Below are 461,373 nucleotides of genomic sequence, written 5' to 3' on the forward strand. Positions count from 1 at the left end.
TTGATAGGCATACGAGGGAGCTTGCGCAGCGATGCCAGGGCCTTGAATCGAAGTACGGACCGCTGCGCACCAGGATTTATGAGACTCAAGCCCTTCCCCACCTTCCTTTATCTTCTTTGCCTGCCCGGTTTCGCCGCGGCGGGGGAAAAGACTGTTTACGGCCTCAACGAGTACGCCTCCCTGGACGGCATCGACCTGGAAGTCGCCGCCAAACTCGACACCGGAGCGAAAACCGCGTCCCTGAGTGCCCGTGACATCAAACGTTTCAAACGCAATGGCGAATCCTGGGTGCGCTTCTATCTAGCGATCGACGCTGCGCACTCGCACCCGATCGAACGGCCACTGGCCCGCGTCAGCAAGATCAAGCGCAGGGCCGGCGACTACGACCCGGAAGAAGGTAAGAAGTACACCGCCCGTCCGGTGATCGAGCTGAATATCTGCATGGGTTCGGCTTTACGCAGTATCGAAGTGAACTTGACCGACCGCAGCGCCTTCCAATATCCGCTCCTGATCGGCTCCGAAGCGTTGAAACGCTTCGATGCGCTGGTCGACCCCAGTCTTAAATACGCTGCTGGCAAACCCGCCTGCGCCACCGACGCTCATACCGCAGAGTAATTCCAATGCGCTCTCTTACCCTTCACCTGAAATTCCTGATCGCCATCCTGGTGGTGCTGGGTATTTCAGTCACGGCCTATCAGATCTTCGTGCTCGGCATCCCCGTGACCGAAGACGCCACCGACGACTTGTGGAACATCGACGCCAAAGTCGAGTTCGTCGCCAGTACCAAGGACCCGGTCAAGATCCAGATGTTCGTACCGCCGCTGAGCCGCGATTACGTCAGCCTCAACGAGAGTTTCATTTCCAATAACTACGGCGTGGCCGTGAACCGTGCCGACGGCAACCGCAAAGTCACCTGGTCGGCACGTCGGGCCAAAGGCAATCAAACGCTTTATTACCGCCTGGTGCTGACCAAGCGCTACACCGGTGAAAAATCCAAGGTCAAAGGGCCAACCTTCCGCGACAGCATCGCCGTCGAAGGCGCGGAAAAAATCGCCGCCGAAGCCCTGCTCGCACCGATCCGCCAACACTCGGCCGACGTTGAAACCTTCATCGGCGAAGCCATCAAGCGTGTCAACAATCTCAACGACGACAATGTGAAGCTGTTGCTGGGCGGCGATCCGTCCCCCGGGCACAAGGCGAAAATCGTCGAATTGGTGCTGTCCATCGCGCACGTGCCTGTGGAAAAGGTCCACACCATTCGTCTGGTGGCCGACCAGCCGCAAACACCGGAACTGTGGCTGCGCAGTTTCAACGGCACCGACTGGCTGTACTTCAACCCGGAAACCGGTGAACAGGGTCTGCCGACCGACCGCCTGCTGTGGTGGACCGGCGACGAAAACCTGATCACCGTCGATGGCGGCAAGAAAGCCAACGTGACTTTCAGCCTGAACAACAGCGAAATGAACGCGATTCGCCTGGCCAAGCTGACCGACGAAAACACCGACGCCAACTTCCTCGAATACTCGCTGTACGGCCTGCCGCTGCAAACCCAGCAGACCTTCATGATCATGGTGATGATCCCGATCGGCGTGCTGGTGATCCTGATCCTGCGCAACCTGATCGGCATTCAGACCCTCGGCACCTTTACTCCGGTGCTGATCGCCCTGGCGTTCCGGGAAACCCAGCTCGGCTTCGGTATTGTGCTGTTTACCATCATCACGGCGTTGGGGCTGTCGCTGCGTTCCTACCTTGAACACTTGAAGCTGCAAATGCTGCCGAGGCTGTCGGTGGTGCTGACTTTCGTGGTGGTGCTGATCGCGGCGATCAGCCTGCTCAGCCATAAACTTGGCCTGGAACGCGGGCTGTCGGTGGCGCTGTTCCCCATGGTGATTCTGACCATGACCATCGAACGCCTGTCGATTACCTGGGAAGAACGCGGTTCCGGCCATGCCATGAAAGTGGCGATCGGTACGCTGTTCGCCGCGTCGCTGGCGCACCTGATCATGAGCGTTCCGGAGCTGGTTTACTTCGTGTTCACCTTCCCGGCGATCCTGTTGATCCTGGTGGGCTTCATGCTGGCGATGGGTCGTTATCGCGGCTACCGCCTGACCGAACTGGTGCGCTTCAAGGCCTTCCTGAAGAAGGCTGACGCCTGATGTTCGGCTTCTGGAAGACCTGGAAGGCCCTGGAAGCCCGGGGCATCATGGGGATCAATCGGCGTAACGCAGACTACGTGCTCAAGTACAACAAGCGCAGTCTGTACCCGATTGTCGATGACAAGATCATCACCAAGGAACGCGCCATCGCCGCCGGCATTCATGTGCCGGAACTGTATGGCGTGATTTCCACCGAGAAAGAAATCGACAACCTCGACGACATCATCGGCGGGCGCAACGACTTCGTGATCAAACCGGCCCAGGGCGCGGGCGGTGACGGCATCATTGTGGTTGCCGACCGGTTCGAGGGGCGCTATCGCACAGTGTCCGGCAAGATCGTCGACCATGAGGAACTCGAGCACCATATCTCCAGCATCCTCACCGGCCTTTATTCCCTGGGCGGTCACCGGGATCGGGCGCTGATCGAGTACCGCGTGACCCCGGACCAGATCTTCAAGAGCATCAGCTATGAAGGCGTGCCGGACATTCGGATCATCGTGCTGATGGGCTATCCGGTGATGGCCATGCTGCGGCTGCCAACCCGCCAGTCCGGCGGCAAAGCCAACCTGCACCAGGGCGCCATCGGTGTCGGTGTCGACCTCGCTACCGGCCTGACCCTGCGCGGCACCTGGCTGAACAACATCATCACCAAACACCCGGACACCACCAACGCAGTGGATGGCGTGCAACTGCCCTACTGGGACGGTTTCATGAAACTTGCCGCGGGCTGCTATGAGCTGTGCGGGCTGGGTTACATCGGTGTCGACATGGTGCTGGACCAGGAGAAAGGGCCGCTGATTCTTGAGCTCAATGCCCGGCCTGGGTTGAACATTCAGATTGCCAATGATTGCGGGCTGACGTTGCGCACGCATGCGGTTGAAGCACGGCTGGAAGAGTTGAAGGCTCGTGGGGTTGTTGAGACGGTTCAAGAGCGGGTTGAGTTTGTTCAGGAAATGTTTGGGCATATTCCAGCCGTCGAAGGTTGATCCGAGACCGAGTCGCGGCCATCGCGAGCAAGCTCGCTCCCACAAGGATTGCGCTAAACCCTGTGGGAGCGAGCTTGCTCGCGATGGCGGCCTGACAGTCAGCAACACCTTCAACCCTGCCCCCAATCTGCCCAACACCGACATCCCCTCTAGGAGCAATTCCCCGAGGAGACTACAATCGCCACCCCCGCCTCGATGGCTGATCTGCCCCGCCCATGTTGACCTGTTCCGTACACCCGCTCCCCTATCGCGCCAACCCCGCCGAGTACTTCGCGGCGATTCGTCATGCCCCCGGTGCCGTCCTGCTCGACAGTGGCCGGCCGAGTGCCGAGCGTGGACGTTATGACCTGCTCAGTGCCTGGCCACTGGAGCAAATAGCGGTACTCCCTGACGAAAGTGGCAGCGATTTCCTGCAACGCCTTCGCGACAATCTGACACGACTCGGTGAAGCGGCTGTTCCTTGCGACTTGCCCTTCGCTGGCGGCCTCATCGGTTACCTGAGCTACGACTTCGGTCGGCATCTGGAAAACCTGCCGAGTCAGGCGCAGGACGATCTGCAATTGCCCGACGCACGTTTCGGTCTGTATGACTGGGCGCTGATCAGCGATCACCAACTGAGTACAAGTCAGTTGGTCTTCCACCCGTCGCTGATCGACAGCGAACGTCAGCGTCTGATCACGCTATTCAGTGAACCGACGGCTGAAGCAGTCGAGTCTTTCAAGTTGAAAGCCCCGATGAAAGCCGACCTGAGCGCTGACGAATATCGCCATGCGCTAGAACGCATTCAGCAGTACATCCAGGCCGGCGACTGTTACCAGGTCAACTTCGCCCAGCGTTTCCGCGCTCAGTGCCAGGGCGATCCATGGGCCGCGTATTGCGCGTTACGGGCGGCGTGCCCGACGCCGTTTTCCGGTTTCCAGAGCCTGCCCGACGGCGGCGCGGTGTTGAGCCTGTCGCCAGAACGTTTCGTCAAAGTCAGCGAACGCCATGTAGAAACCCGTCCGATCAAAGGCACCCGCCCTCGCGGACTGACCGCTGCCGAAGATGCGACAAACGCCGCCGAACTGCTGGACAGCCCCAAGGACCGCGCGGAAAACCTGATGATCGTCGACTTGCTGCGCAACGATCTCGGCCGGACTTGCCGTATCGGTTCGGTGCGGGTGCCGGAGTTGTTCAGCCTGGAAAGCTACCCGAACGTGCATCACTTGGTGAGCAGCGTCACCGGAGAACTGGCGGATGACCGGGACGCGCTGGACCTGATCGCCGGCAGCTTCCCTGGCGGCTCGATTACCGGCGCACCGAAAATTCGCGCGATGCAGATCATCGACGAGCTGGAGCCGACGCGTCGAGGGTTGTACTGCGGGTCTTTGCTGTATCTGGACGTGCGCGGCGAGATGGACAGCTCGATCGCGATTCGCAGTTTGTTGGTGAAAGATGGACAGGTGTGTTGCTGGGGCGGTGGCGGGATCGTCGCGGATTCCGAGTGGCAGGCCGAGTATCAGGAATCGATTACCAAGGTAAAAGTACTGCTCGATACCCTGCAAAACCTGTAGGAGCTGCCGCAGGCTGCGATCTTTTGATCTTGCCTTTAAAGCAAAGTCAAAAGATCGCAGCCTGCGGCAGCTCCTACATGAATGTGTTTACAGACTCAACGCCCGATTCGAAGCCTTGATAAATTCCTGCTTCAGCTCTTCAAAGCTGTGCACCGCCGGGAACTGCGGAAACTCGCGAATCACATTGTCCGGCGCATGGAACAGAATCCCCGCATCCGCCTCGCCCAGCATCGTGGTGTCGTTGTAGGAATCCCCCGCCGCGATCACCCGGTAGTAAAGGCTCTTGAAGGCCAAAACCGACTGGCGCTTGGGATCTTTCTGACGTAATTGATAGCTCGTCACCCGACCGGAATCGTCAGTAATCAGTCGATGGCAGAGCAATGTCGGGAAGCCCAGTTGACGCATCAGCGGCTGGGAGAACTCGTAGAACGTGTCCGACAGAATCACCACCTGAAAGCGTTCACGCAGCCAGTTGACGAACTCGATGGCGCCGTCCAGCGGCTTGAGCGTGGCGATCACTTCCTGGATGTCAGTGAGTTTCAAACCGTGCTCGTCGAGGATCCGCAGGCGCTGCTTCATCAGCACGTCGTAGTCGGGGATGTCCCGGGTGGTAGCCCTCAGGGATTCGATCCCGGTTTTTTCGGCGAAGGCGATCCAGATTTCCGGGACCAGTACACCTTCAAGATCCAGACAGGCAATTTCCACAAGACACTCCCATTTGTATTGATTATTGAGTCGAGCGAGCAAAAGGACTGCCGAACTCTAGCGACTCAGGCTGGTCGGCGCAACGCAGAGGGCGCGCCAGCGGCTGCAGGATTTTGTTACCATCAGACCCATATAGAGCGCCCAGCGCCACCGACCTGTAGGAAGCCGCCCTGATGAGCCCATCGTTCGACGTCGTGGAACTCGCCACGACCTATGCCAACAAATCCGCCCAGGACATCCTGAAACTCGCGTTCGCCGAGTTTGGCGATGACCTGTGGATATCTTTCAGCGGCGCCGAAGACGTGGTGCTGGTGGACATGGCCTGGAAGCTGAACAAGAACGTCAAAGTGTTCAGCCTCGACACCGGCCGCTTGCACCCCGAGACCTACCGCTTCATCGATCAGGTGCGCGAGCACTACAAGATCGACATCGAACTGGTGTCGCCGGACTACACCAAGCTCGAACCTTTCGTGAAGGAAAAGGGCCTGTTCAGCTTCTACAAGGACGGCCATGGCGAATGCTGCGGCATCCGCAAAATCGAGCCGCTTCGTCGCAAGCTCTCGGGTGTGACGGCCTGGGCCACCGGTCAGCGTCGGGATCAGAGTCCTGGGACTCGCAGCGCCGTCGCTGTGCTGGAAATCGACACCGCGTTCTCCACCCCGGAACGCACCCTGTACAAATTCAACCCGCTGGCGCAAATGACCAGTGAAGAGATCTGGGGTTACATCCGCATGCTGGAGCTGCCGTACAACAGCCTGCACGAACGCGGGTTCATCAGCATCGGCTGCGAACCCTGCACCCGCCCGGTGTTGCCGAACCAGCACGAGCGCGAAGGTCGTTGGTGGTGGGAAGAAGCGACGCAGAAAGAATGCGGGCTGCATGCGGGCAACATCATCAGCAAATCCAAGACCTGACCTCCAGCCTTGTAGAGATCCCCTGTGGGAGCGAGCTTGCTCGCGATATCGGACTGACATTCAACATTCATGTCGACTGATACACCGCTATCGCGAGCAAGCTCGCTCCCACAGGGTCACATCTCCAGCTTCGAAAATGTGTACACACGAATGTCACCATAGGTGCCATTTGTGTGTGCACTTTTCATTTATGCGCCCCAAAAAGTTACACGCTCCTCTCCAGACTTCCTCAGTCGACCTTTCGTACCAATTCCGCTGAAAAATAAATACCTGTTCACTCGGTCAATTTATATCGCCTTTATTTCAGTCACTTACCGCGAGCGGATAACAAAACGAAATTAGAGGAAGAATTCATAGATCGCTGACTGGCATGGATCTGGCTTAAGTGCATACATGTTTTGTATACAATCATATCAAAACATACACACACTTTAGATCCGCAAGCCTGAAGCGCCCTATCCCGTACAGGCTGCAGATGCCCCGTAACCAATGATGCTGACTGCCCGCGACGAAGATTTGTCGAGCCAACGCTCATGCACAGTCATCGCGACGCCAAGCTCGGAGCCTGCCGGAATGCGTACTAGCCTCTCCAATAACAACATCGCGCTGGATCTGCCCTCCTTCCCACCCACTTCAACCCCTCACGACCAAACGTTTCAAGAACCCGTCGTACTCAGCCCTCGCCTGCACAACAAGGACCTGGCGCCGACCAAGGCCGAAGGTCGACGCTGGGGCCGCTACAGCATCTTCGCCCTGTGGACCAACGACGTTCACAACATCGCCAATTACTCATTCGCCATCGGGCTGTATGCGCTCGGACTGGGCGGCTGGCAAATCCTGCTGTCCCTGGGGATCGGTGCGGCGTTGGTGTACAGCTTCATGAACCTCTCCGGTTACATGGGGCAAAAGACCGGCGTGCCGTTTCCTGTCATCAGCCGGATCAGTTTCGGCATTCACGGGGCGCAGATTCCTGCATTGATCCGTGCTGTTATCGCCATCGCCTGGTTCGGAATTCAGACCTACCTGGCCTCGGTGGTCTTTCGCGTACTGCTGACAGCGGTTCATCCCGGCTTCGCTGACTACGACCACAACTCGATCCTCGGTCTATCGAGCCTGGGCTGGGTGTGCTTTGTGGCGATCTGGTTCGTGCAACTGGCGATCCTCGCCTATGGCATGGAGATGGTGCGGCGCTACGAAGCGTTCGCCGGGCCAGTGATTCTGCTGACCGTCGCCGCCCTCGCCGCGTGGATGTACTTTCAGGCCAACGCGACCATCGCCTGGTCGATCCGCGAGCCGCTGACCGGCGGTGAGATGTGGCGCAACATCTTTGCCGGCGGTGCGTTGTGGCTGTCGATCTACGGCACGCTGATCCTCAACTTCTGCGACTTCGCCCGTTCTTCACCGTGCCGCAAGACCATCAAGGTCGGCAATTTCTGGGGCCTGCCGGTAAATATTCTGGTGTTCGCCAGCATCACCGTCCTGCTCTGCGGCGCGCAATTTCAGATCAATGGACGGATCATCGAAAGCCCGACCGAGATCATTGCCTCGATCCCCAACACCTTCTTTCTGGTGCTCGGCTGCCTGGCGTTCCTGATCGTCACCGTGGCAGTGAACATCATGGCCAACTTCGTCGCCCCGGCCTTCGTGCTGAGCAACCTGGCGCCCAAATACCTGACATTCCGCCGCGCCGGGCTGATCAGCGCAACTATCGCGGTGCTGATCCTGCCGTGGAACCTCTACAACAGCCCGCTGGTGATCGTGTATTTCCTGTCCGGCCTCGGCGCCCTGCTCGGCCCGTTGTACGGCGTGATCATGGTCGACTACTGGCTCGTACGAAAAGGTCAGGTCAACGTGCCGCAGTTGTACAGCGAAGACCCCAACGGCGCTTATTACTACAGCCGCGGAGTCAATTTACGCGCCGTCGCGGCCTTCATTCCTGCCGCGCTGATCGCCATCGTCCTGGCGCTGGTACCGGGCTTCGACAGCGTATCGCCCTTCTCCTGGCTGATTGGGGCCGGGATTGCCGGGATGATCTACCTGATCATCGCCAAACGGCAGCCTCATTACGCAGACGTCAGCGGTGAAGCCATCGCCGTCGATAACGTCAGCCATTAATCCCTAGGCGGTCCGGCACCGTCGGGCCGCAGAACCACCCGTTATAAGGACTTCCCATGCGAATTCTCGTGGTCAACGTCAACACCACCGAGTCCATCACCCAGGCCATCGCCCGTTCGGCTCAGTCCGTGGCCGCGCCGGGCACGGAAATCATCGGCCTGACGCCCTACTTCGGTGCTGACTCCATCGAAGGCAATTTCGAAAGTTATCTGGCCGCTATCGCGGTGATGGACCGGGTGATGGCTTACGACCAACCCTTCGACGCCGTGATTCAGGCCGGTTACGGCGAACACGGCCGCGAAGGTTTGCAGGAGTTGCTCAACGTGCCGGTGGTGGACATCACCGATGCGGCGGCCAGCACCGCCATGTTCCTCGGCCATGCCTACTCGGTGGTCACCACGCTGGACCGCACCGTGCCGCTGATCGAGGATCGCCTCAAACTGTCCGGACTCTGGGACCGTTGCGCGTCCGTCCGGGCCAGTGGTTTGGCGGTGCTGGAACTGGAATCCGATCCCGAGCGTGCGCTGGAGGCAATTATTCGTCAGGCGGAATTGGCCGTGCTTGAAGACAAGGCCGAGGTGATTTGCCTGGGCTGCGGCGGCATGGCCGGGCTGGATGAACAGATTCGTCAGCGCACCGGTGTGCCAGTGGTGGATGGTGTGACGGCGGCGGTGACGATTGCCGAGTCGTTGGTGAGGTTGGGATTGTCGACTTCCAAGGTGCGGACGTATGCGACGCCGCGGCCGAAGAAAATTATTGGCTGGCCGGGGGGGTTTGGCAGGTAGACCGCGTTATCGTTCATCGCGAGCAAGCTCGGCTCCCACAGGTTTTGCGTCGTTTACATCATTGTGGCACGACGCATAACCTGTGGGAGCCGAGCTTGCTCGCGATGGCAACACCTCGGTCTCAAGCCTGGCTCAAAGAGCACTAAACCGCTGCCCCAACCCCTGCTCCGCAAACTGCTCAATGATGAAATCCACAAACGCCCGGGTCTTGCCGGGCAGCAGTTTGTGTTCCGCGTAATAGATAGAAATGTTGCCATCGTCGACAAACCAGTCCGGCAGCACCCGCTGCAAGGTCCCGGCCTCCAGATAGCCCACGGCAAACGGCATGCTCACCAGCGCAATGCCCAACCCTTGGGCGGCCGTGGCACAGGCCGCCTCCGAATCGCTCATGGTCATCCGCGCCTTGAGCGTTAGCGGGCTGTGTTGCTGGGTGTGACTGGTCAATTGCCAGGAACGCACACGACCTGTCTGTGGCGATCGAATCAGGATGCCATCGTGATGCTTCAGATCGTCGGGCTCGGCAATCACCTCACGCCCCGCAAGATAGTCAGTTGACGCCACCAACACCCGATGGGCCGGCGTCAGCTTGCGCGCCACCACCCCCTGCGGCAGCTCGAATCCCCCACCAATCGCCGCATCGAACCCCTGAGCAATCAGATCGACCTGACGATTATCGAAATGCCAGTCCGGGTTGATCGCCGGAAAGCGCCGCAGAAACTCCCCGAGCAACGGCACGACATACAACCGCCCGAACACCGTGCCCATGCTGACCTTTAACGTCCCCGCTGGTAGCCCCTCGGCGCTGGCCAGATTGGCCACGGCATTCTGGATCGTGTGAAGACTGGAGCTCACTTCACCGAGAAACCGATGACCCGCTTCCGTGAGCGTCAGGCTGCGAGTGCTGCGCTGAAACAGCCGCACACCCAGTCGCGCCTCAAGTTTGGCAACACTCTTGCCCACCGCCGCTGGGGTCAGACTCAGACGGCGCGCGGCTTCGGCGAAGCTGCCGACCTCGGCACTGCGCACAAAGCATTCGATACTGCTGAAGGTTTCCATAAGCGCCACTATAAACTTCTGGTTTACACAGACTATCGCAATTACCGTCTACACAGCCGGTAATCCTGAATCGATACTAGGCTCCATCAACCGAGACATCTCGCCTCGGGACTTTGGAGATCGATATGACTACTCAGAACCTCAGCGGCAAAGTGGCTTTGATTCAAGGCGGATCCCGCGGTATCGGCGCCGCTATTGTCAAACGCCTGGCCGCTGAAGGCGCGACAGTCGCCTTCACCTACGTCAGCTCCACGGCCAAAGCCGAAGAATTGCAAAACAGCATCACCGGTAACGGCGGCAAAGCCCTCGCCATCAAGGCTGACAGCGCCGACGCCGAGGCCATTCGCAACGCCGTGACCGCCACCGTAAAAGCCTTCGGTCGTTTGGACATTCTGGTCAACAACGCTGGCGTGCTGGCCGTTGCACCGCTGGAAGATTTCAAACTCGAAGACTTCGACCAAACCCTCGCGATCAACGTGCGCAGCGTATTCATCGCCACCCAGGCCGCAGCCAAACACATGACCGAAGGTGGTCGCATCATCAACATCGGCAGCACCAACGCCGACCGCATGCCCTTCGCCGGTGGTGGCCCGTACGCCATGAGCAAGTCGGCGCTGGTCGGCCTGACCAAAGGCCTGGCTCGTGACCTCGGCCCGCGCGGCATCACCATCAACAATGTGCAACCGGGCCCGGTCGACACTGACATGAACCCGGCCGATGGTGACTTCGCCGAAAGCCTGATCCCGTTGATGGCAGTGGGCCGTTACGGCAAAGCGGAAGAAATCGCCAGTTTCGTCGCCTACCTCGTCGGTCCCGAAGCCGGCTACATCACCGGTGCCAGCCTGACCATCGACGGTGGTTTCGGCGCCTGATGTTCTGACTCACGCATAAAAAAACGCCGGCAACCCTGATCAGGTTGCCGGCGTTTTCATGTACGCAGCTTTAAGCCCATTCGAGGGCTGGCAAACCGCAAGCGCTCGGTTTGAACGCTTTCAGCGTACGAAGAATGCCATCGGCGTGTGCGTATTTTTCATCAGCCATCGCCGCATCCGGGATCGCAATCGCGGTCATCCCCGCCGCTTTCGCCGCCGTGACACCGAACGGTGAATCCTCGAACACCAGGCAATCCTCAGGCGCGACACCCAGGCGCCGCGCAGCCGTGAGGAAGATGTCCGGCGCCGGTTTGGCTGCGCCGACTTCCGGATCATCAGCTGTCACGATGAAATCAAACAGCGCGAACCAGTCGCGGTGCAAGGTAGTTTTCTGACCGAACGATTGACGCGAAGAGCTGGTGCCCACCGCAATCGGAATGTTATTGGCCTTCAGATGCCGAACCAGTTCCTGTGCGCCAGGCATCGCCAGCGCTGTAGGAAAACGCTCGCGCATCAGTGGTTCGCGGATCACCAGGAACTCTTCGGCGGTGATCGGCAGGTCCAGCGCCTTGACCACATAACGCGCCAGATCACCCGCGCCACGGCCGATGATGTTCTGTTTGACGCTCCAGTCGAAGACCCGACCGTAACGCGCGGCAATCATGGACGTGACCTCGGTGTAAATGCCCTCGGTGTCCAGCAACAAGCCATCCATATCGAAAATCACGGCCTTGATCGGGCCGAATTCATTCAGCGGTGCATTCATCGCATCTGATCCGTTTTCTAATGACATCCCAGAGGCGGCTCAGGTACGGCCGGGTCCGCGATCGATTAAAGGATTCAGCAGCATAACGAGCGCGGCGGGCAAAGGGCAACGGGCAATGCCTGAGCGGTACTAAAACCTGCGCCGAAGTGCTCTTCGTCATTTAGCGATTTCCCCTACACCAAACACTTACTTTCCCGACTTCTTTCCCCGCCGATCCCCCGCAAAGTCTCGCGCTCTGAATTGATCCGCGCGAGAGACTGTGAATGTTCGTACCTGACAACCTCCTGGCCTTGAACAACACCATCGGGCTGCTGGTGGTCGCCGCCATGGACCCTGACCAGCCGAATGTCGAAGCGCTGCTCGATGACTTTCGGCTCTGCCTGAATGACTACGACGCCTGGGCTGAAAGTTTCTGGACCAGCAAGGCCCTGGATGTCGAACAAGTATTCAAGGTCGGCAACGAAGTCCGTCTAAGCGCGCCGAAGCATTCGACCACGCCTGTCAGTGCGACAGTCGCCGTGTGCCAGGCCAGCGGTCCGTTGACCCTGGTGCATATGTTTGAGGCAGCGCGTTTCGTGCCGATCGGTAATACGCCGGTGATGCTTGAACCTTTGCTTTCCGAGGTGGCGGGCGAGCAGACGTTTGGCGAGCCGATCTACGACGAGATCGGCCCCAGCGGCATCCTGGTAATCCCCGATTGCCAGCGCGGCCAGCGTTATCGCATCACGTTCTTTCCCGATGTATCCGCTGATCACGTCAAAGCACTTTACGCCTCCTATCAGGGCGTCATCGGCGAGCTGGAAGGCTGGTTGCGCAATGAATGGACGACCGAATTCGAATCTGCGTGGGCCGGGTTCTCCCAGGCCGGTTTCATCAAGCGCTACGGCATGCTGCAACAGGCCGACTGGCGCGGCTTCGAGAACTCGCTGAACGGTTTGTGGGATGACGTAAAACAGATTTACGCCCTGATCGCGGACCTGCAGGCCAACAGCGAAAAACTCCTTGAATACCTGACCCAATCCGAGCTCGAAACGCTGCTGAACGCCTCGGCGGAGTCCATCGCCAAAGTGTTGCTGATGCTGAGCGACGAGCCGTTGATGTTCATTCATCTCGCGGCGCTCACCAGTTGGCTGAGGATGCTGCCGCCGCAGTACATCGCCGAGGTCGTGGCGGAAATTCGTACGGAGATATTGATCAGTTTCCTGCTCATGTGCCTTACCGGTCCTGCGGGACTGGAATTGCGTCTGAGTCAGAAGTTGCTGTCCAAGATCAAGTCCCCGCAGACCCGGCAATGGCTGGCGGCCGCCAGTTTGCGATTGGCTGAGCTCACCGCCAGGTCCGACCTGACAGCCCACGCTGGCGCGCTCAAACCGCTGATGGTCAATGCCCGGAATGCACCGATCAAACCGGCGCCCGCCGTGTCGTTGCAAATCACCGCGGGTGTTGCGCCGGTTTTGTTGGTGAAGAATCCGGTGGTCATTGCTCGCGACAAATCCGAAGCCATGACCAGGATTGGCAGGCAGGAACATCGCGACGATGCCCCGGATCAAGCGAAAAACCCCAACGGTGACAGCGTCGATTGCGGACCGTTGACCTGTACCAATGGCTGTCCGGTATCGATGGTCACGGGCGAGGAACTGCTCACGCTGACCGACGGTGCGCTGGACGGGATTTTGCCGTTCGACTTCACCCGGCTCTATCGCACCAGTGCGGTGGAGATCGATTGCGGGCTCGGATTCGGCTGGAGTCACAGCCTCGCGCATCACCTGGAAATCGACGGCGAGACCGTCATCTGGATCGACCACGAAAACCGCCGGACCACGTTCCCGCTGCCAAACAGTGAACGCCCGGCGATCCACAACAGCCTGTCGCGGGCGGCGATTTATCTCGGTGACGAGCCGGAAGAACTGATCCTCGCGCTGGCTGGCGAAAAAGCGCGGTTTTTCCACTTTCGTGCAGGACGTCTGACGGCCATCAGCGATGCCTATGGCAATCGGCTGACAGTGCAGCGGGACTCTTCTGACAGGATTAAGCGCCTCGAAAACGGCGCAGGGCGTTCTCTTCTGTTGCGCTATGAGCGCCGGCACATCGTCGCCATCGAGTATCAGCGTTTTCAGCCGGCCGACACCCTGGAAGATTCTTGGTGTACCGAGCAAACCCTGGTTGCCTACCGCTACGACGCTCGTCATCGCTTGATCGAAGCAACCAATGCCGCCGGCGAAAGCGAACGCTACGACTACGACGATCAGCACGTCATCCTGCAGCGGCAGTTGGCCGGCGGAGCAAGTTTCTACTGGGAGTGGGAGCGTGCCGGCAAAGCGGCCCGGTGCGTGCGGCATTGGGCGTCGTTTTCGCAGATGGACACGCGTTATGTCTGGGACGACAACGGCAGTGTGCTGGTTAAAAACGCCGACGGTAGCGAAGAGATTTACGAGCACGACGACCGGGCGCGGCTGGTGCGCAAGGTCGAGCTGGATGGAGGCGAACACCTCAAGGCCTACGACGACAACGGTCGGTTGCTTGCCGAGCAGGATCCGCTCGGCGCCGTCACCGAATACCGTTATGACGAGGTCGGACGCCTTATCGCGCTGATTCCGCCGGAAGACGAACCAACGGCCTACGAGTATCGCCACGGTTTCCTGCACACGCGGTTTCGCGGCAAAGCGGTGTGGAAATATCAGCGCAACGCCCAGGGTGACATCACGGAGGCGACCGACCCCGACGGCCATGTCAGCCACTATCACTACGACGAAAAAGGGCAATTGCTGTCGATCCGTTACCCGGACACCAGCCGGCATGTGTTCGTCTGGAACGCCCTGGGGCAATTGCTCGAAGAGACCTTGCCGGACGGTGGCCAGCGGCGGTTTTCCTACGACGCGCTGGGGCGGCAGATTACCCGGCAAGACGAACACGGTGCCGTCACGAAGTACCAATGGGATGCCGTTGGCCGACTGATCCAGACGACTTTGCCTACCGGCGCCAGCCGCGCGTTCAGCTACAACGCCTACGGCAAGATCACCGCCGAGCGCGATGAACTGGGTCGTATCACCCGCTACGAATACGTCGACGATCTGCACCTGGTCAGCCGCCGGATCAATCCCGACGGCACCCAGCTGAACTACCGCTACGACAACGCCCAGCTGTTGCTCACGAAAATCGAAAACGAATCCGGCGAAACATATCTCCTGGACTACACGCCCAATGGCTTGATCCGACAGGAAACCGGATTCGACGGCCAACGCACGGCGTACGCCTACGACCTCAATGGCCAGCTGCTGGAGAAAACCGAGTTCGGTGAGGACGGTTCGCAACTGGTGACGGCGTATGAGCGGGATTCGGCCGGGCGCCTGCTGGTCAAAACCCTGCCCGACGGCATCAAGGTTCAATACCGCTACGACAGCCTCGGTCGGTTGGTCAGCGTCGACGATGGCCACGACCATCCGCTGGAATTCGAGTACGACCAGCAGGATCGTCTGATCACCGAACATCAGGGCTGGGGCACGCTGCGTTATGGCTACGACGCCTGCGGCCAACTCAATCGCCTGCGCCTGCCGGACAACAGCAAACTCGACTACCACCACGCCAAGGGCGGTGCGCTGAAGGCCATCGACCTCAACGGCACCCGACTGACGTCGCATACCTTCTTCGCCGGTCGCGAACTAAACCGCCAACAAGGCCTGTTGCTCAGCGATTATCAGTATGACGATCAGGGCCGTCTGAAAGCCCACTCTGTCAGCCAACACCTCCAACCGCTGTATCGCCGCGACTATGCCTACAGCACCAACGGCAACCTCGACTACATTGCCGACACGCGACACGGCCAACGCAGCTACCAATACGATCCACTCGACCGCCTGATCCGAGTCCGCCACTCCCGCGATCAACAACCGGAAAGCTTCGCCCACGACCCGGCGGGCAACCTGCTGATGCAGGATCGTCCTGGCCCGACCACCGTCAAAGGCAATCGCCTGCTCATGCAGGGCGACCGCCATTACGACTACGACGCCTTTGGCAACCTGATCCGCGAGCGCCGCGGCACCGGGCAAAAACTCGTCACCGAGTACCGCTACGACTGCCAACATCGGCTGATCGGCGCCACCCTGCCCAACGGCAGCCAGGCGACCTACCGCTACGACGCCTTCGGCCGCCGCATCAGCAAAACCGTCGACAGTAACACCACCGAGTTCTTCTGGCAGGGCGACCACCTCGTCGCCGAACACAGCCAGGATCACCACCGCAGCTACGTCTACGAACCCGGCACTTTCCGACCGCTCGCCATGCTCGACGGCAAAGGCCCACACCAGGCCTGCCCGTTCTACTACCAACTCGATCACCTCGGCACACCGCAAGAACTCACCGACTACAGCGGCGAGATCATCTGGGCCGCCCGATACACAGCCTATGGCCGCCTGACTCGCCTCAACCGCGACACCCATCAGGTGCTTGATCAGCCATTGAGGTTTCAGGGGCAGTATTTCGATGCGGAGACCGGCCTGCATTACAACCGGCATCGCTACTACAATCCGGATGTTGGACGGTATTTGACGCCGGACCCGAGCAAGTTGGCGGGTGGGTCAAACGGGTATCAGTACACGCGGAACCCGACGGGGTGGGCTGATCCGCTGGGGTTGAGTGAGTGTCCGGGTGGGGATGGGTGTAAGAAGCCGGCGTTTGGGGATGAGGATCCGACTGAGAAGATTAAGGTTGATGAGGGGGAAGCTCAACTCCCATCATATCCAGAGGAATTGTATTTATATCGTGGAGACGGTCGTCACCCAGATGAGATATTTGAACAAGGATTTAAAACCAAGGGCGACAGCAATGACTTGCTGCTCCATTCCCTAGATAGCAACAAGCCTCCGAGCAATTTTGTAAGCACCACCCCAGTTCGAGAGGTTGGAATCGATTTCGCGACAAAATTCAACATGAGAAGCGGTTTTTTGTACACCATACGGATGATCCCTGGACGAGATCTGACTTCGGAACTTGGGAAAAAATATAAGTTTGGTAGCGAGCGAGAGTTAGCAATTCCAGGCGGAGTCAAAAGAGAAGATATTTTAGGCGTAACCCCTATTGGTGCTAATGGTCGCCCATCTGGTCACACCACCTTAAATCCGAACAGGAAATAGAACGTGGACAGCGTAAAGATTTTAATAATCAAAAATGGCAAGCGTCAATCCGCTGAGCTTCTCTGTGACTCCGAAAATCTAAGCATTACTTTTGTTATGGAAGATGGTTATCGAAATTCATACTCTGGCGACGACTTTTATAAATGCCTGGGTCATGTCAGGGAAAACCATCGTGACGTAACTTTTTTGTGTAAAGGAGCAAAAATAAACGTACACCCCTCTAGTATGTCCTCACAGATGTCGTTAGGCGTAAAAGCATATGAACTAACACTGGGAAAACAAGCATTAAGAAGTGATTTAGTGAGTATCTTTGATTACGAGGAAAACAATCTGACAAACGATCCTGAGGTTCAGGAAGAGTTTTTCATGCGATGGGTTGAGTCTGACATCTCCGACGAGTAGCTAGCTCAAAGATACCGTATCCGGAAAAAGCCCAGTTAAAACTGGGCTCATCTTCCGGTAAGAACTCGGACTTAACCACCCGAACCACTCGTACCACCACCAGCACCGCCCGTTCCTCCTCCTGCACGCCCCGAACTACCGGATCCTCCAGACCCACTCCCAGAACCACTCCCCATCGAACCTCCACCACTCATCGCCTCGCTTCCCGCCTTCGGGCTGGTGCTACTTCCGTTTGCATCACCACCATTCCCACCCTTAATAGTGCCAGGCGGCAGCGCCTTCTCGTCCGCGGAGCCCGCATTCATTTCGGAGTACGGCGGCATCCCGCCCTTATCCACAGGTGCATCGTTGCCGGAGGACTGAGCAAACGCCGACATTGAGCCGGCCAACATCACGCCGATCACCGTCAGGGTCGTCAATTTTGACCTGATCATGGTGTATCTCCTTTAACAAGGTGCGTACCTGAATTCTGGCAGCCATCGCTTTTCAAAGGTGCCGCACAATCGACGAGCGGCGCTGCGCCACAGCGCATGTTCAGCTCGGTTCGTTTGAGCCGTCGTCACCGGCAATGTCCGGATCGTCAGGGTGACCTTCCACATCCCCACGCTTCACTTCATCGGACGGCACTTGCTCTACACCAGCGTCATCATCAGGCGGACGTTGATCACGACTCAGGGGATCGGTCGGTGAAGGCAGCGGATATTCGGGGGTATCGTCGATGTCGGAGTCTTTCGGATCAGCGTTCATAAAGCACCTCTCAAGGGGCCTGAGAAGCAGGCCCTGAAGTTTCGAGGATTGGGCCCTGCGTTGCGTTCGATCAGAGAGACGATCGGTCGAGCCCGTCGCACAGCAGCGTCAATCTTCGTCCTCTTCCTCGTCTTCGAACTCGATATTTCCGACATCACCTGCATCATCGGAATCATTGAGCGGCACCGTTGCGTCATCCATCAACGAGCCTGGGTCTTCGTTTCCTGGATCGTTAATGAACGGAAGCCCGCTCGGGCCTTTTTCTTCCTTGCCTTCGGTTTCAGGGGTCATGGCATGCCTCACAGCATTCTGGGGTGTATGAAGTTCGAGGCGGCCTACGACCAAACGTTCCTGAGTCCTACGATCAGAAACGAAAAACCCGGCGCTAGGCCGGGTTTCTGGTGTAGCTCGATGTCGAATCAGTGATGTTTGTTTCTGTGCTTATTTTTATGCTTATGTTTGTGGCCGTTACCGGAGTGCGAACTGCCGCTGTCGCTACCCAGGTTGTTGCCGACTGCCCCCCCCGCCGCGCCGCCCAGGCCTGCGCCAATGGTCGAACCGGTAGAACCGCCGAGGCTATTACCAATCACCGAGCCACCAGCCGACCCCAAACCACCACCAATCGCCGCTTCTGTGCGACTGCCTTTGTTCGCGCCGACCGCGCTACCTGCCGCGCCACCTACACCGGCGCCAATCGCGGCACCCGTGCTGCCGCCCATTTGCTGGCCGACCACGTTACCTAGCGCACCGCCAATACCACCGCCAACTGCAGCGGTGCCGTCACCGGCGGCCATTGCACCTTGAGCGACCAAAAGTCCCAGAACCAACGTGGACAATGTCAAACGCATGATATGAACCTCTAAATTCCGTATCGGGGGTAAGAGAACGCGTTACGGATGGCGGGATTCTAGCTTTTTCTCCACGCCAGCGTTGATTGTTGGACAGCTGTAGTTCCGAAGAGCGCGAAGAAGAAACATCCAGATACGAAAAGCCCGGCATCAAGCCGGGCTTTTTGAGCTGATCGATCAGGATCAGTGACGCTTGTGACCTTTGGCCAGATTGCTGCCCACGCCGCCGCCCAATGCGCCGCCCAAGCCTGCGCCAATGGTGGAACCGGTCTTGCCGCCCAGGCTGTTGCCGATCACCGAACCGCCGGCCGCGCCGACACCACCACCAATGGCGGCTTTAGTGCGGCTGCCTTTGCGTGCAGCAACAGCACTGCCAGCCGCGCCCGCAACACCAGCACCAATCGCTGCACCGGTGCTGCCGCCCATGCTCTGGCCGACCACATTACCCAGCGCGCCACCCAAACCACCACCGATGGCGGCAGTGCCATCACCCGCAGCCATCGCACCTTGAGCAACCAAAAGCCCCAGAACCAAAGCAGGCAGTGTTAAACGCATGACAAGAACCTCAAAAAAGGGGGTAACCGAAAGGGGCGAGATTGAATGCTTTAAAGGAGACAAAGTCCAGACACGCACGGGCACAACCTCGCAATAGGCGACGGTTGGACAGCGTTTTTAGAAAAGGTTTTATGACAGGCAAAAAAAAGCCCGCTGGGGAACGGGCCAGGTACTGCTTTCTAACGGATGAGTTGAGCCTACGTAGGCAGGTGTGAAAAGTTTGTGAAAAAAAACACCAACAGCGTGTTGTGTATCTGTAGTCCAAATCCCAACAGCCGACCTTGTGAAAATAAAAACCCCGCTCAATGGCGGGGGCTGTCCGGTTGACGGTTACATCCTGGAAGACGGCATCCTCTTGGGCAAGAATTTCGACTTTACAGTTCGGGGCGCCTTGGATTTCAATTTGGCGACCTGGACCCGGTTTTCACCAAAGCCCGCCATATACTCCGCTTGACCACACTGCACGCAATTGTTGATCGGAAACTCAGACCCGTCGTCTTCGATATACGAATCAGCCATACCTTTCCCCTCTCAAAAAAGGGTCGACACCGGCAAGCCCTATTTGCCCGAAAAATATCGACCTTCAACGCGTTTGAGACTAGTCAGTCATTACCGGACTTGTAGTTCAGATTATTGCGTCCCCGACGAACGGCCTCGTGACCACATTCACCTCAACTTGACCGCCGTCCCGGTCACAAACACCACCACCATCCCGCCCTTCCCGGCCGGCATGCTGATCTCATAATCAAGCCCCACCACCGCATCAGCCTGAAGTGCCCGCGCCCGTTCCTTCAACTCGTCGGTTGCCTGAATCCGTGCTTCCTTCAACGCCCGCTCCAATGTCTGAGAGCGCCCACCGAAAAAATCCCGCATCCCGGCGAACATATCGCGGATCACGTTGACCCCCTGCACCGACTCGGCACTGACGATGTCCAGATAGGCGGTGATTTGTCGGCCTTCGATGGTGTGGGTTGTGGTGGTGATCATTAAATTTCCTTCTTCATGGCCGGGGATAATTACTCAAGGCAACCTGGACAGATGTTGAGCTAGCGCATCAAACGCCGGCAAGGTAACCGGATCATTAGCCGAGTTACTGGCGACCGGATGGGAGGCGTAGCGAACAATCACCATCTCGGCTTTCGGGTCGACATAAATGCGTTGCCCATGGACCCCACGCGCCATGAAGGCTCCACCCTCTTTGTTGGTCACCCACCACATTGAACGGTAGCTCCAATCCTTCAACAAATCGTAACCCGCCTGGGCGAATGCCTGCTTGTCGCCGCCGCGACGGAGGTCGTCAACCACCGCTTGGGGCACGATTTGCTGACCGTTGAACTGGCCGTCATTACGCAACATCTCGCCAAATCGCGCCAGGTCACGCAAGCCCGTGTTCAAGCCGCCCCCAGCAAACGGAGTGCCGATGGAGTCCACCGTGAAATAAGCGTCCTGCTCAGCCCCCAAACGGCTCCAGATCCGCTCCGATAACAACTGTGCGACGTTGCGACCCGTCGCTCGAGCGATGATCCAGCCCAGTACATCGGTATTGACGGTCTTGTAGCCGAACGCGCTGCCGTGTTCGCCTTGCGGTTGAACCGTCTGCAAAAACTCGTAGTAACTTCGCGGACCGCTGTAGTCCTTTGGCTTGGGCAGAGGGCTGCCAGCTTTTGCATGGGCCCAGACCTCGGCGTTCGGGTCGGCGTAGTCTTCGCTGTATTTGAGGCCGGTCGTCATATCGAGGACCTGGCGCACCGTGGCGCTGCCAAACGCGGAAGCCGTCAGTTCGGGGACGTATTCGGCGACGTGCTTGTTCGCATCGATTCGCCCTTCAGCCACCAACATCGCCCCTAATGTGCCGACCACGGACTTGGTCACCGACATTGCCGCGTGCTGGCCTTCAGGCTTCAGCACGCCAAAGTAACGCTCGTAGACAACTTTCCCGCGATGCATCACCACAATCCCGTCGGTGTAGGTCGCCGCGAGGGATTGCTCCCAGGTCATCGGAGCCTTCGCGCCAAGCGGGACGAAGCTGATCGCATCGATGTCATTGCGCAGCGCAGATACCAATGGAACCGGCGCACCGAGCCCCCTTGAAACGTTGATCGTAGGCATCAGTTGACGGAAGTTCGAGACACTCCAGCGCATCGCCGGGAACTGGAAATAGCTGCCATCTTCGAAACGCACGGTGCGATCTGCAGGTGGTGGCGAGCCGACCATCCAGCCTAGTTTTGCGGGGTCGCTGGCTTCGGCGTCGGGGAAAGTATTGGTTGTGGATGCGATGGCTAATAAGGAGACGGTACTCATCAACATGGCTGTGAGGGAAATAGCCATGCGGCGGGAAGCGGCGCGAGGGCGAGACATAGTGTCGATTCCATTCGAGGGGGTTTGGGCAGTCCAACAGGTTAGAGCAGCTTGACCAACACAGTTGTGACAGTAGCCACCGTGCCAATCAACCCAGTCGCTACAGCCACCGGATACCAAAAAGTTTCACGGGTCATCTTCCCGGCCTCGGCGTTCAGCTTGCGCTGCTCAGCCATCAGCTTGACGATCTCCACGTGAACCTTTTCCAGTTCGGCCTGTTCCATGGTGAATTCCTGCATAACGTGCGTTCGTCCTTCCAGATAATAGGCCGCGTCATGTGCCTTGCCGTTGATTCATTTTGTACCCTAAAGGCGCAAAGCGAATACCCCTCACGAAACGGCTCGTGTCAGGTGCCGAAACCTATGAAAGCACCCAACTACCTGGCTTTCCAGCATTACTTCCCACATGCCTATCACCCGTCCTACATGAATTTCGGAAGCGCCTTCGCCGATGGGCTTGGGTCAATAACATTGGCATCCACGAAATCCAGACGCCAGAAACCACAAAACCCCTGACTTCTCTCGAAATCAGGGGTTTTGGTTACATCGAATTTGGCGGTGAAGGAGAGATTCGAACTCTCGATACAATTTCTTGTATACACACTTTCCAGGCGTGCTCCTTAAGCCACTCGGACACTTCACCGTATCTCGTCAAACATGTTCTGTCTGTCGAGGCGCGCTAATGTAGTCGAAAGCTTTTCCGATGGCAAACTTTTTTTGCAGAATTTTCATGCGCTTAGCGTTTCAGTCGTTCGCGCGGGTTCCAGTCCATGGCAAACCCGCCAATCTCCGGCTTCGCGCCCTCCTCTATATAGAGGGGAATGTGCGGCTGGGGTGGCGGGCGACGCTTGCCGGGCGGGGAAAGGGTGACTGGGCGGTCAGTCACGGCGCTTTACCTGGCCTGCGGCGGTGGGTAACGTCTGCCCTACTTTATTGAAAGGAATAGCGTCATGAGTGAGTTGATTTCCTACCATCTCGAAGACGGTATCGCGACCCTGACCTTGAGCAATGGCAAGGTCAATGCCATCTCTCCGGACGTGATTGCTGCGTTTAACGCCGCGCTGGATCAGGCGGTAACTGATCGTGCGGTGGTGATCATTACCGGTACGCCCGGGATGCTGTCGGGTGGTTATGACTTGAAGGTGATGACCTCCGGTCCTAAAGAAGCCGTGGCGCTGGTGACTGCCGGTTCGACCCTGGCCCGTCGCCTGTTGGCGCACCCGTTCCCGGTGATCGTGGCGTGCCCTGGGCATGCGGTGGCCAAGGGCGCGTTCCTGCTGTTGTCTGTGGATTACCGCATTGGTGTCGACGGCCCGTTCACCATTGGCCTGAACGAAGTGCAGATCGGCATGACCATGCACCACGCCGGTATCGAACTGGCCCGTGATCGTCTGCGCAAGTCGGCGTTCCACCGTTCGGTGATCAATGCCGAGATGTTTAATCCGCAGAGTGCCGTGGATGCCGGTTTCTTCGACCTGGTGGTGTCGGCCGAAGAGCTGCAAGGCGCGGCGCTGGCGGCGGCTCGTCAGTTGAAGAAGATCAACATGACCGCTCACAAGAACACCAAGCTCAAAGTGCGCAAAGCGCTGCTGGAGAGGCTGGACAACGCGATCATCCAGGATCAGGATTTTTTGGTTTAAACCCAAACGTGCCGCACCGAAAAGCCCGACCGTCGTGTCGGGCTTTTTCTTACGCGCTCCGTTGAAAAGCCGACAACCGCTCTAGAGCGCGTCTGACCCATAAGTCGGAAACATGCGCTCAAACATCGCCTATCTCCCACCTCTATAGCGGCAATTGCCGAAAACAGTGCACATCCGTACACTGCGCCACCTTTTGTCCCGGTGGGGCCTGTAAATGCTGTTTGTGTTTCGTATGTTATTGATGGGCCTGCACTTTATTCTGGCCGGTGTGCTTGGGGTGATGCTCGGCCTGTGCCGACCGTTCAATCCGGACAACAGCCGTTTGTGTGCGCGTCTTTATGCATGGCCGGCGATGTGCATTTTGCGTCTGCGGGTGAAGGCCGACGTCGGACCGCTGATGGATAAACCCGACAGCTGCGTGATCATCGCCAACCACCAGTCCAACTACGATCTGTTTGTGTTCGGCAACGTGGTGCCCCGCCGCACCGTGTGTATCGGCAAGAAGAGTCTGAAGTGGGTGCCGCTGTTTGGTCAGTTGTTCTGGCTGGCCGGCAATGTGCTGATCGATCGCGGCAATGCGCAGAAAGCGCGCCAGTCGATGCTGACCACTACCCACACGCTGCAGAATGAAGACACTTCGATCTGGGTCTTCCCGGAAGGCACGCGCAACCTGGGTGAAGAGTTGCTCCCGTTCAAGAAAGGCGCCTTTCAAATGGCCATTGCCGCCGGCGTGCCGATTGTTCCGGTGTGTGTCAGCAGTTACGTTAAACACATGCGATTGAACCGTTGGCGCAGTGGGAAGATTCTGATCCGCTCGTTACCGGCGATTCCTACGGCTGGATTGAGCCTGGATGACATGCCGCTGCTGATTGCCCAGTGTCGCGAGCAGATGCGCGAGTGCATCGCTTCGATGGATCGGCAACTGCAAGCCGCGTAAAAGAAACCCGCCTTGTGCGGGTTTTCTTTTGCCTGCGAGCTTTTGCCTACGAACTCAACAGATTTCACTGACTCTCAAGCAGTAGACACGGCTAAGCTGGACACTGCCTGCCACTGCCATCTTTGCTAATAGAAAGCTGCCAATAAGAAGTGAATCACTATCATGGGTAGAGTTGTTGCTGCTGCGGTTTATAGCGCCGGTAAGAAAGTCACCAATATCACCCTCGACGAAGGCGCTGCCTGGGCTGCAAAGCCTGGCCACTTTGTCTGGATCGGCCTGGAAGAGCCGAACGCCCAGGAGCTGTTCAATCTGCAACGCCAGTTCAACCTGCACGAACTGGCCATCGAAGACGCCCTGGAAAAACACAGTCGGCCGAAACTGGAAACCTTCGGCGACGCACTGTTCATCGTCACGTATTCGCCGATCCGGCATGAAGGCAAACTGGAGTTCATCGAGACTCACATCTTTGCCGGCAACGGTTACATCATTACCGCACGCAACGGTCACTCGGCGTCCTACGCCCATGTCCGACAGCGCTGTGAGGCGCGTCCGCTATTGCTGGAGCACGGGGAAGATTTCGTACTCTATGCCATCCTCGACTTCGTCATCGAAAACTACCAGCCCATGGGCGAAGCGATCCATGCCGAGATCGATGAGCTGGAACGCAACGTCATGTGTAGTTCCCTGAACGAGCGTGACATTCAAAAACTCCATAGTCTGCGCCGAGATGTATTGCGTTTGCGTCGTTATGCGGCGCCGATGGTGGAGATTGGCGAGGAACTGCAAAAGCTCAATTTTCCGTTCATCGACAAGAACATGCGCCCGTACTTTCGCGATGTGCAGATCCACGTCACGCGGCAGATGGAAGACTTGACGACCCTGGCGGACATTGCCAGCCAGACCATTGAGGTTGGGGTATTGCTGGAGGCGTCACGCCAAAGCGTGGTGCAGCGCAAGTTTGCGGCGTGGGCGGCGATTCTGGCGTTCCCGACGGCGGTGGCAGGGATTTACGGGATGAACTTTCAGGACATGCCGGAGTTGAGTTGGCATTACGGATATTTCGGGGTGTTGGGGGTTATTGCGGTGGGGTGCGTAAGTTTGTGGGCGAGTTTCAAGAAGTCCGGGTGGTTGTGACAGGCATTGTGGCGAGGGAGCTTGCTCCCGCTGGGTCGCGAAGCAGCCCCAAAAAGGGACTGCTACGCAGTCCGGCGGGAGCAAGCTCCCTCGCCACAGGTTATGTGTCGGCTCGTTAAACCGTTTTAGCCGCTGGCTTGTGCGCCACAAATCGCATCATCCACTCCGCAACGGTAGTGCCGTGATGGTCGTGCTCAAGGCTCGCCATACCTTTCGAATAGATCTGCTCACCCAGCGCTTCCTGACGAATATCCAACAGCGCGCGCGAGTAATCGTGAATGAATTCCGGATGCCCCTGGAAGCACAGCACCTGATCGTTGATGTGGTACGCGGCGAACGGGCAGAATTCGCTGGAAGCAATAACCGTGGCGTTTTCCGGGAGCGCGGTGACCTGGTCCTGATGGCTGATCAACAAGGTCAGTTCTTCCCTCACCGGGCTCATCCACGGCGCCTTGGCGGCGAGTTTGTACTTGTGGGTGCCGACGCCCCAGCCTTGGGTCGCACGTTCGCTCTTGCCGCCCAGCAGCAGCGCCAACAGTTGATGCCCGAAGCACACGCCCAGCAGTTTGTCGCCGCGCTCATAGCGGGTCAGCAGGTAAGCCCTGAGGGTTTCAATCCACGGGTCGGTGCCGAAGGAATCGGCCTTGCTGCCAGTGACCAGATAGGCGTCGAAGGTCAGCTCATCGCCGGGATATTCGCCCTGCATCACGTTGTACACGGTGAACTCGGCAGCGATGGGTTGCTGCGAAAACAGACGCTGGAACATCTGCCCGTAACCCTGATATTGATCGACCAGTTCCGGACGCAGGATGTCGGTTTCCAGAATGCAGATGCGTAAAGACATAAAAAATACCTGACACTTGATGGGAATAATGCACACCCCTGAGCCTGCCTTGAAACACAGTGGCAAGGCAAGCCCCGGAATGCATCATCCGTCCCCTAGAACGCCTCCCCTTTAGCCGCTTTCTCCAGCAATAGCGCAGGCGGTGCGAATCGCTCGCCATACTGCTCCGCCAGGTACTGGGCGCGGGCGACGAAATCTTTCACGCCGTACTGATTGATGAATTGCAGCGCGCCGCCGGTCCAGGCGGCGAAGCCGATGCCGAAGATCGAGCCGACGTTGGCATCCGCCGTCGAGGTCAACACACCCTCCTCCACACAGCGCACTGTTTCGATGGCTTGCACGAACAGCAGCCGATCACGCACGTCCTTCGGCGAAATCTGCCCGTCAGCCTTCTCGAAACGGCTTTTCAGCTCTGGCCACAGATGCTTCTGCCCACGGGCCGGATAATCGTAGAAACCACCACCAGCAGCCTTGCCCGGACGCTTGTATTCGTTGAGCAGCAAGTCAATCACGGCGAACGCCGGGTGCTCAATCAGCGGTTTCCCTTCTGCTTGCAGGTCTTTGGCGGTTTGCTGGCGGATATGGCTCATCAGGCTGAGGGAAACTTCGTCGGAGATCGCCAGAGGTCCGATCGGCATGCCGGCCTTGCGCGCTTCCGTCTCGATCATCGGCGCGCTCACGCCTTCGCCCAGCATGGCGATGCCTTCGTTGGTGAATGTGCCGAACACCCGCGAGGTGAAGAAACCGCGACTGTCGTTGACCACAATCGGGGTTTTCTTGATTTGCAGGACGAAATCGAACCCGCGAGCCAGGGTTTCGTCGCTGGTGTGGGCGCCCTTGATGATTTCCACCAGGGGCATTTTCTCCACCGGGCTGAAGAAATGCAGGCCGATGAACTTGCTCTGATCCGGCACGGCGGTCGCGAGGCCGCTGATTGGCAAGGTCGACGTGTTGGAAGCAATCACCGCATCCGGGCCAACGACTTTTTGCGCCGCCGAAGAGACCTTGGCTTTCAGATCGCGATCTTCAAACACCGCTTCAATGATCAGATCACAACCGGCCAGATCGGCATCGCTTTCAGTGGGGTGAATTCGCGCCAGCGTTGCATCGCGCTGATCGGCACTCAATTGGCCACGCGCAACCTTCTTGTCCAGCAGCGCCGCCGAATGAGCCTTGCCCTTCTGCGCGGCCGCAAGATTGATGTCCTTGAGCACCACATCGATGCCGGCCGACGCGCTGGCAAAGGCGATTCCGGCGCCCATCATGCCTGCGCCCAGCACACCCACGCGACGCGTCACGTAGGGTGCAAAGTCCTGGGGCCGCGAGCTGCCGGCATTGATTTCGTTGAGCTGGAACCAGAACGTACCAATCAGGTTTTTCGACACCTGGCCGGTGGTCAATTCGGTGAAGTAGCGGGTTTCGATCAAGTGCGCGGTGTCGAAATCCACCTGAGCACCTTCCACCACGGCGCAGAGGATTTTCTCTGGCGCGGGCAGGCAGCCCTGGGTTTTGCTGCGCAGGATCGACGGCGCGATGGCCAGCATTTGCGCGACTTTCGGGTTCGACGGCGTGCCCCCCGGAATCTGGTAACCCTTCACGTCCCAGCGCTGCACAGCTGAAGGATGGGCGATAATCCAGGCGCGAGCCTTGGCCAGCAGTTCATCACGATCCGCCGCCAACTCATCAATCAAACCTGCCCGCAACGCCTGCTGCGGCCGGACTTTTTTGCCTTCGAGCAGATAGGGCAAGGCTTTTTCAATACCAAGCATCCGCACCATGCGCACCACCCCGCCGCCGCCCGGCAACAGGCCGAGGGTCACTTCCGGCAAGCCGAGTTGCACCGAAGAATCGTCCAGCGCAACCCGGTGATGGCACGCCAGGCAAATTTCCCAACCGCCGCCCAACGCGGCGCCGTTGATCGCGGCGACCACCGGTTTGCCGAGGGTTTCCAGGGTGCGCAGCTGCCCTTTGAGTGTCAGCACCATGTCGTAAAAGGCTTTGGCTTCAGGCTTGCCGACCTTGATCAGTTCATTGAGGTCGCCGCCGGCGAAAAAGGTTTTCTTGGCCGAGGTGATGATCACGCCGGCGATGGTGTCTTTGTCGGCAACCAGTCTGGCAACACACGCGGCCATGGCTTCGCGGTAGACCGCGTTCATGGTGTTGGCGCTCTGGCCCGGCATGTCGATGGTCAGGACGACGATCTGGTCCTGACCTTTTTCGTAACGAATGGCTTCAGTCATGATGAAAGTGCTTCCTTGAAGTCGGTCGGAGCTCAGAGGCGTTCGATGATGGTGGCGATGCCCATGCCGCCGCCGACACACAGCGTCGCGAGGCCATAGCGCAGGCGCCGGGTTTCCAGTTCGTCGAGCAGCGTGCCGAGGATCGCGCAGCCAGTGGCACCCAGCGGGTGGCCCATGGCGATGGAGCCGCCGTTGACATTGACCTTGTCCGGGTCGATCGCCATGTCCTTGATGAATTTCAGCACCACCGAGGCGAAAGCTTCGTTGACCTCGAACAGATCAATGTCTTCAACCCGCAGCCCGGCCTTGGCCAGTGCCTTGCGGGTGGCCGGCGCGGGGCCGGTGAGCATGATGGTCGGGTCGGTGCTGGTGACCGCCGTGGCGACGATTCGCGCCCGCGGTTGCAAGCCCAGCGCCCGGCCCTTGGCTTCGGAGCCGATCAGCATCAGCGCCGCGCCATCGACGATCCCGGAACTGTTACCCGCCGTGTGCACGTGGTTGATCCGCTCGACATGGCTGAAGACCCGAAGCGCGGTGGCATCAAAGCCCATTTGCCCGATCATCTCGAAGCTCGGCTTGAGCTGGCCCAAGCCTTCCATGGTCGATCCGGCGCGGATGAATTCATCGTGATCTAGCAAGATGATGCCGTTCTGGTCATGCACCGGCACCAGCGATTTGTTGAACGAACCGTCGGCCCTTGCCCGCGCAGCCTTTTGCTGAGAGTGCAGCGCATAGGCATCGACGTCTTGACGGCTGAAGCCTTCGATCGTGGCGATCAGGTCAGCGCCCACGCCTTGAGGGGCGAAATGGCTGTGAAAACTGGTTTCCGGGTCCTGTGCCCAGGCGCCGCCATCGCTGCCCATCGGCACGCGGGACATGGACTCGACACCACCGACCACCACCAGGTCTTCAAAGCCGGAACGCACTTTCATCGCCCCAAGGTTCACCGCCTCCAACCCCGAGGCGCAGAAGCGGTTGATCTGCAAACCCGCCACGCTGACGTCCCAATCCGCCACCTGGGTCGCGGTTTTGGCGATGTCGGAACCCTGGTCGCCGATGGGCGTCACGCAGCCAAGTACCACATCGTCGACCTGACTGGTATCGAGAGACGTGCGTTGTTGCAGCGCCGTGAGCAGCCCGGCTACCAGGTTCACCGGTTTGACGCTATGCAAGGCGCCATTGGCCTTGCCTTTGCCGCGGGGCGTGCGTAACGCGTCGAAAATCAAAGCTTGGGTCATGACGTCCTCGAACCGACGGTGGGTAGGTATAAAAATCAAAAGATCGCAGCCTTCGGCAGCTCCTACACGGCCGCATCCTCGGTAGGAGCTGCCGAAGGCTGCGATCTTTTGAACTGCACGCTTACCTTAGGCCGAGCGCCCATGGATTCAATGACCGCAGTGCTCACAGACGTTGACGGTCACGCTCAGACGGACGGTAGGCAACCACCGGATTAACCGATTGAGGACACCAAGCTGTCTAGCAAACGGGCGCCCAAGAAGCTGGCAATAGGCCTCATGTCTTTTTAAGAGCAATTCATGTGAAGTCCATACGAAATGGATCTAAACCAAGCGTGACGCGGGCTCTAAGGTGAACTTGTACGAAGTTGTCGTCGGGTTTTGCCGAGGCGCTCGTCAAACAGGAAGTGCAACGCGCTGCCGTCATGGAGAAATGCAGGCAGGCATCAGGAAATAACAATAAAGGCGGTCAAGCCATGTTCAAACAATCGAAAGTACGTCAAGCCGGGCTCATTCTTTTCGCCACTACGCTGTTGTTGATTTTGCCGAACCTGACCAAGGTGATCGGCTAGTCGGTCAATAAAAAATACGGCGCCGGGTTTTACATCGCCCTCTAAAAATGTGACTGGTTCGCTACCCGGGCCAGCGTGGGTGTGCCAACCTTTGCGGCACTTCCACGACATGGACGGCGATCACTTGAAAACGCTCATTCTGTTCGGGGCCTTGCTGCTCAGCACGCCTCTGTCTGCCGCACAGCTGAACCTTGAGCTCGGCGCGAGCAGTCGCACCTGGCAAACCGAGGAATTGCTCAAGCATCCTCAGGCTCAGACCATCACCATCAGTAACGACGTTTCCTACAAACGGGACATGAGCTATCGCGCTGTTCCGGTCGCTGCGTTGTTGACGGGCATCAAGCCTGAAGACCATTTACAGGCAGTAGCCCTGGATGGTTTTGCGGCAGAACTGTCAGCCGCACCGTTACTCAATTCCCAGGGTGCGCGCGCATGGTTGGCGATTGAAGAACCTGCCAAGCCGTGGCCACCGCTGTCGGAAGGCAAACCCGGCGCAGGGCCGTTCTATCTGGTCTGGACCGATCCTCAGACGGGCGATATCAGTCCCGAGCAATGGCCCTTTCAAGTGGCGAGCATCAAGCGCTTGGCACCGGTGGCCGAGCGCTTCCCTGCCCTGCTGCCCGATCCGGCGTTGAAGGCTGATGATCCGGTGAATAAGGGTTTTGCGCTGTTTCAGAAGAATTGCCTGGCGTGCCATCGATTGAACGGCGCCGGGGATGCGCAGTTTGGACCGGACCTGAATATTCCGTTTAACCCGACCGAGTACTTCGGCGCGGATTTCCTCAAGCGCTACATTCGTGATCCGCAGAGCTTGCGCCAGTGGCCTCAGGCGAAGATGCCCGGGTTTTCGGCGACGGTGTTGCCGGACGGGGATCTGGAGAGGTTGGTGGGGTATTTGAAGCACATGGCTGGGCGCAAGGTTAAACCCTGACACCATTCCCCTGTGGGAGTGAGCTTGCTCGCGATAGCGTCGTATCAGTCACAGAAGTGCTGGCTGATACGACGCTATCGCGAGCAAGCTCGCTCCCACAGGGGTTTTGTGGTGATCCGGATTATTGCTGTTGGACTGAGATAATCGGCATGGGTGTCGGTGACACAAACACCTTCGCATGCATCTGCTCGCAACCACCGCCACGCCGCATGCCACGCACCGGGCAGGCATCCAGGTAATCCAGACCCACCGCCAGTTTCAGATGACGCTCAGGCCGCGCCAATTCATTGGTCACGTCAAAGCTGTACCAGGCGTCATCGAGCCAGGCTTCCGCCCAGGCGTGACTGGCCAGGTGTTCGCTGTTCTCGCTGTACAAATAGCCCGACACATAACGCGACGGAATGCCCAGGCTGCGAGCGCAGGCGAGAAACGCGTGGGTGTGGTCCTGGCAAACGCCCGAACGCCCAGCGAAGGCCTGCGCGGCGCTGGTGTCCACTTCGGTGGAGCCCGGCGTGTAGGTCATGTGCTGGTTCAGGCCATGCATCAAGTCGATCAACGCCGTGCGATCCCGGCGTTGCTTGCACTCCTTCTCGGCGAACGCACGCAGGGCTTCGTCGGCTTCGGTCAGGCGCGTGAAACGCAGGAACGGCAGCGCCGACTGGCTTTCATGTTCCGCCTCACGCAATTCGTCGATGTCCACCTGGCCCCGGGCGCCGATGATGATCGCCTCGTGAGGCTCGTCCATGGTCAGCACGTGCAGGATGTTGCCGAACGGATCGAGTTGCGCGCGCACCGGGCGCGGCAAGTCGAGCTGCCAGCTGAGCACGTGCTGGCGCTCGCTGTCGTGGGGTGTCAGTCGCAGGTACTGGATGCTCGCCCGCACCTGATCTTCGTAGTGATAGGTGGTCTCGTGGCTAATGGAAAGTCTCATGCAGCCTCCAGGTAGGAACTGTGTATGGCGTTACCCAACTGGCGCACCAGCGGGATGAACTCGGTCAGCCAGGCATGCAGGCCTTCGTCGAGAATTTCGGAGATGCCGGTGTAGCGCAGGCGTGCGTCCATTTCCGCTGCCAGGCGTTGCGCGGGACGGCCGTTGGCCCCCGGCAACTGGGCAAGGATCTGGTCGATTTCTTCGGTGCAGGCGCGCAATGACCGCGGCACATCAGCACGCAGCAACAGCAACTCGGCCACATGCCGGGCGCCGGGCGCATCGCGGTATATCTCGGTGTAGGCCTCGAACGAGGACAACGCCCGCAGCAATGCACTCCACTGGTAATACGCGTGAGCGGTACCATCGCTGACCGCCTCTGCCTGATCGCCAGCCATTTCGTAGCGGGCATCGAGCAGGCGCAACGTGTTGTCGGCCCTTTCGATAAACGTCCCCAGACGAATAAAGCGGAACGCGTCGTTACGCATGATCGTGCCGTAGGACGCGCCCCGGAACAGGTGGGAACGTTCCTTGATCCACTCGCAGAAACGGCTCATGCCGTAGCGACTCAAGCCCTGATCGGCAATTCCGCGAATTTCCAGCCAGGTGGCATTGATGTTTTCCCACATGTCGGCGGTGATTCGCCCACGCACCGCATGGGCACTGGCCCGCGCGGCGCCGAGGCAGCTGTAGATGCTCGCCGGGTTGGCCGCGTCCAGAGCGAAGAAATGCAGCAGCCGTTCAGCGTGCAATTCGCCGTGGCGTTCCAGGTAATCGTCCAGGGTGCCAGTGATCAACAACGGCATGGCGAGTTCATGCAGGCCATCACCACGACCATCCTGTGGCATCAGCGACAGCGAATAACTGATGTCGAGCATCCGTGCGAGGTTTTCCGCCCGCTCCAGGTAACGCGACATCCAATACAAATCCGAGGCAGTTCTACTTAACATGGCAGGCTTCCTTCAATCCTCGACCACCCAGGTGTCCTTGGTTCCACCGCCCTGGGATGAATTCACCACCAGGGAGCCTTCGCGCAGGGCAACACGGGTCAAACCACCGGGCACAACCCGGGTTTCGCGGCCAGACAATACAAACGGACGCAGGTCGATGTGGCGTGGAGCAATGCCGTTTTCGACAAAGGTCGGACAGGTCGACAGGGACAACGTCGGTTGCGCGATGTACGCATGGGGCTTGGCTTTGATCCGCGCGCGGAAAGACTCGATTTCCGCCGCCGTCGCCGCCGGCCCGACCAGCATTCCGTAACCGCCGGAGCCCTGGGTTTCCTTGACCACCAGTTCCGGAAGATTGGCCAGTACGTGGGACAGTTCGGAGGGATTACGACACTGCCACGTCGGCACATTCTTCAGAATCGGCTCTTCATCCAGGTAGAAACGGATCATGTCCGTGACGAATGGATACACCGACTTGTCGTCCGCGACCCCGGTGCCGATGGCATTCGCCAGCACGACGTTGCCGGAGCGATACGACGACAGCAGTCCTGGAACGCCAAGCATCGAGTCCGGGTTGAACGCCAGCGGATCAAGGAACGCATCGTCGAGGCGACGGTAGATCACGTCGACGGCTTTCGGCCCGTCCGTGGTGCGCATGAACACCTTGTCATCACGCACGAACAGGTCCGCGCCTTCCACCAGCTCAACGCCCATTTCCCGCGCCAGAAACGCATGTTCAAAGAACGCGCTGTTGAAACGACCCGGCGTCAGTACCACCACGCTCGGGTTATCAATCGGGCTGGAGCTTTTCAGGGTGTCGAGCAACAGGTTCGGATAGTGGTCGATAGGGGCAATGCGCTGGGCCGCGAACAGCTCGGGGAACAACCGCATCATCATCTTGCGGTCTTCAAGCATGTAGCTGACGCCGCTCGGTGTACGAAGATTGTCTTCAAGCACGTAGTACGTGCCGTCGCCATCGCGCACCAGATCGACACCGGAGATGTGGGAATAGATATCGCGGTGCAGATTCAGCCCTTGCATCGCCAACTGATACTGCTCGTTGGCCAGCACCTGCTCGGCCGGAATGATGCCGGCCTTGATAATGCGCTGCTCGTGATAGAGGTCGGCGAGGAACATGTTCAACGCCTTGACCCGCTGAATGCAGCCGCGCTCGACAACTCGCCACTCACTGGCGGGGATGCTGCGGGGGATGGTGTCGAAGGGAATCAGGCGCTCTGTCCCTTGCTCATCACCATAGAGCGTGAAGGTAATCCCGGCGCGATGAAATAACAGATCGGCCTCGCGTCGCCGTTGTGCCAAAAGCTCGTCAGGCGTTTCGGCCAGCCAACGGGCAAACTCCCGATAATGCGGGCGGACCTGGCCGCCGGCATCGTACATCTCATCAAAATAGGTGCGGATCATGCCGTACTCCTTGTCACCCGGACATCTGGGCTTCGCAAAGCCCGTGCCATCGGCATAAACGCTTTGATATCAATCAGTTGGATAATCGCACTGCACGCACCGCACCAATCCTGTGCGGTAAATGCCCCCACCTGATCGCCCCCGCTTCATTGCGAAGCAATGTTGTCGCCTATCACCAGCATAGCCAGAGTTGATTTCACTGCCCGGGAGTCGATGCGGATAATCCGCGCATTCGCTGAAAATCTTGATGAACTTCCCTTTAGCCGCCTGTTTATGCGGCTTTTTTTTGCGTTTTTGAAACGTTATGAATCAAAAACACGATCAAGAGATCGCAGCCTCGTTTCACTCGACAGCTCCTACAGGAGAAAACGAGGCTGCGATCTTTGGCCTTCTCAAACCGCGAAAACGAAAACGGCCAACCCTGAGGTCAGCCGTTGCTGAGTGTTGTCACTGTTCATATGTTATGCGAGTCGCCCTCGTACCTCCTGCTTGACGCCCCATCCTTCGATGATGCCGCCCAAAGGCTCAACCACCGCCTCGAAATCCTGCTCAAAATCGCCGATGCCGTCATAGGTGGCGTACATCACTTTGCTCAGTTCCAGGTACCACGCGCCGTCGTCGCGCACGCTGATTTGTGCATTCAAGGATTCACCGCAGTAATGCCCTGCCGCCCTGCGTGCCCGCTCCTCGTCCGGGAAAATGGCGTAGAACTCGATGGGATGGAATCGTGAAAAGTCGAAACCGCCTTCTTTCATGCGGCGCAAGACGCTGGTGCTGATGTCTTCTTGATAGGCTGTGCTCATGAAACGTCCCCCTCAGACTGATGGATAGACTTTCCGTATTCCCGGCGCTCGCAACCGAATGGGGCGAGCGATGCGGCAACAACGTTGCCGGTGGGAAGCAAGCATGTAGCTGACAAGACCAGACCTTAGCGATCCGTTCGCTGATCTCGATTGCAGAGTAGCCTCAAGATAGAGGCGCTGCCAAGGCCTGGTTAGGAATGTGACAGGAGATGTTCAGATTGGCGTGATGCTGAGGATTTCAATGCTGTACTGGGTCTTCAGACTTTTGACAGTCGGATCATCGGTGCGCCCTTCCAGATCGTTGAGGTCCAGTTCGGCAGCCACAGGCAGACACCGGGCGCGAATGAGCTTCGCGGCCTCTTCGTTGTTCGGGCATTCATCGCTCTCGAACACTTCGTCAACTTTTTCACCGTGATCATCAACGAAAGTGACTTTCCACTTTTGCATCAGGTGCCTCCTCGATAAAACCCATGGATGGGTTTACATGTATCTCGACATTCTTCCCCGGCCAATCGTTCAACCGGACCTTCTATAAGTGAAGCATGAAAAAAGGGCCGTCTCCGGTGTGTTTTCACACAACCTGAGAGGGCCCTTTCTGGCTTGCTCGATATCAGTCGTTGCTAGGCTTGTTCACAGCCTGCAGAACGTATTGCGGCAAGGCGAACGCGCCGATGTGGATTTCCGGGTTGTAGTAGCGGGTGATGATGCCGCTGCCGGCGAAACGCTGCTGCAGGGTTTCGCGGGACAATTTGCGATAGGCGGTATTGGTCGCGCCCCAAGCGAAGGTCATGGCGCCGCCGATGTAGGTCGGCACGGCCGCCTGATAGAAGTGCCAGTCCGGGAACAGGCTGCGCAGACGCCCGGCGGTGGTTTTGACTTCTTCGATTTGCATGAACGGCGTGCCGTTCTGGGTCACCAGGATGCCGCCTTCGTTCAGGCAGCGACGGCAGGCCTGGTAGAAGTTTTCCGAGAACAGCACTTCGCCCGGGCCGATCGGATCGGTGGAGTCGGAAATGATCACGTCGAATTTTTCGGTGGTGGAGGCGACGAAACGCATACCGTCGTCGATCACCAGGTTCAGGCGTGGATCGTCGAACGCACCCTTGGAGTGGTTCGGCAGGAACTCCTTGCACATGTCGACTACGGTGCCGTCGATCTCGACCATGGTGATGTGCTCGATGCTGCGGTGCTTGGCCACTTCACGCAGCATGCCGCCGTCGCCGCCACCGATGATCAGCACGCGCCTGGCGCTGCCATGCGCCAGGATCGGGACGTGGGTCAACATCTCGTGGTAGATGAATTCGTCGGCTTCGGTGGTCTGGATCACGCCGTCCAGCGCCATGACGCGGCCCATGCGCGGGTTTTCGAAAATCACCAGGTGTTGGTGTTCGGTGCGCACTTCGTGCAACAGTTTTTCCATGCGAAAACGCTGGCCGTAGCCTTCGTAGAGGGTTTCCAGGTACTCGCTGGTCGGGGTGTTGCTCATGGGAAGTGCTCCGATGAATGCGGATGGCAAGGCGCGAATTCTACGTCGCGGGATATGACAGGTCGAACCTCGCTTGACGCCTCGACACAATCCCTGTGGGAGCTGGCTTGCCTGCGATGGGATCGCCTCGGTATGCCTGACAGACCTTGCCGCCTGAATCGCAGGCAAGCCAGCTCCCACAGGTTCGGTGTCGTTTTCGGGGATGCAGTCAGATTCGGACGTTGCCCCGTGGCCCGGCAATCGCCCAGATGATCAGGCCCAGCACCGGCAGCAGCAGGATCAGCAGCACCCAGATGATTTTCATCCCTGTGTCGGCACCACTTTTGAGCACGTTGATGATTGCCCAGATGTCCAGGGCAAGAATAATCAGGCCAATCAGACCGTTGAACGTGGAACCCATGGTGTCGCTCCCTAAGAGTGGTTTGCACTCTTAGGATAGCCGGGCCTTGCGAGGGTTCCGTTTTTTAAACGTGAACGGCGATTTTGAGGGCTTCCAGCGAGGGCGCGGCAGCGATGCCAACCTTGGCGCACAACTCGAGCACGCGCGGCACGTCGTTGCCGTAGACCAGCACCACTTGCAGTTCGTCGTCGAGCAACTGACTGAAGTTCATCAGCGTGTAACCGCCATTTTCCTTGTTCATGCTGCCCATCTGAACCTGAATGCGATTGAGCGCGGTCAGGGCTTCAGTCTTGGCCAGTTGCTTGGGCTTGATATTGAAATCAACGCCGGGCCCGAACGAGGAAACGATCTGGGCGAACAGGTCCACATAGGTGTCGGCCTGGAACAGCACGGTCTCCGGCAAACTGCCGACGACGACCCACTCGCCCAGCGGAATCGGGAACGTTTCGTCGTAGTTGATATCCGGATTGGCCGTCAGAAAAGCCTCTGGATCGGCGTAGGCCTGGGCCGCTTCGTCAGCGACTTTCAGGATTTCGTCATCGCTCATGCACCCGGAGCTGATTTTGCTGATGAGTTCGACGAGTGCGGCTTTCATGGTGCGGAATCCTGTAGCGAGGGAATTTTGAAGGCGCGAAGAATAGCGCATTACGCCCCGCAATTCCTGTGCGCGAGCATGGCCGGGAACGTTGACCCACATCAAGATCCGGCGCCCTGAGTAGCGGCACAATACTGGCACCTTGCCGAAACTGTTTCCGCTATCAGAGAAGACCTCCATGGGTGCCTGGCTTAGCAATATCTCGCTGAAATACAAATTCTGGGCGGTCAACGCCGTCGCCTTCGTCACGACCTTGCTGCTGGTGTTGTACGCCGTACAGCTCGAACAACAGGCCCGCAGCCATGCTTATCAGGCATCGGCACAAGCCCAGGCGCGACTGCTCAACGCCTGGCCCGCCGGGCAGCCTCTCCCCAAAGCCGATAATGTGCTGACGTTCAGTCGCGGGCAGGCACCGTTGCTGAACGGGCAGCCGGTACTGGAACTGGCCGATACCAATGGCTGGGTCGAAATCAATGCCATGCCGCTGTTCGGCAACAACCCGTTGATGGGCGCTGAAGTGTTTACGCGCATGGATGGCAACCAGGTCGCGGTAATTGCTCATGGCCCGAGCCTGACCCAGGTATTTGGCGAGCGTTTTCCCAACTATGCGGTGGCGGTGGCGATCCTGATGCTGGCGATGCTCGGCGCTTCGCAATTGCTGATTCGCTTCTTGCTCAGCCAGCTCAATACGCTGAAGGACGTGATGCTTCACGTTGAGAAAACCGGTGACCTGTCGGCCCGTGTGCCGCTGGCCTGCACTGACGAAGTCGGGCAGATGGCCAATGCCTTCAACGCCATGCAGGCCGGTTACCAGCGAGTGGTCAACACCGTCGCCAGCACCGCCCGGCAACTGGATGTCGGCGCAGCGCGGCTGGCGTCGAGCATGAACGAGGTGCGTCACGGCATGCTCGGCCAGCAAAGCGAAACCGATCAGGCCGCCACGGCAATCAACGAAATGACTGCCACGGTCTATCACATTGCCCAGCACGCCGGCGCCACCCGCGACCTCTCGCAAACCGCCGACACTCTGGCCGGCAGCGGGCAGGAAGTGGTCAGTCGGGTGCAGAAGTCGATTGCCGGTTTGTCCAGCGGGGTGCAACAGACTGCCGAGATGATTCAGCGTCTGGCTGAGGACAGTCAGAAGATCAATGGCGTGGTCGGTGTGATTCACAGCATCGCCGAGCAGACCAATCTGCTGGCGCTGAACGCAGCGATTGAAGCGGCCCGTGCCGGTGAAATGGGTCGCGGTTTTGCGGTGGTCGCCGATGAAGTGCGTAACCTGGCCAAACGTGTCCAGACCTCCACTGACGAGATCACCATCATGGTTTCCGCGTTGCAGGCCGGGACTCGGGACGCGGTAGATTTCATGCAGGAGAGCTCGTTCAAGGCCGACGATTGCGTGCAGCAGGCTCAGGAAGCCGGCGCAGCCTTGGCGGAAATTACCAGCGCCGTGGCACAGATGCGTGAAAGTAACACGCAGATCGCCGTGGCGGCCGAGCAGCAGAGCCATGTGGCGGAGGAGATGAATCGGTCGATCGTGAGCATTCGCGACGTCACCGAGACCACCGTGCAGCAGACGGTGGATTCGGCGACCACCAGCCATGAACTGGCAGCGTTGGCCGGGGAATTGAGCAAGGCCATAGGGCAGCTCAAACTGTAAGGCCCTCATCGCGGGCAAGCCTTGCTCCTACGGATGGATGTCGTTCACAGAGTTTGCGAACACCTCCCCCTGTAGGAGCAAGGCTTGCCCGCGATAGCGTCAGCCTGTTCGACATCAATATTGAACATGACACCTATCACTCCGATAGCCAGCCTTGATTCGCCGACTGGTTTGCTCCGGCCTATTCTTTGTTCAAGAGCCTCAACGAACCAAGGATTACCATCATGGGCAAACGTCACCCCAACCTCCCCGCCTGGCAATGGCGAGCGTACCCCAACAATCACCAGCACCCGACCAATCTGGTGCTGCACCTGATTGCCGTGCCGCTGTTCATCGTGGCGTTTCTGCTGATTGTCTCGGGTGTGTTCAGTCTGAGCTTCGCCAATGTCGCGATTGGCGTCATCGGCCTGCTCGCCGCCCTCGGCTTGCAACGCCACGGTCACAGCCTGGAGGTGCAAGCCTCCGAGCCATTCAGTGATCGCAAAGATGCCGTGTCGCGCTTGCTGGTCGAGCAGTTTCTGACCTTCCCACGGTTCTTCCTGAGCGGCGGCTGGTGGCGCGCCTGGCGTGAGCGCCACCGTCGACACTGATCAGGCGAAAATCGTCACCGTCTGCCGGCTCATGGCAATCAACTGACCGTGCGCGTTCCACAGCTTCGCGGCCGCATGGCCGTAGCCGTCATCGGCATGTTCGGTTTCAACCAGGTATTTGCACCAGTCCAGCGTGCTCAGTTCCAGCAATGGCTGGACGAATTCGATGGTCCAGGTCAGCGTGCTGCCCATCGCCGGTTTACTCAGGTGCGGCATCAGGGCCGGTGGCCAGGCGTCGACCAGCGCCAAAATATGCGCTTCGCTGACCGCTTCTTCCTTCACGTCCCCACGCAAGCGCACCCAGCCGCCCATCTCGCGGGATTTGTTGCCCGTGAACGGCAGACCGCCAACGCTCCAGCGCATCGCCAGATGCTGCATGAACTCCGGGAGTACGCCTTTGATGAACGGCAGTTCCTGACAATCGTCCCAGTGCTTCATCTCGGGTGCCGGTTCGGCGATCACCGCCACTTCCGACGCTCGCGAGGCGCCGAAGCTGCCCTGGACCAACGTCACCACTTGGCCGTTTTGCATTGCCCGACCCAGCACCTGGCTGACAGCCTTCCCTTCGCGCAACACATCGACTTCAAAGCTGACCGGCACTTCAGGCTCGACCGGGCCGACAAAGGTGATCGCCAACGAGCGCACCGGACGATCCGCCGGGACTTTCGCGCGCATGGCTTCGTACTGCAAGGCGGCCACCAGGCCACCGAAACTGGCACGCCCCTGAGCCCATTTGGCCGGGATAGACAGCTCCAGCGGCTGGCTGCGGACAGCGTCGAGCAGATCGGAAAAACGCATGGAAACCTCGGTGCGGGAAAAGGATGAAGGGATCTTAACCAGCCTGTGGGGATGGCACAGCGCTTATTCCGGCCAAAAGAACTGACAGATGAGCCGGATAGAGCCGCCGCCCTTTGTAGCAGCTGCCGAAGGCTGCGTTCGGCTGCGTAGCAGTCGCTAATCCGGTTATCTCGGTATACCTGTAAACCGCATTGGCAGGCTTTACGACTGCTGCGCAGCCGAACGCAGCCTTCGGCAGCTGCTACATAGATCGGTCTTATGGTGGTTTCAGGATTTGAAGCAAGCGGCGCTGAGTTTGTCGAGGACGCGGTCGGCGCGGCCTTCGGCTTTGGCCATGGCGGTTTTCCAGGCCACGACGCAGGGCTGCAAATCGGCTTCCTGTTCGGCCCTGACCAGCCATTGCCAGCAGTCGTGCCAATCGCCCAAGGCACCTTGCGCGGACTTCAAGCGCGGCATTGCCGCTTTCGGCAGTCGATCCAGTTCGGGATAGGCTTCGATGCCGTAACGCACACGCTTGATCAGCAGGCGCAAACGGTGGCGATCATGCGCCGGATCGTGCAGGGCTTTGTCGAGTTTTTTCCACTGCTTGGCCAAACGTTTTTCGATGCGCTGGCGCAAGCCCTTGAGCAAGCCCTGACGCTGGGAGGCCCGCAGAAAACGCGGAAAGGCGTCGAGGATCATCAGCAACTGCGCCACTTCAGGACTCGTCGCGACCGCTGGGTAAGCTTCGGCCATCTGCGCCATACGCCGATGGGCAGCCTCGGGTTGATCATGCTCGAGCAGGTACGCCGCCAGCACTTCGCGATCGCGCAACGGCGTGGTCAGGTCGCCGACCCGGGACGCCGCTGCTTCCAGCTGTTCGACCCCGGGCAAGCCGCGCAATGGCCGCAGCAAACTGCGCAAACGGCGAACCGTGGTACGCAGATCGTGCAGCGCTTCAGGGTCGGTGCGGGCACTCAAGCGTGCCTGACAGGCCAGCAAACGGACTTCCAGGCCCAGGACATGAGCCACCAACCGGTTAATCATGGGGGTTTACTCCGTAAACAGCTGCAAGCCGCCAGCCGAAATCCGGGGCGACCGACTTATTGCTTGCAGCTTAGAGCTTAGAGCTGCTTTCAGCGCCCCGCGCGCGATTCACGAATATAAAAACGCGCCTTCTCGGCCTTCTTGGCGCAGCCTTCGAACCCTTCAAATTGCTGCTGAGTCTTGGCCGCCGTCAACAGCGACAGGGCCTTGGAGTAGCTGACGGTCCCGGCGAAACCTTCGGCCTTGGCCAGATCCAGTTCATGCCACGCCGCATCAAGCCCGCTACCGCAGCTGTCACGGTAGGCGGTTTTTCCGGCACATCCGGCGAGTGCCAGGGCAATCAAAGGCACACAGATCCAGGCTTTCATTAATCACACCTCAAAAATAGGTAAACAGTCGTGCAGGTAAGACGGTCTGGCGCGTGAAAAGTGCCTTGGCCCCGCCTCGGAAACTCTAGCGCTCGCGAGAATACCCATCTGCCGCCAAAGAGTGTCGAAAAAACGACGCCCTCGCCTCGCGGAACGACCTTAGCGATTGAAGCGCGCCCCTCGATAGGTGCATTGTTAAACCTTGTCAGACGAGGGCGATTCATGAAAAAGCGTGTCGCGCTGGTGCTGGGCTCAGGTGGGGCCCGGGGCTACGCCCATATCGGGGTCATTGAAGAGATCGAACGGCGTGGCTACGACATCGCCTGCATTGCCGGTTGTTCCATGGGCGCGGTGGTTGGCGGGATCTATGCAGCCGGTAAACTAGATGAATATCGCAACTGGATCGAAAGCCTCGATTACCTCGATGTTTTGCGCCTGGTGGACGTCAGTTTTCGTCTGGGTGCGATTCGCGGGGAGAAGGTTTTCGGGCAGATCCGCAAGATCGTCGGCGAGATCAATATTGAAGACTTGCGCATCCCTTACACGGCGGTCGCCACCGACCTGACCAACCAACAGGAAATCTGGTTTCAGGAAGGCTGCCTGCACCAGGCCATGCGCGCCTCGGCGGCGATTCCCAGCCTGTTCACCCCGGTGATGCAGGGCAACCGCATGCTGGTCGACGGCGGCATCCTCAACCCTTTGCCGATCGTACCGGTGGTGTCGAGTCATTGCGACCTGATCATCGCGGTCAACCTCAACTCCACCAACCAGCGCCACTATCAACTGCCGGTGATCCAGCGCCCGGCGGCGTTCAAGACCCGCTTCGACAGCCTGATCAGCTCGCTCGGTTCAAAATTGCCCTTCCGCCGCAAACAGGCGGAACAATTGCTGCTGCTGGAAAAGGAAGCGTTGATGGCAGAAGCGGCCGAGATCAACCCGTGGATCGAATCCGCCGAACCCGAAGCCCAGCAACCGGCAGCCGCCCCTGAACGCGACGGCGCGCCGAAGTCCGCCACCGGCTCGTTCATCATCGACAACGTCGGCCCGGCGTCTTTGCTGGACCTGATCAACCAGAGTTTCGAGGTGATGCAAACCTCATTGGCGCAGTACAAGATCGCCGGTTATCCGCCGGATATTTTGATCAACGTGCCGAAACGAGTGTGCCGGTTTTTCGAGTTTTACAAGGCGCCGGAATTGATCGCGCTGGGGCGGGAGATTGCCCGGGATACGCTGGATCGGTATGAGAATGAACGGGATTCCTGAGATTCTCGAGTGAATGAAAAGGCCTCATCGCGAGCAAGCTCGCTCCCACATTGAAATGCGATCAAATGTGGGAGCGAGCTTGCTCGCGATGGGGCCGGATCATTCAACACAAAACTAAAGGCTGCCCTCACTCAACAACCGATACCCGACCCCCGCCTCAGTCACGATAAACCGCGGCTGAGTCGGATCATCCGCCAGTTTCTGCCGCAAGTGCCCGACCACAATCCGCAAATAGTGAGTGTCCTCGGTATGGGTCGGCCCCCAAATATCCTTGAGCAATTGCTGCTGGGTGATGACCCGCCCCGGATGCCGCGCCAGTTGCGCCAGTACCGCGTATTCCTTGCGGGTCAGCGCGACTTCGGTGCCGTCGAGCAACACCCGGCGATAAGCCAGATCGACAGTCAACGGGCCGAACGTCAGCGCCGCTTGCTGAGCTTCTCCCGCCGGAGCCTGACGCAACAAGGCACGCACCCGCGCAAGAAACTCCTGAATGCCAAACGGCTTGGTTACATAGTCGTTGGCGCCGTTGTCGAGCGCTTCGACTTTCTGCCCCTCACTGGCGCGCACCGAGAGCACCAGCACCGGCACCGTCGACCACTCGCGAAACTCGCGCAGCACTTGCTGGCCGTCCATGTCCGGCAGGCCGAGGTCGAGTACCAGCAGGTCCGGTTTATTCAGGGCGGCCTGGGCCAGGCCCTCGGTGCCGGTGCCGGCCTCCAGCACTTTGTAGCCCTGGGAAACAAGGCTGATGCGCAGGAATTTGCGGATCTGCGGTTCGTCGTCGATGACCAAAATGGTCGCGGTCTGGCTCATGAATTCACATCAACACAATGAAGTGGCAAGAGAGTAGCGCAAGCGCGATCAGGCTTCACTTTCGGCTCTTAATTTTCAAAGGCCGGCTGAGCCTGCAACGGCAGGTGCAAGGTGATGCAGGTGCCGCGCCCTTCGATGCCATCGGCGACACTGATCCGCCCGCCGTGAGCACCGACCATGCCCTGACAGATCGCCAGCCCCAGACCGGTCCCCTGGCCGCCACGATCACCGCGCGCGGCGGTGTAGAACATGTCGAAAATCTTCGCACGCTCTTCCTGCGGAATCCCCGGCCCTTCATCGCTCACAGAAAAAAACAGCTCGCTGTCGTCGGCTCCGGCGCGCAATTGCAAGCGACCGTGAGACGGTGAAAACCGCGCGGCGTTTTCCAGCACGTTGACCAGCGCCTGTTCGATCAGCGCGGCGTGGACGTACAGCAGCGGCAATTCCGGCGGCACTTCGGTGGTCACCTGCAACGGCGCCAGCACGGCGCGCAGACGATTGAGCGAACTGCCGACGATGTCGGCCGGCGACACCCAGTCCCGCGCCAGCTTCAGGGCGCCGTGCCCGAGGCGGGTCATGTCCAGCAGGTTTTGAATGTAGCGATCGAGGCGCTCGGCTTCATCGCGAGTGCCTTCGAGCAGTTCGCGGCGATCCTCCAGCGGGATCGCTTCACCGAGGGCCAACAGGCTGTCGATGCTGCCGCGCATGGAGGTCAGCGGCGTGCGCAAATCATGGGACACCGAGGCCAGCAAGGCACTGCGCAGTTGCTCGGTTTCGCCATGCAACCGGGCGGCTTCGAGGTCTTCGGCCAATTGCGCCCGGGCCAACGCCTGGGCCAGCGGCTGGCTCAACGCGGTCAATAAACGCCGACGCTGACCGCTCAAGGTCTGGCCCTCTTTGGCACACACACCGAGCAATGCCAGCGGCCCTTCTTCCACCGACAACGGCCACCACCACCAACGCCCGAACGGCAGCGTGCCGGTGCCCGCGCCTGCCGGTTGATCGTGTTGCCAGGCCCAATCGGCGGCAGCGCGCTCGGCTTCGGAAAACTCCTGCGGGCCACCGGTTTCGACTTTCCAGCCGCCCTGCCCGTCTTGATTGAGCAGGCACAGTTGCAGATCATTCCAGCCGTTGAGGTGCTGGGCTGCTGCGCTGACCACCGCTTGGCGGTCGGTGGCGGCAGTGAGTTTTCGCGACAGGTCGAGCAGTTCGGTGGTCTCTTCCTGAGTGTCGCGCAGCGCCTGCAATTGCCGCCGTTGCCGGGCCGCGAGGTTACCAGTGAGCGCTGCCATCAGCAGGAAGAACAGCAAGGTCAGCACGTCTTCTTCGCGCTGGATGCTGAAGGAGAAATTCGGCGGGATGAACAGAAAGTCGTAGGTCAGAAACGACAACGCCGCACAGGCCAGCGCCGGGCCGAGGCTGCTGCGCACCGCCACCAGCAACACGGCGGCGAGGAACACCAGCGAGATATTGGGCAGCGGCAAGACACTTGCCACCGCCCAGGCCAACGCACTGGCGAGCACCGTCGCCACCAGCGCCAGCGCGTAGTCGAACCACACCAGTGCCTGCGCCGAACGCTGACGCGGCTGATGCTGTTCGTGATCGCTGTCGAGGACGTTGATTTCCAGCCCGCGCGCATCGCGCAGCAAACGCGACGCCAGTCCGCCGCCGAACAACCGTCGACGCAAACGCTGCCGGGACTGACCGACCAACACCAGACTCGCGCGGCGTTCGGCGGCGTGCTGGATCAAGGTTTTTGCCACTTCGCCGGCGCGCAACAGCACCACTTCACCACCGAGGCGTTCGGCCAATTGCTGGGCACTTTGCAGACGCAGGCGCGACTGCTCGTCACGCACACTGCCGTTGTCCACATGAACCAGGCTCCACGGCAAATGCCGACGCTGAGCGACGCGACTGGCGTGACGCACCAGACGCTCGGCCTGTGCATCGCCATCGACGCCGACCAACAGGCGACCGCGTATCGCCGGCGCCGCTTGGCCGAGCTGGCGATAGCCCTGGGCCAAATCATCATCGACCTGAGCGGCGGCGGTTTGCATCGCCAGTTCCCGCAGGGCCGTGAGGTTGGTCTGGGTGAAGAAAGCGTCGATGGCCGCCCTCGCCTGCTCCGGCACGTAGACCTTGCCATCGCGTAGACGCTCAAGCAGCTCGCGCGGCGGCAGGTCGATCAGCAGCAGTTCATAGGCTTCTTGCAGCACCCAGTCCGGCAGGGTTTCGCGGACCTGCACACCGGTGATGCCGCGCACTTTGTCGTTAAGACTTTCCAGGTGCTGGACGTTGACCGTGGTGAACACGTCGATGCCTGCTGCGAGCAGTTCCCGAATGTCTTGCCAGCGTTTGGTGTGGCGACTACCGGGCGCGTTGCTGTGGGCCAGTTCGTCCACCAGCACCAGTTTCGGTTTGGCTGCGAGCAGGCCATCGAGGTCCATTTCTTCGAGCATCACGCCACGGTATTCCGAGCGCACCAACGGCTGCTGCGGCAAGCCGCCGAGCAGCGCTTCGGTCTCGGCGCGACCGTGGGTTTCGACCACGCCGGCAATGACTTTTACGCCCTGGCGCAATTGAGTGTGGGCCGCTTGCAGCATGGCGTAGGTCTTGCCGACACCGGGTGCGGCGCCGAGAAAAACCTTGAGCCGGCCACGGCCATCGCGGGGCAGGTCTGCTAACAGCGCGTCGGCGCGGCCGGAGTCACTCATGGTTGAAGCTCACTTTATTCAGATGTTGATGTGGTGATTTTTCTGCCGCCATCGTCGGATCGCCGCCCGGAGCAAGCTCGCTCCCACATGGGATTTGTGGGCGCTGAAGATCCCCTGTGGGAGCGAGCTTGCTCGCGATTAGCGGCGCCACCGATTTACAGGTTTTCCAGCGCCATATTCAGCGCCAACACGTTCACCACCGGCGGCCCCACCAATGGCTGCTCGATGTGCGCATCCATCAATTGTTGAAGGGTCGCCACCGGCAGATTGCGCGCCGCTGCAACACGCGCCAGTTGATAGGCAATCGCGGCCGGTGGCAAGTGTGGATCGAGGCCGCTGCCGGAGGTGGTAACCATCGCCAATGGCACCGGACCCTGGCCCGGCACCAGCAGCTTGTTGGCATCGTCGATCACCCGAGTGGCCAGGGCCGGGTTGCTCGGCGAAAGGTTGCTGGCACTGCTCGACACGGTGGCAAATGCACCGGCCGATGGCCGTGGATGGAACCAGGCGTCGCCGACGAAATCCTGGGCGATCAGCGAGGAACCGCGGACCTTGCCATCGGCATCGTGGACCAGACTGCCATTGGCTTGATCGGGGAATGCGACCTGGGCGACGCCGGTGACGACCAGTGGATAGGCGACGCCGGTGATCAGGGTCATCAGGACCAGTAGGCTTAGGGCCGGGCGTATCATTGTGGACATTTCAGAATCCTCGAAATTGGGGAGTTTAAAACTGTGGTGTGTCATGGAGATCCACCCCTCACCCCAGCCCTCTCCCCAAGGGGCGAGGGGGAAAGGGGGCCGATCTTTGTGCTGTTCAAAACCTGAGTTCGACTCGGTTTTTCAGGTCGATGTAGCTCCAAGAACACCTCGATCAGTCCCCTCTACCCCTTGGGGAGAGGGTTAGGGTGAGGGGGCGATCTCAAGGTCAAACCAAATGCAGCGCAGTGAGCAGCATGTCGATCGCCTTAATCCCCACAAACGGCACCAATATCCCGCCCAATCCATAGATCAACAGATTGCGTCGCAACAACGCCGCCGCACTCGCCGCCTGCACGCGCACGCCGCGCAATGCCAGCGGAATCAGCACCACGATGATCAAGGCGTTGAACACAATCGCCGAGAGAATCGCGCTCTGCGGACTGCTCAGGTGCATGACGTTCAGCACGCCCAGTTGCGGATAAATTGAGGCGAACAGCGCCGGCAGGATCGCGAAGTATTTGGCCACGTCGTTGGCGATGGAAAAGGTCGTCAGCGCACCGCGGGTCACCAGCAATTCCTTGCCGATCTGCACCACGTCCAGCAGTTTGGTCGGATCGCTGTCGAGGTCGACCATGTTCGCCGCCTCGCGCGCCGCTTGCGTCCCGTCGTTCATCGCCATACCCACGTCCGCCTGAGCCAGGGCCGGGGCGTCGTTGGCGCCGTCACCGCACATGGCGACCAGACGACCGTCGTTCTGCTCGTGACGAATGCGCGCCAGTTTTTTCTCTGGAGTGGCTTCAGCCAGCACGTCATCGACGCCCGCTTCGGCCGCAATCGCTGCAGCGGTCAGCGGGTTGTCGCCGGTCACCATGACCGTGCGAATCCCCAGTTTGCGCAGCTCGGCGAATCGCTCGCGGATGCCGGGTTTGACCACGTCCTTGAGGTGGATCGCGCCGAGCAATTTACCGTCGGCACAGACCAGCAACGGGGTGCCGCCGCTCTGGGCGATCTTGTCGATTTCCCGGGACAGCGGCGCGGCCAGATCGGCACGTTTCAGGCCAACGAAGGCCAGCAACGAATCCACCGCGCCTTTGCGATACACACGGCCCTGATAGTCGACACCGGACAGCCGTGTTTCGGCGCTGAACGGAACAGCGGTCAACACGTCAGCGGAAGGCTCGGGTTGCGGCTGAGTACCGCGCAGGTACTCAACGATGGATTTACCTTCAGCCGTGTCATCGGCCAACGAGGCGAACAATGCGCCCTCGGCGAGCTCCCTGGCAGTGACGCCAGGCGCCGCGTAAACCGCGGTGCAACGACGGTTACCGAAGGTGATGGTGCCGGTCTTGTCCAGCAGCAGGACGTGTACGTCCCCCGCCGCTTCCACGGCGCGACCGGATTTGGCGATCACATTCAGGCGCACCAGACGGTCCATCCCGGCGATACCGATGGCCGACAACAGACCGCCAATGGTGGTCGGAATCAGCGTGACCAATAACGCCACCAGGAACACCAGCGGCAGACTGCCGTTGGCGAAGTGGGCGAACGGCTGCAGGGTAACGACCACCAGCAGGAAGATCAGGGTCAGGCCGATCAGCAGGATGTCGAGCGCCACTTCGTTCGGGGTTTTCTGGCGTTTGGCGCCTTCGACCAGGGCGATCATGCGATCGAGTGTCGACTCACCCGGGTTGGCGGTGATCCGCACCAGCAGCCAGTCGGAGACCAGCCGGGTGTTGCCGGTAACGGCCGAACGGTCGCCGCCGGATTCGCGAATCACCGGCGCGGATTCACCGGTAATCGCCGCTTCGTTGACCGCTGCGATACCTTCGATCACCTCGCCGTCACCGGGGATCATTTCCCCCGCTTCAACGCGGACCACATCACCCTTGCGCAGGCTGGTGGCCGGCACCACTTGAAAGGCGCCGTTGCTGGTTTTGCGCCGGGCACTCAAACCTTCGCTACCGGCCTTGAGGCTGTCGGCGCGGGCCTTGCCGCGACCTTCGGCCAGGGCTTCGGCGAAGTTGGCGAACAGCACGGTGAACCACAACCACAAGGCGATTTGCGCGGCGACAAAGGTCGGCACGCTGCTGTCGGGAATGAAGCACAGCACGGTGGTCAGGATCGCGGTCAGTTCGACCACCAGCATCACCGGCGCGCGTTGCAATTGCCGAGGGTCGAGCTTGACGAAGGCTTGCACCAGCGCCGGACGCCAGAGGGCCGAGATCGCGGTTTTCGGTTGCTCCGGCGCCTTGACGGTGGCGGCTTTAGTTACGGGCATATTCATCATTCAATCCTCAGAAGCCCATGCTCAAATGTTCAGCAATAGGACCCAGCGCCAATGTCGGCAGGAAGGTCAAACCACCCACCAGCAAAATGGTCACGGTCAGCAAGGTCACGAACAGCGGGCCATGGGTCGGGAAGCTGTTCTGACCGATCGGTGCGGTTTTCTTCATCGCCAGGCTGCCGGCCAAAGCCAGTACCGGAAGGATGTAACCGAAGCGACCGATCAACATGCCAAGGCCCAGCATCAGGTTGTGGAACGCGGTGTTGGCACCGAAGCCACCGAACGCCGAGCCGTTGTTGGCGCTGGCCGAGGTGTAGGCGTACAGCAACTGGCTGAAACCGTGGGCACCGGGGTTACTCACCGCCGCGACCGGGCCGGGCAGACTCGCGGCAATCGCACCGAGTACCAGCACACCGACCGGCATGACCAGCAAGGTCACGACCAGCAACTGGACTTCCTTCGCCTGCAGTTTCTTGCCGAGGTATTCCGGGGTGCGGCCGATCATCAGGCCGGCGAGGAACACCGCGATCAACACGTTCAGCAACATGCCGTAAAGCCCGGCACCGACGCCGCCGAAGATCACTTCGCCGACCATCATGTTGACCAGCGCGACCATGCCGCTCAGCGGGTTGAGGCTGTCGTGCATGCCGTTGACCGAACCGTTGGACGCCGCGGTGGTGGTCACCGACCAAAGCACCGTGGCGGTCGTGCCGAAGCGAGCTTCCTTGCCTTCCAGCGGTGCGGTCTGTTCGACGGCGACATTGTTCAGGGTCGGGTTCGGCTGGTATTCAGCCCACAGCGACGTCGCGCCGCCGATGAGGAACAGCGCCAGCATGCAGGCGATGATCGCGCGGCTCTGACGCAGGTCTTTCACGTAATGGCCGAAGGTGAACACCAGCGCCACCGGGATCAGAATGATCGAGCCGACTTCGAACAGGTTGCTCCACGCCGTCGGGTTCTCGAACGGGTGCGCCGAGTTGACACCGAAGAAGCCACCGCCGTTGGTGCCCAGTTGCTTGATCGCAATCTGGCTAGCGGCCGGGCCGAGCGGAATCACCTGATCGACGCCTTGCATGGTCACGGCATTCACGTACTGCGCGAAGGTTTGCGGCACGCCCTGCCAGACCAGATACAGCGCCAGCAGCAGGCACAGCGGCAGCAAGCCGTAGAGGGTGGCGCGAGTCATGTCCACCCAGAAGTTGCCGAGGGTCTTGGTCGACTTGCGACCAATACCGCGACACAAGGCAACCAGGACGGCGAGGCCGGTGGCGGCGCTGACGAAGTTCTGCACGGTGAGGCCGACCATCTGACTCAGGTAGCTGAGCGACGCTTCACCGCTGTAGGCCTGCCAGTTGGTGTTGGTCATGAAGCTGATGGCGGTGTTGAACGCCAGCGTCCACTCCTGACCCGGCAGGTTTTGCGGGTTCAGCGGCAAGTGGTCCTGAAACAACAGAATCGCGAACAACAGCAAAAAACCCGCGAGATTGAAGGCGAGCAATGCCAGGGTGTATTTCTGCCAGCTCTGCTCGGCCTGCGGATCGACGCCGGCCACCCGATAACACCCGCGTTCAACCGGTCCGAGAATCGGCGAAAGCCAGGTGCGCTGACCTTCCATCACCTTGTAGTAGAAACGCCCCAGAAACGGTGCCGGAATCAGCACCAGGGCGAAGAAGGCGAGGATCAGCCAATAGTCATAACTGTGCATAGCCGCTCCTAGTTCCGGTCCGCGCGCAACAGCGCAACCAACAGATAAATGAACAGCCCCACTGCCAGTAGCAGTGACACCCCGTCCAGAACGCTCATGGAAGTTCTCCGTGTTACGGCGTATTGCCGCGTGTGGAGTCATTGTCGTAAGGAAGGCTGTAAAGGAACGAGATCGAGGGGTATGGCGGGGCATAAAGAAAGCGTAAAGAGTGGGTTTATGCCGGCGTTACAGCGGTGTCTGGGCGGGCGCCATCGCGAGCAAGCTCGCTCCCACAGGGGATCAGTGTTGTTTGGGCGAACGCATTCCAAATGTGGGAGCGAGCTTGCTCGCGATGGCGGCATAACAGACACCACTGCCCCCAACTGGCGCACAAAAAATGGTCATTCGGCGGCAAACATCCCCGATACGACGTCTTTCTGCACTTTACGACCGCCTTCGCAACACTGGCACGCCCACTGCAAACGCCCTCCCCCGAGCTTTCCAAACCGTTCAGGGAGCAACGCATGAACACACAACTCAAACCCACGCTGGGCACGCTGCACCTGTGGGGCATTGCGGTCGGGCTGGTGATTTCCGGTGAATACTTCGGCTGGAGTTACGGCTGGGGTGTGGCAGGCACACTCGGTTTTCTGGTGACGTCCTTCATGGTCGCCACCATGTACACCTGCTTCATCTTCAGTTTCACCGAGCTGACCACGGCGATTCCCCATGCCGGCGGTCCCTTTGCCTACAGCCGCCGCGCCTTTGGCGAGAAAGGCGGACTGATCGCGGGGCTGGCGACACTGATTGAATTTGTCTTCGCCCCGCCGGCTATTGCCTTGGCAATCGGTGCCTACCTCAACGTGCAGTTTCCTGCCCTCGACCCGAAACACGCCGCGGTTGGTGCCTACATCGTGTTCATGGGCCTGAACATCCTCGGGGTGAAACTGGCGGCGACCTTCGAACTGGTGGTCTGCGTTCTCGCAGTGGCCGAACTGTTGGTGTTCATGGGCGTGGTCGCCCCGGCGTTCAGCTTCAGTAACTTCGCGCTGAACGGCTGGGCCGGTTCCGATGTGTTTGGCGCGCCGGCGATTGCCGGGATGTTCGCGGCGATTCCCTTCGCGATCTGGTTTTTCCTGGCCATCGAAGGCGCCGCCATGGCCGCCGAAGAAGCCAAGGATCCGAAACGCACCATTCCGAAGGCCTACATCAGCGGCATTCTGACGTTGGTTTTGCTGGCGATGGGCGTGATGTTCTTTGCCGGCGGCGTCGGTGACTGGCGCACCCTGTCGAACATCAACGACCCGCTGCCGCAAGCGATGAAAACCGTGGTTGGAGAAAGTTCGGGCTGGCTGCACATGCTGGTGTGGATCGGCCTGTTCGGCCTGGTGGCGAGTTTCCACGGAATCATCCTCGGCTACTCGCGGCAGTTCTTCGCCCTCGCCCGGGCCGGTTATCTGCCGGCGTCCCTGGCCAAGTTGTCACGTTTTCAGACTCCGCACCGGGCAATCATCGCCGGTGGCGTGATCGGCATTGCCGCGATTTATAGCGATGGTTTGATCAACCTGGGCGGCATGACGCTGACGGCGGCGATGATCACGATGGCGGTATTCGGGGCGATCGTGATGTACATCATGAGCATGCTCAGCCTGTTCAAACTGCGCAAAACCGAACCGAATCTGGAACGCACCTTTCGCGCGCCGTGCTATCCGCTGGTGCCGTTCATTGCACTGGTGCTGGCGGTGGTCTGCCTGGTGGCGATGGCCTGGTTCAACACATTGATCGGGTTGATCTTCCTGGGCTTCATGGCGGTGGGGTTCGTGTACTTCATGCTCACGGCGCAACTGCGTGCCGATGCGCCGGCGGACGCGATGCTGACCGGGCTCTAAACAGGCGAAGTGCGGCTGTCAGAACAGGCATAGAATGGAACCACTGCGAAAATTAATCGCTCAAAGTGGTATGCACGATCGATTGGCAAAACCCGCCAATCGGCCTGCCCTCAAGGAGAGCCCTATGCCCTGGTATGCCTGGTTGATTCTGATCGTTGCAATTGGCTCGATCGTTGGTGGTTTGATGATGTTGCGTGACACCGCCAACAAGGTCGATCTGACCGAAGAGCAACGCAAACGCGTCGCTGAACGCAACGCGGAAGCGGACGCCAAGGATGCGCAGGACCGCTAGATCAAAAGATCGCAGCCTTCGGCAGCTCCTACAGGGTTTCGCGCCAAGCACGACCAATGTAGGAGCTGCCGAAGGCTGCGATCTTTTCGCTTTATTTCTCCCAATCTGCCTTGGCGATGTGCAAGCCATGCAGACCTTTGTATGCCGCGCGTTCCGGCTGGCTCCAGCCCTCAAGCAACGACTCCTCCAACCGATAAATCTCTACCCCGAGCGGACGACACACGCTTAGCGGGTCCTGCGCATCCGGTCCCCACATGGCCAGCGACAGATCGCCGCCCGGGCAGGTCGAGAGTGCGCAGAGCAGATCGATTTCGGCAAAAAACTCCAGGTAATCGCCCTTCTGCGCCGGACAGGCTTTCATGAAGTACATGTCGTCGTGGTTCAGGCCCGTGCACTGGAAAATGTTCAGCACATCATGCACGTCAAATTCGGTCAGCCCATGAGGCAGCACCGCGCGGGTCAGGTTCGAGTGGCAGTGATGATGGAAATCTTCGCCGGTGAGCATTTTGTTCACATAAGGGTCGCAGCGGGTGCCGAGCAAATCGTGCAAGCGACCACCATGTTCGTCGATGCCGTAACCGGCCAGGCTGTCATCGGTGATGGTCACCAGCGGCCGCAAAAAAGGCAGGTTCGACCAGAGCCGATCATGGGTGCTGACGTGAGCGCCCTGTAATTGCCGGGTCCGTGCCGCCCACAAACGCTCCCGTGGATCGTTGGCATTCCAGACGTTGAAATCCCCGACTTGCGGGCCGACGGGCGTGGTCACGCGAAACACATGCCCGGCAGGCACTTTCCAGGCGCGACCGGTGCGGATCGGCACCTCGAACTCCTCGATCAGCGTACGCCCCTCCTTCGCATCGCGAATCCGCTCGTAAAAGGCTTTATCCACCTGCAAGGCGGAGCCTTTGCTGACTTGATAGGCTGCCGGATAGTCTTTGTACATGGCACGAATCCTCGATCAGTGATGGGAAACTGGGGCAAGCATTTGCAACAAGAGGTTTTCGGAATCGTCGAGATACAGGCTCATGGCGTCCTCGGCCGCGCGTTTGTCGCCCTCGGCCAACAACTCGTGGATCTGCCGGTCGCGCGCCAGCCAGGGCGCCTGAAAACTTGATTCGTCGGGGGCGGTGCAGAACACCAGGCGCAATTGCGCGACGACGTTGGTGAAGAACTCGTCGAACAACGGACTGCGCAGCAATCCGACGATGTGTTGATGAAAGGCCAGGCTGTGGGTGCCGACGGCGCGCCAGTCTTCGCGCTCCCGGGCAAGCTCGGTGGCTTCCAGGGCTTCGAGCATCCGGTCGGATTGATAGTCGCGCAGCGGCTGACTCGCGCTGATGGCCTGCAGCTCCAGGGTGCGCCTGACCTTGAACAGATCCCGCACGTCCTCGACGCCTAGCCTGCGCACCATCACACCCTTATTGCGCACATAACGGGTCAGACCTTCCTGCCCCAGACGATGCAGCGCTTCGCGAATGGTATTGCGGGATGCGTTGTAGGCAGACACCAGATCGTTTTCCACCAACGCCATGCCGGGCAGTAAACGGCCGCCAATGATGTCGGCGCGCAACTCAAGTGTGATGTGGTCGGCCAGGGACAATCCGCTGTTCATACTCATTGCCTCATGATTGTTCAACAATCGTCAGCTAATGAGTAATCACTATTCGTGCCACCTGTTGATACAACGTTCTACCAAGATCGACGCATCTGCATGCTTTTTAGAAGTAGAAGTACAATCACCATCCCATTTTCATTGGTTAATATGGCGCATTGTTGCGGAGATCCCCGATGCGTTACTCGCAGGACCATAAAGCCCAGACCCACCAACGCATCATCAAGGAAGCGTCAGCACGCTTTCGCCGCGATGGCATTGGCGCGACAGGTCTGCAACCGCTGATGAAAGCACTGGGCCTGACTCACGGTGGCTTCTACTCGCATTTCAAGTCCAAAGACGAACTGGTGGAAAAGGCTTTGCAAGCCGCGGGCGAGCAGGTCGATGTGATTTGCGCCGAGCTCTTCGCTCAGGATCGTCCGCTGGAAGCGTTCATCGACACCTATTTGTCCGAATGGCACCAGACTTCACCCGATGAGGGTTGCCCGTTGCCGACCATGTCATCGGAACTCGGCCTGCGCGGGCAGCAAAGCCCGACCACTGACGTGGTGCTCAACGCTCGGCTCGCACAAGTGCGAGGCACCCTTGAAGGCGACAACGCCGCCGACGACAGCGTCGTCATCATGTCGACGCTGGTCGGAGCTTTACTGCTGTCACGCAGTGTCGAGAATCCCGAGCTGGCTCAGCGGATTCTCGACGTGACTCGCGCCTATCTCAAACAGACCCGGGACTAACCCTCCCAACGCTTGAACAGCACGCTGGCATTCACCCCACCAAACCCGAAGCCGTTGGACAGCGCATATTCGATAGCCATCGGCCGCGCCTGGCCGTGGACGATGTCCACGCCTTGGGCGGCGGGATCCGGGTTATCAAAGTTGAGGGTGGCTGGCACGACCTGATCGCGAATTGCCAACAGCGTGAAGATCGCCTCGATACCGCCCGCTGCGCCGAGCAAATGCCCGGTGGCAGACTTGGTCGACGTCACCGCAATTTTGTTTTCAGTGCCAAACAACGCCTTGATGGCGGCCAACTCTCCCAGGTCCCCGACCGGTGTCGAGGTTGCATGAGCATTGAGATGCTGCACCTGCGCGGGCGAAATGCCTGCCTGGGCCAATGCCAGCGACATCGCCCGTTGCGCACCGCTGCCATCCTCGGGACCCGCCGTCAGGTGATAGGCGTCGGCGCTGGTGCCGTAACCGACCAGTTCCGCCAGCGGTTGAGCGCCACGGGCCAAGGCATGTTCCAGGGATTCAATCACCAGAAGGCCAGCGCCCTCCCCCATGACGAAGCCATCGCGGTCACTGTCGAACGGCCGCGAGGCACGCTCCGGGGTGTCGTTGTAACCACTGGACAAGGCGCGAGCAGCGGCAAACCCGGCGAGACTGACGCGATCGATCGCCGCTTCAGCGCCGCCACATACCGCGATGTCTGCCTCGCCACAACGAATCAGCCGCGCCGCATCACCAATCGCTTGCACCCCGGCGGCGCAAGCTGTCACCGGCGCACCCAATGGACCCTTGAAACCGTGCTGGATCGACACATGACCCGCGGCGAGGTTGACCAGGAATGAAGGAATGGTGAACGGCGACAGACGTCGCGGCCCACGGCTGTCCGTGGTGCGCACCGCATCGGCTATCGCACCGAAACCACCCACGCCGGAACCGATAATGGTTGCCGTACGCTCCTGGGCATTGGCGTCCGCCGCTTGCCATCCGGCCTGCTCCAGCGCCTGACGCGCCGCTTCCATGGCGAACATAATGAAGCGGTCCATCTTCTTCTGCTCTTTGGGCGCCGTCGCCCGGTCCGGGTCAAACCCCGCCTCGGGATCGTCCTCTAGCGTCGGCACTGCACCACCGACCTTGGCCGGCAAATCGGCAACCACCTCGTCCGGCAAATTGCGTAACCCGGAACGCCCGGCCAACAGACGCGACCAAACGGCTTCGACGCCAGAACCCAATGGAGACACCAGGCCCATGCCCGTTACAACTACTCGACGATCACTCATACCGCAAATACCTCAAGCCGATTCATGACGCCTCACGTGTAACGCGCGGCGGCCTTACTTTTGGAAAGATTCGGCGCCAATACATGACGCGCCGCAATGAAGGCATCCCAGTCGGCCGCATCCGGCAACGAAGGAATGGTGATCAACTCACCCTGGTCCAGACCCGACAACGCTGCATCGACCATATCATCGGCTTCCATGACCATATCCGCCGGAATCTGGGTAGCGTCGATACCGGAGCGCTCCCAGATTTCGGTACGTGTTACGCCTGGCAACACGGCCTGCACCTTGACTCCGGTGCCATCCAATTCGGCGTTCAACGACTGAGTCAGACTTAACACATATGCCTTGCTGGCGGTGTAAGTTGCGTTGAAGCGCTCGGGAAACAACGCCACCACTGACCCAATATTGATGATCGTCCCCCGGCCCGCCTTGGCAAAACTGGCGGCGGCTGCCGACGCTAGCCGCGTGACCGTCGTAACGTTCAATTGAATCAAACGTTCCAGCTGATCCATGTCTGAGTTAGCCAACAACCCCTCGGACGCGACACCGGCATTATTCAGCAACAGGCTGATACTCGAATCGCTGCGAAGACGCTGTTCAAGCTTCAGCACATCATCCTTTTGCGTCAGATCCGCCTTCAGCACCTCGACCTGAACGCCATGTTCGGCGCGCAACTTGCTCGCCGCTGCTTCCAGTCGCTCTTGATCACGGGCGACCAACAACAAATCAAAACCACGCGCCGCCAACCGCTCGGCGTAAATCGCACCGATACCGGAAGAAGCACCGGTGACGAGGGCCGTACCTTGGGACTGGACAGAGTTCATGACTGTGCTCCTGGGAGATGCCTAAGGGAAAGACAAGCGCCTGAGACTCAGAACGCTTGGCGGAAACCAATTTATTATAGGCATAATCTTAGCTGTATATGATAGCCGTAATTTTTCCCATATCGACGAAAGGCGCACCATCTCAGCGTTCGCCAGAAAGCAAAAAGGCCGATCAATGACCGGCCCCTGGCGCTGACGTATAAGTTTAGTTCACCTCAAGCTTCTCGCGATTCTTATCCAGAATGGCTTTACCGATTCCCTTCACTTCGAGCAACTCGTCCACGGACGCAAACGGCCCATTACTCTCACGATAGGTAACAATCGCCTTGGCCTTGGCCTCGCCCACACCGGACAACTCGCGCTGAAGGGTTGGTGCATCGGCCTGATTCAGATCGACCTTGCCGGACTGTGCCTTGGGAGAAACCTCCAGCACCAAGGGTGCGTTGCCAGCCTCGGGCTTGGCCGTCGGCGCAGCAATGGCAGCAATAGAGGCGCTGGTGAGCAGGGCAAAAACCAGAGAGTAGAAATAGCCAGTACGCATAAATGAAGCTCCATGACATCGATTGAGAAAGCAGCTTTTCCGAAGCTGCCTTCTAAACTTAGGCGATGTCTGGAGTCTGTCAAAAATGTGTCCGTTACAGGATGTGAAACACTCGCACTGTGCCCAAGTGCGTCAGTTTTGAATCGGAGAGTGGAGTCAGTTTTGAATCAGTACTGACAGCTCCCCCTCATCCGAGCGCTTATCAGCGCTGCAAAGGTAGCCAGTCGACAGCGATTATTGTTGCGGACAGCCTAACGTTGGGATTGTCCTTCCATCTACGTACTCGTAAATTATGCAAGTATTAGCATCCGCAGATTGCGCTCGACCCTCCCAAACACTGACACCGCTGCCTGCTACCGAGATAATCTCACCTGTGGTGTAGCGCTTCCGGTCGAGGTCGAAGTAACGATACTGATTGTCAGCGAGATCAGACAAAACAAAGCGTTGTGAAAGTACTGCACCATCAACTGCTGATAAACGTAGCTCTGCTTCTCCCGGGTTTTGTCTGACGTATGTGGCGAACATCACACCAATACGCTTCAAAGCCAAGGGGTCGCCCAGGTGCTTTTGGGAGAATCTGAGCTTGATTGATTTATCTATCGTCAACGATGGGCTTACTTGTATTTGCGTTTGAGTAGCGACTGGCTGCCTACTTACAACGTAATACCTGTCCAGCAGTGCGAAGGCAGTGCTGTACGTAGAAACCAAAAATATTAAAACTACACCCGTAACCCCAGCAACCGAGAACAACGAACGATTTAAATTTTCACCGCCCCCCAAAGCATATGCAAATAAAAGAGCCGAAATCAAAAAATAGCGCCCCTGAATACCTTGGATAATCGTCGCTGGATGTGCATTCCAAGTCACCAGTAGCGCAAAAAAAACAAACAAAGCCGAAATCAGCGCACAAGCCGCCAATAACGCCCGTGCAGTCCATTCTATACTAAGACGTTTAAATGATATCGAGCATATCAAAACACAAAAAAGTAGAACATACAGCCGAGAATATACCTCTGTCGAAAGCGGCGTATCGAGCCAACCCAGCACACCCAAGAAAGAGTTTACATAAGACATACCGAATGCAGAAATCGTTGCACTTAAAACCTCAAAAAAAGACAAGGGATGCAACAAATAAAATTTAACTATACCTGAGGTTGAAAACCCGGTAACAACCCTCATATCAACGGTCGTTTTAACTGCCAAGACTAACCAAGCGAGTACACAAAATAATACGACCGCACCTGCAATCAGCCCTTTCTTATTTTTTGCGTACAAACCAGTTGCAAACAGCAATCCTATCAATGGCAATAAATGGACTCTGCTGGATGCCAATAAAAAAACACAAAGGGCCAACCCATACAGAAGTCTAGCGCTGGACTTTTCCCCTTCTCTGGCGAGCCGCATAAACATTGATATAGCCAGGACTGCAAGTGCAGTCGATATCACATCAAGACTGGCCGACGCCATCTGAAACAGACTCATCGGAATCAATAAGAATGCCAAGACCAACGGTGAAGGCGAATACAAACGAAAGGCTATAAATATAAGAATCGACGCCATTAGCAACGCACTGAATCGCGCCAGTCTATAGGATGCGTGAACCGACGCACCCAAAACTTCACCGACCTTCAACCCAATTGCTTGAGGTAGATAAACAATTGGCAGGTAATATCCCGTGCCAGGTGCCGAGCTAAATTCCCTCTGTCCTGTCCATAGAATAGAATTTGCTTCCGCCATCTCGTCAGCGGACAACTTTCTGTCCGGTTTACCAATTAATCCGTTGTAATAATTTATATAAGAGATCAGCCCTATATCAATCATCCCGCCGGACGATTGCCTCTCGGGAGAGTCTAAAATAATCTGCCCCTCTGCCAACAGATAAGCACGCTTAATATGGTCATACTCATCAGGAGATTGAAAAGGGGGAATAAGCGTAGAAAAAATCAAATAGATAGCAAACAGAATAAAAGCAAACAACGGCCAATTTTTATTTGAAGCCATTTCTATATCCAAACCCATATCCTCCTTCAATTACTATGCCCTCACTGCGACAAAAATCCCGAACACTATAAATATAACCCCGACAAAATACTGAAGTTGAAAGCGCTCACCAAAAACAAAATGACTACCTATTGGCACCAAGACAAAAGCTAATGCCATTAACGGGTAAACCCTACCCAAGTCAATTCTTTGCAATACCCAAACCCATGCTATCGACGTTATACCGTAGAGACACATTGCCGCAAATAATGCGACCATAACCTTTAGATTAAAAAAAGTCCCCGCCTGAGCAAGTGCGAGCGAGCTTGTCTTGAAAAGAATCTGTCCGATCGCCAATCCCAGCACACACAAAATGGCGACGACATAGATAATCACTGACCATCTTCCTGTTTATTTACAACAGCGTGAAAGGCAAAGAACAAATTCAAATCAATTGAGGCTACGGGGAACGGCCACCAACTCTCAGTAGAACCGGGGAAATAGTGCCTAAGAAGAGCAATAAGGTTATTGCATGAATTGACATGCTCCCTTGCCATTACATAATCATATGCAATCCCTTGGGCAATTGCGTTTTTTCTTGGCCCCAAGTGCCGCCCCAAACGCCATGCCATTCCTGGATCAGTCGGTATGAGTATGGATAAAACCCCACCCTGCTTAAGCACTCGACGCCATTCTTTTAACACTAAATGTGGTTGATAAATGTGCTCCAAAACATGAACAGCCACAATCCGATCAAAGGTATTGTTCGGATAGTTCAGTTCACTTCCGGCCTGAGTTTCAAACGATACTTTTTCGTCATACTTCCCTGCCAATTTTTCCTTGGCTCGCTCTAGCGTCGTAGCGTCTAGATCGGAGAGTATGTATTGATCAAACGTATGCCGAACGAATGGAAAATGTTCGCCTGTACCGGCCCCAATTTCCAGCACTCGACAAAAATGCCTTGTCCCGCCGAATTTTTTCTCTGTCAGCTTATGGCTGGCGCGCATGACGATTGACTGTAACGGACTGGCATAATTCGAGTCATCATACACATCGGCAAACTTTTCCCGATATTCTGTCCACGCTTTGTCTTCTTCTTGCATTTTAAGCTCTCTTCTTGCCTGACTTGACAAATCGTTTGAGACGGTGAAAAGGCCTATGAGGAACGGAATTTATATCGTGCCCCAAAAAAGCCAGTACAAGTTGCAGCCCAACAATGACAGGAAGCGCGGAAAGCATTACCGTGCCAGATGACGTTTGCAACCCCATACTTACAGACCACATCCACTGATAAAACCCAAACAAAATACCAAACGACAACAAAACCACACCAACAGGAAGCTCGATCGAAGCCAGCGACATGTCTCTTAAGTAATAACTGTAAAAAATCCTCTTGAAGAAATTTCTTACGTGCTTTACAAAAAACTCCCCCATTATTCTTGATATTTTTAGACCGCTCACCTCTTCACCATACTTTGCATCCATCGGAACATCGATGACAACTGCACGTAGAATATTGAGACGAAACAAGATATCCGTTTCAAAAAAATAACGACGACTGATTTTTGAGAATGGCAAGTGCCGAGCCGCATCGCTGTGTATTGCCGTATACCCATTGGTTGGATCGAATAAATTCCAGTAGCCAGAGGAGAACTTGGTCATAAATGACAACACCGCGTTGCCAAACAATCTCGGCTTGGGCATTGCACGTAGCTCCTCCAGATCGAAGAAACGATTACCCTTTGTATAATCTGCCTCACCAATGACGATCGGCGTGATGAAGTCCAGGATCAGCCCCGGATCCATCTGGCCATCACCATCAATTTTAACAATGATATCCATACCTTCTTCAATGGCAGCTTTGTAGCCACTCATTACTGCGCCACCAACGCCTTGATTTTCCGTATGCCGGATCACACTAACACGTGAGTCGTGACAAGACGCGTCAACAAAATCGCCTGAACCATCGGGACAACAATCATCCACCACATAGATCCGATCGACCTCCGGACCGATCTTTTCAATGACCGACAGTATATGCTTGCACACCTTATAACTAGGTATAACTACTGCAACGGTTAAATTCAAATTCATTGTGCATCCATTCTTCAAAAATTCGAAGCAGATATGTTTTTAATTACACAGCCTCCGCACCTCTAAAAAACAACGAACTTGAAGGGCGCAGTCTTTTATTCCACGACATGAGAAGGGATTCAAGAGAGTGTCGTGATTAATGCCATAAACTGAAGCCAGCATAGTGAATGACCCGATTATTTTATCGGCGAAAATACCACAAATAGTTTGTCCTTTGGCTACTGAAGCAAAAAAATCCCAAAAGCCATCTTTTCAGCGTTCTTGCAATCTCTTTACAGGCCGCATGCGGAGTCGGTGGCCGATTACGAAGCGCTACTGCCATGGAACTGCTCGCCAGAGATGCCACGGTAAACGAGGCGGTTGTCTTACGGTAGGTGTGGTTCATGGATCGGATACGTTCTTTTCGTCTTCTTCAATAAGCAATGCAAGCGCGTGAAGATTTTTAGTGGGGGCGAAGTGGCGTCTGCCTATTGCTCTAGCATCTCGAGTCAGAGCAATTCAAAACATCGCCCAACGCCGCGACGAGGTTGCGCACCCGCGCCACGCCGCGGAGAAGCCGACGCAAGCGGCTTGAGATGGAGCCTGCGACGGGACCGTTCGCCGGAATATCCTTAGCCCGGCAAACGACGCGTCTTGGATTGCTTGAGACTTCAGAACCCCGTTCAGACAATCAGGGTTCAAGACGGCGCGCCTGGTAAATCCAATCGACGATTTCTCCGTCGGGGGTGTAGCCGCTCACGGTTTCACGCAGAAGCTGGCGGACTCGGGTGTAGTCGTCCTGTTCAACAGCGCCCAAGAGATCGCTCAGCTTTGTCTTGAGTACATCCCAAGACAGATGATCTTCATTCGCGCTCATGATCATCGGGTGCTCGGTGGCGGAAACGTTATCGCCAATCAACAGCTCTTCGTAGAGCTTTTCTCCAGGACGCAGGCCAGTGAATTCAATGGAGATGTCACCGTGAGGGTTTTTCTCCGAACGAACACTTAAACCAGACAAATGAATCATCTTTTCAGCCAACTCAACGATCTTGACTGGTTCGCCCATGTCCAGAACAAAGACATCACCACCCTGCCCCATAGAACCCGCCTGGATAACCAATTGGGCGGCTTCTGGAATCGTCATGAAATAGCGAGTGATTTTGGGATGCGTAACAGTCAATGGTCCACCAGATTTGATCTGCTTGTAAAAAAGCGGAATTACCGAACCTGAGGATCCAAGAACATTGCCAAAACGAACCATAGTGAAGCGAGTCTTGTTCACACGTGAAACGTTCGAGCTATCGCCAAACAGCACTGGTGCAAGCTCACGGCTGAGTGCCTGCAGCGTCAATTCCGAAAGTCGTTTGGTACTTCCCATGACGTTAGTGGGCCGCACGGCTTTGTCGGTGGAAATCAGCACAAAATTAGCCACGCCTGCAGTCAATGCTGCTTGTGCAGTGTTGAGCGTACCAATGACATTGTTCAGTACGCCTTCGGCGATATTGTGCTCAACCATAGGGACATGTTTGTACGCAGCTGCGTGATAAACAGTGTCCACCCGCCATGCTTTCAGGACATCCAGCAATTTGTCCTGATTACGTACCGACCCGAGGATAGGTAACAAACGAACCGACAACGACTCACGTGCGATGCGCTGCTCAAGCTCCGACAGAATCGAATACAGATTGAATTCGCTGTGTTCGAATAACAAAAGTGTGGTCGGATGCAACGAAAGGATCTGACGGCAGAGTTCCGAACCGATTGATCCGCCAGCCCCTGTCACAAGGACGGATTGACCTTTAATGCAGTGTTCAAGCAAGTCTCCCTGCGCAGGTACCGCATCACGACCGAGTAAGTCGGCAATGTCCACTTCCTGAATATCGTCAACCTTCACACGACCACTGGCAAGATCCATGAAACCCGGCACACTGCGAACGTGTAGAGGAAATCCCTCAAGATACCCGAGTATTTCGCGGCGGCGACCACGATTGGAGGAAGGAATCGCGAGAAGGATTTCCTGAGCGCCCGTCGAGTCGATCATTTGCTGAATATGCTTGGGTTTGAAGACCGGCAGTCCGGAAATGATTCGGTCGGCAATGCCACTGTCATCGTCTATGAACGCCACTGGCCGCATCACGCGCCCCATGCGCAATGCTGCGACCAGCTGATTGCCGGCCGCCCCAGCACCGTAAATTGCGACTTTGGTAAGGCCATTGTGCCGACTTGTAAAAGGCACATGCTGCGCCGCAGTAAACCAGTCTCCAAGAAAATACTGGCGCATGGCGAGACGCAACCCGCCTATCATGACAAGGCTCAGCCACCAATAATTGAACACGATCGAGCGTGGAATGACCGTTTCGTGGTTACTGTACCAATAGACCACGACGCCAAGAATAAGCGCAGATAAACTCACCGCTTTAATAATGGCAATGAGCGCGTCATTGCCAAAATAGCGCATCACCGCCCGGTACAGACCGAAACGAATGAACAGTGGGATAGCAACGACTGGAGCAGTCAGGAAAAGCCAGAAATGTCGGTCAATTGGATTGATCATTTCGTCTATGCCCAAGCGGACGACGAAGGACATCCAAAGCGCAGCCCACACCAAAACTACGTCGGTACCGACCTGTATCAGACGCTTTTGTCTGCGTGGCAATCCTAAAAGAAAAATCCTAATGCTATCCATCTACTGCCCACCATTTTCTTGTGCCCGCGCTGATGGCTCTGGGCAAATAACAAACAATCGCGTCAGCCTCCGATTCGCGGCCCAACACATTCAGCCCAGTTTAATCCGAATGCTCAACCGCACCAGACTTAAATTTCACCGCAAGAAGCAGCAACGGAACGTACGCAATAACCAATCCGATTAATCCGTCCATGCCTAGCTTGGCAACACAAAACGCGATGGGAAGCAACCAAAACACATTGATAATGGCAACGGCGATTGTTACCGGAAAATGTTTACCGTAGTGACGAGACGCATATTGATAGCCGTGACTTCGATGTGCCTCATAAATTTTATCTCTGCGCAGCAAACGACGAGCTAGAGTAAAAGTAGCATCACACACAAAAACGCCCAACAGGATCAGCCATGCCCAGAATAGTTGAGAGCTAATCCAAGCGGTTTGTAATGACAAGATACCCAGGGAAACGCCTAGGAAACCACTACCAGCATCACCCATGAATATTTTTGCGGGAGGAAAATTCCAGCAAAGGAATCCAAGCACCGCTGCTGCAAGTATAATTGAAACCCAAATCAATTGAGGAATGCCACATAACCAGAAGAGAATGCACATACCAAGACAGGTCGTGACGGCTTCAGTGCTGGCAATACCGTCAATGCCGTCCATGAAATTATAAAGGTTGAGCATCCATACCAGATACAGAGCCGCCAGAACATCACCCACAATACCCAAATTCACCAAATTACCAAAAACAGTAACTGGCGCTAATCCTTTCAAAAAAAACAGCGCAATGAACGCAGCCGTAAAATGACCTAGCAACCTCCACCTGGCAGCGATATGACCATGATCATCTAGGAACCCTAGTATTGCTATAATTGCTCCCGGCAAAATCAAAGACCACGCCGAACTCCATTGCAAATAACCGAAAGCAGCCAAGCAAGGTACAGCCAACAAAAACGCAACGACTATAGCTGCACCGCCTCCCCTGGGTGTAGGGACCGTGTGGGAGCTTCTCGCATTCGGTGTATCCAGCAAATTCGTAGATAAAGCATATTTTCGCAACAGCCAAGTAGCGCAAAATGCTGATATAAACACCACCAATAACATCCAAAGCATTACCTCAGCTCCTTTTTCACTACATGCCACTACGTTTATTTTTTAATGTCTCCTGCTGACGCAGGACTGCAAATTCTTTTGCCGCTAATGATAGTTCATTCCGTACATTACCGGGCGGCGTCCAGCCTAGTAGCGACCGAGCTTTTGAGGAGTCGATAAGATAATTGCCGCATAACTGAGTGAAAAGATTTTCTTTACGCAGAACAACCGCACCATAATGAAGCAGGGAAACAGGTACTGGAAATATAATAAGACGTTGCGCCATACCTTCTGCCAGCGAGTGTAGAATCTCAGGTAACGAAACATCAACTCCATCAGACACCAAAAAAAGCTCATTAGCGGCCTTCGGATGTGTAATTGCCAACTTTAGAAAATCTAACAGATTGGACAAAGCGATAATACTTCTCTTGTTGTTAACGCTAGCGAACGGCATTGGAAGACCTAAACGTACTATTTTTAATAGTCGCTGAAAGTTCCCTAAGGCACGACCGGAATATACTAATGGTGGACGAACAATAACGAGCTCCATTTTACCAAGAAGCGTCCGAGACAGTTCATTTTCCGCTTCCAACTTCGATTGTGCATATGCCTTGACTGGGCTCGGCTCTGACAACTCGTTAATTGGGTCTAATCCAGTTTCCACACCATTAACTGCAATGGAGCTCACGAATACGAAACGTTTGACCCGAGCGCTACTTGCCAACTCGGCAACCAACACTGCCAAATCACGGTTAATCTCGCGATACACTGCCAACGGGTCTGCCAGTTTCTCTTTCATGCGATGTGCTCGACCAGCTAAATGAACGACTACTTCAACGCCCACCAGCGCTTCGCTGAGTCTTTTGCTGTCATCAAGCTCGCAGACTACCTGTTTTACGTTAGCAACTTCAGGCATGCTTCGTCGGAGAACGGCAGTCACATTCATCCCGCTCTCTGCCAATTCTTTGCAGAGGGCTGCCCCGATAAATCCACCCGCCCCAGTCACCAGTACGTTCATTCTTTCCGCCGCCGTTGTTCTTCGTGTTCTTGTTAGCGAGTAAGTGGTATTGATGACAACACTAACAAAAGGAAAAATCTATGGTTGAGCATTCAACCCACCACCCTTCGTATAAATGACTCATTTTTTTCGATGCAGAACGACGAGCATGAGACACAGAAGGCTGAACAATAACTTATCTCTCGGCCTTCTACGACATTTGTACCCATTGAGTGCTAAAAACAACAATCCTCCCCGTGTTAGCTTGACCCAACGGTGGACAAAACGGTGGCTCTGCAGTCCGACCAGGTTGGCTATCAATACGGACTGGCTCAACCACCAGCCGTTACTTACTTTATCCAATCTAGATTTGAATGCACCCAAACCTTCATTTGCGCCAAACTGATTGTTTTCATGCTGTCGGTAGCGCATAAATGAGCGGGAATCAATAACCCATTTATAACCATGCGCGCGACTGAATGCGTAGGCGTACCAATCATGCAGACTAACGTCTCGGACTTGCGTGAGATTTTGCGATACATGTGATTGAAATTCGATAAACAGTTTACGAGTAAAAACAAAAGTACATCCAGGTCCTGCCGACTCAAACAGGTAATCAAACGCTACTTGCGGTTGGGATTTTATGATGGTTGTCTCTCTGCCATCCGGCCAAAATGCAGTAACATTGCTTGAATAACCATCGGCACTTTCCTCCTCCATTGACTGCACAGCCTGAGACAATTTTTCGGGAAACCAAATGTCATCCTGATCGGCAAAAGCAACATAGTCAAATGACTCTAGCGGCGCCTCGCTAACTAATCGAAAAAAATTCCGTGCCGCGCCGCCAAAACGCTCCCCATGTGGCAAATGATGCACGTTGTCATTACAGGCTGCCAATTCATTTACCCACTCTTCAGACCCATCGTTGGAACGATCCACACTGACCAGAAGAGAGACCGAAATGTCCTTTTGGTTAAGGATTGAGTTTACTTGTTCGGGAAGCCATTGCATGCCATTGTAGGCTGCAAGAAGTACAATGCATCTAGTATTCATCAATGTGCTCGCGGCCAAAATAACTCATGTTAAGACAACACAGAAGCGTAATCGTCAATAATCCTTAAAGATGCAATATAAAAAACTGCTGCAATTCCGAATAGCAGAACCCCATACAAAACTTTGCTAGGGTAATTCAATAAACGCATCAGCATGACAAAGCACGCCATATCAAACATTCCAAAAAGTTCTGCCGTTCTCAGTGAAAATGAATCGTTCCACGAGAGCAACAATTGCAATGCCAGGCCAATAGTCGACATAAAAAGTACAAAATGCTCTATGTCGGAAAGACTCTCGTAAAAAAATAAAATTATAGATAGTACCAACAAAATTCTGATTATCACATAAAATGAGAATAGTGAAAGAGAAGCTGTCTTATACTCACCATTAAGGTACGGCGCCAACCTACCAATCTCACTTAACTGAGAGGAAAAACCTGAAATGATGCTACTCAATGCCAATGATGAAACAAGCAAAATACAAATATTCAATCGACTGATCTTTCTAAAGTTTAAAAAAATAAGAAAGAAAAATGGTAAAAATATGATAACTGACAAATGAAAACTCAAGCCGAAAGCATACAAAACGACGGCTTTAGCCGACTCACCTCTAAAAAACAATATTATTGCACAAGATGCTAGCGCTATGGCAGAGCCTACTCTGACTTGGACCATATCGTGGACAATAAAAAACCTTGAAAAAATAAGAAAAAATAGCAAATAAGTAAAACAACCGAGAAACACAGTCTTTGAAAAGTAAAACTTTGCCTGAAGTGAGATATAAGCGACAAGGCAAAAAAACACGAAATCGGGAAATCCAAGCCAGTGTACTAAACTGAAAGTTAGTAGAAAACCTGGATCTTTAAACTCAGCCACAATAGTGTTCAGAGACAGGCCAACACGGTAAAGCCAGTTTATGTAATTTACATAATCTGGAGCAATATCGGGTGCACGAAGCCCAGCAAAACATACAAGGTACACAAACAAGAAAGAGAAAAGGACGCCACCGATAATTTTCGCTTTTCCGTCTTCACGTACGAACGAAAATATCGATAAAAAAGCCGTCGACAGAAATAAAGAAAGGTACAACATCAGAACCTACCTTTAAACATTTTCTTAATAACCCCATCCCAAACAGCAAGACACAACATCTTTATTGAATAAAACTTTCGCTTTGAACACAAAGAGTAGCATACGACATAATATGGTATTTTTTTTGCGAGCTGTATTCTGCGGGGAATGCTGACCTCCCCCCATACAGCAAGATAAGCCGCGTTTCTGACAATAAAATAATTTCGAAAATCACTATGCAGGTTTATCTTCCGCCCAAACAAATTCACAAACTCGTCACCAATACTATGACGCATTGTTACTAAAGGCGTTAAATAGGATACATAACCAAAAGAAGCTGCTCTTCCGCCCCACTCAATATCCACCCAATCGATAAACAACTCATCCCTCATACAACCTACAATGTCTAGCACAGCTATACTTATAAGAGAGCCCGAGGCGATGATGTAATTAGTAGCGACAGGCAGTTCTGAATTCAGATCGATAGCAATTTTTTTCTCACCAAACCCTGCTGAGCTGATTGCCGGAGCCGCTTCACCAGTTTTTTCGTCTACAAAAACCGGGCCGATAGCACCAACCTTCACTCCCGTGGCAATGAGTTTATGCTCTTCGGACAGCAGCGTACTTACAGTATTTGGCGCTAGCTCACTGTCTTGGTCCATGAGTAGAACATGAGAACTCCCGGCATCCCGCGCCAAGTTGATACCTACGTTGTGAGCTCGCGCAATTCCGTAGTTATCATTCAGAGGATGATAAACGCATAGCTCGCAAAAAAAACCGTGAGGATAACTTTTAAGGGACGCACCGGGTGTGTTGTCAATTATATAAAAACAATCAACTTGACCTTTAAGACTTTTAAGTAGTCGATCGAGGATAACTAAATCTGGATTAAAAAGAATTACGACTGCAGCAACCGAAACTTTCATCTGAGGACTCGCACAGTAAGAATGAGTCATTTATTCAATAGCTTAAATGACTTGAGCATTTTCTTTGCAATTTCCGGCCACCCATAAGCTTGCACATCTTTTTTTGCTTGGATTCGCATTTGAGTCAATACATCCTCACCAAGCGAAAGATACCGAATTATTTCCTGTGCAATTTTCTCTTTCGTTACCGAGGAAATATATAAAGAATTTTTATCAGTTGCTGGACCATAGTTCGAAATTACAATACATCCCGAAGCCAACGACTCCAGACAAGGGTAGTGAAATGCACCATCTTGAATCAAGCCTGTGGCAATAAATAAGTCAACTCCGCGATAGAACTCCGCCAGTTTGTAGTCGCCGTGAGGGGAGAGCAATCTAACAAAATGATAATTTTCGAGTTTGACAGTTTCCGGCAATTCAAAAGCAATACTAAGGATCAAGTTCCTACCTGATGTCTCTCTCACCATCTTTACAGCTTCGATGATCTCGAACGTCCCCTTCCACGCGAGCTTTCGACCTATACAACCAATCACAATTTCAGACGCGTCAATCCCTTTTGGACAAAAATTGAATGTTTCCAAGTCAACACCTGGTTCAACCACGTGACGAGACTTGATCAGTTTGTAGCCTTTATAGATATCTCCATTCACGATGCGTTTGAGGGGTAGCAAATAGGATACTGACGCCATTAAATAACTGAGGAAGCCGACCACTGTTTTTTTATTGTAAAACTCTGGCTCATAAGCTTGAATATAATAAAAACCTTTTCCGCTCCCCAATGCACCTAAGGCAACAGGAAACGCGGTCAAATTATAACTTGCCAAAAAAATATCGTAGCTGCCACGATTTCGCACAATATATAAGAACATACCAACAAGATTAAAAATCCCTCGTATCACAGGAAAATGGTGAAAGGGATTTCTAAAGATCTTCACACTTGCGAGGGTAGGATAGTAGGGCTCATTAATTAAATGAGGAGCCAAGAACTCGACATCGTGACCTTCCTCAATCAGCTTACTTGAGAGCTTTGACAATACACGCATCCCTCCGGCTGACGAGAAAGCAAATATTGGAATTAAAATCTTCATCAGTCACTCTTTTTTGTTGTCGCGAGAGCGGGACTCGAGTCATTTTTCAATGCAAAAGAAACGCAAAAAAACATAACCAACCAATATAAAAAGTAGTTGAACGCGTAACCTTCGACTACTCCCTCAAACCCATGCCAACGCGTAAAAAGCAATACAAAGCCGTACAGTGAAACTGCAAACAATATCTCAGTCACTATATACAACTTATACATCGCCTTGCCTAACATCACATAGGCCAATATCCAACTACCTATTTTCATTACATCACCCAGAAGCTGAAAGACAAATAAATCTCTCATAGGCAAAAACTGAGAACTAAACAATATATGAATTATAAAATCTCTAAGAAAATACACAACCAAACAACAAGCGATCGCGACCGGAAGTATGTATTTATAACCTTCAACCACTTCCTTAATCACAGCATCAAAACCCACCAACTCAGAAAGCCGCGGAAGGTAATAAACTCCGAGAGTCGTAGTTACCAAGAGCAAATAGGCATTACTTAACCGCCACATAGCCTCCCAATAACCCGCATAATCAAGACCAAATTCTTGTATGAGGTGATTTCGTATAAATATTTGCGCGACGGGGATACACGCAGCGGTAGTCAGCGCCATAGCCGCGAATTTACTTAGGTCGACAGCAACTTTTTTATCTATAGGACCAAAAAGATTCTTGAAACGAAACCACTCTAGGTTACGACATAAAAATACAGTAGTAGCAAATGCAAACGCTTGGAATACACCAAGTGATACCAGCGCACCATACAGCCCGAGAAACCAGGTTAAAAACCCAGTAACTATCAATGATAGGAAGCTGCCCGCAATATTGGCGACCACTAATGTTTTGACATCTTTCTTACCGTTTATTACTGCCAATAATAGCGAATTGAATGTAAAAAAGAACAACGACAACGCAACCCATATGAATACACTGGCATAGACATCGGTTTTAAAAAAATAAGATGATAATTCGCCGCTAAAAATAGCCACCAACAGACCAACTATCAATGAGCCCACCACGGCCAAAGCCGTGGAAGTTTTCCACACGGCATGCTGTTTCGTGGGGTCTCGATCATATTCAGCAGTGTATTTTGTGACGCCCGTATTAACTGCACCGCTCGACAGCGTGGTGATCATAGTCAACGCATTTTGCAACTGACCCAATGCAGCGTACCCAGAAGGGCCTACATACAATGCCAAAATCTTGTTAATACCTAACAATGTGAGCATTTTGACAAAAACAGCCACCCCGTTTAAGAGGCTTGTTTTAATGAGACTCATCGGATTTTTTTAGCTTTAAAACTATTGCACGTCTGGGCAACAGTCTCGGCCTCTTCCAAGGATAAAGTAGGGCCCATAGGCAGGCTCAGGATCCGCCGGTGTATGCTCTCAGATACAGGTAAGAGGCTCTCCGACAACTCCGAATAAGCTTGCTGGTGATGCGGTGGGATCGGATAGTGAATCAATGTTTGCACCCCTTGATCCAGCAGGTGCTTTTGAAGAGCATCACGATGCTCACTCAGAATGGTGTAGACATGCCAAACATGGCTCTCGTTATGGGACGCGTTAAAGTCGTAGCATACCGGTAATACGATATCTGGGTTGGTTATGGTACGAGTATAGATATCTGCTACCTGACGACGGTGAACTGTCTGCTCATCCAAATACTTAAGTTTGACTGTTAAGCAAGCGGCTTGGATCTCATCCAAACGGCTGTTAACCCCACGATAAATATTCTTATATTTTTCATGAGAACCATAGTTTCTGAGTGCTCTGAGAGTACTGGCTAGCAGGTCATCATTGGTAGTGATCGCGCCAGCATCGCCTAAGGCCCCGAGATTCTTACCTGGGTAAAAGCTGAAGCCAGAAGCGTGTCCCCAGTTCCCCGCTTTTTTTCCCTCAAAGCTGGCACCGTGGGATTGAGCGGAATCCTCGAGTACGAGCAGGTTCGCCCGTTCCGCAAGCTCCATGATTGCCCGCATGTTGGCAAGGCGACCATACAGGTGGACCGGAAGTATGGCCTTGGTTCTTTCAGTAATGGCTGCTTCGGCATTGACAGGGCAGATATTGAAAGTAGCAGGGTCAGGCTCAACGAGCACGGGTACCAGACCATTTTCCGATATCGCGAGAATGCTCGCGATATAGGTATTGGAAGGTACGAGTATCTCGTCCCCCTCGTTCAGGTAGCCCAGTTCCTTCCATGCTCGAATCACTAGCACCAATGCATCCAAGCCATTGGCAACACCGATGCAATGTTTGGTTCCGCAGTACTCAGCGTAACTGCTCTCGAACTGCTGAAGCTCGCTCCCTCCGATATACCATCCAGAATCGATCACGCGCGTGCAGGCCTCGATCAGCTCGTCGCGGCAAGCCTGGTTAATGGATTTCAGATCAAGGAAACTTATCATTTGGTCAAATACCTAATAACTTTAGCTGGGTTACCTACAACGACGGCACGATCAGGAACATCTGTAACGACCACCGCTCCCGCACCTACCATTGCCTCTTCGCCAATGGTTACTCCTGGCAAAATCGTGGCGTTGGCACCAATGCTGGCACCTTGTTTGATGGTAATCCCTGAAAATGCCTCCGGATAAACCTTGGAGCGCGGCATGGCATCATTAGTGAAAGTGGCGTTCGGGCCGATGAATACGTTATCAGCAACCACTGTGCCTTCCCAAAGAAAGACACCGGACTTGACAGTAACGTTGTTACCTACTGTCACGCCATTTTCTACAAGCGTGTGCGCGCATATATTGCAGTTTTCACCAATAACGGCACCGTCAAAAATCACAGCAAATTGCCAGACTCGGGTGTCTTTACCGATACTGATACTTTTGACATCGGCGAGCGGATGGATTTTAGGCATTCTTTACCTGCTCCAAGAAAGCTTCATAGTCCCTGATGTAATCCTGCTCATCGTAGAATTCACTGGCAAGAACCAGAAGGACGCAATCTGAACTGAAGTCATGCATTTCATGCCAAATCATTTTGTCGATGACGATCGCCCTATCAGGAGCGTCCAGCAAGACTTCTTCTTGAGTATGACCATCGTCCATTTTCATGAGGCAATGCCCAGAAACACAGACCGCAACTTGCGTCAACTCCTTGTGAGCATGAAAGCCTCGCGGCACGCCAGGCTGGGTATCGGTCAGGTAATAAACGCGCTTGATGGCAAACGGGACGCTTTTGTCGTTCTCAAGCGCTATAAGATGACCTCGTTCATCACCCAGCGTCTTGATGTCCAGAAACTTTATCAAGCTCATTACTTCGTCACCGAAAAACTATCGACATTGGGTGCTTCGTCGTCTTTTTTACTGATAATGTAGTTATCAGATCCCGGCCAATCGATGCCGAGCTGCGGGTCGCGCCAATGAAGCGCACCTTCAGATGCTTTGTCGTAGTAATCGGTAGTTTTGTAGAGAAAATGGGTATCATCTTCCAGCGCAACGAATCCATGCGCGAAGCCTTTCGGAATCCAGAGCATTTTATGGTTGCTGCTGGAGAGCTCAACGCCAGCCCATTGCAGGTAAGTTGCGGAGTCCGGCCGTATATCCACGGCGACATCGTACGCGGAGCCTTGGACGACACGGACCAGTTTTCCCTGCGCATGTGGCGACCGCTGGAAATGCAGACCCCGTAATACGCCCTTTGCTGAACAGGAGTGATTATCCTGAACAAACGCACGCGGAACTGGTAAGCCAAGATCTTTCAAAGCAGCATGAAATTTTTCTTGATTAAAGCTTTCCATGAACCAACCGCGCTCATCGCCATAAACCGCAGGCTCGATGATCACAACATCGGGAATCGAGGTCTGGATCAATTTCATTTGCCAGTAGCCTCTACAAGAAGCTTCTGCAGGTACTGGCCATAGCCAGTCTTCTTGAGTTTTTCAGCTTGGGTGCTGAGCTGCTCTGGAGTGATCCAACCGCTGTTGAAAGCGATTTCTTCCAGACACGCCACTTTGAGCCCCTGGCGATGTTCGATGGTATGTACGAAGTGACTCGCTTCCAGCAGCGATTCGTGAGTGCCGGTGTCCAGCCAGGCAAAACCACGACCGAGCATCTCCACGGTCAATGATTTATCGTCCAGATACGCTTTGTTGACATCAGTGATTTCCAGCTCGCCACGAGGCGACGGCTTGATATTCTTGGCGATTTCCACGACACGATTGTCATAAAAATACAGGCCGGTGACTGCATAGTTGGACTTCGGACGGCTCGGTTTTTCCTCAATGCTGAGGGCGCGGCCGGTACTGTCGAATTCCACCACTCCGAAACGCTCAGGATCAGACACGTGATAACCGAACACGGTAGCACCGGTAGTCTGGGACATGGCCGAGCGCAGATTATCGGAGAAGTGCTGACCGTAGAAAATATTGTCGCCAAGAATCAGGCAGCAAGGATCCTTGCCTATGAACTCTTCGCCAATGATGAAGGCCTGAGCCAGGCCATCAGGGCTTGGTTGCTCAGCGTAGGTCAACTCGATACCGTATTGACTGCCATCCCCCAGCAGCTTTTTGAAGCAGGGCAAATCTTCTGGAGTGGAGATAATCAGAATTTCGCGCATACCGGCGAGCATCAGCACGGAGAGCGGATAGAAGATCATTGGCTTGTCGAAGATAGGAAGCATCTGTTTCGACACGCCCAACGTCAATGGGTGCAGGCGCGTACCAGAGCCGCCTGCCAGAATGATACCTTTGCGTTTGATGACCGTCATTTTTCTAGCACTTCCTTTAACATCCGGGTCACACCACTACGCCAATCGGGCAAGTGGATGGAAAAAGTCTCGCGCAGTTTCTCGGTATTAAGCCGGGAATTCAATGGCCGACGTGCAGGCGTCGGGAACTGCGTAGTTGAAATCGGATTGACCGCTTGTACCTGCATGGGAACACCGCTCGCCTTGCCTTGCTCGATGACCAGGCATGCGTACTCATACCACGAAGTGAAACCACCTGCTGCCAGGTGATAAATACCCGCGACCTGGGGGTCTACCAGCGCTTGGCGGATCGTTAGCGCGGTGACATCCGCGATCAAGTCAGCACCTGTGGGAGCTCCAACCTGGTCTGCGATTACGTTGAGCTCATTGCGATCCGCAGCGAGGCGCAACATCGTTTTAGCGAAATTGTTACCCCGTGCACCGTATACCCAAGAGACACGCATGATCAGGTATTTGCAGCCTGACCCAGCTATCGCCTGCTCCCCCATCAACTTGGTCATGCCGTAGTAATTGACTGGAGAAACAACATCGCCTTCATGCCAGGCTACCGAGCCAGATCCATCGAACACGTAATCCGTGGAATAGTGCACAAACCAGCTACCCAGCTTCGAGGCTTCTTCAGCGATAGCTTGCACAGCCGTGGCATTGATCTGCAGGGCCAGGTCCTTATTGGATTCGGCCTTGTCCACTGCAGTATAGGCGGCAGCATTGACGATGATGTCTGGCGCCACTTGCTGGATGGTTGCCCGTAAGCCGGACACATCGGCAAGATCACCGCATAAACCACCATCGACATTGCGATCCAGTGCGACCACTTCTCCCAGGGTTGCTAGTGAGCGCTGAAGCTCCCAGCCAACCTGTCCATTTTTACCCAGCAACAAAACCTTCATGTCAGGCTTGCCGCTCAGAGTAGTTCTGGTCGATCCATTGCTGATAGCTACCGCTCTTGACGTGCTCTACCCAAGGCTGATTGTTCAGGTACCACTCCACCGTCTTACGGATACCAGAATCGAATGTCTCTTCCGGCACCCAACCCAACTCGCCTTGGATTTTGCTGGCATCGATTGCGTAACGCTGGTCGTGTCCTGGACGATCCTGGACATAGGTAATCAGTTGAGCGTGTGGGCGATGCGGGGATTCTGGGCACAGCTCATCCAGCAGCGCACAAACAGTATGGACGACTTCGAGGTTCTTCTTCTCGTTGTGACCACCGATGTTGTAGGTTTCGCCAATCTCGCCTTCGGTTACCACTTTGTAAAGTGCGCGGGCATGATCTTCTACATACAACCAGTCACGTACTTGATCACCCTTGCCGTAGATAGGCAAAGCCTTGCCTTCCAGCGCGTTCAGGATAACCAGCGGAATGAGTTTTTCCGGGAAGTGGCATGGGCCGTAGTTGTTCGAGCAGTTGGTTACGATGGCAGGCAGGCCATAAGTTCTGCTCCAGGCTCTGACCAGATGGTCCGAGCTTGCCTTGCTCGCGGAGTAAGGAGAGCTTGGCTGGTAAGGAGTCTGCTCGGTGAAAAGATCTTCAGGGCCTTCAAGATCGCCATACACTTCGTCGGTGGAAATGTGATGGAACCGGAAATTCTCTTGAGCGGTCGCGTCCAGACCTTTCCAGTATTTTCGGACCGCTTCCAGCAAAGTATAGGTACCGACGATATTAGTCTGAATGAAATCCGATGGACCGCTGATCGAGCGATCAACATGGGACTCTGCAGCCAGGTGCATGACCGCATCAGGCCGATGCTCATCGAACACGCGCTGCAACTGGGTGGCGTCGCAAATATCGACACGCTCGAAGGCATATCGGTCACTTTTGGCACTTTCACCCAGCGACTCGAGGTTACCGGCGTAGGTCAATTTATCCAGATTGACCACCGAGTCCTTGGTGTTGGCGATGATATGTCGGACTACTGCCGACCCAATGAATCCAGCGCCACCGGTTACTAATATTTTCAACATCATCTCCTCAGACTCGAGTAGCGCTCTATGTACGCTAATCGTCATTAATGCTTACTTATTGATCATCCGCGAACGCTTCAGGGTCACGGGTGCCAAGTCATGCCCTCGGATATCCCTGTACCGCACTACAACTGGCTGATATCAGGGGTAGCGAGCAGCTAAATTTTTACTGGGATACAGTTTACACTCGTTGCGAAGGCACAACGGCCATGCGCTGTCGCCTAGGTACCTTTCCGACCAGCAACCAAATCAGAAAAAACCGCACCTTTCTCAACAAAAAATGCGATCAGATAGCCCTAGGATCGGGCATTGACTCGGAATTTTTGTCTCTGCGCTTAAAGACGAAATGTTGCAACAATGCAATGGCGGAACCCAGCAGACCACCAATAACCAGCCCTAGAAACACAATCAAAATCTTCTTCGGCTTGATTGGGGAGAGGGGAAGGTCCAAGACACCATCATGCCGGTACACTGCGATATCGAATTTTTCTGCTACCAGTTGCTTGTAGAAGTCAGCGTCCTTTTGCAATTTGCGTAAACCCGGAGTGAAGGGGTCATCAGACTCGCGAGCTTCAAGATTCTTAAGCTCCGCCTCAAGAGCCTTGCTGCCTCGCATGTATGTATTTTCTTCGAACATGCCTCCTGCCAATTTATCCGAGCCGCTACCGGAAAACACAACTGTATCCTTTAGTCCGCTGGACTTGGCGATAGCCAACGCTTCACGGATTTTGCTGATATTGTCTTGCCGTACTCGACGACTGGACTCACGCAGCGTATCGATTTCCAATTGGATGTTGCGACAAAGAACCGTAGCCTCTTTTTTGGCATTCTGTGCCAATTCGCGCGAAGTGCTATCGCCTACCTGGCGGACATAAAGATCCACCCACTCTATGGCACGCTCTGGACTGATGCTTTTCAGAGAGACAGACCAGCGCCCATCCCCTCCGGTCTCAGCCGGAGCTATCGTCAAGTCGTTGGAAAAGGAATCATACAAAGCGCCATGGGGAGTTTTCACGGAACTCGGCGCGAGGGCTGGCAAATAGGTTGATTCGAAAAATGCCCGCCGCTGTGAGTCCGATTGAAGGTTGTTCAAAAATGCTTTGTACACCTGATCAACCGAAAAAGGCTTAAGGTCAGATCTATCTGAGCGACCAAAGTTAAGATTGGCAATATCATTAACAGTCGGTGGCAAAATGTAATATTTCGACTCGTATACTGGAGCAGTTAAAAAAGCGTAGGCAGCCGCTACCAAACCGACGGCCAGCGTCATACTGACAACGAGCCACTTTCGTTTCCAGACAGTACCAAACACTTCGAAAAGATCTATTTCAACTGAAGAGCCAACTGTGTTATTACTATTTTGCATAGGATATTTTTGACCTTCATTTTAATTCTGATTCAACAGCGTGACGTAGACTTTTCAAACCATCGAAACTTTTTGGATACGTTAGCGCCGCCCATATGTGCCACCCTATGAAAGGCGGGGTGCAAAAAGACGGGACAGGCTATCAGAAACCCTAGGCAGGGCAAAACAATAACACGGACACCGCCTGGTTTCCCGACAAGAAAAGACCTGCTCAGCTTGTCGCCAGCCTACAAACGCCGCCCTGTTCTTCTACCGAAAAGCCACGCCAACAGCGGCCCCACCACCATCCCGATGAGAAGAGCCAAAAGGACATAAGCGGCGATCGGCATCTGCGCGGATGACCAACCCAGAAAAACCAGTGAAGCTGGCTCACGATTTTCCAGGGTAAAAGCAACTACCAACAAAATCAGAAGCAGCAGGAACGCTGCCAGCGCAACACGCTTGAACCTGTGCACATTACACCTCGCTCTCAAACTTAAAGATGAACGCCCTCATCCTCCTCATCCTCATTCACCCGATCCCGAAGCTCCTTCCCCGGCTTGAAATGCGGAACAAACTTGCCATCCAGACTAACCGACTGACCCGTTTTAGGATTGCGCCCTACGCGCGGTGCGCGGTAGTGCAAGGAGAAGCTGCCAAACCCACGGATCTCGATGCGATCACCGGTGGCCAGGCATTGGGACATTTGTTCGAGCATGGTCTTGATGGCCAGCTCCACATCCTTGGATGAGAGCAGCCCTTGATGGGTGACAATTCGTTCGATCAACTCCGACTTCGTCATATTTTTCCCTTCTTTTTCAAGCAGCTAGATCAGCGCTTCAAAGGTTTTAGCACGCCCGGATGAATTTGAACAGCCCGAGTTTTGACATATCCTTCCCACAAAGAGATGCACAATTTCAGATCACTGGAACGCTGATCATGCCCTTCCGGACTCACCTGCAGACAACCAGCATGGTGCGCGTCAGATAGCCCGCGGGATTAAAGCCAAAGGGGTACTCATCCTCATCTTTGGCATCATCGGACCTGGCTACAACTTTGTAGCCCGACGCCCTGCACTCCTTGTTCGCTCGCTTGCGGCACTTCTCCCATCCCGACCCCAGTCCTGAACAATCAATCTCGATACCACTGACCCCACGCACCGCGTGAGTCTTGGCATTAGTGCCACAGCCTGCCAGTGTCAGTACCGCTATGACGACAATGAGCTTGTTCATTCGCTTCCTTAGGCCGAGCACGGAGCCCGACGGTCATTCGCTTCAAGCTAAAGGCTAGCTGTAAATAAACGATTGATCCTATTAAAGAAAGAGACAACTTGTCGGGAGCAATGGTTTCACTGCAAACAATCGCGGCACTGCAGGACCATCAGAATCACCAAATCACAGGCACAAAAAAGGGCGACCGAAGTCGCCCTTTTTCTATGGCCTGACAGAACTTAGTTCTGTTTTTCCATTTGTGCACGCAACAGGTCGCCCAGAGTGGTAGGACCAGGAGCAGCGGTATCCGAAGCTGGCTTGTCGCGCAGGCTTTGGATTGCTTCTTTCTCTTCTTCAACGTCTTTCGACTTGATGGAGAGCTGGATTACACGGCTCTTGCGGTCAACGCTGATGATCTTGGCTTCTACTTCTTCGCCTTCTTTCAGAACGTTACGCGCGTCTTCAACGCGGTCACGGCTGATTTCGGAGGCTTTCAGAGTCGCTTCGATATCGTCGGCCAGAGTGATGATGGCGCCTTTAGCGTCAACTTCTTTCACGATGCCTTTAACGATTGCGCCTTTATCGTTCTCTTGAACGTACTCGGAGAACGGATCGCTTTCCAGTTGCTTGATACCCAGGGAGATGCGCTCGCGCTCTGGGTCAACCGACAGGATAACGGTGTCCAGCTCGTCGCCCTTCTTGAAGCGGCGAACGGCTTCTTCGCCCACTTCGTTCCAGGAGATGTCGGACAGGTGAACCAGACCGTCGATGCCGCCGTCCAGACCAATGAAGATACCGAAATCGGTGATCGACTTGATGGTGCCGGAGATTTTATCGCCCTTGTTGAACTGGCCAGAGAAATCTTCCCATGGGTTAGATTTGCACTGCTTGATGCCGAGGGAGATACGACGACGCTCTTCGTCGATGTCCAGAACCATAACTTCCACTTCGTCGCCGACTTGTACGACTTTCGAAGGGTGGATGTTCTTGTTGGTCCAGTCCATTTCGGAAACGTGTACCAGGCCTTCAACGCCTTCTTCCAGCTCAGCGAAGCAGCCGTAGTCGGTCAGGTTGGTTACACGAGCGGTAACGCGAGTGCTTTCTGGGTAACGGGCTTTGATAGCAACCCATGGATCTTCGCCCAGTTGCTTGAGGCCCAGGGAAACACGATTGCGTTCGCGATCGTACTTCAGAACCTTGACATCGATCTCGTCGCCAACGTTGACGATTTCGGAAGGATGCTTGATACGCTTCCAAGCCATGTCGGTAATGTGCAGCAGGCCATCGACGCCACCCAGATCGACGAATGCGCCGTAATCGGTGAGGTTTTTGACGATACCTTTGACTTGTTGGCCTTCCTGCAGGGATTCCAGCAGAGCTTCACGCTCAGCGGAGTTCTCGGCTTCGAGGACGCTACGACGGGAAACGACAACGTTGTTGCGTTTCTGGTCAAGCTTGATGACCTTGAATTCCAGCTCTTTGCCTTCCAGGTGCGTGGTGTCGCGCACAGGACGGACGTCAACCAGAGAACCTGGCAGGAACGCACGGATGCCGTTAACGTCGACAGTGAAGCCGCCTTTAACCTTACCGTTGATAACGCCCTTGACCACTTCTTCGGCTGCGAAGGCTGCTTCCAGAACAATCCAGCATTCAGCGCGCTTGGCTTTTTCACGGGACAGCTTGGTTTCACCAAAGCCGTCTTCAACCGAGTCCAGAGCAACGTGAACTTCGTCACCGACGTTGATAGTCAGTTCGCCAGCATCGTTGTAGAACTGCTCAAGCGGGATGAGTGCTTCAGACTTCAGGCCAGCGTGAACGGTTACCCAGCGAGCTTGGTAATCGATATCAACGATAACACCGGTGATGATGGAGCCTGCCTGAAGGTTCAGGGTTTTTAGGCTTTCTTCAAAGAGTTCCGCAAAGCTTTCGCTCATTTTAATTCCTGTTGAATAAGGGCGAAGGATACGCCCATCTCCACGTCCCAGACGACGTGGGTTATGTTCATTAGAAGAAACACCGCAAGACTATGACTGGTCCCCTACGGAGTTTCTTGGTCACCCGGCGATATCGCGAATGGCGATCTCGCTCATGATGCGTTCCAGCACCTGATCGATGGATAATTCCGTGGAATCCAGCTCTATGGCGTCAGCCGCCGGCTTGAGCGGGGCTACCGCTCGCTGGGTGTCACGCTCATCGCGGACACGTATCTCATCTAGCAGACTCGACAGACTAACACCATCGACTTTGCCCTTCAACTGCAAGTATCGACGGCGCGCACGCTCCTCGGCACTGGCAGTGAGGAATATCTTCAGCGGCGCATCCGGGAAAACCACCGTGCCCATGTCGCGACCATCGGCCACCAGACCCGGAGCCTCCTGAAACGCCCGCTGGCGCTGGAGCAGCGCATCACGCACGGCCGGCAGTGCAGCCACCTGGGAAGCCCAGGCGCCAACTTGTTCGTTGCGCAAATCATCAGTGACATCGTCACCTTCGAGAATGATCCGCTGCGGATGACCTTCGGTCGCACCGACGAACTGCACGTCCAGATGAGCGGCCAACAGCTTCAGCGACTCTTCATTGGTCAGATCGACGCCATGGTTACGCGCGGCGAATGCCAGCAGACGGTACAGCGCACCGGAATCCAGCAGGCACCAACCCAGGCGCTTGGCCAGAATCCCGGCAATAGTGCCTTTGCCCGAACCGCTAGGCCCGTCGATGGTGATGACCGGTGGCTTGATAATCACGACTGAGCCTCTTGTGCAACACGGATACCGACCTGCGCACACAGCGCGAGGAAGTTCGGGAACGACGTCGCTACGTTGGCGCAATCATGGATACGGATCGGTGCAGTGGCGCGCAGCGATGCCACGCTGAAGGCCATGGCAATCCGGTGATCGCCGTGTCCGTGCACTTCGCCGCCGCCGATCTGGCCGCCGTCGATGATGATGCCGTCCGGGGTCGGCTCGCATTTGACGCCAAGCGCCAGCAAGCCGTCCGCCATGACCTGAATCCGGTCCGACTCTTTAACCCGCAGCTCTTCGGCGCCACGCAGGATGGTGCGCCCTTCGGCACAGGCGGCGGCCACGAACAGCACCGGGAATTCGTCGATGGCCAGCGGAACCAGCGCTTCGGGAATCTCGATACCTTTGAGTTTAGCTGCACGTACGCGCAGATCAGCTACTGGTTCGCCGCCGACTTCACGCTGGTTTTCCAGAGTGATATCAGCGCCCATCAGACGCAGAATATCGATCACACCGGTACGGGTCGGGTTGATGCCGACGTGCTCAAGCACCAGCTCCGAACCTTCGGCGATCGACGCGGCCACCAGGAAGAACGCGGAAGACGAGATGTCGCCCGGCACTTCAATGTGGGTCGCGGTCAGCTTGTGGCCGGACTCGACCGAAGCGGTCGCACCGTTGACGCTGACCGGGTAGCCGAAGCCACGCAGCATGCGCTCGGTGTGGTCGCGGGTTGGAGCCGGCTCGGTGACGGTGGTCTTGCCTTCAGCGTACAAACCCGCCAGCAGCAGGCAGGACTTAACCTGAGCACTGGCCATCGGCATGGTGTAGGTCAGGCCTTTGAGCTTATTGCCGCCACGAATAGTCATCGGTGGACGACCTTCAGCAGCGGTCTCGATCACAGCGCCCATTTCACGCAGCGGATTGGCCACGCGATTCATCGGACGCTTGGACAGCGAAGCATCGCCCGTCAGCGTGCTGTCGAAGTTCTGCGCAGCCAACAGGCCAGACAGCAGACGCATCGAAGTGCCGGAGTTGCCCAGATAGATCGGGCCCGGCGCAGGCTTCAAGCCATGCAGGCCGACGCCGTGAATGGTCACGCGACCGTGGTGCGGACCTTCGATCACGACGCCCATGTCGCGGAAGGCCTGCAAGGTTGCCAGGGCGTCTTCGCCCTCGAGGAAACCTTCCACTTCGGTGACGCCTTCAGCCAGGGAGCCGAGCATGATCGAACGGTGGGAAATCGATTTGTCGCCCGGTACTCGAATCCGCCCAGTCAGGCGGCCACCAGGTTGTGCCAGGAAAATCAGGTCGTTGGAATTCATAGCGTCCACATAAGCCCGGCGGGCCAGGATTTTACTGAAATGTTCGCGGGCAACCCGGGCGCGTGTGAAAACGCCCAACAATTGGTGCCCATCCCCTGCATCGACCGCGTCGCGCAAGGCGTCGAGGTCGCTGCGAAATGTATCGAGTGTGCGCAGGACAGCTTCGCGGTTGGCGAGGAAGATGTCGTGCCACATGACCGGGTCGCTACCCGCGATTCTTGTGAAATCGCGGAAACCGCCGGCAGCGTAACGGAAGATCTCAAGGTTTTCATTGCGCTTGGCCAACGAATCGACCAAACCGAACGCCAACAAGTGCGGCAAATGGCTGGTCGCCGCCAACACCTCGTCATGACGCTCGACCTGCATGTGCTCGACATCGGCGCCCAATTCGCGCCACAAACGATCGACCACTGCCAGCGCTGCCGGATCAGTCTGATCCAGCGGTGTCAGAATCACTTTATGGCGACGGAACAGCTCTGAGTTAGAGGCTTCCACCCCGCTCTGCTCGGAACCAGCGATCGGGTGACCCGGCACGAAACGCGCCGGCATGCCGCCAAACGCCTCGGTTGCCGCCCGCACCACATTGCCTTTGGCGCTACCGACGTCGGTCAGAATCGCTTGCCCCAGGTCCATGCTGGCCAATTGGCCGAGCATTTTTTCCATGGCAAGGATCGGCACGGCCAGCTGAATCACGTCGGCGCCCTGGCAAGCAGCCACCAGGTCTTCTTCGCAGCGATCCACCACACCCAATTCAACCGCCAGTTTGCGCGACTGCGGGTCGAGATCGACCCCAACCACTTCGCGGCACAGACCGCTTTCACGCAAACCCTTGGCAAACGAACCGCCGATCAGCCCCAGACCGACCACCACCAGGCGACCGATCATAGGTTCAGCAGATTGCAGTGCAGTGACATCAACCACGAGCCAGAACCTTGGTCAGCGCTTCGAGGAAGCGGCTGTTTTCCGCCGGCAGACCGATGGTGATGCGCAAGTGGTTCGGCATGCCGTAATTGGCCACCGGACGCACGATCACGCCTTCGCGCAGCAAACCCTGGAAGACCGGAGCCGCAACACGACCCAGATCGACGCAGATGAAGTTGCCCTTGGACGGAATCCAGCTCAGCCCCAGCTCACGGAAACCCGCTTCCAGTTGCTGCATGCCGGATTCGTTCAGGCGACGGCTTTCAGCCAGGTACTCGGCGTCTTGCAGTGCAGCGCATGCAGCGGCCAAAGCCAGGCTGTTAACGTTGAACGGTTGACGCACGCGGTTCAGCACATCCGCGACCACCGCAGTGGACAAGCCATAGCCGACCCGCAATGCCGCCAGGCCGTAGGCCTTGGAGAATGTGCGCGAAACCAGCAGGTTCGGGTAAGCCGCCAGGAAGTCCAGACCATCCGGCAAGTCGCTGCCTTCGGCGTATTCGATGTAGGCCTCGTCCAGCACGACCAGCACGTGTTCTGGTACGTCCTGCAGGAATTCATCCAGCGCTTCAGCGCCGAACCAGGTCCCGGTCGGGTTGTTCGGGTTGGCGATAAAGACAACACGGGTATCGGCATCGATCGCGGCCAGCATGGCCGACAGATCATGGCCCCAGTCTTTGGCCGGGATCACTTTGGCCGTAGCGCCGACGGCTTGCGTGACGATCGGATAGACCGCAAACGCGTGCTCGCTGAACACGGCGTTCAGACCCGGCGCCAGGTAGGCACGGGCGACCAGTTCCAGGATGTCATTGGAACCGTTGCCCAGCGTCACCTGATTGAGCTCGACGCGGCACTGATCGGCCAGCAGGGTTTTGAGTGCAAAACCGTTGCCATCCGGATAACGGGTCAGCTCGGCCAGCGCTTCGTGAATGGCTGCCAGAGCCTTGGGACTGGCACCCAACGGGTTTTCATTACTGGCCAGTTTGACGATGCTCGCCGGATCAAGGTCCAGCTCACGCGCCAGTTCGTCCACAGGCTTGCCCGGAACGTAAGGCGAAAGTTGTTGCACGCCCGGCTGTGCCAGAGCGAGGAAGTCACCACTCATTTGCTACCGCCCTTAGAGAACTGCTTTCGGGTAGGAACCCAGCACTTTGAGTGCCACTGCTTCCTGACTGATCTTTTCCAGCACACCCTTGATCAACGGATCACGGTGGTGGCCGACGAAGTCGATGAAGAACACGTAGGTCCATTTACCGCTGCGCGAAGGACGCGTCTCGATTCGCGTCAGGTCGATGCCGTTGTCATGGAACGGCACCAGCAACTCGTGAAGTGCGCCAGGCTTGTTGCTCATGGAGACGATGATCGAAGTCTTGTCGTCGCCGGTCGGCGGCACTTCCTGGCTGCCGATCATCAGGAATCGCGTGGAGTTGTCCGGGCGATCCTCGATTTTCTCGGCCAGACGGGTCAGCCCGTACAAACCTGCCGCCATGTCGCCGGCAATCGCCGCCGAGTTCCACTCACCTTTGACCCGCTTGGCCGCTTCGGCGTTGCTGGACACCGCCACGCGCTCGACATTCGGGTAATGCGCGTCCAGCCACTTGCGGCACTGGGCCAGGGACTGGGCGTGGGAATAGATGCGGCTGATGCTGTCGGTCTTGGTGTTTTCACCGACCAACAAGTGGTGGTGAATCCGCAGCTCGACTTCGCCACAGATCACCATGTCGTGTTCGAGGAAGCTATCGAGGGTGTGGTTGACCGCGCCCTCGGTGGAGTTTTCCACCGGGACCACGCCAAAGTTCACCGCACCGGCTGCCACTTCACGGAACACTTCGTCAATCGCCGCCATCGGCTTGCTGATCACGGCGTGACCGAAGTGCTTCATGGCTGCGGCTTGGGTGAAGGTGCCTTCAGGGCCGAGGTAAGCCACTTTCAGTGGCTGCTCGAGGGCCAGGCACGAAGACATGATTTCGCGGAACAGCCGCGCCATCTCTTCGTTGCCCAGCGGCCCCTTGTTGCGCTCCATGACACGCTTGAGCACCTGAGCTTCACGCTCAGGACGATAGAACACCGGCACTTCGCCTTCGGCCAGCGAGGCCATCTTTACTCGCGCAACTTCCTGGGCGCAGCGTGCGCGCTCACTGATCAGCTCCAGGACTTTCTCGTCCAGGGCATCAATGCGCAGGCGCAGTGCCTTGAGTTCTTGCTCAGACATTAGCCGTGTTCCTTCTCGAACTCTGCCATGTACGAAATCAGTGCGTTGACCGCAACGATGTCGACGGCGTTATAGATGGAGGCACGCATGCCACCCACGGAACGGTGACCCTTGAGGTTCAACAGGCCACGCTCTTCGGCACCGGCCAGGAATGGCTTGTCGAGACGGTCGTCAGCCAAACGGAACGGCACGTTCATCCACGAGCGATCCGATTTATTGATCGGGTTGCTGTACAAGCCGCTGGCGTCGATGAAGTCGTACAGCGTGCGCTGTTTCACTTCGTTGAGCTTGCCGATGGCTTCAACACCACCCTGCTCTTTCAGCCACTCGAATACCAGACCCGAGAGGTACCAGGCCAGGGTTGGCGGAGTGTTGTACATCGAGCCGTTGTCAGCCGCGACCTTGTAGTTGAGCATGGTCGGGCACAGGGAACGGGCGTGACCCAGCAGGTCTTCGCGAACGATGTTGACGACGACGCCACTCGGGCCGATGTTTTTCTGTGCACCGGCGTAGATCATGCCAAAGCGCGAAACATCGATCGGACGCGAGAGAATGTCGGAAGACATGTCGGCCACCAGCGGGACATCACCGGTTTCCGGAACCCAGTTGAATTCCAGGCCGCCGATGGTTTCGTTCGGTGCGTAGTGAACGTAGGCCGCGTCTTTCGACAGGTTCCATTCGTTCTGACCGGGAATAGCGAAATAGTCGTAAGGCTTGGCGGTAGCGGCAACGTTGACGTTTCCGTAGCGCGAAGCTTCTTCGATGGCTTTCTGCGACCAGATACCGGTGTCGATATAGTCGGCGGTGCCGCTTTCCGGCAACAGGTTCAGAGGAATCTGAGCAAATTGCTGGCTGGCGCCACCTTGCAGAAACAGCACTTTATAGTTCGAGGGGATATTCAGCAGATCACGCAGATCCTGCTCGGCCTTGGTGGCGATGGACACGAACTCATCGCTGCGATGGCTCATTTCCATGACCGACAGGCCCTTGCCGTGCCAATCAAGGAGTTCACCCTGGGCGCGCTGCAGGACAGCTTCGGGAAGTGCCGCAGGACCGGCACAGAAGTTATAGGCTCTCTTGCTCACATCCAATCTCGCTCTGATTTGGTGGTAATCACGCAATAAATCTGTACGTCTGTAGGAGCTGTCAAGCGGAGCGAGGCTGCGATCTTTTAGGGCTAAGCGAAAGCAAGAGCCAGATCAAGAGATCGCAGCCTCGCTTCGCTCGACAGCTCCTACATTAAAAACATTTCCACAGGACAAACAACAAGGGGGCGAATTCTCATCCGCCCCCTGTCTGTCCGCTTATTCCTGCGGTTCTTCATCGGCTGCGGCGTCAAGTTGCTGATCTTCAACAACGTCGTCGATTACGACTTCGCCGTCGAACACCGCACCCTCTTCACCTTCTTCCAGCTCTTCCCCTTCGACTTCCGACGGTTCCTGAACCCGTTCCAGACCTACCAGCTTTTCATCGCTGGCCAGTTTGATCAAGGTCACGCCCTGGGTGTTACGACCCAGGCTGGAGACTTCGTCGACACGCGTACGCACCAGGGTGCCCTGGTCGGAAATCAGCATGATTTCCTCACCGTCGAGCACCTGGACTGCACCGACCAGACGGCCGTTACGGTCGTTGCTGACCATGGCGATAACGCCCTGACCGCCACGTTTGTACTCAGGGAACTCGGTGATCGCCGTACGCTTGCCGTAACCACGCGCCGAAGCGGTGAGGATCTGGCTGCCTTCTTCCGGGATCAGCATCGAAATCAGCTTCTGGCCTTCCGGCAGACGCATGCCGCGGACACCGCGAGCGGTACGGCCCATGGCGCGAACGTCGGTTTCCTTGAAGCGAGTGACCTTGCCGCCGTCGGAGAACAGCATGACCTCGCGATCACCATCGGTAATGGCGGCGGAAATCAGTACGTCACCTTCGTCCAGCTCCAGCGCGATCAGGCCGACGCTGCGTTGACGGCTGAAGGATTCCAGCGGGGTCTTCTTCACGGTGCCTTTGGCAGTGGCCATGAAGATGAAGTGACCTTCGGTGTATTCGTCGACCGGCAGCATGGTGGTGATGTATTCATCACTGTCCAGCGGCAGCAGGTTGACCAGCGGACGACCACGGGCAGCGCGGGACGCTTCCGGGATTTCGTAGGTTTTCAGCCAGTACACTTTGCCTTTGCTGGAGAACAGCAGCAGCGTGGTGTGGCTGTTGGCGACCAACAGGTGAGCGATGTAGTCCTCATCCTTCACGCCGGTAGCCGATTTGCCTTTACCGCCACGACGCTGAGCCTGGTACGCAGCCAATGGCTGGGTCTTGGCGTAGCCACCGTGGGAAATGGTCACGACGCGCTCTTCTTCCGGGATCATGTCACCCAGGGTCAGGTCGAGACGGGCATCGAGAATCTCGGTGCGACGCACGTCGCCGTATTCGGCGCGGATCACTTCCAGTTCTTCGCGGATCACTTCCATCAGGCGCGTGGCGCTGCTGAGGATGCGGATCAGTTCGCCGATCTGGTTGAGGATCTCTTGATACTCGGCCAGCAGCTTTTCGTGTTCCAGACCGGTCAGACGGTGCAGACGCAGTTCCAGAATCGCTTGCGCCTGTTCTGGCGACAGGAAGTACTTGCCTTCGCGCAGACCGTATTGTGGGTCCAGGGTCTCTGGACGGCACGAATCGGCACCGGCACGCTCAACCATCGCAACCACGGCGGAAGATTCCCACGCAGTCTTGATCAGCGCTTCCTTGGCTTCCGACGGCGTTGGCGAGGCTTTGATCAGGGCGATGACCGGGTCGATGTTCGACAGGGCAACCGCTTGACCTTCCAGGATGTGGCCACGTTCGCGGGCTTTACGCAGTTCGAACACGGTACGGCGGGTAACGACTTCGCGACGGTGACGAACGAAGGCTTCCAGCAGGTCCTTGAGGTTCAGGATCCGCGGACGGCCGTCGATCAGCGCGACGATGTTGATACCGAACACCGCTTGCAGCTGGGTCTGGGCGTAGAGGTTGTTGAGGATCACCTCAGGCACTTCGCCGCGACGCAGCTCGATCACGACGCGCATACCATCTTTGTCGGACTCGTCGCGCAGTTCGGTGATGCCTTCGAGCTTCTTCTCTTTTACCAGCTCGGCGATCTTCTCGATCAGACGGGCCTTGTTCAGCTGGTAAGGGAGTTCGGTGATGACGATCTGCTGACGGCCACCGACCTTGTCGATGTCTTCGATCATCGAGCGGGCGCGCATGTAAATGCGGCCGCGACCGGTGCGGTAGGCTTCGATGATGCCGGCGCGACCGTTGATGATCGCGGCGGTCGGGAAGTCCGGACCGGGGATGTATTGCATCAGCTCATCGATGGTCAACTCAGGGTTGTCGATGAGTGCCAGGCAACCGTCGATGACTTCACCGAGGTTATGCGGCGGGATGTTGGTCGCCATGCCCACGGCGATACCGCTGGAGCCGTTGACCAACAGGTTGGGAATACGGGTCGGCATGACCGCCGGGATCATTTCGGTGCCGTCGTAGTTCGGCACCCAGTCCACGGTTTCTTTGTGCAGGTCAGCCAGCAGCTCGTGCGCCAGCTTGGTCATGCGCACTTCGGTGTATCGCATGGCGGCGGCGTTGTCGCCGTCCACGGAACCGAAGTTGCCCTGACCGTCTACCAGCAGGTAGCGCAGCGAGAATGGCTGCGCCATCCGAACGATGGTGTCGTACACCGCGGTATCACCGTGAGGGTGATACTTACCGATCACGTCACCGACAACACGGGCAGATTTCTTGTACGGCTTGTTGAAGTCGTTGCCCAGCTCGCTCATCGCGAACAGCACACGCCGGTGCACGGGCTTCAAGCCATCGCGCGCATCCGGCAGTGCCCGCCCGACAATTACGCTCATCGCGTAGTCGAGGTAGGACTGCTTCAGCTCGTCTTCGATATTGACCGGGAGGATTTCTTTGGCCAGTTCGCCCATGAGAAGCCTGATTCCTTTTTCTGGTGAAACTTCGTCACATCCATATGGGACGAACGAAGCTCGCCGCTGCAGGCTGAGTGCCATGCACCGACTTACGACAAATCAACGAGTTATGCCATGGATCTGCGCAGTAAAGGCAGCCACATCGGGCTACCTTGGAAACCGCCGGATGTTATCACAAGAGCCGCCACGCACCTATCCCCCTAATGCGCATGGAGCATAGTAAGTTGACCGGTGACAGGCTTGAAGGGGACGAGAGAGGCTTAGAGAGTTGCCGAATACAGAATTCAGGCTGATTTGTTGACTTTGCGGGCCCTATCGCGAGCAAGCTCGCTCCCACATTTGACCGTGCCTGACTGAAGATCTCGGTCAAATGTGGGAGCGAGCTTGCGCCAGATACCTTTAATGCAGACGCTTGCGGCACATCAACTGCGCCATTTTCGCGGTGTCCGGGCGCTCGACGATGCCTTTTTCGGTAACGATCGCATCGATCAAGTCAGCCGGGGTCACGTCGAATACCGGGTTGAACGCATCGACATCCGCCCCGACCCGCTTGCCGCCGACTTCCAGCAACTCGCGACCATCGCGCTCTTCAATCGGAATGTCATCACCACTGGCCAGGTTCATGTCGATGGTCGAACTCGGCGCCACCACCATGAAACGCACCCCGTGGTGCATGGCGTTCACCGCCAGTTGATAAGTGCCGATCTTGTTGGCCACGTCGCCATTGGCGGTGATCCGGTCAGCGCCGACGATCACCCAGGTAATGCCCTTGGTCTTCATGATGTGCGCAGCGGCGGAGTCCGCGTTGAGGGTCACGGGAATGCCTTCGTTGGCCAGTTCCCATGCGGTCAACCGCGAACCTTGCAGCCATGGACGGGTTTCGTCGGCGTAGACGCGCTCGACCATGCCTTCAATGAACGCACCTCGAATCACGCCAAGTGCCGTGCCAAAGCCGCCGGTGGCCAGCGCGCCGGTGTTGCAGTGGGTCAGAATCGCCTGGGCGTTGCCCTGGTGTTTGCGGATCAGGTCCACACCCAGTTGCGCCATGGTCAGATTGGCTTCGCGATCACTCTCGTGAATGGCGATAGCCTCCGCCTCCAGCACCGCCAGCGGATCGGCGTGATGTTTCAGACGCTCAAGCCGGTCGCGCATGCGGCCCAGGGCCCAGAACAGGTTGACCGCGGTCGGACGGGAATCGGCCAGCAGCGCGAAATCCTCTTCCAGCGCCGCCTGCCAGTCACCGCCTTCGGCAAACCGCGCGCGGGCCGCCAGCACAACACCATAGGCAGCACTGATGCCAATCGCCGGTGCGCCGCGCACCACCATCGAACGAATGGCCTCGGCCACGCCAGCAGCGCTGGTGTAGGCGATCCAGGTTTCCTCGAACGGCAAAATACGCTGATCCAGCAGGTACAGGGCATCATCGCGCCAATCGATGGCCTTCACCTTCTCCGCAGCCAACAGTCGATCGCGCATCCGTCACCCCGTACTCATGAACAAAAGCCGTCGATTATAGCGATCCCCCTGCGAAGACGCTCGGGTATACTTCGCCATCCTTTACAAAAGCTCTGGAACCGATTCTCGATGCCGAACACTGCCGCTGCGCTCGACTTGCTATTGCTGCCGACCTGGCTGGTACCCGTCGAACCCGCTGGCGTTGTCCTCAAAGAGCATGCCCTGGGCATCCGCGACGGACGCATCGTATTCATCGGCCCACGCTCGGCTGCGCTGAAGCTTAACGCAACCGAAGTCCGCGAACTGCCAGACATGTTGCTCTGCCCCGGTTTGATCAATGCCCACGGGCATGCGGCGATGACGCTGTTCCGTGGCCTGGCCGATGATCTGCCCCTGATGACCTGGCTGGAAAACCACATTTGGCCGGCCGAAGCCAAGTGGGTCGATGAAGCTTTCGTACGTGACGGCACTGACCTGGCGATCGCCGAGCAGATCAAAGGTGGCATCACCTGTTTCTCTGACATGTATTTCTTCCCGAAGGTTGCCAGCGAGCGCGTCCATAACAGCGGCATTCGCGCACAAATCGCAATTCCGATCCTCGACTTCCCGATTCCAGGCGCCAGCACGGCGGATGAAGCCATTCGTCAGGGCGTTGAATTGTTTGGCGATCTCAAGCACCACGAGCGTATCAAAGTCACCTTCGGCCCCCATGCACCCTACACGGTGGGCGACGAGAACCTGGAGAAAATCCGGGTGATCGCCGAAGAGCTGGACGCCTCGATCCATATGCATGTGCATGAAACTGCTTTTGAAGTGCAGCAATCCGTCGAGCAACGCGGCGAACGCCCGTTGGCCCGCCTCGGGCGCCTGGGCTTGCTGGGGCCGCGCTTCCAGGCCGTCCACATGACTCAGATCAGCGACGAAGACCTGGTGCTGCTGGTAGAAAGTAACACCAACGTGATTCATTGCCCGGAGTCGAACCTGAAGCTGGCCAGCGGGTTCTGCCCGGTGGAGCGCTTGTGGCAGGCTGGCGTCAATGTGGCGGTTGGCACCGATGGCGCTGCCAGCAACAATGACCTGGACCTGCTCAGTGAAACCCGCACCGCCGCCTTACTGGCCAAAGCCGTCGCCGGCTCGGCCACCGCGCTGGACGCCCATCGCGCACTGCGCATGGCCACGCTTAATGGCGCCCGCGCACTGGGCATTGAATCCGAAGTGGGATCGCTGGAAGTCGGCAAAGCCGCGGACATCGTCGCATTCGACCTCTCCGGCCTGGCGCAGCAACCGGTCTACGACCCGGTTTCGCAGCTTATATATGCCACCGGCCGTGATTGCGTGAAACACCTTTGGGTCGCCGGCAAGCAACTGCTCGACGACCGTCGCCTGACTCGCCTGGATGAACAACAGCTCTGCGCCACCGCCAAGGCCTGGGGCCAGCGCATCAGCGGCCATACCGAATTGTAAGCACCCCGGACTCACCACCGGGGCAACAGGATTTTTCAAGTTTTAGAGGACTTAACCATGAGCAACGTCGACTACGCCGAAATCGCCAAATTCGAAGCCCTGGCCCATCGCTGGTGGGACCGCGAAAGCGAGTTCAAACCGCTGCACGACATCAACCCGCTGCGGGTCAACTGGATTGACGAGCGGGTCAACCTGGCCGGCAAGAAAGTCCTCGACGTCGGTTGCGGCGGCGGCATCCTCAGCGAAGCCATGGCCCAGCGCGGCGCTACTGTCATGGGCATCGACATGGGCGAAGCGCCGCTGGCGGTCGCGCAACTGCATCAGCTGGAATCGGGTGTGAGCGTCGAATACCGGCAGATCACCGCCGAAGGCCTGGCTGAAGAAATGCCCGAGCAGTTCGACGTGGTCACTTGCCTGGAAATGCTCGAGCACGTACCGGATCCGTCTTCGGTGATCCGTGCTTGCTTCCGTATGGTCAAGCCCGGCGGCCAGGTGTTCTTCTCCACCATCAACCGCAACCCAAAGGCGTACCTGTTCGCCATCGTCGGCGCGGAATACATCATGAAACTGCTGCCGCGCGGCACCCACGATTTCAAGAAATTCATCCGCCCTTCGGAGCTGGGTGCCTGGAGCCGCATGGCCGGCCTGACCGTCAAGGACATCATCGGCCTGACCTACAACCCGCTGACCAAGCACTACAAACTGGCCTCCGACGTGGACGTCAACTACATGATCCAGACCCTGCGCGAGGAGTAAGCCGATGCGTATCAGAGCAGTTCTTTTCGACATGGACGGCACCCTGCTCGACACCGCGCCGGACTTCATTGCGATCTGTCAGGCGATGCGTGCCGACCGCGGCCTGCCGCCGATGAACGACCAGCACATTCGCGACGAGATCTCCGGTGGCGCCAAGGCGATGGTCGCCGTGACCTTCTCCATGGACCCGGAATCACCGGGTTTCGAGGAATTGCGCCTGGAGTTCCTGGAGCGCTACCTCGCCGGTTGCGCGGTTCACAGCAAACTTTTCGACGGCATGGGCGAACTGCTGGCCGACATCGAGAAGGCCAACCTGATCTGGGGCGTGGTCACCAACAAGCCGCTGCGGTTTGCCGAGCCGATCATGCAGCAACTTGGCCTGGCCGAGCGCTCGGCGCTGTTGATCTGCCCGGACCACGTGAAGAACAGCAAACCGGACCCCGAGCCGTTGATCCTGGCGTGCAAGATGCTCGACCTGGACCCGGCCAGCGTGTTGTTCGTGGGTGATGACTTGCGCGATATCGAGTCCGGTCGCGATGCCGGCACCAAGACCGCCGCCGTGACCTATGGCTACATTCATCCGGACGATAACCCGCGGCATTGGGGCGCGGATGTGGTGGTCGATCATCCGCTGGAGTTGCGCAAGGTGCTCGATAGCGCTCTGTGTGGTTGCTGATCCGCACAGCCTTTTGTGGCGAGGGAGCTTGCTCCCGCTGGGGCGCGAAGCGTCCCCTATATCTATAACCGCATTCTGATCAGGCAGACCGCACTTGCTGGATTTACGGCTGCTTCGCAGCCGAGCGGGAGCAAGCTCCCTCGCCACAGGTCCGGTGTCCGTCTTAATAGTGTTGAGGGTTTCTTATGTTTGATTATTCCGCCCGCCCAGAATTGCTCAAGGACCGGGTCATCCTGGTCACCGGCGCTGGCCGTGGCATCGGCGCTGCCGCCGCGAAAACCTTTGCCGCGCACGGCGCCACTGTGCTGTTGCTGGGCAAGACCGAAGCCAACCTGACTCAGGTCTACGACGAAATCGAAGCCGCCGGCCATCCACAACCGGCCGTGATCCCGTTCAACCTGGAAACCGCCCTGCCCCATCAATACGATGAGCTGGCAGCGATGATCGAAACCGAATTCGGCCATCTCGACGGTTTGCTGCACAACGCGTCGATCATTGGCCCGCGTACGCCGATCGAGCAGCTGTCCGGCGAAAACTTCATGCGCGTCATGCACGTCAACGTCAACGCCATGTTCATGCTCACTAGCACCCTGCTACCGCTGCTCAAGCTGTCCCAGGACGCATCAGTGGTGTTCACCTCCAGCAGCGTTGGCCGCAAGGGGCGTGCGTATTGGGGCGCTTATGGCGTGTCCAAGTTCGCCACCGAAGGCTTGATGCAAACCCTGGCCGACGAAGTCGACACCATGGCACCGGTGCGCTCCAACAGCATTAACCCGGGCGCCACCCGCACCAGCATGCGTGCCCAGGCTTACCCGGGCGAAAACCCGCTGAACAACCCGACACCCGAGGAGATCATGCCGGTCTACCTCTACCTGATGGGTCCGGACAGCACCGGAATCAACGGCCAGGCGTTCAACGCTCAGTAACGCCCGCGCGTCGCTTTTGTGCCGCGACGGCTTCCCGTCGCGGCACTCAAAGTGCGTCGTAACTACCCCCATCACAAGTCAAACAACTGTCACCGAATGCCGTAACACTCTTCTTCAACAGCTTCAACACTTTGATTTAGAACGTTTTTTATCCGACTGAACTGAATGGCACGACTTTCGCTCTAAATTTGCTCAGACACGCAGTGTGAAAGCAAACGGGCGGACGCGTGAGCCGACAGGTTACTTAACGTCGGCAAAGCGGACTAAACTTGGGCCAAATGTCCTACGGGACTGATGGACCAGTATGACGCGCAGCCCAAAGCCGCTCTCACCCAGCCTGTAAGACAGCCTTACTGCTTAGGGGCGCATGCCATATGAAATCACCTTCCCAGACCAACGCAATTGACTTCGATGTTGCCAAATTGCAACGCCTGGGCTTTGGTCAGCAGCCTACCCTCATCGAGAGACCCGTCAGCCTTGCGCAACTGCGCCAGCAACTGAGCCTGCAGCTGCAAACCAGTCTTGAGCCACAACGCATTCTCGGGCTCTTCTTCCGCGAGATTCAGCGACTTGTACCGCTTGACGCCTTGACGTACGAGCACAAGTCCAGCGACTTGCGCCTGGAATTCGGCCTGCGCGGCCATCATTCGATCAGCTACAGCCTCAGCCATGAAGGCGAGCATCTGGGTGACCTGGTATTCCGCCGCAATCAGCGCTTCAGCGAGCAGGAACAGGGCAACCTCGAGTCGCTGCTGTCCGCATTGATGTATCCGATGCGCAATGCCCTGCTCTACCGCGCCGCGACCCAAAGTGCCTTGCGCGATCCGCTCACGGACACCGGCAACCGCATTGCCATGGATCAGACCCTGCAACGGGAAATCGAGATGTCGCGTCGGCATCTGCAACCCTTGTCGCTGCTGATGCTGGACATTGATCACTTCAAACGCATCAACGACAACCACGGACACAGCGCCGGCGATGACGTGCTCAAGGCCGTTGCAGCCTCGATCAAAAACCAGTTGCGTAACGTGGACATGGTCTTCCGCTTTGGTGGCGAAGAGTTCCTGATCCTGCTTTCCAACACGAGTCGTGAGGCGGCAGCCATGGTTGGCGAACGGCTACGATTTGCAGTGCAGGCAGATGATTATTCGGCCGACGGCCATGCGATTGAGCTGACGGTCAGCCTTGGCTGCTCGACGCTATTGCCCGGCGAGTCTGCCGACAGCCTGTTGCGACGGGCCGACAGTGCGTTGTATGTGGCCAAGCGCGAGGGGCGTAACCGGTTGGCGATGGCGGGCTGAATACCCAGAGCGGGCACGCTTGGTTAGCGGCCCGCAACGACAGGGAATTAGCGCACAGTGCCGCGCAACTCCCCCACCAACCCTTGCAACCGGGCTGGCTCTGCCACTTCAACCGACACCGCTGGCCCGGCCACCAGCGTCACCCGCGACCACAACCGGCGAAACACGCCCTTCTGTGGATCGCGACTGAAGAAACTCCCCCACAACCCCTGCAATGCCAACGGAATCACCGGCACCGGCGTCTCTTCGAGAATCCGCGTCAGCCCGCCCTTGAACTCGTTGATCTCGCCATCGGCAGTCAATTTGCCCTCAGGGAAGATGCACACCAACTCGCCGTCCTTCAGATATTGAGCAATGCGCGTGAAGGCTTTTTCGTAGATCTGAATGTCTTCCTGCCGCCCCGCGATCGGAATGGTCCCGGCCGTGCGGAAGATGAAGTTCAGCACTGGCAAGTTGTAGATCTTGTAATACATCACAAAGCGAATCGGCCGACGCACCGCGCCGCCAATCAGCAAGGCATCGACGAAGGACACGTGATTGCACACCAGCAACGCTGCACCTTCATCGGGAATCAGCTGTAGATTGCGATGCTCCACGCGGTACATGGAATGGCTGAGCAGCCAGATCATGAAACGCATGCTGAACTCGGGGACGATGCTGAAGATGTAGGCGTTGACGCCGATGTTCAGCAGCGACACCACCAGGAACAGCTGCGGGATCGACAGTTTGACCATGCTCAGCAAGACGATCGAGACAATCGCCGAGACCACCATAAACAGCGCGTTGAGAATATTGTTGGCGGCAATCACCCGCGCCCGTTCGTTCTCGGGGGTACGAGACTGAATCAGCGCATACAGCGGCACGATGTAGAAACCACCGAACACCCCAAGCCCCAGAATGTCGATCAACACCAGCCAGGCGTGGCCAAAACCCAGGACTTCGATCCAGCCATGGCCTGTAACGCTGTCCGGAATTCCACCGGAATGCCACCACAGCAGCAAACCAAATACGGTCAGACCGAAAGAGCCGAACGGCACCAGACCGATCTCGACTTTGCGGCCGGACAGTTTCTCGCAAAGCATCGAACCCAGCGCGATACCGACCGAGAACACCGTAAGAATCAGCGTCACCACGGTTTCGTCGCCGTGCATCCACTCCTTGGCATAAGCCGGGATCTGCGTCAGATAAATCGCCCCGACAAACCAGAACCACGAGTTGCCGACAATCGAGCGTGACACCGCTGGCGTCTGCCCCAAGCCCAGCTTCAACGTGGCCCAGGACTGGCTGAAAATGTTCCAGTTCAGACGCATTTCCGGGGAGGCGGCTGCGGCCCGTGGAATGCTGCGACTGGCCAGATAGCCGAGCACCGCAACACCGATGATCGCCGTGGAGACCATCGGCGCGTAATGACTGGACGACATCATGATCCCGGCGCCAATGGTCCCGGCGAGGATTGCCAGGAAGGTGCCCATTTCCACCAGGCCGTTGCCCCCCACCAGTTCTTCGTCACGCAAGGCCTGCGGCAGGATCGAATATTTCACCGGCCCGAACAGCGCGGAGTGAGTGCCCATGGCAAACAGCGCCACCAGCATCAGCGACAGGTGATCGAACATGAATCCGACCGCGCCTACCGCCATGATGGCGATTTCCCCAAGCTTGATCAGACGAATCAACGCGTCCTTGGCGAACTTCTCCCCGAACTGCCCGGCCAGTGCCGAGAACAGGAAGAACGGCAGGATGAACAGCAGTGCACACAGGTTGACCCAGATCGAGCGGTCACCGTCGATAGTCAACTTGTAGAGAATGGCGAGAATCAGCGACTGCTTGAAGATGTTGTCGTTGAACGCCCCGAGCGACTGCGTGACGAAGAACGGCAGGAAGCGCCGGGTGCGAAGCAAGGTGAACTGTGAGGGGTGACTCATCTTCCATGTGTCCCTGATGTTGGGTAGAGAGTGGCGTGGATGCAGTTATTTGAATATCCAACGACGATCCAGGCCACACATTACCTAAAACTTGCAGGTTATTTCTTTAATCCTGCAATGCACGGCGAGACAAATAACTCGCCCCGCCAGGCGCCCTGCACTGTCCGTTTGGCGACGATCAGCCACATCACCGCCAGCAACACCACCAGCACACAACCGAAGGCACTGAAAAATGTCAGGTTCAAGGTACTGGCCAGTTTCAAAGTCGCCAGGGAATAGACGCCCAACGGGAAAGTGAAACCCCACCAGCCGAGGTTGAAAGGAATACCGACGCGCAGGTAACGCAGGGTGATAAGCACCGCGATCAGCATCCACCACAGACCAAAGCCCCACAGTGTGATCCCGGCCACCAACCCCAGCCCTGCGGCGATTTCACCAATGCCCGGCAGATCGTTGGCAGCGAAGATCGTCGGCGCGTCTGCACCCAGCAGCAACATGCCCAGCGCCCCGGTGCCGATCGGGCCGAGCGCCAGCCAGCTCGAAGCGGCCATGTTTTCGTGAGGCAGTTTATGCAGCGCCATGCGCAGCAACAGAATGGTCAGAATGCTGAACGCCACCGGTAGGGAAAATGCCCAAAGCACGTAGCTCGTCACCAGCACCACCAGTTGCGAATGGGCATCTGCCAAATGCGGCGCCAGCAGACCACCGCTGGCGGCAGCCACTTCTGCTGCCACCACCGGCAACAGCCAGACGGCGGTCATCTGGTCGATACTGTGCTCCTGACGGGTGAACATCAGGTAGGGAATCAGCACGCCGCACGCCACAGACATCGCCACATCCAGCCACCACAGCACCTCGGCGACATGAATCACACCCTCGCCCCACCGCGGCAGACCGAACACCAGAAAACCATTGATGATGGTCGCCAGGCCCATGGGGATGGTGCCAAAAAACATCGAGACCGTGGAGTGACCGAAAATCCGCCGCGCCTCATCGAAAAACAGCGCCCAACGCGCCGCATACATAACCGTGAATAAAACGAACAGCACGATATTGAACAGCCAAAGGGCTTCGGCAATCGCGTGCAAACCGGCATTTGCGCCAGGCAGCTGCGCCAGCGCCAACGCCAGCACACCGGTGCCCATGGTGGCGGCGAACCAGTTCGGCGTGAACTGGCGGATGACTTCACGCGGATGCTGCAAATGACTGAAGGGTTTGAAACTGACTGGGGTGGTGTTGGGGCATGTCATGGTGAACTCCTGTCCTCTGTTGAGGTGGAGCTCATGGTAGATCCGAATCGAATATCGATATAACGGGTAATATCTCTAACTGTTATCTGTTTTACAGATATGTTATCAAGCGCAGACTTTCACGGTCCGCTGACGCATCAATGCAAGCAGAGCGCCGACCGAGAGAGTAATCAGCACCGCGCCGTAACCATCGGTGGTGGCCACCAGCCCGAAGGTCCGGGTCAAGTTCCCGGCCAGCAACGACGGCAAGCAGAAAGCCAGATAACTGAGCACGTAGTAAGCCGACATCAACCCGGCCCGTTCATGGGGCAAGGCCAGCGGCACGACGCTGCGCAATGCACCGAGGAAACCGGCACCGAAACCGCCACCGGCCAACAGCGTGCCGACGAAAAACAGTGGCAGGCTGGCGCTGTGCACCGCCATCAGAATCAGCGCGACGCCGGCGGGCAGTAGACTGCCGCCTAATCGCAAAACCTTGTCGGCCGGCCGATCGCGCAGGGTGTAGATCATCAACGCGCCGGTCACCGTCAACACAGCCACCGTCGCACCGCCAATCAGATTTGAGGTCGATCCCGTGGCCGTGCGCACCAGAGACGGTGCCAACGAGGCGTAAAAACCACCGAGCGCCCACACCGCGATGTTGATCGGCAGCACCAGCCACAACGCACGCCGCGCCTGGATCGGCACATGCAGTGTCGGGCGCAGCGAGGCCCAGGCTCCCGGTTGGGGGCTGACGCTTTCCGGCAAGCGCCAGACGTACAGCGCCTGCATCACAAACAGCGCGAACAGCACCCAATAGGTCAACTGCAACGGCAACGGCGCAAACTCGGCCAACAAGCCGCAGCCCATGGCGCCCGACGCCATGCCCAGCAATGGCGCCACACTGTTGACCAGCGACCCTTGCTGGCGATCGGTGTCCAGCAGCGCCGCACTCAGTACGGCAGTGGCCATCCCTGTAGCAAAACCCTGAAGCACTCGTGCACTGATCAACCAGGTGACACTGTCTGCATTGATAAACAGCAGCATCGCCAGCATGTTCAACATCACAGCGGTGAAGATCACCGGTTTGCGCCCCAGGTAATCCGAGAGCGAACCGACCGTGAGCAATGCCGCCAGCAAGCTGATGGCGTACACGCCGAAAATCAGGGTCAGGGTCGCTGCCGAGAATTGCAGTTGCTCCTGGTACAAGTGATACAACGGCGTCGGCGCCGTGGACGCCGCAAGAAAACTGAGTAAGGTGATCGCCAGGAACCACAGGCTTGAACGATTAGACGTTGAACTGGACATGAATACACTCCGCAAAAGCTAACTTTTTGCTTTTGCGGAGTGTGCGACTGGCTGACGCTTAAAGCAAATTCTTTGTGTTAAGGTCCGATGCATGGCTATTAAAGAAGGTTTACGCCCCGGCGGACGCAGTGCCCGGGTGCAAGAGTCGGTTCATTCGGCAGTGCGCGATCTCCTCGAAGAGCAGGACCGCGCCACCGTGACCGTCCCGCAAATCGCCGCGCGCGCCGGCGTCACGCCGTCGACCATCTACCGGCGCTGGGGCGATCTTTCGGTGTTGTTGGCGGACGTCGCCCTCGCCCGCATGCGCCCCGAAAGTGAGCCGGCCAATACCGGCAGCCTGCGCGGTGACGTGCGCGCCTGGGCCGAGCAATATCTGGACGAGATGAGCTCCGAGCCCGGCCGCAACATCTTGCGCGACGTGCAATGCAGCACCACACCGGCCCTTTGCGCGACGATCATTGGCGGGCAGTTGCAGACGATTCTGGATCGTTACCCCGATCAGCCGAAGCCGAACGTTGATCGGCTGATCAACATGGTGGCGGCGCCGACGGTGTTTCGGATCCTGTTTTCAGCGACGCCGCTGGAGGTTGAGGAATTGCATCGGTTGATCGAGATTGCGTTGAGTCAGTGATACCGCCATCGCGAGCAAGCTCGCTCCCACAGGGGATTTGTGAACGACACAGATCCAATGTGGGAGCGAGCTTGCTCGCGATGAGGCCAGCACAAACACCAAAGATCCAACTGGCACGCACCCTGCGACACCCCGCCACGCCGCGACCTTGGTCGACACTGACTAACCCCTGCCATCGTGCGAGACTGTCTGTCCGGGCGGGAGTCCCGGGTGTCTTTTGTCTGGAGTTCCCATGTCGCTGTCCAGCGGGCTGATCGCCGCCGTCGCCCTGGCCTATATGGCCATCATGTTCGCCATCGCCTTCTACGGCGACCGACGCAGCACGCCGTTGCCGCCGCGAGTGCGCGCCTGGGTGTACAGCCTGTCGCTGGCCGTCTATTGCACCAGCTGGACCTTCTTTGGCGCCGTGGGCCAGGCCGCCGAACAGCTCTGGTCTTTCCTGCCGATCTACCTCGGGCCGATCCTGCTGCTGGTGTGTGCACCGTGGGTCCTGCAAAAAATGGTGATGATCAGCAAGCAGGAGAACATCACCTCCATTGCCGACTTCATCGCCGCGCGTTATGGCAAATCCCAGTCGCTGGCCGTGGTAGTGGCGCTGATCTGCCTGGTCGGCGTGTTGCCCTACATTGCGTTGCAACTCAAGGGCATCGTGCTCGGGGTGAACTTGCTGATCGGCGCCGGTGCCGACGCCATGGGCACTCGCGCCCAGGACACGGCGCTGATCGTGTCGCTGGTGCTGGCGCTGTTCACCATCGTCTTCGGTACCCGCAACCTCGACGCCACGGAACACCACCGCGGCATGGTGCTGGCGATTGCGTTCGAATCACTGGTCAAGCTGTTCGCTTTTCTCGCGGTCGGCGCGTTCGTGACCTACGGCCTGTACGACGGTTTCGACGATCTGTTCGACCAGGCCATGCTCGCCCCGCGCCTGGAAGAATACTGGAAGGAAACCATCAACTGGCCGTCGATGGTGGTGCAGACCGGCGTGGCAATGATGGCCATCATCTGCCTGCCCCGGCAGTTCCACGTGACCGTGGTGGAGAACATCGACCCTCAGGATCTACGCCTGGCCAAATGGGTATTTCCAGCCTATCTGGCGCTGGCGGCGTTGTTCGTCGTTCCCATCGCCCTCGCCGGCCAGATGATGCTGCCGAGTTCGGTGCTGCCGGACTCGTTTGTCATCAGCCTGCCGCTGGCCCAATCCCATCCTGCCCTGGCGATGCTGGCGTTTATCGGTGGCGCCTCGGCGGCGACCGGCATGGTGATTGTCGCCAGCGTGGCGTTGTCGACCATGGTCTCCAACGACATGCTGTTGCCATGGTTGCTGCGGCGTAACAACGCCGAGCGGCCGTTCGAAGTGTTCCGCCAGTGGATGCTCTCGGTGCGCCGAGTGAGCATTGTGGTGATTCTGCTGCTGGCCTACGTCAGTTATCGCCTGCTCGGCTCAACGGCCAGCCTGGCGACCATTGGCCAGATCGCCTTCGCCGCCGTGACCCAACTGGCCCCGGCCATGCTCGGCGCGCTGTATTGGAAACAGGCCAATCGCCGCGGTGTGTTCGCCGGTCTCGCCGCCGGGACATTCCTCTGGTTCTACACCCTGATTCTGCCGATCGCGGCCCACAGCCTCGGTTTGTCCTTGAGCAGCTTCCCGGGACTGGCCTGGTTGCACAGCAACCCGCTGAACCTGCCGCTCACCCCGCTGACCCAAGGCGTGGTGTTGTCGCTGGCGGCCAACTTCACGCTGTTCGCCTGGGTGTCGGTGCTGTCGCGTACGAGGGTTTCGGAACATTGGCAGGCGGGTCGCTTCATCGGTCAGGAAATCAGCGCCCGCCCCAGTGCCCGTTCGATGCTCTCGGTGCAGATCGACGATTTGTTGCAGTTGGCCGCACGCTTCGTCGGCGAAGAACGCGCCCGTCAGAGCTTTATCCGATTCGCCTACCGTCAGGGCAAAGGCTTCAACCCGAACCAGACCGCCGACGGTGAATGGATCGCCCATACCGAACGCTTGCTGGCCGGTGTGCTCGGTGCTTCTTCGACCCGGGCGGTGGTAAAAGCCGCCATCGAAGGTAGAGAAATGCAACTCGAGGACGTAGTCCGAATCGCCGACGAAGCCTCGGAAGTGTTGCAGTTCAACCGCGCGCTGCTGCAAGGCGCGATCGAGAACATCACCCAAGGCATCAGTGTGGTCGACCAGTCGCTGAAACTGGTGGCCTGGAACCGGCGCTATCTGGAGTTGTTCAACTACCCGGATGGACTGATCAGGCTTGGCCGCCCGATTGCCGACATCATTCGCTACAACGCCGAACGCGGCTTGTGCGGTCCCGGTGAAGCCGAAGTGCACGTCGCCCGCCGCTTGCACTGGATGCGTCAGGGCCGCGCCCATACTTCTGAAAGACTTTTCCCCAATGGCCGTGTGATCGAGCTGATCGGTAACCCGATGCCGGGCGGCGGTTTCGTCATGAGTTTCACCGACATCACCGCGTTCCGCGAGGCTGAGCAGGCGCTGACCGAAGCCAACGAGGGCCTGGAGCGTCGGGTCACCGAACGAACCCACGAACTGTCGCAACTCAACGTCGCCCTGACCGAAGCCAAGGGCACCGCGGAGTCGGCCAACCAGTCGAAAACCCGTTTCCTGGCGGCGGTCAGCCACGACTTGATGCAACCGTTGAACGCGGCGCGACTGTTCTCGGCCGCCCTTTCCCACCAAGACGACGGCCTCTCCGGTGAGGCGCAGAAACTGGTCCATCATCTGGACACGTCACTGCGCTCGGCCGAGGACTTGATCAGCGACCTGCTGGACATTTCCCGCCTGGAAAACGGCAAGATCAACCCTGATCCAAAACCGTTCGTGCTCAATGAGATGTTCGATGTCCTCGGTGCCGAGTTCAAGGCGTTGGCCCACGACCAGGGGCTGAAATTCCGCGTCAGGGGCAGTACGTTGCGCGTCGACAGCGACGTCAAACTGTTGCGACGAATCCTGCAGAACTTCCTGACCAATGCCTTCCGCTACGCCAAAGGGCCGGTACTGCTAGGGGTTCGCCGACGCAAGGGCGAGTTGTGCCTGGAAGTCTGGGACCGTGGCCCAGGCATTCCGCTGGATAAACAGCAGGTCATTTTCGAAGAATTCAAACGCCTCGACAGCCACCAGACGCGCGCTGAAAAAGGCCTGGGGCTGGGCCTGGCGATCGCCGACGGGTTGTGTCGCGTGTTGGGTCATACCTTGCGCGTACGCTCCTGGCCGGGGCGCGGCAGCGTGTTCAGCGTCAGTGTGCCGTTGGCTCGTGCTCAAGCCACCCTGCCACCCAAGACCGCCGAACTGAATGGCAAATTGCTGAGCGGCACGCAGGTGCTGTGCATCGACAACGAAGACAGCATCCTGATCGGCATGAACAGCTTGCTCACGCGTTGGGGTTGTCAGGTCTGGACCGCGCGCAACCGCGATGAATGCGCGGCGCTGCTCAGCGACGGAATGCGACCGCAATTGGCGCTGGTGGATTACCACTTGGACCATGGCGAGACCGGGACCGAACTGATGGCATGGCTGCGAACCCGATTGGGTGAGCCAGTGCCAGGGGTTGTGATCAGCGCCGATGGTCGACCGGAGACGGTGGCCCAAGTGCATGCGGCGGGGCTGGATTACCTGGCAAAACCGGTGAAACCGGCGGCATTGCGGGCGTTGCTGAGTCGGCATTTGCCGTTGTAACGTCAAAGTCAAAAGATCGCAGCCTTCGGCAGCTCCTACACGGTTTGGGTATCCCCGTAGGAGCTGCCGAAGGCTGCGATCTTTTGATCTTTGTAACTGTTATTCAGGCAACTCAACCAAGCCATCCACATCGGTCATCGCCCGCTCCAGCAAGTCTGCCGGCAGGCTCTTGCTCGCCCGCGCGCCAAGCAATTTGAGCTGCTCACTGCGGCTGACGAGATTGCCACGGCCTTCCGTCAGCTTATTGCGCGCAGAGCTGTAGGCTTTATCCAGTTGCTGTAATCGATTGCCGACCTCATCCAGATCCTGGATGAACAACACGAACTTGTCGTACAGCCACCCGGCCCGTTCGGCGATTTCCCGGGCGTTCTGGCTCTGGCGCTCCTGCTTCCACAGGCTGTCGATGACACGCAGGGTCGCCAGCAACGTGGTAGGGCTGACGATCACGATGTTGCGGTCGAAGGCCTCTTGGAACAGCGTCGGCTCAGCCTGCAATGCGGCGGAAAACGCCGCTTCGATCGGCACGAAGAGCAGGACGAAATCCAGGCTGTGCAAACCGTCGAGACGCTTGTAATCCTTGCCGGACAACCCTTTGACGTGATTGCGCAGGGACAGCACGTGCTGCTTGATGGCGATCTGGCCGATGGCATCGTCTTCGGCCGCGACGTATTGCTGATAGGCCGTGAGGCTGACCTTGGAGTCGACCACCACCTGTTTGTCGCCCGGGAGATAAATGATCACGTCCGGCTGGAAACGCTCACCGTCCGGGCCCTTGAGGTTGACCTGGGTCTGGTACTCGCGCCCCTTCTCCAGGCCCGCGTGTTCAAGCACCCGCTCAAGAATCAGCTCGCCCCAGTTGCCTTGGGTTTTCTGGCCTTTCAAGGCACGGGTCAGGTTGGTGGCTTCGTCGCTCAGGCGCAGGTTCAGCTGTTGCAGCCGCTCAAGTTCCTTGGCCAGGGAAAAACGTTCGCGGGCTTCAGCCTGATAACTTTCCTCGACGCGTTTTTCGAAGGACTGGATGCGTTCTTTCAACGGATCGAGCAACTGACCGAGGCGTTGTTGACTGGTTTCGGCAAAGCGCTGCTCGCGCTCGTCGAAAATCTTGCCGGCCAGCTCGGCGAACTGGGCGCGTAACTCATCTCGCGAGCCTTGAAGGTCGTTGAGGCGCTGCTGATGGCTTTCCTGCTGCTCACGCAGCTCGGCGTTGAGCGAAGCGGCCTGCGCGTCCAGACGACGCAACTCAGCCTCTTTGCCGGCGCGTTCCAGATTCCAGGCGTGGGCGGCATCGCGTGCATCGTCGCGTTCGATCTGCAGCAGTTCGACTTCACGGCGCACGGCGGCCAGGTCTGCTTGTTTGGCGGCGTTGGCCTGGCCCAGATCACCAATTTCATCGCGACAGGCTTCGAGTTGCGCGTTCAATCCATCCTGAGCCAGATGGGCCGTGGCCAGACGCTCTTCCAGCAGTGCAACCTCTGACTGCTTGGCGCTCGCTCGGCGCTGAAGTTGCCAGGCCAGTACCAGTAACGGCAACGCAGCGCCCGCCAGACCAAGCAATGCGCTGGTCAAGTCCATAGCCATAGCCACTCCTGCCAATGAAATAAAGCTTGAAGGTTAACCAAGGCGTCAGGTCTTGGACAGCTCAGTCTTCGATCAGACCAAGTTCCTGCTGGGCGCGTCGATCCCCTGCCCGCGCGGCCGAACGCAAAAGGTCCTGGCCGATACGGCGATCCCGGGCATTCCCGCATTCACGGCACATCAGCTGACCGAGACGGCTTTGCGCGGCCACGACCCCTTCACGGGCCGGCTGCTTGAGCAAACGTCCGGCGAAGTGTTTGACGTTGTGGTTTTCGCCCAGACGCGGGCTGTCCAGCAGCCACTCGGCCACACGCATCGAAAAGCGCTTGGGCGGGGTAATGCTGGGAGGTGTGGAGGTTGCAGAGACTGATACTGAGCGAAACTTCATAAAGCACTGTGGGGCAGATCGGAAGGCGCGCCACTCTACTCTTTTTTTCTTACAGGTAAAGCCTAAAAAAACCCGGCACGCCCGTCCTAGAGCAAGCGCTCGGGACAATCCACAGAAGCTGTGGATAACTCAGTGGACAACCGCCCTTGAACTCTCGCAAAGCCGTATGGAATGGGGCTCGCAGTCAAACTGACGATTTTTTCACCAGTAAAAAAAAGCGATGTTTTTCATTGACTTAAATTTTGGTTACAGGCACCCACTGCGTTTGAAGGGAAGATGACAGCGGCGTGACACCCTCCGTGACTTATGTGCACAAGTACCTTCGAGGCAGTTATATCGATGCGCTTTTTCGACGCATTTTTCGCCTGCACCTGGGGATAAACCTTGGCAAACCCGTGATCCAGGCTGGTCCTGGCCCGATGAGCCGTGACTACCAATGGTCGGAATTTGTGCTATTACAGGGCAAGTCTGCGGGTCTGGCTTTTTCCGAGCGCCAATCCGGACGTTGAATGAGGGCGTTCAGAGAACTTTTTTGCTAACACACTTCCCTTCAGCAATTCAATCCGTTAGTATCCGCGGCGTTAGTACCAAGCTGAAAGTCAATTCTGGTCGAACAAATCCTCCCGGTCAGCCTTCCCAAAGGAAGCCTCCACCGACAAAGCGGGATCGACCACCTCGATGGTTTCCAGGTAAACCTTGCGTCAACACAGCCTTTGAATCGAAAGCAAAGGGTGTTGCGAAGCTCACTTACTCTGACCGAACCAACCTGCAAATTGATCAGGATCTTCACCCCGGGCCCAGAACCTTTGCCCTTGATGTGTTGCCTGCCCTCCTAAGTACCTACCTGCCAGCCCAAGCGCGCCAATTTATAGCGCTTCAAACTGGCTGCTTTGTTCCAGTCGGGTTCTTCGCTCGACCAATGGTGGTCGTCGTCACTGGAACGTTTTAATTTTGCACGGTTCTTATCCGTGTCGCTTGTAGGAACACCCAATGACTATGTCTACTCAAATCCACACCCAGGATGCAATTCGCACCCTAACCAATGCTTTTGCACCAATGAACTGCCTGATCATGGCTGCTCGCAAAGGCTGCTTCAGCTTCACTCTGGTCAACGAACACGGCATCGCTCGTCACAGCGAACGCCTGTACCCCGATCAATACTCCAGCGCCGAGCCGCTGCAGGCCGTGATCGAGCGTACCCGTCAGGCACTGGTTGCCTGATACGCCAGAAAGACTGAAAACCTCAAAAGCCTCGCTCAAAAAGCGGGGCTTTTTATTGCCCGATATTTCTCTTTTCGCTGAAGCCGCCTAAGCACTAACCGATATAACGGTTATAACTCGCAGCCGGAAATATTTTAAAAACAGGCCTTTACGGCGCGAATATGACACTACACTTCAACTCAAGCGGCTTGTTCCGCTTCCGGCGAGCCTGATTCGATTCACTGCTGCCAATGCCCCTTCAGGTATCGCCGACCATTTCACGTTTCGAGGGCTTTATGGGTATCGCTGCCAGCGAACTGTGCCGTTATGTGATCCGCCCGACATTGATTTACCTCGGGTGCCATAGCGCAACTGCCGAATCCCTGCTGCTGGGCATTGCCGCCAGCCAGTCGGCCCTTGGTACTGCCCTGCATGACCGCCGTGGACACGGCCTGTACCGAATCGCCGAACCCCGCCATCAAGCACTTTGGGACCACTACCTGGCACTTGACCCGGAACGCGCAAGCCTGGTTCGCGGCCTGGCCAGCCAACATGCTTTCCTGAGTGGTCCGCACCTCGAATTGACCGTCAACCTGCGTTACGCCACAGCCATCGCCTGGCTGCTGGTAGAAGAACAGAACACCCCCCTCCCCGAAGCAGACGACCTACTGGGAATGGCCCGAATCTGGCGCCAGACCTTCCAGCCTCAAGGACGCCTGAGAGACTTCACCTGCGCCTGGCAAACCTGTGTTTCATCGCTGAATCAGGTCGCCTGCTGATCTGCTGTTTCCACAAGATCGCACAACCGCTGCGATTTTGGTCGGATTGTCCTACAAAACCGCTCTAAATCAAGCATTACAGCCTATAGCGCTGGGACGAAAATGTTGGTAATTTTCGCCCCGGTGATCACCAGGAGTTCTAATAATGAAAAAAGTAATGCTCAAAACCACCCTTAGCCTCGCCGTTACCTTGGCATCCACCCAGATCTTCGCAAGTGGCTTTGCCCTTAACGAACAAAGCATCAGCGGGATGGGGACAGGTTTTGCCGGGCGATCTTCTTCTGCCGACGACGCATCCACAGTTTTTGGCAACCCTGCCGGCATGTCTCGCCTCAAGCGCGAACAAGTGACCGGTGGTGTTGCATTTATCGACGCGCACGCTGATATCAGTGATGCCAGCTCCAGTCCGAATAGTGGTACCAACAAAGGTGACATGGTCCCTTTCATGGGCGTGCCCATGGGCTACTACGTAAAGCCAATCGATGACCATTGGGCAGTCGGTTTCGGCGTCTACGCTCCATTCGGCCTGGTGACCGACTACGAGAACGGCTTCGCCGGCAAATACTTCGGCAGCAAGAGCGAAGTCAAAATCGTGACTCTCCAGCCAACCGTCAGCTACGCCTTCAACGACAAGGTGTCGATCGGTTTCGGTCCGACCATCAACCGCATCGACGGTACCCTGGAATCGAACCTGTCGCTGAACCCTCGCGCAGCGGACGGCACCGTCAAGATCAAGGGTGACGACACCGCGCTGGGCTACAACATCGGCATCATGGTTCAAGCCCTCGAAAGCACTCGCCTCGGCCTGACCTATCACTCGAAAGTGAAGTACAAGCTCGAAGGTGACACCAAGGTCAACTACGGCGTGCTCGCGGCGCTGGGCCAGAACCCGAACCAGAAGTTCGACGCTTCGCTGGACATCACCACGCCTGAGTCGGTGGACTTTTCGGTCACTCACCAACTGAACGACCAGTGGACCCTCTACGCAGGCAGCACCTGGAGTCGTTGGAGCCGCCTGAAAGAGATCTCCGTCGAGAACGAAGGCGTTCCTGCAGCCCTGGCCGCACGCGGCTTTGGCACCATCACTGAAGAGCAGAACTGGCACGACACCTGGGCTCACGCCATCGGTGCTTCGTACCAGTTGAACAAGCAGTGGGTGCTGCGTACCGGCCTGTCGGTTGACCAGTCGCCGACCAACAACGTAAACCGCTCCCCACGTATCCCGACTGGCGATCGCAAGATTTTCAGCCTGGGCGCTGGCTGGAGCCCGACCGAGGACCTGACCATCGACGTAGCGTATTCGTACCTGCGCGAAGAGTCGGTCAAGGTCAACAACAGCAACGGCCGCCAGAACTACAGCGCAGAGTATGAAAACTATGCGAACGGTTTCGGTGTTGGCGCAACCTACCGCTTCTGATAATTCACGGCGAGCTTGAACCACTCGCCGCCTGAATCAAAAAAGCCCCACTCTCTTGTACAGAGGCGGGGCTTTTTAGTGGGTGTCGATCAGGGTTGCGAGGCCAGTGCCTTCTCCACCGCCTCGATGAACTCAGGATCGTCAGGCTTGGTCAGGCTGGAGAAATTGGCGATCACTTTGCCCTTGCGATCAACCACGTATTTGTAGAAGTTCCACTTCGGCGCGGTGCTTTGCTTGGCGATGATCTTGAACAAGTGCGTCGCGTCATTACCGCGGACTTTCTGCGGTTCAGTCATGGTGAACGTCACGCCGTAGTTCACGTAGCAGACCTTGGCAGTCTCTTCGCCATCCTTGGACTCTTGCTTGAAGTCGTTGGACGGAACGCCGATCACCTCCAGCCCCTGATCCTTGTAACGCTGATTCAGCGCCTCAAGGCTTTTGAACTGCGGGGCGAAACCACAGAAGCTCGCGGTATTGACCACCACCAGCGGTTTGCCGGCGAAGCGCTGGCACAGGTCGATGGATTCCTTGGCGCGCAGCTTCGGCAACGAACCTTGCAAAAGTTCCGGGCATTCGGCCGCTTGAGCCAATCCACTAAACGCTACCAGTAACGCGGGAACTGCGAGCCAGCGCATCAGCATGTCGGTGCATCCTTGAGAAATCGTCAGAACCGAAGTTACTCGCCCTCACATCCTGCTAGCAAGCACCCATGCCCAGTTGCATCAACGCCAGCCCGCCCTGATGCCAGCCCCACCACGACAAGGCGAGCAGCAAGGCGCAGACAGCGACGACAGCGATCCGCGGCCAGAGACTGTTCATATCGCACTCATCTGTGTTTGCAGGCGCGCCACCGGCTGCTCACGCACCGGCCAGTTCAGGGCGGCGGCCAACAGGCTTAAGAGAATCGCCACTTGCCAGATCAAGTCATAGCTCCCGGTTCGGTCGTACACCACCCCGCCCAACCAGCCGCCGAGGAACGATCCGAGCTGGTGAAACAGGAAAACAATCCCACCGAGCATGGACAGATTTCGCACGCCGAACAAGGTTGCGACGGTGCCGTTGGTCAAGGGCACCGTCGACAGCCACAGGAAGCCCATCGCCATGCCAAACAAGTACGCGGTGGTTGTCGTGACGGGCGCCCACAGGAACAACCCGATCACCACTGCCCGCAGCAGATACAGGCCGGTAAGCAAACGCGGCTTGGACATGCGCCCGCCGAGCCAGCCTGCCGTGTAGGTCCCGAATATGTTGAATAGCCCGATCAGCGCCAGCACCGTCGTGCCGACGCTCGCCGGGAGGTGCTGATCCACCAGATAAGCCGGCAAGTGCACGCCGATGAATACCACCTGAAAACCGCAAACAAAAAAGCCGAATGCCAGCAGCCAAAATCCCGAATGGGAACAGGCCTCGCGCAGTGCCTCGGACAGTGTTTGCTCATGACCGAACACCGGTAGCGGCTTGTCCTTGAGCATGCTCACCAGCGGCACGATCAGCGCCACCAACAGGCCCAACACCAGCAATGCCGCGGACCAGCCGAGCCAGCCGATCAACCCCAGCGTACCGGGCAACATGGCGAACTGGCCGAAAGAGCCGGCTGCGCTGGCAATGCCCATGCCCATGCTGCGTTTCTCCGGCGGCACTGCGCGGCCGACCACGCCGAGGATCACCGAGAACGAGGTGCCGGACAGACCGATGCCGATCAACAGGCCGGCGCTCAAGGACAAGGTCACGGCGGAATCCGACAGGCCCATGAACACCAGGCCCACCGCATACAAGACACCGCCGACCAGCACCACTTTCGCGGCGCCAAAGCGGTCGGCCAGCGCGCCGGTGAATGGCTGCGCCAGGCCCCAGATCAGGTTCTGCAAGGCAATGGCGAAGGCAAACGTCTCACGCCCCCAGCCGAACTCGGCACTCATCGGTGCCAGAAACAGCCCGAAGCCGTGCCTTACGCCCAAGGACAACGCGAGAATCAGCGCACTCCCCAACAAAACCCAACCACAAGTACGCCACATCGATGTCATTCTTATTCTCCGGTAGCGGGTATATACCCGCTTAAGATCGGAAAAACCGGCATCAGGCCAGTTCGTCCAGCAGTCGCAGCAAGGTTTCGCGTTTCTCGGCACCCAAGCGGTCAATCAATCGCTGTTGCGCCGCTTCCCACGCGGGCAAGGCCGCTTTCAGGCGCTCAACACCGGCCTCGGTGAGCATGACGATGCGGTTACGCATGTCTTCGCCCTCAACCAGCATCAGCAAGCCTTCGCCCTCCAGCACCCGCAGATTGCGCCCCAAGGTGCTGCGATCCAGCCCCATGGCCTCGGCCAACGTGGAAATACTCGGTTTATCCAGACGCTGCAGATTACACAGCAGAGAATACTGGGCAACGTTGATCCCGAAGCCGTCGAGAGCGCCGTCGTAGTGCCTGCTGACGCCACGGGCGGCGCGACGCAGGTTGATGCATAAACATTGGGAGTCGAGCATGGTGCGTGTATATACCCGCGGTTAAATGAATGCAAATTTTTGGAACAAATTACCTGTAGGAGCAAGGCTTGCCCGCGATGAACGTGAACGCGGTTTATCTGAAAGAACAGCAGCGCGGCCATCGCGAGCAAGCTTTGCTCCTACGGGACCAGGGCAACGCCCACCAGCAGCGCCATCTCGAGGATTTCCAGCAATGCTCCGGCCGTGTCGCCCGTCGTACCGCCCAATCGACGCAGCATCACTTGCCGCAACCACGCAAAAACCACTGCCGCCAGAACAAGCGCCCAAACACCGCTGAGACCCGCGATCAATACACAGGTTAATGCGCTAACGACCAACACCTGCTTGCCCGCCAGACGCGGCAGATGATCGGCCAGCGCTTGCCCCAACCCGCCGGCACGCACATAAGGCGTGGTCAGGAATAACCCCAGCATCGCGCTGCGCCCAATCAACGGAACGATGATCAGGACAACGGCGTGTTGCTGCTCGATCAATGCCAGTAACGCGGCGAACTTGAGCAGCATCACCAGCACCAGCGTCACGACCGCAATCGGCCCGCTGCGCGGGTCCTTCATGATCGTTAATGTGCGCTCTCGATCACCGAACCCACCGAGCCACGCATCGGCGCTGTCGGCCAGGCCGTCCAGGTGCAAAGCGCCGCTGAGCAATACCCAAACCGTCAGCAACAGCGCGGCGTGAAGCAACAACGGGGTGCCGAGCAACAGCCAGTCGAACGCCCACAAAATCCCGCCGAACAGCAGGCCGACCAGCGGATAAAACAGAAGCGACCGCCCCAATTCCTGTGGCGCCGGCATGCCCGGCAGACGAATCGGCAGACTGCTCAAAAATTGCAGGGCGATCCAGAACGGCAACATGATCAGAGCGCTTCCTTTAACAACACGCCAGATTCGACCGTCAGCGAAAACAACGCGCCATGCCCGACTTCGATATTGAGCAACTGCTCACGAGGAAATCCCCGCGCCTGAGCCAGCAACAAGCGCATGACCCCACCGTGACTGATCAGCAACACCCGCTCGCCGGCGTAGGCGGCATGCAAGCGCTCAACGGCTGCCAACACCCGCGTCGAAAAATCCACCACCGGCTCACCCTGAGGCGGCGTAAACGAGTAAGGGTCGGCCCAGAACAATCCCAACGCCTCCGCATCGGTTTCCATCAGCGCCGCAGCGCTCTGCCCTTCCCATGCGCCGAAGTGCAGCTCTTGCAGGTCTTTATCCAACTGCACCGGCAAACCCAGCTGTGCGCCGAGTTCTTCGGCGAACCGCGCACACCGCTGCAACGGCGAGCTGACCAAACGATCCCAAGGCCCCTGCTCGACCACCGCCGCGCGCATCTGCGCCCAGCCCTTTTCAGTCAGCGCATCGTCGAGGCTGCCGCGCAAGCCGCCGCCGAGTTCGGTTTCACCGTGGCGCAATAGGTCCAGGCGCAAGGTCATGCCGGACGATCCGCCACGGCGGCCTCGGCGAAGGTCGCCATCTGCCCGTGAAGGTCGCACGCCAGACGCAGCAACGGCACGGCCAACGCAGCGCCACTGCCCTCGCCCAGACGCAAGCCGAGGTCCAGCAGCGGTTCGGCGTTCAAGGTTTCCAGTACATGACGATGACCCGGCTCGGCGCCGCGATGACCAAAAAACAGCCACTGACGGCATTCAGGATTCAAGCGCACCGCCACCAACGCCGCGACGCTGCAAATGAAACCGTCCACCAGCACCGCGACGCCTTCCTGAGCACACGCCAGATACGCGCCGACCAGTGCTGCGATCTCAAAACCGCCAAGGTTGAACAGGGTTTGCAGCGCATCGCCACGTTGAGCGCTGTGCAATGTCAAAGCGCGCTCGATGACCTGAGCTTTATGGCTGACACCCGCCGCATTCAAACCCGTGCCCGGCCCGGCCAGATGCACCACCGGGCAATCGAGCAAGGCACAGGCCAATGCGCTGGCCGCGGTGGTGTTGCCGATGCCCATCTCGCCACCGATAAACAACTGCGCACCCGCCACGATGGCGCGCTGCACGCTGTCACGACCGGCCTGCAAAGCGAGCTCGCCTTGAGCCGGCGTCATGGCCGGACCTTCGACGAAATTCGCCGTGCCCGGGCCAATGTTCAAGTGACGCACACCCGGCAAATTCAACGACGGCGTTACCGTTCCGAGGTCGACAACTTCCAGGGAGGCCCCGAGTTGACGCGCCAACACGCTGATCGCCGCCCCACCACTGACGAAGTTGTGCAGCATCTGCCCGGTGACTTCCTGGGGAAATGCCGACACCCCTTCAGCGACCACGCCGTGATCACCGGCAAAAATTGCGATCCACAGCTGATCCAGACTCGGCTTGACCTGCCCCTGCATACCGGCCAATTGCACGGCCACCGACTCAAGCCGGCCGAGGGAGCCGGCCGGTTTGGTCAGCTGCTGTTGACGGGCCTGCGCCTGCTCGACCGCTTGAGCATCGATCGGTTTGCAGGGGTTCAGCCACCAGGATTGAGTCATAACGCAGTTCCTTTCAAAGTCAGGGGCAGACCGGCGACGGTCAGGACGACGCGCTGACAGCGCTCGGCCAACGCTTGATGCAGCCAACCGGCTTCATCGACATAGCGGCGAGTCAATTCGCCCAGCGGCACGACACCCATTCCGGTCTCGTTGCTGACAAAAATGATTTCACCCGGCAGCGACGCCAGGCAGTCCAGCAAAGCATCACGTTCGGCCGACAGGCGCTCGGTGTCGTCGAGCATCAGCAGATTGGTCATCCACAACGTCAGGCAATCCACCAGCAAGCAACGATCGGCGATGGCGGTTTCGCGCAGGACGCGGGCGAGCTCCACCGGCTCTTCGATCAACGCCCATTCGGCTGGACGACGGGCGCGGTGATGGGCCACCCGCTCGTTCATTTCACCGTCGAGGGGTTGGCTGGTGGCGATGTAAGTCACCGCCAGACCGCTATCGGAGGCGAGTTTTTCGGCCAGGCGACTTTTGCCGGAGCGGGCGCCGCCGAGGATCAGTTGCAGCATGGTTCATTCCTTCAAATTGGCGGTGTGGCGACGGGCCTCATCGCGAGCAAGCTCGCTCCCACATTGGAATGCGATCACCTGTGGGAGCGAGCTTGCTCGCGATAGGGCCAGAACAGCCACCTCAAATCCCACAGAGCTCACGCAGCAGTGAAGTATCCAGATGCTTCTCCACCAGGTCCGCCAGCCGCTCGATATCGCGCTCACGCAACGCGTGATAATCCACGTCCTGCACAGCCTGCAAACCTGCCCAGCGCAACAGCGCACTGCACGCCGCGGGCGATTCAAACAGGCCATGCAGATAGGTGCCGAAAATCTGCCCATCCACGCTTTGCGCACCGTCGCAGCGACCGTCGTCCAGCTGCACCGCGGCGTTTTCCAGCGCCGGCCCGGTGGTCACCCCGGCATGAATTTCATAGCCGCTGACCGGCGCGTCTTCCAGCGCCAGACGCCCGCGCACATTGCGCAATTGCTTCTCTTCTTCGAGCTGGGTTTCGAACGCCAGCAAGCCCAAACCGGCGCTGGAACCCGGTGCGCCTTCGAGGCCTAGCGGATCGTGGACCTGCTCGCCGAGCATTTGCAGACCGCCGCAAATTCCCAGCACTTTGCCGCCATAACGAAGATGACGACTGATCGCGGTGTCCCAGCCATTGGCCCGCAGATACGCGAGGTCGCTGCGCACGCTTTTCGAGCCCGGGAGAATAATCAGGTCGGCCGGTGGAATCGCCTGACCGGGGCCGACAAATTGCAGATCCACCTGCGGATGCAGGCGCAACGGATCGAAATCGGTGTGGTTGCTGATACGTGGCAGCACCGGCACCAGCACTTTCAGCACCTGATCGGCCTTGTCGGTCTGACGCTGATCGATGCCGTCCTCGGCTTCCAGGTGCAGGTCCATCACGTAAGGCAGAACGCCGATCACCGGTTTGCCGGTGCGCGCTTCCAGCCAGTCCAGCCCCGGTTGCAGCAAAGCGATATCGCCGCGAAACCGGTTGATGATAAAGCCTTTGACCCGCGCCTGCTCGCTGGGCGACAGCAGTTCCAGCGTGCCCACCAGATGCGCAAAAACGCCACCGCGATTGATGTCGGCAATCAGCACCACCGGACAATCCACCGCTTCGGCAAAGCCCATGTTGGCGATGTCACCGGCACGCAGATTGATCTCGGCCGGCGAGCCCGCGCCTTCGACCATGACCACTGGATAAGCTGCGCTCAGCCGTTCATGAGAGGCCAGCACCGCTTGCATGGCGATGGCTTTGTAGTCGTGATACGCAACGGCGTTCATCGTCGTGACCGCACGACCATGGATGATCACTTGGGCGCCGGTGTCGCTGTTGGGTTTGAGCAGCACCGGGTTCATGTCGGTGTGCGGCTCAAGGTTGGCGGCTTGAGCCTGCACCGCTTGCGCGCGACCGATCTCGCCACCGTCGGCGGTCACGGCACTGTTGAGCGCCATGTTCTGTGGTTTGAACGGCACGACGCTGACACCCTGACGCGTGACCCAGCGGCACAACGCCGTCACCAACGTGCTTTTACCGGCGTCGGAAGTGGTGCCTTGCACCATCAACGTAGTCATTGGGTTTCCTTGGCGTAGGCTTCGAACGCTTGCGCGAGACGTGTCCAGTCGGTTTCATCAGCGGGCAAGCCGAAACGCAGGCTGCTGTTGTGCGTGAACAACCGCAGCAGAATGCCGCGCCGGGCCATGAACTCATGCAGGGCTTCGGCGCGCTCGGTGATCAGCCATTGAAACAACGCGCAGCCGCCTTGGGGTTTGAAGCCGTGCTGTTCAAGCAGCAGCGCAAGACGTTCACTGGCTTCATCAGCGCGAACCCGTTGCCGGGCATGCCCTTCGGTATCCCGCAGACAGGCCTGACCCAGCACCCGCGTCGGCCCGCTGACCGCCCACGGTCCCACTTGCTCGGCCAGCAATTTGAGCAACTTGCGCTCGGCCAGCACGAAACCCAGGCGCACACCGGCCAGGCCGAAAAACTTGCCGAAGGAACGCAGCACGATCAACCCGACCTGATTGGCAAAAGGTGCCAGGCTCAGCTGTGGTGTGTTGTCCATGAACGCCTCGTCCACCACCAGCCAGCCACCGCGCTGCGCCAGCCGCGAATGCCAGTCGAGCAGCCGACTCGGTGTCAGGCTCAGGCCGGTAGGATTGTTCGGGTTGACCACCACCAACACGTCGAGGCTGTCGAGAAAGAAGTCGACTTCCTGCTCCAGCACTTCACGCACGATGTAGCCATTACGGCGCCACGCTTCGGCGTGTTCGGCGTAACACGGCGAGAGCACGCCGACCTTGCCGACCCGGCGCAAACGCGGCAGCAACTGGATCGCCATTTGCGAGCCGGCCACCGGCAGCACCTGAGCAGCGCCGTAATAATCACAGGCCGCCTGCTCCAGACCGTCATCGGTTTCCGGCAACCGCGCCCAGGCCCGCAACGGAATCTCCGGGACCGGAAACGGCCAGGGCGCGAGGCCGCTGGACAGGTCGAGCCAATCGGCTTCGGCGATGCCGTAATCGAGCGCCGCCTTGCGTAACCGACCACCGTGCTCAAGCATAAAATTCAGCCCCCACGCAGAGGATCAGCAACCATAACCATACCCCGCGCTGGACCAATTGCCAGCCGCGGTCGATGGAGTCGGCATCCGCCGGCATGCCTTCGCCCAGTTGCGGACGCTGATGCAGTTCACCGTGATAAATCGCCGCCCCGCCCAACTCGACGCCAAGCGCACCGGCACCGGCCGCCATCACCGGACCGGCATTCGGGCTGTCCCAGGTCGGGCCCTGGGTACGCCAGCATTTCAGCGCCAGTCGGGTTTTGCCCAGCAGCGCGTAGGTCAACGCCACCAGGCGTGCAGGAATGTAGTTGAGGACGTCGTCGATCTTTGCCGCCGCCCAGCCGAAACGCTCGAAACGTTCGTTGCGGTAACCCCACATCGCATCCAGCGTGTTGCTCAAACGGTAGAGCACCACGCCAGGCGCACCGGCCACAGCAAACCAGAACAGCGCAGCGAATACCGCGTCGCTGCCGTTCTCCAGCACCGATTCTGTGGCGGCGCGGGCGACTTCGGTTTTATCCAGTTCGCTGGTCTGGCGGCTGACCAGATAACTGACACGTTTGCGTGCCTCGTCCAGATCATCACTGCGCAGCGCCTTGGCCACCGGCTCGACGTGTTCACCGAGGCTGCGCATGCCGAGGGCGCAATAGAGCACCAGAATCTCGACGATCCAGCCGACGTAGGGCGCCCAGGAAAACGCCGTGGCCAGCAGGGTCAGCGGCAACACCGCGATCACCCAGGCAGTCACGCCATGGCTGCGCCAGCCGCGACCTTCACCATTGAAACGTTGCTCGATGCGGTCGGCAAAACGGCCGAACGCCACCAGCGGATGCCAGCGTTTGGGTTCACCCAGCAGCGCATCCAGCGCAACCGCGGCGACACTCAACAACGCCACACTCATTGACTCACTCCCCAATAATTTTCATACAGCAGCTCACTGAGTGGACGCGCCTGCGCCCAGCCTTCGAGTACCAGCATCGGCGCCGGATAGAATTCCTTGACCGGGCCGAGACAAAGAACGGCCAACGGCTTGGCTCCGGCGGGCAAACCCAGCAAGTCCGCCAGTGCTTGCGGCTCGAACAGCGAGACCCAGCCCATGCCCAATCCTTCAGCGCGGGAGGCCAGCCAGAGGTTCTGGATCGCGCAGGACAACGAGGCCATGTCCATTTCCGGCATCGTGCGGCGGCCGAAGATGTGACGCTCGCGATCGTCCATCAGCGCAGCGACCAACACCTCGGCGCAGTCGTTGATGCCTTCGACTTTGAGCTTCATGAATTCGTCGGTGCGCTCGCCGAGGGCTTCGGCGGTGCGGATGCGTTCTTCTTCCACCAACAACTGGATCTTGCCGCGCAGGGCTTGATCACTGATGCGGATGAACCGCCAGGGCTGCATCAGGCCGACACTCGGCGCCTGATGCGCGGCTTCGAGCAGGCGCCGCAGTAACTCGGGCTCGACCGTGCCGCCGCTGAAATGACGCATGTCACGGCGTTCGCCGATGGCGCGATAAACCGCTTCGCGTTCAGCCTCGGAAAATGCGTTGTCAGTCATGGCCTCTTCGCGAGCAAGCTCGCTCCCACAGGGTTCGTGTGATCCATTGTGGGAGCGAGCTTGCTCGCGATGGCGGCCTCAAGGTCAGGCGCAAACAATGCGGCTACAGCAGTTGGATTGGACGGGAAATAAAAATGCACATAAGAGGCAGTCATCCGCCCCTCACGATAAACCGCCTCCGCCCCTCGCCCGCCGTTAGGGCTCAAGCCACGAGCAATCGGCTCAAGCTCGGTACTGGTCAGCGAGTGGTGATAGGTGTGCCCGCGCAACGAACCTTCCGGCAACTCGACTGCCTGCAACGCCAGCGCGGCCAGACGCTTTTGCATCACCGCATCCCCGGCCAGCAAGCCGACCAGTTCAGCGCGAGTGCCCTCGACATCGGTCAACGAATCGAGCAGATAAAGCATGCCGCCGCACTCGGCCAACAATGGTTTACCTGCCGCATGGTGAGCGCGGATTGCGGCCAGCATCGTAGTGTTCTGTGACAGCGCCACATGATGCAATTCGGGATAACCGCCCGGCAGATAGAGGCTGTCTGCCTCCGGCAATTGCGTGTCACGGATCGGCGAGAAAAACAGCAACTCAGCGCCCATGGCGCGGAGCAGATCCAGGCTTGCGCCGTAAGTGAAGGCGAACGCTTCGTCACGGGCCACAGCAATCCGCACACCAGCCAGCAACGGCTCGGCAACGATCACATCAGGCGCGGCGAATTCCACCGCTGGTGGCAGCGCGACCTCGCAGCTGCTGGCCAGTGCATCGGCCGCCGCATCGAGACGCAGATCGAGATCGTTCAACTCACTGGCCTGAACCAACCCGAGGTGCCGACTCGGCAATTCGATACCGGTTTCCCGGGACAAAGCGCCGTACCAGCGCAAACCTTCAGTGAGGCTGCCTTCCAGTAACTGCGCGTGACGCAGGGTGCCGACGCGGTTGGCCAGCACACCGGCAAACGGCAAGTCCGGCTGATAACGCGCCAGCCCCAACGCCAGTGCGCCAAAGGTCTGCGCCATGGCAGTGCCGTCGATCACACCCAGCACTGGCACACCGAAATGCCGCGCCAGATCAGCACTGGACGGAGTGCCGTCAAACAACCCCATCACGCCTTCGATGAGGATCAGATCGGCTTCGCCTGCGGCCTCCCACAACAGCCGACGACTTTCCTGCTCGCCGACCATCCACATATCCAATTGATAAACCGGCGCACCGCTGGCGCGCTCGAGAATCATCGGGTCGAGAAAATCGGGGCCGCACTTGAACACGCGAACCTTGCGCCCCTGATTGCGATGCAAACGGGCCAGTGCGGCGGTGACGGTGGTCTTGCCCTGACCGGAGGCCGGCGCGGCAATCAATACCGCCGGGCAATGACGATGGCTATTCATAAAGTGCAGCTCACAACTCGACGCCTTTTTGCGCTTTGATCCCGGCCTGGAATGCGTGCTTGATCACGCCCATTTCGGTGACGGTGTCGGCCAGTTCGATCATCTCCGGCTTGGCGCCGCGACCGGTGACCACCACGTGCTGCATCGGCGGACGGGCCTGCAAGTCGCTGAGCACTTGATCGAGATCCAGATAACCGTGCTTGAGTGCGATGTTCAATTCATCCAGCACCACCAGGCCGATCGACGGGTCACGCAGCAATTCGCACGACACCGCCCACGCGGCTTCAGCGGCGGCGATGTCACGCTGGCGATCCTGGGTTTCCCAGGTGAAGCCCTCGCCCATCACATGAAAACGCACCTGTTCCGGGAAGCGCCGGAAGAACAGTTCTTCGCCGGTGCTGCTGCGTCCTTTAATGAACTGCACCACGCCACACTGCATGCCGTGGCCCATGGACCGGGCGAGCATGCCGAAAGCCGAGCTGCTTTTACCTTTGCCGTTGCCGGTCAGCACCAGCAGCAGGCCACATTCATTCGGGGAGTTGGCAATGCGTTCGTCGATCACGGCTTTTTTGCGCAGCATGCGCGCCAGATGACGTTCGTCACGATCAGGGGTATCAGTCATGGGGGAGCTCTCCGTTGAGGCTGGATAACGGCGGGCAGGCACAAGAATAGACGGCAAAAAGCCTGGCATCGCCCACCGTGATGCCGCTGGATGGATCAGGCCGGTCTCCGGGCTCATGAGCGGCGTTTTGCCTGACTGCGCGCCTTCCCATGTCGACAGTCGACACAGTGGCTCAAGGCGCAGTCTTCACTCATTTACCGTTGCGGGGGCAGCGCCGGGATCATGGCTCTTCGTCGCTTGAAGAGAGTCACTCACCGGCTTCCCTGTTTCACTCTGTCGACCAAGGTCACAGAGCACCTGAAACAAGCCGCGAAGGTTAGAGGGTTGGGGATGGAGCGTCAATTGAAGACGGGCAGCGTGCGAGCGAATAACTGCCGTCGATCAATTATCTGACGCCAATCTTGTGCCACACTCTCAGCAGTGATATCAAAGAGCCACAACCTCACAACACAATAACAAGGGTGAGCCACATGCAAGGCATGATCATCAGCAATCCGAAGCTGGAATTCCTGCGCCCGGTGCTGGAACGCTGGTTTGACTGTATCGACCGCTACAACGCCGTGCGCGGCGATAACGACACGCCTTACTGGTTCGACGAAAAAGCCAACCTGAGCCTGCTGTCCGCCGCGGCCTGGATGGCGGAAATGGTCACGCTGCAACAAACACCGACCCGTAAACAGACCGAAGAAGGCGAACGCAATGGCCGCGCCGATCTGTTTATCGCGACCAGCGAAGAACGCGCTTACCTTCAGGCGACCCAGCGCTGGCCACGCGTCAACAGCCTGAACCTGACTCAAGCATTGCAGGACATCACCAGCGATGCCAAACGCATCAGCTACGCCAGCGACCTGAAACTCGGCTGCCTGTTCGTTGCGCCACAAAAAGCCCAACAAAGCGCCACCCCGGAAGAACTCCAGGACATGGTCGACGATCTGCAAAAGGAACACACCTGCGCGGTCGCCTGGTACTTCCCCTATGCCTATCGCAAGTTGCGCAACGAAGCCGGCAACTATCACCCCGGCATTGCCGTGCTGTTCAAGGAAGCCCGCGGCTGACGGTTGAACCATCGCGCACCTGCGCTTCTCTACTGATTAGGTCAATGCATTCATAGGGAAGATCAGCATGCGCAAGCCCCAGCTCGCTCTCGTCATCGTGCTCGCCGGAGGGCTTGCCGCCTGTGGTGAAAACGCCAGGCTGCAAGTCTCCGACGGCACCGGCCCGTCGCCCAAGCTGCCAGAACCGAACAAAACCCTGATCCCGACGATGAACATCGCCCCGGCGATCGGCTGGCCGGACGGCACGAAACCCATCGCTGCGACAGGGACTCAGGTGGCGGCTTTTGCCGAAGGTCTCGATCACCCGCGCTGGCTTTACGTGTTACCTAACGGCGACGTGCTGGTGGCCGAAACCAACGCACCACCCAAACCCGATGACGGCAAAGGTATTCGTGGTTGGGTCATGGGCAAAGTCATGGGCCGTGCCGGCGCCAAAGTACCGAGCCCGAATCGCATCACGCTGCTGCGGGACAAGGACCACGACGGCATCGCCGAAACCCGCACAGTGTTCCTGGAAAACCTAAACTCACCCTTCGGCATGACCTTGGTCGGCAATGACCTGTACGTCGCCGACACGGATCGCTTGCTGCGTTTCCACTATGAAAACGGCGAGACGGCGATCAAGTCGCAGCCGATGAAGGTGATCGACTTGCCGGGCGGTACGCTGAATCACCACTGGACCAAAAACGTCATCGCCAGCAAGGACGGCAGCAAGCTGTACGTCACGGTGGGCTCCAACAGCAACGTGGCCGAAAACGGCATGGACAAGGAAGAAGGTCGCGCGGCGATCTGGGAAGTAGATCGCGCCACCGGCAACCATCGGATCTTCGCCTCGGGGATTCGCAATCCAAACGGCCTGGCCTGGGAACCTCGGAGCGGCGCATTGTGGACGGCGGTCAACGAGCGCGACGAAATCGGCAGCGATCTGGTGCCGGACTACATCACTTCAGTGAAGGACGGCGGGTTCTACGGTTGGCCTTACAGTTATTACGGCCAGCACGTCGACATCCGCGTCGAGCCGCAAAACCCCGACCTGGTGGCCAAGGCCATTGCTCCGGATTACGCGGTCGGCCCGCATACCGCATCGCTGGGCTTGACGTTCGCTGAGGGCAACAGACTGCCGGCGCAGTTCAAGGAAGGGGCATTCGTCGGCCAGCACGGCTCGTGGAATCGTAAACCGCACAGTGGCTACAAAGTGATTTTCGTGCCGTTCGCGGGAGGCAAACCGACTGGGCAACCGGTCGATGTGCTCACAGGTTTCCTCAACGCAGATGAGAAAGCCATGGGCCGGCCGGTAGGCGTGGTGATTGATCAGCAGGGGGATTTGTTGGTGGCGGATGACGTGGGCAATAAGGTGTGGCGCGTGTCAGCGGCCAAGTAAAAGTCAAAAGATCGCAGCCTGCGGCAGCTCCTACAGGGCGTACACCATCCACTGTAGGAGCTGCCGCAGGCTGCGATCTTTTTCAATAGGCGCCTACCTTTTGCGGCACAGCGTCAATCCATCACCTATCGGCAACAACGACAGATCCACACGCGAGTCATCCTTCAAGGCGCGATTGAGCGCCTGGATGGCTCGGGTGTCTTCGCTCTCGGGATTGTCCTCAAGCACCCGTCCGCTCCACAGCGTGTTATCAAACACCGCCAGACCGCCGACGCGCAGCAGACGTAATGCGTGCTCCAGATAGCGTGGGTAGTTGGCTTTGTCGGCATCGATGAAGATCAGATCGAATGGCGCTTGCTGATCCAGCTGAGCCAGGGTTTCCAGCGCGGGCGCCAGACGCAGATCAATCCGCTCGGCAAGCCCTGCTTCCTGCCAGTAACGGCGCGCGGTGGCGTTGTAGTCACCGGGTATGTCACAGCAGATCAGCGAGCCGTCATCCGGCAATGCAGCTGCCATGCACAAGGCGCTGTAACCGGTAAAGGTACCCACTTCCAGCAGACGCTTGGCGCCGGTGAGTTTCACCAGAAGCGCGAGGAACTGACCTTGCTCGGGCGCCACCTGCCAGCGAGCCATGGGCAGCGCTTGGGTTTCGTCACGCAAACGCTTGAGCAGCGGCGTTTCACGCAGGGAAACGTCGAGCAGGTATTGATACAGGGAATCGTCGAGATTGAGTGTGCGAGCGGTCATGACAACCTCTGCAATTTAGGGGTTGCGTGCCAAGTGCTCAGGTTGCAAGACGCGCTTGGCACTCAGATAGGCTTTCTGCCAGTAAGCCTTGGACAAGCTGTCGAGCTTCACCGTGCCACCGGTGGCGGGCGCATGGACGAAGCGACCTTCGCCGACGTAGATCCCGGCGTGGCTGACCTGAGAACCGCCATTGGTGGCGAAGAAGATCAGGTCACCGGTTTGCAGACCTTCCTTGCCCACGCTGGCCGCCTGCATGCTGATCATCTCGCGCGTGGTGCGCGGCAGGGAAATGCCGGCGACGTCACGGTAGACATAACCGATCAGCCCGCTGCAATCGAAACCCGAATCCGGCGTGTTGCCACCCCAGCGATACGGCGTGCCCACCAGGCCGAGCGCGCGGAACAAGACGTCTTCTGCCTCAGGGGAGAATGCTTGGGAGGAACTGAAAATAATGGGAGCGCGAACCACCGGCGCAGGGGGCGGTGTACGGCTGGCGCAGGCGCTGAGCAGCGCTGCGAAGAACATGATTGTGAGGCGGGCCGACGTCGACATATGCAGAGCATCCTGATCTGGCTGCGGCTTTTTCTGCAGGGGGCGCAGAAAAGAAAACCGCCTGCGCAGGACGCAGGCGGTTTGCCATCAATAATAGATCAGGATTCTAGCTGCTACGCGGCAAACTTCAAGTAAGACTTTAAGTTCACCTTACAAAAAGTCCGCTTACTTGCGAGCCGTGACGATCGTCGGGGCCGCAGTCGGTGCCATCGCGAGTGCGCGCTTGGCTTCGATGAAGGTTTTGCTCCAGTAGCTGTCGCCCAGGCTATCGATCCGGACACCACCACTACGGCGGCTGCTGGAATGGATGAACTGGTTGTCACCCAGGTAGATCCCGGCGTGACTGACGCGGCCGCGACGGCCATTGGTGGCGAAAAACAGCAAGTCGCCCGGCTCCAGTTTGCTGCGAGAAACCAGCGGAGCGTCGACGTTGATCATTTCGCGAGTGGAGCGTGGCAGGTTCAGACCGGCTTCTTCACGAAACAGGTAACCGATGAAGCCGCTGCAATCAAAGCCAGCTTCGGAGGTGCCACCGAAACGGTAACGGGTACCGATCAGGGACATGCCGCGTTCGAGGATGCTGTCAGCTAGAACCGGAAGCTGGTACGACTTGCCGCCGGCGAAGTCTGCCAGTTCTTTTTCGGTGGCCGCCTCTTCTTGAAAAAGAGCCTGCTGATAAAGAGCAGAAGATTGGGCGGTAGCAGAATTTTTAACCTGCTGTTGTTGCTCTTGCTGGGACACTGGAGAGTGGGCAGCGCAACCGAACAACAGGGTGACGAGTGCGAGGGGCACGAGGGGTGCAAAGCGATTTAGCATGGGCACGACCGTGGCTGATAGTTCTAAAGAAGCCGAGACTATGCCTACTATCATCCTCATTTGCAAATTCAATCGAACTTTATGTGACTTCTTGGTTTCGCGTTTACATCTAAGCGCTGAAGCCCGTTTTAGACACTCGCGCAGCCTGCAACCCTGTAGGAAAGCGGAATTCTCTACGCCTGAAGCATGCCAAAACCCGCTACAGGCCTTGGCTTTACCAGCCTAGCGTTTCTTTCAGGAACGGAATTGTCAGCTTGCGCTGAGCTTGAAGGGAAGCCTGATCGAGACGCTCAAGCAACTCGAAAAGTGCACTCATGCTGCGCGTACCGCGGGTCAAAATAAAATGCCCGACTTCATCGGTCAGGTGCAGGCCGCGACGAGAGGCGCGCAGTTGCAAGGCACGCAATTTGTCTTCGTCGGAGAGCGGACGCATCTGAAAGATCAGCGCCAACGTCAGGCGGGATTTGAGGTCCGCCAGCTTCACCGGCAGTTCACGCGGGGATGTCGACGCGGCGATCAACAGGCGTCGTCCGCTGTCACGCAGACGATTGAACAGATGGAACAACGCCTCTTCCCAATCCGCCCGACCGGCCACCGCCTGCAAATCATCCAGGCAGACCAGTTCGTACTGTTCGAGGTTGTCGAGGATGGCGATGCCGCGATCAAGCAGCTCGGCCAACGGCAAATACACCGCCGGCTCCCCCAGTTGCTCGAAGCGCAGGCAGGCCGCCTGCAACAAATGCGTACGCCCTACCCCGTCCTTGCCCCAGAGATAAATCAGGCTTTCGGTCCAGCCGGCGTCGGCTTCGCATAGCCGCTCGACATAGCCGAGTGCAGCGGCATTGGCGCCTGGATAGTAATTGATAAAGGTAGCGTCATCACGCAGACGCACACCTAGGGGCAGCTGAATCGGTTTCATGCTGACTGAACAGTTCCAAAGGAACCGTTAGTGGCCTCTGTGTAAAGTTTGCGAAGTTTATACCCGTGAGGCGGGTCGCACAATGCGACAGACCACAAGCAAAATCAAAGGTTTGCGTTAACGCACTGGTTTTATGACAGTTTCTTTGGCGGCGCATGTGACAGCCGCGCGAGGGATTCGGGTCAACCTGGCAATGAACCAGGCTGCCCGCGATGCTTGATCAGGCCCTCTTAAATCTCGGGCTCATCAACACCGCTGTACATATCCGAATCTTTATACAAATCATGCACATGGCGCACCAGCACCATGATCACCGCCGCCACCGGCAGTGCCAGCAGCACACCGGTAAAACCGAACAACTCGCCCCCTGCCAGAATCGCGAAGATCACCGCCACCGGGTGTAGACCGATCTTGTCCCCCACCAACAATGGCGTCAGCACCATGCCTTCCAGCGCCTGCCCCACCATGAACACCGCGACGATACCGAACATGGGATACAGATCGCCGCCGAACTGGAACAGACCGGCAATCAAGGCCGCGCCGATCCCGATGACAAACCCCATGTACGGCACGATCGCCGCCAGACCGGCAATCATACCGATCAACAGTCCCAATTCCAGCCCTACCAGCATCAGGCCCGCCGCGTAGATCACGCCCAGCGCCACCATCACCAGCAACTGACCGCGCACGAACGCACCCAGTACTTCATGGCATTCACCTGCCAGGATCACAACGCGCTCTTCGCGGTCACGGGGCAGCAGACCGCGGATCTTGGCCATCATCAAGTCCCAGTCCCGCAGCAAGTAGAAGACCACCACCGGGATCAGCACCAGATTCGCCAGCAAGCCAATCAATGCGAGGCCGGAGGCCGTTGCCTGGCTCAGCACAACACCGACAATGTCAGTGGTCTGGCCCATGTGCTCACTGATCGCAGCCTTGAGCTTGTCGAACTTCCAGAAATTATCCGACAGTCCAAATTTCGATTGCGCCCACGGCAGTGCGGTGTGCTGCAACCAATCGAGCATCTGCGGCGTCAGTTCGTACAAACGAAACAACTGCTTGGCGAGCATCGGCACCAACACCAACAGCAGTGTCGTGAAGATAAAGGTAAACAGCGCAAACACCGCCACCACGCCCCAAGTCCTAGACAGGCCGGCCTTCTCCAGCCGATCCACCAGCGGGTCGAACAGATAGGCCAGCAGCAACGCGACCAGGAACGGGGTCAGAATCGGATGCAACAGCCAGACAAACGCGCAGAGCAGGACAACCCCACCCAACCAGAACCAACGCCGCGTATCGGCCATGTACAACTCCCTATGCATCTATATAAAGAAAGAAAACCTTACCAACGGAAACGCAACTGCGGCACAGGTGCCGGAGTCGGCGCTACTACCGGTGCAGAACCCTCGGCCGGCTGAGCCGGTGCGACTGGCGCCGGCGCTTCACCGGCCGGAACCTCCTGCAACTTCGCCAGCGACAATTGCGACCTCAACTGTTCGGCGCTGCCATTGACCCGGTAGAGAATCCGGTCGCCGTCGACACTCTGCAGACGCGCACCAAACGGTTCCAGCAAACGCCCAAGCGCCGCGTAGTGCTCCAGATTCATGCCCTGTACTTCGAGCAATTGTTCGCCCGAAGCACCCGGTTTGACGACAAAGCGAGGCGCCAGCCGCTCACTGACCGCCAGCATCACCGCATCGGCCACAGCGGCCTGATCCGCGCCCTGCACACTGCCCGCCTCCTTCTTGTCACCCAGCCACATCTGCCACTTGGCTTGCCATTGGCCGCCCTCTTCACGGGCATGCACCGCAAGCAACGCATCAGCGTTGTAACGCTCTGACGCCCCGCGCAGTGGCGCTGCATCCGCACCTTCCAGGTGTGGCGCCGTGGCGACAATCTGCTCATTCAGATCGGCCAGCGGCAGGCGCAGCGGTAAACCACGGTGTTGAGCCGCTCGGCGCAGCGGTGCAGCACTGGCCTGGCCATCGCCGACCAGGCTCGAACCCTCGGTGGAGTCGTTCAACCACCAGCCGAGGATCGAAGGCCGGTTCGCCCCCCACAACGACAGCCCGGCACGGCGCAAAGCTTGCTCGGTGGTGGCCGGGTCGAAATCGACCTTCAGCACTTCCGGCGGGCCAGCGTCAAAACCGTACTGACTGATGATTTGCTGCGGGTCCTTGCGCAGTGCCGCCAACCCCGGGTTTTGCGCAGCCTTGGGATCGCCGGTCAGGCGCAATACCAGCGTGTCCAGCGCGCGCTGGGTCGCTTGATCGCGCTCCTCAGTCGACTGACTGCTGACAGGCTCGCGCACTTGATAAAGGCCTTTGACGGTTTCGGCATGACTCGCCAGGCTGACCAATGACATACAGCCCGCAAATAAAAATCTAGAAAAAAAACGCATGGAGGATTCCTGACGACAAGAGCGGCTGGAACAGGCCGCGTGAACCGGATTGAGCAAGGCTGTGACCACGCCCCCAAGCAAAACATTCACCTGACCCTGGTAAGTTTTTGCACTGTGCTAACGATAGACGGTTAATAGCGATACCTTATACAGCCATGAAGGATGCGGCCAACACGGGCAATGAAGGTTTTTTTAAGCTGATATGCCCCTGCCGTCGGCCTGAGGATGGCCGCTGCCCCTCAAGCCTGATAAAATCGCGCGCCTTCGCAGACCGGCAACAGCCGGGCACCCTGAAATTCGCGGATGGCAATCGCCTTCGTCAGTTTCGGTGGTCCCACTGGACTCGGTCGTTACCCCTGAATCCCCCCTAAAGGCCTGGATCATGAGCAAGCAACCCTCCCTGAGCTACAAGGACGCCGGTGTAGACATCGACGCCGGTGAAGCATTGGTCGAACGCATCAAGAGCGTCGCCAAGCGCACTGCGCGCCCGGAAGTCATGGGCGGCCTGGGCGGTTTCGGCGCCCTCTGCGAAATCCCGGCCGGCTACAAACAGCCCGTGCTGGTTTCCGGCACCGACGGCGTCGGCACCAAGCTGCGCCTGGCACTGAACCTGAACAAGCACGACAGCATCGGCATCGACCTGGTTGCCATGTGCGTGAACGACCTGGTGGTCTGCGGCGCCGAGCCGCTGTTCTTCCTCGACTACTATGCCACCGGCAAACTCAACGTCGAAACCGCGACCCAGGTCGTGACCGGCATTGGCGCTGGCTGTGAATTGTCCGGCTGCTCCCTGGTCGGCGGCGAAACCGCTGAAATGCCTGGCATGTACGAAGGCGAAGACTACGACCTGGCCGGCTTCTGCGTCGGCGTCGTGGAAAAATCCGAAATCATCGACGGCTCCAAAGTCGCTGCCGGCGATGCCCTGCTCGCCCTGCCGTCTTCGGGCCCGCACTCCAACGGCTACTCGCTGATCCGCAAGATCATCGAAGTCTCCGGTGCCGACATCGAAAACATCCAGCTCGACGGCAAACCGCTGACCGACCTGCTGATGGCCCCGACCCGTATCTACGTGAAGCCGCTGCTCAAGCTGATCAAGGAAACCGGCGCGGTCAAAGCCATGGCCCACATCACCGGTGGTGGCCTGCTGGACAACATCCCGCGCGTTCTGCCAAAAGGCGCACAAGCCGTGGTTGACGTTGCGAGCTGGACCCGTCCTGCCGTGTTCGACTGGCTGCAAGAGAAAGGCAACGTTGACGAAAACGAAATGCATCGCGTGCTGAACTGCGGCGTGGGCATGGTTATCTGCGTCGCTCAAGAGCACGTCGAAACCGCCCTGAACGTCCTGCGCGAAGCCGGCGAGCAGCCTTGGGTCATCGGTCAGATCTCCACCGCTGCCGAAGGCGCGGCTCAGGTTGAACTGAAGAACCTCAAGGCTCATTGATGTCCCAGACCTGTGATGTGGTGGTGCTGTTGTCCGGCACCGGCAGTAACTTGCAGGCCTTGATCGACAGCACGCGGACCGGCGACAGCCCGGCCCGCATCGCTGCGGTGATTTCCAACCGCGCCGACGCCTACGGCCTGCAACGCGCCAGGGACGCGGGTATCGACACCCGCACCCTGGATCACAAGGCTTTTGAAGGCCGCGAGGCCTTCGATGCCGCGCTGATCGAACAGATCGACGCGTTCAACCCCAAACTCGTGGTACTGGCCGGTTTCATGCGCATTCTCAGCGCTGACTTCGTGCGCCACTACGCGGGTCGCCTGCTCAACATCCATCCCTCGCTGCTACCCAAATACAAAGGGTTACACACTCATCAGCGCGCGCTGGAGGCCGGCGACACCGAGCACGGCTGCTCTGTGCACTTCGTCACCGAGGAACTCGATGGCGGACCACTGGTCGTACAGGCAGTAATACCGGTAGAGTTGCACGATTCGCCGCAGAGTCTGGCGCAGCGGGTTCATACCCAGGAACACCTGATCTACCCGCTGGCTGTACGCTGGTTTGCCGAAGGTCGTTTATCACTCGGCGAGCAAGGTGCTTTACTGGATGGAAAGTTACTCGCGGCCAGCGGCCACTTGATTCGAACCTAGGAGATTTTATGCGTCGCGCCCTGCTCTTCGCTTGCGCTCTGCTTGCACTGCCATTTGCGCAGGCTGCAGAACTTCAACCTTTCTCCGCCAGCTACACCGCTGACTGGAAGCAGTTGCCCATGAGCGGCACCGCTGAACGCAGCCTGACCAAGCAAGCCAACGGCGCCTGGAAGCTCAGCTTCAAGGCCTCGATGATGATCGCCAGCCTGACCGAAGAAAGCACCCTGACGCTGGACAAGGACACCTTGCTGCCGCAGTCCTATCACTTCGAACGTGGCGGCCTGGGTAAAGCCAAGAAGGCTGACCTGGATTTCGACTGGACCAACAAAATGGTCACCGGCACCGATCGCGGTGACCCGGTCAAGATCCCGCTCAACCGCGGGATGGTCGACAAATCCACTTATCAGCTGGCCCTGCAGCACGACGTGGCCGCTGGCAAGAAAAGCATGAGCTATCAAGTCGTCGACGATGGTGAAGTCGATACCTATGATTTCCGCGTGCTGGGTTCGGAAAAGGTCGACACCAAAGCTGGCCAGATCGATGCAATCAAGGTCGAGCGCGTGCGCGACCCGACACAAAGCAAGCGCATCACCGTCCTGTGGTTCGCCAAGGACTGGGATTACCTGCTGGTTCGTCTGCAACAGGTTGAAACCGACGGCAAGGAGTACAACATCATGCTCCTCGACGGTACGGTCAACGGCAAGGCTGTCAAAGGCAGCTGATCCGGTCCGACACAAAAATCCGGAATCCGATAAGGGTTCCGGATTTTTTTTGCCTGCTGAAACTCAGATCCGCGCCAGCGCCTGTGCCAGGTCGGCGCGCAGGTCTTCGACATCCTCGACCCCCACGGACAATCGCACCAACGCATCGCCGATACCGAGTTGCGCACGGGTGTCTGCGGGGATGGTGGCATGGGTCATGATCGCCGGGTGCTCGATCAGGCTTTCCACCCCGCCCAGGCTCTCGGCCAAGGCAAAGATCCGCACACTCTCGAGGAAGCGCGTGGCACCGGCCAGGTCGCTGTTCAGGTCGAGGGAAATCATCCCGCCGAAACCGCGCATCTGCCGCTGCGCCAGGTCATGCTGCGGGTGCGATGGCAGGCCCGGATAATAGACGCGCGCCACCTGCGGCTGACGCTCCAGCCATTGCGCCAGGTCCAGCGCGTTGTTGCAGTGGCGCTCCATGCGCAGCGCCAGGGTCTTCACGCCGCGCAGGGTGAGGAAAGCGTCGAACGGCCCGGCGATCGCGCCGACTGCGTTCTGCAGGAAGCCCAGACGCTCCGCCAAGTCTGCGTTTTGTCCGACCACCGCGATGCCGCCGATCACGTCGGAGTGGCCATTCAAGTACTTGGTCGTCGAGTGCAGCACGATGTCGAAGCCCAGTTCCAGCGGGCGCTGTATCCATGGGCTGGCAAAGGTGTTGTCGGCCACACAAATGATGCCTCGCTGGCGGCAGATGCGCGCGATGGCAACGAGGTCGGTGAGGCGCAGCAAAGGATTGCTCGGCGTCTCGACCATGACCATCCGCGTGTCGTCTTGCAGCGCCGCTTCGAAGGCCGACAAATCAGTCAGGTCGACAAAGCTGAAGCGATGCCCGGCGCTGCGCCGGCGCACTTTGTCGAACAGGCGGAAAGTACCGCCGTACAGGTCGTTGCCGGAGACGATGTGCGAATCAGCATCGAGCAACTCGAGCACTGTTGAGATCGTCGCCAGCCCGGACGCGAACGCGAAGGCCTGGGTGCCGCCTTCGAGGTCCGCAACACAACGCTCCAGCGCAAAGCGCGTCGGGTTGTGCGAGCGCCCGTAGTCGAAGCCCTTGTGCACTCCGGGGCTCTGCTGCAAATAGGTGGAGTTGGCGTAAATCGGCGGCATCAGCGCCCCGGTGGTAGGGTCGGGCGTTTGCCCGGCATGGATCACTCGGGTGGCGAAGGCACGTGGCACAGCATTTTCATCGTGTTGACTCATGTAAGGGATCTCCGTAGATGAATGAGCATGTCGACTCGAGTAATCAAGCCGTAGAAGCCCGAAGCGTCGGCGATGATCGCCACCAGCCCACGGTCGAGCTCCGCCCGTAGTTCAGCCAGACTGGCGCCTGGAGGCAGGGTTTGCAGCTTATCGGTCATCGCGCTGGCCACGCTCGCGCGAAAGTGCGAAGCATCTTCTTGCATGCCTAGCAGAATGTCGGACTCGTCGATCACACCGACCAGCCGCTGCCCGCCCTCCAGCACCGGAAGTTGCGACACATCAGCCAGGCGCATGCGCTGGAACGCGGTGAGCAGCGTGTCGTCCGGGCCCACGCTGATCACCCGGCCATCCTCGAAGCGCCGTGAGATCAGGTCGCGCAGATCGCCGTAATGTTTGTACTGCAGCAGGCCCTGATCGTTCATCCATTGGTCGTTGTAGACCTTCGACAGGTAGCGCGTGCCGGTGTCGCAGACGAAGCTGACGACTCGCTTCGGCTCGGTCTGCTCGCGGCAATAACGCAGCGCCGCCGCCAGCAGTGTGCCGGTCGAAGAGCCGCCGAGAATGCCTTCGGCGCGCAGCAGTTGGCGGGCATGATCGAAGCTTTCCTCGTCGCTGATCGAGTAGGCGTGGCGCACGCTGGACAGGTCGGCAATCGACGGAATGAAGTCCTCGCCGATGCCCTCCACCGCCCAGGAGCCGGGCGTGCTCATGGTGCCGCTGCGGCTGTATTCGGCCATCACCGAGCCGACCGGATCGGCCAGCACCATGACCAGCTCCGGTTGCACGCGGCGAAAGAAACGGGTGAGCCCGGTCAGTGTGCCGGCCGACCCGACGCCGACAACAATGGCGTCCACATCATGCTGAGTCTGCGCCCAGATCTCCGGCGCGGTGCTGCATTCGTGGGCCAGCGGGTTGGCCGGGTTGTTGAATTGATCGGCGAAGAAGGCGTCGGGAATTTCCTGCGCCAGCCGCGCCGCAACGTCCTGGTAGTAATCGGGATGGCCCTTGCCGACGTCGGAGCGGGTGATGTGCACCTCGGCGCCCATCGCCTTGAGGTGCAAGACCTTCTCGGTGGACATCTTGTCCGGCACCACCAACACCACTCGGTAACCCTTGGCACGGCCGACCAGCGCCAGACCAAGACCGGTGTTGCCGGCGGTGGCCTCGACGATGGTGCCACCGGGGCGCAGGCTGCCATCGCGCTCGGCGGCGTCGATCATCGCCAGGCCGATGCGATCCTTGATCGAGCCGCCGGGGTTCTGTGATTCGAGCTTGAGGAACAGCGTGCACGGGCCGGTATCGAAACGGCTGACGCGCACCAGCGGCGTATTACCGATCAGTTCGAGTACGGCGGGTCGGGAGTCGGTGGGCATGTCGTCACCTCGCTACGCAAATCAGCACTGGATGGACAGCGACCGGCGTCGAATCATTGCGCGCCAGTCGCGGCAAAGTATCGCTTGGACCATAGGCCGGGATGGCGCCACCCGCAACCTTGCACAGCCAGCCGGTAGCGTCGCCGGAACGACAAAGCCGCTCGGCGTTCAGACCGAGAACCGCGCCACCATCGTATTCAGATCGACCGCCAACCGAGACAGCTCCTGGCTCGCCGCACTGGTTTGATTCGCCCCGGCCGACGTCTGCAACGCAAGATCGCGAATGTTCATCAGGTTGCGATCCACCTCACGCGCGACAGCCGCTTGTTCCTCTGAAGCGCTGGCGATTACCAGGTTGCGTTCATTGATCAGGGTAAACGCCGAGGCGATTTCCTCCAGCGCCGTGCCCGCTGCTTTCGCCACTTCCAGGGTCGAACGCGCGCGCGTGTTGCTCTGCTGCATCGAGCTGACCGCAGCATCGGTGCCTTGCTGGATGCCAGTAATCATCTGCTCGATTTCCTGGGTCGATTGCTGCGTCCGGTGCGCCAGCGCCCGCACTTCATCGGCCACCACCGCAAAACCGCGCCCGGCACTCCCGGCCCGCGCCGCTTCGATGGCCGCGTTCAGGGCCAGCAAGTTCGTCTGTTCGGCAATCGAGCGAATCACATCCAGGACTTTGCTGATGCCATAAACCTTCTGCGCCAAGTCCTCGACCTGGGTCGCATTGGCCGTGACATCGTCGGCCAGGGATTCGATGGACAACACGGTCTGATGCACCTGCTCGCGACCGTGCTGGGCGATCCGGTCGGACTCCCGAGACGCTTCGGACGTGGCCACCGCATTGCTCGCGACCTCCTCCACCGCTGCGGTCATCTGATTCACCGCCGTGGCGGCCTGGTCGATTTCCAGGCTCTGCTGATGCAGGCCCCGGGTGGCCTCTTCGGTCACACAACTGAGCTCTTCCGAAGCCGAGGCCAATTGGCTGGATGAGTCGGAGATACGCCGCAGGGTTTCGCGCAAACTCCCCTGCATGCTCTTGAGCGCGTGCAACAGCCGCGCCGGCTCGTCCTTGCCGCTGATGCGGATATCACCGGTGAGATCGCCCCCAGCCACCCCTTCAGCCACCTTCAACGATTGGGAAAGTGGCACAACGATGCTGCGGGTCAGCAGCAGCGCCAGGCCGATGGTCATCAACGCCGTCAGGCCGATCATCACCCCGACCCAGATCCGCGATTGGCTGAACACCTGGCGCCCCGCCTCCGTCGCCAGGTTAGCGTTGTGCTTGTTCAGTTCGATCAATGCGTTGAGGGTGACGGTGATTTCATCGGCCAACGGACTCATCTCGCCATTGAGGATGGCGGCCGCCTCTTCCACCCGTCCCTGAGCAGACAGCGTCATCACCTGCGTCTGGAACTGCAGGTAGTGTTGCTCCGAGGCTTTGAAGCGGTCGAACAGCACACGCTCTTCGGGCAGCACGATCAGCGCGTCATACCGCTGCTGAGGTTCACCCAGGACGCCTTTGAGCTCGTTGAGTTTGCTGACGTTTTGCGCCAGCGCCTGCGGGTCCCGATTGATCAGCAGGCGCATGGTCAATGCCCGCAGCCGCAGCATGTCCTGATTCATCTCCCCGACCGCCATCACGCTGGGCAGCCAGTTGTCATCGACCTGATCGGACTGCGCGCGCATGTTCGACATTTGCAGCAGGGCGAACGCCCCCAATCCAAACACCATCAACGCCAGCAGGCCAAAACCCAGGCCCGCGCGCGGCGCAATATTGAGACTTCTGATACTCATTGTTCTGGTTCCTTCCAAAAGCGCTGCATCAATCCTGCAGCGGGTTGCCTTAGAAGATATCGGTCCTGTGAGATTTTGCGTAAGACGAAAAAGTGATATCAAAACGCCTTACTACTTCGATCGTCGGGCGGTAACGATTCAGCGCACGGCAATGGGCGATCAAGAAAGTGGAACGCGTAACAGGAGGAGCGCTCTATACCTTCAAGGTCTTTTTTGATCGAATGACTTTTCCTGTTGCCTACGAGGTTTCCCATGACTGTCACCGTCAATACCGTCTCCGCCGAAGGTTTTCGTCACAGCGTACAGATCGATGACCATGAACTCTTTGCCGACGTACCGACACTCGCCGGCGGCGAAGGCTCGGCGCCCGAGCCACACGATTACTTCGACGCGGCCCTGGGTGCCTGCAAGGCCCTGACCCTGAAGATGTACGCGAAGAAGAAAGACATCCCGCTGACCGGTGTCACAGTCGAAGTCAAACGTGACAACAGCGAAGAGCTGAAAGGCAAATACGCTCTGCACGTCAAATTGACCCTCAAGGGTGTGCTCACCGACGCTCAGCGCGATGAGCTGCACCGCGTGGCCGACCGTTGCCCGGTCCACAAGTTGATGACCACCACCGACGTCAACATCGAAACGCACCTGTCTGAAGGTGCCTTCAGCCAATAGCGGCAAGGGCTGCGCAAGCGGGTTATGCTCCACGCATTACCCGCTCAGCCTGGAATGCAGCATGAACACTCCGCTCGTGATCCGTCCCCGCGCCGAAGATGTCGAAGGCCAGCCAATTCTTCGCCCGCTGCCGTCAGCCAAATGCCGCAGCGTCGGGCCTTTCGTGTTTTTCGACCACATGCTCGAAACCCGTTATGAGGCGGGAAAAGGCATGAACATCCGTCAGCATCCGCACATTGGTCTGTCGACCCTCACGTACTTGTTCGAAGGAAAAATCCAGCACAAGGACAGCCTCGGCTCAGACCAAGTGGTGGACGCCGGCGATGTCAGCTGGATGACGGCGGGCAGCGCGATTGCCCACGTCGAGCGCACGCCTGAGGCGTTGAAGGACAGCGGCTTCACGATGCATGGTTTGCAGATTTGGCTGGCCTCACCAAAAGATAAAGAGCACGGCCCCGGACACTACAGTCACCATCCGGCGGCCACGCTGCCGGTCAGCGATAACCTGGGAGTGAAGATCCGGATGATTGCCGGGTCAGGCTTTTGCCTGGAATCACCAGTCCCGGTGCTTTCTCCTACGCTGTATGCCGAATTGAACCTGCAAACGGCGACCACATTGCTGATTCCAACCGAGCATGAAGAGCGGGCGTTGTATGTGCTGGACGGCGATGTGCAACTGGATGGCGAGCTGATAGAACCGCATTCGCTGGTGGTGTTGCCGGTCGGGGAAGAGATGACGCTGTTCGCTGAAAGCGACTGTCATGCCGTGCTGTTTGGTGGTGCGCCGCTGGATGGGCCGCGGCGGATCAACTGGAATTTTGTTGCGAGCGATCCGGCGTTGATCGATGAAGCGCGACGACGCTGGGCGGCCGGGGATTGGCCGACGGTGCCGGGGGAAAGTGAGCGGATTGAGTTGCCGCGGTAAATCCACCCCTCTCCCCAGAGAGGAGAGGGGGAAAGGGAGCAGATCGGGGGCTTTTCAAACCTGAGTGCGACTCGATTTTTCAGGTCGATGTAACTCGAAAGCCCCCCTCGGTCAGTCCCCTCTCCCTCCGGGAGAGGGTTAGGGTGAGGGAAGCTTTTCGCTCTTAGCCTTTAAACACTTCATCCAGCAAGTTGTGCATCGAGGTAAACGCACGCCCCGCCGTCTTCGCGTCATACATCATCATGCCCGGCACATTGGCATGCGGATCGGTGAAGGAATGCACCGCGCCGCCGTAGCTCAGCAGTTGCCAATCCACGCCCGCCGCGTTCATCTCATCTTCAAACGCCGGCAGTTGGTCTTTCGGCACCAATGGATCGGATGCGCCGTGCAGCACCAACACCGAGCCTTTGATGTTTTTGGCGTCCGCCGGATTCGGCGTATCGAGCGAGCCATGGAACGACACCGCCGCTTTCACTGGCGCACCAGTGCGGGCCAACTCCAGCGTACAGCAACCGCCGAAGCAGAAACCGAAGGTCGCCAGTTTCGAGCTATCGACCGCTGCTTCGTCCTGGATTTGCAGCTGATCGAACGCTGCTTGCATGCGTTTGCGCAACAACGGGCGGTCATGCTTGAGCGGCATCATGGCTGCACCTGCCTCGTCGCCGTTCTGCGGACGGACCGACTGACCGTAGAGGTCCGCGATCAGCACCACATAACCCTTGGACGCCACGGACTTGGCGATCTCCTCGGCACCGGCGCTGACGCCCATCCAGTTCGGCGCCATTAACAACCCCGGGCGCGGGCCTTTATGGTCAGCGTCAAAGGCGAGGCGGCTTTCATACGACTGGCCATCAATCTTATAAGCGACGGAACGAACAATGATCTGGCTCATGATTAACTCCCAGTAAAAGACACCATGTCTAGTCCTGAAATAGGTTTACACCTGTTTCACCCCAACGCCCGATGCACCGCATCGGGCGTTTTGTATTTTAAGGACAGGTGCGGCCGTTCCTGGTTGTAGATCCTGACCGCCTCTCGCACCATCTGCGTGGCCTGCGCGAAATCCGCAGGTCGGTGGATCAAGAACTCTGTTTTCAAGATGCCGTTGACCCGCTCGGCCAAGGCGTTTTGGTAGCAGTCGTAGCCGTCGGTCATCGAGCAAGTGATGCCATGTTTTACGTGCACTTCTTGATAAAGGGCCGAGCAGTACTGCGCGCCTCGATCCGAGTGATGGACTAGCTTCTGAACGCTTCGACGTCGCTTCAACGCCATTCGAAAGGCTTGCACCACGGAGTTGGTGTGCAGACTTTCGTGCACGTGATAGCCGACTATTTTTCTCGAAAAGGCATCCGTCACCAAACTCAAATAGGCAACGCTATCACGGGTAGGCAGGTACGTAATATCGGCCACCCAGACCTGTTCCGGGCCGGTAGCGACTATTTGTTCCGGGCTTGGTTTCAGCAGATTAGGGTGTCGGCGGAAGCGATGATGGCTGTCGGTCGTCTTGTGATACGCCCGTTTTCGGCGGACCAACTGGCGGCTTTCCCGCAAAACCGCGAACAGACGATCCCGGCCAACATGGAGCGCCTGTTGCTCACGCTGCTCATGCATCATCGAATGCAGCTTCCGAGTGCCGATGCACGGTTGGCGGGCACGGATCTTCTGTACAAACGTTATGAGCTGCTGATCCTGGTCGGCCCGATCCCGGTAGACCCGGTTGCGTTTGTAATAGGCCTGACGGCTTATCCCCATAAATTGGCAAGCCTTGCTGACACTCAGAGTTTGGGTTTGCGCAACGACTTGCCGGGTCGCTTTTTTACAATAGATACGCCGTAGTCATTCTTCAGAACATCGACCACGGCTTCAAAGAATTGGGCTTTCTGATTTGCCAGCGCCAGTTGTTCCTCGAGTTCTTTGATTCGTTGCTCGGGAGTCATTGGCAAGGTTGGCTCGTCCATAGGTCTGATCCTCTGGGAGCGAATGGAGGCGCCTTGGCTCCAGTCCTGGCGACCATGTTTGCGTAACCAAACCAACACCGTCGACCGACCCTGAATCCCATAGCGCCGCTGAGCCTCTTTATAACTCAACTCGCCTTTTTCGACCTGGTCGACAACCGATAATTTAAAAGCCAGCGTGTAATCACGCTGACTTCGCTTCGTGCCCGTGTCCATTGCACCTTCCTGATAAGAAGCCAGAAGGTGTAAACCTTATTCAGGACGGGACACCAGAATAAAAAAAACCCGCCGAAGCGGGTTTTTGTACAACGCAGTTAAACCGACAGTTCAACCAGCAGCTTGTTGAGACGGCGCACGTAGGCGGCCGGGTCTTTCAAGCTGTCGCCGGCGGCCAGGGCCGCCTGATCGAAGAGAATGTGCGACAGGTCGCCGAAGCGTTCGTCGCTCTGCTCGTTGTCGAGCTTCTCGATCAGCGGGTGAGCCGGGTTGAATTCGAAGATAGGCTTCGATTCAGGAACCTTCTGACCGCTGGCTTCCAGGATCTGACGCATCTGCATGCCCAGGTCCTGCTCGCCGATGGCCAGAATCGCCGGGGAATCGGTCAGACGGTGCGAAACCCGCACTTCAGCAACGGAGTCGCCCAGTGCAGTTTTCAGACGCTCAACCAGACCTTCTTTGGACTTGGCGACTTCTTCCGCAGCTTTCTTGTCTTCTTCCGAATCCAGGTTGCCCAGGTCCAGGTCACCGCGCGCCACGTCGACAAAGCTCTTGCCGTCGAAGTCGCTGAGGTAGCTCATCAGCCACTCGTCGATGCGGTCGGTCAGCAGCAGCACTTCGATGCCTTTCTTGCGGAAGACTTCCAGGTGCGGGCTGTTTTTGACTTGCGCGTAGGTTTCGCCGGTCAGGTAGTAAATCTTGTCCTGACCTTCCTTGGCGCGAGCCAGGTATTCGGCCAGACCCACCACTTGCTCGCCTTCATCACCGTTGGTCGATGCGAAACGCAGCAGGCCAGCGATTTTCTCTTTGTTGGCGAAGTCTTCTGCCGGGCCTTCTTTCATGACCTGGCCAAAGTTTTTCCAGAAGCTTTTGTATTGCTCAGGCTCGTTCTTCGCCAGCTTTTCCAGCATGTCGAGAACGCGCTTGGTCAGCGCCGACTTCATGGAATCGATGATCGGGTCTTTCTGCAGGATTTCCCGCGACACGTTCAGCGACAGGTCGTTGGAATCGACCACGCCTTTGATGAAGCGCAGGTACAGCGGCAGGAACGACTCTGCCTGATCCATCACGAACACGCGCTGCACGTACAGCTTCAGGCCTTTCGGCGCTTCACGCTGGTACAGATCGAATGGAGCACGGGCCGGCACGTAGAGCAGCGAGCTGTATTCAAGCTTGCCTTCGACCTTGTTGTGGCTCCAGCTCAGCGGGTTTTCGAAGTCGTGAGCGACGTGCTTGTAGAACTCCTGGTATTCCTCGTCCTTGATCTCGGTACGCGGACGGGTCCACAGGGCGCTGGCGCGGTTGACGGTTTCCCATTCAACGGCCGGCTGCTCTTCGCCTTCAACGGCTGCCACTTCTTTCGGCAACTCGATCGGCAGAGCGATGTGGTCGGAGTACTTCTTGATGATGTTGCGCAGACGCCAGCCATCGGCGAATTCGTCTTCACCGGACTTCAGGTGCAGGACGATACGGGTGCCGCGCTCGGCTTTATCAACGGTGGCAACTTCAAAATCGCCTTCGCCCTTGGACGACCAGTGCACGCCTTCGCTGGCAGCAGCACCGGCACGACGGCTGAACACGTCGACTTTATCGGCGACGATGAATGCAGAGTAGAAACCCACACCGAATTGACCGATCAGGTGCGAGTCTTTTTTCTGATCGCCGGAGAGATGTTTCATGAAATCGGCAGTGCCGGATTTGGCGATGGTACCCAGGTGGGTGATCGCATCTTCACGGCTCATGCCGATGCCGTTGTCTTCGAGGGTGACGGTTTTAGCGTCCTTGTCGAAGCTCACACGGATTTTCAGTTCGGCGCCACCTTCCAGCAACTCAGGCTTGGACAGGGCTTCGAAACGTAATTTGTCGACAGCGTCAGAGGCGTTCGAGATCAATTCGCGAAGGAAAATTTCCTTGTTGGAATACAGCGAATGGATCATGAGGTGCAGCAGCTGCTTCACCTCGGTCTGGAAGCCCAGGGTTTCCTTTTGAGTTTCCACACTCATGGTCATCAAACTCCAATCAGATGGCAGTGGCCGCGACCTGAAGGGTCGGCGGCGGGTTGTCATCAAAGTTGGGGGCTGAGTTCAGGATTTCAAGGGCTCTTCAATTTTGAAATGGGCGCGGGCCGTGGCAATCGGTTCGACTTCAGTGCTTTGCCAGGCCGTAATCGCAACGTTGGCGACCCGGCGACCCTGCCGGCAAACCTGGCATCTGGCCCAGGTGTCGCGAAACTGCCCGGCGCGCAGATAGTCGAGGGAGAAATCGATGATCTTCGGCACACCCGGCGAACCGGTGAAAATCAGCAGGTGCAGCGCCGCGGACAGCTCCATGAACCCGGCAATCACCCCGCCATGGATCGCCGGCAATAACGGGTTACCAATGTTGTCCTTGTTGGCCGGCAAACGAAACAGCAGATCATCCCCCACCCGCGAACATTCGACGCCGATCAGTTTGGCGTAGGGAATCAGGTGCAACAGCGAGGCGTAGTCGCCCTGCTCATGTGCCTGCTGAAGTTGTTCCTTGAAGGAATCGGTCATTTCGCACCTCCGGCGATGACGCCGCCAAAGCCTTTGGTGCCCTTGATGGCTTTGCCCATGCGCATGAAGGTGCCCACCACATGGGCGATGGGCTGCTCGGGGTCGTCCTGGTAGGCAAAACCGCGAGCAAAGATCACATCCGTGGTCACCCGGTAGCACTGGGCAAAACCGTAGACATCTTTATGCGGCTCGGCGGCGTGCATGTAGTCGATGCGCAGGTCGAGGGTCGGACAAACTTCGAACTCGGGCAGCACGCAGAGGGTGGACATGCCGCAGGCCGTGTCCATCAGCGAGGTCAGCGCCCCGCCATGAATCACGCCGGTTTGCGGGTTGCCAACAATTTGCGGACTGTACGGCAGGATGACGGTTAGTCCTTCGCTGCTGGCGCTGTGAACCCGCAGCCCAAGTACCTGACAATGTCGCAGCGCCGATAGAAATCGTGTAGCGCGCTCAAAAACGGGGTTTTCGACCATTTTGATAAAACTCTTTTAGTGTTCAGGCAACGCACTAGGCGTTTTTAGTAAAAGTTCCCGTCGGAATAATCTTATATATCTGTATGAATTGAGGAACTTAACGCTATGGGCTGTGCTCTTAAGGCCAGTAGATATATTTTCCATAAGGAGAAACACCCCATGCGTAAGACTTTAGCTATTGCCTTGATGTTGACCGCTTCCCTCGGTCTCGCAGCCTGCGATAAAAAATCCGAGGACAAAGCTCAAGATGCTAACCAACATGCCGAGCAAGCTCAGCAAGATATGAGCAAAGCTCAGGATAAAGTGAACGACGCGGCGAAAGAAAACGCCGAAGCTGCCAAAGCTCAGGCTGAATCGAACGAAGCAGCCACAAAAGAAGCACCTAAAAACTAAAACAGTTTTTAGCGTGATAAAGAAAACCCGCCAAGTGCGGGTTTTCTTTTGTCTGTCATTTGCTGTTACACCAACTTTAATCCGACCCTAGTTAGCGGGTGGCTGAAAGGCACAATCGCCGGGATAGCCCGGCCGACCGTCACAGACTTTCAAACAGCCCGCCTCGTTTTTAAACCTTGCACTGACCGATAACGCATACCCGTACTCCGGTGTTAACACGTTGAATGCCGATGCACAGGACGCCTGCGTACTGAAGCGAAAGGTAATGGTTTCGAGACGATCTCGACGATGGAACAACAACGCAAAGGTGTTGCCGCTGTTCCACATGGATTTTCCCGGCACCCGGAAACGATAGTGCTGTTCATCCAGTCGCTGTCCGAACACCCTGGCGTGGCTGCGCCCGGTATCAATGTTGGGCACGGGATAGGGAATCGGCAGCACATAGGGAAGCCCGGCCAGCCCCATATCGACATCCAGCCCTTTCTGGAAAAAAGGCACCTCGATATAAGGGAAACCGCTGTAAGTGATGCGCTCATCGGCATGAAACTGCCCTTGGGAAGGCTTGTAATCAGGGGCCTGAGTGAACGCGACATCAAGCGTCAGCAACGCCTGGCCAGCGTCCAGTTTTTCGGACAAGTAATCCCTGTTGCTCGCGCCATCCTGACTGACACAACCACCCAGCGACACCGCGACACCGATCAGCAGCGAGACGCCACACCCCATTAGTGAATTTTTCATCAGGCTTAGCGCTCGAAAAGGGGCAATGCGGGGCCCAGGCCGCGGCCAACCAGCTCCCACGTGCCGTTTTTGGCCTGCCAGTGGAAGCGAGTTGCAAACCAGGCAATAGTCATATCCCGGGCCAGACGGTGGTTATCCACGCTTGGCACGCCGTCCTTGCGCGCCTGGATTGCCTGGGCGTAAGCGGCCTTTGAAATGTCGGCCAATTCACCGACGTTGGCGTCGGCCGGTAACTGATAGGCAGCGTCAAGGCCGTCCTCACGCCCCGCCACCAATATTTGTCTGGATGTCAGGTACGCCGCCAGCCGATTATCGGGGGACACCGACATCAATGTTCCCCAGACCCTGTCGCCCTTGGCCTTGACCCTTCCGTCGAACCACAGCACCTCGCCAGTGCGGGTATCCAGCGCCCGGCCGGACTCCGCAAACAACAGAAGCTCGTCACGCCCTGCTTGCGGCACGCCCCAGTCGGGAAATTCCAGATTGTTGAGCGGGCTTAATACGCGCGACAAGGGCGTACCGTTCTGCACGCCAATGAGCAGCGTACCGACGCCGCTGGCACCCGAGGTGACCACCAACAGCATCGGTTGACCATTGCTCAGCGCCTTGATCGGCCGCACACCGTTGATTTCCCGGGCACCGACGGGCCAGTAGTTCTGTGAACGAAAGGTGATACGAAACCGCGGCCCAGGCCCCGAGAGACGATCCGGGGAGGCGTAGGTTTGCGGGGCAATCAGAAAATCGCCCAACTGCTGGGGCTCGGGCTCGGTTGGCGCAACGGATGGCGAGGCCTGTGCCTGCGCAATCCCCATCACCAGAACCCACGCCAACCCGCCGAGTCCGCAGCGTAGTGCCTGACACGTTTGAAATCCGTTCAAAAACTGCCTTCCCTGGAAAACTGAAGCCGGACGTTACAACGTCATCGGACGCACAACGACTTACACGCGCTGAAGAGTGACCGGCCTTCCCCGCTAGAGCAACACCGTTCTGAACGTCGGGCTGACCATCAGCAGCAACGAACACACTAGTCCGACGAACCATACCAGGCTCCGCTGCCAGGCCAGATCAACCCAATAGCACAGCAAATAAATGATTCGCGTGATCACGAAGATGATTGCCAGCAAGTCGATCAGCCACCCCGCTGTCTGCGTGGTGTGAGCCATCAACACCCCCACCGCGAAAAGAATGAACGCCTCAAAACAGTTTTGATGAGCCGCCAACGCACGGGCACCAAAGCCTGTCAGTTGCGCCTGTTGCTGGCGCGGCAAGTGGTTGTCATAACCGCCATGGTCATTCATCGCCTTAGCCACGGGAATCTTTGCCACAAAAATCAGCAAGGCACTGATAAACACACACCAGAACGGAATACTCATCAAACAGCCTCTTTAATCGCCTCGGGCAATGGCGCCTCTGTAGGTGTATAGACCATCACGTCGAGAACGTCGGAATGAAACTCCCGGCGATACAACACCAGCACCACCCCAGCACTCATCAACATGAACAACCACGGGCTGACGAACCAGGCCAGCATGGTCATGCCGAAGTAATAGGAGCGCAGTCCGAAGTTGAACTGGTTGGCGGCCATGGAAATGACGCGGGCCGCCCGGGCAGCAAAGGCTTTGCGCTCTTGTTCGGAAACGTGACGCTCACCGACCATAGGCGCCGAGCCCACCAGAATGGCCGCAAAGTTGTACTGGCGCATGCACCAACTGAACGTAAAGAACGCATAGACAAAGACCATCGCCAGGCACAGCAACTTGATCTCCGACATTCCCTGGGATGCCTGCTGCACCATCGGGATATCCGCCAACAACGACACCGCCCTTTCGGAGGCTCCGAGCACCGTGAGAATGCCGGCCAGGATAATCAGTGTGCTGGAGGCGAAGAACGAGGCGTTGCGCTCCAGGTTACCGATCACACTGGCGTCAGCGATGCGGTTGTCGCGCAACAGCATGCGGCGCATCCAGTCTTCGCGATAAAGGTGCAGCACGCTGGCCAGGCACGCGGTGTCGCGGCCCTTCCACGTCGCATAACGGGTGTAGCCGCCCCAGCAGATGGCGAACCAGAGCGCGGCGAGGATGTGGATCATGTTGGCGTGGATGAACGACATGCAGGTCCTTGTGATGTGTTTGTGGATTAGCGAAATTCTTGTGGGAGCGAGCTTGCTCGCGATGGCGGACTATCAGTCGGCATCACTATTGAATGTTATGCCCTCATCGCGAGCAAGCTCGCTCCCACATTAGATTTGTACAAGCCCATAAAAAATGCCCCGTATCGATTGATACGGGGCATTTCCATGTGTGTTCACGACCCGCTTGTGGCGGGCCATGAAGCGGCTTAAGCCAGTGCTTCTTCGCGCTTGCCCAGCATGCGATCGCAAACCACCGCGACAACCAGGGTCATGACCGACGGCACCAGCCAGGCCAGGCCTTGCTCGCTCAGCGGCAGGTGGGACAACTGAGTCGGCATCCAGTCGGCCAGACCCGCGCCCTTGAGGGCGTCGATCAAACCGAAGATGAACGACACCAGCATCACCGGACCGACGATACGACCCTGCTCATGCCAGAAGTCCTTGCAGAAGCTCAGGGCGACCAGGGCAATACACGGCGGGTAGATCGCGGTCAGCACCGGGATCGAGAACGCAATCAGCTTGGTGAGGCCCAGGTTGGACACCAGCAGGGAGAACGCAGCCAGGATGATGACCAATGTCTTGTAGGAAAGCGGCAGCACACGGCTGAAGTATTCGGCGCAGGCGCAGGTCAGACCCACCGCCGTCACCAGACAGGCCAGGGAAATCAGCACCGCCAGAAAACCGCTGCCCAGAGAGCCGAAGGTGTGTTGCACGTAAGCGTGCAATACCGCCGCGCCGTTGGTGGCACCCGCGGCCACTTCATGGCTACCCGAACCGAGACGGAACAGGCTGACGTAAACCAGCGCCAGACCCACGCCGGCAATCAGCCCGGCGATGATCGCGTAACGGGTAATCAACACCGGCGACTCGACGCCACGAGAGCGGATCGCGTTGACAATGACAATGCCAAACACCAGCGCGCCCAGGGTATCCATGGTCAGGTAACCATTGATGAAGCCTTGGGAGAACGGTGCCGCCACGTATTCCGGGGTGGCCACGCCAACATCACCGGCCGGCAATGCAAACGCTGCGATGCCGAGCGCGGCCAGGGCGATGATCTTCAGCGGTGCGAGGAAACGTCCTACGGTATCCAGCAGCCGGCCCGGATAGAGCGAGATGAAGAACACCAGCAGGAAGTACACCGAGCTGTAGAGGAACAGTGCCAGCGGGCTCTCGCCAGTCAGCGGCGCCAAGCCGACTTCGAATGACACGGTGGCGGTGCGCGGTGTCGCGAACAGCGGGCCGACAGCGAGGTAGCACGCGGCCGCCAGCAGGCCACCGGCGACTTTCCCGATCGGGCTACTCAAGGCATCCATGGCACCACCGACCTTGGCCAGGGCGACAACGGTGATCACCGGCAGACCGACCGCGGTGATCAGAAAGCCCAGCGCCGCCATCCAGACATTTGGACCGGACTGCAGACCGACGATAGGCGGGAAGATGATGTTGCCAGCCCCGACAAACAGGGCAAACGTCATAAAACCAAGTGCCAGGATGTCCTGGCCTTTCAACACTTTCATTAAGGAAATACCACACTACTGAATCGGAATTTAGAGAGGGATTTCCCTGAGGGGTGAGGGAAATGCTGTCGGTCCGTATAGGACTGACCCGTTTAGCGCGTAGCAACCTTGTGGGTCGCGGACGCAAAAATGGCTGCTAGCCTAACGAATTTGCCCGACAAACGCACTGTTAGGGTGCGATCTATCCGATACGCGACATTTCCGTGTCGCGTTTACATATATAAAGGTCAAAAGATCGCAGCCTCGTTGCACTCGACAGCTCCTACAAGGTTTTGTGTTGCCTGTAGGAGCTGTCGAGTGCAACGAGGCTGCGATCTTTTAATCTTCAGAAACGACAAAGGCCACCCGAAGGTGGCCTTTGTTTGGTGAAGCGTCAGATAAGCGCGAGGCTTACTTGATCGCCCAACCGGTCAGCTCGGACAAAGCCTTGCCGATGTCTGCCAGCGAACGCACGGTTTTAACGCCTGCGTCTTCCAGGGCAGCAAACTTCTCGTCTGCAGTGCCTTTGCCGCCAGAGATGATTGCGCCAGCATGGCCCATGCGCTTGCCCGCAGGGGCAGTCACACCAGCGATGTAGGAAACAACCGGCTTGGTCACGTGTGCCTTGATGTAGGCAGCCGCTTCTTCTTCAGCCGAACCGCCGATCTCACCGATCATAACGATCGCTTCGGTCTTCGGGTCTTCCTGGAACAACTTCAGGATGTCGATGAAGTTCGAGCCTGGGATCGGGTCACCGCCGATGCCGACGCAAGTCGACTGACCGAAACCGGCGTCAGTAGTCTGCTTCACAGCTTCGTAGGTCAGGGTGCCGGAACGGGAAACGATACCGACCTTGCCTGGCAAGTGAATGTGACCTGGCATGATGCCGATCTTGCATTCGCCTGGGGTGATCACGCCTGGGCAGTTAGGGCCGATCAGGACTACGCCCAGCTCGTCGCACTTAACTTTAGCGTCCAGCATGTCCAGGGTAGGAATGCCTTCGGTGATGCAGACGATCAGCTTGATGCCGCCGAATGCTGCTTCCAGGATGGAGTCCTTGCAGAAAGGAGCTGGAACGTAGATCACGCTGGCGGTGGCGCCAGTGGCAGCTACAGCATCTTTCACGGTGTTGAACACTGGCAGACCCAGGTGCTCGGTGCCGCCTTTACCAGGAGTTACGCCACCAACCATCTTGGTGCCGTATTCGATGGCTTGCTGGGTGTGGAAACTACCTTGCGAACCGGTAATACCCTGGCAGATAACTTTGGTGTCTTTATTGATCAGGACGCTCATTATTTGCCCTCCGCAGCTTTGACAACTTGTTGAGCAGCGTCGGTCAGGCTGGTAGCAGCGATGATGTTCAAACCGCTTTCTGCCAGTACTTTAGCGCCCAGCTCAGCGTTGTTGCCTTCAAGGCGAACAACAACCGGGATTTTCACGCCGACTTCTTTCACAGCGCCGATGATGCCTTCGGCAATCATGTCGCAACGAACGATGCCGCCGAAGATGTTGACCAGTACTGCAGCGACGTTAGTGTCGGACAGGATGATCTTGAACGCTTCGGTAACGCGTTCTTTGGTAGCACCGCCGCCCACGTCGAGGAAGTTGGCTGGTTTGCCGCCATGCAGGTTGACGATGTCCATGGTACCCATGGCCAGGCCAGCACCGTTGACCATGCAACCGATGTTGCCTTCCAGTGCTACGTAGTTCAGTTCGAACTTGGCAGCGTGCGCTTCGCGCGGATCGTCTTGCGACGGATCGTGGAAAGTCTTCAGCTTAGGCTGACGGTACATGGCGTTGGCGTCGATGTTGATCTTGGCGTCGAGGCAATGCAGATCGCCGTCAGCCTTGATCACCAGCGGGTTCACTTCCAGCAGAGCCAGGTCGTGATCCTTGAACAGCTTGGCCAGACCTACGAAGATCTTGGCGAACTGAGCAACTTGCTTGCCTTCCAGACCCAGCTGGAATGCCAGCTCGCGACCCTGGAATGGCTGAGCGCCAACCAGTGGATCGATAGTGGCCTTGAGGATTTTCTCAGGGGTGTCGTGAGCGATTTTCTCGATGTCCACGCCACCTTCGGTGGAAGCCATGAACACGATGCGACGGCTCGAACGGTCAACGACAGCGCCCAGGTACAGCTCTTTAGCGATATCAGTGCACGATTCAACCAGGATCTTGGTGACTGGCTGACCATTGGCATCAGTCTGGTAAGTCACCAGACGCTTGCCCAACCACTGTTGAGCGAATGCTTTGGCGTCTTCTTTGCTGCGAACCAGCTTAACGCCGCCCGCTTTACCGCGACCACCTGCGTGAACCTGGGCTTTGACAACCCATTCGGTCCCGCCGATTTTGTCGCACGCTTCTGCTGCTGCTTCCGGGGTGTCTACGGCGAAACCCTGGGATACTGGCAGGCCGTATTCAGCGAACAGCTGCTTACCCTGATACTCGTGAAGATTCATGCTTATTACCGTCTTCGTTAGGTACTGCGCATTCGGTGCTGCACTTGTTCAAGTGCCGCACCACCTGTGACTGCTGCTTGCGTAGGTGTTCCGGATAACCGGTGAGACTACGCAAGGCTGCGTCCGGCGGACATTCCGCGGTGAGTCTTGCACGCAAGGCTCACGACGGGCCTTCCGCCGTGGTTTCTTATTGTCTTGTCTTAACGCTTCTTGCGGTTGGCAATGTGGATGGCGCCGCCATTCACAGCCAAAGCTGCTTCGTGCAAGGCTTCGGACAGGGTCGGATGGGAGAAAACCATCATGCCCAGGTCTTCAGCGCTGGTGCCGAATTCCATACCGATCGCGCCCTGCTGAACCAGTTCTGCAGCGCTCGGGCCAATCACGTGGACGCCCAATACGCGGTCAGTCTTGGCATCAGCAATGACTTTCACGAAACCGCCGGTATCGTTGGCTGCCATGGCACGGCCACTGGCTGCGAACGGGAAAGTGCCGACGTTAACTTCAACGCCTTCAGCTTTCAAGACCTGCTCGGTTTTGCCGACCCACGCGATTTCCGGGTGAGTATAAATAACAGACGGGATCAGGTCATAGTTGATTTGGGCTTTGTGGCCCTTGATGCGCTCAACCACCATGATGCCTTCTTCGGACGCCTTGTGCGCCAGCATCATGCCGCGAACCACGTCGCCGATCGCGTAAACGCCCGGCACGCTGGTCGCGCACTGGTCGTCAACGAAAACGAAACCGCGTTCGTCGATGTTCACACCGCTGTCAGATGCCAGCAGTTCGGTGGTCACTGGACGGCGACCAACGGCAACGATCAGCTTGTCGAAGGTGATGTTCTGTTCGCCATTGGCATCGGTGTAGTTCACGACAACTTCGTTGCCGTTCACTTTGGAACCGGTGACGCGAGCGCCCAGCTTGATGTCCAGACCTTGTTTGGTCAGGGTCTTGTAGGCTTCTTTGGAAACGGCGTCGTCAGCCGCTGGCAGGAACTTCTCCAGCGCTTCCAGAACAACCACTTCGGAACCCAGACGGGACCAGACCGAACCCAGTTCCAGGCCGATCACGCCAGCGCCGATCACGCCCAGACGCTTAGGTACCGATTGGAATTCCAGCGCGCCAGTCGAATCGACGATCACGTTCTGGTCAACCGGAGCCGGTGGAATGTCGATCGGACGCGAGCCCGAAGCCAGAATCACGTTCTCGGCTTCGATGATTTCGACGGTGCCGTCTGGCTTGGTCAGTTCGACTTTCTTGCCGGCCAGCAGTTTGCCGTGGCCTTGCAGGGAAGTAACGCCGTTTGCCTTGAACAGGGTGGCAACGCCAGAGGTCAGGCCTTTGACGATGTTGGCTTTACGGCCAACCATTGCCGCCACGTCCATGGTCACGCCAGCGTGATTGATACCGTGGATCGCGAAGCCTTCTTTGGCTTCCTTGTATTTCCAGGAGCTGTCCAGCAGCGCCTTGGATGGAATGCAGCCGACGTTCAGGCAAGTACCGCCGAGGGCCAGTTTGCCTTCCTTGTCGGTGTATTTCTCGATGCAGGCAGTGGAGAGGCCCAGTTGCGCTGCTTTAATGGCAGCCACGTAGCCGCCAGGGCCCGCGCCAATCACTACCACGTCGAATTTCTGAGTCATGTGTCATTCCTTCTCGAATCAAACCGGACGGCCCCTTTTGAGGACCGTCGTGGGACGAAGCTGGTCATTACAGGAGGGCCGTCCATCACTGGGCGGCCCGTGCAACGAAATCAGATATCCAGCAGCAAACGAGCCGGGTCTTCCAGCAGGTTCTTGATGGTAACCAGGAAGGTCACAGCTTCTTTGCCATCGATCAGACGGTGATCGTAGGACAGAGCGAGGTACATCATCGGACGGATAACAACCTGACCGTTGATCGCCATAGGACGCTGCAGAATGTTGTGCATGCCCAGGATGGCCGCTTGCGGCGGGTTGACGATCGGGGTCGACATCATCGAACCGAAAGTACCACCGTTAGTGATGGTGAAAGTACCGCCGGTCATCTCGTCCATCGACAGTTTGCCGTCACGAGCCTTCTTGCCGAAGGTGGCGATGCCGCCTTCGATTTCAGCCAGGCTCATCAGTTCGGCGTTACGCAGAACAGGAACAACCAGACCGCGGTCGCTGGAAACAGCAACACCGACGTCAGCGTAGCCGTGGTAAACGATGTCAGCACCGTCGATCGACGCGTTGACGGCCGGGAAGCGTTTCAGCGCTTCGGTGGCAGCCTTGACGAAGAACGACATGAAGCCCAGGCGCACGCCATTGTGGGACTTCTCGAACAGGTCCTTGTACTTCGAACGCAGGGCCATGACTTCGGTCATGTCGACTTCGTTGAAAGTGGTCAGCATCGCCATGTTCGATTGTGCTTCAACCAGACGCTTGGCAACGGTGGCCCGCACGCGGGTCATCGGTACGCGCTTCTCGATGCGATCGCCGGCAGCGAACACTGGAGCAGCGGCAGCAGGAGCAGCAGCCTTGGCAGGCGCGGCAGCCGGAGCGGCTTTCTTGGCAGCTACAGCGGCAACAACGTCTTCCTTGGTCACACGACCGCCTTTGCCAGTGCCGGCAACGGAAGCGATGTTGATACCGTTTTCTTCAGCCAGCTTGCGAGCAGCCGGTGCAGCAACAGGATCATCTTCGCCTTCAGCGGCAGGAGCAGCAGCTTGTGCAGCGGCCGGAGCAGCGGCAGCAGCTGGAGCGGCAGCAGCGCCGCCCGCTTCGATGGAGCCCAGGACTTCGTCGGACAGAACGGTGTCGCCTTCGTTCTTGACGATAGCGCCCAGCACGCCGTCAGCGGTGGCCAACACTTCCAATACGACTTTGTCAGTTTCGATGTCGACGATCAGGTCATCGCGCTTGACGGCGTCGCCCGGCTTTTTGTGCCAGGTGGCAACGGTGCCATCGGCAACCGATTCCGGGAAAGTGGGGGCTTTGATTTCGATAGCCATTATCTGTGGGTCCTTAAATTCGGTTTCAGGTGCGCGAAGGCGTTAAACAGTAAAGGCGTCTTGCAGCAGTTTTTCCTGCTGCTCAGCGTGCATCGATGCATAACCACAAGCAGGTGCAGCAGAAGCATCACGACCGGCGTACTCGAGAAAGAGTGCTTTGTTGTGATTGCCAACGATGCGGCGCATGTGGTGTTGGCTGCAGTACCAGGCACCCTGGTTCATCGGCTCTTCCTGACACCAAACGATATGTTTGAGGTTGGTGTACGGAGCCAGGACTTCGTTCAAGTCGTCCTCAGGGAATGGGTACAGCTGCTCGATACGCACGATGGCGATGTCATCACGACCTTCGGCACGGCGTTTTTCCAGCAGGTCGTAGTAGACCTTGCCGCTACACAGAACAACGCGCTCGACCTTTTTCGGGTCTTGGACATCGATTTCCGGGATAACGGTCTGGAACGAACCTTCGGCCAGATCTTCCAGGGTCGAGATGGCCAGTTTGTGACGCAACAGCGACTTCGGAGTCAGAACGATCAACGGCTTGCGCAGCGGGCGAATCACCTGACGACGCAGCAAGTGGTAGATCTGAGCCGGTGTAGTCGGTACGGCTACCTGAATGTTGTGCTCGGCGCACAGTTGCAGGTAACGCTCCAGACGAGCCGAAGAGTGCTCCGGACCCTGACCTTCATAACCGTGCGGCAGCAGCATGGTCAGACCGCAGAGACGGCCCCACTTGTGCTCGCCACTGGTGATGAACTGGTCGATAACCACTTGGGCACCGTTGGCGAAGTCGCCGAACTGGGCTTCCCAGATCACCAGCGCCTCAGGCGTGGTGGTCGAGTAACCGTATTCGAACGCCAGCACGGCTTCTTCGGACAGGAACGAATCGTACAGGTCGAAACGTGGCTGGCCTTTGTACAGGTTTTGCAGCGGGACGTAGGTACCCGCGTCTTTCTGGTTGTGCAAGACAGCGTGACGGTGCGAGAACGTACCGCGACCGATGTCCTGACCCGTCATGCGAATCGGGTGACCTTCGAACGCCAGGGTCGCGTACGCCATGGTTTCGGCGTAACCCCAGTTGATCGGCAGGCCGCCGGCTTGCATTTTCTGACGGTCTTCGTAGATTTTCGAGACCTGGCGCTGAACCACGAAGCCTTCCGGAATTTCCAGCAGCTTGGCGGACAGTTCCTGCAAGGTTTTCAGATCGAAGCGAGTGTCGTGACGCGCGGTCCAGGCGTGGCCCAGATACGGACGCCAGTCCACGAACAACTCTTTGTTCGGCTCTTTGACCAGGCTTTTTACAACATGCAGACCGTTGTCCAGCGCATTGCGGTATTCGTCGACTTTCGCCTGAACACGTTCAACGTCCAGCACACCGCTCTGAGTCAGACGATCGGCATACAGCTCACGGGTGGTGCGCTGTTTGGTGATCTGCTGATACATGATTGGCTGGGTGCCGCTTGGCTCGTCGGCCTCGTTGTGGCCACGACGACGGTAGCAGACCAGGTCGATCACCACGTCACGCTTGAACTGCATGCGGTAGTCGATGGCCAGCTGGGTCACGAACAACACGGCTTCCGGATCATCACCATTCACATGGAGGATCGGCGCCTGGATCATCTTCGCAACGTCGGTCGCGTACTCGGTGGAGCGCGAGTCCAGCGGGTTGCTGATGGTGAAACCGACCTGGTTGTTGATCACGATGTGCACGGTGCCGCCGGTCTTGAAACCGCGGGTCTGCGACATCTGGAAGGTTTCCATGACCACGCCCTGACCGGCGAATGCCGCGTCACCGTGGATGGAGATCGGCAGAACCTTCTCGCCGGTAGGGTCGTTACGACGATCCTGACGGGCGCGAACCGAACCCTCGACCACTGGAGATACAATTTCCAGGTGGGACGGGTTGAAGGCCATGGCCAGGTGAACTTCACCGCCGGTGGTCATGACGTTGGACGAGAAGCCCTGGTGATACTTAACGTCACCGGAACCCAGCTCGACCTTCTTCTTGCCTTCGAACTCGTCGAACAGCTCGCGCGGGTTCTTGCCGAAGGTGTTGACCAGCACGTTCAGACGACCACGGTGGGCCATGCCGATGACGATTTCCTTGGTGCCGTAGGAGCCGGAACGCTGGATCAGCTCGTCGAGCATCGGAATCAGGCTCTCGCCGCCTTCCAGACCGAAACGCTTGGTACCCGGGTATTTGGTACCCAGGTATTTTTCCAGACCTTCGCCCGCGGTGACACGCTCAAGCAGGTGGCTCTTGATGTCGGCAGAGTACGTCGGACGGCCGCGCACGCTTTCCAGACGCTGCTGGAACCACTGGCGCTGCTCGGAATCGGTGATATGCGTAAATTCAGCGCCGATGGTGCGGCAATATGTCTGCTGCAACGCTTCGTGAATTTCGCGTAGGCTCGCCTCCTCTTTGCCGATGAACAGGTCGCCGGCACGGAAGGTCGTATCAAGATCGGCATTGGTCAAGCCGTAATGATTGATCGACAGGTCTGCAGGTGCAGGACGCTGCCACAGCCCCAGCGGGTCAAGCTGGGCTGCCTGGTGGCCACGCATACGGTAGGCCTGGATCAATCGCAGCACTTCAACTTGCTTCTTCTCGTGCTCACTGCTCACGCTGCCGGCGGAAACCGGTTGGGCGCGGCGCTGGTTCTTTGCCAGCAAGACGAAATGATCGCGAATTGTGGAGTGCGAAACATCGGTGGCAGTGTTGCCGTCAGCAGGCAACTTCTGAAAGTAGGTGCGCCACTCTTCTGGCACAGCGTTAGGGTCGTGCAGGTAGAGCTCGTAGAGCTCTTCCACATAGGCAGCGTTACTACCGGATAGGTAGGCGCTGTTCCACATGCGCTGCATCACGCTTTCTTGCATGCTTGGTCACCCTCGGTTAGGGGAACACCACCGGCGTCGACACCGAGCACGCTTGCAGAAGTCCGAATGCAGCGACTAAAACAAGCCACTTAGGATCACGCTGATAGTCCGGGTACCAGCCCGGATGCCCCTGCTTGTCTCATTTCTTCAAAATAAGAGCCGCAGCCTTATAAGCTGCTGCTCAGGTTAAAACTACGGCGCCGGTTGAAGCCTGCGCCGTAGCATCTACGGGTACAGCGGTCCTACAGGTACTGCTGAATCACACGCCGCTTTGCAGCAGCATGTTACGTACGTGACCGATGGCCTTAGTCGGGTTCAGGCCTTTCGGGCAGACGTTGACGCAGTTCATGATCCCGCGGCAGCGGAATACGCTGAACGGGTCATCCAGCGAAGCCAGACGCTCGGCAGTCTTGGTGTCGCGGCTGTCTGCCAGGAAGCGATACGCTTGCAGCAGGGCAGCTGGACCCAGGAACTTGTCCGGGTTCCACCAGAAGGACGGGCAAGAGGTCGAGCAGCAAGCGCACAGGATGCACTCGTACAGACCGTCGAGCTTTTCACGCTCTTCAGGGGTCTGCAGACGTTCGATGGCCGGAGCCGGCGTGTCGTTCTGCAGGTATGGCTTAACTTTTTCGTATTGCTTGTAGAAGATGCTCATATCGACGACCAAGTCACGGATAACCGGCAAACCTGGCAGAGGACGAACGATCAGCTTGTTACCTTTTACGACAGCGGACAGCGGCGTGACGCACGCCAGACCGTTTTTGCCGTTGATGTTCATGCCGTCGGAACCGCAAACACCTTCACGGCAAGAGCGACGATAGGAGAAACCTTCGTCCTGCTCTTTGATCAGGGCCAGCACGTCCAGCACCATCAGGTCTTTACCACCGGTATCGACCGAAAATTCCTGCATGAACGGCGCAGCGTCCTGATCAGGGTTGTAGCGATAAACACTGACTTGCAACATGGCGGCCACCCTTAATAAGTCCGAATCTTAGGTTCAAAAGTCGGAACAGTCTTCGGCGAGAAGTTCACAGCACGCTTGGTTACGCGCTTGTCACCCGGGAAGTACAGGGTGTGGCACAGCCAGTTTTCGTCGTCGCGATCTTCGTAGTCTTCACGGGCGTGAGCGCCGCGGGACTCTTTGCGGATCTCTGCGGCGATGGCGGTAGCTTCGGCCACTTCCAGCAGGTTCTGCAATTCCAGAGCTTCGATACGAGCGGTGTTGAACGCCTGGCTCTTGTCGTTGATCTTGACGTTGGCGATACGGCCACGCAGATCAGCCAGCTGAGCAATACCCTTCTGCATGTATTCGCCGGTACGGAATACACCGAAGTAGTTCTGCATGCAGCTTTGCAGCTCTTTACGCAGGGTGGCGACGTCTTCGCCTTCGGTACGCGAGTTCAGGCCATCGAGACGTGCCAGGGCAGCGTCGATGTCGGACTGGCGAGCGCGGGTGTAGTCGACGCCTTCTTTCAGGGTCTGTTCCAGGAACAGGCCGGCTGCACGACCGAATACCACCAGGTCGAGCAGCGAGTTGCCGCCCAGACGGTTGGCACCGTGAACCGATACGCAGGCCACTTCGCCTACTGCGAACAGACCCGGGATGATCTGGTCAACGCCGTCGGCGTCCTGAGTGATTGCCTGACCGTGAATGTTGGTCGGCACGCCGCCCATCATATAGTGGCAGGTTGGAACGACCGGAATCGGCGACACGGCTGGATCGACGTGGGCGAAGGTCTTGGACAGTTCCATGATGCCTGGCAGACGGCTGTGCAGAACTTCTTCACCGAGGTGATCGAGTTTCAGCATTACGTGGTCGCCATCCGGACCGCAACCGTTGCCGGCGATGATTTCTTTAACCATCGAGCGAGCAACAACGTCACGACCAGCAAGGTCTTTGGCGTTCGGAGCATAACGCTCCATGAAACGCTCGCCGTGCTTGTTGATCAGGTAACCGCCTTCACCGCGGCAGCCTTCAGTAACCAGTACACCGGCGCCGGCGATGCCGGTCGGGTGGAACTGCCACATTTCAATGTCTTGTACCGGCACGCCAGCACGCAGAGCCATGCCGACGCCGTCACCGGTGTTGATCAGGGCATTGGTGGTGGACGAGTAGATACGGCCTGCACCGCCAGTCGCCAGTACAGTGGCGTTAGCGCGGACGTAGGAAGTTTCGCCGGTTTCGATGCAGATGACGATCATGCCGACAAAGGCACCGTCTTCGTTCTTCACCAGGTCGACGCCGTAGTATTCGTTGAGGAATACGGTGCCGGCCTTGAGGTTGGCCTGGTACAGGGTGTGCAACAGTGCGTGACCGGTACGGTCGGCAGCGGCGCAAGTACGTGCAGCCTGGCCACCTTTACCGAAGTCTTTCGACTGACCGCCGAACGGACGCTGATAGATGCGGCCTTGTTCGGTACGGGAGAACGGCAAGCCCATGTGCTCGAGCTCGAAGACCGCTTCCGGGCCTACGGAACACATGTATTCGATAGCGTCCTGGTCACCGATATAGTCGGAACCCTTGACGGTATCGTACATGTGCCAGCGCCAGTCATCGTTCGGATCTGCCGAGGCGATGGCGCAGGTGATGCCACCCTGGGCGGATACAGTGTGCGAGCGAGTCGGGAAAACCTTGGTAACTACGGCAGTCTTGTGACCACCTTGTGCCAGCTGCAGAGCAGCGCGCATGCCAGCACCGCCGCCGCCAATAATGATGGCGTCGAACGAAAGCGTATTAACTGTAGTAGACATGAATCAGATACCCCAAAGAATCTGCACACCCCAGACGAAGTACGCGAACATCGCGACGCCGCATACTGCCTGGAAGAGGAAACGTATTGCAGTCGCGGACTTGCCGAACGCCATTGGCGTCAGGTAGTCGGTCGCGATGGTCCACATGCCGACCCAGGCGTGAGCGCCGAGGGCAACGAGGGCCAGGAGACTGAAAATACGCATCCAGTTGCTTGCGAACAGTTCATGCCATTGGGCGTAGCCGATGCCAGGATGGGCAACGACGTATCCGATCAGGAAGATGAAGTAAGCCGCGAGAACGACCGCAGACACACGTTGTGCCATCCAGTCATAGAGGCCCGAACGCGACAGGTTCGTGACGTTAGTTACCATATCCAAACTCCTGCCAGAACGATTACCACCACGGAAACGGCGATAACGATTTTCGAGCCCAGTTTGCCGCCCTCAAGCGACTCGCCGATGCCCATGTCCATCATCAAGTGGCGCACACCGGCAACCAAGTGATACAGCAAGGCGGACAGGATGCCCCATGTCACTAGCTTGGCTAGCGGACTGGTCAGACACGCTTTCACCTGACCGAAGCCTTCTTCCGAGTCGAGCGACTTGTCCAATGCATAAAGCATGATGGCCAGGCTGACAAAGAGGATGATTCCGGAGATTCGGTGAAGAATGGACGTGTAAGCAGTGACTGGGAGTTTGATGGTCCTTAGGTCTAGGTTTACAGGTCGTTGGCTATTCACGGCTTTTTTTCACACTGAAGAGCCCCTAACAATCAGGGCAAAGTTGTTGGGGAGTGCACTGGTCAGGTACCCACCACCCAGGGAGTGCGACCCCCAGTAAAGCAGGCCCAAAAGCCCCTGGCGGTCGGAGGCCGAGTATAGACAGTTAGGCTACTAATGACAACGCAATCGCCTTCCCCTAATAGCTCATTGCACAAGTCGTATAAAAGGCGTAAATGGCAGTCAATTTCGAGGAAAAAGTCCGGTTAAAGCCTTCTGGAGCAAGACTTTAGGCAAATTGACATTCGAATTTATCTCACTATAGTGGTGCGGGCCCTGCGTGGGGGGTCTGTCTGATGATTTCAAGCATAAATAGGAGGCCACATGGCTGACAAAAAAGCGCAGTTGATCATCGAGGGCGCAGCCCCCGTCGAGCTGCCCATTTTAACCGGCACCGTTGGTCCCGATGTTATCGATGTTCGGGGCCTGACGGCCACGGGCCGTTTCACCTTTGACCCTGGTTTCATGTCGACAGCTTCCTGCGAGTCGAAGATCACCTATATCGACGGCGACAACGGCATTCTGCTGCACCGCGGCTACCCGATCGAACAGCTGGCTGAAAAGTCGGACTACCTGGAAACCTGCTATCTGCTGCTCAACGGCGAATTGCCGACCGCAGAACAGAAGGCCCAGTTCGTCAGCACCGTAAAGAACCACACCATGGTTCACGAGCAGCTGAAGACGTTCTTCAACGGTTTCCGTCGCGACGCCCACCCGATGGCCGTCATGTGCGGTGTAGTCGGCGCCCTCTCGGCCTTCTACCACGACTCCCTGGACATCAATAACCCGCAGCATCGCGAAATTTCCGCGATCCGCTTGGTTGCCAAGATGCCGACCCTGGCAGCGATGGTTTACAAGTACTCCATGGGTCAACCCATGATGTACCCGCGCAACGACCTGACGTACGCGGAAAACTTCCTGCACATGATGTTCAACACCCCGTGCGAGATCAAACCGATCAGCCCGGTGCTCGCCAACGCCATGGACAAGATTTTCATCCTCCATGCCGACCACGAGCAGAACGCATCGACGTCCACCGTACGCCTGGCCGGCTCTTCGGGTGCCAACCCGTTCGCCTGTATCGCCGCCGGCATCGCTGCACTGTGGGGCCCTGCCCACGGCGGCGCGAACGAAGCTGTTCTGACCATGCTCGATGAAATTGGCGATGTGTCGAACATCGACAAGTACATCGCCAAGGCCAAGGACAAGAATGATCCGTTCAAACTGATGGGCTTCGGTCACCGGGTTTACAAAAACCGCGACCCACGCGCAACAGTCATGAAGCAGACCTGCGACGAAGTGTTGAAGGAACTGGGCATCACCAACGATCCGCAACTCGAACTGGCCATGCGCCTGGAAGAGATCGCCCTGACCGACCCATACTTCATCGAACGCTCGCTGTACCCGAACGTCGACTTCTACTCGGGGATCATCCTCAAGGCGATCGGCATTCCAACCAGCATGTTCACCGTCATTTTCGCCCTGGCGCGGACTGTCGGCTGGATCTCCCACTGGAAAGAAATGCTCTCCAGCCCGTACAAGATTGGCCGTCCGCGCCAGCTGTACACCGGCTACGAGTCGCGTGACATCACCAAGCTGGAAGACCGCAAATAAGACCTGTCTTGCGATAACGTCTTGAGTTGCACCGGGAACGGCCTCTATTTATATAGAGGCCGTTTTTGTTTGTGCGGTCTCAGCGGCCTGAGGGCCGACTGGGTTTTTGGTCGTGTACATATCCATTTCTGCGGTAACGGCGGATTATGGTTTCGCTTTTACAGCGACTCACTTTTCCAGACGCCGAAAAGTAAGCAAAAGGCTTCGCCCCGGCGTACGGCGCCTCGCTAAAGCTCCGCGTTCCCTCGCTCCGGTATCCATCAGGGGGCATCGCCTACGGTCTGCTTCGCGACGACCTCCTCTCGATGTGTGCGGCTTCGCCGCACGGCGCTACGCGCCTAACCCCCTGATGAACACCTCCACTCGGCCTGCCGAAGGGGCGAAAGATCAAGATCAAGATCAATGTCAAAAGCCAAAGCCAAAGCCAAAGCCACAGCAAGATCAAAAGATCGCAGCCTCGTTTCACTCGACAGCTCCTACAGAGGATGGGTGTACCCCCGCTTCTCACCACTCAACAGCCGAGCGTTAGCTCGCCTGCAGCTCTTGATCTTGATCCACCCGCCCCTTCGGGAGGCTGAGTGGAGGTGTTCATCTGGGGGGCAGGCGCGCAGCGCCGTTCGACGCAGTCGAACACATCGAGAGGAGGTCGAAGCGAAGCCGACCGTAGGCGATGCCCCCAGATGAATGCCGGAGCGAAGGAACGCCGAGCCTAAGCGAGGGGCCGGACGCTCGGGGCGAGCCTTTTTTTGCTTACTTATTTTTGGCGTTTGAAAAAAAAGTGAGTCGCCGTAAGGGCGAAACCCTAAGTGGCCGTTACCGCAGCAACGGATATGCACACAACCAAACCGCCCAACAAAAAAATGCCCCGATCTCTCGACCAGGGCATTTCTATTCAACACAACTTACCTAAGCAAACCCGAAGCCTTAGTGAGCAACCGCCCCACTCGCCCCCAAGCCCGTCTGCGAACGAACAAACTGAGGGAAGAACAGCGCCCGCTCATTGTCAGCCGCGGTCGACTTGTCAGTGATCGAGAAGAACCAGATCCCGATAAACGCAATGGCCATGGAGAACAACGCCGGGTACTCATACGGGAAGATAGCCTTCTCGTGATGCAGGATCTGCACCCAAATGGTTGGCCCAAGGACCATCAAACCAACGGCACTGATCAGACCCAACCAGCCGCCGATCATCGCACCACGCGTGGTCAGCTTCTTCCAGTACATGGAAAGCAGCAGCACCGGGAAGTTACAGCTCGCCGCGATGGAGAACGCCAGGCCCACCATGAACGCGATGTTCTGGCTTTCGAACAGAATGCCCAGACCGATCGCCAACACACCCAAACAGACAGTGGTGATTTTCGAGACGCGGATTTCATCCTTGTCGTTGGCCTTGCCCTTCTTGATCACACTGGCGTAAAGGTCGTGAGACACCGCCGTAGCACCGGCCAGCGTCAGACCGGCAACAACTGCCAGAATGGTCGCAAACGCGACTGCCGAGATGAAGCCCAGGAAGATACTGCCACCCACCGCGTTAGCCAGGTGCACCGCCGCCATGTTGTTGCCGCCCAACAGCGCGCCAGCAGCATCTTTGAAGGCAGGATTGGTGCTGACCAGCAGGATCGCGCCGAAGCCGATGATGAACGTCAGGATGTAGAAGTAACCAATGAAGCCGGTTGCATACAGCACGCTCTTGCGAGCTTCTTTCGCGTCACTCACGGTGAAGAAGCGCATCAGAATGTGCGGCAGGCCAGCGGTACCGAACATCAGTGCCAGGCCAAGCGAGAATGCCGAAACCGGATCTTTCACCAAACCGCCCGGGCTCATGATCGCCTCACCTTTAGGGTGAACCTTGATCGCCTCGGAAAACAGCAAGCTGAAGTCGAAGTTGACGTGCTTCATGACCATCAGCGCCATGAACGTAGCACCGGACAGCAGCAACACTGCCTTGATGATCTGCACCCAAGTGGTCGCCAGCATGCCGCCGAACAACACGTACATGCACATCAGGATACCGACCAGGATCACGGCAACGTAGTAGTCGAGACCGAACAGCAGCTGAATCAGCTTGCCGGCACCGACCATTTGCGCGATCAGGTAGAACGCCACCACCACCAGCGAGCCGCAAGCGGACAGCGTGCGGATCTGGGTTTGCCCAAGGCGGTAGGACGCCACGTCGGCAAAGGTGTATTTACCCAGGTTACGCAGGCGCTCGGCGATCAGGAACAGAATGATCGGCCAGCCCACCAGGAAGCCGATCGAGTAAATCAGGCCGTCGTAGCCAGAGGTGAACACCAGGGCGGAAATACCCAGGAAGGACGCCGCTGACATGTAGTCACCGGCAATCGCCAGACCGTTCTGGAAGCCGGTGATCTTGCCACCCGCCGCATAGTAGTCAGCCGCCGAATTGTTGCGCTTGGAGGCCCAGTAGGTGATGCACAGGGTCAGACCAACGAACGCGACGAACATCAGGATCGCGGAAACGTTGAGCGGTTGTTTGTGCACTTCGCCGGTCAGGGCTTCACCTGCCCAGACGACAGGTGCAAAGGCTGCGATGCTCAATAGAGCCATTAGACGCCGGATCATTGCTGAGCCTCCTTGAGAATCGCATTGTTCAGGTCGTCGAATTCGCCATTGGCGCGTCGTACGTAGATTGCAGTCAGGATAAAGGCCGAGAGAATCAGCCCGACACCAATCGGTATCCCCCAGGTAATCGAAGACTCGGGGCTGATTTTCGCCCCCAGAATATGCGGCCCGTAAGCAATCAAAAGGATGAATCCGGAGTAAAGCCCAAGCATGATCGCCGAAAGAATCCAGGCGAACCTTTCTCGCTTACTAACCAGCTCCTTGAAGAGCGGGCTGTTTTGAATCGAGAGGTAAATGCTGTCGTTCATTGTTTTTATCCTCGCAGCACAGATGAAGTTGGAACGTTATCCACTCTATGCGGCTACGGAACTGGTTCCAGACGACCTTAGTATTAGAACGACATGACAGCTTTGCCTTTTTTCAGCACATAATAATTAGCCTGCTTTGCACCCAAGTTCTCTCTGCAAGAATCCGCGAATGCAAAAGGCCGCTTGGCAGTGATACCAAGCGGCCCTGTAAGGTGCTGACCAGACGCGTCAGCTCAAATCATTTGGTCCAGTCTGCAACGCGTTCCGGGTGTTTGGCCACCCAATCCTTAGCGGCGGCTTCAGGTTTGGCACCATCCTGAATGGCCAACATGACTACACCGATTTCGTCTTTCGACGCCCACTGGAAGTTCTTCAGGAACTTGGCAACTTCCGGAGCCTTGGTTGCCAGTTCTTTGCTGCCGATGTTGTTTACGGTTTCAGCCGCGCCATAAACGCCTTTCGGGTCGTCCAGGAAGCGCAGTTTCCACTTGGCGAACATCCAGTGCGGCACCCAACCGGTGACGGCAATGGATTCGTTCTTCTTCTCGGCACGGGTCAGCTCGGCAATCATGCCGGCGCCGGAACTGGCCTTGAGTTGATACCCGGTCAGATCGTAGTCCTTGATCGCCTGCTCGGACTTGAGCATCACGCCCGAACCGGCGTCGATGCCGACGATGCGTTTTTTGAAGCTCTCGTCGGTTTTAAGATCTTCAATGGATTTGGCTTTGACGTACTCCGGCACGATCAGGCCGATTCTCGCGTCCTTGAAGTTAGGACCGTAATCGACGACTTGATCCTTGTTCTTGGCCCAGTATTCACCATGCGTCACAGGCAGCCACGCAGACATCATGGCATCGAGTTTGCCAGTGGCCACACCCTGCCACATGATCCCGGTGGCGACTGCTTGCAGTTTCACGTCATAACCGAGTTTCTGCCTGATCACTTCAGCGGCCACGTTGGTCGTGGCGACACTGTCCGACCAGCCGTCGACATAACCGATAGTCACTGCCTTGCCTTCGGCGCTGGCTACAGTAGAACTGATCGCCAGCACCAAAGCGGCACCTGCGCCCAAGAGTCGTCGCATCTTCATCGTTACTTCCCCGAAAGTGCTGCGCTCGACGGATGCCGAGTCGCGTCAACGTATTGTTATGGTGCACAGCGCCCCCATCACGCCCACCGCAAACTCATCCGAACATCAGCGCGATTTATCAATGAGAGCACTGATGCGTCGATAATCAACCTCAAGACAATGGCGACCTTCTCTGCCAGCGACCTCAAGGCATCGAGAAACGACATCAGAACGCCATTAATCTAGACCACTGGAAGTCCGTCGGCCAATCCGCCCAAACATTGCATGTCAAAATCATGCAGGCCACCAAGCACGCGGCAAATGAAGGTAACATGCGCGGCTTTGCTCCCAGACGGCCTGACCATGCCCGCGACATCCCGCTTTCCTTTTTTTGCTTATCTATTCGCTTGCCTGCTGGGGCTTTTTGCCCTTGGTGGCTTCTGGTACGGCCTCGGTAAACCGGTGGTGCTGCCGGACGTGGCCAGCGCGACGCACAAGCTGCAATGCGCCTCCTACACCCCGTTCGACAAGGACCAATCGCCGTTCGATCAGCCGTTCAAGCTGCGCCCCGAGCGCATGGACGCCGACCTCGCGCTGCTGGCCAAAAGCTTCGAATGCATCCGCACCTATTCCATGACCGGCCTCGAGGCCCTGCCCGACCTGGCGCGCAAGCACGGGCTGAAACTGATGATCGGCGCCTGGGTCAACAGCAACCCGGTGGACACCGCCAAGGAAGTCGACCTGTTGATCGCCTCGGCCAACGCGAACGCGGACGTGGTGACCTCAGTGATCGTCGGCAATGAAACCCTGTTGCGCAAGGAAATCACCGGCGCGCAGCTGGCCAAGCTCATTGATAAAGTCAAAAGCCAGGTCAAACAGCCTGTCACTTACGCCGACGTCTGGGAGTTCTGGCTCAAACACCCGGAAGTCGCCCCGGCGGTGGATTTCCTGACCATCCATTTGTTGCCGTACTGGGAAGATGATCCGTCGAACATCGATGCCGCCCTGCAGCATGTGGCCGAAGTACGTCAGGTGTTCGGCAACAAGTTCGCACCCAAGGACGTGATGATTGGCGAAACCGGCTGGCCCAGTGAAGGCCGTCAGCGTGAGACCGCCCTGCCGAGCCGGGTCAATGAAGCCAAGTTCATTCGCGCTTTTGTCATCATGGCGGAGCAGCAAGGCTGGCATTACAACCTGATCGAAGCGTTCGACCAGCCGTGGAAACGCGCCAGCGAAGGTGCGGTCGGTGGTTACTGGGGCCTGTTCGATGCCGATCGCCAGGACAAGGGCGTGCTCGCCGGTCCGGTGTCGAACGTGCCTTACTGGACGCAGTGGCTGGTGGTGGGTGGTTTGATCTTCCTTGGCACGCTGATCCTCGGCGGCCGTGTACGCAGCACTCGCGCAGCGCTGGTTCTACCGCTGCTGGGTGCGCTGGCCGCTTGCTCGATTGGCGCCTGGGGTGACCTGGCCCGTGTCACTACGCGGTTTACCAGTGAATGGTTGTGGGTCGCTTTGCTGACGGCTTTGAATGTGTTGGTACTGGCCCATGCGGCACTGACCCTGAGCGCTCGCACTGGCTGGCGCGGACGGGCGTTCAATGCGCTGGAACGTCGGGCGGGCTGGTTGCTCGCTGTGGCCGGGTTTGCCGCTGCGGTGACGATGCTGGAGCTGGTGTTCGATCCGCGTTATCGCAGCTTCCCGAGTGTTGCATTCATCCTGCCGGCGCTGGTCTATCTGTGCCGCCCGGTGAGCGTGCCGCGTCGGGAGATTGCCCTGCTGACCTTCATCATCGGTGCTGGCATTGCGCCGCAGCTGTATCGTGAAGGGTTGCAGAATCAGCAGGCTTGGGGTTGGGCGCTGGTGAGTGTGTTGATGGTTGCAGCGTTGTGGCGCAGTTTGCGGGTTCGCTAGGGGTAAATTTCAGCGAGCCTGATGGCCTCATCGCGAGCAAGCTCGCTCCCACAGGGATCTTTGTCGTACACAAATTCTGTATTCGCTGAAGAAACCTGTGGGAGCGAGCTTGCTCGCGATGACGATCTATCAGGCGCTGCGGGAAGCCCTGACCAAACGCAAAGCAGCAATCACTACCGCAAAAACAGCCAAAGTCGTGTTGTACAACGCCAACGCCGGAAACCCGAACACCAGCGCCAGCACGGCCAACCACCACCCTGCCCGGCCCGGCAGCACAAACCCAATAACAGCTGCCGCCAATGCCGCGAAGCCCAGGACATTGAAGTGAATCATCAGGCCCAGGCTCGAACGAACCTGGCATTCCCAGCGACTCGCTTCGTCCACGCAGATGCCGACCCATTGAGCATCCTCCATAAAGCCATAACGCGCGCCATAACTGGCGGCCAGCCATAATGGCAGGAGAACGAGCAGTAGAATCACAGGCAGACGGCGGGACATGAAGCACTCCAATAAACGAAAACGGCGGCCAGCTTAATCCCCCGCCAGCGGTAAGCAAACGCGTGTAAGAGATAATTGGTCACGAAATCGCTGCAAAGTGTATCGTCCAGCTACTATTACTCCGAAATTAGGCCTGATTGGTGCCGATCCATGGCACTTTGGCGCAAACCCCGTGGTCATAGCCTGCGAACTTCATTCGGCACCTTTCTCTAAGGGATCTAGTCATGCTCCGTTCCTTGCGCTTCGCCGCCCTGTTTGGCGGCCTTATTTTGAGTGCGTCCGCACTGGCGGTAGACATCGACGCCGCCAGTTATGGCTACCCCTTGACCAATCCGTTCGAGGCGACCATTGCCACGACACCGCCGGACTTGCGCCCGGAGTTGCCGCTGGACGACGACATCGATCAGCAGACACGCAGCGTTACCTTGCGCCCGGAGCGTGCATTCGAACTGCCGGACAACTTCTGGCCGGTCAAAAAGCTGACCTACCGCATCGCCACGCAAGACAAGGCAGCACCGCTGATCTTTCTGATCGCCGGCACCGGCGCGCGCTATGACAGCAGCCTCAACGAATACCTGAAAAAGCTCTACTACAAGGCCGGCTACCACGTGGTGCAACTGTCGTCGCCGACCAGTTTCGACTTCATGAGCGCCGCCTCACGCTTTGCCACGCCCGGTATCACCAAGGAAGACGCCGAAGACATGTACCGGGTGATGCAGGCCGTGCGGGCGCAAAACCCGAACGTCGCCGTCACCGATTACTACCTGACCGGCTACAGCCTGGGCGCGCTGGACGCGGCATTTGTCGCACACCTGGATGAAACCCGCCGCAGCTTCAACTTCAAGAAAGTCTTGCTGCTCAACCCGCCGGTCAACCTCTACACCTCGATTACCAACCTGGACAAGCTGGTCCAGACCGAGGTCAAGGGCATCAACAACACCACCACTTTCTACGAGCTGGTGCTGGACAAACTGACCCGCTACTTCCAGCAGAAAGGCTACATCGACCTCAACGATGCCCTGCTCTACGACTTCCAGCAGTCCAAGCAGCACCTGAGCAACGAGCAGATGGCCATGTTGATCGGCACTTCGTTCCGCTTCTCGGCAGCCGACATTGCCTTCACCTCGGACCTGATCAACCGTCGCGGCCTGATCATTCCACAGAAATACCCGATCACCGAAGGCACCAGCCTCACGCCGTTCCTCAAGCGCGCACTGCAGTGCGACTTCGACTGTTACATCACCGAACAGGTCATCCCGATGTGGCGCGCCCGCACCGACGGCGGCAGCCTGCTGCAACTGATCGACCAGGTCAGTTTGTATGCACTCAAGGATTACCTGCACGACAGCCCGAAAATCGCCGTCATGCACAACGCCGACGACGTGATTCTCGGCCCTGGCGACCTTGGTTTCCTGCGCAAGACCTTTGGCGATCGCTTGACCGTTTATCCACTGGGCGGCCATTGCGGCAACCTTAATTACCGCGTCAACAGCGACGCCATGCTGGAGTTCTTCCGTGGCTAAATATCTCCTGCTTATCGCAGCGTTACTCTGTGCAGGCGTCGCCAATGCCGACAACAGCAAAGCCAACGCACCGGTTGTGATTGACAGTGACGGCTTCAAGGAGCCGTTGAGCAAACTCAAATTCAACCCAGGGCTCGATCAGCGCGAGTTCGAACGCTCGACGCTTAACGCGCTGAACGTCTACGACCCGTTGGAAGAGTGGAACCGCCGCGTCTACCACTTCAACTACCGTTTCGACCAATGGGTGTTCCTGCCAGTGGTCGATGGCTATCGCTACATCACGCCGAGCTTCCTGCGCACCGGTGTCAGCAACTTCTTCAATAACCTCGGTGACGTGCCGAACCTGTTGAACAGCCTGCTGCAGTTCAAGGGTCAGCGCTCGATGGAAACCACCGCGCGCCTGCTGCTCAACACCACCGTCGGCATCGCCGGCCTGTGGGACCCGGCCACCGCCATGGGTCTGCCGCGCCAGAACGAAGACTTCGGCCAGACGCTGGGCTTCTACGGTGTACCGGGCGGCGCCTACTTCGTGCTGCCGATCCTCGGCCCTTCGAACATCCGCGACACCGGGGGCCTGGCGGTCGATTTCACCGCAGAGTCGGCGATCAACTTTCTGAACGTCTCCGAAGTCAGCGAAAACCATCCGGAAATCTGGGTCCTGCGTGGCGTCGACAAGCGTCACCAGAACAGCTTCCGCTATGGCCAGCTGAACTCGCCGTTTGAGTACGAGAAGGTGCGCTACGTGTACACCGAGTCGCGCAAGTTGCAGATCGCCGAGTAATTCATCGGCAACAAAAAAGGCCATTCGATGCGAATCGAATGGCCTTTTTCATGCCCGATGGATCAGACACTCCTCTCTCCTGTAGGAGCCGAGCTTGCTCGCGATGGCGGTGTAACGGCCAACATAGATGTTGAATGTTATGGCCTCATCGCGAGCAAGCTCAGCTCCTACAGGTTCAGCTTTTGACTGAGCGCCAGATTTTGCTCGCCGCCATGACGCCGGCCAACACCACCGCCCCCGCCACAATCCCCGCCACCGCATTCAGCAACGTCGGCACGATAAACCCGGCACCGCCCGCCCCTGCGCTGACACTCTCAATCCAGTGATGAACCACCGGCACGCCGTGGGTGAGAATTCCGCCACCCACCAGGAACATCGCCGCCGTGCCGATCACCGACAGGCTTTTCATCATGTACGGCGCCGCACGCAGGATCCCGCCGCCGATGCTCTTGGCCATCTGCCCAGGCTTCTGAGTCAACCACAAGCCGAGATCGTCGAGTTTGACGATGCCGGCCACCAGGCCATACACGCCGATAGTCATGACGATGGCAATGCCCGAAAGCACGATGACTTGTTGGGTCAGCGAAGCATCCGCCACGGTACCGAGGGTGATCGCGATGATTTCTGCAGAGAGAATGAAGTCGGTGCGGATGGCGCCTTTGATCTTGTCCTGCTCGAACGCCACCAGATCGACCGCCGGATCAGCCACGGCCTCGACCAACTCAGCATGCTCGGCCTGGTCTTCAGCCTTGCTGTGCAGGAATTTATGCGCCAGTTTTTCGAAACCTTCGAAACACAGGTAAGCGCCGCCGATCATCAACAACGGTGTGACCAGCCAGGGAATGAACGCGCTGATGGCCAACGCCGAGGGCACCAGGATCAGCTTGTTGAGAAACGACCCCTTGGCCACCGCCCACACCACCGGGATTTCCCGCTCGGCACGCACACCGGAAACCTGTTGGGCATTGAGCGCCAGATCGTCGCCGAGCACGCCAGCCGTCTTCTTGGCGGCCATTTTGGTCATCAACGCCACATCGTCGAGTACCGCGGCGATGTCGTCTATCAGTAACAGCAAACTGCTTCCTGCCATGAATCAGGTTTCCTTCTTGAATAGATGCCGCGCAGCATAACGCGGCCGGGTGCCGCACGGGGCATTCTTGAGCGCCGCGCGAGGCCGGTGCTACCATGCGCAACCGCCAGAACAGGCAAGGAACCCCCTGGTTTATGAGCACCATCCGCGAGCGCAACAAAGAACTGATCCTGCGTGCCGCCAGTGAAGAATTTGCCGACAAGGGCTTCGCTGCGACCAAAACCAGTGACATCGCAGCCAAGGCGGGATTGCCCAAGCCCAACGTCTACTACTACTTCAAATCCAAGGAAAACCTCTACCGCGAGGTCCTGGAAAGCATCATCGAGCCGATTCTGCAGGCCTCGACACCGTTCAATGCCGACGGCGTGCCCAGTGAAGTGCTTAGCGGCTACATCCGCTCGAAAATCCGCATCTCCCGCGACCTGCCCTTCGCCTCCAAGGTGTTCGCCAGCGAAATCATGCACGGCGCCCCGCACCTGAGTGCCGATCTGGTTGAACGGCTCAACGGCCAGGCCAAGCACAACATCGACTGCATCCAGACCTGGATCGACCGCGGCCAGATCGCCCCGATCGACCCCAACCATCTGATGTTCAGCATCTGGGCCGCGACCCAGACCTATGCCGACTTCGACTGGCAGATTTCCGCGGTGACCGGAAAGGCCAAGCTCGATGAGGCCGACTATGAAGCGGCGGCGCAGACGATTATCCGGTTGGTGCTCAAGGGGTGTGAGCCGGACCGCCAGACCACGGCATAACGAAAAGATCGCCAGCGCCTACACCGAGCTCACGCTTGGACAGGATCTGGCGATCTTTTGATCTTAAGCTTCGCTACCCATCATCCAGCGCAACGCTTGCGGCAACGATGTGCGCCAGTCGTCAGGGAACGTGTGCCCAGCATCATGAGTGCTGGATTTAACCTCGTTACCGTCACTGAACAACTTGCGGAAATCAGTGCTCATCTGTTGATTGCCCGGCCCTTCCAGCTTGCCATTAATCACGAACACCTTTTTCCCGTGAGCCTTGCTTGTCGTCGGCGTCGGCTGCATGCCACCGGGCGACAGCAGCAGCGCGCCGGCGTAATCGTCCGGGTGCTGCGCCAACAGCGCACCGGCATGTTGCGAGCCTTGGGAGAACCCCATCAGGTAAACATGCTTGCGGTCGATGCATTGCTGCGCCGCCAATTCTTTCAGGCCGTTCTGTACCGCTTTATGCGTGCCTTCAAAGCCTGGGCCGATCCAGCGGAAGCTGTCGACAGCGTTGATCATTTCAGTGCCGTTGATGCCCAGGACGATCGCCCCGGTGTCCGCGAGCGGCTGATAATCCTCATCGACCTCGCCATTGACGCCGTAACCATGCAACCAGACCAGCACCGGCCGGCATGCTGCGGGTACGGGAACACTGGCGGGAGGATTGAGCACCGAAATCGCACCGACCTTGCCTGGCGCGATTTTTTGATAGCGCTGCTGGGCATTGGCCAACACGCTTTTGTAGGTGGATGTTTGGCGCAGATCGGCGAAGTCTTCGTCACCCGCCAACAGCGGGCCGAACCACATCCCTCGATCATCGGCCTCCTTCAGAAAGCGCTCCGCCAGTTTGTCATCGCCGCGACGGGCAAACAGCGCCGCCACCTGATAGGGCGCCAACAATTGCTTGGGATCTTCACGGCTGGCCGCCAGGTAAACAGCGATGGCCTGCAAGGTATCGGTGTCTTCGAGCTTCTCGGCTCGGGCCATTAATTCGTCAGCGTCTTCGCTGTTGAGTAACGCGGTGACCACCGGGCTGAGTGCCTGGAAGGCGATGTCATCGGCGTCCAGCGTTTCGGCGTGCAGAAAGGGAGTACTGAGGGTCATGGCCGCAGCCAAAGTGATGCCAAGAAGCGTCTTCACGCATATCTTCCTTGATAAAAAAACGAGAGGGGCGGCAGTCTATCGACGCCACCCCTCTTCGTCACCACCGCTCTACCGGCAGTATCGATTTATTTCATATCAGGCCGCCACTCCCGCATCCGCACGCAACCCCGACGCCTCAATCGCGTTGATCGCACATTGCTCATCAACATCAGAAAGATCACCGCTGATACCAACAGCCCCCAGCACGTTCCCGTCCTGATCCCGAATCAAAACGCCGCCCGGTGCCGGGACGACGCTGCCCTGCCCCAGACTATTCAAAGCGGCGATAAACGCCGGTCGTTGTTGTGCGTCCAGCGCCAGCAGGCGTGAGCCTTTGCCCAGGGCGATGGCGCCCCAGGCTTTGCCGATGGCGATCTGCGGGCGCAGCAGGCTGGCGCCGTCTTCACGCTGCAGGGTGACCAAGTGTCCACCCGCATCCAGTACTGCGATGGTCAATGGAGCCGCCGAGATTGCACGCCCTGCGGAGATAGCCTGATTGGCCAGGTTGACTGCGACTTTCAAGGTTAAAGCGCTCATGGTGCCGTCCTCATTTTGTTATAGGGAAAGCTGCTGGACTGCGTTTTGTTCAGAAGTCCGATGCAACAAATAGAACACAATGAGTTATTTTTTTGTATACAATAATTCTCGAAAAGCGCCACATGCGACGAAAAGCCACAGTAGATCGGGCTTCCGACGAATGAAACGGCCGCTTGAGAAAATGGATTGACCTGCGCCGTCCGCCGTGAATACACTCTGCGCAAAGCCACTTGTATACAATTACAAAACGTAAGAGGCACAAAACCATGAGCAAAATGAGAGCAATCGAAGCCGCCGTTCTGGTGATGCGCCGTGAAGGGGTTGATACCGCTTTTGGCATCCCCGGCGCCGCGATCAACCCGCTGTACTCCGCCCTGCAGAAGGTCGGTGGCATCGATCACGTCCTTGCTCGCCACGTTGAAGGCGCCTCGCACATGGCCGAGGGCTACACCCGCACCAAGGCCGGCAACATCGGCGTGTGCATCGGCACTTCCGGCCCGGCCGGTACCGACATGGTCACCGGGCTCTACAGCGCCTCGGCCGACTCGATCCCGATTCTTTGCATTACCGGCCAGGCACCCCGCGCCCGTATGCATAAGGAAGACTTCCAGGCTGTCGACATCACCTCGATCGTCAAGCCAGTGACCAAGTGGGCAACCACCGTCATGGAACCGGGCCAGGTGCCTTACGCGTTCCAGAAAGCCTTCTACGAAATGCGCTCCGGCCGTCCTGGCCCGGTGCTGATCGATCTGCCGTTCGACGTGCAGATGGCTGAAATCGAATTCGACATCGACGCCTATGAACCACTGCCGCTGGCCAAGCCAACTGCCAACCGCGTGCAAATCGAGAAGGCGCTGGCCATGCTCGATCAGGCCGAGCGTCCGTTGCTGGTGGCCGGTGGCGGCATCATCAATGCCGACGCCAGCGAGTTGCTGGTGGAATTCGCCGAGTTGACCGGTATTCCGGTGATCCCGACCCTGATGGGCTGGGGCACCATTCCGGACGATCACCCATTGATGGTCGGCATGGTCGGTCTGCAAACCTCGCACCGCTACGGCAACGCCACGATGCTCAAATCCGACCTGGTGCTGGGTGTCGGTAACCGTTGGGCCAACCGTCACACCGGTTCGATCGACGTTTACACCGAAGGCCGCAAGTTCATTCACGTTGACATCGAACCGACCCAGATCGGCCGCGTGTTCACCCCGGACCTGGGCATCGTTTCCGACGCCGCTGCCGCGCTGACCGTGTTCATCGAAGTCGCTCGCGAATGGCAAGCTGCCGGCAAGCTGAAAAACCGCAGCGCCTGGCTGCAAGACTGCCAGCAGCGCAAATCCAGCCTGCAGCGCAAGACTCACTTCGACAACGTACCGGTCAAGCCGCAGCGCGTTTACGAAGAGATGAACCAGGTGTTCGGCAAGGACACGTGCTACGTCAGCACCATCGGTCTGTCGCAGATTGCCGGCGCGCAGTTCCTGCACGTCTACAAACCGCGTCACTGGATCAACTGCGGTCAGGCCGGCCCATTGGGCTGGACCATTCCGGCAGCGCTGGGCGTGGTCAAGGCTGATCCGACCCGCAAGGTCGTGGCGCTGTCGGGCGACTATGACTTCCAGTTCATGATCGAAGAATTGGCGGTGGGCGCGCAGTTCAAGCTGCCGTACATCCACGTGGTGGTGAACAACTCGTATCTGGGGCTGATCCGTCAGGCCCAGCGCGGTTTCGACATGGACTACTGCGTGCAGCTGTCCTTCGACAACCTGAACGCTCCGGAACTCAACGGTTACGGTGTCGACCACGTCGCGGTCGCTGAAGGCCTGGGCTGCAAGGCGCTGCGTGTATTCGAACCGGGTCAGATCCAGCCTGCCCTGCGCAGGGCTCAGGAGTTGATCGAAGAGTTCAAGGTGCCGGTGATCGTCGAGGTTATTCTGGAGCGCGTGACCAACATTTCCATGGGCACCGAGATCAACGCCGTCAACGAATTCGAAGACCTGGCGCTGGTCGGCAACGATGCGCCAACGGCGATTTCGTTGCTCGATTAAGTTGACCTGATACCTGTAGCAGCTGCCGAGGCACGAGGCTGCGTTGCGTGTCCGCAGGACCGCCATCGGGGGCCGCTTCGCAGCCCAACGCAGCCTCGTTCCTCGGCAGCTGCTACAGGCACCTATTTTTCACAGGAGACCACCATGCCGCGTTTCGCCGCCAACCTGTCCATGCTGTTCACCGAGCAGGATTTTCTTGCCCGTTTTGAAGCTGCCGCCAAGGCCGGCTTCAGTGGTGTCGAATACCTGTTCCCTTACGACTTCAGCTCTGCCGAGATCAAAGCCAAGCTCGATGCCAATGGCTTGACCCAGGTGCTGTTCAACCTGCCGGCCGGGGACTGGGCCAAGGGCGAACGCGGTATCGCGTGCCTGCCGGACCGGGTTGAAGAGTTCCGCGCCGGTGTCGACCTGGCGATTGCCTACGCGCAAGTGTTGGGCAACACCCAGGTCAACTGCCTGGCCGGTATTCGCCCACAAGGCATCGACGATGCCACCGTGGAAAAAACCTTCGTCGCCAACCTCAAATACGCCGCCGACAAGCTGCAAGCGGCGGGTATCAAACTGGTGATGGAAGCGATCAACACCCGCGACATCCCGGGTTTCTACCTGAACAACACGGCGCAAGCCCTGTCGATTCGCGAACAGGTCGGCAGCGCCAACCTGTTCCTGCAATACGACATCTACCACATGCAAATCATGGAGGGCGACCTGGCCCGCACCATGGCTGCGCACCTGGGCGAGATCAACCACATCCAGTTGGCCGACAACCCAGGGCGTAACGAACCGGGCACCGGTGAGATCAACTACCGCTTCCTGTTCGAACACCTGGACCGCATCGGTTATCAGGGTTGGGTTGGCTGCGAATACAAGCCGCTGACCACCACTGAAGCAGGTCTGGGCTGGTTGAAAACGCATAACGCGATTTGAAGCGCTCCCCGTCTACGAGGGGGCAGCAATAAAAACAAGAGGAATTTCTCATGGCTAAAATCGGATTTATCGGCACCGGCATCATGGGCCACCCAATGGCGTTGAACCTGCAGAAAGCCGGTCACAGCCTGTTCCTGTCGGCGCACCACGACGCTGCGCCTGCTGACCTGATTGCCGGTGGCGCCGTCGCCCTGGCGAACCCGAAAGAAGTCGCGCAAGAAGCCGAATTCATCATCGTCATGGTGCCGGATACCCCGCAGGTCGAAGACGTGCTGTTCCGCGCCGACGGTGTTGCGGCCGGTGTTGGCAAAGGCAAAGTCGTGATCGACATGAGCTCGATCTCGCCAACCGCTACCAAAGCCTTCGCTGCCAAAATCAACGAAAAAGGCGCTCAGTACCTCGACGCGCCAGTGTCCGGCGGTGAAGTCGGCGCCAAGGCCGCGACCCTGAGCATCATGGTCGGCGGCGATGCCGATGCCTTCGAACGCGTTCTGCCACTGTTCCAGGCGATGGGCAAGAACATCACGTTGGTGGGCGGCAACGGCGACGGTCAAACCGCCAAAGTAGCGAACCAGATCATCGTGGCGCTGAACATCCAGGCCGTGGCCGAAGCCCTGCTGTTTGCTTCGAAAAACGGTGCTGATCCAGCCAAGGTCCGTGAAGCACTGATGGGCGGTTTCGCATCCTCGAAGATCCTCGAAGTGCACGGCGAGCGCATGATCAAAGGCACCTTCGACCCAGGCTTCCGCATCAGCCTGCACCAGAAGGACCTGAACCTGGCCCTGGCCGGCGCACGCGAGCTGGGCATCAACTTGCCGAACACCGCCAACACCCAGCAAGTGTTCAGCACCTGCGCGGCCATCGGCGGCAGCAACTGGGACCACTCGGCGCTGATCAAGGGTCTGGAACACATGGCGAATTTCTCGATTCGCAAGTAGGAGCTGCCGAAGGCTGCGATCTTTTGATCTTTACGCCCGACCGTTCACCGCGTTATCCGCAAAAAGATCGCAGCCTGCGGCAGCTCCTACAGGATCCGGTTCATCCCACCAAAAAGGGGTGAACCTTCCAGAGCTGCCGCAGGCTGCCTTCCTCCAATAACAAGAAATTCCCGGGAGCCCGCCATGTCGGTCAATCCGCAACAATTCCTGCGCGAGCTGTTTGCCACAGCCATCGACGCGGCCCATCCGCAGCAAGTTCTCGAAGCCCATTTACCCAAAGACCGCAGCGGTCGGGTGATCGTCATCGGCGCCGGCAAAGCCGCCGCGGCCATGGCCCAAGTGGTGGAGCGTTGCTGGCAAGGTGAAGTCTCAGGTTTAGTGGTGACGCGTTACGGTCACGGCGCCCCGTGTGAAAAAATCGAAGTGGTTGAAGCCGCTCACCCGGTGCCTGACGCTGCTGGTCTGGCGGTCGCCAAGCGCGTGTTGGAACTGGTCAGCAACCTGACCGAAGACGACCGCGTGATCTTCCTGCTCTCGGGCGGCGGCTCTGCCCTGCTGGCTTTGCCCGCGGCCGGCATCACCCTGGCCGACAAGCAGTCGATCAACAAAGCCCTGCTCAAATCCGGCGCCACCATTGGCGAGATGAATTGCGTGCGCAAGCACCTCTCGGCGATCAAGGGCGGCCGCCTCGGCAAAGCCTGCTGGCCTGCCACTGTTTATACCTACGCGATTTCCGATGTACCGGGCGACCTCGCCACGGTCATCGCCTCCGGCCCCACCGTGGCCGACCCGAGCACCTCCGCCGAAGCACTGGCGATCCTCAAGCGTTACGCCATCGATGTTCCTGCCTCGGTGCGCAACTGGCTGCAGAGCCCGGAATCAGAGACAGTCAAACCCGGCGATCCGAGCCTGGCGCGCAGTCACTTCCAATTGATCGCCCGTCCGCAGCAGTCGCTTGAAGCCGCTGCGGTGAAAGCACGTCAGGCCGGTTTCAGTCCGCTGATCCTCGGCGACCTGGAAGGCGAATCCCGCGAAGTGGCCAAGGTTCACGCCGGTATCGCCCGTCAGGTCGTGCTGCACGGTCAACCATTGGCGGCGCCCTGCGTGATCCTCTCGGGCGGTGAAACCACGGTCACCGTACGCGGCAATGGTCGCGGCGGACGCAACGCCGAATTCCTGCTGAGCCTGACCGACAGCCTCAAAGGCCTGGCCGGCGTGTACGCGCTGGCCGGCGACACCGATGGCATCGACGGCTCCGAAGACAACGCCGGCGCGATCATGACCCCGGACAGCTACGCCCGCGCCGCCGCCCTCGGTCTGAGCGCCAGCGACGAGTTGGACAACAACAATGGCTACGGCTATTTCGAGGCGCTGGACGCACTGATCGTCACCGAGCCGACCCGCACCAACGTCAACGACTTCCGCGCCATCCTGATTCTCGAGAGCCCTAAAAATGACGCCTGATAAAAAGGTCAAAATCCTCGCCACCCTCGGCCCTGCCACTGACGGGATCGACGACATCCGTGAGCTGGTGCAGGCCGGGGTCAACATCTTTCGCCTGAACTTCAGCCATGGCGATCACGCCGACCACGCTCAGCGCTATCAGTGGATTCGTGAAGTCGAGCGCCAGCTGAATTATCCGCTGGGCATTCTGATGGACCTGCAAGGCCCGAAATTGCGGGTCGGCAAGTTCGCCGAGGGCAAGGTGCAACTGCATCGCGGTCAGGCCTTGCGCCTGGATCTTGATCCGACGCCGGGGGATGAGCGCCGGGTCAACCTGCCTCACCCGGAAATCATCGCGGCACTGGAGCCGGGCATGGACCTGCTGCTGGACGACGGCAAGCTGCGTCTTCGCGTGGTGACCAAGTACTCCGACGCCATCGACACCACCGTGCTGAATGGCGGCGAACTGTCGGACCGCAAAGGTGTGAACGTACCTCAAGCGGTGTTGGAACTGAGCCCGCTGACCGCCAAGGATCGTCGCGATTTGAGCTTCGGTCTGGAGCTGGGTGTGGACTGGGTCGCTCTGTCGTTTGTGCAGCGTCCGGAAGACATTCGCGAGGCGCGCGAACTGATCGGCGACAAAGCGTTTTTGATGGCCAAGATCGAGAAGCCATCGGCGGTGACGCAACTGCGCGAAATCGCCGAATTGAGCGACGCGATCATGGTTGCTCGCGGTGACCTGGGCGTGGAAGTGCCGGCCGAAAGCGTGCCGCAGATTCAGAAAAACATCATCAGCATCTGCCGTCAGCTCGGCAAACCGGTGGTGGTGGCGACGCAGATGCTTGAGTCGATGCGCTTCTCCCCTGCCCCGACCCGTGCCGAGGTGACCGATGTTGCCAACGCCGTGGCCGAAGGTGCGGATGCGGTGATGTTGTCGGCGGAAACCGCGTCCGGAGAGTACCCGCTGGAAGCCGTGCAGATGATGAGCAAAATCATCCGCCAGGTGGAAAATGGTCCGGACTATCAGGCGCAACTGGATGTGAGCCGGCCTAAGGCTGAGGCGACTGTTTCCGATGCGATCAGCTGCGCGATTCGCCGTATCAGCAATGTGCTGCCGGTGGCGGTGCTGGTGAATTACAGCGAGTCCGGCACGTCGAGTTTGCGTGCGGCGCGGGAACGGCCAACGGTGCCGATCCTCAACCTGACGCCGAACCTGCAGACTGCGCGCCGGTTGACGGTCGCGTGGGGTGTGCACTCGGTGGTCAATGATCGGCTGCGTCAGGTGGATGAGGTGTGCTCGACGGCGCTGGAGATTGCCCAGGCGCAGGGCATGGCCAAGCGTGGCGACACGTTATTGATCACGGCGGGTGTGCCGTTTGGGCAGCCGGGGTCGACTAACTCTCTGCGTATAGAAACATTGATCTAAAGACCCCCTGTGGCGAGGGAGCTTGCTCCCGCTCGGCTGCGAAGCAGTCGCTTTAGCATGACGGTTCCAACAGAAAGACCGCATTCGCTGAATTTGGGGCCGCTTCGCGGCCCAGCGGGAGCAAGCTCCCTCGCCACAGAGTTTGTGCAATACCTTGGATTTTCCTCTGCCCCTAGACTTCATCATGCCTGCCAACCACTTCAACACCCACTGCCCCGACTGGGCCACTGCCCTGCTCAACGGCTTCAGCCAGATCTTCCTCCAGCGCAACCCGCTGTGCGGTCTGCTGTGCCTGCTGGCCATTCTTTTCACCGCGCCCGCCCTGCTCGGCGGTGCACTGCTGGGCGGTGTCGCCGGGCTGCTCACCGCGCAACGACGCGGTTATGCCAAGGCCGATCGTCAGGCCGGGCTGTTCAGTTACAACGGTGTCTTGCTCGGTTTGCTGCTGAGCCTCTACTTCCCGTGGTCAGCGATGTTGCCGCCGCTGATCATTGCCGCGGGCGGCCTGAGCGCGATGTTCACTCAACAGTGGCTCAAACGCGTCCGGGTCAGCCAATACCTGCCTGCCTATACGGCGCCCTTCGTGGGGCTGGGATGGTTGCTGCTGTGCTTCGCCACGCCCTCGACAAATGCGCACTTGGTCGAAATCAACACGCTGAACATGCTCGCCGCACCACTGAAAGGCCTCGGCCAGGTGATGTTCCTCGGTCATCCACTGGCCGGTGCGATGATTGCCGTAGGTTTGCTGATCGCTGATCGCCGCGCATTCTGCTGGGCGTTATTGGCGTCTGTCGCGGGCATGGGCTGGAGCATGCTGCATCACGACTTCTATACCGCATTGATCGGCCTCGGTGGCTATAACGCCGTACTTGCCGCCCTCGCCTTCAGCTCGCAGCGTCAGAAGCCTTGGCTGCCGCTAGTCGGTATTGCATCAGCGCTGTTGCTGACGCCGATGTTTGCCGCCATCGGTCTGCCAACGCTGACCGCGCCTTTTATCCTTGCCTGTTGGCTGATCCGTACGATTGTTCAAATGCTCGGCAAGACCACTATCGCCCGTACGCCTTGCACTCTGGAGGAGAATCAACCTAGGCTTCGCTGATTATTGGTTCAGGCGTTTTCCATGGACAGCAGCAAAAACTGGCGTGAAGAGCTTTACGTCATGGTTTTCCAAAGCGACACCACGGCCGGTCGGCGCTTCGACGGCATCCTGCTGTTGATCATCCTCGCCAGCATTGTGATCGTGATGCTCGACAGCATCGACGCGGTTCACCAGAACTACGCCAACGTGCTGGCGTACATCGAGTGGGGCTTCACGGTTATCTTCGCCATCGAATACGGCCTGCGGCTGTACTGCTCACCCAAGCCGTTGCGCTATGCGTTCAGCTTTTATGGGCTGGTGGATTTGCTGGCAATCGTGCCCGGCATTCTTGCGCTGTATTACGCCGATGCACAGTACCTGCTGATTATCCGGATCATTCGGATGCTGCGGATTTTCCGCGTACTCAAGCTCAGCCCGTACCTCAAACAAGCCAACTATCTGATGTCCGCATTGCGCGGCAGCAAGCAGAAGATCGTGGTGTTTCTGGTCAGCGTCTGCACCCTGGTGACGGTGTTCGGTACGCTGATGTACGTGATCGAAGGCCCGGAGCACGGCTTCACCAGCATTCCCAAAGGCATCTATTGGGCTATCGTGACGCTGACCACCGTAGGGTTCGGCGACATCGTGCCCAAGACGCCGCTGGGTCAGGTGATTTCGTCCTTGGTGATGATCACTGGTTACTCGATCATCGCCGTGCCGACCGGGATTTTCACCGCCGAACTGGCCAACGCGATGCGCGGTGAACAACTGCAACACGACTGCCCCGTGTGCAAGAAAAACAGCCACGAACATGGCGCAGCATTCTGCTCACGGTGCGGTAATCAGCTGTTCAAGAAAGTGGAATAAGCAAAGTACTTTTTAATCTTTAAAGGACTATGCGAGCCCCGTTATAGTCGCTGGCAAATTGCCTCACTTTTAAATAAAAACTTTACGAACAAGGACTGCGCAGTGAAAAAACTCTTTGGCGCCTCACTTCTGGCCGCTGGCCTGGCACTGACCAGCATGGCTCAGGCCGCACCGACCCTGCTTAACGTTTCCTACGACGTGATGCGCGATTTCTACAAGGACTACAACACTGCCTTCCAGAAACACTGGCAAGCCGAGCACAACGAAAACATCACCCTGCAGATGTCCTTCGGCGGCTCCAGCAAACAGGCGCGTTCGGTGATCGATGGCCTGCCGGCTGACGTCATCACCATGAACATGGCTACCGACATCAACGCCCTGGCAGACAACGGCAAACTGGTCCCGGATAACTGGGTCACCCGTCTGCCGAACAACAGCGCGCCGTTCACCTCGGCCACCGTGTTCATCGTCCGCAAAGGCAACCCGAAAGCCCTGAAAGACTGGCCCGACCTGCTCAAGGACGGCGTGCAGGTGATCGTGCCAAACCCGAAAACGTCGGGTAACGGCCGCTACACCTACCTCTCGGCCTGGGGTTATGTGCTGAAAAACGGTGGCGACGAAAGCAAAGCCAAAGACTTCGTCGGCAAGCTGTTCAAACAAGCGCCGGTGCTGGATACCGGTGGCCGCGCAGCCACCACAACCTTCATGACCAACCAGATTGGTGATGTGCTGGTGACCTTCGAAAACGAAGCGGAAATGATTGCCCGTGAGTTTGGTCGTGACCAATTTGAAGTGATCTACCCAAGTGTTTCCGCCGAAGCCGAGCCGCCAGTGTCGGTGGTCGACAAAACCGTCGACAAGAAAGGCACTCGCGCTGCTGCTGAGGAGTATCTGAAGTACCTGTGGTCGCCGGAAGGTCAGGAGATTGCTGCGGCGAACTACCTGCGCCCGCGTGATCCGGCAGTGCTGGCCAAGTACACCGATCGTTTCCCGAAAGTGGATTTCCTTTCGGTGGAGAAGACCTTTGGTGACTGGCGGACTGTGCAGAAGACCCACTTCAATGATGGTGGGATTTTTGATCAGATCTACAGCGGTCAGTAATTCCTGAGCCCAATGAAAAAGGCGACCTGAGAAGGTCGCCTTTTTTGTGGCCGAACACAAAACTCATGTTCGCTGAAGATCCCTGTGGGAGCGAGCTTGCTCGCGATGACATTTGTTTATTCGACAAATTTGTTGCCTGACACGCCGCCATCGCGAGCAAGCTCGCTCCCACAGGGTTTGTGCCAAGCAGCTACATTGGCGGTGTCACGCCGTCCTTGCCGGCCGAAATGGATTGCGCGGTCAGCGTCCCATCAGCACTTTGGGTCACAAACGTCACGATCTTCACCCCCACCTTCAGCAAGCTGCGATCCCCCGGCACCAGATTGACGATCGGCACATCCTCCGGCACCAGAATCTTCTGCTGGCCGCCCTTGTAGTTGACGGTCAACACCCGGCCATTGCTGACGACCAAATCACCGACACTGCCATTGGTCATGCTACTGCCCTTCGCCAAATCAAACGGCCGATGACCGTCGCCGCTACCGGCCAGTTCCGGTGGGAAGACGTGGACTTCCAGCGCCTTGAGCGTGCCGTCTTCCTGCGGCACGGCCGCCGAGCCGATATAGCTGCCGGGTTTGATGTCTTCGATATTGGCCAGGGTGACGGCGCGGACCTTAGTGTCCTTGGTCAAGTTGATCACCACGTTTTCACCACTGTTGACGTGGACATTCAGCACGTCGGGACTGACCCCGGTGATCTCGCCGCGAACGCCGATGCGCATGCCCGGCGCATCAGCAGCCTGGGCGAGACTAGCCGTGAACAAGCCGACCAAGGTAACAACTGAAGCGCCGCGAATCAGGTGACGAAACATCGCATTCATGAAAGTGCCTTCCGTTTAATGAAACGTGAAGAGAGAACATAAGCACGCTATCGAACAGGATGTAAGTGAATGTATCATCGGACCTCAATGTTTTGACGCAAGGTTCCTCGATGGACATCACACACGTCCGTCACTCATTCCGCAACGGAATGATTGCTATCACTCCAAACCCTCTTCTGCCCATTCCGATAGCCCTTTAGCCTGCGCGCATTCTCTTTTGCTCAGCGAGACCCGTTATGAACCCTGCGACCCAGGTGCCCCACGGCACCGCAACAATGACCCGAGGCATGGTGCTGCTATTCGCCTTCTGCTGCGGCGCCATCGTTGCCAATATTTACTACGCCCAACCGATCATCGGCCTGATCGCGCCGGACATCGGCCTGACCAGCACCATGGCCAGCCTGATCGTTTCACTGACCCAGATCGGTTACGCCTTGGGTCTGTTCTTCCTGGTGCCACTGGGTGATCTGCTGGAGAACCGCCGCTTGATGATCATCACCACGGTGGTGGCAATTGCCAGTCTGTTGGGCGCCGCGTTTACCGATCAGCCAAACGTGTTTTTGCTGATCTCGTTGCTGGTGGGGTTCAGTTCGGTGTCGGTGCAAATCCTGATTCCGCTGGCCGCGCATTTGGCACCGGAAGAGTCTCGCGGGCGTGTGGTCGGCGGGATCATGGGCGGTTTGCTGCTGGGAATTCTGCTCGCTCGACCTGTGTCCAGCGTGGTGGCTGACCACTTCGGCTGGCGCGCGATGTTTGTGATTGCGGCAGTGTTGATGGCGGCGATCAGCATGGTGTTGGCGCTGACGATTCCCAAGCGCCAACCTGATCACAGCGCTTCTTATGGTCAGTTGTTGGGCTCTCTGTGGACCCTGTTGCGCCAACAACCGGTGTTACGTCAGCGCGCGTTTTATCAGGGCTGCATGTTCGCCACCTTCAGCCTGTTCTGGACCGCCGTGCCGCTGGAACTGGCGCGCAATCATGGCTTGTCGCAAACCCAGATCGCGATCTTCGCCCTGGTCGGGGCCATCGGCGCCATCGCCGCCCCCATTGCCGGTCGACTGGCCGATGCTGGCCACACTCGCATTGCTTCACTGCTGGCCCTGCTGTTCGCCAGCCTGAGCTTCCTGCCGGCGTTCATCCATCCGGTCTACAGCGTCATCGGCCTCGCGGTCACCGGCGTGGTGCTCGATTTCTGCGTGCAGATGAACATGGTCCTCGGCCAACGCGCTGTCTACGCCCTCGACGCTAAAAGCCGCAGCCGCCTGAATGCGCTGTACATGACCAGCATTTTTATCGGCGGCGCGTTTGGTTCCTCGGTGGCCAGTGCGGTGTATGAGCATGGCGGCTGGTTGTGGATTGTGATTGTGGGCAGTGCGTTTCCGCTGTTGGCGTTGTTGCGGTTCTTGAGTGTTTCGCCGAAGCGTTCGTTGGCGACGGCATAGTCCACCAATAGCTTCGCGGGCAAGGGGTAGGCGCCCGCGAAGGCGATGGACTCGATTTCACTCAGTGCCGAACCAATTTCTCCATCGCCGCATCGGCCAGAAAGGAAGAACGGCTTTTAACATTGTGTTCGCGCACATATCGATCAATGCGCTGAATCACGTAGCCGGGCAGCGTCACGTTGACCTTCTCGGTTTTGCCCATGTACGGCGCGATGTCCAGCTCCAGCATTCCCCAGCCCATGTCGGCAAAGTCCGGATTGCCACGGTGAGCGGCAGCAGATGTAGGCATGGGAATCGACTCCCCGTCAGCCGCAATCTCCTGAAGCATGATGTGAGCAATCTCGACCGCCGCATTGTAGGCATCTTCAAACGTATCCCCAGCCGTTACCGCGCCTGGGATATCGGGGATCTGAATACCGATGGCGGTGTTCTCGTCGCCCCACTCGATACAGATTGGATATTGCATTATGGATCTCCTGCGTAACTGGCTCCCGGGTAATACAACCCGGCTCGCCTCCTGATGCTTTTGACCGTCCCGATCGGTAAATCCTTTTTCGGATGAGGGACGGGTATCGTGTACGGGTTGTATCGGTGTTTGAAGAGGTGATGACTGCCGGTAATCCGATCCAGTATCCAGCCGGCCTCCTCCAACTCCTTGATCAATAGCCTGCTCTGCACCAATAGCCTCCTTGCTCAGGCCCAAACAAAAGTAACCCTAGAGTTATCTTTACTCAAGCACAAAAATCCGGATCGCGACGCTCGGTTGTTTTGCAGAGTGTGATTGCGGGCCGCGGCATTCTTCCCAAGAATGAATCATTTCACTCGGCGTGATCCGTCACGCCGAGGTCAACCCGGATTACACTCAGCGTCCTGAGCCTCACGCGATGCTGGATGCGATTCGCGGCTGAACCGATTAAATGCCGCCTGACCCGCGGCATGTTCTTTGAAGGAGTGTGCAATGACCCGACGTACCTTTCTCATCACCGGCGCCAGTAAAGGCATCGGCCGCGCGGTCGCCGAGCACCTGGACCGCGCGGGTCATCGGGTGGTCGGAATCGCCCGATCGCCCGACCTGAGCTTTCCCGGCATCCTGTTTCCGCTGGATCTGAGCGACCGGGCACTGACTCAGGAAGTGCTGGCGGAGCTGGCCAGGACTTATGAGTTCGACGGGCTGGTGAATAACGTCGGTCTGGTGCGCCCGCAGGTGCTGGGGGAAATCGACCTCGACACGTTCGACGACGTGATGCGGGTCAACCTGCATTCGGCGTTGCAGGCCACTCAGGCACTGCTGCCGAACATGCGCGCCAAGGCCTGGGGTCGGGTGGTGAACATTTCCAGCCTGACCGTGCTGGGTATCACGCAGCGCACCGCCTACGCGGCGGCCAAAGCGGCGTTGATCAGCTTCACGCGATCCTGGGCGCTGGAACTGGCGCAAACCGGCGTGACGGTGAACGCCGTGGCCCCGGGGCCGACTGAAACCGAACTGTTTCGCGCCAACAATCCACCGGGCAGCGAAGGTGAAGCGCGGTATCTGGCCGGCGTGCCGATGGGGCGGTTGGGGCAACCGCAGGAGATCGCGGCGGCGATTGCGTTTTTGTTGTCCGAGCAGAGCGGGTTCATTACCGGCCAGACACTTTTTGTGGACGGTGGTGCCTCGATAGGCAAGGCCACTTTCTGACCGGCAACCCCTATCCGCTGTGGGAGTGAGCTTGCTCGCGATGAGGCCATAACATTCAACATCTAAGTTGCCTGTCAGACCGCTATCGCGAGCAAGCTCGCTCCCACATTTGATCTCCATAAGGGACGTAAATGGACCGCCTCGCCGCAATGGAAACCTTCGTCTACGTGGTAGAAACCGGTTCGTTTTCCGCCGCCGCCCGGCGTTTGAATATCGGCCAGCCCGCCGTCTCGAAAGCCATCGCGCATTTGGAGGCGCGTCTCGCGGTCAGGTTGCTGTTGCGCTCGACCCGAGGCCTGACGCCGACCGAGGCGGGCCTGGCCTTTTTCGAACGCTCCAAGCGTGCCATCGAAGAAGCGGACGAGGCCGACAACGCCGCTCGCGGTGCCGGCAGCGGCCTGAGCGGTAACCTGCGCATCTGTGCCGCCGTGACCTTCGGCCGGCTGCACATCGTTCCGCACCTGGGGCCATTTCTCGATCAGAACCCGGACCTGAACATCGATTTGATGCTGGACGATCGCAACGTCAATCTGGTGGAAGAAGGCGTCGACATCGCCCTGCGCATGGGTGCACAGAGCGACTCCGGCCTCACCGCCCGCAAGATCGCCGAATGCCGGCGCATGGTGCTGGGCACGCCCGCCTACTTCGAAAAACACGGCGAGCCTACCTGCCCTGCCGATCTGAGCCAACATCAAGCAGTCGTCTACACCTTGGGTGGCGGTGCCAACTGGCAGTTCCGCAACGGGACAGATGATCAGTCAGTCATCATCAGCGGCCGAATCCGCGTCAACGCCGCCGAAGGTCTGCGTGCAGCCGTGCTAGCCCATCAAGGGCTGACCATGGCATCCGAATGGATGTTTGCACCGGAACTGGCCGACGGCGCGGTCAGGGAAGTGATGAAGAATTGGACGTTGCCGAATCAGGACCTTTGGGCAGTGTTTCCGACGGGCAGAATGGCCAGTGCGAAGGCCCGGGCGTTTGTGGAGTATGTGCAGGGGTTGCTGACAAAAGACGTCTGATATTTCGATTATTTCGTTTATTGCGATTTTCGATTAATTCGAATAGCCTCTCAGCTTCGATTATTCAGAATATTGGAAACCGCCATGTCGCCTGCCATCCACCCGCCGATCACCTTGCCTATGGAGCGCGAAGTACAAGCTGCCATCGAGGGGCAGCGCGCCTTGGCGGCCTATCTTGCGACTCAATTCGAGACACAGCACATCCAGATTTTCGATGAGCAGAATGAAGCTCACACTGTCGAACTGCCCACCTCAGCCCTCAGGTTGCTGGTCGACATTCTGGCTGAGCTAGCAGCGGGCAACGCCGTCAAAGTGGTCCCGGTTCACGCCGAATTAACCACACAGGAAGCCGCCGACCTGCTTAACGTCTCACGCCCGCACCTGATCAAACTGCTGGAATCCGGCGAATTGTCCTACCACAAAACCGGCAAGCACCGACGTGTGCGCTTTGCCGATTTGATGGACTATAAAAACCGGCGCGACACTGCCAGCGAGCAAGCAATGACGCTTCTCGCCGAGCAGGCACAAGCGTTAAGGACAGGATACGAGTGAGGCACTCCTCTTTTACCGCTGTATATGACGCATGTGTTCTATACCCCGCGCCCCTGAGAGATTTTCTGATGTGGCTCGCGCTTTCCGGACGTTTCAGAGCGAAATGGTCTTTTGAGATACACAACGAATGGAAACGCAATCTCCTAAAAAACCGTCCGGATCTAACCGCCGAGCAACTGGATCGCACGTCCGAGTTGATGGATCAGGCCTTACCCGATGCTTGTGTCACAGGATACGAAGACCTGATCGAAGGGCTGACGCTGCCAGATATCGATGATCGACATGTGTTGGCAGCCGCCATTCGCTGCAACGCCAGCGTCATCGTCACGTTCAATCAGAAAGACTTCCCCTGCACGGCATTGGGCCCTTTCGGTATCGAATCTCAGCATCCTGACGAGTTCGTCGACAACCTCTTCAACCTCGACCCTGCGGCAGTGGTCACGGCGGCGCAACGCCAACGCAAGCAACTGAAAATGCCACCGATGAATGTCAGTAGCTATCTTGATCTTCTATTGCGCCAAGGCCTGGTTCAGTCGAGCAAGGCATTAAGCGAATACCGCGCCATTCTCTAAACGACTTTCTCAGACGCCAAAAAGCAAAACGGCGATCCAAGGATCGCCGTTTCTGTTTACTGCCCGAATTGCCGTCCCAACCCGCCCGGAACGCCATGGATGTCTGTCTCTTCCCATGGCCCGTTCGGGCTGATCGACCGGCTCCAGCCGTTATCCCAGCGGTAGTACGTGCGCTGGCGGTAGAAGGTGTTGGTCTGATCATCGAGAACGTACACGCCGAGCTTGGCATCCCAATGGCTGTTGCCACCCGGCGGCGGTGCGAAGCTCGCGGAGGTGCGTGGCAGCGGTTTGGCGGGCTTGGCCGGGACGCTCGGTTTGCCAGGAGTCGGTGTCGGGGACGGCGTCGGGCGCGGCTGCGACGGCGGGATCGGTGGCAGCCGTTCAGGTTGCTGCGGTTGGACCACGCAAGCGCTTAACCCCAAAACCATACTGAGCAGGGTGATACGAGCGATGGCGGTCATAGTGGCGTTTCCTGTCATTTGTCCGGGCTGTCGATGGTCAGTGTTTGCTGCGCGGTGGTGCTGCTGGCCAGAGGCTGGCTGCGACCGATCCATTCGCCGGCAGTGGGTTTGCCGGCGCGGGAGATGCGTGCAACCAGTTGGACTTCAGGGAAGTTCGACAGTTTCAACTGCGGCATCATTGCGTCGGCATCGCCCAGCTCGACGGTCGCCGGCAAGTCGGCCACGGTCAGGCGCTTGGCGGCCAATGGCGCCGGAGGCCCTGCGGTGGCGCGGGCGAAGATGAATACGCTGTCGCCCGGCTGGACCTTGGCTTTCAGCTCTGGTGCCAGATCCACTCGCACCTTGAGCAGTGCCGCCACCTTGGCGGCGGGCGCCTGGGCCACCTTGCCGCCGCTGGCTTCGAGTTTCTCGGTGGCCCGAGTGATGCCGCCTTGCAGCGCGGCACGGGAACTGTCCTCCGGTGGCAGTTGCACCAGCAGGCGATTCCAGTAGTCGATGGCGTCCTGATAACGCTCGCTTTCAAAGGCAGCAATACCGAGCAAGCCAAGGCTGGTGACTTCTTTCGGATCGGCTTTCAGTGCTTCATCGGTCAGGGCCTGAACCTTGTCCGACCACTTCTTGCCGTCGGCGAAGTACTGGGCCTGAGCCCATTGACCCAACAGTTCCGGCTGACGACCGGCCAGGTTCACCGTGCGTTCGAAGATCTTCGCCGCATCGCCAGGGCGATCCTGAGCCATGTACGTGCGACCGAGGAAGTACAAACCTTCAGCCGAATCCGGTTGAGCCTCGACCGCACGCTCCAGGCGACGGGTCATCTCTTCCATCGACTGCGGCGCCTGGGAGAATTCGCGGGTGAGTTCGACCTTGTCGCTCGCCCCGAAATGCAGATACAAGCCAAGACCCAACACCGGCACCAGAATCGCCGCCAGCAACGGCCATGGTTTGCCCAGGCGGGACACGCGTGGCGCCTCGACGCCCTCGGTGTCGGCGAGCAACTCACGGGCGGCTTCGGCGCGACCGGTGTCCATTTGCGCGGCATCGAGAACGCCCTCTTCCTGCTGAGTCTGCAACTCAGCCACGCGCTCCTGATACAGCGCGACGTTCAGGGCCGTACGATCCTCTTCAAGCTGGGCGCGGCGGCCACGCAGAACGGGAATCAACAGAAAACTCAGGGCAACCAGAAGTAGCAGACCTGCAGCGAGCCAGAAATCAATCATTCTTGGTTTTATCCAACAGATGGTCGAGGCGCTCACGCTCCTCGGCAGAGAGCTCATCCTTGGTGTCAGCGCGTTGCACGCGACGACGGCGGACGATCACGGCGATGATCACAAAACCGCCCAGCAGCAGGCCGGCAGGGCCGAACCAGAGCACAGCAGTCTTGGCGTTCAGAGCAGGTTTGTAGCGGACGAAATCACCGTAGCGGTCGACCATGAAGTCGATGATCTGCTGATTGTCCTTGCCCTCGTTGAGCATGCGGAAAATCTCTTTGCGCAGGTCAGCAGCGATCGGTGCATTGGAATCGGCAATGTCCTGATTCTGGCACTTGGGGCAACGCAGCTCTTTGGTCAGCTCGCGAAAACGCTCGCGATCACCTTCTTTGGCGAACTCGTAGGTGTCGATGGCCGCGTGCGCCACGCCGGCCATGCTCAAACCCAATACCGCGGCGGCTATCCAGCGCTTCATGGCTTGGCCTCATCAACCAGCGCCTGATACTTGGCCGCCAGTTTTTCGCGCCAGACCTGTTCGTCGATCACGCCAACGAACTTGTCGCGGATGATGCCCTTGGCGTCGATGAAGAAGGTTTCCGGAGCGCCGTACACACCCAGGTTCAAACCCAAAGTGCCTTCATCGTCACGGATGTCCAGCTGGTATGGATTGTGGAATTCCACCAGCCACTTCAAGGCGTCAGCGTTGACGTCCTTGTAGTTGATGCCGTAGATCACCACACCCTTCTCGGCCAGTTTGTTCAGCACCGGGTGCTCGACCCGGCAGGAAATGCACCAGGTGCCCCAGACGTTGACCAGCGCTGGTTTACCCAGAATGTCCGCCTTGGTCAGGGTTTTATCGCCCTGCACGGCCGGCAGGGAAAACTCCGGGAACGGCTTGTTGATCATCGCCGAAGGCAGCTCGGCCGGGTCCAGATAGAGCCCGCGATAAAGGAAAACAGCCACCACCAGAAAAATCACCAGGGGCAACAGCATCAACCAACGTCTCATGCCGTGGCTCCCGTCATGCCCAGTGCTTCACGCACACGGCTTTTCACCTTAACCCGGTAACGGCGATCGAATGCCGCCAGCAACCCGCCCAAACCGGTGAGCAGCCCACCGAACCAGATCCAGCGCACGAACGGTTTGACGTGGACGCGAACGGCCCAGGCGCCATCGCCCAACGGTTCGCCGAGTGCGACGTAGAGGTCGCGGGTGAAACCGGCGTCGATCCCGGCTTCTGTCATCACCGAGTTCTGCACGGTGTAGAGGCGTTTTTCCGGGTGCAGCACGCTGACTTCCTTGCCGTTGCGGATCACCCGAACGGTGCCCTTGTCGGAGGTGAAGTTCGGGCCTTCGAAATGCTTGGCGCCTTCAAACACGAACTGGTAACCGCCCAGGTCCATGGATTCGCCCGGCGCCAGACGCAGGTCGCGCTCGGCACTGTTCTGGCTCGACAGCACGACGCCGAGGGCACACACGGCGATGCCGAGGTGAGCGACCTGCATGCCCCAATAGCTGCGGGTCAGGGTCGGCAGGCCTTTGATCAGGCCTTTGTGGCGAGTCTTGTCGAAGATGTCACGCACACCGGCCAGCAACACCCAGGCCGCGAGCATGAACGTCGCGATCACCGCCCAGTTGAAATCGCCGTAAGCGACACCGGCTACCACGGCCAGCGCGGCGCTACCGAGCAACACCGGAGTCAGCATGCTCAACAGCCATTTGACCGGGGTGTCTTTCCAGCGCACCAACATGCCGACCGCCATCACCATCATCAGCAAGGCCATCAACGGGATGAACAGTGCGTTGAAGTACGGCGGGCCGACCGACAGCTTGGCGCCGGTCATTGCATCGAGAATCAGCGGATACAAGGTGCCGAGCAGGATCATCGAAGCGGCGACAACCAGCACCAGGTTGTTACCCAGCAGCAGGGTTTCCCGGGACCAGAGGTTGAAGCCGACGTGGCTCTTCACCACGGGAGCGCGCAGGGCAAACAGCGTCAGCGAACCACCGACCACGAACAGCAGGAAGATCAGGATGAACACACCGCGCTCAGGATCGGACGCAAAGGCGTGAACCGACGTCAGCACGCCGGAACGTACAAGGAAGGTCCCCAGCAAGCTCAGCGAGAACGCGGCAATGGCCAGCAACACGGTCCAGCTCTTGAACACGCCACGTTTTTCCGTGACCGCCAAGGAGTGAATCAGCGCCGTACCCACCAGCCATGGCATGAAGGAGGCGTTTTCCACCGGGTCCCAGAACCACCAGCCGCCCCAGCCGAGTTCGTAGTACGCCCACCACGAACCGAGGGTGATGCCGATACCAAGGAAGGCCCAGGCGACGATGGTCCACGGTCGGGACCAGCGAGCCCACGCCGCATCAAGACGACCGCCCAGCAGTGCAGCGATGGCGAAAGCGAACGCCACGGAGAAACCGACATAGCCCATGTACAGCATCGGCGGATGAACGATCAGGCCGATGTCTTGCAGCAATGGGTTGAGGTCATGACCGTCCGCAGGAATCTGCGGCAGGATTCGTTTGAAAGGGTTCGAGGTGAGGATCAGGAACAGCAGGAAACCGGTGCTGATCATGCCCATCACCGCCAACACCCGGGCCAGCATCACTTGCGGCAACTGCCGGGAGAATACCGACACCGCGAAGGTCCAGCCGCCGAGGATCAGCGCCCATAGCAGCAACGACCCTTCGTGAGCGCCCCACACTGCGCTGAACTTGTAGTACCACGGCAAGGCGCTGTTGGAGTTGCTAGCGACGTAGTCGACGGAGAAATCGTCGGCCATGAAGGCGTAAGTCAGGCAACCGAAGGAGAACAGCAGAAACGCGAATTGCCCCCAGGCGGCCGGCTGAGCGAGGCTCATCCACAAGCGGTCACCGCGCCAGGCACCGAACAATGGCACCACGGCCTGAACCAGCGCGAAACACAGCGCCAGGATCATGGCCAGGTGGCCCAATTCAGGGATAAAGATTCCAGCAGTCATCAGTTAGCCCTCTTTGGCGGGAGTGGGTGCCGACATGCCACTGTCTTTCAGGGCCTTGGTCACTTCCGGCGGCATGTACTTCTCGTCGTGTTTGGCCAGCACTTCGTCGGCCACCACCACGCCGTCGGCGTTAAGCTTGCCCAGGGCAACGATGCCCTGCCCTTCGCGGAACAGGTCCGGAAGGATGCCGCGGTAGCTGATGGTCACGGATTTACTGAAGTCGGTGACGATGAATTTCACGTCCAGCGAATCGCCGGAACGTTGCAGCGAACCTTTCTCGACCATGCCGCCAGCGCGGATGCGCGTGTCTTGCGGGGCTTCGCCGTTGGCGATTTGGGTCGGGGTGTAAAACAGATTGATGTTCTGCTGCAGGGCGCTCAGGGCCAGGCCGACGGCAGCACCGACACCGACCAGGATCGCGAGAATGATGATAAGACGCTTTTTGCGCAGCGGATTCACTTGCCGTTCTCCCGGCGCAAACGACGCGCCTCTTGTTGCAGATACCGCTTGCGGGCCAGGATTGGCGCCGCCACGTTGAGGGCCAGCACCGCCAGGCAGATGCCATAGGCTGACCAGACATACAGGGCATGATGGCCCATGGCGAGGAAGTCGCCGAATGAAGCAAAACTCATCGAGCGGCCTCCAGACTGTTCTGCACTTCGGCCTTGACCCAACTGGCGCGGGCTTCGCGCTTGAGCACTTCAAGACGCATGCGCAGCAGCAACACCGCGCCGAAGAAACAGTAGAAACCCAGCACCGTCAGCAGCAGTGGCAGCCACATCTCGGCGGGCATCGCCGGTTTTTCAGTGAGGGTGAACGTCGCGCCCTGGTGCAGGGTGTTCCACCACTCCACCGAGTATTTGATGATCGGGATGTTGATCACGCCGACAATCGCCAATACCGCGCAGGCCTTGGCGGCACTGTCACGATTGCTGATCGCATTGCCCAGCGCAATAAGACCGAAGTACAGAAACAGCAGAATAAGCATGGACGTAAGTCGTGCATCCCAGACCCACCACGAGCCCCAGGTCGGTTTGCCCCAGATCGCGCCGGTGACCAGCGCCACGGCGGTCATCCAGGCGCCGATGGGTGCCGCGCATTGCAGGGCGACGTCGGCCAGCTTCATCTTCCACACCAGCCCGACGATGCCACAGACCGCCAGCATCACGTAGATGGACTGGGCCAGCATGGCGGCCGGAACGTGGATATAAATGATGCGAAAGCTGTTGCCTTGCTGGTAGTCCGGCGGCGCGAAGGCCAGGCCCCACACTACACCAACGCTGATCAGCAGCAACGCCGCGACACTCAGCCACGGCAGCAGTTTGCCACTGATGCCGTAAAACCATTTGGGCGAGCCGAGCTTATGAAACCAAGTCCAGTTCATTACTGTTTCCATCACGGTTGCTGCTCGCCATCACGAGCAACGAAGGGTCTGCCTTTCATTTAAAAGAAAGCGATCAAAAATTGATCAGACCTCATTATTATTCGCCGACGCTGATCTTCAGGCCAGCAGCTATTGCAAAAGGTGTCAGGGTTATCGCCAGGGCGGTCAGGCTACCAAGCCACAGGAGATAACCGGTCGCCGGCATGCCCTGCAATGCCGCCTGCAAGGCGCCACTGCCGAGAATCAACACCGGGATGTACAACGGCAGAATCAGCAGCGCCAGCAACAGGCCACCGCGCTTCAACCCCACCGTCAGGGCTGCGCCCACCGCACCGAGCAGGCTCAGCACCGGTGTACCCAGCAACAAAGAAAGCAGCAACACCGGCAGACAAGCGGTTGGCAAACCGAGCATCAATGCCAGTAATGGCGCGAGCAAAACCAGTGCCAGGCCAGAGAAGGACCAGTGTGCCAGTACCTTGGCCAAAACCAGAAGAGGCAGGGGGTGCGACGAAAGGACCCACTGTTCAAGCGATCCGTCTTCGAAATCACTGCGGAAAAGCCCGTCCAGCGAGAGCAAAACCGATAAAAGGGCCGCTACCCAGACCAGTCCCGGAGACAAGGTTTGCAACAATTGAGACTCGGGTCCGACCGCCAACGGGAACAGGGAAACGACGATCGCGAAGAATACGAGCGGATTGGCCAACTCCGCCGGACGGCGGAACAACAATCGGGCTTCACGGGCGACCAACAGGCCGAAAACACTCATACGGCCCAGTTCCCCAGATCAATGTCGCGATAGCCGGCCGGCATCCGGGTCAGCGTGTGGTGAGTGGTCAAGACCACCATGCCACCGCGCTCGCAGTGTGCAGCCAGGTGTTCTTCGAGTTGCGCCACGCCTTGTTTGTCGAGCGCGGTGAATGGCTCATCGAGGATCCATAGCGGCGGGCTTTCCAGGTACAACCGCGCCAACGCGACCCGGCGTTGCTGCCCGGCAGACAGCGTATGGCAAGGAACATCCTCGAAACCGCGCAGTCCGACAGCCGTCAGCGCCTGCCAGATCGCCTCATGGGAGGCCGGTTGATGCAGCGCGCAAAGCCAGCTCAGGTTTTCTTCCGGCGTCAGCAGGTCCTTGATCCCGGCGGCATGGCCGATCCACAGCAGGTTGCGCGCCAGCTCGAAGCGTTGCTCGTTCAGTGGCTGGCCATTGAGCAGCACCTGACCGGCAGTCGGCTGCATCAGACCGCAAAGCAAACGTAAAAGGCTGGTTTTGCCACTGCCGTTGGGGCCGCTGATTTGCAACATTTCGCCACTGGCCAGTCTCAATTCGAGATTTTCGAAGAGCAGCCGAAGGTCTCGCTCACAGGCGAGGGCAACGGTTTGCAGGACAGGACTGGTCAAGAGATCACGGGCCTTTTGGGTTCAAGTCGGCAGTGGAGCGGCCGTTAAAGATATGCAGGATAAATGCATTGGCGGCCCGTTCTAAGGAGCTGGATCAAGTATTTGAAATGTTTTCAGCGCCCCGGATACAACGGGGCGGCATTATACATGCCATGCCCTACTCTAAAGAGGGCAATTTCCTCAGGTTGTGACCGCGTATGACAGGCGAAATGAACATCCTCCCGCTACCGCAGACCACGCCCGCGACTTCGCGGCCGCTGGTGGTAAGTGGCGACCTGCTGAAGTTACTGACGCCGATGGAGGGCCTGATCACTGCGGGCCAGACCGCCAAGGCCGAAGTGCTGTCACTCAAGCAGGCGGATCAGACCTTTCAACTGTTGCTCAAGGTCACCCTCGACAGCGGCCGTCAGACCACGGTCCAGGCCACCAGCACCCAACCGCTGCCTCAGGGCACCAGCCTGGCGATCACTCAGCCGTCGGCGGGTAATCTGGCCGTCACCGTGCAACAGGCCATCGCCTCCAGCGTCGCCACTCTCACTCGTATCGACACGGCGCAACTGCCCGTCGGCACTCTGCTGCAAGGCAAAGTGCTGACCTCTCAGGTGTTGCCGCAGGTGCCGGGCCAGCCGACGGTGTTTCGCTCGATGGTGAGCTTGCTCAACACCGCGTTGAGCGGCAGCACCCTGAACATCGACAGCCCGACGCCGCTGCGCATCGGCACCTTGCTGAGCGCACTGGTGCAGGACACCCAGACGCTGAAGTTCGTGCCATTGAGCAGCCGCCAGGAGCAATTGGCGGTAACCCAACAATTGGTCAGTCAACAGAGCCGCCAGGGTTCGTTGGATGGCCTGCTCAAGCTCCTGCAAAACCTGCCGTCCTCGAATCAGACGTCCAGTGATCTGCGTGCCACCGTCGACAAGTTGCTCGCCGGCCTGCCCGATGTTCAACAACTCAGCACGCCAAAGGGGCTGGCCCATGCACTGGCCAATAGCGGGCTGTTCCTTGAAGCCAAACTGCTCAGCGGTCAGAACCCGACACTGGCCCCGGACATGAAAGGCGATCTGCTCAAGCTGATCGCACAACTGACCCCGGCCAACACCAATTTAAACGCGATCATTGCCGCCAACACACTGGCCCAGGCCATGCCGAACTTCGTGCGCAGCGCCCTCGGCATGCTCGGTCAGGTCAGCGCCAAACCGCAGCCAACCAGCTTCCCGCTGCCCGAGCGCCTGTTACAGAGCATGGACGGCGAAGGCGATCTCGAGCACTTGCTGCGTTTGGCAGCAGCGGCGGTTTCACGCCTGCAAAGCCATCAACTGTCGAGCCTGGAACAGACCGGCGTTACTGACGACGGACGGTTGATGAGCACCTGGCAACTGGAAATCCCGATGCGCAATCTGCAGGACATCGTCCCGTTGCAGGTCAAATTCCAGCGCGAAGAAGCGCCCGAGAAAGAACAGCAAAACGAACGCCGCGACGAGCGCGAACCCAAACAACAATTGTGGCGAGTGGACCTGGCATTCGATATGGAGCCTTTGGGCCCGCTGCAGATTCAGGCACAACTGATCAAAGGCAGCCTGTCCAGCCAGCTCTGGGCGGAACGCCCGTACACCGCGAGCCTGATCGAAAGTAACCTGGCCGAACTGCGCCAGCGGCTGCTGGCGTCCGGCCTGAATGTCGGCGATCTCGATTGCCACCTCGGCACACCGCCACAAGGCCCTCAAACCCGTCTCGAACAACGCTGGGTCGACGAAACCGCATGAGAAACCCCAACACCCCGCGCCAAGCCATCGCCCTCAAATACGACGGCAGCCACGCCCCTACCCTCACGGCCAAGGGCGACGAAGCACTGGCCGAAGCCATTCTGAAGATTGCCCGCGAATGCGAAGTGCCGATCTACGAAAACCCCGAGCTGGTGAAGCTGCTGGCGCGTATGGAATTGGGGGAGAGTATTCCGGAGGAGTTGTATCGCACGATTGCCGAGATTATTGCGTTTGCGTGGAATCTGAAGGGTAAGTTTCCGCAGGGGCAGGATCCGAATGCGCCTATGGTCGAGAAGGATATAACGGAGCGCGGGGACGATTATTGATTCGGCAATCTTTTTATCTTGATAGCCGACTTTATGCCGAACACCGTCCCTGTGGCGAGGGAGCTTGCTCCCGTTCGGCTGCGCAGCAGTCGTAAAACCTGCCTATACGATCTGCCTGATGCATCCGATTGCCTGATATCGGGACCGCTTCGCAGTCCAACGGGAGCAAGCTCCCTCGCCACAGGGAGCTCATCGCTCGTTCTATCTCTTAGCTGACGGCATCAAGCATGCTCATCAGCGGTAAAACATCTCCAGATACCTTGCTTGCCTGCAAAAGCGTCCAGTATGCGAACACGGGTATTGTTCCTCGTGGGATCCGGCAATTCGGTCAACGGAAAAAAAGCCACCGCTGCTATTTCCTCGTTAGCCTGCCACAGCTCATACCCAGTGATACGGCACACAAAGGAGATCACCAGATCAGCTTTGAACGGTGCGGAGTACAAACCGACCAGCCTCTCTACGCTGACGTGATATCCCGTCTCTTCCAAGACTTCCCGAACAACTGTCATCTCCGGCGACTCGCCGTCCTCCAGACGCCCGCCCGGTATCGTCCAGCCATAAGGGGCGTAGTTGCGCTGGACACACAACACCTCGTCACGCTCATTGAAAATTGTCGCGAACACGCCAATGGTAGTCATTGCTCTGCCCTCGAATTTGAAAGGGATGCGCGACGTAGTGAACGTCTGGCGCAGTCGATTCGAGGGTCAATGATCATCTTATTGGCGACGCATGAATATCAGGCGAGTCTTGCAGACACTTCACACAAATCCTGGAGAACAGGATCCGTGTGCGCAGAAAGCTAGCGCTTTAACGCAAAAAAATCGCGCCTTCGGCAGCTCCATACCGGATATCCAGTGAGAGCTTGCCGAACGCTGCGATCTTTTGATCTTCTCAGTTCTTGTGCACCTTACTCATCAACTCCGCCTCAGCCTGGGTCAAGCCGCAGGACTGAGTCAGTTCATCGACGCTCGCGCCCATACCGACCAGTTTTGCCGCTTGGGCAAACGACAGGCTCGACGGATCGCGCTGTTCCAGCTGAGCCAGTTTGTCCGGCAACGGGCCAACCACCGCGCGCAGTTCGTGCAGGTCTTCACCCATGCGCACGTTGCCGCTCTGGTAGTCTTCGACGCGCTTGGCCAAGTCCTTGATGCGCTGATCACGCAGCGCATCGCCCTGAGCCTGTTGCGCGGTGATCAGTCGTTGGCCTCGTATGTACGCCAGAAACATCGCCAGCGTGCCTGCCCAAAAGAGGAACAGGACAATGACCGCTACCTCAAGAATCAATCAGATGTTCTCCAGATCCGACCATTCTTCTTCGCTCATCATCTTGTCCAGCTCGACCAGGATCAGCAGTTCGTTGTTCTTGTTGCACACGCCTTGAATGAACTTGGCGGATTCTTCGTTACCGACGTTCGGCGCGGTCTCGATTTCCGACTGACGCAGGTAAACCACTTCGGCCACGCTGTCGACCATGATCCCGACCACTTGCTTGTCGGCTTCAATGATGACGATACGGGTGTTGTCGCTGATCTCGGCATTCATCAGGCCGAAACGCTGACGGGTGTCGATCACGGTGACCACGTTACCGCGCAGGTTGATGATGCCCAGCACGTAGCTCGGGGCACCCGGGACCGGGGCGATTTCGGTGTAACGCAGGACTTCCTGAACGCGCATCACGTTGATGCCGTAGGTTTCATTGTCCAGTTTGAAGGTCACCCATTGCAGGATCGGATCTTCAGAACCTTTTGCATTCGTCGCTTGACTACTCATACCCTGACCCCTCGAAAAACCGCCCTAGCGGTGTGTGTTCTGTTGGCGGCATTCAACAATGCCGTCGCATACTTGTTATGTCGGCAGCTATGTCGGTTTGTGTAGCGGCTTGCTGCCGCCCATGTGCTTTGCCCCGCCGCTGGCGATCAACTCGGCCAGGGCGGAAACGTCCAGCAGCGCACACATGTGCTCAATCACCGTGCCGGCGAGCCATGGCCGCTGACCTCGATGACTTCTCCATTTGATTTCGTTCGGGTCCAGGCGCAACGAGCGGCTGACCTGATGTACCGCCAGCCCCCATTCGTAGCCCTGAACCGAAATAACGTATTGCAGGCCCTGACGGAAATCGTCTCGGTAGCGGTCGGGCATGACCCAACGCGCGGTGTCCAATACTTTCAGGTTGCCGGCCTGGCTTGGCAGGATCCCGAGGAACCATTCCGGCTGACCGAACAGCGGTGTCAGCTCGTGGCCGGCCAGGGAATAAATCGAGCCCAGACACACCAGCGGCACAGCCAGGGTCAGCCCGGCGACATCGAACAACAGGCATTCGAATGGTTCGGCGGCCCAGGACGGGCGACCATCGGTTTCCACTGGCGGTGGCGTGTTGCTCGGTGGCAGGTGGACTTCGACCACCGGCGGCACCAAGGCTTGCAGTAACGGTGCGATGGTCGATACCGACGCGAGAACCGGCGCTGGTGCTTCGACCAGCGCCACTGGAGCTTTCGCTACGGGCGCTGCTACAGGTGCGGCAACCACGGCGGGTTTCTGCGCATCGCGAGCCTGCTCTTCAAGCACCGCTGCCTGGAACTCGTCCAGTGCAGCTTCAACTTCGACCGCTTCAACAACCTCAACGATTTCAACCAGCGCTTCGATTTCCGGCGGCAACTCTTCAGTCGCCTCCATCAGCAAGCTGTCCAGATAAGACTGGAGAGCCAGTTGCGGACGCGAGGTGATTTTTACCGGGCGGTTCATCTCACGCCACCTGCGGAACAAGTTGTGCTGCCAGCAAATGCTTGAGCAACGCGCGATAAGCCAGCACCCCACGGCTCTTGCCGTCGAACTGCGAAGGCGTCACGCCGGCACGGCTGGCGTCACGCAAGCGGGTATCGACCGGGATGTAGCCCTGCCAGATTTCTTCCGGGTACTTGTCGCGCAACACCCGCAGCGTTCCGAGGGAAGCCTGCGTGCGGCGGTCGAACAGGGTCGGCACGATGCTGAACGGCAGCGCCTGCTTACGCGAACGGTTGATCATCGCCAGGGTGTTGACCATGCGTTCCAGGCCTTTGACCGCGAGGTGTTCGGTCTGCACCGGAATCACCAATTGCTGGCTCGCCGCCAAGGCATTGACCATCAGCACGCCGAGCAACGGCGGGCTGTCGATGACGGCGTAATCGAAGTCCTGCCAAAGTTGCGCCAGGCTCTTGGCAATCACCAGGCCCAAGCCACTCTGCCCTGGCGACTGACGCTCAAGGGTCGCGAGTGCGGTGCTCGACGGCAACAGGGAAATACTCTCGTGGCTGGTGGGCAACAACAACTGACCGGGCAAGCCTTGCGGCACACTGCCCTTGTGCAGGAACAGGTCGTAGCTGCTGTGTTCCAGGCTGTCGGGGTCGTAACCGAAGTAGCTGGTCATGGAGCCGTGGGGGTCGAGATCGACCACAACCACGCGCTTGCCCGCCTCGGCCAGTAAACCGGCTAAAGCGATAGAGGAAGTGGTTTTACCAACACCACCCTTTTGATTGGCGACTGCCCAGACTCTCATTCGGATTGTTCCTCCCGGTCGAAATGGTCGACCGAGGAAAAGCTCAACGTATTAATGCGGGTGACGGAGAATTGACGGCACTCTCTCGTCCCGGCGACTTGACCGGGGTCGGTGCAGTTTGTGTGCCAGCACGCTTCAACGCGGCATCCGGTTTTGCATTGGCGGTTCCGGTACCGGTGAGGCTGCGGCGTACATCGAGATTTCGTGACACCACCAGCACGACGCGACGGTTACGCGCCCGGCCCTCGGCCGTCGCGTTGTTGGCCACAGGCTGGAACTCGCCGTACCCCACCGACGCCAGGCGACCGGGGTTCACACCCTGCATCGCCAGCATGCGCACGATGCTCGCCGACCGGGCCGAGGACAGCTCCCAGTTGGTCGGGTATTGCGCGGTGCGGATCGGTTGATCGTCAGTGAAACCTTCGACGTGAATCGGGTTGTCGAACGGCTTCAGAATCGCGGCAACCTTGTCGATGATGTTGAACGCGATGTCGCTGGGCATGGCGTCGCCACTGCCGAACAACAGGCTGGAATTGAGTTCGATCTCGACCCACAGCTCGTTGCCGCGAATGGTCATCTGGTTGGAGCTGATCAAGTCGCCGAACGCGGCGCTGATATCGTCGGCAATGCTTTTGAGCGGATCGCTGGAACCCGCGATACCGGCGTCGACCTGCTCGGCGTCTTTAACCAGCGGCTTGGCCGGGGTCACGGTCTTCGGTCGCTCGTCGCCGATCGGGATCGGCTTGAGGGCGCGGTCGGAGTCGGTAAAGACCCCGATCAACGCTTCGGAAATAACCTTGTACTTGCCTTCGTTGATCGAAGAAATCGAATACATCACGACGAAGAAAGCGAACAGCAACGTAATGAAGTCGGCGTACGAAACCAGCCAACGTTCATGGTTTACATGTTCTTCAGGTTGGCGACGACGTGCCATGGTCCATGTCTCCCATCAATCCATGAAGCCCTGAAGCTTCAACTCAATAGAGCGAGGGTTTTCACCTTCGGCGATCGACAGAATGCCTTCCAACAACATTTCGCGATAACGCGACTGCCGCAAAGCGACGGACTTGAGTTTGGCGGCAATCGGCAGCAGCACCAGGTTGGCACTGGCCACGCCGTAGATGGTCGCGACAAAGGCCACGGCAATGCCGCTACCCAGTTGCGATGGATCGGCCAGGTTGCCCATCACGTGGATCAGGCCCATCACCGCACCGATGATGCCGATGGTCGGCGCGTAGCCGCCCATGCTTTCGAAGACTTTGGCGGCTTCGATGTCGCGGCTTTCCTGGGTGTAGAAATCCACTTCCAGGATGCTGCGAATCGCTTCCGGCTCGGCGCCGTCCACCAGCAATTGCAGGCCTTTGCGCGAGTAGTTGTCAGGTTCGGCGTCGGCCACCCCTTCCAGACCGAGCAAGCCTTCCTTGCGTGCGGTCAGGCTCCAGTTGACGACGCGATCAACGCCGCCGGCGAGGTCGATGCGTGGAGGGAACAGGATCCAGGCCAGAATCTGCATGGCGCGCTTGAAGGCGCTCATCGGTGACTGCAGCAGCGCCGCACCGACGGTTCCGCCGATAACGATCAACGCCGCCGGGCCGTTGGCCAGGGCGCCGAGGTGGCCGCCTTCAAGGTAGTTGCCGCCAATGATGGCGACAAACGCCAGGATGATCCCGATAAGGCTTAAAACATCCATCAGATACAAGCCTCGACCAGATGCTTGCCGATATCGTCCAGGCCGTACACCGCATCGGCGAGTTCGGCTTTGACGATGGCCATCGGCATGCCGTAGATCACGCAGCTGGCTTCATCCTGAGCCCAGATCGAGCTGCCGCCCTGCTTGAGCAGACGCGCGCCTTCACGACCATCGGCGCCCATGCCGGTCAATACGACCGCCAGAACTTTGTCACCGTAGGACTTGGCTGCGGAACCGAAGGTGATGTCCACGCACGGCTTGTAGTTCAGACGTTCGTCGCCCGGGAGGATCTTCACCGCTCCACGGCCGTCGATCATCATTTGCTTGCCACCCGGCGCCAGCAACGCCAGGCCCGGACGCAGGATGTCACCATCCTCGGCTTCCTTGACGCTGATGCGGCAGAGCTTGTCCAGACGTTCGGCGAAGGCCTTGGTAAAGGCAGCCGGCATGTGCTGAATCAATACGATCGGTGCGGGGAAGTTGGCCGGCAATTGGGTCAGAACCCGCTGCAGGGCAACCGGGCCGCCAGTGGACGTACCGATGGCGACCAGTTTGTAGGCCTTGCGTTTCGGCGTTGGCGACGACGAGGCTGGCGCGTGGGTACGTGCCGGAATCGGAGCCGGTGCCGGACGCACAGGCGCGCTGCTGCCGTAGCTGCTGACGCTCGAAGGTGCAGGCGTCGGGGCGGGAGCGGCGACAGGTGCCGGAGCGCTGTAGGTGTTGGCGCGACGATTACTGCGCGAGATGCTGAGAATCTTCTCGCACAGCAGTTGCTTGACCTTCTCCGGGTTACGGGAGATGTCTTCGAAATTCTTCGGCAGGAAATCCACCGCACCGGCATCCAGCGCATCGAGGGTGACCCGGGCGCCTTCATGGGTCAGCGAGGAGAACATCAACACCGGGGTCGGGCAGCGCTGCATGATGTGCCGCACCGCCGTGATGCCATCCATCATCGGCATCTCGTAGTCCATGGTGATCACATCTGGCTTGAGGGCCAGCGCCTGATCAATCGCCTCTTTTCCGTTGGTCGCCGTGCCGACGACCTGGATATTCGGATCCGCTGAAAGTATTTCCGAGACGCGGCGGCGGAAAAAACCCGAATCGTCCACCACCAGGACTTTAACTGCCATAAACACTCCGTTAGACGGAGCGAGGCTCAGTCGCCCCGCTCCACCAGAATCAAATACGCCGTGCGGCGTAACGCTTGAGCATGCTCGGAACATCGAGAATCAGCGCAATGCGGCCGTCACCGGTGATGGTGGCGCCGGACATGCCCGGGGTTCCCTGGAGCATTTTGCCCAATGGCTTGATGACCACTTCTTCCTGGCCCACCAGTTGATCGACGACGAAGCCGATCCGCTGAGTGCCCACCGAAAGGATCACCACGTGGCCTTCGCGCTGCTCTTCATGAGCGGCAGAGCTGACCAGCCAGCGTTTGAGGTAGAACAATGGCAGCGCCTTGTCCCGCACGATCACCACTTCCTGGCCGTCCACCACGTTGGTGCGCGACAGGTCGAGGTGGAAGATCTCGTTGACGTTCACCAGCGGGAACGCAAACGCCTGGTTGCCCAGCATGACCATCAGCGTCGGCATGATCGCCAGGGTCAACGGGACCTTGATGACGATCTTCGAGCCCTTGCCCTTGGTCGAATAGATATTGATGGTGCCGTTGAGCTGGGCGATTTTGGTTTTCACCACGTCCATGCCCACGCCGCGTCCGGAGACATCGGAAATTTCGGTCTTGGTCGAGAAACCCGGCGCGAAGATCAGGTTGAAGCAATCGGATTCGCTGAGGCGATCCGCTGCATCCTTGTCCATCAAGCCTTTCTTCACGGCAATGCCGCGCAGAACATCGGCGTCCATGCCCTTGCCGTCATCGGAGATCGACAGCAGGATGTGGTCGCCTTCCTGTTCAGCGGACAGGATCACCTTGCCGCTGCGAGGCTTGCCCATCGCTTCACGCTCGGCCGGCTCTTCAATACCGTGGTCGACCGAGTTGCGCACCAAGTGGACCAGCGGGTCGGCCAGGGCCTCGACGAGGTTCTTGTCGAGGTCGGTTTCTTCGCCGACCAGTTCCAGGTTGATCTCTTTCTTGAGCTGGCGAGCCAGGTCGCGAACCAGACGCGGGAAGCGCCCGAAGACCTTCTTGATCGGTTGCATCCGGGTCTTCATGACCGCGGTTTGCAGGTCGGCCGTGACCACGTCGAGGTTCGACACGGCCTTGGACATGGCTTCGTCGCCGCTGTTGAGGCCCAGACGGACCAAGCGGTTACGCACCAGTACCAACTCGCCGACCATGTTCATGATTTCGTCGAGACGCGCGGTATCGACCCGCACGGTGGTCTCGGCTTCGCTGGCCTGTTTTTCCGGTGGCGGCGCGGCCGGGGCACGAGCCGGAGCCGGGGCAGCAGCGGCAGGCTTCGGCGCTTCGGCTTTAGGCTCGGGCGCTTTGGCAACGGGTTTCGCAGCCGGTGCTGGCGCCTTGGCGACAGGAGCAGAAACCACTGCGCCAGTGCCAACCTCAGTAAACTTGCCTTTGCCGTGCAATTCGTCGAGCAGCGATTCGAACTCGTGATCGGAGATCAGATCGCCGCCGGCCGCTTTAGCGGTGGGCGCAGCCGGGGCCGGGACCGCAGCAATGGCCGATTCCAGCGCATCAACGGCAAAGTTGCCCTTGCCGTGCAGCTGATCGAGCAGTGCTTCGAACTCGTCATCAGTGATATCGGAGCTGTCGCCTGCCGCTTTCGGGGCAGCCGGTGCGGCTGGCGCCGGGGCTACCGCATCGACGGCGAACTGGCCTTTACCGTGCAGTTGATCGAGCAGCGACTCGAACTCGGCATCGGTTATTTCGTCGCTGGCTGCCGCATTGCTGCTCGGCGCTGGCACGGCTGCCGGGGCTTCTGCCTGAGCCTTGACGGCGTTCAGTGAGTCCAGCAGTTGTTCGAATTCGTTATCGGTGATGTCACCCGATTCGCTCTCGGCGGCAGGTTCTTCCACCACTTCGGCAACCGGTGCCGTTTCATCGGCGGTTTGCGGCTCGGCCAGACGGGCCAGTGCCGCAAGCAATTCTGGCGTGGCAGCCGTGATCGGGCTGCGCTCGCGGACTTCGGTAAACATGCCGTTCACCGCATCCAGCGCTTCGAGAACCACGTCCATCAGTTCCGAGTCGACGCGACGTTCACCCTTGCGCAGGATGTCGAACACGTTCTCGGCGATGTGACAGCACTCCACCAGCTCGTTGAGCTGGAGGAAGCCGGCGCCTCCTTTTACAGTGTGAAAACCGCGAAAAATTGCATTGAGCAAATCCGCATCATCAGGTCGGCTTTCAAGCTCGACCAGCTGTTCGGACAGTTGCTCTAGAATCTCGCCGGCCTCAACCAGGAAATCCTGAAGGATCTCTTCATCGGCGCCGAAGCTCATGTGTAGGGGTGCTCCTAGAATCCAAGGCTGGAAAGCAAATCGTCTACATCGTCCTGACCGGACACAACGTCTTCTCTTTTATCGGCATGAATCTGCGGACCTTCACCCTGAGAGAGATGTTTTTGCGGATCTTTTTCTGCCAGCATCGCTTCACGGTCATGTTCGATGCCCGCAAAGCGGTCCACCTGACTGGCCATAAGCACGAGCTTGAGCAGGTTGCTTTCAACTTCGGTGACCAATTGGGTCACACGCTTGATCACCTGACCGGTGAGGTCCTGGTAATCCTGAGCGAGCAGAATGTCGTTGAGGTTGCTCGACACAACGCGATTGTCTTCGCTGCTGCGTGTCAGGAAACCGTCGACGCGCCGAGCCAGCTCGCGGAACTCTTCAGCCCCGACTTCGCGACGCATGAACCGTCCCCAATCGGTGCTCAAGGCCTGGGCTTCGTTGCTCAGGCCGTTGACCAGCGGCGTGGCGTTTTCCACCAGGTCCATGGTGCGGTTGGCAGCAGCCTCGGTCAGCTTGACCACATAACCCAGACGCTCGGTGGCATCCGTGATCTGTGACACTTCCTCGGCTTGCGGCATGTTCGGGTCAATCTGGAAATTGACGATCGCGCTATGCAGCTCGCGAGTGAGCTTGCCCACTTCCTGATACAGGCCGCGGTCACGGGTCTGATTGAGCTCATGGATCAGTTGCACAGCGTCGCCGAACCTGCCTTTTTCAAGGCTTTCGACCAGTTCGACAGCGTGTTTTTTCAGGGTCAACTCGAAATCGCCCTGTGAAGATTCGTAATGCTCCATAGCTCCCCCGTGGCGCAGTGGCTTCGCACATCAACCGATGCGTTCGAAAATCTTTTCGATTTTTTCTTTCAACGCCTGGGCCGTAAAGGGTTTGACCACATAGCCGTTAACACCGGCCTGGGCTGCCTCGATGATCTGCTCGCGCTTGGCTTCAGCGGTCACCATCAGCACCGGCAGGTGCTTGAGCTTTTCATCGGCGCGCACGTGGCGCAGCAGATCGATACCGGTCATGCCAGGCATGTTCCAGTCTGTTACCAGAAAGTCGATGCTGCCGCTGTTGAGAACCGGAATGGCAGTAGTGCCATCATCGGCCTCGACCGTGTTGGTGAACCCAAGGTCACGCAACAGGTTTTTTATGATCCGCCGCATCGTTGAGAAGTCATCAACAATGAGGATTTTCATGTTCTTGTTCAATTCGACCTCCAAGCAGTCTTAAACGCGCCCAGCACCTGGACACGCCATTTCAATCAATCCGGCAAAGCACTCAATGACTGTCTGGAGCACAACAGATCGGGGCCGGTTTGGTTCAACACCCCACCCGCCGCGTTCGCAGTGTCCCCACACTGCCTTCAGCGCGCTCGCCACTCCCCCAAACGCCCCCGCAAACGGGCCGCGCACTGGCTGTGTAACTGGCTGACCCGAGATTCGCTGACCCCCAGGACCTCACCGATTTCCTTGAGATTCAACTCTTCGTCGTAGTACAGCGCCAACACCAGTCGCTCACGCTCCGGCAAATTGGCAATCGCGTCCGCCAGCGCTGCCTGGAAGCGTTCATCTTCCAGATCGCGTGACGGCTCGAGATGAGCACTCGCGCCATCCTCGTGCAGCCCTTCGTGTTCGCCGTCCTGCAACAGATCGTCGAAACTGAATAACCGGCTGCCCAGGGTGTCGTTCAAAATCCCGTAATAATCGTCGAGACTCAATTGGAGTTCGGCCGCAACCTCGTGATCTTTAGCGTCACGACCGGTTTTAGCTTCAATCGAGCGAATTGCGTCGCTGACCATCCGGGTATTGCGGTGGACCGAACGCGGCGCCCAGTCCCCCTTGCGTACTTCATCGAGCATCGCGCCACGGATTCGAATGCCCGCGTACGTCTCGAAACTCGCGCCTTTGCTGGCGTCGTATTTGGTCGACACTTCAAGCAGGCCGATCATCCCGGCCTGGATCAGATCTTCAACCTGGACACTGGCTGGCAGACGCGCCAGCAAGTGGTAGGCAATGCGTTTAACCAGTGGCGCGTAACGCTCGATCAGCTCGTACTGCGCGTCACGTGCCGACTTCTTGTAGAGGTTGTAGCCACTGGCTGTCATAGCACAGGTCCTGCGGTTTGTTGCACGAGGCGCTCGACGAAAAACTCCAGGTGCCCGCGCGGGTTCGCAGGCAGCGGCCAGGTATCGACCTTCTGTGCAATGGCCTTGAATGCCAGTGAGCACTTGGACCGCGGGAAGGCTTCGTAAACGGCGCGCTGCTTCTGCACAGCCTTGCGCACGCTTTCGTCGTAAGGAACCGCGCCGACGTATTGTAAGGCGACGTCCAGGAAGCGATCCGTGACCTTGGTCAACTTGGCGAACAGGTTGCGACCTTCTTGCGGGCTCTGGGCCATGTTGGCCAGGACGCGGAAGCGGTTCATGCCGTAATCGCGGTTCAGCAGTTTGATCAGTGCGTAGGCGTCTGTGATCGAGGTCGGTTCGTCGCAGACCACCAGCAAGACTTCCTGCGCTGCGCGAACGAAACTGACTACCGAGTCACCAATGCCTGCAGCGGTGTCGATCACCAGCACGTCGAGGTTGTCGCCGATATCGCTGAACGCCTGGATCAGGCCGGCGTGTTGAGCCGGGCTCAAATGAACCATGCTCTGCGTGCCGGACGCGGCCGGGACGATGCGAATGCCGCCAGGACCTTGCAACAGTACGTCGCGCAGCTCGCAGCGGCCTTCGATCACGTCGGCCAAAGTACGTTTGGGTGTCAGTCCCAGCAGGACGTCGACGTTCGCCAGCCCCAGATCGGCGTCCAACAGCATGACGCGTCGACCGAGCTCTGCTAGAGCCAGGGACAAGTTCACTGACACGTTAGTTTTCCCGACGCCACCTTTGCCGCCGGTCACCGCGATCACCTGTACGGGATGCATGCTGCCCATGAATTTTCTTTACCTTGTCTTACTTAGACGGAGGCCACATTACTGGCTGCGCGTTCACTAACTGAACAATGCATGGCAGACCATCGATGTAGGTACAAAAACTGTTCATTAATACCTCAGCCGACCTGCTTGGTCGGGCTGTGGTAAATATCAGCGAACATGTCAGCCATGGCTTCTTCGCTGGGTTCTTCTTGCATTTGCACGCTGACGGCGCGACTGACCAACTGATGACGACGCGGTAGATGCAAATCATCCGGAATCCGCGGGCCATCGGTGAGGTAAGCCACCGGCAATTCATGACTGATGGCCAGGCTCAACACCTCGCCCAGACTTGCCGTTTCATCCAGTTTAGTCAGGATGCAGCCAGCGAGCCCACAACGCTTGTAACTGTGATAAGCGGCCGTTAGAACCTGTTTCTGGCTGGTGGTTGCCAAAACCAGATAATTTTTCGATTTGATGCCACGACCGGCCAGGCTTTCGAGCTGCATGCGCAGTGCCGGATCGCTGGCCTGAAGGCCTGCGGTATCGATCAGCACCACGCGTTTGCGCAGCAAAGGCTCCAGCGCCTGCACCAGCGACTGGCCCGGATCGACATGCGTCACCGACACATTGAGGATCCGGCCCAACGTCTTGAGTTGTTCCTGAGCACCAATACGGTAGCTGTCCATGCTGACCAGCGCGATATTCTGCGCGCCGTACTTGAGCACGTAACGGGCCGCGAGTTTGGCCAGGGTGGTGGTCTTGCCCATGCCGGCAGGGCCGACCATGGCAATCACGCCGCCCTCTTCCAGAGGCTCGACTTCCGGTGTGGCGATCATCCGCGCCAGGTGCGCCAGCAACATGCGCCAGGCCTGACGAGGTTCTTCAATATCGGTAATCAGCGCCAGCAAATCGCGCGACAACGGGCCGGACAGACCGATGCGTTGCAGGCGACGCCAAAGATTGGCCTGGGCCGGACGGCTGCCTTGCAGCTGATTCCAGGCCAGGGAGCCGAGTTGCACTTCCATCAGTTCGCGCAGGCTGTTGAGCTCGAAACGCATCGAGTCGAACGCCCGTGGGTCGACGCCACCGGAGGCAGGTGCCGCAGCCGGCGCAGGACGACGGGGTTCGGTGTAGGTCGGCTCGATCAGCGGCTCGGCGGCGGTCAGTGGCAGGCCGGCGAACAATTGGCGATTGGTGGACTTATCGCTCTCGCCATCGCTGCGCAGGCTCAGTTCGGCCTGGGCGGTGACGATCCGCGATTGGGTCTTGCGCAGCTCGTCTTCGAGTTCCATGTTCGGAACGCGCGGAGCCAGCGCCGACAACTTGTAATCCAGGGCAGCTGTCAGCTCGACACCACCGGCGATCCGGCGGTTGCCAATGATGGCGGCATCAGCGCCCAGCTCATCACGAACCAGCTTCATGGCCTGACGCATATCGGCGGCGAAAAAACGCTTAACTTGCATAAACCACTACCTCAGCCGTTGGGCCCTACTGTCGCAACGATGGTCACTTGCTTGTTGTCAGGAATTTCCTGGTAAGCCAACACATGCAAACCCGGGACTGCCAATCGGCCGAATCGCGACAGCATCGCGCGAACCGGACCGGCTACCAGCAGAATCACCGGTTGACCTTGCATTTCCTGACGCTGCGCCGCATCGATCAACGAGCGTTGCAGTTTCTCAGCCATGCTTGGCTCCAGCAGAACACCCTCTTCCGAGCCTTGTCCTGCCTTCTGAAGACTATTGAGCAATATTTGTTCCAACCTTGGCTCCAGGGTGATCACTGGGAGCTCGGAGTCAGTACCTACAATGCTTTGGACGATTGCGCGGGATACGCCGACGCGAACCGCAGCCACCAGCGCGGCAGTATCTTGACTCTTGCTGGCATTGTTGGCGATGGCTTCGGCAATGCTGCGAATGTCCCGTACTGGCACCTGTTCGGCCAGCAAAGCCTGCAAAACCTTGAGCAGCTGCGACAGCGACACCACGCCTGGTACCAGCTCTTCAGCCAGCTTCGGCGAGCTTTTGGCCAGCAATTGCATGAGTTGCTGCACTTCTTCGTGACCGATCAACTCGCTCGAGTGCTTGTACAAAATCTGATTCAAGTGGGTTGCCACTACCGTACTGGCATCGACCACGGTGTAACCGAGGGATTGTGCCTGGGCACGCTGACTGATTTCGATCCAGACCGCCTCCAGACCGAAAGCCGGATCTTTGGCGGTAATGCCGTTGAGCGTACCGTAGACCTGCCCCGGGTTGATCGCCAGTTCGCGGTCCGGGTAAATTTCCGCCTCAGCGAGGATCACCCCCATCAGGGTCAGGCGGTAGGCACTCGGCGCCAGGTCGAGGTTGTCACGGATATGCACGGTCGGCATCAGGAAGCCCAGGTCCTGGGACAGCTTCTTGCGCACGCCCTTGATCCGCGCCAGCAACTGACCACCCTGATTGCGGTCCACCAGCGGAATCAGCCGGTAGCCGACTTCCAGGCCGATCATGTCGATCGGGGTGACGTCGTCCCAGCCAAGCTCCTTGGTTTCCTGAGCACGAGCCGGCGATGGCAGCAGTTCCTGTTGGCGCTTGACCTCTTGCAGCGCCTGAACCTTGACCACGTTCTGCTTCTTCCAGAACAGGTACGCGCCGCCACCCGCCAGGGCTGCCATGCTGAGAAAGGAAAAGTGCGGCATGCCCGGCACGAGGCCCATCACCGCCATCAAACCCGCCGCCACCGCCAACGCTTTGGGCGAGGCGAACATCTGGCGATTGATCTGTTTGCCCATGTCTTCCGAACCGGAAGCACGGGTCACCATGATCGCTGCAGCTGTAGATAAAAGCAGTGATGGCAATTGCGCCACCAAACCGTCACCGATGGTCAACAAGGCGTACACCCGACCGGCATCGCCGAAGGTCATGCCGTGCTGGAAGATACCGACCGCCATGCCGCCGATCAGGTTGATGAACAGAATCAGCAGACCGGCAATGGCGTCACCGCGAACGAACTTGCTGGCACCGTCCATGGAACCGTAGAACTCGGCTTCCTGGGCCACTTCCATCCGGCGCAGTTTGGCCTGGTTCTGGTCGATCAGGCCGGCGTTCAAGTCGGCGTCGATGGCCATTTGTTTACCGGGCATGGCATCGAGGGTGAAACGCGCGCTCACCTCGGAAATCCGCCCGGCACCTTTGGTTACCACGACGAAGTTGATGATCATCAAAATCGCGAACACGACGATACCGACCACGTAGTTACCGCCGATGACCACCTCACCGAAGGCCTGGATCACCTTACCGGCGGCGGCATGGCCGTCCTGACCGTGGAGCATCACCACTCGCGTGGAGGCCACGTTCAGCGCCAGTCGCAGCAACGTCGCCACCAGCAGAATGGTCGGGAACACCGCGAAATCCAGCGGCCGCAAGGCGTAAACACAGACCAGCAAGACGACAATCGACAACGCGATGTTGAACGTGAAGAACACGTCCAGCAGGAACGGCGGCACCGGCAACATCATCATCGCCAGCATGACCAGCAGCAACAACGGCACACCCAGATTGCCTCGACTTAAGTCGGCAACGTTTGTGCGAGCACTGTTGAATAACTGAGAGCGATCCACCGGTTTTCCCCGTTCCTTTAAAGCAAACTTTTTGACGCCTGATGCAGGCGCAGAGCGGCTACTGCAAGAAGCCTTCCAACTTTTGCAGGGGTTTGAAACAGAGGGTTTTATCAGGGGGATTTGCAGTGCCTGGTTCGGCCTCATCGCGAGCAAGCTCGCTCCCACATTTAACCGCGCACTCAAGTAAACGCCGATCAATGTGGGAGCGAGCTTGCTCGCGATGAGGCCGGCTCTGCTAGTGAATCTCTCAGGAATCGCGACGCAGATCCGGTGGAATCGGCAGGTCGTCCTTGAGCGGATCCGGGCGCTTACCCTTGCCGGCGCGGTGCTGGCGGATCTGGTAGACGTAAGCGAGCACCTGGGCGACGGCAAGGTAAAGCCCGCCGGGGATTTCCTGGTCAAGCTCGGTGGAGTAGTAAATCGAACGCGCCAGCGCTGGCGACTCAAGCAGCAGCACTTCGTTGGCCACAGCGATTTCACGCATCTTCAAGGCCAGGAAGTCGCTGCCCTTGGCGATCAGCATCGGCGCCCCACCCTTGTCCGGATCGTACTTGAGCGCTACGGCGTAGTGAGTCGGGTTGGTGATCACCACATCGGCGTCGGGGATCGCCGCCATCATCCGGCGCTGGGACATTTCGCGCTGCAGCTGGCGAATCCGTTGCTTGACCTCCGGGCGCCCTTCCTGGTCCTTGTGCTCGTCGCGCACTTCCTGCTTGGTCATCTTCAGTTTCTTGATGCTTTCCCAGAGCTGTATCGGTACGTCCACGGCGGCGATGATGATCAGCCCGCAGGCCATCCACAGGGTGCTCCAGCCGACCACTTGCAGGCTGTGAATGATCGCCATGTCCAAGGGTTCATGGGCGATGCGCAGCAGGTCATCGATGTCCGAGGACAACACCGCCAGGGCTACGAACAACACGATGAAAAATTTTGCGAGGGCCTTAAGCAGTTCAGCTATGGCCTTGGACGAGAACATGCGCTTGAGGCCGGCGCCGGGGTTCATGCGGCTGAACTTGGGCGCCATGGTGCCGGCGGAGAACAGCCAGCCACCCAGCGAAATCGGCCCGATCAGAGCGGCGAGCAATAAAGTGATCATCACTGGCTGAATCGCCAGCAAGGCAATCTGCCCCGAATGCAGCAGGTAGGTGCCCATGGAGCGCTGATCCAACAGCACCTCCCGCGACAGCGAGAAGTTCAGGCGCATCAGTTCCATCAGGTCCTGCGCCAGCGCACCACCGAAAATCAACAGACCGCCAGCGCCGGCGAGCATGATCGCCAGGGTATTCAGCTCTTTGGAGCGCGCAATCTCTCCCTTCTCACGGGCGTCCTTTTTCTTTTTGTCCGTGGGGTCTTCTGTTTTGTCCTGACCGCTTTCGCTCTCAGCCATGACTCAGCGCGCCTTTGCCAGTTCGCGTAGCCACTGCAAGGCCTCGGAGGCCAGCGGTTGGTACTGATTGATGATATCCGCCAGCCCGACCCAGACGATGAATAACCCGAGCACCAGGGTCAACGGGAAGCCGATGGAGAAAATGTTGAGTTGCGGTGCCGCCCGGGTCATCACGCCAAACGCGATGTTGACCACCAGTAGCGCGGTAATTGCTGGCAGCACCAGCATCAGCGCCGCGCCGAGGACCCAGCCGAGTTTGCCGGCCAGCTCCCAAAAATGATTGACCATCAATCCGCTACCGACCGGCAGCGTGGTAAAGCTTTCGGTGAGGACTTCGAAGACCACCAGATGGCCATTCATGGCCAGGAACAGCAGCGTCACCAGCATGGTGAAAAACTGCCCGATCACCGCCACCGACACGCCGTTGGTAGGGTCGACCATGGAGGCGAAGCCCATGCCCATCTGAATCGATACGATCTGCCCGGCGACCACGAAGGCCTGGAAGAACAGTTGCAAGGAAAAACCCAGCACCGCGCCGATGAGGATCTGCTCGGCGATCAGCAGCAGCCCGCTCAAGTCCAGCGCGTTGACCGGCGGCATCGGCGGCAACCCGGGGGCAATCACTACCGTGATCGCGAGGGCGAAATAAAGGCGCACTCGCGTGGGTACCAGGCTCGTACCGAAAACTGGCATGACCATCAGCAAGGCACCGATACGAAACAGCGGCAGCATGAACGTCGCCACCCAGGTACTGATTTGGGTATCGGTCAGCTGGAGCAGCGACATGGTTTAGCCGATGACCTGAGGAATACTGCCGTACAACTGCAGGATGTATTCCATGAAGGTCTGCACCAGCCACGGACCGGCGACGATCAACGTCACCAGCATCACCAGCAGGCGCGGCAGGAAGCTCAGGGTCTGTTCGTTGATCTGCGTAGCGGCCTGGAACATCGCCACCAACAGACCCACGAGCAAACTCGGAATCACCAGCACGGCAACCATCATGGTGGTCAGCCACAGCGCTTCCCGGAAGATGTCTACCGCAACTTCTGGCGTCATGGCGATACACCGCCGAAGCTGCTCGCCAGCGTACCGATGATCAACGCCCAGCCATCCACCAGCACGAACAGCATGATCTTGAACGGCAGCGAAATGATCAGCGGCGAGAGCATCATCATACCCATCGCCATCAGCACACTGGCCACGACCAGGTCGATGATCAGGAACGGAATGAAGATCATGAAGCCAATCTGGAACGCGGTTTTCAGTTCGGAGGTGACGAACGCCGGGACCAGAATCGTCAGCGGCGCCTGATCCGGCGACGCGATATCAGTGCGTTTGGACAAGCGCATGAACAGCTCCAGATCGCTAGTGCGAGTCTGAGCGAGCATGAAGTCCTTGATCGGCACCTGGGCCTTGGCCACGGCATCTTGAGCGGTGAGTTTTTCCGCCAGATACGGCTGCAAAGCATCCTGATTAACCCGGTCGAATACCGGCGCCATGATGAACAGGGTCAGGAACAGCGCCATGCCCGTGAGGATCTGGTTCGACGGCGTTTGTTGCAGGCCGAGGGCCTGACGCAGGATCGAGAAGACGATGATGATCCGGGTAAAACTGGTCATCAGCATGACGAACGCCGGGATAAAACTCAGCGCAGTCATGATCAGCAGGATTTGCAGGCTGACCGAATACTCCTGAGCACCGTCGGCATTGGTACCCAGGGTAATCGCCGGGATCGATAACGGATCGGCGGCGAACGCCAGCGGCGCGGCCAGTATCAGGGCCAGCGTCAAGATGATGCGTAGCGCACCCATTACTTCTTATCCTTATGATCCTTGCCCATCAGCTCCATCAGGCGCTGGGCAAACTCAGGGGTCGCCTTCTCGGTGCTAGGCACTTGCACCGGCTCCTTGAGCACGTGCAACGCGGTAATGGTGCCGGGGCTCAAGCCAAGCAGAATCTGCTCGTTGCCGACCTGCACCAGCATCAGACGGTCACGCGGGCCCAGCGCGCGGGAACCGATCAGCTCGATCACCTGCCCCTTGCCGGCTGGTCCGGCCTGTTGCACCCGACGCAGCAACCAGGCGAGGAAGAAGATCAACCCCAGCACCAGCAGCAAACCGAACACCAACTGCGTCAATTGCCCGGCCACACCGCTGCTGACCGCCGGCGCGGCGGTCGCAGTAGCGGTCGCTACCGGCTCGGCTGCCAGAACACTGAGCGGCAACGCCAGCACAAACCCCAGTACCTTTTTCACTCAGCGCAGCTTCTTGATGCGTTCGCTTGGGCTGATCACGTCGGTCAGGCGGATGCCGAACTTCTCGTTGACCACTACCACTTCACCGTGAGCGATGAGCGTGCCGTTGACCAGCACGTCCAGCGGTTCACCGGCCAGACGATCGAGCTCGATCACCGACCCCTGGTTAAGCTGCAGCAGGTTGCGGATGTTGATGTCAGTGCTGCCGACTTCCATGGAAATCGACACCGGAATGTCGAGGATCACGTCCAGGTTAGGACCGTCCAGAGTGACTGGATTGTTGTTTTTCGGCACGCTGCCGAACTCTTCCATCTGCAGACGGTTGGACGACGAGCCAGCCGCGTCGGCGGCCAGCAAGGCGTCGATGTCGTCCTGCCCGGCGTCGCCGGTTTCTTCCAGGGCAGCAGCCCATTCATCGGCCAGCGCCTGGTCGTCCTGGGTGTTCATATCGTTAGCCATCAATTTGTCCTCGGCGGGCATCCATTCAATCAGGAGCCGTCAGTTAAAAGCACAGGGGGTTTTGGAGCGCCGGTCAGCGGCGCTCGATCGGCTCGATCACTTGCAACGCGAGGTTGCCTTTGTGCGACCCCATCTTGACCTTGAACGCAGGCACGCCGTTGGCGCGCATGATCATCTCTTCCGGCATTTCGACCGGGATAATGTCCCCCGGCTGCATGTGCAGAATGTCCCGCAGGCGCAACTGGCGACGGGCAACCGTGGCACCGATCGGTACGTCAACGTCCAGCACGTCCTGGCGCAAGGCGTTGACCCAGCGTTCGTCCTGATCGTCGAGGTCCGACTGGAAGCCGGCATCGAGCATTTCGCGTACAGGTTCGATCATCGAGTACGGCATGGTCACGTGCAGGTCGCCGCCACCACCATCGAGTTCGATGTGGAAGGTCGACACCACAATGGCTTCGCTCGGACCGACGATGTTGGCCATGGCCGGGTTCACTTCCGAGTTGATGTACTCGAAGTTCACTTCCATGATCGCCTGCCAGGCTTCCTTCAAATCGACGAACGCCTGCTCCAGCACCATGCGCACTACACGCAGTTCGGTGGGGGTGAATTCACGCCCTTCGATCTTCGCGTGACGGCCGTCGCCGCCGAAGAAGTTGTCCACCAGTTTGAACACCAGTTTGGCGTCGAGGATGAACAACGCGGTGCCGCGCAACGGTTTGATCTTGACCAGGTTGAGGCTGGTCGGCACGTACAGCGAGTGCACGTATTCGCCGAACTTCATCACTTGCACGCCACCGACCGCAACGTCCGCCGAGCGGCGCAGCATGTTGAACATGCTGATGCGGGTGTAACGGGCGAAACGCTCGTTGATCATTTCCAGGGTCGGCATGCGTCCGCGGACGATGCGATCCTGGCTGGTCAGGTCGTAGCTTTTGACACTGCCGGGTTCGGCAGCGGTATCGGTCTGTACCAGACCATCGTCGACACCATGCAACAGCGCATCGATCTCATCCTGGGACAGCAGGTCCTGCACGGCCATGTCGTGTTCCTACTGCAGTACGAAATTAGTGAAAAGCAACTGTTCGATGACCACTTTACCGAGTTCTTTCTGCGCCACTTCCTGGACGCTGGCTGTGGCTTTCTGACGCAACATTTCCTGCCCGACTGGCGACGCCAGGGTGGCAAAGTCCTGCCCGGAGAACAGCATGACCAGGTTATTGCGGATGACAGGCATGTGGACTTTGAGCGCTTCCAGATCGGCCTGATTGCGACCCTGCATGGTGATGCTCACCTGCATGTAGCGCTGACGACCGTTCTGGTTGTAATTGGCCACGAAGGCCGGAGCCATGGGCTCGAAAATCGCTGGCTGCTTGCCGATCGGGGCGGTTTCGGCCGCGGCGGCAGGCTTGCTCTGGGCGCTGTGCATGAAGAACCAGGTCGCTCCCACGGACAAACCGATCGCCAGCAGCAGGGCCGCCACAATCACAATGATCAGCTTGAGTTTGCCTTTGGTTGCGGGGTCTTTTACTGCTGCTTCGCTCTTCGCCATGCCAATAATCCGTCACTATTCGGGTTTTCACAGTCGCACGGCAAGGCAAGAGCAAGTGTTATGCCAGAAGTGTCTGAGGGAAAACCGGAAGGACAGTCGACCGTGGCCGAAAATCAAAAGATCGCAGCCTTCGGCAGCTCCTACATTGGAATGTGTACACCCTGTAGGAGCTGCCGAAGGCTGCGATCTTTTAGGGGGCGCCGCGAATTATCAGGCGTAGTAATCAACGGCGCTGGAGCCGATGACGCTGGTGGTGCTGGCCGCTACTTCGGCAACTGTTGGCGCAAGCTCTTCATCCATAGAGTCGAGACGACCACCGCTAGCGTTGGTGCGTCCACCCTGGCTTTGACCCTGTTGAGCCTGTTCCTGCCCCTGACCTTGCCAGCCACGGGACTGATCAGAAACGTTGACGTCGACCTGGCCCATGCCCTGCTGCGCAAACATGTCACGCAAGCGATGCATCTGCCCGTCCAGCGCTTCGCGAACACTTGGATGGGCGCTCATGAACGTCACTTGGGTCTGCTGATCCGGAACCATGTTCACCCGAATGTCCAGGCGCCCCAGTTCGGCCGGTTGCAACTGGATGTCGGCGGCCTTGAGATTGACACTGGACAGGTACATGACCCGGTTCACGACTTCTTCGGTCCAGCCGCTCTGATGCATGGCGATCGGTTGATTCACCGGCAATGCGTTGGCGGTTTTCGGCGTGGCCGCCTGGGTCAGTGCAGCCAGGCGGTTGGCGAAATCGTCGACCCGGGTATCGCTACTCGCGGACTTCAGGTCCTTGAGACCGTCATCGATAAGACCACCAAAGGCCTTGTCGCCGCCCTGGCCGGTGCTGTCCTTGTCGGCTTGCACATCGAGCATGCTTGCCATGCCGGCGGCGAAGGTCTGCGCCGAAGTTGACTCGCCGTCTGCCTGGGCCTGAGCCGAGGTCGGTGCCGCTTTGGGCTGAGCCTGACTCGCAGCCGAAATATGGCCGCCCTGCTCCATGGCCATGCGCACGGCGGGCAGTGCGTCGAGGGGATCGGCTTCGGGATCGAAATCAGTGTCAGTGCTTGCAACGACCGGAGTCGTTGCCGCCGTCACAGCCACCTCGACCTGCGGTTGTGGGGTGACTACAACGGGCGGAGCTGTAGGTATCGGCGCTGGCACCGCAGGTTGTACTGCCTGCATCAACGCAGGATCCAGCGTCGGGTCAACGGGCGCGGCATCGGCAACCGGCGTCTGCGCAGTATCCGACCCGTCGTCGCTGGCGGCCTCGTCCTCAGCCTGCGCCGGTTTATCGGCGGGCAAGGATTTGCCGCTATCGGCAACCGCAGGTTCCGGGGCGGCAGACTTGTCGTTGCTGACGTCCTTTTTATCGGGGCTGTCCGGCGTTTTATCGCGTATCGGCTTGGCCGATCCATCACCCACTGCAGAGGGTTTGTTCCGGGCTTGATTGGCGTAGACCTGAGCGAAGCTGGACGCCTTGTCCCCAGGCTCAGCGGCCAGCGCCGGTGTATTGGCGGAAGCGGCTTGAGTCTTCGCCTGCGCGGCGGCCTGAAGAAGCAAATTGGGGGTAACGGGCATGGAACGGTCTCCGCTGCACTGGGATCGTAGGTACAGTTGACGAAGATTAGTGCAAAGGTCGCGCCAGGTTTGAGTGACAGGCGCTAAAAGCGCCGGACGGGCTCATTGACAGAGAGGGAACGCTGACGCTCCGCCTCATAGAGAGGTCGGACGATGGCGAATTCGTCGTCAATTTCCCCGATCAGCTTTTCGATGCCGGCGAGGCTTTTTTGCTTGGCGCGTTGCTCCAGCTCATGGCACAACTCAGCCAGGCGAATGGCGCCCATGTTGCTGCTGCTGCCCTTGAAGCTATGGGCAGCATTCATGAGTTGCGCAGCATCTTCAGCCTTTCGCAAGATGCGTAAACGCTCTTCGGAATCGGCGAGAAAGGTATCCAGCAACGTCGGATACTCATCCTCCATGACCTCTTGCAACGCGTTCAGCACGTCGCGGTCCAGGTGTGTGTCAGCCACTTGCTCACTCCTTGATCAAGAATGCGTGGATTATGCCAGAGCCTCCCAGAAAAACTCCACGCGGGCACTTCGACCATCGTCGGACCAACTCGCATTGTGGCCCAGCTGACGGATCAGACTGACGCCACGCCCCGACAGACGGACACCATCGACGGGCCGCTCCATCACCCGCGCAACATCGAAACCCTTGCCACTGTCTTCAACCCGAACAGTCAGGCACCCGCCCTCGCCCTTGGGTGTCACCTGCAAATGCACCCGCACGAAGCCGTCCTGCAACGCGTCCAGGCGTGTATTGCGTTGTTGATAATAGCGGGTAAAACCCGAGGCATCGCGCTTGAGCGCCGAATCCAGCCCCAGCACTCCATGCTCCAGGGCATTGGAATACAGTTCGGCCAAAACACTGTAGAGCGCCCCGCTCTGAGCCCGCAGACCGTGGACCTCAAGCAGCAATTGCAGAAGATACGGTAGCGGATTGAAGCGTTTGAGCGTGGCGGCGCGAAATTCGAAACTCACTGACCAGTCCAGCGGGCAGGACTGACCACTGTCGGAATACACCAGCGCCGGCGGGCTCAGTTGTGCGGCCTCCAGCAGACTGACCTCGACCATGCTCACGTCATCACGGGCCTCGCCGCGAAAGTCCCGCAACGCCTGCTCGATCTCTTCGAACAACTCATCAGGCTGACAATTGGCCGCAAACACCTGCTGCAATCGCTCCACACCAAACAACTGTTCGTTGGCATCGCAGGTATCGATCACCCCGTCGGACAACAGGAAGACCCGATCCCCGACCGCCATCGGAAACACCTCGGTGCGGTCATCAAAGGATTGCGGGCTCAGCACGCCGAGCGGCAAATGCCGAGCCGTCAGTGGCGTTCGCTCACCGCTGGCGATGCTGTGCAGATATCCGTCCGGCATCCCGCCATTCCAGACCTCCACCGAGCGTCGCTGAAAACTCAGGCACAGCAACGTTGCACAACAGAACATGTCCACCGGCAGGATGCGCTTGAGCTTGGCATTCATCTCGCGCAGGGTTTCGGACAGGCCGTAACCCTTGGCGGTCATACCATAGAAAACTTCGGCCAAGGGCATGGCACCGACCGCGGCCGGCAAACCATGACCGGTAAAATCGCCGAGCAGCACGTGCATGTCGCCGGCCGGGGTGAACGCGGCCAGCAGCAGATCGCCGTTGAACAACGCATAGGGCGATTGCAGGTAGCGAATATTCGGTGCACTCAGGCAGCCGGAGTGGGCCACCTTGTCGAACACGGCTTTGGCCACGCGCTGCTCGTTGAGCAGGTAGTCGTGGTGCCTGGCGATCTGGTCGCGCTGCTGCAACACTGTGGCCTGCAACCGCCGCAAGCGGTCCATCGCCTTGATCTTGGCGGCGAGGATCACCTGGTTGTAGGGCTTGGCCAGAAAGTCGTCGCCCCCGGCCTCCAGACAGCGAGCCAGCGCTTCGCTTTCGGTCAGCGAGGTGAGGAAGATGATCGGCACCAGGGTTTCCCCTGCCAATACCTTGATCTGCCGCGCCGCCTCGAAACCGTCCATCACCGGCATCATCGCGTCCATGAGCACCAGTTGTGGTCGTTGCTGGCGAAACGCTTCAACGGCTTCGGCACCGTTGGCGGCCGTCAGCACCTCATGCCCCTGGCGACGAACGATGGTCGACAGCAGCATGCGATCGGCCGCGCTGTCTTCGGCGATCAGGATCGTCAGCGGTTCGAACAAGGACTGCATGGCGGTCACGCCACGTCGAAGATTTGTTCGAAGTTGGAGATGGCGAGGATCTTGCGCACATCTGCATTAGCGTTGGTCAACGTGATCTCGGCATTCTCGCCGCCAGCGTGATCACGCAAGAGCAACAGCATGCCGAGCGCTGAGCTGTCGAGGTAGGTGGCGTCTTTCAGATCCACTTCGAAGGATTCGGGTTTTGGCTGAAGATTTTCGTAGGACTCACGAAATTCCTGATGCTTGGCGAAATCGAATCGTCCCTTGACCGATATCGTCAGCTTTTGCCCATTTTGGGAGACTTCTGTAACAACTGGCATTTAACGGCTTCCTTGTCATTGGTGAACCTACGTGTACAAGGTTTAGCACTTGGCGAGGGCAGGAGCAAGGCGGGAAAACGGTTGAACCCTGCCTGATCAATAGGGATCCTGACGCGGCAACCGCTGGGACAACTCATCCAGCAGCTTTTGCTCACGCCGGTCTTCCAGCCGCCGCGCCTCATCCATGTAGCGCAACACCAGTTTGCGCAAGCCTTCGACCCGGGCAAACGCCTGCTGCCAGGATTCCCGCGCCTTGTTCAGGTTGTTTTGATGCCATACCAGGCTTTGTCGCTGCTGGTCGATGGCGGTCCCCAGTTGCGCCAGGAAGCCTTGATAACCCAGCAGCCATTGGCCCGACACGCCACTGCTGCCGCGCACGATCCATTGCTCTTGATAGTCGAGACGAAAGGCTTCGAGGTCGGCGAGTTTGCTTTCGGCCAGACGGACCTGCCCCTGGAAGTGCCCCAGACGCAGGACCGCGGTTTTCTCGGCCTTTTCGGCCATTTCGACCACGGGGGCCAGGCGCGATGCTCGGCTCTGGGCCATGGCCGGTTAGCCGCCGGCCGCGGGAGCGAAAATCGTGCCGAGATAGGCTTCGCTTTCGCCCAGGCTGATGCTGTCGTTCAGGCCCTGGCGCAGGTATTTCACCAACTGCGGTTGCAGGGAGATCGCCAGGTCGGTTTCCCGATCACCACCGGCCACATAGGCGCCGACGCTGATCAAGTCGCGACTCTGTTGATAACGCGACCACAGCTGCTTGAAATACTGGGCGCGCATCATGTGTTCGGGCGTAACCACCGACGGCATGACCCGGCTGATGGACGCTTCGATATCGATGGCCGGGTAATGACCTTCCTCGGCCAGGCGCCGGGACAGCACGATGTGCCCGTCGAGCACGCCTCGCGCCGCGTCGGCAATCGGGTCCTGCTGGTCATCGCCTTCGGACAGTACGGTGTAGAACGCGGTGATCGAACCGCCACCCTTCTCCGCGTTACCGGCCCGCTCCACCAGTTTCGGCAGTTTGGCGAACACCGATGGCGGATAACCCTTGGTCGCTGGCGGCTCACCGATGGCCAGGGCGATTTCCCGCTGGGCCTGGGCGAAACGGGTCAGGGAGTCCATGAGCAACAGGACGTTCTTGCCCTTGTCGCGGAAATACTCGGCGATTCGCGTGCAGTACATCGCCGCGCGCAGACGCATCAGCGGCGCATCGTCCGCCGGGGACGCCACCACCACCGAACGCTTGAGCCCTTCTTCACCGAGGATGTGCTCGATGAATTCTTTAACTTCACGACCCCGCTCACCGATCAGCCCGACGACGATGATGTCGGCCTCGGTGAAGCGGGTCATCATGCCCAGCAGCACACTCTTGCCCACGCCAGTACCGGCGAACAGGCCCAGACGCTGACCGCGACCGACCGTCAACAAACCGTTGATGCTGCGAATGCCCACGTCCAGCGGCTCGCTGATCGGTTCACGCTTGAGCGGGTTGATGGTCGGGCCGTCCATCGGCACCCAGTCTTCGGCCTTCATCCCGCCCTTGCCGTCCAGCGCGCGACCGGCGCCATCAAGCACCCGCCCGAGCATGCTCATGCCCATCGGCAAGCGGCCGGTATCAGCCAGAGGAACCACACGGGCACCGGGAGCGATGCCGGCGACGCTGCCGACCGGCATCAGAAACACCTTGCTGCCGGAGAAGCCCATGACTTCGGCTTCGACCTGCACCGGGTGATAACTGTCGTCGTTAATGACCATGCAGCGACTGCCCATGGCGGCGCGCAAGCCCTCGGCCTCGAGGGTCAGGCCGACCATGCGCAGCAAGCGGCCTTCAAGGATCGGCGCGCCTTCCAGCTCCGTGGCCTCGGCGTAGCTGCCGAGGCGCTTGGCGAAGCTGGTGCGATCAAGGCGCATCGGGAGCGTCCAGTTCAGGTTCGACCGGCGAGACCGCTGGCTTGTCGCTGATCGGCAGTTCCAGGCTCAGATCCGGTTCGGCCGGGTGCAAGGCCTGTTCGTGCAACTGATCGAACAGCTTGTCCATGACCCGCACAACGCGGGTTTCAACCGTGGCGTCGATGCGGCTGTGTTCAGTCTCGACCCGGCAACCGCCGGGCAACAACGCCTCGTCCTCGACGATGCGCCAGGTTTCTTCATGGCGCTCGCGCAGGGCTTTGACCTGTTCGAAATCTTGCGGGTTGATGTACAGCCGCACATTGCCCACGCCCAGCGGCAAGAGCTTGAGGGCCTCGCGCATGACGTGTTCGATGTGCGTCGAGTCGATGGCGAGTTCGCGCTGAATCACCTGTTTGGTGATGTGCTGCACCAGGTCGACCAAGGACTTTTCGATGAAGGTGTCCTGCTCGGCGATAGGCTCGAATAGATGGCCCATCAGTTGCTCCAGAGCGGAAATCTTGGCGGCCAGGGCCACCTCGGCTTCCTGACGGACCTTGAGCGTGGTGCTGTGGAAACCTTCTTTTTCGCCCGTGGCGAAGCCTTCGTTGTAGGCCTCCTGGCGAATGCTTTCGAGTTCTTCGAGGGTCAGTGGCTGGACTTCATCCAGCGGCACTTCTTCCATTTCCGGCGGTTCGGGCTCAGGTTCTGGCTCGGGTTCCGGCACGAACGGATCGAAACTGGGCAGCGACCAGACGTCGAAACCACCGACGTCCTTGCCACGGATCAGATCGGTGTTGGACTCATCATGTTTGGACGACATAGTGACCTTAGATCATCTCTTCGCCGCCCTTCCCGCCGAGAACGATTTCTCCGGCTTCGGCCATACGGCGGGCAATGGTGAGGATTTCTTTCTGCGCGGTTTCCACGTCGCTGACGCGCACCGGGCCTTTGGCCTCGAGGTCGTCGCGCAACAGTTCGGCCGCCCGTTTGGACATGTTTTTGAAGATCTTCTCTTTGACGCCTTCGTCCGAACCCTTGAGGGCCAGCACCAGCACGTCGGAAGATACTTCGCGCAGCAGCGCTTGAATACCGCGATCGTCGACATCCGACAGGTTGTTGAACACGAACATGAGGTCTTCGATCTGACCGGACAGGTCTTCGTCGACTTCGCGAATCGAGTCCATCAGCTGACCTTCGATCGAACTGTCGAGGAAGTTCATGATATCCGCCGCACGCTTGATGCCACCCAAGGTGGTGCGCGAGGCATTCGAGTTCCCGGAGAACTGCTTCTCGAGAATCTGGTTGAGTTCTTTCAGGGCCGCAGGCTGCACGGTATTCAGCGAGGAGACCCGCAGAATAATGTCCAGACGCACCTTGTGGTCGAAGTTGCCGAGCACTTCACCCGCCTGGTCCGGATCGAGATACGCCACGACGATCGCCTGGATCTGCGGGTGCTCGTAACGGATCACGTCGGCGACGGCGCGTGGCTCCATCCACTTCAGGCTGTCGAGGCCACTGGTGTTGCCGCCCAGCAAGATGCGGTCGATCAGGCCGTTGGCCTTGTCTTCGCCCAGGGCCTGGGTGAGCATTTTGCGCACGTAGTCATCGGAGCCGACGCCGAGGCTGGTCTGGTCGCCGACGATGTCGACGAACTCGCTCATCACCTGCTCGACTTGCTCGCGGTGCACGTTACCCATCTGGGCCATGGCCACACCCACACGCTGGACCTCTTTAGGCCCCATGTGGCGCAGCACTTGGGCGGCGTCGGTAGAACCCAGGGACAGCAGCAGAATCGCGGCTTTGTCGACCTTGGACAGTTTGGCGGCAACGACTCGGTTATCACTCATCTGCGTTAATCCACTCTTTCACGACCTGGGCCACACGACCCGGATCTTCTGCCACCAGACTCTTGATTGCATTCAACTGTGCGTCATAGCCTTCGCTCGGGCTCGGCAGCAGAATGCTGGTCGGGCCACCGAGACTGACGCGGTCGTTGGCCAGTTCGCCGTCCAGGCCGCCCATGCCACCCAACTCGACGTCGCTGCCGATGCCTAGCTGTTTGTCTTTGCCGCCGCCGGTGATGTTGTTGAGCACCGGACGCAGCACACCGAACACCAGCACCAGGATGAACAAGACACCCAGCACTTGCTTGACGATGTCCCAGAACCACGGCTGGGAGTAGAACGGAATCTCGGCAATCACTTCACCGCGCTCGGCGGAGAACGGCATGTTGATCACACTGACACTGTCGCCACGGCTGGCGTCGAAGCCGACGGCGTCCTGTACCAGGCGAGTGAAGCGCGCCAATTCATCGGCGGTCCACGGCGCACGAGTGGTTTCACCGTTGGCCGCGTTGATCTTGACCTGGTCATCCACCACCACCGACACCGACAGGCGATTCAAACGGCCCTGCTGTTGTTTGGTGTGGCTGATGGAACGGTCGAGTTCGAAGTTCTTGGTGGACTGTTGACGCTTGTCCGCCGGGTACGGGGCAAGCATAGGCTGGCCGGTGGCCGGGTCCATGATTTGCTGACCGTTGGCATCCAGCAGTGGCTGGCCTGGCTGCACCATGCCGGCCGACGCGGTAGTGCCACCGGTGGTTTGCGGTGCGGAGGCAGGCGACGGCGGCTGGTTGCTCAGGGCACCCGGCACGCCTTGCGGGCCATTGCTGGCGGTACGTTGTTCGTTGACCGACTGCTCGCTGCGCAACGCCGGCTGGTCCGGATTGAACTGCTCGGAGGTCGACTCGACAGCACTGAAATCCACATCGGCCGAGACTTCGGCTTTATAACGATCGTTGCCCAGCACCGGTTGCAGAATGTTGTGCACGCGCTGAGTCAGCATGCTTTCCATGCGACGGCTGTAATCGAATTGCTTGCCGGCCATGGTCAGTTCGGAGTTCTCCGCCTGATCCGAGAGCAACGTGCCCTTCTGGTCGACGACGGTAATCTGGGATTTGCTGAGCTCGGGAACACTGGTGGCCACCAGGTTGATGATCGCCAGTACCTGGCCAGGCTCCAGCGAGCGACCGGAATACAGCTCCACCAAAACCGAGGCGCTCGGCTTGCGCTCATCGCGCACGAACACCGAACTTTTCGGAATCGCCAGGTGCACGCGGGCACCCTTGACGTTGTTCAGGCTGGAGATGGTGCGGGCCAGTTCGCCTTCGAGACCGCGACGATAACGGGTCGCTTCCATGAACTGGCTGGTGCCCAGGCCCTGGTCCTTGTCGAGAATTTCAAAACCGATGTTGCCATCGCTGGGAGTGACACCAGCGCCCGCGAGTTTGATTCGCGCACGGGAAAGGTCATCGGCCTTGACCAGCAAGGCACCGGAGTTCGGTTCAACGGTATAGGGAATGTCGGCTGCGGCCAGAGTATCCATGACCTGTTTGGCGTCCATACCGGCAAGACTGCCGTACAGAGGCCGGTAGTCCGGCTGCTGGGACCACAACACCACGGCAAAGCCAATCGCCACGCTCGCAGCCAGGCCGACCAACAGGCCTACCTGACGCAACATGGTCATCTCGGAGAGGTTTTCCAGGAAGGACAACCCGAACAGCGGCGGCTTGCCGTCTATTGGAGTGGCCTTGGCCGGAACATTATCGGCGATTGCTTCTGCCATGACTCAATTCGTCCTTAAACCGGCATCTGCATGATGTCTTGGTACGCCTGAACCAGCTTGTTGCGTACTTGGGTCAACGCTTGAAAAGACACGCTGGCCTTCTGCGAGGAAATCATCACGTCCGTCAGGTCGACGCCACTCTTGCCGATCTCGAAGGCACTGGCCAACTGACTGGACGCCTGCTGCGTCTCGTTCACTTTATTGACGGCCTGACCGAGCATGTCGGAAAAGCTGCTGCCACCCACTTCAGGAACAGCAGCAGTCGATTTCGACGCAGACATGGCGTCCATTTGCATGGAACGCATGTCCAGCATCAATCGATTGAATTCAATACCTTGGCTCATGGTCTCTCTCTTTGACGAGCTACGTCTTTGGCGACCCGCAATTTTTTGACACTCACTCGGCGGGTAGTGAGGTGTTAGCAACAAGGGTGCCAGCTCCGTGGCAGCTCTAAACAAAAGCCGTCCTGGCTTTACATTGCTAACGAATCAGGTGGCGAACAAATAAGCTTCCACGTCCATTCCGGCATCACGCATCTGTGCCAGCTTGTAACGCAGGGTGCGCGGACTGATGCCCAAACGCTCGGCGGCTTCTTTGCGACGACCACGCTCGGAGCGCAAGGTGTCGATGATCATCTGGAACTCACGGCGACGCAGGTCATCACCCAGCGCCCCGGCCGACTCGGATTCGACCTCCACGGCTCGCACGGACGTTGGCGCTAAGGCTGGCAACGGCGCACAGGCGACCGGCCCGGCCAGACAGAAATCCTCAGGCTGTATCAAACCGCCCTGCTGCAGGATCAGCGCCCGCTGAATCGCGTTATCCAGCTCACGCACATTACCCGGCCATGGATAACCGATCAGGCACGCCTGTGCCTCAGGCGACAGCCTTGCCGCGGCATGCTTCATTTTATTGACGTACTTGGCCAGCAGACGCTCGGCCAGCGGCAGGATGTCGGCGGTACGCTCGCGCAACGGACGCCAGGCCAGCGGAAACACTGACAGGCGATAATAAAGGTCTTCGCGGAAACGCCCCGCCGCCACTTCCCCTGCCAGGTCACGGTTGGTGGTCGCGACAACTCGAATGTCCAGCGTGATCGGCTTGCGCGCTCCGACCCGCTCGACTTCGCGCTCCTGCAAAACTCGTAGCAACTTAGCCTGGAGCCCGAGGGGCATTTCGGAGATTTCATCGAGCAGGATCGTGCCGCCATCAGCTTGCTCGAACTTGCCGGCCTGCGCTGCGATGGCGCCAGTGAACGAACCCTTTTCGTGACCGAACAAGGTTGCTTCGAGCATATTGTCCGGGATCGCTGCACAGTTGATCGCAATGAACGGCTGGCTGGCGCGATGGGAATGCTGATGGATGTACCGCGCCAGCACTTCTTTACCCGTCCCGGACTCACCGGAGATCAACACCGTGGAATCACTGCGCGCCACCCGTGCGGCCAATTCCAGCAATTGCGCACTGGCCGGCTCGAACGCAACAGGCCCCTCGCCCTCGGTCGCACCGAGACTGCCTAGCGCATGACGCGCCACCAGATCGAGCAATGCCTTGGGCTCGAACGGTTTGACCAGGTAATCTGCCGCGCCCTGGCGCATCGCATCGACTGCCCGCTCCACGGCGCCGTGAGCCGTCATCAGCAACACCGGCAACTGCGGCTGACGAGTGCGCAGTAATCCGAGCAGTTGATGGCCGTCCATGCCCGGCATGTTGACGTCACTCAGCACCAGGTTGAACGCCTCATTAGCGACCGCCGCCAGCGCTTCTTCCGCCGAACCGACGGCTTTGAAATCGTGCCCGGCGAGCAACAGCGTATCGGCCAATGCTTCGCGTAGCGCGCGGTCATCCTCGACCAGTAAAACCTTGATTGCCATGTCCTTCACTCCGCTCCCTGAGCGTGGGGCTTTTCACCGGAAAAAAGTGGCAGGATCACCTGCGCACACGTGCCGCGACCGAGCCGCGAGCGCAGCTGCAATTCTCCTTGATGAGCACGCGTCACTGCCTTGACCACGGTCAGGCCGAGGCCGGTTCCGGTGGTTTTGGTGGTAAAGAAGGGCTCACCCAGACGCGCCAGTACTTTCGTATCGATGCCGCTACCGCTGTCGCTGACCGCTACGCGCAGGTTGTTGTCACGGGTATAGAAATGGACTTTCAAACGCACATCGCCGGCGCTGGCCTGGATGGCGTTCTCGATCAGGTTCAGGATCGCCCCGACCAAAGTGTCGCGATTGCACAGCAACTCGCCGGAATGACTGTCGCATTGCCAGCGAATCGGCAGGTCCTGCACATGAGTCAATGCTGCCGCCTGCAACGACTGCATCAGCACTTTGGGTGTGACGCGATCGGTCAGCGGCAGCTCGCCGCGCGCAAACACCAGCATGTCGCGAACCTGATGTTCCAACTCATGCAGACGCTCTTTAAGGCGCCCGGCAAAACGCTGCTGGGTCTCGACCGGCAACGCTTGCTCAGTCAAATGACTGGCATAGAGCAAGGCGGCGGACAAGGGGGTACGAATCTGATGAGCCAGCGAAGCGACCATTCGGCCGAGGGACGACAGACGTTCGTGACGGGCCAGCTGATCCTGCAGATGACGGGTTTCAGTCAGGTCATTGAGCAACACCAACTGACCCGGCTCGGCATCCAGCGAGCGAGTGGAGATCGACAAACGCCGACCGTCCTTGAGCGAAATTTCGTGACCGTCGTCTTCACGGGGCGCAAAGCAGCGGCCAATGACATGACGCCACAGCTCGCCTTCAAGGGGCAGACCGAGCAGCTCACAAGCAGCGGGATTGGCTTCGCGCACGATGCCTTGGGCGTCGATGACGATGACGCCGCCGGGCAACAGATCGAGGAGGTTTTGTAGCCGGTTGGCCAGGCGTTCTTTTTCCGCCAGCTCCTGCATGCGCTGAGCACTGACCACCGCCAGCTCACCCTTGAGCTCGGTGACCCGGGCTTCAAGCATGCTGTAGGAATCGGTCAATTGGCTCGACATCTGGTTGAACAGTGCAAACGCCTGCTCAAGGCCAAGCCGGCTCGCCTGCTCTACGGACGACGGTTGTCCCGAAGCGTCAGGGACAGGAGACATCTGGGCGGCTTGGGGCATTGTGCTCTCTCGCTTGGCTGACCGTCAGTTAAACGGAACGTTGCGAGGGATGTAGCAATACCCGTGCCTAAAAAAAACCGCCTACAAATGAAGGACTTGAAAAACAGGCGTCAATCATCTGCCTGTTCATCACCGTCACGACGGCTCATGCCGTACTTGCGCATCTTTTCCACCAGCGTCGTGCGACGAATGCGCAGGCGTTCGGCGGCGCGCGCAACGATGCCATTGGCATCATCCAGCGCCTGCTGAATCAGCCCTTGTTCCAGACCACCGAGGTAGTCCTTCAGGTCCAGACCTTCCGGCGGCAGCAGGGCGCCGGCAGAGAAGTCCGGGGTGTGACCGTTGATGGCCACGCGCTCTTCAAGATCGCTGCGCAGGCTGTCGACCAGTTGCTCGTCTTCGTCGTCGACGTAACGGAATTTCTTCGGCAGCTCGACCACGCCGATCACCCCGTACGGATGCATGATCGCCATGCGCTCCACCAGGTTGGCGAGTTCGCGGACGTTGCCCGGCCAGCCGTGGCGGCACAGCGACATGATCGCCGCGGAATTGAAACGGATCGAACCACGCTTCTCGTGCTCCATGCGCGAGATCAACTCGTTCATCAGCAACGGGATGTCTTCGACACGCTCGCGCAGTGGCGCCATTTCGATCGGGAACACGTTCAGGCGGTAGTACAAGTCTTCGCGGAAGGTACCGATCTCGATCATGCTTTCGAGATTCTTATGGGTCGCCGCGATGATCCGCACATCGACGCTCTGGGTCTTGTTGCTGCCCACGCGCTCGAAGGTGCGCTCCTGCAATACGCGCAGCAGCTTGACCTGCATCGGCAGCGGCATGTCGCCGATTTCATCGAGGAACAGCGTGCCGCCATTGGCCAGTTCGAAACGCCCGGCGCGGCTGGTGATTGCCCCGGTGAAGGCACCCTTCTCGTGGCCAAACAGTTCGCTTTCCAGCAACTCGGCCGGGATCGCCCCGCAGTTGACCGGTACGAACGGCGCGTCACGACGCTTGGAGTGATAGTGCAGGTTGCGCGCGACCACTTCCTTGCCGGTCCCGGACTCACCAAGGATCAGCACACTGGCGTCGGTGTCGGCGACTTGCTGCATCATCTGACGGACGTGTTGAATCGCCCGGCTGGTGCCGACAAGACTGCGAAAAAGATTGGGTTCACGGTGACGGCCGCGCTCGCGGGCCTGGTCGTACATCTCGCGATAGACCTGGGCACGGTGCAGGGAGTCGAGCAGTTTGCTGTAGCTGGGTGGCATCTCGAGGGTCGAAAGCACTCGGCGACGCTGGTCTTCTGGCAAGTCAACGGAAGAATTATCGCCCATTAACAAAACCGGAAGGAACTCATCCCAGGTTGAGAGTGTCTTTAACAAGCCCGTAAGTGCGCCAGGAGCATTGACCGTCCCGATGAGGACACAGATCACTTCACGACTTGATGACAATGAGCCGACAGCCTGCTGCCAGTCATGGCTACCGCAGGGTAAATTTTCTTCGCCAAGAAAATTTAAAATCACCGCCAAGTCGCGGCGGCGGACGCTATCGTCATCAATCAGCAGAATTTTGGTTTCACGCCACATGCAATAGCAACTTCCCTAGTCAACTCAATGCCCAAAATTAGGGGGCAAGCTAGACGCTTGCAGACACGTTGATGCCTGTAGACGCCTGAAATCTGGAACCAGCCACTAGTTAAGTCAAAAAACCGTGCACAGTCAAATTTATGGCGCACTATGTTTGGATTAACCGGGGATTAACCAAACAGATGGTAAACCTTTGCCGCGTTCTGCGCATGGGTGATGTGCGACATCTCGTCAACTATCGCTTGGCGCTCTCCCATCGTCGCGGTCAGCAAATCCTTGTACACCGCCAGCAGCCCTTCCAGATTGGTCCGCAATGCTTCTTCGTCGATCGGCGCCTCGCTCAGCACCTCATCGACGCATTCGCGACAGGCCGTATCCAATTCGCTGATCGCATCCCAATTACGCGCCGCCAAGGCGTCAACCAAGGCTTCCCGCGTTTCTTCAATCCGCTGCAGTGCTTGACTCATGGCGCTATCCTCAGACCCGCAGGCCTATTGGTTTGCAATTGCATCCCAGCCGCTTTTCAGGGTATCGAGCAGACCCGATACTTCGTCGATGATTGCTGCATCGTTATTGCGGTTGGCTTCCATCAAACGCGTCATCATGTAGGCGTACAAGTTGTCGAGCTGCTGGAGCGAAGCCGGGTCCCCGGTCTTCTCCGGATTCAAACCGTCACGCAGGCCAATGATGATGTCAACGGCCTTGCCGAGCATCAATCCCTTGAGTGCGATGTCACCCCGCTCCATTGCGCCCTTGGCTTGAGCCATGCGGTCCAGCCCGCCCTCCATCAGCAACTGAACCAGGCGATGGGGATTGGCTTCAGAGATCTGAGCATGGGAATTGACCTTCTGGTACTGGCGAAGGGCTCTCATGGGATTCATGTTTCTACCTCGTGACAGACAACAAATGAAAATAGGTTTGCTCTGATCATTATGTCGACTGGTCGACATAAAACTTTAATCCCGACCCGCTACCAAAGAAAAAACCCAGGCGCTGTTATTACAGCCTGCCTGGGTTTTTTTATGCCTGATCCGGATCAGTCGGACTTCGGATTGTTCAGTGCATTGAGCGTGGTCATGATGCTGTCGCTCTGCGCGCGCAGTTTAGCCACCAGGGAGTCCATGGCGGTGTACTTGGCGGTCAGGCTCAATTGCAGGCTGGTCATCCGCGAGTCGAGGGAGTCCTGCTGCTTTTTCAAATCGTTCAGGCTGTCGGTCAGGCTCGCCGAGCGTGCTGCGAACACACCGGTCTTGCTCAGGGCGAAGCTGTCAGTCGCGGTTTTCATACGCGCCAGCAAACCGGTGTCGCCGGTGAAGATGCCGTTGATGTCGGCGGCATTGGTGATGACCGCGGCATCGAACAGTTTGTCGTCGATTGATAGTGTCCCGGTTTTCTGGTCGGTCTTGACACCGAACTGAGCGAGAGACTTCATCTGACCGGTGCCACCCATCGCATTCAGCTCAGTACGTACCGCCGACAGCATTGAGCGCAGAGAGGCATCGCCTGTCAGGGCGCCGGACGTTACCGAACCATCGGCATTGGTGGTGACCTGGGTTTCAGCGTTGGCCGCCTTGATCAATGCGTTGTAGGTATCGACAAAACCCTTCACCGCCGACTTCAGCGTCGTACTACTGGCAGACACTGTGATAGTCGCCGGTGTCGCCGCTCCACCACCTGACGGAACAGGAGACACCCCTGTCAGTTTGACGGTGATCCCGCTCACCGCATCGGCAATGGTATTGCTTTTGGAGCTCATCGACACGCCGTCGAGAACGTACTCGGCATTCTGCGGTGTAGCGAGGACCGAGGTGCCAACATTCAGACCAGAGCTGCCACTGAGAATCAGGTCCGAACCTACACCTGTCGTAGTCGAGGTCAGCACCATTCGAGAACCGCTGGCGTCGGTCAGAATGTTGGCACTCAAGCCTTGGTTGGCGTACTGCGAGTTGATCGAGTCGCGGACCTGTTGCAACGTCGCGCCAGCAGGAATGCTGACGTCGAACGTGTTAGTGCCCTGCTTAATGGTCAACGTGGTCGGAGTTGCGCCAGCGTTAACTACTGAAGACGCGCCATCAGTAAAGACCTTGGTCGAAATTTTCGACGCTGTCGCCAACTTGGTCACCAACAGCGAGAAACTGCCGGCCGCTGCGCCTGTACCGGTGGTAATAGTTGCGACTTTCTCGTCGGACGACGAACCAGCCAGCCCACTGAAGGTGGCGGTCGTCTTCATGTTGTCCAACGCGCCACGAAAGGCATCCAGCGCCGCCTGGATTTTGCCGATAGACGACAGCGAGGTAGTCGCTTTCAGCGTCTGGCTATTGATCTGTGTCTGCTTCGGCGCCCTTTCGGAATCGACCAAAGACTTCACGATCGCTTGGGTATCGATGTTCGAACCAATACCGCTAACCGTTGAACCCGCCATCATCTCTCTCCTTATCCAGTGGCTGCCGTTTTCTTGACTAAGAGCGCCTTAACCAGCGACAGCAACAAAATTCATGCCAGCTCAAGCCTTGGCGTCAAACAGCAAGCTGCTGGCGTCCGTCAGGCTCTGTGCAAGCTTCAATGCGGTTTCCGAAGGGATCTGGCGAATCACGTCACCGGTTTCGGTGGCGATGACCTTGACCACGACCCGGCCGGTGGAATCATCAATGGAAAAATCCAGCTTGCGCTGGGCAGCCTGGACGAATTCCCGAATATCGGTCACTGCCTTTTCCAGATCGTCACGCTTGGGCTCGGAGCCCGATTGCGCGACGGGTTCAGCCTTGGGCTGCTCCTGTTTGGCAGTGACGGTCGGCGTTGCACTTTGAGGGGCAACGGCTGGATAAGACAGGTTCAACTTGACGCTCATGTCCATGCTAAATCTCCTCATCACGGAAAAGACGAAAGGGCACGTAAACGCGCCCTTCCGTCAGTCACCAAGCGCTGATATTACTGAAGCAGCTTCAGTACAGCGGATGGCAGCTGGTTAGCCTGGGACAGGATCGCAGTGGACGCCTGTTGCAGGGTTTGTTGCTTGGTCAGCTGAGCAGTTTCTGCCGCGAAGTCAACGTCCTGGATCACGCCACGTGCAGCAGTGGAGTTGTCCGAGATGCTGCGCAGGTTCGACACGGTGCTGTCGAAACGGTTTTGTACCGCACCGAGGTCAGCACGCTGGGAGTCGATGTTGGCGATCGCCTGGGAGATCACGTCAACAGCGTCTTGCGCGCTTGCAGCGGTGGTCACGTTAGTGTTGGAAACAGTTAACTTAGCAGAAGCGGTAACAGCACCGAACAAATCAGCCACGGTCGCTGCGGTACCACTAACAGAATAACCGCTGGTGGAGTTCAGCTTCATAGCACCAGTCGCAATTACGCCAGGGGCAATAGCTGTAGCAGCACCAAGAGTACCAGCACCGTTTTTGGTTGCAATCGAGATACCAAGAGCGCCGGCGTCACCAGCAGTGAAACTGATATTCTCACCAGTGTCGGACTTAATCGACAAACCAGTTTTGGCATCGTTATTAACGCTGATACCCAGTTTGGCTGCGTTGGACTTCAACTGTTCAGCCATATCGGCAGCATTAGTTACACCGACAAAGGCGACCGAAGCACCACCCACATTCATGGTGAAGTTAGCGGGAGTAGCTGCGTTGACAACAGCAGCGTTAAAGGTGAACTGGGCTTCAGTGCTGGCAGTGGCAGTCAGACCACCGATAGCGCCGTTAAACTGAGCAGCTGTGGTCTTGGCAGAGTCAGCAGTGCCGATAGCCAAAGTTGCTGTCTGACCACCACCAACGACAGTGACAGACCCAGTGGTCACACCAGCGCCCGGCTTAATGGAAGCACTCTTCATCTGCTGGGAGCCGATGTTGCTAGCCGATACGTCGCCCAGAGTCATGTTGATAGTCTGGTTGGAGTTGGCGCCAACCTGGAAAGCGGTAGTACCAAAAGAACCGTCCAGCAGGTTACGACCACCGAAGGTAGTAGTGGTAGCGATACGGGTCAGCTCGGAAGTCAGAGCCGAGTACTCGGCGTTGTTCGACTTACGGTCTTCAGCGCTTGGCGAGCCGTTCGCGGAAGCCAGGGCCAGGGTACGCATTTTCTGCAGAATGTTGGTGGATTCCTGCATCGCGCCTTCAGCAGTTTGCGCGATGGAGATGCCGTCACCGGCGTTCTTGATGGCAGTGCCCAGGCCGTTGATCTGGCTGGTCAGACGGTTGGAGATTTGCAGGCCGGCCGCATCGTCTTTAGCGCTGTTGATACGCAGGCCGGAAGACAGACGCTGCATCGAAGTTTGCAGATTACCGGAAGCTTTGTTCAGGTTGTTCTGTACGGTCAGCGATGCAAGGTTGGTGTTTACTGTTAAAGCCATGACGAAATCCTCGTTGGATGGATACTGCGGCTTCCGGCCCTGACATCCGTCGGGTGTGGCCTAGAGAACCTACGTAATAGTTATCGTCGTGAAGAGGCTTTGCTTGAGGGGTTTTTTCGAAATTTTTAGTGGCAGCTTGCCAGCCCTTTAGTTTCAAGGCCTTGGAGCCAGAAATTCTGGCGCCAGTAAAACGCAAAACGCCCGGAAACTTTCGTTCCCGGGCGTTTTTCATTGCGTCATTGCTGCGCAGCCGATCAGCCGCGAAAGAGAATCGCCGAGCCCCACGACAGGCCTACGCCGAAACCACTGATGGCCACACGGGTCCACTTGGAATCGAACACGTGGTTCTGCAACAGCAGCGGAATACTCGAAGACACCGTGTTACCGGTTTCGAGCATGTCCTTGATGAACTTCTCCGGCTCGCCTTCTTCGAAGCGACGTGCAACGGCATCGACAATCGCCGCGCTGCCCTGGTGAATGCAGAAAGCGTCGATATCGTGCGCCTGCAAGTTGGACTCATCCAGCAGCTCGTGCAAATGGGCCGGGACTTTCAGCAAAGCGAAGTTGAAGACCTGGCGGCCGTTCATGTAGAACACGCCATCGGTGACCTTGAGGTGCGGCGCACCGGAACCGTCAGTGCCAAACTTCGACTTGCCCAGCTGCCAGACAGCGTTTTCGCCCATCCAGGTCGCAGTGGCGGCATCGCCGAACAGCATGGTGGTGTTGCGGTCTTCCGGGTCGACAATCTTCGAGTACGGATCAGCCGTCACCAGCAGGCCATTTTTCAGCCCCGTCGCTTCCATGAACCCCTTGAGGGCATAGATGCCGTACACGTAGCCGGAGCAGCCCAGGGAGATATCAAAAGCGGCAACATGGGTTGGCAGACCCAGCTTGTCCTGAACGATCGCAGCAGTATGCGGCAGACCTTCCTCGTCACCGTTCTGGGTGACGACGATCAGACAATCGATGGATTCACGTTTGAGTTCGGGACTGGCGGCGAACAGGGCATTGACTGCTTCGACGCACAGATCCGAAGTTTCCTGATCGGCACCCTTGCGCGGCAAAAACGCCGAGCCGATCTTGCCAAGGATGAAGGTTTCGTCCTTGTCGAACTTTGCACCCTGGGCGTAGTTGTCAACCCCGGCTGCCGGCACGTAACTCGCTATGTTTTTTATGCCAATCATTATGGCTTCCCAATAATAAACAGCTGAATATCGCCGCTCGCTGAATCGAGGGCGTCTACAGTCAGGGCTTGCCCCCAGAGGAGGCAACGTCGGGACTCAAGGATCGCCTTGAGCAGGCCCACCACCTTCACCGCCCGCGGACAGGATACAGTGAAGATGCGCGTTTTGACTGGCGGGTCACTCAGAGATCGGTGCTTTATTTCATTTTGTGACCCCAGCGCAGTCCGGACCTGCCTCGATCTTCTCAAAAAAAACGCAAAAAAAAAGCCAGCCCCTTATGACAGGGACTGGCCGCGAGCGGTCAAGACCGACTCAAAGCTTGTTGAACAGGCCCAGCTGGGAAATCTTCGAGAACGCCAGTTGCGCCGCTTGCAGCATGGTCTGCTGCAAGGTCAGACGCGTCAGCACTTCCGCAGGATCGGTATTCTTGATTCCGTTCTGCGTTGAATCGTTGATCAGGCTAGTGCTCTGGTTTTGTTCGGCCTGCATATCCATCACGTTACCCCGGGCACCGATAGCGCCACGGGCCAGGTCGACCTGGTTCTTGGCATTGCCCAGGTTGGCAATTGCCGAAGCTACGGTGTCTTCCAGAAAGCGCTGCGCGGTCGGGTTGCCCTGGGTCGGTGAGTCAAGCGCCTGACGCAGCTGGCTGATGGTATCCAGCACGTTCTGGGTCTGGTGAGTATTGACCGCGATGTCGAATTGATCGCCCACAGCGGGTGCGCCCCCACTGAGGGTAAAGCTGACACCGGCCGCCGTCGCCACACCCGCCGCCACGGACCCGGAGGTGACCGGTGTGCTGCTGTTGGTCAACGGACGAGCGAACAGGTCGAAGGTTGTAGGGCTGGTGAATTTCAGAACCGCTCCGCCTTCAGGGAAAAAGCTCTGGTAGTCCGCAGCGTTGGTCACCGAAGACTGGCTCACCAAAGCCGTCGACCCATTGCTCGGCGCACGGTTGCTGACAAAGCTGTCCGGCTTGGCCGTCAACTGGAAACTGTGAGTGGCGATCACCGCATCGGCGTTGGTGGCGTTGTCACCGGCCTGGAAAGTGATATCCAGTGTAAAGGTCACACCACGAAAGTTGACGTCAGAGCCGCCCTTGGCATTCGGATCAAACACCCCGCCCTGACTCGCCTCGGCGGTCACGTCATTCCCCAAGGCATCCGTTATCGAAAACTGGGTGCTGCTGGTGAACGCCAGCGTATACGGCTGACCACTGCGGAAACTTGCATCGAAAGCCGGGCCGGAACTCACCAGGCCCGGCGACAGGGCCACACGCCCGTCATTGACTGCCGGCGCGGTCATGGTGGTCGAGCTTCGAGCGGCGTTGATGGCCTGCTGGAACACGTCCCAACCGGTATCGTTGAGTCCCAGCGACATCGAGTCACCGATCTTCAATTGCAGCTGGGTCTGGTCACCCTGATAGCTGTAGGTGCCGTCGCTATTTCGCGCGAAGGGCTGAGTGTTGTTGCTGGCGCCGGAAAAGATGTACTTGCCGTTGGCATCCTTGCTGTTCATCAGGCTCAGCAGTTGATCTTCAGCCTGACCGAGTTCTGCCGCAATGGATTTACGATCATCGTCGTTCAACGAGCCGCCACCGGCACGCACCGCCAACTCGCTGACTTTTTGCAGCACGTTGTTGATGCTGTCCAGCACGCTTTCTTCCTGCGCCTGAGCGGTGTTCAAGGCGCTGATGTTGGTCGTGTACTGACCCAGCATCGCTTTTTGCTGATCGAGTTGCAGCAAGCGGGCCGCACCGACCGGATCATCCGCCGCTGTCTCAAGCTTCACACCACTACTGGCCTGCTCGGCCGACTTCAGCAGGTTATTGAAGTTGCGCTGATAGTTGGCAGCCGTCGTCGCATAATACTGTGCAGTAGAAATACGCATGTTCTACGGCTCCTTAAAGGGCATTGATCAGAGTGCTGAAGATTTCCTGCGCAGTCTTGATGATCTGCGAAGAGGCCGAATAGTACTGCTGGAATTTGATCAGGTTGCCGGTCTCTTCATCGAGATCAACGCCCGACAGCGAGTCGCGCGAGTTCCTGGCCTGGGTCAGGATGGTGTCAGTCGCCGTGGCATCCAATTGACCCTGCTTGGTCATGGAGCCGACCGAGGAGACAAGACCGCCGTAGGCCTCAGTGAAGCTCACGCCCGGACTGGTAGTGTTAGCACCGACCGTGGCCTTGGTTTGCAGACCGAGCAGCGCTTGGGCGTTGCGGTTGTCAGTACTGCCGGGCGCCGTCATCGAGATATTGAAACTGTCGTCCTTGGCGGGGCTGCCGCTGACGGTCATTGCGACCTTGAAGGTTTTCGCAGCGCCCCCGGCGTCCGTGTAAGGCACCGAAATACTCAGATCGTTGTTCTGACCAGGCACGATGCTGCCGGTCCCGATGCTGGTGCCTTTGGCGTCGAACACCTCATAAGCGGTGCTGCTGGTCATGAGCAGGCGAACCGGCATCGCCGCCTTGACCGCCGTCTGTACTTCCAGGCGCTGTACCGGATCATAGATATCCAGTGCAGTACTCAACGTTGGCTGGCTGACAGCACCGGTGCCGTCATTGCCCGAGGCCTTGGTGGACGTCAGCGGAGCGGCTGTGGCCAAGGTCTTGGCGTCAGTCATGACGGTGGCCATGTCCGCTGCTGAACTGCGGGTCGGGGTAATCTTGAAGGTGTCGCCGGCCTTCACCGGTCCAGCATTGAGGCTCAGGCTGAAGCCGTCGATGACCGGGGCTGCGGCCGGGGGTACAGGCAGGGTGAAACTGCCCATGTCGGTATTATCCGACAGACGACGCACGCTGTAGCCGGTGGCACTAGTGAAGGTCACCTGGTAATCGCTGGCCGTCAGCTTGCCGGTGTCTTTGATGGTGACGTTGAGATTGCCGGACGTCGGGTCGTTGTTGCCATTGGCGATACTGCGCTGGCTGATGGCCTTTAGGCTATTGATGTCGTTAAACAACGCCGAGCCAAAATTGCCGCTCTGATCCAGCCCCTGCCCCAACTGTTTGTTGACCTGATCGGCCACCACCATGGCGATGCGACCCAGCCCGTTGACGGCAGGCGTCAGCACATCGTCGCGGTAACGCAACAGGCCGCCCATCTCGCCGCCGCTGACCCGGGAAGTGATATCAATCGTCGAACTGCCGCGATCCATGATGATCGAGGACCGGGTAGGGTCATTCTTGTCGGCCGCCACGCGCAACGTATTGGCCGTATCACCGATGACCAGCGGCTGACCGCTTCCCAGATAAATATCCAGCCTGCCGTTGGTTTCTGTGACTTGCGTGCCCACCAGCTCGGAGAGCTGGCGAACGGTCTCGTTGCGCTGGTCCAGCAGGTCGTTGGGCATGCCGCCCGAACCACTGACCTCACTGATTTTCTTGTTGTAGGCCGCAACAGTCGCCGCCAGCTTATTGACCTGCTCAGCCATCGAGCCCAGCTGATCGTTGATGTACGTGCCTTGCTGATTCAATTGCTGGGAGATGGCATTGAAGCGACTGCTCAACCCCTGGGCATTGGTCAACAACGCTTGACGTGCAGCGCTGTCATTGGAGTTGGCGGACAGCGTTTGCAACGACGAGAAGAACGATTGCAGCGTTTTGGTAATACCGGTGCCGCTGTCGGACAACAGCTTGTCCACTTGCGTGGCCTGCCCCAGATACGCTTGCGCATCGCTATTGAGCGAAGTGGTGGTCTGCAACTGAGTATCGAGATAGCTGTTGTACACCCGGCGCACATCGGCCAGCGTCGTACCGGTACCGATGAATACATTGCCGTACTGAACGGAGCCTTTGGTGCCCTGCACAGTTTGCTGCCGCGAGTAACCAGCGGTGTCGACGTTGGCGATGTTATTGCCGGTAGTCAGCAATGAGGAATGGCCAGCAGCCAGCCCCGACATCCCGATATTGAGCAAACTCATGGTTCAGACCTTATAGCTTATGCCTATAGAGGCGTGGTGGTAGCGCCCGCCGCAGCGTAGTTCTGGTAACTCGTCATCTGCTTGGCTATCTGCGAAATCTTGCTTGCGTAGTCCGGGTCGGTTGCGTAACCGGCCTTTTGCAACTCGCGCACAAACTGTTCTGGGTTATCGGCCGACTTCACAACATCTTGATAGCGATTGTTGGTTTGCAGCAGCGTCACAAGGTCATGGAAGCTTTCCTTGTAAGAGTCATAGGAACGGAACTGAGCCGTCTCCTTGACCATCTCGCCATTCCTGAATTCGCTGGTGATTGCCCGCGCCGATTCGCCCTTCCAACTGCTGCTGGCCTTGATGCCAAACAGGTTGTGGCTGCTGCTGCCATCCTGAGCACGCATGACCGATTTGCCCCAACCGGTTTCCAGGGCGGCCTGTGCCACCAGGTAACGCGGATCGACACCAATGCGTTCGGCGGCCTCTTTGGCCATCGGCAGCATGGTGTTGACGAATTCGTCGGCGGAACTGAACGCTTTCTTCGCCGGCGCCAGCGGTATTTGCGCCATGGCACGACCATAAACCTGCAGGCGCCCGCTGGATGTCGCATCCGTTTGCGAAGCCAGCCAATCGCCGTTGTACAGGGGGCCGGAACCGGTCTTGGTGCTCTGTGGCATTTGGATGTTGTTCTGCGCCGTCGTGGCGGTCGCGGCAGTGGTCGATGCCGACGGCACCAGCCCTGCGAGCAAGCGATCGGCCAGTTTCGGCGGCAGTGCCAAACGCCGCTGATTGATCAGCGCCATGTCATTGCGATGAGTGCCCTCGCCCGCACTGGCTGGCGACCTCACTGAGCGCGAAGCCCACAACGGACGCTCGCCATTGAGACGCGACAGCGGCCCGTTGGTGGCGACCGTGCCAGCGCCAATCGGTGTTTCCACGGCGGCTTTCGCGGCAGCTTGCTTGGCGGCTGACGCGGCAGCAGCCTCGCCCGGGGCCAGCGGTTTGTTCTTCGACATCTGACGCATCAGCACGTCAGCCAGACCAATACCGCCACCCTCACGGGACATGGAAACGGCCAACTGCTGGTCGTACATTTCCTGGTATTGCTTGGCTGCCGGCGTGTTGAGCGGATTGTCCTGACCCAGCGCGTCGGTGGCCGAGCGCATGGACTTGAGCATTTCACCGAGGAACAGCGACTCGAATTCCTGCGCAACCTTGCGCATGTTCCCGTCACTGTCCTTGTCGCCGACCTTGAGCTGGTTCAAGCGATTCAGGTCCGAATAGGAACCCGAATCGTTGCTGCTGACCCCCAATCCGCCCTTGCGCATATCCATCGTCGCCGTCCTCAGATCACGATCAGGTCGGCTTGCAACGCGCCGGCCTGTTTCAGTGCTTCGAGGATCGCCATCAAGTCACCCGGCGCCGCGCCGACCTGGTTCACCGCACGCACGATTTCGTCGAGGGTGGTGCCCGGACCGAACTTGAACATCGGTTTGGCTTCCTGCTGGGCGTTGACCCGCGAGCGCGGCACGACCGCCGTCTGCCCATTGGACAGAGGGCCGGGCTGGCTGACGATCGGGTCTTCGGTGATGGTCACGGTCAGGCTGCCGTGGGTCACGGCGGCCGGGGAAACCTTGACGTTCTGGCCGATCACGATGGTGCCGGTCCGCGAGTTGATGATGACTTTCGCCACCGCCTGACCCGGGTCGACTTCAAGGTTCTCGATGATCGACAAATAGTCGACGCGCTGGCTCGGATCAAGTGGCGCGCTGACACGAATCGAGCCGCCGTCGATGGCCTGGGCAACGCCAGGGCCGAGCATGTTGTTGATCTTGTCGACGATGCGCTTGGCCGTGGTGAAGTCCGAACGATTGAGGTTCAGCGTCAGGCTGTTGCCCTGGTTGAAGCCGCTCGGCACCGAACGCTCAACCGACGCACCGCCCGGGATACGACCGGCCGACGGAACGTTAACGGTGATCTTCGAACCGTCACGACCTTCGGCGTCAAAACCGCCGACCACCAGGTTACCCTGGGCGATCGCATAGACGTTACCGTCGATACCCTTCAGCGGCGTCAGCAGCAAGGTGCCGCCGCGCAGGCTCTTGGAGTTACCGATGGACGATACGGTGATGTCGACCTGCTGACCCGGCTTGGCAAACGCCGGCAAATCAGCACTGATCGATACCGCCGCGACGTTCTTCAACTGCACGTTGCCCGAACCCGGCGGCACCTTGATGCCGAATTGCGAGAGCATGTTGTTGAAGGTCTGCAGGGTGAACGGGGTTTGCGTCGTCTGGTCGCCGGTACCGTTAAGCCCGACCACCAGGCCGTAGCCGATCAATTGGTTGGAACGCACGCCGGAAATACTGGCGATATCCTTCAGCCGCTCGGCTTGCGCGTTGAACGCTGCGGACAACATCAGGGCGACCACCATCAGGTGTTTAAGATTCAACGTAGCCACCTAGAAAGGGAACAGCGGGCTGAGGAAGAAACGGTCGAACCAGCCTGGCTGACTCGCATCGGCAAATGCACCGGTGCCCGAATAGGTGATGCGCGCATCGGCGACACGGGTCGACGACACAGTGTTATCGGTGGCGATGTCATCGGATCGGACCATACCGGCAATCCGCACCAGCTCATCGCCGGTGTTGAGGGTCAACCACTTCTCGCCGCGCACGGCGATGATGCCGTTGGGCAACACGTCAGCAACCGTTACCGTGATCGAACCCGTCAGGCTGTTGCTCTGCCCGGACTTGCTGTCGCCCTTGGTCGCACGGTCGCCTTCATAACCGACATCCAGACTGAGGTTGCCGCTACCCACCGGATCGTTGGTGCTCAGGCCGCCCCCGAAAAACGAGCTCAGACCGATGTCGGTCTTGCTGTTCTTGCCAATTTGCGAGTTGGCGTTCTTGCTGGCCTGGGTGCGTTCGTTCAGGGTGATGGTGATGATGTCACCGACCCGGAACGCCTTGCGGTCGCTGTACAGGTTCTGTTCGAAACCGGCCTGGTAGATCGAGCCGTTATTGGCGGCAGCCGGCAGCGGTGTGCGCGGCAACACCGGGGCGTAGTAAGGGTCATTGGGCTTGGGCGGCGGGGCAACGCAGCCCGCGAGCACGACGGCCCCACTCAGTGCCAGAACAGATACGAAGCGATTCATGACCCTACCTCACGGTGTTGCAGGCGACCTGATGGCCGCCTCATAGACTTGATTACAGATTCTGCGTTACGAACGAGAGCATCTGGTCGGCGGTGGAGATCACCTTGGAGTTCATCTCGTAAGCGCGCTGAGTGGTGATCATGTTGACCATCTCTTCAACGGTGCTGACGTTCGAAGTTTCCAGGGTGTTCTGCAGCGTGGTGCCGAAACCGGCCAGGCCCGGGGTGCCGACTTGCGGCGCGCCGCTGGCTGCGGTTTCCAGGAACAGGTTGTTGCCCACAGCCTGCAGGCCGGCCGGGTTGATGAAGTCGGCGGTTTGCAGGTTGCCGATCACCTGGGATGCCGCGTTGCCGGCAACGGTGACGGACACGGTGCCGTCGCGACCGACCGTGAAGGTCTGGGCATCGTTCGGGATGACAATGGCCGGCTCCAGGGCGAAGCCGCTGGAGTTCACGATCTGACCGTTGGAGTCCAGGTGGAACGTACCGTCACGGGTGTAGGAAGTCGTGCCGTCCGGCTGCAGAATCTGGAAGAAACCGCGACCGTCGATGGCCATGTCCAACGGCTGCTCGGTGGTTTGCAGGCTGCCGGCGGTAAAGTTTTTCTGGGTGCCGACGATGCGCACACCGGTACCCAATTGCAGACCCGACGGCAGTTCACTGTCCTGGGTCGACTGGGCGCCTGGCTGGCGTTTGATCTGGTAGAGCAAGTCCTGGAATTCGGCGCGGTCACGTTTGAAACCCGTGGTCGACACGTTGGCCAGGTTGTTGGAAATGGTCGTCAGGTTGGTGTCCTGGGCGGACAGACCTGTTTTGGCAACCCATAGAGCCGGAAGCATTCGATTCTCCTCGTGCGCCTGTTTTACGGCGCGACGTTCTGATAATTAGCTGATCTGCAAGACCCGAGCCATGGCCTGGTCGTCTTCTTTGGCGGTGTTCATCATCTTGATGTGCAGCTCGAACTGCTTGGCCAGGGCCAGTACCGAAGTCATCTCTTCCACGGCATTGACGTTGCTCGACTCAAGGAAACCGGACACCAGTTTGACGTCGGCATCGGCTTGCGCCGGCTTGCCGTCCTTGGTGTGGATCGAACCGTCCAGGCCTTTGGTCATGTTCTTGAAGTCAGGATTAACCAGTTTGATGCGGTCGACTTCCGCCATCACGCGCGGACCTTCGCCCATCGCACGTATGCTGATGGTGCCGTCTTCGCCCACTTCGATTTGCTGCTCGGGTGGCACGGCAATCGGCCCGCCATTGCCCATCACCGGCATACCGTTGCCGGCCCGCAGCACGCCCAGGGCGTCGACGTTCAGGCTGCCGGTGCGCACGTAACTTTCGCCGCCGTCAGGGTTCTGCACGGCGATCCAGCCATTGCCTTGCACCGCGACATCGAGGTCGCGACCGGTTTCCACCAATGCGCCAGGGGAGAAATCGGTGGCCGGACGTTCGGACAGGGCAAACGCACGCGCCGGAAAGCTGTCGCCGAACACCGGCATCGAACGAGCCTGCTCCAGGTCTTTCTGGAAACCGTTGGTGGAGATGTTCGCCAGGTTGTTCGCATGAGCCTTCTGCGCCAGTGCATTCTGGCTGGCGCCGGTCATTGCCACATAAAGGTACTTGTCCACACTCTTTCCTCTGCATGCCGGACGTTTGCCGCCCACTGCTGTACTGCTGAGCCATAAGCAATTTGCAGACCAACTTTTTTCTGGCGGCGCAGGGCCCGGCAAACAAAGGGCTTGAGGGGTTTTGCGGGGAATTGGGAAATGTATCGAAGTCGAAAAACCGGCGGTGTTATGCCGCTTCGAGGCAAGTGTCCACCTCTTGGGCACAACCAAATTCCTGTAGCAGCTGGCGAAGCCTGCGTTCGGCTGCGAAGCAGTCGTGAATTCAGGCGCTGCGGTTCTTCAGATAAACCGCATACATAGGGTCTACGACGGCTTCGCCGCCGAACGCAGCCTCGCGGTGCTCGGCAGCTGCTACAGGATTTAGGCGCTACCGGGTTCTTTGCCGACTTCGTACTCACGCAACTTATTGGCAATGGTCGTATGCGAAACCCCCAACCGCTTGCCCAGTTGCCGACTGCTCGGGTGCTCGGAATACAAACGCTCAAGCACCGCTTTCTCGAAGCGCCCGACAATCTCGTCCAACCCGCCCTCGAGTGAGAAATCGCCAAGCGGCTGACGCACGCCGTAGTCCGGCAGGCGAATATGTTCGGCCTTGACGGTCCCGCCTTCGCACAAGGAAACCGCCTGGAACAACACGTTCTCCAATTGCCGAACATTGCCCGGCCAATGGTAGTGACTAAGCCGCTCCATCGCCGCCGGCGCCAGTTTCGGCAGCGGGCAACCGATCTGCCGACTGGCCTGATCGAGGAAGTGCTCCACCAGCGGCGTAAGTCCATCGAGGCATTCGCGCAGTGGCGGGATGTGCAGCGAAAGCACGTTCAAGCGGTGATACAAATCCTGGCGAAACTCACCGCGTGCACACAACTCGGACAGGTCGACCTGGGTCGCGCAGATCACCCGCACATCCAGATAAACCTCTTCATCGCTGCCCACACGACGGAAGCAACCGTCCTGCAGGAAACGCAGCAATTTCACCTGTAAACGCGGGCTCATTTCTCCGACGCCATCGAGGAACAGCGTACCCCCCGCCGTCAGTTCCAGCAGCCCGAGTTTGCCTTCGGCCCGCGCCCCCTCGAAAGCGCCGGGGCCGTAGCCGAACAGTTCCGTCTCAGCCATGGATTCCGGTAGACCGGCGCAGTTCAGCGCCATCAACGGTGACTGCCCCCGCGGACTCGCCAGGTGACAGGCTCGCGCCAACAACTCTTTACCGGTGCCGGTTTCACCTTCTATTAATAGCGGCGCATCCAGCGGCGCCATGCGTCGGGCTTCGCGCACGACTGCAGCCATCACCTTCGAGCTTTGGAAAATGCTGTCGAACCCGCGCAATTCCTGTTTGCGCACGTTGTAGATGCGCTCCCCTACCCGATCCGCGCGGTGCAGCGTGAGTACCGCGCCGGCCATGGCTTCGCTGTCGTCATGCTCCGATTGCAGCGGCGCGATATCGGCGAGAAACACGTCGCCCTTGACCTTCACCCGCAAGCCGTTGATCCGCGACTTGTTGGCACGCACCAGTTCCGGCAAGTCGAAATCCTCGGCGTAACGCGACAGCGGAATCCCTGGCACCTCATCCACCCGCACGCCGAGCAATTGCGCCGCGGCGCGGTTGGCCGCGACGATCGAGCCGCCCATGTCGATCGACAGCACTGGAAACTCCAAGGCGCCGAGCAACGCATTGAGCTCCATGTGCCGACGTTCGCTGGGCATCAGCCCTACGCGCTTGACGCCAAAAACCCCGGCAATCGATTCGAATTTCGGACGCAACGCCTGGAACTGAATGTTGATCAGGTTTGGGCAATGCAGATAGATCGCATTGCCATGCTCACCGCCGACCTCGCCGCGAGCGACGTTGATCCCGTACTCCACCAGCAGGTTGAGAATGTCGCGCAGGATACCGATGCGGTTCTGGCAGTGGACTTTGATACGCATATAAAGGCCCGAAACAGGAGAGATCGAGGGCCTGAGCAAGGATTTTTCTGCACAGGCACCAACTTAGTCGTCAAGATTATGTGACACCTGCACGCCATTTCAAACCCGGAAATACCAATCCCTGCGCCGCAGCGGCTAATCCGTAACGAAAACTTTACGAAAAACGATGAATTTTCCTACGCACGGCACGACTCGCGTGCTGCAACACTGCATTTCTTGAGGTATTTCTAAGTCCATAGCAGGACATAACAAGAACGAAATCCCTTAGCAGGAGAGCAGCATGAAGCAGACGCAATACGTGGCTCGCGAGCCCGATGCGCAAGGTTTTATCGACTACCCCGCCGAAGAACATGCGGTGTGGAACACGCTGATTACTCGCCAATTGAAAGTGATCGAGGGTCGTGCGTGCCAGGAATACCTGGACGGTATCGAAAAACTCGGTCTGCCCCACGACCGCATTCCGCAACTCGGTGAGATCAACAAGGTCCTCGGTGAAACCACCGGGTGGCAGGTTGCCCGGGTACCCGCACTGATCCCCTTCCAGACCTTTTTCGAATTGCTCGCCAACAAGCAGTTCCCGGTAGCGACGTTTATTCGTACCCGCGAAGAGCTGGATTACCTGCAAGAGCCGGACATTTTCCACGAGATCTTTGGTCACTGCCCGCTGCTGACCAACCCTTGGTTCGCCGAATTTACCCACACCTACGGCAAACTTGGCCTACAGGCTACCAAGGAAGAACGCGTGTACCTGGCGCGTTTGTACTGGATGACCATCGAGTTCGGCCTGGTCGATACCTCAGAAGGTATGCGCATCTACGGCGGCGGCATCCTCTCCTCGCCGAAAGAAACCGTTTACTGCCTGTCGAACGAACCTGAGCATCAGACCTTCGATCCACTGGAATGCATGCGCACGCCGTACCGCATCGACATCCTGCAACCGCTGTACTTTGTCCTGCCGAACCTCAAGCGCCTGTTCGACCTCGCACACGAAGACATCATGGGCATGGTCAAGCAAGGCATGCAGTTGGGCTTGCACACACCAAAATTTCCGCCAAAGGCTGCGTGATCCGCTGCTTTTAGAATCAAGTGAGCCTGTCAGGAACCGACGCTTTGGTTTAGCGTGGTGAATTGACGGCCGAATTCCAATAATTCGATTTCAGGAACCCATCATGTCCACATTGAATCAAGCCCATTGCGAAGCCTGCCGCGCCGATGCCCCTCAGGTCAGCGACGAAGAACTGCCAGTACTGATCAAGCAGATCCCTGACTGGAACATTGAAGTGCGCGACAGCGTGATGCAGCTGGAAAAAGTTTTCCTGTTCAAGAACTTCAAACACGCGCTGGCGTTCACCAACGCCGTCGGTGAAATCTCCGAGGCCGAAGGTCACCACCCAGGCCTGCTCACCGAATGGGGCAAAGTCACCGTGACCTGGTGGAGCCACTCGATCAAAGGCCTGCATCGCAACGACTTCATCATGGCCGCGCGCACTGACGAAGTGGCCAAGGACGCCGAGGGCCGCAAATAATGCATTTCGACGCCATCGGACGAGTACCCGGCGACCCGATTCTCGGCCTGATGGAGGCCTATGCGCAGGACCCCAACCCGCGCAAATTCGACCTCGGCGTGGGCGTCTATAAAGATGCCCAGGGCCTGACACCGATTCCCCAGTCCGTGAAGCTCGCCGAGCAACGCCTGGTGGATCGGCAGACCACCAAGACCTACATCGGTGGCCACGGTGAACCGGCGTTCGGCAAGGCCATCGTTGAATTGGTGCTCGGCGCCGACTCCGCGTTGATCGCCGAGCAACGGGCCGGCGCGACCCAAACACCGGGTGGTACCGGCGCGTTGCGCTTGAGTGCCGACTTTATCGCCCAGTGTCTGCCGGGTCGTGGCGTGTGGCTGAGCAACCCGACCTGGCCGATCCACGAAACCATCTTCGCGGCGGCCGGGGTCAAGGTCAGCCATTACCCGTACGTCGGCAGCGATAACCGCCTCGACGTCGAAGCGATGCTCGCGGTCCTCAATGAAGCGCCGAAGGGCGATGTGGTGTTGCTGCACGCCTGCTGCCACAACCCGACCGGGTTCGATCTGTCCCATGACGATTGGCGTCGGGTGCTGGACGTGGTGCGCAGTCGCGATCTGGTGCCACTGATCGACTTCGCCTACCAGGGCTTCGGCGATGGCCTGGAACAGGACGCCTGGTCGACTCGGCTATTCGCTGCCGCGTTGCCGGAAGTGCTGATCACCAGTTCCTGCTCGAAGAACTTCGGCCTGTACCGCGACCGCACCGGCGCGCTGATTGTCTGCGCGAAAACCGCTGACAAGCTGGTGGATATCCGCAGCCAACTGGCCAACATCGCCCGCAACCTGTGGTCGACACCGCCGGATCACGGCGCTGCTGTGGTAGCGACCATCCTCGGTGATCCCGAGCTGAAAAGCCTCTGGGCCGACGAAGTGGAAGCCATGCGTTTGCGTATCGCCCAACTGCGCAGCGGTTTGGTTGAAGCGCTTGAACCTCATGGTTTGCGCGAGCGCTTTGCGCACATCGGCGTGCAGCGCGGGATGTTTTCCTACACCGGTTTGACGCCGGACCAGGTCAAACAACTGCGCGATCATCACAGCGTTTACATGGTCGGTACTGGCCGGGCCAACGTGGCCGGGATTGATGCAACGCGTCTGGATTTGCTGGCCGAAGCCATCGCCGAAGTCTGCAAATAACCATCAAGCACCGCAGGTCCCCTGTGGGAGCGAGCTTGCTCGCGATGAGGCCTGAACAGTCAATACTAAGGTGACTGTCAGACCGCTATCGCGAGCAAGCTCGCTCCCACATTTGTTTTGTGTCGCTCTCTCTTCCAGACCTGTCTAGACAACCCCATCCGTCGCAACAATTGGATATAAAAGTCTATTTGTCATTTCTTCTGCTGTATCCTCCCCAAGCTTTTTAAAAGCGCGGATCTACCAGATCTATCAACAGACTTTGCGAGGAGCGCGATATGCACGAGATCCCTAATCTCCCCTTCCCAAGCCTGCACGAAACTGAGCAGACGCCCACGCAACAAGCCGGTGCCCAACAGCCCGAGCCAAAAGAAGCCACTGAACGCCGCAAGGCCGACAGCGAAGACTGATTCACCTGCAATGCCAGACCGTGTGGAAAGCGCTAACATGCGCTTTCCACACCGCCTGAACCCTTGAGTTACCCACCATGACCGACGACTTCACTCCTCCTTTTGATGAAGAGCTGCAGGCCAGCGTTCTGATCGGCACCACCGAGAAGATGATCGATATCTGGAATCGCCTGTCCCCCGAGAAACGCGCCGCGCTGCTCGCCCGTTTCGGCAGCGAAGAAAACGCCCTGGCCGCCCTGGTCACCACGCATCTGGTCGCTCCCGCCAAACCCTGACTCATCCCCGCTCGGCAAATAGTTTTACTTTTTCCACGACCCGCAGCCGCTTGCGCCGCTATCATAAGCAGCCTATCTATCCTGCTTCCCCGTGGATCTTTACCCATGTCTGAAAACCAGCGCCCCCTGGCGGTCACGCTGCAAGTCGTTTCCATCGTCCTGTTTACCTTCATCGGCTACCTGAATATCGGCATTCCCCTGGCCGTGTTGCCGGGCTATGTCCACAGCGATCTGGGCTTCGGTGCGGTCATCGCCGGGCTGGTGATCAGCGTGCAATACCTGGCCACCCTGCTCAGCCGTCCTTATGCCGGGAAAATCATCGACAACAAGGGCAGCAAACTCGCCGTGATGTACGGTCTCGCCGGCTGCGGGTTGAGCGGAGTTTTCATGCTGATTTCGGCCTGGACCCAGAGCCTGCCGACCTTGAGCCTGATCAGCCTGTTGATCGGCCGTCTGGTGCTCGGCAGCGCGGAAAGCCTGGTGGGCTCCGGTTCGATCGGCTGGGGCATCGGACGGGTCGGCGCGGCGAACACTGCCAAAGTCATTTCCTGGAACGGCATCGCCAGCTATGGCGCCATCGCCATCGGCGCACCGCTGGGCGTGCTGCTGGTCAATAAGCTGGGCTTGTGGAGCATGGGCGTGAGCATTGTGCTGCTGGCCGTGCTGGGCCTGGCGCTCGCCTGGCCGAAGACCGCCGCGCCGATTGTGGTCGGTGAGCGTTTGCCGTTCATGCATGTGCTGGGGCGCGTGCTGCCACATGGTTGCGGTCTGGCGCTGGGCTCAATCGGTTTCGGCACTATCGCGACTTTCATCACGTTGTATTACGCCACGCAGCATTGGGACAACGCGGTGCTGTGCTTGAGCCTGTTCGGTGCCAGTTTCATCGGTGCGCGGCTGCTGTTCGGCAACCTGATCAACCGCCTTGGCGGCTTTCGCGTGGCGATCGCCTGCCTGTCGGTGGAAACCCTCGGTTTGCTGCTGCTATGGCTGGCGCCGGACGCTCATTGGGCACTGGCCGGTGCGGCGCTGAGCGGGTTCGGTTTCTCGCTGGTGTTCCCCGCGCTGGGGGTGGAAGCGGTCAACCTGGTACCGGCCTCAAGTCGTGGCGCGGCAGTCGGGGCTTATTCGCTGTTCATCGATTTGTCGCTGGGGATTACCGGGCCGCTGGCCGGTGCGATTGCGGCAGGTTTTGGTTTTGCCTCGATCTTCCTGTTCGCCGCCCTTGCTGCCCTGAGCGGTCTGGCACTGAGTATTTATTTGTACCGGCAGGCGCCGAAACATCTCAATGAAAAGTACCGGGAAGAACGCCAAGCCCGCTAAAAGTCGACCTTGCCACGCCCGGCCTTGATGCTGCCGCGCTTGGTCTTGGATTCGAGCCGACGCTTCTTCGAACCGAGGGTCGGTTTGGTCGGACGACGTTTCTTTTCGACCTTGGTGGCACTGAGGATCAACTCGGTCAGCCGCTCCAGCGCATCCGCGCGATTGGCTTCCTGCGTGCGGTATTGCTGGGCCTTGATGATCAACACCCCTTCGCTGGTGATGCGACTGTCACGCAGCGCCAGCAGCCGTTCCTTGTAGAACTCCGGCAAGGACGAGGCCGGAATGTCGAAGCGCAAGTGCATGGCGCTGGAGACCTTGTTGACGTTCTGCCCACCAGCGCCCTGGGCACGGATGGCGGTCAACTCGATCTCGGCATCCGGCAGATGCACGTTGTTGGATATCACCAGCATGGAAAAGCGTCCGGGTTCAGGGTACTCAGGATACCTGAATAGCCTGAAGGTAGATGCGGACCAATGTGGGAGCGAGCTTGCTCGCGATGGCGGTGTATCCGGCAGTATTGAGTCGGCTGACACTCCCTCATCGCGAGCAAGCTCGCTCCCACAGGGTTTTGTATGAAGCCATAAAACAACAAACCCGGCACATGGCCGGGTTTGTTGTTTCTGCGTTTACGTTATTTCGCGACGGAACCCGCAGCCTGCAACGCATGCCGGTCACGGCGCTTGTTCTTGATGCCGTAGCAGATCCACATGAACGCGACCCACACCGGAATCGCATACACCGAGATCTGAATTCCCGGAATCAGCAGCATTACGCCCAGAATGAACACCACGAACGCCAGGCAGACGTAGTTCCCGTACGGGTACCACAGGGCCTTGAACAGCGGCGTCTGCTTGGTCTTGTTCATGTGCTGGCGGAACTTGAAGTGCGAGAAGCTGATCATCGCCCAGTTGATCACCAGGGTGGCAACCACCAGCGACATCAACAGTTCCAGCGCGTTTTGCGGGATCAGGTAGTTCAGCAATACGGCAATCAATGTCACCGCCGCCGAAGCAAGGATCGAACGCACTGGCACGCCGCGCTTGTCGATCTTCGACAAGGCTTTCGGCGCATCACCCTGCTCGGCCATGCCCAGCAGCATGCGGCTGTTGCAGTAGGTGCCGCTGTTGTACACCGACAATGCCGCGGTCAACACCACGAAGTTGAGGATGTGCGCAGCGGTGTCACTGCCAAGCATCGAGAACACTTGAACGAACGGGCTGCCGCTGTAGGAATCACCCGACGCGTTCAGGGTAGCCAACAGGCTGTCCCATGGCGTCAGCGAAAGCAGGATAACCAGCGCACCGATGTAGAAAATCAGGATCCGGTAGATCACCTGGTTGATGGCTTTCGGGATCACGGTTTTCGGTTTGTCGGCTTCCGCTGCGGTGAAACCGAGCATTTCCAGGCCGCCGAAGGAGAACATGATGATCGCCATGGCCATCACCAGGCCGCTGACGCCGTTCGGGAAGAAGCCGCCGTGGGCCCACAGGTTGGTCACCGACGCTTGCGGGCCGCCGTCACCACTGACCAGCAGGTAGCTGCCGAGCGCAATCATGCCGACGATGGCCACCACCTTGATGATCGCGAACCAGAACTCGGCCTCACCAAAGACTTTGACGTTGGCCAGGTTGATCAGGTTGATCAAGACGAAGAAGCCGGCTGCCGAGACCCAGGTCGGGATGTGTGGCGCCCAGTAGTGGATGTATTTGCCGACCGCTGTCAGCTCCGACATGCCCACCAGAATGTACAGAATCCAGCAGTTCCAGCCCGACAGGAAGCCGGCGAACCCGCCCCAGTATTTATGGGCGAAGTGGCTGAAGGAACCGGCGACTGGCTCTTCGACGATCATTTCGCCGAGCTGGCGCATGATCATGAAAGCAATGAAGCCGCAGATGGCGTAGCCGAGGATCATCGACGGGCCGGCGGATTTCAGCACGCCGGCCGAGCCGAGGAACAGCCCGGTACCGATCGCGCCACCGAGGGCGATCAGTTGAATATGGCGATTTTTCAGGCCGCGTTTCAGCTCGCCTGAATGCGAGTTTTGTCCACTCATGAAAAGGGTCTCACGCAAGGTTTGATGATGTTCGTTAGACGTTGCTGCTCGGTTGCGATTTCAAGCAGCGCCGATCAAACCCCAGCGAAGGCAAAAGGAGTTCAGCGTTTTTACAACGGTCATGCGTCACCTGTTTGTTTTTATCTGTGACGAAATCGAACCCGACACGCTTGTGGCGCGGCGGAGTGAACAAGGCGGATAGCCTTGAGGTTTGCGCAGATGCGCAGGAGGTCACAGTTAAAACGCGGCGCATTGTACACCTGTAACCCCCTGCTGCCAGACACCACTGGATCAGCGTGTCATTTGCCGGGATTGCCTGTGTCCGCCTCGAGGGTCTCGGGCGGCTGCAAAAATAGAGTCAGACCTTTGCGGGTCATCGACGGGGACGGCGGAAAAATCGCCCCACGGGGAGAGATGGAGATGAATCACGGCGTACATTGCGCCTCCTTCTTGTTATGCACCTGCACGACAGGCATGGGGCGCATCTCACCCTTCAACCGCGCCTGAAACAAGCGGGCCAGAGCCCTGCGGCGGAGCTAATTGGCTGTTGGGCGGAAGGTTTTCCTTACATCCCTTCCGCAGGCGTCAAACCAAGGGCTTTGAGGCTTGATTTCGTCAGTATTTCTTTACATGCCGTAACGTAAATTTGCCGAATCAGATCTGACTGTAGGCTGACTGCAAATTGACGGTAGGAAGCTTCCTAAGGAAAAGGTCGAGTTAGTTTTTTGTTTTTTATTAACAAATTGCCTAATAAAAAACAGAATAAAAAGTTCAAATAAATCTTATTTGATTATTTTTTTGCAATTTAAAAACCTGTGAACTAGGTTTTCAGCGACTTGCGGAGACGCATCAATCAGCGAGTTGGCGGGTTATTCAATGACTGAAAACGCGCCGTAGCACTTACCGAAAAAGTCATCTAGGAGATTCACAATGCAAGCACTTGAAAAAGACTTGGAAACTGAACTGCAACTGGACGATTGGTTTGAAGCACCGACCCATGAAGCCGCCGTTGAAATGATGCAAGCCGATGCGATTGTCCCGTTCGGCACGGCGATGTGGCCTCTGTAAGACATCCCGGCAGGCACGATCCGGCCGGTCGTGCCTGCCACTTTTTCTCGGTTTGTCAGGGAGGACTACATGGATAAGCAACGTGCCATTTCGCATTTCCTTTACTACCTCGAACATCACCCTGCCCTTGCCGGTATCAACCCGGCGAAGGTCTTGCTCGGCCACACGGCTGATTACCAGGCACTGACGGGCGCTATCGCCGAACAGGCCGGTGCCAGCCCACGGTTCAGTTTCAGCGCAATGCGACTGGATCTGGAACCCACGGAATTGCTGGCCCAGGCGATTGCCGACAGCGATCTGTACATTTTCTTCTACGACTCTTCCACCCTGCCCAACCCACGCCCCGACGGCCCGGAATTTGTCCGCGCGCTGCAAGGCGTCATGGCCGAGAACTGGAAGAAGTCGCTGCTGTTCAAGGATTACGGCGATTACTTCTATGACACGTTCAGTGTCACCCCGCAGCGCATTGCCGGGTTGAACAGCCACTTGATCCAGCGCATGTCCCATGCCACCACGTTAAGTTTCAAAGATGATCACGGCTCGTGGTTCGAAACACCGTTGAGCAGTATCAAGAAGTGGACCGACATCAACGGTGTCGGCAACTTCGATCTGGCGCCCGGTGAAATTGCCACGCACAGCGAGGCCATTAACGGCCGGGTCAAATTCCTGGGGACTTTTCTCAGCACCATTCCCTTTGCCCGCAAATACGGGGTGCTGGAGTCGCCGCTAGAGTTGTGGATCGAGAACTCGACCATCAGCAAAATCGCCACCGAGGTGCCGGGGCTGGAACATGACTTCAACAAGTACCTGGAGGCCAATCCATCCAATCGGCGGATTGAGGAGCTGGGGATTGGCACCAATGAAGGCGTTAAGGCGTTGTATGCGCGCAATGCCGGGTTCGAGGAGCGCCATTGCGGGCTGCATCTGGGATTGGGGGGTGGCGCGAAGGGTAGCCATCATCTGGACCTGATCTTCTCCAGCGGCGTGTTGGCGCTGGATGATGAGCCGGTGTTTGATGGGCGGTTTGTGTTTTAGCCACAAAGCAGGCGGTGCCGCTACTGGCCTCATCGCGAGCAAGCTCGCTCCCACAGTGAATCGCATTTCCATGAGACAACGCGGTCCCCTGTGGGAGCGAGCTTGCTCGCGATGAGGCCCGAACAGTCACCACCTTACTTAAAGCCAGACAAAAAAAACGCCAACCCGAAGGTTGGCGTTTTTTATGAGGCGCTTACCGATTACTCAGGCTTGCGACGACCGAAGCCTGGACGCTGGCCCGAACCGGCTGGCGCACCACGGCGTTTGCCCGATGGAGCGTCCTTGTCGACCAGGACGATGCCTGGACGCTTCTTCGCCGGTGCCTTGGCCGGGCGCTTGGTGTCGGAAGGACGGTCTGCCACTGGCGTACCGCGACTCGAATCACCACGAGCCTCACCACGAGGAGCACCGCGATCGCTACGACCACCGCTCGGCGCACCACGGCCTTCGCCGCGCTCGGTGCGACCGTTGGCCGGACGCGGCGTGCGTGGACCGCGCTCGCCATCAGCGCGTGGCGCTGCTGGTTTGCGGGCTGGACGCTCGCCTTCGATTTGCGGTTCACGGGAGTCACGCGGCGTAGCAGCGGTCTGGTTACCGATGGCTGGACGCAACGAACGCACGCGCTCGGTCTTGCCCATCGGACGCGACGATTTACGCTGCATGCGATCGAGCTTGTCTTTGCTCTTGGCGTTCATCTGCGGCATGGCCACAGGCGTCAGGCCAACTTCAGCACTCAGAATGTCGACTTCGTACTGGCTCATTTCGCGCCAGCGGCCCATCGGCAGGTCGGAGTTGAGGAACACCGGACCGAAACGCACGCGCTTCAGACGGCTGACCACCAGGCCCTGGGATTCCCACAGACGACGGACTTCGCGGTTGCGACCTTCCATCACCACGCAGTGGTACCAGTGGTTAAAACCTTCGCCGCCTGGCGCCTGCTTGATGTCGGTGAACTTGGCCGGGCCGTCTTCGAGGACGACGCCTGCTTTCAGACGCTCGATCATCTCGTCATCGACTTCACCACGCACACGTACCGCGTATTCACGGTCCATTTCGTAGGAAGGGTGCATCAGGCGGTTGGCCAGCTCACCGTCGGTGGTGAACATCAGCAGGCCGGTGGTGTTGATGTCCAGACGACCGATGTTGATCCAGCGACCTTCTTTCGGGCGCGGCATCTTGTCGAAAACGGTCGGACGACCTTCCGGATCAAGGCGGGTGCAGATTTCGCCGTCCGGCTTGTTGTACATGATCACGCGGCGTACCGACTCGGCGGCTTCTTCGCGCTTGATCACCTTGCCATCAATGGTGATGGCGTCGTGCATGTCGACGCGCTGCCCGAGGGTGGCGTCTTTGCCATTGACCTTGATGCGGCCGTGACTGATCCAGGCTTCTACGTCACGGCGCGAGCCGACGCCGATACGGGCGAGGACTTTCTGCAGTTTCTCGCCTGCTGGGCCGATTTCCTGGTCGTCTTTCTGGTCTTTGATACTCATCTGGGCACCTCCCGGTGTGGTCTGTTCAGGCAGCTCTGAAGTGAGGGTCCTGAAGAGTTGAAAGCTGGTACTTGGGCGAAGGGATCGCCGAAGGGTCGCGAATCATACGCTCATGGGAGCGTTCGCGCATCAGAGACTAGCTGATCAATGGCGACTTACTTGTTTTTCCGCCGACCGGTGGCGCCGAGCTTGATCAACCTGAGCGACGCTTCGGCGAGAACCGTGCGTTTGTCGTCCTTGTCGAATTTCTTCCACGCCTTGATCTCGCGCTTGCTGCGGCCGCAGCCCAGGCAGATGTCGTCGGTGAATTTGCAGACGCTGATGCAGGGGTCTTTGGTAGAACTCATTACCAACTCCGAAACACATAACCCTGTGGGAGCGAGCTTGCTCGCGATGAGGGAGTGTCAATCGACATCATTCTTGCCTGACCCACCGCTATCGCGAGCAAGCTCGCTCCCACAGGGGATATTCATTGCCTACAGAATGAGATCAGTCTTCGAATTCGCGGCGTTCTGCCTCGATCGCTTCGGCGAGGGCTCGGGCTTCGGCTTCTTCGTCGGTCAATTCGGGCTCGGGTTTCGGTTGTTCGAGAGCGGCGACAGCGGCCAGGAGTTTTTCACGAGCTTCGGCGACACCAAGGACGTCATCTTCCAGCTCTGGTTCCGGCTCTTCTTCGACTGTGGCTTCGGGCTCGACCTGAAGTTCAACTTCGATCTCAGGCTCAGGCTGATCCAACACCTCTTCGGAATCCGTCACCGCGCTATCGCGCAGAATGTCGTCGAAGTCGGTCTTGAGCCCCTCCTCCATGGTGTCCAGTTCCAGCAACAACGTGTGGAAACTGGTTTCTTCCTTTGGCTCTTCCGGCTCGGCGCTGGCGTCTGCCAACTCCTGCAGTCCGGCAGGCACCGGCGCGTCGTCGAAATCGAGCACCGGGTCGGGCTCAAGCTCGCGCAATTCAGCCAGCGGTGGCAAATCGTCGAGGTTTTTCAGGTTGAAGTGATCGAGAAACGCCTTGGTGGTCGCAAACATCGCTGGCTTACCCGGCACGTCGCGGTAGCCGACGATGCGGATCCACTCGCGCTCCAGCAAGGTTTTGACGATGTGACTGTTGACCGCCACGCCCCGCACGTCTTCGATCTCGCCCCGGGTGATTGGTTGGCGATAGGCGATCAGCGCAATGGTTTCGAGCATGGCGCGGGAATAGCGCTGCGGCCGCTCTTCCCACAAACGTCCTACCCACGGCGAGAACTTTTCGCGGATCTGCAAGCGATACCCGGAGGCGACTTCCTTCAGCTCGAAGGCGCGGCCGTCGCAGGATTTGGCGAGAATCGTCAGGGCTTTCTTGAAGACTGGCGGCTCCGGCCGCTCGCCCTCTTCGAAGAGTTCGAACAGCCGTTCAAGCGATTGCGGTTTTCCCGAGGCCAACAGAAAGGCTTCAAGCAATGGCGCCAGCTCGCGGGGTTCAGTCAGGTTCATGATTCAACTCGTTATTCGGCTCGGGCCCGCACGTGGATCGCTGCGAACGGCTCATTCTGCACCAGCTCGACCAAGGATTCCTTGACCAGTTCGAGAATCGCCATAAAGGTTACCACCACCCCCAGACGTCCTTCTTCAGCGGTGAACAGCTCGGCAAAGGGCACGAAACCGCCGCCCTTGAGGCGCTCCAGCACATCGCTCATGCGTTCGCGCGTGGACAGTGCCTCGCGGCTGACCTGGTGACTTTCGAACATGTCGCCACGGCGCAACACTTCTGCCATGGACAACAGCAGCTCTGAAAGACGCACGTCTGGCAACAGCTTGCGCGCCCGGGCTTCCGGGGCGTCGAGCTTGGGGACTACCACGTCACGCCCCACACGGCTCAGGCCGTCGATGCCTTCGGCTGCGGCCTTGAAGCGTTCGTACTCTTGCAAGCGACGGATCAGTTCAGCGCGAGGGTCGTCTTCTTCGGCCTCGATCGTTTCGGCACGAGGCAAAAGCATCCGCGATTTGATCTCGGCCAGCATCGCGGCCATGACCAGGTACTCGGCGGCCAGTTCGAGACGCACCGACTGCATCAACTCGACATAGCCCATGTACTGCCGGGTGATTTCCGCCACAGGAATGTCGAGGATGTTGATGTTCTGTTTGCGGATCAGGTACAGCAGCAGGTCGAGGGGGCCTTCGAAGGCTTCGAGAAAGACCTCAAGCGCATCCGGCGGAATGTACAGGTCCAGCGGCATTTCCATGACCGCCTGGCCATAGACCATCGCGAAGGGCAGCTCTTGCTGGGCTCCGGCCTGACTGTCGACAACGGGTTCTACTGCAGACATCTACGCCTCGGCCATGAACGGCGTCGGGTCGCCGCAACCAACGCGGATCACTTCCGGCTCGCCATCGGCGAGGTTGATCACGGTGGACGCCTTGATCCCGCCGAAACCGCCGTCGATGATCAGGTCGACCTGATGCTCGAGCAACTGACGCATTTCGTAAGGATCGGTCATCGGGTCGGTGTCGCCCGGCATGATCAGGGTCACGCTCATCAGCGGTTCGCCGAGTTCTTCCAGCAGTGCCAGGGCAATCGGATGGCTCGGCACGCGCAGGCCGATGGTGCGTTTTTTCGGGTGCAACAACAGCCGCGGGACTTCGCGGGTGGCGTTGAGAATGAAGGTGTAAGGTCCCGGCAGGTGAGCTTTAAGCAGGCGGAAGGTGCCGGTATCGATCTTGGCAAACAGCCCCAGTTGCGACAGGTCGCTGCAAATCAGCGCGAAGTTGTGCTTTTCGTCCAGCTGTCTCAACCGGCGCACGCGCTCCACGGCATTCTTGTCGCCGATCTGGCAACCAATGGCGTAGGACGAGTCTGTGGGATAAATAACCACCCCGCCGCTGCGGATGATCTCGACAGCCTGTTTGATCAGGCGCGCTTGCGGGTTTTCCGGATGAATCTGGAAAAATTGACTCACATTCTCTACCTGTTCAGACGGCGGCAATAATTGGGTCATGTTTGAATCGACACCACAGTGGTGGCAGATCCTCCGGGAGCGGGCGGTACTCACCGATCTCGGACCAGCCTCCAGGGCCATGAAAATCACTGCCGGCGCTGACCAGCAGACCGAATTCACGGGCGAGAATCGCCAGGCTGCCCACTTGCTCGGCGGGCTGATGGCCATTGACCACTTCGATAGCGTGGCCCCCTGCTTGAATATAGTCGGCAATCAGCCGGCGACGTTTGCTGCGAGTGAAATCGTAGTGCCACGGATGCGCCAGGCTGACCCAGGCCTTGGCTGCGCGCAGGGTTTCGACCGTGTCTTCCAGGGTCGGCCAGTGTTGCTTGACGTCCCCCAGCTTGCCGGCGCCCAGCCATTTGCGGAACGCTTCGGCGCGATCCTTGACGAAACCTTCACGCACCATCCAGTCGGCGAAATGCGGGCGGGCCGGCGCGTTGCCGCTGTCGCCCAGCTCTTGCTGGATGGCCCGGGCACCTTCCAGCGCACCCGGCATGCCTTTCAATGCCAGTTTTCGGCTTATTTCTTCGGACCGTAACCAGCGGCCATCGTGCAATTTTGCGATGGCTTCGACCAACGGTGCGGCATTGACGTCGAAACCATAGCCCAGCACGTGAATGGTCGCGCCGCCCCAGGTGCAGGACAATTCGACGCCGTTGACCAGTTGCATCCCCAGCGCAGTTGCCGTGCTGCGGGCCTCGTCGAGGCCCTCGAGGGTGTCATGATCGGTCAAGGCCAGGACTCGCACGCCTTTCTCGAACGCACGCGCAACCAGTACTGCTGGCGCGAGAGCGCCATCGGAGGCCGTGCTATGGCAGTGCAAATCAACGTTCACGGGGATGTGTTACCTCAAATCAGCTGGCGCTATCGCGCGCCCATATGTTTGTTATTATGCCGCCACATCCTGCTTCTGGCTGCCACTGTGAAACAATTCATCGATTTCATCCCGCTTCTGCTGTTCTTCATCGTCTTCAAACTCGATCCCCGGGTCGTCGACATTGCCGGCCACGAGGTAACTGTAGGCGGTATTTACAGCGCCACCGCCATGCTGATCATCAGCTCCCTGGTGGTTTACGGCACGCTGTTCATCAAGCAGCGCAAGCTCGAGAAGAGCCAGTGGCTGACCCTCATCGCCTGCCTGGTCTTCGGCAGCCTGACCCTGGCGTTCCACAGCGAAACCTTCCTGAAATGGAAAGCCCCCGTGGTGAACTGGCTGTTCGCCCTGGCGTTCATTGGCAGCCACTTCGTCGGTGAACAACTGCTGATCAAACGCATCATGGGCCACGCGCTGACCCTGCCGGAACCGGTCTGGACCCGTCTGAACATCGCCTGGATCGGGTTTTTCCTGTTTTGCGGTGCCGCCAACCTGTTCGTCGCGTTCACGTTCCAGGAATACTGGGTCGACTTCAAAGTCTTCGGCAGCCTGGGCATGACGCTGTTGTTCCTGGTTGCCCAGGGCATTTACCTGTCCCGCCACCTGCACGACGCCGATACCACAACGCCAAAAACCGAGGACTGACATGCTTTACGCAATCATTGCCACAGACGTCGCCAACTCCCTGGAAGCCCGCCTGGCCGCACGGCCTGCACACCTTGAGCGCCTGCAAGTGCTCAAAGGTGAAGGTCGCATCGTTTTGGCCGGCCCACACCCGGCGGTCGACAGCAACGATCCGGGCGCTGCGGGTTTCACCGGCAGCCTGATCGTCGCCGAATTCGATTCCCTGAGCGCCGCCCAGGCCTGGGCTGACGCTGATCCGTATATCGCCGCAGGCGTCTACGCCAACGTTTCAGTCAAGCCGTTCAAGCAAGTCCTGCCGTAATATCCCTCCAGCGCGATGAACCTTATCGGTTCATCGTGCTCTCAACGCTCATTATTCTCGTTTACCGGCCGACAACCTGCCCAATACTCGTATTGGAATCAGGAGTGGCGATGCGCAAAGGTCCGTTGTGTCTGATGTTGGTGACGTTGTCGATTGTGGCCCCTGCCCACGGTGAAGAAAGCGCCGACGGCGGTAATTCCACACCGCTGTCCCTGAGCGCCGGCAGCCAGATCACCGAGTTGCAACAGCGCTTGAAGGTAAGCGAACAGCAACGAGAAGTACTGAGCAAACAACTGCAAAATACCGATGCCGAACGCGAAAGCGCCCAGCTGAGCCGGTTGCGCCAAGAGAATCAGCGCCTCAAGCTGCAACTCAAGGAAGCCCAGGCCAGCAGCCCGCTGCCGCGTCTATTGACCGATCAGCAACAGTGGTTCGTCATCGGCGCCGCAGTAGCGCTATTGGCGCTGCTCTGCGGTATCTTCGCCAGTGGTGCCACCAGAAAACGTAGGCAATGGCTAAATTGAGTGAGTCATGAGCGAGCTGTTATTAATTGATGATGACCAGGAGCTGTGTGAGCTCCTGAGCAGTTGGTTGAGCCAGGAAGGCTTCCAGGTCCGCGCCTGCCACGATGGTCAGAGCGCCCGTCGCGCACTGGCCGAAACGTCGCCGGCAGCCGTGGTACTGGATGTGATGCTGCCGGACGGTAGCGGCCTGGAACTGCTCAAGCAATTGCGCAGCGATCACCCGGACTTGCCGGTGCTGATGCTTTCGGCCCGCGGCGAGCCGCTGGACCGCATCCTCGGCCTGGAACTCGGCGCCGACGATTACCTGGCCAAACCGTGTGACCCACGGGAACTGACAGCCCGGCTGCGCGCCGTGTTGCGCCGCAGTCATCCGGCTGCAGTCTCCAGTCAGCTCGAACTGGGCGACCTGTGTTTCAGCCCGGTGCGCGGCGTGGTCAGCATCGATGAACAGGAATTCACCCTCACCGTCTCCGAAAGCCGTTTGCTCGAAGCCTTGCTCAAGCAACCCGGCGAGCCCCTGGACAAACAGGAACTGGCGCAAATCGCCCTCGGCCGCAAACTGACGCTGTACGACCGCAGCCTGGACATGCACGTCAGCAACCTGCGCAAAAAAATCGGCCCGCACCCCGACGGCCGCCCACGCATCGTGGCCCTGCGTAGCCGCGGCTATTACTACAGCCTCTGAACCCTAACGCGAACCTTCGTAGCAGGCTCGGCAGCTGCTACATAGGTCAGTTCCTTCAGAGAGAAGCAGGCAAAGTGTTGGATTTGTCAGGTCAATCTGAAATCGTCTTTACCCAAGCTTTACGCTCCGCTGACCGCCGCTGACCTTGATCTCCGTAATCTGTACTCATCCGGAACGTACCGGGAACGAGACAAGGAGATTCACCATGCGCAAGACTCTTATCGCTCTGATGTTCGCTGCCGCCCTGCCAACCGTTGCCATGGCCATGCCTGAAGGTGCCGGCCCGATGGGTGGCCCGATGGACGGCTCACGCCATGGCGGTCAGATGCACGGCATGCACGGCAAAGGCCCGTACAGCCAGCTGGACCTGAGCCGCGAACAGCGCGAGCAGATCCGCAAAATCATGGGCGAGCAGATGCATGAACGTAAGCAAGTGGTCGACAAGTACCTGGAAAAACTCTCGCCAGCCGACCAGAAAGCCATGAAAGATGAAATGGCAGCCAACCACAAGAAAGCAGAAGCTGACGTGCGTGCCCTGCTGAAACCGGATCAACAGAAGCAATTCGACGAGATCCAGAAAAAACAGGCTGAGCGTCGCGCCGAATGGGCCGAGTTCAAGGCCTGGAAAGCGCAACAGCCGCAAAAGGCGCAATAATGTTCTAGCGTCATATCACAGCCCAACGGTTAATCGCCGTTGGGCTTTCTTTGCTTGAGGATTTTCTGTGCGCTCATTGTTCTGGCGTATTCTGGCCAGCTTCTGGCTGGCCATCGCTCTGGTTGCAGGGCTCTCCATTCTGCTGGGGCACATGCTCAACCAGGACGCGTGGATTCTCAGTCGCCATCCCGGCCTCAATACCTTGGCCGAACAGTGGACGCAAACCTACGAGTCACAGGGTGAAGACGCGGCCCAGGACATTCTGGAACAGCGCAAACGCCAGTATCACATTGACGTTCAAGTGCTCAACGAGAGCGGCGATCCGGTGGTGCGCGGCACCTTCCCGCGCCGTGCGGCGGCCTTCGAAGCGCGACAGAACAACGATGATCGACGCCTGCCGTGGCGTCGTCTGACCGCGGAATACACCAGCGAAAAAACCGGCGACACCTACCTGCTGATCTATCGAATTCCGCACCCGGAACTGGACTCATGGCACCGCGAAAGCCTGCTCTGGCCATTGAGTGCGCTGGGTATCGCGCTGGTGGTGCTGACCTTGTTCAGCCTGTTCGTGACGATGTCCATTACTCGCCCACTCAACCGCTTGCGCGGCGCGGTGCATGATCTGGGGCAAACCACCTACCAACAAAACAGCCTGGTAAAACTGGCCAACCGCCGCGATGAGTTCGGCGTGCTGGCCAACGACTTCAACCGCATGGGCGCGCGTCTGCAAAGTTTGATCGGCAGTCAGCGACAGTTGCTGCGAGATGTGTCCCATGAACTGCGTTCACCGCTTGCCCGGCTGCGCATTGCCCTGGCACTGGCCGAGCGGGCCAACCCTGAAGAACGGGAAAAACTCTGGCCGCGCCTCACTCGGGAGTGCGACCGGCTGGAAGCACTGATCAGCGAAATTCTGGTTCTGGCGCGGGTCGATGCCGACAACGCCAGCGCCGAAGAGGTTGATCTCAATGCGCTGCTCAACACGCTGCAAAAGGACGCTCAATTGGGTTCGCCAGAGCAGAACGTGCACCTTGAGGCCGAGCCGCAGCTGAACCTAAAAGGCTGGCCGACGATGATCGAGCGCGCCGTCGACAACCTGCTGCGCAATGCTCAGCGGTTCAATCCGGTGGGGCAAGCGATTGAAATGCAGGCGGTGCGTCAGGGTGAGCGGATTGTGGTCAGTGTGCGTGACCATGGGCCGGGCGTAGAGGCTGCGCATTTGAGCCAGTTGGGCGAACCGTTCTATCGGGCGCCGGGGCAGACGGCGGCTGGACATGGTTTGGGATTGGCGATTGCGCGCCGTGCGGCGGAACGGCATGGCGGGAGTCTGGTGCTGGCGAATCATCCGCAAGGGGGGTTCATCGCCAGCCTTGAATTGCCGTTGGTGCCGGGGGCCGTGGTCCAGCCCTGAACCCTGTGGGAGCGAGCTTGCTCGCGATGGCGGTATTACATTCAACATCAATATTGACTGTCCTACCGCTATCGCGAGCAAGCTCGCTCCCACATTTGATCGGTGTGGTCAGGACTTGCCTGACCAAGCGCTGACGAATTCAGCCAGATCAACCTTCTCCGCCACGCGCGGCTCTTTCTGCGGCGTACCCAGATAAAGAAACGCGATCACCTCTTCCCCTTCAGCCAACCCCAACCCTTTGGCCACATGCGCCGAATACGCCAGTTCACCCGTGCGCCACACCGCGCCAATCCCTTGCGCATAAGCCGCCAGCAAAATCCCGTGAGCCGCGCAGCCCGCCGCCAGCAGTTGTTCGGACTTCGGGTATTTAACGTGATCCTGCAACCGCGCGATCACCACAACCACCAGCGGCGCGCGCAATGGACCGTTACGCGCCTTGTCCAGCACCGCCTCGGACACCTCACTGTCCTGCAGCTTCGCCGCTTCGGCCAGCAACTCGCCCATTTGCTCGCGCGCCGCGCCTTCGACTGTCAGGAAGCGCCAAGGCTGCAAGTGACCATGGTCTGGCGCTCGCATCGCAGCACCAAACAGCACTTCGCGTTGTTCTGCGGTCGGTGCCGGTTCGAGCAGTCGTGGAACGGAAACACGGTTGAGCAAAGCGTCGAGAGCCTGCATCGGCCACCTCCTGAAAAAAATGTTTGGCTATTCTAGCTGCAACTGCGCAGGCGGCGCCGGTTTACATGCCCTGCCCCACAGGTAGAATGGCGCCCTTCCCTATTTCAGCCCGAGCGGACTTCATGGCGTTGCCGACCTTACGGACTATTGGTTTCATCATCGGCATCTTCCTGATCACGCTGGCCATCGCCATGGTCGTGCCCATGGCCACGCTGGTGATTTTCGACCGCACCGGCGACCTGCCGTCGTTCCTCTGGGCGAGCATGATTACCTTTGTCGCCGGCCTCGCGCTGGTCATCCCCGGTCGCCCGGAACATGTACACCTGCGTCCGCGAGACATGTACCTGCTGACCGTCAGCAGCTGGCTGGTGGTGTGCATCTTCGCCGCGCTGCCGTTCCTGCTGACCCAGCACATCAGCTACACCGACTCGTTCTTCGAAAGCATGTCTGGCATCACCGCCACCGGTGCGACGGTGCTCACGGGCCTGGACAACATGTCTCCCGGCATCCTGATGTGGCGCTCGTTGCTGCACTGGATCGGCGGCATCGGATTTATCGGCATGGCGGTAGCGATTCTGCCACTGCTGCGCATCGGTGGCATGCGGCTGTTTCAGACCGAGTCGTCGGACCGTTCCGAAAAAGTCATGCCCCGTTCACACATGGTGGCGCGTTTGATCGTTGCGGCCTACGTCGGCATCACCATTTTCGGCAGCCTGGCGTTCTGGTGGGCCGGGATGAGTCCGTTCGATGCAATCAACCACGCGATGTCAGCGATTTCCACCGGCGGTTTCTCAACGTCCGACCAGTCTCTGGCCAAGTGGCCGGAGCCTGCAGTGCATTGGGTCGCGGTCGTCATCATGATTCTTGGTGCCCTGCCGTTCACCCTGTATGTAGCGACCTTGCGCGGTAACCGCAAAGCACTGATCAAGGATGAACAGGTTCAGGGGCTACTCGGCATGTTGCTGGTGACCTGGCTGGTGCTCGGCACCTGGTATTGGTGGACCACCCAGCTGCATTGGCTGGAAGCCCTGCGACATGTGGCGCTGAACGTGACCTCGGTGGTCACGACTACAGGCTTCGCGCTGGGGGACTACAGCCTCTGGGGTAATTTCTCGCTGATGCTGTTCTTCTATCTGGGTTTTATTGGCGGTTGCTCGGGCTCGACCGCTGGCGGGATCAAGATTTTCCGCTTCCAGGTCGCGTACATCCTGCTCAAGGCCAACCTTAACCAGTTGATTCATCCGCGCGCAGTGATCAAGCAGAAGTACAACGGTCACCGCCTCGACGAAGAGATCGTGCGTTCGATTCTGACCTTTTCGTTCTTCTTCGCCATCACCATCTGCGTGATCGCGCTGCTGTTGTCGCTACTCGGCGTGGACTGGATGACCGCCCTCACCGGCGCAGCCGCCACGGTGTCCGGCGTCGGTCCGGGACTGGGCGAGACGATTGGCCCGGCGGGCAACTTTGCCACCCTGCCGGACGCTGCCAAGTGGATTCTCTCGTTCGGCATGCTACTGGGCCGACTCGAGATTATTACGGTGTTTGTTCTGTGTATTCCGGCGTTCTGGCGTCACTGACAGGAGCAGGCGTGCCCATCAGCCGCGCCCGGTACTCGCCGGGGGTGGCGTCGAACCAGCGGCGGAAAGCGCGGAAGAAGTTGCTCGGATCGGCGAACCCCAGCAGGTAGGCAATTTCCAGCAGGGTCATGGTCGGCTGCGCCAGGTATTGCTCGGCCAGTTCACGCCGGGTGTCGTCCAGCAACGTCTGAAAACTCGTGCCCTCTTCCTGCAAGCGTCGCTGCAAGGTGCGTTGCGACAGGTGCAACGTCTGCGCCACGGTATCGCGTTTGGGTTCACCCTGGGGCAGCAAACGGCACAGCACCTGTCGCGCCTTGTGGGTCACGCGACTCTCGGAAAACCGCGCCAGGTACTCACCGGCAAACCGGTCATGCAATAGCGCCATCGCCTCATTGGCAGTAGGCAGCGGTGCCTCCATGTCAGCGCGTTCGAAGATCAAGGCGTCATAAGGTGCGTTGAACACCAAAGGCGCATGGAAGGCTTGTTTATAGGGTTCGAGATCGACGGGCTGATCGCCCTGCACCAGCACCTTGCGCGGCTGCAGGGTGCGTCCGGTCAACCAGCCGCACAGTGCCAGGGCACAGGCCAGTGACGCTTCGGCACTCTGCCGGGTCGGTGGCAGATGGTCGCCGTGGACCGTCAGAATCAGCGCGTAGCCTTCTTCCAACAATCGGAAACTCAGGTCGGCACTTTCCGCAATGATCCGCTGATAGCGCACCAGCCGTTGAAAGCCTTCAGCCAGGGTCTGGCTGGACATCAACGCGTAGCCCGCCACATGGAAGGAGGCCGGTCGCACCACCTTGCCCATGTTCAGGCCAATCGCCGGGTTGCCGGACAGCTCAACCGCGCGCTGCCACAGGCGTGTCATGGAATCTTGCGGGAAGCGCGCGTCCGGATCATCCAGTGCCGCGTAGTCGAGCCCCAGCTGCTTGAACAGAACCCGGCAATCCAGGCCGTCCATCTCCAGTGCTTTGACAATCCCCATCGCCCAGCTTGCAGAAGTCGTTCGTTCGCTCATGTCGTCCACTTACATGATGAGCCGCATGCTACGGCCAATTTCCGAAGGATACTAAAGTGGCGCCCATTGTCACTGGCTGATGCCAATGATCACTCTAGACTCAAATAAGCTACCCGCAGAACAACTTGCAGTCAGAACAATAACCACAGAGAACGCAGTCGTGGAAAACATCAAACGTTTCAACAGCTTCGCTGAGTTCTACCCGTATTACCTCAGCGAACACAGCAACAGCACCTGCCGACGATTGCACTTTATCGGCACGACGCTGGTTATTTTCATCCTGGCCCTGACCATCGGCATAGGCGCCTGGCTGCTGTTGTGGGCTCTACCGCTGGCGGGTTACAGCTTCGCCTGGGCCGGGCATTTCTTCTTCGAGAAGAACCGTCCCGCGACCTTTCAACATCCGTTTTACAGCCTGCTCGGCGATTTCGTCATGTACCGAGACATGATTTTGGGTCGCGTGCCGTTCTAGGCGCAATGAACCACAGGAGGACAGCCGATGAATGCCAACGCCCGTTTCACCCACATGCAGGACGGCACGCAGGAAGACTGGGCGATCATCGCCGCAGACTTCAGTGCCTATGCGAGGCAATTGCCGACTCGGATTGTGGCGCACCTGAAATTACTGGAGGGTGATTTTGGCGGCTTCCCGGTGGATCGTCTGACCCATTCCCTGCAAACCGCCAGCCGTGCCTGGCGCGATGGCCGCGATGAAGAATACGTAGTCTGCGCGCTGCTTCACGACATTGGCGACACCTTGGGTTCCTACAACCACCCGGACATCGCTGCGGCAATCCTCAAGCCGTTCGTCAGCGCCGAGAATCTGTGGATGGTCGAGAAGCACGGGATTTTCCAGGGGTATTACTTCTTCCATCATCTAGGGATGGACCGGCATTTGCGCGAGCAATTCAGCGGGCATCCGCAGTATCAGGCGACCATCGAGTTTTGCGCCAAATATGACGCAGCGGCGTTTGATCCGGCGTATGACACCCTGCCGCTGAGCTTCTTTGAACCGATGATGGAGCGGTTGTTTGCGCAGCCGAAGAACTCGATCTACAAGGCAGCGATGGAAGAATATTCGCCAGCCTGAAGATCCGAGGGGGACCGCTGCGCGGTCCATCGCGAGCAAGCTCGCTCCCACATTTGACCGCATCCTAAGGGTAGACCCGGTTCAATGTGGGAGCGAGCTTGCTCCGGGCGGCGTTCCGACGATGGGGCCAGACCAGACACCCTGATTTTTAGGCGGGCTCTGCAATTTTGACGGCTTTCAACTCGGCCTCCCGCGCTTGGGCATCCGCCAATCGATACAACTCGATCGATCCGTCCCAATGCTCGATCAGCGCAGTGCACGACTCCACCCAATCCCCGCAATTGAGGTAATCCACCCCGCCGACCTTGCGAATCTCGGCATGGTGAATGTGCCCGCACACGACACCGTGCAACTCGCGCTTGACGCACTCGTGAGCGATGGCTTCTTCGAAATCGCTGATGAAGCTGACCGCGGTTTTGACCTTGTGCTTGAGGTACGCCGACAGCGACCAGTAACCGTAGCCATAGCGTGCGCGCCAATGGTTGAGCCAGCGGTTGAGGGTCAGGGTGAATTCGTAGGCCGAGTCGCCGAGAAAGGCCAGCCAGCGGTGATACCGGGTGATCACGTCAAACTGGTCGCCATGAATGACCAGCAGATGGCGGCCATCGGCGGTCACATGCACCGCCTCGTCCACTAACTGGATATTGCCCAGAATCAGCTTCGAATAGCGGCGCAGGAATTCGTCGTGATTGCCGGTGACGTAGATCACCTCGGTGCCGCGCTTGCTCATGGTCAGCAGCCGGCGGATCACATTCGTGTGCGCCTGCGGCCAGTACATGCCGCCGCGCAGCTTCCAGCCATCGATGATGTCACCGACCAGGTAGATCTTGTCCGCGTGGTAGCCCTTGAGAAACTGCGACAGGTGTTCGGCCTGGCAATCCCGGGTGCCCAGATGCACGTCGGAAATCCACAAAGTCCGCACACGTTGTTTACGACTGGGTTTGGCGAGCTCGGCGCTGGTCATGGGCAACCCTCTGCAGAAGTTTTTGCAACTTTGCGCCGGTCGGGTTAATTGCCCATGACAGTGGCGAGTCAGTCCTGTGACAGCGCCCCACGATTGCCCTCGGTGTAGACTGGCAGCCTTGCCCGGGAGTCCTGCGATGAGACCGATCCTCACGCTACGCCAATACACTCATGACCTGATCGTCCATAGCCACGACCACGCGCAGCTGGTGTTCGGGCTGTCGGGTGCGCTGGATTTCGAGGTCGACGGGCGTGGCAGCCAGGTGGTCCAGCAGAGTTTCGTGGTAGTGCCGTCCGGTTTCCATCACGCCTGCGGTAGCGCCAATGGCAGCCGTTGCCTGGTACTGGATGTGCCCAGCGACCAATGGGTTTCTCAATCCCTGGGTGATCACGCCGAAGCCAGCCGTCGTTTACTCGACAACGCCGGTCGCCTGTCGCTGGATGCCGGTCAAAGCCAATTGGTCAGTTGGTTGGCGGGCAGTCAGGTCAGCGATCCACTGATCGCGCAACAAGGCGCGGTGTTGTTGCTGGCCAGCCTCAACAACGCCAAACCCGAGATCGTCGGCGGTCGGCGCCTGCCTTATGCGGCGCTGAATGCGCACATCGATCAGTACGCCGCCTATCCACTTCAAGTCGCCGATCTGGCGCGCGTCGCCGGTCTGTCCAGCGCTCGGCTGCATGCACGGTTCGTTGCTGAATGCGGGCAGACGCCGATGGATTACATCCGCAGTCGACGTTTGCACATGGCCGTGGGCTTGTTGCGGGATTCGGCGCTGCCGATCGGCGAGATTGCCAGTCGGGTCGGTTACAGTTCGCAGAGCGCCTTCGCGGCGGCGGTGTTGCGGGAGTTCGGTGCCTCACCCGGCAAATTGCGGCGCGAGGTTGGCGACAAAAGGCAATAGTTTGCCGACAGACACAACAGGGGTTATCACGGTTCAATGCAGGAGCTGCCGAAGGCTGCTCCTACTCGCTTGTTGTTAAGGATTGCAATGACTCCCCGTACCGCCCTTGGCGCCCTGCATATTGGCGCACTGATGTTCGGCCTGACCGGTGTGTTCGGCAAACTGGCTGCCGCCTCCCCCGCCGTCATCGTCTTCGGGCGTGCCGCGTTCGCCGTGCTGGCGTTAGCCGTTTTTGCCAGGTTCGCCAGCAATACTCGCTGGCAGAAACTGGAGGCAGTGGACTGGCGCCGACTGTTGCTCAGCGGCTTACTGCTGGCCGGACACTGGGTGAGTTTCTTCATCGCGGTCAAGGTCGCGGGCGTCGCGATCGCGACCCTGGGTTTCGCCAGCTTCCCGGCGTTTACCGTGATCCTTGAAGGGTTGATTTTCCGCGAGCGAATTCGCGCCAACGAAATCCTGCTGGTGGTGCTGGTCAGTGTCGGGCTGGTGCTGGTCACCCCTGATTTCGATCTGGCCAGCGGCGCCACAATTGGTCTGCTGTGGGCGGTGGGTTCAGGTTTGCTGTTCTCTCTGCTATCGCTGACCAACCGCGCCAGCTCCGGGCGAATCCCGGCGGTGCAGGCTGCGCTGTGTCAGAACGTGGTGGTCGCGTTGTGCCTGTTGCCGGTGGCGGCACCGCAGTTGAGCGAAGTGCGCGCCATCGACTGGTTGTGGATCGGTCTGCTCGGGGTGTTCTGCACCGGCGTCGCTCACAGTCTTTTTGTCGCCAGCCTGGCAGTGATCAAGGCGCGGACCGCAGCCGTGGTTTTCGCCATGGAGCCGGTTTACGGCATCACCGTGGCCTGGCTGCTGTTTGATGAAAACCCGACACTGCGCATGCTCCTCGGTGGCGCGTTGATCATCGTGGCGATCGTGGTCTCCAGTCGACTCTCGGGTGGTTCAAGCAAGAAGACCGTTGCGGCAGAAGCCGCCTCTCACTGAGTGCGGTCGTTGTGCCCGAGGTCGCGGTCCGGATCAATTTGATCGCGGACCCGCTGCTTCAGCACTTTGGCCTCCGGGAAACCACCATCAGCCTTGCGCTCCCAGATCTGTACATCGTCACAGAAAATGTGAAACACCCCACCAGTTCCAGGCACCAGCGACACTTTGCCCAGATCGTCACCGAAGGTACTGAGCAGTTCCTGGGCCAGCCAGGCAGCACGCAACAGCCACTGGCATTGCGTGCAATACGTGATGATGATTTCCGGTTTGCGTGCAGTCATGATCGGCGAAACTCCTGAGCCAGAGGGCGCCGCTATGATAGCCCGGCGAGCAGGTTCCGGGCGGTCTGCTTAAGCGGCTCGTTACCTTCCTTGAGCAACTCGTTGAGCAGTTCGATGGCGCTGTCCACATCGCCGTCATCAATGCAGGTCTGGGCTTGTTCGAGTTTGTCGGCGCTGCTCGGCTCGGCCGGTTCCAGGTTCAGCGGTTCCAGTTCCAGCGACTGGCCGGGATCGCCGAACTCGTTGAGAAAGGTGTCATCCAGAGACTGCGAATCAGGCTCGGCGACCCATTCAAGTTCGGGCTCGTCCAGCGTCGAGTAGTCGGGCATTTCAAACACCTCGGGCAAAACGTGCAGGTTCGAGACAAACGGCGGCTCGACCGGCGCGGATTCGCTCGAAGGCTTCGCGGCGGACGGCGAGTCCTCAAACGGGCTGATCAAATCCCAACTCGAATCCATCGACAGGTCATCCAGATTCAACTGGAATTCATCCCTGGGCGCTGCTTCGGGTATCGCAACCTTGGAGAGAGTGATTGGCGCTGCGACGGTCAACGCTACCGCACTGCTCAGTTTCGGGTGTCGGGCGCGAATATTCTTAAGTTCTTGCAGGTCGTACCCGGCGTCACGCAGGTTGTTTTCCTGTGCATCATAGGCGGGTACGTCACCCTGTTTACCCAAGACTTCCAATAGCTGAACGGCAAGATCCGTGCGTTGCGGCTCCTTGATCAGCGCCTCTCGCAACAAACCGGCCGCTTCGGAAAAACGGCCATAGGCCAGATAGATATCAACCCCTTCAAGCACATCGCCTGCAGGCGACTCTTCACCCGATTCAGTTGCCGGTTGCAACTCTGAAGATTGGGCAACCGGTTCTGCCGTGCGATTGAGCGCCGGTTCATGCGGTGACGGCAAAACAGGTAAAGCGTCGGGCAATGCCTGAACCTGTTGTCGTTGACGCCGAACGAACAACCCCAGCAACACCAGAGCCACCACCGCCAACAACCCTAGAATCAGCCCCCAGTTGGTAGCCTCAGGCTCTTCAACATTAACCGGCGCGGGAGCCACAACGGCGGGTGCAACCGGCTCCGCCGCTGCGGTCTTGATTTCCGCCAATTGGGTTTGCAGTTCAGTCACCTGCTTTTTCTGACCGGCGACCTGCTCCTCCTGGGCCTGGAGCTTCGCGTTCAATTCATTGATGGTTGCTTGCAACTGCTGGTTTTGCAGCACGCTGGCGGCCAGTTGTTCGGCAACGGGATCACTCACAGGCGCGACGGCAGGTTGATCGACGCGAGGAACAGGGGGCTTTTTGCCCTTCGCCGCAGGAGGCTGAGCAACGACCGGCTCAACAGTCGGGAATCCAGAGGACTGAATGTCGGTAACCGGTTCGTCAGTGACGGGAACAATCCCCGGTGAACCCGGCGGATCGATCAGCACCGTGTACTCGCGCAGCACGCGCCCGTTGGGCTGATTGAGCTGCACCAGGAAATTCAGGAAAGGTTCATTGACCGGTTTGCTGGAGCTCACCCGGATCAGGCTGCGGTTGCCGCGCATGATCGGCGTGAATTTCAGATTATTGAGGAAGAACACCCGATCGATGCCGGCGCGGCTGAACTCGTCCGCTGTCGCCAGGCTGACCGAGAGCTCGCCCTCCTCCAGACCGGCGGCATCTTCGAGTGCGATGTCGGCGCGAAATGGCTGATTCAGCGCCGAATGCAGGGTGATATCACCCATGCCCAACGCGGGCGCCAATGCCGAGTAAGTGACAGCACCACCGACCAGAAGCAGCCTGGCGCAACACCGCAAAACCATGTGCCAACTCTCGAGCATGAGCATCCCTTAGATAACCAGAACCATCTTGTACGCGTTCGCACATCCGGTACGAACACGATATTGCCAAGTAGTTCTTTATAGTCTGCCCAACGGGGTATCTCAAAAGTCCTGGGTGCGTTTATGCCTCAAGACTTTTCCAGGTTCGCCAGAATGTGCCCGTGGACACGCATGCAGATCTTCAAATCCGCCTCATCGACGCCTTCGAACAGCTCGTGGCGCAGTTGGGTGGCAATGGTTTCAATTTGTTCGATCAAGGGAAGCGCCGGGGCACAGAGGACGATTTTCTTCGCCCGGCGGTCTTCCAGCACCGATTGACGTTGCACCAGTCCCTGGCCTTCGAGGCTGTCGAGCAGACGAGCCAGGGTCGGCCCTTCAACGCCGACGCTCTGCGCCAGTTCACGTTGGGTCGGGGCATCATCAAAACGCGCCAGGTGCAGCAGCACCAGCCAGCGCGCCTGGGACAGTCCCAGGCCAGCCAGACGGCGATCCAGTTCGGCACGCCAGCCGCGCGACATCTGGGCCAGTTGCATGCCAAAGCGGTGTTGGTCGGTTAACGGCATAAAACACTCATGATTAGACTGAAATAAAGAAAAACTAATTATTAGTCAGCTAAGCATGACCCTTGGTCAGAGGCAAGGCTTGCTCTGTACTGAATCGTTACATCTATGGGGCAGATCACCTAAATCTCGAATTCGGATTGCAGCGCCGCCCGAACACAGTACAAAACGCCTTCCGGCACTCTCCCGGCGAACAGTGCGGCAATCTCCGACACCGGCGGTAATTCGCCCTCGCCGTCGAGGAACGCGTCCTGGATTTCGCCCATCAACTCTTCGGGCAGATCCAGCGCTTGCTCCAGCGACAACTGCTGCTTGCCAATCGCTTCGGCGAGCAGTGTGTAGACGTTCTTTTCCGAGCATTGCAGCTGACCGGCGATCTGCAACGGTGTCATGCCGGCTCGGGCCAGGGTGATCAGTTCGTGGCGCAAGTCGGCCACCACTTTCGGCGCCTCGACTTGCCCGCCGAGGACTTCGAGGAAGGCTTCGCCATAACGCTCCAGCTTGCGTGCGCCCACGCCGCTGACCGTGGCCATTTCCGACAGCGAGGTCGGCTGGCTGCGGAGCATTTCCAGCAGTGTCGAGTCTGGGAAGATGACGTACGGCGGCACGCCATGTTCCTCGGCGAGCTTGCGGCGCAGGGCGCGCAGGGCTTCCCACTGTTCGCGTTCTTCGCCGCGAACCAGTTGGCTCGCCTGGCTCTTGCTGCTTTTGGCCGTGGTTTGCGGCTTGAGGTCGCGACGCAGCTCCAGGGTCACTTCGCCCTTGAGCAGCGGTCGACAGGTGTCACTCAGACGCAGACCGCCGTAGCCTTCGAGGTCGATGTCCGCCAGACCGCGGGCAACCAGCTGGCGGAACAGGGAGCGCCATTCACTCTCGCCCATTGCTTTGCCAACGCCATACACCGACAGATGCTGATGGCCGAAGCTGCGAACCTTTTCGTTGTCCTTGCCCAGCAACACATCGACCAAATGCCCGACGCCGTAGCGCTGGCCGGTGCGGTAGATCGCCGAAAGCGCCTGACGGGCCGGCTCGGTGGCGTCCCAGGTCTGCACGCCATCGACGCAGTTGTCGCAATGGCCGCACGGCTCGGGCATGTCTTCGTCGAAATAGGCCAGCAGCGTCTGGCGACGGCAGCGGGTTTCTTCGCAGAGCGAGAGCATGGCGTCGAGCTTGTGCTGCTCCAGACGCTTGTGGCGCTCGTCGCCCTCGGAGTTCTGCAACATCTGCTTGAGCATCACCACGTCTTGCAGGCCGTAAGCCATCCAGGCGTCTGCCGGCAGACCGTCACGGCCGCCGCGACCGGTTTCCTGGTAGTAAGCCTCAAGGGATTTTGGCAAATCGAGGTGAGCGACAAAGCGCACGTTGGGCTTGTCGATGCCCATGCCGAACGCCACGGTGGCGACCATGATCAGGCCTTCCTCATTAAGGAAGCGCTTCTGGTGGTGAGCCCGGGTATCGTTGGGCAGACCGGCGTGGTACGGCAGCGCCGGGAAGCCTTGCTCGCTGAGGAACACCGCCACTTCGTCGACTTTCTTGCGCGACAGGCAATAGACAATACCGGCATCGCTGCGCCGCTCGGCGAGGAACGCCAGCAACTGCTTGCGCGGCTGCTCTTTGGGCACGATGCGATAGAAGATGTTGGGGCGGTCGAAACTCGACAGGAAACGTTCGGCATCCTGAAGATGAAGTCGGTCGACGATTTCTTCCCGGGTACGCTTGTCGGCGGTCGCGGTCAGGGCGATACGCGGGACGTTGGGGAACAATTCCGCCAACTGGCCCAGTTGCAGGTATTCGCGGCGGAAATCGTGGCCCCATTGGGACACACAGTGAGCTTCGTCGATGGCGAACAGGGAAATCTCAAGACTTTGCAGGAACGCCAGCATTCGTGGCTGAACCAGACGCTCGGGCGCGAGATAAAGCATTTTCACTTCACCGCGCTTGATCCGTGCTGCCAGATCGCGCTGCTGCTCGGCGCTGAGCGTGGAGTTCAATGCCGCCGCAGCGACGCCCAGCTCTTCGAGGGTGGCGACCTGGTCGTCCATCAGGGCGATCAGCGGCGACACCACCACCGCCAGGCCTTCGCGCAACAGCGCCGGCACCTGGAAGCACAAGGACTTGCCGCCACCGGTAGGCATCAGCACCAGGGCGTCGCCGCCACTGGCCACGCGCTCAATGATTGCACCCTGACGGCCACGGAAACTGTCGTAGCCGAAGATGTCCTTGAGGACGCGTTGAGCCTGTTCGAGCATAGAAACTCCAAAAATCACAAAAACATCCCTGCAAGGCTGGTTCAGAACCACGAAGGCTGCACCGACAAATCGTAAGTGCGCATTGCATGACGCTTCACATTTCAGCCGCGACGCCGGCAGGGCATCACAAAACGCGGGAGTATACCCGACCCCTGTCCGGCAAAGGGCGCCGCTGAGAAGACACACGAATGCGATGCAACACCAAACCTGTGGGAGCGAGCTTGGTCCGGGCGGCGTTCCGACGATAGCGGCAGACCCGTCAACATTGATATTGAATGTAACGCCGCCATCGCGAGCAAGCTCGCTCCCACAGGGATTACGGTGTTCCATACTCCTGCATGGGTCCAAATATGCCGCGCGGCTGGCCCAAGCGCTCAAGAAGGCCTAGAATTCCCGCATCTGTTTAATTCCCAAGGTAGCCCTTTAATGTCCTTCGCTGAGCAACTAACCCGCCTGCAAGTCTTCCTCGACGCCGACGAACTGCATGACGAGGCGCTGGACTACGTGGCCGCCCACGGCTACCTCACTGCGCTGTCGATCTGTTCCGAAACCGTTCCCGACCGTGAATGGATCGACGCCCTCTTCGCCGAAGAACCGCATTACGCCGACGACACCGAGCGTGAAGCAATTGAATCCACCCTGCTGGCCCTCAAGGCTCACATCGCACGCCAATTGGCGTCCGATGAAGAGTTCGAGCTGCCCTGCGACCTGGACCTGGGCGAAGAGCCGGATGACTCCGACCTGCGCGGCTGGTGCATCGGTTTCATGGAAGGCGTGTTCCTGCGCGAAGCGGCCTGGTTCGAAACCGCTGAAGACGAAGTCAGCGAAATGCTGCTGCCGATCATGGTCGGTTCGGGCCTGTTCGACGAACAGCCTGAGTTCGAAGACATCGCCAAAGACGCCAACCTGATGGACGACATGATCGTACAGATCCCGGAAGCCCTGACCGCGCTGTACCTGCTGTGCCAGGCGCCAGACGAAAAACCGGCGATCCTCAAGCCTCGTCACCACTAAGGTTTTGCCTATGGACAACCCCATAGGCAACCGCTCCCTGATGTTGCGTTACGTGCTGCTGGCCATCGGCTGGCTGAGCGTAGCGCTGGGGGTAATCGGGATTTTCCTGCCGGTGTTGCCCACCACACCCTTCCTGCTCCTGGCGGCCGCCTGCTTCGCCCGGAGTTCGCCGCGCTTCTATCATTGGCTGGTTGAACATCCGCGGCTTGGGCCGTGGGTTCGCGACTACCTGAGCGGCAACGGCATCCCGCTCAAAGGCAAGGTCTACGCCATCGGCCTGATGTGGGCGAGTATCCTGCTCTCCTGCTACCTGGTGCCCCTGCCGTGGGCGCGGGGGTTCATGCTGACCAGCGCCGTGCTGGTCACGATTTATATCCTCAAACAAAAAACCCTGCGCAAATCCTGAAAACGCCCCAATCCCCTGTAGCAGCTGGCGAAGCCTGCGTTCGGCTGCGCAGCGGTCGTAAACCCTGAATCCCGGATTTAACTGGAAGACCGCGTTGCCTGATTTCACGACTGCTTCGCAGCCGAACGCAGGCTTCGCCAGCTGCTACAAGTCCGCGTACCAACCCGACGATCAACCCTCCCTTTCAAAAAACACCGCCTAGACTTCAAGCATCTGTACCCGAGCGGCCAGACATGTCCCGCAGTCTGCGTAGTCCAGGATGGTCAACGCTCCGACTTCGGCTCGGCGGATGGCTGTTGCTGATCTCTTTTCTGTTGGCCGGGCTGGGCAGTGTCGGGGCCAACTGGAGTTTTACGCAGATTCTGCAAACCGCCGAAGATCGCTACGGCACCCTCGGCCAGGGACGGGGACGGATCGAGGCCTGGAGTCAGATGCTGCAAAGCGAAGTCAACGCCCCCGAGCGCGAGCAACTGAACGCGGTCAATCGCTTCTTCAATCAGCAACTGAGCTTTCTGGACGACACCCGAATCTGGCATCAGACCGATTACTGGGCCACCCCCGTCGAATCCCTGATCAAGGGTGCCGCTGATTGCGAGGACTACGCACTGGCAAAATATTTCAGCCTGCGCTACCTGGGAATTCCCAGCGAAAAACTACGCATCACCTACGTGAAAGCCCTGACCCAGAACCAGGCGCACATGGTGCTGACGTTCTACAACAGCCCCACGGCCGATCCGCTGGTGCTGGACAACTTGATCGGCGAGGTCCGCCCCGCCTCTCAACGCAAAGACTTGCTGCCGGTGTACGCCTTCAATGCCGAAGGTCTGTACTTGCCGGGAGCCAATGGCGGCAAACGCAGCAGCGACTCGAAAAAACTGTCGCGCTGGCAGGACGTACTAAAAAAGATGCAGGCCGAAGGGTTCGCCGTGGGCGACGGCTAGTCACCTGAGCAAGGAGCGATTTATGTCACTGCGTAAACAGTTGTTTCTCGCCATCTGCCTGTTCTTGCTGGTGGCGTTCAGCGGCAGTTTTTTTGTCAGCCTGGAAAGCTCTCGCGACCAGATGCTCGGTCAGTTGCGCTCCCACGCCCAAGACGCCGCCACCGCGTTGGGTTTGTCGTTGACGGCGCAAATCGATGACCCGGCCATGATCGAATTGATGGTCAGCTCGATTTTCGACAGCGGTTACTTCAGCAGTATTCGAATCATCAACATCGAGGATGCGCAGGTGCTGGTGGAGCGCAGTGCGCCGGGGCAAATCGACGGCGTTCCCGCCTGGTTTGTGAACCTGGTCAACCTCCACCCACCCGGCGGCGAAGCGTTGATCATGCGCGGCTGGGTGCAGGCGGCACGGGTCGAAGTGTTGAGCAATCCGCAGTTCGCCCTGGCCAAACTCTGGGACAGCACCCTCGGCAGCCTGATCTGGTTACTGGTGTGCGGCCTGCTCAGTGCCTTGTTTGGTGGTTGGTTGCTGCGCCGGCAATTTCGCCCACTCGACACCATGGTCAAACAGGCCGAAGCCATCAGCAAACGCGAGTTCCTCAGCCTGCCGAAACTGCCGCGCACACCGGAGTTGAAACGCGTGGTATTGGCCATGAACCAGATGGTCGAGAAGCTCAAGGCGCTGTTCGCCGAAGAGGTCGCTCGCAGTGAAAAGCTGCGGGTCGAGTCCTATCAGGACAGCCTTACAGGCTTGGCCAATCGACGCTTGCTGGATGAAGAGTTGGCCGACGAGTTGCTGGTCTCCGAGCAGAGCAGCGACGGCCATTTGCTGATGCTGCGGATCAATGATCTGGTCGGTCTCAACCAACGCTTGGGCGGCCAGCGCACCGATGCGCTGATCAGCGCCGTCGGTGAATTACTCAAGCGTCTGACCCAGCCACCGGAACGTCGCACCTGGCTTGCAGCGCGCAATCGCGGCGGTGAATTCAGTCTGCTGACGCCTGGCCTGGACAGCACCGACGCCGCACGCCTGGCCAGCGAAATCAGCGCCACCCTGGAAAACCTGCGCCTGACCGGTGCCAGCGACGCCATGCCGGTGGCGCATTTGGGGATCGCCCCTTACCACCCCGGTGAGCCGGCCAGTGACGTGCTGACGCGACTGGATCAGGCGTTGACCGAAGCCCGGCAACATCCCGAGCGCCCGTGGGTCCACTTGGCCGATTCCGTCACCGCGCCGACCCCGTCCCAAAACGACTGGCAAACCTGGTTCGACGACGCCTTGAACCAAGGCAAGATGCAGTTGTATTTCCAGCCCGTGGTGCAATGCGCCGACACCAGTCAGGTACTGCATCACAAAGTCCTCGCGCGCCTGCTCGACCCACAGGGCGAGGCCATTGCCGCCGGGCACTTCCTGCCGTGGATCGAGCGACTCGGCTGGTCGGCGCGGTTCGACCTGGCCATGCTCGAAGCCACCCTCGACTACCTCATCGTCAATCGTTGGCCCCTGGCGTTAAGCCTGTCCGGCAGCACCCTGCGCGATCCAGCGCAACTGCAACACATCCTCGACATGCTCGAATCGCTGCCCGAACTCGCGTCGTTGCTGATTCTGGAAATCGACGAACGCCAACTGCCGCCTCAAGACGAACTGCAACGCCTGAGCCACAGCCTGCTCAACACCGGTTACCGCATCGGTCTGCAGCATTTCGGTGGCAGCTTCGGCCAGATCGGCAACCTGACTCAACTGGGGCTGGCTTACTTGAAAATCGACGGTGCTTACATCCGTCACATTGATGAGCAGAGTGATAAGAGGCTGTTTATCGAGGCGATTTTTCGGGCAACCAACAGCATCGATTTGCCGTTGATTGCGGAGATGGTCGAGACCAAAGGGGAGTTGGAGGTGATCCGGGAGTTGGGGTTGTTTGGGGTGATGGGGCGATTGATTGGGCCGCCGGAGCCGATGTGAGCCATCAGTCGGACTGTGTTATCGGGGACTGTTGGATTTTTTAAGGGTTTAATGATCGTTCCCACAGATAACAAAAAACCCGCCACCCCTTTCACAGGAATAGCGGGTTTTGTCGTTTCAGATTTCAGATCACACGGTATCCACCTTCAACGAATGATCATTCAACATCCCGTTGATAATCGTCGCCGTATCGTGCCCCCCCGCAATCACCCCACCCGCCCCCGGCGTTACGCCGTAATGGCTGGCCAGATTCACACCCGCCAGATCGATGGTCTGGTTCGGCGCGGCGCCAGCCATGGCGCTGACGTCGATACTGGTAACCAGTGAGTCGCCGCTGCCGGTGACTTTGAAGTGCAGGTAGTCATCCAGCGACGCCGCGGTGCTGTTTTCCCCTTGCAGCAGTTGCGACAGGTCGAGTTTGTCGATGCCCGGCGTGAAGTCGGTGACCACGTCGTGGCCGCTGTTGCCTTTGAGCCACTGGAAGGTGTCGGCACCGCTGCCGCCGGTGAGGGTGTTGTTGCCCAGGCCGCCGATCAGGAAGTCGTCGCCGCCACCGCCGTTGAGCATGTCGTTACCCAGGCCACCGTTGATGATGTTGCTGTGGTTGTCGCCGGTGAGGCTGTCGTTGAAGTTTGAGCCGGTGAGGTTTTCGATCGCCGTCAGGGTGTCGGTCCCGGCGCCCACGGTGTTCTGCGGGGTGAGCAGGCTCAGATCGACGGTGACGCCGGCCGTGGCGTGGGCATAGCTCGCGGTGTCGACGCCGGTGCCGCCGTCGAGCAGGTCGTTGCCCGCACCGCTGTACAACAAGTCATTGCCGGCGCCACCGTGCAACTCGTTATTACCGGCGCCCGCCACCAGTACATCATCGCCCGCCGTGCCGGTGAGGGTGTGGCCGTCCTGATAGGTGATGGTCATGGTCAGCTGGTAGTTTTCCGCCCCCTTCCCGCTGTTGCCCGGCCCCCCGTTGTCGATGTTGGTGATGTGGATCTGGTAGGTGCTGTCCGACGTTGCGGTGAGGGTTTGCCCGTCCGCGAGGGCGATCCATGCGCCGCCGTTGATTGAGTACTCCATAGCGACATGACCGGCCGCCAGATTGTGATCCAGGTTAAGGGTTTCACCCTGCTTGAGGTCGACGGTGATGCGGTCGTCATCGTGGGGGTTGTTGACCGCTCCCAGCGCCCCGCTGAAGACCAACACCGCCGTCATGGCTGCCGTGTTGGCGACGAATGCACTGCGGGCGAGGGTCACCGCCTGCGCGTTACCGCCGGTGAAGCTGAAGTTTTGATGGGTGCCGGTGAAGTCCGCGCCTTTGGCTATCCAACCGGTGTTGATAGTGGTCGGCGAAGCGGTCAGCGGATCGCCATTCGGATCGGTGTCGTTGGCCAGCAACAACTCGCCCGGCACCACGATGTTGTCCGACAGCACGTTGGTGATGATGTGGTCATCAACCGCCACCGGTGGCGCGTTCGCAATGACCGTCAACACCGAGCTGGCCAGGTCGCCGTCGTTGTCGCTGATGCAGCTATTGTTCACGTCGATGGTGATGGTGGTGGTCCTCTCGTCGCCATCGCCATCGCGCAAGGTGTAGGTGAACACGTCGGTCGCACCGGGACCGTTCACGGCGTCCGGGTTGCTGTGATAGACCGCGTTGCCCGCTGCATCCAGCGTCAGGTAACCGTAGGTGCCATTGATCTGGCTGTTCAGGCCGCCGATGGCCGAGGTCGAGGTGTCTGAACCGGCACGCACGCCGACCACCCCAATCCCATTGGCATCGCTGAAGTCGTTCGCCAGCACGTTGCCACTGACGATGCCGCCCTCCGCCACCGAGGCCGCGTCGGGGTTGGCGGTCGGCAGGTCATCAACGATCTTGACCACGATGGTGCTGGTGGTGGAATGGCCCAGGGCGTCGGTGGCTTTGTAAGTGAAACTTTCGCTGAGGGTATTCGCACCATCGTCGGCGTGCGGCGTGGTGCTTGGCGCCGACGTCAGGGTGTAGGTGTAGGAGCCATCGGGATTGAGCAGGATTTGCCCGTAGGTGCCAGTGGCGCTGCCGACCAGTGTGTAAGTGATTGCGCCGACCGCGCCGCTGACCGAGCCGACCAGGGTGCCACTGGCGGTTTCAAGCGTGTAGCCCGGCTGACTTCCGGTAACGGTGCCGGGCGCCAGATCCTGACCATCCTGGTTCAGGTCGAGGGCTTTTTCGTAGACAGTCACGTCGCTGTCGCTGACCGCTTGGATGCAGCTGTTGTTCACGTCGATGGTGATGGTGGTGGTGCTTTGGTCACCGTCGGCATCGCGCACGGTGTAGGTGAACACGTCGGTCGCCCCGGGGCCGCTCACGGCGTCCGGGTTGCTGTGGTACACGGCGTTGCCGTTGGCGTCCAGCGTCAGGTACCCGTAGGTGCCATTGATCTGAGTGTTCAGGCCGCCAACGGCTGAGGTCGAGGTGTCTGAACCGGCACGTACGCCGACCACCGCGCCTCCTGCGGCGAGACCATCGGCGCCGCCGACGTCGTTCCACAGCACGTTGCCACTGACGGTGCCGCCTTCGGCGACCGAAGTCTCGTCGGCATGGGCGGTCGGCAGGTCATCGACGATTTTGACCACGATGGTGCTGGTGGTGCTGTTGCCCAGGGAGTCGGTGGCTTGGTAGGTGAAGCTTTCGCTCAGGGTATTCCCGCCATCGTTCGCATGCGGCGTGGTGCTTGGCGCCGACGTCAGCGTGTAGGTGTAGGAGCCGTCGGGATTGATCAGGATCTGCCCGTAGGTGCCGGTGGCGCTGCCGACCAGGGTGTAGGTGATTGCGCCGACCGCGCCGCTGACGGAGCCGACCAGCGTGCCACTGGCAGTTTCGCCGGTGCCGGGCAGGCTGCCGGTAACGGTGCCGGGCGCCAGATCCTGGCCATCCTGGTTCAGGTCGAGGGCTTTTTCGTAGACGGTCACGTCGCTGTCGCTGACCGCTTGGATGCAGCTGTTGATCACGTCGATGGTGATGGTGGTGGTGCTTTGGTCACCGTCGGCATCACGCACGGTGTAGGTGAACACGTCAGTCGCACCGGGGTCGCTCACGGCGTTCGGGTTGCTGTGGTACACGGCGTTGCCGTTGGCATCCAGCGTCAGGTAACCGTAGGTGCCATTGATCTGGCTGTTGAGGCCGCCAACGGCCGGGGACGAGGTGTCTGAGCCGGCACGTACGCCGACCACCGCGCCTCCTGCGGCGAGACCATCGGCGCCGCCGACGTCGTTCCACAACACATTGCCACTGACGGTGCCGCCTTCGGCAACCGAAGTCTCGTCGGCATGAGCAGTCGGCATGTCATCGACGATTTTGACCACGATGGTGCTGGTGGTGCTGTTGCCCAGGGCGTCGGTGGCTTGGTAGGTTAAGCTTTCGCTCAGGGTGTTCGCGCCGTCGTTCGCATGCGGCGTGGTGCTGGGCGCCGACGTCAGCGTGTAGGTGTAGGAGCCATCGGGATTGAGCAGGATCTGCCCATAGGTGCCGGTGGCGCTGCCGACCAGGGTGTAGGTGATTGCGCCGACCGCGCCGCTGACGGAGCCGACCAGCGTGCCACTGGCAGTTTCGCCGGTGCCGGGCAGGCTGCCGGTAACGGTGCCGGGCGCCAGATCCTGGCCATCCTGGTTCAGGTCGAGGGCTTTTTCGTAGACGGTCACGTCGCTGTCGCTGACCGCTTGGATGCAGCTGTTGATCACGTCGATGGTGATGGTGGTGGTGCTTTGGTCACCGTCGGCATCACGCACGGTGTAGGTGAACACGTCAGTCGCACCGGGGTCGCTCACGGCGTTCGGGTTGCTGTGGTACACGGCGTTGCCGTTGGCATCCAGCGTCAGGTAACCGTAGGTGCCATTGATCTGGCTGTTGAGGCCGCCAACGGCCGGGGACGAGGTGTCTGAGCCGGCACGTACGCCGACCACCGCGCCTCCTGCGGCGAGACCATCGGCGCCGCCGACGTCGTTCCACAGCACGTTGCCACTGACGGTGCCGCCTTCGGCGACCGAAGTCTCGTCGGCATGGGCGGTCGGCAGGTCATCGACGATTTTGACCACGATGGTGCTGGTGGTGCTGTTGCCCAGGGCGTCGGTGGCTTTGTAGGTGAAGCTTTCACTCAAGGTGTTGGTGCCGTCGTTGGCATGCGGCGTGGTGCTTGGCGCCGACGTCAGCGTGTAGGTGTAGGTGCCGTCGGGATTGAGCAGGATTTGCCCGTACGTCCCGGTGGCGCTGCCGACCAGGGTGTAGGTGATTGCGCCGACCGCGCCGCTGACCGAGCCGACCAGCGTGCCACTGGCGGTTTCGCCGGTGTTGCCCGGCAGGCTCCCGGTAACGGTGCCGGGCGCCAGGTCCTGACCATCCTGGTTCAGGTCGAGGGCTTTTTCGTACACGGTCACGTCGCTGTCGCTGACCGCTTGGATGCTGCTGTTGTGCACGTCGATGGTGATGGTGGTGGTGCTTTGGTCACCGTCGCGATCGCGCACGGTGTAGGTGAACACGTCGGTCGCCCCAGGGCCGCTCACAGCGTTCGGGTTGCTGTGGTAGACGGCGTTGCCGTTGGCATCCAGCGTCAGGTAACCGTAGGTGCCATTGATCTGGCTGTTGAGGCCGCCGATGACCGGGGTCGATGTGTCGGAACCGGCACGCACGCCGACCACCGCGCCCCCTGCGGCGGGGCCATCGGCGCCGGTGACATCGTTCCCCAGCACGCTGCCGCTGATGATGCCGCCCTCTGCGACCGAAACCGCGTCGGGGTTGGCGGTCGGCAGGTCATCGACGATGTTGACGTTGATTTGCCCGGTCGCCGTGCTGCCGTCGGTATCGGTGGCAACGACGTCGAAGTTCTCGTAGATGCTGTTGGCGCCATCGGCATTGGGGTGGTCGCTGTCGTAATTCAGTGTGTAGCTGTAGCTCACCACCCCCGTGGCCGGGTCGTAACCGGTGATGGTGAATGTGGCGCCCGTCCATGTAGTGGCGGATAGCGGGAAACCTACCGCCACCCCACCGCTGACCACCGCGACGCCGCTCACGGTCAGGGTTTGCAGGCCATCCGGTGCGTTGACGGTGAAGGTACCGCTCTGGGTCAGGGCCGGGGCATCAGGGTCGGTGCCGTAGCTGAGGTTTTTTTCGTAGACGGTGATTTCGCCGCCTTCGACGTTCAGGCCGCCAATCGTGACCGGGTCATCGTTGTTATGGATGTTCAGCACAAGCTTGGCAGTGCTGGTGTCGCCGTCGGCATCGGTCAGGGTGTAGGTGAAGGTTTCGGTCCCGGCGCCACCCGCGTGCAAGGCTTTGAAGTCGGCGTCGCTAGTGTTCAGGGTGTAGGTGTATGTGCCGTTGGCGTTGAGCACCAGAGTGCCGTATTGACCGGTGAAAGTGCCGCCAACCACCGGCCCGCTCTCGGGTCCGGCAGGAATGCGATCAGCGCCCTGAACGTCGTTGGGCAGCACACTGCCGGCCAGGGTCACCAGGGTTTCCGACGCGGTGCTGGCGTTGCTGTCATCGAACGCCTTGGGCACGTCGTCGGTGATGTTGACGTCCAGGGAACCCGTGGTGGTATCGCCATTGCTGTCGCCGGCCACCACGGTGAAGTGTTCGCTGAGGTTGTTGGTACCGTCACCGGCCGGATGGGTTTCATTGTCGGTGAGGGTGTAGCTGTAACTCACAACCCCCGTGGCCGGGTTGTAGCCGGTGACGGTCAGGGTGTTGCCCAACGGGGTGGTGATCGATTGCGGGAAGCCTGCGGCAACGCCACCGCTGATCACGTTGACCCCTCCGATGCTCAGGCTGGTCAGCCCGTCAGGAGCAGACACGCTGAACGTGCCGGTCTTGGTCAGTGCCCCAGGGTTGGGGGCCGAACCGTCGGCCAGGTTGGCCTCATTGAGGGTCAGTTCGCCCCCTGCCACCGACAGGCCGGTGAGGGTCACCGGATTGTTCGGCACGTCAGGAACAACCGGTGTTACAGGAACATCGCCTGAACCTCCTGAACCACCCGAACCTCCTGAACCTCCTGAACCACCCGAACCGCCTGAACCTCCTGCACCACCCGAACCGCCTGAACCGCCTGAACCGCCTGCACCGTTGTCGCCGTTGTCCGGGTTTCCGGCCAGCCGTTCCAGGGGAAATTCGGGAATACCGTTGAAGCCTGCGGTAGGAAAACCAATAGTCGGATCGACCTGCCCGCCCACCTCTTCAAGCATGACAAACGTGTGGCCGCCACCCAGTGCACCAGGTGCGCCGGTTGAACCCGGTCCGGCCGCCGTAGCTTCAGCAGTCTGGGTCGGGTCGTCGCCGGCAGCGATCGCTTTTTGCAGTTGTTCGACATCGGTCAGTTGCGCCTGAGTCGGCGTCACCGCTTCAGCGGTGTCTACATGGGGAGCCTGATGCGCGAGTAACTGAGGCGTCATCTCCATACTGCTGCCACGCCCAAGTGTCAGTTCCTGGCCATTCTGCAGATGAACCGCCACCGCGCCTTCGGCCCCGGTGACCAGTTGATCGCCGGCGAATAACCGGTCCCCCTCGACCAGCGCGCGTCGGGTGCCATCGCTCGCAACCGCGAACACCTGACCAATGACCTTACTGACAATACCGATGAGCGTAGCCATGTGCACTTCCTCCGCTGCCAACCGCTGTCGGCATCCTGTTTTTGCGAAGAACGTGCTCCTGGCTTCAACGGGTTGCCTGACGGAATCGCCTGCTGGCAGCGGTTACCTGAAGTAAGCCGCTGCCCTGGCGCCGTTCTCGCCAAGCGTGCCGCTCGCGGGCGACGTGTCTGCTGCGGGATAAAAACCCTCTGCAATCAATGGCATCGGGATCCACTTGCGCAACAAGTCACCCTTTGAGCGATGCGTAACGGTTTTGATCCACTAAAGTGACAAAAAACCGTCACCTCAAAACCGTTCGCTTCCTCCCCTCCAGCACTTCCCCGCCCTAAGTCGATATGTGGTTTGGAACTTTCCTCAAGCCCTGCGGAGCTCCCTAACGCTCGTAAATCAAGGGCTTTCGCAGTGAACAATGTGCTGGATTTTACGGAGCGCATAAGTTTTTTTTGGCATAAGCCTTATGAAAAATTCTTCTATGGTTTTCCCCAGAATGTTCTTAGCTCTGTTGTTACAAGCATGAAACGGTTTTCACTATAAATGCCGTCAAATATTTGGCGACTAATAAGCATCATTAGGAATCAGGGAGAGGCACCCATGCGCGTATTAACCCCCCTCTGCAGCGCAATTCTGCTGGCCATGGCCTGCACTTCTCAGGCTCAAGCCATGTCATTGACGGAGGCGATTCAGAGCACCATCGCGACCCACCCGGAGCTGGCGTCGCGTGTAGACAGCCGCCTCTCGGCCGATGAGCTAGTGAAAGTCGCCAAGGGAGGATTTTATCCATCGGTTGATCTGAATGCCGCGTACGGGCGTGGGTACAGCGATAACACCAACACCCGGGCATTCGGTAATCACCACACCGAAATCCTGACCTACACCCAATCGGAATTGCGTCTGCGGCAGATGCTCTTCGATGGTTTCAACACCTCCAACGAAGTCCAGCGCACCAAAGGCGTGGTCAATTCCCGGGCCTATTACGCTCAGGGCACCGCTCAGGATCTGGCCCTGCGCACCATCGAGGTCTACCTCGAAGTGCTCAAGCGCCGCGAACTGGTGACCCTGGCCACGAACAATCTGCAAGCTCACATGCGGGTCAACGATCAGATCGGTCTGCGCACCCAGCGTGGTATCGGTAGCACCGCCGACTCCGACCAGTCCGTCGCTCGCCGTGCACTGGCACAAAACAACCTCGATACCGCTGAAGTCGATCTGGCGGATGCCGAGTCGAACTTCTACGCCGTTGTGGGGCGCCTGCCCGATGAACTCGAAGCCCCGCCCTCGACCCGCGGCGAACTGCCCGCCACCCTGCAGGAAGCCCAGCAAAGCATGGTGGAAAACAACCCGTACCTGAAATCCGCCCAGGCCGATGTGCAATCGGCCGAGAGCCAGTACGAAGTTGCCAAGTCGCCGTTCTACCCTCGCTTCGACGCCGAAGCCGCCGTGGGTGCGAACAACAACGTGCAGGGCGATGAAGGCCACGACAACGAATGGCGAGTCGGCGTGGTGATGAACTACAACCTGTTCCGCGGTGGCAGCGACAAGGCTCGCCTGGCCTCCGATGCGCACCAGATCAACCAGGCGATGGACATCCGCAACAATGCCCTGCGCCAACTCAACGAGAACATTCACCTGGCCTGGAACGCCATGGTCAATGCCAAGAAACAAACCCCGACCGCCCGCGAATACGCGGATACCAGCCGACGTGTGCGCGTGGCGTATCAGGACCAGTTCGGCCTCGGTCAACGCACCCTGCTCGACTTGCTGGACAGTGAAAACGAGCTCTACAACGCCAACCGCCGCTACACCGAAGTGCGCTACACCGAGGAGTACTCGATGTACCGCGTGCTGGCGAACATGGGGCAGTTGCTGAGCAAACAACGGGTGGTGTTGCCCGCCGATGCGATCGCCTCCACGGAAGTAAAAAACGAAGCCCGTTTGCCTGAACTGAAGTAACCCCTGTAGGAGCTGCCGCAGGCTGCGATCTTTTGATCTTGATCCTGAAAAAAACTAGATCAAAAGATCGCAGCCTGCGGCAGCTCCTACAGAGAGATGTGTAGATACCTATGCCAACGGGAGCGATCAATGTGACCAGCATGGAACCCGGCAACATCAGTGTCGATCCGCGCCTGAGCTTCGATGACCCGCTTCTGGACGGTCTGTTGATCCTCTGCAAACTCCACGGCGCGACGGTCAGTCGCGCCAGCCTGAGTGCCGGGCTCCCTCTGAACAAACAACGTTTGAGCCTGGACCTGCTGCCTCGCGCAGCGGCACGGGCCAGTTTGCAGGCGCGATTGCTGCGCCGTGAACTGGCGGACATTTCCGCCCTCAACCTGCCTGTGATGCTGATCCTCAACAATGGCCGGACTGCCGTTCTACGACGCTTCGGCGATGACGGGCAGTTGCTGATTTTGCCGAGCGAATCCGACGGCGGTGAACAATGGGTCAGCCGCGATGAACTGGCCGAGAATTACAGCGGCCAGGCCTTGTTCGCGCGGCCACGGCATGAACTCGAAGACTTGCGTTCGCCGCTGGTGCCACGGGTGGAGGCGTGGTTTCGCGACACGTTGAAGCTGTCGAAGTGGCTGTACAGCGATGCGATTCTGGCGAGTTTTCTGATCAACCTGCTGGGGTTGATGGTGCCGCTGTTCGTGATGCAGACCTACGATCGGGTGGTGCCGAACCAGGCCACGTCGACGTTGTGGGTGCTGTCCATCGGCTTGCTGATCGGCACCGGTTTCGAACTGGTGTTGCGGGTGGTCCGCGCGCACCTGCTGGACACCGCCGGGAAGAAAACTGACGTGATCCTTTCGGCCACGTTGTTCGAACGCATTACCGGCATGGCGATGAAAGCGCGGCCGGCGACCATTGGTGGTTTCGCCCAAAGCATCCATGACTTCCAGGGCCTGCGGGAATTCCTCACCGCCGTGACCCTCACCAGCCTGATCGACCTGCCCTTTGCCGTGCTGATGCTGGTGGTGATCGGCCTGCTCGGCGGCTGGCTGGTGGTGATTCCGTTACTGGCGTTTCCGATCACAATCATCTTCGCGATGGTGATCCAGGTGCGCCTGCGCGACACCGTACAGAAAAGCCTGACCCTGGGCGCCGAACGCCAGGCGCTGCTGATCGAAACCCTCGGCGGTCTGGAAACCCTCAAGGCCTGCAGCGCCGAAAGCGAACGCCAGCACAAATGGGAAAGCACCCACGGCGCCCTCACCCGCCTCGACAGCCATGCACGCAACCTCTCAGCACTGGCCACCAACGGCACGCTGTTCATCCAGCAATTCTCCGGCATGGCGACCATCGTCGCCGGGGTCTACAGCATCATCGCCGGCAACCTCAGCGTCGGCGCGCTGGTGGCGACCTACATGCTCGGCAGCCGGGTGCTCGCGCCTCTGGGGCAGATTGCCGGTTTGATCACCCGCTACCAGCAAGCGCAACTGACCATGAAAAGCACCGATGCGCTGATGTCTTTGCCGCAGGAACGCGATGCCAAACAACGGCCGCTGGAGCGCACGCAACTGCAAGGCGCGATAGACGTCAGCAGTGTGACGTTCCACTACAACGGCCAGAACGCTCCGGCCCTCGCCAACATCAGCTTCAGCGTGAAACCCGGCGAGCGGATCGGCATCATCGGCCGCAGCGGCTCGGGCAAAAGTACGTTGGCGCGGTTGGTGATGGGGTTCTACGCACCGGAAGAAGGCCAACTGCTGCTCGATGGCCTGGACTTGCGGCAACTGGACGTTGCCGACCTGCGCCAGCAAATCGGTTACGTCGCCCATGACCTGCCGCTGTTGGCCGGCAGCCTGCGCGATAACCTGACCCTCGGCGCCCGCTACATCAGCGATTCACGGATGCTCGAAGTCGCCGAACTGACCGGTGTCACCGAGCTGGCCCGTCAGCATCCGCAAGGTTTCGACCGCCCAGTGGGTGAACGCGGACAACTGCTGTCCGGCGGGCAACGTCAGGCGGTGTTACTGGCCCGCGCGTTGTTGCTGGATCCGCCGATCATGTTGCTCGACGAACCCACCAGTGCCATGGACAACAGCAGCGAAGACGTTCTGCGGCAAAAACTCCACCGCTGGGTCCAGGGCAAAACCCTGCTGCTGGTGACCCACCGCACCTCGATGCTCAGCCTGGTGGATCGGCTGGTGGTGCTGGACAACGGGCGGATCGTCGCCGACGGTCCGAAAGAAGTGGTCATCGATGCACTGCGCAAGGGCCGTGTCGGCTCTGCGGCTGTCTAGGAGCTAGCCATGGCCCGTTCATCCTCCGACGCGTCACGCTCTAATTCGAAGCCACGCGGCTACTTTGGCAGTTTCAGCAAAAGCGCCGAAAGCGAATTCATGCCGGAAACCGCGGGCGCCTCGTTGCAGGATTCCCCACGCTGGTCGCGGATCACCGTGTGGCTTGCGGCTGCGTTGATTATCACTGCGGTGGTCTGGGCCAAGTTTGCGGTGCTGCAGGAAGTGACCATGGGCGAAGGCAAGGCGATTCCGTCGAGCAAGGTTCAAGTGATCCAGAACCTGGAGGGCGGCATCGTCACTGAGATCTTCGTGCGCGAAGGGCAAATGGTGAACAAGGGCGACACCTTGCTGCGCCTCGATGACACTCGATTCCTGTCGAACAAGGGCGAAAGCGAGGCGGATCGTTATGCCCTGACGGCGCAGGTCGAACGGCTGTCGGCCGAAGCGGAAGGCCGGCCGTTCAAGCTCTCCCCCGAAGTGATCGCCAAGGCGCCGCAAGTGGCCGAAGACGAGCGCTCGCTGTACGAACAACGGCAGCGTCGACTGGCCAGCGAACAGCGCACCCTGAGTGAGCAACTTCGGCAAAAAACCCAGGAACTGGCAGAGTTCCGCTCCAAACAAGGCCAATTCAGTTCAAGCTTGGCATTGCTGCAACAAGAGATGAACATGTCCGCGCCGCTGGTGGGCTCCGGGGCGGTTTCGCCGGTGGAAATCTTGCGACTCAAACGCAGCGCGGTGGAGATTCGCGGTTCATTGAACGCCACGACCCTGGCGATTCCCCGTGCGGAATCGGCGATTAATGAGATCAAAAGCAAGATTGACGAGTCCGAACAATCCTTCCGCTCCGACGCGGCGAAAGAGCTGAATGAAAAACGCACCGACCTGTCGAAAATCACGGCATCGAGCATTGCTATCGATGACCGAGTGACCCGCACCACGGTGGTGTCACCGGTTCACGGGATTATCAAAGTGCTGAAGGTCAACACCATCGGCGGCGTGGTCCAGCCGGGCAGCGACATGGTGGAAATCGTGCCCATTGAAGACAACTTGCTGATCGAAGCCAAGGTCCGGCCGCAGGACGTGGCGTTTCTGCACCCGGGGCAGAAAGCCATGGTCAAGTTCAGTGCTTACGACTACACGATTTATGGGGGGTTGAGTGCGAAGCTGGAGTTGATTGGGGCGGACACGATTACGGATGACAAGGGCAACAGCTTCTATCTGATTCAGGTGCGCACGGATAAAAATCACTTGGGCGGGGATGTGAAACCGTTGCTGATTATTCCGGGGATGGTGGCGACGGTGGACATCATCACCGGGGAGAAAAGCGTGCTGGATTACTTGCTAAAACCGGTGCTTAAAGCCCGGACCGAGGCGATGCGCGAACGTTAGTCTCTGGCCGGGATTTTCTGTGATTGTTCTATCGCCATCGCGAGCAAGCTCGCTCCCACATTTTTGATCACCGCAGATCCCCTGTGGGAGCGAGCTTGCTCGCGATGAGGCCCGCACAGGCAATGATTATTTCGGCCCATGATTTCGTTGATAAGTCTCTTCACCCATCGCCGCAATCTGCCCCTCGATCAACGCTTCGAACGGCCGTAGCAACGGCTCAAAAGTGGTCGGCGCTTCGAGGGTCTGCAACGCCTGAACAATCGCCTCCACCGTCGACAACGCGCCCGGCCCCGGTGCTTTGCGCAATCGATACCTCGACACCCCGCCCTGCGCCAACGTCACCCTCGGCAACGCCGCCAGCAGCGGGTTGAGGTGCAGCATCTTGCGCGCCTTGCGCCAGGTGCCGTCCGGAACCACCAACAACATCGGTTCATCATTTAGCGTGTAAGCCTGCAACGGCTGCGCATCATCGGCAGGAAAAAGCAGCCGCGCCTGATAACCCGGTTGATTCAACAGCGCCGGCAAATCCTCGAACACCTCGCCCACTATCAACTCGGCATTCTTCAACCCCAATGCTGCCAACCGCGCGGTGTTCAGCGCATGGTTCACTTCGCTGGGATGCTGCAGCAGCAACACCCGGGTGCGGCTGTCGAGGCTCGGAATCAGCGGGCACAAACAGTGAGTTTGTGGGCGCAGGCAGCGCGGACATTGGATTCTGGACATTTTTTCAAGCCTGATTCAGTTGCGCTTTGAGCAGGTCGCGGAAGGTCTGGATCAGCGGCTCGCGGCTGCGGCCACGACGCACGATCATCGAGAACGGCGCCTGATAGCCGAAGGTCGCCGGCAGCAGCACTCGCAAATCGCCCTTGTCAGCCCACGCCTGGGCGTAGTGCTCCGGCAGGTAACCGATGTAGGCACCGGACAGCACCAGAATCAGCTGCGCCTCCATACTTTCCACCGTCGCCGCGCTGTGTTTGAAACCGTGGCGTGCCAGTTCCGCCTGGCTCCAGTAGCCGCGGCCAACCATGCGTTGCTGAGTGATGACTTGCTCGGGAATGCGCCGTTCTGTGAACAGCGGATGACGACTGCTGCAATACAACCAGTGTTGTTCGCGGTACAGCGGCATGTAGACCAGACCGCTCATGCGCGTGGAGAACGCGCCGATGGCCAGGTCGAGACGGTTGTCCTGCACGCCGAGTTGCAGTTCGTAGGGACTCATCACCGAGAGGTGCAAATGCACGGCCGGGTGTTCCTGACTGTAGGCGCCAATAGCTTCGGCGAAGGGCAAGGCCTTGTCGCTGACGGTGGAGTCGATGACGCCGAGGTTCAAGGTGCCGCGCAGTTCGCCCTTGAGCGCCGCGGCGTATTGCTCGAAGCCTTCGAGTTCGCCGAGCAGACGCAGGGTTTCCTGATGGAACAGCTCGCCTTTACTGGTCAGGCTGAAACCACCCCGGCCGCGATGGCACAGGACCAGGCCGAGGGCAGCTTCGAGCTGGCTCATGTAAGTGCTGATGGCCGAGGTCGAGAGGTTGAGCTCTTGCTGGGCGTTGGCAAACCCCTGATGGCGAACCACGCTGACGAAGATTCGCAGGAGTTTCAAGTCGGGTAATGCGTTGGCCATGGGGTTCTCCAGCAAAAACACACGTAGACGATGAGACCTGTAGCAGCTGTCGAGCAGCGCGAGGCAGCGTTCGGCTGCGAAGCAGTCGTGAAATCAGGCGACGCGGTGTTTCAGGAAAACCTCGCGCTTAGGTCTTACGACTGCTGCGCAGCCGAACGCAGCCTCGCAGGCTCGGCAGCTGCTACATAAGGCATTGCGAGTCTATCGCTGTCATTGGCATTAGTTTAGAAAAATCTGAACTAAGTATTTGCCCGTAGCGATTCTTCCCGGCCACTACATTTCGCAGAATCACCCCACAGCGGTTCCTGCGTCTCCCCGACCTGCGCAACCGACATAAATAAAACAACGACGATGAGGCCCTACCCGTGGACAAGATTCTTCACCAACCACTGGGCGGCAATGAAATGCCGCGCTTCGGCGGCATCGCCACCATGATGCGACTTCCCCATGTGCCAACCGCTGCCGGTCTGGATGCTGCCTTCGTTGGCGTCCCGCTGGACATCGGCACTTCCCTGCGCCCAGGCACCCGTTTCGGACCTCGCGAAATCCGCGCTGAATCGGTGATGATCCGCCCGTACAACATGGCCACCGGCGCTGCACCGTTCGACTCGCTGTCGGTTGCCGACATCGGTGACGTGGCGATCAACACGTTCAACCTGCTGGACGCGGTACGGATCATCGAAGAGTCCTACCACAAAATCCTCGAACACAATGTGATCCCCCTGACCCTCGGCGGCGACCACACCATCACCCTGCCAATCCTGCGTGCGATCCATAAGAAGCACGGCAAGGTCGGCCTGGTGCACATCGACGCTCACGCTGATGTGAACGACCACATGTTCGGCGAGAAAATCGCCCACGGCACCACCTTCCGTCGCGCTGTCGAAGAAGGCCTTCTGGATCCGGACCGCGTGGTGCAAATCGGTCTGCGCGCTCAGGGCTACACCGCTGACGACTTCAACTGGAGCCGTAACCAGGGCTTCCGTGTGGTTCAGGCCGAAGAGTGCTGGCACAAATCCCTGGCACCGCTGATGGCCGAAGTTCGCGAGAAAGTCGGCGGCGGTCCGGTGTACCTGAGTTTCGACATCGACGGCATCGACCCAGCGTGGGCGCCAGGTACCGGCACCCCGGAAATCGGTGGCCTGACGACCATTCAGGCGATTGAAATCGTTCGTGGCTGCCAAGGCCTCGACCTGGTCGGTTGCGATCTGGTAGAAGTCTCGCCCGCTTACGACACCACCGGCAACACCTCGCTGCTGGCCGCCAACTTGCTGTACGAAATGCTCTGCGTACTGCCTGGCGTGGTCCACCGCTGAGGATTGGTTGTGAACGAACGTGATCAGGTACTCAAGGCTGCTGCCGATCTGGTAACCGCCTTCACCCGTAATGATCGCGAAGCCTACTTCGGTGCGTTCAGCACCGACGCGAGCTTCGTGTTCTACACCCTCGAACAGCCCCTGCTGTCGCGCGATGCCTATCAGGCGTTGTGGGACACCTGGCGCTCGGAGGATGGCTTCGAGGTGCTTTCGTGCACCTCGAGCAACGCCTTCGTCAGCCTGCAGGGCGACGTGGCGATTTTCATTCATGACGTGGCCACCGAGCTGCGCATGCAAGGGGAGCAACACTTCAGCCAGGAGCGCGAGACGATTGTGTTTCGCCGACAACAACAAGGCCCATGGCTGGCCTGCCACGAACATTTGTCCGCGATGCCGGAAGGGCTGCCAACCCCTTAGCCAAACAGGTGACGCTCACACACGATGAGCGCGCCTTTATGATCGGAGCTGATCATGAATAACAACAACAAAGACCAAAGCCTTACGCACATTGAAACCTACGGGGTCGAACAGATCCCGGACAGCGAACGCACCGCAGGCCCGACGGATTTGTTCCGGATGATCTTTGGGGGTTCCAACACTTTTGCCACCGCCGTGCTCGGCAGTTTCCCGGTCCTGTTCGGCCTGTCTTTTCAGGCGGGCGTCTGGGCGATTGTGCTGGGTGTGTTGCTGGGCTCGCTGATCCTCGCGCCCATGGGCCTGTTCGGGCCGATCAATGGCACTAACAACGCCGTGTCTTCCGGTGCGCACTTCGGCGTGCACGGGCGGATCGTCGGTTCGTTTCTGTCGCTGTTGACCGCCATCGCCTTCTTCTCGCTCTCAGTGTGGAGTTCGGGTGATGCGCTGATCGGTGGCGCGAAACGCCTGATCGGTCTTCCGGAAACCGACCTGACCCTGGGCCTGGCCTACGGTCTGTTCGCGATCCTGGTGCTGACCGTTTGCATCTACGGTTTCCGCTTCCTGCTGTGGGTCAACAAGATCGCGGTATGGAGCGCCAGCCTGCTGTTCCTGCTGGGCATCTTCGCCTTCATCGGTCCGTTCGATGTGAACTACGCCGGCACCGTCAGCATGGGTCAACCGGGTTTCTGGGCCGCCTTCATCGGCGCTGCACTGGTCGCCATGAGCAACCCGATTTCCTTCGGCGCGTTCCTCGGTGACTGGTCGCGTTACATCCCGCGTGACACCTCCAAGCGCCGCATCATGGCCGCCGTGGTGATCTCGCAGATCGCAACCTTCATCCCGTTCCTGTTCGGCCTCGCCACCGCCACCATCGTAGCGATCAAGGCGCCGGACTACATCGCCGCCAACAACTACGTCGGCGGTCTGCTGGCCGTTTCGCCGAGCTGGTTCTTCCTGCCGGTGTGCCTGATTGCGGTGATCGGCGGCATGTCCACCGGCACCACCTCGCTCTATGGCACCGGGCTGGACATGTCCAGCGTGTTCCCACGGGTACTGTCACGGGTCAAGGCCACGCTGCTGATCGGCGTGATGTCGATTGCCTTCATCTTCATCGGGCGCTTTGCGGCGAACCTGGTGCAGAGCGTGTCGACCTTCGCCGTACTGATCATCACCTGCACCACTCCGTGGATGGTGATCATGATCATCGGTCTGCTGGTGCGTCGCGGCTTCTACTGCCCGGATGACCTGCAAGTGTTCACCCGCGGCGAGAAAGGTGGTCGTTACTGGTTCACCCATGGCTGGAACTGGCGTGGGCTGGGTGCCTGGATCCCGAGCGCTGCGGTGGGCTTGTGCTTTGTGAACCTGCCTGGGCAGTTCGTGGGTCCGCTCGGTGAACTGGCCGGCGGAATCGACATCAGCTTGCCGGTCACCCTTGGCCTGGCGTCGCTGGTGTACCTGGCGCTGTTGAGCCTGTTCCCGGAATCGGCCGCGGTGTTCGCTCCAAACGATCCACGTAGCAAGGGCACGGATGCCCTCGTTAAACCGGCGATGCGACAAGTCGCCTGATTAAACGCATTACCTGTGGGAGCGTGGCTTGCCCGCGATGAACGATGACGCGGTGTCTCTGAGAGACCGCAGCGCCTGAATCGCGAGCAAGCTCGCTCCCACAAGGGATTGATTTTCGCCTCACATAAAAAAGACAATCGGAGACACGCCAACATGGCTTTGGATTTATTCGTCGTACTCATCTACGCCGCCGCGATGCTGATACTCGGCTACTACGGCATGCGCAAGGCCAAGACCAACGAAGACTTTTTGGTTGCCGGTCGTAACCTCGGCCCGAGCCTGTACATGGGCACCATGGCCGCCACCGTTCTGGGCGGCGCGTCCACCGTCGGCACCGTGCGCCTGGGCTACGTCCATGGCATCTCCGGTTTCTGGCTCTGTGCGGCCCTCGGTTGCGGGATCGTGGCACTGAACCTGTTCCTCGCCAAACCGCTGCTGAAACTGAAGATCTACACCGTTACCCAGGTATTGGAAAAACGCTACAACCCGATGGCCCGCTCCGCGAGCGCGGTGATCATGCTGGCGTACGCGCTGATGATCGGCGTGGTCTCCATCCTGGCCATTGGCACCGTGCTGCAAGTGCTGTTCGACCTGCCGTTCTGGCTGTCGGTATTGGTCGGCGGTGGCGTGGTGGTGATTTATTCGGCGATCGGCGGCATGTGGTCCCTGACCCTGACCGACATCGTTCAGTTCGTGATCAAGACCGTGGGCCTGATGTTCATCCTGTTGCCAATCTGCCTGTACCGCGTCGGTGGTTGGGATGAGTTGGTGTTGAAACTGCCGGCAACCGCCTTCAGCTTCACCACGATTGGCTGGGACACCATCATCACCTACTTCATGATCTACTTCTTCGGGATCCTGATCGGCCAGGACATCTGGCAGCGTGTGTTCACCGTCAAGAGCGCCAAAGTGGCTCAAGTCGCCGGTACATTCGCAGGCTTCTACTGCATCCTTTACGGACTGGCTTGCGCCCTGATCGGCATGGCCGCTCATGTGCTGATCCCGGACCTGGACAACGTCAACAACGCCTTCGCCGCCATCGTCAAACTGTCCCTGCCGGACGGTATCCGTGGCCTGGTGATTGCGGCTGCCCTGGCGGCCATGATGTCCACCGCCAGCGCCGGCCTGCTCGCCGCTGCCACCACCCTGACCGAAGACCTGCTGCCGAAACTGCGCGGCGGTAAACAGTCGACTCTGGGCATCAACCGCCTGTTCACCCTGTTGACCGGCATCGTGGTACTCGGCATCGCTCTGGTCGTGAATGACGTGATCAGCGCCCTGACACTGGCGTACAACCTGCTGGTGGGCGGCATGCTGATCCCGCTGATCGGTGCGATTTTCTGGAAACGCGCAAACACCGCCGGCGCTATCGCCAGCATGGGCATGGGCTTCGCCACAGCGTTGCTGTTCATGTTCAAAGACGGTCTGGATGCCAACACCCCGATCTACTACAGCCTCGGCGTAGGTCTGGTGAGTTTCGTGGTGGTCAGCTTGCTGTCCCCTCGCCCTGCTGTGGTAGCCAGAGCCGCCTAAGCTGAACATAACGACTTGATGCTTTCTTCGACGGGTGTGGCGTCGGTTGCCACACCCGTTTTTTTTCGTCTGGAGAAAATCGTTTATGAAGATCGTCAGCCGCGATCAATGGTTCGAGGTGAAACAGCTCAGTGACGGCATTCGCCTGATTCACGAGCCTTACATCCGCCCCTTCTATCGCTGCAACCTCTGGCACATCCAGGGTCGCGACAAAGACTTGCTGCTGGACAGCGGTTCCGGGCTGGTCAGCCTGCGCGAGCAACTGCCGTGGATCACCGAACGGCCGTTGGTAGCCGTGGCCAGTCATTGCCATTTCGACCACATCGCCGGTCATCACGAATTCCCCGAACGGCTGGTGCATCCGGCTGAGGCGGACATCCTCGCCGCACCGGACGGCGACAACGATTTGAGTAAAGCCTTTGTCGGCGACGACATGTTCGAGGCTCACCCGGATTGCCCCTTGTGCTACGCCGAATACCGGGTCAAAGCCGCACCAGCCACAGGTTTGATCGAAGAAGGTGACGTGCTGGATCTGGGCAACCGCACGCTGCAAGTGCTGCATACGCCGGGGCATTCACCGGGCGGCATCAGCCTGTACGAAGCGGCGACCGAGACACTGTTCAGCGGCGACATCATCTACGACGGGCCGTTGATCGAAGACGCCTACCACTCCAACCTCGAGGACTACGCCCGCAGCCTGCAGCGTTTGCGCGAGTTGCCGATCCGCACGGTGCATGGCGGGCATTTCGGGAGTTTTTCCGGGGAACATTTGCGCACGATGATTGACGAGTGGCAGCGCGTGCACGCCTGAAGCCTGCTGTACTCAGCCCCAGGGACAACAATAATAACGCCCTCGAAGAACCGCCATGAAAAGAGCTGCCGTTCGTGCCATCGTGCATCGTTTCATCAGCCGCCTGCTGGAGGGTCAGGATGACTTCGACGACAACGCGAGCCTCGCGCAATTGGGATTGGATAAAGAAGATATCGAAGAGCTGATCTTCCATCTGGAAGATGAGCTGGGTTTGACGGCGTTTACGGCGGAGGAAGATCAGATGCTCAAGACCGCCAGGACGGCGAATGACTTGAGCCAGTTTTTGATCGAGATCGGGCGGCATTGACCTGTAGACCGCCAGGATCGTCCGAAGGCTCGGGCTGCGTTCGGACGATCTTTGAGACCTTGACGCGTTTACCGGCGGCGCTGCTGGCGTCGGCGTTGTTCGTCGTCAGTGCGAATAGGCACAGGTTGCAGTGGCGGTTCGATCAAACCGAGTGCAACACCCAGGTCGTGCAGCCAGTTTTGGATTTTCTCTTTCATGGTGCCCCCTTCAGGGTAGTGCCGAGTGGCCAAAATTCTGTAGCCACTTCGCACTGATAATAGTCCGAAGTCCTACGCAATGCTCGCCCAAAGTCGCAATGATCTGTTACTGAATTGATCAAAATACCTGACCGATAGTTCAAGCCATCGCCCGAGCCTGACTCGGCGCCGACGGATAGACCAATTGTTGCTGCTCAAGCCAGGCGTTCAAGTTCGCCCCAACCATGCCTTTGCGCCACATCAGCCACGTGGTGGCACTGGCAAATGGCTCGGCCAACGGATGCACCGCCACGCTTTCGCGGCCCGGCAGGCTGGCGAGCATCGACTCCGACATCAGCGCCACGCCTGAGCCGGCGATCACGCAGGCAAGCATCCCCGGATAAGACTCGATTTCTATCGCCCGGCCCATGGCCGCGTGGTAATGGGAGAACCAGGCTTCCAGGCGCATCCGGTAGGAACAACCCTGCCGAAACGTGAATACCGAGCGCCCTTCCACATCCAGCGCGCTGAGGATCGGCGGGTGATCGGCCTCACTGATCAGCACCAGCCGTTCGTCGCACAACGGCACGCCGTCGAGCCCGGCCAGTTCCAGCGGACCGTCCACCAACGCCGCATCGAGACGACCGGTGAGCAATCCTTCAAGCAATTCGCCGCTTGGCCCGGACTGCACTTGCAGGTTCACCGCCGGATAAGTGCGGTGATAACGCGCCAGCAACCCCGGCAGATGAATCGCCGCCGTGCTGTACATCGTGCCGAGTACGAAGTCCCCGGCTGGTTGCCCGCCCTGCACCGCCGCTTGAGCTTCGTCGCGCAGATTGAACAGCTTGGCGGTGTAGTCCAGCAGTACTTTTCCCGCAGGCGACAACTGCAAACGCTGACGTTCACGCACGAACAGTTCTACGCCGAGTTGCTCTTCCAGCTGTTTAAGTCGGGTCGACAGGTTCGATGGCACCCGGTGCAGGCGTTCGGCAGCGCGGGTGATGGAACCCTCCTCCGCTACCGCCTGGAAAATCCGCAATTGGCTGAATTCCACGCCATTCTCCAAATCAGAACAAGTTACTCACTATTATTCATTTTAAAAGAAAGTCAATCAGTCCTAGCCTGACGGTCATTGATCCTCTGTTGGAATTCAGACTATGTCTCCTCTGATTCGCTTACTCGCCAGTTTCATCGCACTGATGATGGCCATGGGCATCGGGCGTTTCGCCCTCACGCCTCAGTTGCCGCACCTACTCAGTGAAGGCCAGATTGACCTGACCGCCGCCGGTCTGATTGCCGCAGCCAACTACCTTGGCTACTTCGTCGGTGCAGTGGACGCGATGTTCTCTCGCCGCCCCGAGCAAGTCCGCCGGCGTTTGCTGGGCGGTTTATGGCTCTGTGTATTGCTGACGTTGGCCTCGTTCTGGGCCAACGGGTTTTGGTCCCATCTGGTGCTGCGGTTCGGCACCGGCGTGGCCAGCGCCTGGGTGCTGGTGATGATCACTGCGTTGAGCCAGCCACTGGCCGCGGCGGCCGGTCGCCCACGGCTTGGCGCCCTGGTATTTGCCGGACCGGGTTTGGGGATTTTTCTGACGGGCTTGTTGGCCTTGGGATCGAACCTGCTGGGGCAGACTTCTGCAGCCTTGTGGCTGGTGTATGCCGGCGTCGCTCTGGTGATGCTGTTGGGAATTCTGCCGTTCCTGCCGCAACCGACCGCCACGGTGGCAGCAGCACCGACCGTTACTACGCCAGGTAACCAAGGCATCGCCCGCTTAGGTGTGATCTACGCCTTGTACGGTTTGGGCTACATCATCCCCGCCACTTTCCTTTCGCAAATGGCCAACGCGCAGTTTCACGGTCAATGGATGGCTGATCTGTTCTGGCCATGCTTCGGCCTGGCGGCTGCTATCGGCGTAGTCCTGGTGAGTTTGCGTCGACATAACCCGAACGCTACCCGTCATTGGCTGATGGCGACGCTGTGGCTGCAAGCCGCCGGGGTGTTCGCCTGCCTGCTGGGCAGCGGCTCGGGTTTGGCGCTGGGCGTGATCCTCTGCGGCACGCCGTTCCTGGCCTGCATGCAGCTGGTGATGCAACGTTCCCGGGAACTGGCGCCCCACGCCACCCAGCGCAACGCAGGGATGCTGACGGCGTGCTTTGCCGTGGGCCAGCTCAGCGGGCCGTTGCTGGCAGCGCTGAGTAGCCATTTCAGTGGTGGTTTGCAACCCGCGCTGGTGTTCGCCGGCGGTGGTTTGATTGTCGCTGGCGGTCTGTTATTGCGCCCGGTCAGCTCTGCCCAAGTGCTTTGCGCAAACGACGGCGCACCCACTGCTCAGCGCTGACAAACGTGATGCCCAGCAACACCAGCACCGCGCCGACAACGAAGTTGAAACTCAGCTCTTCGCCCAGCAGTACCACGCCGAACGTGACGCCGAACAGCGGCGTCATGAACGAAAACACCGCCAGGTTCGCCGCCAGATAACGGCGCAACAGCCAGAACCAGGTCAGGTAACTGAAGAACGACACCACCAATCCCTGAAACAGCACACTGGCCACCGCCACGGTGGTCAGGCTGACATGGGTGACCTGGCCGCTGAGGATCGCAATCAGCAACAGGCCAACGAAACCGACGATCAATTGATAGAACAGCGTCAGCGTCACCGGCGCTTCCGACAGGCGCGAAGCGCGCACCACCACCGTGGTTGCCCCCCATGACGCGCCAGCCAGCACGCCCAAGGCATCGCCCATCAACATGCGGTGATCGAGGTTGTCCCACGACACCCCACCGGCAAACGCGATGGCGATCCCGACGAAGGCGAGGAAAATCCCCAGCCACTGGACCGGCCTTAAACGCTCACTCGGCAACAACCAATGAACGCCCAATGCGGTGAAGATCGGCGCGGTGTAAAGGAACACCGACATGTGCGCAGCCGTGGTCAGTTGCAGGCCTTCGGAAATGAAGAAGAACTCCAGGCCAAAAAGCGCGCCAGCCAGTAGTCCACCGCGCCAGGTGTTGCCCACTTGATCCCAGCCGCCCTTCCAGCAGATCAACAGTCCTACGAGCAACGCGGAAATACCCGAGCGCCCGGCGGCCTGCATGACCGGCGCGATGTCTGGCGCCGCCCACTTGATCATCACCTGCTGAATACCCCAGATCAGGCACAACCCAATCATCACTTGCAGGGCAAACCCATCGGCGCTGCGCCGGGTGGCGCTCACCGGAACACCTCGACAACACAAAACATGGCAGTCACTCGACAGTAAAAAGCAAAGCCCCGACACAGAGTCGGGACTTTTTCATCACAGCCCAACCCTATGCAATCGCGTTACATGAGGGCCGGCGCGAGGTCAGCTTAGTTCAATGCGATCAGCGTGAATGACGATCTGGCCGTTCTTGTACAACGCACCGATGGCTTTCTTGAAGTTACCCTTGCTCACGCCAAACATACTGCTGATCACCGTCGGGTCGCTCTTGTCGCTGACCGGCAGGCTGCCATTGTTGTCGCGCAACTTGGCGAGAATCTTCGAGTTGAGGCTGGTGGCGGCTTCTTCGCCGACCGGTTGCAGGCTCAGGCTGATCTTGCCGTCGGCACGGACTTCTTTGATAAAGCCCTTCTCTTCTTTACCGGCGCGCATGAACTTGAAGATTTCGTTCTTGTGGATCAGGCCCCAATGCTTGTTGTTGATGATCGCCTTGAAGCCCATATCGGTGGCTTCGGCAACCAGCAAATCAACTTCCTGGCCGGGGGTGTAGTTGGCCGGGGTCTTGTCGAGGTAGCGGTCCAGACGCGCCGTCGCGGTGATGCGGCGGGTGTGCTTGTCGAGGTAGACGTGCACCACGACATATTCGCCGGCGGTCATCTGACGCTTTTCTTCGGAGTACGGCAGCAACAGATCCTTCGGCAAACCCCAATCCAGGAAAACACCGATGCTGTTGACTTCAACGACTTTTAAACTGGCGAACTCACCGACTTGAACTTTCGGCTTTTCGGTAGTTGCGATGAGTTTGTCATCGCTGTCCAGATAAATAAAAACGTTGAGCCAGTCTTCATCTTCGCTGGGAATATCTTTGGGAATATAACGATTAGGCAGGAGGATTTCGCCATCCGCGCCACCGTCCAGATATAAACCGAAGTTAGTGTGTTTAACCACTTGCAAACTGTTGTAGCGCCCGACTAAAGCCATTTCCAATACCCTCATTGCGTGGGCGGCATTCTACCCGGTTTTGCGGGCCGCGTTCGCTGGCCAGCCCGGTGGCGCAAGAAAATCCTCTGAAGGGCTTAATTTTCCTGGGCTTTACCGCACGCGCCTGGCCGCTCGTCAGGCCGTTCTGGCGATTTTCGCACCTGTCCGCCGAGCGGAAAAGTGTAATTTTTCACGATCGTTCTTAGTTAAAACAGCAGCTTAGGGACCTATTCAGAATAATAACTTGTGATTAATTCTTCATCTGCCCTGTGTATTTCGGGGGGATATTTACCAAGCAATTGTCAAGTATTTCCTGTACGATGCTTGGCCAAGTTAATTTTCTATAGGTTAATGGCCGCCATGCGTGTAAAAGCATCCAACAGCAAAGCAAAGCCAGCTCCAGCCGTTGAAACCAGCGAATCGATCAACAACCAGATTGCTGCGTTCCTCAAGTCCGGCGGAGAGATCCAGCAAATTGCCAAAGGCGTCAGCGGCCAGACGTTCGGCCCGTCCAAGCAGATCACTCTGGGCAAGAAGTAACTTCCCCAAGATCCGCCGCGTCACCTGGTCCCTAAGCGCTTTGAGCTTCGAAGCGCTTGGACTGGAACCCTCCCCGCAACACCCCCACAAACAAACCAATATTTCAAAAATCGACGAACGGCCCTCGATGCCGAGCATTCGCCGGTATGCTTGCACACGTCTAGATCAAGCGTTTCAGTAGGTTTTTAGTGCCTGCTCGTCGCTGTCATGGAGTGACGCATGCTCAAACCCTCCTATTTGTTGCTCGGCAGCCTGCTGTCGTGTTCGGTCGCCAATGCGCAAATCTTTCAGCGTGAACTGGGCGACTTCGATCTCAAACTCGGCACCACCCCCAGCCGCAGCATGGCCCAAGGGCTGGTCAAACCTTCCAGCACCGGCTCGTTCCACGGTGGTCTCGACCTGAGTCACGACAGCGGTTTTTACGTGGGCCAATGGGCACCGAGCATGGGTTTAACGCCTGGGGCAAACCTTGAAGTCGACTCCTACATGGGCTTTAAACAGCCTTTCGATAATACCCTCGGGTACGAAGTCGGCATGATCCGTTACAGCTATCCGAAAGTGGACACCCTCGACAGCCAGGAGCTTTTCGGTGGCCTGACCTTTCTGGGCAGCCGTTTTGGCGCAGCCTTCAGCAACGACCCGGATAAACAGAACAGCACCGTGTTCGCCGACCTTGGCGGCAATCAGCCGTTTGGCATCGGGATCAGCATGAAATACACCACCCACCAGCTCAACACGCCGGTGTCCGTCGACGGTGGGTATGTAGGCAGTTTCACCGACTGGTCTGTGCAATTTTCCCGCCCGTTCATGGGCGTCGATCTGAACCTGATCTACAGTGATTCCAGCTTGAGCGGCAACAGCTGCTCCGCCTATTCCGGGCACAACAGCCAATGCGACGGGTTGGTCACCCTCAAGGCCGAACGCGCCTTTTATTGATCGGCTGAACTGCGAGGCTCATCCTGCGTTCACATAGAGAAGCACATTAAAAAAAGCCAGGCCTTCGCAAAGGATTCGCCCATGTCGCGCTGGTTGAAGTGTCTCGCCATCGTTATCACCCTCAGTCTCGCCCTCGGTGCGTGCAGCCGCGTGGGCCTGGCCTATCGCAACCTCGACGTAATCATTCCGTGGACGCTCAGCGACTACCTGGACATGAACGGCGAGCAGAAAGGCTGGTTCAACGAGCGCCTCAAGGAACACCTGAGCTGGCACTGCACCACGCAACTGCCGGGCTACCTCGACTGGCTGGACCGCTTGCAAGTCATGGTCGAGACCAACCAGGTCACCGACGCCGCGCTGCAAAGCCGCGTCCAGGAAGCCAAACAAGCCATCGCCCAGACCGCCCGGGAAATCACCCCGTCGGCCATTCAACTGTTACAGGGGCTGGATGACAAGCAAGTCGCGGAGATGAACGACGCCTTCGCCAAGGACCAACATAAACGCCAGACGCAATACCTCAAACCGTCTCTCGATCAACAGATCAAGGCGCGCAGCCAGCGTATGGAAAAACGCCTGAATGATTGGCTCGGACCGCTCAGCGCAACCCAACAGTTACGCGTTGTCGCGTGGTCCAACGCCTTGGGTGACCAGAATACGCAATGGATCGCCAACCGCGTCCATTGGCAGAAGCAGTTCAGTGCGGCTGTTACGCAGCGCCAGAGTCCAGAATTCCCACAGCGAATCGAGACGCTTCTGGTGAATCGAGAGAGCTTGTGGACGCCCGCTTATCGCCAGGCCTACGCCAGCACCGAAGCCCAGGCACGGGGGCTGTTTGTGGATTTGATGGCGGAAAGCACGCCGGAACAGCGCCAGCGGTTGTTGACGAAAATAGAAGGGGTACGCAAGGACTTCAACGATTTGAAGTGTTTGAAGGCGGCGCATCAAAGTTAGAAGATCAAAAGATCGCAGCCTTCGGCAGCTCCTACAGGATTACGCGATCCATGTAGGAGCTGCCGAAGGCTGCGATCTTTTGCTATAACCGCAATATCAGGCAATCTGCGCCTTCGACGCCACCCCATCAAACGTTACCTCATCCAGCGCATCCTCCTGCTCATCCAACACCTGCCGCGGATGGTCATTGCCCGGAATACTGCTGTCGATCAGGCTCAATAAACTCGAGCCCCGAGGCGTCAAAATGTAGTTCGAACCGTTGCCACCTTGATCCTCAGGCCGAGGCTCAATATAGCCGCGCGCCAGCAGTAACTTTTCATACTCACCGGCCACTGCTTTCAAATGATCCAGGTTCTCAATCTCCTCGCCGTTCGCCGCTTTCTCCGCCGCGTACTGCTCGGCGTAGGGCCGTGGCGTAAAGCTGTGGCCGGCGCTGTTCTGCACCTCGTGCAACAAGCGTTCAATCAAATCCCAGTTATAAGTCGTCATCCTGATCAACCTCCAGTACCCGCGAGTGAAATGGCCTTCATAGGTTGTGACCGGCGCGGTTCGTAGCCGTTCAGCCGAGGTTTTGAACAGCATCGACCGGCGGTATGTCGAATTGGGCGTAGGTCAAACGACTAGGTTGTGTAAGTCACCTCCCAGCATTCCGCAGGAGAATCCCAATGAACATTCAGAACCATCCCGTCGTCTCCCGAGAAGAATGGCTCGCCGCCCGTAAACAACACCTGGTCCACGAAAAAGCCTTCACCAAAGAACGAGACAAACTCAGCGCCGAACGCCGCGCCCTGCCCTGGGTGAAAATCGACAAGGACTACCGTTTCCAGGGCCCGAATGGCGAACTGAAACTGGCTGATCTGTTCGGCGGCCGTAGCCAGTTGGTCATCTACCACTTCATGTTTGGCAAAGGCTGGGACGAAGGCTGTTCCGGCTGCTCGTTCCTGTCCGACCACATCGACGGCGCCAACCAACACCTGGCCCATCATGACGTCGCCGTGGTGGCGGTTTCCCACGCACCGTTCGCCGAATTCCAGGCCTTCAAACGACGCATGGGCTGGAAATTCGACTGGGTGTCGTCAGAAGGCTGCGATTTCAATTACGACTTCGGCGTCTCGGCCCGAGCAGAAGACGTCGTCGCCGGTAAAGCCACCTACAACTACGAAAAATCCGACGGCGCCGAAGAAGAACTGCCTGGCCTCAGCGTGTTTTATCGCAACGAAGCTGGAGAGATTTTCCACACCTATTCCACCTATGCCCGAGGCCTGGACATGTTGGTCGGCGCCTACAACTACCTGGATCTCACACCCAAAGGGCGCAACGAAGAAGAAATCATGGAATGGGTTAGGCTTCACGATCGGTATGAAGACGAGGCCCCAGCCGGCTGCTGCCATGGGGGGTAGAGCATCTGCCGAACACCCTATCCCCAAACACCGAAAATCAACTGTGGGAGCAAGCTCGCTCCCACGAAACCGTCGCCCAAAAGGCGACCGGGTTTGGCATCTCTGAACTTTTTCCACACTTCAGCCCTCAACCGGATAACCCGCCTTAACCGGAAATGAGGCCCGCCCCATGAAAACCCTGCTGAAACTCACCCTCGCCGCCACCCTCGCCTGCGCCCTTCCCGTTTGGGCCTGCACACCCGAAGAAGCCACCATTAAGCGCGAACAACTGGCCAAGGAAGTCACCAAACTCACCGAGCAGAACCCAGCCAAAGCCAAGGAGATCAACGATGAGCTACAGAAGATGGATCTGGGGACGGCCAGCAAGGATCTGCCGGACAAGTGCCAGTTGATTGATCAGCGATTGAAGGAGCTGGGATCGGCGGAGAAAAAAGCCGAGGGTTGATCCATCTAAGGAATCCCAGGCATAAAAAAACCGGACACATGTCCGGTTTTTTATTGGGTCGCTACCGCGCTTTATTCAGCAGCCGGCGCTTCCGGCTTGCGGCGTTTCAGCGGGGCCATGCCGTCCTTGCTGACCAGCGACAGGGCGTCGGTCTTCGGGCGGTTGGCGATTTTGCGTTTGGTCGGTGCCTTGGCGCCGGTTTTTTTCTTGTCGCCTTTGGCGTCGACTTTTTTCTTCTTCACGCCAACGGCTTTGCCCGAGGCCTTGACCTTTTTCGGTCCGCCGTAGGTGCCTTTGACTTCCTTGATGGTGCGGCGCTCGAAGCTCTGCTTGAGGTAGCGCTCGACGCTCGACATCAGGTTCCAGTCGCCGTGGCAGATCAGCGAGATGGCCAGGCCATCGTTGCCGGCGCGACCGGTGCGACCGATGCGGTGAACGTATTCGTCGCCGCTGCGCGGCATGTCGAAGTTGATCACCAGGTCCAGGCCTTCCACGTCGAGGCCGCGAGCGGCGACGTCGGTGGCGACGAGGATTTTCACGCCGCCCTGCTTCAGACGGTCGATGGCCAGCTTGCGATCCTTCTGGTCTTTGTCACCGTGCAGGACGAACGCTTTGTATTCCTGCGCTACCAGGCGGCCGTAGATACGGTCGGCCATAGCCCGGGTGTTGGTGAACACGATGGCCTTCTGATAGGTCTCGTTGGCCAGCAGCCAGTTCACGATTTGTTCTTTGTGCTGGTTGTGGTCAGCGGTGATGATCTGCTGACGGGTGGTCGCATTCAGATCGCTGACGTTGTTGAGCTGCAAGTGCTCAGGATTGTTCAACACCTTGGCGACCATATCGCGCAGGCCCGAACCACCGGTGGTGGCGGAGAACAGCATGGTCTGCTGGCGGTTGGTGCACTCTTCCACCAGACGCTGGACGTCTTCGGCAAAGCCCATGTCGAGCATGCGGTCGGCTTCGTCGAGGACCAGTACTTCGACTTCCTTGAGGTCGAGGTTGCCGGCGTTCAGTTGCTCGATCATCCGGCCCGGCGTACCGATCAGGATGTCCGGCACCTTGCGCAGCATGGCAGCCTGGACCTTGAAGTCTTCACCGCCGGTGATCAGGCCGGACTTGATGAAGGTGAACTGAGCGAAACGCTCAACTTCCTTGATGGTTTGCTGGGCCAGCTCGCGGGTTGGCAGCAGGATCAGGGTCTTGATGCTGACGCGGACTTTAGCCGGGCCGATCAAACGGTTGAGGATCGGCAAAACGAATGCAGCGGTTTTACCGCTACCGGTTTGCGCTGTCACCCGCAGGTCACGCCCTTGGAGCGCCAGCGGAATAGCCGCTGCTTGCACAGGCGTTGGCTCGACAAATTTAAGCTCGGCCACGGCTTTGAGCAGGCGTTCGTGCAGGGCGAATTGGGAAAACACGGGTGCTACCTCGAAGAAATACAAAAAAACAGCTGCATAGGGTAACGGTTTCGAGCGCTAAGGCCGAGTTTCTTTATACAAACGGCGCTAAACAGTGGTTTTTTTGTTGCGTCTTTTGTCCTCAAACGTCATCCAAAGCGTCTTAAATGCTCTAATCGCCCCGTCGCGTCCTACAGAAGAACCGTTTTTGCCCATGGATATCAAACAGCTCTGGCTCAACGTCCAAGACCTTTGGGGTGCCCTTGATCAGCACCCGCTCCTGCATTCCAGCCTGGCATTGGTGGTATTGCTGGTGGTTGCGCTGGTCCTCGGACGAGTGGCGCGCTACCTCATTCTGCATGCGACAAAAATGCTCGGTCGCCAGCCGGCATTGCACTGGATCAATGACTTTCGGCATAACAAGGTCTTTCATCGTCTGGCGCAGATCACACCTTCGCTGGTGATCCAGTTCGGCTTGCACCTGGTGCCGGAGTTGGGCAAGACCAGTCTGATCTTCCTTGGCAATGTGGCGCTGGCGTTCACCATTCTATTCCTGCTGTTGGCGGTCAGTGCCCTGCTCAGCGCGCTGCTCGACATCTACGCGCGCACCGAACATGCACGTACCCGCTCGATCAAAGGCTACATACAACTGGCGAAAATGGTCTTGTACGTGTTTGGCGCGATCATCATCGTTGCCACCCTCATCGACCGTTCGCCGCTGTTGCTGCTGTCGGGGCTGGGCGCCATGTCGGCGGTGATTCTGTTGGTCTATAAGGACACCTTGCTGTCGTTCGTCGCCAGCGTGCAGCTGACCAGCAATGACATGCTGCGGGTCGGCGACTGGATCGAGATGCCGCAAGTCGGCGCCGACGGTGACGTGGTCGACATCACGCTGCACACGGTCAAGGTGCAGAATTTCGATAAAACGATTGTTTCGATTCCGACCTGGCGCCTGATGTCCGAGTCGTTCAAGAACTGGCGCGGCATGCAGCAGTCCGGTGGGCGACGGATCAAGCGCAGCCTGTTCATCGACGCCAGTGGCGTGCGGTTCATCCGCGATGACGAAGAGCAGAAGCTGTCCCAGGTGCATCTGCTGACTGACTACATCAGCCGCAAGCAGGCGGAGCTCAAGGCCTGGAACGAAGCCCAGGGGAATGTGGCGTCGATGTCGGCCAACCGTCGGCGGATGACCAATATCGGGACTTTCCGCGCCTATGCACTGGCGTATTTGAAGAGTCACCCGGAAATTCAACCGAACATGACCTGCATGGTTCGGCAGATGCAGACCACCGCGCAGGGGATTCCGCTGGAGATCTACTGTTTCACCCGCACCACCGTGTGGGCGGATTACGAGCGGATTCAGGGGGATATTTTCGATTACCTGCTGGCGGTGTTGCCGGAGTTTGGCTTGAGCCTTTATCAGCAGCCGAGCGGCGGTGATTTGCGGGCCGGGTTGCTTCCGGCCATGTTAGGCGCGAGCCATATCCCTGAACCCGAAAAACACATCATGTAGCCACACATTTCCTCCTGTGGGAGCGAGCTTGCTCGCGATGGCGGAGTGTCAGACGACATCAATGTTCCTGACCCACCGCCATCGCGAGCAAGCTCGCTCCCACAGGGATTAGTGTGCGATTGCCGGTTGGCGTACCCCCAACCGGCTAATCCAGACTGCCGCCAGAATGACTGCCCCACCCAGAAACAACCGCCCCAGCTCTTCATGCTGATTCCAGATCAGCAGATTGATCAGCAACCCCACCGGCACATGCAGGTTGTTCATTACCGCGAGCGTCCCGCCATTCACCAGGCACGCGCCCTTGTTCCACCAGTACAACCCGAGCGCAGTCGAGACCAGGCCGAGGAACACCAGCACGCCCCATTGCAGCGGTGCTTCGGGCAGGAAGTTCTGTTTGCCGAACAACAGAAACGCCGGCAACGCCACCGCCAATGCCCCCAGGTAGAAGTAACCAAAGCGCCGGTAATGCGGCAAATCGCTCGGATGGCGGGCCACCAGATGCTTGTAGAGCACTTGCCCGGCGGCGTAGGTGAAGTTGGCCAGTTGCAGCAGCAGGAAGCCCATGAAGAAATCCGGATTGATCCGGTCGTAGCGAATCACCGCCGCGCCCATCACCGCCACCAGTGCCGCGACCAATGCCCACGGATTGAAGCGCCGGTTCAGCGCATCTTCAATCAAGGTCACGTGCAGCGGTGTGAGGATGGTGAACAGCAACACCTCCGGCACTGTCAGCACCCGAAAGCTCAGGTACAGGCAAACGTACGTCACGCCGAACTGCAACGCGCCGATCAGCAGCATGCCGCGCATGAACGCCGGTTCAACCGAGCGCCAGCGGGTCAACGGAATGAACACCAGCCCCGCCAGTACCACTCGCACCAGCACCGCAAAGTAACTGTCGACATGACCGGCCAGGTATTCGCCGATCAAGCTGAAGGAAAACGCCTGAATCAGCGTGACAAAAAGTAGATAGCCCATGCTCGCCTCGTTTCGAATGGCGGCGACGATAGCGGTTTTTGCCTGTTATCGCGAGAACACACAGATCCCTGTAGGAGCTGAGCTTGCTCGCGATGGCGGTGTGCCAGCCAACATCAATGTTGAATGTGATACCGCTATCGCGAGCAAGCTCGGCTCCTACAGGATTGCGTGCAGCCAACCAAATCTCAGGCAAAAAAAAGCCCGATCTCGCTAAAGCGTTCAATCGGGCTACAGCACTCAGGAGCAACAAGTGCAAAGGGAGGTTCGATGCGCGTAAAGCCTTGAAGGGGTTGCGCCAGGTCACTTGAACATCAAGGGATTATCTGGCGATTAAAGCCTCAGGCGACGAGGGAAAGCTTGGCGTTGGCCTGGCTCAGGCCTTTCTCCTGGAAGTCACCGCCCAGGTTCATGCCTTCGGCGTGAATGAACGTCACGTCGTGAATCCCGATGAAGCCCATGACCTGACGCAGGTACGGTTCCTGGTGATCCGCGGTGCTGCCGGCGTAGATCCCGCCGCGGGCGGTCAGCACGTAGGCACGCTTGCCGCTGAGCAAGCCTTGCGGGCCGGTGTCGGTGTACTTGAAGGTCACGCCGGCACGCAGCACATGGTCGAGCCAGGCTTTGAGGGTGCTGGGGATGGCGAAGTTGTACATCGGCGCGGCCATGACCAGTACATCGGCGGCCAGCAGTTCGTCGGTCAACTGGTTGGAGCGTTCCAGGGAAACCTGTTCGATGTCGTTGCGCTGCTCGGCAGGTTTCATCCAGCCGCCCAGCAGGTTGATATCCAGATGCGGCACCGGGTTGAGGGCCAGGTCACGAACGGTGATCTGGTCGTTCGGGTGCGCGGTTTGCCACTGGCTGATGAAGGTCTGGGTCAGTTGACGCGAAACCGAGTCTTGCTGACGAGCACTGCTTTCGATGATCAGAACGCGGGACATGGGATGTAGCCTCCATCTGAGAATGCTGTAGGTCGATGGAGTGAAGGTTAAACAGAGTTAAATCGATGAAAAAGCGCAAATAACTGCTATAAACCATCAATAAATTCGTTTATAAGCGGAGCATGCCTGGCGGGCGTGCTCCGCTTGAGGTCATTTGGGGGTGCAGGTCAGTTTGATACGCATCTTGATGATGCTCCGGTTGAACTTGGCGGTGGCATTTTTGTGTTTACCAGCGGCCACTTCGATATTGCGGGTGCGTGGTGCTTCCGGGCCATTGTTGAAAACTACCTTACAGGCCGCATCGGTGGTGCCGTAGTTATTCACCTGAATGGAGGCGATGTCGCTATCCGTGTCATACGCGTTGTAGTCGATGCTCAAGCCGTTCAGCTGTTTTTCAACGTCGATCGGATAGGCAAACGCCGTCAGCGGCAGCATTGCCAACAGCACGCAACAGAATTTTTTCATTCAGCAGTCTCCAATAAGGACTGCCAGCTTAGGACAAGAGGAGCTATTCATGAAAGCGCCCCGCGTGACCCTTGATCAATGGCGAACGTTACAGGCCGTGGTCGACCACGGCGGTTTCGCCCAGGCCGCCGAAGCGCTGCACCGCTCGCAATCATCGGTGAGCTACACCGTGGCGCGCATGCAGGACCAACTCGGCGTGCCACTGTTGCGCATCGACGGCCGCAAAGCGGTGCTGACCGAAGCCGGCGGCGTGCTGCTGCGCCGTTCGCGGCAACTGGTGAAACAGGCCAGTCAGTTGGAGGACCTGGCCCATCACATGGAACAAGGCTGGGAAGCAGAAGTGCGGCTGGTGGTCGACGCCGCCTACCCGAGCGCCCGCCTCGTCCGCGCCTTGACCGCGTTCATGCCGCAGAGCCGTGGTTGCCGGGTGCGTCTGCGTGAAGAGGTATTGTCGGGCGTTGAGGAGGTGCTGCTCGAAGGCGTGGCCGACCTGGCCATCACCGGCCTGAGCATTCCCGGTTACCTGGGTGCGGAATTGAGCGACGTAGAGTTTGTGGCTGTCGCTCACCCCGAACACCCACTGCATCGTCTGAACCGCGAACTGAACTTCCAGGATCTGGAATCTCAGATGCAAGTGGTCATCCGCGACTCCGGCCGCCAACAGCCACGGGACGTTGGCTGGCTCGGCGCGGAACAGCGCTGGACCGTCGGCAGCCTGGCCACCGCGGCAACTTTTGTCAGCAGCGGCCTGGGTTTCGCCTGGTTGCCTCGGCACATGATCGAACGGGAACTCAAGGAAGGTCTGCTCAAGCTGCTACCGTTGGACCAGGGTGGCAGCCGCAACCCAAGCTTCTACCTGTACTCGAACAAGGACAAACCCTTGGGTCCGGCCACGCAGATTCTCATCGAACTGCTGCGCACTTTCGACACTGCGCCGCTGGATGCACCTTTCGCCGCCCCTGAACAAGCCTGACACGGAGTGTACGCATGGCCTATTTCGAACACGAAGGTTGCAACCTGCACTATGAGGAATATGGCCACGGCACGCCGTTGCTGCTGGTCCACGGGCTGGGTTCCAGCACCCTGGACTGGGAACAGCAGATCCCGGCGCTGTCGGCCCGCTACCGGGTGATCGTGCCGGATGTACGCGGCCACGGTCGCTCCGACAAACCCCGCGAGCGCTACAGCATCGCCGGGTTCAGCGCCGACCTGATCGCCCTCATTGAACACCTGAACCTTGGCCCCACTCATTACGTGGGCCTGTCCATGGGCGGCATGATCGGTTTTCAACTGGCCGTGGATCAGCCGCAATTGCTCAAGAGCCTGTGCATCGTCAACAGCGGGCCCGAGGTCAAACTGCGCAGCCGCGACGATTACTGGCAGTGGTTCAAGCGTTGGAGCCTGATGCGCGTCCTCAGTCTGGGCGCCATCGGCACGGCCCTGGGCGGCAAGCTGTTCCCCAAACCCGAACAGGGTGACCTGCGACAAAAAATGGCCGAGCGCTGGGCAAAAAACGACAAACATGCTTATCTCGCCAGCTTCGATGCAATCGTTGGCTGGGGGGTTCAGGAACGACTTTCGAGGGTCTCCTGTCCAACCCTCATCGTCAGCGCCGACCGTGACTACACACCGGTCTCGCTGAAAGAGACCTATGTAAAACTGCTGCCCGATGCGCGGCTGGTGGTGATCGCCGATTCGCGCCACGCCACCCCGCTGGATCAACCCGAAATATTCAACCAAACGCTGCTCGAGTTTCTCACCGCAGTCGACACCACTTCACTCAGGATCACTGACCCATGCTGAAAAAAATCGCCCTCGTCGCTGGCTCCGTTCTGTTTGCCGCCAACCTGATGGCCGCAACGCCCGCCAAGGCGCCGCACGTGCTGCTGGAAACCACTAACGGCCAGATCGAGATCGAACTGGACCCGGTCAAGGCGCCGATCAGTACCAAGAACTTCCTTGATTACGTCAACAGCGGCTTCTACAACAACACGATTTTTCACCGCGTGATTCCGGGGTTCATGATCCAGGGCGGCGGTTTCACTCAACAAATGCAGCAGAAAGAAACCAAGGCACCGATCAAGAACGAGTCCAAAAACGGTCTGCATAACGTCCGTGGCACACTGTCCATGGCCCGCACCTCTAATCCTGATTCGGCCACTAGCCAGTTCTTCGTGAACGTCAAGGACAACGACTTCCTCGACAGCGGTGATGGCTATGCGGTCTTCGGTAAAGTCGTGAAAGGCATGGACGTGGTGGACGTCATCGTCAACTCGCAAACCACCACCCGTGGCGGCATGAAAGATGTGCCAGCCGACCCTGTGTTCATCAAGTCGGCCAAAGTCATCGACTAAGCTACACAGGAAGTCTTGAGCGGCCGCCGGAGTGCGCCGCTCACACTGTTCAAAGGAGAGCCCGTGCGCGGGCGGAGAACTGATGCTTTATCGCCGTTTCGAGAAACTGATCGACATTTTCCGCGAGGCCCCGACGGCCGCTCCGCCGGATCGGGTTCTCCCTTTTTATACCTATTACTTGAAGCAGGTCTGGCCGAGTTTCGCCGTTCTGCTGCTCGTTGGTCTGATCGGTGCGCTGATCGAAGTGGCGCTGTTCAGTTACCTGAGTCGCATCATCGACCTGACCCAAGGCACGCCTAACGTCGATTTCTTCAAGGAACACGGCATCGAGCTGGCCTGGATGGCGGTGGTAGCCCTGGTTTTTCGGCCGATTTTTGTTGGCCTGCATGACCTGCTGGTGCACCAGACCCTGAGCCCCAGCATGACCAGCCTGATTCGCTGGCAGAACCACAGCTATGTGCTCAAACAGAGCCTGAATTTTTTCCAGAACGACTTCGCCGGGCGCATCGCCCAACGCATCATGCAAACCGGCAACTCACTGCGCGATTCGGCCGTGCAAGCGGTGGACGCGTTGTGGCACGTGCTGATCTACGCGATCAGCTCGCTGGTGCTGTTCGCCGAAGCCGACTGGCGCCTGATGATCCCGCTGCTGACCTGGATCGTCGCCTTCATCAGTGCCCTTTACTACTTCGTGCCACGGGTGAAGGAACGTTCGGTGGTGTCCTCCGATGCGCGCTCCAAACTCATGGGGCGGATTGTCGACGGCTACACCAACATCACCACCCTGAAGCTGTTCGCCCACACCAACTTCGAGCAGCAATACGCGCGCGAAGCGATCAAGGAACAAACCGAAAAAGCCCAACTGGCCGGCCGGGTGGTCACCAGCATGGACGTGGTCATCACCAGCATGAACGGCTTGCTGATCGTCGGCACCACCGGCCTGGCCCTGTGGCTGTGGACGCAGTCGCTGATCACCGTAGGCGCCATTGCCCTGGCCACCGGCCTGGTGATCCGCATCGTCAACATGTCCGGCTGGATCATGTGGGTGGTCACCGGCATTTTCGAAAACATCGGCATGGTTCAGGACGGTTTGCAGACCATTTCTCAACCGGTCAGCGTCACCGATCGCGAGCAGGCCAAACCGCTGACGGTCAGCCGTGGCGAAGTGCGTTTCGAGCACGTGGATTTCCACTACGGCAAGAAGAGCGGGATCATTGGCGACCTCAACCTGACCATCAAGCCTGGTGAGAAAATCGGCCTGATCGGTCCATCCGGCGCAGGCAAGTCAACCCTGGTCAACCTGCTGCTGCGCCTCTATGACGTGGAGGGCGGACGCATCCTCATCGACGGCCAGAACATCGCCGAAGTCGGCCAGGAAAGCCTGCGCGAGCGCATTGGCATGATCACCCAGGACACGTCCCTGCTGCATCGCTCGATCCGCGACAATTTGCTGTACGGCAAACCCGACGCCACCGACGCCGAACTCTGGGAGGCGGTGCACAAGGCCCGCGCCGACGAGTTCATCCCATTGTTGTCGGACTCCGAAGGTCGCACCGGTTTCGATGCCCACGTCGGTGAGCGCGGGGTGAAACTCTCCGGCGGCCAGCGTCAGCGGATTGCGATTGCTCGTGTGCTGCTCAAGGACGCGCCGATCCTGATCATGGACGAGGCCACCTCGGCGCTGGACTCGGAAGTCGAAGCGGCGATCCAGGAAAGCCTCGAAACCCTGATGCAAGGCAAAACCGTAATCGCCATCGCCCACCGGCTCTCGACCATCGCCCGCATGGACCGGCTGGTGGTGCTGGAAAAAGGCAAGATCGCCGAAACCGGCAGCCACGCCGAACTGCTGGCCCATGGCGGGTTGTATGCGCGGTTGTGGCAGCACCAGACGGGTGGATTTGTCGGCATCGATTGATATCGTGTGAATCAACACTGTCCCCTGTGGGAGCGAGCTTGCTCGCGATAGCGGTGTATCAGGCGCCATCAATGTCGACTGATACACCGCTATCGCGAGCAAGCTCGCTCCCACATTTATCTTCGACAACCTGAAAAACCGTCAGAGACCGTCAACCACGGAGTCTGGCGGTTTTTTATGGCTGCTGGATATCCACCAAAACCCTGCTGTAATCAGCCAAGGTTCTGGAGATGAGCCTGTCGTAAATGTGCAGGATGCATCACTCGATGCAGTCTCGATAGGAAGCCTATCAAGGACGCTCTCATGTCTCTGTTCAAACGTTCAGTCACTGAGTTGTTAGGTACGTTCTGGCTGGTGTTGGGGGGTTGCGGCAGTGCGGTCCTGGCCGCGTCTTCTCCGCTAGGGATCGGGGTGCTGGGTGTGGCCCTGGCCTTTGGTCTGACGGTACTGACCATGGCATTCGCCATTGGCCATATTTCCGGCTGCCATCTCAACCCCGCCGTCTCGGTCGGTTTGTTCGTCGGCGGTCGATTCCCCGCCAAAGAGCTGCCCGCCTACATCATCGCTCAGGTGATTGGCGCGATTATCGCGGCGGCCTTGATCTACTACATCGCCAACGGCAAGGAAGGCTTCGATCTCGCCAACGGTCTGGCTTCCAACGGCTACGGCGAGCATTCTCCCGGCAAATACTCGATGGCCGCAGGCTTTGTCTGTGAGCTGGTGATGACGGCGATGTTCGTGCTGATCATCCTCGGCGCCACCGACAAGCGCGCCCCTGCCGGGCTGGCGCCGATCGCCATCGGCCTGGCCCTGACGCTGATTCACCTGATCTCGATTCCAGTCACCAACACCTCGGTCAACCCGGCCCGCAGCACTGGCCCGGCTCTGATCGTTGGAGGCTGGGCCATCGCGCAATTGTGGATGTTCTGGGTGGCGCCGCTGCTCGGCGCGGTGATCGGCGGCGTGACGTATCGATGGTTAGGCAAGGAAGGCAGCTGAAGCCCAGAGCGAGGATCAGTCTTGCCGGTAAGGCAAGGCCGTCCTCGCTTCCTCGGCATACGCCAACACACCAACGCGTTCTTGTTGCAGGAAGTCTTTGACGGCAGCTTTCAGGCCGGGATGACGCAAGTAGTGCCATGAATGAGTGATCACGGGTTCAAACCCACGAATCAACTTGTGCTCGCCCTGGGCACCGGCATCGAAACGCTGGAAGCCGTTGGCAATCGCGTAGTCCATGCCCTGGTAGAAACAGGTCTCGAAGTGCAAACGATCGAACTCCGCAAGACAGCCCCAGTAACGACCGTAAAAACTGTCGCCGCCCACCAGACTGAAGGCCATGGCCACCGGCCGTGAGCCTTGCTTGGCCAACACCACGCGAATGGATTCCGGCATGCGCTCGGCCAGCAAACTGAAAAACTCCCGCGTCAGATAGGGCCTTTGCCGACGCACAGCGTAGGTATTGGCGTAGCAGGCATAGACAAAATCCCACTGCGTCTGATCGAGCTGCCTACCTTCAAGCCATTCGAAATCAATACCCTGCCCCGCCACTTGTTCGCGTTCCTTGCGCATCTGCTTGCGCTTGCGCGAACTGAGGGCATCGAGGAAGTCCTGAAAATCCCGATAGCCGCGATTCTGCCAGTGGTACTGACAGCCGATTCGCTGCAACCAGCCTGGCTGCTCGGCCAAGGCTGCGTCAGTGAAAGGATCGGTGAAGTTGATGTGGGCACTGGAGAGTTGTTCGATTTCAAGGTAGCCCGGCAGGCTTTTCAACAGTTCGAAACCGTCCTCGAGCGTGGCTGCCAGTAAACGCGGGCCGCTGACCGGACTGAACGGTACGGCCGTCAGCAGCTTGGGGTAGTAATCGATACCGGCACGCTCGCAGGCATCAGCCCAGGCGTGATCGAACACGTACTCGCCGTAGGAATGCCATTTGCGGTAACTGGGCAGCGCGGCAATCAGGCGATCGCCTTCGATGTGCAGCAAATGCTCGGGTTTCCAGCCGGAATGAGGGCCGACGCTGCCGCTGTCTTCCAGCGCGCTGAGAAAGGCGTGGCGCAGAAAGGGCTGATTCTCGGGCACCAGGGCGTCCCACGTCTGCGACGCGATTTCGGACAGACTTTCCAGACGTTGCAGCGGCATCAGTTCTTTCCCTACTTCTTTGCGTGAAAGCCCGGCGAGTATCGCCCATCGCCAAAAAATCCACACGAGCAATCCGCCGACAGGGCTCTGGATAAGGGCGTACGCCCTATTTGTATCGTCATCGAGATGCCATCACATTGCCACTGCTCTGTCATAAACCATCGCGATACTGGCGCCTGTTTTTAGAGCGCCGGGTTCTAAACCTGGTCACTGTTTTCCGTCCGTCAACGGTCGGTTGTGTCCTGGATGGCTCAGTCATCCCATTACATCTTCGGAGATTGATATGCGTCTTGCTTCCACGAAAACTGCGGCGGCCTTGTGTGGCGGGTTGCTGCTGGCCATGAGTGTTCCGGCCAGCGCCGCAGTCGACGCCAAACTGCTCGACATGCTCAAGGCAAACGGCTCGATTTCGCCTGCGCAGTACACCGAACTGCAAGCCGAGTTGGCCAGGGATCAGAAAGACCAGCAAATCGCCCGCCAGGCTCAACAAGAGACCAACGAGCAGATCGCAGCGACTGCGAAGAAAACCAATGAACTGAGTACCTTCGACCAGAAACTGGCGTGGGCTGCCAAGACCCAATTCAAGGGTGACGTGCGTTTCCGTCAGGAAAACGTCCACAACGATGGCGTTTCAAACAACAAAGACCAGGATCGTCAGCGCATTCGTGCCCGCCTGGGTGCCTACACCGAGATCAACCCGCAAGTCGACACCGGTATCCGTATCGCCACCGGCAACAACGATGACCCTCGCTCCACCAACCAGAGCCTGGACAACTACTTCGACAAGAAGCAGATCTGGCTGGACCAGGGTTACGTCGACTACCACCCGGACGCGATCAAGAACCTGCACATCGTTGGCGGCAAGATGCCACAGCAATGGGTGAGCATGGGCGACATCATCTGGGATAGCGACATCAGCCCGGAAGGTCTGTCGGTGGCTTACAAATACCCGCTGGGCGCCAGCACCGAGCTGTTCGGTAGCGCCGGTCACTACACCCTCAAGGACAACGTCGACGGCGACGGCGTGCAGTTCAAACACGACTTGCGTCTGTACGCCGGCCAGCTGGGCGCGCGCTTCGCTATCACTGACAACCTGAAATTCACCTTGGGTGGCAGCGTCTACGGCTACGACAACGACGACGACATCACCCCGGTCGCCGGCGTCATCCCAGGCCAACTGGCCATCAACGGCAACAGCCCGAACGAACAGTTCAAACTGTACGAAGGCTTTGGTCAGCTCGACATCGGCGGTCTGCCACTGCCACTCTCGCTGTACGGTCAGTACGTCAACAACAAAGACGCCAGCAACGATCAGGACTCTGCCTGGTTGGCCGGTGTCAAGACCAAGTTCTACGGTTTCGCAGTGGACTACAACTACCGCGATGTACAGCGTAACGCTGTGGTGGGTGCCTTCACCGACTCCGACTTCGCCAACGGCTTCACCGGTTCGCGCGGCAGCAAGCTGAAAGTGAGCTACGAGCTGGACAAAAACTTCAACCTCGGTGCGACGTACTTCATGGCTAACTCTGACTACACCAACGCCAACCTGAAAGACTCGGACATCAACACCCTGCAATTGGACGCCGAAGCCAAGTTCTAAGCAGTACCGTTCCACGCCTCGGGTCATGGATGCCTGAGGCGCTTTACAGTCTGGCGCGGATGGATCGATCCCCATCATCCGTTCGATGCATCCACGCCGGCCTGTTTCTCTTCACTGCCATTGATCCACCCCGCTATGGATCGCCTTTGAGATGTTCAGCGGCGAGACGCTTAGCGAGTGTGTCGATATCCGGCACCGCTTCCTCCGGCATCGCGCGCAATGTCGCCTGCATCAAACGCATCTGCCGTATGAACCGCCGGCAATTAGGGCAGAACATCAGGTGATGACGCACCATCAGCCGCTCACGAAAACTCAACTGACCATCGAGATAATCGCTGGAGCGCGCCACTTGTTCCTTGCAGGTCAGCATTCGCCGGTTTCCTCAAAATGTTCTACGGTCGCAAAGACCTTCAACCGTGCCCGATGCAGCAGCACGCGAACATTGGAGAGCGAGATTTCCAGAAGATTACAGATCTCTTCCAGCTCCAGCCCCTGACGCTCGCGAAGTAACAAAACACTGCTTTGCAGTTCCGACAAACTGAGCAACGTGTGTTCCAGGCATTCACGCAGCTCGTTTTCAGTCAACAGCGCCTCTGGCGTGTCTTGATGCCAGGCGAACGGAGCGATCAGCCAGTGGCCATCGCCATGCGAAAAACGATCATCATCGAGGGTGCCGTGAGGCGATGGTAGGTCGTCGAGCAAGACTTCCCGACGGTTTTGTTTGTAGCGACCTTTGGCCGAGTTTGCGGTGATGGTCAGCAACCAGGTCTTAAGGCTCGAACGCCCCTCGAACCCTTTGAGGTTACGCACCACCGACAACCACGAGTCCTGCACTACTTCGTCGGCATGCCGGTTACCTACGATGGCGTATGCCACTGCGCGCATGGCGCTCTGGTAGGTGCTGACCAACTCTTTGAAAGCCTGTTGCTCACCCGCCAGCAATCGCTCGAGCAGTTGCGCGTCGTCAGCCGCCATTCACAAATCCCCTTGTCCAGACCTCGAAAAACAAATCAGCAAGACTTGGCCGTAGGCCTCGTCCTGCTGTCATTTCCGAAAATTACAGCGTCCAGACTGTTTCGAATGTAGGAATAGTCTTGCGAATCAGGGGAAAAAACGACAGCAGTTCAACTCAGCGTTTACGCAGAATCACGCTACCAATCGAGTAACCGGCGCCGAACGAGCTGAGCACTGCCAGCGAACCGGCGGCCAGATCGTCCTGGTTCTTGTGAAACGCAATCACAGAACCGGCAGAGCTGGTGTTGGCGTAGGTGTCGAGAATCACCGGGGCTTCTTCTTCAGTGGCTTCACGGCCCAGCAGTTTCTTGACGATCAGGTGGTTCATGCTGAGGTTGGCCTGATGCAGCCAGAAGCGTTTCACGTCGCTGATGTTGAGCGTGTTCTCTTCCAGATGCGTAGCGATCAGCTCGGCGACCATCGGGCAGACATCGCGGAATACCTTGCGGCCTTCCTGCACGAACAGTTTGTCCTTGGCACCGATGCCCTCTTCCGCCGCGCGGTTGAGGAAGCCGAAGTTGTTGCGGATGTTGTTGGAGAACTTGGTCAGCAGCTTGGTGCTGACGATGTCGAACTGGTACTTGGACGTTGCCAGGTCAGCACGTTCGATGATCACCGCAGTCGCGGCGTCGCCGAAGATGAAGTGGCTGTCGCGGTCGCGGAAGTTCAGGTGACCGGTGCAGACTTCCGGGTTGACCATCAAAATCGCCCGGGCCTGACCCAGTTGCACGCTGTTGGTCGCAGCCTGAATGCCGAAGGTCGCCGAGGAGCAGGCGACGTTCATGTCATAACCGAAACCCTGAATGCCCAAGGCTTCCTGGACTTCGATGGCGATGGCCGGGTAGGCACGTTGCAGGTTGGAGCAGGCGACGATCACGCCGTCGATGTCCGCGGCGGTTTTGCCGGCACGCTGCAAGGCTTGCTCGGCGGCGCCGATGGCCATTTGGCAAAGCACCGACCACTCGTCATTCGAGCGTTCCGGCAGGCGTGGCGCCATGCGTTGCGGGTCGAGAATGCCTTCCTTGTCCATGACAAAGCGGCTTTTGATGCCAGAGGCCTTTTCGATAAACGCCGCGCTGGACTCGGTCAACGCTTCGATTTCGCCGCGCGCGATGGCGTCGGCATTGTCGGCGTTGAATTGCACGACGTAAGCGTTGAAAGACTGCACCAGCTCTTCGTTGGAGATGCTGTTGGCCGGGGTGTACAGGCCGGTGCCGCTGATGACGACGTTATGCATGGTCGTTTCTCTAATCTGTTCAGGCAGAAAGTGTTGGCACCGACGTACCAACACACAAAGGATCTGCTCCCGTCAGGGGGAGCAAACCTGGCATCGCTTTATTCCGATCCGCCCAGACCTGTGAAGGCTCAAAACCGCGGGGCCGGCGTTTATAGGCGCGAAGTTTGCCATAAACATCGTGGTTTGGCCCTATTTGCTGGATCAAACACATACCAAATGTGGGAGCGAGCTTGCTCGCGATAGCGGAGTGTCAGTCAACATTGATGTTGAGGCTGACGGCCTCATCGCGAGCAAGCTCGCTCCCACAGGGATTAGGGTTCGACCTGGGTCCACTGCTTGTTCAGGCGCTTGTCGGAGATCGGCACCTTGGTCCCCAATTGTTGGGCGAACAGGGAAACCCGGTATTCCTCCAGCCACCAGCGATAGAGTTCCAGCTGCGGATCGCGTTTGCCTTCCTGGGCATGTTTGTTGGCGCGGGTTTGATATTGCGTCCACAGGCCAGACAACTCGCCACTCCAGACCCGATCCCTCTGCACCTGAGCGCCGATTTTCTCGAAGCGCTGCTCGACCGCTTTCAGATAACGCGGCAACTCCTTGAGCCACTGCATCGGGGTTTCACGAACGAAGCCCGGATACACCAGATGACTGAGTTGCTGCTTGATGTCGTTCAACGCTACGGCTTGCGCCAGATCAATCTTGCCCTTGAAGCGTTTTTGCAGGCCGTGCCAGAGCTTGAGGATTTCCAGTGTCAGCTTCGCCAGCCGTTCGGCGTGCTCGGTCCAGCCGCCGCGTTTGCGCTCGGCCAGTGACGCCAACCCGGCGCCATCCCGTGGCAGCGGGTCTTCGCCGTCGAGAATGCAACTATCGAGGCTGGCCAGCAGGATGTCTTCGACCAGACTGTCGATGCGCCCCATGTCGCGGTACATCAGGCCCAATTCGATCAGCCCCGGCAACTTGCCACGCAGGAACTTCGCCGGTTCGGCCAGTTGCTGCATCAGCAAACGCTGCAAGGCGCGGCGATGTTGAAACTCTGCCTCGGCCGGCGTCGAGAAACGTCCTTCCTTGACCGTGCCGCTCTCTTCCACCAGCGCCGGATACACCGTCATCGATAGCCCGGCGATCTTCTGCTGGGTTTTCTCGGCGACGGCGGCAAACACCTTCGGCTCCACCGGTTGCTGATTTTTCGCAGTTTGCGGCACAGCCAACGCGGCCTGACTGGCTTCGGCAAAGCGTGCGGTCAGTTCCGCCAGATCACGCCCTTCGCCCAGGAACTTGCCCTGGCCGTCGACGATTTCCAGGTTCATCCGCAAATGACTGTCGACCTGCTGCGACGCTTCGGCCCAGGCTTCATCGCTGACCCGCGCACCGGTCATGCGCAACAGTTCGCGCCCCAGCGCTTGAGGCAACGAGCCCTCGGCGAAAGTCATGCGTTGCAATGCGGCTTTGACGAAGTCCGGCACCGGTACGAAATTCTTGCGCAGGGCTTTGGGCAGGTTGCGCACCAGCGCGATGCACTTGGCCTCGATGACGCCCGGCACCAGCCATTCCAGGCGCTCCGGCGGCAGCATCGGCAACAACGGCGCCGGCACACGCAGGGTCACGCCGTCACGCGGGTGGTTCGGTTCGAAGTGATAACTCAGCGCCAACTCCAGATCGCCGATGTGCAAGGTATCGGGGTAATGCAGCGCGGTGACTTCACTCGCCTCGCGGGCCAGTACGTCTTCTTCGCGCATGATCAGCAGCTGCGGGTCTTTCTGGCTGTTGACTCGGTACCAGCTGTCGAAGGTCGCGGTCTGGTGGATCTCCGCCGGCAGTCGCGCATCGTAGAAGGCGAACAGGGTTTCTTCGTCGGCGAGAATGTCGCGACGGCGAGCCTTGGCTTCCAGTTCGTCGAGCTGTTCCAGCAGTTGCGCATTGGCCGTCAGGCACTTGGCCTTGGATTGAATCTCGCCGCGTACCAGACCTTCACGAATGAAGAACTCACGGGACACCACCGGATCAATCGGCCCGTAATGCACCGGCCGGCGACCGACCACGATCAGCCCGAACAAAGTGATTTGCTCGAAGGCCACGACCTGGCCGCGCTTCTTCTCCCAATGGGGTTCGAAGTGGTTCTTCTTGATCAGGTGCCCGGCCAACGGCTCGATCCAGTCGGCGTCAATCTTGGCGACCATCCGCGCATACAGCTTGGTGGTTTCCACCAGTTCGGCGGCCATCAGCCATTGCGGACGCTTCTTGCCGAGGCCCGATGACGGGTGAATCCAGAAACGCCGCTGACGGGCGCCGAGGTAGTCGCCGTCTTCGGTTTTCTGACCGATCTGGCTGAGCAGCCCCGAGAGCACGGCTTTGTGCAGTTTCGGGTAATCCGCCGGTTCCTTGTTGAGGCTCAACTGCATGTCGCGGCAGATCAGGCTCAACTGACGGTGAGAGTCACGCCATTCGCGCAGACGCAGGTAATTCAGGAAGTTCTTGCGACACCAATTGCGCAGCGGGCTGGCGGTCAGCGCCTGGCGCTGTTCTTCGAAACCGCGCCACAGATTGACCAGCCCGGCGAAATCCGAGTCCACGTCTTTCCATTGCGCGTGCGCCTGATCGGCAGCCTGTTGGCGTTCCGGCGGACGCTCGCGCGGGTCCTGAATCGACATGGCGCTGGCGACGATCAGCACTTCCTGCAAGCTGCCGAGTTTCGCCGCTTCCAGCAGCATTCGGCCCATGCGCGGGTCCACCGGCAACCGCGCCAATTGACGGCCAAGCGGCGTCAGCTGGCTGTTGCGGTCGACCGCCGAGAGTTCTTGCAGCAGGTTGAAACCGTCGCTGATGGCTTTGCCATCCGGCGGTTCGATAAACGGGAAATCGGTGATCTCGCCGAGGCGCAGATGCAGCATCTGCAAAATCACCGCTGCGAGGTTGGTGCGCAGAATTTCCGGATCGGTAAATTCCGGGCGACCGATGAAGTCTTCTTCGCCATAGAGGCGGATGCAAATACCCGGCTCGACCCGCCCGCAGCGACCTTTACGTTGATTGGCGCTGGCCTGGGAAATCGCTTCGATGGGCAGACGCTGGACCTTGGCGCGATAGCTGTAACGGCTGATGCGCGCGGTGCCGCTGTCGATCACGTAACGAATTCCCGGCACGGTCAGCGAGGTTTCCGCGACGTTGGTCGCCAACACGACGCGACGGCCTGGGTGCGACTGGAAAATCCGCTGCTGTTCGGCCGGCGACAGGCGTGCGTAGAGCGGCAGAATCTCAGTGTGCTTGAGCTGGGCCTTGCGCAGCATATCCGCAGCGTCGCGAATTTCACGCTCGCCGGGCAGGAACACCAGCACATCGCCCGGGCTCTTGCGCTCGCTGCGTTCGAACGCGGCGATTTCGTCGAGGGTGGCGAGGATCGCCTGATCCACGGTCAGGTCATCCTCGACGCGGTTGCCCTCTTCGTCCTGCTCCAGGGTCAGTGGGCGGTACCAGGTTTCTACCGGGAAGGTGCGGCCCGAGACTTCAACAATCGGCGCATCGTCGAAGTGCTTGGAGAAGCGCTCCAGATCGATGGTCGCCGAGGTGATGATGACTTTCAGGTCCGGGCGACGCGGCAGCAGGGTTTTCAGGTAACCGAGCAGGAAGTCGATGTTCAGGCTGCGTTCGTGGGCTTCGTCGACGATGATCGTGTCGTAGCGTTCGAGGTAGCGATCGTTCTGGGTTTCCGCCAGCAGGATGCCATCGGTCATCAGCTTGATCAGGGTGTTGGAATCGCTCTGATCCTCGAACCGCACCTGATAGCCGACCAGCGCACCCAAAGGTGTCGCCAGTTCTTCGGCGACCCGGCTCGCCACGCTGCGGGCGGCGATTCGACGCGGCTGGGTGTGGCCGATCAGGCCATGCTGGCCGCGACCGATTTCCAGGCAGATCTTCGGCAACTGGGTGGTTTTACCCGAACCGGTTTCACCGGCAATGATCAGCACCTGATGCTTGAGCAGCGCTGCTTTGATCTCGTCGCGCTTGGCGGCGATCGGCAGGCTGTCGTCGTAACGAATCACCGGCAGGCTGGCCCGCCGCGCCAACACCTGATCACAGGACGCCTGCATGCGCGTCACCCACTGGGCCAGCTTGGCCTCATCAGGTTTTTTGCGCAGCTCAAGCAACTGCCGCCGCAGCCGGTGGCGGTCGGCGAGCATGGCGTGATCGAGGTTTTTCAGCAGTTTGTCGATGGAAGGCGATTCGTCAGTCATCAGGTACGCAATAAGTTGTCTGGTGGCGCAGGGGGGCGATTGTCGCAGATTTAAAGGACGAACGAGATCCCTTGTAGCAGCTGGCGAAGCCTGCGTTCGGCTGCGCAGCAGTCGCAAAACCTGCTTCCCGAGTATTCCTGATGTACCGCGAGCACCGGTTTTTGCGAGGACTGCGTCCTCGGACGCAGGCTTCGCCAGCTGCTACAGAGTCGTGCGGAGCCGGCTATTCGTTGTCCAGACCTTTACGGCGATAAGGGAACACATCGATGACCTTCCCCGCCCGAATTGCCTCTTGCAGGCTTTTCCAGTAATCGGCGTTGTACAACTCACCATGCAACTGATCAAACAACTTCCTTTGCCCGGAATCAGCAAACAAAAACGGCGGAAACTCTTCAGGAAACACATCCAGCGGCCCAATCGAATACCACGGCTCGGACGCCATCTCATCTTCCGGCGTACGCGGTAGCGGGATATGCCGGAAGTTGGCTTCAGTCAGGAAGCAGATCTCGTCATAGTCATAAAACACCACCCGCCCGTGACGCGTGACGCCGAAGTTTTTCAGCAGCATGTCGCCGGGAAAGATGTTCGCCGCCGCCAGTTGCTTGATCGCCAGGCCGTAATCTTCCAGCGCCTCGCGGACCTGAGCGTCGTTGGCGTTCTCCAGATACAGGTTCAACGGCGTCATCCGCCGTTCGGTCCAGCAGTGGCGGATCAGCACGGTGTCGCCTTCCACCGACACCGTGGACGCTGCCACCTCAAGCAATTCTTCCAGACAGGCCGGGTCGAACTTGCTCAACGGGAAGCGGAAGTCGGCAAATTCCTGGGTGTCGGCCAAACGCCCGACCCGGTCGACGCTTTTCACCAAACGGTACTTCTCGATCACCGTGGCGCGGTCGACGTTTTTCGACGGCGAGAAGCGGTCCTTGATGATTTTGAATACGGTGTTGAAGCCCGGCAGGGTAAACACGCTCATCACCATGCCGCGCACGCCCGGGGCCATGATGAACTGGTCGTCGGTGTTGGCCAGGTGATTGATCAGCGCCCGGTAGAACTCGGATTTTCCGTGTTTGTAGAAGCCGATCGAGGTGTACAGCTCGGCGATGTGCTTGCCCGGCAAAATGCGCTTGAGGAAACCGATGAACTCCGCCGGCACTGGCACGTCGACCATGAAATACGAACGGGTGAATGAGAAGATGATCGACACGTCCGCTTCATCGGTGATCAACGCATCGATCTGAATCCCGCGACCTTCGCGGTGCAGTAGCGGAATCACCAGCGGCCATTGTTCGTCCTGGGTGTAAATACGCCCGACCAGGTACGCGCCTTTGTTGCGGTAAAGCACCGAGGAAAACAGTTCGACGCTCAATTCCGGGTCCTTGCAGACCCAGTCCGGCAGGTTCTCGCGTAATTGCCCTTCGAGACGACTCAGGTCGCCCGCCAGGTTGGCGTAATCCTCGCTGAAACGGTAGTCGGCAAAAATGCTCGCCAGCATCCCGGACAACTGGCCCTGGGGCTTGTATGTGCGGGTTTGTGCGGCACGGGCCCGACGCAGGCTCGGCCGGGTGGTGTGGATGAACATGCAGCCGTCGCTGATCAGGTCGTGGCTGAACAGCCCGCAGAAAATCGAGTTGTACCAGGTTTCGGACAGTTCATCGTCGAAGCGCAGGTCGATCAGCGTGATGTAAGCGCTTTTGACCAGCGGCCAGCAGCTGACATCCAGCGTGTCGGCGTCGAAAGCGATGCGCAGCCGTTGCACCGTTTCGCTGACTTTTTCTTCGTAGAGATTGATCCGCGCGGCCGACGCCGTTTGCGTCTCCTGCCACTTGGCCTGCTCGAAGCGAGCCCGGGCGCCGTCGGTGATCTGGCGGAAATGCTCGCGATAATCGTCAAAGCCATCGAGGATCATTCGGGCGATGTCGGCGGCTGGCCATTGCTGCGGCATAGGTAAAACCTCGGCGGCTGAATCTTATCGTTGGGGGCTGAGCTTAGTGGCCCTTTGTTACGCAACGCAACCATTGCCTTGCGTCCTGACTGGCGCGACACTTGCTCGCCAATCAAGGAAGGAATGTGTTGTGAACCCCGTCGATACTCTGCGTTTGCTATCGCTTGCCGCCATTTGGGGCGCGAGCTTTCTGTTCATGCGCATCATTGCCCCGGTGATTGGCACAATCCCCACTGCTTTTTTCCGCGTATCGATTGCCGCGGTCGGGCTGTTGGTGATCCTCGGTCTGATGCGCATCAGCTGGGATTTCAAAGGCAAGCTCAAAACCGTGATGCTGCTCGGGGTGATCAACTCCGGGATTCCGGCGACCCTGTATTCGGTCGCCGCGCAAGTGCTGCCGGCCGGTTACTCGGCGATTTTCAACGCCACCACGCCACTGATGGGCGTGCTGATCGGCGGTCTGTTCTTCCATGAAAGGCTCACCGCCGCCAAACTTGGCGGCGTGTTCCTCGGGCTGTTGGGCGTGGGCATCCTGACCCGAGCCGGTCCGGTGGCGTTCGACATGGAACTGCTGATGGGCGCCCTCGCCTGCCTGCTCGCCACGACCTGCTACGGTTTCGCCGGATTCCTCGCGCGCCGCTGGCTTGATCAGGCCGGTGGTCTCGACAGTCGTCTATCGGCGGTGGGCAGCATGCTGGGCGCGACGTTGTTTCTGTTGCCGCTGTTCGGTTACAGCGTGATCAGCCAGCCACCGGAGAGCTGGGGCGGCTGGAATGTCTGGTTATCGTTGCTGGGGTTGGGGCTGGTATGTACCGCGTTGGCGTACATTATTTACTTCCGCCTGCTCAGCTCGGTCGGGCCGGTGAAGTCGATGACCACGACCTTTCTGATTCCGCCGTTCGGGGTGTTGTGGGGAGCGTTGTTGCTGGATGAGCCGTTGTCGATGGCGCACATCTATGGCGGGGTGTTGATTGCGGCGGCGTTGTGGTTGGTGTTGAAGACGGCGGTGGTGAAGTCGAAAGAGGTGGTTGCCAGGTAGTTTTGTGGTGTTGCTGATGACGCCATCGCGAGCAAGCTCGCTCCCACAGTTGATCTTCGTCGTGACAGAGATCCAATGTGGGAGCGAGCTTGCTCGCGATGGCGGTGGCTCAGACACCGACAATCACAAAGCCAAATCACTCACTTCGCCATCCACCAACCGCCGAATCCCCAGCGGATTAGCGTTCTGCAACGCCTCGGGCAACAACGCATCCGGATAATTCTGGAAGCACACCGGCCGCAGGAAACGATCGATCGCCAACGTGCCGACCGACGTACCCCGCGAATCTGAAGTGGCCGGGTAAGGCCCGCCATGCACCATCGCCTCGCAGACCTCGACTCCCGTCGGATAACCATTTAGCAAAATCCGCCCGACCTTCTCCTGCAGCGCCTCCGCCAGCCAGCGATATTCCAGCAACTCCCCGGCCTCACCAATCAGCGTCGCCGTCAGTTGCCCGCGCAGGCCATGCAATGCCGCCGTCAACTGTGCCCGATCCTCGACTTCAATGACGATGGTGGTCGGCCCGAAAACCTCCTCCTGAAGCAGTTCATCCCCGTTGAGCAACAGACTGACATCAGCCTTGAACACTTGCGGATGAGCCTGACTCCCCTGTTGCGGCTTGCCCGCCAGATGCGTCAGCCCCGGATGTTCGTGCAGCTCTCCCAGGCCTTTGCTGTAGCTGGCCAGCGCGCCGGCATTGAGCATGGTTTGCGCCGATTGCTGGTTCATGCTCGCGCAAAAGCTTTCCAGAAACAGGCTGAACTGCGGTGAACGCAAACCAATGACCAAACCTGGATTGGTGCAAAACTGCCCACAACCCAGTGTCACCGAACCGGCCAGTTGCACAGCGATCTGCTCGCCGCGCACCTTGAGCGCTTCGGGCAGCAGGAACACCGGATTGATACTCGACATCTCGGCAAACACCGGGATCGGCTGCGGCCGGGTCGCGGCCATGTGACTCAGGGCATTGCCGCCCTTGAGCGAACCGGTGAAGCCCACGGCCTGAATCGCCGGGTGCTTGACCAGCCACTCACCGACACCCGCGCCGTAGATCATGTTGAACACGCCGGCTGGCATCTCGGTGCGCTCGGCGGCGCGAATGATGGCGTCCGCTACCCACTCGGCTGTCGCCATGTGCCCACTATGAGCCTTGAACACCACCGGGCAACCGGCGGCCAGCGCCGAGGCGGTATCGCCACCGGCCGTTGAGAACGCCAAGGGAAAGTTACTGGCGCCGAACACCGCAACCGGCCCGAGGGCGATTCGGTACTGACGCAGATCCGGACGCGGTAAAGGCTGGCGATCGGGCAGAGCCCGATCAATCCGCGCACCGTAGAAATCACCGCGACGTAGAACCTTGGCGAACAAGCGCATCTGGCCGCTGGTGCGGGCGCGTTCACCCTGGATACGCCCCCTCGGCAACGCGGTTTCGCGGCACACGGTGGCGACGAAGTCATCGCCCAATGCATCGATTTCATCGGCGATGGCGTCGAGGAATGTCGCGCGTTTTTCCGCGCTCAGGTCGCGGTAGATCGGATACGCAGCGGCCGCGGCCTTGGCGGCGGCATGCACTTCGGTTTCAGAAGCCTGGAAGAAAGTGCCGGGCAGCGGCTCGCCGGTAGTCGCGTCGAGGCTTTGCAGCTGCAACGTACCATTGGCGCTGCGGCGACCGCCGATGTAGTTGTGTCCGAGTAGCGAAGTCATGACTGATTCCTTGACCGGCCAACAGCGCCGATGGTTGAAGGCTTAAAGCGCGCGAACCTGACCGATGGCCAACGGCTGGGCGCTTTCGCCGATACCGTTTTCCAGCGGCGCGCCGAACTCATCGAGGCTGATCTGGAAGCGATCGCCCGGTTGGGGTTTCACCCCGTCGGCAAACGACAGCGTGGCGGTGCCGAAGTAATGCACGTGGACATCGCCGGGACGTAAAAACTGCGCGTATTTGAAGTGGTGAAATTCAAGGTTGGCGAGGCTGTGGCACATGTTGTCTTCGCCGCTGAGAAACTCTTTTTCCCAGATCGTTTCGCCATTGCGTTTGATGCGACTGGTGCCGGCCAGATGCTTGGGCAATTCACCCACCCGCAGCTCCGGACCGTAGGCGCAGAAGCGCAGTTTCGAATGCGCGAGGTACAAGTAATTGCGCCGCTCCATCACATGGTCGGAGAACTCGTTGCCTAAGGCATAACCGACGCGGTACGGCTGGCTGTCATCGCCGATCACGTAGAGACCGGTGAGCTCCGGTTCTTCACCGGCATCTTCGGCAAACGGCGGCACCGGGAAGTCCGCGCCGGGGCGCACGACGATGCTGCCGTCACCTTTGTAGAACCATTCCGGTTGCGCACCGACCTGCCCGGCCGCTGGTTTTCCGCCCTCCAGGCCCCATTTGAAAATGCGCATGGTGTCGGTCATGCCGGCTTCGACTGCGCCATCCTGCTGGTGCATTTTGTCCCGTGCCGAAGCGCTGCCCAAGTGGGTCAGGCCAGTGCCGCTGATCAGGCAATGCGCCGGGTCTTCGTGGTCCAGCGGCGGCAGGACGTTGCCCTGCTGCAACAGTTGCGCATAATCCGGGCCTGGCTCGGTGCCGCGCTGGGCGACTTCTTCTTGCAGGCTGCGCTGGCCGCGGATCGCCGCGAGGGCCAGTTCCCGGGTGCTGCGGGTGCCTTTCAGCACCTGGACCTGCGAGCCTTCGACCAAGCCCACCTGGCGTTCACCGGCAGTGTTTTCAAATTGAATCAGGCGCATGACGGCCTCCAGAAAGTCGGGGATTTGGGTCACTCGATGATGTTGAAGTCGCTCAGGTACTCATCGGAGATTTCCAGGCCCAGGCCCGGCTTGTCATCGTCGAGCTGGATGTAGCCGTTGACCGGTTGCGGCTCGCCCTTGAACACGTAGTAGAAGAGTTCGTTGCCGACTTCGACGTCGAACACCGGGAAGAACTCGGCCATCGGCGAGGCGGTGGTGGACATGGTCAGGTGGTAGTTGTGCATCTGCCCGGCGTGCGGGATCACCGGCACCGACCAGGCCTCGGCCATGGCGTTGATCTTGCGTGCAGCGGTGATGCCGCCGACTCGGTTGGTGTCGTACTGGATCACGTCGACAGCGCGGCGTTCCAGCAGGTCTTTGAAGCCGTAGGAGGTGAACTCATGCTCGCCGCCGGAGATCGGCATGATCCCCATTTTTTTCAGTTCGATGTAACCCTCGATGTCGTCGGCAATCACCGGTTCTTCGAGCCAGCGCGGTTCGAATTCGGCGAGTTTTGGCAACATGCGGCGGGCGTATTCCAAGGTCCAGCCCATGTAGCACTCAAGCATGATGTCGATGTCGGGACCGGCCAGGTTACGCAGCGCCCGCACTTGTTCGATGTTCTTGCGCATGCCTGCCGGGCCGTCTTTCGGACCGTAGCCGAAGCGCATTTTCAGCGCGGTGAAACCCTGATTCAGATAGCCCTGGGCTTCTTCGAGGAACAGGTCGAGGTTGTCGTTGGCGTAGAGCTTGGAGGCATACGTCCAGATCTTTTCCTTGGTGCGGCCGCCGAGCAGTTTGAACACCGGTTTGTTCACGGCTTTGCCCATGATGTCCCAGATCGCGATGTCGATCGCGGAGATCGCCGCCATGCCGATGCCTTTACGGCCCCAGGCGTGGCTCTGGCGATACATCTTCTGCCAGATGTATTCGTTGTCGAACGGGTCTTCGCCAATCGCAATCGGCGCCAGATAGGTGTCGATGATTTCCTTGGCCACACGCGGTGCCAGGGCGCAGTTACCGATGCCGACAAGACCGGTGTCGGTCTCGACTTCCACCACCAGCCAGCCGTGAAAACGGAACGAGCCCATGGCGTCGCCGCGCTCGAACAGGATGTCGCTGGCGTTAGTGCAGAAGTGCGCTTGAGGGGGGACGACTTTGCCTTTCCACTCGAAAACGCGGGTACGGATTGCTTTGATTTTCATGGATACAGTTCCTTGCGCTGCCGGCTTTTTGTAGTTGTTGAGTCGCTGCGCAGAGCCGCTTGGGTGGTCGGCTTTGGCATTCGATGGAGCGACTTTAGCCAGCGCTTGGGGGCTGCGGATAATCACTTATGCGTATCCGACGATAACCTGGAGTGATAGCAAAGACGGGTTATCCAGTAGATCGGGTTATCAGATGAAACGAAAAGATCGCAGCCTTCGGCAGCTCCTACAGGAGAATTCGATCCCCTGGTAGGAGCTGCCGAAGGCTGCGATCTTTTGATCCTAAGCTTTTAGTAGTTGTTGACGCCCATCCGGCACGCAATCTCGAACGCCTGCCGAATCGCCCCGACATTCGCCTTGCCCTGCCCCGCGATATCAAACGCGGTGCCGTGCGCCGGGGTGGTAATCGGAATCGGCAAACCACCCTGCACCGTCACCCCACGGGAGAAGCCCATCAACTTGATCGCGATCTGCCCCTGGTCGTGATACATCGTGACCACCGCGTCAAAGGCACTGGCGTCGCCCTGAACCTTGAGGAAGATCGTGTCGGCCGGATACGGTCCTTCGGCCGCAATCCCCAGCGCCTGAGCCGAGCGCACGGCCGGGCCGATGATGTCCAGTTCTTCGCGACCGAACGAGCCGTTGTCGCCGTTATGCGGGTTCAGTCCACATACACCAATGCGCGGTTTTTCCAGGCCATTGCGTTTGAGCGCGGTGTCGATCAACTGGATCGCTTCCACCACCCGCGTCTGGCTGAGCATGCCCGGCACATCGGCCAGGGCCACGTGGGACGTCACCCGGGAAGTCCAGAGGTTGTCGAGCACGTTGAACTCGCAAAACGGCCCGTGGAAATCCAGCAGCTCGGCGAACCAGTGCAGCTCATCGCTGTGGGCCATGCCGGCCATGTGCAGCGAAGTCTTGTTCAGCGGCCCGAACAGCACCGCGTCGGTGGTGCCGGCCTCGGTCAGGCGCAGGGCTTTTTCCAGGGTATCGAGGCTGTAGCGGCCGCCGATGACACTGGCTTCACTGCGAGGGAACTCACCGAGGGTGTCGCCGCGAAAGTCATAGAACAGCGGCGTGTCATCACGGAAATCCAGCTGATCCAGCGACTCGACGCGACGGTAGGGAAACTCCACCCCGGCGATGCGCATGCCGCGGCGCATTTCCGCTTCGTCGGCGATCAATATCACATTGGCCTGGCTGCGCACTTCGGGTTCACCGAGCAGGCGTGCGATCAGTTCCGGGCCGATGCCCGCCGGGTCGCCCAGGACCATCGCGATGGTTGTCTTGTTCATGCTTCACTCCTCAAGGGTTCAGGCCATGTCCGCTCAATGGCGCAAGGCTCGCAGCGATAAACCCGCTGCGCGTTGCTGTAGAAAAGACGCTCCTGATCGGCGCTGGGCAGATCAGCAACGATGGATTTGAAACCGCTGTAGATGTCGTCGAATGAGCCGCACAGGCTGTCCACCGGGAAGTTGCTGGCGAACATCGCCCGATCGGTGCCGAACATGGCGATCACTTCACGAACGATCCAGGCGTTGTCTTTGGCGCGCCATGCCTGGCCGGCCTGGCCCAGACCGGAAATCTTCACCTGCACGTTCGGCCACTCGGCCAGCCTTGCCATCGCCAGACGCCAACCCGCCAGGCCTTCGGCACTGCGGTCATTGGGCAACCCGGCGTGGTTGAGAATCAGCGTGGTGCCGGGAAAGTCCCGGGCCAGCCGTTCGGCCTCGTGCAGGTTCCACCAGGGGGCCTGCAAATCGAAGTGCAGGCCCAAACCTTCGAGCGCGGCGAAACTGCGGCGCCAGTGTTCGTCACTCATCAGGCTGCGCATATGGCCAACCTGCGCAGGCGAAGTCGGTCCGCCAGGTTTGTGCCGAACGCTGCGCACGCACTTGAAACTGGCTTGCTCGGTCAGTACCGCAATGGCGTCTGGACGGTCGAGCCAGGCTTGTGCCACGACCGCATTCGGCACGCCGTATCGGGCGGCCAGCCCCTCGATAAAAAGGGTTTCGCCAATCGGGTCTTGCGGGTCCCATTCGGTCTCGACGTACACCGTTTGCACCACGCGATGCGGGCCGACGTCAGTGAAATAGTCGTCAGGAAAATAGCGGCGCTTGATCGCGCTGTAATCACCGTAGCGAAACGGGATGTTGGCTTCGGGCGCCAGCCACGGATGGTCATTGATCGACGGGTCCCAGAAGTGATGATGGGCGTCGATGATCGGGCCGTTCCACAACTCACCCATGGCGCACCTCGTCGAGGCTGATGAACAACGTCGCCAACACAAACACTGCCGAGCACACCGCAAAGAACCCCAGCACCGGCGCAAAACCACCGGTCATTTGCAGAATGATCCCCACCAGAATCGGCACCGCGATGCCGCCGGTGCTGCCGGCCATGTTCATCACGCCGCCGATCAACCCGACTCTCGCCGGTGCCGCCAGCAACGCCGGGAAGCTCCAGTAGAGGCTGCCCCACATAAGAAAAAAGGCGGTCATGGCCAACAGCGCCACGGCCGCAAAAGGATTGCTCAGGGTTGGCAGCAACAGGAACGCGCCGAGGGCCACCAGGCCGGAAAACGCCAGCAGGCTCTTGACCGCCATGCCACGGCTGACGCCTTTGCGGATCAGTCCGTCGCAAAGGAAACCACCGGTCAACGAACCCAACGCACCGCACACGAAGATCACGAACGTCGCGGCGCCAATGCCCTTGATATCGAAGCCTCGGGCTTGCGCCAGATAACTCGGCCCCCAGGTCAGCAAGCCGAAATAGACCATCGCCCAACTGGCGCGACCGATCAGCAAACCGCTCAAGGAGCGTGCCGCGATACCCAAGCCTTTGACCGGCACACGCGCGGCTTCGGCAGCAGGCGTCGCGCGCCCGGCGTTGATCTTTTCCAGTTCTTCAGCATTCACTTGTGGGTGGCTGGCCGGGTCATCACGCAGATAACGCCGCGCCAGCCAGGCCAGCACCAACGTCGCGATGCCGGCAATCACGAAGGCCAGACGCCACGAATCCAACGAAGCAATCAGATAGGCAATGATCAACCCGCCCAGCGCCACGCCCAACGGGCTGCCACTGTCCATCAGCACCGCGCCGCGACTGCGCTCGCTCGGTGCCAGCCACAGGGAAATCAACTTGCCGCCAGACGGAAACAACGGTGCCTCTGCGGCCCCGAGTGCGACCCGGGCGAACAACAATGACAACCCTCCGGTCGCAAACGCCGCCAGCACCTGGAACGTACCCCACAACCCGGTGGACCAACTGATGACCCGGTGCGGCCCGAAGCGATCGATCATCCAGCCGCCGGGAATCTGCAACAGCGCATAGGCCCAGAAGAAGCTGCTGAGGATCAGCCCTTGCAGGCTCGGCGACAGGGAAAATTCATTGGCGATGGTCGGCATCGCGATGGACAGCGAGACCCGATCGATCAGGTTGACCATGGTCAATGCAAAGATGATCGCGAAGATCCGCCAGCGCACGCTGCTGGCTTTGGTCGTGCCGGTCAGCGGTGTTGCCGCTGCCGCCGCTGGCTGGGCAACTGCGCCAGGTAGATGCAGGGAAGCACTGGGACGAGCCATGGTGCGTACCTCGTTTTATTATTGTTGTGGAGCTGACGTCGCCGCTTCGTATCGGCGCTGATGAGCACTATCGAAGGCTCAGTGATAACCGTCTAATCAAAACTTGGAATACGGCGATAGCCTCGGGTTATGGCATGCCCTGCTTTCAGAGAGCTTTCAATGGATGACGCAAACTCCGACTTTCCTCGCAAAAGGCTCTGGCGCAAAGCCTTCAGCGATAACCGTCCATTTGCCTGCCTCGACCTATAACCCCAGGCTATCGGTGTATGTATTGTTTTGACTAGACGCGGCGACGGCGGCTTCCCACACTCAGGCCAGGCTTGCAGCTTTACCGCTCCGACAAGTCACTCATAACAACTACAAAAACGAGGCCTTCCATGCGAAATGCATTCGTCCATCGCACATCCCGTCTGTTTCTTGGCTGCACACTGGTCGCCGCCGGTACCCTTCCTGCTTTGGCTCATGCAGCCTGGCAGCCGGACAAGAACGTCGAAATCGTTGTCGCTGGCGGCCCCGGTGGCGGCACCGACCAGCTCGGTCGGCTGATCCAGTCGATCATCACCACCCACAAGTTCCTCGACGTGAATACCATCGTCCTGAACAAGGGCGGCGGCAACGGCGCCGAAGCCTTCCTCGACTTGAAAATGAACAAGGGCGATCCGGAAAAACTGGTTATCGGCACCAATAACATCTACCTGTTGCCGCTGGTATCCAAGCTCGGTTACCAATGGCAGGAGCTGACCCCCATCGCCGCCGTGGCCGAGGACGACTTCATTCTCTGGAGCTACAAGGGCGCACCGTGGAAGGACGCCAAAAGCTTCTACGAAGCGGTCAAAGCTGACCCATCGAACCTGCGCATGGGCGGCAGTCAGTCCAAGGATGTCGACCAGACCCTGACCCTGCTACTGAACCAGACCACCAACAGCAAACTGGTGTACATCCCGTTCAAGAGCGGCAGTGAGGCCGCGACCCAACTGGCCGGCAAACACATCGCCGCCAACGTCAACAACCCCAGCGAAAGCATCAGCCAATGGCGCGGCGATCAGGTCGAACCGCTCTGTGTTTTCAGCAAAGAGCGCATGAGCTACACCGAAAAAGTCGCCGGCGATAAATCCTGGGCCGACGTTCCAACCTGCCACGAACAGGGGCTGGGCATCGATCAATACCGCTTCCCGCGCACCGTGTTCATGCCCGGCGAAGTCACCGCCGAACAACGGGCGTTCTATGTCGAGCTGATGCGCAAAGTCACCGAGACGCCGGAGTTCAAGGCCTACGTCAAACAGAACGCGCTGGTGCCCACCTTCCTCGAAGGCGAGCCGCTGACCGCCTACATTGAGAAAGACACCGCTCGCGTTACGCCGGTGTTCAAAGAAGCCGGCTGGCTGAAAAACTGAGTTGTTCACGGCCGTCCGCCTGCGCACGGCCGTCACCTCTGGAGGTGCATTCATGTCCCATTCTTCGGATTCACCAGCGCTGGTTGGTACCCGCTGGGTCGAACTCGGCCTGGCACTCTTCACCACGCTGATCGGCGCGGTGGTGATGTTCGGCAGTCTCGAACAAGGTATCGGCTGGGGCGATTCCGGCCCCGAGCCGGGTTACTTCCCCTTCTACATCGGCCTGATGCTGAGCGCCGCGAGCGTGGCCAACGGCGTGTTGACCGTGGTGCGCTGGCAAGCCCTGAGCATTTCATTCGTCAGCCGCAGTGCGTTCAAGCAAGTGTTGTCGGTGTTCATTCCGATTGCGCTATTCGTCGGGGCGATGCCGTTCACCGGCATCTACGTGGCTTCGGCGTGTTTCATTGCCTGGTTCATGTGGCGTGACAAGGTCCGCGCCAAGCCTTACAGCAAACTGATGATCGCCAGCGTGTCCCTTGGCGCGGTACTCGCCAGCTACCTGATTTTCGCGTTGTGGTTCAAGGTCCCGCTGGATGCCGGCCCGATGGGCGACTGGATTGCCCTGGCCGGGAGAAAATTCAAATGAGCGAGTTCGATTCCCTGCTGCAAGGCATGAACCTGATCCTGACCCCGGGCCATATCGGCCTGATGGTGATCGGCGTGCTGCTGGGTATTTTGGTCGGCGTGTTGCCCGGCCTCGGCGCCCCCAATGGCGTGGCGTTGCTGCTGCCGCTGACGTTCACCATGTCGCCGGTGTCGGCGATCATTCTGCTGTCGTGCATGTATTGGGGCGCGCTGTTCGGCGGCTCGATCACCTCGATTCTGTTCAATATTCCCGGCGAGCCCTCATCGGTGGCGACCACCTTCGACGGTTACCCGATGGCCCGCGAAGGTCGCGCCGCCGAAGCCCTGACCGCTGCGTTCAGCTCGGCGCTGATCGGCGCACTGGCCGGGGTGTTGTTGCTGACGTTCCTGTCGACAAAGATCGCCGCGTTCGCCATGTCTTTCAGCTCGCCGGAGTTCTTCGCGGTGTACCTGTTGGCGTTCTGCACCTTCATCGGCATGAGCAAAAACCCACCGCTAAAAACCGTGGTCGCGATGATGATCGGCTTCGCCATGGCCGCGGTCGGCATGGACACCGTGTCCGGTAACCTGCGCCTGACCTTCGACCAGCCGACGCTGATGACCGGCATCAGCTTCGAAGTAGCGGTGATCGGCCTGTTCGGTATCGGCGAGATCCTCTGCACCGTCGAGGAAGGTCTAGTGTTCCGTGGCGAGCATGCGCGCATCACGCCGATGATCATCCTGCGCACCTGGGCCAAGTTGCCGCGCTACTGGTGGACGATAGTGCGCAGCACATTGGTCGGTTGCTGGATGGGCATCACGCCCGGCGGGCCAACGGCGGCATCGTTCATGAGTTACAGCCTGGCGCGGCGTTTCTCGAAGAACCGCGAGAACTTCGGCAAGGGTGAACTCGAAGGTGTGATCGCCCCGGAAACCGCTGACCACGCCGCAGGCACCAGTGCCCTGCTGCCGATGCTGACCCTGGGCATTCCCGGTTCGGCCACCGCAGCGGTGATGCTCGGCGGTTTGATGATTTGGGGTCTGCACCCCGGCCCGACGCTGTTCGTCGAGCAACACGATTTCGTCTGGGGCCTGATCGCCAGCATGTACTTGGGCAACGTCGTCAGTCTGATCGTGGTGTTGGCCACCGTGCCGCTGTTCGCTTCGATCCTGCGGATTCCGTTCTCGATCATTGCGCCGATTATCATCATGGTCTGCGCCATCGGCGCCTACTCGGTGCACAACTCGTTCTTCGACGTGGTGCTGATGCTGGGCTTCGGCGCGCTGGGTTATCTGTTCAAGAAACTCGGTTATCCGATCGCTCCGCTGGTGCTTGCCGCCGTGTTGGGCGACAAGGCGGAAGATGCGTTCCGTCAGTCGATGTTGTTCTCCGACGGCCACCTGGGGATCTTCTGGTCCAACCCATTGGTGGGCTGCCTGACCACGGCGGCGTTGCTGATGCTGTTCTGGCCGCTGATTACCAAGGTACTGGGCACGCTGATGGGCCTGCGCAAACCCCATATCGCCAAGCCAAAATCGGTGCTGTGACACGGCAATGCTGGCAACGCCTGACATTTGTTGTCAGGCTTGCCGCAGTCCTTTTTGCGAGCATGGCCCATGACCCGAATTCCTGAAGCCAACGTGATCCACAGCCGACTGCGTCTGCGCCAACTGCGGCTGATGCTGGCGTTGCAGGAATTCGGCTCATTGCGCCGCGCCGCCGACCACATCGGCATGACCCAGCCGGCAGCGACCAAGATGCTGCACGAGGCCGAGGACTTGCTGGGCGTCGAGCTCTTCGAACGTTTGCCCCGGGGAATGCGCTCTACCCCGTTCGGGGAAACCGTCATCTACTACGCGCGCATGGTGTTTGCCGAACTCAGCGGCATGCGTGAAGAACTGGTCGCACTCGAATCCGGCAACCTCGGCCGGGTGGCTGTCGGAGCGATTCCGGCGCTGGCCTCGGGGCTGTTGACCCGCACCATCGCGACCTTGAAACAAAGCCATCCGCGGTTATCCATGAGCATTCAGGTCGATACCAGCGACGTGCTGGTGCAGGCGCTGCTGCAGGACCAACTGGATATCGTGCTGGGGCGGATTCCGGCCGGCGCGCGGGCCGAAGAGTTGCTTTTTGACAGCCTCGGTGAAGAAGCCTTGTGCGTGATCGCCGGCGCGCAACATCCGCTGGCGAAGGAGAAGCAGCTGAGCTGGGCGGAATTGCAGAACATGACCTGGGTGCTGCAACAGCATCCGAGCCCGATGCGTGCGATCATCAATCAGGTGTTTCACAATGCGCGGGTCGACATCCCCAGCAGCATCGTCGAAACCACGTCGATCATGACCCTGCTCTCATTGATCCAGCAGACCGACATGCTCGGCGTGACGCCGGTGTCGGTGGTGGAAGACTATCCGGGCCGTGATTTGCTGGCGGTGTTGCCGATCAAGTTCGAAGCACGACTGCCGCCGTATGGGCTGATTACCCGACGGCATCGCATTCAATCATCGGCGATGCAGGCGTTCATGAATTCGGTGCGGGCCGAGCATGCGCTGGCCAAATAAAAAAGGCCCGGAGCAATGCTCCAGGCCATTTTTTTATGCTGCTTTACGGAATACGAATACCAATCCGACGATGATCAGCAACATGCCAAGCATGCTCAACGCCGCCAACCGGTTGCCGAAAATCAGGTAGTCCATGACCGCCGTCACCGCCGGCACCAGGTAAAACAGACTGGTGACATTGACCAGGTTGCCCCGTGCAATCAGCCGATACAGCAACAAGGTCGCAAGCACCGACACGACCAATCCCATCCACAACACCGGCACGATGAAACCGGTGCTGTGTTCGAAATGAAAGGGTTGGAACGGCACGAAGATCCCGCAGAGCAACAGCCCCGCCAGGTACTGCACTGGCAGCGTGCCGAGTGGATTGTCGGTGATGCGCTTTTGCATGATCGAACCGAACGTCATGCTCGCCAGCGCCAGCAAACCGAAGAGCATACCGGCCAATGACATACCGGCCAGACCGATGCCTTGGTAAACAACCATGATCAACCCGGCCAAACCCAGTGCCAGACCGAACATTCTGCTGGCTGATCGCTGACGCTCCATGATCACCACGGTAAGAATGGGCTGCACGCCCATGATCGTTGCCATGACGCCCGGTGTGACTTTGAGGTCCAGGGCCAGCAGATAAAAAATCTGATAAGCCCCCAGCAACACCACACCCGTGGCCATCGCATACAGCATCGGCTTGCCGCCCTTGGGCAGTTTCAGCTTGAGCAACGGCACCAGCAGCACCAATCCGCAGATCGCGATAGCGAAGCGAATCAACAGAAATGCAAAGGGCGACGCGTGGGCCAGGCCCCATTTGGAGAAGATCGCCCCGCTGCTCCACAGCAAAACGAACAGGCTCGTGGACGCCGCCGCGAGCGCGGTTTTTTTCGAAAGGATAAACATGAATACCACCTGTAGTCAGGCAAAAAGCCAACTCAGCCGAAGCTGAAATTCAGTAGTTTTTTCAGGCGAGCACTTTTTAGACGGGCATGGAAACAGCAGAAAAAAGCTGATCAGCCCGAAACGCCAACGCCCGGCGGTGATACGACTGCGCACACCGGCGTGCTACTGACAGGTGGAGGGTAATGACTGATCTGCACAGGCTGCTGATTCCCGCACGGCACGACGCCAGCGTTGACCGCTGAATCGACTACCGCGTTGATGAGGGAAGCTGGCATGGGCTGATCTTTTTTGAAGGGTAGAAAGTTGGGTTAAAAAACACCGAGCGCCGACTATAACCAGCGCTGGACACAGATTGCAATGACTTGCCGAAAAGACCCGCCAAGCCTACACCACGCCCTCTGGCGTGTGGCGACTCGACGAGTGCCACGCGCCAGCCATACGGACTCAGACGTAGTGTTTCTTGCCGCTTTTTTCCGGTGGATACCCTTTAAACACGGGGGGTCCGTCCATGGTGATCACCAGCGTGTCGCCCTTGCGCGACAGCCAGGGTGTAGCTTCGCTGCCGCTTTTGGAGGTAGCGCCGGACGGACTCAGCTCAATGTGATCCAGGTCTATCTCGATCAAGCCGATCACATAGGTGTAGATCGAGCTGCTGAAAAAACCATCCTTGAACTCAAAAGCGCACTCAACGACCTGGTCGCCGTATTCCATCCGCATCTTCGGCCTCAGCGAAGCCACCGAGACGGCACCATTGCCCACGGCGGAGTAAACGCTGCAGACCAGCGCGACCTTGCCGCCCAATCGCTGGGAGATGGCAGGGTTGATTTCGACCGTTTCGACACCCGGCGCAGAAGCACTGGCATTGACCACGTCTCCGGTGTGGAAAACGAAGGGATCGACGTCAATGGCACCACTCTTGTCGGGAGCCTGGATGATGGACATTCGGCCATCAGGTCGAAGGATGCCGATCCTGAGGTCGAGATCGTCATTGTCCTGCCCATCGCCGTTATCAACCCAGGTCGCGCTGACCCGAATGACCTTTGGTGCGGACGGGCCTTTTTCCAACGACACCTTGTGGCGGGTGCCTGGCTTGTCCAGGGTGATAACGGACTTGGCGATATTGATCGGTTTAGGCGCGGGGGTCGGTGCGACCGCCGGAGTAGATGGCACTTCGTCGTCAACCTCAATCCCGTAGAGGCCGCAGAGCCCGGCAAGACCCGAGGCGAACCCCTGCCATACCGAGCGCGCTTTGAGTTGGCCGCTTCGAACGTACAACTCGAGCACGATGATGCCAGTCTCCTGAGAGAACGCCCCAGGTGCGAGTTCCAGGACCTGGTCGCCAACAATGACTTGGGCGCGCAGGTCCTTGACCGCGGCAAAACCGCCAGCGCTGCCATCTTGCGTCAGGGTGATGGCGATCTTCGTGATACTGGCCGGGAGGCGAGACAGATCAAAGCCGATTCGGTGGCTGACGGAGCCGCTTTGCGTGACCGGTGCGATGAAGGTGGCTGCACCTGAAGCGTGTTCCGGCGCATTGAAGAAAACCATGCCACTGTCATCCATCACCTTACCGGTTTCGGTGGCGAGGAAGGCCGTGAGGTTAACGTCCAGGTTCTCGCCAGCCGCATGGGTGACCACTACCTGCCCTTTGGGCATGCTGAGGGTGGTGTTCTCGCCGGGTTTGAGGGATTGATTCAATTAGAGTCGCCTATTCCATGGGGTGTATGGCAGCACACTGCGTCCGTGCTGCGCCTTCATTGAGGGGGTGCGCGAGCCAGCTGAAAGAAAAGCCTGTCACTTTCAGGGCTGTACCGCCGGGAGGGAGTTTAACGGCTTGCGTCCCTCTATGGCGCTTTGTGCGAGTCAACCACGTCAGGAGCGCACCCAAGCGCCAGAGTCCACCGGGGTTAGCTTGGTTACCCGTCAACTTGACTCGCACAAAAAACCGCTCACATAGAGCGGTTTTATTGTTCAGATGCCGGTCTTAACCAAACAACCAATACCCCAACAACGTCAGCACCACCACCGCCAACACTGGCCGCAGCACGCGGTACGCCTTGGGATTACGACGCTTCCACTGTTTGACCACACCGCTGAACTTGTCGCTGGAGTTCTTGCTCCAGGCGTAAACCTGGTTAATCCCGCCAACACGTTCATCATCAAGATTCTGCGGTGCAGTGGCGCGCCCCAAAAAGCCACTGACCCAGCGGTTGATGCGGGTCATCAGGCGGTTGCTCAACGGTCGTTCGATGTCGCAAAACAGGATGACCCGAGTCTTGTCGGTTTCGTTCTTGACCCAATGCACGTAGGTTTCGTCGAACATCACGTCTTCGCCATCGCGCCAGGCGTAGACCTGACCGTCGACGAAGATCCGGCAATCGTCAGAGTTCGGCGTCGACAGCCCCAAGTGATAACGCAGGGAACCGCCGAACGGATCACGGTGCGGGTTGAGGTGGCTGCCGCCTGGCAGCAACGCGAACATGGCGCCTTTGACGTTGGGAATGCTGCTGAGCAGTGCCACGGTTTTCGGGCACAGGGCTTCGGCCGATGGCAGTGGTTTGTCGTACCACTTGAGGTAAAAACGCTTCCAGCCTTTCTTGAAGAACGAACCGAATCCGGCGTCGTTGTTCCTTTCGGCGGCGCGGATGTAACCCTCGTCGAACAAATGCATCGCTTCGTCGCGGATGACTTCCCAGTTGTCCTTGAGCACATCCAGTTCCGGGAACTTGCTGCGGTCAAGATAGGGTTTGGATGGCACGCTGGAGAACAGGTACATCAAGGCGTTATAGGGCGCGAACAAAGCCGAGTGGTTGACGAACTGACGCAAGACCGGCAAACGCGCCTTCCCGCGTAAATGCACATAGAGGGTGCTGCCGAGGAACAGCAGCAACAGCGACGCCTTCGCGGCAAGGGAAACGGTCATCAACAACTCCTTGATAGTAGACAACTTTGCACAACGCCATTTACCCGACGTGGCTGCCGGCCATGATAAACATTACCGGCCTCGGGAAGAACCCGTGTATCTCAACATTCACTGTTAAGGATTGCGCAATAAAGCACTTCTTAACATAAGGTTCCTGAACGGGGGCTGACCTGAATCACCCCCCGTTACACAAGTTCAAAAACAAGAGCAAAAGATCGCAGCCTGCGGCAGCTCCTACTGCTGATTCTCCTGATCGGTAAACAGATCACTGAACAGCATGCTCGACAGGTAGCGTTCACCGGAGTCCGGCAGGATCACCACGATGGTCTTGCCCTGCATTTCCGGGGTTTCCGCCAGTCGGACGGCCACCGCCATGGCGGCTCCGCAGGAAATGCCGCTCAAAATCCCTTCTTCCTGCATCAGGCGCAGGGCCATGGCCTTGGATTCTTCATCGCTGACCAACTCAACCCGATCGACCATCGACAGATCAAGATTCTTCGGCACAAAACCGGCACCAATACCCTGGATCTTGTGAGGGCTCGGCTTGATTTCTTCACCGGCCATTGCCTGGGTGATAACCGGCGACACCGCTGGCTCCACCGCCACCGAAATAATCGGTTTGCCCTGGGTATTCTTGATATACCGCGAAACCCCGGTAATGGTTCCACCCGTTCCAACGCCTGCCACCAGTACGTCGACAGCACCGTCGGTGTCGTTCCAGATTTCCGGACCGGTCGTTTTTTCGTGGATCGCGGGGTTGGCCGGGTTTTCAAACTGCGACGGCATGAAGTAGGCAGTCGGGTCGCTGGCGACAATTTCAGCAGCCTTCTCGATTGCTCCTTTCATGCCCTTGGCCGGTTCGGTCAGTACCAGTTCGGCCCCCAGTGCCTTGAGCACTTTGCGACGCTCGATACTCATGGACGCCGGCATGGTCAGCATCAGCTTGTACCCGCGAGCTGCAGCAACGAACGCCAGGCCGATACCGGTATTGCCTGAGGTCGGTTCGACGATGGTCATGCCAGGCTTGAGTTTGCCGGTGCTTTCGGCGTCCCAGATCATGCTTGCACCGATCCGGCACTTGACCGAGTAACCGGGGTTACGCCCTTCGATCTTGGCCAGGATGGTCACGCCGCGCGGGGCGATACGGTTGATCTGCACCAGCGGTGTATTGCCGATGGAATGGGCGTTGTCAGCGTAGATACGGCTCATGGCTGGGTCCTTATACAGCGTTAAATAAGCTCTCCAAGGTATGCCTGTTGCCGTTGATCGTCCAGTCAGTCGAACGTCCCGTAACCGCAGCAGTCAATGGCTTTACAACGCCAGAGATTTGCCATCATGAAACGCAGATACAGTTGGCCCCTGTGGACCCTCGCCGGCCTCGTTGTGCTGCTGATTGCCCTGCACATCGCCCTGCCCTACATGGTGCGCGACTACCTGAATGACAAGCTGGCGAACATGGGCGACTACCGTGGCCAGATCACTGATGTGGACTTGGCCCTGTGGCGCGGTGCGTACAAAATCAACGGGCTGAAAATCGTCAAGGTCAGCGGCAAGGTCCCGGTGCCTTTCGTCAACGCGCCGCTGATCGACCTTTCCATCAGCTGGCACTCGCTCTTGTACGACCACGCTGTCGTGGCCGAGGTGCAGTTCTTCAAACCCGAGGTGAACTTCGTCGACGGCGGCGCCAACAAGCAAAACTCCCAGACCGGTCAGGGCACCGACTGGCGTGCGCAGTTGAGCAAACTGGCACCCATTACCTTGAACGAAGTGCGGATCAGCGATGGCAAGATCAGTTTCCGCAACTTCAATTCCAAGCCCCCCGTGAACATGAACGCCACTCAGGTCAACGCCAGCATTTACAACCTTACCAACGTGGTCGACACCAAAGGCAAGCGCGACGCTCGCTTCGAAGGCAAGGCGCTGCTGCTCGGGCACGCGCCACTGGAAACCACCGCCACCTTCGACCCTTTAAGCAACTTTGAAGATTTCGAGTTCCGCCTGCGGGCCAAAGACATCGAGCTCAAACGCATGAACGACTTTGCCTCCGCCTATGGCAAGTTCGACTTCAATGCCGGTCACGGAGACGTGGTCATTGAAGCGCAGGCTAAAAAAGCTCAATTAACGGGTTACATCAAACCGCTGCTGAAGGACGTCGACGTGTTCAATTGGCAGCAGGACGTCGAGAACAAGGACAAAGGGATTTTCCGCTCCATTTGGGAGGCCATCGTCGGCGGCTCCGAAACGGTGCTGAAAAACCAGGGCAAGAACCAGTTTGCGACTCGCGTGGAACTGAGCGGCAATGTGCATCGCCGAGATATCAGCGCATTCGAGGCTTTTTTGCAGATTTTACGCAACGGCTTCATCCAGGCCTTCAATGCCCAATACGAACGGCCCAAGCCGGATGCGGGCTAAGGCTTGCGTGTGACGGTATAGCGACCGGTTTCTTCGGCCGCCCGCGCCGGGCTCGATTGCTGCTGCAAGAAGTCCCAGCCCAGACAGGCCAGTGCCAGCGATCGTGGTACGGCTTCACGACCACTGCTGTAACGGGTGATGCTGCGGGCACTGACCCCTAACGCTTCGGCCGCCTGATTGAGCGGCAGCCCGGTACGAGCGCGCCAGTCGATGAAGATCCGGGTGTTTTCGTCCGATGCATTTTGTGCGAGCGCATCCAGATACAGAGTGTCTGCGCCGATCTGGATGTCCAGTTCGGGCCACTCAACGCTCCAGCCTTCATCACCCAGGGTTGCCCCTTCGAAAGCGCCAACCTCCAGCAACGGCTGCAACCCTGGGTAGGCGCGCAGGTCCCGAGTCAAATCGAGGTTCAGTTGCTGACCGTCGATAAAAGTCAGCATAAGGCGGTGAACCGGCAACGCCTGCACGGCCGACAGCCGCGGTCGTTTCATGGGTAACATCGTTTCCAATCCTCCAGCAATTGCACCTGATGGGCAAGCTATCGCCAAAATGGCGATAGCTCAATACTGGCCACAGCCGAGACTGAGTCAAGATGTGACGCCCCATTCAGAGACTGAATAAGCCGTCTGCGTTCACAGTCGACCGGGCACCGCGTTATAGTCGGGTACTACAATTATTGCGCCCCGCCCTGCTTCGTTCAGGTCGGCATCACCGTTCGAGGATTAGCAGATGAAGTTCGAAGGCACCCAGGCCTACGTCGCCACCGATGACCTGAAGCTGGCGGTCAACGCCGCCATCACCCTGGAGCGTCCGCTGCTGGTCAAGGGCGAACCGGGCACCGGCAAGACCATGCTCGCCGAGCAACTGGCCGAGTCCTTCGGTGCCAAATTGATCACGTGGCACATCAAGTCCACGACCAAGGCGCATCAGGGCCTGTACGAGTACGACGCGGTCAGCCGCCTGCGCGATTCGCAGCTGGGCACGGAAAAAGTCCATGACGTTCGCAACTACCTGAAAAAGGGCAAGCTCTGGGAAGCCTTCGAATCCGAAGAGCGGGTGATCCTGCTGATCGATGAAATCGACAAGGCCGACATCGAGTTCCCGAACGACTTGCTGCAAGAACTCGACAAGATGGAGTTCTACGTTTACGAGATCGACGAGACCATCAAGGCCAAGAAACGCCCGATCATCATCATTACCTCCAACAACGAGAAAGAACTGCCGGACGCCTTCCTGCGCCGCTGCTTCTTCCATTACATCGCTTTTCCCGACCGCGTCACGATGCAGAGGATCGTCGATGTGCACTACCCGAACATCAAGAAAGACCTGGTCAGCGAAGCGCTGGACGTGTTCTTCGACGTGCGCAAGGTGCCGGGCCTGAAGAAAAAACCATCGACCTCCGAACTGGTGGACTGGCTGAAGCTGCTGATGGCCGACAACATCGGCGAAGCAGTGCTGCGCGAGCGCGATCCGACCAAGGCCATTCCGCCGCTGGCAGGCGCTTTGGTGAAGAACGAACAGGACGTGCAGTTGCTTGAACGTCTGGCGTTCATGAGCCGTCGCGGCACTCGCTGATCCCTCTGTTTAACAAGATAGAGGGCGATAGCCATGCTGCTTAACCTGTTCAATGAAATGCGTGCAGCCAAGGTGCCGGTCTCGGTACGCGAACTGCTGGACCTGATCAACGCGCTTAAACAGCGCGTGACCTTCGCCGACATGGACGAGTTTTATTACCTGTCCCGGGCGATTCTGGTGAAGGACGAAAAGCATTTCGACAAGTTCGACCGGGCGTTCGGTGCCTATTTCAACGGCCTGGAAAAACTCGACGACCACCTTCAGGCATTGATCCCGGAAGACTGGCTGCGCAAAGAGTTCGAGCGTTCGCTGACCGAAGAAGAGCGGGCGGCGATCCAGTCCCTCGGCGGCCTGGACAAGCTGATCGAGGAGTTCAAGAAACGCCTCGAAGAACAGAAAGAACGTCATGCCGGCGGTAACAAGTGGATCGGCACCGGCGGCACCAGCCCGTTTGGCTCCGGCGGCTTCAACCCGGAAGGCATTCGGGTCGGCGATGCCGGCAAGCGTCAGGGCAAAGCGGTCAAGGTCTGGGATCAGCGCGAGTACAAAAACCTCGACGATTCGGTTGAGCTGGGCACGCGCAACATCAAAGTCGCCCTGCGCCGATTGCGCAAATTCGCGCGTCAGGGTGCGGCGGAAGAGCTGGACATCGATGGCACCATCGACCACACCGCGCGCGATGCCGGGCTGCTGAACATCCAGATGCGTCCGGAGCGGCGCAACACCGTGAAATTGTTGCTGCTGTTCGACATCGGCGGCTCGATGGACGCCCACGTGAAGATCTGCGAGGAGTTGTTCTCGGCCTGCAAGACCGAATTCAAGCACTTGGAGTATTTCTACTTCCACAACTTCATTTATGAATCGGTGTGGAAGAACAACATGCGCCGCTCTTCCGAGCGCACTTCGACCCAGGACCTGCTGCACAAATACGGCGCCGACTACAAAGTGATCTTCATCGGTGACGCCGCCATGGCACCGTACGAAATCACCCAGGCCGGCGGCAGCGTCGAGCACTGGAACGAAGAAGCCGGTTACGTGTGGATGCAGCGGTTCATGGAGAAGTACAAGAAGGTCATCTGGATCAACCCGTATCCGAAAGATACGTGGGGCTATACGTCTTCGACCAACATCGTGCGGGACTTGATTAACGACCAGATGTATCCGCTGACGTTGCGGGGGTTGGAGGAAGGGATGCGGTTTCTTTCCAAATAATCTTCGGTGTCTGGTCTGACGCTATCGCGAGCAAGCTCGCTCCCACAATGGATTTGGTCGTACACAAGGAATGTGTTCGCCAGAGATCAAACTGTGGGAGCGAGCTTGCTCGCGATGCTTTTAGCGGTTCGCAAACTGGCGTAGATACTCGACTTGTTCCCGATGCGCGACTTCCTGCACCACTGGTTTCAACCGCACCTGCGCCCCCGGCAGACACTGCGCCAACCTGGCCAACGCCAACGGCGTCAACGCCCCCAATCGCGGATAACCCCCAATGGTCTGCCGATCATTAAGCAGCACAATCGGCTGCCCGTCCGGCGGCACCTGAACTGCACCCAGCGGGATGCCTTCGGAAATCATCGGCTTACCCTGATACTGCAATGCCGTTCCCAGCAAGCGGATGCCCATCCGGTCGGCACGGCTGTCGAGGGTCCAGACGCTGTTGAACGCGTCGAACGAACTCTGTCCACTGAACTCGCCGATCTGGGCACCGAGCACCAGGTCCAGTGGCGCGTTGAGTTTGAAATCCGGCACCTGTTCGGGCGTCAACGCCCGCAGCAGTAACAGCGAGCTCCCCGAGTAGCTCAACTGCGCATCTTTGGCCAATGCCCGGCCCATGCCATCCAGCCCGCCGAGCTCCTCACGGACCACGGTTGCGCTACTGCCCAACACCTTTGGCGCATCAAATCCGCCCGGGGCTGCCAAATAAGCTCGGGCGCCAAGCAGCGGCTGAGTGAACTGCAATTGCTGGCCTTTGTTCAGCCTGAAACTGCGCCACGGTGCCAACGCCTCGCCATCCACCTGCGCCCCCAGATCCGCCCCGGCCAACGCCAGCACGCAATCCTCTTCGGCAACGACGGTGAACCCACCGAGGGTGATTTCAATCACCGGTGCATCCAGGCCATTGCCCAGCAACCAATTAGCCCATGACATCGATCGCCAATCCGCCGCCCCGCCCTGGGTCACGCCCAGATGCCGCACGCCAAAACGGCCAGCGTCCTGCAACAGGCACAGCGGTGTACTCGCTTCTATTGATAGACGGCTCATGCCTGCGCCTCCAACGGCGTGTCATCACCGCCCAGATTGATGAATTCAGCATGGCTGACGGCTTCGAAGCGCACTGTATCGCCCGGTTGCATCAGGCTGTAGCCGTCGCGTTCGCGGTCGAACAATTTGGCCGGGGTGCGACCGATCAGATTCCAGCCACCGGGGGACACCACCGGGTAAGCGGCCGTTTGGCGTTCGGCGATGCCGACACTGCCGGCGGCCACCTTTTTGCGCGGAGTGTTCAAACGCGGCGCGGCCAGTGCTTCTTCCACCAGCCCCATGAAGGCGAAACCCGGCGCAAAACCCAAAGCGAATACCTGATATTCGCGCTCGCTGTGGCGGCGGATCACTTCATCCACGGCCAATCCGCTGCGCTGGGACAACAGGCTCAACTCCGGGCCAACGCTCAAGTCATACCAGACCGGCAACACATGACATTTGCCGCGGGTGCAGGCATTGGGCGACAGATCGATCAAGGCCTCGGCGATCAGCTCCCGAGCCTGAGCCGGACTCAACGCGGTCAGATCGTAATGCACCATCAACGTCGTATAGGACGGCACCAGATCGATCAGATGCCCGGCGAACGCAGCACGCAGACTTTCACTGGCAGCGAGCATCCACGGCATGTTGGCCTCGCTGATCTCATCAAACAGACGGACCATCAAGCAATCCAGCGCCACCACTTCGACCCGGATTTTCATGGCGCGCTCTGCTGATCAAGTGCTTCGCGAATACGCCGCACAGCGGCTACCGAACTGGCATTGTCGCCGTGTACGCAGAGGGTGTTGGCCTGCAAGTGCAAGTCACTGCCATCGCTGGCCGTGAGGTTGCCGCCGCGGGCAATGGTCAGCGCCTGCTCGATGATTGTTTCGGGATCGTGATGCACCGCGCCCGGCAGTTGCCGTGAGACCAACATTCCTGCGCTATCGTAAGCGCGATCGGCGAAGGCTTCGAACCACAGGGTCACGCCGTATTCATCGCCCAATTGCTGGGCTGCGCTGTTGTCGCGAGTGGCCATCAACATCAGCGGTAACTCACGATCATAGGACGCCACGGCCTGAAGCACCGCGCGCAATTGCGCCGGGTTGGCCATCATGTCGTTGTACATCGCTCCGTGCGGCTTGACGTAACTCACCCGCCCACCCTGCGCCCGGCAAATGCCGTCCAGGGCGCCGATCTGGTAATGCACAATGTCCTGAAGTTCCTGGGCGGTGTAGGCCATGGAACGGCGGCCGAAGCCGACCAGATCCTGATAGGCCGGATGTGCGCCGATCTGCACGCCGTTGCTCAAGGCCAGGCTGACGGTCTTGCGCATGATGCTCGGGTCGCCGGCGTGGAAACCGCAGGCGATGTTGGCGCAATCGATGAAGGGCATGACCTCGGCGTCCAGACCCATGGTCCAGTTGCCGAAACTCTCGCCGATGTCGCAGTTCAATAGCAGGCGGCTCACGGTGAACACTCCTGTAAGTTTTATTCTTTTCTATCTGTTAGGCATTTGCCCGCAGATTATCAGTTGCTGTGCATTAAGTTATTGGGCTTCGAGTTGCTTGCCACGGGTTTCCGGCAAGCTCAGGGCCGCAAGGATCACTACCCCGTAGGACACCGCCGCAAAAGCACCGATTCCCACACTCAATGGCACCTTCTGGCTCATCACGCCGATCAACAGCGGGAACAACGCCGCCAGCGCCCGGCCGATGTTGTAGCAAAATCCCTGACCCGAACCGCGAATCCGCGTTGGAAACAGCTCGGTCAAAAACGCGCCCATGCCGCTGAAGATCCCCGAGGCGAAGAAGCCCAAAGGAAAGCCCAGCCAGAGCATCACGCCATTGCTGACCGGCAATTGGGTGTAGAGCAGAACAATGGTGAACGAGCCGACCGCGAACAGAATGAAGTTCTTTTTACGCCCGAGGATGTCAGTCAAATACGCGCTGATGACGTAACCGACGTAGGAACCGACGATCACCATCGCCAGATAACCGCCCGTACCGAGTACGCTCAAACCGCGCTCATTTTTCAGAAAGGTCGGCAACCAGGAGGTGATCGCGTAGTAACCGCCCAGAGCGCCTGTGGTCAGCACCGACGCGCGAATCGTGGTGAAAAGGATGCCGGGAGCGAAGATCTCGTAGAATTTTGCCGGATTGCTGGGTTCTTGCTTAGCCTTGGCTTCGCGATAGATTTCCGGGTCCTTGACCAGCCGACGGACGAAGATCACAAAAATCGCCGGTACGATGCCAAGGATGAACAGAGCGCGCCAGGCGTCTTCCGGTGGCAGCACCGAGAACAGCAGCGCATACAAGATCGCCGTCAGCCCCCAACCCAATGCCCAGCCGGATTGCACCATGCCAACAGCCTTGCCGCGGTCCTTGGCGCGAATCACTTCCCCCATCAGCACTGCGCCGGCGGTCCATTCGCCGCCGAAACCGAAGCCCATCAGGGTGCGGCTGATCAGCAGTTGTTCGTAGTTTTGAGCGAAACCGCAGAGGAAGGTGAAGAAGGCGAACCACAGAACGGTAAGTTGCAGAGTGCGTACGCGACCGATGCGGTCGGAGAGAATCCCTGCCACCCAACCGCCGATGGCCGAGGCGATCAAGGTGCTGGTGTGAATCAGCCCGGCCTCGCCGGTGGTGATGCCCCACATCGCAATCAGGGTCGGCACCACGAAGCTGAGCATTTGAGTGTCCATGCCGTCCAGGCCATAGCCGATCTTGCAGCTCCAGAAGGTGCGGCGTTCCTGCTTGTTGATGTTGCGGTACCAGTCGAAAGGTCCCGGGCGAGCCGTGGCTTTTGGGATGTCGAGCGTGTCGGGCGCACTCATGGCAAATCTCCGCGCTAATTTTTATTGGTATTGTTCTGAGCCCCGACGACGCCTATCGTGGGAACCGGATGGCCTGATTTTTGGACTCCTTGCCCTGCTGTGTCCAACTAATAAAATACCGCCCTAGACATAAGAAAACCTTATCCCAACGGCGGGTCGCACGAGCTGACCCCATGAACCTGAAGTTTCTCGAGACCTTTGTCTGGGTCGCCCGACTCAAGAGTTTTCGCCTGACGGCAGACAAGCTCTTCACCACCCAGGCGTCGATTTCCAGCCGCATTGCCGTGCTCGAAGGCGAGCTCGGGGTGAAGCTGTTCCTGCGCGATTCACGTGGCGTGAGCCTGACGCCCGAAGGCTTGAAAGTGCTCGAGTACGCCGAGCAAATGATGGACACCATGCAAGCCCTCAAGCAGTCGATCGAAACCCGTTCGAGCAAGGTCGGACGGGTTCGCATCGGCGTGATGGACACGGTTATCCATACCTGGTTGAGCCCGTTGGTGGCACAAATGATGGATCACTATCCGCTGGTGGAAATCGAGCTGGTGGCCGATACCGCGCTCAACCTCTGCGATCAGCTGCAAAAAGGCTTTCTCGATCTGATCCTGCAAACCGACCTGTTGCGTCAGGAAAGCGTGCGCAGCCTTGAGCTGGCCAGTCACCCGATGGGCTGGATTGTCGCGACTAACTCGATCTACAACCGCGAGTATTCAGGCATTGCCGACCTGGCGCGGGAACGGATCATTACCTATTCGAAAAACTCCCATCCGCATCAGGAGATTCTCGCCCTGATGCAGGCCAACGGCATCATGACGCCACGGTTGAACTGCGTGAACTCGGTATCGGCGATCACCCGGTTGCTGCGGGACGGATTTGGTATTGGTGCGCTACCGCCGGTGCTGGTAGCCGAGGAACTGGCGCGGGGGGAATTGACCTTGCTGGCCATCGATCAACGGCCACCGAATTTGCAGGTGGTGGTGTCGTGGCGGGTTGGCGTGGAGTGGGTCGAAGAAATCGTGACGTTGTGTCAGCAAGTCGTGGAGCGCTATGCGCAGAAAGTGGGCGAGGACTACCTCGTTTTGAGCAAACCCATGGCCAGAATCTGAAGGACATTTCCCAAGTTTTAAATATGAACCACTATCATTTGCATTATTTTTTCAGAACGGTATTCTCTGCGCGCTTTCAGCTAACCCACTGTCCACAAGGAATCGGACTTGATGCGCGCCTACACGCAAAAACAGCAGCAATTGCTCGCTCACTGGAGCGAAGCCCTCGGCACTGAGGCTTTCCAGTCCCACCGCATCACCCTCGATCATTTGAGCAATGCGCTCGAGCCCGCCGCCCAGCGCTGCTTCCAACGCCTGATCCAGGCGCTGTTTCGTGAAGGTCTGATCAACCCCGACGCTTGCGAATACGACGACAATAACCATTGCTGGTTGCCACTTGGCGATGGCGCGCATCTTTGCTTCGAGCACTTGTCCGGCGGAAGAATGAACAGCTGGGACGTGCGCGGCAGCATCGTCCTGCACACCCCCGACAGACTGCCCCACAAAATCCAGCTGCCCAGCGAATTGCTCGCTCACCTCAGCACTCAGCTCAACCCGCCAGCCTCTGCGCAGGTACTGGAACGTCTGGCCCTGGAACTGGATGACAGCTTCAGCAACGACACCCTGTGCCTGGCGTTTCACCATGGATGGACCGAGCGCCTGAGAGAGCAGATCGACACCGAGTATGACGACAACCTGCTCGCTTGGCTCAAAGCCGGCACCAGCCGCCAGAACCCGACGTCATTGCTCGAACAGTGGGGCACTCTCGGCCATCCGTGGCACCCGAACTACAAGACCAAACTGGGTTTGAGCGCCGCTCAGGTCATCGCTTTCTCGCCAGAATTCGAAGCGAGTTTTCCGATTGTCCTGTGCGCCGTGCACCGCCAGTACGCACACGTCGAGGCGCTGGCGGGTACCGTCGATTACTGGGACTGGTGGCAAGGTCACTTCCCACAGGCCGCCGAACAATTGCAGCGCCATTTGCAGCAACTGGGTCTGGACGAAAAGGACTACCTCCCGCTCCCGTCGCACCCATGGCAAGCCCATGAAGAGCTACCACATTCGTTCGCCAACGAGATCGCCGACAACCTGCTGATCGTCACTGACATCGTCGCTTTTACCGGCCACCCGACCATGTCCTTCCGCACAGTCCTGCCGGAGGCCAGTCGCGTTGCGCCGATGGTCAAACTGCCGGTGGCTCTGCGACTGACCAGCGTGCAGCGCACCGTGTCGCCGCGCTCCGCCCGGATGGGGCCGCGCATCAGCCAACTGATACTGAATATTCTCGATCAGGAGCCGCAGATTCAGCGTCTGCTAAACATCGTTCCAGAACGCATCGGCGTGCACTACGCACCATTACCGGCCGATGACGAGCGCTCCCGGCATGCTGCCGTACTGTATCGCGACAACCCGCTTACCCTTCTGCAAGAAGGCGAGTTGGCGGTGCCGGTCGGCAGTCTGTTCGCCGTCAACGAATTCGAACAACCGTTACTGCGTGATTGGGTAAGACTGGCTCAGGGCCGTGACGACAGCGAGGCCATGTTGGCGTTTTTCGACGATTACCTGTCGATTGCCGTACCGAGTCTGCTGGGCATTTACCTGATGTATGGCGTGGCGTTCGAAGCGCATCAGCAAAACAGTTTCATGGTGATGGGTGCTGACGGTCAGTTGAATCGGCTGCTGTTGCGTGACTTCGGCGACGTTCGTATCGATCGCAAAACCCTGCACGCCAAGGGCCTGGATATCCAGTTGCACGATCCGAAAATGACCCTGTATGACGACTCCGGTTTTGTCCGCGACAAACTCCTGCACACCACATTCATGTGCCACCTCGGTGAGCTGACTTTGCTCTGCGCCCGCCACTGGAATGTGCCGGAAAATATCCTTTGGGAGCGCTTGGCAACGCACGTTGCACAGTGCTTCGAGACCTTACGCGAGCGCGTTGAACCGGCACGTTGGGAAAGCGAGCGCCAGGCCTTGCTGGAACAGGATTGGCCCGCCAAATCGTTCATGCGCATGCGCTTGCTCGACAGTCATGCCGACATCGTCGGACGCCTGAGTAACCCGCTGCAACCAATCGTCCATGCTCGCTGACGGTCGCGCCCTGCGACTGCTGATCGTCATCCAGTTTGTCTCCATGGGCGCAATGGAAATGAGCGGCCCGTTCTGGCCTTTGCAGATCCAGCATCTGCTCGGGCCGGAGGGCGCTGGCTACACCGCGCTGTTATCGGCGATGGTCTATGCCGGTCCGATGCTGGCCGCCATGCTCCTGACTCCCATGTGGGGGCGGTTGGGGGATCGCACCGGACACAAACCGATGATTGTTCGGGCGTTGCTGGCACTCGCGCTGTGCCAAGGGTTGGCCGCCATCACCCTCGACCCGTGGCTGCTGGTGGGTATTCGCGTGATGCAAGGCGCATTGGCCGGTTTTCTCGCTGCCGCGCAAGCCTATGCCTTGGCCTGCTGCGACAGTTCCAGACGTGGTCACACCTTGGCCCGCCTGCAATCGGCGACTGCCGTCGGCTCGTTGATCGGCCCGGTACTGGGCGGCTGGCTGATGGACGTCTCGGGGTTTGCCTTGCTCTGTTATGGCGCGACGGCGATTTGCCTGCTGTGCGCACTGGGGAGTTTTTTCCTGCCGGCCGACAAGGCTCGGGCCTCGAAGAAAAAAGCTGTTGAACCAGTGGCTCTGCCCAAAGGCTGGCTCGGTGGAATCCTGTTGGTGATCGTGTTGATTCAGGCCGCGAAAATGATGCCGCAGTCGTTCTACGCGCTGTACGTCGCGAACATTCTGCATGCCCCAAGCTGGCTGATCGGCGCCACCTACGCGGCGAGCGCCGCGACCCTGGCCATTTCCGCACCACTGTGGGGACGCCTGTTCGACCGCTGGCAGCCGGCCTACACCTTGCGCGTCATTGAAGGCGTGGCCTGGCTGTGTGCCTTGACGCTGGCGGCCACGGCATTGGCCAACGAATGGCTGGGATTTCTCGTCAGTCGACTCGTCTGGGGCATCTGGCAAGGCGCCCTGCTGCCCGTCGCCTATGCACTGATCGCCAACACCATTTCCGTAAACCAGCAGGGCTTCGCGCTCGGCCTCGGCAACAGCGCGGCAAAGGCTGGTGCTCTGATCGGTGTCGTCCTTGGCGGGATCGGCATGGGTCTGGTCGGCCTGGCTCACAGTTTCTGGCTGGTGGCGCTGACCTACGCCATAGCCGCCATCGGGATCCGCTGGGTGCGGTCGTTCAACTCCGCGCCTGACCGCTCGACCTTATCGCCACACACTTATCACAACTAAAAAAAGACCACGTCATGACCCGAACCAAACTCTCCCTGCTGATCCCGTTGCTCGGGACCTTCAGCGCCCAGACCTGGGCCGAGGATACCGAGCAGCAGCCCGGCACCTTGAACATGCAAGCCACCGTTGTCTCCGCTACTCGCAGCGAAGCGAGCATTGCTTCGATTCCGGGCTCGGTCCAGGTGATCGACGAACAGCAGGTCCGTGAACAGAGCGGCGCCGGTCGCCGGGTCGCCGATATCCTCGGGCAACTGGTCCCCGGTCTCGCGCCGTCCAGTGGCGGGATGAGCAACTTCGGTCAGACCCTGCGCGGACGCAACATGCTGGTGTTGATCGACGGCGTATCGCAGAACGCCACGCGCGACAACTTCCGCCAGCTCAACAGCATCGCCCCGGCCAGCATCGAACGCATCGAAGTGATCTCCGGCGCCAGCAGCATCTACGGTGCCGGTGCTTCAGGCGGCATCATCAACATCATCACCAAGCGCAATCAGGGCCAGGAAATTGCCTATAGCAGCAAACTGGGCCTGACCAGCGGCAACAACCTCAACCGCAAAGGCTTCGCCTACGAAGCCTTCCAGAGTGCAACCGGGCGCAAGGATGCCCTGGACTGGTACGTCTCCGCCGACCTGACCCAACGTAATGATCAGTACGACGGCAACGGCAACCGCATCCCTCAGGACACCTCCCAGGGCAGCAACATGGACACCGAAACCTATGACCTGCAAGGTCGTTTCGGTTACGAACTGGATGCCGACAAAAAACTCAGCCTGTCGCTGCAGGACTACAAGGATCAACAGGACACTGGCTATACCAAAGACCCGACAAACCGGCAGCAAGCCGTGGCAGTCAAAGGGCTGAAACTCGACGACCAACCCTATACCCATAACCAGTCGGTCAACCTCAATTACACCGACAAGGACTTCTACGGTCAGGGCCTGCAACTGGAAAGCTACTGGCGTCGCGCCGATGCACTGTTCTTCCCGGACCTGTCGCGGGGCAAGGCCGGGATCTCCGACAACAACAGCGTGCAGGATGTCTACGGCCTGCGCGCGGCCATCGACACGCCGCTGCCGGCCATCGGCAGCGCCACGGGCAACCTGGTCTGGGGCGCTGACTATGATCATGAGCGCTCCCGCCAACGAGGTGATCAATACACGCTCAAGGGCCTGACCTATACAAAGACCGGCACCACCTACGAGCTGGGCCCGGACATCGAAACCACCACCAAATCGCTGTTCGGGCAGATGTCCTGGGACATCGGTGACTGGACCTTGCGTGGCGGTGTGCGCCGTGAATGGATCGAAAGCGACGTCTCCGACAGCATTGCTTATGGTCAGATCGTCCAGACCGGCATACGCGCAACGCTGCCCGGCGACACCCTCAAATACGATGCCACGCTGTATAACCTGGGGGCGGTCTACCATCTGAGTGAAAACCAGGACGTCTTCGCCAATTACAGCCAGGGGTTTTCGCTGCCGGATATCCAGCGCTTCATGCGTGACGTCAGCAGCACCTTCGACATTCAGAGCCTCAACGCCCAGGCCATCAAGGTCGACAGTTACGAGCTGGGCTGGCGCGGTAGCTGGGACCAGTGGCAGGCCGACGTCACCGTGTACGAAAACACCTCGGACGTGACCCAGTTCTACGATGCCAATGATCGCGTATTGCGCCTGATCAACCAGAAAGAGCGAGTTCGCGGCATCGAAAACAGCCTGACCTACCGCGCGAGCGATCACTGGTCGGTGGGTGGCACTTACGCCTGGGCCAAAGGCGAGACCGAGCAGAACGGCAAATGGATCGATCTGCCGGCTACGCGCATCTCACCCGCCAAGACCACACTGTTCGTCGGCTACACCGAAGACGACTACACCCTTCGCCTGCAAGGCATGCATTTGTCCAGTTACGACGCCGCCGCCAAGGACAATAACGGACGCGACATCGAGGGCTATACGCTGGTGGACCTGCTCGGCTCCGTGCAACTGCCGGTCGGTCGTCTTGAAGGCGGGGTGTACAACCTGACCAACCGCACCTACCAGAACCTGTTCACCCAGGCCAACGCCAGAGCGCCGTACGCCAATGCCGAAGGTCGGACGTTGAGCATGAGCTACTCGGTCGACTGGTAAAAAACAGGAGCCGGCTTGCCAGCGATGCGATCTGCCAGGCATACCGTGTCGCGGCAATCGCCGGCAAGCCGGCTGTAGGAGCTACCGAAGGCTGCGATCTTTTGATCTTTTTCTTACAGCCCCCGCACATCCCGATCTTCGATCGGCCGGCTCTGGCGCAGGCGTTTGCCGCCCAGCACCACCCAGTCGATCAGACGGAACAGGCATTCAATGCCGAACGACAACAGCAACGCCCCGCTCATGCCCCAGATCATCGCTTCCGGCGTCAGCAGGATCTGGTAGCTGTAGCCATTCCAGGTTTCCTTGCGAATATCCGGATCAGCCGCCAGTGCAACCTGCAGGAAGCGGATGTACCACGGGCCCTGCATGGCCTGGAACTGTTTATCGAGCGCCAGTTGACGGGTCAGCAAGGTGCTCAGGCTGTCGGCATCGCTGCGAAAAATCGGATCTTCGCTGGCGCGGTAATGGGCCACCAACGCCTGCATGTCACCCTTGAAGAACTGATTCGCCGTGCCCTGAAAACCGCTCAGACTGGTCTGCGCCTCAATCAGGTGTGCTTCGACCCGTTTGGCATAATCGCTGATGAACCCTGGCACCTGGACACCGATCAACAGGCCCGCCGCAAACAACACCAGCCGTAGATAACTGAGCAACATGAGGGGAAATCCTTATTCGGTCTTGCCCTGGCTAACGCATTCACCGCGTCGCCAGAGGCTCCATTGGCCCGGTTCGTAGCGGGTCCAGGTTTCGTTTTCGGTCAAGGGTTCGGTGGCGATCACCGTGACCACGTCGTTGGGCGTGGTTTCGGCCTGAAAATCGACGATCACATCGACGTCCTTCAAGCGCGCCGGGCCAAATGGCGCGCGACGGGTGATTTGCGCCAATTTGGTCGAGCAATAGCAGAACAACCAATCGCCATCGCTGAGCAGGCAGTTGAACACGCCTTTGCTGCGGTATTCGGCGCAGGCGGCGACCAGGTCCGGCAGCAGTTCTTCGACCTCTACCGGTTCCGGGAACGCTGCGCGCACGCGATTGAGCAAATCGCAGAACGCCGCCTCGCTGTCGGTATCGCCGACCGGGCGGTAAAAACTCTTGATCGGTTGAAACTCCGCGAGCTGGCCGTTGTGGGCGAAACACCAGTTACGTCCCCACAACTCGCGCACGAATGGATGGGTATTGGACAGGCAGACTTTGCCGACATTGGCCTGGCGGATGTGCCCGATCACCACTTCGCTCTTGATCGGATAGCGTTGCACCAGGTTGGCGACTTCGGACTCACAGCTCGCCGCCGGGTCCTGAAACAGGCGCAGGCCACGACCCTCGTAAAAGGCGATGCCCCAGCCGTCACGGTGCGGGCCGGTGCGGCCGCCGCGCTGCATCAGCCCGGTGAAGCTGAACACGATATCGGTCGGCACATTGGCGCTCATGCCCAATAACTCACACATGCTCGGATTCTCGCTGAAAGGCAGGGGCAAGGTTACAGACGCGGTTCGACCCGCAATCGCTGAGGGTTGCTCGGCACCGGTGGACGACCGTAACGATCATCGCCCGCACCGCCGAAAGGATGATCCTCTTCAGGGTCATCGGCCCGGGCCGCAGCCTTGGCAGCGGCAGCCTGTTCCTTGCGAGCGTTGGACGCCCGTTCGATAGGGAAACGGATCGCCACGAATACCAGGTAAATGCCGAAGGCGATCATGCCGTACATGAACAGGTCGGAAACCGCCCGCCAGGCGTTGTTGCCGACCTTGAACAACAGATCCAGGGCAGTAATGGCGATGGCCGGAGCGACCTTTTCCTTCACCGGGTCGATGATGGTGGGGCTGAACAGCAACACAGCAACCAATAGACGTAACGGCTCACGCAGCCATCGCCACATCCAGCGGGTGATACGCATCCACACCAACAGGCAGCCCAAAGCGGCAAAGGCGTAGAGGCCCCAAGCGATCAGATAGTCGTTCTCGGTCATGGTGTCCATGGCAAGGCAGGCAAAGAGGCGCTTATAGTAACGACTTTTCGCACGTCAGGCTTGCTCCAATGCCAGTCGGTCAAGACACAGAACCTGTGGGAGCGAGCTTGCTCGCGATGAGGCCAGTACATTCAACATCAATGTTGCATGACAGTCCGTCATCGCGAGCAAGCTCGCTCCCACAGGTGCGAAGTCCCTATTTCGTACATCGTCCGAGAGCCATTCATGCCCGTATCCGCCAACGTCCCCAGCGCCCCGATCGCCCACAAGGCTGACGGTTCTGACCCGTATGCCTGGCTGCAGGAGCGCGACACCGACGCGGTGCTCGACTACCTGAAAGCGGAAAACCGCTACCAAGAGGCGCAAACCGCCGATCAGGCCGGGTTGCGTGAAACCCTGTTCGAAGAGATCAAGGGCCGGATTCTCGAAACCGACCTGTCCTTGCCCTCCCCTTGGGGTCCGTATCTGTATTACACGCGCACCACGGCCGGGGATGAATATGCCCGTCACTACCGCTGCCCGCGCCCTGCCGATGACAGCCTGCAGCTTGACGAAAGCAAGGAACAGCTGCTGCTGGACCCGAATGCGCTGGCCAAAGGCGGCTTCTTTTCCCTGGGTGCCTTCAGTATCAGCCCGGACCACCAGCGTCTGGCCTACAGCATCGACGCCACGGGCGATGAGATTTACACGCTGTTCGTGAAGGAATTGTCCAACGGCCGTGTCAGCGAACTGGAATTCCAGGACTGCGACGGCAGCATGACCTGGGCCAATGACAGCCTGACGCTGTTCTTCGGCGAACTGGACGACACCCATCGCCCGCACAAACTGTTCCGCTATCGGCTGGACGGTACGGCAGCCGAAGAAGTGTTCCATGAGCAGGACGGTCGATTCTTCATGCATTGCTACCGCTCCAGTTCCGAGCAGCAATTGCTGCTGTCCCTGGGCAGCAAGACCACCAGCGAAGTCTGGGTGCTCGACGCGTTCCAGCCGCAGCAGGCCTTTACCTGCATCGCACCGAGGGTTGAAGACCATGAGTACGACGTCGACCACGGCGCGCTCGACGGTCAATGGACCTGGTTCATTCGCACCAATCGCGACGGCATCAACTTTGCCCTTTACCACGCCCTAGACACCGGCGTGGCGCCGACCGAGGCCGACTGGCAGAACCTGATCCCGCACAGCGACACGGTGATGATCGAAGGCATGAGCCTGAATACCGGGGCCATGACCCTGAGCCTGCGTGAAGGTGGCTTGCCGATCATCGAAGTTCATCCGCAAGACCTGCCGAGCTACCGCGTGCAATTGCCGGATGCGGCCTACAGCCTTCACGTGCAGAACAGCCTGGAATTCGTCAGCGACAGGATCCGCCTGCGCTACGAAGCGCTGAACCGTCCGGCGCAAATTCGCCAACTGATTTTGGGCAGCGGCGAGCAGAAAGTCCTCAAGGAGACACCGGTGCTCGGTCCGTTCGACGCCGATGCCTACGTCAGTCAGCGTCTGTGGGCGACCGCACCTGATGGTACGAAAGTGCCGATCAGCCTCGTCGTCAAACGCGAAGCACTGGGCAAGCCGACGCCGCTGTATCTGTACGGCTACGGCGCTTACGGTGAAAGCCTCGACCCGTGGTTCTCCCACGCCCGCTTGAGTCTGCTGGATCGTGGCGTGGCGTTCGCCATCGCTCACGTGCGTGGCGGCGGTGAACTGGGCGAAGCCTGGTATCGCGCTGGCAAGCAGGAACACAAACACAACACCTTCAGCGACTTCATCGCCTGCACCGAACACCTGATTGCCAACGGTTTCACTACTTCACAACAACTGGCGATCAGCGGCGGCAGCGCCGGCGGTCTGCTGATCGGCGCAGTGCTCAATCAGCGGCCGGAGTTGTTCGCTGCTGCGATTGCCGAAGTGCCGTTCGTCGACGTGCTGAACACCATGCTCGACCCGGATCTGCCGTTGACCGTCACCGAGTACGACGAGTGGGGCAATCCTGAAGAACCGGACGTCTATGAGCGGATCAAGGCCTACGCCCCGTACGAAAACGTCACCGCGCAAGCCTATCCGGCGACCCTGGTGATCGCCGGCTACAACGACAGCCGCGTGCAGTACTGGGAAGCAGCCAAGTGGGTGGCGAAATTACGCGCGACCAAAACCGACACAAATCCCCTGCTGCTCAAGACCGAATTGGGTGCCGGGCATGGCGGGATGAGCGGTCGTTATCAGGGATTGCGTGACGTAGCACTCGAATACGCATTTGTTTTCAAGGTTTTGGGCATCGCCTGAGGAACTTGGCCCGGCGTGTCGGTCTTAACACCGAACACCGGGCTGACGCTGCTCCCTGTAGCAGCTGGCGAAGCCTGCGTTCGGCTGCGAAGCAGTCGTTAATCCGGCTTACTCGGTTTATCTGACGAACCGCGTTGGCCGATTTTACGACTGCTTCGCAGCCGAACGCAGCCTTCGGCAGCTGCTACAGAGAATCGCGACATTCTCGCCAGACCGGAACAGCAACAGACACAAGAAAAAGACCGTGACGACATGTCAGAACCGACCTTACTGAACAACGAAATTCGCGACTGGCTGATGGACTGTGGCCTGTTCGATCAACTGCTGCCGGCGGACTTCGCCACGGCCTCGGGCTACTTCAGCATCAGCACCATTGCTCAGGGCGAAGAGATTTTCCATGAGGGTGATGCCGGCAGCTTCATGTGCATCATCCACACCGGCCAGGTGGCGGTGCAGAAAACCAACAGCGACGGGCACCTGGTGACCATGGCAACGTTGCGCAGCGGTCGGGCGTTCGGTGAAATGGCCGTACTCGATGGCGAACGGCGCTCAGCCAGTTGCGTGGCCGCAAGCAGTTGCCAGTTGCTCAATCTGGGCAAGGATTCGCTGGAAAAGATGCTCAACGATGCGCCGAAAATCGCCGCCAAAATCATCCGCGCCCTCGCCGTCTCCCTCTCCAAACGCCTGCGCATGGCCGATGGGCAACTGCTCTCGCAGCAGGTTTAACCGCCGGGTGATTTGGCTTTCGACGGGTTTTGCTCCAGCCCAGGCAGTGGCTGGTCCTTGCTCGGCGGGCTAGGCATTTCAATGGGCACCAACGGCGGACCGCCACTGCCGGGCCCGGTTCTGGGCGCGGCTGTCGGGGTGATTTGCGGGTACGGTGTCGGGGTCGCGGTGCCGGGCGAACCGGGCAGCGGCGCAGGGTTGGTCGGAATGGTTTGCAACTGCTGGGCCTGCACTGCAGTTATCGAGAGCGCGGCCAAGGCAATGACCGTTAGAATGGTGCGCTTCATCAATGGCTCCGTTGGCCTTGTTGTCTTTTTGCAGGCTACTCCCAACTGCGCGTGTTTGCCTTCCCCCTCTTATGCCAATTTCTCCTCAAGTGAGTCCCATGAAACGTTTCGTTCTGCTCGACACCACTCCAATTCCTGAAAATGGCGGTGCCTTGTGCCTGTTCGAATACGGTGAGGATTTCGTCATCAAGATCCAGGGCGGCGACGGCGGGCAACTGATGAACACCCGCATGCACGGCTCGGAAGACGCTCTTGCGGAGATCCCGTGCCGTAAAGTGGCCGGCCGACCGAATTCGCGCGTGCTGATCGGCGGCCTGGGCATGGGCTTCACCCTCGCCTCGGCCCTCAAGCATCTGGGCAAAACCGCTGAAGTGGTGGTCGCCGAACTGGTGCCGGGTGTGGTGGAGTGGAACCGTGGACCGCTGGGCGAGAAAGCCGGGAACCCGCTGCTCGACCCGCGTACGGTCATTCGCATGGAAGACGTGGCGAAAGTCCTGCAAGCCGAGCCGCAAGGTTTTGATGCGATCATGCTCGACGTCGACAACGGCCCCGAAGGCCTGACCCAGAAGGCCAACAGCTGGCTCTACTCCGCTGGTGGCCTGAGCGCCTGCGCCAAGGCACTGCGACCCAAAGGCGTGCTGGCCGTCTGGTCCGCGAGTGCTGACCGACAGTTTTCCGACAAACTGAAGAAGGCCGGCTTCAAGGCCGAGGAAGTCCAGGTCTTCGCCCACGGCAACAAAGGCACCCGCCACACCATCTGGATTGCCGAGAAGCTCAAGGGCTGAGCTAAACTCACGTCATAACCGTCATTAGTCTTTTACAAAGGTGAACCCATGAGTTCGTCAACACCTCCGACCAACACGTCGAAACTGGACCGCATCCTTGCCGACAACCAGCGCGACAAGGAAATGGGTTACCGCGACAAGGCCCTGAAAATGTACCCGCACGTGTGCGGTCGCTGCGCCCGTGAGTTTTCCGGCAAGCGCCTGAGCGAACTGACCGTTCACCACCGCGACCACAACCACGACAACAACCCTCAGGACGGCTCGAACTGGGAATTGTTGTGCCTGTATTGCCACGACAACGAACACTCGCGGTATACCGACCAACAGTATTTCGGTGAAGGCTCGCTGAGCTCGCCGAAAATCGCCAAGGCGACGCATAACCCGTTTGCCGCGTTGGCGGGCTTGATGAAGAAAGAAGACTGAAGGTCTTCGGCGCCCATACTGGCCTCATCGCGAGCAAGCTCGCTCCCACAGGGTAATGCGGTGTACACAAAATTTGTGCTCACCGCCAACCACTGTGGGAGCGAGCTTGCTCGCGATAGCTATCGCCCAGACACCGCCAATCTCAAACCGAACACCCCTCCCCCAATCCCCGTATAATCGCCGTTTTTTCCCCGAAGGCACCCGCTCGTGGCAGACAAACGGTACAGCTGCATTGGTTTGTATAACCCCAAATCACCGGAGAACGTCGGTTCGGTGATGCGCGCCGCTGGCTGCTATGGCGTGGCGTCCGTGTTCTACACCGGCAAACGTTATGAACGCGCCGCCGACTTCGTCACCGACACCAAGCGCGTCCACTACGACATTCCGCTGATCGGCATCGACGATCTGAAGAAAATCCTGCCGCTGGGCTGCGTTCCGGTCGCTGTGGAACTGGTGGACGGCGCCCGTTCGCTGCCGGAATACACACACCCGGACCGCGCGCTGTACATCTTCGGCCCGGAAGATGGCTCGCTGGATAAAGAGATTCGCGACTGGTGCGAAGACGTGGTCTACATCCCGACCACCGGTTGCATGAACCTGGCGGCCACCGTCAACGTCGTGCTCTATGACCGCATGTCCAAGGGACTCAACACCCGTTCCGGGGCGAAATTTCGCTGACTCACCGCACATCCGATGGAACAAGCCGCCCGCCTTGGCAGTCAGCTTAATTATCTATTCTTGAAGCAGTCATTCCAGCCAGGAGACAGATCATGAGCGAACTCAAACGCGTAGAACGCATCGAATCCACCCCGTTCCAGACTCACACCGAGCAGAACGTGCAGGGCTGGGAGCGCATCGGTTCCCTGGCCGGCGGCGTGGTGATGGTCGGCAAGGGCCTGCGTCGCGGTGGTCTGTTCGGGTTGATTCAAGTGGCGATCGGCGGTGTAGCCCTGGCGCGTGGTATTACCGGGCACAGTTCGGCGAAAAGCCTGCTGGAGAAAAGCCGTCAGGACATGAACAACGTGCGGGCGAAGATTCAGCGGGCGGGTGAAGAGCTGAACCGGTTGAAGGCGAATGCCGAAGCGGCGACCAATACCGCTACCGTGACCGGTAATGATTCGTTGAAGTCGCCTAAAACCGGGGTTTGACCTTTTAAGATCAAAAGATCGCAGCCTTCGGCAGCTCCTACACAGGGCTTTGTGTACACCTGTAGGAGCTGCCGAAGGCTGCGATCTTTTGATTTTTACTGCAGCAACTCGGTGTCGAGGACTTTGGAAGACTCGCCAATAACGCTTTCGGCCAGCTGAACAAATTCCTTGGTATCCACACTTTCCAAATGCATCGCCCCGCGCAACACATCATCCAGCGAACGCTTGTTGCGGGTCTTCAGGCGAATCTCGCGATCCAGTTCCTGCAATAACACGACCGCTTTCGACACCTGCGCCGGGCTGACCTGCTCAGCGCGCAAGGTCGTGACTTTCTGGCTGTCCTTGGCCAACTTCTTCTGCAAACTCTCATACCGCTCATCACTCATGCCGCCAGCGCGGCGCACCAGTTCGATGGCGTAATACTCGGCAAATCCTTCGCTAATCCAGTCACTGCGCTGCTGGTCGTTGATCCGTCCGAACACCTGCGCCAATTCCCGCACCAGCGCACTGGTACCGCTTTCGCTGACCATCGGCAGACGGGTGTTCAGATAGATCGATTCGCGCGCGCCCAGACTGCCGCGCCACATCGGGTCATTGGCACCGACGATCAGCAGTTTGACCGGATGTCGGGGATACACCGCCTGCACTTGCGGCCAGACAAAGGTCAGCAGTGTCAGCACATCCATGCGGCGCATGCCCTGGCCTTGAGGCGAGGCGACGGTGACTTCGGTTTCCCCAAGCCGCGTACGACGGGTGCCGAGGTGGCCGGCGAGCATCCAGCCGGTGGGCCGGTCGAACAGGCGAGAAACGTTATCGACGCGGAATTTGTTCTTGCCGATTCGCGGCCAGGCGGTTTCAACGCTTTTCCAGCCGGTAGGCAATTCAAATTCAAGGCGTGAAACGAGCTCGATGCCATCCTGCTGATCGAGTTTGGCCGCCGGCACCAGATCGTCGCCGCGCATTAGCGCCCAGGTCGGGGTCATGCGTGTATCGAAGCTGCCGCTCTTGCGTCCGTGGCTGATGCGTACGCGGTAGGTCAGGCTGGCCTTGTCGGCGGCCGGACGCCAGACACCACGGGCCTGCTTGCCCGGCGTGAGCTGCCATTGGCCATCGGCCTTGAAATCGCTGTAGTGGCTGCCATCGCCCAGGTCGAAATCCAGACTGCGTACCGCCGAACCCTGAGCCAGAGTCAGCCGCACTTCGGCCTGATCGCTTTGCGGCAACAGGCGCACGTGGTAATCCAGATCGACCTTCTTCGCCGCCCATACGGGCGAACTCAGAGCCAAAAGCCCAAAGGTCAACGCCAGCCGCAATCCCACAGCCATACACACTCCTTGTGGCGAGCGAGCTTGCTCGCGCTGGGCTGCGTAGCAGCCCTGAATTCTAGTAATCACTGCCGATTTTGTGAGTGGGAATTAACCCGCCCGGAAAATCAGATGGTCTTCCCAATCGTCTTCGGCCACGCTGCCTTCGGCGAGCATGCGCCCGGACTGGGAAATACGTTCGTGGTGCACCGCATCGCGATCACCGCACACCAGATGGTGCCAAAGCGGCAGGTCCTTGCCTTCGCTGACCAGTCGATAGCCGCAGGTCGGTGGCAACCATTTGAATTCGTCAGCCTTGCCCGGCGTGAGCTGGATGCAGTCGGGAACGAAATCGCGGCGGTTCGGGTAATCGGTGCACTGACAGGTTTTCAGGTCCAGCAGTTTGCAGGCGATACGCGTGTAATAGACGCTGTTGTCGTCTTCATCTTCGAGTTTTTGCAGGCAGCACAGGCCACAGCCGTCGCACAGCGATTCCCATTCCTCTTGATCGAGTTGATCGAGGGTTTTGCGTATCCAGAACGGTTCGACTTTGGCGACCATGGCTCAAGCATCAACATCAGGTGGTGAAAAGGCCGCCAGTCTAGTGCCAAGGCCCTTGTGGGCCAAGCGTTGGCGACTGCCGGTAAAAACAAGCTTGTCAGTTATTGTGCCGCCCAGTAGGGTTTTGCGTCGCCCCTCACCTTCAAACGTAGCAAGGAATCTCTTGATGAGTGCCAATCCACGCGTTGCCGACTATGCCATCCACCCTCAGTTCACCGACCGCTGGTCGCCCCGCGCCTTCACTGGCGAAGCGATCTCCGAAGAAACCCTGCTGAGCTTCTTCGAAGCTGCACGCTGGGCGCCATCGGCCTACAACTCGCAGCCTTGGCGGTTTCTGTATGCGCGTCGCGACACGCCAAACTGGGAGCGTTTCCTGGGCCTGCTGAATGAGTTCAACCGCGGCTGGGCGCAACACGCCTCGGCACTGGTGATCGTGATCTCGAAAACCACCTTCGCGGTGCCTGGCGCCACCGAAGAAACCCCGGCCTTGTGGCACACCTTCGACACAGGTTCCGCTTGGGGCCATCTGGCGCTGCAAGCGAGCATCAGCGGCTGGCACACCCACGGCATGGCTGGTTTCGACCAGGACCTGACCCGCAAGGAGCTGAACATTCCTGAGGGTTATGCGCTGCACGCTGCGGTAGCGGTGGGCAAACTGGGCGACAAGGCGACGCTGGCGGATTACCTGCAAGCACGTGAAGAACCGAGCCCGCGTCGTCCGCTAAGCGAGTTGGCCGCCGAAGGCGACTTCACCCTCTAAAGAACGATGCAAATACCCTGTGGGAGCGAGCTTGCTCGCGATGAGGCCGTCACATTCAACATCAACGTGACTGTCACACCGCCATCGCGAGCAAGCTCGCTCCCACAGGTTTTGCACAATATTCAAGTAAGTGGTTGGCTCAGTAACCGCGATTGAAATCCACTTCCCCGCGCAACGCCTCACCTGCCTGATACGCCCGAAGGTTCTCGACAAACAGGTTCACCATCATCGATGGCGAGGTCGGTGCCGAGCTGTGGCCAGTCAGCAGCAAGCCCCAGGCAGTCCAGAACGGATGACGTTGCGGCAGCGGCTCCTGACGGCAGACGTCGATTACAGCGCCGGCCAGATGCCCTTCTTTCAAGGCCTCCACCAGGTCCGCATCGACCACTGCCACGCCGCGCCCGACGTTGATGAACAACCCGGTCGGCTTGAATAGCTTGAACAGCGCCGCGTCGTACAGGTCGTGGGTGTTCGGCGTATTCGGCAGCAGATTGATCACGTAATCGACTTCACCGACCAGACGCGGCAGATCAGCCAGCGCCCCGACTTCGACAAACGGCGCCTGCTCGCGGGCTTCGCTGGCGATGCCGTACAACTCGACGCCAAACGGCAGAAGAAACTGCGCCACGGTCTGGCCGATGTCACCGGTGCCGACGATCAACACTTTGCGCCCGGCCAGGCTTTGGCCCTGGCGACTGTCCCATTTACGCTCGACCTGGCTGACCAGCCGCGGCAGCACTTCGCGTTCGTGGCCGAGCATGTAGGTCAGCACGTATTCGGCCATGACCTGCCCGAAAATCCCTACCGCCCGGGTCAGGCGATAGTGACGTGGCAAGCCGTCGGCCAGCAGCGGCGTAATGCCCGCCCAGGTCGATTGCAGCCATTGTGGCTCGTGGCCCTGACGCAGCAAGGTCGCCAGCAGGTCCGGCTGACCGAGCCAGATCGGACAATCAGCGGCCAGGCTGGCCAGTTCGGCGGAGTCGCCGCTGGTCAGCACTTCCAGGTCGGGCGCTGCTTGACGCAACAGCTGGGCGTACACCGGGTGGTCGTGTTCAGCAATCAGAACGCGCATGGTTCAAACCTTTCAAAAACAGTGCAGACGGCCGCCGATGGAGTAACGCTCCATCGCCCAGGCCATCGCCAAAATCATTCCAGTTTTTCATAAAGGCTCTGAACAGAGCCTGTCTGCCGGTCACATCGGGTCGTTGCGGCGCAGCAATTCTTCCGGCAAGTGTTCGATGTATTCGTCTTCGGCCGGCGGCATTTGCAAGTGGTAACCCTGCTTCTCAAGGTTTTCCAGCACCACGGTGATGTCCTCGCGCGACAGTTTGCGCTCGGGGGTCAGCACCAGGTCGAAGGCGTGATGCGGTTTGCCGAAGGCAGCCATCAGACTTTCCGGGACGCGCTCCAGTGCATCGCTTTTGAGCACATAGAGGTACATCTCGTTTTTCTTCAAGCTTCGATAAATGGAGCAAATACGTTTCAAGGCTGTTCTCCGGCGGTGGCCAGGCTGTCGAGCAGCGCTTGGCCCATCAATTCGCGGCGCCAGCCACGCAGCGAATCAGGCAATTGGTAAGGACCGTTGGGATAGCCGCTCTTGAGCAGCGCTTCCAGGGTTTTCTTGCGCAGCATCAGCTCTGGCGCAATGTTCAGGCGTTCAGCTTCGGCCTGGCCGATCGCACGCAGCTGTTTGATCAGCGCGGCGGCATCCACCGGCAAAGGCTCCGGCACCGCTGGCGGCCATTGATCAGGCGACACACTGCCTGAGCGCTTGATCAGATCAAGCAGAAATTCGCCGTCCTGACGCACGGTACGCGGGTGCATGTCTTCGATTTTCGCCAACGCGCCAAGGTTGTCCGGCTGAGTCCGCGCCAGCGGCCACAGGGAATGCTCACGCACGATGCGGTTACGCGGCAGATCACGGGCGCGGGCTTCGCGTTCACGCCATGCGCAGAGTTCACGTAATACGACGAGTTGGGCACGGGAGAGCTTCCAGGCCAGCTTGGCTTCGCGATAAACCTCATACGGATCAACTTCGCGGCGCAGGTTGGCCACCAGCTCGGCGCCGTCTTCCAGGACCCAGGCGTACTTGTCGTCAGAAAGCTTCGGACGAAGCTGTACGAAAACTTCCGCCAAGTGCAAAGCATCTTCGGCGGCATAGCTGATTTGGGTGTCCGAAAGAGGACGTTGCAGCCAGTCGGAACGGGTCTCGCCCTTGGGCAGGTCGATGCCGAGCACTTCCTGCACCAGCCGCGAATACCCCATGGAAAAACCGAGGTTCAGGTAAGCGGCGGCCAACTGGGTGTCGAACAGCGGCGCCGGCAGGCTGCCGGTCAGGCGCAGCAGGACTTCGAGGTCTTCGCTGCACGCATGGACGACTTTGACCACGGCCGGGTTTTCCAGCAACGCGGCCAGCGGCTGCCAGTTGTCGATGGTCAGTGGATCAATCAGGTAAGCGCGTACGCCATCGCCGATCTGCAGCAGGCCTGCAATCGGATAAAAGGTGTCGACCCGCATGAATTCGGTGTCGAGGGCAACGAATGGCAGCTGCTGCCACTCGGCGCAAAACTGACCGAGGCTATCGTTGTCGCGAATCCAGTGAATATCGATGGCCACACGGCTCTCCCTTGAAGAATGGCGCGCAGTATATATCGCCCCCGGCGATTTCCGCGCATCCACTGAACAAGAGCTTTAGCGAAAATGCCTGCCAAACAGCAAGAAATGTCTGACAAGCGGAGACTAACTGGCCTTACGCAGTACGTAGACGCGCATCCGTGCACAGCCGGGCAGGAAGTCCTGATGACTGATCAAGCGCAAACCTGCGCGCTTGAACTCGGCTTCCACGTCGGCCTTGCTGGCCAACGGTCGGGCCGGAACGCCCTGTGCATCCGTGCGCGGGCCTTTGAAATGAGCATCGACCCGTACCGCCACAATCACCGTATCGCGACTGACACGATGGAACTCCTTAAGCATGGCCAAACGATGCTCGGGGCAGGCGATGTGTTGAAACAGCTGCATGCAAAAAATGCAGTCAACCGCATTCGCCGACAAGCCGATGGTGAACGCTGAACTCTGAAAGGTCTTGACCCGTTTCAGCAGGTTCTGCGGATGGTGGGTGCGGGCATGATCGAGTATGTCCTGCGACGGGTCGGCCGCGAGAATCACCCGGTTGGCATGCTCGGCCAGTACCGGCCAGAAGCGCCCGACACCGCAGGCCAAATCGAGAACCAGGCCCGGCTCGCCGGCAGCCTTGAGCGCGTTGCGCACCAGTTGCTCGTCACGCCAGAACGTCAACCGCCCGGCCAGGCCACGCGGTCGCGGCTGAAGACAGACGCGGGCGTGCTCCTGATCGTAGCGCCGGGCGATCTCAAGCTCGATGGCGGATGGGGGTTGAGGGGACATGTGCAATGGTTCTCGGGGGGAAACTCTATCCGGCCGCAGGTTAGCGGCCGGTGCGTGAAAAAAAGGTTGAAGCACTCATTCTTTGGCCAACACGCCGTCGATCACCGCACCGCGACACCCGGCAAACATATCCAGATCCTGGTTGTAGACCTTGCTCTTGACCTCCAGCAAACCGAGCATCGAATGGAACAGGTTGTCCTGGCTCAAGGGCTTTTCGCGACTCAGTTGCAGGCAATGGGTGTCCACCGAGAACGACTTTTGATAGCTGTCGGAAAACCAGGCCAGCATCGCGACATGTTTTTGTTGTTCCGGCGCCAGCATGTAAGGCGTCCCGTGCAGGAACAAGTTGTACTCGCCCAGGGATTCGCCGTGGTCCGACAGATAGAGCATCGCGGTATCGACTTTGTCCTGATTGTTACGCAACAGATCGATCAGGGTGGACAGCACGTGGTCGGTATACACCAGGGTGTTGTCGTAGCCATTGACGATACTTTCGCGACTGCAATTGTTCAGGGCGTTACTTTCACAAACCGGGGTGAAGCGCTCGTATTCTTTCGGGTAGCGCTTGAAGTATTCCGGACCGTGACTGCCCATCTGGTGCAACACCAGTACCGTGTCTTTATCCAGGGTATCGATGAAGTGCTGCAAACCCTGCAGCAGGATTTCATCGCGGCATTCGCTATTGGCGCACAGCACCGGGTCTTTCAGGTTACTGACGTCGTCGAGGGTGACCCGATCGCAAGTGCCTTTGCAGCCCGATTGGTTATCGCGCCAAATCACGTCGAGACCCGCGCGCTTGAGTACATCCAGCAAGCCTTCCTGGTTCTTTGCCTTGCTGGCGTTGTAATTCTTGCGGCCCATGTCGGAGAACATGCACGGCACCGACACCGCTGTTTCCGTCCCGCAGGAATGCACGTCGGTGAACGCAATCAGGCCGGCTTCTTTATCCAGTTTTGGCGTGGTGTCACGGTCATACCCCAGGATGCCGAAGTTCTCGGCCCGGGCACTTTCGCCCACCACCAGCACGGTCAGGGATTTGCGGCCGCGGGTTTGCAAGGCGGGATCTCGCTGGGCATCTTCGCCCAGTGTGACGAAGGGTTGCCGCGCAGAGGCGACCTGCTCACGCAGATAGCCGGCCGAGGCGCCAATGTAGTTGCTCGGCACCACCATCAGGCGCAGTTCATGATGATTGCGAAACAATGAGGACAAGCCTTGATAGTTAACCAGTGCGACACCACCGATCACAGCAACTGATGCGGCACTCACGAGAATTTTACTGAGTAGTTCACGGTGCCAGCGACGGTAACTAACCGGCGTCTTCCATAACAAAAAGGACGGCAAAACACCGAGTAAAACAATATAAACAAGCAACTTAATCGAGAGTAAGTCACGCACTTCCGTCGCATTGGTTTGAGCAAAGTTACGCAACATGCCGGTGTCAATCAAAACACCGTATTGGCTCATGAAATACGCCACCCCGGCGCTGATCATAAAGATCAGGGTCAAGACCGGTTTGAGCACAGGCCGGAATGCCAGCAGGGTCAGCACAATGTTGAAGGCAGCCAGGATCATCAAGCCGAAAGCCACGCGCATGACGATGCCCTGACCGTCCGATGCCGTGATTTCAAACAGGTGTTGCCAGAGAACAAGGTTGAAGCCCGTTAATAGAAAGGCGCTGGCAATCAGTGTCACCCACTCGGGGCGCACGGCTTTAATCTTCAACATGATGATCGGCTGTTCCTGAAAAGAAGTGCCTTCGGTAAATGTGAAAATTTCATTTACCGCGACAGCACTAATTTTAGGCAGCCAACCATCAATTTTTTGTGAAAAAGAAGCCAACGATTAGTTGGCTCATGGCACTAGGCCAAAACTTTTAACTTATTTGAGAATGGTTCAGGTTCTGTTCAGGCTTGATTCAAATACCAACGCCAGTCCTGCTCGCCGACTTCGCCCATGAACTGTCGATACTCGGCACGTTTTACCGCCAGGTACACACCGAGGAACTCACCGCCGAACGCTTCCCGTGCCCAGCTCGAACCTTCCAGCGCCCGCAACGTGGTTAGCCAGTCAGTCGGCAACAGTTCGGTGGCCTGGGCGTAGCCATTGCCCTCCACCGGCGCGCCAGGATCGAGTTGTTCGCGAATACCGCGATGGATCCCGGCCAGAATCGCCGCAGCCGCCAGATACGGGTTGGCGTCGGCGCCACAGATGCGGTGTTCGATATGCCGGGAAAACGCCGGCCCGCCGGGCACGCGCAAACTCACGGTGCGATTGTCCACGCCCCACGTGGGTGCCAGCGGCGCATAGCTGTTGGTCTGGAAGCGACGGTAAGAGTTGGCGTTCGGACAGAACAGCAGCAATGAATCGAGCAACGTACTAAGCATCCCGCCGACCGCCTGTTTGAGCAACGGCGTACCTTCCGGGGCTTCGCTGGCGAACAGGTTGTTGCCCTCCTTGTCCGCCAGGCTGACGTGCATGTGCATGCCAGTGCCCGCCAGGTCATCGAACGGTTTGGCCATGAAGCACGCCGTCATCCCGTGTTTGTGGGCCACGCCTTTGACCAGTCGTTTGTAGCGCACCGCTTCGTCCATCGCCTGCAAGGCGTCGGTGCGGTGTTCGAGGGTGATTTCCACTTGCCCCGGCGCGTATTCGGAAATCGCCGTGCGCGCCGGAATGCCCTGGAGTTTGCAGGCGCTGTAAAGATCGGCCAGAAACGGCTCGATCTGTTCCAGTTCACGCAACCCGTAGACCTGAGTGCCCCGCGGTCGCCCGCCATCGACATCCCGTGCCGGTTGCGGTCGACCGTTGCTGTCGCGCTGCTGATCCAGCAGGTAGAACTCCAGCTCCGCCGCCATCACCGGGTAATAACCGTCGGCCTGCAAACCTTCGATGACTTTCGCCAGCAGATGCCGTGGATCGGCAATCGTCGCGGGCATGCCCTCCTTCGGGTGCATGCTGACCTGCACCGCCGCCGTAGGAATCAGCCGCCACGGCATGCGCGTCAAACTGCCGCTGATCGGGTACGCCCGGCAGTCGATATCGCCAACGTCCCAGACCAGACCGGAGTTTTCCACGTCATCGCCGTTGATGGTCAGGCCAAGAATGGTGCTCGGCAATGGCCGCCCGCTTTCGTACACCGCCAGCAGTTCATCGCGATGCAGCAACTTGCCCCGCGGTACACCGTTGTTGTCGAGGATGAACAACTCGAACATCTCGATATCCGGGTTCTGTTCCAGAAAGGTCAGGGCTTCTTGCTTGGAGGCGAAAGATGTCGTGGCAACACTCATGGGAATTCTCTTATTTCCGCGTCAGGCAAACGCATAGGCGTCGCCGCTTTGATCCCGGCGCATAGCGCGGGACCTGTAAGAACAATCAACGGGAAATGCAGAAATCCGGTGGGCGCGCGTGACGGCAGTGCCACAGCGCCCAAAAGGCTAATTCGGAGGGAAGTGCGACGGGACAACCGTCCATAGATAAAACCGCAGAGAACAGATGACCGGCAGCGTCACACGGGAGGTTAAGTCGTTAAATCGGGATTTGAAGAACTTTGGTTGCGGCTTGGCTAAACAATTGAGTAGCACCGGTACTTGTAGCAGCTGCCGAAGGCTGCGTTCGGCTGCGAAGCAGACGTTAAATCAGCCAATGCGGTGTGGCAGGTTCATCCGGTGGCAGAATTTGCGCCTGCTTCGCAGCCGAACGCAGCCTTCGGCAGCTGCTACAGGGAGTTCAGAGTGTTATTTAATTTCTAAATACTACCCCGGACTTTCTGATTTGCGGCCCGCAGGCCTCGCGCGCCTAATCGGCTCCTTGTCATTCAAGGTCCGATAGATGGAAAACGTTCGCGCAACCTCTCGCCCCGCCCTCTGGCTGATGTTCAGCATCATTCTTGTCGCCCTGAACCTGCGGCCTTCCATGGCCGCCGTTGGTCCTTTGCTGTCGGCGATTCGCGGCGACATTGCACTGAGTTTCAGCCTGGCATCGCTGTTGACCATGCTGCCAGTGATGGCGATGGGGCTAGCGATGTTTTTTGGGTTGAGCGTCAGCCAACGAATCGGCGAACAACGCACCGTGGTGCTCTCGCTGCTGATCATCGGCGTGGCCACGGTGTCGCGGTTATTCCTCGATTCGGCGGCCGAACTGATCCTCAGCGCCGTCCTGGCGGGTATCGGTATCGCGCTGATCCAGGCATTGATGCCGGCGCTGATCAAATCTCGCTTCAGCGACAACGTTTCCGTGTGCATGGGGCTCTACGTCACGTCGATCATGGGCGGTGCGGCGATTGCGGCGTCGTTTGCGCCGCTGGTGATGATCCGCACCGGCAGCTGGCGCGTAGGCCTGGCGATCTGGGCGGCGCTGGCGCTGGTAGCGTTGCTGTTTTGGTGCGTGCAACGTGAAAGGCTACCGGCGCAGCCTGCTCAGTCGCAGCGCAATGGCTCCTTCTTCGGCAATTCCCGCGCCTGGTTACTCGCAATCTTCTTCGGCCTGGGCACGGCGTCCTACACCTGTGTGCTGGCCTGGCTGGCGCCGTACTACGTGGAAAAGGGTTGGAGCGAACAAAACGCCGGGTTGCTGCTGGGTTTCTTGACCGCCATGGAAGTGTTGTCCGGCCTGCTGACACCGGCCATCGCCAACCGCAGCCGTGACCGGCGCGCGGTGCTTGTGGTGTTGCTGGCGCTGATCATGGCGGGTTTTTGCGGGCTTATTCTCAGCCCGCAACACCTCAGTCTTTTGTGGCCGTGCCTGTTGGGGCTCGGCATCGGCGGACTGTTCCCGATGAGCCTGATCGTGTCCCTGGATCATCTGGACAATCCCCAGCGTGCCGGCGGCCTGACCGCGTTCGTGCAAGGCATCGGCTACCTGATCGCCGGTCTCTCACCGCTGATTGCCGGGTTGATCCGCGATCAGCTCGGCAGCTTCGAATGGGCCTGGTGGTCACTGACCGGCGTCATGGCACTGATGATCCTGATGGTCTTGCGCTTCGATCCGCGGCATTACGCCCGACACATTCACTGACCCGGACACCCCACCATGAAACACACCGGTTTCGCCGCCGCTCACGTCGGCATGCTGCTCTGGGCACTGTTGATCGCTGCTTCGTTTTCTGCGGCAGCACAGGTCAGCCAGGCCATCGACCCGATCCTGCTGACCGGCTTGCGCCTGCTGTTCTGCGCCCTGGTGTTTTTTCCGCTGCTGCTGTTCAAGGGCGATACCGCCATGACCGCCCGCGGACTGTTCGGCCATGCCGTGCTCGGCTTGCTGCTGGCGGTGTATTTCGGCTCGCTGTTCGAGGCTCTGCGCTACACCTCGGCCGTCAATACCGGAACGATGTTCACCTTGGTGCCACTGCTGACATTGCTGTTCGAAGCCGTATTGATGCCCGACAGCAACCTGAAACAGCGGGTGCTGCCGATGCTGATTGCCGCTGCCGGGGCCGTATTGCTGGTGTTGAAAGGCGCAGGCCCTGGTGAGCTGCCTTCGCTGTATGCAGTGTCGGTGTATGGCGTCGGTTGCCTGGCGATGGCGCTCTACTCGCCCCTGAGTCAACGGCTCAAGGCCAGCAGCCTCAAGGAGCGCGGCCCGGTGGGCATGACTTTCTGGAACATGCTGTTCGGCGCGCTGTTTCTGCTGGCATTCTGTGGGTTCAGCGGCGGCTGGCGATCGGCGTCATTGCTGACCGTGAGCGATTTCTGGTGGCTGATTTACCTGGCGGTGTTCGCTACGCTGGCGACCTTCTGGCTGCTGCATCGGGCCATCGGCGTTATCGCCCCTTCCTCGGTCATTTCCTACATTTACCTGAGCACGCTGTTCCTCACATTGTTTCACTGGTTCTGGTTACGTCAGTCGCCACTGCCGCTGGAAATCATCGGCGCGCTGCTGGTGGGAGTCGGTATGTGGGCACTGCTGATGTCCAGCCGCCGCGGGGTGCCAGCAGCCGTTCAGGGCTGAAGGCCTCTGGAATTGCCCCACAACTTTCCATGAAAACTCCTACAAGGCATTCTCCTGGCACCATCGTTCCGTTAGGATCACTCGCACAAGTTTGCGCACAGTCAGCGCAAGGAGCACAGCGAGACGAAACGGATGTTGAACAGTAACTTGCTTAGAAAGCTCGATATGCAGGACCTCATGGTGTTTATCGCCGTGTATGAGCAAAGCAGCGTCAGCGGTGTATCCGAGGCGCTCTGCGTCAGCCAGTCCACCGTGAGTTACTGCCTGAAAAAGCTGCGCACCAGTTTCGAAGACGAACTGTTCATCAATACCCGCGCGGGTATGCGCCCCACCTACAAAGCCAGCACCATGTACGCCCACGTGCTGAAGATCCTCGAAAGCATCAACCTGTGTCACGCCGGTCCGCCAGCATTCGACCCCACCCTGCAACCAGTCACCTTCAATATCTGTGCACCGGAATACTTCGAGCAGTTGATCCTGCCGCGGCTGTTGAAAAGCTTCGATTTCGCCGACCTGCCCGTGATGGTCAACATGCACAAGTTCGAAACCGACATCCCGGCCGAAGAACTGCGCGACGGCAGCCTCGACCTGGTGATTTGCTTCGGCCCGAACTTTCATCGCAGTCACGGCGATATCAAATCCCGGATGTTGCTGGAGGACGACCTGGTCTGTGTCTTCGATAAACGAGCCACACCGCCGGAGCCGCGTTTAAGCCTGCAAGCCTTCGTCGAACGCCGGCACGTGTTCCCGACACCCTGGACCTCCACCACTAACATGGTCGACGGCTGGCTGGCGCAGCAGGCGCAAAAACGGCAGATCGTCGCGCGCTCCAACAGCTACAGCGCGGCACTGAAGATGATCACCGGCACCGACTTCATCCTGACCCTGCCTCGGCGTATCCAGCAATTGCTGGCCAACGATTCGATCTTCAATCATTGCGAAGCGCCCAACGGCTTGCCGGGTTTCAGCCTCGACATGCAGTGGAGCCAGAATGTCGATCAGGACAGCGCCAACACCTGGCTACGCGAGCAAGTGGTCAAGGCCTGCACCGAGCAGGAAATGGCCTGAAACTCAGTGGCTGATGGCAATCTTGGTGTAGGACTCTCGATCGATGTCGAGGATTTCCACGGCGAGCTGGACTTCAATGTTCGTCGGCCAATCACACAGCTCTTGCACCACGGCCAGCAAACTTTCGGACAACTGCTTCTTGATCTGCGGTGAACGACCGCTCAACAGTGCCAGTTTCACATGCACAAAGGCCCGTTCACCTAACGCCGTGCCGACCCTGAACGTCTCAACCTTCACCGCTCGGCTCTTGATGTCGTATTCGGCAGCAAACTGACCGGAAGCCACCAACGCATTGTTGAGCCGGATCAACGCCACGTCGGCATTGAGCCCGGACAGGTTGGCGGTGTATTCCATGTGCAGGTGAGGCATGACTGAGCTCCTGAAAGTGGGCAGAAAGGTCGTACATATAACACAGCATCGCCCTACTCACTCGGGCGGTAAAACCGCGCGTTCACTCATGAACGCCTCCAGCCGCGACCTCAACCAACGCTCCGCGGGGTCGGTATCGACATGGCTGAGCCAGACCATGGACAGATCCAGGGTCGGCGTCTCAAACGGGAACGGTTCCTTGAACAGCTGGCCGGACGCGGCCATCGCTTCGGCGGCGTAGTCCGGCAGACTGGCGATCAGATCGGTCCCGGCGAGCAAGGCCGGTAGCGAGCTGTATTGCGGCACGGAAAGGACGACTTGGCGCGTACGACCAATCTCCGCCAGCCACTCATCGGCGTAACCACTGACATTGGCGGTGTGGGAAACCAGCACGTGCGGTCGCGCGCAATACTCATCGAGCGTCAACGGTGTGTCCGATGCGTCCGCGCGCAAAATGCAGGGCAGGATGTGCCGCAACAACTTGCGCTTTGCGTTGGCCGGCAGCCCGCGAGTCTGGCTGATACCAACGGTGATATCGCCGGACGCCAGCAAATCCGGGATCCGCCAGTAATCGACATGCTGCACCACGAACACCACCTTCGGCGCTTCATGGCGCAAGGCTCGCAGCAACGGCGGCAGCAGGCCAAACTCGACATCGTCCGACAGTCCGATACGAAAGGTCATGGTGCTGCTGGCGGGGTCGAAATCATGGGTCAGGCTCAACGCCACCGACAACGAATCCAGCGCCGGAGACAGGTGCAGAATAATCTCCTCGGCCCGCGCCGTCGGCTCCATTCGATGCCCGACACGTATGAACAGCGGGTCGTTGAACATCGTGCGCAAGCGATTGAGCGCAGAACTGATGGTCGGCTGGCCGAGAAACAACTTTTCCGCCACCCGGGTGACGTTGCGTTCGAGCATCAGCGTTTCAAACACCACCATCAGGTTGATGTCGGCCTTGCGTAGTTCGTTACGATTCATCCACTGACCCCCGCTCCCAAATCTGCTGACAGTTTAGGTAGGTGTCGCAATCGGCGTCTATGCGACTCAAGCAGTTTGCGTTTAATCCAGATAGCCCTGATTAAAACGAAGCTGCTCTGACTGAGCAGCTTCACCGCCTGAAGCCTAGATTTCCCTGACCGGCGTCTGATCGTGGGTCCCTTTGATCAAACTGATGGCATGCACACAATCAGACTTGTTGACGTAAGCCTCCCCGCTGGCAATCGTTTCATGGTTTCCCGCCCTCAAACGCCACCGCCATTGACCCTTGCCGGTCTGTGCGATGCCACGGGTTTGCCTGTAAATCTCAAAATACATTGCTCGCTCCTTGCGATTGCTGATGACGACAGATCAGTGACCTGCGAAACGAGAGTAGATGAGGTTTTTTTGAGGCAGAGTCTTTCAATGTCAGGGGATGTTTCGCAGATCCAGCCTTGATTGACGGGTCGACCAATAGATCCGGGGGGCGGTAAATTGAGTGACTGCGCTGAGTAACTTTTCCCTTGAAGATGCATATTTTTCTTACGCTGCGGTGCTGTCTGGTCCGACGCGACTGTTCACTGATTTTTCTGCTGAGTTGAATCGTCAGCTGACAGGGCCAAAGGCTGTTCCTCCATGAACACGGCATCGTCCTCAAGTGCTGTTTGAGGTTGAGCCGCTGCCGTGGTGGTGACTGGGTCAGGATGGGGCAGAAAACCCCGTACAGCCCTTTCAATCAGTGAAAGGATTCCATAGGTGATGAACCCAAAGATCAGTCCAACAACCAAAATGCTCAAAGGGTGCATCTGCGCTGCATCGGGGCTTTCCAACATGTAGCTAAAAGCCTGAACGGCAACGGTCAGGCAAGCCGCAAACGCTGCCACCAGCTTCACAAACACCCAAATCCGTCGCCATCTGTTCATGCACTCCCCCGTCATCCGGTGATTTGCTCTGTATTGCATGATAGCTAATGACCCGGGTTACACCGAAAGTCAGAAAAAGCTGATGTGGGATCGCTGGCAGAAAGGCGATTCTCTTCAGCAGATTGCGCAATCTGCTTGATCGAAATCAATCATCGATACAGCGTATCTTGGCGGAGGTAGCGGCAACGCGGCTGCCGGGGTGCGAGGCGCTATTAGAGGCCTACGCCAAAACAGGTTTTCGAGGCTCATGATGAAAACCACTGACAAGTCAGGTGGCACTTCGGTTACTGCGCCAATCAAGAGGACGTCAACCGGCAACGTCTGGCGCACCATGCCTGGCGGCATTTGGGCGTTGGGCTTCGTCTCGATGCTGATGGACATCTCCTCAGAGATGATCCATGCATTGCTACCGCTCTATATGGTCACCGTACTGGGTACCTCCGTTTTGGCCGTGGGTCTGATCGAAGGCATAGCCGAGGCTACGGCTTCGATCACCAAGGTATTCTCCGGCGCACTCAGTGATCGATTGGGCAAGCGCAAACTGCTCGCGGCGCTGGGCTATGGGCTGGGGGCGCTGTCCAAACCGATCTTTCCTTTGGCGGGCTCGCTGGACTGGCTGATCGGCGCTCGCTTTATCGACCGCATTGGCAAAGGTATTCGCGGCGCCCCGCGCGATGCGTTGGTGGCTGACATCACGCCGCCCGAGATACGGGGGGCGGCTTTCGGCCTGCGGCAAACTCTGGATACCGTGGGTGCATTCCTGGGGCCGTTGCTGGCGATCGGATTGATGTGGCTAACCGCGAACCACTTCCAGACTGTGTTCTGGGTGGCCGTCATCCCGGCCTTCCTTGCCGTCGCGGTACTGCTGGTGTTCGTTCATGAGCCCAAACAAGTGGAAGGGACGCACCGGGTGCGTGCGCCTTTGAGCCGGCGGGAATTGGCCCGACTGGGCGCTGGCTACTGGTGGGTGGTGGGTGTCGCTGCGGTGTTCACCCTGGCGCGTTTCAGCGAAGCCTTTCTGATTCTGCGCGGTCAGGCCGTCGGGCTGGCGCCTATGTGGGCGCCAGCGGTGCTTGTCCTGATGAGCGTGGCGTACTCACTGTCAGCCTATCCCGCCGGGGCCTTGTCTGATCATGTCAGCCGCGTGGCGGTACTCGGCGTAGGTCTGATATTGCTGATTGCTGCCGACCTGACTCTGGCGTTCGCACCGGGTATCGAAGGCCTGGTCGTCGGCGTCGTTCTTTGGGGGCTGCACATGGGGTTTACCCAAGGGATATTCGCCGCCCTGATCGCCGATTGCGCGCCGGCTGAACTACGCGGGACGGCATTTGGCATGTTCAATCTGATGACCGGGTTGACCTTGCTGCTGGCCAGCGTCATCGCTGGGGCGTTGTGGGACACGGTAGGCTTCCAAGGCACTTTCTTGATGGGAGGGGGATTTGCTGTTCTGACTTTGCTGGGATTGTGGGTGATCCAGGCGAGAGTTCAGGTTCGATAGCAAAGAGCGATACCGCCTGTGTTTCGCGAGACAGTCGTACCGCTCGCCAGGAAAAGAGGCGGCCAATTTGCCCTGAAACGAAATGCCAGAAATGAAAAAGCCCCTGAAATCTTTAACAATTTCAGGGGCTTAGCCATTATTAAATAATGGCGGAGAGATAGAGATACTAGAGACTGGTTTGACGATCCTCATCAGATCACCACGGCATTCAATATACCGTCCCCTAGAAGCGGCGGCTGTTACTTCAATACATAGCAGTCTCGCCTGTCATTACCTTATGACAGATCTGGCTGAAAAATATTCAGCCCTGCTAAACAGCGAAATAGCCGCCAAAGACAAGATGGCTCATCAGGGCTTTTTCTTATGCATCAGATACAAATATCTTCTTGATTTTGGTCCACACCCCTTCCCTTTCCCTTTCTAATTCTTCTTTCAATCCATTAACCTCATGAACCTTTTGGGTATAACCCTTCTTGTATTTCGCTAGCTCGACCTCAAGATTGTTAAAACACTGGTTCAACTCGCCAGCAGTGGTCGCAAGCTCATTCTTTTCTTTTTCGACCAAATCCTTTGCTACCACAAGTCCGTCTCTGTCTTTGGTAATAGTAGTGACTATCGATTCTGTATCGCGGTATTTTTTGAAAAGGAGCATAGTCTCATGCTTATTCTTATCAATCAGTTCAGCCCGTTCCTTTTCAGACTGCCTGACATAATCCTGATGGAATCGCGTACTCACTGGGTCAGAGAGAACTTTGCAATACAACTGCCTTGAGACGATTTCAGTAATCTGTTGATAGCACCTTTCTAGACTTCCCTCAACGTCATCGGAACGAATGTACTTCTCAACCTTGATGCTGTCGGTAATCTTGACTTCGATGATAGGTATTCCGTGATCACGAAAATCAACAACCTTTTGCATGCTGCACGGATTTGCATAACAGACCTCAATAGCAACCTTTCCACCCCACTTCTTATAGTAAGGATTGTCGGCTGTGAATTCGCCGTACAGGTCTGGAATATAGCTATTGCCATTCCCAAATTCGAGGTGGGTTTCTTCTGCTGCTAGGCGCGTGAAGGTGAAAGGAACAAGCTCTTTATTGATGACGAAATTGATCGTTTCGAGCTGCGCCAGAATGGTTATGAGGGTGGCATGAGATAGTGTCTCGCCGTCGCTGTCGCCGGATCGAGCAACCTGAACTTCATTGCTTTTGTACCGGAAATACCCGTTCTTTACGGCAACCATTTCCCGGCGCTTGTCTTCACGCGAATGGGTACTGAAGAACGTCAGAGTATTGAATTCGGATGGGTTTTCGCGCCTCATCTTGAGGGCTTGCCAGATGAAATACAGTCTGTACCGACCGTCCTCACGATTGATGTAGCCGTTAGGACCCTTCGCACACGCCCAAATCTTCATGCCACTCCCTTATGGTGAAACGCTCTAAAACAGACCATACCAGCGCCTGAGAGTGTTTCAAAGGGACGGCGTGCCGTCAGTAGCCGAGCGTATCCTTGGTCTGCTTGCAGCTTCCTAGCCGACCTTTAACTTGGCCAGTCAACAAACGTGTCTGCGTGGACTGATAGGCTTTAGTGGTGCCGTACTGCTTCTTCACATCATCGAGCTTGTCTTTCGCCAAGATCATCTGTGTCACACAGTCATTAATGTCCTTCTTCGACAGGGTTCGCGTACCAGCCTCATTGGGCGTTCCTTGAGGACGATTCTCGTACAACTTCTGGACCTCACCAAGGCTTGCCAGTGCAGCAGCTTCGTCTTCATTGCTTGCTGCCCACGCAGACGCACACATAACCACTGCAACCATTCCTGCTACACACTGCTTGATCAATGGAGTCTCCCTTTGTCATTGATGGGGTTCTACCCTACCGCTTGCAGGACCAGTCAGCGACCGGCGACCTGCACAGAGCCATTATCTTCAGCCAAGAAGGCCTTGAGAACGTTGGTCTTGTCAGACTGAAACCGCGGATGAACGAGTGATTTGGTTAAATCTTGACCAAAAAAAAGCCCCAATCCGAAGATTAGGGCTATTTTTTGGTACAAAGCGCTGGTACAAAATCGCTTGACCAAAACCCTCATAACTTATTGACTTATAAGGGCTTTTAATATGGCGGAGAGATAGGGATTCGAACCCTAGGTACCGGTGAAGGTACAACGGATTTCGAATCCGTCCCATTCGGCCACTCTGGCATCTCTCCAACGGCGCGCATCATAACAACACTTTTGCCGGAAGCGAACCCCCTAAGCGAAATTTTTCCGTGCTATCAGATGCTTGCGTCGATTAAAGCGGTACGCCCAGACGATTGGCGACTTCTTCGTAGGCTTCGATGACGTCACCGAGGCCCTGACGGAAGCGGTCCTTGTCCATTTTCTTGCCGGTGGCCTTGTCCCACAGACGGCAGCCGTCCGGGCTGAATTCGTCGCCCAGGACGATGGAACCGTCGGAGAACACGCCGAATTCCAGTTTGAAGTCGACCAGCAGCAGGCCGGCGTCGTCGAACAGTTTGCTCAGGACTTCGTTGACCTTGAGCGACAGTTCTTTCATGCGAACCAGTTGCTCGGCGGTGCCCCAACCGAATGCCACGACGTGGGATTCGTTGATGAACGGGTCGCCCTTGGCGTCGTCCTTCAGGAACAGCTCGAAGGTGTAAGGGTTGAGCTTCATGCCTTCTTCGACACCCAGGCGCTTGACCAGGCTGCCGGCGGCGTAGTTACGCACGACGCACTCGACCGGGATCATGTCGAGCTTCTTCACCAGGCATTCATTGTCGCCCAGCAGTTTGTCGAATTGGGTCGGCACGCCGGCCGCTTCGAGTTTCTGCATGATGAAGGCGTTGAACTTGTTGTTCACCATGCCTTTGCGGTCGAGCTGCTCGATGCGCTTGCCGTCGAACGCCGAAGTGTCGTTGCGAAACAGCAGGATCAAGCGGTCAGCGTCGTCGGTCTTGAAAACCGATTTGGCTTTGCCGCGGTAGAGTTCTTCACGTTTTTCCATGATGGGCTCCGCTTGCTAAGTAGGTGGGCTAGGCGATGTGTCGCCAGTCGAGCCCTGAATCTTGATCGGCCAGTTGCAGCCAGTCCGGGTCGCACCCGAGGGTGTCGACAAAACATTGCCGGGCCAGCTGCGGCAGGTTGTTCTTGCTGCTCAGATGGGCCAGGACCAGGTGTTGCAGGCCTTGCCAGCCCAACTCGGACACCAGGAATGCCGCCTGATGGTTGTTCAAATGCCCCAGTTCACCGCCCACCCGCTGCTTGAGAAAGTACGGGTAGTGACCGCGAGCCAGCATGTCACGGCAATGGTTGGACTCGATCATCAACGCATCGAGATCCCGATAGCCGTCCAGCACCTTGTTGCAATACGAGCCCAGGTCGGTCAACAGGCCGAAACGTCGCTCACCGTCACTGAAGACGTATTGCGTCGGCTCCTGTGCATCATGGGCCACGGCAATGACGCCGATGCTCAGTGCGCCGATCTGCAGTTGCTCGCCGCCGGCCAGAAGGCCAGCCGGTTCAATTGGTTTGCGCATCCCGCGCAGGGTACCGCGACTGAGGTAGACAGGCAGATTGTAGCGCCGAGACAGCAAACCCACGCCATGCACGTGGTCGGCATGTTCGTGGGTCACGAGTATCGCGCTCAACTGCGCAGGGTTTACACCCAGGCGCAGCAGGCGTTTTTCGGTTTCCCGCAGGGAGAAACCACAATCCACCAGCACATACGTGTCAGCGCTGGCTATCAGCGTGCCGTTCCCTTGGCTACCGCTGCCGAGAACGGCAAAACGCATGTGATCAGCCCAGGTTGTCCTGAATCACGCTCAACACTTTGCGCGCCACATCTGCTGGCGCCACGGTGTTGATGTTTTTCTCGACGGTGACCTGGACGTTGTCGCCAACCTTGCTCAGACGAACCTGATAACGCTCGGCACGGGCTTCAACTTCTTCCTTGTCCGGCTTGCTGCCGAACAGACCACTGAAGAAACCTGGCTTCTCGTCCTTCTTCTCGGCTTTTTCGGCCAGGTTGATGTAGTACAGACCCAAACTGCGGTTGATGTCTTCTACGCGCCATTCGCCCTGTTCCAGCGCACGACCGACGCTCGACCAGGCACGATCCAGATCGGTGCCGACGTTCAGGACAGGGTTACCGCTGCCGTCTTCGCTCAGGCTGACACGACTTGGCGTATCGGAGTCACGCGACGCCAGCATGGAGACCGAACCGCCCTTCTCCGAGGTGCGGCTCATGCTCGCGAGCATGTCGTCGACCAGTGCCGCGTCCAGGCCAGTGTTGACCGAACGGTTGGTGAAGGCCACGTCGGCGGTGCTGCCGGCAGGACGCTCGGCGCTGACCACGTAGATTTCACTGGTATTTCGCTGCACGCCTGGCTCTATGCGGACCCGCACGCGGGTTTCGCTGTCAGCGCCGACACCGGCCGCGCTCAGGCGCTTGGCCATCGCGGCGGACAGTTCGTCGGAATGCTGCCAGGTGGTGGTGAATTCGCCGGTTTGCGGACGCTGTTCGTCCAGACGGAAACCGTTGTCCTGGAAGAACTGCACAGCCACTGGCCAGGCTTCGGCCGGTGGGTTCTGAGCGACGATCCAGCGCGAATCACCGGTCTTTTGCAGGGAGTAGGCGCTGGCGTCGGCCCCTGCCGACAACGGCTGCGGACGAGGCACGATGTACTCGCCCTTGACGGTGTCATCGGCCACGTTGCGCGGGATCGGCAACAGCGGATCCAGACGTTTGGCGGTGCTGACATCCGACGGCAATTGCATGGGTGCAGTCTGTTGCGCTTCCAGGTAATCGCTACCGCGGTCACGGAAATAACCTTCCGGGCCCCAGACCCATCCGCAGCCACTGGTGCTGGAGATGATCAAGGCAAGTGCGGAAAGTCCGGCCAATCGCTTCATGCGTAGTACTTCCTCAATTAAACCAGGACGCCGGACTGGCGCATGGCCTGCCGCAGCGGTTCGTGACAGGCAGCACTGAGCCAGGTGAGCGGCAGACGGATACCGTCCGGCATCAAGCCCATTTCATGCAGTGCCCATTTCACGGGGATAGGGTTGGATTCGATAAACAGGGTTTTATTGAGCGGCATCAGCTTTTCGTGAATCGCGCGGGCCGTCACGGCGTCGCCTTTCAGAGCAGCGTTGCACAGGTCGGCCATGTCACGCGGAGCGACGTTGGCGGTCACCGAGATGTTGCCCTTGCCGCCAAGCAGGATCAGCTCGACTGCGGTGGCGTCGTCACCGGAGATCACCAGGAAGTCTTTGCTCACGCCGTCGATGATGGCCTTGGCACGGGACAGGTCGCCGGTGGCTTCCTTGATGCCGATGATATTTTTCACGGTCGACAGGCGGATCACGGTTTCGGCCAGCATGTCGCACGCCGTACGGCCGGGCACGTTATAAAGGATCTGCGGGATGTCGACGGCTTCGGCGATGGCCTTGAAGTGCTGGTACAAGCCTTCCTGGGTCGGCTTGTTGTAATACGGCGTCACCAGCAGGCAAGCATCGGCGCCGGCGGTCTTCGCATTGGTGGTCAGCTCGATGGCTTCGCGAGTCGAGTTCGCGCCGGTACCGGCGATCACCGGAATGCGCCCTGCAACTTGCTTCACCACGTAACGAATCACTTCGATGTGCTCGTTCACGTCAAGGGTGGCCGATTCACCTGTGGTGCCGACCGCCACGATCGCGTGGGTGCCGTTTTGCAGGTGAAAGTCCACCAGTTTGCTCAGGCTGTCCCAGTCGAGACGACCTTGTGCATCCATGGGTGTGACCAGTGCCACCATACTGCCCGCAATCATGCAACCGCTCCTGCCGGAAAAAGAGAGCGGTAATGGTACTGGCGCCAAGATGCTTGTACAAGCGAAGTACTGCGCTGCTGCCATTCCCCTTGGCGCTGCTTTTCGCTACCCTTCAGACTTTGATCGGTACTGATAAGCTCGTACGCCGGGTTCCAGCCTCCATTTTCGGCATCACAAGCCCCGATCCAGCGTTGCCACCCCTCGCTCTTGCCACTCTGGAGCACGTTGCAACCTTGCGGCTCGGGTTTTTTGAATTCGCATCCGCAGGCTCGCTCCCGGTAAAAAAAGCCCGTAGAAGTATCGACCGCTCATCGCTTTAGGAATGCTGCATGTCCACCCCCACAGTTCGCGAACAATTCCTTGTCATCAGTGCCCTCGGCGCCAACCCCATGGAGCTGACTAACGTCCTGTGCCGCGCCAGCCATGAAAACCGCTGCGCCGTGGTCACCTCTCGCCTGACGCGTCATGGCGAGTGCAGTGCGTTGATCCTCGAGATCTCCGGCAGCTGGGACGCCCTGGCGCGCCTCGAAGGCAGCCTGCCGAGCCTCGCCAAGAAGCACGCCTTTACGGTCAATGTGGTGCGCAGCGCAGCGCTGGAGAATCGTCCTCAGGCCCTGCCATACGTCGCTTATGTCAGCTCGGCTTACCGCTCGGACATCATCAACGAGCTGTGCCAGTTCTTTATGGACCACAACGTCGAGCTCGAGAACCTGACCTGCGACACCTATCAGGCTCCGCAAACCGGCGGCACCATGCTCAATGCCACGTTTACCGTGACCTTGCCGGCCGGTGTGCAAATCAGCTGGCTGCGCGATCAGTTCCTGGATTTCGCCGACGCGCTGAACCTGGATGCCCTGATCGAACCGTGGCGCCCACAAAACCCAATGTAAGGAAGCTTTCATGGCCGTTGCCATCGACCAACCGGTTGCCGACTTCGACGCACCCGCCACCAGCGGGCAGACCGTCAACCTCGCGAGCCTCAAAGGCAAGCAGGTGGTGATTTACTTCTATCCGAAGGACAGCACGCCAGGCTGCACCACTCAGGGTCAGGGCTTTCGTGATCAGCTTGATGCCTTTAAAGCCGCCAACACCGAAGTCTTCGGCGTGTCCCGCGACAGCCTTAAATCACACGAAAACTTCAAGGCCAAGCAGGCGTTCACCTTCGAGCTGATCAGCGACAAGGAAGAAGCGCTCTGCCAGCAGTTCGACGTGATCAAGCTGAAAAAACTCTATGGCAAAGAATATATGGGCGTTGATCGCAGCACGTTCCTGATCGACAAGGACGGTGTGCTGCGTCAGGAATGGCGCGGTGTGAAGGTGCCGGGCCATGTGGATGCTGTTCTGGCGGCTGCACAGGCGTTGAACAAGGCTTAAGTTTTTTGGCGCCTGTTCCGACGCCATCGCGGGCAAGCCCGCTCCCACAGTGGACCGAGTTGTCCCGATGGACGCGGTCAACATGTGGGAGCGAGCTTGCTCGCGATGAGGCCCGACTCCCACCACATATTCAAATTTGGTAGTTAAAGCAGCGGCGCCACCACCGGCTCTTTGCGCGGCCATGCGTCCAGTACGGCCTTGAACAGGGTTGCGAGCGGAATCGCAAAAAACACGCCCCAAAACCCCCACAGCCCGCCAAACAACAACACTGCGCAGATGATCGCCACTGGATGCAGATTGACCGCTTCCGAGAACAGCAGCGGCACCAGCACGTTGCCGTCCAGCGTCTGGATGATCCCGTAGACCGCCATCAAATAGATGAACTGATCGCTCCAGCCCCACTGGAACAGCGCAATCAGCATGACCGGCACGGTCACCACCACAGCGCCAACGTAAGGCACCACCACCGAAACGCCCACCAGTAATGCCAGCAGTGCCGCGTAGTTGAGGCCCAGAACAACGAAACCGATGTAGGTCACGCCACCGCAAATGAAAATCTCGATGACCTTGCCGCGAATGTAGTTGGCGATCTGCCGGTTCATCTCGTGGGCGACCCGGGTGATCAGCGCCCGCTCACGGGGCAGGTAACCACGCACCCACTGACCGATCATCTCCCGGTCCTTGAGAAAGAAAAACACCAGGATCGGTACCAGCACCAGGTAGATCATGATGTTCACCAGCAGCGGCAGACTCGACAGCGAGAACGTCAGCGCCCACTGACCGAACTTGCCAATCTCGCCCCGCGCCACTTCGATGGCCTGCAGCACCTGCTCATCGGATACCAGATGCGGGTAGCGCTCGGGCAGCAGCAATAACAACGACTGCCATTTGGCGAGCATGCCGGGCAGTTCATTGAACAGCGTGATCAACTGATGCCAGAGCAACGGCACCACAACCACGATGAACACCAGCAATAGCCCCATGAACAACGCAAAGACCAACCCCACCGCCACCCCGCCCGGCATGCGCAGGCGTTCGAGAGTGACGACCAACCCTTGCATCAGATAGGCCAGCACCATCCCGGCCAGCACGGGTGCAAGCATGCCGCCCAGCGTTAGCACGGCGGTAAACGCCAGAAACAGCAGGACCGCCAGCACAACGGCTTCTTCATCGGAGAAGTAGCGCTGAATCCAGTCGCGTAACACCTTGAACATCAATAATCCTTAGAAACGAACGCAGCAGAATTCAGGCTTTTTTCAACCAGTAGCGGTAAACACCCGCTTCATCTTCTTCACGAAGCAGCGTATGACCGGCCAATCGGGCAAAGGTGCGGAAGTCGCGCTGCGAGCCCGCGTCGGTGGCAATTACCTTCAGCACTGCGCCGCTGGCCAGTCGATTGAGTTCCATCTTGGCCTTGAGCAACGGCAAGGGGCAATTCAGGCCGCTGGCGTCGAGCTCGGCGTCATGGGCTACAGCGTCGGTCATTGCATCACTCCGGGGTCAGGTGGTCGAACGGCTAGAATATCTGGTCCGAAGCGTAGTGTCCGGCTACAGTAAGGTCTTTGTCGACTAAGGCTTTGTGCATGACTTTTTTGCGCCCTACCCTGCTGACGCTCGCTTGCCTGCTCGCCTCACCGGGCTTCGCCGACGACCTGCCGTCACTCGGTGACGCCAGTTCTGCCATCGTCTCGCCCCAACAGGAACACCAGTTGGGCCGTGCCTGGCTAGCGCTGTTGCGCAGCCAGGTTTCGCAGCTCAACGATCCACAGCTCAAGGACTACGTCGAATCCAGCGTCTACAGGCTGGTTGAGACCAGCCAGGTCAATGACCGGCGCCTGGAGTTCATCCTGATCAACAGCCCGCAACTCAACGCCTTCGCGGCACCGGGCGGCATTGTCGGGGTTAACGGCGGCTTGTTCCTCAATGCCCAGACCGAAGGCGAATACGCCTCCGTACTCGCTCACGAATTGGCTCACTTGTCGCAGCGCCACTTCGCCCGTGGCGTCGAAGCCCAACAACGCATGCAGGTGCCGATGATGGCCGCGCTGCTGGCCGGGATTGTGATTGCCGCAGCTGGCGCCGGCGATGCCGGGATCGCGGCCATTGCGGGTACGCAGGCGGCGGCCATTCAGGAACAGCGGCGCTTCTCTCGCCAGAACGAACAGGAAGCTGACCGCATCGGCATTCTTAATCTGGAAAAGGCCGGTTACGACCCGCGCTCGATGCCGACCATGTTCGAGCGATTGGCGCGCCAATACCGCTTTGACGCCAAGCCACCGGAATTTCTGCTGACTCACCCGGTGACCGAGTCGCGGATCGCTGACACGCGCAACCGCGCCGAACAGGCAAAACCCGGCGGCATCGAAGACACGATGCGTTATCAACTGATTCGTGCACGGGTCCAGTTGATCTATGAAGAAACCCCGGGCCTGGGCGCCAAACGCTTTCGCGCCCAGCTTGATGAAAACCCGAAAAATGATGTCGCTCGCTATGGCCTGGCCATCGCCCAGATCAAGGGCGGCCAGCTGAATGAAGCGCGGGAAAACCTCAAGTTGCTGCTGGCCAAGTCGCCGAACGAGATCATCTACAACCTGGCGCAGGTCGATCTGGACATCACCAACAATCGTCTGCCGGACGCCCAGTCCCGGGTTGACCGGATGTTGACGCAGTACCCCGGCAACTATCCGCTGAATTCGGTGCGAGTCGATCTGCTGCTCAAGCAGAACCGTGCGCCCGACGCGGAAAAAGCACTGGAGAATCTGCTCAAGAGCCGTCCTGATGATCCGGACGTCTGGTACATGGTGGCCGAGACTCGCGGCCTGTCAGGCAACATCATCGGCCTGCATCAGGCCCGCGCCGAGTATTTCGCCCTGGTCGGGGATTACCGTCAGGCCATTCAGCAACTGGACTTCGCCAAGCGCAAGGCAGGCACCAACTTTCCGCTGTCATCGCGAATCGACGCACGGCAACGTGAGCTGATGGAGCAAGAGCGCATGATCAAGGACATGATGGGCTGATCTGCCTCTCAAACAAAAAGACAGGCACAAAAAAACCGCCTCTTTCGAGGCGGTTTTTTATTCAGCCAACAACCGGATTATTCAGCCAGTTTGAAGGTGATGAAGCTGGCGCGTCCTTGACGCAGAACCCGCATCGACACCGAGCGGTTCTTCGGCAGCGCCTTGGCGATATCCGTGAACTCCTTGGTTGAACCAATCGCCTGATTGTTCAGGTGAGTGATCACGTCGCCTGGCTGCAGGCCAATCAGAGAAGCAGGACCGTCCTGGACTTCCTTGATGACGACGCCGCCTTTGAGGTCGTAGGTTTTCTTCTGCTCATCAGTCAGCTCGACCACGGAAACACCCAGGCGATTGCTGCTGCGCTCGGTGGCAGATTTCGGCAGCGCATCCAGCTCTTTGCCTTCTTCCGGGATAGCGCCGACAGTCAACTCGACATTCTTGCGCTTACCTTCACGAATCACTTCCAGATCAGCTTTCGAGCCGGCCTTCAGCGCGCCCACCAGGTGTGGCAGATCGGCGGACATGACGATCGGTTGACCGTTCATGGTCAGGATCACGTCACCTACTTGCAGGCCACCCTTGGCTGCCGGGCCGTCATCCTGGATCTGAGCCACCAGCGCGCCGGCTGGTTTATCCAGACCGAACGACTCGGCCAGGTCTTTGTTCACTTCCTGAATCACCACACCCAACCAGCCACGGCTGACTTTACCGCCGCTTTTGAGCTGATTGGAAACGTCCATGGCGACGTCAATAGGGATCGCGAACGACACGCCCATGAAGCCGCCGGAACGGGTGTAGATCTGCGAGTTGATGCCGACCACTTCACCGGCCAGGTTGAACAGCGGACCACCAGAGTTACCCGGGTTGATCGGCACGTCGGTCTGGATGAATGGCACATAGTTTTCGTTCGGCAGGCTGCGACCGATGGCGCTGACGATACCTTGGGTCACGGTATGGTCGAAACCAAATGGCGAGCCAATAGCCACGACCCACTGGCCGGCTTTCAGATCCTGGGATTTGCCGAGTTTCAGGACCGGCAGATCCTTGCCTTCGATTTTCAACAGAGCCACGTCGGAACGCGGATCGGTGCCGATCAGCTTGGCCTTCAATTCGCTGCGGTCGGCGAGACGAACGAGAATTTCGTCGGCATCGGCGATTACATGGTTGTTGGTCAGGATGTAGCCATCAGGCGAGATGATGAACCCCGAACCCAGGGACTGGGCTTCGCGCTGACGATCACCGCGTGGCGTACGAGGCTGTGGCGGCATGCCGCGCTCGAAGAACTCGCGCAGCATTGGCGGCAAGTCATCAAGGTTAGGCATCTCCTGGCTCGACACTTTGCGGTCCGGCAGTTTCTGCGTGGTACTGATGTTCACCACCGCGGGCGAGGCCTGCTCGACCAACTGTGTGAAGTCAGGCAACTCGGCCGCCTGAACAGCGACCGCCTGACCAAGCACCAGCACGGTGGCAAAAATGGAGAGATAAGACTTCAAGCGTGGTATCGACATACGGCTCCCGTTACGACGAGCATGGTTAAGCGATATGGAGCAAGGAACACCGGGAAAGATACGCCGGTATTTTTGTTCCGGGAACAACAAACAAGGCCAGAGCCGAGGGGCTCTGACCTATAGAAAAAATCGGGAATATTTGCAAGTTGAAATGCTCACCAAACATTTCGATTTCAGCTCACTACTTGGTTGCAGTGGCGTCGCTGCGCATGGATAGCGCAATCCGTTCAGCGGTGCCAATCGGAATCTCACCGACCACGGTCACCATCATCTCGCCTTGCGGGGTAGTCAAGCGTCGGGAAACTGCAACGGTCGGCCCCAACTGGGTGCGAGTGTCAGTAATTGTTGCGCCATTCAACGGCTCAAGGAAAACCGAGAAACGGGCCAGACCATCGTCATACATCAGACTGTTGACTTGGGTTTTGGTCTCTGGATCCTTACGGGAGGTACTGCTGGTCAGCTCGAAACCAGGTGGTAACCAGTCCGAACGCCATACTTGCGCTGCCTTGATTGCAGAAGCCTTGTCGCTGTCGAGTGCAATAGTTTTGCAATCGGCGCCAGGCTGCAAGTCACTGTCAGACGGAACATCGGCGGTATCCAGTTGCGTGAACTGGAATCGCTCCAGCAACTGCCCTCGTTCATTCAGAAGCAATGATTTGAGAGGCAGGCCGGTTTCTTTATCCAGATGCAATTCAAAACCGTAGCGGTGTTGATCGCGAGGCGTCAGTGAAACGATCACCGCCGCACGCCCGGCCACACGCGACTTGCCAATGACGGCAAGGTCATACCAATTCTTTAGCTTTTGTGGATCGAGTGCACGAGCAGAGGAGCTGGGGGAATCTCCAAGTCCTGCTATCAGAATGCCGCTGACGCATTGAGTACGCCCATCAATGCGCACGACTTCCTGTGCCGAGCCGTCGAGCTGGAGTAAACGCTCGCGGACCTTGCCATCCTGGACGCGGTGCCAGATGTTATGGGTAGAGAAACTACCGTTACGCTCGTAGACGAATGTACCGTGAAAGCTTTGCTGTTGCTCGGCTTGGCCCAGACGGGTCAACCAGTCCTGGGCTTCATCAGCATGGGCTGGAACAACAAACCAGCCACCGAGCAGAAGCGTAAGTAGAGGGATGGCGCGCATGATCCTCCTTAACGGTTTTCCAGACTTGCTGCACGAGCGTAAGGCAGAGCGCTCTCAGTACCTTTCAGTGCAGCCTGTTGAGCATGTTGGCGCAAGTAGCCTGGCAGACGCTGATCGTGCCAGCCTGGCTGACCTTGCAATACGCCGTTGGCCATAGGGCCAGTGGCTTCCGAACTCTCATTGTAGCCTGCTAATACAGCTGGACCCTTGACCTGAGGAACGGCCAGACCAGGTTGACTGGATTGCTGAGCCAGTTCGACCCCAGCGATCTCGTCCTGGTTATACAGACGAACACCTGCCAGTACGGCGAGGGTTACCGAAGCAGCGACCGCCAGACGACCCAGGCTGCGCCATGGACCACGGGAGGCTTTTGCAGGTACAGCTTCGTCAGCCAGCGCAGCAGAGACTGCCGCAGCGATATCCAGACGTGGAAGCAGCAAATCCTTGTGCATAACTGCCCGAGCGATTTGATAACGAGCCCAGGTATCACGGGTTTCAACATCGTCAAAGGCATTCAATACCCGACGCAATTCCAATTCGTCCGCTTCGTTATCCATCACTGCGGACAGCGATTCCTGCAGGGCTTCACGACTCATGGCGTTCCTCTCTTGGCTGTCGCCGCTGTCTCAGTTTTCCTGCAACAACGGCTGCAGGGCTTTATCGATGGCTTCCCGAGCGCGGAAAATCCGGGAGCGCACGGTACCCACCGGACATTGCATGACGGCCGCAATGTCCTCGTAACTCAGACCATCGAATTCACGTAAAGTTAAAGCCGTACGCAAATCTTCTGGCAGTTGCTGAATGGTTCGATGGACGGTGCCTTCGATCTCATCCCGCAGCAATGCACGTTCTGGCGACTCGAGATCCTTGAGGCCATGATCGCCATCGTAGAACTCTGCATCCTCGGAACTGACATCGCTATCCGGCGGCCGACGGCCGCGTGAAACCAGATAGTTTTTCGCCGTGTTGATGGCGATGCGGTAAAGCCACGTATAAAACGCGCTGTCCCCGCGAAAATTTCCAAGTGCACGGTACGCCTTGATAAAGGCTTCCTGCGCCACATCCTGGGCTTCATGGGTGTCGTGCACGAAACGCACGATCAACCCGAGAATTTTGTGCTGGTATTTCAGCACTAGCAGATCGAAAGCTCGCTTGTCGCCGCGCTGAACGCGTTCGACCAGCTGCTGATCCTCTTCCTGGGTTAGCATGAACACTCCTCGATAAGCTCGGAGGAGGCTTGCATAACTAAACGACCAGACTTGCAAACATAGACTCGGGCTTTTCGCAAAAGTTCTCCCCCTCCAAGCAAGTTTCCTGCGGGCTCTGATTTGGCACGCACGAAAAGCGCAGCGCGGGTTAACCCGGCTGCGCGAATAATCTTGTCATCGGATTCGCCGGCAAGGATCAAATCACAGATCCCGCGTTGAAGCCGACACTGTCCCTTGAATCAGGCAACGGTCTATTGATCTTGGGCCTTTGGCAAAAGTTCCAAATATTTATAGCTGCGCAGAACCGACATTGTGCAACCGTGAATAGAAAAAGACTGTTAAATCGTTGATACAGTCGTCTTGTCGCCGAATCGGCCGAAAAACCATCCGACGAAGCGTCAGGTATTTTCCGTCACAGTAGTTTCACAATGCCATGTGTGCTCGCTATTGTGCCGCTCCCCCCCTCTATATACTAGTGGGCTGTGTGGCTGTCTTGACTCGCCGATCCAGGCGTCTTGCGCCAACCCCGACCCGGGTCGCTTTGAGCGGAATCCTGAAATGAGCCAACAGTTTCAACACGATGTTCTGGTAATTGGCAGCGGCGCTGCCGGCTTGAGCCTTGCGCTGACCTTGCCCGGTCATTTGCGCATCGCCGTACTGAGCAAAGGCGACCTCGCCAATGGCTCGACTTTCTGGGCCCAGGGTGGCGTCGCTGCCGTCCTGGATGACACCGACACCGTTGAATCACATGTCGATGACACCCTCAATGCTGGCGGCGGCCTGTGCCACGAAGACGCTGTGCGCTTTACCGTCGAGCACAGTAAAGAGGCGATTCAATGGCTGATCGACCAAGGTGTGCCTTTCACGCGCGATGAACAGTCCGGCACCGAAGATGGCGGATTCGAGTTCCACCTGACCCGCGAAGGCGGTCACAGCCATCGGCGCATCATCCATGCCGCCGATGCCACGGGCGCAGCGATTTTCAGAACCTTGCTCGACAAGGCCAGGCAACGACCGAACATCGAACTGCTGGAACAGCGGGTCGCGGTCGACCTGATCACCGAAAAGCGCCTGGGCCTTGAAGGTGATCGCTGCCTCGGCGCCTACGTCCTCAATCGCGGGACCGGTGAAGTCGACACCTACGGCGCTCGCTTCGTGATCCTCGCGTCGGGTGGCGCAGCAAAGGTCTATCTCTATACCAGCAACCCCGACGGCGCCTGCGGTGATGGCATTGCCATGGCCTGGCGTTCGGGCTGCCGGGTGGCGAATCTGGAATTCAACCAGTTCCACCCCACTTGCCTGTATCACCCGCAGGCCAAGAGTTTCCTGATCACCGAAGCCCTGCGCGGCGAAGGCGCACACCTGAAGCTGCCCAACGGCGAACGCTTCATGCAACGCTTCGACCCTCGCGCCGAGCTGGCCCCACGCGACATCGTCGCCCGGGCCATCGACCATGAAATGAAGCGCCTGGGCGTCGATTGTGTCTATCTGGACATCAGCCACAAGCCGGAAGCGTTCATCAAGACTCACTTCCCGACGGTGTACGAACGCTGCCTCGAATTCTCCATCGACATCACCAAACAACCGATTCCGGTGGTTCCGGCAGCGCACTACACGTGCGGCGGCGTGATGGTCGATCAGCAGGGTCGCACCGATGTGCCGGGGCTATATGCCATTGGCGAAACCAGCTTCACCGGCCTGCACGGCGCCAACCGCATGGCGAGCAACTCGTTACTCGAGTGTTTCGTTTACGCGCGTTCGGCGGCGGCGGACATTCTTGAGCAGTTGCCGCAGGTTTCGGTTCCGATCGCCCTGCCCGTCTGGGATGCGAGCCAGGTCACCGACTCCGATGAGGACGTGATCATTGCGCACAACTGGGACGAACTGCGCCGATTCATGTGGGACTACGTCGGCATTGTGCGCACCAACAAGCGCTTGCAACGGGCACAGCACCGCGTGCGGTTGTTGCTGGACGAAATTGACGAGTTCTACAGCAACTACAAGGTCAGTCGGGACTTGATCGAACTGCGTAACCTGGCCCAAGTGGCCGAACTGATGATTCAGTCAGCCATGGAACGCAAGGAGAGTCGCGGCCTGCATTACACCCTCGACTATCCAAACATGCTGCCGGTTGCCCTGGACACTATTCTGGTGCCCCCCACCTACGTCGACTGAACGTAAGCCGAACCCGCAGGCGCCGGTGCAGATCCGCCGCCTGCGAGTCACGGGGAACGCAGATTGATCTGACCCGCCGCTCGTCTCGCAGTCGAAAACGCAGCACCACAATCAATGGCAATGCCAAGCTGTCCGGTCGCAACTGCACTGGCTGCCAACCTGTTGCCTGATTCCACAACTGCCAGCCATCGGCATCGCGACGCAAGCCGCGAAATGCCCTTGGGTGTGTCAGCAGTATCTGTCGCGGTAACGCCCAAGCGCCGTGAGCCAGACAGCAAAAAGCGCCGAGCAGACTGGCCCAGACCGGTATAGAGAGAAGGTACAGCGAACCCAGCGCGAACAGCTGGGCCAGAAGATACGCCGCCAGCAATTGCCGTGAGGCATGCCAGCGGCATTCGAACGCATTACTTGGGCTGGACACGATCCAGGATCATGCGAACCATGCGCTGAAGCTCCGGATCTTCCGATTCGGCGCGTTCCATGAACCAGCCGAACATGTCCTGATCTTCGCATTCGAGCAGCCTGCGGTAGCAATCGCGGTCGACATCATTGAGGTGCGGATAGACCTCTTTCACGAACGGTACCAGCAACACGTCAAGCTCAAGCATGCCGCGGCGGCTGTGCCAGTAGAGGCGATTCAGTTCAACATCTTCGACCATGGAGCGCTCCTCAAATAGGCGGCAAGTATACAGCCCCAGGCAGAGTCGAACACTCGGCTTTGGTCGGCCACCAACGATCCTTTGTGAACTACCCATTTCAAGAGCGCCCCCTTATGATGTCCTCCAGACTCTTTACCCTGCGATGACCCATGGCCGATTCTGCTTTTTTCTGCACCCTGTCTCACGAAGGCGTTCTCGCAATACGCGGCGCGGATGCCAGTAAATTCCTGCAAGGCCAATTGACCTGCAACCTCAATTACCTGAGTGACACCCAGGCCAGCCTCGGCGCCCGCTGCACGCAGAAGGGCCGGATGCAGTCGAGTTTCCGCATCCTGCTGGAAGGCGACGGCGTTCTGATGGCCATGGCCACCGAACTGCTGGAACCGCAACTGGCGGACCTGAAAAAGTACGCAGTGTTTTCCAAATCCAAACTGACCGACGAAAGCGCCGCCTGGGTCCGCTTCGGCGTCGACCATGGCGATGCGGCACTGATCAGCCTCGGTCTTGATCTTCCGGCCGACACCGACAGTGTCGCGCGCAATGACGGCTTGATCGCCATTCGCGTCTCGCCGGACCGCGCCGAACTCTGGGTCACCGCCGACCAGGCCGACGTCATCAAGGGCAAACTGTCCGCCGTATTGGCCGAAGGCGATCTGAATCAATGGCTGTTGGGCCAGATCCGCGCAGGGATCGGTCAGGTCATGCCGAGCACCCGCGAGTTGTTCATCCCGCAGATGCTTAATCTGCAAGCCGTGGGTGGCGTGAGCTTCAAGAAAGGCTGCTACACCGGCCAGGAAATCGTCGCGCGCATGCAGTACCTGGGCAAACTCAAGCGCCGCTTGTATCGCCTGACACTGGATGCCAGCGAATTGCCTGAACCTGGCACACAATTGTTTTCCCCTACTCACGGCAGCTCTATTGGCGAAGTGGTGCTGGCCGCCAACGCCGGGCAAAACATTGAACTCCTGGCCGTGCTGCAAGCCGAAGCAGCTGAAGGGGGTGATATCCATCTGGGCGCGCTCGAAGGGCCAGCCCTGCACCTGCTTGACCTGCCTTACCAACTGGATCGCGATCGCGAAATCCAGCGTTAACAGCAGCATTTGTCGCAACACCTAGAGAAACGAAATGAGCGATCTGGCGGAAAAGGTCCAACAGGATTTGGTTGAGGCCATCGATAACGATGACCTGGTTCTGCCAACGTTACCGGAAGTGGCCCTGCAGATTCGCAAGGCCGCTGAAGACCCGGAAATCAGTGTCAGCACCCTGAGCAAAGTGATCAGCCGCGATACCGCGCTGTCGGCGCGTCTGATCAAAGTGGTCAATAGCCCGCTGTTGCGCGCAACCCAGGAAGTCACTGACCTGCACACGGCAATCACTCGATTGGGCATCAATTACAGCAGCAACCTGGCCATCGGTCTGGTCATGGAACAGATTTTCCATGCCCGCTCCGAGGTGGTGGAACAGAAAATGCGCGATGTCTGGCGCAAAAGCCTGGAAATCGCCGGGATTAGCTATGCATTGTGCCGCCGGTACACGCAACTCAAGCCCGATCAGGCAGCCCTTGGCGGACTGGTGCATCAGATCGGTGTGTTGCCGATCCTGACCTACGCCGAAGATCACTATGAACTGCTGGCTGACCCGGTCAGCCTCAACCATGTGATCGATCACATTCATCCACTGCTCGGCGACAAACTGCTCAGGGTCTGGGAGTTTCCGGAAATGCTGGTACAGGTGCCGGGGCTTTATCTGGACTTCAATCGACAGTCCGAGCGGGTCGATTATGTCGATCTGGTGCAAGTGGCCAGCCTGTATTGCCACAAGGACACCGACCATCCTCTCGGGCGCATCGACGCATTCAGCGTGCCGGCGTTCAAAAAACTGGGGATTGATCCGGAGAACGAGGCGACGTGCCGCGATCTGGAAGAGTCGCAGTCGATGTTTTACTGATTTCTGTGGCGAGGGAGCTTGCTCCCGCTGGGCTGCGAGGCGGCCCCAAATAGGGACTGCTGCGCAGTCCAACGGGAGCAAGCTCCCTCGCCACAGGGTTGTGTTCACTCTCCCGCAATAAAACTCACCCGCACCTTCAACCCGGCCTGCTCTCCATCGTGCAGGCTGATTTGAGCCAGGTGTGCGCGGCAGATCTCGCCAACAATCGCCAGTCCCAACCCCGAACCGGCCACCTGCTGGTTACGCCGGTAAAAGCGCTCAAACACCCGATCGCGCTCTTCAAGAGGAATGCCCGGGCCGTCGTCCTCGACCTCCAACACGGCCGGTGCCGTGACCCGAAGAATCACGTTGCCACCCGACGGCGTGTGCGCCAGCGCGTTATCCACCAGATTACTCAACAGTTCGTTCAACAGCGTTGGCTCGCCGCGCAACCACACCGGTTCATCCGCTTCCAGCGCCAGCGCCACACCGCGTGCGTGGGCCAGCGGTGCCATGGCCATGCCGAGTTCGCGAGCCAACTGACTGAGGTCAAGCAACTGCGCGCCGCCCTCGGCGATGGCCCGGGCACCATTTTCGACCCGTGCCAGCGAGAGCAATTGATTGGCAAGGTGGGTCAAACGGTCCGTGCCTTGGGCGGCGGTTTCCAATGTACTGCGCCAGATTTCAGGTTCAGTCGAGCGCAAACCCAGTTCCAGTCGTGCCTTGAGCGCCGCCAGGGGAGTACGCAGTTCATGGGCGGCATCGGCGATGAACTGCGCCTGACGCTCGAACTGCCCGCGCAGGCGCTCGGTGAAGTGATTGAGCGCGCGCACCAGTGGCCACAATTCGTGCTGCACTTCCACCAACGGCAATGGCCGCAAATCGTCCGGCTGACGCTCTTCCACCGCCGTGCGCAAGCGTTCCAGCGGACGCAACGCGGCGCTGACCGCAAACCACACCAGCAACAACGCCCCCACCGCCAGCATGCCCAGACGCAACAATGTGTCAGCTGCCAGGCTGCGGGCCATGCTGACCCGCGCTTCATCGGTTTCCGCCACGCGGATTTCCGCCATGCCGTTCATGTTCGGCTCGCTCACGGGTTTGAGCAGGCTCACCACGCGCACGTTCTGCCCTTGGTACTTGGCGTTATAGAAACGCGCCAGTGCCGGATAGTCGTCCGTTCGCGGGGTTCCCGGCGGCGGTGGCGGCAGGTTTTCGTAGCCCGAGATCAGTTTCTGATTGATGTCGTTGACCAGGTAAAAAATCCGTCCCGCACTGTCGTAGGCGAAGGTATCGAGGGCCACGTACGGCACGTCGGCGCTCAGCGTGCCGTCGCGCTGGGAGACGCCCGCAGCGATGGTCCGCGCCGAGGCCAGCAAGGTCCGGTCATAGGCGGTGTCGGCAGCTTCGCGACCGTTCCAGTAAGCGCTCAAACCACTCGCCAACATCAACACCACCAGCAACAACGCCAGATTCCACAGCAACCGCCAGCGCAGGCTGCTGGGCTTATGCATCGCGGCTTTCCAGCAAGTAGCCGAGACCGCGGAAGGTCACGATGACCACCGGTTGGCCATCAAGCTTTTTGCGCAGGCGATGAACATAGATCTCGATGGCGTCGGGGCTGGCCTCTTCGTCCAGACCGAAGACTTGCGAAGCCAGTTGCTCTTTGCTCATCACCCGGCCAGGACGGGCGATCAGGGCTTCGAGCACTGCCTGCTCGCGGGAGGTCAGGGTCAGCAACTCTTCGCCGAGGGTGAAGCGCCGAGTGTCCAGGTCATAGGCCAGTACGCCGCAGCGCTGCAGGCGTTCACCACCGAGCACACTGCGGCGCAGCAAGGCTTTGACCCGAGCTTCGAGTTCGGTCAGTTCGAATGGTTTGGCCAGGTAATCGTCAGCGCCGAGGTTCAGGCCGTGGACCCGGTCCTTGACGTCGCTGCGAGCGGTCAACATCAACACTGGCAGGTTCTTGCCCCGTGCCCGCAGGCGCGCCAGCACTTCGAAGCCATCCATGCGCGGCAGGCCGACGTCGAGGATCGCCATGGCGTATTCCTCGCTGCTCAACGCCAGGTCCGCCGCCACACCGTCGTGCAGCACATCCACGGTCAGCCCGGTGCTCTTGAGCGCCTGGGCGACACTTTCGGCGAGCTGCAGGTGGTCTTCGACGAGCAGAACACGCATGGATCTTTACCTCATTCAGGGATGGTCGACGCCATTCTTTGGCGCGGAGTTTACAGCCGCAACCGCCGCTGTGAAGCCCGAAAGCCGTGAAAGACTGCTGAAAGGTTAGTGAAAGGTTGGACCGTTAGAGTCGGCCCACGGATGGTTTCGACTGCAGACCATTCAATCGTAGTTTGCAACGTGTTGTGAAATGTAGCTCCCGAAAAACGCCATGAAGCGTTTTCGCCAATAAGAACAATAATCGAGGTACTGCACCATGCTGTCCACTCAGCTCCAGGCTCGTCCGCCCCACCCTTTCTTCCGATTCCCATCGTTTATGCGTGCCAGCGCCGAAGCCGGCTGCACGGCGCGAAACCGTCGCACCTGAATCATCCCCAAAAACAATAACTCCCGTGGAGACTTCTATGAATCGATCACTGCGCCGTTTCGCCCTCGCCGCCAGCTGCATGCTGTTCGCCGGCCAATTGCTCGCCGAACCCAAACGCCCGGAATGCATCGCCCCGGCCTCGCCCGGTGGCGGTTTCGACCTGACCTGCAAACTGGCGCAAAGCGCGTTGGTGAATCAGAAACTGCTGACCAAACCAATGCGCGTGACCTACATGCCCGGCGGCGTTGGCGCGGTGGCATACAACGCGGTGGTCGCTCAGCGTCCGGCCGATGCTGGCACGCTGGTAGCGTGGTCCAGCGGTTCGCTGTTGAACCTGGCCCAAGGCAAGTTTGGTCGTTTCGATGAAAACGCCGTGCGCTGGCTGGCGGCGGTTGGAACAAGCTACGGCGCCATCGCGGTGAAAAGCGATTCGCCTTACAAGAACCTAGACGATCTGGTTCAGGCGTTGAAGAAAGATCCGAGCAAAGTGGTGATCGGCTCCGGCGGCACCGTCGGCAGCCAGGACTGGATGCAAACTGCCCTGATCGCCAAGGCTGCCGGGATCAACCCGCGCGACCTGCGTTACGTCGCCCTCGAAGGCGGCGGTGAAATCGCCACCGCCCTGCTCGGCGGCCACATCCAGGTCGGCAGCACCGACATCTCCGACTCCATGCCGCACATCCAGAGCGGTGACATGCGCCTGCTGGCCGTGTTCTCCGAGAAGCGTCTGGACGAGCCGGAAATGAAAGACATCCCGACCGCCAAAGAGCAAGGCTACGACATCGTCTGGCCAGTGGTTCGCGGCTTCTACCTCGGGCCAAAGGTCAGCGACGAAGACTACGCCTGGTGGAAAGACGCTTTCGACAAGCTGCTGGCTTCCGAGGAGTTCGCCAAGTTGCGCGATCAACGTGAGCTCTTCCCGTTCGCCATGACCGGCCCGGAGCTGGACACCTACGTGAAGAAGCAGGTCACGGACTACAAAGTGCTGGCCAAAGAGTTCGGCCTGATTCAGTGATCGCCTCTGTCTAGCGGCTGCGGCCCCCGTTCTGGAGGGCTGCGGCACAGGAGTTTCCCATGCTCTTACAACGCATTTTTGCTTCGGTGCTGTTGCTGGTCTGTGTTGGCCTGGCGCTGATGGCGTGGCCGTATCAAGCGTCTTTTTCCTACGAACCGGTGGGGCCGCGAGCCTTCCCGCTATTGATGCTCGGCCTGATGGGCCTTGGTCTGCTGTACATGGTGTTTCGTCCGACGCCAATCGTGCACAGCGACGACGACCCGAAACTGGACCGTGAAACCCTGATCAAAATCGGCATCTGCGTAATGCTGTTGCTGGTGTTCGCCGGGGCCTTCGAACCCCTTGGTTTCATCGTCGCCAGCATTCTGATTGGAATCCCTATGGCACGCCTGTATGGCGGCCGCTGGCTACCCAGCACGGTGATCATCAGCCTGATGGCTATCGGTCTTTATCTGCTGTTCGACAAGGTGATGGACGTGCCACTGCCGCTGGGCGTGCTCGACGTTCTGGAGAACTGATATGGATACTCTTGGCTATTTGGGTCAGGGCTTCGGCGTCGCGCTGAGCCCGTACAACCTGGTGACCGCGCTGTGCGGCACCCTGATCGGCACCGTCGTCGGGCTGTTGCCAGGCCTGGGCCCGATCAACGGCGTGGCGTTGCTGATTCCGATTGCATTCGCCCTCGGCCTGCCACCGGAGTCGGCTCTGATTCTGCTGGCGGCGGTATACCTTGGTTGCGAATACGGCGGCCGGATCAGCTCGATCCTGCTGAACATTCCGGGCGAAGCCTCCACCGTCATGACCACCCTCGACGGTTACCCGATGGCCCGCAAGGGTCTGGCCGGTGTAGCGCTGTCGCTGTCGGCGTGGAGCTCATTCATCGGTGCGTTCATCGCGACTTGCGGCATGGTGCTGTTCGCCCCGCTGCTGGCGAAATGGGCGATTGCCTTCGGACCCGCGGAATACTTCGTGCTGATGGTGTTTGCGATTGTCTGTCTCGGCGGCATGGCCGGTGACCGACCACTAAAGACCTTTATCGCCGCGCTGATCGGTTTGTTTCTATCGACCGTCGGGATCGATGCCAACAGCGGCGTGTACCGTTTCACCGGGGATAACATCCATTTGACGGACGGCATTCAGTTCGTGGTGCTGGTACTGGGCTTGTTTTCCATCAGTGAAATCCTTCTGCTGCTGGAAAAAACCCATCGTGGTCAGGAAGCGGTGAAAGCTACCGGCAGGATGATGTTCAACTTCAAGGAAGCATCGTCGGTGTTCGTGGTGAACATCCGTTGCGGTCTGCTCGGTTTCATCATGGGCGTTCTGCCGGGAGCCGGCGCAACACTGGCCAGTGCCGTGGCCTACATGACCGAAAAACGTATCGCCGGCGCCAATGGCACGTTCGGACAAGGCGACATGCGTGGCCTCGCGGCGCCGGAAACCGCTATCGGTGGCGCTGCCTGCGGTGCCCTGGTGCCGATGCTGACGCTCGGCGTTCCGGGTTCCGGTACCACGGCGGTGATGATCGGCGCGCTGTCGCTGTACAACATCACCCCGGGTCCGCTGTTGTTCCAACAGCAACCGGACATTGTCTGGGGCCTGATCGCTTCGTTGTTCGTCGCCAACATCATGCTGGTGATCCTCAACATACCGATGATCCGCATCTTCACCCGCATCCTGGCCGTGCCGAACTGGGCGCTGGTGCCAGTGATTGCGATCATCACCGGGATCGGCGTCTATGCGGTGCACGCCACCACCTTCGACCTGTTCCTGATGATCGGCATCGGCATCTTCGGTTACATCCTGCGCAAGCTGGACTTCCCGTTGTCGCCGGTTCTGCTGGGGTTCATCCTCGGCGGTTTGATGGAGCAAAACCTGCGTCGCGCCCTGTCGATTTCCAATGGTGCGCTGGAAATCCTCTGGTCTAGCCCGATCACCTTCGGTGTCTGGGTACTGACCGCAATCATGCTGCTCATGCCGATCCTGCGAATCTGGCGCAAACGCTCGGTCGCCCGGCGCGTTATCGCCGATGTCTGATCGAACACCCTTCAAAGCCTGGTGGGGAACCCCGCTGGTCGGTCTGCTGGGCGGTTACCTGGCCAGCCAGATCGGCTGGCCACTGCCGTGGATGGTCGGCTCGTTGCTGGCGATCATCCTGGTGCGCTGCCTGACACCCTGGCAATTGGCGGAAATCCCTGGCGGCCGCAAGTGCGGCCAGTGGATTGTCGGCATTGGCATCGGCCTGCACTTCACCCCGGTGGTGATGGAGCAGGTCCTGAGCCACTTCGGTCTGATCTTCTTCGGTGCGTTGGTCACCAGCCTGTCGGCCGTGGTCGGGGTCTGGTTGATGCGGCGCACCGGTGAAGATCGCGCCACCGCATTCTTTTCCAGCATGCCCGGCGGCTCCGGGGAGATGGTCAACCTCGGCGCGCGGAACGGCGCGGTGCTCAGTCGTGTCGCGGCGGGGCAAAGCCTGCGGGTGTTGGTGGTGGTGCTGTGTGTGCCGGCGGCGTTCAAGTATTTGTTGGGTGACGGTGCACCGCTGTCCCATGCCACTTCCGTTGACTGGCGCTGGCTGGCGCTTCTGTTTCCGGCGGGCGCCCTCGCCGCCTGGCTCTGGGAGCGTCTGCGCCAACCCAATCCATGGCTGTTCGGGCCGTTGTTGGTGAGCGCGGCAGTGAGCATTGGCTGGGATCTGCACATCAGTTTGCCCAATGGCGGCAGCCAGATCGGCCAATGGCTGATTGGCAGCGGGTTGGGGTGTCACTTCAATCGACAGTTTTTCCGGCGCGCCCCTTCTTTTATGGGGCGGACCTTGATCGCCACGGTGCTGACCATGTTGATCGCCACGCTGGCGGCATTGGGGTTGAGTGCGCTGACCCACCTAGATTTGCGTTCGCTTACGTTAGGCATGATGCCCGGCGGGATTGCGGAGATGAGCCTGACGGCAGAGACGTTGCAGTTGTCGGTACCGCTGGTGACGGCGATGCAGGTGATGCGGCTGTTGTTTGTGTTGTTTCTGGCGGAGCCGTTGTTCAAGTATTGGAATCGGCAGCCGGATTCTGTCTGATAGACCGAGTCGATCCCATCGCGAGCAAGCTCGCTCCCACAGGGTTCGCGTGATCCTTGTGGGAGCGAGCTTGCTCGCGATGCTTTTTAGACTGGCGGCAACCGCCATTCGATCGGCGTCTCGCCATTCTGCTCCAGAAACTTATTGGTTCGGCTGAAGTGCCCGCACCCAAGGAAGCCGCGATAGGCGGACAGCGGTGACGGATGCACCGACGTCAGCACCAGATGCTTGGTGGCATCGATCAGTTTCTGCTTGCTCTGGGCATGCGCGCCCCACAGCATAAATACCAGATGCGGCTGCTTCTGACTGACGAGTTCAATGATCCGGTCCGTGAAAAACTGCCAGCCCTTATCCTTGTGCGCATTGGCATTCGCGCGCTCAACCGTCATGGTGGTGTTGAGCATCAGCACGCCCTGGTCAGCCCAGCTCTGCAAATAGCCATGGTTGGGAATATCGATGTTCAGATCGCGTTTCAACTCTTTATAGATGTTCACCAGCGACGGCGGCGCCGGTACGCCCGGTTGCACCGAAAAGCACAAGCCGTGGGCCTGTCCCGGACCGTGGTACGGGTCCTGGCCGAGGATGACGACTTTGACTTTATCCAGCGGCGTCGAATTGAGCGCGTTGAAAATCATCGGTCCTGGAGGGTAGATTTCCTTGCCGGCCGCGCGCTCCTCTTGCAGGAAGTTGCGCAACTCTGCCATGTAGGGCTGGTCGAATTCGGCACGCAGTGCCTCCTTCCAGCTCGGTTCGAGTTTGATACGGTCGTCAGCAGTCATGGTTACATCCGGCAAAAACAATGGGGCGAACCCTAGGAAAGCCCATCACGCTTGTCAATTGATCTGACGCAGATCCGGCACTTTCCTGTACAGCGATCATACTGAACGCTCAAATTCCCGATCGAGGTCACGATGAATCTGCACTTCGAAGAACTCACTGGCACCGACGGCGCACGCATCGGAGTCGCCAGCCTGGATGCCGAAAAGTCCCTCAATGCCCTATCCTTGCCGATGATCAACGCTTTGCGCGATCAACTGGACGCCTGGGCCAAAGAGCCGCAAATCGTCTGCGTCGTGCTGCGCGGTAACGGTGCCAAAGCCTTTTGCGCTGGTGGCGAAGTCCGCAGCCTGGTGGAAGCCTGTCGCGCCCATCCCGGCGAAGTGCCGCCGTTGGCCGCGCATTTCTTTGCGGCGGAATATCGCCTGGACTTCAATCTGCACACGTACCCTAAACCGCTGATCTGCTGGGGGCATGGCTATGTGCTCGGCGGCGGCATGGGGCTGCTGCAAGGGTCGGGCATCCGGATTGTCACGCCGAGCAGCCGGTTGGCGATGCCGGAGATCAGTATCGGTTTGTACCCGGATGTCGGGGCCAGTTGGTTTCTGTCGCGCCTGCCCGGCAAGCTCGGATTGTTTCTCGGCCTGACCGGCGCCCATATGAACGGTCGCGATGCGATCGATCTCGACCTGGCCGACCGTTTCCTGCTCGATGAACAGCAGGAAGAGCTGATGGAAGGCCTGCTGCAGTTGAACTGGCAGGAACAGACGCCGATGCAGCTGAACAGTCTACTCAAGGCCTTGCAACAGGAAGCCATCGCGCAAATGCCCGAAGCCCAGTGGCTACCTCGACGCCAGCAGATCGATGAGCTGCTGGATGTCAGTGACGTGCGCTGCGCCTGGAAGGCCATCAGCCAGCTGCGTGACAGCACGGATATGCTACTCAGTCGTGCCGCGAAAACCATGAGCGAGGGCGCGCCCCTGACCGCTCATCTGGTGTGGGAACAGATCGCCCGCGCCCGGCACATGTCGCTGGCTCAAGTCTTTCAGATGGAATACACCATGAGCCTCAACTGCTGCCGTCATCCTGAGTTCAGCGAAGGCGTGCGAGCACGGTTGATCGACAAGGATCAAAAACCGCATTGGCACTGGCCAGACATCAATAATCTGCCGGATGCAGTGGTAGAAGCGCATTTCCACAAGGCTTGGGAAGGCCGGCATCCTCTGGCCGATCTGTAGGAATACTGAAATCCGGGCATTGCCCGCGATGGCCATCTCAAGGGCTTATCGCGGGCAAGCCATGCTCGTACACGTTGTTAACTGCACTTCGTGCCTACCCTATTCCCGGAACGAGCCTCTTACCGCAAGCGGAGGAATAGTTTGTAGTCATCACCTGTTTGGCATCGAAGTAATAATTAACCGTCAAGCCCATAAAATTGTGTTATTTCCTTCACTGCCTGCAACGCTTCATCGTCATTACGCAACAAGATGTCTTCCACATCCCTTAGCGGGGGTAAAGCGTGTAGAAGCTCAACAAGTTGGTCCGCAGTGTAGTCTTGAGGAATTCTATCCACTCCTTGTACTCTGATAAAACTTATCGCAGCGTCGCCTCCTAAAAAATGATTAACCACTCGTATCTTCGGAGACGAACCATAATTCACCACTACGACGAGATCATCATTATCGCGGTGAAATTTCAGCTGTTGGATGGATGCATCGAAATCCGTAAAATCGATCCCATCAATACCGCCAGATGTATTAACAATCAAATCTCTTCCCAGTCCGTCATATTTGTAAACATCATTGCCCGCGCCACCGGCTAGAGTGTCGTCACCCGGTCCTCCCCAAAGAACATCGTCTCCTGAACCGCCCGAGATCGAATCATTTCCCTGCATGCCTCTTATCTCACCTGACCCACTCAAAGTGTCATCACCTCGACCACCAACGAGAGGAAGCGCTTTATTATCACGAGAAGATCTGACCAAAGGAGCACTGGCCACCAAAACGCCATGGTGGTAAGTATCAGGAGCAGGACCTAATTTGCTGTTAGCGATAAGCTGTTCCAAGCGAATGGTCGCACCGTCTGCAAACTTTATAACTTCAATACCAGAACCACCAAGATCACTTGCATTCGGCAATACAATACGAACTTGTTGTTCCTTACCCCAGGAAATATCAAGCGTTGAGTACAGCATCAGCCCTCGGGGTGGACTGCGATAGGTACCACGCTGTGGTTTTGGTGATAACTCTATATTGACCGCTTCAACCAATACGGCACCCCAACTTAATTGCAACTGCTCAAGAATTATCCCATCCGGAAGTCTAACGGTATCAGTATCGTCTAGCCCGGACTCAGATTTCCACCCGGCAACCCCAACTTCAGGACGGAGAAAAACAGGGCTTAACATATCCGCAATAATGGTGGTCGCTCCAGCATGCGCGCCTATTATATAAGTGTCAGGACCATTCTCGCCGTAAAGCCAATCATGCCCTGAGCCACTGACTAAATAATCCGCACCGTCTGATCCAAGCAGCGTATCGTTTCCCGCCCCGCCTGAAAGAAACGCACCGAGTGTGTTACCTTCATGTTCACCATAATAAACGTCAGGATCCTTAACAGTGACGACTAAATCATCGCCCGTCCCGCCATGAAAAATATTGCCACCTTCAAGATTTACTCTACCGCCTGAGTCATCGCCCTGAACAACTTGGTGCCTAACGGTTTCAGTGGTGACATCCCAACTGAACTGCTTATAACTAACCGCACCATCTTCGAAGCTTCCAGCAGGATAAACATACCAACCTTGAATTACACCTGTGACGCTTTTATTTTCGATGACAATTTCCCCAGCACTTAAAGCAAACCCACTATAGCTTGAGCCAGAGGGATAGTATTGCGGCTCTTGTTTTGGCGTGTATTTCAGCCCACCTACCACTGAAGGTATCGACTCAGTGCGGGACGTTGTATTTGAAGATCTGTCACTGAGTACTGCTCTACCAGAAACAAGACTCATTCGACCCGGAGTTTCCGATAATGATCCTGCCTGGAAGCTTTCAACAATTAAATTGGTTTTTTCGTGGTAGTTGTACTCATCATCAGCGATATAGCTTTTACTCCAAGCGCCCTGAGCATTTAGCACGAACCCCGATGCCAGTATAAATGCCGAGCGGCGCTTTTTCATGTTCGCCAGAAACTCTTCGCCCCACAGTTTGTCACTATCACCGTCAAGGCGAGGAGTATCGGTCGCAGCATTATTGGTATCCGCCGCCTCATTATAATTTTCATTATCTCCGGATTGCTCCGTAACATCAGGGCTATCTGTAACCCCGACGCTACTTCCGTCTGCGCCACCTACCAGAGATGTTTCTACCAAAGACGAAACTTCTGCCGGCTTTTGGACTATTTTCATAACATCCTGAAAACTTAAAACAACCCCGTCACTGAAACCAAATGATGAATTTTGCCATTTTTCAAAATCGCGAATCAGAATGGCGTCACCTGAACCATTCGACAGTCGTAATACCGGCCCAATATCAACAACAATAATGTCAGCCTTTAAACTATCCGCAGTAAATCCAGATCCAAATTTTATGACGTTATTTCCGCCTGTATCTGCGATAACGTCGAGTCCATCACCAGTACCAAAATGATAAGTATCGTCGCCGTCTTGCCCATCCAGATAGTCGTTGCCGGCGCCACCTGCAAAAACGTTATTGCCGGAACCACCACGAAGATAGTCCACACCTGCATCGCCATATAATGTGTCGTTTCCACCACCGCCTAATAGAGTGTCGTTACCTGGACCTCCATCAAGATAATCTGCGCCATGTTCCATTTCGGGTGTTTGCTCATAGTCACCCAGCAAGAAGTCATCATCAGCACCTCCGTAAAGTGTATCGGCGCCTAAGCCTCCCCAGATCGTATCGTTTCCTGCATCGCCTCGAACGTAGTCATCATTGGCTCCACCCGATTGTAGGTTTTGCTCATCTCCATCCAGGGCGTCAGCCCCTTGTCCCCCGATCAGCGTATCGGAGCCTCCCATGCCTCGGAGAGTGTCATCACCAATGCCGCCATCAAGGAAATCGTCACCGTGGTAGCGAATTGGGTGATCGGCATAATCGCCAGATAGATCATCGTTACCTGCGCCGCCATAAAGTAAATCATCAGCACCGCCACCTTGAAGGGAGTCGTCACCCGCACCACCATCCAGAAAATCATTACCAAAAGAATTCGCGGCGTCACCCTCAATACCCTGCAATACAGGGTCATCTCCTTTTAGATCATCGTTACCCATTCCGCCGTACAACACATCGCTACCACCGTTACCAGCAAGTTCATCATTGCCATCCCCTCCAACCAACAAATCGTTGCCGTGGTGCCTGCTTTGGAGACCACCAGCCCAATCAAGGTTGTCTCCCGCCAATGTGTCGTTGCCGTCCCCGCCACTAAGCGTGTCATTTCCCCCATCGCCGCTCAGGACATCGTTTTCAGTTCCGCCATCGAGCAAATCATCCCCCCAGCCACCAGAGATAAAGTCCCGACCACCTTGACCGTAAAGAATGTCATTGCCCCCCTCCAAAGGGTTGCTAAGGGACGCTTTGGCATACACGTTACGCATGCTGACGACACCGTCGCCGAGAGGAACGTCAATCCTTTTAAAATTCCAGTTTTTCTCCAACACACCGGTCACTTCATCACCGGATAAATTGTCGTCGCCGGCTCCCCCAATGAGCGTATCTCGACCGTTGCCTCCGAGTAGCACGTCTCGAGACCCGGTGCCCACAAGTAGATCATCGCCCTGCCCCCCATCAAGCCAATCACCACGACTCGCCTTCCCGCGAAGGGCTCCATCAGCCAACGCTTGTTCGATTGTTGATTGCTTATCCCCAAACAACCGGTCATTTCCACCTTTACCGAATAACCGATCAGAACCACCAAGCCCAATAATTACGTTGTCGTTCGGCGATCCGTAAAGTGAGTCGGCCTTGTTTCTCTGCTTTACATTCGGCATCACCACAACATTACCTAGTTCATCGTAAGAGAACTGATCACCGGGAACATCTGGGTCGGTATCTTTTGCTTTCCAATCACCCATTACGGTTAGATCGGGTCTCGGAATCGGCTGAACTTTGTAATCCGGGAGTTGGACGCCCAACATTCCTGGCGTGTAGTGCTTTATAACAACCAGGTCATTCTGACCGTATTTGATATTGAGTGTTTTTTCAGTGAGTTCTTCGATGATGGTTAAAGTAATGGCGCCATCTTCAGTAACCCAGGTATTACTCAGAGGGCCACTTCGTTTAGGGACAGGAATCGGAAGGCCATTTATAAGTATCTGACCATCAATGTTCAAATCGAAAATCTGATCGATTCCATCGCCACTCGAAAATTCATATCGATCTTTTCCGGTGCCTCCAATCAGAATATCGTTACCCTTGCCACCCACTAAGACATCGTCACCCGACATCCCATGTAGCGCGTCATTCCCCTCTCCGCCGCTTAACGAATCGCGACCATGACCACCTTCAATATAATCGTTTCCTTCTCGCCCCTTGAGAGTGTCATTGCCCGCGCCACCGTAAAGATGGTCGAGATTTGCTCCCCCGCTGAACGAGCGGCCTCCATCATCACCAAACATGACCAGCGGATTTGAAACCCCTGTAGTCATTGGCGCCTGTTTACCTGATGCAAGATCTGAGTAAGAAAACTTCTGAGCCGTGTTTTCACCGAATGATTCGTTGGTCCTGGCTATCAGGCGGCCTAACATATCTGCGCGATCAATAAGCCATTGCTCAGTGATGACGCCTTCGCCGGTTTTCGAGTCATAGAGTTCCAGACCGCGCCCTGAAAAACCGTCGTCTCTTTCTATAACTATTTCGCTCAGCTGCTTTAGAGAGTTTCGTAACGCCTGCCCGATAGACGTATCTTGGGCGGCTAGTACCCCCCACTCAGAAGCGCTGCCGTATTCCCCAATTGTCTTCGCAACAATGCTTTGGGATTGACTCGGTGGGAACGCCGAGAAAAACGTATAGGCGTTAGCGGCAAACGTTTCATCCGTAGTAGGTACAACAGTAGAGTTTCCTTCGTATGTTCGTCTAAACATGTCAAAGAAGGCATTCACGCCGTATCTTAGGATCAGATTAACCAATGGTGAAATAGGCGTACCTTTAACCACATACTGGATTAGTGGATTAACACTCCCGCTACTAAGTGCCACATTTATCTGCTCTGGCACAACTGAAAACAAGCTCTCAAAAATATTGCTGCCGAAATTTCTGATCACCGCTTCAAGCGCCACACTGTATGAATCTATGGCAAACAGGATATTCTTGAAATCATCGATTCTATTAACCTTCGCTTGTTCATGACTCCCTTTTATTTCCGATCCGGGATCACCCGCTGATATCAATCTCCACGTTTCATAGGGAAACTCCCCACCCAACAGACTAAACGCGATTGCCCCCGACCATCCTGAATTACGACTTGAGGCAGTATCTTCTGTACCACTTTCGTCTTCGAACAATATTTCACCGACGGCTCTTGCATCGATGGAAGCTATCTGGCTAATTAAAGGCACTGTCCACGGATCCAAATCATCTATTACTGACCCGTGCATCAGGGAATTAACGAAATTGACTGCCACCCCATTAGATGCCCTCTGTATCAACTCAGCACTAAACGTTTCATTCAACCTTAACTGTCCTTGCCGCACCGTATAAGCACGAATTAAAGCTGAGAAAGCACCTCGTCCTCCATTGGCATCAATCGCCACATCGAGCCAGAGTTTGGCACTATTTAAAGTACGCTTAACGTTTCCACCAAACACAACTCGCTCTGAAAGTTTTTCACCAATAATATTTGACAACTCTTGATAGAAAGGCGCGCAATTTTGGCCCTCTATAGCTACTGCTTTGTATCGCTCCTCTTCCGAATCGAACACCATCCCATTACATATACTGACAGCATCGAAAATTCTTTTTTTCTCTAAGACACCAAAAACGTAGCTCATAGTTACTTCCCTGTAATTATAGAGTTCGAAAGATATTCACTAATCATCTGAAGCGCTATAGGAGCGCCAAGTAACGATTCAGTTCCAGTTCCTATGCGAGCATCCCCACCTGCAAAATCAAAATTATGCAATTCGACCGTGCAATAGGCTTTTAAGGCACCAAAATCTAAATTTTCCAGCTGTAACTTATTAAACTTCAACAGATCCGCCTTACTCACTCCACTTTCTAAAGTTTTCTTCCTCGGTGAGTCCAAACCGTCACACGATATCGTGCGCGGAGTTCCGTCACGTCGACGCCAGTCACGTATTACAAAACTTGTAACTGAGAATTCATTCTTAATACTAGGAGGGGGAGCGGTAAGCCAGAGCTCCAAGCCCGGATAATTTTTTAGTTTTACAGTAAGCTCATCAGGCCAATCGATAGTCTTACGTCCCATAGTGTACGGTTCGGTGGATGGTTTTCTTGTATACAACCTGGCAGCCACATTGAAATGCCCCCAGCTAGATGGTTTTTCTTTCCCACTCTCCTGGTATTCTGTGCGGAGTTCAGTCCCCGTCCACCAAAAAGACCCCTCAAGAACATCTGCAATACACAGCCCGTCCCTCGTTGAAGAACCAAAATGAAATCCTGGTATCCGAGGTCTATCAAGAAGACTCCCGCCCAAGATGGGAACCTGTTCCATACCTGCAAGTTTTTGACTACATTTTTTTGATACCTCACGTTGATGCTCTCTTGCTTCTGCCATGCGTTCCCATTCAATATAAAAATCCACCACCCAATAACAAAAAGCTAAAAACAAACCGTACTTCAGAATCGATTTACACCACCCATATGCACCTTTGCGAAACACCTTATACATTTCAAACTCCATTTTAAAATGATCAAACAGCTTATCTAGAACAACAACCAGACATCACGCGATCAAAAATATCAAAATAGCCCTTTACACCATTCCTTACATCGAACCTGCTCACTGTAAGTTTCGAAGATTTTTTAATTAAACTAAAATCACCCGGAGACCGTAGAATATTGCAAACCTTTCCCGCTATCGCTTCACCATCAAAGAAATCCACCAACAATCCATTTACACCGTCAACAATCACCTCTTTGACTGGAGCGGTATCGGAGCCTATTACGACACATCCAGACGCCATAGCCTCTAGCAATGACCAAGACAAAACGAAGGGATACGTTAAATAAACATGAACGTCTGAAACCCGCAAAATAGCTCTATACGTTGCATAAGGCAGCTTGCCGGTAAAATGCACTTTGGAAAGATCCACTTTTAATTCAGCCACCATTTTGCTGCGCCAGTTTTTATACCCTATGGGCATACGCCCATAACTTACTCCATCTCCTCCTACTATTATGATTTTGGCGTCTGGGCACTGAGCTTGAATGTATGGGATAGACCTCATAAAACTATGAAACCCGCGATATGGCTCAAGGTTTCTGGCAACGTACGTCACGATTGATTGGCCGGTTTTTATCACGTGCCCACTGGGTAACTTTACAGAGGCAACCGGCACAGGTTCGGGAGATTGCAAAGGGACACCTTCATGAATCACATGAATTTTAGAGTGATAATTGGGTGGAAACAGACTGCGTTGCCAATGTGTTGGTGATATTCCAACATCACATTGCTCAAGATTCAAAAGGTGCATCGAATTCAGGAGACGAAGCCTTGATGATGCATCTACGGCACACGGGAATTCTGGATCGAAACCCATATCCGCACCCTTTGAATGATAATAATATTCACAGAAATGAATGAGCGGAATGTCAGGATATACATCCTTTACGAACAGTGTTTCACCCCATCCCGGATGAGCGAGTATCACATCAGGGTAATAACCTTCTTGCTTCAGCTTCGTCAACACTCTAAGGACTTGTTGACCATCAAATATCGCCTCTTCATATTTATGCAAATACGGATGAACAACATCTGATTTTTTCCTTATAGTCCGATATCGAAAGAGCTTTATTCCAGGAACACCCGGAGCAGTATTTCTCCCTATCGCAGTAACTGTGATGTTTGGTCGACTCAGCGCCGCCAATGCAACATGCCGAAATTGACCGGGGAAGTTTTGATGAATAATGAGTAAATTCATGATTTGACCGACTTTCTTCCTTAGATACCCCCGTTAAATTGAAGTTTTTCCAACATCAATGTGAATGCACAAACGCTAACAAATGCGCAGAAATAAAACTGTAGGAGGGTTCCGAGAACACCCGAGGAGATGGGCAAGACGAGTGTTTTTTCGAATCGAGCAGGAGCGCCCCTCTTTCTTTCCTGCCACCGGCTGTACGATTTCGTTGAGGGCTTCACCTCCAACGCCAGTCACGACCCAACGAGCGATGGCTGACGCAGCGCAAAAAAAAAGCGGCGCCTGATGCGCCGCTTTTTTGTAGAGGTTTTTGTGAGGACTACCGGTGGCCGCCTCGGCCATCGTGATTGCCGCGACTGCTGTGCTCGCCCCTTCCGCCACGGTTGTCGCGTCCGCCATGGCCGCCGCGATAGTCGTTGTTTCCTCCGCGGTTACGGCCGTCCCAACCGCCACGGTTATGACCATCCCAGCCGCGATTCTGATGAGCCCGGTAGTCGGCTCGTGGCGACGACTGATAATAACGCGGTGCCGGTTGATAAACCCGCGGCTGATGGTAATACCGCGGCGTTGGCTGGTAATACCGCGCTGGCGGTGAGTAGTACCGGCGTGGTTGCGTGTAATAACCGCCGCCGCCTGAGTAGTAAGGCCCGCCGTCATAATAGGATGGCGAGGTATAGACCTCGGAACGGTAATAGCTGGCTCCTCCATCGGAATAAGGCACGCATGCACCAAGAGACAATCCCAATACAGCAATCAGAAGAATTCGCAGATACATGGCGGCCTCCTGGACCGCGAGTGAGCCACACCAGCGACGCTGGCAGGCGACAGTCAATTATTCGGTGACTGTCGAAAGATCAGACATCGTTTTCCAAATCTGGTGCGTTCGTGAAACACATTGAAACAAGTCGCCGATGAAAGGTTTTTCATCCATTCACCCGCTGATTAATGGTGGCCACCACGATATCCACCGCCGTAATAACGTGGCGAATGCCCGCCCCAATAGTAGTAGCGATAGCCGCCATAAAAGCGCGGACCATAGTAATAACGCGGTCCGTAATAGTAGGAATAAGGCGAATAGCCGGGGTAGTAATAAGGCGCGGAGTACACATCGTAGCCACCGGCATAGTAGTAGCAGCCGGATAGCCCAAGACCGAGAACCATACCGAACAACAGTCGACGAAACATGGCGGCCTCCTGAAAGACCCACAACCGGAACAGGCCGGCTGACACCATTTTTGACTGGAAATGCTCCATCGAGTGCCGGGCGGCGCCAACCTTCAGATCGGCGGCCGATACGTCCCATTGCGGTGCGCCGGCGCACCATCACAAGGCAAGACTTTCTCCCCGTCCATAAGCGCCAATCGCGCAATGCCGCAGGCCAGACGGCTCAAGCCGACTTGGCACGGCTCTCGCTTTAGCAAAGACGTGCAGGAGTCATCACAGGTTCGCGGCACCACAATTTGCAATGGCTGACTAGGGTTCCGGCTCGCTAAGGCGAGTGGCTGGTCCGAGAGTTGGCGACCTCCAGTTGAGGTTACACGGCGGGACAAAAGCCCGGGAGACAAGCCACCGTTCGCGGTGCCGCGTTGACTCCTGCCCGCCCTTGATCAACTGGAGAACCACCCATGCTCAAGCTTCGTTTACCCGCCCTGCTCGCCGCTGCTTTCGCAGCCTTCGTGAGCGTCTCGTCCCAAGCCGCACAAAAAGACCACTTCAGCGTCTGCTGGACCATCTACGCCGGCTGGATGCCCTGGGAATACGCTGGCAGCCAAGGCATCGTCGATAAATGGGCAAAGAAGTACGGCATCAAGATTGATGTGGTGCAGCTCAATGACTACGTCGAATCCATCAACCAATACACCGCCGGCCAGTTCGACGGCTGCACCATGACCAACATGGATGCGCTGACCATTCCGGCGGCTGGCGGCGTCGACAGCACCGCGCTGATCGTCAGCGACTTCTCCAACGGCAACGACGGTATTGTGCTCAAGGGCGACGGCAAGAAAGTCACCGACCTCAAAGGCATGGACGTCAATCTGGTGGAGCTCTCGGTTTCCCACTACCTGCTGGCCCGGGCGCTGGATTCGGTCGATCTCACCGAGAAAGACCTGAAAGTGGTCAACACCTCCGACGCCGACATCTCGGCTGCCTTCAACACCGATCAGGTCAACGCTGTCACCACCTGGAACCCGATGCTTTCGGACATCAAGGCCAAGCCTGCGGTGACCGAAGTGTTCAACTCCAGCCAGATCCCCGGCGAAATCATGGACATGATGGTGGTCAACTCATCGACCCTCAAAGACAACCCGGCGCTGGGCAAAGCACTGACCGGCGCCTGGTTTGAAGTGGTCGAGTTGATGAACGCGAAAAATGCCGCCAGCAAAGCCGCGCTCGAACACATGGCCAAAGCCTCGGGCACCGATCTGGCCGGTTTCCAGTCGCAACTGGACACCACCAAATTGTTCGCCACACCCAAAGAAGCCCTGGCGTTCTCCACCAGCAAGCAACTGCCGGAAACCATGCGCAAGGTGGCCGAATTCTCGTTCCAGCACGGCTTGCTGGGTGAAGGCGCCAAAGACACCAGCGCAGTCGGCATGGCATTCGCCAATGGCGTGACCAGCGGCGACAAGACCAACCTCAAGCTGCGCTTCGACCCGACCTACGTGCAGATGGCCGCCGACGCGAAGCTGTAATCAAGAGGACCTGGCCATGCGCCTGATCAATCGCCACCCGGATCGCCCGAGTCGCCTGCTGTTGGTGATCCTGCCGTTCGCCCTGGTGCTGTTCGCCTACTTCATGGGCTCGGCCGAGCGGCTGACGGACAACCCCAACGACAAACTGCTACCGAGCACCGTGCAGATGACCGACGCGATGAAACGCCTGGCGTTCACCGCCGACACCCGCACCGGTGAATACGTGTTGTGGCAAGACACCGCGTCCAGCCTGCGACGCCTGGCCATCGGCCTCGGTATCAGCGCGCTGGCCGGGCTGTTCCTGGGCATCGCCGCCGGTACGCTGCCGCTGTTTGGCGCGCCGTTGTCGCCGTTGCTGACGGTGCTGTCGATGGTGCCGCCGCTGGCGATTCTGCCAATTCTGTTCATCGTGTTCGGGCTGGGGGAATTGTCGAAAGTGATGCTGATCGTGATCGGTATTACCCCGTGCCTCGCTCGTGATCTGGAGCAACGTGCCCGTGAGATACCGGTCGAGTTGCTGATCAAGGCCCAGACCCTCGGCGCTTCGACCTGGACGCTGATGCTGCGGGTAGTGCTACCGCAACTGCTGCCACGCTTGTTGATCTCGCTACGGCTGATGCTTGGCTCGGCGTGGTTGTTCCTGATCGCCGCCGAAGCCATCGCCTCCACCGACGGCCTCGGTTACCGGATTTTCCTGGTGCGCCGTTACCTGGCGATGGACGTGATTCTGCCCTATGTGGTCTGGATCACCCTGCTCGCCTGGCTAATGGATTGGGGCCTGAAACGCCTGACCCAACGGGCGTTCCCTTGGTATGAGGGGGCCCGCGCATGAGCTTCATCACAGTGAAAAATGTCTGGCAGCAATACGCCGATCAGGTGGTGCTCGAAGGGCTGAACCTGAACGTCAACGAGGGTGAATTCTGCACCTTGGTCGGTGCGTCGGGTTGCGGTAAGTCGACCTTCCTGCGGCTGTTGCTCGGCCAGGAACGCGCCAGTCGCGGCGAGATTCTGTTGGATGGCCAGGCCTTGGCAGGCGAGCCGGATGCGAGCCGTGGCGTAGTGTTCCAGCGCTACTCGGTGTTCCCGCATTTAACGGTGCTGGACAACGTCGCCCTCGGCCTCGAACTACCGCGCTCGCCTCTGCTTGGGCGCTTGTTTGGCAGCGCAAAAAAAGACGCACGCGAACAAGCCTCAGTACTACTGCACAAAGTCGGCCTCGGCCATTCACTGGACAAGTACCCGGCGCAATTGTCCGGCGGCATGCAACAACGGCTGGCCATCGCCCAGGCGCTGATCATGAAACCCCGCGTGTTGCTGCTCGACGAACCGTTCGGCGCCCTCGATCCGGGCATCCGCAAAGACATGCACGGCCTGCTGCTGGAGCTGTGGCGCGAGACGCAACTGACGGTGTTCATGGTCACCCACGACCTGTCCGAAGGCTTCAGCCTCGGCACTCGCCTGCTGGTGTTCGACAAGGTTCGCCTCGACCCGCACGCCCCCGGCGCCTATGGCGCCCGCATCACTTACGACATCCCTTTGAACAGCGACCGCCGCACCAACCGTGCCGCCGTCGATGCCTTGCCGGCTGAGCTGGCAGGCACGCTTCGTACCGCTTAAGAGGATTTGCACATGACTGAATCAACCCAACTCTTCCCGCCCTTCGCCGAAGAAATGCTCCCCGGCGGTGGCCATCGTTCCTTCGTGTTGAAACGCGGCCAATTGCTGCGCCTGACCGACCTGCAAGGGGGTGCCAACGTCAGCCTGACGCTGCTCAACGCCAACGAGAAAACCGAACGCCTGAACCTGCCCGACAGCCTCAAATGCCAACACACGGCCAAGCTCACCACCGGCCATTGCCTGTACTCGGACATGGGTCGCGTGCTGGCCGCAATCACCGCCGACACCTGTGGCTGGAGCGACAGCCTCGGCGGCGTGCTGTGCGCTGAAGAAGTCGCGGAAAAATACGGCGCGGGGCGCTATCAGGAACTGCGCAACGGCTTCTTCCGCAACGGCACCGACAACCTGTTGGTGGAGCTGGGCAAGTGGGGCCTCGGTCTGTCCGACCTGCTGATGACGCTCAACCTGTTCAGCCGCGTGAACGTCGATGAAGCCGGACATTTCCACTTCGTCGAAGGCAACTCAAAGGCTGGCGATTACATCGAGTTGTACGCGCCGATGGACACGCTGTTGGTGCTCACCGCCCTGCAACATCCGATGGACCCTTCGCCTGAGTACGCGCCGAAACCATTGAAGTTGAGCTGGATGAACGCTGACGCCAGCGTCGCCGAACACTGCCGCACCTCGCGCCCGGAAAACGAGCGCGGCTTCATCAACACCGACCGTCTGTTCGCCTGAGGATCGCTGCCATGTCACTTGCAATCGCTACTGCTCAAAAGCATCCAGAAGCTGCGGTCTACCGCGCCACCATCCCGGCCGGCGAACCGTGGCTGATGGAGGTCAAGGCTGGCCAGACCTTGCGCATCCTCGACCTGGAAGGCAATCAGGCCGTCGACACCTTGTTCTACAGCGTTGCCAATCCTAAGGAACGCTACGACGTGCAACGCACGTTGCGCCGGCAGAACAGCGTCTACCTGAGCACCGGGAGCGTGCTCTATTCCAACCTCGGCAAACCGATGCTCACCATCGTTGCCGACACCTGCGGCCGTCACGACACCCTCGGCGGTGCGTGCGCGCAAGAGAGCAACACCGTGCGTTATGCGTTGGAGAAACGCTACATGCACAGCTGCCGCGACAACTACCTGCGCGCCTGCGTTCACGATGGACGACTGGGCAAGGGCGACATCGGACCGAACATCAACTTCTTCATGAACGTGCCGGTCACGGCGGATGGCGGGCTGACGTTTGAAGACGGGATTTCGGCGCCGGGCAAATACGTTGATCTGCGGGCCGAGATGGACGTGATCGTGCTGATCTCCAACTGCCCGCAACTGAACAACCCGTGCAATGCCTACAACCCCACTCCTGCGGAGCTGCTGGTATGGAACTGAAATTCTCGCGGTTGCGTCTTTGGCTGTTTGCCCTGTGCCAGGCCCGTTCCGGCCAGTGCCTCAAACAGCCAAAACACCACTGAAACCTGTGGGAGCGAGCTTGCTCGCGATAGCGTCAGCACATTCACCATTAATGTCGACTGACACACCGCTATCGCGAGCAAGCTCGCTCCCACAGGGGTTGGGTGGTGTTCTGGAGTGAACTGATTCTGCCGTCGGGGACGACCTCGGCGCTCATCGAAAAACTGCGGGACGGCCCGCATCCCAGGTCGAGGCTGATGCGCTATCGCCTCCAGGGGTTATGCCATGTTCGAAAAAGTCCTGATTGCCAACCGTGGCGCCATCGCCTGTCGCATCCTGCGCACCCTGCGTGAGCTGCAAGTCAAAGGCGTTGCCGTTTACTCCGAAGCCGATGCCGCCAGTTTGCACATTCTGCAAGCGGATGAAGCCCACAGCCTCGGTGAAGGCGCAGCCGCCGGCACCTATCTGGCCGTCGAAAAAATCCTCGCCATCGCCAAATCCACCGGCGCCACGGCGATCCATCCGGGCTACGGCTTTCTCTCGGAAAACGCCGCGTTCGCCGAAGCCTGCGAAGCCGCCAACATCGCCTTTATCGGCCCGACGCCAGAGCAGCTGCGAGTGTTCGGCCTCAAGCACACCGCGCGCGCCTTGGCCAAGCAACACGGCGTGCCGATGCTCGAAGGCACCGAGTTGCTCGACAGCCTCGACGCGGCGCTGATTGCCGGCGAACAGGTCGGCTACCCGGTGATGCTCAAAAGCACCGCCGGCGGTGGCGGCATCGGCATGCGCGTGTGCCGCAGTGCGGCCGAATTGAGCGAATCCTTTGAAGCGGTCAAACGCCTCGGCCAGAACAACTTCAGCGACGCCGGGGTGTTCATCGAGAAGTACATCCAGCGCGCCCGCCACCTGGAAGTGCAGGTGTTCGGCGACGGTCGGGGCGAAGTGATTGCCCTCGGCGTGCGCGACTGCTCGGTGCAACGCCGCAACCAGAAAGTCCTCGAAGAAACCCCGGCGCCGAACCTGCCTGACGGCATGGCCGAAGAGTTGTGTGTGGCGGCGATCAAACTGGCGAAAGCGGTGAATTACCGCAGCGCCGGCACCGTTGAATTCGTCTTCGACAGCGAGGCTCAGCGGTTTTACTTTCTCGAAGTGAACACCCGTTTGCAGGTGGAGCACGGCGTCACCGAGCAAGTCTGGGGTGTGGATCTGGTGCGCTGGATGGTGGAACTCGCAGCCGGTGATTTGCCGCCGTTGAGCGAGTTGAGCCAAGGCTTGAAAGCCGACGGTCATGCGATTCAGGCACGGCTTTATGCCGAAGATCCGGGTCGCGATTTCCAGCCGAGCCCAGGCTTGCTGACCGCCGTGAACTTCCCTGCCGCCGATGGTAAACACCTGCGCATCGACACGTGGGTCGAGGCCGGTTGCGAGATTCCACCGTATTTCGATCCCATGATCGCCAAGGTCATCAGCTGGGCGCCAAGCCGCGAAGAAGCCGCTGCCGATCTGCATCAGGCGTTGGGCGACAGCCTGCTCTACGGGGTGGAAACCAACCGCAATTATTTGCGGCAGATTCTGCTCGATACGCCTTTCGCCAGCGGCCAGCCGTGGACGCGTTGCCTGGAAGGTCTGGTGCATCAGGCCACCACGTTTGAAGTGCTCAGCGCCGGCACTCAGACCAGCGTTCAGGACTATCCGGGTCGTCTTGGGTATTGGGCTGTGGGCGTGCCGCCGTCAGGGCCGATGGACAGTCGTGCGTTACGTCTGGGCAACCTTTTGCTGGGTAACGACGAAGGCGCCGCTGCGCTGGAAATCACCATGAGCGGGCCGCTGTTGCGCTTCAATTGCGACGCGGTGGTGGCGGTGACCGGGGCAGTGATTCCACTGACCCTTAATGGTGAAGTGGTGCCGATGAACACGGCTTTTCTGGTACCGGCGGGCGCTACTTTGAGCCTCGGTACGATTGCCGGAGCAGGCGCTCGCAGCTATTTGTGCCTGCGTGGAGGCCTGCAAGTGCCGGATTATCTGGGCAGCAAAAGCACCTTCACCCTTGGCCAGTTTGGTGGGCATGGTGGGCGTGCATTGCGGGCTGGCGACGTGTTGCATCTCCCTGCTTTGAACGACCGCAGCGCCGGTCAACAACTGGCTGAAGAACAGGTCACCGAGTTGCCCGTTCTGCGGCAGATCCGCGTGATCTACGGCCCTCACGGCGCACCGGAATACTTCACCGAAAACTACATCGGCACCTTCTTCACCACTCAGTGGGAAGTGCATTTCAACTCCAGCCGAACCGGTGTGCGGTTAATCGGGCCGAAGCCTGAATGGGTGCGTGCCGATGGCGGCGAAGCCGGGCTTCACCCGTCGAATATTCATGACAACCCGTACGCCATTGGTGCGGTGGATTTCACCGGTGACATGCCGGTAATCCTCGGTCCCGACGGCCCTAGCCTCGGCGGGTTTGTCTGCCCGGTGACGGTGATCGAGGCGGATCTTTGGCAGCTGGGCCAGCTCAAGGCTGGGGACAAAGTTCAGTTCCTCCCCGTCGACCTGAAGACCGCCCGCAATCTCGCCTTGAAATGGAATCACTGTGGGAGCGAGCTTGCTCGCGATGACGGCGGCACATCCAGCATTGATGTGACTGACACACCGCTATCGCGAGCAAGCTCGCTCCCACAGGGGATTGAGTCGCCTGTGGTGTTGGATTTGGGTCAGGGAGATACGCGACTCGTTGCGAGATTATCGGGGGACACTCATCTGCTGCTGGAAATCGGCGCCCCCGAACTTGACCTCGTCCTGCGCTTCCGCGCCCACGCCCTGATGCAAGCACTGGAAAGCCAAAACCTGCACGGCGTCATCGACCTGACACCCGGCATTCGCTCGCTGCAAGTGCACTACCAACCCGAACAACTGCCGCTGGCCGATCTGCTCGGCATCGTCGCCGGCGAATGGGACGCCGTGTGCGCCGCCAAGGACCTGCAAGTCCCCTCGCGCATCGTCCATCTGCCGTTGTCCTGGGACGACCCGGCCTGCCAGTTGGCGATCGAAAAATACATGACCACCGTGCGCAAGGACGCCCCGTGGTGCCCAAGCAATCTGGAGTTCATCCGCCGCATCAACGACCTGCCAAACCTCGACGAAGTGCAGCGCACGGTGTTCGACGCCAGCTACCTGGTGATGGGCCTGGGCGACGTCTACCTCGGTGCACCGGTGGCCACGCCACTCGACCCGCGGCATCGCCTGGTGACCACCAAGTACAACCCGGCCCGCACCTGGACCGCGGAAAACTCGGTGGGCATCGGTGGTGCTTACATGTGCGTGTACGGCATGGAAGGCCCTGGCGGTTATCAGTTCGTCGGCCGCACTTTGCAGATGTGGAATCGCTATCGCGAGGTCGCCGCATTCGATGGCAAACCGTGGTTGCTGCGCTTCTTTGACCAGATCCGTTTCTACCCGGTCAGCGCCGATGAACTGCTGCGCATTCGACGGGATTTCCCCCTCGGGCGCTTCGATCTGAACATCGAGCACAGTCAGCTGAATCTGGCGGATTACCAAGCCTTCCTGACGAAGGAAGCCGAGAGCATTGCCGCGTTTCGTGATCAGCAAAAAGGCGCGTTCAACGCCGAACGCGAACGCTGGATCGCCAGTGGCCAGGCGCATTTCGACAGCGAAGAACTTGTCCCGGAAGTGACCGACGACGCACCGCTTGCCAGCGGTCAGCAGAGCGTCGACAGCCACATCGCCGGCAACCTTTGGCAGGTTCAGGTTGAAACCGGTAGCCGGGTTGCCGCGGGTGATGTGCTGGTGATTCTGGAGTCGATGAAAATGGAAATCCCATTGCTCGCACCCATGGCCGGGGTGGTACGCGAGATCCGCGTGCAACCGGGTTCGGCGGTGCGCGCTGGACAACGCGTCGTGGTGCTGGAACTCGACTGAATTCATTTTGAAAAGGATCAAGCCATGAACATCAATCTGCAACTCGACGCCCTGCGCAGCGCTTACCGCGTCGGCAACATCACGCCCCGCCAATTGCTCCTGAGCCTGCGCGACAAAGCCGCGGCGCTGAACCCGGATTATCACCTGTTCATCCACTTGCTCAATGTTGAAGAACTGGAACCGTACCTCGCCGCACTCGACGGTCGCGATATCGAAAGCCTGCCGCTGTACGGCGTGCCGTTTGCGATCAAGGACAACATCGATCTGGCCGGCATTCCGACGACCGCAGCGTGCCCGGCGTTTGCCTACGTGCCGGAACGTTCGGCGACCATCGTTGAGCAGTTGCTGGCGCTGGGGGCGATTCCGTTGGGCAAGACCAACCTCGACCAGTTCGCCACCGGGCTTAACGGCAGTCGCTCGCCGTATGGTGCGTGCCCGAACAGCGTGTTGCCGGAATATCCATCGGGCGGTTCCAGCGCCGGGTCGTCGCTGGCGGTGGCGCTCGGCGTGGCGAGTTTTTCCTTGGGCACGGACACGGCGGGTTCTGGGCGTGTGCCGGCGGCGCTGAACAATCTGGTCGGGTTGAAAGCCACTAAAGGATTGATCTCTACAGCGGGTGTGGTGCCGGCGTGCCGCACCCTCGATTGCGTGACCACGTTCACCGCGACTGCTCGGGAAGCCAGTCAGTTGCTCGCGCTCACTGCGCACCTTGATCCCCGCGATGAATACAGCCGTAGCAATCCGTTATGGAATGACGGCTCGGCATTTGGTGCACCTCGCCCCTTCCGCTTCGGCGTGCCGCGTGCTCAGGATCTGGAGTTCTTCGGCTGCCCTGAGGGTCCGCTGTTGTTTGGTGATGCCATCGATCAGCTCAAGGCTTTGGGCGGTGAAGCCGTGGAACTGGATTTGTCGCCGTTCCTTGAGGCGGCGCGGTTGCTCTATGAAGGGCCGTGGGTGGCCGAGCGCTACAGCGTCGCCGGGGAATTGATGGAGCAAAACCCTGAAGCCGTACTGCCGGTGATCCGCGCGGTGCTGACCAAGTCGCCGGCGGTGAGCGGCGTGCAAACCTTCCGCGCCCAGTACCGGCTTCAAGCCCTGAAAGCCCTGTGCGACCAGACGCTGGACGGCCTCGACTGCGTGCTCACACCCACCATCGGCCGCCCCGTCACGCTGGCGGAACTGGACGCCGAGCCGGTGCTGCGCAATTCGGAACTGGGCTACTACACCAACTTCATGAACCTGCTCGATTACGCCGCCGTCGCCGTGCCCAGCGGTTTCATGGGCAATGGTTTGCCTTGGGGTGTGACGTTGTTCGGGCGGGCGTTTACTGATCAGTATTTGTTGGGTGTGGCGGATGCGTTGCAGCGTCAGCAAGGTTTGGCGACACCGGTTCCGTCGGCTGTCGCACGCAATGATCGTGCGCGGTTGGTGGTGTGTGGTGCGCATCTGGATGGGTTGGCGCTGAATTGGCAGCTTAAGCAGCGCGGGGCTCGACTGGTCGAGACGACGTTCAGCTCGCCGGACTATCAACTGTATGCCTTGGCCGGCGGCCCGCCGTTTCGTCCCGGGATGGTTCGCGTGAAGGACGGGGGTGTGGCGATTGCGGTGGAGGTTTGGGAATTGCCGAGCCGTGAGTTGGGTTCGTTTTTGACCGGGATTCCGGCGCCGCTGGGGTTGGGCAAGGTGCAATTGGCGGATGGGCGTTGGGAGAGTGGGTTTATCTGTGAGGCGTATGGGTTAGAGGGGGCAGCCAATATCAGCCATCTGGGCGGATGGCGTGCGTATCTGAAAAGCCTTGTCTGACAGCACGCAGGACCTGTGGGAGCGAGCTTGCTCGCGATGGCGGTGCATCAGGCGACATCAATGGTGAATGTGCTGGAGCTATCGCGAGCAAGCTCGCTCCCACAAGGTCCGGGCACTATCTCGGTGGGACGTGTGAACGATCATTCGCCCTGCACATAGAACAGTTATTTCCCGGCGGTGCCATTAGAATGCCTGCCATCGGGTCACTGCCAACGGAATCGTCATGCCGCTTCGCTCGCCGCTGTATTCGCAACGTTCGTTGGTCCTCACGCTGATCGCGTTGCTGGGCGCAGGCTTTCTCGCTACCTCTTTCCTCAGTTACTACGCCTCGCGAGCGTCGATCCGCGACAACATCATCAACACCGAACTGCCGCTGACGTCGGACACGGTCTACTCGGAAATCCAGAAAGACCTCGTCAGACCGATCCTGATTTCCTCGATGATGTCCCGCGACACCTTCATGCGTGACTGGGTGGTAAACGGCGAGCAAGATCCCGAAAAAATGACCCGCTACCTCAACGAGGTCATGACCCACTACGGCGCCTACACCGCATTTTTCGTCTCCAACACCAGCCTCACCTACTACCACGCCAAGGGCGTACTCAAACAGGTCAAAGCAACTGAACCCCGCGATGCGTGGTATTTCCGCGTACGAGAAATGGCCGATCCCTACGAGATCAATGTCGACCCGGACCTTGCCAACAAGGACAACCAGACCTTCTTCATCAACTACAAGGTCTACGACTACAACAACCGTTTCATCGGCGCGGCCGGCGTTGGTCTGACAGTCGATGCGGTGATCAAGCTGATCGACAAGTACCAGCAGCGTTACCAACGCAGCGTATTTTTCGTCGACAACTTCGGGCGCCTGGTACTGACGGGCGCCGAGGGTGGCCCTGAAGGCGCGCGGATCGGGCGGACCCTCGGCGAGCTCGATAGCATGAAGGACCTGGTCAGCCAACTGCCCAAACCTCACAGCGGCAGCTACGAATATTCCGTCCGGGGCCAGGGACATTTCCTCAACGTACGGTTCATCCCGGAGCTGAACTGGTACTTGTTCGTCGACAAACGCGAAGAAGGCGCCCTCAGTGAAATCCGCCAATCGCTGTACCTCAACCTGCTGATCTGCCTGATCGTCACGTTGATCGTGCTGATCCTGCTCAACCGGGTGATCAAGCGCTACCAGGGCAAGATCCAGGCCCAGGCGGTCCTCGACAGCCTGACCGAGTTGCCGAATCGCCGCGGTTTCGACCTGTTGGCGGCGCAAGCCATGCACGAAGCCCAGCGCGAGCCCAAACCGCTGACCGCGTTGCTGCTGGATCTGGACCACTTCAAGGCCTTGAACGACACCTACGGGCACCTTGCCGGCGATCAGGTACTGATCGGCTTTGCACGGGATCTGGAGAGTTGCCTGCGGCACTCCGACATCGTCTGCCGCTGGGGCGGTGAAGAATTCATCGTGCTACTCAAGGACACTGACGGTGAGACCGGTCTGATAGTCGCCGAGAAAATTCGTCAGCATGTCGAGCAACAGCGTTATGCCTACAACGATAAGGCCTTGCAGCTGACCGTGAGCATCGGCCTGACCACCCTGCAGACCGATGACACCTTGCACACGCTGCTCTCGAGAGCGGATCATGCGATGTACCGGGCCAAGCAAGCCGGCCGTAACCGCACCTGCGTGGAAATGCCTCACTCCAGTTATGCATAACCCTAAATGAATAAGCCAGATTTCTGCCCCGCCTGCGGCGCCTCCAACGACTGCACTTTGGCCGACCCGCGAACCGCCGATCGGGCCTGCTGGTGCTACGGCGTCAGCATCGACCCGGCGGTGCTCGAAGCACTGCCGCCCGAACTGCGCGACAAATCCTGTTTGTGCCCACGCTGCGCGCAAGTCGAGGCGCAGCTGTAAGCAACCGCACAACCGATCACGTAAGATACGCGCCCCTTTCCTACCGATCCCTCGTCATGCGCATTGACCGTTTCCTCAGTAACCTGCCGCGCTTCAACCGTAAGCAGGTGCGTCTGTTGCTGGTGGAAAAGCGCGTCAGGATCGACGGAAAAATCATCAGCGACCCTCACGCCGACGTACTGGAATTCAGCCGCGTGGAAGTCGACGATGAGCTGCTGCAAGTCGGCAAGCCAGCACGCTACTTCATGCTGCACAAACCGTCTGGCTGCGTCAGTGCCACCCGCGATCCGCAACACCCGACCGTGCTCGACCTGATCCATGAGCCGGACAAGGAGGACCTGCACATCGCCGGGCGCCTGGACTTCAACACCACCGGCCTGATGCTGATCACCAATGATGGCAGCTGGTCGCGACGCCTGACCCAGCCGCAAACCAAACTGCCCAAGGTCTACTACGTCGAGACCGAGCAAAAGATTGGCCCGGAATACGCATTGAAATTCACCGAAGGCCTGTACTTCGCCTTCGAAGACCTCACCACCCAACCCGCCGAGCTGGCCGTACTCGGACCAACATCCGCACGACTGAGCATCGTCGAGGGCCGTTATCACCAGGTGAAGCGGATGTTCGGCCATTTCGACAACAAGGTGCTGCGCCTGCACCGCGAAAGCATGGGCCCGCTGGTGCTCGACAGTGCCCTGAAACCGGGCGAGTACCGCGCATTACGCACCGAAGAGATTCAATTGATCTAAGCAGGCGACCGCTCAGCAGAAGTTGTCGAACAATTTGCCAAAGATACTTGCGCGATGACGTGACCCCTGCTTGAATCAGGACGTCGGCCGAAATGTGACCGACGAGTCACAACATACTTCTAAGAAACTTTTTGCCGGTAGAGAACCCTCAGGTTCCGCTTTCCCCCGGCAGACTGCCCGCCAATAACAATACCCGTCGACCGGACTGCATTGGATCGACATGGGCCCAAAAATTCCAGGCGTATGCCTACCTGTCACAAAGCTCGTGCAATCTCATTTGCGCGCATACCCGCTTGCTTGGAGTCTTATGACATGAGGCCAGAAATCGCTGTGCTGGATATACAGGGTCAGTACCGGGTTTACACGGAGTTCTATCGCGCAGACGCCGCAGAGAAGACCATTATTCTGGTCAACGGCTCGATGGCCACGACTGCGTCGTTTGCACAAACCGTGAAAAACCTTCACCCGCAGTTCAATGTGGTTTGCTACGACCAGCCCTACGCGGGCAAGTCGAAAGCCCACAACCTGCACGAGAAATTGCTGACCAAGGAAGTCGAAGGGCAGATCCTCCTGGAGCTGATCGACCACTTCGCCGCCGAACACGTGCTGTCGTTTTCCTGGGGTGGCGCCGCGACTCTGGTCGCCCTGGCCCAGCAGCCACGACGCATCGAGAAAGCCGTGATCAGCTCGTTCTCTCCGGAGATCAACGCGCACATGCTCGACTACCTCGAGCGCGGCATCGATTACCTCGGCAGCAGGGACGGTGACCGGGTCGGCAACCTGGTGAACAGCACCATCGGCAAACACCTGCCGACACTGTTCAAGCGCTTCAATTATCGGCACGTCAGCTCCCTGGCCGAGCATGAATACGGGCAGATGCACTTCCACATCAGCGATCTGCTGCACAGTGATCGCCAGTGCTTCTTCAAAGCCGCGGAGAAAATCAACGTGCCGGTGCTGTTCATGAACGGCGAATGGGACGAATACACCGCTGCCGACGGCGCTCAACTGTTCGCCAACCACGTGCAACACGCTACTTTCACCACCCTGCAGGCCACCGGCCACTTTCTCGACATGGAACACAAAGCTGCTTGCCGAGATAGCCGCAACGCATTGCTGGGCTTTCTGAAACCTACGCAACACGAAAGTCGACCGCGTTATCACTACGTCCAGAACCAACATGCATTGGCCATTTGAAACAGCGTCATCGCGAGCAAGCTTCGCCCTACAGTGTTGAATGCATTCCTGTAGGAGCAAGGCTTGCCCGCGATAGACCGTCATGCGGTCACTGCTTTTGTTTCAGTTGCGCTAAAGCCGTCCCACGCAAAGAAAAACTTCATTTCCACGCCCACATCTGGTACAAAGTCAGCCGCTCTGAGCGGGTGTCGTATAATGGCATTACTCCAGCTTCCCAAGCTGATAACGAGGGTTCTTATTCGGCCCTTGCGCTAGGTGCATAAAGAAACAGAGATATGCGGGTATAGTTTAGTGGCAAAACGAAAGCTTCCCAAGCTTTAGTTGAGGGTTCGATTCCCTCTACCCGCTCCACCTCCCCCAGTATTTCCGGGCCTTCCAGCCGATTTACTCTCCGCTTTCAAGCACGTCAAAACCATCTCGCAGTTCCCAAACGCAGACACCCCACAAGCTCCAAAAAATGGGTGCATTGTCGACCCTATCTACTCTGACGGTAGGCAGACCGATCTCCCTTAGCAGTCATCCAATAAACGTCCAAAAAAGGCTCATTTGCCGCCGTGCCTGGCAGGCTCAGATTGCGCCAGAGATCGTCCATTGTGAGTGCCTACACGCCAGCTCGCTCAACCCCTATCGCACCTGCCCTCCGGCTGGATCGCCAGGTTAAATCTCAACGCCCCATGCCCGAACCTTCTCTCGCAGCTTCTCGCGGTGCGCCATATTTTCGCTGTGCCCCAGATAGTGGGTACCCACGAGCTGGTTGAACTGTGGGCGTATGCCCGGTGTGATCAACGGCCTGCCCTGCTTGAGCCCCAGATGGATTTCAATATTGCGAAACCTCATTTCATCACTTTCCTCCCAATCAAAATCCCTTGAGAAGAGGTCAAGAACATCTGCGAATGGCTCGAGAAGGACTTTCTTCAACGCGAAAATTGTCATTCCTTGATGCATTTTTCCCAGGTATCGATAGAAGAACGAGGTGACCCCGGCTCCGCAAATTTGTACTCGCTCATTCGGCGATGGATATGTGGGCGATTCACCAGCTGGCACAAACACGCGGTCATACACCTGACATAAAGCCTCCCCGTATGCCGGTAGCAGGGCATCCGCCCCTTCAGCATCGAAAGCAGGGGTGCGCAATCGATTGATGATGGCTTGAAGGTTTTGGCATCTTGCTACGGCTGTGAATACGAGCCTCGTGCCAAAAAAGTCAGCCCACATCTCGATGGCTTTGCCGTCCAGGTCATCCTTGTCCAGATGCTTGGTGTGCGCATTCGCCCAATGAGCCAGTTCATGGCCAGCGATGATCAGACAGTAAAATAAATCCGTGTGATTGCTTACGACGCTGTCAGCGAAGCGATAGGAAAATCTCAGGGTTAGGCTACCCGCAACCCTCAAGACTTGGGCAAGCGGTGCGGGGTCGCCATCGAAGTCACATTTCACATCGGGCTGCTGGTTAGACTCGTGCATCGAATTGAAATCCGCGATGAATGCTTCGACTACATCCTTGTTAGTGATCGACATCAGACACCTCCACATTTTGGGGAGGGCAATCATCGCTTCAACCCACGTCCACTGCCAAAGGAATTCTCTCAGCCGCCGCATCGTATGCACACGGCCTTCAACGATATTGGACAAGATGCGGTTGTGGATATAGGTTTTTGATTGCCCCCTGCCAGCCTGGCAGCTGTGTGTGTCCCGTCCTGAATAAGGTTTACACCTTCTGGCTTCTTATCAGGAAGGTGCAATGGACACGGGCACGAAGCGAAGTCAGCGTGATTACACGCTGGCTTTTAAATTATCGGTTGTCGACCAGGTCGAAAAAGGCGAGTTGAGTTATAAAGAGGCTCAGCGGCGCTATGGGATTCAGGGTCGGTCGACGGTGTTGGTTTGGTTACGCAAACATGGTCGCCAGGACTGGAGCCAAGGCGCCTCCATTCGCTCCCAGAGGATCAGACCTATGGACGAGCCAACCTTGCCAATGACTCCCGAGCAACGAATCAAAGAACTCGAGGAACAACTGGCGCTGGCAAATCAGAAAGCCCAATTCTTTGAAGCCGTGGTCGATGTTCTGAAGAATGACTACGGCGTATCTATTGTAAAAAAGCGACCCGGCAAGTCGTTGCGCAAACCCAAACTCTGAGTGTCAGCAAGGCTTGCCAATTTATGGGGATAAGCCGTCAGGCCTATTACAAACGCAACCGGGTCTACCGGGATCGGGCCGACCAGGATCAGCAGCTCATAACGTTTGTACAGAAGATCCGTGCCCGCCAACCGTGCATCGGCACTCGGAAGCTGCATTCGATGATGCATGAGCAGCGTGAGCAACAGGCGCTCCATGTTGGCCGGGATCGTCTGTTCGCGGTTTTGCGGGAAAGCCGCCAGTTGGTCCGCCGAAAACGGGCGTATCACAAGACGACCGACAGCCATCATCGCTTCCGCCGACACCCTAATCTGCTGAAACCAAGCCCGGAACAAATAGTCGCTACCGGCCCGGAACAGGTCTGGGTGGCCGATATTACGTACCTGCCTACCCGTGATAGCGTTGCCTATTTGAGTTTGGTGACGGATGCCTTTTCGAGAAAAATAGTCGGCTATCACGTGCACGAAAGTCTGCACACCAACTCCGTGGTGCAAGCCTTTCGAATGGCGTTGAAGCGACGTCGAAGCGTTCAGAAGCTAGTCCATCACTCGGATCGAGGCGCGCAGTACTGCTCGGCCCTTTATCAAGAAGTGCACGTAAAACATGGCATCACTTGCTCGATGACCGACGGCTACGACTGCTACCAAAACGCCTTGGCCGAGCGGGTCAACGGCATCTTGAAAACAGAGTTCTTGATCCACCGACCTGCGGATTTCGCGCAGGCCACGCAGATGGTGCGAGAGGCGGTCAGGATCTACAACCAGGAACGGCCGCACCTGTCCTTAAAATACAAAACGCCCGATGCGGTGCATCGGGCGTTGGGGTGAAACAGGTGTAAACCTATTTCAGGACTAGACAGTGGCCTAAAAAAAGCCCAACACGTTCACACGGAAGAAGAACCATGCGAGCCATTCACACAGCTACCGCTCTATCCCTGGTCATCCTCGCCGGCTGCTCCGCCCAACCCAAAGCCTTCTACCAGACGCCACCCACTCACGACGCGGTATTGGCGGATGGTAAGCGTTACGAAGGCGACTGGGAGGGGCTTCCGAAATTCACATTGGCCAAGAGCCAGTTGCTGATCGATTACAAAGATAAAGAGAAGAAGACCTCACCGCAGATTATCTCGGTGCCTGCCGAAGCGCGACCGGAGGATGGTTTGCGGACACGCTTCATGCTGCGCCAGGATGATTCCTTCGGTGTAGACACCCACCTTAAAGTCAGCAAACTTGATAACACAGACTTGCTTTCTAGCGTTGGCACTGAGGTTGAGGACAAGCGAGTTAAATACATTGAGGCTGTCGGCACCCTGGCAGTAGGTCTAGTGGGGGCCTTGGGACTGGACGCAGGCTCCGAGCTTCCGATTTCCATTGATAGCTATCAGATGCTTAGCGATAGCAAGATAACGCGGGAGGGTGGCCGAGCGTTCGCGATAGTGAAATCACCCGACGACTCTAAGACCATCCATCTCCAGGCATTCTTTGGCCCGGTCAAAGATGACGCCTTGGACAACCGTGTCTTTGCCAAGAGGGCGAGCGAAACAGCATAGGAGACGATTTTTCACTCTGCTTGCAGGAGCGTAACCGTGGTGTTCGACGACGGCCCTTTGGCGGGTCAGACATTCAGTGCCACGGTTGCTGACCCTCGCTATATCGAGACCGTCAAATTCCCTGAGAAGGGCTCTGTAGAATTCCATTCAGCCTGCGGTGCAAACACCACCAGCTTGGCTTCTGGTGCCAGCAGCACGTTGGATATAGTGAATGCCGTCATCGCTCAGTCCAAATCGGTACGTGAGGCCTGGAAGACTTCAAAATCTTCAGAGAAAGATTCCAAGGCAGCAGCGGTTGCTGTGGCCAATGCGAAAGCAAATGCCCAACCAAAAGCAGCAGCCAAAGCACCCGGTGGAAACTAGGTATCGGCAGGCCTAGTGGGCCTTTTCGTAACCAGTAGATCCGCAAGGCTACCAATACTGTGGGTCTGTCGTAGTTTGACGGGACTTTCGTTCAGTGCCTACCCTACGGGTCGGCTCACTGAACCAAGCTCTGGGATTGGCCGCTGCTTGGCCCATCTGGCTGCGCTCCTCACGCCCTGCGCGCTCCGCTTGCCTGTACCTCTGGTGGCAAGCATGATTGGCGATTGCTATGCGTAAAACCAAGCGAGCTAAGGGGGATGGATGGGTTCATACGGCGGATACATCGAGAGGTTGGCCAGGAAGGTCGAGGCGCGCCTGCAGGATATTGAGGCCATTTACAACTTCGACCTGGGGGACGAATTCGAGCTTGCCATCTGCGCCCTGCTGGAGGACGTGCTTCCAGCCAGGTACGGCGTATGCCGAGGGTTTGTTGTAGCTGAAAATGGCGAAAAGGCAGGTGACGATCTCATCATCTACGACAAGATGGCGAGCCCTACCCTGCGCTCCTACATGAGTCGCCAATTTCCAGTCAAGGAGCAAATTCCTGTCGACGCTGTGTACGCTTACATCGAATGCAAGCATTCAATCTCGGACGAAGCGGTACTGAAAAAAGCGATCGGCCAGGCTGAGGCGGTAAAAAAACTTATCCTCACTCGCCAAGGGCTTAAAAATCCTGACTATGAAGCAGATGGGCCGGTCTATAACGGAAGGGTCAGAGACTGGCCCCGCACCTTCCCTGCACTGAAAAACCAACCCTTCTGTGCAGTATTTGCACGCAAATATTCGCCAGACGTGGCCGTCTCAAGCGTTGCCAACGAGCACAGCCCAGATCTCCTAATCCTAGGCAACGACCACATTGCGACCCAGACCGTGTATCTAGGGGCAGACGGCCCCAAGTCATCGCTTTTCTTCGACGGCAAATACGGTGCTGGCCTACTTGTTGAGTCGGCCTCCGGGAATGCATATGGCTTGGGTTTGGTGACGCTACTTCAGGCGTTGAGCTGGACTGAGCTGCTGCCTATTGATTGGTCGGCGACGCTGAACGCCACCACAACGACCGTTTTCGCAGCCTGATGGATCAGCACTTGCCGCAATGGCAGGTTTATCGCGATGAGCTGAATAGCTCGTTGTTGGCTGAAGAATGCTGGGATTATTAAAATCTACCTGCCTTTCTGCTCACCTGAACCTAACACTGCTGCAGCTTGGTGGAGTGATGGAAGCCCTGACTTCAATAGATCCCAGGTTTCCAATACCCCCTATGTGGACTGGTACCGCCCCCAAACCCATATGCCACAAAATCTCAGTAAAGAAATGAGCTCTGGAAGGCGACCAGCAGAGCGGCTGGGGAATTTCATTCCACTTGACCACCCGTTTGCATTACCACTGACCAGTCAATTGCATGCGAACTGACCAGGCGTTTGCATGTTGCCTGCCCACCCGTTCGCGTCCGACCTGCTGGCCATCTGCGCCCGATGTGGTCAACTCGATTCGTGGCGATGAGCGACACAAGTCGACCGATTGCAGCCCATCGGGACAGGCGGAAATCGGCCATGGTTTCCACGGTAGAAAAGTACGCGCTTGAGATTGAAATCTTTACATTGAGCAGAGGATTCCGGGCTCAGATTTCGCGTAGCGGCGCGCAAAAAAGGCGTTTTCAGCGGTCACCATGCGGGCAGTCTGGAAGAACCGACTTTTTCAACAGAATCGGCCAGAAGCGATCACTCCAGGATGGCTACGAATCTGAGTGGCGACTGATCTTCCTGATTTGCCTTCTTTGTGAACCTATGGGGTGTTCGTGGCTATGGCTCGCACTCGGGTTCGAGCTCCTTGCTTTGTGCCTCTGTTGGTAATGCCCGCAGGCTGTCCGCCAGAAGTGCCTCGCTGCGGCTTGTCGTAGGTATTACGCTGTTGTTCGCAGCTGCTAGCGCCTGCTGCAAATAACGTTCACCCAGTTGCAGGTCTCCCTGCAAAAATGCCCGCAGGGCCGCACAGCGTGGAGGCAGCCAAGGGCAAAACCAGTCAAGATCGCTGTTCGTCCAGTCGTCCCACAGGTGCCTGGCGTCCTGTTCTAGATACGCGCGGACAAAAGCGAATTCAATACGCAACAGAGTGATCAGTGTACCCATACCCTTGAGTGACTGAGTATGCTCCTGCAACACCGCCTCCAGATCCTGCTCCAGTTGCATCGCCGCCTGGAAATCGCCTTGGTTCAACAAGGCGCTAAGGCGGTAGCTGATGGCAATCAAGGGTTGAGGCATGGCGCCTTGGGACAGCTGTGCAATGTCGGTATCCGGCAGTTGCTCGCAGGCTACTCCTGCCACTGACATTGCCAGCAAGCGCACCTCGGCCAATTCGGCACGCTGGTCGTCGCGGTGCAGCCACCAGGCGATAAGGAGCATACCGTCGCTGTGCAGAATGCGGGAGGTTGGCACCAGATTAGTCAATGCCATGCTCAGATTAAGCATGGCAAACGCCAGGAAGAATGCTGACATTAGCCCTTCGGTGAGCCAGCCAAATCCCACCGAGGTCAGGCCCATGAGCAGGTTGGCCAAGGGCCCCATCAGCACAAACCACAGCATCTGCTGGCGCAGCGGAAGCTGACAGTTTGTCGCCGCCATTACGTAACCGCCGAGTCGACGACCCTTGAGCTGTGGCGACCAGCGAATCTGCCAATCCCGGCGTCGCACCTGAACCTCCACAGCTGCGACACGCATCATCAACACCGGCATGCGATGCAATCTGGCGCCCAGGTAATGACCGCCTTCATGCACGACCAAGGCAATGACACCTAACCCCGACGCCAAGGTCATCGACAAAAACGGTTGTAACTCGGAGCGCAGGTGCAGCCCCAATATCAACCCTGCACCGATCCAGCCCGCCAAGCCCAAGAGCACCTGCAGAAGGCGCATTAGGCTATTGAGGACGACCAGCGCCTTACTCATTTTCATTACAGCCTTCCTTGAGCTTGCAACCGGCGCGATAGCCCCGGATTTTCTAGATGCTTGCAACATTCAGTTTTTAGACTGTAGGTGTCATAGGTGAATGTCCGCCGAACACTAACGTTTGCCAACAGCGGCTTGGGGTCGCTTTCTGCTGGTCACAGCCACTAAGTGTACTGGTCAAATCCGATGCAAACGGTTGGTCAAGTCTAATGCAAAGGGGCGGGTGAGTTTGTGCAATTACCCAGTGCGGCACTGCCTGCTGATCTACCGCTTGCAGAGGGCTACGTTAGTGAAGAGTGAAATCCAACGAGTTGATAACGCAGCAGCGTTAGAATTACCGCCTAGCCATAACTATTGCTGAGCAATAATTTCGAATAACTCTGAGCTATCGCGATTCACCAGGCGATTCAGGCTACCAGTAGCAACCAGTAGCAACTGAAGCCGGCAAAGATCTAGGCGATAGAATCGACGTCGAAATGGCTAGGCGCGCCAATGACGCGCCCACCTGTCATTGAAGCAACGGCTCTATCGTGACTATCAGCATCTGGAGGAGCCATGGCCAACTGTTCAAGTGTGGTGTTGATAGTGTGCAGCCTCCACCGATCCAGATTTTTCTTCAGAGATTCTGGAGCTGCTGCGGCGAGACCGTAAACATTCGTTTCAGTCGCCTTGGTGAATCGCAGGGTATCGAGCCGCTCACGGGTCACCTGAATCTTACTCCGTTCATCACGAAGCGCCTGCTTTTGAGCCTCCACTTGAGACTCCAGGGCCTGCATGGTGAATTGACGCTCCTTAGCCTGCAATTGCAGGTTAATACTCTCAAGTGCGTCATCAACCCAACGAAATTCACGCTCGGTTACCAGGTTGCGCTTGAACTCCTGTGATTCCTGGTAACGCCGCAAGATAGCCCAGCAGGCTGGGATGTAGCTCACGACCATTTTATGATTGGCATTGTCTACGATCTGCCGAAGCATTGTGCCTCGATTTGGAAGCCCATCCTTTTGCTTCAGCGCAACGGTGCATGCGGCATGCTGTGTAATCGTATCGCAGCCAGGTTCCCACATAATTGAGGACTGATGCCCATCGGCAAACGAGACCGGCATAAAGTGGCGTAGCTTGCCGTGATGCTCGTAAGGCTCACCCGTGAAATTGGTCAAGCCTGCACCGAATACCGCCAGCCCTACAGGCACATTAACGAAAGTCAAAACCACGCCTGAGATGTACACAGGCTTGGATGTGTTCATCCAGGTACTCGGTACACTCGGTACCGGATCGTTGTGGTTGACCGTGCGGTGGTGTATCAGCGAAGAAGCGCCTTCAACAAACGTCTTATCCACGGCTCGTGGTGCACCGTAGGTATAGAGCAGGATGTCGTAATCGAAACCCTTCCTTCGGCGCAACATTTCAGCAAGCAAGAAGGCAACAGCACCACCCAAGCTATGGCCGGTAATGATCACCTTTTGCCCGACATGGAATCTATCCAAGTACGTCGTGACGAAGTTTATGACAGCCTTCGCTGATCCATAGAACCCGTTATGAACCTTTCCAACACCCTCGACGAATGGAACCTGTTTGGCATCCAAGTCGCGAAACGCATCGGATGTGCTGGCAGTGCCCCGAACGGAAAGCAGGATGATCTCATCATGGTGGGTGATGAAGGCTTGAGTATCGGTACCACCGGCTTTATCGGTGTCGTCGAAAAAATGAATCTTCGCCGGGTGCTCCTGCCCTTCACCCAGGCTCGACCTGTTCACATCCGGATATAGATCAGGATCGAAAGGTACAATTTCCAGACGTTTTGAGTAGGCGACCTCCTCATACAGCGGATAATAGTTCTTTCCGCCAGCCTGGGCCGCATCGACCTGCCAAAGCTCTTCAAATTTGGACAGCGTATTGCCAAACCAGTTACCGACGCTTGGCTGCAAGGGGAAGCTGACCGTATCCGCCTCTATCGTGGCGATTTCAGTCGTGCCGGATTTTACCTTTATAGGCTCCGGTTTCTGACCAAAAGAGCTGTAGCTCAGTGTCGACATTAGTGCGAGCTGGTACAGGTTGAGAGCACAAAATTCGTTATCTTTAGACAGCACTGGCCGCAGGGCTCTCAAAGGACGAACCTCCAGCACATGATGCTTGTTCGGCAGGAGCCCAACGCCATACGCTCTCGGCGGCTTTGGGCCCGTTCCAAGCTCCCCTGTCCCGACATCTTCCGCTGGCGGCTGCATCAACGAAAGGACGTGTGCATTGGGCGGGAAGTCGCGGTCGACTATTGGCGGCAAATGGCAGTTATGCTGCACGAGCTCACTCACCTCGACCTGGCAAAACTCCTCGGCACTGCCCTGGGCCGGATTGGTCTTAGTCCGAACACCTGACTTATTGGAAAAGCTGGTTTTCTCAGCGCGCACTTGAAGCTCAGTGATTGGCAGCGGGTAGCTCCCTCTCCCGCTCAAAGCTGTATAAAAATCGTCGGCCCCGGCATAGGCCTCGTTAAGCTTCAACACCACGGGGCCACAATAGTGGTTCTCTACCTTTCCGGAGCCGTTAGCATCGAGCTTTCCAGGGTAGATAACCCCTTCATAATCGATGACTTCATAGGCTAGGCCGGCATAAGGCTTACCATCACCAAGCTCATCAACAAGTTGAAAGCTGACTGAATGGCCGCTCATGGGGCAGGCGTGGATACGGTTATTGAAAAACGGCTTTTCCCAGGTTTTCACAGGTTTTACGGTCATTGGGTAACTTCCTTGTTTTCGGTGCATCCAGGGTAAATGGTGCAGCTGCGACCATCCGGCATGAGGAAGGTACTGAAGTCCTTTTCATTGCCACGGCAAAATCCGTACTGATCCTTAAATCCCTTGCCCATGCAACGCTTCCAACCATCGCTGACTTTGACCCAGGTATCCTTCATGTAAGGTCGCTCTTCAGCCGCCGACTTGATCTTCATCCGCACGGTCTTACCCGGTAGTTGATCCAAGGTATAGGCTGCAGATGGACGATCTTGTATCGGCTTGCCCGCCTCGTCGATTTTTTTGCAATCCAGGATTTTTACGATTCGACGTAAACCACCAGCCGTTCGGAACATCCACTGGCATTCGCCAGAGAACTCGCTTTCACCAGCAGCGTTGAAGACTCCTTTATCCATATTCAAGAGATCCTCGCGCACCACAATTTGCGCCGTGTCTCTCCCCATATCACCGAAGTCATCACCATAGGTGGCGTTGATTTCCAGCTCTATGTGATTGATCACCAACTCACAGCCGTTGCTGGAGCGGCGGATCTCAATCTGTGAATCTGGCTTGTACTCAGTGCGCCACTCGCGATTGAACTGCGGCTTGAGATTGTCACGCTTACCCAAATCACACGTTTGGCCTTTTGCAGGGGCGTAAGTCACGGTCGCGACGTATGCGAAATTTTTAGGTAAGTCAGCGGTGAAGGTGAAGGTGTTCGATTTGTCAGATGCCGTGGCTGTGCAGCCCGCCAAAAGCACCATGCAGCCCGTGAAGACGAGTCCAAGAACTGTACGCTTCATACGGAAACCTCACCCTGCCAGTAAAGGGATTCATCGCGAATCCGCTCAAAATGCGCTGTCGAGGTTTCGCCATGATGTGGATACCACGACTTGGGAAGGTGATAACCAGAAGCCTTCAAACTCTGATCAAGGAAGAAATGCAGCTGCTCAGGCTCCTTCCAGCTCCAGGTGCGAGCTAGATCCAGCTGCGTTCGCAACCACGTATCCATAGTCTCCTGCTCAGCAAGCTTGGCTAAAGTCTCTGTGTGCTCGACCATCAGGTAACGACGAATGTTGTCGTACTCAATAGCCGCGCTCGCCGCCTCAGTTTGAGGAATGCTCAGCCATGCAGGATTGTCTGGTAATGGATGCTCCCCAGGGTTGGAATTGTCGGTGACCGCCCACTGCGAGCCGTCCCAATAACACACACTCGAAATTGGCCCAAGGTAAGCTGGGTATTGATCAGAATCGAGGTGAGTCAGGGCTCGAGTCAGAACTCTATTGTCATGGAAACGGTAGATCGCTTGATTCGGGCGTTCGCCCGCTACTAAGCGTGCACGCATATGATCTGCGATCACATCAAGGTCGTGGACTGGAGAACTGGCGAACCAGCCCCAGTTGCGCTCTGGAGTCTTGATCAGAGTCGAAATCGCTTGAAGATTCGCTTCCTCAAACTGAAAAATGAAGGGCCCGGTCTCTGCCAATGAGCTCGCCGGCGTGCCCAGAAACAAGTTTCTGTATCGGTCGGTTGCAAGCAAACCGAGCAGCGCATCTCGCTCCTCGATTTGACCATCTGAGTCCAGTATCAGGTACAGATATCGTCCCTGCCTGGCTTGTGCGCTCGACCAGAGGTGAAGAGTAGTCATGCTGGTTCTCCAATTTTGCATTGGCCATTCAGACAGGCCTCACAGAGCGGACAAAAGTCCGCCGCCTGTTGCTTGGCAGCGGCAACGATAGAGCGCGGGCTGGCGATAATGGTTGGGACTTCAGTCGATAGAGCCTGCAGGGCCTGCAGAGGTGAAACACCCGCCATCGGCGACCCGCCCTGTACGATTGGTACGCTACTGAAGATCCCGCCAGAGCTAATCACAATGTGGTTACCACCGGCCTGAAGCGTGAGACTCATACCTGCGTTGATAACAACGTTTTCAGCAGTGACGTGCGCCTGAGATCCAGCCTGAATGACCAAGGTTCCACCTGATGTGGCGCTAGTGTCTCCAGTAACCGAAATCAGCTCATTGCCACCGATGACTGTGTTTCGCACACCATTGGTGGTGTGTGTCTCGTCGCCCTTGATCAGGCTGGAGCTGTTACGGCCCGCTTGGGAGGATCGATCATTCCCAATGTGGCTTACGCTATCGTTGAGAATCAGCTCCTCAAAGTCGCGTTGGGCCCGCAGGTAAATCTTCTCCTGTCCGGCACGATCCTCTACCGACACTTCGCTGAAGCCGCCATTGTGCGGAGAGCTGTGCGTGCGAAGAACGGTCTTTGTTTTATTCGCCGGCAACGGGTAGGCCGGAGCGTTGACTTTGTTGGTGACGCAACCTGTGATTAGAGGCTTGTCAGGATCCCCATCCAGGTAGGTGACAACGACCTCCATCCCAATTCGCGGGATAGTAACCGAACCGAATCCCTCCCCTGCCCAGCTTGAGGCCACGCGCAACCAACAGCTGCTGTTATCGCTATTCAGCTCTGCCCTGTCCCAATGGAATTCGACTTTGACTCGACCATATTCGTCGCAGAAGATCTCTTCATTAGCCGGGCCAGTTACACGAGCCGTCTGACTCACCAGGACAGATCTACGCTCAGGCATCGGTGGGCGGTAAAAGATATCCCACGGAATCGCACTGAAGGTATTGCGGTAGCCCTGAGTGAAGCCATCCGCAGGGCTGGTATCACTTGTAACGGACTCCTCAAGCGCTTGAGGTTGCTTGCCTTCGTGCTTAACACTTACCAACAACCACAAGTCGTTGCAAAGCTTGCGTGGGTGCTCAACAAGATTGAAGAAATGGCCGCTACGCAATGTAGGCTGGTCGCTACTCCCTTCAGCCAATTGGTAGTCGACGCGATGTCGCTCAAGCCCCTGCCGGGCGAGCTGCTTACCAAGCTTTTCATTCTCGATTAGCTCGGGATAGCGATAATCCTCCAGCTTTGGAGTGAACTCGGCAGTGAAAGCGCTCTCAAGCAGCACGCTGGGACGCTTGAGATCGTAGCCACGACGCGTTGTGGTGCTGGTGCGGGTACTGAAGCGCATCGAGAACTGGCTGACCACTGGCTTGTCTGCAGCGAGCCCAGAGCCCTGCTGGTAAGGCGTATCGCCAAGCTTGGGGAAGAAGGTCTGATCATCCGTGAACACCAGCTGATGACCATCCTGACTGTGCTGGTGATGCCAGGCGATGCCATCCTCGGCGCACAGCCGCTGGATAAACTCGAAGTCGCTTTCCCCGTACTGAGTGCAGTACTCGCGCACGGGGCTGGTGGTGACGTTGAAGTTGAACGTGTCTGACTGAACCCCGTGCCCATTCAGCACCTGTGCGATGATTTGAGGCACGGTCAGGTTTTGGAAAATACGTTGGTTGTAGCTGAACTGCAGGTAGTGCAAAGCTGGAACCAGCGTCAAGTGATAGCGGGTAAGACGCTTACCGGCGTCACCGACGAAAACGTCCTCGATGAACCCATGAATACCCTCGCCGTTTAGCCCAAACTGAAGAAAAGCCTGCTGGCTGAGCAGACTCTCTAGGTCAAAATCAGGGTTCTCGCTGACCAGGTCAATTTTTATCGCATAGAGGGTACTGATGGCTTCAGCACCATCAAACGCCAGTACTTTGAAATCGTTCCGAACGGAAGGGATCAGTAATGCAAAGTGCGCGGAATTTGCAGGCGCAAACATAAGCTTATCCTTAAGCCGAAAAATGAGAATGAGGAGGTTTGATGCACTCTATTCTGAGACCTGGTAGCCGCTTCGAATGAGCCGATATCCATCAATGAAGTTGGCTTGAGAAAGGCCTCAGTAGCTTCAGCAGTGCAAAGCCCCCCACAGGACACACCAGCAGCAATAGGAGGCCCGCCGACTAGAAGAGTTCCGAGCGCAGCAGATAAAGCGCTACCACTGATTTTTTTGAGGGGAATGTTCGCGTCCGCATCTGTTTCACGACCACCAATAATGGAAAGTTTGCCGTAGTTGGCCATTCTCTCGAAAGGGATAATCCCGGCTGGTTTCTTGTGGTCGGTCACACCGCCAGGGAGGTCACAGTTCTTTACGAACACACAGCCCACTGCGCTGGGCTTGGCGTATTGCTTCGATGGGCAGTCTTTGTATTCCGTCCAATACTGGGGATGAGTATCAACAGGTGCTACACCCCAGTGGCAGCAATTTTTGGGCGTGCTGGGCAAAGCTGTTTTTGGCACATAACCACTCATGCAGCTTCCTTTTCATCCATGGGGAATCCGGCCTGTAGCTGGGCAGAATGACTTTACTTGGAAGCACTAGCACGGCGCTGTAGGAAAAATCCTAAATGTCATGCTCCGATTTCCTTTCCATGTCATAGCTGGCGAGAGGATACCCGCTCTCGTGCTAGTTATTGAATGGTGGCTATTGGCCGCCGACTGGAAAGACTAAAAATCCACATTGAGAAATTGGCTGTCCATTTATCTCTTGGTAACCGTTTGAATAGCGGATAGATAGGACTGGACTTGCCCCTACTAAACCGGACACCAACTCCCCGTTAAATTGATGCTGCTACCAAACGCCTGAACTCCCTCGGTGAGCGATAGTTCAAGGCGCTGTGTGGATGCTGCTCGTTGTAGTGTTCGAAGGCAATTGCCAGATTACGTAGCGCCGTTTCTCGATCCGGCTTGGGCATGTGAGCCACGTAGTCACGCTTGATCGTCTTCACAAAACTCTCGGCCATACCGTTGCTCTGCGGGCTGCGAGCTGGGGTGGTCACCGGCTGCAAGCCGATCTGTCGAGTAAACAGGCGTGTCTGATCGGCGGTGTAGGCAGAACCATTGTCGCTTAGCCATTGCACCGGCGTGGTGGGCAGTTGATCACCAAAGCGCTTCTCCACGCTTTCTAGCATCAAGTCGCGGATATCATCACCGCTGTATCCGGTAGGGCTGGCGACCCAGCCGATGGCTTCGCGATCACAGCAATCCAGGGCGAAAGTCACGCTCAGTTTGGCGCCGTCCTCGCAACGAAACTCAATACCGACCTAGATAAGCGTCAGCAAAAATGGCGCGTAAACGCCCTTTTGTACTCAAATTAAAATCACTTGGTAAGCCAAGACTCGACGGTGTCCACCGCTGGTGAGATTCACGCATCTTGACCGAGTTGCCAAGATACACCGGGAATTGGCAACCCTTCCTTGATGAGTTCGTCGACCAGATTGCGGTGGAAGCCAGTGGTGCTCAGATAGTGATTGATAACAAATGAACCTTCTAAATACATTGCTGGGTTCACTACTCGCTTGGGGCGACACCAGGCTATTGAGCGGGATAGAGAAGCTATCTACTGCTGGACGGAGCAAACATCACTT

At 58.4% G+C, this 461,373-nt stretch carries 429 protein-coding genes, 3 tRNA genes, 3 pseudogenes and 2 riboswitches; of the genes and pseudogenes, 153 read left to right on the forward strand and 282 right to left on the reverse strand.

Features of this window, described 5'->3' with window-relative positions; all coding sequences use genetic code 11:
• Nucleotides 1–78: 78 nt before the first annotated feature.
• From rloA to pabB, 4 genes are all read left to right on the forward strand, one after another.
• The gene (rloA, locus tag ACA079_RS22800; RefSeq protein ID WP_008146333.1) at nt 79–615 is read left to right on the forward strand and encodes a retropepsin-like aspartic peptidase RloA; all 537 of its coding nucleotides are present in this window, start codon (nt 79–81) and stop codon (nt 613–615) included.
• 5 nt (nt 616–620) lie between these two features.
• A complete protein-coding gene (gene rloB, locus ACA079_RS22805) occupies nt 621–2,156 on the forward strand; it encodes an osmotic stress tolerance membrane protein RloB (RefSeq protein ID WP_497701029.1) in 1,536 nt (511 codons plus the stop codon).
• Nucleotides 2,156–3,142 carry an alpha-L-glutamate ligase-like protein gene (locus ACA079_RS22810; RefSeq protein WP_497701030.1) on the forward strand — a complete coding sequence of 329 codons (987 nt, stop codon included), beginning with the start codon at nt 2,156–2,158 and terminating at the stop codon, nt 3,140–3,142. Before rloB ends, ACA079_RS22810 begins: the two co-directional genes overlap by 1 nt.
• A 215-nt stretch (nt 3,143–3,357) precedes the next feature.
• The gene (pabB, locus tag ACA079_RS22815; protein WP_497701031.1) at nt 3,358–4,695 is read left to right on the forward strand and encodes an aminodeoxychorismate synthase component I; all 1,338 of its coding nucleotides are present in this window, start codon (nt 3,358–3,360) and stop codon (nt 4,693–4,695) included.
• Nucleotides 4,696–4,782: 87 nt separating this feature from the next.
• Here the strand turns inward: pabB and thrH are convergent, their stop codons facing one another.
• Nucleotides 4,783–5,400, reverse strand: coding sequence for a bifunctional phosphoserine phosphatase/homoserine phosphotransferase ThrH (thrH, locus tag ACA079_RS22820; RefSeq protein WP_056744191.1), 618 nt, complete (start codon nt 5,398–5,400; stop codon nt 4,783–4,785).
• A gap of 173 nt (nt 5,401–5,573) precedes the next feature.
• Here thrH and ACA079_RS22825 point away from each other — a divergent pair, with 173 nt between their 5' ends.
• The 3 genes from ACA079_RS22825 (at nt 5,574) to ACA079_RS22835 (ending at nt 9,214) form a co-directional block, all read left to right on the forward strand.
• Entirely contained in the window at nt 5,574–6,314 is a 741-nt protein-coding gene (locus ACA079_RS22825; protein ID WP_462045010.1) for a phosphoadenylyl-sulfate reductase, read from the forward strand.
• Nucleotides 6,315–6,887: 573 nt separating this feature from the next.
• Nucleotides 6,888–8,429 (forward strand): NCS1 family nucleobase:cation symporter-1, encoded by a 1,542-nt coding sequence (locus tag ACA079_RS22830; protein WP_497701032.1) that lies wholly within the window; start codon nt 6,888–6,890, stop codon nt 8,427–8,429.
• 56 nt (nt 8,430–8,485) lie between these two features.
• Nucleotides 8,486–9,214 carry an aspartate/glutamate racemase family protein gene (locus tag ACA079_RS22835; protein ID WP_497701033.1) on the forward strand — a complete coding sequence of 243 codons (729 nt, stop codon included), beginning with the start codon at nt 8,486–8,488 and terminating at the stop codon, nt 9,212–9,214.
• Nucleotides 9,215–9,346: 132 nt separating this feature from the next.
• On the opposite strand, the gene ACA079_RS22840 is transcribed toward ACA079_RS22835, so the two are convergent.
• On the reverse strand, nt 9,347–10,270 hold the full coding sequence (locus tag ACA079_RS22840) for a LysR family transcriptional regulator (protein ID WP_497701034.1): 924 nt from the start codon (nt 10,268–10,270) through the stop codon (nt 9,347–9,349).
• 125 nt (nt 10,271–10,395) lie between these two features.
• Between ACA079_RS22840 and ACA079_RS22845 the strand changes: the two genes are divergently transcribed.
• Nucleotides 10,396–11,142 carry a 3-oxoacyl-ACP reductase family protein gene (locus ACA079_RS22845; RefSeq protein ID WP_497701035.1) on the forward strand — a complete coding sequence of 249 codons (747 nt, stop codon included), beginning with the start codon at nt 10,396–10,398 and terminating at the stop codon, nt 11,140–11,142.
• 70 nt (nt 11,143–11,212) lie between these two features.
• On the opposite strand, the gene ACA079_RS22850 is transcribed toward ACA079_RS22845, so the two are convergent.
• A complete protein-coding gene (locus ACA079_RS22850) occupies nt 11,213–11,908 on the reverse strand; it encodes an HAD-IA family hydrolase (protein WP_415759818.1) in 696 nt (231 codons plus the stop codon).
• A 263-nt stretch (nt 11,909–12,171) separates the two neighbouring features.
• On the opposite strand from ACA079_RS22850, the gene ACA079_RS22855 reads away from it, so the two are divergent.
• Nucleotides 12,172–17,037: an RHS repeat-associated core domain-containing protein gene (locus tag ACA079_RS22855; RefSeq protein WP_497701036.1), complete on the forward strand. Its 4,866-nt coding sequence runs from the start codon at nt 12,172–12,174 to the stop codon at nt 17,035–17,037.
• A gap of 3 nt (nt 17,038–17,040) precedes the next feature.
• Nucleotides 17,041–17,439 (forward strand): hypothetical protein, encoded by a 399-nt coding sequence (locus tag ACA079_RS22860; protein ID WP_497701037.1) that lies wholly within the window; start codon nt 17,041–17,043, stop codon nt 17,437–17,439.
• A gap of 534 nt (nt 17,440–17,973) precedes the next feature.
• Here the strand turns inward: ACA079_RS22860 and ACA079_RS22865 are convergent.
• The 9 genes from ACA079_RS22865 to ACA079_RS22905 form a co-directional block, all read right to left on the reverse strand.
• Nucleotides 17,974–18,186, reverse strand: coding sequence for a hypothetical protein (locus ACA079_RS22865; RefSeq protein ID WP_497701038.1), 213 nt, complete (start codon nt 18,184–18,186; stop codon nt 17,974–17,976).
• Nucleotides 18,187–18,294: 108 nt separating this feature from the next.
• Nucleotides 18,295–18,477: a hypothetical protein gene (locus ACA079_RS22870; protein WP_282479668.1), complete on the reverse strand. Its 183-nt coding sequence runs from the start codon at nt 18,475–18,477 to the stop codon at nt 18,295–18,297.
• 128 nt (nt 18,478–18,605) lie between these two features.
• Entirely contained in the window at nt 18,606–19,034 is a 429-nt protein-coding gene (locus ACA079_RS22875) for a glycine zipper domain-containing protein (RefSeq protein ID WP_415770391.1), read from the reverse strand.
• Between the two features lie 183 nt (nt 19,035–19,217).
• Nucleotides 19,218–19,589 (reverse strand): hypothetical protein, encoded by a 372-nt coding sequence (locus tag ACA079_RS22880; protein WP_059404653.1) that lies wholly within the window; start codon nt 19,587–19,589, stop codon nt 19,218–19,220.
• 666 nt (nt 19,590–20,255) lie between these two features.
• Nucleotides 20,256–20,576 (reverse strand): YbjQ family protein, encoded by a 321-nt coding sequence (locus tag ACA079_RS22885; RefSeq protein WP_095130296.1) that lies wholly within the window; start codon nt 20,574–20,576, stop codon nt 20,256–20,258.
• 33 nt (nt 20,577–20,609) lie between these two features.
• Entirely contained in the window at nt 20,610–21,896 is a 1,287-nt protein-coding gene (locus ACA079_RS22890) for a serine hydrolase domain-containing protein (RefSeq protein WP_497704365.1), read from the reverse strand.
• 92 nt (nt 21,897–21,988) lie between these two features.
• Entirely contained in the window at nt 21,989–22,171 is a 183-nt protein-coding gene (locus tag ACA079_RS22895; RefSeq protein ID WP_082459027.1) for a hypothetical protein, read from the reverse strand.
• 328 nt (nt 22,172–22,499) lie between these two features.
• Nucleotides 22,500–22,589 (reverse strand) — tRNA-Ser (locus ACA079_RS22900).
• Nucleotides 22,590–22,682: 93 nt separating this feature from the next.
• Nucleotides 22,683–22,832 (reverse strand): hypothetical protein, encoded by a 150-nt coding sequence (locus ACA079_RS22905; protein WP_497701039.1) that lies wholly within the window; start codon nt 22,830–22,832, stop codon nt 22,683–22,685.
• A 64-nt stretch (nt 22,833–22,896) separates the two neighbouring features.
• Here ACA079_RS22905 and ACA079_RS22910 point away from each other — a divergent pair, with 64 nt between their 5' ends.
• The 3 genes from ACA079_RS22910 (at nt 22,897) to ACA079_RS22920 (ending at nt 25,657) form a co-directional block, all read left to right on the forward strand.
• Entirely contained in the window at nt 22,897–23,586 is a 690-nt protein-coding gene (locus ACA079_RS22910; protein WP_497701040.1) for a crotonase/enoyl-CoA hydratase family protein, read from the forward strand.
• Between the two features lie 214 nt (nt 23,587–23,800).
• Nucleotides 23,801–24,523, forward strand: a complete 723-nt coding sequence (locus ACA079_RS22915; protein ID WP_497267184.1) for a 1-acylglycerol-3-phosphate O-acyltransferase — start codon at nt 23,801–23,803, stop codon at nt 24,521–24,523.
• 162 nt (nt 24,524–24,685) lie between these two features.
• Entirely contained in the window at nt 24,686–25,657 is a 972-nt protein-coding gene (locus tag ACA079_RS22920; protein WP_497701041.1) for a magnesium and cobalt transport protein CorA, read from the forward strand.
• 115 nt (nt 25,658–25,772) lie between these two features.
• Here the strand turns inward: ACA079_RS22920 and ACA079_RS22925 are convergent, their stop codons facing one another.
• The 3 genes from ACA079_RS22925 to ACA079_RS22935 all read right to left on the reverse strand — a co-directional run bounded on the left by ACA079_RS22925 (nt 25,773) and on the right by ACA079_RS22935 (nt 29,979).
• The gene (locus ACA079_RS22925; protein ID WP_497701042.1) at nt 25,773–26,501 is read right to left on the reverse strand and encodes an amidotransferase; all 729 of its coding nucleotides are present in this window, start codon (nt 26,499–26,501) and stop codon (nt 25,773–25,775) included.
• Between the two features lie 95 nt (nt 26,502–26,596).
• Nucleotides 26,597–28,741, reverse strand: a complete 2,145-nt coding sequence (locus tag ACA079_RS22930; RefSeq protein ID WP_497701043.1) for a 3-hydroxyacyl-CoA dehydrogenase NAD-binding domain-containing protein — start codon at nt 28,739–28,741, stop codon at nt 26,597–26,599.
• A 32-nt stretch (nt 28,742–28,773) separates the two neighbouring features.
• Complete coding sequence (locus ACA079_RS22935) at nt 28,774–29,979, reverse strand: acetyl-CoA C-acetyltransferase (RefSeq protein ID WP_497701044.1); 1,206 nt, start codon at nt 29,977–29,979, stop codon at nt 28,774–28,776.
• A 678-nt stretch (nt 29,980–30,657) separates the two neighbouring features.
• On the opposite strand from ACA079_RS22935, the gene ACA079_RS22940 reads away from it, so the two are divergent.
• Nucleotides 30,658–31,479, forward strand: a complete 822-nt coding sequence (locus ACA079_RS22940; protein ID WP_497704366.1) for a c-type cytochrome — start codon at nt 30,658–30,660, stop codon at nt 31,477–31,479.
• Nucleotides 31,480–31,600: 121 nt separating this feature from the next.
• Here ACA079_RS22940 and ACA079_RS22945 read toward each other — a convergent pair whose 3' ends face one another.
• The 8 genes from ACA079_RS22945 to ACA079_RS22980 all read right to left on the reverse strand — a co-directional run bounded on the left by ACA079_RS22945 (nt 31,601) and on the right by ACA079_RS22980 (nt 38,063).
• A complete protein-coding gene (locus tag ACA079_RS22945) occupies nt 31,601–32,410 on the reverse strand; it encodes a transglutaminase family protein (protein ID WP_283183697.1) in 810 nt (269 codons plus the stop codon).
• Nucleotides 32,407–33,357 (reverse strand): alpha-E domain-containing protein, encoded by a 951-nt coding sequence (locus ACA079_RS22950; protein WP_497701045.1) that lies wholly within the window; start codon nt 33,355–33,357, stop codon nt 32,407–32,409. Before ACA079_RS22950 ends, ACA079_RS22945 begins: the two co-directional genes overlap by 4 nt.
• 12 nt (nt 33,358–33,369) lie before the next feature.
• A complete protein-coding gene (locus tag ACA079_RS22955; RefSeq protein ID WP_008148806.1) occupies nt 33,370–34,779 on the reverse strand; it encodes a circularly permuted type 2 ATP-grasp protein in 1,410 nt (469 codons plus the stop codon).
• A 461-nt stretch (nt 34,780–35,240) separates the two neighbouring features.
• The gene (locus ACA079_RS22960; RefSeq protein ID WP_008148805.1) at nt 35,241–35,582 is read right to left on the reverse strand and encodes a ribonuclease E inhibitor RraB; all 342 of its coding nucleotides are present in this window, start codon (nt 35,580–35,582) and stop codon (nt 35,241–35,243) included.
• 213 nt (nt 35,583–35,795) lie between these two features.
• The gene (locus tag ACA079_RS22965) at nt 35,796–36,029 is read right to left on the reverse strand and encodes a hypothetical protein (protein WP_497701046.1); all 234 of its coding nucleotides are present in this window, start codon (nt 36,027–36,029) and stop codon (nt 35,796–35,798) included.
• A 163-nt stretch (nt 36,030–36,192) separates the two neighbouring features.
• Nucleotides 36,193–37,068: a polyamine aminopropyltransferase gene (gene speE / locus ACA079_RS22970; protein WP_497701047.1), complete on the reverse strand. Its 876-nt coding sequence runs from the start codon at nt 37,066–37,068 to the stop codon at nt 36,193–36,195.
• 208 nt (nt 37,069–37,276) lie between these two features.
• The gene (locus ACA079_RS22975) at nt 37,277–37,468 is read right to left on the reverse strand and encodes a PLDc N-terminal domain-containing protein (protein WP_008148797.1); all 192 of its coding nucleotides are present in this window, start codon (nt 37,466–37,468) and stop codon (nt 37,277–37,279) included.
• 64 nt (nt 37,469–37,532) lie between these two features.
• The gene (locus tag ACA079_RS22980; RefSeq protein WP_046047937.1) at nt 37,533–38,063 is read right to left on the reverse strand and encodes a hypothetical protein; all 531 of its coding nucleotides are present in this window, start codon (nt 38,061–38,063) and stop codon (nt 37,533–37,535) included.
• A gap of 178 nt (nt 38,064–38,241) precedes the next feature.
• Here ACA079_RS22980 and ACA079_RS22985 point away from each other — a divergent pair, with 178 nt between their 5' ends.
• On the forward strand, nt 38,242–39,723 hold the full coding sequence (locus tag ACA079_RS22985) for a methyl-accepting chemotaxis protein (RefSeq protein WP_497701048.1): 1,482 nt from the start codon (nt 38,242–38,244) through the stop codon (nt 39,721–39,723).
• 224 nt (nt 39,724–39,947) lie between these two features.
• Nucleotides 39,948–40,313, forward strand: coding sequence for a terminase (locus ACA079_RS22990; protein ID WP_497701049.1), 366 nt, complete (start codon nt 39,948–39,950; stop codon nt 40,311–40,313).
• On the opposite strand, the gene ACA079_RS22995 is transcribed toward ACA079_RS22990, so the two are convergent.
• From ACA079_RS22995 to ACA079_RS23005, 3 genes are all read right to left on the reverse strand, one after another.
• Complete coding sequence (locus tag ACA079_RS22995) at nt 40,314–41,111, reverse strand: acyl-CoA thioesterase (RefSeq protein WP_497701050.1); 798 nt, start codon at nt 41,109–41,111, stop codon at nt 40,314–40,316.
• Nucleotides 41,112–41,378: 267 nt separating this feature from the next.
• Entirely contained in the window at nt 41,379–42,137 is a 759-nt protein-coding gene (locus ACA079_RS23000; protein ID WP_497701051.1) for a CHAD domain-containing protein, read from the reverse strand.
• 89 nt (nt 42,138–42,226) lie between these two features.
• Nucleotides 42,227–42,505, reverse strand: coding sequence for a hypothetical protein (locus ACA079_RS23005; protein ID WP_046047942.1), 279 nt, complete (start codon nt 42,503–42,505; stop codon nt 42,227–42,229).
• 222 nt (nt 42,506–42,727) lie between these two features.
• Between ACA079_RS23005 and ACA079_RS23010 the strand changes: the two genes are divergently transcribed.
• Nucleotides 42,728–43,768: a patatin-like phospholipase family protein gene (locus ACA079_RS23010; protein ID WP_033055757.1), complete on the forward strand. Its 1,041-nt coding sequence runs from the start codon at nt 42,728–42,730 to the stop codon at nt 43,766–43,768.
• 114 nt (nt 43,769–43,882) lie between these two features.
• On the opposite strand, the gene ACA079_RS23015 is transcribed toward ACA079_RS23010, so the two are convergent.
• The 6 genes from ACA079_RS23015 to kdpF form a co-directional block, all read right to left on the reverse strand.
• On the reverse strand, nt 43,883–44,581 hold the full coding sequence (locus tag ACA079_RS23015) for a response regulator (RefSeq protein WP_497701052.1): 699 nt from the start codon (nt 44,579–44,581) through the stop codon (nt 43,883–43,885).
• Between the two features lie 68 nt (nt 44,582–44,649).
• Nucleotides 44,650–47,295: a DUF4118 domain-containing protein gene (locus ACA079_RS23020; protein WP_497701053.1), complete on the reverse strand. Its 2,646-nt coding sequence runs from the start codon at nt 47,293–47,295 to the stop codon at nt 44,650–44,652.
• A gap of 155 nt (nt 47,296–47,450) precedes the next feature.
• Nucleotides 47,451–47,996 (reverse strand): potassium-transporting ATPase subunit KdpC, encoded by a 546-nt coding sequence (gene kdpC / locus ACA079_RS23025; RefSeq protein ID WP_497701054.1) that lies wholly within the window; start codon nt 47,994–47,996, stop codon nt 47,451–47,453.
• Nucleotides 47,997–48,222: 226 nt separating this feature from the next.
• Nucleotides 48,223–50,280: a potassium-transporting ATPase subunit KdpB gene (kdpB, locus tag ACA079_RS23030; RefSeq protein WP_497701055.1), complete on the reverse strand. Its 2,058-nt coding sequence runs from the start codon at nt 50,278–50,280 to the stop codon at nt 48,223–48,225.
• A 10-nt stretch (nt 50,281–50,290) separates the two neighbouring features.
• Nucleotides 50,291–51,985: a potassium-transporting ATPase subunit KdpA gene (gene kdpA / locus ACA079_RS23035; protein ID WP_497701056.1), complete on the reverse strand. Its 1,695-nt coding sequence runs from the start codon at nt 51,983–51,985 to the stop codon at nt 50,291–50,293.
• Nucleotides 51,986–51,993: 8 nt separating this feature from the next.
• Entirely contained in the window at nt 51,994–52,083 is a 90-nt protein-coding gene (gene kdpF / locus ACA079_RS23040; protein ID WP_007899818.1) for a K(+)-transporting ATPase subunit F, read from the reverse strand.
• Nucleotides 52,084–52,488: 405 nt separating this feature from the next.
• Between kdpF and eat the strand changes: the two genes are divergently transcribed.
• Both eat and ACA079_RS23050 read left to right on the forward strand, forming a co-directional pair.
• The gene (gene eat / locus ACA079_RS23045; RefSeq protein WP_033055766.1) at nt 52,489–53,853 is read left to right on the forward strand and encodes an ethanolamine permease; all 1,365 of its coding nucleotides are present in this window, start codon (nt 52,489–52,491) and stop codon (nt 53,851–53,853) included.
• Nucleotides 53,854–53,977: 124 nt separating this feature from the next.
• On the forward strand, nt 53,978–54,145 hold the full coding sequence (locus ACA079_RS23050) for a DUF2897 family protein (RefSeq protein WP_130210886.1): 168 nt from the start codon (nt 53,978–53,980) through the stop codon (nt 54,143–54,145).
• 91 nt (nt 54,146–54,236) lie between these two features.
• On the opposite strand, the gene ACA079_RS23055 is transcribed toward ACA079_RS23050, so the two are convergent.
• Both ACA079_RS23055 and ACA079_RS23060 read right to left on the reverse strand, forming a co-directional pair.
• Entirely contained in the window at nt 54,237–55,088 is an 852-nt protein-coding gene (locus tag ACA079_RS23055) for an urea carboxylase-associated family protein (protein ID WP_497701057.1), read from the reverse strand.
• Between the two features lie 15 nt (nt 55,089–55,103).
• Nucleotides 55,104–55,757: a GntR family transcriptional regulator gene (locus ACA079_RS23060; protein ID WP_497701058.1), complete on the reverse strand. Its 654-nt coding sequence runs from the start codon at nt 55,755–55,757 to the stop codon at nt 55,104–55,106.
• A gap of 176 nt (nt 55,758–55,933) precedes the next feature.
• Between ACA079_RS23060 and ACA079_RS23065 the strand changes: the two genes are divergently transcribed.
• A complete protein-coding gene (locus ACA079_RS23065; RefSeq protein ID WP_497701059.1) occupies nt 55,934–56,491 on the forward strand; it encodes a TetR/AcrR family transcriptional regulator in 558 nt (185 codons plus the stop codon).
• On the opposite strand, the gene fabF is transcribed toward ACA079_RS23065, so the two are convergent.
• From fabF to mtnA, 34 genes are all read right to left on the reverse strand, one after another.
• Nucleotides 56,488–57,762, reverse strand: a complete 1,275-nt coding sequence (gene fabF, locus ACA079_RS23070; RefSeq protein ID WP_497701060.1) for a beta-ketoacyl-ACP synthase II — start codon at nt 57,760–57,762, stop codon at nt 56,488–56,490. The two genes, ACA079_RS23065 and fabF, sit on opposite strands and share 4 nt — an antisense overlap.
• A gap of 32 nt (nt 57,763–57,794) precedes the next feature.
• Nucleotides 57,795–58,589 (reverse strand): SDR family NAD(P)-dependent oxidoreductase, encoded by a 795-nt coding sequence (locus tag ACA079_RS23075; RefSeq protein WP_497701061.1) that lies wholly within the window; start codon nt 58,587–58,589, stop codon nt 57,795–57,797.
• Nucleotides 58,590–58,794: 205 nt separating this feature from the next.
• On the reverse strand, nt 58,795–59,130 hold the full coding sequence (locus ACA079_RS23080) for a ComEA family DNA-binding protein (protein WP_129442477.1): 336 nt from the start codon (nt 59,128–59,130) through the stop codon (nt 58,795–58,797).
• Between the two features lie 234 nt (nt 59,131–59,364).
• A complete protein-coding gene (locus ACA079_RS23085) occupies nt 59,365–61,143 on the reverse strand; it encodes a DUF2142 domain-containing protein (protein ID WP_497701062.1) in 1,779 nt (592 codons plus the stop codon).
• A gap of 21 nt (nt 61,144–61,164) precedes the next feature.
• The gene (locus ACA079_RS23090) at nt 61,165–61,506 is read right to left on the reverse strand and encodes a DMT family transporter (protein ID WP_497701063.1); all 342 of its coding nucleotides are present in this window, start codon (nt 61,504–61,506) and stop codon (nt 61,165–61,167) included.
• Complete coding sequence (locus tag ACA079_RS23095; RefSeq protein ID WP_497701064.1) at nt 61,503–62,213, reverse strand: class I SAM-dependent methyltransferase; 711 nt, start codon at nt 62,211–62,213, stop codon at nt 61,503–61,505. The genes ACA079_RS23090 and ACA079_RS23095 overlap by 4 nt, the downstream gene beginning before the upstream one ends.
• Before the next feature lies 1 nt (nt 62,214).
• Nucleotides 62,215–63,204, reverse strand: a complete 990-nt coding sequence (locus ACA079_RS23100; RefSeq protein WP_497701065.1) for a glycosyltransferase family 2 protein — start codon at nt 63,202–63,204, stop codon at nt 62,215–62,217.
• 670 nt (nt 63,205–63,874) lie between these two features.
• Nucleotides 63,875–65,869, reverse strand: a complete 1,995-nt coding sequence (locus ACA079_RS23105) for a polysaccharide biosynthesis protein (protein ID WP_497701066.1) — start codon at nt 65,867–65,869, stop codon at nt 63,875–63,877.
• Between the two features lie 100 nt (nt 65,870–65,969).
• The gene (locus tag ACA079_RS23110; protein WP_497701067.1) at nt 65,970–66,983 is read right to left on the reverse strand and encodes an MraY family glycosyltransferase; all 1,014 of its coding nucleotides are present in this window, start codon (nt 66,981–66,983) and stop codon (nt 65,970–65,972) included.
• A gap of 19 nt (nt 66,984–67,002) precedes the next feature.
• A complete protein-coding gene (locus tag ACA079_RS23115; RefSeq protein WP_497701068.1) occupies nt 67,003–67,980 on the reverse strand; it encodes an NAD-dependent epimerase/dehydratase family protein in 978 nt (325 codons plus the stop codon).
• A 120-nt stretch (nt 67,981–68,100) separates the two neighbouring features.
• On the reverse strand, nt 68,101–69,012 hold the full coding sequence (locus ACA079_RS23120; RefSeq protein ID WP_497701069.1) for a glycosyltransferase: 912 nt from the start codon (nt 69,010–69,012) through the stop codon (nt 68,101–68,103).
• 29 nt (nt 69,013–69,041) lie between these two features.
• Nucleotides 69,042–70,103, reverse strand: coding sequence for an EpsG family protein (locus ACA079_RS23125; protein WP_497701070.1), 1,062 nt, complete (start codon nt 70,101–70,103; stop codon nt 69,042–69,044).
• Complete coding sequence (locus tag ACA079_RS23130; protein ID WP_497701071.1) at nt 70,103–71,008, reverse strand: glycosyltransferase family 2 protein; 906 nt, start codon at nt 71,006–71,008, stop codon at nt 70,103–70,105. The genes ACA079_RS23125 and ACA079_RS23130 overlap by 1 nt, the downstream gene beginning before the upstream one ends.
• 26 nt (nt 71,009–71,034) lie before the next feature.
• The gene (locus ACA079_RS23135; protein WP_497701072.1) at nt 71,035–72,096 is read right to left on the reverse strand and encodes a glycosyltransferase family 4 protein; all 1,062 of its coding nucleotides are present in this window, start codon (nt 72,094–72,096) and stop codon (nt 71,035–71,037) included.
• On the reverse strand, nt 72,096–73,382 hold the full coding sequence (locus ACA079_RS23140) for an O-antigen translocase (RefSeq protein ID WP_497701073.1): 1,287 nt from the start codon (nt 73,380–73,382) through the stop codon (nt 72,096–72,098). Before ACA079_RS23140 ends, ACA079_RS23135 begins: the two co-directional genes overlap by 1 nt.
• A complete protein-coding gene (locus tag ACA079_RS23145) occupies nt 73,379–74,509 on the reverse strand; it encodes a DegT/DnrJ/EryC1/StrS family aminotransferase (RefSeq protein WP_497701074.1) in 1,131 nt (376 codons plus the stop codon). Before ACA079_RS23145 ends, ACA079_RS23140 begins: the two co-directional genes overlap by 4 nt.
• The gene (locus ACA079_RS23150; protein WP_497701075.1) at nt 74,506–74,970 is read right to left on the reverse strand and encodes an acyltransferase; all 465 of its coding nucleotides are present in this window, start codon (nt 74,968–74,970) and stop codon (nt 74,506–74,508) included. The genes ACA079_RS23145 and ACA079_RS23150 overlap by 4 nt, the downstream gene beginning before the upstream one ends.
• On the reverse strand, nt 74,963–75,367 hold the full coding sequence (locus tag ACA079_RS23155) for a sugar 3,4-ketoisomerase (RefSeq protein ID WP_497701076.1): 405 nt from the start codon (nt 75,365–75,367) through the stop codon (nt 74,963–74,965). Before ACA079_RS23155 ends, ACA079_RS23150 begins: the two co-directional genes overlap by 8 nt.
• Nucleotides 75,367–75,930, reverse strand: a complete 564-nt coding sequence (rfbC, locus tag ACA079_RS23160; protein ID WP_497701077.1) for a dTDP-4-dehydrorhamnose 3,5-epimerase — start codon at nt 75,928–75,930, stop codon at nt 75,367–75,369. Before rfbC ends, ACA079_RS23155 begins: the two co-directional genes overlap by 1 nt.
• On the reverse strand, nt 75,927–76,820 hold the full coding sequence (gene rfbA / locus ACA079_RS23165) for a glucose-1-phosphate thymidylyltransferase RfbA (RefSeq protein ID WP_497701078.1): 894 nt from the start codon (nt 76,818–76,820) through the stop codon (nt 75,927–75,929). The genes rfbC and rfbA overlap by 4 nt, the downstream gene beginning before the upstream one ends.
• Entirely contained in the window at nt 76,817–77,710 is an 894-nt protein-coding gene (rfbD, locus tag ACA079_RS23170; protein WP_497701079.1) for a dTDP-4-dehydrorhamnose reductase, read from the reverse strand. The genes rfbA and rfbD overlap by 4 nt, the downstream gene beginning before the upstream one ends.
• Before the next feature lies 1 nt (nt 77,711).
• Entirely contained in the window at nt 77,712–78,782 is a 1,071-nt protein-coding gene (gene rfbB, locus ACA079_RS23175) for a dTDP-glucose 4,6-dehydratase (protein ID WP_497701080.1), read from the reverse strand.
• Between the two features lie 289 nt (nt 78,783–79,071).
• The gene (locus tag ACA079_RS23180; RefSeq protein ID WP_497701081.1) at nt 79,072–80,151 is read right to left on the reverse strand and encodes an LPS O-antigen chain length determinant protein WzzB; all 1,080 of its coding nucleotides are present in this window, start codon (nt 80,149–80,151) and stop codon (nt 79,072–79,074) included.
• A gap of 227 nt (nt 80,152–80,378) precedes the next feature.
• On the reverse strand, nt 80,379–80,606 hold the full coding sequence (locus ACA079_RS23185) for a LapA family protein (RefSeq protein ID WP_497701082.1): 228 nt from the start codon (nt 80,604–80,606) through the stop codon (nt 80,379–80,381).
• A 20-nt stretch (nt 80,607–80,626) separates the two neighbouring features.
• Nucleotides 80,627–80,932, reverse strand: a complete 306-nt coding sequence (gene ihfB, locus ACA079_RS23190; RefSeq protein WP_497701083.1) for an integration host factor subunit beta — start codon at nt 80,930–80,932, stop codon at nt 80,627–80,629.
• 151 nt (nt 80,933–81,083) lie between these two features.
• Nucleotides 81,084–81,362 carry a hypothetical protein gene (locus ACA079_RS23195; RefSeq protein WP_497701084.1) on the reverse strand — a complete coding sequence of 93 codons (279 nt, stop codon included), beginning with the start codon at nt 81,360–81,362 and terminating at the stop codon, nt 81,084–81,086.
• 218 nt (nt 81,363–81,580) lie between these two features.
• Entirely contained in the window at nt 81,581–83,275 is a 1,695-nt protein-coding gene (rpsA, locus tag ACA079_RS23200) for a 30S ribosomal protein S1 (protein ID WP_140681797.1), read from the reverse strand.
• 120 nt (nt 83,276–83,395) lie between these two features.
• Nucleotides 83,396–84,085, reverse strand: a complete 690-nt coding sequence (gene cmk / locus ACA079_RS23205) for a (d)CMP kinase (protein ID WP_497701085.1) — start codon at nt 84,083–84,085, stop codon at nt 83,396–83,398.
• The gene (locus ACA079_RS23210) at nt 84,082–86,289 is read right to left on the reverse strand and encodes a bifunctional prephenate dehydrogenase/3-phosphoshikimate 1-carboxyvinyltransferase (RefSeq protein WP_497704367.1); all 2,208 of its coding nucleotides are present in this window, start codon (nt 86,287–86,289) and stop codon (nt 84,082–84,084) included. Before ACA079_RS23210 ends, cmk begins: the two co-directional genes overlap by 4 nt.
• A 28-nt stretch (nt 86,290–86,317) precedes the next feature.
• The gene (gene hisC / locus ACA079_RS23215; protein WP_497701086.1) at nt 86,318–87,430 is read right to left on the reverse strand and encodes a histidinol-phosphate transaminase; all 1,113 of its coding nucleotides are present in this window, start codon (nt 87,428–87,430) and stop codon (nt 86,318–86,320) included.
• Between the two features lie 12 nt (nt 87,431–87,442).
• Nucleotides 87,443–88,537, reverse strand: a complete 1,095-nt coding sequence (gene pheA / locus ACA079_RS23220) for a prephenate dehydratase (protein ID WP_033055815.1) — start codon at nt 88,535–88,537, stop codon at nt 87,443–87,445.
• Nucleotides 88,537–89,622 (reverse strand): 3-phosphoserine/phosphohydroxythreonine transaminase, encoded by a 1,086-nt coding sequence (serC, locus tag ACA079_RS23225; protein ID WP_497701087.1) that lies wholly within the window; start codon nt 89,620–89,622, stop codon nt 88,537–88,539. Before serC ends, pheA begins: the two co-directional genes overlap by 1 nt.
• A 219-nt stretch (nt 89,623–89,841) precedes the next feature.
• Nucleotides 89,842–92,499 (reverse strand): DNA gyrase subunit A, encoded by a 2,658-nt coding sequence (gene gyrA, locus ACA079_RS23230; protein WP_497701088.1) that lies wholly within the window; start codon nt 92,497–92,499, stop codon nt 89,842–89,844.
• Nucleotides 92,500–92,901: 402 nt separating this feature from the next.
• The gene (mtnA, locus tag ACA079_RS23235) at nt 92,902–93,978 is read right to left on the reverse strand and encodes an S-methyl-5-thioribose-1-phosphate isomerase (protein WP_201186645.1); all 1,077 of its coding nucleotides are present in this window, start codon (nt 93,976–93,978) and stop codon (nt 92,902–92,904) included.
• A gap of 108 nt (nt 93,979–94,086) precedes the next feature.
• On the opposite strand from mtnA, the gene ACA079_RS23240 reads away from it, so the two are divergent.
• From ACA079_RS23240 to ACA079_RS23260, 5 genes are all read left to right on the forward strand, one after another.
• On the forward strand, nt 94,087–95,421 hold the full coding sequence (locus ACA079_RS23240) for a TRZ/ATZ family hydrolase (protein ID WP_497701089.1): 1,335 nt from the start codon (nt 94,087–94,089) through the stop codon (nt 95,419–95,421).
• A 57-nt stretch (nt 95,422–95,478) separates the two neighbouring features.
• Nucleotides 95,479–96,177 carry a bifunctional 2-polyprenyl-6-hydroxyphenol methylase/3-demethylubiquinol 3-O-methyltransferase UbiG gene (ubiG, locus tag ACA079_RS23245; RefSeq protein ID WP_123364644.1) on the forward strand — a complete coding sequence of 233 codons (699 nt, stop codon included), beginning with the start codon at nt 95,479–95,481 and terminating at the stop codon, nt 96,175–96,177.
• 4 nt (nt 96,178–96,181) lie between these two features.
• The gene (gene mupP / locus ACA079_RS23250) at nt 96,182–96,853 is read left to right on the forward strand and encodes an N-acetylmuramic acid 6-phosphate phosphatase MupP (RefSeq protein WP_150655183.1); all 672 of its coding nucleotides are present in this window, start codon (nt 96,182–96,184) and stop codon (nt 96,851–96,853) included.
• Nucleotides 96,854–97,038: 185 nt separating this feature from the next.
• The gene (locus ACA079_RS23255) at nt 97,039–97,779 is read left to right on the forward strand and encodes a YciK family oxidoreductase (RefSeq protein ID WP_497701090.1); all 741 of its coding nucleotides are present in this window, start codon (nt 97,039–97,041) and stop codon (nt 97,777–97,779) included.
• A gap of 374 nt (nt 97,780–98,153) precedes the next feature.
• Nucleotides 98,154–99,080: a GGDEF domain-containing protein gene (locus ACA079_RS23260; RefSeq protein ID WP_497701091.1), complete on the forward strand. Its 927-nt coding sequence runs from the start codon at nt 98,154–98,156 to the stop codon at nt 99,078–99,080.
• A 47-nt stretch (nt 99,081–99,127) separates the two neighbouring features.
• Here the strand turns inward: ACA079_RS23260 and ACA079_RS23265 are convergent, their stop codons facing one another.
• The 3 genes from ACA079_RS23265 to ACA079_RS23275 form a co-directional block, all read right to left on the reverse strand.
• Nucleotides 99,128–101,002, reverse strand: coding sequence for an MFS transporter (locus ACA079_RS23265; protein WP_497701092.1), 1,875 nt, complete (start codon nt 101,000–101,002; stop codon nt 99,128–99,130).
• 98 nt (nt 101,003–101,100) lie between these two features.
• Nucleotides 101,101–102,252, reverse strand: coding sequence for a TDT family transporter (locus ACA079_RS23270; protein ID WP_497701093.1), 1,152 nt, complete (start codon nt 102,250–102,252; stop codon nt 101,101–101,103).
• A 105-nt stretch (nt 102,253–102,357) separates the two neighbouring features.
• Nucleotides 102,358–103,539 (reverse strand): MFS transporter, encoded by a 1,182-nt coding sequence (locus ACA079_RS23275; RefSeq protein WP_497701094.1) that lies wholly within the window; start codon nt 103,537–103,539, stop codon nt 102,358–102,360.
• A 91-nt stretch (nt 103,540–103,630) separates the two neighbouring features.
• Here ACA079_RS23275 and ACA079_RS23280 point away from each other — a divergent pair, with 91 nt between their 5' ends.
• Together ACA079_RS23280 and ACA079_RS23285 are read left to right on the forward strand one after the other, a co-directional pair.
• On the forward strand, nt 103,631–104,170 hold the full coding sequence (locus tag ACA079_RS23280; RefSeq protein ID WP_497701095.1) for a TetR/AcrR family transcriptional regulator: 540 nt from the start codon (nt 103,631–103,633) through the stop codon (nt 104,168–104,170).
• A 232-nt stretch (nt 104,171–104,402) separates the two neighbouring features.
• On the forward strand, nt 104,403–107,873 hold the full coding sequence (locus ACA079_RS23285) for a hybrid sensor histidine kinase/response regulator (protein WP_497701096.1): 3,471 nt from the start codon (nt 104,403–104,405) through the stop codon (nt 107,871–107,873).
• 99 nt (nt 107,874–107,972) lie between these two features.
• Here the strand turns inward: ACA079_RS23285 and ACA079_RS23290 are convergent, their stop codons facing one another.
• Together ACA079_RS23290 and ACA079_RS23295 are read right to left on the reverse strand one after the other, a co-directional pair.
• Nucleotides 107,973–109,337 (reverse strand): DNA recombination protein RmuC, encoded by a 1,365-nt coding sequence (locus ACA079_RS23290; protein ID WP_497704368.1) that lies wholly within the window; start codon nt 109,335–109,337, stop codon nt 107,973–107,975.
• Nucleotides 109,338–109,512: 175 nt separating this feature from the next.
• Nucleotides 109,513–109,836 carry an SEL1-like repeat protein gene (locus ACA079_RS23295; protein ID WP_415770488.1) on the reverse strand — a complete coding sequence of 108 codons (324 nt, stop codon included), beginning with the start codon at nt 109,834–109,836 and terminating at the stop codon, nt 109,513–109,515.
• 996 nt (nt 109,837–110,832) lie between these two features.
• On the opposite strand from ACA079_RS23295, the gene ACA079_RS23300 reads away from it, so the two are divergent.
• From ACA079_RS23300 to ACA079_RS23310, 3 genes are all read left to right on the forward strand, one after another.
• A complete protein-coding gene (locus tag ACA079_RS23300) occupies nt 110,833–111,057 on the forward strand; it encodes a hypothetical protein (protein ID WP_007898912.1) in 225 nt (74 codons plus the stop codon).
• A gap of 275 nt (nt 111,058–111,332) precedes the next feature.
• Nucleotides 111,333–111,815 (forward strand): hypothetical protein, encoded by a 483-nt coding sequence (locus ACA079_RS23305; RefSeq protein WP_497701097.1) that lies wholly within the window; start codon nt 111,333–111,335, stop codon nt 111,813–111,815.
• 145 nt (nt 111,816–111,960) lie between these two features.
• Complete coding sequence (locus tag ACA079_RS23310; RefSeq protein WP_497701098.1) at nt 111,961–113,232, forward strand: OmpP1/FadL family transporter; 1,272 nt, start codon at nt 111,961–111,963, stop codon at nt 113,230–113,232.
• Between the two features lie 89 nt (nt 113,233–113,321).
• Here the strand turns inward: ACA079_RS23310 and ACA079_RS23315 are convergent, their stop codons facing one another.
• From ACA079_RS23315 to cobO, 14 genes are all read right to left on the reverse strand, one after another.
• The gene (locus ACA079_RS23315; protein WP_497701099.1) at nt 113,322–113,873 is read right to left on the reverse strand and encodes a glutathione peroxidase; all 552 of its coding nucleotides are present in this window, start codon (nt 113,871–113,873) and stop codon (nt 113,322–113,324) included.
• Between the two features lie 55 nt (nt 113,874–113,928).
• Nucleotides 113,929–114,051: a hypothetical protein gene (locus ACA079_RS23320; protein WP_008148682.1), complete on the reverse strand. Its 123-nt coding sequence runs from the start codon at nt 114,049–114,051 to the stop codon at nt 113,929–113,931.
• Nucleotides 114,048–115,256: an MFS transporter gene (locus ACA079_RS23325; protein WP_497701100.1), complete on the reverse strand. Its 1,209-nt coding sequence runs from the start codon at nt 115,254–115,256 to the stop codon at nt 114,048–114,050. Before ACA079_RS23325 ends, ACA079_RS23320 begins: the two co-directional genes overlap by 4 nt.
• Nucleotides 115,257–115,308: 52 nt before the next feature.
• Nucleotides 115,309–115,713, reverse strand: a complete 405-nt coding sequence (locus ACA079_RS23330; protein WP_033055842.1) for a MarR family winged helix-turn-helix transcriptional regulator — start codon at nt 115,711–115,713, stop codon at nt 115,309–115,311.
• A 140-nt stretch (nt 115,714–115,853) separates the two neighbouring features.
• Nucleotides 115,854–116,588 carry an adenosylcobinamide-GDP ribazoletransferase gene (locus tag ACA079_RS23335; RefSeq protein WP_497701101.1) on the reverse strand — a complete coding sequence of 245 codons (735 nt, stop codon included), beginning with the start codon at nt 116,586–116,588 and terminating at the stop codon, nt 115,854–115,856.
• A gap of 2 nt (nt 116,589–116,590) precedes the next feature.
• The gene (gene cobC / locus ACA079_RS23340; RefSeq protein ID WP_497701102.1) at nt 116,591–117,166 is read right to left on the reverse strand and encodes an alpha-ribazole phosphatase family protein; all 576 of its coding nucleotides are present in this window, start codon (nt 117,164–117,166) and stop codon (nt 116,591–116,593) included.
• Nucleotides 117,163–118,218 carry a nicotinate-nucleotide--dimethylbenzimidazole phosphoribosyltransferase gene (gene cobT, locus ACA079_RS23345; RefSeq protein ID WP_497701103.1) on the reverse strand — a complete coding sequence of 352 codons (1,056 nt, stop codon included), beginning with the start codon at nt 118,216–118,218 and terminating at the stop codon, nt 117,163–117,165. Before cobT ends, cobC begins: the two co-directional genes overlap by 4 nt.
• Complete coding sequence (gene cobU, locus ACA079_RS23350) at nt 118,215–118,736, reverse strand: bifunctional adenosylcobinamide kinase/adenosylcobinamide-phosphate guanylyltransferase (protein WP_497701104.1); 522 nt, start codon at nt 118,734–118,736, stop codon at nt 118,215–118,217. Before cobU ends, cobT begins: the two co-directional genes overlap by 4 nt.
• A 121-nt stretch (nt 118,737–118,857) precedes the next feature.
• The gene (locus ACA079_RS23355) at nt 118,858–120,309 is read right to left on the reverse strand and encodes a cobyric acid synthase (RefSeq protein WP_497701105.1); all 1,452 of its coding nucleotides are present in this window, start codon (nt 120,307–120,309) and stop codon (nt 118,858–118,860) included.
• Entirely contained in the window at nt 120,306–121,298 is a 993-nt protein-coding gene (gene cobD, locus ACA079_RS23360; protein WP_497701106.1) for a threonine-phosphate decarboxylase CobD, read from the reverse strand. Before cobD ends, ACA079_RS23355 begins: the two co-directional genes overlap by 4 nt.
• On the reverse strand, nt 121,291–122,199 hold the full coding sequence (gene cbiB, locus ACA079_RS23365) for an adenosylcobinamide-phosphate synthase CbiB (protein WP_497267319.1): 909 nt from the start codon (nt 122,197–122,199) through the stop codon (nt 121,291–121,293). Before cbiB ends, cobD begins: the two co-directional genes overlap by 8 nt.
• A complete protein-coding gene (bluB, locus tag ACA079_RS23370) occupies nt 122,196–122,846 on the reverse strand; it encodes a 5,6-dimethylbenzimidazole synthase (protein ID WP_497701107.1) in 651 nt (216 codons plus the stop codon). Before bluB ends, cbiB begins: the two co-directional genes overlap by 4 nt.
• Nucleotides 122,843–124,225 carry a cobyrinic acid a,c-diamide synthase CobB gene (locus ACA079_RS23375; RefSeq protein WP_497701108.1) on the reverse strand — a complete coding sequence of 461 codons (1,383 nt, stop codon included), beginning with the start codon at nt 124,223–124,225 and terminating at the stop codon, nt 122,843–122,845. Before ACA079_RS23375 ends, bluB begins: the two co-directional genes overlap by 4 nt.
• A 10-nt stretch (nt 124,226–124,235) precedes the next feature.
• Nucleotides 124,236–124,847, reverse strand: coding sequence for a cob(I)yrinic acid a,c-diamide adenosyltransferase (cobO, locus tag ACA079_RS23380; RefSeq protein WP_134098068.1), 612 nt, complete (start codon nt 124,845–124,847; stop codon nt 124,236–124,238).
• Nucleotides 124,848–124,928: 81 nt separating this feature from the next.
• Nucleotides 124,929–125,163, reverse strand: a riboswitch (cobalamin riboswitch).
• Nucleotides 125,164–125,317: 154 nt separating this feature from the next.
• Between cobO and ACA079_RS23385 the strand changes: the two genes are divergently transcribed.
• Together ACA079_RS23385 and ACA079_RS23390 are read left to right on the forward strand one after the other, a co-directional pair.
• A complete protein-coding gene (locus ACA079_RS23385; RefSeq protein WP_309678127.1) occupies nt 125,318–125,902 on the forward strand; it encodes a hypothetical protein in 585 nt (194 codons plus the stop codon).
• 67 nt (nt 125,903–125,969) lie between these two features.
• Entirely contained in the window at nt 125,970–127,283 is a 1,314-nt protein-coding gene (locus ACA079_RS23390) for a PQQ-dependent sugar dehydrogenase (RefSeq protein ID WP_497701109.1), read from the forward strand.
• 93 nt (nt 127,284–127,376) lie between these two features.
• Here the strand turns inward: ACA079_RS23390 and ACA079_RS23395 are convergent, their stop codons facing one another.
• The 6 genes from ACA079_RS23395 to ACA079_RS23420 form a co-directional block, all read right to left on the reverse strand.
• Nucleotides 127,377–128,030: an O-methyltransferase gene (locus tag ACA079_RS23395; RefSeq protein WP_497701110.1), complete on the reverse strand. Its 654-nt coding sequence runs from the start codon at nt 128,028–128,030 to the stop codon at nt 127,377–127,379.
• Between the two features lie 15 nt (nt 128,031–128,045).
• Nucleotides 128,046–128,582 (reverse strand): C40 family peptidase, encoded by a 537-nt coding sequence (locus ACA079_RS23400; protein WP_497701111.1) that lies wholly within the window; start codon nt 128,580–128,582, stop codon nt 128,046–128,048.
• Nucleotides 128,583–128,747: 165 nt separating this feature from the next.
• Nucleotides 128,748–129,398, reverse strand: a complete 651-nt coding sequence (locus tag ACA079_RS23405; protein WP_497701112.1) for a C40 family peptidase — start codon at nt 129,396–129,398, stop codon at nt 128,748–128,750.
• A gap of 214 nt (nt 129,399–129,612) precedes the next feature.
• Nucleotides 129,613–130,317 carry a DnaA regulatory inactivator Hda gene (hda, locus tag ACA079_RS23410; protein ID WP_008148645.1) on the reverse strand — a complete coding sequence of 235 codons (705 nt, stop codon included), beginning with the start codon at nt 130,315–130,317 and terminating at the stop codon, nt 129,613–129,615.
• A 230-nt stretch (nt 130,318–130,547) separates the two neighbouring features.
• Nucleotides 130,548–131,621, reverse strand: a complete 1,074-nt coding sequence (locus ACA079_RS23415) for an AI-2E family transporter (RefSeq protein WP_497701113.1) — start codon at nt 131,619–131,621, stop codon at nt 130,548–130,550.
• A 38-nt stretch (nt 131,622–131,659) separates the two neighbouring features.
• A complete protein-coding gene (locus ACA079_RS23420) occupies nt 131,660–132,718 on the reverse strand; it encodes a DUF2066 domain-containing protein (RefSeq protein WP_497701114.1) in 1,059 nt (352 codons plus the stop codon).
• A gap of 382 nt (nt 132,719–133,100) precedes the next feature.
• On the opposite strand from ACA079_RS23420, the gene purM reads away from it, so the two are divergent.
• Genes purM through ACA079_RS23435 form a run of 3 tightly spaced genes read left to right on the forward strand, consistent with a single transcriptional unit; the run spans nt 133,101 to nt 135,531 of the window.
• On the forward strand, nt 133,101–134,159 hold the full coding sequence (gene purM, locus ACA079_RS23425) for a phosphoribosylformylglycinamidine cyclo-ligase (RefSeq protein ID WP_008148639.1): 1,059 nt from the start codon (nt 133,101–133,103) through the stop codon (nt 134,157–134,159).
• Nucleotides 134,159–134,809 (forward strand): phosphoribosylglycinamide formyltransferase, encoded by a 651-nt coding sequence (purN, locus tag ACA079_RS23430; RefSeq protein ID WP_008148637.1) that lies wholly within the window; start codon nt 134,159–134,161, stop codon nt 134,807–134,809. The genes purM and purN overlap by 1 nt, the downstream gene beginning before the upstream one ends.
• An 8-nt stretch (nt 134,810–134,817) precedes the next feature.
• Nucleotides 134,818–135,531 carry a DUF3108 domain-containing protein gene (locus ACA079_RS23435; RefSeq protein ID WP_056744016.1) on the forward strand — a complete coding sequence of 238 codons (714 nt, stop codon included), beginning with the start codon at nt 134,818–134,820 and terminating at the stop codon, nt 135,529–135,531.
• A gap of 63 nt (nt 135,532–135,594) precedes the next feature.
• Here the strand turns inward: ACA079_RS23435 and ACA079_RS23440 are convergent, their stop codons facing one another.
• The 4 genes and pseudogenes from ACA079_RS23440 to ACA079_RS23455 all read right to left on the reverse strand — a co-directional run.
• Nucleotides 135,595–136,773 carry a trans-sulfuration enzyme family protein gene (locus ACA079_RS23440; protein ID WP_497701115.1) on the reverse strand — a complete coding sequence of 393 codons (1,179 nt, stop codon included), beginning with the start codon at nt 136,771–136,773 and terminating at the stop codon, nt 135,595–135,597.
• Nucleotides 136,770–138,146, reverse strand: coding sequence for a pyridoxal-phosphate dependent enzyme (locus ACA079_RS23445; protein ID WP_497701116.1), 1,377 nt, complete (start codon nt 138,144–138,146; stop codon nt 136,770–136,772). The genes ACA079_RS23440 and ACA079_RS23445 overlap by 4 nt, the downstream gene beginning before the upstream one ends.
• Nucleotides 138,147–138,314: 168 nt before the next feature.
• Nucleotides 138,315–139,178, reverse strand: coding sequence for a methyl-accepting chemotaxis protein (locus ACA079_RS23450; protein ID WP_497704369.1), 864 nt, complete (start codon nt 139,176–139,178; stop codon nt 138,315–138,317).
• A pseudogene (locus ACA079_RS23455) lies at nt 139,170–139,940 on the reverse strand (MCP four helix bundle domain-containing protein); the annotation flags it as partial. The gene ACA079_RS23450 and the pseudogene ACA079_RS23455, both read right to left, overlap by 9 nt.
• 252 nt (nt 139,941–140,192) lie before the next feature.
• Between ACA079_RS23455 and ACA079_RS23460 the strand changes: the two are divergent.
• Complete coding sequence (locus ACA079_RS23460; protein ID WP_497701117.1) at nt 140,193–140,609, forward strand: OsmC family protein; 417 nt, start codon at nt 140,193–140,195, stop codon at nt 140,607–140,609.
• Nucleotides 140,610–140,670: 61 nt separating this feature from the next.
• Nucleotides 140,671–141,534 carry a pirin family protein gene (locus tag ACA079_RS23465; RefSeq protein WP_497701118.1) on the forward strand — a complete coding sequence of 288 codons (864 nt, stop codon included), beginning with the start codon at nt 140,671–140,673 and terminating at the stop codon, nt 141,532–141,534.
• Nucleotides 141,535–141,697: 163 nt separating this feature from the next.
• On the opposite strand, the gene ACA079_RS23470 is transcribed toward ACA079_RS23465, so the two are convergent.
• From ACA079_RS23470 to ACA079_RS23490, 5 genes are all read right to left on the reverse strand, one after another.
• Nucleotides 141,698–142,426 carry a dienelactone hydrolase family protein gene (locus ACA079_RS23470; RefSeq protein ID WP_497701119.1) on the reverse strand — a complete coding sequence of 243 codons (729 nt, stop codon included), beginning with the start codon at nt 142,424–142,426 and terminating at the stop codon, nt 141,698–141,700.
• Nucleotides 142,427–142,482: 56 nt separating this feature from the next.
• A protein-coding gene (locus ACA079_RS23475; protein WP_497701120.1) for an IS3 family transposase occupies nt 142,483–143,705 on the reverse strand; the annotation gives its coding sequence in 2 pieces (ribosomal slippage) (nt 142,483–143,354 and nt 143,354–143,705; 1,224 coding nt in all).
• A 98-nt stretch (nt 143,706–143,803) separates the two neighbouring features.
• The gene (gene htpG / locus ACA079_RS23480; RefSeq protein ID WP_095130312.1) at nt 143,804–145,708 is read right to left on the reverse strand and encodes a molecular chaperone HtpG; all 1,905 of its coding nucleotides are present in this window, start codon (nt 145,706–145,708) and stop codon (nt 143,804–143,806) included.
• An 81-nt stretch (nt 145,709–145,789) separates the two neighbouring features.
• Nucleotides 145,790–146,242 (reverse strand): PaaI family thioesterase, encoded by a 453-nt coding sequence (locus ACA079_RS23485; protein WP_497701121.1) that lies wholly within the window; start codon nt 146,240–146,242, stop codon nt 145,790–145,792.
• The gene (locus tag ACA079_RS23490) at nt 146,239–146,715 is read right to left on the reverse strand and encodes a PaaI family thioesterase (RefSeq protein WP_497701122.1); all 477 of its coding nucleotides are present in this window, start codon (nt 146,713–146,715) and stop codon (nt 146,239–146,241) included. The genes ACA079_RS23485 and ACA079_RS23490 overlap by 4 nt, the downstream gene beginning before the upstream one ends.
• A 159-nt stretch (nt 146,716–146,874) precedes the next feature.
• Here ACA079_RS23490 and ACA079_RS23495 point away from each other — a divergent pair, with 159 nt between their 5' ends.
• The gene (locus tag ACA079_RS23495; protein WP_415770537.1) at nt 146,875–147,108 is read left to right on the forward strand and encodes a hypothetical protein; all 234 of its coding nucleotides are present in this window, start codon (nt 146,875–146,877) and stop codon (nt 147,106–147,108) included.
• An 87-nt stretch (nt 147,109–147,195) separates the two neighbouring features.
• Here ACA079_RS23495 and ACA079_RS23500 read toward each other — a convergent pair whose 3' ends face one another.
• From ACA079_RS23500 to sdhC, 14 genes are all read right to left on the reverse strand, one after another.
• The gene (locus tag ACA079_RS23500) at nt 147,196–147,846 is read right to left on the reverse strand and encodes a hypothetical protein (protein ID WP_497701123.1); all 651 of its coding nucleotides are present in this window, start codon (nt 147,844–147,846) and stop codon (nt 147,196–147,198) included.
• Nucleotides 147,847–147,851: 5 nt separating this feature from the next.
• Complete coding sequence (locus ACA079_RS23505) at nt 147,852–148,724, reverse strand: hypothetical protein (protein ID WP_497701124.1); 873 nt, start codon at nt 148,722–148,724, stop codon at nt 147,852–147,854.
• Nucleotides 148,725–148,817: 93 nt separating this feature from the next.
• Nucleotides 148,818–149,219 (reverse strand): MAPEG family protein, encoded by a 402-nt coding sequence (locus ACA079_RS23510; protein ID WP_497701125.1) that lies wholly within the window; start codon nt 149,217–149,219, stop codon nt 148,818–148,820.
• Nucleotides 149,219–149,956, reverse strand: coding sequence for a DUF599 domain-containing protein (locus ACA079_RS23515; RefSeq protein WP_497701126.1), 738 nt, complete (start codon nt 149,954–149,956; stop codon nt 149,219–149,221). The genes ACA079_RS23510 and ACA079_RS23515 overlap by 1 nt, the downstream gene beginning before the upstream one ends.
• Nucleotides 149,957–150,183: 227 nt before the next feature.
• Nucleotides 150,184–151,497, reverse strand: a complete 1,314-nt coding sequence (gene brnQ / locus ACA079_RS23520; RefSeq protein ID WP_415770541.1) for a branched-chain amino acid transport system II carrier protein — start codon at nt 151,495–151,497, stop codon at nt 150,184–150,186.
• Nucleotides 151,498–151,887: 390 nt separating this feature from the next.
• Nucleotides 151,888–152,769 (reverse strand): succinate--CoA ligase subunit alpha, encoded by an 882-nt coding sequence (gene sucD, locus ACA079_RS23525; protein WP_008148605.1) that lies wholly within the window; start codon nt 152,767–152,769, stop codon nt 151,888–151,890.
• Entirely contained in the window at nt 152,769–153,935 is a 1,167-nt protein-coding gene (sucC, locus tag ACA079_RS23530; protein WP_008148602.1) for an ADP-forming succinate--CoA ligase subunit beta, read from the reverse strand. The genes sucD and sucC overlap by 1 nt, the downstream gene beginning before the upstream one ends.
• 200 nt (nt 153,936–154,135) lie before the next feature.
• The gene (gene lpdA / locus ACA079_RS23535) at nt 154,136–155,572 is read right to left on the reverse strand and encodes a dihydrolipoyl dehydrogenase (RefSeq protein WP_415770543.1); all 1,437 of its coding nucleotides are present in this window, start codon (nt 155,570–155,572) and stop codon (nt 154,136–154,138) included.
• A gap of 110 nt (nt 155,573–155,682) precedes the next feature.
• A complete protein-coding gene (gene odhB / locus ACA079_RS23540) occupies nt 155,683–156,903 on the reverse strand; it encodes a 2-oxoglutarate dehydrogenase complex dihydrolipoyllysine-residue succinyltransferase (protein ID WP_010456848.1) in 1,221 nt (406 codons plus the stop codon).
• A 42-nt stretch (nt 156,904–156,945) separates the two neighbouring features.
• Nucleotides 156,946–159,777, reverse strand: coding sequence for a 2-oxoglutarate dehydrogenase E1 component (locus ACA079_RS23545; protein WP_497701127.1), 2,832 nt, complete (start codon nt 159,775–159,777; stop codon nt 156,946–156,948).
• A 259-nt stretch (nt 159,778–160,036) separates the two neighbouring features.
• Nucleotides 160,037–160,741: a succinate dehydrogenase iron-sulfur subunit gene (locus ACA079_RS23550; protein WP_008148594.1), complete on the reverse strand. Its 705-nt coding sequence runs from the start codon at nt 160,739–160,741 to the stop codon at nt 160,037–160,039.
• Between the two features lie 11 nt (nt 160,742–160,752).
• The gene (sdhA, locus tag ACA079_RS23555; RefSeq protein ID WP_046048042.1) at nt 160,753–162,528 is read right to left on the reverse strand and encodes a succinate dehydrogenase flavoprotein subunit; all 1,776 of its coding nucleotides are present in this window, start codon (nt 162,526–162,528) and stop codon (nt 160,753–160,755) included.
• A gap of 3 nt (nt 162,529–162,531) precedes the next feature.
• Nucleotides 162,532–162,900, reverse strand: a complete 369-nt coding sequence (gene sdhD / locus ACA079_RS23560) for a succinate dehydrogenase, hydrophobic membrane anchor protein (protein ID WP_027922414.1) — start codon at nt 162,898–162,900, stop codon at nt 162,532–162,534.
• Nucleotides 162,894–163,268: a succinate dehydrogenase, cytochrome b556 subunit gene (gene sdhC / locus ACA079_RS23565; RefSeq protein WP_033053500.1), complete on the reverse strand. Its 375-nt coding sequence runs from the start codon at nt 163,266–163,268 to the stop codon at nt 162,894–162,896. The genes sdhD and sdhC overlap by 7 nt, the downstream gene beginning before the upstream one ends.
• A 363-nt stretch (nt 163,269–163,631) precedes the next feature.
• Between sdhC and gltA the strand changes: the two genes are divergently transcribed.
• Complete coding sequence (gltA, locus tag ACA079_RS23570; RefSeq protein ID WP_008148584.1) at nt 163,632–164,921, forward strand: citrate synthase; 1,290 nt, start codon at nt 163,632–163,634, stop codon at nt 164,919–164,921.
• Between the two features lie 924 nt (nt 164,922–165,845).
• On the opposite strand, the gene ACA079_RS23575 is transcribed toward gltA, so the two are convergent.
• From ACA079_RS23575 to ACA079_RS23585, 3 genes are all read right to left on the reverse strand, one after another.
• On the reverse strand, nt 165,846–167,504 hold the full coding sequence (locus tag ACA079_RS23575; RefSeq protein ID WP_497701128.1) for a cation acetate symporter: 1,659 nt from the start codon (nt 167,502–167,504) through the stop codon (nt 165,846–165,848).
• A complete protein-coding gene (locus ACA079_RS23580; protein WP_129442278.1) occupies nt 167,501–167,812 on the reverse strand; it encodes a DUF485 domain-containing protein in 312 nt (103 codons plus the stop codon). The genes ACA079_RS23575 and ACA079_RS23580 overlap by 4 nt, the downstream gene beginning before the upstream one ends.
• 238 nt (nt 167,813–168,050) lie before the next feature.
• On the reverse strand, nt 168,051–168,902 hold the full coding sequence (locus ACA079_RS23585; protein ID WP_497701129.1) for a glycine betaine ABC transporter substrate-binding protein: 852 nt from the start codon (nt 168,900–168,902) through the stop codon (nt 168,051–168,053).
• A gap of 300 nt (nt 168,903–169,202) precedes the next feature.
• Here ACA079_RS23585 and ACA079_RS23590 point away from each other — a divergent pair, with 300 nt between their 5' ends.
• The gene (locus tag ACA079_RS23590; RefSeq protein WP_497701130.1) at nt 169,203–170,792 is read left to right on the forward strand and encodes a glycoside hydrolase family 17 protein; all 1,590 of its coding nucleotides are present in this window, start codon (nt 169,203–169,205) and stop codon (nt 170,790–170,792) included.
• 129 nt (nt 170,793–170,921) lie between these two features.
• Here ACA079_RS23590 and ACA079_RS23595 read toward each other — a convergent pair whose 3' ends face one another.
• Nucleotides 170,922–171,290: a hypothetical protein gene (locus tag ACA079_RS23595; protein WP_497701131.1), complete on the reverse strand. Its 369-nt coding sequence runs from the start codon at nt 171,288–171,290 to the stop codon at nt 170,922–170,924.
• Between the two features lie 224 nt (nt 171,291–171,514).
• Between ACA079_RS23595 and ACA079_RS23600 the strand changes: the two genes are divergently transcribed.
• Complete coding sequence (locus tag ACA079_RS23600; RefSeq protein WP_415770558.1) at nt 171,515–172,813, forward strand: serine/threonine protein kinase; 1,299 nt, start codon at nt 171,515–171,517, stop codon at nt 172,811–172,813.
• Nucleotides 172,806–173,594, forward strand: a complete 789-nt coding sequence (locus ACA079_RS23605; RefSeq protein WP_497701132.1) for an MlaA family lipoprotein — start codon at nt 172,806–172,808, stop codon at nt 173,592–173,594. Before ACA079_RS23600 ends, ACA079_RS23605 begins: the two co-directional genes overlap by 8 nt.
• A 175-nt stretch (nt 173,595–173,769) precedes the next feature.
• Here the strand turns inward: ACA079_RS23605 and ACA079_RS23610 are convergent, their stop codons facing one another.
• Nucleotides 173,770–174,684 carry a DUF808 domain-containing protein gene (locus tag ACA079_RS23610; RefSeq protein ID WP_497701133.1) on the reverse strand — a complete coding sequence of 305 codons (915 nt, stop codon included), beginning with the start codon at nt 174,682–174,684 and terminating at the stop codon, nt 173,770–173,772.
• 134 nt (nt 174,685–174,818) lie between these two features.
• Between ACA079_RS23610 and ACA079_RS23615 the strand changes: the two genes are divergently transcribed.
• The gene (locus ACA079_RS23615; RefSeq protein ID WP_497701134.1) at nt 174,819–175,439 is read left to right on the forward strand and encodes a TetR/AcrR family transcriptional regulator; all 621 of its coding nucleotides are present in this window, start codon (nt 174,819–174,821) and stop codon (nt 175,437–175,439) included.
• 63 nt (nt 175,440–175,502) lie between these two features.
• Here ACA079_RS23615 and ACA079_RS23620 read toward each other — a convergent pair whose 3' ends face one another.
• Both ACA079_RS23620 and ACA079_RS23625 read right to left on the reverse strand, forming a co-directional pair.
• Entirely contained in the window at nt 175,503–176,570 is a 1,068-nt protein-coding gene (locus tag ACA079_RS23620) for an alpha/beta hydrolase (protein WP_497701135.1), read from the reverse strand.
• Between the two features lie 99 nt (nt 176,571–176,669).
• The gene (locus tag ACA079_RS23625; RefSeq protein ID WP_497701136.1) at nt 176,670–177,110 is read right to left on the reverse strand and encodes a GlcG/HbpS family heme-binding protein; all 441 of its coding nucleotides are present in this window, start codon (nt 177,108–177,110) and stop codon (nt 176,670–176,672) included.
• A gap of 266 nt (nt 177,111–177,376) precedes the next feature.
• On the opposite strand from ACA079_RS23625, the gene gcl reads away from it, so the two are divergent.
• From gcl to ACA079_RS23665, 8 genes are all read left to right on the forward strand, one after another.
• Nucleotides 177,377–179,152 (forward strand): glyoxylate carboligase, encoded by a 1,776-nt coding sequence (gene gcl, locus ACA079_RS23630; protein ID WP_497701137.1) that lies wholly within the window; start codon nt 177,377–177,379, stop codon nt 179,150–179,152.
• Nucleotides 179,153–179,296: 144 nt separating this feature from the next.
• Nucleotides 179,297–180,079, forward strand: a complete 783-nt coding sequence (gene hyi / locus ACA079_RS23635; RefSeq protein WP_223431574.1) for a hydroxypyruvate isomerase — start codon at nt 179,297–179,299, stop codon at nt 180,077–180,079.
• A 50-nt stretch (nt 180,080–180,129) separates the two neighbouring features.
• Nucleotides 180,130–181,017, forward strand: a complete 888-nt coding sequence (locus tag ACA079_RS23640) for a 2-hydroxy-3-oxopropionate reductase (protein WP_497701138.1) — start codon at nt 180,130–180,132, stop codon at nt 181,015–181,017.
• Between the two features lie 183 nt (nt 181,018–181,200).
• Nucleotides 181,201–182,481: a glycerate kinase type-2 family protein gene (locus ACA079_RS23645; RefSeq protein WP_497701139.1), complete on the forward strand. Its 1,281-nt coding sequence runs from the start codon at nt 181,201–181,203 to the stop codon at nt 182,479–182,481.
• The gene (pyk, locus tag ACA079_RS23650; RefSeq protein ID WP_497701140.1) at nt 182,471–183,886 is read left to right on the forward strand and encodes a pyruvate kinase; all 1,416 of its coding nucleotides are present in this window, start codon (nt 182,471–182,473) and stop codon (nt 183,884–183,886) included. The genes ACA079_RS23645 and pyk overlap by 11 nt, the downstream gene beginning before the upstream one ends.
• A 184-nt stretch (nt 183,887–184,070) precedes the next feature.
• On the forward strand, nt 184,071–184,985 hold the full coding sequence (locus ACA079_RS23655) for an urea transporter (RefSeq protein ID WP_497701141.1): 915 nt from the start codon (nt 184,071–184,073) through the stop codon (nt 184,983–184,985).
• 21 nt (nt 184,986–185,006) lie between these two features.
• Nucleotides 185,007–185,831 (forward strand): ion transporter, encoded by an 825-nt coding sequence (locus tag ACA079_RS23660; RefSeq protein ID WP_497701142.1) that lies wholly within the window; start codon nt 185,007–185,009, stop codon nt 185,829–185,831.
• 102 nt (nt 185,832–185,933) lie between these two features.
• Nucleotides 185,934–186,932: a sulfate ABC transporter substrate-binding protein gene (locus ACA079_RS23665; RefSeq protein WP_033056035.1), complete on the forward strand. Its 999-nt coding sequence runs from the start codon at nt 185,934–185,936 to the stop codon at nt 186,930–186,932.
• A gap of 190 nt (nt 186,933–187,122) precedes the next feature.
• Here the strand turns inward: ACA079_RS23665 and ACA079_RS23670 are convergent, their stop codons facing one another.
• A complete protein-coding gene (locus ACA079_RS23670; RefSeq protein WP_497701143.1) occupies nt 187,123–187,752 on the reverse strand; it encodes a hypothetical protein in 630 nt (209 codons plus the stop codon).
• Nucleotides 187,753–187,988: 236 nt separating this feature from the next.
• On the opposite strand from ACA079_RS23670, the gene ACA079_RS23675 reads away from it, so the two are divergent.
• On the forward strand, nt 187,989–189,194 hold the full coding sequence (locus tag ACA079_RS23675; RefSeq protein WP_497701144.1) for an MFS transporter: 1,206 nt from the start codon (nt 187,989–187,991) through the stop codon (nt 189,192–189,194).
• Between the two features lie 61 nt (nt 189,195–189,255).
• On the opposite strand, the gene ACA079_RS23680 is transcribed toward ACA079_RS23675, so the two are convergent.
• Both ACA079_RS23680 and ACA079_RS23685 read right to left on the reverse strand, forming a co-directional pair.
• On the reverse strand, nt 189,256–189,660 hold the full coding sequence (locus ACA079_RS23680) for a type II toxin-antitoxin system HicB family antitoxin (protein ID WP_056742059.1): 405 nt from the start codon (nt 189,658–189,660) through the stop codon (nt 189,256–189,258).
• Nucleotides 189,660–189,872, reverse strand: coding sequence for a type II toxin-antitoxin system HicA family toxin (locus ACA079_RS23685; RefSeq protein WP_497701145.1), 213 nt, complete (start codon nt 189,870–189,872; stop codon nt 189,660–189,662). The genes ACA079_RS23680 and ACA079_RS23685 overlap by 1 nt, the downstream gene beginning before the upstream one ends.
• Before the next feature lie 280 nt (nt 189,873–190,152).
• Here ACA079_RS23685 and ACA079_RS23690 point away from each other — a divergent pair, with 280 nt between their 5' ends.
• The 4 genes from ACA079_RS23690 (at nt 190,153) to ACA079_RS23705 (ending at nt 193,015) form a co-directional block, all read left to right on the forward strand.
• The gene (locus ACA079_RS23690; protein WP_497701146.1) at nt 190,153–190,872 is read left to right on the forward strand and encodes an SDR family oxidoreductase; all 720 of its coding nucleotides are present in this window, start codon (nt 190,153–190,155) and stop codon (nt 190,870–190,872) included.
• 131 nt (nt 190,873–191,003) lie between these two features.
• On the forward strand, nt 191,004–191,891 hold the full coding sequence (locus tag ACA079_RS23695) for a LysR family transcriptional regulator (RefSeq protein WP_497701147.1): 888 nt from the start codon (nt 191,004–191,006) through the stop codon (nt 191,889–191,891).
• A gap of 84 nt (nt 191,892–191,975) precedes the next feature.
• Nucleotides 191,976–192,443, forward strand: a complete 468-nt coding sequence (locus tag ACA079_RS23700; RefSeq protein ID WP_497701148.1) for a helix-turn-helix domain-containing protein — start codon at nt 191,976–191,978, stop codon at nt 192,441–192,443.
• Nucleotides 192,440–193,015 carry a PIN domain-containing protein gene (locus tag ACA079_RS23705; RefSeq protein ID WP_497701149.1) on the forward strand — a complete coding sequence of 192 codons (576 nt, stop codon included), beginning with the start codon at nt 192,440–192,442 and terminating at the stop codon, nt 193,013–193,015. The genes ACA079_RS23700 and ACA079_RS23705 overlap by 4 nt, the downstream gene beginning before the upstream one ends.
• Before the next feature lie 56 nt (nt 193,016–193,071).
• On the opposite strand, the gene ACA079_RS23710 is transcribed toward ACA079_RS23705, so the two are convergent.
• From ACA079_RS23710 to ccmA, 10 genes are all read right to left on the reverse strand, one after another.
• Nucleotides 193,072–193,476, reverse strand: coding sequence for a hypothetical protein (locus ACA079_RS23710; protein WP_497701150.1), 405 nt, complete (start codon nt 193,474–193,476; stop codon nt 193,072–193,074).
• A gap of 14 nt (nt 193,477–193,490) precedes the next feature.
• Complete coding sequence (ccmI, locus tag ACA079_RS23715) at nt 193,491–194,693, reverse strand: c-type cytochrome biogenesis protein CcmI (RefSeq protein WP_497701151.1); 1,203 nt, start codon at nt 194,691–194,693, stop codon at nt 193,491–193,493.
• The gene (locus tag ACA079_RS23720) at nt 194,686–195,159 is read right to left on the reverse strand and encodes a cytochrome c-type biogenesis protein (RefSeq protein WP_415770593.1); all 474 of its coding nucleotides are present in this window, start codon (nt 195,157–195,159) and stop codon (nt 194,686–194,688) included. The genes ccmI and ACA079_RS23720 overlap by 8 nt, the downstream gene beginning before the upstream one ends.
• Entirely contained in the window at nt 195,156–195,692 is a 537-nt protein-coding gene (locus tag ACA079_RS23725; protein WP_033056022.1) for a DsbE family thiol:disulfide interchange protein, read from the reverse strand. The genes ACA079_RS23720 and ACA079_RS23725 overlap by 4 nt, the downstream gene beginning before the upstream one ends.
• On the reverse strand, nt 195,689–197,677 hold the full coding sequence (locus ACA079_RS23730) for a heme lyase CcmF/NrfE family subunit (protein WP_497701152.1): 1,989 nt from the start codon (nt 197,675–197,677) through the stop codon (nt 195,689–195,691). The genes ACA079_RS23725 and ACA079_RS23730 overlap by 4 nt, the downstream gene beginning before the upstream one ends.
• 3 nt (nt 197,678–197,680) lie before the next feature.
• Nucleotides 197,681–198,136 (reverse strand): cytochrome c maturation protein CcmE, encoded by a 456-nt coding sequence (gene ccmE, locus ACA079_RS23735; protein WP_497701153.1) that lies wholly within the window; start codon nt 198,134–198,136, stop codon nt 197,681–197,683.
• The gene (ccmD, locus tag ACA079_RS23740; protein ID WP_008145547.1) at nt 198,133–198,309 is read right to left on the reverse strand and encodes a heme exporter protein CcmD; all 177 of its coding nucleotides are present in this window, start codon (nt 198,307–198,309) and stop codon (nt 198,133–198,135) included. The genes ccmE and ccmD overlap by 4 nt, the downstream gene beginning before the upstream one ends.
• Nucleotides 198,306–199,061: a heme ABC transporter permease gene (locus ACA079_RS23745; RefSeq protein ID WP_111451896.1), complete on the reverse strand. Its 756-nt coding sequence runs from the start codon at nt 199,059–199,061 to the stop codon at nt 198,306–198,308. Before ACA079_RS23745 ends, ccmD begins: the two co-directional genes overlap by 4 nt.
• A 97-nt stretch (nt 199,062–199,158) precedes the next feature.
• Entirely contained in the window at nt 199,159–199,827 is a 669-nt protein-coding gene (gene ccmB / locus ACA079_RS23750) for a heme exporter protein CcmB (RefSeq protein ID WP_008155797.1), read from the reverse strand.
• Nucleotides 199,824–200,459 (reverse strand): cytochrome c biogenesis heme-transporting ATPase CcmA, encoded by a 636-nt coding sequence (gene ccmA / locus ACA079_RS23755; protein WP_007894233.1) that lies wholly within the window; start codon nt 200,457–200,459, stop codon nt 199,824–199,826. The genes ccmB and ccmA overlap by 4 nt, the downstream gene beginning before the upstream one ends.
• A 197-nt stretch (nt 200,460–200,656) precedes the next feature.
• Between ccmA and fliK the strand changes: the two genes are divergently transcribed.
• Both fliK and ACA079_RS23765 read left to right on the forward strand, forming a co-directional pair.
• Nucleotides 200,657–202,222: a flagellar hook-length control protein FliK gene (gene fliK, locus ACA079_RS23760; RefSeq protein ID WP_497701154.1), complete on the forward strand. Its 1,566-nt coding sequence runs from the start codon at nt 200,657–200,659 to the stop codon at nt 202,220–202,222.
• On the forward strand, nt 202,219–202,548 hold the full coding sequence (locus tag ACA079_RS23765) for an EscU/YscU/HrcU family type III secretion system export apparatus switch protein (RefSeq protein WP_497701155.1): 330 nt from the start codon (nt 202,219–202,221) through the stop codon (nt 202,546–202,548). The genes fliK and ACA079_RS23765 overlap by 4 nt, the downstream gene beginning before the upstream one ends.
• 221 nt (nt 202,549–202,769) lie before the next feature.
• Here the strand turns inward: ACA079_RS23765 and ACA079_RS23770 are convergent, their stop codons facing one another.
• The 50 genes from ACA079_RS23770 to ACA079_RS24015 all read right to left on the reverse strand — a co-directional run bounded on the left by ACA079_RS23770 (nt 202,770) and on the right by ACA079_RS24015 (nt 253,797).
• On the reverse strand, nt 202,770–203,186 hold the full coding sequence (locus ACA079_RS23770; RefSeq protein WP_497701156.1) for an NUDIX hydrolase: 417 nt from the start codon (nt 203,184–203,186) through the stop codon (nt 202,770–202,772).
• 253 nt (nt 203,187–203,439) lie between these two features.
• A complete protein-coding gene (locus ACA079_RS23775; RefSeq protein ID WP_497701157.1) occupies nt 203,440–203,832 on the reverse strand; it encodes a DUF2802 domain-containing protein in 393 nt (130 codons plus the stop codon).
• The gene (locus ACA079_RS23780) at nt 203,833–204,318 is read right to left on the reverse strand and encodes a chemotaxis protein CheW (protein ID WP_010456928.1); all 486 of its coding nucleotides are present in this window, start codon (nt 204,316–204,318) and stop codon (nt 203,833–203,835) included.
• Nucleotides 204,319–204,405: 87 nt separating this feature from the next.
• Nucleotides 204,406–205,290: a CheW domain-containing protein gene (locus tag ACA079_RS23785; protein WP_497701158.1), complete on the reverse strand. Its 885-nt coding sequence runs from the start codon at nt 205,288–205,290 to the stop codon at nt 204,406–204,408.
• Nucleotide 205,291: 1 nt separating this feature from the next.
• Complete coding sequence (locus ACA079_RS23790) at nt 205,292–206,080, reverse strand: ParA family protein (RefSeq protein WP_046046365.1); 789 nt, start codon at nt 206,078–206,080, stop codon at nt 205,292–205,294.
• A gap of 43 nt (nt 206,081–206,123) precedes the next feature.
• Complete coding sequence (motD, locus tag ACA079_RS23795; protein ID WP_497701159.1) at nt 206,124–207,014, reverse strand: flagellar motor protein MotD; 891 nt, start codon at nt 207,012–207,014, stop codon at nt 206,124–206,126.
• A gap of 15 nt (nt 207,015–207,029) precedes the next feature.
• Nucleotides 207,030–207,770 (reverse strand): flagellar motor protein, encoded by a 741-nt coding sequence (locus ACA079_RS23800; protein WP_497701160.1) that lies wholly within the window; start codon nt 207,768–207,770, stop codon nt 207,030–207,032.
• Entirely contained in the window at nt 207,770–208,900 is a 1,131-nt protein-coding gene (locus tag ACA079_RS23805) for a protein-glutamate methylesterase/protein-glutamine glutaminase (RefSeq protein WP_497701161.1), read from the reverse strand. The genes ACA079_RS23800 and ACA079_RS23805 overlap by 1 nt, the downstream gene beginning before the upstream one ends.
• 49 nt (nt 208,901–208,949) lie before the next feature.
• Nucleotides 208,950–211,190: a chemotaxis protein CheA gene (locus ACA079_RS23810; RefSeq protein ID WP_497701162.1), complete on the reverse strand. Its 2,241-nt coding sequence runs from the start codon at nt 211,188–211,190 to the stop codon at nt 208,950–208,952.
• 14 nt (nt 211,191–211,204) lie between these two features.
• Nucleotides 211,205–211,993 carry a protein phosphatase CheZ gene (locus tag ACA079_RS23815; RefSeq protein ID WP_415770609.1) on the reverse strand — a complete coding sequence of 263 codons (789 nt, stop codon included), beginning with the start codon at nt 211,991–211,993 and terminating at the stop codon, nt 211,205–211,207.
• Nucleotides 211,994–212,023: 30 nt separating this feature from the next.
• On the reverse strand, nt 212,024–212,395 hold the full coding sequence (locus ACA079_RS23820) for a chemotaxis response regulator CheY (protein WP_003183998.1): 372 nt from the start codon (nt 212,393–212,395) through the stop codon (nt 212,024–212,026).
• 167 nt (nt 212,396–212,562) lie between these two features.
• The gene (fliA, locus tag ACA079_RS23825; RefSeq protein WP_007894214.1) at nt 212,563–213,303 is read right to left on the reverse strand and encodes an RNA polymerase sigma factor FliA; all 741 of its coding nucleotides are present in this window, start codon (nt 213,301–213,303) and stop codon (nt 212,563–212,565) included.
• Complete coding sequence (fleN, locus tag ACA079_RS23830) at nt 213,300–214,130, reverse strand: flagellar synthesis regulator FleN (protein WP_008001746.1); 831 nt, start codon at nt 214,128–214,130, stop codon at nt 213,300–213,302. Before fleN ends, fliA begins: the two co-directional genes overlap by 4 nt.
• A gap of 116 nt (nt 214,131–214,246) precedes the next feature.
• The gene (flhF, locus tag ACA079_RS23835) at nt 214,247–215,575 is read right to left on the reverse strand and encodes a flagellar biosynthesis GTPase FlhF (protein ID WP_008155822.1); all 1,329 of its coding nucleotides are present in this window, start codon (nt 215,573–215,575) and stop codon (nt 214,247–214,249) included.
• 11 nt (nt 215,576–215,586) lie between these two features.
• Complete coding sequence (flhA, locus tag ACA079_RS23840) at nt 215,587–217,716, reverse strand: flagellar biosynthesis protein FlhA (protein ID WP_497701163.1); 2,130 nt, start codon at nt 217,714–217,716, stop codon at nt 215,587–215,589.
• A 247-nt stretch (nt 217,717–217,963) separates the two neighbouring features.
• Nucleotides 217,964–219,103: a flagellar biosynthesis protein FlhB gene (gene flhB / locus ACA079_RS23845; protein ID WP_497701164.1), complete on the reverse strand. Its 1,140-nt coding sequence runs from the start codon at nt 219,101–219,103 to the stop codon at nt 217,964–217,966.
• Between the two features lie 3 nt (nt 219,104–219,106).
• Complete coding sequence (fliR, locus tag ACA079_RS23850; RefSeq protein WP_497701165.1) at nt 219,107–219,889, reverse strand: flagellar biosynthetic protein FliR; 783 nt, start codon at nt 219,887–219,889, stop codon at nt 219,107–219,109.
• 3 nt (nt 219,890–219,892) lie between these two features.
• Complete coding sequence (fliQ, locus tag ACA079_RS23855) at nt 219,893–220,162, reverse strand: flagellar biosynthesis protein FliQ (protein ID WP_007948918.1); 270 nt, start codon at nt 220,160–220,162, stop codon at nt 219,893–219,895.
• A complete protein-coding gene (fliP, locus tag ACA079_RS23860; RefSeq protein ID WP_497701166.1) occupies nt 220,159–220,917 on the reverse strand; it encodes a flagellar type III secretion system pore protein FliP in 759 nt (252 codons plus the stop codon). Before fliP ends, fliQ begins: the two co-directional genes overlap by 4 nt.
• Nucleotides 220,917–221,360, reverse strand: coding sequence for a flagellar biosynthetic protein FliO (gene fliO / locus ACA079_RS23865; protein WP_497701167.1), 444 nt, complete (start codon nt 221,358–221,360; stop codon nt 220,917–220,919). Before fliO ends, fliP begins: the two co-directional genes overlap by 1 nt.
• Entirely contained in the window at nt 221,361–221,819 is a 459-nt protein-coding gene (fliN, locus tag ACA079_RS23870) for a flagellar motor switch protein FliN (protein WP_497701168.1), read from the reverse strand.
• Nucleotides 221,820–221,892: 73 nt separating this feature from the next.
• Entirely contained in the window at nt 221,893–222,861 is a 969-nt protein-coding gene (gene fliM / locus ACA079_RS23875) for a flagellar motor switch protein FliM (protein ID WP_008024584.1), read from the reverse strand.
• A gap of 9 nt (nt 222,862–222,870) precedes the next feature.
• A complete protein-coding gene (fliL, locus tag ACA079_RS23880; RefSeq protein WP_497701169.1) occupies nt 222,871–223,371 on the reverse strand; it encodes a flagellar basal body-associated protein FliL in 501 nt (166 codons plus the stop codon).
• Between the two features lie 210 nt (nt 223,372–223,581).
• On the reverse strand, nt 223,582–224,943 hold the full coding sequence (locus tag ACA079_RS23885; RefSeq protein WP_497701170.1) for a flagellar hook-length control protein FliK: 1,362 nt from the start codon (nt 224,941–224,943) through the stop codon (nt 223,582–223,584).
• Between the two features lie 83 nt (nt 224,944–225,026).
• Nucleotides 225,027–225,395 carry an Hpt domain-containing protein gene (locus ACA079_RS23890; RefSeq protein ID WP_497701171.1) on the reverse strand — a complete coding sequence of 123 codons (369 nt, stop codon included), beginning with the start codon at nt 225,393–225,395 and terminating at the stop codon, nt 225,027–225,029.
• A gap of 30 nt (nt 225,396–225,425) precedes the next feature.
• The gene (locus ACA079_RS23895; protein WP_497701172.1) at nt 225,426–227,132 is read right to left on the reverse strand and encodes an ATP-binding SpoIIE family protein phosphatase; all 1,707 of its coding nucleotides are present in this window, start codon (nt 227,130–227,132) and stop codon (nt 225,426–225,428) included.
• Between the two features lie 5 nt (nt 227,133–227,137).
• Entirely contained in the window at nt 227,138–227,443 is a 306-nt protein-coding gene (locus ACA079_RS23900) for an STAS domain-containing protein (RefSeq protein WP_415770626.1), read from the reverse strand.
• A gap of 96 nt (nt 227,444–227,539) precedes the next feature.
• On the reverse strand, nt 227,540–227,989 hold the full coding sequence (fliJ, locus tag ACA079_RS23905; protein ID WP_033055981.1) for a flagellar export protein FliJ: 450 nt from the start codon (nt 227,987–227,989) through the stop codon (nt 227,540–227,542).
• 6 nt (nt 227,990–227,995) lie between these two features.
• Nucleotides 227,996–229,354: a flagellar protein export ATPase FliI gene (fliI, locus tag ACA079_RS23910; RefSeq protein WP_046046383.1), complete on the reverse strand. Its 1,359-nt coding sequence runs from the start codon at nt 229,352–229,354 to the stop codon at nt 227,996–227,998.
• Complete coding sequence (gene fliH, locus ACA079_RS23915) at nt 229,344–230,153, reverse strand: flagellar assembly protein FliH (protein ID WP_497701173.1); 810 nt, start codon at nt 230,151–230,153, stop codon at nt 229,344–229,346. The genes fliI and fliH overlap by 11 nt, the downstream gene beginning before the upstream one ends.
• A gap of 7 nt (nt 230,154–230,160) precedes the next feature.
• Nucleotides 230,161–231,180, reverse strand: a complete 1,020-nt coding sequence (gene fliG / locus ACA079_RS23920; protein ID WP_429512340.1) for a flagellar motor switch protein FliG — start codon at nt 231,178–231,180, stop codon at nt 230,161–230,163.
• Nucleotides 231,173–232,957 (reverse strand): flagellar basal-body MS-ring/collar protein FliF, encoded by a 1,785-nt coding sequence (gene fliF, locus ACA079_RS23925; RefSeq protein WP_497701174.1) that lies wholly within the window; start codon nt 232,955–232,957, stop codon nt 231,173–231,175. Before fliF ends, fliG begins: the two co-directional genes overlap by 8 nt.
• Before the next feature lie 14 nt (nt 232,958–232,971).
• Nucleotides 232,972–233,301, reverse strand: a complete 330-nt coding sequence (gene fliE, locus ACA079_RS23930) for a flagellar hook-basal body complex protein FliE (protein WP_415765177.1) — start codon at nt 233,299–233,301, stop codon at nt 232,972–232,974.
• A 144-nt stretch (nt 233,302–233,445) separates the two neighbouring features.
• Entirely contained in the window at nt 233,446–234,831 is a 1,386-nt protein-coding gene (gene fleR / locus ACA079_RS23935; RefSeq protein ID WP_497701175.1) for a sigma-54-dependent response regulator transcription factor FleR, read from the reverse strand.
• A gap of 5 nt (nt 234,832–234,836) precedes the next feature.
• Nucleotides 234,837–236,042 carry a sensor histidine kinase gene (locus tag ACA079_RS23940; RefSeq protein ID WP_497704370.1) on the reverse strand — a complete coding sequence of 402 codons (1,206 nt, stop codon included), beginning with the start codon at nt 236,040–236,042 and terminating at the stop codon, nt 234,837–234,839.
• 128 nt (nt 236,043–236,170) lie between these two features.
• A complete protein-coding gene (locus ACA079_RS23945) occupies nt 236,171–237,646 on the reverse strand; it encodes a sigma-54 dependent transcriptional regulator (RefSeq protein WP_449642404.1) in 1,476 nt (491 codons plus the stop codon).
• Between the two features lie 170 nt (nt 237,647–237,816).
• A complete protein-coding gene (gene fliT / locus ACA079_RS23950) occupies nt 237,817–238,113 on the reverse strand; it encodes a flagellar protein FliT (RefSeq protein WP_497701176.1) in 297 nt (98 codons plus the stop codon).
• Between the two features lie 24 nt (nt 238,114–238,137).
• Nucleotides 238,138–238,527, reverse strand: a complete 390-nt coding sequence (fliS, locus tag ACA079_RS23955; RefSeq protein ID WP_497701177.1) for a flagellar export chaperone FliS — start codon at nt 238,525–238,527, stop codon at nt 238,138–238,140.
• A 155-nt stretch (nt 238,528–238,682) separates the two neighbouring features.
• Nucleotides 238,683–240,068: a flagellar filament capping protein FliD gene (gene fliD / locus ACA079_RS23960; protein ID WP_497701178.1), complete on the reverse strand. Its 1,386-nt coding sequence runs from the start codon at nt 240,066–240,068 to the stop codon at nt 238,683–238,685.
• Between the two features lie 81 nt (nt 240,069–240,149).
• Nucleotides 240,150–240,500 carry a flagellar protein FlaG gene (locus tag ACA079_RS23965; RefSeq protein WP_497701179.1) on the reverse strand — a complete coding sequence of 117 codons (351 nt, stop codon included), beginning with the start codon at nt 240,498–240,500 and terminating at the stop codon, nt 240,150–240,152.
• Nucleotides 240,501–240,574: 74 nt separating this feature from the next.
• Nucleotides 240,575–241,996 (reverse strand): flagellin N-terminal helical domain-containing protein, encoded by a 1,422-nt coding sequence (locus tag ACA079_RS23970; RefSeq protein ID WP_497701180.1) that lies wholly within the window; start codon nt 241,994–241,996, stop codon nt 240,575–240,577.
• A gap of 254 nt (nt 241,997–242,250) precedes the next feature.
• Nucleotides 242,251–243,180, reverse strand: a complete 930-nt coding sequence (locus tag ACA079_RS23975; protein WP_497701181.1) for a ketoacyl-ACP synthase III — start codon at nt 243,178–243,180, stop codon at nt 242,251–242,253.
• Nucleotides 243,181–243,492: 312 nt separating this feature from the next.
• Nucleotides 243,493–245,070, reverse strand: coding sequence for a flagellar hook-associated protein 3 (locus ACA079_RS23980; protein ID WP_497701182.1), 1,578 nt, complete (start codon nt 245,068–245,070; stop codon nt 243,493–243,495).
• Nucleotides 245,071–245,083: 13 nt separating this feature from the next.
• Nucleotides 245,084–247,099 carry a flagellar hook-associated protein FlgK gene (flgK, locus tag ACA079_RS23985; RefSeq protein ID WP_497701183.1) on the reverse strand — a complete coding sequence of 672 codons (2,016 nt, stop codon included), beginning with the start codon at nt 247,097–247,099 and terminating at the stop codon, nt 245,084–245,086.
• A 23-nt stretch (nt 247,100–247,122) separates the two neighbouring features.
• Nucleotides 247,123–248,424, reverse strand: a complete 1,302-nt coding sequence (gene flgJ / locus ACA079_RS23990) for a flagellar assembly peptidoglycan hydrolase FlgJ (protein WP_497701184.1) — start codon at nt 248,422–248,424, stop codon at nt 247,123–247,125.
• A gap of 11 nt (nt 248,425–248,435) precedes the next feature.
• Entirely contained in the window at nt 248,436–249,524 is a 1,089-nt protein-coding gene (locus ACA079_RS23995) for a flagellar basal body P-ring protein FlgI (protein WP_497704371.1), read from the reverse strand.
• 27 nt (nt 249,525–249,551) lie between these two features.
• A complete protein-coding gene (flgH, locus tag ACA079_RS24000) occupies nt 249,552–250,247 on the reverse strand; it encodes a flagellar basal body L-ring protein FlgH (protein WP_497631214.1) in 696 nt (231 codons plus the stop codon).
• Between the two features lie 52 nt (nt 250,248–250,299).
• Complete coding sequence (gene flgG / locus ACA079_RS24005; RefSeq protein WP_497701185.1) at nt 250,300–251,085, reverse strand: flagellar basal-body rod protein FlgG; 786 nt, start codon at nt 251,083–251,085, stop codon at nt 250,300–250,302.
• Between the two features lie 45 nt (nt 251,086–251,130).
• Nucleotides 251,131–251,871 (reverse strand): flagellar basal body rod protein FlgF, encoded by a 741-nt coding sequence (locus ACA079_RS24010; protein WP_056742140.1) that lies wholly within the window; start codon nt 251,869–251,871, stop codon nt 251,131–251,133.
• 360 nt (nt 251,872–252,231) lie between these two features.
• Entirely contained in the window at nt 252,232–253,797 is a 1,566-nt protein-coding gene (locus ACA079_RS24015) for a sigma-54-dependent transcriptional regulator (RefSeq protein WP_282479852.1), read from the reverse strand.
• A 280-nt stretch (nt 253,798–254,077) separates the two neighbouring features.
• Here ACA079_RS24015 and phhA point away from each other — a divergent pair, with 280 nt between their 5' ends.
• The 6 genes from phhA to ACA079_RS24045 all read left to right on the forward strand — a co-directional run bounded on the left by phhA (nt 254,078) and on the right by ACA079_RS24045 (nt 258,518).
• Complete coding sequence (phhA, locus tag ACA079_RS24020; protein ID WP_497701186.1) at nt 254,078–254,863, forward strand: phenylalanine 4-monooxygenase; 786 nt, start codon at nt 254,078–254,080, stop codon at nt 254,861–254,863.
• A 103-nt stretch (nt 254,864–254,966) separates the two neighbouring features.
• A complete protein-coding gene (locus ACA079_RS24025; protein ID WP_008030478.1) occupies nt 254,967–255,323 on the forward strand; it encodes a 4a-hydroxytetrahydrobiopterin dehydratase in 357 nt (118 codons plus the stop codon).
• Nucleotides 255,323–256,516: an amino acid aminotransferase gene (locus ACA079_RS24030; protein WP_497701187.1), complete on the forward strand. Its 1,194-nt coding sequence runs from the start codon at nt 255,323–255,325 to the stop codon at nt 256,514–256,516. Before ACA079_RS24025 ends, ACA079_RS24030 begins: the two co-directional genes overlap by 1 nt.
• A 275-nt stretch (nt 256,517–256,791) precedes the next feature.
• On the forward strand, nt 256,792–256,923 hold the full coding sequence (locus tag ACA079_RS24035) for a hypothetical protein (RefSeq protein WP_008156098.1): 132 nt from the start codon (nt 256,792–256,794) through the stop codon (nt 256,921–256,923).
• Nucleotides 256,924–257,000: 77 nt separating this feature from the next.
• A complete protein-coding gene (locus tag ACA079_RS24040) occupies nt 257,001–257,198 on the forward strand; it encodes a hypothetical protein (RefSeq protein WP_046046420.1) in 198 nt (65 codons plus the stop codon).
• Nucleotides 257,199–257,303: 105 nt separating this feature from the next.
• Nucleotides 257,304–258,518 (forward strand): MFS transporter, encoded by a 1,215-nt coding sequence (locus tag ACA079_RS24045; protein WP_497701188.1) that lies wholly within the window; start codon nt 257,304–257,306, stop codon nt 258,516–258,518.
• Here ACA079_RS24045 and arfB read toward each other — a convergent pair.
• Together arfB and ACA079_RS24055 are read right to left on the reverse strand one after the other, a co-directional pair.
• A complete protein-coding gene (gene arfB, locus ACA079_RS24050; RefSeq protein ID WP_007902485.1) occupies nt 258,515–258,928 on the reverse strand; it encodes an alternative ribosome rescue aminoacyl-tRNA hydrolase ArfB in 414 nt (137 codons plus the stop codon). The two genes, ACA079_RS24045 and arfB, sit on opposite strands and share 4 nt — an antisense overlap.
• Before the next feature lie 221 nt (nt 258,929–259,149).
• Nucleotides 259,150–260,571 carry an amino acid permease gene (locus tag ACA079_RS24055; protein ID WP_497701189.1) on the reverse strand — a complete coding sequence of 474 codons (1,422 nt, stop codon included), beginning with the start codon at nt 260,569–260,571 and terminating at the stop codon, nt 259,150–259,152.
• Nucleotides 260,572–261,501: 930 nt separating this feature from the next.
• On the opposite strand from ACA079_RS24055, the gene ACA079_RS24060 reads away from it, so the two are divergent.
• Nucleotides 261,502–261,639 carry a hypothetical protein gene (locus ACA079_RS24060; RefSeq protein ID WP_497267489.1) on the forward strand — a complete coding sequence of 46 codons (138 nt, stop codon included), beginning with the start codon at nt 261,502–261,504 and terminating at the stop codon, nt 261,637–261,639.
• A gap of 69 nt (nt 261,640–261,708) precedes the next feature.
• Nucleotides 261,709–262,674 (forward strand): M29 family metallopeptidase, encoded by a 966-nt coding sequence (locus ACA079_RS24065; protein WP_497701190.1) that lies wholly within the window; start codon nt 261,709–261,711, stop codon nt 262,672–262,674.
• Between the two features lie 200 nt (nt 262,675–262,874).
• Here ACA079_RS24065 and rluB read toward each other — a convergent pair whose 3' ends face one another.
• The 6 genes from rluB to ACA079_RS24095 all read right to left on the reverse strand — a co-directional run bounded on the left by rluB (nt 262,875) and on the right by ACA079_RS24095 (nt 267,983).
• Nucleotides 262,875–264,167 (reverse strand): 23S rRNA pseudouridine(2605) synthase RluB, encoded by a 1,293-nt coding sequence (rluB, locus tag ACA079_RS24070; protein ID WP_497267493.1) that lies wholly within the window; start codon nt 264,165–264,167, stop codon nt 262,875–262,877.
• Nucleotides 264,168–264,322: 155 nt separating this feature from the next.
• On the reverse strand, nt 264,323–264,514 hold the full coding sequence (locus ACA079_RS24075; RefSeq protein WP_497701191.1) for a DUF1289 domain-containing protein: 192 nt from the start codon (nt 264,512–264,514) through the stop codon (nt 264,323–264,325).
• A 142-nt stretch (nt 264,515–264,656) separates the two neighbouring features.
• Nucleotides 264,657–265,643 carry an SMC-Scp complex subunit ScpB gene (scpB, locus tag ACA079_RS24080; protein WP_497701192.1) on the reverse strand — a complete coding sequence of 329 codons (987 nt, stop codon included), beginning with the start codon at nt 265,641–265,643 and terminating at the stop codon, nt 264,657–264,659.
• Between the two features lie 11 nt (nt 265,644–265,654).
• Nucleotides 265,655–266,476, reverse strand: coding sequence for a segregation and condensation protein A (locus ACA079_RS24085; RefSeq protein WP_008156118.1), 822 nt, complete (start codon nt 266,474–266,476; stop codon nt 265,655–265,657).
• Nucleotides 266,477–267,106 carry an L-threonylcarbamoyladenylate synthase gene (locus tag ACA079_RS24090; protein ID WP_033056081.1) on the reverse strand — a complete coding sequence of 210 codons (630 nt, stop codon included), beginning with the start codon at nt 267,104–267,106 and terminating at the stop codon, nt 266,477–266,479.
• 13 nt (nt 267,107–267,119) lie between these two features.
• Nucleotides 267,120–267,983 carry a PHP domain-containing protein gene (locus ACA079_RS24095; RefSeq protein WP_046046431.1) on the reverse strand — a complete coding sequence of 288 codons (864 nt, stop codon included), beginning with the start codon at nt 267,981–267,983 and terminating at the stop codon, nt 267,120–267,122.
• 87 nt (nt 267,984–268,070) lie between these two features.
• Here ACA079_RS24095 and ACA079_RS24100 point away from each other — a divergent pair, with 87 nt between their 5' ends.
• The 6 genes from ACA079_RS24100 (at nt 268,071) to ACA079_RS24125 (ending at nt 272,240) form a co-directional block, all read left to right on the forward strand.
• Nucleotides 268,071–268,667: a septation protein A gene (locus ACA079_RS24100; protein WP_283190230.1), complete on the forward strand. Its 597-nt coding sequence runs from the start codon at nt 268,071–268,073 to the stop codon at nt 268,665–268,667.
• Nucleotide 268,668: 1 nt separating this feature from the next.
• Nucleotides 268,669–268,968 (forward strand): YciI family protein, encoded by a 300-nt coding sequence (locus tag ACA079_RS24105; protein ID WP_008156126.1) that lies wholly within the window; start codon nt 268,669–268,671, stop codon nt 268,966–268,968.
• Nucleotides 268,969–269,078: 110 nt separating this feature from the next.
• The gene (locus ACA079_RS24110; protein ID WP_497701193.1) at nt 269,079–269,492 is read left to right on the forward strand and encodes an SH3 domain-containing protein; all 414 of its coding nucleotides are present in this window, start codon (nt 269,079–269,081) and stop codon (nt 269,490–269,492) included.
• A gap of 7 nt (nt 269,493–269,499) precedes the next feature.
• On the forward strand, nt 269,500–270,177 hold the full coding sequence (locus ACA079_RS24115) for a response regulator transcription factor (protein ID WP_027922300.1): 678 nt from the start codon (nt 269,500–269,502) through the stop codon (nt 270,175–270,177).
• A 205-nt stretch (nt 270,178–270,382) separates the two neighbouring features.
• The gene (locus tag ACA079_RS24120) at nt 270,383–270,832 is read left to right on the forward strand and encodes an LTXXQ domain-containing protein (RefSeq protein ID WP_017337134.1); all 450 of its coding nucleotides are present in this window, start codon (nt 270,383–270,385) and stop codon (nt 270,830–270,832) included.
• 67 nt (nt 270,833–270,899) lie between these two features.
• On the forward strand, nt 270,900–272,240 hold the full coding sequence (locus ACA079_RS24125) for a sensor histidine kinase (RefSeq protein WP_497701194.1): 1,341 nt from the start codon (nt 270,900–270,902) through the stop codon (nt 272,238–272,240).
• Nucleotides 272,241–272,348: 108 nt separating this feature from the next.
• On the opposite strand, the gene ACA079_RS24130 is transcribed toward ACA079_RS24125, so the two are convergent.
• Nucleotides 272,349–272,915, reverse strand: coding sequence for an NAD(P)H nitroreductase (locus ACA079_RS24130; RefSeq protein ID WP_497701195.1), 567 nt, complete (start codon nt 272,913–272,915; stop codon nt 272,349–272,351).
• A gap of 122 nt (nt 272,916–273,037) precedes the next feature.
• Here ACA079_RS24130 and ACA079_RS24135 point away from each other — a divergent pair, with 122 nt between their 5' ends.
• Entirely contained in the window at nt 273,038–274,492 is a 1,455-nt protein-coding gene (locus tag ACA079_RS24135) for a TrkH family potassium uptake protein (protein WP_497701196.1), read from the forward strand.
• On the opposite strand, the gene ACA079_RS24140 is transcribed toward ACA079_RS24135, so the two are convergent.
• Nucleotides 274,449–275,510, reverse strand: coding sequence for an AraC family transcriptional regulator (locus ACA079_RS24140; RefSeq protein WP_497701197.1), 1,062 nt, complete (start codon nt 275,508–275,510; stop codon nt 274,449–274,451). The two genes, ACA079_RS24135 and ACA079_RS24140, sit on opposite strands and share 44 nt — an antisense overlap.
• A gap of 160 nt (nt 275,511–275,670) precedes the next feature.
• On the opposite strand from ACA079_RS24140, the gene ACA079_RS24145 reads away from it, so the two are divergent.
• Nucleotides 275,671–275,982, forward strand: coding sequence for an Mpo1-like protein (locus ACA079_RS24145; protein WP_497701198.1), 312 nt, complete (start codon nt 275,671–275,673; stop codon nt 275,980–275,982).
• 27 nt (nt 275,983–276,009) lie between these two features.
• Nucleotides 276,010–276,600, forward strand: a complete 591-nt coding sequence (locus ACA079_RS24150; protein WP_497701199.1) for an HD domain-containing protein — start codon at nt 276,010–276,012, stop codon at nt 276,598–276,600.
• A 148-nt stretch (nt 276,601–276,748) separates the two neighbouring features.
• Here the strand turns inward: ACA079_RS24150 and ACA079_RS24155 are convergent, their stop codons facing one another.
• Entirely contained in the window at nt 276,749–277,564 is an 816-nt protein-coding gene (locus ACA079_RS24155; RefSeq protein ID WP_150630285.1) for a UDP-2,3-diacylglucosamine diphosphatase, read from the reverse strand.
• Between the two features lie 136 nt (nt 277,565–277,700).
• Between ACA079_RS24155 and ACA079_RS24160 the strand changes: the two genes are divergently transcribed.
• Complete coding sequence (locus tag ACA079_RS24160) at nt 277,701–278,465, forward strand: helix-turn-helix transcriptional regulator (RefSeq protein WP_497267522.1); 765 nt, start codon at nt 277,701–277,703, stop codon at nt 278,463–278,465.
• An 87-nt stretch (nt 278,466–278,552) separates the two neighbouring features.
• The gene (locus ACA079_RS24165; RefSeq protein ID WP_497701200.1) at nt 278,553–279,446 is read left to right on the forward strand and encodes a DMT family transporter; all 894 of its coding nucleotides are present in this window, start codon (nt 278,553–278,555) and stop codon (nt 279,444–279,446) included.
• On the opposite strand, the gene ACA079_RS24170 is transcribed toward ACA079_RS24165, so the two are convergent.
• The 4 genes from ACA079_RS24170 to recQ form a co-directional block, all read right to left on the reverse strand.
• Nucleotides 279,440–279,727 carry an Rdx family protein gene (locus ACA079_RS24170; protein ID WP_033055915.1) on the reverse strand — a complete coding sequence of 96 codons (288 nt, stop codon included), beginning with the start codon at nt 279,725–279,727 and terminating at the stop codon, nt 279,440–279,442. The genes ACA079_RS24165 and ACA079_RS24170 overlap by 7 nt on opposite strands.
• 32 nt (nt 279,728–279,759) lie before the next feature.
• Complete coding sequence (locus tag ACA079_RS24175) at nt 279,760–281,550, reverse strand: motility hub landmark protein FimV (RefSeq protein ID WP_497701201.1); 1,791 nt, start codon at nt 281,548–281,550, stop codon at nt 279,760–279,762.
• 128 nt (nt 281,551–281,678) lie between these two features.
• Nucleotides 281,679–282,113, reverse strand: a complete 435-nt coding sequence (locus tag ACA079_RS24180; RefSeq protein WP_497701202.1) for a MarR family transcriptional regulator — start codon at nt 282,111–282,113, stop codon at nt 281,679–281,681.
• A 119-nt stretch (nt 282,114–282,232) separates the two neighbouring features.
• On the reverse strand, nt 282,233–284,359 hold the full coding sequence (gene recQ, locus ACA079_RS24185; RefSeq protein WP_140684330.1) for a DNA helicase RecQ: 2,127 nt from the start codon (nt 284,357–284,359) through the stop codon (nt 282,233–282,235).
• Nucleotides 284,360–284,785: 426 nt separating this feature from the next.
• Between recQ and ACA079_RS24190 the strand changes: the two genes are divergently transcribed.
• The 4 genes from ACA079_RS24190 to lapD all read left to right on the forward strand — a co-directional run bounded on the left by ACA079_RS24190 (nt 284,786) and on the right by lapD (nt 288,683).
• A complete protein-coding gene (locus ACA079_RS24190) occupies nt 284,786–285,373 on the forward strand; it encodes a UPF0149 family protein (protein ID WP_008156162.1) in 588 nt (195 codons plus the stop codon).
• A 10-nt stretch (nt 285,374–285,383) separates the two neighbouring features.
• Nucleotides 285,384–285,779, forward strand: coding sequence for a YbaN family protein (locus ACA079_RS24195; RefSeq protein ID WP_497701203.1), 396 nt, complete (start codon nt 285,384–285,386; stop codon nt 285,777–285,779).
• A gap of 233 nt (nt 285,780–286,012) precedes the next feature.
• Nucleotides 286,013–286,720 carry a cysteine protease LapG gene (lapG, locus tag ACA079_RS24200; RefSeq protein WP_497701204.1) on the forward strand — a complete coding sequence of 236 codons (708 nt, stop codon included), beginning with the start codon at nt 286,013–286,015 and terminating at the stop codon, nt 286,718–286,720.
• A gap of 22 nt (nt 286,721–286,742) precedes the next feature.
• On the forward strand, nt 286,743–288,683 hold the full coding sequence (lapD, locus tag ACA079_RS24205) for a cyclic di-GMP receptor LapD (protein WP_497701205.1): 1,941 nt from the start codon (nt 286,743–286,745) through the stop codon (nt 288,681–288,683).
• A 129-nt stretch (nt 288,684–288,812) separates the two neighbouring features.
• On the opposite strand, the gene ACA079_RS24210 is transcribed toward lapD, so the two are convergent.
• Nucleotides 288,813–295,295: a retention module-containing protein gene (locus ACA079_RS24210; protein WP_497701206.1), complete on the reverse strand. Its 6,483-nt coding sequence runs from the start codon at nt 295,293–295,295 to the stop codon at nt 288,813–288,815.
• Nucleotides 295,296–295,886: 591 nt separating this feature from the next.
• Here ACA079_RS24210 and ACA079_RS24215 point away from each other — a divergent pair.
• From ACA079_RS24215 to ACA079_RS24225, 3 genes are all read left to right on the forward strand, one after another.
• The gene (locus tag ACA079_RS24215) at nt 295,887–297,245 is read left to right on the forward strand and encodes a TolC family outer membrane protein (RefSeq protein ID WP_497701207.1); all 1,359 of its coding nucleotides are present in this window, start codon (nt 295,887–295,889) and stop codon (nt 297,243–297,245) included.
• 131 nt (nt 297,246–297,376) lie between these two features.
• Nucleotides 297,377–299,536 carry a type I secretion system permease/ATPase gene (locus ACA079_RS24220; RefSeq protein ID WP_497701208.1) on the forward strand — a complete coding sequence of 720 codons (2,160 nt, stop codon included), beginning with the start codon at nt 297,377–297,379 and terminating at the stop codon, nt 299,534–299,536.
• A 9-nt stretch (nt 299,537–299,545) separates the two neighbouring features.
• Nucleotides 299,546–300,925 (forward strand): HlyD family type I secretion periplasmic adaptor subunit, encoded by a 1,380-nt coding sequence (locus ACA079_RS24225; RefSeq protein WP_497701209.1) that lies wholly within the window; start codon nt 299,546–299,548, stop codon nt 300,923–300,925.
• A gap of 126 nt (nt 300,926–301,051) precedes the next feature.
• Here ACA079_RS24225 and ACA079_RS24230 read toward each other — a convergent pair whose 3' ends face one another.
• On the reverse strand, nt 301,052–301,648 hold the full coding sequence (locus ACA079_RS24230) for a tRNA-uridine aminocarboxypropyltransferase (RefSeq protein ID WP_497701210.1): 597 nt from the start codon (nt 301,646–301,648) through the stop codon (nt 301,052–301,054).
• A 4-nt stretch (nt 301,649–301,652) separates the two neighbouring features.
• On the reverse strand, nt 301,653–302,546 hold the full coding sequence (locus ACA079_RS24235; RefSeq protein ID WP_007945995.1) for a LysR family transcriptional regulator: 894 nt from the start codon (nt 302,544–302,546) through the stop codon (nt 301,653–301,655).
• Between the two features lie 365 nt (nt 302,547–302,911).
• Here ACA079_RS24235 and speB point away from each other — a divergent pair, with 365 nt between their 5' ends.
• From speB to ACA079_RS24265, 6 genes are all read left to right on the forward strand, one after another.
• Nucleotides 302,912–303,862 carry an agmatinase gene (gene speB / locus ACA079_RS24240; RefSeq protein WP_008153224.1) on the forward strand — a complete coding sequence of 317 codons (951 nt, stop codon included), beginning with the start codon at nt 302,912–302,914 and terminating at the stop codon, nt 303,860–303,862.
• A 9-nt stretch (nt 303,863–303,871) separates the two neighbouring features.
• A complete protein-coding gene (locus ACA079_RS24245; RefSeq protein WP_497701211.1) occupies nt 303,872–304,279 on the forward strand; it encodes a YybH family protein in 408 nt (135 codons plus the stop codon).
• A gap of 54 nt (nt 304,280–304,333) precedes the next feature.
• Nucleotides 304,334–305,845: a purine-cytosine permease family protein gene (locus tag ACA079_RS24250; protein WP_497701212.1), complete on the forward strand. Its 1,512-nt coding sequence runs from the start codon at nt 304,334–304,336 to the stop codon at nt 305,843–305,845.
• A 153-nt stretch (nt 305,846–305,998) separates the two neighbouring features.
• Nucleotides 305,999–307,378: a sodium:solute symporter family protein gene (locus tag ACA079_RS24255; RefSeq protein ID WP_415770739.1), complete on the forward strand. Its 1,380-nt coding sequence runs from the start codon at nt 305,999–306,001 to the stop codon at nt 307,376–307,378.
• An 85-nt stretch (nt 307,379–307,463) separates the two neighbouring features.
• Nucleotides 307,464–308,189: an MBL fold metallo-hydrolase gene (locus ACA079_RS24260; RefSeq protein ID WP_497701213.1), complete on the forward strand. Its 726-nt coding sequence runs from the start codon at nt 307,464–307,466 to the stop codon at nt 308,187–308,189.
• Between the two features lie 55 nt (nt 308,190–308,244).
• Nucleotides 308,245–308,496: an acyl carrier protein gene (locus ACA079_RS24265; protein WP_497701214.1), complete on the forward strand. Its 252-nt coding sequence runs from the start codon at nt 308,245–308,247 to the stop codon at nt 308,494–308,496.
• 68 nt (nt 308,497–308,564) lie between these two features.
• Here ACA079_RS24265 and ACA079_RS24270 read toward each other — a convergent pair whose 3' ends face one another.
• Together ACA079_RS24270 and ptrR are read right to left on the reverse strand one after the other, a co-directional pair.
• Nucleotides 308,565–308,693, reverse strand: coding sequence for a PA1414 family protein (locus ACA079_RS24270; protein ID WP_007914492.1), 129 nt, complete (start codon nt 308,691–308,693; stop codon nt 308,565–308,567).
• 139 nt (nt 308,694–308,832) lie between these two features.
• Nucleotides 308,833–309,726 carry a putrescine utilization regulator PtrR gene (ptrR, locus tag ACA079_RS24275; RefSeq protein ID WP_497701215.1) on the reverse strand — a complete coding sequence of 298 codons (894 nt, stop codon included), beginning with the start codon at nt 309,724–309,726 and terminating at the stop codon, nt 308,833–308,835.
• A 103-nt stretch (nt 309,727–309,829) separates the two neighbouring features.
• Here ptrR and ACA079_RS24280 point away from each other — a divergent pair, with 103 nt between their 5' ends.
• A complete protein-coding gene (locus ACA079_RS24280; protein WP_497701216.1) occupies nt 309,830–311,011 on the forward strand; it encodes an MFS transporter in 1,182 nt (393 codons plus the stop codon).
• On the opposite strand, the gene ACA079_RS24285 is transcribed toward ACA079_RS24280, so the two are convergent.
• Both ACA079_RS24285 and ACA079_RS24290 read right to left on the reverse strand, forming a co-directional pair.
• Complete coding sequence (locus ACA079_RS24285) at nt 310,956–311,888, reverse strand: DMT family transporter (protein WP_134422133.1); 933 nt, start codon at nt 311,886–311,888, stop codon at nt 310,956–310,958. The genes ACA079_RS24280 and ACA079_RS24285 overlap by 56 nt on opposite strands.
• 129 nt (nt 311,889–312,017) lie before the next feature.
• The gene (locus tag ACA079_RS24290) at nt 312,018–312,854 is read right to left on the reverse strand and encodes a CvfB family protein (protein ID WP_033056115.1); all 837 of its coding nucleotides are present in this window, start codon (nt 312,852–312,854) and stop codon (nt 312,018–312,020) included.
• 351 nt (nt 312,855–313,205) lie between these two features.
• Between ACA079_RS24290 and ACA079_RS24295 the strand changes: the two genes are divergently transcribed.
• The 3 genes from ACA079_RS24295 to ACA079_RS24305 all read left to right on the forward strand — a co-directional run bounded on the left by ACA079_RS24295 (nt 313,206) and on the right by ACA079_RS24305 (nt 315,281).
• The gene (locus ACA079_RS24295) at nt 313,206–313,394 is read left to right on the forward strand and encodes a PFL_1563 family small protein (protein ID WP_017337097.1); all 189 of its coding nucleotides are present in this window, start codon (nt 313,206–313,208) and stop codon (nt 313,392–313,394) included.
• 219 nt (nt 313,395–313,613) lie between these two features.
• The gene (locus tag ACA079_RS24300; protein ID WP_497701217.1) at nt 313,614–314,330 is read left to right on the forward strand and encodes a TorF family putative porin; all 717 of its coding nucleotides are present in this window, start codon (nt 313,614–313,616) and stop codon (nt 314,328–314,330) included.
• An 81-nt stretch (nt 314,331–314,411) separates the two neighbouring features.
• Entirely contained in the window at nt 314,412–315,281 is an 870-nt protein-coding gene (locus ACA079_RS24305) for a DUF6279 family lipoprotein (RefSeq protein ID WP_497701218.1), read from the forward strand.
• 96 nt (nt 315,282–315,377) lie between these two features.
• On the opposite strand, the gene ACA079_RS24310 is transcribed toward ACA079_RS24305, so the two are convergent.
• Complete coding sequence (locus ACA079_RS24310) at nt 315,378–315,770, reverse strand: transcriptional regulator (protein ID WP_497701219.1); 393 nt, start codon at nt 315,768–315,770, stop codon at nt 315,378–315,380.
• A gap of 176 nt (nt 315,771–315,946) precedes the next feature.
• Between ACA079_RS24310 and ACA079_RS24315 the strand changes: the two genes are divergently transcribed.
• Nucleotides 315,947–316,681 carry a DUF899 domain-containing protein gene (locus ACA079_RS24315; protein WP_497701220.1) on the forward strand — a complete coding sequence of 245 codons (735 nt, stop codon included), beginning with the start codon at nt 315,947–315,949 and terminating at the stop codon, nt 316,679–316,681.
• A gap of 169 nt (nt 316,682–316,850) precedes the next feature.
• Complete coding sequence (locus ACA079_RS24320) at nt 316,851–317,126, forward strand: hypothetical protein (protein ID WP_497701221.1); 276 nt, start codon at nt 316,851–316,853, stop codon at nt 317,124–317,126.
• 71 nt (nt 317,127–317,197) lie between these two features.
• Here ACA079_RS24320 and ACA079_RS24325 read toward each other — a convergent pair whose 3' ends face one another.
• On the reverse strand, nt 317,198–318,544 hold the full coding sequence (locus ACA079_RS24325) for a DEAD/DEAH box helicase (protein ID WP_497701222.1): 1,347 nt from the start codon (nt 318,542–318,544) through the stop codon (nt 317,198–317,200).
• 193 nt (nt 318,545–318,737) lie between these two features.
• Between ACA079_RS24325 and ACA079_RS24330 the strand changes: the two genes are divergently transcribed.
• On the forward strand, nt 318,738–320,036 hold the full coding sequence (locus ACA079_RS24330) for a mechanosensitive ion channel family protein (RefSeq protein ID WP_497701223.1): 1,299 nt from the start codon (nt 318,738–318,740) through the stop codon (nt 320,034–320,036).
• Nucleotides 320,037–320,144: 108 nt separating this feature from the next.
• Here ACA079_RS24330 and ACA079_RS24335 read toward each other — a convergent pair whose 3' ends face one another.
• The 3 genes from ACA079_RS24335 to ACA079_RS24345 all read right to left on the reverse strand — a co-directional run bounded on the left by ACA079_RS24335 (nt 320,145) and on the right by ACA079_RS24345 (nt 322,414).
• Nucleotides 320,145–321,011: a carboxylate/amino acid/amine transporter gene (locus ACA079_RS24335; protein WP_497701224.1), complete on the reverse strand. Its 867-nt coding sequence runs from the start codon at nt 321,009–321,011 to the stop codon at nt 320,145–320,147.
• 338 nt (nt 321,012–321,349) lie between these two features.
• Nucleotides 321,350–321,949 carry an FMN-dependent NADH-azoreductase gene (locus tag ACA079_RS24340; RefSeq protein ID WP_497701225.1) on the reverse strand — a complete coding sequence of 200 codons (600 nt, stop codon included), beginning with the start codon at nt 321,947–321,949 and terminating at the stop codon, nt 321,350–321,352.
• 150 nt (nt 321,950–322,099) lie between these two features.
• Nucleotides 322,100–322,414 (reverse strand): 3-phosphoglycerate kinase, encoded by a 315-nt coding sequence (locus tag ACA079_RS24345; RefSeq protein ID WP_129442039.1) that lies wholly within the window; start codon nt 322,412–322,414, stop codon nt 322,100–322,102.
• 49 nt (nt 322,415–322,463) lie between these two features.
• On the opposite strand from ACA079_RS24345, the gene ACA079_RS24350 reads away from it, so the two are divergent.
• The 5 genes and pseudogenes from ACA079_RS24350 (at nt 322,464) to aqpZ (ending at nt 327,682) form a co-directional block, all read left to right on the forward strand.
• A complete protein-coding gene (locus ACA079_RS24350) occupies nt 322,464–323,387 on the forward strand; it encodes a PA3225 family LysR-type transcriptional regulator (RefSeq protein ID WP_046048083.1) in 924 nt (307 codons plus the stop codon).
• 14 nt (nt 323,388–323,401) lie between these two features.
• Nucleotides 323,402–324,207: pseudogene (locus tag ACA079_RS24355) on the forward strand (alpha/beta fold hydrolase).
• 3 nt (nt 324,208–324,210) lie between these two features.
• Nucleotides 324,211–324,768 (forward strand): peptidylprolyl isomerase A, encoded by a 558-nt coding sequence (locus ACA079_RS24360; RefSeq protein WP_008153188.1) that lies wholly within the window; start codon nt 324,211–324,213, stop codon nt 324,766–324,768.
• 82 nt (nt 324,769–324,850) lie between these two features.
• Nucleotides 324,851–326,683: an ABC transporter ATP-binding protein gene (locus ACA079_RS24365; protein WP_497701226.1), complete on the forward strand. Its 1,833-nt coding sequence runs from the start codon at nt 324,851–324,853 to the stop codon at nt 326,681–326,683.
• A 303-nt stretch (nt 326,684–326,986) separates the two neighbouring features.
• Nucleotides 326,987–327,682 carry an aquaporin Z gene (gene aqpZ, locus ACA079_RS24370; RefSeq protein WP_095127861.1) on the forward strand — a complete coding sequence of 232 codons (696 nt, stop codon included), beginning with the start codon at nt 326,987–326,989 and terminating at the stop codon, nt 327,680–327,682.
• 15 nt (nt 327,683–327,697) lie between these two features.
• Here aqpZ and ACA079_RS24375 read toward each other — a convergent pair whose 3' ends face one another.
• Nucleotides 327,698–328,822, reverse strand: coding sequence for a GNAT family N-acetyltransferase (locus tag ACA079_RS24375; protein WP_497701227.1), 1,125 nt, complete (start codon nt 328,820–328,822; stop codon nt 327,698–327,700).
• A 283-nt stretch (nt 328,823–329,105) separates the two neighbouring features.
• Between ACA079_RS24375 and ACA079_RS24380 the strand changes: the two genes are divergently transcribed.
• Nucleotides 329,106–330,422, forward strand: coding sequence for a putative porin (locus ACA079_RS24380; protein WP_497701228.1), 1,317 nt, complete (start codon nt 329,106–329,108; stop codon nt 330,420–330,422).
• 133 nt (nt 330,423–330,555) lie between these two features.
• On the opposite strand, the gene ACA079_RS24385 is transcribed toward ACA079_RS24380, so the two are convergent.
• From ACA079_RS24385 to aceK, 5 genes are all read right to left on the reverse strand, one after another.
• Nucleotides 330,556–330,792, reverse strand: a complete 237-nt coding sequence (locus tag ACA079_RS24385) for an anti-sigma factor family protein (RefSeq protein WP_497701229.1) — start codon at nt 330,790–330,792, stop codon at nt 330,556–330,558.
• Complete coding sequence (locus tag ACA079_RS24390; RefSeq protein WP_497701230.1) at nt 330,786–331,397, reverse strand: RNA polymerase sigma factor; 612 nt, start codon at nt 331,395–331,397, stop codon at nt 330,786–330,788. The genes ACA079_RS24385 and ACA079_RS24390 overlap by 7 nt, the downstream gene beginning before the upstream one ends.
• 154 nt (nt 331,398–331,551) lie before the next feature.
• Entirely contained in the window at nt 331,552–332,673 is a 1,122-nt protein-coding gene (locus ACA079_RS24395) for a beta-ketoacyl-ACP synthase III (RefSeq protein WP_497701231.1), read from the reverse strand.
• 311 nt (nt 332,674–332,984) lie between these two features.
• A complete protein-coding gene (gene hrpA, locus ACA079_RS24400) occupies nt 332,985–336,896 on the reverse strand; it encodes an ATP-dependent RNA helicase HrpA (RefSeq protein ID WP_497701232.1) in 3,912 nt (1,303 codons plus the stop codon).
• Between the two features lie 223 nt (nt 336,897–337,119).
• Nucleotides 337,120–338,838, reverse strand: coding sequence for a bifunctional isocitrate dehydrogenase kinase/phosphatase (aceK, locus tag ACA079_RS24405; protein WP_497701233.1), 1,719 nt, complete (start codon nt 338,836–338,838; stop codon nt 337,120–337,122).
• Nucleotides 338,839–338,968: 130 nt separating this feature from the next.
• On the opposite strand from aceK, the gene ACA079_RS24410 reads away from it, so the two are divergent.
• The gene (locus tag ACA079_RS24410) at nt 338,969–339,877 is read left to right on the forward strand and encodes a DMT family transporter (protein ID WP_497701234.1); all 909 of its coding nucleotides are present in this window, start codon (nt 338,969–338,971) and stop codon (nt 339,875–339,877) included.
• 123 nt (nt 339,878–340,000) lie between these two features.
• Here ACA079_RS24410 and ACA079_RS24415 read toward each other — a convergent pair whose 3' ends face one another.
• From ACA079_RS24415 to ACA079_RS24440, 6 genes are all read right to left on the reverse strand, one after another.
• Entirely contained in the window at nt 340,001–341,581 is a 1,581-nt protein-coding gene (locus tag ACA079_RS24415) for an aldehyde dehydrogenase (NADP(+)) (protein WP_497701235.1), read from the reverse strand.
• 42 nt (nt 341,582–341,623) lie between these two features.
• A complete protein-coding gene (araD1, locus tag ACA079_RS24420) occupies nt 341,624–342,619 on the reverse strand; it encodes an AraD1 family protein (protein WP_497701236.1) in 996 nt (331 codons plus the stop codon).
• A 29-nt stretch (nt 342,620–342,648) separates the two neighbouring features.
• On the reverse strand, nt 342,649–343,824 hold the full coding sequence (locus tag ACA079_RS24425) for an L-rhamnonate dehydratase (protein WP_010462080.1): 1,176 nt from the start codon (nt 343,822–343,824) through the stop codon (nt 342,649–342,651).
• Nucleotides 343,825–344,114: 290 nt separating this feature from the next.
• The gene (locus ACA079_RS24430; protein ID WP_497701237.1) at nt 344,115–345,119 is read right to left on the reverse strand and encodes a 4-hydroxythreonine-4-phosphate dehydrogenase PdxA; all 1,005 of its coding nucleotides are present in this window, start codon (nt 345,117–345,119) and stop codon (nt 344,115–344,117) included.
• On the reverse strand, nt 345,116–346,072 hold the full coding sequence (locus ACA079_RS24435; RefSeq protein WP_497701238.1) for an amidohydrolase family protein: 957 nt from the start codon (nt 346,070–346,072) through the stop codon (nt 345,116–345,118). The genes ACA079_RS24430 and ACA079_RS24435 overlap by 4 nt, the downstream gene beginning before the upstream one ends.
• A complete protein-coding gene (locus ACA079_RS24440) occupies nt 346,065–347,408 on the reverse strand; it encodes an MFS transporter (RefSeq protein ID WP_497701239.1) in 1,344 nt (447 codons plus the stop codon). The genes ACA079_RS24435 and ACA079_RS24440 overlap by 8 nt, the downstream gene beginning before the upstream one ends.
• A 377-nt stretch (nt 347,409–347,785) precedes the next feature.
• Between ACA079_RS24440 and ACA079_RS24445 the strand changes: the two genes are divergently transcribed.
• From ACA079_RS24445 to ACA079_RS24460, 4 genes are all read left to right on the forward strand, one after another.
• On the forward strand, nt 347,786–348,802 hold the full coding sequence (locus ACA079_RS24445; RefSeq protein ID WP_497701240.1) for a Bug family tripartite tricarboxylate transporter substrate binding protein: 1,017 nt from the start codon (nt 347,786–347,788) through the stop codon (nt 348,800–348,802).
• Between the two features lie 52 nt (nt 348,803–348,854).
• Nucleotides 348,855–349,388: a tripartite tricarboxylate transporter TctB family protein gene (locus ACA079_RS24450; protein ID WP_497701241.1), complete on the forward strand. Its 534-nt coding sequence runs from the start codon at nt 348,855–348,857 to the stop codon at nt 349,386–349,388.
• Complete coding sequence (locus tag ACA079_RS24455; RefSeq protein WP_497701242.1) at nt 349,385–350,914, forward strand: tripartite tricarboxylate transporter permease; 1,530 nt, start codon at nt 349,385–349,387, stop codon at nt 350,912–350,914. The genes ACA079_RS24450 and ACA079_RS24455 overlap by 4 nt, the downstream gene beginning before the upstream one ends.
• 69 nt (nt 350,915–350,983) lie before the next feature.
• Nucleotides 350,984–351,925, forward strand: a complete 942-nt coding sequence (locus ACA079_RS24460; RefSeq protein WP_497701243.1) for a LysR family transcriptional regulator — start codon at nt 350,984–350,986, stop codon at nt 351,923–351,925.
• 33 nt (nt 351,926–351,958) lie between these two features.
• Here ACA079_RS24460 and ACA079_RS24465 read toward each other — a convergent pair whose 3' ends face one another.
• The 5 genes from ACA079_RS24465 to cysK form a co-directional block, all read right to left on the reverse strand.
• The gene (locus ACA079_RS24465; RefSeq protein ID WP_497701244.1) at nt 351,959–352,822 is read right to left on the reverse strand and encodes a DMT family transporter; all 864 of its coding nucleotides are present in this window, start codon (nt 352,820–352,822) and stop codon (nt 351,959–351,961) included.
• A gap of 110 nt (nt 352,823–352,932) precedes the next feature.
• Nucleotides 352,933–353,097 carry a hypothetical protein gene (locus tag ACA079_RS24470; protein WP_457399794.1) on the reverse strand — a complete coding sequence of 55 codons (165 nt, stop codon included), beginning with the start codon at nt 353,095–353,097 and terminating at the stop codon, nt 352,933–352,935.
• Between the two features lie 169 nt (nt 353,098–353,266).
• Nucleotides 353,267–354,520 carry a TerD family protein gene (locus tag ACA079_RS24475; protein WP_497701245.1) on the reverse strand — a complete coding sequence of 418 codons (1,254 nt, stop codon included), beginning with the start codon at nt 354,518–354,520 and terminating at the stop codon, nt 353,267–353,269.
• A gap of 286 nt (nt 354,521–354,806) precedes the next feature.
• Nucleotides 354,807–355,745, reverse strand: a complete 939-nt coding sequence (locus tag ACA079_RS24480) for an aspartyl/asparaginyl beta-hydroxylase domain-containing protein (RefSeq protein WP_497701246.1) — start codon at nt 355,743–355,745, stop codon at nt 354,807–354,809.
• A 234-nt stretch (nt 355,746–355,979) separates the two neighbouring features.
• On the reverse strand, nt 355,980–356,954 hold the full coding sequence (gene cysK / locus ACA079_RS24485) for a cysteine synthase A (RefSeq protein WP_497701247.1): 975 nt from the start codon (nt 356,952–356,954) through the stop codon (nt 355,980–355,982).
• Nucleotides 356,955–357,050: 96 nt separating this feature from the next.
• Here cysK and ACA079_RS24490 point away from each other — a divergent pair, with 96 nt between their 5' ends.
• A complete protein-coding gene (locus ACA079_RS24490) occupies nt 357,051–358,157 on the forward strand; it encodes a DUF748 domain-containing protein (protein WP_497701248.1) in 1,107 nt (368 codons plus the stop codon).
• Here ACA079_RS24490 and ACA079_RS24495 read toward each other — a convergent pair.
• The gene (locus ACA079_RS24495) at nt 358,154–358,657 is read right to left on the reverse strand and encodes a DUF2442 domain-containing protein (protein WP_497701249.1); all 504 of its coding nucleotides are present in this window, start codon (nt 358,655–358,657) and stop codon (nt 358,154–358,156) included. The two genes, ACA079_RS24490 and ACA079_RS24495, sit on opposite strands and share 4 nt — an antisense overlap.
• A gap of 229 nt (nt 358,658–358,886) precedes the next feature.
• Here ACA079_RS24495 and ACA079_RS24500 point away from each other — a divergent pair, with 229 nt between their 5' ends.
• Complete coding sequence (locus ACA079_RS24500) at nt 358,887–359,732, forward strand: AAA family ATPase (RefSeq protein WP_007898718.1); 846 nt, start codon at nt 358,887–358,889, stop codon at nt 359,730–359,732.
• A gap of 33 nt (nt 359,733–359,765) precedes the next feature.
• Nucleotides 359,766–360,944 carry a vWA domain-containing protein gene (locus ACA079_RS24505; protein ID WP_415759556.1) on the forward strand — a complete coding sequence of 393 codons (1,179 nt, stop codon included), beginning with the start codon at nt 359,766–359,768 and terminating at the stop codon, nt 360,942–360,944.
• Between the two features lie 120 nt (nt 360,945–361,064).
• Here the strand turns inward: ACA079_RS24505 and ACA079_RS24510 are convergent, their stop codons facing one another.
• The 4 genes from ACA079_RS24510 to ACA079_RS24525 form a co-directional block, all read right to left on the reverse strand.
• On the reverse strand, nt 361,065–361,991 hold the full coding sequence (locus tag ACA079_RS24510; RefSeq protein ID WP_497701250.1) for a 5-oxoprolinase subunit C family protein: 927 nt from the start codon (nt 361,989–361,991) through the stop codon (nt 361,065–361,067).
• A complete protein-coding gene (locus tag ACA079_RS24515; RefSeq protein WP_497701251.1) occupies nt 361,988–362,692 on the reverse strand; it encodes a 5-oxoprolinase subunit B family protein in 705 nt (234 codons plus the stop codon). The genes ACA079_RS24510 and ACA079_RS24515 overlap by 4 nt, the downstream gene beginning before the upstream one ends.
• Nucleotides 362,689–363,441 carry a 5-oxoprolinase subunit PxpA gene (locus ACA079_RS24520; protein ID WP_497701252.1) on the reverse strand — a complete coding sequence of 251 codons (753 nt, stop codon included), beginning with the start codon at nt 363,439–363,441 and terminating at the stop codon, nt 362,689–362,691. Before ACA079_RS24520 ends, ACA079_RS24515 begins: the two co-directional genes overlap by 4 nt.
• 78 nt (nt 363,442–363,519) lie before the next feature.
• The gene (locus ACA079_RS24525; protein WP_497701253.1) at nt 363,520–364,806 is read right to left on the reverse strand and encodes an MFS transporter; all 1,287 of its coding nucleotides are present in this window, start codon (nt 364,804–364,806) and stop codon (nt 363,520–363,522) included.
• Between the two features lie 173 nt (nt 364,807–364,979).
• On the opposite strand from ACA079_RS24525, the gene ACA079_RS24530 reads away from it, so the two are divergent.
• From ACA079_RS24530 to ACA079_RS24545, 4 genes are all read left to right on the forward strand, one after another.
• Nucleotides 364,980–365,909 (forward strand): LysR family transcriptional regulator, encoded by a 930-nt coding sequence (locus tag ACA079_RS24530; RefSeq protein WP_497701254.1) that lies wholly within the window; start codon nt 364,980–364,982, stop codon nt 365,907–365,909.
• A gap of 111 nt (nt 365,910–366,020) precedes the next feature.
• Entirely contained in the window at nt 366,021–367,943 is a 1,923-nt protein-coding gene (locus ACA079_RS24535; protein ID WP_497701255.1) for an IucA/IucC family protein, read from the forward strand.
• Entirely contained in the window at nt 367,933–369,144 is a 1,212-nt protein-coding gene (locus ACA079_RS24540; protein ID WP_497267612.1) for an MFS transporter, read from the forward strand. The genes ACA079_RS24535 and ACA079_RS24540 overlap by 11 nt, the downstream gene beginning before the upstream one ends.
• A 14-nt stretch (nt 369,145–369,158) precedes the next feature.
• Nucleotides 369,159–371,270, forward strand: a complete 2,112-nt coding sequence (locus tag ACA079_RS24545) for a TonB-dependent receptor (protein ID WP_497701256.1) — start codon at nt 369,159–369,161, stop codon at nt 371,268–371,270.
• Between the two features lie 113 nt (nt 371,271–371,383).
• Here ACA079_RS24545 and ACA079_RS24550 read toward each other — a convergent pair whose 3' ends face one another.
• From ACA079_RS24550 to ACA079_RS24560, 3 genes are read right to left on the reverse strand one after another with little or no spacing between them, the layout of a single operon-like run.
• Nucleotides 371,384–371,926: a DUF2937 family protein gene (locus ACA079_RS24550; RefSeq protein ID WP_046046094.1), complete on the reverse strand. Its 543-nt coding sequence runs from the start codon at nt 371,924–371,926 to the stop codon at nt 371,384–371,386.
• 12 nt (nt 371,927–371,938) lie between these two features.
• Nucleotides 371,939–372,715, reverse strand: coding sequence for a class II glutamine amidotransferase (locus tag ACA079_RS24555; protein ID WP_046046095.1), 777 nt, complete (start codon nt 372,713–372,715; stop codon nt 371,939–371,941).
• A gap of 32 nt (nt 372,716–372,747) precedes the next feature.
• Nucleotides 372,748–373,245 carry an MFS transporter gene (locus tag ACA079_RS24560; RefSeq protein ID WP_415770798.1) on the reverse strand — a complete coding sequence of 166 codons (498 nt, stop codon included), beginning with the start codon at nt 373,243–373,245 and terminating at the stop codon, nt 372,748–372,750.
• Nucleotides 373,246–373,461: 216 nt separating this feature from the next.
• Here ACA079_RS24560 and ACA079_RS24565 point away from each other — a divergent pair, with 216 nt between their 5' ends.
• Both ACA079_RS24565 and ACA079_RS24570 read left to right on the forward strand, forming a co-directional pair.
• Nucleotides 373,462–375,516 (forward strand): S9 family peptidase, encoded by a 2,055-nt coding sequence (locus tag ACA079_RS24565; RefSeq protein WP_497701257.1) that lies wholly within the window; start codon nt 373,462–373,464, stop codon nt 375,514–375,516.
• Between the two features lie 252 nt (nt 375,517–375,768).
• Nucleotides 375,769–376,242, forward strand: coding sequence for a cyclic nucleotide-binding domain-containing protein (locus ACA079_RS24570; RefSeq protein ID WP_497701258.1), 474 nt, complete (start codon nt 375,769–375,771; stop codon nt 376,240–376,242).
• Here the strand turns inward: ACA079_RS24570 and ACA079_RS24575 are convergent.
• Complete coding sequence (locus ACA079_RS24575; protein ID WP_497701259.1) at nt 376,239–376,529, reverse strand: hypothetical protein; 291 nt, start codon at nt 376,527–376,529, stop codon at nt 376,239–376,241. The genes ACA079_RS24570 and ACA079_RS24575 overlap by 4 nt on opposite strands.
• A gap of 98 nt (nt 376,530–376,627) precedes the next feature.
• Between ACA079_RS24575 and ACA079_RS24580 the strand changes: the two genes are divergently transcribed.
• From ACA079_RS24580 to ACA079_RS24595, 4 genes are all read left to right on the forward strand, one after another.
• On the forward strand, nt 376,628–377,314 hold the full coding sequence (locus tag ACA079_RS24580) for a spermidine synthase (protein ID WP_007898703.1): 687 nt from the start codon (nt 376,628–376,630) through the stop codon (nt 377,312–377,314).
• Between the two features lie 48 nt (nt 377,315–377,362).
• Nucleotides 377,363–377,737 (forward strand): YajD family HNH nuclease, encoded by a 375-nt coding sequence (locus ACA079_RS24585; RefSeq protein WP_157712199.1) that lies wholly within the window; start codon nt 377,363–377,365, stop codon nt 377,735–377,737.
• A gap of 207 nt (nt 377,738–377,944) precedes the next feature.
• A complete protein-coding gene (locus tag ACA079_RS24590; protein WP_007944014.1) occupies nt 377,945–378,415 on the forward strand; it encodes an RNA methyltransferase in 471 nt (156 codons plus the stop codon).
• 92 nt (nt 378,416–378,507) lie between these two features.
• On the forward strand, nt 378,508–378,885 hold the full coding sequence (locus ACA079_RS24595; RefSeq protein WP_497701260.1) for a YgaP family membrane protein: 378 nt from the start codon (nt 378,508–378,510) through the stop codon (nt 378,883–378,885).
• 95 nt (nt 378,886–378,980) lie between these two features.
• On the opposite strand, the gene ACA079_RS24600 is transcribed toward ACA079_RS24595, so the two are convergent.
• Nucleotides 378,981–380,210, reverse strand: coding sequence for a hypothetical protein (locus ACA079_RS24600; protein ID WP_497701261.1), 1,230 nt, complete (start codon nt 380,208–380,210; stop codon nt 378,981–378,983).
• Nucleotides 380,211–380,300: 90 nt separating this feature from the next.
• Entirely contained in the window at nt 380,301–380,750 is a 450-nt protein-coding gene (locus tag ACA079_RS24605; RefSeq protein ID WP_461962919.1) for a YcgN family cysteine cluster protein, read from the reverse strand.
• Nucleotides 380,751–380,916: 166 nt separating this feature from the next.
• Between ACA079_RS24605 and ACA079_RS24610 the strand changes: the two genes are divergently transcribed.
• On the forward strand, nt 380,917–381,510 hold the full coding sequence (locus ACA079_RS24610) for a nitroreductase family protein (protein WP_348122597.1): 594 nt from the start codon (nt 380,917–380,919) through the stop codon (nt 381,508–381,510).
• Between the two features lie 139 nt (nt 381,511–381,649).
• Here the strand turns inward: ACA079_RS24610 and ACA079_RS24615 are convergent, their stop codons facing one another.
• The 6 genes from ACA079_RS24615 to ACA079_RS24640 all read right to left on the reverse strand — a co-directional run bounded on the left by ACA079_RS24615 (nt 381,650) and on the right by ACA079_RS24640 (nt 388,199).
• Nucleotides 381,650–382,582: a D-2-hydroxyacid dehydrogenase gene (locus tag ACA079_RS24615; RefSeq protein ID WP_497701262.1), complete on the reverse strand. Its 933-nt coding sequence runs from the start codon at nt 382,580–382,582 to the stop codon at nt 381,650–381,652.
• Nucleotides 382,583–382,702: 120 nt separating this feature from the next.
• Nucleotides 382,703–382,996, reverse strand: a complete 294-nt coding sequence (locus ACA079_RS24620; RefSeq protein ID WP_007898694.1) for a YcgL domain-containing protein — start codon at nt 382,994–382,996, stop codon at nt 382,703–382,705.
• Nucleotides 382,993–384,126, reverse strand: a complete 1,134-nt coding sequence (gene rnd / locus ACA079_RS24625; RefSeq protein ID WP_497701263.1) for a ribonuclease D — start codon at nt 384,124–384,126, stop codon at nt 382,993–382,995. The genes ACA079_RS24620 and rnd overlap by 4 nt, the downstream gene beginning before the upstream one ends.
• A gap of 123 nt (nt 384,127–384,249) precedes the next feature.
• A complete protein-coding gene (locus ACA079_RS24630) occupies nt 384,250–384,912 on the reverse strand; it encodes a class I SAM-dependent methyltransferase (protein ID WP_497701264.1) in 663 nt (220 codons plus the stop codon).
• Nucleotides 384,913–384,987: 75 nt separating this feature from the next.
• Nucleotides 384,988–386,637 carry a phosphoethanolamine transferase gene (locus ACA079_RS24635; RefSeq protein WP_497701265.1) on the reverse strand — a complete coding sequence of 550 codons (1,650 nt, stop codon included), beginning with the start codon at nt 386,635–386,637 and terminating at the stop codon, nt 384,988–384,990.
• A 179-nt stretch (nt 386,638–386,816) separates the two neighbouring features.
• The gene (locus ACA079_RS24640; protein ID WP_283183411.1) at nt 386,817–388,199 is read right to left on the reverse strand and encodes a glutamine synthetase family protein; all 1,383 of its coding nucleotides are present in this window, start codon (nt 388,197–388,199) and stop codon (nt 386,817–386,819) included.
• A 541-nt stretch (nt 388,200–388,740) separates the two neighbouring features.
• On the opposite strand from ACA079_RS24640, the gene ACA079_RS24645 reads away from it, so the two are divergent.
• The 3 genes from ACA079_RS24645 (at nt 388,741) to ACA079_RS24655 (ending at nt 391,926) form a co-directional block, all read left to right on the forward strand.
• Nucleotides 388,741–389,925 (forward strand): cyanate transporter, encoded by a 1,185-nt coding sequence (locus ACA079_RS24645; protein ID WP_497701266.1) that lies wholly within the window; start codon nt 388,741–388,743, stop codon nt 389,923–389,925.
• A gap of 15 nt (nt 389,926–389,940) precedes the next feature.
• On the forward strand, nt 389,941–390,858 hold the full coding sequence (locus ACA079_RS24650) for a DMT family transporter (protein ID WP_497701267.1): 918 nt from the start codon (nt 389,941–389,943) through the stop codon (nt 390,856–390,858).
• A 132-nt stretch (nt 390,859–390,990) separates the two neighbouring features.
• Nucleotides 390,991–391,926 (forward strand): LysR family transcriptional regulator, encoded by a 936-nt coding sequence (locus ACA079_RS24655; RefSeq protein ID WP_497701268.1) that lies wholly within the window; start codon nt 390,991–390,993, stop codon nt 391,924–391,926.
• A gap of 3 nt (nt 391,927–391,929) precedes the next feature.
• Here the strand turns inward: ACA079_RS24655 and ACA079_RS24660 are convergent, their stop codons facing one another.
• The 4 genes from ACA079_RS24660 to ACA079_RS24675 all read right to left on the reverse strand — a co-directional run bounded on the left by ACA079_RS24660 (nt 391,930) and on the right by ACA079_RS24675 (nt 394,196).
• Entirely contained in the window at nt 391,930–392,295 is a 366-nt protein-coding gene (locus ACA079_RS24660) for a 5-carboxymethyl-2-hydroxymuconate Delta-isomerase (protein ID WP_497701269.1), read from the reverse strand.
• A 57-nt stretch (nt 392,296–392,352) separates the two neighbouring features.
• The gene (locus tag ACA079_RS24665; RefSeq protein WP_497701270.1) at nt 392,353–393,276 is read right to left on the reverse strand and encodes a LysR substrate-binding domain-containing protein; all 924 of its coding nucleotides are present in this window, start codon (nt 393,274–393,276) and stop codon (nt 392,353–392,355) included.
• Nucleotides 393,277–393,420: 144 nt separating this feature from the next.
• On the reverse strand, nt 393,421–393,612 hold the full coding sequence (locus ACA079_RS24670; protein WP_007898672.1) for a YegP family protein: 192 nt from the start codon (nt 393,610–393,612) through the stop codon (nt 393,421–393,423).
• A 239-nt stretch (nt 393,613–393,851) separates the two neighbouring features.
• Complete coding sequence (locus ACA079_RS24675) at nt 393,852–394,196, reverse strand: hypothetical protein (protein WP_497701271.1); 345 nt, start codon at nt 394,194–394,196, stop codon at nt 393,852–393,854.
• Between the two features lie 331 nt (nt 394,197–394,527).
• On the opposite strand from ACA079_RS24675, the gene ACA079_RS24680 reads away from it, so the two are divergent.
• Entirely contained in the window at nt 394,528–395,694 is a 1,167-nt protein-coding gene (locus ACA079_RS24680) for an MFS transporter (RefSeq protein ID WP_497704372.1), read from the forward strand.
• A gap of 361 nt (nt 395,695–396,055) precedes the next feature.
• On the opposite strand, the gene ACA079_RS24685 is transcribed toward ACA079_RS24680, so the two are convergent.
• The 7 genes from ACA079_RS24685 to dapA all read right to left on the reverse strand — a co-directional run bounded on the left by ACA079_RS24685 (nt 396,056) and on the right by dapA (nt 401,502).
• Nucleotides 396,056–397,108, reverse strand: coding sequence for a hypothetical protein (locus ACA079_RS24685; protein ID WP_497701272.1), 1,053 nt, complete (start codon nt 397,106–397,108; stop codon nt 396,056–396,058).
• A 76-nt stretch (nt 397,109–397,184) separates the two neighbouring features.
• The gene (locus ACA079_RS24690) at nt 397,185–397,535 is read right to left on the reverse strand and encodes a hypothetical protein (RefSeq protein WP_497701273.1); all 351 of its coding nucleotides are present in this window, start codon (nt 397,533–397,535) and stop codon (nt 397,185–397,187) included.
• Nucleotides 397,536–397,812: 277 nt separating this feature from the next.
• Nucleotides 397,813–397,902: transfer RNA gene (locus ACA079_RS24695), tRNA-Ser, on the reverse strand.
• Between the two features lie 83 nt (nt 397,903–397,985).
• The gene (gene purC, locus ACA079_RS24700) at nt 397,986–398,699 is read right to left on the reverse strand and encodes a phosphoribosylaminoimidazolesuccinocarboxamide synthase (RefSeq protein ID WP_008034929.1); all 714 of its coding nucleotides are present in this window, start codon (nt 398,697–398,699) and stop codon (nt 397,986–397,988) included.
• A gap of 28 nt (nt 398,700–398,727) precedes the next feature.
• Nucleotides 398,728–399,486: an MBL fold metallo-hydrolase gene (locus ACA079_RS24705; RefSeq protein WP_008153089.1), complete on the reverse strand. Its 759-nt coding sequence runs from the start codon at nt 399,484–399,486 to the stop codon at nt 398,728–398,730.
• A gap of 4 nt (nt 399,487–399,490) precedes the next feature.
• Entirely contained in the window at nt 399,491–400,606 is a 1,116-nt protein-coding gene (gene bamC, locus ACA079_RS24710; protein ID WP_497701274.1) for an NlpB/DapX family lipoprotein, read from the reverse strand.
• A gap of 17 nt (nt 400,607–400,623) precedes the next feature.
• Complete coding sequence (dapA, locus tag ACA079_RS24715) at nt 400,624–401,502, reverse strand: 4-hydroxy-tetrahydrodipicolinate synthase (RefSeq protein ID WP_129441946.1); 879 nt, start codon at nt 401,500–401,502, stop codon at nt 400,624–400,626.
• A 329-nt stretch (nt 401,503–401,831) separates the two neighbouring features.
• Between dapA and ACA079_RS24720 the strand changes: the two genes are divergently transcribed.
• Nucleotides 401,832–402,392 carry a glycine cleavage system transcriptional repressor gene (locus tag ACA079_RS24720; protein ID WP_008034925.1) on the forward strand — a complete coding sequence of 187 codons (561 nt, stop codon included), beginning with the start codon at nt 401,832–401,834 and terminating at the stop codon, nt 402,390–402,392.
• 10 nt (nt 402,393–402,402) lie between these two features.
• Nucleotides 402,403–402,876, forward strand: a complete 474-nt coding sequence (locus tag ACA079_RS24725; RefSeq protein ID WP_497701275.1) for a peroxiredoxin — start codon at nt 402,403–402,405, stop codon at nt 402,874–402,876.
• Nucleotides 402,877–403,019: 143 nt separating this feature from the next.
• Here the strand turns inward: ACA079_RS24725 and ACA079_RS24730 are convergent, their stop codons facing one another.
• Both ACA079_RS24730 and ACA079_RS24735 read right to left on the reverse strand, forming a co-directional pair.
• Nucleotides 403,020–404,090 (reverse strand): AI-2E family transporter, encoded by a 1,071-nt coding sequence (locus tag ACA079_RS24730; protein ID WP_046055715.1) that lies wholly within the window; start codon nt 404,088–404,090, stop codon nt 403,020–403,022.
• A 31-nt stretch (nt 404,091–404,121) separates the two neighbouring features.
• Entirely contained in the window at nt 404,122–404,361 is a 240-nt protein-coding gene (locus ACA079_RS24735; RefSeq protein ID WP_007930235.1) for a sulfurtransferase TusA family protein, read from the reverse strand.
• Nucleotides 404,362–404,459: 98 nt separating this feature from the next.
• Between ACA079_RS24735 and ACA079_RS24740 the strand changes: the two genes are divergently transcribed.
• Entirely contained in the window at nt 404,460–405,893 is a 1,434-nt protein-coding gene (locus ACA079_RS24740) for a M48 family metalloprotease (protein WP_095127927.1), read from the forward strand.
• 77 nt (nt 405,894–405,970) lie between these two features.
• Here the strand turns inward: ACA079_RS24740 and ACA079_RS24745 are convergent, their stop codons facing one another.
• The 4 genes from ACA079_RS24745 to rpoE all read right to left on the reverse strand — a co-directional run bounded on the left by ACA079_RS24745 (nt 405,971) and on the right by rpoE (nt 409,747).
• A complete protein-coding gene (locus ACA079_RS24745) occupies nt 405,971–407,401 on the reverse strand; it encodes a DegQ family serine endoprotease (protein WP_415770836.1) in 1,431 nt (476 codons plus the stop codon).
• Between the two features lie 181 nt (nt 407,402–407,582).
• On the reverse strand, nt 407,583–408,539 hold the full coding sequence (locus tag ACA079_RS24750) for a MucB/RseB C-terminal domain-containing protein (RefSeq protein ID WP_497701276.1): 957 nt from the start codon (nt 408,537–408,539) through the stop codon (nt 407,583–407,585).
• A gap of 8 nt (nt 408,540–408,547) precedes the next feature.
• Nucleotides 408,548–409,135 (reverse strand): sigma-E factor negative regulatory protein, encoded by a 588-nt coding sequence (locus tag ACA079_RS24755; RefSeq protein WP_033054066.1) that lies wholly within the window; start codon nt 409,133–409,135, stop codon nt 408,548–408,550.
• A gap of 30 nt (nt 409,136–409,165) precedes the next feature.
• Nucleotides 409,166–409,747, reverse strand: coding sequence for an RNA polymerase sigma factor RpoE/AlgU (rpoE, locus tag ACA079_RS24760; protein ID WP_007944079.1), 582 nt, complete (start codon nt 409,745–409,747; stop codon nt 409,166–409,168).
• 558 nt (nt 409,748–410,305) lie between these two features.
• Here rpoE and nadB point away from each other — a divergent pair.
• The gene (nadB, locus tag ACA079_RS24765; protein ID WP_033054068.1) at nt 410,306–411,922 is read left to right on the forward strand and encodes an L-aspartate oxidase; all 1,617 of its coding nucleotides are present in this window, start codon (nt 410,306–410,308) and stop codon (nt 411,920–411,922) included.
• On the opposite strand, the gene ACA079_RS24770 is transcribed toward nadB, so the two are convergent.
• Together ACA079_RS24770 and ACA079_RS24775 are read right to left on the reverse strand one after the other, a co-directional pair.
• Entirely contained in the window at nt 411,891–412,343 is a 453-nt protein-coding gene (locus ACA079_RS24770; protein WP_497701277.1) for a protein YgfX, read from the reverse strand. The genes nadB and ACA079_RS24770 overlap by 32 nt on opposite strands.
• Nucleotides 412,327–412,581, reverse strand: a complete 255-nt coding sequence (locus tag ACA079_RS24775) for an FAD assembly factor SdhE (RefSeq protein ID WP_033054070.1) — start codon at nt 412,579–412,581, stop codon at nt 412,327–412,329. The genes ACA079_RS24770 and ACA079_RS24775 overlap by 17 nt, the downstream gene beginning before the upstream one ends.
• 149 nt (nt 412,582–412,730) lie before the next feature.
• Between ACA079_RS24775 and ygfZ the strand changes: the two genes are divergently transcribed.
• Together ygfZ and ACA079_RS24785 are read left to right on the forward strand one after the other, a co-directional pair.
• The gene (gene ygfZ / locus ACA079_RS24780) at nt 412,731–413,672 is read left to right on the forward strand and encodes a CAF17-like 4Fe-4S cluster assembly/insertion protein YgfZ (RefSeq protein ID WP_497701278.1); all 942 of its coding nucleotides are present in this window, start codon (nt 412,731–412,733) and stop codon (nt 413,670–413,672) included.
• A gap of 34 nt (nt 413,673–413,706) precedes the next feature.
• Nucleotides 413,707–414,528, forward strand: coding sequence for an HDOD domain-containing protein (locus ACA079_RS24785; protein ID WP_497701279.1), 822 nt, complete (start codon nt 413,707–413,709; stop codon nt 414,526–414,528).
• Between the two features lie 104 nt (nt 414,529–414,632).
• Here the strand turns inward: ACA079_RS24785 and ACA079_RS24790 are convergent, their stop codons facing one another.
• Both ACA079_RS24790 and ACA079_RS24795 read right to left on the reverse strand, forming a co-directional pair.
• Nucleotides 414,633–416,021 (reverse strand): sensor histidine kinase, encoded by a 1,389-nt coding sequence (locus ACA079_RS24790; RefSeq protein WP_497701280.1) that lies wholly within the window; start codon nt 416,019–416,021, stop codon nt 414,633–414,635.
• Nucleotides 416,014–416,685: a response regulator gene (locus ACA079_RS24795; protein ID WP_008153060.1), complete on the reverse strand. Its 672-nt coding sequence runs from the start codon at nt 416,683–416,685 to the stop codon at nt 416,014–416,016. The genes ACA079_RS24790 and ACA079_RS24795 overlap by 8 nt, the downstream gene beginning before the upstream one ends.
• A gap of 404 nt (nt 416,686–417,089) precedes the next feature.
• On the opposite strand from ACA079_RS24795, the gene ACA079_RS24800 reads away from it, so the two are divergent.
• The 4 genes from ACA079_RS24800 to ACA079_RS24815 are packed head-to-tail and all read left to right on the forward strand — an operon-like array spanning nt 417,090 to nt 421,134.
• The gene (locus ACA079_RS24800) at nt 417,090–418,067 is read left to right on the forward strand and encodes a Bug family tripartite tricarboxylate transporter substrate binding protein (protein ID WP_497701281.1); all 978 of its coding nucleotides are present in this window, start codon (nt 417,090–417,092) and stop codon (nt 418,065–418,067) included.
• A gap of 59 nt (nt 418,068–418,126) precedes the next feature.
• Nucleotides 418,127–418,585, forward strand: coding sequence for a tripartite tricarboxylate transporter TctB family protein (locus ACA079_RS24805; RefSeq protein WP_497701282.1), 459 nt, complete (start codon nt 418,127–418,129; stop codon nt 418,583–418,585).
• Between the two features lies 1 nt (nt 418,586).
• A complete protein-coding gene (locus tag ACA079_RS24810) occupies nt 418,587–420,101 on the forward strand; it encodes a tripartite tricarboxylate transporter permease (protein WP_192406616.1) in 1,515 nt (504 codons plus the stop codon).
• Nucleotides 420,094–421,134, forward strand: a complete 1,041-nt coding sequence (locus ACA079_RS24815; protein WP_497701283.1) for an AbrB family transcriptional regulator — start codon at nt 420,094–420,096, stop codon at nt 421,132–421,134. Before ACA079_RS24810 ends, ACA079_RS24815 begins: the two co-directional genes overlap by 8 nt.
• A gap of 86 nt (nt 421,135–421,220) precedes the next feature.
• Here the strand turns inward: ACA079_RS24815 and ung are convergent, their stop codons facing one another.
• Nucleotides 421,221–421,913, reverse strand: a complete 693-nt coding sequence (gene ung, locus ACA079_RS24820; protein ID WP_497701284.1) for a uracil-DNA glycosylase — start codon at nt 421,911–421,913, stop codon at nt 421,221–421,223.
• 132 nt (nt 421,914–422,045) lie between these two features.
• On the opposite strand from ung, the gene dspII reads away from it, so the two are divergent.
• On the forward strand, nt 422,046–423,149 hold the full coding sequence (gene dspII / locus ACA079_RS24825) for an enoyl-CoA hydratase/isomerase DspII (protein ID WP_497701285.1): 1,104 nt from the start codon (nt 422,046–422,048) through the stop codon (nt 423,147–423,149).
• Nucleotides 423,150–423,325: 176 nt separating this feature from the next.
• Here dspII and ACA079_RS24830 read toward each other — a convergent pair whose 3' ends face one another.
• From ACA079_RS24830 to ACA079_RS24850, 5 genes are all read right to left on the reverse strand, one after another.
• Nucleotides 423,326–428,920: a calcium-binding protein gene (locus ACA079_RS24830; protein ID WP_497701286.1), complete on the reverse strand. Its 5,595-nt coding sequence runs from the start codon at nt 428,918–428,920 to the stop codon at nt 423,326–423,328.
• A 2-nt stretch (nt 428,921–428,922) separates the two neighbouring features.
• Entirely contained in the window at nt 428,923–429,780 is an 858-nt protein-coding gene (locus tag ACA079_RS24835) for a hypothetical protein (protein ID WP_497701287.1), read from the reverse strand.
• A gap of 31 nt (nt 429,781–429,811) precedes the next feature.
• Nucleotides 429,812–431,032: a glycosyltransferase family 4 protein gene (locus ACA079_RS24840; RefSeq protein ID WP_497701288.1), complete on the reverse strand. Its 1,221-nt coding sequence runs from the start codon at nt 431,030–431,032 to the stop codon at nt 429,812–429,814.
• 316 nt (nt 431,033–431,348) lie between these two features.
• On the reverse strand, nt 431,349–431,804 hold the full coding sequence (locus ACA079_RS24845; RefSeq protein WP_497701289.1) for a hypothetical protein: 456 nt from the start codon (nt 431,802–431,804) through the stop codon (nt 431,349–431,351).
• Nucleotides 431,805–431,971: 167 nt separating this feature from the next.
• Entirely contained in the window at nt 431,972–432,214 is a 243-nt protein-coding gene (locus ACA079_RS24850) for a hypothetical protein (RefSeq protein WP_497701290.1), read from the reverse strand.
• A gap of 277 nt (nt 432,215–432,491) precedes the next feature.
• A riboswitch (guanidine-I (ykkC/yxkD leader) is annotated at nt 432,492–432,592 on the forward strand.
• 62 nt (nt 432,593–432,654) lie between these two features.
• Between ACA079_RS24850 and ACA079_RS24855 the strand changes: the two genes are divergently transcribed.
• The 12 genes from ACA079_RS24855 (at nt 432,655) to ACA079_RS24910 (ending at nt 446,693) form a co-directional block, all read left to right on the forward strand.
• Nucleotides 432,655–433,722 carry a putative urea ABC transporter substrate-binding protein gene (locus ACA079_RS24855; protein WP_415759501.1) on the forward strand — a complete coding sequence of 356 codons (1,068 nt, stop codon included), beginning with the start codon at nt 432,655–432,657 and terminating at the stop codon, nt 433,720–433,722.
• Between the two features lie 16 nt (nt 433,723–433,738).
• A complete protein-coding gene (locus tag ACA079_RS24860) occupies nt 433,739–434,554 on the forward strand; it encodes an ABC transporter permease (protein ID WP_497701291.1) in 816 nt (271 codons plus the stop codon).
• A complete protein-coding gene (locus ACA079_RS24865) occupies nt 434,551–435,339 on the forward strand; it encodes an ABC transporter ATP-binding protein (RefSeq protein ID WP_497701292.1) in 789 nt (262 codons plus the stop codon). The genes ACA079_RS24860 and ACA079_RS24865 overlap by 4 nt, the downstream gene beginning before the upstream one ends.
• A 12-nt stretch (nt 435,340–435,351) precedes the next feature.
• Nucleotides 435,352–436,077: an urea amidolyase associated protein UAAP1 gene (locus ACA079_RS24870; RefSeq protein ID WP_497701293.1), complete on the forward strand. Its 726-nt coding sequence runs from the start codon at nt 435,352–435,354 to the stop codon at nt 436,075–436,077.
• An 11-nt stretch (nt 436,078–436,088) separates the two neighbouring features.
• Entirely contained in the window at nt 436,089–436,730 is a 642-nt protein-coding gene (locus tag ACA079_RS24875) for an urea amidolyase associated protein UAAP2 (protein ID WP_452625271.1), read from the forward strand.
• A 306-nt stretch (nt 436,731–437,036) separates the two neighbouring features.
• Entirely contained in the window at nt 437,037–440,681 is a 3,645-nt protein-coding gene (uca, locus tag ACA079_RS24880) for an urea carboxylase (RefSeq protein ID WP_497701294.1), read from the forward strand.
• Between the two features lie 24 nt (nt 440,682–440,705).
• Nucleotides 440,706–442,484, forward strand: a complete 1,779-nt coding sequence (gene atzF, locus ACA079_RS24885) for an allophanate hydrolase (protein WP_497701295.1) — start codon at nt 440,706–440,708, stop codon at nt 442,482–442,484.
• A gap of 223 nt (nt 442,485–442,707) precedes the next feature.
• A complete protein-coding gene (locus ACA079_RS24890) occupies nt 442,708–444,195 on the forward strand; it encodes a sensor domain-containing diguanylate cyclase (protein ID WP_497701296.1) in 1,488 nt (495 codons plus the stop codon).
• Nucleotides 444,196–444,201: 6 nt separating this feature from the next.
• Nucleotides 444,202–444,396, forward strand: coding sequence for a cysteine-rich CWC family protein (locus ACA079_RS24895; protein ID WP_008153014.1), 195 nt, complete (start codon nt 444,202–444,204; stop codon nt 444,394–444,396).
• 56 nt (nt 444,397–444,452) lie between these two features.
• Nucleotides 444,453–445,145, forward strand: coding sequence for a pseudouridine synthase (locus ACA079_RS24900; RefSeq protein WP_497701297.1), 693 nt, complete (start codon nt 444,453–444,455; stop codon nt 445,143–445,145).
• A gap of 312 nt (nt 445,146–445,457) precedes the next feature.
• Entirely contained in the window at nt 445,458–446,342 is an 885-nt protein-coding gene (locus ACA079_RS24905; RefSeq protein ID WP_497701298.1) for an alpha/beta fold hydrolase, read from the forward strand.
• Between the two features lie 277 nt (nt 446,343–446,619).
• A tRNA-Gly gene (locus ACA079_RS24910) sits at nt 446,620–446,693 on the forward strand.
• Nucleotides 446,694–446,999: 306 nt separating this feature from the next.
• Here ACA079_RS24910 and ACA079_RS24915 read toward each other — a convergent pair.
• The gene (locus ACA079_RS24915; RefSeq protein ID WP_497701299.1) at nt 447,000–447,860 is read right to left on the reverse strand and encodes a hypothetical protein; all 861 of its coding nucleotides are present in this window, start codon (nt 447,858–447,860) and stop codon (nt 447,000–447,002) included.
• Between the two features lie 223 nt (nt 447,861–448,083).
• Here ACA079_RS24915 and ACA079_RS24920 point away from each other — a divergent pair.
• From ACA079_RS24920 to ACA079_RS24935, 4 genes are all read left to right on the forward strand, one after another.
• Nucleotides 448,084–449,306 (forward strand): IS3 family transposase gene (locus ACA079_RS24920; RefSeq protein ID WP_497701120.1). Its coding sequence is split into 2 segments (ribosomal slippage): nt 448,084–448,435 and nt 448,435–449,306, totalling 1,224 coding nucleotides; the frame shifts between segments, so codons are not numbered across the junction.
• 74 nt (nt 449,307–449,380) lie between these two features.
• Complete coding sequence (locus ACA079_RS24925) at nt 449,381–450,028, forward strand: hypothetical protein (protein ID WP_497701300.1); 648 nt, start codon at nt 449,381–449,383, stop codon at nt 450,026–450,028.
• A gap of 36 nt (nt 450,029–450,064) precedes the next feature.
• Nucleotides 450,065–450,391, forward strand: coding sequence for a hypothetical protein (locus ACA079_RS24930; RefSeq protein ID WP_497701301.1), 327 nt, complete (start codon nt 450,065–450,067; stop codon nt 450,389–450,391).
• A 261-nt stretch (nt 450,392–450,652) separates the two neighbouring features.
• Entirely contained in the window at nt 450,653–451,465 is an 813-nt protein-coding gene (locus tag ACA079_RS24935) for a DUF6602 domain-containing protein (protein ID WP_497701302.1), read from the forward strand.
• Between the two features lie 725 nt (nt 451,466–452,190).
• On the opposite strand, the gene ACA079_RS24940 is transcribed toward ACA079_RS24935, so the two are convergent.
• From ACA079_RS24940 to ACA079_RS24970, 7 genes and pseudogenes are all read right to left on the reverse strand, one after another.
• Nucleotides 452,191–453,339, reverse strand: coding sequence for a M50 family metallopeptidase (locus tag ACA079_RS24940; RefSeq protein ID WP_497701303.1), 1,149 nt, complete (start codon nt 453,337–453,339; stop codon nt 452,191–452,193).
• 446 nt (nt 453,340–453,785) lie between these two features.
• Nucleotides 453,786–456,062 carry a lipase family protein gene (locus ACA079_RS24945; protein WP_497701304.1) on the reverse strand — a complete coding sequence of 759 codons (2,277 nt, stop codon included), beginning with the start codon at nt 456,060–456,062 and terminating at the stop codon, nt 453,786–453,788.
• The gene (locus ACA079_RS24950) at nt 456,059–456,859 is read right to left on the reverse strand and encodes a hypothetical protein (protein WP_497701305.1); all 801 of its coding nucleotides are present in this window, start codon (nt 456,857–456,859) and stop codon (nt 456,059–456,061) included. Before ACA079_RS24950 ends, ACA079_RS24945 begins: the two co-directional genes overlap by 4 nt.
• Complete coding sequence (locus ACA079_RS24955; RefSeq protein WP_497701306.1) at nt 456,856–457,704, reverse strand: DUF4123 domain-containing protein; 849 nt, start codon at nt 457,702–457,704, stop codon at nt 456,856–456,858. Before ACA079_RS24955 ends, ACA079_RS24950 begins: the two co-directional genes overlap by 4 nt.
• A complete protein-coding gene (locus ACA079_RS24960) occupies nt 457,701–459,728 on the reverse strand; it encodes a type VI secretion system Vgr family protein (protein ID WP_497701307.1) in 2,028 nt (675 codons plus the stop codon). Before ACA079_RS24960 ends, ACA079_RS24955 begins: the two co-directional genes overlap by 4 nt.
• On the reverse strand, nt 459,689–460,258 hold the full coding sequence (locus tag ACA079_RS24965) for a hypothetical protein (RefSeq protein WP_497701308.1): 570 nt from the start codon (nt 460,256–460,258) through the stop codon (nt 459,689–459,691). Before ACA079_RS24965 ends, ACA079_RS24960 begins: the two co-directional genes overlap by 40 nt.
• A 305-nt stretch (nt 460,259–460,563) precedes the next feature.
• Nucleotides 460,564–461,046 (reverse strand): annotated as a pseudogene (locus ACA079_RS24970) (integrase core domain-containing protein); the annotation flags it as partial.
• Between the last annotated feature and the right edge of the window lie 327 nt (nt 461,047–461,373).

Source organism: Pseudomonas sp. LBUM1645, assembly GCF_059716185.1.

Coding starts and splice junctions, on each gene's coding strand:
- ACA079_RS24610 (WP_348122597.1), top strand. CDS start 380,917: ATGAGTGCCAATCCACGCGTTGCCGACTATGCCATCCACCCTCAGTTC.
- scpB (WP_497701192.1), bottom strand. CDS start 265,643: ATGAACCTGACTGAACCCCGCGAGCTGGCGCCATTGCTTGAAGCCTTT.
- ccmB (WP_008155797.1), bottom strand. CDS start 199,827: ATGAGTGTTTTCGGCCTGTTGGTCGCCCGTGAAGCCCGATTGTTGTTC.
- ACA079_RS24340 (WP_497701225.1), bottom strand. CDS start 321,949: ATGTCCCGCGTTCTGATCATCGAAAGCAGTGCTCGTCAGCAAGACTCG.
- ACA079_RS24435 (WP_497701238.1), bottom strand. CDS start 346,072: ATGGGTGAGTTGTGGAACGGCCCGATCATCGACGCCCATCATCACTTC.
- ACA079_RS24675 (WP_497701271.1), bottom strand. CDS start 394,196: ATGAACAGATGGCGACGGATTTGGGTGTTTGTGAAGCTGGTGGCAGCG.
- ACA079_RS24300 (WP_497701217.1), top strand. CDS start 313,614: ATGCTCAAACCCTCCTATTTGTTGCTCGGCAGCCTGCTGTCGTGTTCG.
- ACA079_RS24615 (WP_497701262.1), bottom strand. CDS start 382,582: ATGCGCGTTCTGATTGCTGAACACGACCACCCGGTGTACGCCCAGCTG.
- ACA079_RS24665 (WP_497701270.1), bottom strand. CDS start 393,276: ATGAATCGTAACGAACTACGCAAGGCCGACATCAACCTGATGGTGGTG.
- ACA079_RS22990 (WP_497701049.1), top strand. CDS start 39,948: ATGGGCAAACGTCACCCCAACCTCCCCGCCTGGCAATGGCGAGCGTAC.
- ACA079_RS22875 (WP_415770391.1), bottom strand. CDS start 19,034: ATGCGTTTGACATTGTCCACGTTGGTTCTGGGACTTTTGGTCGCTCAA.
- ACA079_RS23080 (WP_129442477.1), bottom strand. CDS start 59,130: ATGCGTACTGGCTATTTCTACTCTCTGGTTTTTGCCCTGCTCACCAGC.
- ACA079_RS22985 (WP_497701048.1), top strand. CDS start 38,242: ATGGGTGCCTGGCTTAGCAATATCTCGCTGAAATACAAATTCTGGGCG.
- ACA079_RS23260 (WP_497701091.1), top strand. CDS start 98,154: ATGAAATCACCTTCCCAGACCAACGCAATTGACTTCGATGTTGCCAAA.
- ACA079_RS24335 (WP_497701224.1), bottom strand. CDS start 321,011: ATGGGCTATCTACTTTTTGTCACGCTGATTCAGGCGTTTTCCTTCAGC.
- ACA079_RS24575 (WP_497701259.1), bottom strand. CDS start 376,529: ATGAAGCGCACCATTCTAACGGTCATTGCCTTGGCCGCGCTCTCGATA.
- ACA079_RS23075 (WP_497701061.1), bottom strand. CDS start 58,589: ATGAACTCTGTCCAGTCCCAAGGTACGGCCCTCGTCACCGGTGCTTCT.
- fliT (WP_497701176.1), bottom strand. CDS start 238,113: ATGAGTCAAGCACTGCAGCGGATTGAAGAAACGCGGGAAGCCTTGGTT.
- ACA079_RS23490 (WP_497701122.1), bottom strand. CDS start 146,715: ATGGTCGAAAACCCCGTTTTTGAGCGCGCTACACGATTTCTATCGGCG.
- ACA079_RS24515 (WP_497701251.1), bottom strand. CDS start 362,692: ATGAAAATCCGGGTCGAAGTGGTGGCGCTGGATTGCTTGATGGTCCGT.
- ACA079_RS24225 (WP_497701209.1), top strand. CDS start 299,546: ATGGCCCGTTCATCCTCCGACGCGTCACGCTCTAATTCGAAGCCACGC.
- ACA079_RS23545 (WP_497701127.1), bottom strand. CDS start 159,777: ATGCAAGAAAGCGTGATGCAGCGCATGTGGAACAGCGCCTACCTATCC.
- fleN (WP_008001746.1), bottom strand. CDS start 214,130: ATGGGCAGCATGCATCCCGTACAGGTGATCGCGGTGACCGGCGGCAAA.
- ACA079_RS24040 (WP_046046420.1), top strand. CDS start 257,001: ATGACCGACGACTTCACTCCTCCTTTTGATGAAGAGCTGCAGGCCAGC.
- ACA079_RS23640 (WP_497701138.1), top strand. CDS start 180,130: ATGGCTAAAATCGGATTTATCGGCACCGGCATCATGGGCCACCCAATG.
- ACA079_RS24950 (WP_497701305.1), bottom strand. CDS start 456,859: ATGAAGCGTACAGTTCTTGGACTCGTCTTCACGGGCTGCATGGTGCTT.
- ACA079_RS24350 (WP_046048083.1), top strand. CDS start 322,464: ATGAAAGCGCCCCGCGTGACCCTTGATCAATGGCGAACGTTACAGGCC.
- ACA079_RS24705 (WP_008153089.1), bottom strand. CDS start 399,486: ATGCGTTTTGCCGTTCTCGGCAGCGGTAGCCAAGGGAACGGCACGCTG.
- ACA079_RS23100 (WP_497701065.1), bottom strand. CDS start 63,204: ATGAATTTGAATTTAACCGTTGCAGTAGTTATACCTAGTTATAAGGTG.
- ACA079_RS24450 (WP_497701241.1), top strand. CDS start 348,855: ATGTCCCATTCTTCGGATTCACCAGCGCTGGTTGGTACCCGCTGGGTC.
- ACA079_RS24385 (WP_497701229.1), bottom strand. CDS start 330,792: ATGCTGACCTGCAAGGAACAAGTGGCGCGCTCCAGCGATTATCTCGAT.
- ACA079_RS22855 (WP_497701036.1), top strand. CDS start 12,172: ATGTTCGTACCTGACAACCTCCTGGCCTTGAACAACACCATCGGGCTG.
- ACA079_RS24540 (WP_497267612.1), top strand. CDS start 367,933: ATGCTCGCTGACGGTCGCGCCCTGCGACTGCTGATCGTCATCCAGTTT.
- ACA079_RS24790 (WP_497701280.1), bottom strand. CDS start 416,021: ATGCATAAGCCCAGCAGCCTGCGCTGGCGGTTGCTGTGGAATCTGGCG.
- gyrA (WP_497701088.1), bottom strand. CDS start 92,499: ATGGGCGAACTGGCCAAAGAAATCCTCCCGGTCAATATCGAAGACGAG.
- ACA079_RS23885 (WP_497701170.1), bottom strand. CDS start 224,943: ATGCCCGTTACCCCCAATTTGCTTCTTCAGGCCGCCGCGCAGGCGAAG.
- aqpZ (WP_095127861.1), top strand. CDS start 326,987: ATGTCTCTGTTCAAACGTTCAGTCACTGAGTTGTTAGGTACGTTCTGG.
- ACA079_RS23730 (WP_497701152.1), bottom strand. CDS start 197,677: ATGACTGCTGGAATCTTTATCCCTGAATTGGGCCACCTGGCCATGATC.
- ACA079_RS23320 (WP_008148682.1), bottom strand. CDS start 114,051: ATGAACAGTCTCTGGCCGCGGATCGCTGTCGTCGCTGTCTGCGCCTTG.
- ACA079_RS22920 (WP_497701041.1), top strand. CDS start 24,686: ATGGGTAGAGTTGTTGCTGCTGCGGTTTATAGCGCCGGTAAGAAAGTC.
- hisC (WP_497701086.1), bottom strand. CDS start 87,430: ATGAGTGGTGACTTCCTCGCTCTGGCACAGCCGGGCGTGCAACAACTT.
- ACA079_RS24840 (WP_497701288.1), bottom strand. CDS start 431,032: ATGAATTTACTCATTATTCATCAAAACTTCCCCGGTCAATTTCGGCAT.
- sucC (WP_008148602.1), bottom strand. CDS start 153,935: ATGAATCTTCACGAGTATCAGGGTAAGCAGCTGTTCGCTGAATACGGC.
- ACA079_RS23270 (WP_497701093.1), bottom strand. CDS start 102,252: ATGACATGCCCCAACACCACCCCAGTCAGTTTCAAACCCTTCAGTCAT.
- fliJ (WP_033055981.1), bottom strand. CDS start 227,989: ATGGCCCAGAGCCGAGCATCGCGCCTGGCCCCCGTGGTCGAAATGGCC.
- ACA079_RS23335 (WP_497701101.1), bottom strand. CDS start 116,588: ATGTTGCCGTTCTGGATCGCCCTGCAATTTTTGAGCAGTCTGCCGATT.
- cobC (WP_497701102.1), bottom strand. CDS start 117,166: ATGACCTTGCGCCTGGACCTATTGCGCCACGGTGAAACCGAACTCGGC.
- ACA079_RS24830 (WP_497701286.1), bottom strand. CDS start 428,920: ATGAGCTACGTTTTTGGTGTCTTAGAGAAAAAAAGAATTTTCGATGCT.
- ACA079_RS23805 (WP_497701161.1), bottom strand. CDS start 208,900: ATGGCAGTTAAAGTCCTGGTGGTGGACGATTCGGGTTTTTTCCGCCGC.
- ACA079_RS23815 (WP_415770609.1), bottom strand. CDS start 211,993: ATGGAGCATTACGAATCTTCACAGGGCGATTTCGAGTTGACCCTGAAA.
- lpdA (WP_415770543.1), bottom strand. CDS start 155,572: ATGACTCAGAAATTCGACGTGGTAGTGATTGGCGCGGGCCCTGGCGGC.
- ACA079_RS23330 (WP_033055842.1), bottom strand. CDS start 115,713: ATGCTCGACTCCCAATGTTTATGCATCAACCTGCGTCGCGCCGCCCGT.
- ACA079_RS23690 (WP_497701146.1), top strand. CDS start 190,153: ATGACCCGACGTACCTTTCTCATCACCGGCGCCAGTAAAGGCATCGGC.
- lapG (WP_497701204.1), top strand. CDS start 286,013: ATGTCCCGCAGTCTGCGTAGTCCAGGATGGTCAACGCTCCGACTTCGG.
- ACA079_RS24805 (WP_497701282.1), top strand. CDS start 418,127: ATGCTCTTACAACGCATTTTTGCTTCGGTGCTGTTGCTGGTCTGTGTT.
- ACA079_RS24900 (WP_497701297.1), top strand. CDS start 444,453: ATGCGCATTGACCGTTTCCTCAGTAACCTGCCGCGCTTCAACCGTAAG.
- ACA079_RS23550 (WP_008148594.1), bottom strand. CDS start 160,741: ATGTTGCAAGTCAGTGTTTATCGCTACAACCCTGATCAGGACGCTGCG.
- ACA079_RS23295 (WP_415770488.1), bottom strand. CDS start 109,836: ATGAAGTTTCGCTCAGTATCAGTCTCTGCAACCTCCACACCTCCCAGC.
- ACA079_RS23325 (WP_497701100.1), bottom strand. CDS start 115,256: ATGACATCGATGTGGCGTACTTGTGGTTGGGTTTTGTTGGGGAGTGCG.
- ACA079_RS23720 (WP_415770593.1), bottom strand. CDS start 195,159: ATGAAGCGCTGGATAGCCGCCGCGGTATTGGGTTTGAGCATGGCCGGC.
- sdhA (WP_046048042.1), bottom strand. CDS start 162,528: ATGTCTACTACAGTTAATACGCTTTCGTTCGACGCCATCATTATTGGC.
- sdhD (WP_027922414.1), bottom strand. CDS start 162,900: ATGGTAACTAACGTCACGAACCTGTCGCGTTCGGGCCTCTATGACTGG.
- aceK (WP_497701233.1), bottom strand. CDS start 338,838: ATGCCGCAGCAATGGCCAGCCGCCGACATCGCCCGAATGATCCTCGAT.
- purM (WP_008148639.1), top strand. CDS start 133,101: ATGAGCAAGCAACCCTCCCTGAGCTACAAGGACGCCGGTGTAGACATC.
- ccmI (WP_497701151.1), bottom strand. CDS start 194,693: ATGATTGATTTCTGGCTCGCTGCAGGTCTGCTACTTCTGGTTGCCCTG.
- ACA079_RS24605 (WP_461962919.1), bottom strand. CDS start 380,750: ATGGTCGCCAAAGTCGAACCGTTCTGGATACGCAAAACCCTCGATCAA.
- fabF (WP_497701060.1), bottom strand. CDS start 57,762: ATGAGTGATCGTCGAGTAGTTGTAACGGGCATGGGCCTGGTGTCTCCA.
- ACA079_RS23495 (WP_415770537.1), top strand. CDS start 146,875: ATGCGTAAGACTTTAGCTATTGCCTTGATGTTGACCGCTTCCCTCGGT.
- ACA079_RS24530 (WP_497701254.1), top strand. CDS start 364,980: ATGAACCTGAAGTTTCTCGAGACCTTTGTCTGGGTCGCCCGACTCAAG.
- ACA079_RS24025 (WP_008030478.1), top strand. CDS start 254,967: ATGTCCACATTGAATCAAGCCCATTGCGAAGCCTGCCGCGCCGATGCC.
- ACA079_RS23315 (WP_497701099.1), bottom strand. CDS start 113,873: ATGCTGATGCGCTGGCTCGCAGTTCCCGCGTTACTGGTAGCGTTTAGT.
- ACA079_RS23800 (WP_497701160.1), bottom strand. CDS start 207,770: ATGGATGTTTTAAGCCTTATCGGGATCATCCTGGCGTTTGTCGCCATC.
- ACA079_RS23695 (WP_497701147.1), top strand. CDS start 191,004: ATGGACCGCCTCGCCGCAATGGAAACCTTCGTCTACGTGGTAGAAACC.
- ACA079_RS24925 (WP_497701300.1), top strand. CDS start 449,381: ATGCGAGCCATTCACACAGCTACCGCTCTATCCCTGGTCATCCTCGCC.
- ACA079_RS23385 (WP_309678127.1), top strand. CDS start 125,318: ATGCAAGGCATGATCATCAGCAATCCGAAGCTGGAATTCCTGCGCCCG.
- ACA079_RS24785 (WP_497701279.1), top strand. CDS start 413,707: ATGAGCGATCTGGCGGAAAAGGTCCAACAGGATTTGGTTGAGGCCATC.
- fliD (WP_497701178.1), bottom strand. CDS start 240,068: ATGGCGGGTTCAACGGTTAGCGGTATTGGTTCGAACATCGATACCCAA.
- ACA079_RS22880 (WP_059404653.1), bottom strand. CDS start 19,589: ATGCGTTTAACACTGCCTGCTTTGGTTCTGGGGCTTTTGGTTGCTCAA.
- ACA079_RS24935 (WP_497701302.1), top strand. CDS start 450,653: ATGGGTTCATACGGCGGATACATCGAGAGGTTGGCCAGGAAGGTCGAG.
- ACA079_RS23265 (WP_497701092.1), bottom strand. CDS start 101,002: ATGAGTCACCCCTCACAGTTCACCTTGCTTCGCACCCGGCGCTTCCTG.
- ACA079_RS24860 (WP_497701291.1), top strand. CDS start 433,739: ATGCGCCTGATCAATCGCCACCCGGATCGCCCGAGTCGCCTGCTGTTG.
- ACA079_RS23005 (WP_046047942.1), bottom strand. CDS start 42,505: ATGAAAGCCTGGATCTGTGTGCCTTTGATTGCCCTGGCACTCGCCGGA.
- ACA079_RS24455 (WP_497701242.1), top strand. CDS start 349,385: ATGAGCGAGTTCGATTCCCTGCTGCAAGGCATGAACCTGATCCTGACC.
- ACA079_RS24835 (WP_497701287.1), bottom strand. CDS start 429,780: ATGTATAAGGTGTTTCGCAAAGGTGCATATGGGTGGTGTAAATCGATT.
- ACA079_RS24875 (WP_452625271.1), top strand. CDS start 436,089: ATGTCACTTGCAATCGCTACTGCTCAAAAGCATCCAGAAGCTGCGGTC.
- ACA079_RS23460 (WP_497701117.1), top strand. CDS start 140,193: ATGACTGTCACCGTCAATACCGTCTCCGCCGAAGGTTTTCGTCACAGC.
- ACA079_RS23810 (WP_497701162.1), bottom strand. CDS start 211,190: ATGAGCTTCGGCGCCGATGAAGAGATCCTTCAGGATTTCCTGGTTGAG.
- ACA079_RS23400 (WP_497701111.1), bottom strand. CDS start 128,582: ATGTCGACGTCGGCCCGCCTCACAATCATGTTCTTCGCAGCGCTGCTC.
- ACA079_RS23600 (WP_415770558.1), top strand. CDS start 171,515: ATGCTCCGTTCCTTGCGCTTCGCCGCCCTGTTTGGCGGCCTTATTTTG.
- ACA079_RS22835 (WP_497701033.1), top strand. CDS start 8,486: ATGCGAATTCTCGTGGTCAACGTCAACACCACCGAGTCCATCACCCAG.
- ACA079_RS24940 (WP_497701303.1), bottom strand. CDS start 453,339: ATGAAAATGAGTAAGGCGCTGGTCGTCCTCAATAGCCTAATGCGCCTT.
- ACA079_RS22865 (WP_497701038.1), bottom strand. CDS start 18,186: ATGAACGCTGATCCGAAAGACTCCGACATCGACGATACCCCCGAATAT.
- ACA079_RS24525 (WP_497701253.1), bottom strand. CDS start 364,806: ATGAGTGCGCCCGACACGCTCGACATCCCAAAAGCCACGGCTCGCCCG.
- fliH (WP_497701173.1), bottom strand. CDS start 230,153: ATGTCGTCCAAACATGATGAGTCCAACACCGATCTGATCCGTGGCAAG.
- ACA079_RS24740 (WP_095127927.1), top strand. CDS start 404,460: ATGACTTTTTTGCGCCCTACCCTGCTGACGCTCGCTTGCCTGCTCGCC.
- ubiG (WP_123364644.1), top strand. CDS start 95,479: ATGAGCAACGTCGACTACGCCGAAATCGCCAAATTCGAAGCCCTGGCC.
- ACA079_RS24135 (WP_497701196.1), top strand. CDS start 273,038: ATGGCGTTGCCGACCTTACGGACTATTGGTTTCATCATCGGCATCTTC.
- ACA079_RS22940 (WP_497704366.1), top strand. CDS start 30,658: ATGGACGGCGATCACTTGAAAACGCTCATTCTGTTCGGGGCCTTGCTG.
- ACA079_RS24280 (WP_497701216.1), top strand. CDS start 309,830: ATGTCTCCTCTGATTCGCTTACTCGCCAGTTTCATCGCACTGATGATG.
- ACA079_RS22830 (WP_497701032.1), top strand. CDS start 6,888: ATGCGTACTAGCCTCTCCAATAACAACATCGCGCTGGATCTGCCCTCC.
- ACA079_RS24730 (WP_046055715.1), bottom strand. CDS start 404,090: ATGTTCAAGGTGTTACGCGACTGGATTCAGCGCTACTTCTCCGATGAA.
- ACA079_RS24250 (WP_497701212.1), top strand. CDS start 304,334: ATGAATAACAACAACAAAGACCAAAGCCTTACGCACATTGAAACCTAC.
- ACA079_RS24105 (WP_008156126.1), top strand. CDS start 268,669: ATGCTTTACGCAATCATTGCCACAGACGTCGCCAACTCCCTGGAAGCC.
- gltA (WP_008148584.1), top strand. CDS start 163,632: ATGGCTGACAAAAAAGCGCAGTTGATCATCGAGGGCGCAGCCCCCGTC.
- fleR (WP_497701175.1), bottom strand. CDS start 234,831: ATGGCAATCAAGGTTTTACTGGTCGAGGATGACCGCGCGCTACGCGAA.
- ACA079_RS24585 (WP_157712199.1), top strand. CDS start 377,363: ATGAGTTCGTCAACACCTCCGACCAACACGTCGAAACTGGACCGCATC.
- ACA079_RS23785 (WP_497701158.1), bottom strand. CDS start 205,290: ATGAACCGCCCGGTAAAAATCACCTCGCGTCCGCAACTGGCTCTCCAG.
- ACA079_RS24800 (WP_497701281.1), top strand. CDS start 417,090: ATGAATCGATCACTGCGCCGTTTCGCCCTCGCCGCCAGCTGCATGCTG.
- ACA079_RS23970 (WP_497701180.1), bottom strand. CDS start 241,996: ATGGCTTTAACAGTAAACACCAACCTTGCATCGCTGACCGTACAGAAC.
- ACA079_RS23575 (WP_497701128.1), bottom strand. CDS start 167,504: ATGATCCGGCGTCTAATGGCTCTATTGAGCATCGCAGCCTTTGCACCT.
- ACA079_RS23995 (WP_497704371.1), bottom strand. CDS start 249,524: ATGGTGGTCGCCCTGATGTTGTCCGCAGCGTTCAACGCGCAAGCCGAG.
- ACA079_RS23595 (WP_497701131.1), bottom strand. CDS start 171,290: ATGTCCCGCCGTCTGCCTGTGATTCTACTGCTCGTTCTCCTGCCATTA.
- ACA079_RS23150 (WP_497701075.1), bottom strand. CDS start 74,970: ATGCCTAAAATCCATCCGCTCGCCGATGTCAAAAGTATCAGTATCGGT.
- motD (WP_497701159.1), bottom strand. CDS start 207,014: ATGGCACGTCGTCGCCAACCTGAAGAACATGTAAACCATGAACGTTGG.
- purN (WP_008148637.1), top strand. CDS start 134,159: ATGTCCCAGACCTGTGATGTGGTGGTGCTGTTGTCCGGCACCGGCAGT.
- kdpB (WP_497701055.1), bottom strand. CDS start 50,280: ATGAATATGCCCGTAACTAAAGCCGCCACCGTCAAGGCGCCGGAGCAA.
- ACA079_RS24390 (WP_497701230.1), bottom strand. CDS start 331,397: ATGGCGGCTGACGACGCGCAACTGCTCGAGCGATTGCTGGCGGGTGAG.
- uca (WP_497701294.1), top strand. CDS start 437,037: ATGTTCGAAAAAGTCCTGATTGCCAACCGTGGCGCCATCGCCTGTCGC.
- hyi (WP_223431574.1), top strand. CDS start 179,297: ATGCCGCGTTTCGCCGCCAACCTGTCCATGCTGTTCACCGAGCAGGAT.
- fliI (WP_046046383.1), bottom strand. CDS start 229,354: ATGCGCCTTGATCGCACCAGCTTCGCCAAGCGCCTCGGCAGCTACGCC.
- fliE (WP_415765177.1), bottom strand. CDS start 233,301: ATGAGCCAAGGTATTGAATTCAATCGATTGATGCTGGACATGCGTTCC.
- rpsA (WP_140681797.1), bottom strand. CDS start 83,275: ATGAGCGAAAGCTTTGCGGAACTCTTTGAAGAAAGCCTAAAAACCCTG.
- ACA079_RS24550 (WP_046046094.1), bottom strand. CDS start 371,926: ATGTTGCTCAGTTATCTACGGCTGGTGTTGTTTGCGGCGGGCCTGTTG.
- ACA079_RS24735 (WP_007930235.1), bottom strand. CDS start 404,361: ATGACCGACGCTGTAGCCCATGACGCCGAGCTCGACGCCAGCGGCCTG.
- ACA079_RS24640 (WP_283183411.1), bottom strand. CDS start 388,199: ATGAGTGTTGCCACGACATCTTTCGCCTCCAAGCAAGAAGCCCTGACC.
- ACA079_RS24600 (WP_497701261.1), bottom strand. CDS start 380,210: ATGGCTGTGGGATTGCGGCTGGCGTTGACCTTTGGGCTTTTGGCTCTG.
- ACA079_RS24045 (WP_497701188.1), top strand. CDS start 257,304: ATGTCTGAAAACCAGCGCCCCCTGGCGGTCACGCTGCAAGTCGTTTCC.
- ACA079_RS24535 (WP_497701255.1), top strand. CDS start 366,021: ATGCGCGCCTACACGCAAAAACAGCAGCAATTGCTCGCTCACTGGAGC.
- ACA079_RS23020 (WP_497701053.1), bottom strand. CDS start 47,295: ATGAGTGACTCCGGCCGCGCCGACGCGCTGTTAGCAGACCTGCCCCGC.
- ACA079_RS24320 (WP_497701221.1), top strand. CDS start 316,851: ATGAAAACCCTGCTGAAACTCACCCTCGCCGCCACCCTCGCCTGCGCC.
- flgH (WP_497631214.1), bottom strand. CDS start 250,247: ATGAATCGCTTCGTATCTGTTCTGGCACTGAGTGGGGCCGTCGTGCTC.
- fliQ (WP_007948918.1), bottom strand. CDS start 220,162: ATGACGCCAGAAGTTGCGGTAGACATCTTCCGGGAAGCGCTGTGGCTG.
- ACA079_RS23140 (WP_497701073.1), bottom strand. CDS start 73,382: ATGAGTCTCATTAAAACAAGCCTCTTAAACGGGGTGGCTGTTTTTGTC.
- ACA079_RS24865 (WP_497701292.1), top strand. CDS start 434,551: ATGAGCTTCATCACAGTGAAAAATGTCTGGCAGCAATACGCCGATCAG.
- brnQ (WP_415770541.1), bottom strand. CDS start 151,497: ATGAAAGTGTTGAAAGGCCAGGACATCCTGGCACTTGGTTTTATGACG.
- ACA079_RS23510 (WP_497701125.1), bottom strand. CDS start 149,219: ATGAGTATTCCGTTCTGGTGTGTGTTTATCAGTGCCTTGCTGATTTTT.
- ACA079_RS23585 (WP_497701129.1), bottom strand. CDS start 168,902: ATGAAGATGCGACGACTCTTGGGCGCAGGTGCCGCTTTGGTGCTGGCG.
- arfB (WP_007902485.1), bottom strand. CDS start 258,928: ATGCTGGTGATATCCAACAACGTGCATCTGCCGGATGCCGAGATCGAG.
- ACA079_RS24170 (WP_033055915.1), bottom strand. CDS start 279,727: ATGACTGCACGCAAACCGGAAATCATCATCACGTATTGCACGCAATGC.
- ACA079_RS24905 (WP_497701298.1), top strand. CDS start 445,458: ATGAGGCCAGAAATCGCTGTGCTGGATATACAGGGTCAGTACCGGGTT.
- ACA079_RS22840 (WP_497701034.1), bottom strand. CDS start 10,270: ATGGAAACCTTCAGCAGTATCGAATGCTTTGTGCGCAGTGCCGAGGTC.
- ACA079_RS24580 (WP_007898703.1), top strand. CDS start 376,628: ATGAAACGTTTCGTTCTGCTCGACACCACTCCAATTCCTGAAAATGGC.
- ACA079_RS23390 (WP_497701109.1), top strand. CDS start 125,970: ATGCGCAAGCCCCAGCTCGCTCTCGTCATCGTGCTCGCCGGAGGGCTT.
- ACA079_RS23500 (WP_497701123.1), bottom strand. CDS start 147,846: ATGAAAAATTCACTAATGGGGTGTGGCGTCTCGCTGCTGATCGGTGTC.
- ACA079_RS24120 (WP_017337134.1), top strand. CDS start 270,383: ATGCGCAAGACTCTTATCGCTCTGATGTTCGCTGCCGCCCTGCCAACC.
- cobO (WP_134098068.1), bottom strand. CDS start 124,847: ATGACTGATACCCCTGATCGTGACGAACGTCATCTGGCGCGCATGCTG.
- ACA079_RS22975 (WP_008148797.1), bottom strand. CDS start 37,468: ATGGGTTCCACGTTCAACGGTCTGATTGGCCTGATTATTCTTGCCCTG.
- ACA079_RS24850 (WP_497701290.1), bottom strand. CDS start 432,214: ATGTTTCGTCGACTGTTGTTCGGTATGGTTCTCGGTCTTGGGCTATCC.
- ACA079_RS24265 (WP_497701214.1), top strand. CDS start 308,245: ATGAAAAGAGCTGCCGTTCGTGCCATCGTGCATCGTTTCATCAGCCGC.
- ACA079_RS24195 (WP_497701203.1), top strand. CDS start 285,384: ATGGACAACCCCATAGGCAACCGCTCCCTGATGTTGCGTTACGTGCTG.
- ACA079_RS23050 (WP_130210886.1), top strand. CDS start 53,978: ATGCCCTGGTATGCCTGGTTGATTCTGATCGTTGCAATTGGCTCGATC.
- ACA079_RS22995 (WP_497701050.1), bottom strand. CDS start 41,111: ATGCGTTTTTCCGATCTGCTCGACGCTGTCCGCAGCCAGCCGCTGGAG.
- phhA (WP_497701186.1), top strand. CDS start 254,078: ATGAAGCAGACGCAATACGTGGCTCGCGAGCCCGATGCGCAAGGTTTT.
- ACA079_RS23780 (WP_010456928.1), bottom strand. CDS start 204,318: ATGAGTAGTCAAGCGACGAATGCAAAAGGTTCTGAAGATCCGATCCTG.
- ACA079_RS23275 (WP_497701094.1), bottom strand. CDS start 103,539: ATGTCCAGTTCAACGTCTAATCGTTCAAGCCTGTGGTTCCTGGCGATC.
- flhB (WP_497701164.1), bottom strand. CDS start 219,103: ATGGCTGAGAGCGAAAGCGGTCAGGACAAAACAGAAGACCCCACGGAC.
- ACA079_RS24465 (WP_497701244.1), bottom strand. CDS start 352,822: ATGTTTATCCTTTCGAAAAAAACCGCGCTCGCGGCGGCGTCCACGAGC.
- ACA079_RS23355 (WP_497701105.1), bottom strand. CDS start 120,309: ATGACTACGTTGATGGTGCAAGGCACCACTTCCGACGCCGGTAAAAGC.
- ACA079_RS24110 (WP_497701193.1), top strand. CDS start 269,079: ATGCGCAAAGGTCCGTTGTGTCTGATGTTGGTGACGTTGTCGATTGTG.
- fliP (WP_497701166.1), bottom strand. CDS start 220,917: ATGGGTGCGCTACGCATCATCTTGACGCTGGCCCTGATACTGGCCGCG.
- ACA079_RS24965 (WP_497701308.1), bottom strand. CDS start 460,258: ATGAGTGGTTATGTGCCAAAAACAGCTTTGCCCAGCACGCCCAAAAAT.
- ACA079_RS24430 (WP_497701237.1), bottom strand. CDS start 345,119: ATGAACAAGACAACCATCGCGATGGTCCTGGGCGACCCGGCGGGCATC.
- rfbD (WP_497701079.1), bottom strand. CDS start 77,710: ATGAAGGTTTTGTTGCTGGGTAAAAATGGACAGGTTGGCTGGGAGCTT.
- rfbC (WP_497701077.1), bottom strand. CDS start 75,930: ATGAAATTGATCCAGACCTCGATTCCCGATGTTGTGATCATCGAGCCT.
- mupP (WP_150655183.1), top strand. CDS start 96,182: ATGCGTATCAGAGCAGTTCTTTTCGACATGGACGGCACCCTGCTCGAC.
- ACA079_RS23065 (WP_497701059.1), top strand. CDS start 55,934: ATGCGTTACTCGCAGGACCATAAAGCCCAGACCCACCAACGCATCATC.
- ACA079_RS24855 (WP_415759501.1), top strand. CDS start 432,655: ATGCTCAAGCTTCGTTTACCCGCCCTGCTCGCCGCTGCTTTCGCAGCC.
- ACA079_RS22845 (WP_497701035.1), top strand. CDS start 10,396: ATGACTACTCAGAACCTCAGCGGCAAAGTGGCTTTGATTCAAGGCGGA.
- ACA079_RS23965 (WP_497701179.1), bottom strand. CDS start 240,500: ATGGACATGAGCGTCAAGTTGAACCTGTCTTATCCAGCCGTTGCCCCT.
- ACA079_RS23590 (WP_497701130.1), top strand. CDS start 169,203: ATGAAGGTAACATGCGCGGCTTTGCTCCCAGACGGCCTGACCATGCCC.
- ACA079_RS24190 (WP_008156162.1), top strand. CDS start 284,786: ATGTCCTTCGCTGAGCAACTAACCCGCCTGCAAGTCTTCCTCGACGCC.
- hda (WP_008148645.1), bottom strand. CDS start 130,317: ATGAAACCGATTCAGCTGCCCCTAGGTGTGCGTCTGCGTGATGACGCT.
- ACA079_RS24230 (WP_497701210.1), bottom strand. CDS start 301,648: ATGTCCAGAATCCAATGTCCGCGCTGCCTGCGCCCACAAACTCACTGT.
- ACA079_RS22950 (WP_497701045.1), bottom strand. CDS start 33,357: ATGTTAAGTAGAACTGCCTCGGATTTGTATTGGATGTCGCGTTACCTG.
- dapA (WP_129441946.1), bottom strand. CDS start 401,502: ATGATTGCGGGCAGTATGGTGGCACTGGTCACACCCATGGATGCACAA.
- ACA079_RS23375 (WP_497701108.1), bottom strand. CDS start 124,225: ATGAATAGCCATCGTCATTGCCCGGCGGTATTGATTGCCGCGCCGGCC.
- rloA (WP_008146333.1), top strand. CDS start 79: ATGAGACTCAAGCCCTTCCCCACCTTCCTTTATCTTCTTTGCCTGCCC.
- ACA079_RS23980 (WP_497701182.1), bottom strand. CDS start 245,070: ATGCGTATTTCTACTGCACAGTATTATGCGACGACGGCTGCCAACTAT.
- ACA079_RS24895 (WP_008153014.1), top strand. CDS start 444,202: ATGAATAAGCCAGATTTCTGCCCCGCCTGCGGCGCCTCCAACGACTGC.
- ccmD (WP_008145547.1), bottom strand. CDS start 198,309: ATGAGTTTTGCTTCATTCGGCGACTTCCTCGCCATGGGCCATCATGCC.
- flgJ (WP_497701184.1), bottom strand. CDS start 248,424: ATGGATATGCGCAAGGGCGGATTGGGGGTCAGCAGCAACGATTCGGGT.
- ACA079_RS24750 (WP_497701276.1), bottom strand. CDS start 408,539: ATGCGCGCCATCCCTCTACTTACGCTTCTGCTCGGTGGCTGGTTTGTT.
- purC (WP_008034929.1), bottom strand. CDS start 398,699: ATGGAAAAACGTGAAGAACTCTACCGCGGCAAAGCCAAATCGGTTTTC.
- ACA079_RS24215 (WP_497701207.1), top strand. CDS start 295,887: ATGCGCGTATTAACCCCCCTCTGCAGCGCAATTCTGCTGGCCATGGCC.
- ACA079_RS23015 (WP_497701052.1), bottom strand. CDS start 44,581: ATGAGCCAGACCGCGACCATTTTGGTCATCGACGACGAACCGCAGATC.
- fliA (WP_007894214.1), bottom strand. CDS start 213,303: ATGACAGCCAGTGGCTACAACCTCTACAAGAAGTCGGCACGTGACGCG.
- ACA079_RS24460 (WP_497701243.1), top strand. CDS start 350,984: ATGACCCGAATTCCTGAAGCCAACGTGATCCACAGCCGACTGCGTCTG.
- ACA079_RS24415 (WP_497701235.1), bottom strand. CDS start 341,581: ATGACTTCGCTACTCGGACACAACTACATCGGCGGTCGCCGCAGCGCC.
- ACA079_RS23485 (WP_497701121.1), bottom strand. CDS start 146,242: ATGACCGATTCCTTCAAGGAACAACTTCAGCAGGCACATGAGCAGGGC.
- ACA079_RS24235 (WP_007945995.1), bottom strand. CDS start 302,546: ATGGCCAACGCATTACCCGACTTGAAACTCCTGCGAATCTTCGTCAGC.
- ACA079_RS23300 (WP_007898912.1), top strand. CDS start 110,833: ATGTCTACTCAAATCCACACCCAGGATGCAATTCGCACCCTAACCAAT.
- ACA079_RS22935 (WP_497701044.1), bottom strand. CDS start 29,979: ATGACCCAAGCTTTGATTTTCGACGCGTTACGCACGCCCCGCGGCAAA.
- ACA079_RS24160 (WP_497267522.1), top strand. CDS start 277,701: ATGAGACCGATCCTCACGCTACGCCAATACACTCATGACCTGATCGTC.
- ACA079_RS24060 (WP_497267489.1), top strand. CDS start 261,502: ATGCAAGCACTTGAAAAAGACTTGGAAACTGAACTGCAACTGGACGAT.
- ACA079_RS23820 (WP_003183998.1), bottom strand. CDS start 212,395: ATGAAAATCCTCATTGTTGATGACTTCTCAACGATGCGGCGGATCATA.
- ACA079_RS23615 (WP_497701134.1), top strand. CDS start 174,819: ATGAGCACCATCCGCGAGCGCAACAAAGAACTGATCCTGCGTGCCGCC.
- ACA079_RS24560 (WP_415770798.1), bottom strand. CDS start 373,245: ATGGACACCATGACCGAGAACGACTATCTGATCGCTTGGGGCCTCTAC.
- ACA079_RS23280 (WP_497701095.1), top strand. CDS start 103,631: ATGGCTATTAAAGAAGGTTTACGCCCCGGCGGACGCAGTGCCCGGGTG.
- ACA079_RS22910 (WP_497701040.1), top strand. CDS start 22,897: ATGAGTGAGTTGATTTCCTACCATCTCGAAGACGGTATCGCGACCCTG.
- fliL (WP_497701169.1), bottom strand. CDS start 223,371: ATGGCGAAGAGCGAAGCAGCAGTAAAAGACCCCGCAACCAAAGGCAAA.
- araD1 (WP_497701236.1), bottom strand. CDS start 342,619: ATGCGCCTGATTCAATTTGAAAACACTGCCGGTGAACGCCAGGTGGGC.
- ACA079_RS24490 (WP_497701248.1), top strand. CDS start 357,051: ATGGCTTTACAACGCCAGAGATTTGCCATCATGAAACGCAGATACAGT.
- ACA079_RS23145 (WP_497701074.1), bottom strand. CDS start 74,509: ATGATAAGTTTCCTTGATCTGAAATCCATTAACCAGGCTTGCCGCGAC.
- flhF (WP_008155822.1), bottom strand. CDS start 215,575: ATGCAAGTTAAGCGTTTTTTCGCCGCCGATATGCGTCAGGCCATGAAG.
- ACA079_RS22870 (WP_282479668.1), bottom strand. CDS start 18,477: ATGACCCCTGAAACCGAAGGCAAGGAAGAAAAAGGCCCGAGCGGGCTT.
- ACA079_RS23670 (WP_497701143.1), bottom strand. CDS start 187,752: ATGAATGCGATGTTTCGTCACCTGATTCGCGGCGCTTCAGTTGTTACC.
- ACA079_RS24720 (WP_008034925.1), top strand. CDS start 401,832: ATGTCCACCCCCACAGTTCGCGAACAATTCCTTGTCATCAGTGCCCTC.
- ACA079_RS24915 (WP_497701299.1), bottom strand. CDS start 447,860: ATGTCGATCACTAACAAGGATGTAGTCGAAGCATTCATCGCGGATTTC.
- ACA079_RS24815 (WP_497701283.1), top strand. CDS start 420,094: ATGTCTGATCGAACACCCTTCAAAGCCTGGTGGGGAACCCCGCTGGTC.
- cysK (WP_497701247.1), bottom strand. CDS start 356,954: ATGAGCCGTATCTACGCTGACAACGCCCATTCCATCGGCAATACACCG.
- ACA079_RS24030 (WP_497701187.1), top strand. CDS start 255,323: ATGCATTTCGACGCCATCGGACGAGTACCCGGCGACCCGATTCTCGGC.
- ACA079_RS22930 (WP_497701043.1), bottom strand. CDS start 28,741: ATGACTGAAGCCATTCGTTACGAAAAAGGTCAGGACCAGATCGTCGTC.
- ACA079_RS24270 (WP_007914492.1), bottom strand. CDS start 308,693: ATGAAAGAGAAAATCCAAAACTGGCTGCACGACCTGGGTGTTGCACTC.
- pyk (WP_497701140.1), top strand. CDS start 182,471: ATGACGCCTGATAAAAAGGTCAAAATCCTCGCCACCCTCGGCCCTGCC.
- kdpF (WP_007899818.1), bottom strand. CDS start 52,083: ATGAGCGTTCTGGACGGGGTGTCACTGCTACTGGCAGTGGGGCTGTTC.
- ACA079_RS23195 (WP_497701084.1), bottom strand. CDS start 81,362: ATGAACAAGCTCATTGTCGTCATAGCGGTACTGACACTGGCAGGCTGT.
- hrpA (WP_497701232.1), bottom strand. CDS start 336,896: ATGACTGACGAATCGCCTTCCATCGACAAACTGCTGAAAAACCTCGAT.
- ACA079_RS23660 (WP_497701142.1), top strand. CDS start 185,007: ATGGACAGCAGCAAAAACTGGCGTGAAGAGCTTTACGTCATGGTTTTC.
- ACA079_RS22980 (WP_046047937.1), bottom strand. CDS start 38,063: ATGAAAGCCGCACTCGTCGAACTCATCAGCAAAATCAGCTCCGGGTGC.
- ACA079_RS24670 (WP_007898672.1), bottom strand. CDS start 393,612: ATGTATTTTGAGATTTACAGGCAAACCCGTGGCATCGCACAGACCGGC.
- ACA079_RS23010 (WP_033055757.1), top strand. CDS start 42,728: ATGAAAAAGCGTGTCGCGCTGGTGCTGGGCTCAGGTGGGGCCCGGGGC.
- ung (WP_497701284.1), bottom strand. CDS start 421,913: ATGACTGCTGACGACCGTATCAAACTCGAACCGAGCTGGAAGGAGGCA.
- ACA079_RS24130 (WP_497701195.1), bottom strand. CDS start 272,915: ATGCAGGCTCTCGACGCTTTGCTCAACCGTGTTTCCGTTCCACGACTG.
- ACA079_RS24495 (WP_497701249.1), bottom strand. CDS start 358,657: ATGTTACCCATGAAACGACCGCGGCTGTCGGCCGTGCAGGCGTTGCCG.
- cobU (WP_497701104.1), bottom strand. CDS start 118,736: ATGCTGCAACTGATCCTCGGCGGCGCCCGCTCCGGCAAAAGTCGCCTG.
- ACA079_RS23700 (WP_497701148.1), top strand. CDS start 191,976: ATGTCGCCTGCCATCCACCCGCCGATCACCTTGCCTATGGAGCGCGAA.
- ACA079_RS24365 (WP_497701226.1), top strand. CDS start 324,851: ATGCTTTATCGCCGTTTCGAGAAACTGATCGACATTTTCCGCGAGGCC.
- ACA079_RS23445 (WP_497701116.1), bottom strand. CDS start 138,146: ATGCCCACCGACTCCCGACCCGCCGTACTCGAACTGATCGGTAATACG.
- fliK (WP_497701154.1), top strand. CDS start 200,657: ATGACAGGCGAAATGAACATCCTCCCGCTACCGCAGACCACGCCCGCG.
- ACA079_RS24500 (WP_007898718.1), top strand. CDS start 358,887: ATGAAGTTCGAAGGCACCCAGGCCTACGTCGCCACCGATGACCTGAAG.
- bluB (WP_497701107.1), bottom strand. CDS start 122,846: ATGACTGACAACGCATTTTCCGAGGCTGAACGCGAAGCGGTTTATCGC.
- ACA079_RS23105 (WP_497701066.1), bottom strand. CDS start 65,869: ATGGATAGCATTAGGATTTTTCTTTTAGGATTGCCACGCAGACAAAAG.
- ACA079_RS23210 (WP_497704367.1), bottom strand. CDS start 86,289: ATGATCGGTCGCCTGGTGGTGGTCGGTCTGGGGCTGATCGGCGGTTCG.
- lapD (WP_497701205.1), top strand. CDS start 286,743: ATGTCACTGCGTAAACAGTTGTTTCTCGCCATCTGCCTGTTCTTGCTG.
- kdpA (WP_497701056.1), bottom strand. CDS start 51,985: ATGCACAGTTATGACTATTGGCTGATCCTCGCCTTCTTCGCCCTGGTG.
- kdpC (WP_497701054.1), bottom strand. CDS start 47,996: ATGTCCACAATGATACGCCCGGCCCTAAGCCTACTGGTCCTGATGACC.
- ACA079_RS24165 (WP_497701200.1), top strand. CDS start 278,553: ATGACTCCCCGTACCGCCCTTGGCGCCCTGCATATTGGCGCACTGATG.
- htpG (WP_095130312.1), bottom strand. CDS start 145,708: ATGAGTGTGGAAACTCAAAAGGAAACCCTGGGCTTCCAGACCGAGGTG.
- ACA079_RS23060 (WP_497701058.1), bottom strand. CDS start 55,757: ATGAACAGCGGATTGTCCCTGGCCGACCACATCACACTTGAGTTGCGC.
- ACA079_RS24945 (WP_497701304.1), bottom strand. CDS start 456,062: ATGACCGTAAAACCTGTGAAAACCTGGGAAAAGCCGTTTTTCAATAAC.
- mtnA (WP_201186645.1), bottom strand. CDS start 93,978: ATGCGCGATCGACTGTTGGCTGCGGAGAAGGTGAAGGCCATCGATTGG.
- ACA079_RS23155 (WP_497701076.1), bottom strand. CDS start 75,367: ATGAGCTTGATAAAGTTTCTGGACATCAAGACGCTGGGTGATGAACGA.
- ACA079_RS23120 (WP_497701069.1), bottom strand. CDS start 69,012: ATGAATACTAGATGCATTGTACTTCTTGCAGCCTACAATGGCATGCAA.
- ACA079_RS22925 (WP_497701042.1), bottom strand. CDS start 26,501: ATGTCTTTACGCATCTGCATTCTGGAAACCGACATCCTGCGTCCGGAA.
- ACA079_RS23680 (WP_056742059.1), bottom strand. CDS start 189,660: ATGCAATATCCAATCTGTATCGAGTGGGGCGACGAGAACACCGCCATC.
- ACA079_RS23240 (WP_497701089.1), top strand. CDS start 94,087: ATGCCGAACACTGCCGCTGCGCTCGACTTGCTATTGCTGCCGACCTGG.
- ACA079_RS24565 (WP_497701257.1), top strand. CDS start 373,462: ATGCCCGTATCCGCCAACGTCCCCAGCGCCCCGATCGCCCACAAGGCT.
- ACA079_RS24155 (WP_150630285.1), bottom strand. CDS start 277,564: ATGACCAGCGCCGAGCTCGCCAAACCCAGTCGTAAACAACGTGTGCGG.
- ACA079_RS24055 (WP_497701189.1), bottom strand. CDS start 260,571: ATGAGTGGACAAAACTCGCATTCAGGCGAGCTGAAACGCGGCCTGAAA.
- ACA079_RS24685 (WP_497701272.1), bottom strand. CDS start 397,108: ATGAAGATTTGGGCGTGTGCGAAGGGTCCTAACGGCTACATCAATCGT.
- ACA079_RS24775 (WP_033054070.1), bottom strand. CDS start 412,581: ATGGTCGAAGATGTTGAACTGAATCGCCTCTACTGGCACAGCCGCCGC.
- ACA079_RS22895 (WP_082459027.1), bottom strand. CDS start 22,171: ATGGAACAGGCCGAACTGGAAAAGGTTCACGTGGAGATCGTCAAGCTG.
- ACA079_RS23900 (WP_415770626.1), bottom strand. CDS start 227,443: ATGCCAGTTGTTACAGAAGTCTCCCAAAATGGGCAAAAGCTGACGATA.
- pabB (WP_497701031.1), top strand. CDS start 3,358: ATGTTGACCTGTTCCGTACACCCGCTCCCCTATCGCGCCAACCCCGCC.
- ACA079_RS23580 (WP_129442278.1), bottom strand. CDS start 167,812: ATGAACGACAGCATTTACCTCTCGATTCAAAACAGCCCGCTCTTCAAG.
- ACA079_RS24330 (WP_497701223.1), top strand. CDS start 318,738: ATGGATATCAAACAGCTCTGGCTCAACGTCCAAGACCTTTGGGGTGCC.
- ACA079_RS24290 (WP_033056115.1), bottom strand. CDS start 312,854: ATGGCTTTAGTCGGGCGCTACAACAGTTTGCAAGTGGTTAAACACACT.
- dspII (WP_497701285.1), top strand. CDS start 422,046: ATGAATCTGCACTTCGAAGAACTCACTGGCACCGACGGCGCACGCATC.
- ACA079_RS24395 (WP_497701231.1), bottom strand. CDS start 332,673: ATGCATAACGTCGTCATCAGCGGCACCGGCCTGTACACCCCGGCCAAC.
- cobT (WP_497701103.1), bottom strand. CDS start 118,218: ATGACTCAATCCTGGTGGCTGAACCCCTGCAAACCGATCGATGCTCAA.
- ACA079_RS23515 (WP_497701126.1), bottom strand. CDS start 149,956: ATGTCGTTCATCCACGCCAACATGATCCACATCCTCGCCGCGCTCTGG.
- ACA079_RS24545 (WP_497701256.1), top strand. CDS start 369,159: ATGACCCGAACCAAACTCTCCCTGCTGATCCCGTTGCTCGGGACCTTC.
- ACA079_RS24725 (WP_497701275.1), top strand. CDS start 402,403: ATGGCCGTTGCCATCGACCAACCGGTTGCCGACTTCGACGCACCCGCC.
- ACA079_RS23710 (WP_497701150.1), bottom strand. CDS start 193,476: ATGACCGCCATCGCTCGTATCACCCTGCTCAGTATGGTTTTGGGGTTA.
- ACA079_RS23095 (WP_497701064.1), bottom strand. CDS start 62,213: ATGCAAGAAGAAGACAAAGCGTGGACAGAATATCGGGAAAAGTTTGCC.
- ACA079_RS24375 (WP_497701227.1), bottom strand. CDS start 328,822: ATGCCGCTGCAACGTCTGGAAAGTCTGTCCGAAATCGCGTCGCAGACG.
- rloB (WP_497701029.1), top strand. CDS start 621: ATGCGCTCTCTTACCCTTCACCTGAAATTCCTGATCGCCATCCTGGTG.
- ACA079_RS24345 (WP_129442039.1), bottom strand. CDS start 322,414: ATGAAAAAATTCTGTTGCGTGCTGTTGGCAATGCTGCCGCTGACGGCG.
- ACA079_RS24510 (WP_497701250.1), bottom strand. CDS start 361,991: ATGAGCCGTCTATCAATAGAAGCGAGTACACCGCTGTGCCTGTTGCAG.
- fliG (WP_429512340.1), bottom strand. CDS start 231,180: ATGAGTGATAACCGAGTCGTTGCCGCCAAACTGTCCAAGGTCGACAAA.
- ACA079_RS24360 (WP_008153188.1), top strand. CDS start 324,211: ATGCTGAAAAAAATCGCCCTCGTCGCTGGCTCCGTTCTGTTTGCCGCC.
- ACA079_RS24065 (WP_497701190.1), top strand. CDS start 261,709: ATGGATAAGCAACGTGCCATTTCGCATTTCCTTTACTACCTCGAACAT.
- ACA079_RS24650 (WP_497701267.1), top strand. CDS start 389,941: ATGAAACACACCGGTTTCGCCGCCGCTCACGTCGGCATGCTGCTCTGG.
- ACA079_RS23135 (WP_497701072.1), bottom strand. CDS start 72,096: ATGAAGATTTTAATTCCAATATTTGCTTTCTCGTCAGCCGGAGGGATG.
- ACA079_RS23115 (WP_497701068.1), bottom strand. CDS start 67,980: ATGAACGTACTGGTGACTGGGGCGGGTGGATTTATCGGGGCAGCCCTC.
- ACA079_RS23655 (WP_497701141.1), top strand. CDS start 184,071: ATGCCTGCCAACCACTTCAACACCCACTGCCCCGACTGGGCCACTGCC.
- rluB (WP_497267493.1), bottom strand. CDS start 264,167: ATGAGTATCAAAGACCAGAAAGACGACCAGGAAATCGGCCCAGCAGGC.
- ACA079_RS23125 (WP_497701070.1), bottom strand. CDS start 70,103: ATGTTGTACCTTTCTTTATTTCTGTCGACGGCTTTTTTATCGATATTT.
- ACA079_RS23770 (WP_497701156.1), bottom strand. CDS start 203,186: ATGACTACCATTGGCGTGTTCGCGACAATTTTCAATGAGCGTGACGAG.
- cobD (WP_497701106.1), bottom strand. CDS start 121,298: ATGCTTGAGCACGGTGGTCGGTTACGCAAGGCGGCGCTCGATTACGGC.
- ACA079_RS23305 (WP_497701097.1), top strand. CDS start 111,333: ATGGGTATCGCTGCCAGCGAACTGTGCCGTTATGTGATCCGCCCGACA.
- speE (WP_497701047.1), bottom strand. CDS start 37,068: ATGAGCAACACCCCGACCAGCGAGTACCTGGAAACCCTCTACGAAGGC.
- ACA079_RS24570 (WP_497701258.1), top strand. CDS start 375,769: ATGTCAGAACCGACCTTACTGAACAACGAAATTCGCGACTGGCTGATG.
- fliS (WP_497701177.1), bottom strand. CDS start 238,527: ATGAATCCCATGAGAGCCCTTCGCCAGTACCAGAAGGTCAATTCCCAT.
- cbiB (WP_497267319.1), bottom strand. CDS start 122,199: ATGAGTGTGGCGTTGTTGAGTGTCGCCGCGGTTGCGCTGGATGCGCTG.
- ACA079_RS23440 (WP_497701115.1), bottom strand. CDS start 136,773: ATGAGTCAACACGATGAAAATGCTGTGCCACGTGCCTTCGCCACCCGA.
- ACA079_RS23940 (WP_497704370.1), bottom strand. CDS start 236,042: ATGTCTCCTGTCCCTGACGCTTCGGGACAACCGTCGTCCGTAGAGCAG.
- bamC (WP_497701274.1), bottom strand. CDS start 400,606: ATGAAGCGATTGGCCGGACTTTCCGCACTTGCCTTGATCATCTCCAGC.
- ACA079_RS23610 (WP_497701133.1), bottom strand. CDS start 174,684: ATGGCAGGAAGCAGTTTGCTGTTACTGATAGACGACATCGCCGCGGTA.
- ACA079_RS24595 (WP_497701260.1), top strand. CDS start 378,508: ATGAGCGAACTCAAACGCGTAGAACGCATCGAATCCACCCCGTTCCAG.
- ACA079_RS24310 (WP_497701219.1), bottom strand. CDS start 315,770: ATGACGACTTATAACTGGGATTTGATTGAACGCTTGTTGCACGAGGTG.
- ACA079_RS24755 (WP_033054066.1), bottom strand. CDS start 409,135: ATGAGTCGTGAAGCCCTGCAGGAATCGCTGTCCGCAGTGATGGATAAC.
- ACA079_RS24255 (WP_415770739.1), top strand. CDS start 305,999: ATGGCTTTGGATTTATTCGTCGTACTCATCTACGCCGCCGCGATGCTG.
- nadB (WP_033054068.1), top strand. CDS start 410,306: ATGAGCCAACAGTTTCAACACGATGTTCTGGTAATTGGCAGCGGCGCT.
- gcl (WP_497701137.1), top strand. CDS start 177,377: ATGAGCAAAATGAGAGCAATCGAAGCCGCCGTTCTGGTGATGCGCCGT.
- ACA079_RS24480 (WP_497701246.1), bottom strand. CDS start 355,745: ATGACCGTTTCCCTTGCCGCGAAGGCGTCGCTGTTGCTGCTGTTCCTC.
- rpoE (WP_007944079.1), bottom strand. CDS start 409,747: ATGCTAACCCAGGAAGAGGATCAGCAGCTGGTCGAACGCGTTCAGCGC.
- ACA079_RS24115 (WP_027922300.1), top strand. CDS start 269,500: ATGAGCGAGCTGTTATTAATTGATGATGACCAGGAGCTGTGTGAGCTC.
- flgG (WP_497701185.1), bottom strand. CDS start 251,085: ATGCTTCCGGCTCTATGGGTTGCCAAAACAGGTCTGTCCGCCCAGGAC.
- ACA079_RS24655 (WP_497701268.1), top strand. CDS start 390,991: ATGTTGAACAGTAACTTGCTTAGAAAGCTCGATATGCAGGACCTCATG.
- ACA079_RS22890 (WP_497704365.1), bottom strand. CDS start 21,896: ATGTTGATGAGTACCGTCTCCTTATTAGCCATCGCATCCACAACCAAT.
- ACA079_RS24015 (WP_282479852.1), bottom strand. CDS start 253,797: ATGCGTATCAAAGTCCACTGCCAGAACCGCATCGGTATCCTGCGCGAC.
- ACA079_RS24890 (WP_497701296.1), top strand. CDS start 442,708: ATGCCGCTTCGCTCGCCGCTGTATTCGCAACGTTCGTTGGTCCTCACG.
- ACA079_RS24425 (WP_010462080.1), bottom strand. CDS start 343,824: ATGAAAATCAAAGCAATCCGTACCCGCGTTTTCGAGTGGAAAGGCAAA.
- ACA079_RS23285 (WP_497701096.1), top strand. CDS start 104,403: ATGTCGCTGTCCAGCGGGCTGATCGCCGCCGTCGCCCTGGCCTATATG.
- ACA079_RS23975 (WP_497701181.1), bottom strand. CDS start 243,180: ATGATTGGCATAAAAAACATAGCGAGTTACGTGCCGGCAGCCGGGGTT.
- ACA079_RS24315 (WP_497701220.1), top strand. CDS start 315,947: ATGAACATTCAGAACCATCCCGTCGTCTCCCGAGAAGAATGGCTCGCC.
- ACA079_RS22915 (WP_497267184.1), top strand. CDS start 23,801: ATGCTGTTTGTGTTTCGTATGTTATTGATGGGCCTGCACTTTATTCTG.
- ACA079_RS24680 (WP_497704372.1), top strand. CDS start 394,528: ATGCCTGGCGGCATTTGGGCGTTGGGCTTCGTCTCGATGCTGATGGAC.
- ACA079_RS22960 (WP_008148805.1), bottom strand. CDS start 35,582: ATGAGCACAGCCTATCAAGAAGACATCAGCACCAGCGTCTTGCGCCGC.
- ACA079_RS24955 (WP_497701306.1), bottom strand. CDS start 457,704: ATGACTACTCTTCACCTCTGGTCGAGCGCACAAGCCAGGCAGGGACGA.
- ACA079_RS23645 (WP_497701139.1), top strand. CDS start 181,201: ATGTCGGTCAATCCGCAACAATTCCTGCGCGAGCTGTTTGCCACAGCC.
- ACA079_RS23450 (WP_497704369.1), bottom strand. CDS start 139,178: ATGCAGGGGAGTTTGCGCGAAACCCTGCGGCGTATCTCCGACTCATCC.
- ACA079_RS24745 (WP_415770836.1), bottom strand. CDS start 407,401: ATGTCGATACCACGCTTGAAGTCTTATCTCTCCATTTTTGCCACCGTG.
- ACA079_RS23745 (WP_111451896.1), bottom strand. CDS start 199,061: ATGAACTGGACTTGGTTTCATAAGCTCGGCTCGCCCAAATGGTTTTAC.
- ACA079_RS23255 (WP_497701090.1), top strand. CDS start 97,039: ATGTTTGATTATTCCGCCCGCCCAGAATTGCTCAAGGACCGGGTCATC.
- ACA079_RS23420 (WP_497701114.1), bottom strand. CDS start 132,718: ATGCGTTTTTTTTCTAGATTTTTATTTGCGGGCTGTATGTCATTGGTC.
- ACA079_RS24870 (WP_497701293.1), top strand. CDS start 435,352: ATGACTGAATCAACCCAACTCTTCCCGCCCTTCGCCGAAGAAATGCTC.
- fliR (WP_497701165.1), bottom strand. CDS start 219,889: ATGTCGCTGCTCCAGCTGACCGATACCCAAATCAGTACCTGGGTGGCG.
- ACA079_RS23395 (WP_497701110.1), bottom strand. CDS start 128,030: ATGACCGCTCGCACACTCAATCTCGACGATTCCCTGTATCAATACCTG.
- ACA079_RS24630 (WP_497701264.1), bottom strand. CDS start 384,912: ATGTCCCCTCAACCCCCATCCGCCATCGAGCTTGAGATCGCCCGGCGC.
- ACA079_RS24260 (WP_497701213.1), top strand. CDS start 307,464: ATGAAGATCGTCAGCCGCGATCAATGGTTCGAGGTGAAACAGCTCAGT.
- ACA079_RS24140 (WP_497701197.1), bottom strand. CDS start 275,510: ATGAGCGAACGAACGACTTCTGCAAGCTGGGCGATGGGGATTGTCAAA.
- ACA079_RS22945 (WP_283183697.1), bottom strand. CDS start 32,410: ATGAGACTTTCCATTAGCCACGAGACCACCTATCACTACGAAGATCAG.
- rfbA (WP_497701078.1), bottom strand. CDS start 76,820: ATGACGGTCATCAAACGCAAAGGTATCATTCTGGCAGGCGGCTCTGGT.
- ACA079_RS22885 (WP_095130296.1), bottom strand. CDS start 20,576: ATGATCACCACCACAACCCACACCATCGAAGGCCGACAAATCACCGCC.
- atzF (WP_497701295.1), top strand. CDS start 440,706: ATGAACATCAATCTGCAACTCGACGCCCTGCGCAGCGCTTACCGCGTC.
- ACA079_RS23945 (WP_449642404.1), bottom strand. CDS start 237,646: ATGTGGCGTGAAACCAAAATTCTGCTGATTGATGACGATAGCGTCCGC.
- ACA079_RS24440 (WP_497701239.1), bottom strand. CDS start 347,408: ATGGCTCGTCCCAGTGCTTCCCTGCATCTACCTGGCGCAGTTGCCCAG.
- ACA079_RS23625 (WP_497701136.1), bottom strand. CDS start 177,110: ATGAGCGCTTTAACCTTGAAAGTCGCAGTCAACCTGGCCAATCAGGCT.
- fliN (WP_497701168.1), bottom strand. CDS start 221,819: ATGGCTAACGATATGAACACCCAGGACGACCAGGCGCTGGCCGATGAA.
- eat (WP_033055766.1), top strand. CDS start 52,489: ATGAACACACAACTCAAACCCACGCTGGGCACGCTGCACCTGTGGGGC.
- fliF (WP_497701174.1), bottom strand. CDS start 232,957: ATGGCAGAAGCAATCGCCGATAATGTTCCGGCCAAGGCCACTCCAATA.
- ihfB (WP_497701083.1), bottom strand. CDS start 80,932: ATGACGAAGTCGGAGTTGATCGAACGAATTGTCACCCATCAAGGGCTG.
- ACA079_RS22850 (WP_415759818.1), bottom strand. CDS start 11,908: ATGAATGCACCGCTGAATGAATTCGGCCCGATCAAGGCCGTGATTTTC.
- ACA079_RS24505 (WP_415759556.1), top strand. CDS start 359,766: ATGCTGCTTAACCTGTTCAATGAAATGCGTGCAGCCAAGGTGCCGGTC.
- ACA079_RS22955 (WP_008148806.1), bottom strand. CDS start 34,779: ATGATCCGCACCTATTTTGATGAGATGTACGATGCCGGCGGCCAGGTC.
- ACA079_RS23310 (WP_497701098.1), top strand. CDS start 111,961: ATGAAAAAAGTAATGCTCAAAACCACCCTTAGCCTCGCCGTTACCTTG.
- ACA079_RS24210 (WP_497701206.1), bottom strand. CDS start 295,295: ATGGCTACGCTCATCGGTATTGTCAGTAAGGTCATTGGTCAGGTGTTC.
- ACA079_RS23725 (WP_033056022.1), bottom strand. CDS start 195,692: ATGAGACGTTGGTTGATGCTGTTGCCCCTGGTGATTTTTCTGGTGGTG.
- sucD (WP_008148605.1), bottom strand. CDS start 152,769: ATGAGCGTCCTGATCAATAAAGACACCAAAGTTATCTGCCAGGGTATT.
- ACA079_RS23465 (WP_497701118.1), top strand. CDS start 140,671: ATGAACACTCCGCTCGTGATCCGTCCCCGCGCCGAAGATGTCGAAGGC.
- ACA079_RS23110 (WP_497701067.1), bottom strand. CDS start 66,983: ATGCTTTGGATGTTATTGGTGGTGTTTATATCAGCATTTTGCGCTACT.
- ACA079_RS24295 (WP_017337097.1), top strand. CDS start 313,206: ATGGCCGCCATGCGTGTAAAAGCATCCAACAGCAAAGCAAAGCCAGCT.
- flgK (WP_497701183.1), bottom strand. CDS start 247,099: ATGAGTTTGCTCAATATCGGGATGTCGGGGCTGGCTGCTGGCCATTCC.
- ACA079_RS24380 (WP_497701228.1), top strand. CDS start 329,106: ATGCGTCTTGCTTCCACGAAAACTGCGGCGGCCTTGTGTGGCGGGTTG.
- ACA079_RS24470 (WP_457399794.1), bottom strand. CDS start 353,097: ATGCCAGCTTCCCTCATCAACGCGGTAGTCGATTCAGCGGTCAACGCT.
- ACA079_RS24085 (WP_008156118.1), bottom strand. CDS start 266,476: ATGTCTGCAGTAGAACCCGTTGTCGACAGTCAGGCCGGAGCCCAGCAA.
- ACA079_RS24960 (WP_497701307.1), bottom strand. CDS start 459,728: ATGTTTGCGCCTGCAAATTCCGCGCACTTTGCATTACTGATCCCTTCC.
- ACA079_RS24845 (WP_497701289.1), bottom strand. CDS start 431,804: ATGTATCTGCGAATTCTTCTGATTGCTGTATTGGGATTGTCTCTTGGT.
- ACA079_RS22825 (WP_462045010.1), top strand. CDS start 5,574: ATGAGCCCATCGTTCGACGTCGTGGAACTCGCCACGACCTATGCCAAC.
- ACA079_RS24445 (WP_497701240.1), top strand. CDS start 347,786: ATGCGAAATGCATTCGTCCATCGCACATCCCGTCTGTTTCTTGGCTGC.
- ACA079_RS24305 (WP_497701218.1), top strand. CDS start 314,412: ATGTCGCGCTGGTTGAAGTGTCTCGCCATCGTTATCACCCTCAGTCTC.
- ACA079_RS23765 (WP_497701155.1), top strand. CDS start 202,219: ATGAGAAACCCCAACACCCCGCGCCAAGCCATCGCCCTCAAATACGAC.
- recQ (WP_140684330.1), bottom strand. CDS start 284,359: ATGCTCGAACAGGCTCAACGCGTCCTCAAGGACATCTTCGGCTACGAC.
- ACA079_RS24175 (WP_497701201.1), bottom strand. CDS start 281,550: ATGCTCGAGAGTTGGCACATGGTTTTGCGGTGTTGCGCCAGGCTGCTT.
- ACA079_RS24635 (WP_497701265.1), bottom strand. CDS start 386,637: ATGTTGAAGATTAAAGCCGTGCGCCCCGAGTGGGTGACACTGATTGCC.
- ACA079_RS23405 (WP_497701112.1), bottom strand. CDS start 129,398: ATGCTAAATCGCTTTGCACCCCTCGTGCCCCTCGCACTCGTCACCCTG.
- ACA079_RS24810 (WP_192406616.1), top strand. CDS start 418,587: ATGGATACTCTTGGCTATTTGGGTCAGGGCTTCGGCGTCGCGCTGAGC.
- ACA079_RS24660 (WP_497701269.1), bottom strand. CDS start 392,295: ATGCCTCACCTGCACATGGAATACACCGCCAACCTGTCCGGGCTCAAT.
- ACA079_RS23790 (WP_046046365.1), bottom strand. CDS start 206,080: ATGAGAGTCTGGGCAGTCGCCAATCAAAAGGGTGGTGTTGGTAAAACC.
- ACA079_RS24075 (WP_497701191.1), bottom strand. CDS start 264,514: ATGAGTTCTACCAAAGACCCCTGCATCAGCGTCTGCAAATTCACCGAC.
- ACA079_RS23180 (WP_497701081.1), bottom strand. CDS start 80,151: ATGCAAAATAGTAATAACACAGTTGGCTCTTCAGTTGAAATAGATCTT.
- ACA079_RS23675 (WP_497701144.1), top strand. CDS start 187,989: ATGAACCCTGCGACCCAGGTGCCCCACGGCACCGCAACAATGACCCGA.
- ACA079_RS24035 (WP_008156098.1), top strand. CDS start 256,792: ATGCACGAGATCCCTAATCTCCCCTTCCCAAGCCTGCACGAAACTGAG.
- ACA079_RS24150 (WP_497701199.1), top strand. CDS start 276,010: ATGAATGCCAACGCCCGTTTCACCCACATGCAGGACGGCACGCAGGAA.
- ACA079_RS23895 (WP_497701172.1), bottom strand. CDS start 227,132: ATGCAGTCCTTGTTCGAACCGCTGACGATCCTGATCGCCGAAGACAGC.
- ACA079_RS24645 (WP_497701266.1), top strand. CDS start 388,741: ATGGAAAACGTTCGCGCAACCTCTCGCCCCGCCCTCTGGCTGATGTTC.
- odhB (WP_010456848.1), bottom strand. CDS start 156,903: ATGGCTATCGAAATCAAAGCCCCCACTTTCCCGGAATCGGTTGCCGAT.
- ACA079_RS24795 (WP_008153060.1), bottom strand. CDS start 416,685: ATGCGTGTTCTGCTCGTCGAAGACCACCTGCAGCTCGCCGAAAGTGTC.
- pheA (WP_033055815.1), bottom strand. CDS start 88,537: ATGTCTGAGCAAGAACTCAAGGCACTGCGCCTGCGCATTGATGCCCTG.
- ygfZ (WP_497701278.1), top strand. CDS start 412,731: ATGGCCGATTCTGCTTTTTTCTGCACCCTGTCTCACGAAGGCGTTCTC.
- ACA079_RS22965 (WP_497701046.1), bottom strand. CDS start 36,029: ATGCAAAAGTGGAAAGTCACTTTCGTTGATGATCACGGTGAAAAAGTT.
- ACA079_RS22810 (WP_497701030.1), top strand. CDS start 2,156: ATGTTCGGCTTCTGGAAGACCTGGAAGGCCCTGGAAGCCCGGGGCATC.
- fliM (WP_008024584.1), bottom strand. CDS start 222,861: ATGGCCGTGCAGGACCTGCTGTCCCAGGATGAGATCGATGCGCTGTTG.
- ACA079_RS23470 (WP_497701119.1), bottom strand. CDS start 142,426: ATGAGCCAGATCATTGTTCGTTCCGTCGCTTATAAGATTGATGGCCAG.
- ACA079_RS23130 (WP_497701071.1), bottom strand. CDS start 71,008: ATGAAAGTTTCGGTTGCTGCAGTCGTAATTCTTTTTAATCCAGATTTA.
- ACA079_RS23055 (WP_497701057.1), bottom strand. CDS start 55,088: ATGTACAAAGACTATCCGGCAGCCTATCAAGTCAGCAAAGGCTCCGCC.
- ACA079_RS24180 (WP_497701202.1), bottom strand. CDS start 282,113: ATGCCGTTAACCGACCAACACCGCTTTGGCATGCAACTGGCCCAGATG.
- ACA079_RS24555 (WP_046046095.1), bottom strand. CDS start 372,715: ATGTGTGAGTTATTGGGCATGAGCGCCAATGTGCCGACCGATATCGTG.
- ACA079_RS23435 (WP_056744016.1), top strand. CDS start 134,818: ATGCGTCGCGCCCTGCTCTTCGCTTGCGCTCTGCTTGCACTGCCATTT.
- ACA079_RS23000 (WP_497701051.1), bottom strand. CDS start 42,137: ATGATTAACCGGTTGGTGGCTCATGTCCTGGGCCTGGAAGTCCGTTTG.
- ACA079_RS23415 (WP_497701113.1), bottom strand. CDS start 131,621: ATGGCCGATACGCGGCGTTGGTTCTGGTTGGGTGGGGTTGTCCTGCTC.